Source organism: Nocardioides sp. L-11A (assembly GCA_029961745.1).
Lineage (GTDB): Bacteria > Actinomycetota > Actinomycetes > Propionibacteriales > Nocardioidaceae > Nocardioides.
In genome coordinates this window covers 3,188,305-3,646,865 of the sequence record CP124680.1, presented here as the reverse complement: position 1 = coordinate 3,646,865, position 458,561 = coordinate 3,188,305, and the positions used below count along the sequence as shown (strand labels likewise).

Sequence of the window (458,561 nt, the reverse complement as noted above, 5' to 3'; positions counted from 1 at the left end):
CGAGGATCGCGTGCTCGAGGGCCATGTCCCCCAGGGTGCCTCAGCCGGCCGGGTAGTGCAACTAGTTGCGCAACTCGTTTCAGTCGGGCGGCGCAGGAATCGCCGGTCGACCGGCGATTCCCACGCTTGTCGGGCGTTGCAACGCCCGCCAAGCGCAAGAACTGCCCGTCAAGTCCCGGTGCGGAACTCCTTCATCCGGCGGAGATAGCCCCGCAGCCGGAGCGCCGGGACCGCCCGCGGCCAGTCGCCGGCCCGGAACCAGGCATCGGATCCGCCGTCGACGAAGACCACGCTCCCGCACAGGAAGTCGGCGGCGTCGGAGAGCATGAACACCACCCACGCCGCGAGCTGCTCCGGGTCGCCGAAGCCGCCGATCGGGACGGGGAACGCCTTGATCCGCCTCGCCTCGGCGGGCGTGGCGAGCTGCTGCTCCAGCAACGGGGTCCGGATCGCGCCGGGGGCGAGGGCGTTGAGCCGGATGCCCGCCCCTGCCCACTCCCGGGTGACCGCCGTGCGCCGGACCCACCGGCTGACGGCGATCTTGCTGGCGCCGTACGCGAAGGACGGCGCCATCCTCCCGAACCGGTCGAGCGCGCGCAGCGCCTTCGCGACGTCGCGGTCGAGCAGGGCGCGGACCGCGCGGCCCGGCACCATCGGCATCGTCGTGGTCGAGTTGCTGGAGAAGACGACGACCTTGGCCCGGTCGGCGGCCGCCAGGGCGGGCCGCCAGGCCTCGAGCAGCTCGACCACGCCGAGGTAGTTGACCTCGGCGATCAGCCGGGAGCGCTCCCGACCCGGCGCCGGGCCCAGTCCGGCCGCCAGGACCGCGCCGTCGAGCGCGCCGCCGGTCCGGTCGAGGACCGCGGCCGCTGCCGACCGTCGTCCCTCGGCGATCGACAGGTCGGCGACCACGTCGGCCTCCTGGACGTCGACGCCGATGACGGTGTGGCCCTCCTCGCGCAGCCGGGCGACGACGGCCGCGCCCATGCCGGAGGCGGAGCCGGTGACTGCATAGGTACCCACGCGGCCGACTCTAGAACAGGTTCTACTCCGCGGGCGCGCGATCCGCCCGTTCCCGGGTCACCGCCGCCCACGGGCTCCACAGGAACCAGCGGGGCAGGGCGGCGAGCAGTCGGGGCAGTCCGGCGACCTGGATCCGCCCGGCGCCGACCGCCTCGGGCCACGAGCAGTAGCCCTGGAACACGTCGGCCAGCGCCGGCGTCGTCGCGGTGACGGTCACGTCGACCTCGAAGCCGGGGTGCTGCAGGCAGACCGAGACCTCGGCCCGGTCCATCACCAGCCAGATCGTGGTCGCCTCGGGTGCGGTGTGACGGAACTCGACGACCGTGCGCCCCGGCGGGAGGCGCTCGCGGTCGACGCGTCGGTGCATCCACCACATCAGCGTCGTCGGGGCGACGTCGTGGGGCCGGAGGTCCTCGAAGAGCCACTCGATCGCCCACCGGCCCAGGCTGTCGATGACCCGCTCCAGATCGCGGCCGGCCGGGGTCAGGTGGTACTCGCTGCCGCGTCCGGTGGGTGCCGGCCAGGTCTCCAGTACCCCGCGGTGCTCGAGATGGCGCAGGCGCTGCACGAGCAGCGAGCGCGAGATGCCGGGCATCGCGCGGGCGATGTCGTTGAAGCGGGTGTTCCCGAGCACGAGCTCCCGGATGATCAGCGGCGTCCAGCGGTCGGCGACCACCTCGGACGCCATCGAGACGGGGCAGTAGTTGCCGTAGTCGGGCATCTGCCCATGGTGCTCCCGTCCCGCCCGGCGGGATAGTCCCGAACCTGGACCGGCGGGGTCACTTTTCTGGACTGGAGCCGGCTCGCGGTCGCGCGGAGATTGGGACCCATGACGAGCACACTCCAGCCGACCGGTCAGCCGGCCACCCACCTCACCCCTGCCGCGCGGGCCGCCGAGCTCGGCCCCCGCATCGCCGCCCACGCCGCCCGCCACGACGCCGAGGGCAGTTTCGTCTCCGAGGCGTACGACGAGCTGCGCGCCGCCGGACTGCTCCGCGCCGCCGTCCCCGTGGAGCTCGGCGGCGACGGCGCCACCGTCCGCGACCTGGTCGCGCTGCAACGCGAGCTCGGCCATCACTGCGGCTCGACCGCGCTCGCCAGTGCCATGCACCAGCACGTCGTCGCCTTCACGGCCTGGCGGTACCGCCGTGGCCTGCCCGGCGCCGAGGCGACGCTGCGCCGGGTGGCCGAGGAGCAGATCCTGCTCGTCTCGACCGGCGGCGGCGACTACACGCACCCGCAGGGCGAGGCGGTGCGGGTCGACGGCGGTTACCGCGTCACCGGCCGCAAGCGCTTCGCCAGCCAGTCGCGGCACGGCGCGGTCATCTCGACCATGGCCTGCTTCGACGACCCCGAGCAGGGTCGCCGCGTCCTCAACCTCGCCGTCCCGGTCGCCACCGAGGGCGTCGCCGTCGCCGACAACTGGGACACCCTGGGCATGCGGGGCACCGCCAGCAACGACATCGACCTCGTCGACGTCTTCGTGCCCGACGACAAGGTGCTGGCCGACCGACCCTGGGGAGTGGTCGACCCACCGCTCCAGGTGATCTCGAGCATCGCGTTCCCGATCGTCTGCGGCGCCTACCTCGGGATCGCCGAGGCCGCGTACGCCGCCGCGGTGGCCGCTGCGGCACGGCGCTCCGACGACGTGGCGGTCCAGCGTCAGGTCGGCGTCATGCGTGCGCGGCTCCAGGTCGCGGCCTGGTCCCTCGACGGCGCCCTCGACCGGGTGGGCGACGACCCCGCTCCGTCCCGGGACACCGTGCTGGCGGTGATGAGCGCCAAGGCGGAGATCGCGCGGGCCGGTGTCGAGGTGTGCGACCTCGCGATGGAGATCGCCGGCGGGCCGGCCTTCTTCCGCGGGTCGGTGATCGAGCGGTGCTACCGCGACATCCGGGCCGCGAAGTTCCACCCGTTCACGCCGGAGCAGACGCTGGTGCTCCTCGGTGCCGACGCCCTCGGAGAGCCGGTCCCGATCACGCCGTAGAGCGACCGGCAAGAGGGGCCGGCGTCGCGATTGTCGCGATGTGCGTGCGATGGCAAGGCGGCGGAGTGAGGCGTCCTGGTTGGCCGTCGATCGACGCCAACGCGGCCAGCGTGCGTGCAGCGCGGCGCGCAGCAGGCGGGCCCTCTTGCCGGTCGCTCTTTGCGCCCGCCGGGTGACGTTGCCCACGGGCGGGGGCGGGACGTGCGCTACGCTGGCAGCACCACTGGATGCCGTCCTCCCGACGGGAACCGGTGACGTACGCCCGATCGGCGCTCTCCCGCAGCAGCGCGAGCCGCCGTCGGAACCAGCCGAGTAAACCTGTGCCGCTGTCCGTCGGTGGCCGCTGGGAAGGACGCTTGTGGCTCGAGGAGGCCAGCGGGGAGCGACGCAGCAGCGTCGCAACACGCAGTCGGCGCGGACGCGCCGCAACGAGGAGGGCATCATCCCGCAGCTCGCGCGCGCGGTGCGCGAGGTCGAGTCGGCGGTCGCCCGTCGCTCGGCGATGCCGGAGGTGCGCGCGAAGTTCCAGGTCGTCGCGCTGCTGGCGCGCGAGGAGCGGGCCCGGGTCAAGACCGACCCGGGTCTCTCCGACAGCCGCCGTGGCGAGGAGCTCAAACGGCTCGACGGGATCGCGACGATCCTCGCCCAGACCGCCGCGCGCGACAGCACCCTGTTCACCCTGCTCGACGAGAACGCCGAGGTCTCGGAGTCGGCCAAGTCGATGCGCCGCGAGCTGCTGCGCAAGGCCGGTGTCGACGAGCCGGAGCCGGAGCCCGAGCCGGTCGTCGTCGATCCGGGCCTGGCCGCCCTCGCCGAGAAGCGGGTGGTGCCGATGTCGGTGCAGTCCTACCAGCTCTCGCACCCCTTCCTGGCCCCCGACTTCACCCACGCGCAGGTCGCCGTCCCGCCGCGGCGACTGGCCGGCTGGGAGCTCCTCGAGCCGCTGTTCCGCTCGTTCGAGCGGGCCGCGCCCGACGCGCCGGCCTGCATGCCGCTGCCGGACGCCGACCAGCTGACCGCGCTCACCGGCCGGCACGCGCCGGTCGGGCGCGAGCTGATGGCGCACCAGGCCCAGCTCATCGCCTCGGCCGCCGAGGGGCACCGGACCTATCTGCTGGCCGACGAGCCCGGCCTCGGCAAGACCGCGCAGGCGCTGCTCGCGGCCGAGGCCGCCGGGGCCTTCCCGCTGCTCGCTGTGGTGCCGAATGTCGTCAAGACCAACTGGGCCCGCGAGGTCGAGATCTGGACGCCGAACCGCCGCGCCACCGTGCTGCACGGCGACGGCGACGACGCCGACGGCTACGCCGACGTGTTCGTCGTCAACTACGAGATCCTCGACCGCCACGTCGGCTGGCTCGGCACCCACGGCTTCCGCGGGATGATCGTCGACGAGGCCCACTACATCAAGAACAAGACCTCGCAGCGCTCGCAGAACGTTCTGGAGATCGCCGGCCGGATCCGCTCCCGGATCGCGCGACCGCTGATGATGGCGCTGACCGGCACCCCGCTCATCAACGACATCGAGGACTTCCGCGCGATCTGGCAGTTCCTCGGCTGGATCGACGAGGTGGTGCCGCGCGGCGCACTGATGGAGGCGCTGGAGGAGACCGGGCTGACCCCGGCCGACCCGGCCTTCTACCCGGCGGCGCGCCGTGCCGTTATCGAGCAGGGCATCGCACGGCGCCGCAAGATCGACGTCGCCGCCGACATCCCGGCGCGCCGCATCGCCGACATCCCGGTCGAGCTCGAGGGCGAGGCCGGCCGCTCCATCCGCAAGGCCGAGCAGGAGCTGGCCCGCCGGATGGTCGAGCGGTACGACGCCGCGATCGCCACCCGCCGTACCGGCGCCGAGGTCGAGGGCATCGACCACCGCCTGGTCCGCCAGGTCGCCGGCTGGGAGCGCGAGGACAACTCGACCAAGACGGGCGAGAACGTCTTCACGATGATGCGCCGGATCGGCCAGGCCAAGTCCGGCCTGGCGGCCGACTACACCGCCCAGCTGGCCCGCAACGTCGGCAAGGTCGTGTTCTTCGCCAAGCACATCGACGTCATGGACACCGCGGAGCGGACCTTCGCCGAGCGCGGCATCCGCTACAGCTCGGTGCGGGGCGACCAGAGCTCGACCACCCGGCAGAAGGAGATCGACGCCTTCGTCAACGACCCGGACGTCCAGGTCGCGGTCTGCTCGCTCACCGCGGCCGGCGTCGGTCTGAACCTGCAGGTCGCGTCCAACCTGGTGCTCGCCGAGCTGTCGTGGACCGACGCCGAGCAGACCCAGGCCATCGACCGGGTGCACCGGATCGGCCAGGCCGAGCCGGTCACCGCCTGGCGGGTCATCGCGACACAGACCCTCGACACCCGGATCGCCGAGCTGATCGACAAGAAGGCAGGGCTCGCCGCCCGCGCCCTCGACGGCGCCGGCGAGGAGGTCGAGGGCGGTGCGATCGACCTGCAGACCGAGGCCCTGGTGGCGCTGCTGACCGCGGCGCTGGAGGCCCGCGGGGACTGATGTCACATTCCGCCGACCCGTCTCGTCCTCCAGGCATGGAGATGAGGATCGCCGTCGCAGGCGGCACGGGACTGGTCGGCGCGATGGTCGTCGAGGAGGTACGACGCTCGGGCGCGACGCCCGTCGTGATCGCTCGGTCGCGGGGCGTGGACCTGACGACGGGCACCGGCTTGGCGGCGGTGCTCGACGGCGTCGACGCCGTGATCGACACGAGCAACGTCGAGACGATGAGCGCGAAGCGGTCCGTCGCCTTCTTCGAGACGGCGACGGGGCAGCTGCTCGCCGCCGGCGCCGCGGCGGGGGTGCGCCACCACGTCGCCCTCTCGATCGTCGGCTGCGACCGGGTCGACCTGCCCTACTACCTCGGCAAGCGCCGGCAGGAGGACCTGGTCGCGGCCGGACCGCTGCCCTGGACCGTGCTGCGCGCGACGCAGTTCCACGAGTTCGCCGGCCAGATCGTCGACCGCAGCCCGCGACCGATCGCGCTCGGGCTCCGGATGCGCACCCAGCCGATCGCCGCCCGTGAGGTGGCTGTCGAGCTGGTCGCCACCGCTGTCGACCGGCCCGCCGGGCTGCTGCCCGACCTCGCCGGACCGCGGCCCGAGGCGATGGACGTCATGGTGCGCCGGGTGCTCCGTGCGCGGGGTTCGCGGCGCGTCGTCGTCCCGGTGCCGATGGTCGGCCGCGCCGGGCGCCAGACCAGGGCGGGCGGCCTGCTGCCGGGGCCGGATGCCACGCTGGGCCGGGAGACCTTCGACGAGTGGCTCGCCCGTGCCTGACGCGCGGGCGGGCCTCGCCGAGGAGTACGACGCCCTCCGCCCGCGGATGGTGCGCGTCGCCTACGCCATCCTCGGCAGCCGGGCCGAGGCCGAGGACGTCGTCGCCGACTGCTGGCCCCGGCTGGTCGAGGCCGATGCCCGCGAGCAGATCCGTGACCTCGCCGGATGGCTCACCGTCGCCGTCGCCCGCGCCGCCACGGACGTGCTGCGCTCGGCGCGGGTCCGCCGTGAGGAGTACGTCGGGCCGTGGCTGCCCGAGCCCTATGTCGACCCTGTCGACACCGCCCCCGATCCCGCCGACCGGGTGACCCTCGACGAGACCGTCAGCTACGCCCTCGCGGTCGTCCTCGAGTCGCTCTCGCCGGCCGAGCGGACCGCCTGGGTGCTGCACGACGTCTTCGGCATGGGCTTCGCCGAGGTCGCCTCGGTCGTCGGCCGCACCCCGGCCGCCGTGCGCCAGCTGGCGTCCCGTGCCCGCGCCCACCTCGCCGCGCAGCCGGCCCGGTTCGAGGTCGACCGGAGCGCGCACGAGGCGGTCCTCGGGCGCTTCCTCGCGGCCGCGGGCGGCGGCGACCTCGACGCCCTCATCGCCACCCTCGACCCCGAGGTCGTCGTCACCTCCGACGGCGGAGGCGCGGTCAGCGCGGCCCGTCGCCCGGTCCATGGGGCCGAGCGGTCGGCGCGCTTCCTCGCCGGCCTCGTCGCCAAGTACGTCGACCAGGTCGAGATCGAGCTGCTCGGCGTCAACGGCGCGCCCGCGATCGGGCTGCGGGAGGACGGTGTGCTGACCTCGCTGATCGTGCTCACCGTCGCCGGCGACCGGGCCACCCGCGTCGACATCCTGAGGGCGCCGGCGAAGCTGGCCGCGGCGGACGCGCGCTCCGCGGGGCAGTAACACGCCGTCCACCCGACTGGTCGGCGGTCGTCAGCACGAGAACGGCCCGGGGCGGGGCGATACTGGCGGAGAAGCGACGGGTACTGCGATGGACGGCGTGTTACGGCCCGGCCCGGCCCGGCAGCGGGCCGTCGGCCGCGGGAGCACCGGAGCGGGCGAGCCGGCGGTCGGCGTACCGGAAGCCCGCGATGAGCGCGGCGAACAGCGCCGTGATGCCGAGGCAGACCACGACGACCGAGCCCCAGCCCTCCTCGCGGAAGTCGAGGAACGGATAGGGCACCCACCGGGTCGCCGCCGCCACGACGAGGGTGACGGCGAGCCAGGCCACGGGCCAGCCGAACGCGACCGCGATCGCCCGGCCGTCGATGCGCGGGCGCGGGCCGAAGGCGAGCCAGCCGACGACGGCGACCAGCGGCACCACCATGTGGAGCAGCTTGTCGGCCAGCCAGTCGGCGCCGTGCAGGTCGAGCAGCGGTCGGAGCAGGAGGAAGTGGACGAGTCCGGTCACGGTGATGCCGACGGTGGCGGCCAGGCGCAGGGCCCGGAAGGCGGGGCCGTCGCGGAGCGGGTCGCGGGCCAGCATCGTGGTCGCGACGGCGACCAGCAGGTTGCTCTGGATGGTGAAGTAGGCGGCGAACCGGGCCAGACGCAGGCCCAGGCCCGGCGGCTCGGCCTCGTCGAGGACCCGGCCGCCCTGCAGCACCAGGACGAGCTGGAGGAGCAGTGCGGCGATGGTGATCGCGGCGGTCAGGATGTGCCAGCCGCGGGCGCCGCGCATCAGGCATCCTCGGGAGCGGGCGGGGTGAGCAGGCGCTGGATGGCGTCGCCGTACGTCGCGATGACGGCCGCGGGGTCGGCCGCGGTGAGGATGGGGTCGCGCTGCAGGAAGAGCAGGTCGAGCAGGCCGGCGAGCTGGGCGACCGCGAGCGCCACGCGCAGCTCGGCGTCCGCGCCGGCGAGGCGCGGGGCCAGCGGGGCGACGTAGGTCTCGGCGGTGTGCCGGTTCATCTCCTCACGGACCTGGTCGTGGTGCGCGGCCTGGGCCAGCGCGACGTACCGCTGGCGGATGACGGGGCGGTCGGGGTCGAGGAAGTAGGCCACCAGGCGCCGCCCGACGTCCTCGAGCGGCCCGTCGAGGACCGAGCCGATGCCCAGCGAGGTGTCGACGGTGCGCAGGAAGAGGGCCTCCTTGGACCCGAAGTGGCGGATCACCAGCGCCGGGTCGACCCCCGCCTCGCCGGCGATCCCGCGCACCGACGCGCCGTCGAAGCCCCGCTCGGCGAACAGGGTGCGCGCGGCGTCCTCGATCGCGGTCCGGGTGGCCAGGCCCGCCGGCCGCAGCCGGCTCGCGTCGGGGGAGGGGTGCGTCACACGGCAACCGTAGGGCATGGCCGGGATCCGTCAACGGTGTTGACACGGGGTGGGTCAACACCGTTGACTCAGCGGTCGTGACTGCCTCCTCCTCCGCGCCGGCGACCGGCGCCCCCGCAACCGCGGGCGCGGGTACGCCGGGCTCACCCCTCCTCACGGTGGCGGTGCTGTGCTTCGGCGGTCTCGTCGCCTCGCTCACCCAGACCATGGTCATCCCGATCCAGGGCGAGCTCGGCCGGCTGCTCCACACCTCCGAGGCCAATGCGTCGTGGGTGGTGACCGCGACCCTGGTCGCCGGCGCGGTCGCGATGCCGATCTCCGGGCGGCTCGGCGACCTGTACGGCAAGCAGCGGGTCCTCGTGGTCAGCGCCCTGCTGCTCGTGCTCGGCTCCCTCGTCTGCGCGCTCAGCGGCACGCTGGTCCCGATGCTGGCCGGCCGCCTGCTCCAGGGCCTCGCGATGGGCTTCATCCCGGTCGGCATCGCGCTGCTGCGCGAGGTCACCCCGCCGCGCGTCACGCCGACCGCCATGGCCGCGATGAGCGCGACCCTCGGCGTCGGCGGCGCGATCGGCCTGCCGCTGTCGGCCTGGATCGTCGAGGACTTCAGCTGGCACACGCTCTTCTGGGTGTCGACCGGCCTCGCCGCCGTCGTCGCGCTGGCCGTCGTCGTGCTGGTGCCGCACGTGCGGGACGCCACGCCCGGGCGGTTCGACGCCGTCGGGGCGCTCGGCCTCGCGCTCGGCCTGGTGGCCGTCCTGGTCGCGGTCTCCAAGGGCAACGAGTGGGGGTGGGGCCACGGCCGCACGCTCGGCCTGCTCGTGACCGGTGTGCTCGTCCTGCTCGCGTGGGGCAGCTACGAGCTGCGGGTGGCCGACCCGCTGTGCGACCTGCGCGTCTCGGCCCGTCGCCCCGTCCTGCTCACCAACGTCGCCGCCATCGCGATCGGCTTCGGCATGATGGCCCAGGCGATCGTCGTACCCCGACTGCTGCAGTCGCCGGCCGCGTCCGGCTACGGCCTCGGGCAGACGCTGCTCGAGACCGGACTGTGGATGGCGCCCGGCGGGCTGGTGATGATGGTGTTCTCGCCGGTCTCCGGACGGCTGATCCGCGTGGTCGGGGCGCGGGTGACGCTGATGGTCGGCGGCACCGTGCTCGGCCTGGGCTACCTCTTCGCGCTCTTCCTCACCGAGGCGCCCTGGCAGCTGATGGTCGCCAGCTGCATCACCTCGGCCGGCGTCGGCATCGGGTACGCCGCCATGCCGACCCTGATCCTGCAGTCGGTCCCGCTCGCCGAGGCCGGCTCGGCGGTCGGCGTCAACGGGCTGATGCGCTCGATCGGGACGAGTGCCTCCGCAGCGGTGATGGCGGCCGTCCTGACCGCCTCGACCGTCGACGTCGGCGGATACGCGCTGCCCACCGAGGGCGCCTTCGCGGTGTGCTTCGGCGTGGGCGCGGCGGCCGCCTTCCTCGGCGTCCTGCTCGCCGCCCTGGTGCCGCGCTCACGGGGTGCCGTGGCCGGCTGAGGACCGCGCCCACACCTCACCGGCTGGGTCCGGAACCTCTCCCGCGCCTGATCGTTGATCGGGCGAGCGAGGCACCGCGGTGACTGGGGGGTTCCGCCCCGCCTCGTGGCGGCCCCGGAGCATCGCTCCGGGGCCGCGATGCGGGTGCGGGTGCCTCGGGTAGGTCAGGATGGGCGCGTGTCCGGCCCGCTGATCCCGTCCGACCCGTCGGCCGATGCCGTCCGCCGCAGCGCACTGCGCCGGATGCGCACGGTCGCGGTGTCCCTGCTCCTGCTCGCCGCCGCTGTCTACGTCGCCACGCTCGGCGAGGACGGCGTCTGGGGCTTCGTCAACGCGGGCGCCGAGGCCTCGATGGTCGGTGCCATCGCCGACTGGTTCGCGGTGACGGCCCTGTTCAAGCACCCCCTGGGCCTGCCGATCCCGCACACCGCGCTGATCCCCAAGCGCAAGGACGACCTCGGCAAGGGGCTCGAGGAGTTCGTGGGCGAGAACTTCCTGCAGGAGGACATCATCCGCGAGCGGGTGCTCGGCGTACAGGTCGCGCAGCGGGTGGGGGACTGGCTCGCCGTACCCGCCAACGCCGAGCGGGTGGTCACCGAGGGCTCCGAGCTCGCCGCGCTGGCCCTGGGCAAGGTGCGCGACGACCACATCGAGGCGCTCGTCACCGAGGCCCTCGTCCCGCGCTTCCGCGAGGAGCCGATCGCGCCGCTGCTGGGCGGGCTGCTGGCCGAGGCGATCCGTGACGACCTGCACCACGGCCTGGTCGACCTCATGCTCGAGGAGATGCACGGCTGGCTGGTCGCCAACCCCGACACGGTCCACGAGGTCCTGGGGGAGCGGGCGCCGTGGTGGGCGCCGGACTCGGTCAACACCTACGTCATCAACCGGCTCCACCTGGAGATGGTGCGCTGGCTCTCCGAGATCCGGGAGAACCCCGAGCACCGCGCGCGTCGGGCGCTCGACTCGATGCTCGACCAGCTGGCCGAGGACCTGCTCACCAACCCGGCGACCCAGGAGCGGGCCGAGCGGCTCAAGGACCGGGTCCTCGACCACCCGGCGGTCATCGCCAGCGCGATCTCGCTGTGGCAGGCGCTGCGCAAGGCACTGCTGTCCTCGCTCGGCGACCCGCAAGGCGCCGTACGCCGCCGGCTGCTGGTCGAGATCGAGGGTGCCTCCGCCCGGCTCCGCTCCGACGCCGCCCTCCGTGCCCGCCTCGACGGGCTCGCGGCCGACGCCGCGGTGTTCGCCGTCGATCGGTACGGTGCCGAGCTGACCGCCGTCATCACCCACACCATCGAGCGCTGGGACGGCAAGGAGGCCGCCCGCCGCATCGAGCTCCACGTGGGCCGCGACCTGCAGTTCATCCGGATCAACGGCACCATCGTGGGTGGCCTGGTCGGCGTGCTGATCCACACGGGGTCCGTCGTCCTCCACTGACCCGGCGCGTCTGAACGTCGTGGGACTGCCGACCCGGCGCATCTGAACGTCGTGGGACTGCCGACCCGGCGCATCTGAACGTCGTGGGACTGCCGACCCGGCGCGTTTGAACGCGACGGGTCGATCCTAGGCTGTTCCCGTGGCTGAACCGATGGACGTCCCGATCCGCGACGAGTCGATCCGGCTCGGTCAGTTCCTCAAGCTCGCGAACCTGGTCGAGTCCGGTGCCGAGGCGAAGCCGGTGATCGCCGACGGCCTGGTCCGGGTCAACGGCGAGGTCGAGACTCGCCGGGGCCGCCAGCTGGTCCTCGGCGACGTCGTGGAGCTGCAGGGGCAGGCCGCCCGGGTGTCCGACGAGGATGTCCCGGACAACCTGCCCTGGTAGTCAGCGGACCTCGAGCAGGTCGACGACGAAGATCAGGGACTCGCCCGGCTTGATGACGCCGCCGGCGCCGCGGTCGCCGTAGCCGAGGTGCGGCGGGATGACGAGCTGTCGGCGGCCGCCGACCTTCATGCCCTGCACGCCGGTGTCCCAGCCCGAGATGACCTGGCCGATGCCGAGGCGGAACTGCAGCGGGGTGCCGCGGTTGTACGACGCGTCGAACTCCTCGCCGGTGGACAGCGCCACGCCGACGTAGTGGACCGACACGGTGCTCCCCGCGGTGGCCTCCGCGCCCTCGCCCACGGTGAGGTCGGTGATGACGAGGTCGGTGGGCGGGGTGGGGTCGACGAAGTCGATCTCGGGCTTCTCGCTCATCCCGTCAGCCTAATAGGAGGTGCTCGGGGGCCGGAGCGCGAGTGTCCCGTCGATAGGGTTACGACGCCCTGCCGCGGGTTAGGCTGCCCTCCAGCGTCCCAGCCGGTGGGTGGATGGGGCATGGGACGGGTCTCGGGGGTCGAGCGGTGCGGGTCAGCGTGACGGGTGCCGAGTCCTGGTCGTCGCCGGGACGGGCGACGCGCCTGGTGCATGCGGCGGGCACCCACCCGGGGCGGGTGCGCAGCGTCAACGAGGACTCCTCCCTGGTCGCGCCGCCCGTCTTCCTGGTCGCCGACGGCATGGGTGGCTACGCCCGCGGCGATGTCGCGAGCCGGCTGGTCGTCGAGTCGTTCGAGTCCCTGGCCTCGCTCCATGAGGTGCAGCCCGCCGACGTCGAGGCCGCCATCGCGACCGCCCAGCACCGGGTCGCGTCGCTGGCCGCGGAGTTCAGCTCCGCGCCCGGCTCGACGCTGGTGACGGCGGCCTACGTCCTCGAGGACGGCCGCGGCTACTGGCTGCTCGCCAATATCGGCGACTCCCGGGCCTACACGTACGCCGAGGGCGTCCTCGAGCAGATCTCCACCGACCACTCGGTGGTCCAGGAGCTGATCGACGCGGGCCGCCTCACCCGCGACCAGGCGCTCGGCCACCCGGAGCGCCACGTGGTGACCCGGGCGATCGGTGCGCTGACCCGGTCGGAGGCCGACTTCGCGCTGGTGCCCGCCGAGCCCGGGTCCCGGCTGCTGCTGTGCTCCGACGGGCTCACCTCGGAGCTGTCGGACACCGCGATCCTGCACATCCTCTCCGAGGGCCGCTCGCCCGACCTGACCGTCCACACCCTCGTCGACGCGGCGGTGGCGGCGGGCGGCCACGACAACGTGACGGTGGTCCTGGTCGACGTCGTGGCCGACGGTCCCGGCGGCCCGGTCGCGCCGGCCTCCGAGGACACCGAGCCCTGCCCACGGGGGGTGGGATGAGCCCCGGCACGCCCTCCACCTATCTCCCGGGCGACCTCGCGACCCTCGTGACCCACGAGGGCGTCGTCGTCTCCACCCCCGACCGGCTCGCCGAGGTCGCGCTGCTCGTCGAGCGCGACCTGGAGGCGCCGACGATCGTCGAGGTGCTCTCGCGCGGCGACCTGCGGGCCCTGCCCGAGTTCGCCGCCGTCCGGGTCGACGGCGCCGAGGCGCGGATCCTGATCCGCGGCGGACTCGTCGTCCGCGTCGACGGGTTCTCGGTCGACGGCCGCGACGCCACGATGTGGACCGAGGCCTCCGCGACCCTGACCCCCGGCGCCGTGGTCGAGGTCGTCCCGCTGGGTGCGCCGGCCACCGGCCCGACCCTGCCGCTCGCCGGGGGCGTGGTCCGCAGCGCCGGCGTGACCTGGCGTCCCGTGGTGCGACCGGCCAGCAGCCCGGCCAGCAGCCCGGCCAGCAGCCCGGCCAGCAGCCCGGCCAGCCTGAGCAGCACGCCGCCCCAGGCGCCGCCGCCGGCCGCGCCGTCCGCACCCCTCGCGCCCGAATACACCGTGGTCCGCGGCAGCCGGGCCACGCCGCCGGCCCCGCCGGTGCCCCCGCCGATGCCCCCGTCGATGCGACCGCCGGCCACGCCGCCGCCGTCCACGCCGCCACCGGGCTGGCCGGCGCCGGTCGCCGCGGTGCCCGAGTCCGCCGAGCACGACGGCCGGACCATCACCCCCGCCCAGCTGCAGGCGCTGCGCGCCGCCTCCGCCGTCCCGCCGGCCGCCCCGTCCCCGGTCGTGCCGGAGCGGCCGGTGGTGGCGCTGGCGCTCTCGACCGGCCGCACCGTTCCCGTACGCCGCCGGGTGCTCATCGGGCGCAGCCCGCGCATCCAGCAGGTCGGCGGCAGCCAGAACCTGCCGGCGCTGGTCACCCTCGACGACCCCTATGTCTCCAGCACCCACCTGGAGGTCGCCGCCGAGGGCACCCGGATCACCGTCACCGACCGCTCCACCAACGGCACCCTGCTGGCGCGCCAGGGCCGGGTCCCCGTGCCGCTGGACCGCGGGGTGGCGACCGAGGTCGCCATCGGCGACGTACTCACGCTCTCGAAGGGGCTGACGGCGACCGTCGTCCCCGCGCCGGAGGACGCCTGAGATGACCCTGCACGCGCCGCAGATCCCCGGCTTCGCCTTCGTCGACCTCGTCGGCGAGGGCGGCTTCGCCGACGTCTTCCGCTACCAGCAGGAGCTGCCGACCCGGCAGGTCGCGATCAAGGTGCTGCGCAGCGGCAGCGACGCTGCCTCCATCGAGCTGTTCCGGGCCGAGGCCAACGTGATGGCGCAGTTGTCGAGCCATCCCTCGATCGTGCCGATCTACCAGGCCGGGGTGAGCTCCGACGGCCGGGCGTTCCTGGTCATGGAGTACTGCCCGCCCCCGCACGTCGCCCAGCGCTACCGCTCCCAGCCGCTGTCGGTCGGCGAGGTGCTCGACATCGGCGTGAAGATCGCCAGCGCCGTCGAGACCGCCCACCGCGCCGGGATCCTGCACCGCGACATCAAGCCGCACAACATCCTCACCAGCACCTTCGGCGTCCCGCTGCTCACCGACTTCGGCATCGCCTCGGTCGTGGGGGAGACCGGTGCCGGCGCCCAGGGCCTGTCGATCCCGTGGTCGCCGCCGGAGTCGCTGAGCGCCGACAGCCACGACGTCCGCAGCGACGTCTACTCGCTCGCGGCGACCCTCTACTCGCTGCTCATCGGCCACCCGCCGTTCGAGCGCCGCGACGCACCCAACGACAACGCGAGCCTGATGACCCGGATCGAGCGCGGCCAGCTGACCCCGCTGCGCCGCCCGGACGTCCCTGCCTCGCTGGTCGACGTCCTGCGCCGGTCGATGTCGGTCGAGATCGACAAGCGCCCCGTGTCCGCGATGGTGCTCGGCCGCCAGCTCCAGGACGTCCAGATCGAGCTGCGGCAGTCCCCGACCCGGCTCGAGGTCATGGACGCCTCGCCGTCGGCCCTGGGGCACGAGCACCCCAACGACGCCCGGACCCTGGTCCGCCCGGTCTCGGTCATCATCCCGGCGGCGGTCCAGGACCGGCCCGGCCAGATCGGCTCCCCCGACGGGGAGCACCCGCCGGGCTCCGGGGCCCCCGGGAGCACGGGCGGCCGGGGTACGACGGGCGCCGGCTCGTCGCGCCGCGGCGGCCCGCGGCGTCCCGCACCCCAGCGCTCCGACGAGCGCAGCCTCGGCCGACCCGCCCGGATCGGCATCGGGGTGGTCGTCGCCGTCCTCCTCGGCGCCGTCGGCTACGCCCTCCTGGCCGGTGCCGCCGGCGACGGCGACCCCGACGACGGCCCGCTGCGCGGCGAGGACCCGCCCGACCCGGTCGAGCTGATCGACGTGCCGCCGGCGCCGGTGGTGACGAAGTCGGTCAAGGGCCACCGGGTGACCTTCGTCTGGACCCAGCAGGACCCGCGCGAGGGCGACGAGTTCAAGGTGCTGCTGACCGGTGACGGCGTCGAGCAGACCGAGCCCGAGTACACCGAGGCCACCAGCAAGACCCTCGAGGTCGAGCGGGGCGCGACGGCGTGCATCCAGGTGGTCCTGTCCCGTGCCGGGAGTCCGCCGTCTGCCCTCTCCGACCAGCTCTGCGCGGTCGGCGAATGAGCGTGCTCCGGAAGTGGCGCAGGACGGCGTCCGCGACGGCGCTGGCCCTCGGGCTCGGCACCCTCGTCGTGCTGGCCTACCAGCACGACGGCAAGCCGTTCACGGAGGTCGAGCTCAATGACGGCGGGGTCTGGGTCACCAACCGCGACCTCGGCCTCGTGGCCCGGCTCAACCCGCAGATCAAGGAGCTCGACCTCGGCGTCGAGTCCGGGAGCGTCGAGTTTGACATCTTTCAGCGCGCGACCAGCCTGTACGTCGACGACGCGTCCTCGGACCGCGCCGTCAAGCAGGTCGACATCCCCCACGCCGCCGCGCTGGAGCCCACCAGCCTGCCGAGCGGGGCCGTGGTCGCCAACGGCGGCTCCACCTTCGCCGTGGTCGACCCGGTGACCGGCCGGGCCTGGGTCCGCGCGGCCGAGCGGTTCCGCGGCTTCTCCGCCAAGGCCACGCCGCCGGACCTCAAGGGCGCGTTGCGGGCGGCCGTCGGCACCGACGGGCGGGCCTATGTCCTGGGGCGCGACGGTCGGGTCACGCCGTACACCCTCGACGAGGCAGGCAACGCCGTGGCCGGCGATGCGATGGAGCTCGGTGAGAACGTCGGCACCGACCCCGCGATGGTGGCGTTGACCGTCGTCGGCGACACCCCGGTGCTCTTCAACCGCAACAGCCTCGAGCTGAGCCGTCCCGGCACGGACCCGGTGGTCGTCGAGACCGCCGATCCCTCCCGCCTCGAGCTCCAGCAGCCGTCCGGTGAGAGCGACGACGTGTACGTCGCGACCGTCGAGGGTCTGCAGGTCGCCCCGGTCGACGGCGGCGAGCTGTCCGACGCCGGCCGCGGCGACGTGTCCGGCCGTCCGGCGGCGCCGGTGCAGATGACCAACACCGGCTGCGTGTACGCCGCCTGGTCCGATGCCACGTCCCCCCAAAACTACCTGCGCGACTGCCCGGGCACCGCCGACGACGACACCTCGCCGATCCCCGGCATGGAGGAGGGTGCCGATCTCCGGTTCCGGGTCAACCGCGACGTGGTGGTCCTCAACGACACCCGCACCGGCGACAGCTGGCTGGTCCAGGACCCCGGCAAGGCGAAGATCGACAACTGGCCGGCGGTGGACCCGCAGAACCAGAACAAGTCGAAGCTCAAGGAGACCACCGAGGAGGTCCCCGACCAGGAGAACCGCGCTCCCGTTCCCCAGGACGACGACCTCGGCGCGCGTCCCGGCCGCTCGACCGTGCTGCCCGTCGTCGCGCTCAACGACCACGATCCCGATGGCGACATCATCAGCATCTCCAAGACCCAGCACGTCAGCGGTCCGGAGCTCGAGGTGCGGATCGTCGGCGGCGGCACCCAGCTCCAGGTCGCGGTCCCCGCCGACGCGACGGGGCTGTCGACGTTCTACTACTACGTCACCGACGGTCGGGTGAACGAGGAGGTCCGGGCCGAGGTCCGGCTGCAGATCCGCACCGACGGCAGCAACGAGCGGCCGCGGAAGATGGACGACCGCGACCCCCGGCTCCGGGTCGCCAAGGGCGCTTCGTCCAGCTACTACCTGCTCGCCGACTTCTACGACATGGACGGCGACGACCTCACCCTGACCGACGCCACCGCGCCCGGCGGCGAGGTCGAGTACCGGCCCGACGGCACCATCACCTTCACCGACGACGGCACCGGGTCGCCGGTGAGCGAGATCGAGTACACCATCGACGACGGCGTCGACAGCTTCGTGGGCAAGCTGGCGGTCGACATCCTGGACGACGCAGCGCCGCCCGAGCTGGTGCCGGACCTCGCCTCGGGTGTCGCGGGCACGCAGGTCGTGGTCCAGCCGCTCACCAACGACCGCAACCCCGAGGGCACCGACCTCACGCTCAAGGGCGTGAAGGTGGTCGGCGACGACGAGGGCACGAAGATCTCCAAGGACCTGGAGTCCGGCACCTTCACCTTCTTCTCGTCGAGGGCGAAGAGCTACTACCTGGAGTACACCGCCTACAACTCCTCGGCCACCGAGTCGTCCTTCATCCGCCTCGACATCGAGTCGCCGCCCAAGGACAACCGGCCCCCGGTCGCCGTGCGCGACAAGGCCGTGATCACCCCGGGCGGGACCGCCCAGGTCGACCTGCTCCTCAACGACCTCGACCCCGACGGCGACGTCCTGGTCGTCAAGCGCATCGGCCGGCCGTCGATCCCGGGGGTCAAGGTGTCGGTGGTCGACAAGAGGCTCGCCGTCATCAGCTCCGCGACCGACATCGTGGGCCAGCAGGCGACGGTCGACTACGTCGTGTCCGACGGCCGCAGCTCCGCCATCGGCCAGCTCGTCGTCTCCCAGCGCCGCTCCACCCAGGAGAACCGGCACCCGGTCGCCAACAAGGACCAGGTCACGGTCCGGGCGGGCTCGGTGACCACGATCCCGGTGCTCGACAACGACTCCGATCCCGACGGCGGCAAGCCGCGGCTGTTCCAGTCCGACCTGGACCCGCAGAACCTCGACATCTGGGTGGCCGGCGACACGCTGCGGCTGCGGGCCCCCGACGAGCCGGGCACCTACTCGGCGTTCTACGGCGTGCGCGACGCCGACGGGCTCAAGGCCACCGCCGAGGTGAGCGTCTACGTCGTGGCCGACTCGGCGAAGAACAACCATCCACCCCTGCCCCAGCCGATCATCGACCGGGTGATCGCCGGCCGACCCAAGGTGATCTCGGTCGACCTCGTCGGGGCCGACCCCGACGGTGACTCGGTGACCTTCCGCAGCATCCTCACCGCGCCGTCCCTGGGCCGGGTCCTCGACACCGGCGTCGACTGGATCCGCTACGAGGCGTTCGAGGGCAAGAACGGCACCGACTTCTTCCAGATCCTGGTGCAGGACAAGTACGGCGCCACCGGCGTCGCCGAGGTGCGCGTCGGCGTCGTACCGGAGGAGACGGAGAACCAGCCCCCGGTCGCGCTCGACGACAGCGTCCTCGTCCAGCCCGACCGCACGATCTCCTACAACGTCCTCACCAACGACGTGGACCCCGACGACGACCCCCTGCGCATCGCCGAGATCAACAGCACCACGCCGGCCGAGCACGAGAACGGCTTCATCGAGCTCGACGTCGGCGGCGCCCCGGACACCGGCTCCCAGGCGACCAATATCGGCTACACGATCGAGGACGCCGCCGGGGCCCGGGACAATGCGGTGCTCAAGGTGCTGGCGAGCAAGGACGCGCCCTTCTACGCGCCCATCGCCCGCGACGACGTGGCCGACCTGGGCGACATCATCGGCAAGGAGCCCGGCGCCGAGGTCGAGATCCCGGTGCTCGACAACGACCTCGACTTCGACGGTGCGAAGGCCGACCTGCGCGTGACCGCCTGCGACGCCGGCAGCCGGGGCGAGTGCGAGGTCGTCGGCGAGGCCGCCGTCCGGGTCCGGCTCAAGGCCGAGGACCAGGTCGTGCTCTACAGCCTCGACGACGCCGACGAGGAGTCGACGGGCACCTTCGGCGTCATCTACGTCACCGGCACCGACAACGTGCCGCCGCAGCTGACCACCGACAAGGACCGGGTCCCGGTGCGGGCCGTGGCGGGCGAGCCGGTGATCTTCGACCTCAAGGACCTCGTGGTCACCCGGGCCGGCCGGGAGCCGCAGATCGCGCCCGACTCCTTGGCCAGTGCTGTCAACGGCAGTGTGGAGCCCGTGGAGGGCGAGCCCACCTCGCTCGAGTTCATGCCGGCCCGCGACCACGTCGGCCCCGCGTCGGTGACCGTCAAGGTGAGCGACGGCCGGACGGCCGCCGAGGACGCCGCGCTGACGTCCCTGCTGACGATCCCGATCGACGTGAAGCCCTCGGGCAATGTCGCGCCGGTGATGCGCGACGCCGCGGTCGACGTCACGGTCGACGGCGATCCCGCGGAGGTCGACCTCGCCGGGCTCACCCGCGACGCCAACCCCGACGACCTGGCCACCATGCGGTGGACGGTGCAGTCCGCGGGCCAGGGCCTGGACGCGCGGATCGGGTCCGACAGCAGCATCCTGTCGATCGAGGCCGGCGGCGGCCCGAAGGACGGTGACGCGCTGCAGGTCCAGGTCGTCGCCGACGACGGCCACGGCGGGCAGGACGAGGCGACGGTCACCGTCCACGTCGTCGACAGCGACCGCCCGCTGCTCCAGGTCCCGCCGATCACGGTGCCGGCGACGAAGGGCAAGTCGATGGCGGTCGACCTGTCCGACTACGCCGTCAACCCGTACCCCGGTGAGCCGATCGAGGCCAGCAACCCGCGCCTCGAGGGCAACGGGCTGTCCGATCTCGAGGCCGACGGCTCCGTGGTCACCTTCACGCCCACCGCGACCGGGACGTCGACCATCAAGGTGACCGTCGCCGACGCCTCCGGTGACCGGGCCCGCGAGATCACCGCCCGGATCACCGTCGAGGTGCTCGACGTGCCCGGTACGCCGCAGCGACCGACCCTCTCCTCGGTCGAGGCGTCCTCCGCCGTGCTCACCTGGCGGGAGCCCGAGGCCAACGGCGCCGCCATCGACGAGTACGAGGTCCGCGGCTCCCAGGGCTTCCGACAGACCTGCATCCCGACCACCTGCCGGTTGGTCAACCTCACGCCGGGGGAGTCCTACACCTTCACGGTGGTGGCCCACAACAGCGAGGGGTGGGGCGAGGAGAGCCCGCCGTCGGAGGAGATCGTCCCCAACAAGGCCCCCGACCTGATGACGCCGCCCGTCATCGTCAACGAGTCCAAGCCGACCGGCAACCGGATGGACCGCCAGCTCACCCTGCGCTGGACCCCACCGGCCAACGAGGGCTCGGCGATCACGGCCTACGAGATCAAGGAGGCCGGCAGCAGCCGGACCCTGCAGGCGCCGGGCAATGCGACCTCGATGGTCATCCCCGGCCTGACCAACGGCACGCCGTACGCCTTCGAGATCCGTGCGGTCAACGACGTCGAGCCGCGCCGGCAGTATTCCGGGGCGTCGAAGGCGGTCGCCCCGTTCGGCGTCCCGATGCGCTCCGGCGCCCCGCCCCAGCTGACCGCGAGCGAGGACAGTCCCTACAACCAGCAGCCGTGGGTGCGCATCGACTGGTCGAAGTGGTCGGACTCGCAGAGCAACGGCAACGCCGTCAGCAGCTACACGATCACGTGCAACGGCTGTTCGCGGCCGCAGTACGTCGTGGACGCCTCGACGTCGTCCAAGACCTTCGACCCGGCCGACGGCATCCGGAAGGGCGAGACGTTCACCTTCACGGTGGCGGCCACCAACGACGCCGGCACGAGCGACCGCAGCCCGAGCGTCTCGGGCCGGCCGTGGACCAAGGCGGGCCCGGTGCGCAACCTGCGCGAGATCGGCGACTCGACGGCCGACAAGACGGCCACTCTCGCCTGGGAAGCGCCGGCCGACGACGGGGGGCTCACGATCCGCCACTACGTCGTCCAGTCGAACGACGGGCTGTCCACGACGGTGAACGCCGCCCCCGGCGGCGGTGCCAACTTCGTCTTCCCGACCAACGGCAGCCACGAGGTCAAGGTCTGGGCGGTCGCCTACAACGGCAACGACGCGGTCCCCGGCCAGTCCAGCTCGGTGTCGGGCGTCGACACCTGGGGCAAGCCGGGCATCCCCGAGGTCGACACGCTGCGCAGCAGCGAGTACTACTACGTCATCTTGGACATCGAGCAGGGCACGGCCAACGGCAGGCCCGTCACCGGCGTGCAGTACAGCCTCGACGGGACGAACTGGGAGGACAAGTCCCGGTTCCAGCAGCGCGTCGACCAGGGCGACACCTCGATCACCATCAAGGCCCGGACGGTCTCCGACGCGCCGGACGACGGCCGCCGCTACAGCGACGTCAAGACCTTCACGGGCATCTCCAGGGAGCGCGAGCTGGGGATCACCCTGAACTGCTCGAGCGACGAGGCCGACGCGTCGTGCGTGGTGCGGGTGACCGGCGCCGGGTTCGTCGACTCCCATCCCGTCCGGGTCGACCTCAACGGGCTGAGCGTCGTCAACACCGACAACTGCCCGACCTTCGTCACCACCCAGCCCGGCTCGTTCAACTACATCGCGGGCGGCAAGACCAACTGCCGGGTCACCGGCCACGGCTACGCCACGGTGACCGCCGGCGGCATCAGCCGCAACACCCCGGCGCGCTGACTCGCACCGCCCCCAGCCCACGGACGACACGAACCACCCCGAACGCAAAGGACACCATGTCGCTCACCACCGAAGAGACCGAGTGGTTCTCGCAGACCTTCGCCCAGCTGGTCGCCAACGTCGAGCAGGCCATCGTCGGCAAGACCGATGTCGTCCGGCTCGCGTTCGTCACCCTGCTGGCCGAGGGCCACCTGCTCCTCGAGGACTACCCGGGCACGGGCAAGACCTCACTGGCCCGGGCCATCGCCCAGACCATCCAGGGCGACCACCACCGGATCCAGTTCACCCCCGACCTGCTCCCGAGCGACGTGACGGGCGTGACCATCTTCGACCAGCGCAGCCAGCAGTTCGAGTTCCACCAGGGGCCGATCTTCTCCAACGTGGTCCTCGCCGACGAGATCAACCGCGCCTCGCCGAAGACGCAGTCGGCGCTGCTCGAGGTGATGGAGGAGAGCCAGGTCACCGTCGACGGCGTGACCCACCAGGTCGACCAGCCGTTCATGGTGATCGCGACCCAGAACCCGATCGAGCAGGCCGGCACCTACCGGCTGCCCGAGGCGCAGCTGGACCGCTTCCTGGTCAAGACCTCGCTCGGCTACCCCGACCACGAGAACACCGTCCAGATCCTCGCCAACGCGCCCAAGGGCAAGGCCGCGACCGTGCTGCGCCCGATCATCAGCGGCGACAACGTGCTCCACCTGATCCGGCTGGCCCAGCAGGTGCACGTCGAGGCGGGCATCTACGAGTACGTCTCGAGCATCACCGAGGGCACCCGCGAGGCGTCCGAGGTCGTTCTCGGCACCAGTGTCCGGGCCGGCCTGGCCCTGGTCCGCGCGGCTCGGGCGTGGGCGCTGTCCTACGGCCGCAGCTATGTCGTCCCCGACGACGTCAAGACCCTGGCGGTCCCGGTGCTCGCGCACCGGATGGTCCTCGACCCCGAGGAGGACTTCCGCGGGACGACCACCGAGGAGGTCGTCCGCCGGGTCCTCGAGCGCGTCTCCGTCCCCCTGGAGCCCGCCGGCCGATGAACCGATGAAGGGACCCCGCTCCTGGGTGTCCGGCGCGCGCCGGCTGCTCACCGATCTCTCCCGGCGCCGGCAGGCGCTGGGCGGTCGGCTGCGCGACGACCTCGCCGAGCGCACCCGGCGGGTCCGGCACGCCCTCGCCCCGGTCACGGGCACGGTGACCCCGGCCGGCTGGGTCGTGGGCGCGATGGCGCTGGCGCTGCTGGTGGCGGGGCCACTGCTGCGCTGGCGCGAGCTGCTCGTCGGCGGGATCTTCCTGGCCCTGGTCCTGCTCATCGCGATCGTCTTCGTGGTCGGCCGCCTCCCGCTGCTGGCGCGCCTGGACCTCGCCCGGGACCGGGTCATCGTGGGCGAGCGGGCCAACGGCTACCTCACCGTCGCCAACCCGAGCGCACGGCGGTCGCGCTCCCTGGTCGTCGAGTTCCCGGTCGGCGCGGGACGGGCCGCCTTCGAGCTGCCTGGTCTGGCACCCGGCGCCGAGCACGAGGAGCTGTTCGCCGTACCCACCGCGCACCGCGCGGTCCTCGACGTCGGACCGGTCACGGCCGTGCGGGCCGACCCGCTGGGGCTGCTGCGCCGCGAGCGCCACCTCAGTGAGATGGACACGCTGTACGTGCATCCCAAGACGCTGCGCGTCGATGGATCGGCCGCCGGCCTGATCCGCGACCTCGAGGGCCGCACCGTGCCCAAGGTCTCCGACAACGACGTCTCCTTCCACGCGCTGCGCGGGTACGTCGCCGGCGACGACCGGCGCCACATCCACTGGAAGTCGAGCGCCAAGACCGGCACCCTCATGGTCCGCCAGTTCGAGGAGACCCGGCGCTCCCACCTGCTCACGATGGTGAGCTCCCGGTTGGAGGACTACTCCAGCGACGAGGAGTTCGAGCTGGCGATCTCGGTCGCCGGCTCGCTCGGCACCCAGGCGCTCGCGGACGGCCAGCAGCTCAGTGCCGTGGCGTCGCACGCGTCGCTTCCCGCGGCCAGCGCCCAGCGCTTCCTCGACGGCCTGTCCGGCCTCACCTACGACTGGCAGGCGCGCCGGTTGGTCGATGTGACCCGCCACCTCAGCGCGGGCGAGCTCGCCGCCAGTGTGATGGTGCTGTGCATCGGCTTCGGCGTGACGATCACCGACCTGCGCCGGGCCCGGCAATTCCTGCCCGTCGACACCCGGGTGATCGCGGTGCGCTGCCTGGTCGGCCACGAGCCCTCGGTGCGCTGGCTGGGCGACCTCGGTGTCGCCACGGTCGGCCGCCTCGAGGAGCTCGGCGTCGCCGTACGACGGGTGTCCGCATGACCTCACCCCACCTGGGCCGCCCCGCGACCCCGCCGGGGCACGGCCCGGTCGCGCCTCCGGTCCGCTCCGCCAGCCGGAGCGGCCCCGTTCTCATCGTGCCCGACCGGCGCCGGAGACGGGGTGCGCTGCCGCCGTGGTGGCTGGTTCTCGTCGACGCCGCGCTCGTCGTCGGCCTCGGGATCCTCTGCGCCTGGCCGCTGGGCGCGGCCTACACCGGCGACCGCTGGCTGCTCGCCGTCGGACTCGGGCTCGGCCTCGGCGTGGTGGTCGCCTACCTCGGCGCCCGGTGGCGCTGGGGTCCCTGGTCGACGGCCCTGGCCGCGGCCGCGGCGTACCTCGGGGCGGGGTCGGCCGTGGTCGTCCCCGACCGCGCTCGCGGCGGCCTGCTGCCCACCGCGGACTCGCTGCGCGACCTCGTGGTCGGCCTGGTGCACACGTGGCGCGAGGCGCTGACCCTGCCGGTGCCGCTCGGCGAGAACGGCGTCGTGCTGATCGTCCCGTTCGCCACTGGGCTGCTCGGCGGGCTGGTCGCCGCCGTCCTCCTCTGGCGTTCGCGGTGGTCCGGGCTCGCCGGGCTGGTCCTGGGGCTGATCCTGGTCCTGGCGTCCGCCTTCGGCGACATCAGTGCCCAGGCCGCACTGACCCGCGGCCTGGTCGTGGCCGTCGTCGGCGTGGTCTGGCTGCGCTGGCGCTCGCTGCGACATGTGCGGCAGCGCTGGGGACGCCGGGTGCTCGCGACCCTGGCCGTGGTCGGGGTCGCCGGCGGTGCCGCGGCCGGACTGGGGGCGACCGCCGACCCCGACGCGACCCGGGTGGTGCTGCGCGACCACGTGGACCCGCCGTTCGATCCCCACGACTACCCGAGCCCGCTGGCGAAGTTCCGCGCGTACAAGAAGGAGCCGCTGCGGACCAGCACGTCCCTGTTCACGGTCGACGGGCTCGAGAGCGGGTCGCTGGTCCGGTTGGCGGTCATGGACACCTACGACGGCATCGTGTGGAACGTCTCCGGCGGCCCGGGATCGGTCCACGACTCGGGCACCTTCCGGCGGTTGCGCAACGACCCGGACGCCAACGCGAAGGCGACCGTCCACGGCCGGATCACGATCAACGACTACACCGGCGTGTGGGTGCCCAGCGTCGGCGACACGCTGGCGCTGACGCCGATCCGGAACGGCCGCCCCGACGGTGACGCCGCCGGGGAGCTCGTCATCAACCGCCAGACCGGCACCGTCGCCCAGATCGGCGGGGTCGAGCGCGGCACCACCTTCGAGGTCGAGGCGACCGCGCCGCCGGACCCCGCCGACGAGGAGACCTCCGTCCTCGCGGCCGACGACTCGGTCTCACTGCCCGCGCCCGCGATCGTGCCCGAGGAGCTGGTCGACCGGGTCCAGCGGTGGCAGACCGAGGACGGGTTCAGCGGCGGGACGGGCGGCGAGCTCGCCCAGTTCCTGCGCGACTCGTTCCGCGAGCACGGCTTCTACTCCGACGGCATCGACGACGACGTACCCGCCGGCCACGGCGCCAGCCGCCTGGCCGTGCTCGCCAAGACGGCGACACCCGTCGGCAACGCCGAGCAGTACGCCGCCGCGATGGCGCTGATCGGCCAGCGGATGGGCCTCCCCATCCGGGTGGTCATGGGCTTCAAGGTGCCGCCCGGGGGAGGGGAGGTCCGCGGCGAGAACATCACCGCCTGGACCGAGGTCAAGCTCGAGGGACTCGGCTGGGTCCCGCTCGACCCGACCCCGCCGGAGGACAAGAAGCTCCGTCGACCCAACGACGACCCGAACGAGGACCCGCAGCCGCAGGTGCTCCAGCCGCCGCGGGTGCCGGGCGAGCCGAAGGAGGCGAGCGACAACCTCCAGCAGGGCGACGGCCAGCGCAAGGAGCTCGACGTCCTCGCGGTGCTCGGCACCATCCTCGGCATCGTCCTCGACGTCGTGAAGGTCGCGCTGCTGCTGTCTCCCCTGTGGGGCGTGCTCCTCTACAAGTTCCTGCGTCGGCGTCGCCGTCGCCGGTCCGGGGACCCGGCCACCAGGCTCAGCGGGGCCTGGCGTGAGCTCGCCGACCGGATGCGGGACCTCGGCGTACGTCCCGCGCCGGGCGCCACCCGCCGGGAGAGCGCGTACGCCGCCGCGGAGCGGTATCCCGACCTGTCGGCCGTCGGCGTCGTCACCCTGGCGCACACCGCCGACCGCCATGTCTACGGCGCGGGCGAGCCCAGTGCGGAGGAGGCGGGTGCCTACTGGGCGGACGTCGACACCGCGCTGCGCCGGATGCGCAAGGCGACCCCGTGGTGGCGCCGGCTGCTGGCGCGCTTCTCGCTCGCCTCGGTGCCCTGGCGGGCCGGTCGCGACCGGGTCCGGTCGTCCGTCGGCCGCCGGGTGCGCGGCGCGGGCCGCCGACTGCTCGGTCTCGGCCCGGTGGTGCGGCTGCGTGGTCTCGTGCGCCGGATGCCCACCTTCCGGCGGCGCTGACCTGCCTCGGAGCGGTCCCGGTCAGGACTGGTGCACGTAGTTGTCGAGCTGGTCGCGCTCGAACTGCAGCTGGTCGATCTTGTGCTTGACCAGGTCGCCGATGCTGACGATCCCGACCACCCGGTCGTCCTCGACGGCGGGGATGTGCCGGAACCGGCGCTCGGTCATCACCTGGAGCACGTCGTCGAGGTCGTCGTCGGGGGAGCAGGTGCTCACCTCGGTGGTCATGATCGCCGAGACGACGTTGTTGATGACGGTGCCGTCGCTGTGCAGGTGCCGGACGACGTCGCGCTCCGACACGATGCCGTCGAGCGAGGTGCCGTCCGTGCTCACCACCACGGCACCGATGTTGTGCTCCGCGAGGGTGGCGAGCAGCTCGCGCACCCCTGCCTCGGGAGCGATGGAGACCACGTCGCGAAGCGACTTCGAACCGAGCACGTCAGCGATGCGCATGTGACGCAGGTTACTCAACTGCGCCGCCGGTGTCAGCGCCCCCGACCACGGATCGGGCTCAGTCGTCGCTCTCGTCGGCCCGGTCGGCCCGGTCGTCGTCGCTGCCGCGCTGGCGGTGGGAGCGCAGATCGGACACGCTGCCCGGCCCGGTCCGCGGCCAGTCCGGGTCGTCGCCGCTGTCCGGGACGCTGCCGAGGTACGACAGCGCGGCCTCGTGCAGGTGGCCGTTGCTGGCGACCGCGTTGCCGCCCCACGGGCCGTCGTGACCCTCGAGCGAGGTGAACCGGCCGCCCGCCTCGCGCACGATGATGTCGAGCGCGGCCATGTCGTAGACCTCGAGCTCGGGCTCGGCGGCCAGGTCGACGGCGCCCTCCGCGAGGAGCATGTAGGACCAGAAGTCGCCATAGGCCCGGGTCCGCCACACGCGGCGCATCAGGGCGAGCAGGTCCTCGCCGAGGCCACGGTCCTCCCAGCCGCTGATCGAGGAGTACGAGAAGGACGCATCCTCCAGGCGGCGTACGTCGGACACGCGGCACTCGGTCGCCTTCATCAGCGACTTGCCGGTCCACGCGCCCTGGCCTGCAGAGGCCCACCAGCGGCGCTGGAGGGCCGGTGCCGACACGACACCGAGCACGACCTCGTCGTCGACGGCGAGCGAGATGAGGGTGGCCCAGACGGGGACGCCGCGGACGTAGTTCTTGGTGCCGTCGATCGGGTCGACGATCCAGCGGCGCTGGGAGTGTCCCGAGGTGCCCTGCTCCTCGCCGGTCACGGCGTCGCGGCTGCGCGCCTTGGAGAGGGTACGGCGGATCGACTCCTCGACGGCCTGGTCGGCGTCGGTCACCGGGGTCAGGTCCGGCTTGCTCATCACGTGCAGGTCGAGCGCGCGGAAGCGGGCCTGGGTGAGCGAGTCCGCGTCGTCGGCGAGCAGATGCGCCAGACGCAGGTCGTCGGTGTAGTCGGGGGCAGCCACAGGGGCACCCTAGCCGTCCGCTCCCGCCCGGCCGGCGTGGGTCTGGCTCGGATCACCACTGGTCGTGCAGGATTCAACCATGGAGATCAACGGTGTCCCGCTGCACCCGCTCGTCGTCCACGCGGCCGTGGTCTTCACCCCGCTGGCCGGCCTGGCGGCCGTGGCGTACGGCGTACCCGCGTGGCGCGACCGGCTGCGGTGGCCGCTCGTGGTGCTGGCCGCGGTGTCGGTGGTCAGCGTGTGGGTGGCCTTCCTGTCCGGCGAGGACCTGCGCGAGGAGCGGTTCGCCACCGCGACCGGGACCTTCGCCCAGCGGCTCGAGGACCACGAGACGTGGGCGGAGCGGCTCCGGATCGGGGCCAGCGTCTTCGCCGTCGTCGCCTTCGCCGCGGCCTGGTTCCACACCCGCTCCGGAGCGGTCCGGGCCGGGCTCGCCGGGCTCACGGTCGTCGGCGGCGTCGCGACGCTCGTCCTCGCCTTCCTCACCGGTGACGCCGGCGCGCAGGCGACGTGGCGGATCGACCAGTAGCTGTGGTGAGGACGATTCACCTACCGATCTTGTCGCCTGCGGGCGGATCCACGACGAATCCGGTAGTTGAACCGCGAAGACCCCGGCCGCGGCTCAGTAGTCGGTGACCGATCGCGCGGCGAGCAGCCGCCGGAAGGAGGCGACCCGCTCCGGGTCGGCCTCGCCGGCGGCGACGGCGACATCGAGCCCGCACTCGGGTTCGTCGTCGCCGTGGGTGCACCCGCGGGGGCAGTCCTCGGTCATCTCGTCGAGGTCGGGGAACGCCTCGATGAGATGCTCGGGCTGGACGTGCGCGAGTCCGAAGGACCGGATCCCGGGGGTGTCGATGATCCAGCCGTCGCCGTCCGCGAGCGGCAGCATCAGCGCGGACGTGGACGTGTGCCGGCCCTGCCCGGTCACCGCGTTCACGTGGCCGGTCTCGCGGCGCGCGTCGGGGACCAGCGCGTTGACGAGCGTCGACTTCCCGACGCCGCTGTGCCCGATCAGCACGCTGACCTGGCCGCGCAGCCGGTCGTGCAGCGCGTCCAGGCCGACGATCGTCCGGTCGGGACCGCGGCGGGTGACCTCCCACGGCACCCCCAGCGACCGGTACGTCGCCAGCAGGGTCTCGGGGTCCTCCAGATCCGCCTTGGTCAGGCAGAGCAGCGGCGACATCCCGCCGTCGTACGCCGCGACCAGGGCCCGGTCGATCCACCGCGCCCGGGGCTCGGGGTCGGCGAGCGCGGTGACGACGACGAGCTGGGTGACGTTGGCGACGATGACGCGCTCGACCGGGTCGTCGTCGTCCGCCGTGCGCCGCAGCGTGCTGCTGCGCTCGAGGACCTCCACGATCCGCGCGAGCGAGCCTTCGGTGCCCGAGACGTCGCCGACCACCCGCACCCGGTCGCCCACGACCACGCCCTTGCGCCCCAACGGCCGGGCCTTCATGGCCGTCACGCCGCGTCCCTCGATGAGCAGCGTGAACCGGCCGCGGTCGACGGTGACGACGAGACCCTCGACGGCGTCGTCGTGGGTCGGGCGCTCCTTGGTGCGGGGGCGGGTACGGCGGCGCGGACGGTCGTAGTGCTCGACGTCGTGCTCGTCGTACCGGGGCATCAGAGGAGCCCGGACCAGAATCCGGCGAAGTCGGGGAAGGTCTTGCTGGTGGTCGCGACGTTCTCGACCAGCACGCCCGGGACCGCGGCGCCGACGATCACGGCCGCGTGCGCCATGCGGTGGTCGGCGTAGGTGTGGAAGACGCCTCCGGTCAGGGGAGCCGGACGCAGCGTGAGCCCGTCCGGATGCTCCTCGACGTCGGCGCCGAGCGCCCCCAGCTCGCGCGCCAGCGCGGCCAGCCGGTCGGTCTCGTGCCCCCGGATGTGCGCGATGCCGGTGAGTCGGGAGGGGGTTCCGGCGAGCGCGCAGAGCGCCGCGACGGCCGGTGCCAGCTCGCCGACGTCGTGCAGGTCGGCGTCGAGGCCGCGCAGTCCGCACCAACCTGTGGGCGGTCCGCTGACCCGCAGACCTTCGGCCACGCGGGAGACCGTGCAGCCCATCCGGGCGAGCAGTTCGCGCAGCGCGTCGCCGGCCTGGGTGGTGGCCGTGGGCCAGTCCCGCACGGTGACCGAACCGCCGGAGACAGCCGCCAGGGCCAGGAAGGGGGCGGCGTTGGACAGGTCGGGCTCGATCGCCTCGTCGTGGGCCGCGATCGGGCCGGGCGCCACGATCCACCGGTCGGTCTCGCTGTCGTCGACGCTCACGCCGCGGTCGCGCAGCATCGCGATCGTCATCTCGACATGGGGCAGGGAGGGGATCGCCGCCCCGCGGTGGCGTACGTCGACGCCCGCGGCGAACCGGGGGCCGGCCAGCAGGAGCGCCGACACGAACTGCGAGGAGGCCGACGCGTCGATCACCACGGACCCACCGGGGACCGCGCCGGTGCCGTGCACCGTGAACGGCAGCGCGCCGTCGCTGTCGTCGACGGCCAGGCCCAGTGCCCGCAGCGCCGCGAGGATCTCCCCGACCGGGCGCTTGCGCATATGGGTGTCGCCGTCGAAGGCGATCTCGCCGCGCACCAGCCCGGCGGCCGGCGGCACGAACCGCATGACGGTGCCCGCGAGCCCGCAGTCCACCAGGGCTCGGCCGTCCGGCACGGCTCCGTCGAGGGGCGTCACCGCCCAGTCCTCACCGACGGTGTCGACGTGCGCGCCGAGGGAGGTCAGCGCCTGGGCCATGAGCAGCGTGTCGCGCGAGCGCAGCGCGCGGCGTACGACGGAGGGGCCGTCGGCCAGCGCAGCGAGGACGAGCGCGCGGTTGGTGAGCGACTTGCTGCCCGGCAGGGTGATCGTCGCGTCGAGCGGTCCGGTGCTGGTGGGCGCGGGCCAGGGATCGGCGTGCGGGGCGGGAGTCGTCATCTCCCGCCGCAGTCTACGAGTCCGCGTCCCGGAGCGCCCTACCGCAGCCACCCGCGGAGGGTCCGCGCCTTGCGGGGCTTGGCGATCCGGACGCCGGCGTCGACGGCGGCGAGCTCGTAGACGGACTGGTCGTCGTCGGTGCCCCAGCGCACCTTCGTCACGTGCGCGGCGCCGGTGGTCGCGACGATGACGACCATCGGGTCGACCCCGTCGCTTCCGTCGAACTGGATGCCCGGCCGGTTGCGGATCCAGCGTTCGTAGGGCTGCGCGACGAACGCCGCGGCATGGGCGAGCGGCACCATGGACTCGGAGCGGCAGCCGTCCCGCTCGGCTTGGCTCGCCTTGTCCTTGACCCACCGGTCGGCCAGCCGGCGGGCGGCCCAGCCGGGTGCGTCGTGCGCGCGCCAGTAGGACTTCGGCGCCCGGAGGTACGCCTTCCTGCCCTTGACGAGATAGCGCAGCTCGAAGCCCCCCAGGCTCAGGATCTCGCTGCAGCCGGTCGGGGTCGTCACCCGGGTCGAGCGGTACCGCTGTCGGCTGCCGACGAGCGTCGCGTCGACGTGCCCCTGCCAGGTCACGTCCGCCGCGGCGCCGAGCGCCGCGCCGGCCGCGGCCAGCGCCTGCTGGGGCGTCATCGACTCGACGCCGTTGCGGGGTTCGTCGAGGGACGCGGCCCGGGCGGCGTCCGGGGTGAGCATGGTCGCGAGCAGGGCGATCACGAGCGCGCCGGGAGCCGAGCGGATCATGTCCCTACGAACGCCCGTGGCGGCGCGGGGTTACTGGTGCACCCGCGCCCGCACCTTCGCACCCACCAGCGCCGCCTCGCGCCGGGCGTCGTGGGTGGCGTGCCGCGCCCGCCAGGCGACGCCCGGCTTCCCGGCGGTGTCGAGCGCCGCGATGAGCAGACCGCCGGCCAGCGCGGTGTTCTTCACGAAGTGGGTCAGCTGCTCGCGACGCTGCTCCTTGTCGGTGGCTTCCCAGAACCTGTACCGCGCCGCCGTCGAGGGGACCAGCGTGCCGCCGAGGATCGCGGCGGAGAGCCGCGGGAAGTGGCCCGTGGCCAGGGCCAGGCCGGCGACCACCTGGACGGCGCCGCTGGCGCGCACCCACAGCACCGGGTCGCGGGGCACGGAGACCCCGTCCGGCGTCGCGTCGTCGAGGACGGGGGCCATCGTCTCGGTCACGGGCGCCGCCTGGGCCGCGAGCGCCGGCGCGTCCTTGAGGTCCTGGACGCCGTTCGCGAGGAAGTACGACGCCAGCAGCGGCCGGGCGATCAGTCTGCTCAGTGCCATGGCCCGTCGGTACCCCGGGTCGGTCGGGGCAGACCGATAGATTGGCGGCCATGTGCGGCCGCTACGCCTCCAGCCGGAGCCCGGAGGACCTCGCCGAGGAGTTCGAGGTGCTCGACCCGCGGCTCGAGCGGGCCATCGCCCCGTCGTGGAACGTCGCGCCGACCGACGAGGTCTACGCCGTCATGGAGCGGACGTCGAAGGACCGCGACCGCGACGACCCGGTGCGCCAGCTGCGGGCGCTGCGCTGGGGACTGGTCCCCGGGTGGGCGAAGGACGCGAGCATCGGCGGCCGGATGATCAACGCCCGGATGGAGACGGTGACCGAGAAGCCGGCGTTCCGCCGCGCGTTCGCCGCCCGCCGCTGCATCCTTCCCGCCGACGGCTACTTCGAGTGGTACGACACCCAGCAGCGGACGTCGAAGGGCAAGCCGCGCAAGCAGCCCTTCTTCATCACCTCCGGCGACGGCTCCAGCCTCGCGATGGCCGGCCTCTACGAGATCTGGCGCGACCCTGCCAAGCCCGAGGACGCCCACGACCGTTTTCGCTGGACCTGCACGGTCCTCACCACCGAGGCCACCGACGACCTCGGCCGGATCCACGACCGGATGCCGCTGCTCGTCGAGCCGGAGCGACGCCACGAGTGGCTCGACCCGCGCACGCCCGCCGACGATCTGCCCGGTCTGCTGCACGCGTTGCGGCCCGCGCAGCAGGCCGGCCTGACGGCGTACCCGGTCTCGACGGCGGTGGGCAATGTCGCCAACAACGGCCCCGAGCTGGTCGAGCCCATCCCGCTCGACGCCACCGGCCCCGAGCATCCCGACGACCCCGACGGACAGGGGACGCTGCTGTGACGGACGAGCGGATCGTCGTGACCGAGTACGGCGAGGGCCGGTTGGTCGTGCGCCGGGCGCGCCGGCCGGTGGCCACTCTGCTGCTCAGCCACGGCGCCGGCGGCGGTATCGACGCCCGCGATCTCGAGGCGCTCGCCGCCCAGCTGCCGGGGCAGGGGATCAGTGTCGCCCGGTTCGAGCAGCCCTGGCGCCGGGCCGGGCGCAAGGTCGCCAGCCCTCCGGCCACCCTCGACGTGGGCCTGCGCGCGGCGGCCGCGACGCTGCGGATGCGCACGCCGCTGGTCGTCGGCGGCCGCTCCGCCGGTGCCCGCTCCGCCTGCCGGACCGCGAGCGAGCTGGGCGCGGCCGGCTGCCTCGCACTCTCCTTCCCGCTGCACCCGCCGGGCCGGCCGGAGCGCTCCCGCCTCGACGAGCTCGCCGGCGCCGGCGTGCCGACCCTGGTCGTGCAGGGGGAGCGGGACCCGTTCGGGAGACCCGAGGAGTTCCCCGACCCGCTGCCCGGCCGCACCGACCTGGCCGTGGTCCCGGGAGCCGATCACGGCCTCGCCGTACCCAAGCGGGGCCCGCTCAGCGAGGACGAGGCGATGGGGGTCGTCGTGGAGGCGACGCTGGAGTGGATCGTGCGCGAGGTCGTCGGCGCGGGCGCCGGGGGAACCCGCGGGTGAACCCCGGGAATGCCGTCCGCCGTCGAGGCGTTCGGTATCCATGATCGCCACGCTGGAGCGCCCCACCGCGGGAAGCACCGTAGGCTGGGACGCGATGACCGAGACTTCCGATCTTTCGTCCCTCGACGCCGACACCTCCGCCGCGGAGCTGGTCGACGTGGCGTCGGAGACCCCCGAGGAGCGCGCCGCCCGCTTCGAGCGCGACGCGCTGCCGTACCTCGACCAGCTCTACGGCGCCGCGATGCGGATGACCCGCAACCCGGCCGACGCCGAGGACCTCGTCCAGGAGACCTTCGCCAAGGCGTTCTCCGCGTTCCACCAGTTCCGGCCCGGCACCAACCTCAAGGCCTGGCTCTACCGCATCCTGACCAACACCTTCATCAACTCCTACCGCAAGAAGCAGCGGCAGCCGCAGCAGGCCCTCGCCGGCGACACCGGGGACGTCGAGGACTGGCAGCTGGCGCGGGCCGAGTCGCACACGTCGAGCGGCCTGAAGTCCGCGGAGATGGAGGCGCTGGAGCACCTCCCCGACAGCCAGGTCAAGGACGCCCTGCAGCGTCTCCCCGAGGAGTTCCGCCTCGCGGTCTACCTCGCCGATGTCGAAGGCTTCGCCTACAAGGAGATCGCCGAGATCATGGACACCCCGATCGGGACCGTGATGTCCCGCCTCCACCGCGGCCGGCGCCAGCTGCGCGACATGCTCTCCGACTACGTCCGTACCGGCGGCGACGCCCCGCTCGAGGGAGGCAAGTGATGACCGACCACCTCGACAGCGCGGGCCACGAGCACATCCACGTGTCCGACGACCCCAGCAACGCGGAGTGCGCCGACTTCCTCGAGCGGATCGTGCGGCTGATCGACAACGAGCTCGAGGCCGGCGACTGTGCCGTGGTCCGGGCGCACATCGACTCCTGCAGTCCCTGCCTGGAGCGCTACGACCTCCAACGCACGGTCAAGGCCGTCGTCGCCCGCTCCTGTGGCGAGACCGCCCCCGCCGAGCTGCGCGAGCGGGTCCGGATCCAGATCCAGCAGATCCAGGTCCGGATCACCGAGGGCTGAGCGGCTCTCGAGCCCCGGAACGACGAACCCCCCGGACCGCAGGGTCGGGGGGTTCGGCGAATGCTGGGCCGGTGGGCTCAGCTGTTGGGGCGCTTGCCGTGGTTCGCGCCCTTCTTGCGGCGCGCGCGGCGCTTGCGGCCGGTCTTGCCCATGGTTCCTCCTGAAGTCGTGAATCGAGCCATTCTCTCAGCCTCGGCTACGGGGGCGAAATCCGGGTGGCGCGCCCGCTCAGGCCGCCGGCGGCTCCGGCAGTCGGCGCAGCACCTCGCTCAGGGAGTCCTTGATGTCGGTGAGTTCGCTGGTGTGGCTCTCGACGGTGGTCTTGATGTCGGTGAGTTCGCTGGTGTGGCTTCCGACGGTGGTCTTGATGTCGGTGAGTTCGCTGGTGTGGCTTCCGACGGTGGTCTTGATGTCGGTGAGTTCGCTGGTGTGGCTCTCGACGGTGGTCTTGATGTCGGTGAGTTCGCTGGTGTGGCTTCCGACGGTGGTCTTGATGTCGGTGAGTTCGCTGGTGTGGCTTCCGACGGTGGTCTTGATGTCGGTGAGTTCGCTGGTGTGGCTCTCGACGGTGGTCTTGATGTTGGCGAGTTCGCTGGTGTGGCCCTCGACGGTCGCCTTGACCTCGGTGAGCAGCTCGTAGGCGCCCGCGACGTCGTTGTGGTTCTGGTCGAGTCGCCGCTCGATCTCCTGCTGGGTCAACGCCACGAGTGTCTCCTTCGGTCGGACAGCGACTCTACGAAACCGCTCGTGCCGAAGCCAGCGCGTGCTCCGGTCCTGTGGACAACCCGGGGGACCGCCCCCGAGCGGCGGGGTCATCCCTCCAGCCGGGCCAGGAACCGCTCGGCGTCGACGACGACCCGGGTGACCTCGCCCGACCCGACCAGCTTGCCGGGCCGGCCCTCGGGGCCGACCTCGCGCACGGCCACGGCGAAGCGGCGCAGCCGCCCGTCGGCGTACACCTGGCGCGCGGTGACCTCGACCGTGCGGCCGACCGCGGTCGCGGCGAGGTGCTCGAGCTCGACCCGGGTGCCGACGCTGGTCTCGCCGGCGCCGAGGGAGGCCTCGACAGCCGCGCAGGTGGCTGCCTCGCACCAGGCCAGCAGCCGGGGCGTACCGAGGACGGGCAGGCTGCCGGAGCCGACGGCGAGGGCGGTATCGGCCTCGGTGACGGTGAACCGGAGAGCGGGCTCGGCCATCAGATCCCGAACGTGCTGCGCGGGTAGGCGGCGTCGACGTCGGTGATGACGTTGACGAGGTACGGCGCGTTCGCGGCGAACGCCCGGTCGAGGGCGGGACCGATCAGGCGCGGGTCGGTGACGGTCTCCCCGGCACCACCGAGCGCGGCGACCACCTGGTCGTACGCCGTGCGCGGGGCGAGATCGGCCGCGACGTCGTATCCGTAGAGCATCTGCATCGGGCCCTTCTCGAGCCCCCAGGCGGAGTTGTTGCCCATCACCATCACGACCGGCAGGCCGTGGCGCACGAGGGTGTCGACGTCCATCAACGAGAAGCCCGCGGCACCGTCGCCGAGGAGCAGCACGACCTGCGAGGAGGGCCGGGCGATCCGGGCCGCCACGGCGGCACCGAGCCCGGCGCCGAGGCAGCCGTACGGGCCGGGGTCCAGCCAGCAGCCGGGCCGCTTCGGCTCCACGAACTTGCCGGCGAAGGAGACGAAGTCACCGCCGTCGCCGATGACCACGGCGTCGTCGGCCAGCCGAGGGACCAGCTCGCCGTAGATCCGGGCCGGGTGGACCGGGTCGGCTTCGGCGCCCAGCAGCGCGGCGTCCTTCGCGGCCGCCGCGGCCACGGTGTCCTGCAGCAGGGTGAGCCACGCCGACCGGTCGGGCTGTCGCGCGCCGGCGAGGGCCTCGAGCAGGCCGTCGAGGACGCTCGTCAGGTCGCCGCTGACCGAACCGGCCAGGGCGGCGTGGCCCGAGAGCTGGGTGGGCGAGTCGGCGATGTGGACGACGGCGGCCGGTGCCGCCCCGTCCTTCCCGCCGAACACGCCGTACCCCAGCCGGAAGTCCAGCGGCGTGCCGACCACGACCACCAGGTCGGCCCCGTTGATCGCCGCGCCGCGGGCCTTGGTCACCAGCAGCGGATGCCCTCCGGGGATCACGCCGCGGCCCATGCCGTTGGTGATCGCGGGCAGCCGCATCTCCTCGACCAGCCGCAGTGCGGCCACCTCGGCGCCGTCGGCCCAGACGTCGGTGCCGAGGATCAGCAGCGGGCGTTCGGCCCCGGCGAGCAGACCGGCGATCCGGGCGACGGCGTCGCTGTCCGGCTCGGCGCCACGGTAGTCGCCGATCACGGGTGCTGCTCCCGCGCCGACGTTGAAGAACTCGTCCATCGGTACGTCGACGTAGGTCGGCCCACGGTGCGACGAGCGGGCCTCGGTGAACGCCGTGTCGAAGCCGGTCGCCACGTCGTCGGCGCTCATCAGCGTCGCCGCGTGCTTGGTCACCGGTCCGACGATCGGCAGGTGGTCGATCTCCTGCAGCGCTCCGGTGCCCCAGCGGTTGTTGGGTGCCCGGCCGCCGACCACCACCATCGGCGACCCCGCGAAGCGGGCCTGGGCCAGGGCGCTGACGCCGTTGGTGACCCCCGGCCCGGCGGTCAGCACCGCGAGGCCTGGCACCCGGGTCAGCTTGCCAGTCGCCTCGGCCGCGAAGGCCGCGGTCTGCTCGTGGCGGACGTCGACCAGCCGGACCGGCGTCCCGCCGTCCTGCTCCGCCAACTGCTGACTGCGGACCGCACCGTCGTACATCGGGAAGACATGGGCGCCCGAGAGCGTGAACATCGTCTCGACGCCGTGGGCGCGGGCGACGGCGGTCGCGATCTCACCGGCGTGGCCGGTGAGCTGGCTGCTGTCCGTGGTGGTCACTCCGGCACCCTAACCACCGGAGCCGTCCAGGTCAGCCGACGTCGTCGAGGAAGTACGGGTGCACCCGCCGCAGTGAGGCGACCAGCGCGAGCAGCAGGTCGGGCCGGACCGCGGGATGGCGCGGCGAGATCGTCAGTTGGAGGTACAGCGCCCGCAGCACCGCCTGGGCGTTGCCGGTGACCCGATAGGGGTCGCGACCACTGCTGGTCTTGGCCCGGGCACCGCGCTCGAGGCGCACCACCCACGGCTCCAGCACGCTCAGCGGCACCCGGTCGCGGCGCAGCACCTCCATCACCGCGTGCGCGATCCGGTCCGGCTCGCCGTGGACCAGCGGCGGCGTGTCGGGGTTGAGGACGCGGTCGGCGATCACGTCGAGGAGCACCGTCAGCTCGGTCATCCCGAAGTGCCGGGAGGCGGCCAGCGCAGCCAGCGCGTCGGCCCCGTGGGCCGCGGCGTGCGCCCAGCCCTTGCCGGGCACGAAGCCGCGCAGGTCGCGCTCGCGGACGTACCAGGCGGCGATCCGGTCGCCCCAGCGCAGCACCTTGCTCGGGGGGAGCCGGCGGATCCGGGTGTCGCGCTGGATGCACTCGGCGAGGAGCAGCACCGAGAAGCTGCGCCGGAAGATCGAGTCGGTGTCCCGCTCACCGACGCAGTTGTCGAGGCCGGCGCACATGCCGTCGCCCAGCCCGGCCAGCAGATCGTCGTACGTGCCGTGCTCGATCCAGGTGGCCAGGAAGGAGTACGCCATCCCGTCGCGGACTTGGGGGTCGGGGTCGCCGAGCATCTGGGTCAGCTGCGCGGTGAGGTCGCCGATCGGGTGGTCGGCAGGGGGATGCCGCTCACCGTCGCGGAGGGCCTGCTGGAGGCGCGCCCAGTCCACCGACACCATCAACCCACACCCTCCGGAGCAGCCGAGCCTTCTTCCCCCAGATCCCTATCCTGCCAAACGATCTGAAGTGACCCTAAGTCGGGACGCCCGGGCGATGGCCCCGGAGGTGGCCCGGTCGGTGGCCCGGGCGGTGGCTGGGGAGGCCCCGGGACGGTTCGGGTGGATAGGTTGGGCGACGTGCCCTCCCTGTCCGCGATCGCCCGGCGTCACACCGACCTCGACGACGCCGACATCGCGTGGCTCCAGCTGATCCAGGCCGACTGGCAGGTCATCGCGGACCTCTCCTTCGCCGACCTCGTGCTGTGGCTGCCGGCCAGCGACGGCGCCGGCTTCTGGGCGGGCGACCAGATGCGGCCCACGACCGGGCCGACGGCCTATGTCGACGACATCGTGGGGAGCTTCGCCGCCACCGGACGCCGGGTGCTGGTCGACGCCGCGTTCGAGCTGGGCCGGATCGCCCGTGAGGGCGACCCGGAGTGGCGCGACGACGTCCCGGTGCGGGTCGAGGCGATTCCGGTCCGGCGCGCGGGGAAGGTGATCGCGGTCATCAGCCGCAACACCAACCTCCTCGGCGTTCGCACGCCCAGCCTGCTGGAGATCAACTACCTCCAGGCGGCCACGGACCTATCCCAGATGATCGCCGCCGGCCTCTTCCCGACCACAGCGCAGCGCAGCGACCACGCCGACTCGCCGCGGGTGGGCGACGGCTTCCTGCGTGTCGACGCGGAAGGCCGGGTCATCTACGCCAGCCCGAACGCGTTGTCGACGTACCGCAAGCTCGGCCTGACCGGCGACCTCACCGGTCATCGGCTCACGGACCTGACCCGTGAGCTGATGCCCTCCCGGCAGCGGCCCGACGAGGAGACGCTCAGCGCGGTCCTCGGCGGCCGGGCGCACCGCGACGTCGAGCTGGGCGCCTCGGCGGGCCCGGGGGAGGGCACGGCGCTGATCGTGCGCGCCATCCCGCTGCGCCCGAAGGGCGAGCACATCGGCGCGATCATCCTGCTGCGCGATGTCACGGACCTGCGCCGGCGGGACCGCGAGCTGGTCACCAAGGACGCCACCATCCGCGAGATCCACCACCGCGTGAAGAACAACCTGCAGACCGTCGCCGCCCTGCTCCGGCTGCAGGCCCGCCGGATCGACTCGCCGGAGGCCACCGCCGCGCTCGAGGAGGCGGTACGCCGGGTCGGCTCGATCGCGATCGTCCACGAGACGCTCAGCCACGCGGTCGAGGAGACGGTGGAGTTCGACGACATCGCCGACCGGTTGGCGCGGCTGGTGACCGACGTCGGCGCCACCACCGCCCAGGTCGGCGTACGCCGCGAGGGCAGTTTCGGCGTCCTCGTCTCCGAGGTCGCCACGACCCTGGCCATGGTCGTCATGGAGCTCATGCAGAACGCCGCCGAGCACGGGTACGACGCCGGTGGCTCCGGCCAGATCGTGCTGCGCGCCGCGCGGCACGGCGCCGTGCTCGAGGTCGCCGTCGAGGACGACGGCCGCGGGCTGCCCGACGGCTTCGACCTCGACGCCGCGACCAGCCTCGGACTCTCGATCGTGCGCACGCTGGTGGAGTCCGAGCTCGGCGGGCACCTGAGTCTCGGTCAGGCGCCGGGCGGCGGCACCCGCGCAGGGATCAGCATCTCGGTGGAGTGACCCACCCACCGGTTGGCGGACCGATCGGCCGTGGCGCGACGGTGAGCGCTCGCGCCGGTTCGGCACCGGGTCGGTCGTCGCGGGAAGCCAGGGCGACGGAGCGCAGGGAGTGAGGGACGAGCGACCGGAGTGGAGGAGGCGAGCCTTTCCGCGAGCCGACGGTGTGGCCGCCAGGGCAACCCGCCCTCTACGCGAGCCAACCGCGGCGCGGCAGCGTGTCAAGCGAAGCGCCGACACGCTCGCGCCTGTTCACCACTACGTCGGTCGTCGCGGGAAGCCAGGGCGACGGAGCGCAGGGAGTGAGGGACGAGCGACCGGAGTGGAGGAGGCGAGCCTTTCCGCGAGCCGGCGGTGTGGCCGCCAGGGCAACCCGCCCTCTACGCGAGCCAACCGCGGCGCGGCAGCGTGTCAAGCGAAGCGCCGACACGCTCGCGCCATCAAACAGGCGTGCGGACGCGGGCCCGGGCGTTGCGGCGCTTGAGGGCCCGACGCTCGTCCTCGCTCAGGCCTCCCCAGACACCATGATCCTGTCCCGCCTCGAGCGCCCACGCGAGACACTGCTCGCGCACGTCGCAGCGTCGGCACACGGCCTTGGCCTCCTCGATCTGGAGGATCGCCGGGCCGGTGTTGCCGATCGGGAAGAACAGTTCCGGATCCTCGTCGAGGCATGCGGAACGGTGTCGCCAATCCATGGGTGGGGATGCCCTCTTCTTTCGCTACGGGGGTGCCCTCGTTCGGGCACGCATGAAGCCGCAAAAGTGAACGGCTTCACGATCGCTTCGGCAAGGTTTCCAAGGATTGCGCCGCGAATCAAGCAATTCGGGTGGTTCGTTGGGTCACAACCGGATGCTGGACACCGGGAGCGACCGGTCAGGACCTAGGCTGCGCCCGTGACCGAAGGCCCCACCGACCACCCGACCGACCGCTCCTCCGGTGCCGGCGGGACCACGCCGCCGCCGCTGACCGTGGCCGCCTCGCTGGCCGGCGTGCAGGGACTGGTGCTGCTCATGCTGGCCGTGCTGGAGCTGGCCAGCGTCACCGACAGCCGTCCGGGGGTCGCGGTGTCGACGGCCGTCTTCTTCGGTGCGTACGGCGCCGTGCTCACCGCCGCCGCGCTGGCCCTGTGGCGCCGGCACGGCTGGGCGCGCGGGCCGGTGCTGATCACACAGCTGATCGTGCTCGGGCTCGCCTGGAACCTGCGCGAGCAGATCCTGATCGCGGTCGGCCTGGCCGCCCTCGGCCTCGTGGTGATCGCCGCCGTGATCCACCCCGCCACCATCGCGGCCCTCGACGGCAGCACGGAGCACCCCGACGACTCCGGTGACCCGGACGGCCCCGACGGGTCCGGCCGCCCGGGTGGCGGGTCCTAGCGGTGCGTCTCGGAGATGGCTCAGCCGTCCGCGCGTCCCGAGCACGCACCTCGCCGCGTCGGCGACGCTCGGAAGACGACCCGGTATGCCGTCGCGCCGCCGCCTTGCGATGCACGCACTCGGAACACGCCTACGGGCAGGCCAGCTCCGAGCCACACCACTAGCTCTCCGACTCCAGGGAGTCGCGCAGCTGGGTCAGGGTGCGGCTGAGCAGCCGCGAGACGTGCATCTGGGAGACGCCGATCTCCTCGGCGATCTGCGACTGGGTCATGTTCTTGAAGAACCGCAGCAGCAGGATCTTCTTCTCCCGCGGTGGCAGGTTCTCGAGCAGCGGCTTGACCGACTCGCGGATCTCGACGTGCTCGAGACCGGCGTCGTCGACGCCCATCGCATCGAGCATGCTCTGGCCGCTGCCGCCGTCGGAGTCGTCGTCGGTGGCGTCGAGGGAGAGCGTGGAGTAGGCGTTGCTCGACTCCATCCCCTCGATGATCTCCTCGACGGTGCAGCCGATCGCCTCGGCGAGCTCGCGCGGCGTGGGGGAGCGGCCCAGCGACTGGGTCAGCTCGGCGGTGCTCGCGCTGATCTGCATGCGCAGCTCCTGGAGCCGCCGCGGCACCCGGATCGCCCAGCCCTTGTCGCGGAAGTAGCGCTTGATCTCGCCGATGATCGTCGGCGTCGCGTACGTCGAGAACTCGACGCCGCGCTCGGTGTCGAACCGGTCGACGGACTTGATCAGGCCGATCGTGCCGACCTGGACGAGGTCCTCGTAGGGCTCGCCCCGGTTGCGGAACCGGCGGGCGCAGTGCTCGACGAGGGGCAGGTGCAGGTGGACGAGGGACTCGCGTGCCACGTCGCGCTCGGTCGCCGAGGCGTGCTCGTCGCGGAACACCACGAAGAGCTCCGCGCTGCGGCGGCGGGTCACCTCGATGTTCGTCGGCGCCCCGCTCTCGGCGCCGTCCCGAGACAGGTCGGTGGTCATGACGCCAGCGAGGACCGAACGACCAGGCGGACGGTGTAGCGCCCGGCGACGGAGTCGATCGCGGCCTCGTCGGCGAGGGTCGCGAGGACCTGCCAGCCGAAGCTCTCGTAGTCCGGTGCGGTGGGCGCCAGGGCGTCGGCGGCGATGGTGAGGGCCAGCCGGTCGGCGCCGATCCGGAAACTGCAGTCGAGCACCGCGCCGGGATCGGCCTCGTCGAGGACCATCGCCGCGGCCTCGGAGACCGCGATCCGCAGGTCCTCGATGTCGTCGATGGTGAAGTCGAGGCGGGCGGCGAGCCCGGCGGTCAGGGTCCGCAGGACGGAGGCGTAGGCGCCGTCGGCGGGGAGCCGGAGCTCGACCTCGTCCGGGCGGCCGGCCGCCGTCGTACCTCCGACAGCTGGGCTGCTCGTCTCGGACATGCCGCATCCTCCGGTGGCGTGGGAAACAGGTGGGATGAGCCTACGACAACGGCCGCGCCCCGAGGGGCACGGCCGTTGTCGTGACGGATCCGGTGGCGACCGTCAGTTGCGCAGGTCGCCGAGACCGAGCAGGTCGAGCAGCCCGAGCGAGTCGAGCAGGTCGAGCACGCCCTCGAGGCCCAGCGACTTGAGCAGGAAGCCCAGGCCCAGGCTGTCGAGCAGGTCCCCGACGTAGTCGAGCAGGTTGTCGCTGTCCGGCGGCCTGATCGGCAGCGGGGCGGCGTTGCCGGCCTGGCAGGCGGCGTACAGTGCCGTGGTGCCGCTGACGGCCTTGGCGGCGCCGGCGCGCAGCACCTTGGTGTTGCGGAGCTTCCGCTTGACCTTGTTCAGCTTCTTCTCGAGCTTGGCGACCCGGTGGGTCGCGTGCGCCTTCTTGGCCTTCTTGATCTTCTTCTTCAGCTTGATGACCTTGGCCTTGAGCTTCTGGACCTTGATCTGCGCCGCGGAGCGGGTCTGGGTCGCGACGTCGACCGCCTTCGCCTGGACGAGGCAGTCCACCGCACGCTCGGCGGTGGCGGCCGGCGCGGCGGCGGCAGGAGCTGCCGAGGCGATCGGAGCAGCGCTCAGCGTGAGGCCGAGAGCGACCGCGACGCCGAGGATCAACTTGAGCAGGGCACGATTCATGCCAGTTTTCTCCCTCAGGGTGTGCCGGTGTCGCTATCCCCCCATGGCGACGGCCGGTGATGGCGCCGGGCGCATCCGAGGCCCGGCTCGGAGGTCACCTTAAGGCATGGCCGTGGCCCCGACGGCCCAGAGGGCCCGGGACGTTGGTCCCGAGCCCTCTGGTCGCGTGCTGGTCAGTCGGCTGCGATCAGCAGACGAGCGGCAGCGGGAGGATGGAGCACAGCGGGTTGCTGCCACCGGTCGGCAGCTCGGGCAGTCCCGGCAGGCTGGGCAGGCCGGGGAGGCTGGGCAGGCCGCCGGCCAGGGCGCCCAGGAGCGTGTCCAGGAGACCCCAGACCGGGTCCAACACGGTGACCAGCTCGGTGAGGCCGAGGTTGGTCAGCGTCGCCTTGAGGACGTCGACCAGGCCGGCCGGGTTGGTGAGGCCGGTCTTCAGCGCGTCGCACAGGCCCTTGGCCTGCGCCGGGAACTGCGCGCAGATCTGGTCGAAGGTCGTCGTCAGCGGGTCGACCAGGCTGGTGATGGTGCTGCACAGCGGCTGGAGCTGCGGGACGGCGTCGCACAGCGCCTGGATCGGCAGTTGCGGGGTCGAGGGAGCGGGCGGAGGCGTGACGCCGGGGTTCTTGCAGGAGTAGTAGGCGCCATAGGCGGCGTTGTACTGGCTGACGTACGCGTCGCGGACGGCGATGCCGGACTTCTTCGCCTTCTTGGCCTTCTTGACCTTCTTCTTGAGCTTCTTGATCTTCTTCGCCGGCGCGTCGTGCTTCTTGGCCTTCTTGAGCTTCTTCTTGAGCTTCTTGACCTTGGCGTCCGCGGCGGCGGCGTAGGCGTTGGCCGCCTGGTAGTTGTTGTAGGCCTTGGTGAGGTTCTGGCCCTGGGTCGGGCAGTCGTTCGCCAGGACCCGCTGGGCGGGGGCCTGGGCCGGGGCCGGTGCGGCCGAGGCGACGGGCGCCGCCGCGAGCGTGAGGCCGAGCGCGACGGCCATGCCGACGAGGATCTTGCTAAGGGCGCGATACATCGCGGGATGTCTCCCTCCGGTTGGATCGGGCCGTCGTCCTGGTTCCCTCCCGGACGACGTCCCGATGTGGCCCGGACCCGCTGGCCCGGTTCCCGAGGAGGCTAGGTCACATCACCCCTGCGCGGGACCCGGAAAGCCGAACCGCACGCCCGAAATGGACGTGCGGTTCGCGATGCCTGGGCGGCGTGGCCCGAAGGGACTAGTCCGTTCGGGTCAGGCCTTCTTGGTGGCCCAGAAGATCTCGGCGATCTCGTCGATCTTGGCGAGGAGCTCGTCGGCCTTGGCCAGGTCGAGGGTGCCCTTGGTGCCGGTGGCGCCGGCGAGCTTGGTGGCCTCGTTGACCAGGGTGTGGAGCTGGGGGTGGGCCTCGAAGTGCGGGGGCTTGAAGTAGTCGGTCCACAGCACCCAGAGGTGGTGCTTGACGAGCTCGGAGCGCTGCTCCTTGATCAGGATGGCGCGGGTGCGGAAGTCGGGGTCGTCGCTGTCGAGGGCCTTGGCGATGACGGCCTTGACGGACTCGGCCTCGATCCGGGCCTGGGCGGGGTCGTAGACGCCGCAGGGCAGGTCGCAGTGGGCGGAGACCTCGACGGTCGGGGCGACGAAGCGGGTCGTGAGACGGGAGAACATGTCGGTCCTCTCTGTTGTTTCGGCGGATGGTCCAGCAGATGGGTACGTGCTGCCTGCGACACTACTCGTCATGGCCGACGCGGTGGCGGGAGGGAGGCGTCCCGGTAGGGCACGCCGTCGGCTCGGCTTCGCCGTGGTGCGCGGTGACTCGATGCTCCCGACGCTGCGGCCCGCCGACCGGCTCCTCGTCGTGTACGGCGCCCGCGTGCGGCCCGGTCGCGTCGTCGTGGCCCGGTTCGCCGACGGCACGCTCGTGGTCAAGCGGGCGATCGAGCGCCGGGGGAGCGGCTGGTGGCTGCGCGGCGACAATCCGGAGGTGGGCGTGGACTCGCGGCATCGCGGGCCGGTCCCGGACGACGCCGTCCTGGGCGTGGTCCGGGCGCGGGTGTGGCCGCGGCCCCGGACATGGGGCCGGTTCGCGGATGTGAAAGGATGAATGACCGTGGCTGACGTTCTTTCCCCCCACCCGCGCGCGGGTGAGCCGGTCTTCGATCTGCACCTCGGCGGGAAGATGGCGACCGTACCCACGGCCGACGTCGGCACCCGCGACCAGCTCTCCCTCGCCTACACCCCCGGCGTCGCGGAGGTGTGCGAGGCGATCGCCGCCGATCCCGGCCTGACCCGGCACTACACCTGGGTGCCCAACACGGTCGCGATCGTCACCGACGGCACCGCCGTCCTCGGCCTCGGCGACATCGGCCCGGCCGCCGCGATGCCGGTCATGGAGGGCAAGGCCGTCCTGTTCAAGCAGTTCGGCGGCGTCGACGGCATCCCGATCTGCCTGGCGACCACCGACGTCGAGGAGATCATCGAGACGGTGGTCCGGCTCGCGCCGAGCTTCGGCGGCATCAACCTCGAGGACATCTCCGCGCCGCGCTGCTTCGAGATCGAGGACCGGCTCAAGGAGGCCCTCGACATCCCGGTCTTCCACGACGACCAGCACGGCACCGCCGTGGTGACCCTCGCCGCGCTCGTCAACGCGCTCAAGCTCACCGGCCGCACCGCCGAGTCGACCCGCGTGGTCATCTCCGGCGCGGGCGCCGCCGGGGTGGCGATCGCGAAGATCCTGCTCGCGGCCGGCATCAGGGACATCGCGGTCACCGACCGCAAGGGCGTCGTCAGCTCCGACCGCACGGACCTGACCGCGTCGAAGAAGGCCCTCGCCGAGCTCACCGCCGACCAGTGCGGCCGCCGCGGCACCCTCGCCGAGGCGTTCGACGGCGCGGACGTCTACATCGGCGTCTCCGGCGGCACCGTGCCCGAGGAGGTCGTCGCCACCATGGCCGACGACGCGATCATCTTCGCGATGGCCAACCCGAACCCGGAGGTGCACCCCGACGTGGCGCACCGCCACGCCCGGGTCGTCGCGACCGGTCGCTCGGACTTCCCCAACCAGATCAACAACGTGCTGGCCTTCCCGGGCATCTTCCGGGGCGCGTTCGACGTCCACGCCAGCGCCATCACCGAGGGCATGAAGGTGGCCGCCGCCGACGCGCTCGCCGCGCTGGTCGGCGACGACCTGTCCGAGGACCTGGTCATCCCGTCGCCGTTCGACCCCCGGGTCGGTCCGGCGGTCGCCGCCGCGGTCGCGGAGGCCGCCCGTCGGGACGGCGTCGCGCGGATCTGATCCACCCTCCGAACGGGGTGCCCGGGCGCGGACTCGGATCGCTAGGGTCGGTGACGTGCTTGCCGTCTACGCCGACTCCTTCGCCAGTTCCGCCGACGACCCGCTGACCGGCCTCGTGATCGGGGAGCGACCCGACCCCGTCGCCCCCGACGGGTGGACCACGGTCACCGTCAAGGCGGCCTCGCTCAACCACCACGACCTGTGGTCGCTGCGCGGTGTCGGTCTCAAGGCCGAGGCGCTGCCGATGATCCTCGGCTGCGACGCCGCGGGGTACGACGAGGACGGCAACGAGGTCGTGGTCCACGCCGTGATCTCCGACCCGGACTGGACCGGCGACGAGACGCTCGACCCCCGGCGGTCGCTGCTGTCGGAGCGCCACCAGGGCACGCTGGCCGAGCGGGTCGTCGTCCCGCGGCGCAACGTGGTGCCCAAGCCGGCCTCGCTGTCGTTCGAGGAGGCCGCGTGCCTCCCGACGGCCTGGCTCACGGCGTACCGGATGCTCTTCACGCAGGGCGGGCTGACGGCCGGCGACACCGTGCTGGTGCAGGGCTCCGGCGGGGGTGTCGCGACCGCGCTCATCGCGCTGGCCCGCGCCGGCGGGCTGCGGGTGCTCGCCACCAGCCGTGACGAGGCGAAGCGCGCGAAGGCGCTCGAGCTCGGCGCGCACGAGGTGTTCGAGTCCGGTGCGCGGCTGCCCGTGAAGGTCGACGCCGTGATGGAGACGGTCGGGCGCGCGACCTGGTCGCACTCGATCCGAGCCCTGCGTCCCGGCGGCCGGATCGTCATCTCCGGCACCACGTCGGGCCCGAACCTCGACGACGCCGAGCTGACCCGGATCTTCTTCCTGCAGTTGAGCGTCGTCGGCTCCACGATGGGCACCCGGGGCGAGCTGGCCGCGCTGGTCAACCTGCTGCACAGCACCGGCGTGCGGCCCGTCATCGACCGGGTGCTGCCGATGACCGAGGCCCGTGACGGGTTCGCCGCCATGGCGGCCGGCGACGTCTTCGGCAAGGTCGTCTTCCGCGCCTGACCGTGCGAGCGCGTCGCAGATCGTGGGCGGCGATTCCGGCCGTTTAACCATTGGCGGGAATGACTGTCGGTGCTGGACGATTGACTCCTGTCAGCGCCCCGACGGGCGGGCCGATGAATTTTCCTGGTTCGCGATGTCGATTCGGTGACGGCTGGTTCGTCGTACCTGTGAAGCGACGGTCAGCCCGAGCCATGCGGCGTCACGGGGTCGGCCACCGCCAGACCCTGCCACCAACCGATAGGACCTGTCATGACTGCGCCCTCCGCAGCCGGACCCGCTCAGACCGGCGACACGCCTGCGTTCGAGCAGGAGTTCACGAGCGCCTCGGCGACCCCGGGCCGGACTCCCCTCGTCATCAAGCTGCTGGTCGCGGCGACCTTCGTCGTGATCCTGAACGAGACGATCATGGTCAACGCCATCCCGCGGCTGATGACCGAGTTCGCGATCACCTCGACGACCGCCCAGTGGGCGCTGACCGTGTTCATGCTGACGATGGCCGCCGTGATCCCGGTCACCGGCTGGTTCCTCCAGCGGGTGAGCACCCGGACGGCGTACGCCACGGCGATGACGACCTTCAGCGTCGGCACCCTGATCGCCGCCGTCGCCCCGTCCTTCGAGATCCTCCTCGTCGGCCGGGTCGTCCAGGCCGGTGGCACCGCGGTGATGATGCCGCTGCTGATGACCACCCTGATGACCGTGGTGTCCGCCGAGGACCGGGGCCGCGTGATGGGCCAGGTCACGCTGGCCATGTCGTGTGCGCCGGCGCTCGGCCCGGCCGTGTCCGGCATCCTGCTCGACCTGGGCTCGTGGCGGCTGATCTTCGTCACGGTGCTCCCGATCGCCGTGCTGGTCGGCTTCTTCGGCTTCCGCCAGCTCGAGAACGTCGGCGAGACGACCCGCAGCCCGATCAGCTGGCTGAGCGTCGTGCTCGCGGGTGGTGGCTTCAGCCTGTTCGTCTACGGCCTCAGCAAGGTCGGCAACGCCGCGTGGAGCGAGCCGACGCTGCTGATCGGCTCCGGCGTGGTGCTGATCGTGCTGTTCGCCGTGCTGCAGGTCCGCCTCCAGCGCTCCGAGCGCCCGCTGCTCGACCTGCGTACCCTGCTGCACCGCAACTACGCGGTGTCGCTGGTGCTGATGGCGGCCGGCTTCATGGCGTTCCTCGGCTCGATGATCCTGCTGCCGCTCTACCTCCAGGACCTGCGCGGTCTGACCGAGCTGCAGACCGGCCTGCTGGTCATGCCCGGTGGTCTTGCCATGGGCCTGCTCGGCCCGCAGGTCGGCAAGGTCTACGACCGGATCGGCGCCCGGCCGCTCGTCATCCCGGGCTCGGTCGCCATGGTGGCGCTGCTGTTCGGTCTGAGCCGGATCGGCGCCGAGACGCCGTACGCCGTCATCCTGGCGCTGCACATCGCGCTGATGGTCAGCCTGGCGCTGGTCTTCACGCCGGTCTTCACCATCGGCCTGGGCGACCTGCCGCCGCACCTCTACTCGCATGGCAGCTCGCTGCTCGGCACGCTGCAGCAGGTCGCCGGCGCGATCGGCACCGCGCTCCTGGTCGTCATCATGACCAACCGCACCGACCACCTCGCCGAGGCGGGCAAGCACCCGGTCGACGCGTTCATGGGCGGCCTGCAGTGGGCGTTCGCCGCGGGTGCCGTGATCGGCGTCGTGGTGGTCGCGATGGCGCTGCTGCTGCCCGCCAAGGCCGATGCTCCCGAGGGCGTGCACGCCGGTCACTGATCGCTGGGTGCAGGAATCGCCGGTCGACCGGCGATTCCTGCACTTGTCGGGCGTTGCAGCGCCCGACAAGTGACAGTTCCGCCCGTCCAGTGTGACGGGTGGGGCGCGGGGTGCTACCGAGCGTCGAGGAAGGCGTCGAGCAGCGGCCAGCTGAGCTCGGCGGCCCGCGGCCCGGCGACCAGGCCGAGGTGGCTGAGGCCGTCCGCGGCGGCATACCGAGCTCCGGGGACGACCTCCACGCCCGCCCGCACCGCCGGACCGTCGGCGATGTTGTCGCTCGCGCTGCCCACGAACAGCACTCGGGTGCGCACGTCCGCGAGCCGGATCGCGCGCTTGCGGCTGAGCCGCACGGTGCCGGACGCCAGCTCGTTGCGCACCATCAGCCGGGTGTGGATCTGGTGGTACGCCCGCCCGGGGTAGCCCGGCATCTCGCCGATGAACCCATCGACGGCGCTGGTGCGCGCGAGCGTCTCGACGTCGAGGATGTTCTTCGCCAGGTGCACGGCCTTGGTCAGCTCGCGCCGTGGCGCCATGGCGCGGTAGCTGGCCCGCACCAGGTGACGCGGCACTCCGCCCAGGGCGGCGGTCGGTGCCGTGACGGCGCGGGTGCCGAGCACCCGGTCGGCGACGACCAGGGGCTGGATGGCCGGGATCTTCGTGTAGTCGACCGGCGTGCCCAGCGCGGTCAGCGAGGCGACCGGCAGGTCCGGGTGGGCGGCGGCGGTGAGCAGGCTCATCGTCCCGCCCAGCGACCAGCCGACGAGGTCGACGCCGTCGGCCCGGTCGCCGCCGGCGGCGTGGTCGGCGAGCACCGCGCGGATCGCGGTCGGGAGGATGTCGTCGACCCAGGCCTCGAAGCCCATGCCACGGTCGGCGAAGGTGATCCGTCCGTAGTCGACGAGGTACGTCGCGCGGCCGGCCTCCAGCAGGTGGGCGGCGAGGCTCTGCCCGGGGCGCAGGTCGAAGCAGCGCGCCGACACCGCGAGCGGCGGGACGAGCAGGACCGGGCGCCCGGCCCGCGCCGACGTGGTCCGGTCGTAGCGGACCAGCCGCCGGTGCGGGGCGGCGGAGAGGACGCTGGCCGGCAGGCCGTCGTACTGCTCGATGCCGTCGCCGAGGGGCGAGATCGCCCAGGCGTTGCGGGCGGCGGTGCTCAGGAGGTCTGCTGCGATCGGCACCGCGACATGGTGGCCGCCGGGACGGCCGGCCGTCCACCGAACGTGACGAGGCCGACGTTCAGGAGGTCCGCGAGCGCCAGTTGCGCGCGCCGACCAGCAGCATCCGGATCTGGGCCCGGGCGTCGTCGGCGACCCGCTGCTCGGCCGCGGAGCCCGGGGAGGTGCCGAGGAGGCGCTCGGCGGTGATCACCATCGCGCCCACGATGAGGCCGGAGAGCACCTCGAGGTCGCGCTCGGTCCAGGCGGCGGTGCCGGGCAGGTGGGCGAGATCGGTGGCCAGCTCGCGCTCGGCGAGCTCGATGCCGCGGGCGATCGCGTCGCGTACCCCCGCCGGGCCCGCGAACCGCTCGCGGGCGATGAAGCCGTAGTGCGCGTGGTCCTGGCGCACCTGCTCGACGAGCACGCCCACCGAGCCGTCGATCATGGTCGCGGCGTCCTCGCCGGCGGTACGGCGCAGCTCGCGCAGCAGCGCCCGCAGCGTGTCGAGGGACTCCTCCACGAGGGCCAGACCGAGATCCTCGATCGAGGGGAAGTGCCGGTAGAACGCCGTGGGCACGATGCCGACCTGCTTGGCGACCTGCCGCAGGGACAGCGCGACCAGGGCGGAGTCCGCCGACAGCGTGAGCGCCGCGTCGAGGATGGCGCGGCGGGTCCGCTCCTTCTGCTCGACACGGGTCTGGGACATGGCGTCAGTCTACGTGGGTGAACATGTGTGCACTGTCACGCGGTCGGATCGTTGACCCCGGAGGAGCGTGCGGGCGAGAGTTTGAGAGTACGGATGTACACTCAAACTCGCCCACCGAAGGAGGCGTGATGTCTGCACTCATCTCCCCGCCGGTCTCCGGCGGCCCCGGTCCCGTGGTCGGGCGGCTCCTGCGCTCGCGGCTCGCCGCGGCGCTGGCCACCCCGCACGGCGTCGACCGCTACCTCGAGCGGTTCAACCCGATGTGGACCGCGCACGAGGTGCGCGCCCGCGTCGTGTCCGTGCACCGCGAGACCTCCGGCGACACCGCGACCGGCTCGGCGCCCGTCGCCACCCTGACCCTCCAGCCGACCAGCACCTGGCGCGGTCACCGCGCCGGCCAGCACGTGCTCGTCGGCGTCGAGCTGCCCGGCTCGGCCAAGCGGCACACCCGGGCGTTCTCCATCTCCTCGGCCGCCTCGGCGCCGGGGGAGCGGTTCACGCTCACGATCCGCGCCCACGACGAGGGCCAGGTGTCGTCGTACCTGGTCCGCGAGGCGCAGCCCGGCACCCTGCTCCACCTCAGCCAGGCCCAGGGCGAGTTCACCCTCGTCGAGAGTCCCGCCACCCCGACCATCAGCCGGCTGCTGTTCATCACCGGCGGCTCGGGCATCACCCCGGCCATGTCGATGGTGCGTACCCTCCTCCGTGACGGGTACGACGGCCACGCCGGGCGCCGGGTGACCTTCCTGCACTTCGCGCGCAGCCCCGAGGACCAGATCTTCGCCGACGAGCTCGCCGAGATCGCGGCCGCCGACAACGGCGTCGACGTCCACCTGCGCCACGGCGACCAGCAGTTCAGCGAGTTCGAGCTGCGCCGCCTGGTGCCCGACTACCGCGACACCGACACCTGGCTCTGCGGCCCGGCCGGCCTGGTCGAGCTGGTCAAGGGCGCCTACGCCGACGCCGCGGGCGAGCTCTCGCCGCGGTTGCGGATGGAGTTCTTCAAGCCCGCCGTCGCCCGGGCTGCCTCGCCCGGCGAGGTGATCGAGGGCGAGGTGTCCTTCACCCGCTCCGGAGCGTCGACCGCCGCCACCGGCGCCAGCCTGCTGGAACAGGCCGAGGAGCTGGGCCTGGAGCCGGAGTTCGGCTGCCGGATGGGCATCTGCTTCTCCTGCACCGCCACCTTGACCGCCGGCACCGTCCGCAACGTCCTCACCGGCGAGGAGTCCTCCCTGTCGGACGAGGAGATCCGCATCTGCGTCACCGCCGCCGCCGGCGACTGCCACATCGACCTCTGAGGAGATCCCATGAGCACCGACACCCTGAGCCCCCTGGCCGACGAGAAGTACCACGGCCTCACCGCCGAGCAGATCGACCGGCTCGGCACCGAGCTCGACGCCCTGCGCCAGCGCATCATCGCCGACCTCGGCGAGGCCGACGCGGCGTACCTCCGCAAGGTCGTCACCACCCAGCGCACGATGGAGATCGCCGGCCGCGCACTGTTCTACCTGCCCGTCATCGGCTGGCTGCCCGCGGTCGCCTGCCTGAGCGTGTCGAAGATCCTCGACAACATGGAGATCGGGCACAACGTCATGCACGGGCAGTACGACTTCCTGGGCGACCCGGCGTTCAACTCCCGGATGTTCGACTGGGACACCGTCTGCCCCGGCGAGCAGTGGAAGTACTCCCACAACTACATCCACCACACGTTCACGAACATCGTGGGCAAGGACCGCGACGTGGGCTACGGCATCCTGCGGATGGACCCGGATCAGAAGTGGCACCCCTACTACCTCGGCAACCCGCTCTACGCGTTCCTGCTGATGACGTTCTTCGAGTGGGGTGTCGCGCTGCACGACCTCGAGGTCGAGAACATCGTCTCGGGCAAGCGCAAGCTCGCCGACAACAAGCCGCTCTACCCGGGCCTGATGCGCAAAATCCGGCGCCAGGCGCTCAAGGACTACGTGCTCTTCCCGGCCCTGACCGGTCCGCTGTTCCCGCTGACGTTCCTGGGCAATGCCACCGCCAACCTGGTGCGCAACGTGTGGGCGTTCAACATCATCTTCTGCGGTCACTTCCCGGCCGGCGTCGCGTCGTTCTCCGAGGAGGAGACCGCGAACGAGACCCGCGGCCAGTGGTACCTGCGCCAGATGCTCGGCTCCGCCAACATCAGGGGCAGCAAGCTGATGCACCTGATGAGCGGCAACCTCTCGCACCAGATCGAGCACCACCTGTTCCCGGACCTGCCGGCCCGGCGCTACCCGGAGATGGCGGTCGAGGTGCAGGAGATCTGCGAGCGCTACGGCCTGCCCTACAACACCGGCCGCCTGCGCCAGCAGCTGTTCAGCGTGTTCAAGAAGATCGTCCGCTACTCCTTCCCCGGCGGGCAGGCGAAGGCGGCGCCGGTGCGCGGCCCCGAGGCCGTGATCGAGGACTCGTTGGCAGCCTGACGGTGCTCGGGGGAGACTGGCCGACATGAGCGACGGACGGGACCACCTGACCAGGGGCGAGATCACCAAGGACGCGCTCCAGGCCGGCGCCGAGGCCGCAGCCCAGGCCGTCGGCGAGGTCGCGACCATCGTGACCCGCGCCGTCGGCGAGGTCGCGGCGGCCGTCGGTGGGTTCGCCACCGAGATCTTCGAGATCAAGGACGCCTCGCGCCGTGCCCTCGCCGAGCATGGCGGCGATGCTGCGTCAGCACTCGGCGAGCGCGACGCTGACGCCCCTTAAGCGCCCCGATTGGGCACAAACCGCACGTCCCGGGCCCGAAATGTCGCGGTTTGGTCCCAAACCGCAACGCCCGGCGTTCCACTCAGTCGAACGCGAGCCGGAAGCCGGCCATCCGGAACGAGCCGAGCTGTCGCGCCTCCCGCATGAACCCGAGCGGCCCGTCGGCGGCGAAGCTCCACCGGCCCCGGCACGGCAGCGCCTTCGCGTTGCCCTTCATGACCACGTGGGCGGTCTCCGGGTGCTCGGGGATGCCGGGCTGCTCGACCCGGCCGGTGAAGGGCACCCGGAGCGCGGCGCGGGACACATCGGTGAAGGACGCCTCCACGATCGGTCGCCGCTCGACGGTCGCCGTCCAGTCCGTCGAGGTGACCGGCCCGCGGAAGGAGGTGTCGAGGTCGAAGTCGCACAGCTCCTTGGGGATCGCCCACAGGGCACGGCCGCCGGCCTGCGACGCTGGAGAGTCGACCCAGATGTCGGTGATCGTCACGGCGCCCTTGCCGGCGCTGTCCTTGGTCGTCCGGGCGAGCAGCAGCTCGTGGTAGGTCAGCGGGCTCGGCTCCTCGTAGGAGACCAGCGCGACGCCGTACGTCCCGGCCGGATGGTGGGCGTCGACGGCGCGGCCGAGACGGAACACGGACAGCCACAGGGAGCCGTGCATGTGCCACGGGGCAGGGGGATAGGGATTCACTTGTCGTCCTCCAGGAACAGCTGGGCGGTGTGCTCGATCTCGGCCTCCATGGCGGCCGGCAGCGCGTCGGTCAGCTCGTCGGCCATCGGGCTCTCCTCGTGCGGGCCGAGTCCGGCGGCAGCCTTCTCGACCGCCGCGCCCACGTCGATGATCGTCGCCTGGCGGACGTAGGGCTTCTCGAGCTCCTTGGCGACGTACTTCGCCACGAAGCGGCGCAACTCGCCCTCGACGTTGGCCGCCTTGCTGGTGAGCGAGGCGCGCAGGCCCTGGGCCTTGAGGCGGACGACGACCTGGGCTGCGCGTGGGGGCGTCACGTCGAGCAGGATCGCCAGGTCGGCGCGGCCGTGGGCGGTGATCGTCAGCGGCACGGTGATGTCGGCGTCGAAGTTCTGCTTGTCCATGCCGAGGTCGATGCTGAACTTCAAGGTGACCGGCAGGTCGACGTGGAAGGTCACCGGGTCGGCGCCGGTCCGCTCGCCGGTGGCGGTGCCGATGGTGCCGGTCGCGGTGACCTTGGCGATCCGGCCCGGGCCCACGCCCAGCGGGCCGACGTCGATCGGGCGCCCGGCGAGCACGTTGACGCCGCTCAGCACCCGTTCGGCGGTCACGGCGGTCGCGAAGAAGCGCTCGCCCCAGGCCGCGTAGTCGATCAGCTCCTTGCTCACCCGGGTGAGACTAGATGATTGATTCCAAGGGATCGTGCAAGCGAGCGGCGCTCAGCGCGTGCGATGACAAGGCGCCGGCGTGAGGGCGTACCGGGTGTACGTCGAGCGTCGGCAACGCCGTCAGCGTGCGGGTTGAGCGTCGCGGAGCGTGCGAGACCTTGGAATCACTCAGCTAGTGGGTACGCCGCCCCTGCGGGCCGGTCGCCAGTCCGCGGGTCACCAGGTCGAGGGTGCGGGCGATGGCCGTCTCCCGCTCCGCCTCGCCCAGGTCGGACAGCGGGCCGTCGGTGAGCAGCATCGCGAGCCCGTGCACCGCGGCCCAGGGCCCGGCTTCGGCGTCGGGGCGGTCGTCGGGCGCGAGGTAGCCGACCGCGACCAGCTCGTCGAGCATCTCGCCCAGCAGCAGGTACGGCGCCGGCTGGCCCATGCCGGCGTCGTCGCCGCGCAGGCCGCCGGTGAAGCAGGTGCGGAACACCCCGGGCTCCTCGATCGCGAACCGGATGTAGCCGCGGCCGGTGGAGCGGAGCCGCTCCAGGGCGCGGTCGACCGGGTCGCCGTCGGTCGGGACCCGGGCCAGGTAGCCGGCCATCGCCGCGACCATGCCGTCCATCGCGAGCGAGCGGGCGGCCTCGAGCAGCTCGGCCTGGTTCTCGAAGTGCCGGTAGGCGGCGGTGGGAGTGACGCCGACCTCGCGGGCAGCGCCGCGAATGGTGACCGCGTCCGGCCCTCCGGTCGCGGCGAGCTCCGCAGCCGCCCGGGCCAGCGCGTTGCGCAGGTCGCCGTGGTGGTAGCTCCGCCTGCCGCCGGTCGAGGTGCTCACGAAGAACATGTTGACACCTGTACACATTCATGCCAAGTTAACGCACGTAAAGTTTACGGCCGTACACATTGGAGGGCGCGATGTTCAGCTGGATCGGTGGACTGGTGACGAGGCGGGCCCGCACGGTGCTCGCGCTCGGTCTGCTGGGGGTGGTCGTCGCCGCGGTCGTCGGCGTCGGTGCCTTCGGCAAGCTGCAGGCGGCCGGCTTCGACGACCCGGCCTCGGAGAGCAGCCGCGCCGCGGCATTGCTCGAGGACCGGTTCTCCGGCGGGTCCGACTACGTGTTCGTCGTCGAGGCCGCGGACGGCGACGTCGACTCGACCGTCTCGGCCGGGGCCGGCGCCGCGCTCACCGAGCGACTCCGCGCGGACCCGGACCTGGCCGATGTGGCGTCGTACTTCGACGACCGGGCGGGCCCGATGCGCTCGACCGACGGCCGGTACGCCCTGCTCACCGCCTCCGTCGCGCCGGGCGAGGAGGCCGACCCCGGCACCGTCCTCGACGGGTACGCCGGCGCGGACGGCCCGCTCACGGTCGACGTCGGCGGCGGCGAGATCGTCGGCGAGGAGATCGGCGCCCAGATCGGGAAGGACCTCGCTCTGGCGGAGAGCATCGCGATCCCGCTCATCCTCGTGCTCCTGGTCCTCGCCTTCGGCAATGTGGTGGGCGCGCTGGTCACCCTCGGAGTCGGCGTCGCGGCGATCTTCGGCACCTTCGCCGAGCTCTCGATCCTCGGCTCGGCCACGGACGTCTCGATCTACGCCGTCAACCTCACCACCGGGCTCGGCCTCGGACTCGCCGTCGACTACGGGCTGTTGATGGTGGCCCGGGTGCGTGAGGAGAGAGCGGCCGGACGCGCCCACCAGGACGCCGTACGCCGGGCGGTCGAGACGGCCGGCCGGACCATCGCCTTCAGCGCGACCACGGTCGCGGTGGCGCTCGCCGCGCTCCTGGTGTTCCCCATGTACTTCCTGCGCTCGTTCGCCTACGCCGGCATCGGCGTCATGCTGATCACCGCCTTCGCTGCGGTCGTGGTGCTCCCCGCCGGGCTCAGCCTGCTCGGCGACCGGGTCGACGCGTGGCGAGTGCCGCGGGTGCGGGGGATCCGCGGCGAGGAGGCGCCCGCGTGGGCCCGGCTGGCCCGGTTCGTGGCCCGGCGCCCGCTGCTCAGCGCGCTGCCGGTGCTCGCGGGTCTGCTCGTGATGTCGGTCCCGCTCGCCGGCATCGAGCTCGGTACGCCGGACGACCGGGTGCTGCCCGCCAGCGCGTCGAGCCGGCAGGCCGGTGACGTGCTCCGCTCCGCCTTCGCCGGGGACGGCACCCATCCGATCCAGGTGGTGTCGACCTCCGCCGTGCCCGAGGCCGACCTCGCGTCGTACGCGGCGACGCTGGGGGAGCTGCCCGGCGTGGTCCGGGTCGACACCCGCGCCGGGCGCGACGCGGACCTCGTCGCGGTGGTGAGCGATCTCGACCCGATGTCCGCCGCCGCCCGCGAGCTGGTCGACGAGGTCCGGGCGGTGCCGGCGCCGGCCGGGGCCGACGCCCTGGTGGGCGGTGCCAGCGCGGAACTGCACGACCAGATGACCGGGATCGGTGACCGGCTGCCGCTCGTGGCGGGCTGGCTGGTGCTGACGACGCTGGTGATCCTCTTCCTGTTCACCGGCAGCGTGGTCCAGCCGCTGCGTGCCCTCGTGCTCAATGCCGTCGGTCTCGGCGCGACCCTGGGGGCGATGGTCTGGGTGTTCCAGGAGGGCCACCTGTCCGGCCTGCTCGGCTTCACGCCCCAGCCGATGGACAGCTCGATGATGGTGCTGCTGTTCTGCGTCGCCTTCGGCCTGTCGATGGACTACGAGGTGTTCGTGATGAGCCGGATCAAGGAGATGCGCGACCGCGGGATGTCCAACGACGAGGCACTGGTCCACGGCCTGGCCCACACCGGCCGGATCGTGAGCACCGCGGCGGCGCTGATCGCGATCAGCTTCTTCGCCTTCCTGGTGAGCTCGGTCAGCTTCATCCAGTTCTTCGGGCTCGGCACCGGGCTGGCCATCCTCATCGACGCCACGCTGATCCGCGGCGTACTGCTGCCGGCCAGCCTCCGGCTGCTGGGGGAGGGGTCCTGGTGGGCGCCGCGGCCGCTGCGGGCGCTCCACCGCCGGTTCGGGCTCTCCGAGGCGGCTCACGACCCGGTGCCGGTCGGCTGACGGTGGGCTGGGGGGCGACCCGGCGTGCGGATTCACCACGGGATGTAGGGGAAGCCGCGGTTCTGTAGCGGAGTTCCACTACAGATGTGCGGGCTCGTCTACATCCCGTGGTGAATCCGCCCCGGCCCGCCCCTCAGTCCTCGGGGTCGTCGAGGCGAGCCAGCCAGGTGGCGAACCGCTCGACGGCGACCTCGAACTCCGGATGGGTGTCGACGAACTCCTGGAGCCGCTCGCCGAGCCAGGCCAGGGTGACCTCCTCGTCGCCCCGGCGCTGCTCGAGCTCCTCGATCCCGCGGTCGGTGAAGTACATCGGCCCGCCGATCAGGCGAAGGCCTCGCCGATGAGGACCTTCGCCTCCTCGAGATGGCGCTTGGCGGTGCCGACCGCGGTGGTGGACGACGCCGGCCGGGTGACCGGCTGGATCGCGCGACCCAGCTGCGGGACGACGTTCAGGTAGAACGACGGCCACGGGCCCTGGTTGTAGGGCTCGTCCTGGACCCACTTGACGGTGGCGTTCGGGTACTTGTCGAGCTCGGCCCGCACGGCCTCGGTCGGCCACGGGTAGAGCTGCTCGACCCGCAGGATCGCCACGTCGTCGCGCTCGGACTTCTGCCGCTCGGCCATGAGGTCCCAGGTGAGCCGGCCGGAGACCAGCAGCACGGTCGTCACCTTGGCGGGGTCGGCCGTCGCGTCGCCGATCACCGGGCGGAACTCGCCGGAGGTGAAGTCGGCCGGCTGGGAGGCGGCGTCCTTGCGCCTGAGCATCTGCTTCGGCGTGAAGACGATCAGCGGCTTGTGCTCGTCGCCGAGGGAGTGCTGGCGCAGGAGGTGGAAGTACGACGCCGGCGTGGACGGCTGCGCGACGACCATCGAGTCCTCGGCGCACAGCGTGAGGAACCGCTCGATGCGGGCCGAGGAGTGGTCGGCGCCCTGGCCCTCGTAGCCGTGCGGCAGCAGCAGCACGACGCCGGAGTCCTGGCCCCACTTGGTCTTGCCGGCCGAGATGTACTCGTCGATGACCGACTGGGCGCCGTTGACGAAGTCGCCGAACTGCGCCTCCCAGAGCACCAGCGCCTCGGGGCGCGCGACGGAGTAGCCGTACTCGAACCCGAGCGCGGCGTACTCCGAGAGCAGGCTGTCGTAGACGAAGAACTTCGCCTGGTCCTCGGTCAGGTTGGCCAGCGGGGTCCACTCGTCGGCGTTGACCCGGTCGATCATCGTCGCGAACCGCTGCACGAACGTGCCGCGGCGCGAGTCCTGGCCGGCCAGGCGGACCGGACGGCCCTCCATGAGCAGCGAGCCGAACGCGAGCATCTCGCCGGTGGCCCAGTCGATCGGGCCGTCGGTGATCGCGCCGGCGCGTCGCTGGAGCTGGGGCATCACCTTGGGGTGCACCGTGAAGCCGGTGGGCGGGCTGACGTAGGCGTCCGCGATCCGCTTGAGGACCTCCGGTGTCACCGACGTCTGGGTCTCGCCGACGGGCTTGTCCGGGTAGTCGGGGACGGTGGTCCACTCCTTGGGCGCGGTCGTGGCCTCGCGGACCTCGGTGAAGACCCGCTCCAGCTGCTGCTGGTAGTCGCGCAGGACCTGCTCGGCCTCCTCGATCGTGATGTCGCCACGACCGATGAGGGACTCGGTGTAGAGCTTGCGCACCGAGCGCTTCTGCTCGATCAGGTCGTACATGAGCGGCTGGGTGAACGACGGGTCGTCGCCCTCGTTGTGGCCGCGACGGCGGTAGCAGACGAGGTCGATGACGACGTCGCTGTTGAACGCCTGGCGGTACTCGAAGGCCAGCCGCGCGACGCGGATGCACGCCTCGGGGTCGTCGCCGTTGACGTGGAAGATCGGCGCCTGGACCATCCGCGCCACGTCGGTGGCGTAGAGGGTCGAGCGCGACGAGCCGGGGGAGGTGGTGAACCCGACCTGGTTGTTGATCACCACGTGGATCGTGCCGCCGGTGCGGTAGCCGCGCAGCTGCGAGAGGTTGAGGGTCTCGGCCACGACGCCCTGGCCGGCGAACGCGGCGTCGCCGTGGATGAGCAGCGGCAGGACCGGGAACTCGGTGCCCCGGTCGAGGACGTCCTGCTTGGCGCGGGCGATGCCCTCCAGGACGGGGTCGACCGTCTCGAGGTGGGACGGGTTCGCCGCGACGGAGACCGCGATGGTCTCGCCGGTGCCGGCGACGAACTCGCCCTCGGCGCCGAGGTGGTACTTCACGTCGCCGGAGCCCTGGACCGTGCGCGGGTCGATATTGCCCTCGAACTCGCGGAAGATCTGGTTGTAGGACTTGCCGACGATATTGGCCAGCACGTTGAGCCGGCCGCGGTGCGCCATGCCGATCGCGACCTCGACCAGCCCGGCCTGGGCCGCCGCCTCCGCGATCTCGTCGACCACCGGTACGGCGGTCTCGCCGCCCTCCAGCGAGAACCGCTTCTGGCCGACGAACTTGGTCTGCAGGAAGGTCTCGAAGGCCTCGGCCTGGTTGAGCTTGAGCAGGATCCGCAACTGCTCCTCACGGGGCGGCTTGGTGTGCGGCTGCTCGACCCGCTCCTGGATCCAACGGCGCTGCTCCGGGTCCATGATGTGCATGTACTCGATGCCGGTCGTGCGGCAGTACGAGTCGCGCAGGATCCCGAGGATGTGGCGCAGCTTGAGGAAGCGGCGGTCGCCGCCGCCGAACGACCCGGTCGGGAACTCCCGGTCGAGGTCCCACAGGGTGAGCCCGTGGGACTCGATGCGCAGGTCGGGGTGGCTGCGCTGCTTGTACTCGAGGGGGTCGGTGTCGGCCATCAGGTGGCCGCGCACGCGGTAGGCGTGGATCAGCTCGAGGATCCGGGCCTGCTTGTCGATCTCGTCGTCGTGGGAGGTCGCGACGTCGGCGTTCCACCGGATCGGCTCGTAGGGGATCCGCAGGGCACGGAAGATCTCGTCGTAGAAGCCGTCCTGGCCCAGCAGGTACTTGTGCACCTGACCGAGGAACTCGCCCGACTGCGCACCCTGGATGACCCGGTGGTCATAGGTCGACGTCATGGTCATGATCCGGGAGATCGCGTTGCGGGCGATGGTCTCCTCGGAGGCGCCCTGGAACTCGGGCGGGTAGTCCATCGAGCCGACGCCGATGATCGCCGCCTGGCCCTGCATCAGCCGGGGCACCGAGTTGTTGGTGCCGAGGCCACCGACGTTGGTCAGGCTGACCGTCGTACCGGAGTAGTCCTCCATGGTCAGCTTGTTGTCCTTGGCCTTGCGCACGATCTCCTCGTACGCCGTCCAGAACTGCGCGAAGTCCATCGACTCGCACGCCTTGATGCTGGGCGCGACCAGCTGGCGGGTGCCGTCCTTCTTCTGCTGGTCGATCGCCAGGCCCAGGTTGATGTGGGCCGGCGTCACCATCGTGGGCTTGCCGTCGATCTCGTCGTAGGTGTTGTTCATCGCCGGCAGCGCCTTGATCGCCTTGACGATGGCGTAGCCGATGATGTGGGTGAAGGACACCTTGCCGCCGCGGGCGCGCTTGAGGTGGCTGTTGATGACGATGCGGTTGTCCCACAGCAGCTTGACCGGCATGTTGCGCACCGAGGTCGCCGTGGGGACCGCCAGCGAGATGTCCATATTCTTCGCGGTCGCGGCCGGGATGCCGCGCAGCACGGTCAGGGTCGGCTCGTCGCTCGCCGTGACCGGCGCCGGGCGCGGCGCGTCCTTCGGGGTCGGCGCGGGCGAATCGGCCTTCGGCGGCGTCGGCGTGGTGGAGGAGGCGGGGCTCACCTGCGGGGCGGGGGTGGCCTTCGGGGTCGGCGTGGCGGCCGGGGCGGCGGGCGCGGGGGTCGCCGGAGCCGGAGCGGCGGCGGGGGTGGCGGCCGTCGTACCGTTGCCCCCCTTGAAGTACGTCGCCCAGGCGGGATCGACGCTGGTGGGGTCGGTCTCGAACCGCTCCTTCATCTCCTCCACGAGCCACTCGTTGGCTCCGAAGTCCGCAGGAACGGGAGATCCGGTGGACTGGTCTGACGACTGCGTCACGACGTGCTTCGCCTCTTCCGATGAGCTGGACGCACTCGCCGCCGATAGCGAGTGGCTGTCGACCGCCAAGGCTAGTCCCATGCCGAAGCAAATACCGACCCGTGGGCACCGTTTGCGGCAGGGTGTTGCGCAACAGACATCCGGGCGCCGTCGGGGAGCGCCGAAGAACGGGGGCGACAGACGTGCGGACACGACCAGGACGGGGCCGGCAGCGGGGCCGGAAGGGGGTCGTCGCGGCGGCTCTCGTCGCGGTCGTCGGGCTCGCCCTCGCCGGCTGCTCGGGCGACGGTGACGGCACCGACGGCGGGGCCGGCGGAGGTGGCGGGTCCGAGGGCGAGCAGGCGGTCGAGACCGACGCGACGCTCGGCAAGGTCCGCGGCGACCTCGACGACGCACAGGCCGCCGACGCGCTCGCGGCGGTGACCGAGGTGGTGGACGGCTGGATCGACGGCGGGTACGCCGGCGACTACCCGCGCAGCACCTTCGACGACGCGTTCGGGGCGTTCACCGAGGACGCCCGGGAGCTGGCCCTCGCCCAGCCCGCGGTGATGAGCAACGCCGAGGTCGGCGGCGAGCTGGAGGGGGCCGAGGTGACCCAGCGCTCGGTGAGCGTCGACCTGCTGGGCGTCCGAGGCAAGCCGGCGGGTGCGACCGCGCACGTCGTCCTCACCGTCGAGTTGGCGGGCGGTGTCGATCGATCCGACCAGGTCACCGGACGGCTGCTGCTCACGCCGGGCAAGGACGGCTGGCGGGTGTTCGGCTTCGACGTGAGCCGTGGCGAGGAAGGAGCCTGAGATGCGTGCGATCCTGCGACTGGTGGTGCTCGGCGTGGTGCTGGGCCTGACCGCGCTCCTGGTGCCCGACAGCACCCCGGCGCCGACCCGCTTCACCCTCGTGAAGGTCGACCGCGCCGCCGGCGTCGACGTCGACCCCGACGTGCTGTGGATCCTCGGCGTCGGCTCCGACGCGCGCCCGGGGGAGGACCCGGAGCGCACCCGCGGCGACGCCCTCCAGATGGTCGGCATCGACACCCGCACCGGCGCGGCGACCGCCGTCGGCATCCCGCGCGACAGCTGGGTCCCGATCCCCGGGGTCGGCTCCAACCGGGTCAACGCGGCGCTCTACTACGGCGGTCCGCAGTTGCTCGGCGAGACCGTCGGCAACCTGCTCGGCGTCCAGCCCGACTACGTCATGCTCGCGCCCTTCAGTGCCCTCGCCAACCTGATCAGCGGCATCGGCGGCATCACGGTCGACAACCCGCGCGCCTTCGCCGACCAGTACCTCCACCCTGAGGGCTGGCCCGCCGGCAAGGTCCGGATCAACGGCATGAAGGCCGTCGAGTTCGCCCGGGTCCGCAAGGCGCTGCCGCGCGGCGACTTCGACCGCTCCGCCAACCAGCAGCTCGTGCTGCGGGGCATCCAGCAGAAGATCGCCCGCAAGGCCGACCAGCCGGGCTGGATCGAGAAGCAGGTGCTCTCGGTCCTCAAGCACCTGCGGACGCACGACGTCTCGCCGAAGGATCTGTTCCGCATCGCCCAGGCGATCGCCCAGGTCGACCCGGCCAAGATCACCACCTGCGTGCTCCAGGGCAGCATCGGCAATGTCGGCGGCGCCAGCGTCGTGCTGCCCAACACCGGCGACGCGAAGAGGTACGGCGACGAGGCCCGCGACGACGCCACCATCGAGCGCTGCTGAGCTTTCTGCGCGAGCGTGTCGCAGACCGGGCTCGCCGCACGGACCTCGCTGATCTGTCTTGCGCGAGCGTGTCGCAGACCGGGCTCGCCGCACGGACCTCGCTTCGCTCGGCCCGCGGGCGTCGCCCGGTGCGGCTTCGCCGCCGTGCGCCACGCTGCCGCGCCCGCGGTCGGGTTGGGTAGGTGGTTGGGTTCGCGTGGCGGCAAGGGCCGCTCGGCCCGCGGGCGTCGCCCGGTGCGGCTGCGCCGCCGTGCGCCACGCTGCCGCGCTCGCGGTCGGGTCGGTCGGTGGCGGGGTTCGCGTGGCGGCGAGACCGCTCACCGGCGCGAGCGTGTCGCAGACCGGGCTCGCCGCACGGTCCTCGCTTCGCTCGGCCGGCGCTAGGCCGGCAGGTCGCCGCGGGCCTCGCGGGCGCCCTTCCCTGCGAGGGCGTCGGCGCGCTCGTTGCCGGGGTCGCCGGCGTGCCCCTTGACCCAGTGCCAGGTGACGTCGTGGCCGGCCGCGGCGACGTCGAGGCGGCGCCAGAGGTCGTCGTTCTTGACCGGTGCCTTGGCGGCGGTGCGCCAGCCGTTGGCCTTCCACTTCGCGACCCAGGACATGATCCCGTTGCGGACGTAGCTGCTGTCGGTGTGCAGGTCGACGGCGGAGGGCCGGCTGAGCTTCTCGAGCGCCTGGATGGCCGCCATCAGCTCCATCCGGTTGTTGGTCGTGGCCGGGTCGCCGCCGTACAGCTCCAGCTCGTGCTCGCCGTAGCGCAGCACCGCGCCCCACCCGCCGGGCCCCGGGTTGCCCAGGCAGGCGCCGTCGGTGTGGATGGTGACGCGGGAGGTGGATTCGCTCGGCACAGGGGGAGAGCGTACGGCCCCGGAACGACGTGAACCGCGGGCCGTCGGCCCGCGGTTCTGGTGCGCCTCCGGCAGGATTCGAACCTGCGACACCTGGTACCGGAAACCAGTGCTCTATCCCCTGAGCTACGGAGGCATGCGCCGCGACCGATGAGGTCGGTGGCGCGATGAGGAACCCTACCGGGCGATATCCGTGCAAAGGAAACCGGTGCCCCTCGATACGCTGGGGCGGTGACTCCAGCGCAGCTCTCCACCACGATCGTCGACGCCCTCTCGACGCTCGTCGACCAGGGTGACCTCACCCTGCCCGACGGCGTTCCGAGCGAGGTGACGGTGGAGCGACCGCGGCAGAAGGGGCACGGGGACTACGCCACCAATGTCGCGCTGCAGCTGGCCAAGAAGGCGGGGAGCAACCCGCGTGCGCTCGGCGAGCTGCTGGCCGCGCGGCTCAAGGCCGCCGACGGGATCGCCGACGTCGAGCTGGCGGGTCCGGGCTTCCTCAACATCACGGTCGAGGCCGGCGCGCAGGGACAGGTGGCGGCCGACGTGGTCGTCGCCGGCGCGTCGTACGGGCGCACCGACACCCTCGACGGCCAGAAGATCAACGTCGAGTTCATCTCCGCCAACCCGACCGGCCCGCTGCATCTCGGACACACCAGGTGGGCGGTGCTCGGCGATGCGATCGGCCGGGTGCTCGCGGCGGCAGGTGCCGACGTGACCCGCGAGTTCTACATCAACGACCGCGGCGTGCAGATGAACCACTTCGCCGACTCCATCATCGCCTCGGCGCTGGGCCGGCCCAAGCCGGCGGACGGTTACGCCGGCGCGTACGTCGACGACCTCGCGAAGGCCGTCGAGGCGGCCAGCCCCGGGATCTTCCAGCTGGCGGACGACGAGCGGCGGGCCGCCGTACGCGCGAAGGGCTACGAGCTCCAGCTCAAGGAGCAGCAGGACCAGCTCGACGGGTTCAATACGCATTTCGACGTGTGGTTCTCCGAGCTCTCGCTGCACGACTCGGGCTCGGTGCCCGAGACGCTGGCGAGGCTCAAGGAGCTCGGCCACGTCTTCGAGCAGGACGGTGCGCTGTGGATGCGCACGACCGACTTCGGCGACGACAAGGACCGGGTCCTGATCAAGTCCGACGGCGAGCTCACCTACTTCGCGAGCGACACCGCCTACTACCTCGACAAGCGGGCGCGGGGGTTCGACCACTGCATCTACCTGCTCGGCGCCGACCACCACGGGTACGTCGGCCGGCTGCGCGCGATGGCGGCCTGCGTGGGCGACGATCCCGACGTGACCCTCGACGTGATGATCGGCCAGCTGGTGAAGATCCTGCGCGACGGCCAGGAGCTGAAGCTCTCCAAGCGGGCCGGCACGATCGTGACGCTCAACGAGCTCGCCGAGGAGATCGGCGTCGACGCGCTGCGCTACTCCCTGGCGCGCTACCCGGCCGACTCGCCGCTGACCCTCGACGTCGCGGAGATCACCAAGGCCTCCAACGACAACCCGGTCTACTACGTCCAGTACGCCCACGCGCGGACCTGCCGGATGCTCGCCAACGCGGCCGACCTCGGCATGGCGCTTCCCGATCTCGCGACGGGTTTCGACCCGAGCCTGCTCGCCCACGAGCGCGACGGCGAGCTGCTCCGGGCCCTCGCGGAGTACCCACGGGTCGTCGCCAGCGCCGCCGAGCTGCGCGAGCCGCACCGGATCGCCCGGTATCTCGAGGACACCGCCTCGGTCTTCAACAAGTGGTACGACACCAAGGAGTGCCGGATGCTGCCGCAGGGCGACGAGCCGGTCGGCCCGGCCAACCTGGCCCGCCTCGTGCTCGTGGTCGCGACCCAGACGGTGATCGCCAACGGGCTCGACCTGCTCGGCGTCTCCGCGCCGGAGCGGATGTGAGCGCCCACGTCTCGCCCGGTGGGTTCACCGGTACGTCGCCCGTCTGGCTTCGTGAGCCGGCTGACGTCAATGCGCTCGTCCCGGCCCTCTGGCCGGCGTCGGCCCGCAAGGACGACGGGGTCTTGCACATCGGCGGGCTGGCCGTCCCGGACCTGGTGGCTGACGTCAACACCCCGGCGTACGTCCTCGACGAGGACGACTTCCGCGCCCGGGCCCGGGCCTTCCGTGACGGCTTCGCCGGCTACGACGTCTACTACGCCGGCAAGGCATTCCTGTGCACGACCGTCGCCCGCTGGGTGGCGGAGGAGGGCCTGTGCCTCGACGTGTGCAGCGACGGCGAGCTCACCGTGGCGCTGCGGGCCGGGGTCGACCCGGCGCGGATCGGCTACCACGGCAACAACAAGACCGCGATGGAGCTGCGCCGCGCCGTCGACGCCGGCGTCGGCCGGATCATCGTGGACTCCTTCCACGAGATCGAGCGCCTCGCTGACATCGCCCGCCAGCTGGGCGTGACCCAGGGGGTGATGGTGCGCGTCACGGCTGGCGTTGAGGCGCACACCCACGAGTTCATCGCGACCGCCCACGAGGACCAGAAGTTCGGCTTCTCGATCTCGTCGGGCGACGCCTTCGAGGCGGCCTCGCGCGTCCTGGCCGAGGACGGGCTCGAGCTCAGCGGGCTGCACAGCCACATCGGCTCGCAGATCTTCGACACCTCGGGCTGGGAGGTCGCGGCGCGCCGGGTCCTCGCGCTCCACGCCCGGATCGCCACCGAGCTCGGCCGGGTCCTGCCCGAGCTCGACCTCGGCGGCGGCTTCGGCATCGCCTACACCACGCAGGACGACCCCGCCGCCCCGGCCGCGCTCGCCGAGCAGCTCACCCGGATCGTGACGGGGGAGTGCGTCGCGCTGGGCATCGACGTCCCGCACCTCTCGATCGAGCCCGGCCGTGCCATCGTGGGCCCGGCGATGTGCACCGTCTACACGGTGGGCACCGTCAAGGAGGTCGCGCTCGACGGTGGCGCCCGGCGCACCTATGTCTCCGTCGACGGCGGGATGAGCGACAACATCCGCACCGCGCTGTACGACGCCGACTACTCCTGCACCCTCGCCTCCCGCTCGTCCGCGGCGACGCCGGTGCTGGCCCGCGTCGTCGGCAAGCATTGCGAGTCGGGCGACATCGTCGTCAAGGACGAGTTCCTGCCCGGCGACGTCGCACCCGGCGACCTGGTCGCCGTGCCCGGCACGGGCGCCTACGGCCGGTCGATGGCCTCCAACTACAACCACGCCCTCCGTCCGCCGGTGGTCGCGGTCAAGGACGGGCAGTCGCGGGTCATCGTGCGTCGCGAGACCGTCGACGACCTCCTCGCCACCGATCTGGGCTGACCGGGCAGGGCTGGGGGACGGTTCAACTACCGATCTTGTCGTCCGCAGTGGATATCCACGACGAATTCGGTCGTTGAACCGTCGCCGGGAGCAGTCAGGCGCCTGACCGCCCGACGAGGCGGACCGGCCCGTCGCCGTACTCCTGCAGGACGTCGCCGGGGTTCGCCAGCGAGCATGACCGCAGCGACAGGCAGCCGCAGCCGATGCAGTCGTCGAGCGTGTCCCGCAGCCGCTCGAGCCGGGCGATCCGCTCGTCGAGGGCGCCGCGCCACGTCCGTGAGAGGCGGGCCCAGTCCGCCTTCGTCGGCGTCCGGCCCTCGGGGAGGGTGGCCAGGGCGTCCCGGATCTCCGCGAGCGAGACGCCGACACCCTGGGACACGCGGATGAACGCGACCCGGCGCAGCATGTCGCGGTGGTAGCGGCGCTGGTTGCCCGCGGTCCGCAGGCTCGTGATCAGGCCCTCCCGCTCGTAGTAGTGCAGGGCGGACACCGCGACCCCCGAGCGGTGGGCGAGCTCGCCGGGGGTGAGGTCGTGGCTGCGCAGGGCGCGGTTGATGTCGCTCATTGACCTCAACCCTAGTTCAGGTTGTCCACTGGGCGTCATGCTCGCGATCCGCCACCACGCCTTCGGTCCGGCCGACGTCCTTCGGCTCGAGCGGCTCCCCGACCCGGAGCCCGCGTCCGGACAGATGAGGATCGCCGTCGAGGCGGCCGGGGTCCATCTGCTCGACACCTCGATCCGCGCCGGGATGGCGTTCCCGTCGACCCCGCTGCCCGAGCTGCCGATGGTGCCGGGGCGTGAGGTCGCGGGTGTCGTCGACCGGGTCGGCGTCGGTGTCGACGAGGGGTGGCTCGGCCGCCGGGTGGTCGCCCACCTCGGGCCGGGCACGAGGGGCGGCTACGCGGAGCTCACCCTGGTCGATGCCGAGCGCGCCTACGCCATCCCCGACGGACTGGACGCCCCGACGGCGGTCGCCGCGATCGGCACCGGGCGCACCGCCGCCGGCATCCTCGACCACGCCGCGATCTCCGCCGACGACGTGGTCGCCATCACCTCCGCGGCGGGCGGTCTCGGGGCCCTCCTGACCCAGGGGGCGCGCAACGCGGGCGCCCGCACCGTAGGGCTGGCCGGTGGCGCCAAGCTCGACGTCGTCCGCGGCTTCGGCGCCGACACGGTCGTCGACTACCGCGACCCGGGCTGGGCGCAGGTTCTGCGCGCAGCCGAGCCCCGGCTGACGGTGCTCCTCGACGGCGTCGGCGGGGAGGTGCCCCGCACACTCCACGGGCTCCTGGAGCCGGGCGGACGGATGGTGCGGTTCTCCGGCGACACCGAGGGGTACGACGCCCCGGACCGTCCCGTCGTCGACGTCCTCGGTCCGGTCATGCTGCCCAGGCTGGCCGAGTTCGAGCAGCAGGCGCTCGCCGCGGCGGCGGACGGCAGCCGGGTGCCGCACGTGGGGACGGCCCTCCCGCTCGAGGAGGCCGCCGCGGCCCACCGCGCGCTCGAGGAGCGCACGTCCGTCGGCAAGGTGGTCCTCCTGGTCGACCGGTCCGACGGGTGACCGCACTCGTCCCCGCCCCGGTCGCCTCGCCGTGGCGGGGACGGCACGGTCGGACCACGGTCGGAGCCTTCTCCCTCGCCTTCCTCTTCGCGTTCGAGGCGCTCGCCGTCGCGACGGTGATGCCGGACGTCGCCGCCGAGCTCGACGGCCTGCGCTGGTACGCCGTCGCGTTCGCCGCGCCCCTGGCCGCCGCCGTCGTGGCCCTGCCGGTCACCGGTGCCGCGATCGACCGGCTCGGGCCGGGCCCGGTGCTGCGCCGCGGCCTGCTGGTCTTCTGCTCGGGCGTGGTGCTCGCGGGGCTCGCTCCGAGCATGCCGGTCTTCCTGCTCGGCCGGCTCGTCCACGGGTACGGCGGCGGCGTGCTCGGTGTCGCCCTCTACGTGCTCATCGCCCAGGCCTATCCCGAGCAGCTGCGACCGCGGGTCTTCGCCGTCCTCACCCTGGGCTGGGTGCTGCCGGCGCTGGTCGGCCCGGTCGCTGCCGCCGGGGTGGCGGCCACGGTCGGCTGGCGCTGGGTGTTCCTCGGCGTCCCGGTGCTCGCGGTCGCGGCCTGGCTGCTCGTCGCCGACGCGCCCTCGCGCGCCGCGCCGGCCCGCCCGCAGCCGGCCCGGCTGCCGTCCGCTGTGCTCGCCGCCGGCGGGGTGCTGCTGGTCAGCGTCGCCGGTCAGCGCGCGCTCCCGCTCTGGCCGGTGTTCGTCGCGGCCGGGCTCGCGGCGATCGTCGCCGGCGGAGGTCGGCTGCTGCCGCCGCGGGTCTGGACGCTGCGGGCCGGGCTGCCCGCGGTCCTCGGCACCCGGGCCGCGGTCGGCACCGCCTTCGCCACCGCCGAGGTCTACCTGCCGCTGCTGCTGATCCTCGAACGCGATCTCACCCTCACCCAGGCCGGCTGGGTGCTCACCGTCGGCGCCGTCACCTGGTCCGGCGGCGCGGTGCTCGCCGCGCGATGGTCGGTGCTCGCGGACCAGGCCGGACGGGTCCGGCTCGGTGCCGCTCTCCTCGCGCTGGGGATCGGCGGGTTCGTGCTCGTGGTGGTCCCGGGAGTCCCGCTCGTCGTACCGGTGCTGGCCTGGGGGTGCGCAGGCCTCGGCATCGGTATGGCGTTCCCGACGCTGGCGGTGCTGGCGCTCGCCACGGCCACCGCGGGCGAGGAGGGGCGGACCTCGTCGGCGCTCCAGCTCAGCGACTACCTCGCCAACAGCGCCGGCGTCGCGCTCGGAGGCGTCCTCTTCGCCGGCTTCGCCGACACCGCGCCGGTCCCGGCTGCCGCCGCGCTGGTCCTTCTGGGCGCGTTCCTGGGCCTGCTGGCGCTGGTCCCGGCCCGTCGTCTGCACGGCTGACGCGGCCGCAAGGTGTCCGCGATCTGCCGTCCCCGACCGGACGCACCACGACCGCCGATACCCTTGCGGCGTGAACAGTCCTCTCAAGGTTGCCGTGCTCGGCTGCGGGTCGGTGGGGTCGCAGGTGGTGCGCCTCCTCGGTGAGCAGGCCGACGACCTGGCCGCCCGCGTCGGGGCTCCCGTGGAACTCGTCGGGGTCGCCGTACGGCGCCTCGACGCCCCCCGCGAGGTCGACGTGCCGGCCCAGCTGCTCACCACCGACGCCGCCGCGCTCGTCGCCCGCGACGACGTCGACGTCGTGATCGAGGTGATCGGCGGAATCGAGCCGGCCCGATCGCTCATCCTGTCCGCGCTCGAGCACGGAGCGTCGGTCGTCAGCGCCAACAAGGCGCTGCTCGCCGAGGACGGGGCGACCCTGTTCGAGGCCGCCGAGAAGGCCGGCCGCGACCTCTACTACGAGGCTGCCGTCGCCGGCGCCATCCCGATCCTGCGCCCGCTGCGCGAGTCGCTGGCCGGTGACAAGGTCACCCGGGTGCTCGGCATCGTCAACGGCACCACCAACTTCATCCTCGACAAGATGGACACCGCCGGCAGCGGGTTCGGCGACGCGCTCGAGGAGGCGCAGGCCCTCGGCTACGCCGAGGCCGACCCGACCGCCGACGTCGAGGGCTTCGACGCCGCCGCCAAGGCCGCGATCCTGGCGAGCCTGGCGTTCCACTCGCGGGTGACCGCCGCCGACGTGCACCGTGAGGGCATCACCGACGTGACCGCCGGCGACGTCCGCTCCGCGCGCGACATGGGCAGTGTCGTCAAGCTGCTGGCCATCGCCGAGCTGCGCGAGGACATCGACGGGGAGGCGGACGGAGCGATCTCGGTGCGCGTCCACCCGGCGATGATCCCCCGGTCGCACCCGCTGGCCAGCGTCCGCGAGGCCTACAACGCGGTGTTCGTCGAGTCCGAGGCCGCCGGTCAGCTGATGTTCTACGGCCCCGGCGCCGGCGGGTCGCCGACCGCGAGCGCGGTGCTCGGCGACCTCGTCACGGTCGCCCGCAACCACCGTCAGGGCACGCGCGGCGTCGGCGAGTCGGCGTACGCCGACCGGGCGGTGCTCCCGATGGGCGAGACGCGCACCCGCTACCACGTCGCCATCGACGTCGACGACCGCGCCGGTGTTCTCGCCGCGGTGGCGCACGCCTTCGCCGAGAACGGCGTGTCGATCCAGACCGTCCGTCAGGAGGGCCGGGGTGACGACGCCCAGCTCGTCGTCGTCTCGCACGAGGCCACGGATGCGGCCCTGGCCGCGACCGTCGAGCAGTTGCGAGGCATGGAGAACGTCCGCGAGGTCACCTCGGTGATGCGCGTCGAGGGGGCAGAAGAGCAGTGAGCGCGCATCAGTGGCGGGGCGTCATCGAGGAGTACCGCGAGCTCCTCGACATCCCGGCCGACACCCCGGCGGTCACCCTGCGCGAGGGCGGCACCCCGCTGGTCCACTCCGAGTGGCTCACCGGGCTCACCGGCGCCCAGGTGTGGCTCAAGGTCGAGGGCAACAACCCGACCGGCTCGTTCAAGGACCGCGGCATGACCACGGCCCTCTCGGTCGCGGTGCACGAGGGTGCGAAGGCCGTCGTGTGCGCCTCGACCGGCAACACGTCGGCCTCGATGGCCGCGTACGCCGCGAAGGCCGGCGTCACGCCGATCGTGCTGGTCCCCGAGGGCAAGATCTCCGCCGGCAAGATGGCCCAGGCCGTGCTGCACGGCTCCCAGGTCATCCAGGTCCGCGGCAACTTCGACGACTGCCTGCGGATGGCCCGCGAGATGGCGTGGAAGTACCCCGTCGCGCTGGTCAACTCGGTCAACCCGCACCGGCTCGAGGGCCAGAAGACCGCCGCGTTCGAGATCGTCGACTTCCTCGGCGACGCACCCGACTTCCACCTGCTGCCCGTCGGCAACGCCGGCAACATCTCCGCCTACTGGCTCGGCTACACGCAGTACGCCGGCCTGGGGCGGGCCTCGAAGAGGCCGGTCATGCGCGGCTTCCAGGCCGAGGGCGCCGCGCCGCTGGTGACCGGAGAGCCGTTCCCCGACCCGGAGACCCGCGCGACCGCGATCCGGATCGGCAACCCCGCCTCCTGGAAGCTCGCCGAGGCCGCCCGCGACGAGTCCGGCGGCCGGTTCGCCGCCGTCTCCGACGCCCAGATCCTCGCGGCGCAGAAGGCGCTCGCCGCCAACGACGGGGTCTTCGTCGAGCCCGCCTCGGCCGCCGGCATCGCCGGCCTCCTCGCCGAACTCGACGCGGGGGAGTCCTACCAGGGCGCCACCGTCGCGATCACCGTCACCGGCCACGGCCTCAAGGACATCGCCACCGCGCTCGACGGCCTGGTCCTTCCCGAGACCGTGGTCGACGCCGACGTCGACGCCGCCGCGCAGGCCGCCGGACTCTGAGCCGGACCCTGAGACCGATGACCTTCGTGGAGGGCCCGGCCCGGGTCCGGGTGCCCGCGACGTCGGCGAACCTCGGTCCGGGCTTCGACACCCTCGGCCTCGCCCTCGACCTGCACGACCGGCTCGAGGCGGAGGTCACCGCCGGCGGGCTCGTCGTCGAGGTCCGCGGGTACGGCGAGGGCGAGGTCCCGCTCGACGACCGGCATCTCGTCGTCCGGGCCATGCGCGCGACCTTCGACCGGCTCGGCAAGCAGCCGCCCGGCCTGCGACTGTCGTGCACCAACGTGATCCCGCACGCGCGCGGACTCGGCTCCTCCTCGGCCGCGATCGTCGCCGGGGTGTGGCTCGCCCGCGAGCTCGTCGCCGGCGGCCGACTGCTGCTCGACGACGCCGCCCTGCTGGACCTCGCCGCCCGGCTCGAGGGGCACCCGGACAATGTCGCCCCGGCGCTGCTGGGCGGCTTCGTCATCTCCGGCCAGGACGCCGACGGCTCGTTCTGGGCGGTCCCCGGCAGCGTCGACCCGCGGGTGGGCGTCGTGGTGTTCGTGCCCACCACCCCGGTCGAGACGGAGGCGGCGCGCGGCCTGCTCCCGGCCGTCGTACCCCATGGGGACGCGGCGGCGAACGCCGGCCGCGCCGCCCTGCTGGTCGCCGCCCTGTCGAGCCATCCCGAGGAGCTGCTGCGGGCGACCGAGGACCGGCTGCATCAGGAGTACCGCCGCCCGGCGATGCCCGCCAGCCTCGCCCTCGTCGAGGAGTTGCGCGCCGACGGCATCCCCGCGGTGATCTCGGGTGCGGGACCGACCGTGCTGGCCTTCGCCGACGGCCCGGGCTCGGTCACCACCGAGGGTCTGCTCGCGCACTGCCCCGAGGGCTGGACCGGGCGTGCCCTCGCCGTCACCGGGGTCGGCGCCGCGCCCGACGACCACGGGCCGTGACCGCGGCCACTGTGGTGGTACATTGACGCTGCGCCGCAGTTCTCGGCGCCCGGCGAGCGTGCCTCGCCCCTCTTCCAGGTCCACACCGGCCGTCGGCCGGACGGACCTTCGCAGAACCAGACCGATGCGCGTTCCGCCGTCCTCCGGACCCGGAACCCGCGAGATACGTGGGAAGGACTCACGTGACCGAGACCCCCGACTCCACCGCGCCCGCCGCGGAGGCCGCCCCGGCCCCGAAGAAGCGCGCCGGTGGACTCAACGCCATGCTGCTGGCCGACCTCAAGGCGATGGCCAACGGCATGGGCATCCCCGGCGCCGGCTCGATGCGGAAGGCCGCGCTCGTCGACGCGATCAAGGCCGCCCAGGCCGGCGGCGCCGGACGGCGCAGTGCGCCGGCGTCCGATGCGTCCCCGGCGGGCGCGCCGACGAGTGAGGCTCCGCGGAGCGACGCGCCGAGGGCCGACGCGCCGAAGAGCGACGCACCGAAGGCCGACGCGTCGAAGAGCGACGCGCCGAAGGCCGACGCGCCGAAGGCCGACGCGCCGAAGAGCGACGCGCCCAAGGCCGAGGCGCCCAAGGCCGAGGCGACCGCCTCCGACGCGCCCCGGGGCGAGACCAGGTCCGAGCGGCAGACCGCACCGCGGGCCGCGTCCAAGGCGGACCGGAAGGCCGACCAGGGCGAGGCGAAGCAGGAGCGCAGGGCCGAGCAGAAGTCCGAGCAGAAGTCCGAGCAGAAGTCCGAGCAGAAGTCCGAGCAGCGCACCGACCAGCGTGGCGACCAGCGTGGCGAGCAGCGTGGCGAGCAGAAGGGCGGCCAGGCCAAGGTCACCCAGCGCCAGCGTCAGCAGGACGGGAAGCAGGACGGGAAGCAGGACGCCAAGCAGGACGGCGCCGGCCGCTCGGGCAACCAGCAGCAGAAGCAGCAGCAGGACCAGTCCCGTGCCGACGTCCCGAAGCCGGAGGCGGCGCGCGACCAGGACGATCTCGACGACGACGGCGAGGGCGGCAGCCGCCGCAACCGGCGTCGCCGCGGCCGGGACCGCGACCGGGCCGCGCGGACGGGCCGGGAGCCCGACACCGAGGTCCGTGAGGACGACGTCCTGGTGCCGGCCGCCGGCATCCTCGACGTCCTCGACAACTACGCGTTCGTCCGCACCGGCGGCTACCTCGCCGGGCCCGACGACGTCTACCTCTCGCTGTCGATGGTCCGCAAGTACGGCCTGCGCCGCGGCGACGCCATCACCGGCCAGGTGCGCCAGCCGCGCGACGGTGAGCGCCGCGAGAAGTTCAATCCGATGGTCCGCATCGAGTCGGTCAACGGCGTCGACCCGGAGCAGGCGAAGAACCGGGTGGAGTTCACCCAGCTCACCCCCGTCTCGCCGACCGACCGGCTGCGGATGGAGACCGGCTCCGACGACCTCACCGGCCGCCTCATCGACATGGCGGCCCCGGTCGGCAAGGGCCAGCGCGGGCTCATCGTGTCGCCCGCCCGTGCGGGCAAGACCACCCTGCTGCAGTCGATCGCCAACGCGATCACCGCCAACAACCCCGAGTGCCACCTGATGGTCGTCCTCGTCGACGAGCGGCCCGAGGAGGTCACCGACTTCGAGCGCTCGATCAAGGGCGAGGTCATCGCGAGCACGTTCGACCGGCCCGCGATCGACCACACCACGGTCGCCGAGCTGGCCGTCGAGCGCGCCAAGCGGCTGGTCGAGCTGGGCCACGACGTCGTCATCCTGCTCGACGGGCTGACCCGCCTCGGCCGCGCGTACAACCTGGCGGCGCCCGCCAGCGGCCGGATCCTGTCCGGCGGGGTCGACTCGTCGGCGCTGTTCCCGCCGAAGCGGTTCTTCGGCGCGGCCCGCAAGATCGAGAACGGCGGCTCGCTGACCATCCTCGCGACCGCGGTCGTCGACTCGGGATCGCGGGTGGACGAGGTCATCTTCGAGGAGCTGCGCGGCACCGAGAACCTCGAGCTGCGGCTGCGCAGCGAGTTCGCCGAGAAGCGGCAGTTCCCGGCCATCGACGTGGTCGCCTCCGGAACCCGCCGCGAGGAGCTGCTGCTCGGCAAGGAGGAGCTGGAGATCATCTGGAAGCTCCGCCGCGAGCTCGCCGACGGCGACCGTGCCGAGCAGCACGCCGCGCTGCTCCAGCGACTGCGCGGCTCCCGCACCAACTACGAGTTCCTGCTCAAGGTGCAGCGCGACTGAGCCCTGTGGCCGGGCGCGCCGCGCATTTGGGTGGCGTGCCCGGCGCCCGTAGAATCGACTGTTGGCTCCGGTTCACGCTCCGCACCCCGCGCGGCGACCCGGACCCGTGAGAGGACACCATGAAGAAGGACATCCACCCCGACTACGTCGTGACCCAGGTGACCTGCACCTGCGGCGCCAGCTTCACGACGCGCAGCACCGCGACCTCCGGCTCGATCCACGCCGACGTCTGCTCGCAGTGCCACCCGTTCTACACCGGCAAGCAGAAGATCCTCGACACCGGCGGCCGCGTCGCCCGCTTCGAGGCCCGCTACGCCAAGGCCGCCAAGAAGTAGCTGCCTTCCAGCGCCGGCCGTCCGCACCCGCGGACGGCCGGCGTTTCGCTTTGTCCCGGCCACTTGACGGGCATTTCTGGCACTTGGCGGGCGTTGCAACGCCCGCCAAGCGTCGGAATCGCCGGTCGACCGGCGATTCCTGCAGCCGCACCACCACCCGAGGAGCCCAGGTGTTCGAAGCCGTCGAGAGCATGCTCGCCGAGCACGCCGACCTCGAGGCGAGGCTGGCGCTGCCCGAGACCCACGCCGACGCCCGGCTGGCGCGCACCATCAACCGCCGCTACGCCGAGCTCGACGCGGTGATCGCGACGTGGCGGGAGTGGCAGCGGTACGGCGAGGATGCGGATGCCGCGCGGGAGCTGGCCGCCGACGACCCGGCGTTCGCCGAGGAGGTCGACGCCCTCCTCGTCCAGCGGGAGGAGGCGGCCGAGCGGCTGCGCCGGCTGCTGGTGCCGCGTGACCCCGCCGACGACAAGGACGTCCTGCTGGAGGTGAAGTCCGGTGAGGGCGGCGAGGAGAGCGCGCTCTTCGCCGGCGACCTGCTGCGGATGTACAGCCGCTACGCCGAGCGCCGCGGCTGGAAGACCGAGATCCTCGACGCCACCGAGTCCGACCTCGGCGGCTACAAGTCCGTGACCGTCGCGGTGAAGAGCACCGGTGCGGCGACATCGGAGGCCGGCCAGACGCCGTACGCGCTGTTGAAGTTCGAGGGCGGTGTCCACCGGGTCCAGCGGGTGCCGGTCACCGAGTCCCAGGGCCGGATCCACACCAGCGCGGCGGGCGTGCTGGTCATGCCCGAGGCCGAGCAGGTCGACGTCGAGATCAACGACAACGACCTGCGCATCGACGTCTTCCGCTCCTCGGGCCCGGGCGGCCAGAGTGTCAACACGACCGACTCGGCGGTGCGGATCACCCACGTGCCGACCGGGATCGTGGTCAGCTGCCAGAACGAGAAGTCGCAGCTGCAGAACAAGGAGCAGGCGCTGCGCATCCTGCGTGCCCGGCTGCTCCAGGCCGCCCAGGAGGCCGCCGACGCCGAGGCCAGCGACGCCCGGCGCAGCCAGGTCCGCACGGTCGACCGCTCGGAGCGGATCCGCACCTACAACTTCCCGGAGAACCGGATCTCCGACCACCGCACCGGCTACAAGGCCTACAACCTCGACCAGGTCCTCGACGGCGACCTCCAGCCGGTCCTCGACTCCTGCGTCGAGGCCGACCTGGCCGCCCGCCTGGCCGCACTCGAGGACTGACCGAGCGATGAGCGGGCCCAGGCAGCTGCTCCGCGACGCCGCCGACCGACTCCGGGCCGCGGGTGTCGCCAGCCCCGAGCACGACGCCGGCGAGCTGCTCGCGCACGTCCTGGGCACCACCCGCGCCCAGCTGCCGCTGGTCGCCGAGGTCGGGTCCGACCACGCCCACCGGTACGACGACCTGCTGGCGCGCCGCGCCGCCCGGGAGCCGCTCCAGCACCTGCTCGGGGCGGCCTGGTTCCGTCACGTCGAGGTCGCCGTGGGTCCGGGAGTCTTCGTGCCGCGTCCCGAGACCGAGCTGCTCGCCGGCTGGGCGATCGAGCACGCCACCGCCATCGCGGCGACCGGGGCACAGCCGGTCGTCGTCGACCTGTGCACCGGCTCCGGGGTGATCGCCAAGAGCATCGCCGACGAGGTGCCGCGGGCGCAGGTGCACGCCGTCGAGCTGGACCCGCCCGCCCACGCCTGGGCCGAGCGCAACCTGGCCGGCACCGGCGTCGAGCTGCGTCTCGGCGACCTCGCCACGGCGTTCGAGGAGCTTGCGGGGGAGGTCGACGTGCTGGTCAGCAACCCGCCGTACGTGCCGCTGGAGGCGTGGGAGTCGGTGGCCGTCGAGGCGCGCGACCACGACCCGCACCTCGCCCTGTTCTCGGGCGACGACGGCCTCGACGCGATCCGGGTGATCGCGCGGCGCGGGCTGGTCCTGCTCCGGCCGGGCGGCGTCGTCGGCGTCGAGCACGCCGATGTGCAGGGCGCGTCGGCCCCGGCGGTGTTCAGCGACGGCGGGCGGTGGGCGGAGGTCCGCGACCACCGCGACCTCGCCGGGCGCCCCCGGTTCACCACGGCACGCCGCCCGCGCCACGAGGGCGCGACGGTGGGAGGATGGACGGCGTGAGTGCCGAGCGGTTCCCGACCGAGACCGACGAGGAGCGCGAGACCGCGCTCGACGCGGCCAGCCGTGCCGTCCGACTGGGCCGCCTGGTCGTGCTCCCCACCGACACCGTCTACGGCGTCGGTGCCGACGCCTTCGACCCCGACGCCGTGGCCCGGCTGCTGGCCGCCAAGGGCCGGGGCCGCGAGATGCCGCCGCCGGTGCTCGTCGGCACCAAGGGCACGCTCGAGGCCCTCGCCACCCGGGTGCCGCCGTACGTCGCCCCGCTGGTGGAGCGGTTCTGGCCGGGCGCGTTGACCATCGTGTGCCACCAGCAGCCGTCGCTGCAGTGGGACCTCGGCGAGACCCGCGGCACGGTCGCCGTCCGGATGCCCGACCATGCGGTCGCCCGCGCACTGCTGGATCGCACCGGACCGCTCGCGGTGAGCTCCGCCAACCTCTCCGGCCGTCCGGCCGCGCTCGACGCGGACGCGGCGACCGAGATGCTGGGGGAGGCGGTCGCGGTCGTCGTCGACGGCGGCGCCGCGCCCGGCGGGGTGGCCTCGACCATCATCGACGCCACCACCGACCGGCCACGGCTGTTGCGGCTCGGCGCGATCCCGGTCGCCGATCTCGATGCGGCGCTCGCCGATCTCGGGCTGACCGTCGAGGTCGAGCCCGAGCCCGACGCCGGGTCTGAGACCGACGCCGAGGCGGAGCGGGAGGAGGCCGGGCCCGCCGATGCGTGAGTACCTCGTCGTCTTCCTCGTCGCCGCGATCGTCACCCACCTGCTGACGGTCGTGGCCAGGGAGATCGCGATCCGCACCGGAGCGGTCGCCAAGGTCCGCGACCGCGACGTCCACGCCGAGCCGATCCCGTACCTCGGCGGACTCGCCATGCTCGGCGGTCTGTGGGCGGCCTACCTCGTCGCCCAGCAACTGCCCTTCCTGAGCACCCGCAACCCGTTCGCGAGCGACGCCCTGCCCGTCCTGGTGGCGGGCACGCTGGTGTGCGCGGTCGGCGTCGTCGACGACATCCTCGACCTCGACGCCCTCACCAAGTTCGGCGGCCAGGTGCTCGCGGTGGGTGTGCTCGTCTACGCCGGCATCCAGTTCAAGTACTTCTACCAGTCCACGGGCGAGGTCTTCTCCCTCGATCCCAGCCAGGGCGCGCTGCTCACCGCCTTCGTGGTGCTCGCGACCGTCAATGCGGTCAACTTCATCGACGGCCTCGACGGCCTCGCGGCGGGGGTGATCGGCATCAGCGCCGCCGCCTTCTTCCTGTTCTGCTACGCGCTGGCCTATCTCAACGACCTCACCCTGGCCACGACCGGCGCGATGCTCGCCGCCGCGCTGACCGGCGCCTGCGCGGGCTTCCTGGTCCACAACTTCCACCCGGCCCGCCTGTTCATGGGCGACAGCGGGTCGATGCTGATCGGGCTGGTCCTGTCGGCCACGGCGATCACCATCACCACCCAGTTCCCCCCGGGCGACCTCGTCGAGGGCGCGGACGGCGCCCGGGCCAGCCTGCTGCCCGTCTTCCTGCCCTTCGCGCTGCCGATCCTGATCCTGATCGTGCCGCTGGCCGACCTGGTCCTGGCCGTCGTACGCCGCACGCGGGCCGGCCGCTCGCCCTTCGCACCGGACAAGCAGCACCTGCACCACCGACTGCTCGAGATCGGCCACTCGCACCGCCGGGCCGTGATCATCATGTGGATGTGGGCCGGTCTGATCGCCTTCGGCGTGGTCCTGGCGAGCGTGTTCACCGGGCCCGTCGTATGGGTCGGTCTCGGCGTCAGCCTGCTCGTCACGGTCGGCCTGACCTTCGTACTGCCCCACGTGCACGACCCCAACGAGGTCGTCGGCGAGGCGGCGGGGGAGTCCGTGCCCACCCCCGATTCGGAGCCCTCCGGGACTTTGTGATAACTTTCACGAACTCCCGGAGTACGCCTCCGGGGACCGCCCACGCACCCGAGCAGGACGGCCGCCGACGATGACGACCGAAGCCCGACGAACACCCCCCGTGGTGCTGCGCGCGGCCTTCGCCTCCGTGCTCGGCGCGGTCGCGCTCGTCGTGGTGGGCGCCGTCGCCGGCGGCTCCGACGCCGCCGCGGGGGCGGCCGTCGGGGGAGCGATCGCGGTCGGCGTCCTGGCCTTCGGGGCCTTCGCCGTCGACGCCGTCTCCCGGCTGATGCCGACGGCCGCGCTGCTGTTCGCGATGGTGACCTACGCCTTCCAAGTGGTGGCTATGGCGCTGGTCTTCGTGGCGCTCAACGAGTCCGGTCTGCTCGACGGCGCGCTGGACAGCATGTGGGTCGGCATCGCCATCATCGCGGGCGTCTTCGTGTGGATGACGGTGCAGATCGTGCTGGCCACGACGGCCCGGATCCCGGCCTTCGAGCCGCGGCCCGTGGCCCCGGTGGAGGGCGGTGCGCGATGACCCGAGCCGACTGCTATTGTCCGGGTCGCAATGAGTCAGCCCGAGGAGAAGCCCCAGGGCGACCCGTGGCATGCGTTCGGCTACGTCGTGGCCGGGGTCGCGTTCTACGGCTTCCTCGGTTGGCTCGCGGATCGCTGGCTGGGCACCACGTTCCTCGTTGCGGTCGGCATTCTCGCGGGTGCCGCGCTGGGGATCTACATGACGGCCAAGCGGTTCCGCACGATGCCGCCCGGCTCACCAGATTCGCCGCACAGCCCCAAGCCCGACAGTACCGACGAGCAGTGACCGCAGAGGAGACCTGGTGACCATCGCAGCCAGCGCCACCATCGCCGCCGAGAGTGGGGACGGGTTCAACGCCCCGGGCCCCAGCCTCTTCGAGCTCCCCGGCATCGCCGGGACCGATGTGACCAAGCCGATGGCGCTGCTCGTCCTGGCCGCGATCATCGTGTTCACCTTCTTCTACCTCTCCTCGCGCAAGCGGGCCCTGGTCCCGGGCAAGCTGCAGTTCGCCGGCGAGGGCGCCTACGGCTTCGTCCGCAACGGCGTCGCGCGCGACATCATCGGCAGCCACGACTTCCAGAAGTTCGTGCCCTATCTCGTCACGGTCTTCTTCTTCATCCTGGTCAACAACCTGTTCGGCACCGTGCCGTTCATCCAGTTCCCGAGCTTCAGCCGGGCGGGCATGGCCTATGCCCTGGCCGGAGTCTCCTGGGTGGTCTACAACGCGGTCGGTGTGCACAAGCACGGCCTGCTCGGCTACCTCAAGCTGCAGTGCATCCCCTCCGGCGTGAGCCCCGTGATGTACCCGCTGCTGGTCCCGCTGGAGTTCTTCTCCAACATCCTGGTCCGCCCGGTGACCCTGGCCCTGCGTCTGTTCTGCAACCTGTTCGCGGGCCACATCCTGGTCGCGCTGTTCGCCACCGGCGGCCTCTACCTCATCCAGCACGTCGGGGGCGTCGGCTACATCGCCGGCCCGGTGGCCTGGCTGCTGGCGATCCTGGTCTTCTTCCTGGAGATCCTGGTCCAGTTCCTGCAGGCCTACGTGTTCGCCCTGCTCAACGCCATGTACATCCAGGGCGCGCTCGCCGACGAGCACTGACGCAGTCCCTGTCCCACCACAACCCCACAGTTCTCACACGAGAAAACAACCCGAAAGGAAAGTAGCCATGGGTGGCTCTCTCAACATGATCGGTTACGGCCTGGCCGCCATCGGCCCGGGTATCGGCATCGGTCTCATCTTCGCCGCGTACATCAACGGCGTTGCCCGCCAGCCCGAGGCGCAGAGCCGCCTCCAGTCGATCGCGATCCTCGGCTTCGCGCTCGCCGAGGCGCTCGCCATCATCGGTATCGCCCTCGCGTTCGTCCTCAAGGCCAGCAACACCTGAGCCGTACCGGCCGCCTCCTGTCAGCTCGAGATCTAGGTCAGGTCCATGAAGTCTCTTTTGGTGATCGCCGCCGCTGAGGGCGAGGAGCACAACCCGCTCCTCCCCGAGTGGATCGAGGTCGTTCTCGCCCTCGTGGTGTTCGCGATCCTCTTCTTCCTCATCAAGAAGTTCGTCGTCCCGAACTTCGAGACGACGTTCGCCGAGCGGTCGGCGGCGATCGAGGGCGGCATCGCCGCGGCTGCGACCAAGCAGGCCGAGGCGGACGCCAAGTTGGCCGAGCTCGAGCAGCAGCTGGCCGACGCCCGTCACGAGGCCGCACGCATCCGCGAGGAGGCGCGTGAGCAGGGTGCCGCGATCGTGGCCGAGATGCGGGAGCAGGCCCAGGCCGAGTCCGCCCGCATCATCGAGCACGGCAAGGTCCAGATCGAGGCCGAGCGCCAGCAGGCGGTCACCTCGCTCCGGGCCGAGGTCGGCACCCTCGCGACCGGCCTCGCCGGCCGGATCGTGGGCGAGTCGCTCGAGGACGACGCGCGTCAGGCGCGGGTCATCGAGCGCTTCCTCGCCGACCTCGAGACGGTCGACGCTGCCGACGCGGGCAAGGACGCCTGATGGTCTCCTTCCGTGGCGCCTCCGCGGACGCCATGGCCGCCCTCACCGACCAGGTCGGTGGGGTGGCCGAGGCGTCGGCCTCGGTGGTGGCGGGCGACCTGTTCGCCGCCGCCGGCACGGTGCGCGGCGAGGCGTCGCTGCGCCGCGTCGTCACCGACCAGTCGGTCCCGGCCGCGGCCCGCTCGGGCCTGGTCGGCGATCTCTTCACGGGCAAGGTCGACGCGGCCACCCTCGGCCTGCTGCGTGACGCGGCGGGCCGGCGCTGGACCCGCACCCGCGACCTCGCCGACGCCCTGGAGCAGCTCGGGGTCGTCGCTGCCGTCCGGTCCGCGGGGCTCGAGGCGGCCCGGCTGATCGACGAGCTGTTCGCCGTGCGCCAGCTGGTGACCGGCAACAGCGACCTGCGCAACGCGCTGTCCGACCCGGTGCGCTCGGTCGCCGACAAGGCCGCCCTCGTCGACACCCTGCTCAGCGGCAAGGTGCTCCCGGCGACCGGGCAGCTGGTCAAGCAGGCCCTGTCCGGCTCCTACCGGACCGTCACCGCGGCGCTCGAGGACTACGAGCGCACCGCGGCGCAGGTGCAGGGCGAGGGTGTGGCCACGGTCCACGTCGCCCGCCCGCTGACCGACGCCGACCAGCAGCGCCTCGCCTCTGCACTGACGCGCCAGTACGGCCGCCCGGTGCATCTCAACATCGTCGTGGACGCCGAGGTCCTGGGTGGCATCAGGATCGAGATCGGCGACGACGTGATCGACGGCACGGTCCTCAGCCGCCTGGACGACGCTCGCCGCAAGATCGCCGGCTGACCGGCACCCCACCAGACTTAGAGCAGCAGAGAAGAGAGAAGGCACCTGAGATGACGGAACTCTCCATCCGTCCGGACGAGATCCGCGACGCCCTCGCCAAGTACGTCGCGGACTTCCAGCCCGCGGCCGCCAGCAAGGAGGAGGTCGGCACCGTCGCCTCCGCCGCGGACGGCATCGCCCGCGTGGCGGGCCTCCCGTCGGCCATGGCCAACGAGCTCCTCGAGTTCGAGGACGGCACGCTCGGCCTCGCGCTGAACCTCGAGGACCGCGAGATCGGTGTCGTCATCCTCGGTGACTTCGACAAGATCGAGGAGGGCCAGACGGTCCGCCGGACCGGTGAGATCCTCTCGGTCCCCGTGGGCGAGGGCTACCTCGGCCGCGTGGTCGACCCGCTCGGCAAGCCGATCGACGGCCTCGGCGACATCGCGACCGAGGGTCGCCGCGCGCTGGAGCTCCAGGCTCCCGGCGTGATGATGCGCAAGTCGGTCCACGAGCCGCTCGCCACCGGCATCAAGGCGATCGACTCGATGACCCCGATCGGCCGTGGCCAGCGTCAGCTGATCATCGGCGACCGCGCGACCGGCAAGACCACGGTCGCGATCGACACGATCATCAACCAGAAGCAGAACTGGGAGTCCGGCGACCCGTCGAAGCAGGTCCGCTGCATCTACGTCGCCATCGGCCAGAAGGGCTCGACCATCGCCTCCGTGCGGGGTGCCCTCGAGGAGGCCGGCGCGCTGGACTACACCACGATCGTGGCGGCTCCGGCGTCCGACAGCGCGGGCTTCAAGTACCTCGCCCCCTACACCGGCTCGGCCATCGGCCAGCACTGGATGTACCAGGGCAAGCACGTCCTCATCGTGTTCGACGACCTGACCAAGCAGGCCGAGGCCTACCGTGCCGTGTCGCTGCTGCTGCGCCGCCCGCCGGGCCGCGAGGCGTACCCGGGTGACGTCTTCTACCTGCACTCCCGCCTGCTGGAGCGCTGCGCGAAGCTGTCCGACGAGCTCGGCGCCGGCTCGATGACCGGTCTGCCGATCATCGAGACCAAGGCCAACGACGTCTCGGCGTTCATCCCGACCAACGTCATCTCGATCACCGACGGCCAGATCTTCCTGCAGTCCGACCTGTTCGCGGCCAACCAGCGGCCCGCGATCGACGTCGGCATCTCGGTCTCCCGCGTCGGTGGCGCGGCGATGACCAAGGCGATGAAGGCCGTCACCGGCTCGCTCAAGGTCGACCTCGCGCAGTACCGCGCGATGGAGGCCTTCGCGATGTTCGCCTCCGACCTCGACGCCGCGTCGAAGCAGCAGCTGGCCCGCGGTCAGCGGCTGATGGCGCTCCTCAAGCAGCCGGCCTACTCGCCGTACCCGCTCGAGGAGATGACCGTCTCGCTGTGGCTGGGCACCTCCGGCCGCCTCGACGCCGTCGACACCGGAGACGTGCTCCGCTTCGAGAGCGAGTTCCTCGACTACCTGCGCCGCTCGCACGACGGTCTGCTGGCCGCCATCCGCGAGACCCAGAAGTTCGAGGACGAGGACGGCCTCGCCGCCGCCTACGACTCCTTCCTGAGCCAGTTCGAGACCTCCGACGGCGGCAGCATCAAGGTCGGGCACGAGCCCGAGGCCGAGGCGCTCGCCGACGACGAGCTCGAGCAGGAGCAGATCGTCAAGCAGAAGCGGGGCTGACGCATGGCCGTATCGCTGCGTGAGTACCGCGCGCGGATCAAGTCGACGGAGTCGATGAAGAAGATCACGCGCGCCATGGAGCTCATCGCTGCGTCCCGGATCATCAAGGCGCAGCAGCGGGCCGCGGCGGCAGCGCCGTACGCCCGGGAGCTGACCCGCGCCGTGTCGGCGGTGGCGACGTTCTCCAACGTCGACCACCCGCTGACGCGGGAGGAGGAGAACCCCAAGCGGGCCGCCGTGCTGGTCATCACCAGCGACCGCGGTCTCGCCGGCGCCTACTCCTCGAGCGTCATCAAGGAGACCGAGCGGCTCGCCGAGCGGCTGCGCGGCGAGGGCAAGGAGCTGGACTTCTACCTCGCCGGCCGCAAGGCGGAGGCGTACTTCAAGTTCCGCCAGCGTCCCTTCGTCCGTGCCTGGACCGGCTTCTCCGACCAGCCGACCTACGAGCACGCCGCCGAGATCGGCTCCGCGCTGATCGAGGCGTTCCTCAAGGAGCAGGGCGAGGAGGGCGACGTCGACGAGGTCCACGTCGTCTACACCCGGTTCCGCTCGATGCTCACCCAGGAGCCGACCGCGATCCGGCTGCTGCCGCTCGAGGTCGTCGAGGGCGAGGAGGCCCCCGAGGCCGACGAGCTGCTGCCGCTCTACGAGTTCGAGCCGTCGGCTGCGCAGGTCCTCGACGGCCTGCTGCCGCAGTACGTCCAGAGCCGGATCTTCTACGCTCTCCTGCAGGCTGCGGCCTCCGAGCTCGCAGCGCGCCAGAAGGCGATGAAGTCGGCGACGGACAATGCCGAGGAGCTGATCAAGAAGCTCACCCGGATCGCCAACCAGGCGCGCCAGGCGGGCATCACGCAGGAGATCAGCGAGATCGTCGGCGGCGTCAACGCGCTCGCCGACGCCCAGGCTGCGAACGACTGATCCACCACCAGAGAAAACACCAAACGGAGTAAGACATGACTGCAACGGTTGAAGAGACCACCGCCAGCGGTGCGGCCTCGGTGGGTCGGATCGCTCGGGTCATCGGCCCGGTCGTGGACATCGAGTTCCCGACCGACGCGATGCCCGACATCTACAACAAGCTCGAGGCCGAGATCACCCTCGACGGCGAGACCTCGGTCCTGCCGCTCGAGGTGGCCCAGCACATCGGCGACGGCATGGTCCGCGCCATCTCCCTCAAGCCCACCGACGGCCTGGTCCGTGGCCAGAGCGTGTCCGACACCGGCAGCCCGATCTCGGTGCCGGTCGGCGACGTCACCCTGGGCAAGGTCTTCAACGCGACCGGTGACTTCCTCAACCTCGCCGAGGGCGAGACGGTCGAGGTCAACGAGCGCTGGGGCATCCACCGCAAGGCGCCGGCCTTCGACCAGCTGGAGTCGAAGACCCAGATGTTCGAGACCGGCATCAAGGTCATCGACCTGCTGGCGCCGTACGTCACCGGTGGAAAGATCGGCCTGTTCGGTGGTGCCGGCGTCGGCAAGACCGTGCTCATCCAGGAGATGATCGCGCGCGTCGCCAAGAACCACGGTGGTGTGTCGGTGTTCGCCGGTGTCGGCGAGCGCACCCGTGAGGGCAACGACCTCATCGTCGAGATGCAGGAGGCCGGCGTCTTCGACAAGGTCGCCCTGGTCTTCGGCCAGATGGACGAGCCGCCGGGCACGCGTCTGCGCGTGGCCCTGTCCGCCCTGACGATGGCGGAGTACTTCCGCGACGTCCAGGGCCAGGACGTGCTGCTGTTCATCGACAACATCTTCCGGTTCACCCAGGCGGGCTCCGAGGTGTCGACCCTGCTCGGCCGGATGCCGTCCGCGGTGGGCTACCAGCCCAACCTCGCCGACGAGATGGGCACGCTGCAGGAGCGGATCACCTCGACCCGCGGTCGCTCGATCACCTCGATGCAGGCGATCTACGTCCCCGCGGACGACTACACCGACCCGGCCCCGGCCGCGACCTTCGCGCACCTCGACGCGACGACCGAGCTCTCCCGTGAGATCGCGTCGCTGGGCATCTACCCGGCCGTCGACCCGCTGACCTCGACCTCACGGATCCTCGACCCGCAGTACATCGGTCAGGCGCACTACGACTGCGCGATCCGGATCAAGCAGATCCTGCAGCGCAACAAGGAGCTCCAGGACATCATCGCGATCCTCGGTGTCGACGAGCTCTCCGAGGAAGACAAGATCATCGTCTCCCGCGCGCGTCGTATCCAGCGGTTCCTGTCGCAGAACACCTACGTCGCCAAGCAGTTCACCGGCATCGAGGGCTCGACCGTTCCGGTGGCCGAGACCATCGAGGCGTTCAACAAGATCGCCGACGGTGAGTACGACCACGTCGCCGAGCAGGCCTTCTTCATGTGCGGTGGTCTCGACGACGTCGAGCGCAACTGGGCCGAGATCCAGAAGAGCCTCTGATCATGGCGGACACGGTCGAGCACCTGCACGTCGAGCTCGTCGCTGCCGACCGGACCGTGTGGTCCGGTGAGGCGGCGATGATCATCGCGCGCACGGTCGAGGGCGATATCGGTGTGCTGCGCGGCCACGCGCCGACGCTCTCGCTGCTCTCGGCCTCGGTGGTCGAGATCCAGGTGGCGGACAAGAACCAGCTCGTGGTCGTCGCCGTCGACGGCGGCTTCCTCTCGGTGGCGGGCGACCGGGTCTCGATCCTGGCCGAGCGCGTCGAGCGGGCCGAGGACATCGAGGTCGACCAGGCCCGGATCGACCTCGAGGAGGCCAAGCGCCTGCTCGACTCGAGCAACGAGGCCGAGCAGCGGGTCCGGCACGCCGAGGCGCGGATCCGCGCCGCGGAGATGGTCGCGTAGGAAGTCACTGATACGCAGATGGCATGGTGGGAGTGGCTGCTCGACATCTGTGGCGTGCTCCTGCTCCTGTGTGTGCTGTACGGCGTCGGACTCATCGTCCGGCGCCGTCTGCTCTCCCGGGACGGCGGCACCTTCGAGCTGAGCCACCGGCTGCGCGCCACGACCCCCGAGCGGGGCTGGGTCCTGGGCCTGGGCCGCTACTCCGGCGAGCGGCTGGAGTGGTTCCGGGTGTTCACGCTGTCCCGGCGCCCGCGGCGCTCCTGGCGGCGCGACGAGCTCTCCTACGACGGCCGTCGCGAGCCGGCCGGGACGGAGCAGGCCTCGCTCTATCCCGATCACCTGGTCATCCGCTGCCAGTCGCCCGACGGGCTCGTCGAGCTCGCCATGAGCGTCTCCTCGCTCACCGGCTTCCAGGCCTGGTTGGAGGCGCAGCCTCCCGGGACCGACTGGAACCGGACGAAGGGCCTGTGAGAACGAAGCGCGGTCGCCATCGGCGGCCGCGCTTCGTCGTGTCCGGGCACCCTCCTCGCCACGGCGAACAGAAACCCGACACCTATTCATGTTCGAGCGAGAATCTGGCGCTCAGGTGACAACTTGTGGTGACCTTTCCGGTATCACCCCCAGGTGACGCTTGACACACGGCCCCGACTGGTGTGGGGTGGGGGCGACGTGTAACAGCTTGTTACAACTGGCAGTTGCACTCGCCGTTCGAAAGGGAGAGCGAACGGCGAAGGCACGGTCCGCCCGGGGAAGCAGGAGCCCCGATGCGAGCCGTGCACAACCCGCTCACCGGAGGGCCCCTCAGTGACGACCGGAATGCCACTCACCCAGCTTGACACCGCGGTTGGCCCCGCGGCAGCAAACCCCGACAGCGACGCGGCCTCGGCCGCGGGGATCGCCCCCGACGCCGTCATCGCCCTCCGGGGCGTCAGCAAGTCCTTCGGACCCATGCAGGTGCTCGACGACGTCAGCTTCGACGTGGCCCGTGGGCAGATCACCTCCGTGCTCGGCCCGTCGGGCACCGGCAAGTCGGTCCTGCTCAACACCATCATCGGGATGTACCCGCCCGAGCAGGGCCAGATCTACGTCGACGGCGAGCCGATCGTCGGCATGCGCCACCGCGACCTGATGCGGGTCCGCCGCAAGTTCGGCGTGCTCTTCCAGGACGGCGCGCTGTTCGGCTCGATCAGCCTCTACGACAACATCGCCTTCCCGTTGCGCGAGCACACCGACCTCTCCGAGGAGCAGGTGCGCGAGATCGTGCACACCAAGGCCGACATGGTCGGACTGGTCAAGCACCTCGGCAAGATGCCCGGCGAGGTCTCCGGCGGCATGAAGAAGCGCGCCGGCCTCGCCCGGGCGCTGGCGCTGGACCCGGAGATCGTCTTCTTCGACGAGCCCGACTCCGGACTCGACCCGGTCCGGGTCGCCCACCTCGACGACCTGATGAAGTCGGTCCAGGCCGTGACCGGGTGCACCTTCTTCGTGATCACCCACAACATCGACTCGGTGCGCCGCACTGCCGACCACATCGGCATGCTGTTCCGCTCCAAGCTGGTCGCCTTCGGGCCCGCCGACGAGGTCCTCGCCAGCGACCGACCGATCGTGGAGCAGTTCTTCGCCGGCCGCGCCCGCGGTCCCATCGGCATGGACGAGATGGTCGACGCCGAGACCGACTTCGCCGACGAGCTCTACACCGCCTGATCGCAGCACTGATTTCAGCGCTGGCCCCGATCGCAGCGCGTCCTTCGATGTTCCGTCGACCCCAAGGGAGAGCCATGTCTACGAGCGTCATCACCAAGAAGCGGCTGGTCACCAGCAAGCCCGCGGTCGAGGAGACCGCCGAGGAGGCCGACGTCCCGGCCGCGTCGGCCCCCGAGGGCGCTGCCCCGGACGGTGCCGACGGGATCCCTCCGGCCGAGCCGCCCGTCGCCTCCTCCCCGTTCGGACGGCGGACGCCCCTGGTGGCGGTGGTGCTGCTGGTCCTGCTCCTCGTCGCGGCGGTCGGCTACCTCTGGCTGCGCCTCGACGACAGCCGCGCGGAGGTCGACCGCCTGAGCGCGGCGCAGACCGACCGGGCCGAGGTGCTCGAGCGGGCCCGCGAGCTGGCCGTCGCGCTGACGACCTACGACTACCGCGACCTCGAGGCGCAGCAGCGCCTGTTGGAGCAGGGCACGACCGACGCCTTCCAGCAGAAGTTCGCCGAGACCAACAAGACACTCGCGCCGATGTTCACCCAGCTGGAGGCCACGGCCTCGGGCAGTGTGGTGGATGCGGCGGTGCAGAAGGTCGACGGCGACCTGGCCACCGTGCTGGTGTTCGCCGACCAGTCGGCGAGCAGCAAGCAGAGCGAGGAGGCGACCAGCCAGGCCAGCCGCCTGCGCCTGCACCTGGTCCGCCACGGCGACTCCTGGCTGCTCGACAGCGTGGACCTGCTGTGAGGAGTGGGAACGTCCCCGCGCTCGGAGAGAGCGCACGCAGCTTCGGCGGCATGGTCGCCATGTTCGTGGACTCGTGCACCGTCACGGTGCGGGCGCTGGTCCGACGCCGCTTCTCCTGGTGGGAGTTCCTGCTGCAGACCCGGTTCCTCGCCTCGGTGGCGCTGCTCCCGACGATCCTGATCGCGATCCCCTTCGGGCTCGTGCTGGTGCTGACCGTCGGCGGACTGACCAGCCAGGTCGGCGCCGCGTCGCTGGTCGGTGGCGTCAACTCGGTGGGCACCGTGCGCCAGGCGGCGCCGATCATCAGCGGCATCGTCCTCGCCGGCGCCGGTGGCTCGGCCATCTGCGCCGACCTCGGCTCCCGGGCGATCCGCAGCGAGATCGCGGCGATGCGGGTGATGGCGGTCGATCCGCTCGAGCGCCTGGTCGCACCGCGGATCCTCGCCACCATGCTGGTCAGCGTCCTGCTCAACGGGGTCGTCGCCTTCGTCGGCATCATCAGCGGATACCTCTCGGCGGTCTACCTGCTCAACAGCACCGCCGGCGGCTTCCTGCACTCGTTCAGTGCCTTCTCCCAGCCGGCCGACCTGATCGAGTCGACCGTCAAGGCAGCCCTGTTCGGCCTGGTGGCCGCGCTCGTCGCGTCGTACCAGGGGCTCAATGCCCAGCACGGTCCCGCGGGGGTCGGTGACGCGGTCAACCGCTCGGTGGTGCTCACCGGCGTCCTGCTGTTCGTCATCAACCTCGTCGTGAGCCAGATCTTCCTGCTGGCCGCGCCGCCGAGAGTGGGGTGAGGACGATGGCGACCTCACTGCTGCCGCGCACCGGACCACGCTGGGGCGGGATGCTCGTGCGTGCGTTCACCGGCAACCTGCGCCGCCAGGGCACCATGCTGCTCTTCTGCATCCACGCCGTCGTCACCATCCCGATGGCCCTGCGTCGCTACCGCCACGAGGTATGGCGCCTGCTCGCCGAGATCGCCTTCGGCAAGGGCCTGCTCACGGTCGCCGCGAGCACGGTGTTCGTGTCGGCGCTGCTGTCGGCCGTGATCGGCGTCCAGCTCGGTCTGGAGGGGATGGAGGGCCTCAGCATCGTCGGCCTGGCACCCCTCTCGGGTCTGGTCGCCGCGGTCGGCAACACCCGTGAGCTGGCACCGCTGATCACGGCCTTCGGGCTGGCCGCCCAGATGGGCTGCCGCTTCACCGCGCAGCTCGGCGCGATGCGGATCAGCGGCGAGATCGACGCGATGGACACGATGGCGGTCTCCAGCATGGAGTACCTCGTGACCACCCGGCTGATCGCGGTCAGCATCTTCGTGGTGCCGCTCTACCTGGTCACGCTGTCCGGCGCCTACTTCGCCTCGAAGTTCACCGTGCAGCTCATCGCGGGCCAGGGCACCGGCACCTACGACCACTACTTCTTCCTCTTCCTCGATCCCGGCGATGTGTTCCTCTCGGTGCTCAAAGTCGTGGTGCTCGCCCTGATGATCACCTTCATCCACTGCTTCTACGGCTTCACCGCCGAGGGCGGCCCCGAGGGGGTGGGCGTGGCGTCGGGCCGGGCGATCCGGGCCAGCATCGTGACCATCGCGGTCGCCGACATGCTGATGACGCTGCTGTTCTGGGGCACCTCGACCGGAGTGCGGATCTAGATGGACATCTACGCGCTCTACCGCAACCCCCGGGTGCTGGCCCGGCTGGGCGTGGTCTTCACGGTCGCCGTGCTGACGGTCGGCGGACTGGTGTTCGCCCAGTTCGGCGGGGCGTTCTCGGGCGCGCCGGTCCTGCGCGTCCAGCTCCCGCCGGCCAGCTCGGTCGTCGCCGTCGACAGTCCGGTGACCTACCGCGACGTGCGCGTCGGCACCGTCGTGGAGGCCGCGCGGAGCGGGACCGGCGACGCCACGGACGAGGCGCCGGAGGTCCGGGTCCGGATCGACCGGAAGTGGCTCGGCAAGCTTCCCCGTGACGTCGTCGCGACCGTCGGGCCGATCTCCATCTTCGGCAACCAGTACGTCCAGCTGCTGGCCACCGACGACGGCGGCCCCGCCGGCCTGCCCGACGATGCCGTCGTCCCGGCGTACGACGCCTCGCGCAACCCCTCGCTCCAGGGCACCTTCGTCGCGCTCAACGACGTGCTCAAGGAGGTCAGCCCCGCCCGTCTGAACGCCGGCCTGTCCGGCCTGGCCACCGCACTGCAGGGCCAGGGCGCGGAGCTCGGCAAGACCCTGGTCGCCACCAACGACTATCTCGGCATCATGCTGCCGCTGTGGCCGACGCTGGTCGAGAACCTCGGTGAGCTGGCCACCTTCGCGGGCGGCCTCAGCGACCTCACGCCCGAGTTCCTCTCCCTGATCGAGAACGCGTCGACCACCGCGACGACCGTCCGCGAGAACGCCGACTCGTTCCGCTCGCTGGTCAGCAACGGCGCCCGGCTCTCGACCACGTCCGCCGCGCTTCTGCGCAGCACGATGGACGCCTACGCCGACTCCGTGGACGGCGCCGTGGCGCTGCTCGCGGCGCTCTCCCAGGGACCCGACGTCATCACCAAGATGCTCAAGGGCATCGACAGCTGGGCCTCGACCTGGGCGCCGGCACTGGCCGACGGCATGCCCGACATCCGGATGGCCGCGCTGTCGGTGCGCAACCCCGCCGACCTGGTGCTGGCGATGACCGCCGGCGGCGACGCCGACCAGCTCGCCCGGCTGCTCAACGAGGCGGTCCGGCCCGGCTTCGCCAACCCGTCCACCTACCAGGGCTGCCCCGAGCCGCTCTGCTCGTTCAGCCGCCGTCCCGGCGGCTCGACTGAGGGGAGCACCCCATGACCAGCACCCGGCCCGCCCGCGCCGGGCGCCTGCTGGCCTCGGTGGCCGTCTTCGTCGTGATCTCGGTGCTGCTGACGGTCTTCGTGGTCATGTCGGTGCTCGACCTGGGCCAGCGCAACGGCGAGAAGTACCACGCGCGGCTCGCCGATGCCGCCGGACTGCGCTCGGGCGACGATGTGACCGTCGCCGGCCTGGAGGTCGGCAAGGTGACCGGCGTCGAGCTGCGCGACAAGGACGTCGAGGTCACCTTCGTGGTCAGCGGCGGACACGCGCTGCACACCAACACCCGCACGGCCGTCCGCTACGCGAACCTGATCGGGAGCCGCTATCTCGCGCTGGTGCCGCCGGAGGGCGCGCCCGCGCAGCGGCTGCGTCCGGGCGGCACGCTCCCGGAGTCCCAGAGCCTGCCGGCGGTCGACCTCACCGCGGTGTTCGACGGCTTCCAGCCGCTCTTCGACGCGCTCGACCCCGAACAGGTCAACCAGCTGACCGCCTCGATCGTCGCCATCTTCCAGGGCGAGTCCGGCACGGTGGCCAACCTGGTCGAGCAGGTCGGCACGATCACCACCCACCTCGCCGGTCGCAAGGAGGTGATCTCCACGGTCATCACGAGCCTCGCGGACCTGCTCACCAGCGTCAACGAGCAGGGGGAGGCGCTGGGCAGCATGATCGACGACTTCGGCTCCGTGGTGGGCACCCTGAGCGACCAGCGCTCGGTGCTCGCCTCGACCATCGACGGTCTGGCCCGCTTCGGGGAGGACGCGTCGGCGCTGACCCGCGAGTCGACCGAGGCCATCAACAAGGGCATCGACGGCGTCGCCGAGGCCTCGGCGGTGCTGACCAAGAGCTCCGGCGCGATCGTCGACCTGATGCGCGACATCCCCGACCTGGTCGACAACCTCAACCGGATCATGGACTCGGGCTCGTTCGTGAAGGTCTATCTCTGCAACCTCGACCTCCGGGCGACGGGCCGGCTCAACCTGTCCCTCGTCCCCGGACTGCCCGCTCCGCAGGACCCGGTCGGCCTCGAGCTGCCGTCGGGCCAGGTCGGCGACCCTGCACGGGCCGGAAAGGTGTGCCGATGACCGCGACGATGTTGAAGAAGGTCCGCGACTTCGACCTCGACGACTGGCGGGTCTCGGACCGCGACCCGCTCAAGGTGGCGGCGATCGCGGCGGCGGTGCTGCTCGTGCTGATCCTGCTCGGGCTGAACCTGACCCGGCTGCCGTTCCTCACCAGCAAGGACGACTACTCCGCCTACTTCACCAGCGCCTCCGGGCTGACCGGTGGGGAGACCGTGCAGGTCCGCGGTGTCAGGGTCGGCAAGGTGACCGGCATCGTGCTGGAGGACGACCGGGTCCGGATCGACTTCGAGGTCAACAGCGACGTCGACCTCGGCGAGGACACCGCGGCCCGGGTCAAGGTGCTCAACCCCCTCGGCGCGCAGTTCGTCGCGCTCGAGCCCGCGGGACCGGGCGCGCTGAGCAAGCCGATCCCGGTCGAGCGCACCTTCGCCAGCCGGACCCTGGTCAACGAGCTGGGCCGGGTCTCGGGGCAGCTGGACCAGACCGACATCCCGCAGCTGCAGCAGGCCATGGACGTGCTGACCGAGACGCTGTCGGCGTCCTCCTCCGACGCGGTGGGCAAGGCACTCACCGGGCTCAACGACTTCGCCGGCAATCTCGCCGAGGACGCCGACAAGATCTCCGAGCTGGTGTCGTCGGGGAGCGACCTGATCGCCATCATCAACGACCGCAGCGACGTGATCGTCAACCTGGTCTCCCAGGGCGACGCGCTGGCGGCGGTGCTCAACGAGCGCCGCGACGCGATCGTCCGCCTGGTGCGCGGCACCGCCGACCTCAGCAAGCAGATCGCCGGCATCCTCGAGGTCAACCGCGACAAGCTCGGCCCGATGCTGCGCAACCTGGAGCAGATCTCCCGGGCGCTGGCCACCGAGAACGAGAGCCTCGGCAAGGCGATCCCGGCGATGGAGCAGCTGAGCAGGAACATCGCGCGGGTCACCGGCACCGGGCGGTTCGTCGACATCGTCGCCCCCAACGGGCTGATCCCCGACGCCGTCATCCAGCAGTGCGCCGACGCCGGCGCCTACCCGGCGCCCAACGACCCGAGAGTGGGGTGCCGTCCATGAGCCGCCGACGACTGCCGAGGCCGCCCAGGCTCCCGCGCAGCCGGAGCCTCCTCGTCGCCGGGGCCGGCGCGCTGGTGCTGCTGCTGGCCGTGGTGCTGATCTGGCGCCAGACCTCGGGCCCCGACGACTACCGGGTGACGGCGACCTTCGCCGAGGCGCCAGGCGTCTACGAGGGCAACTCCGTGAAGATCCTGGGCGTCCCGGTCGGACGGGTGACCCGGGTCGATCCGGGCCCGAAGGGTGTCGAGGTCGAGTTGGAGATCAGCGGCGACCACCAGCTCCCGACCGACGTCAGCGCCTTCCTGATGGCACCCAACGCCGTCAACGACAGGTTCATCGAGCTGGCTCCGGCATACACCGGTTCGGGTCCGCATCTCGACGACGGCGACCGGCTCGGCATCGACCGGACCGTGGTGCCGCAGTCGGTCGACCAGATCATCGACAACCTGGAGGAGTTCTCGCGCACCCTGGGGCCGGAGGGCGCCAATGCCGACGGCTCGCTCTCCCGGGTGCTGGCCGCGGTGGCCGAGAGCATGGGTGGGCAGGGCTCGACGATCCACGAGCTCGTCGACAACCTGGGCACCACGCTCGACGCGACGGCCTCCGACAGCGACGCGCTGACCCAGGGACTGACCGACCTCGGCGAGTTGAGCACGGCCGCGGCGGGCGTCAGCTCGACGTACCGCAACCTCGCCGAGAACCTCGCGTCGGTGAGCAGCACCGTGGCGGGCGACGCCCCGCAGGTGACCGCGGTGCTCACGAACCTGCAGGACCTGCTGGCCGAGCTCAACACCTTCGTGAAGGAGAACAAGGACCAGCTGGCCGGCACCATCACCAGCCTCTCCGGCGTCGCCGGTGAGGTGGGCAAGCAGCAGAAGGCGCTGACCCGGCTGATGCGGAACCTTCCCCTCGCCGTGTCCAACGCCGGCAACACCGTCGTCGACACCCCGCAGGGCAAGGCGATCCGGGCCAGGTTCGATCCGGTCGCGGGGGCGGTCGTGCGCTCGGACGTCTGTGGCGACGGCCTGCTCCGGTTGATGGCGGCGGCACTCGCCGCCCCGGCCGACCGCACCGTCCTCGATGTCGCCTGCGGCGCCGACCGCTGGCTCGACGAGCTGAGCAAGCCGAAGGGCACGCCCGATGCCGGGGCGTGGACCCGACAGGCGCTCGCGGGACTGGGAGGCTGAGATGCGACTGACTGACCAGACGACGGCCAAGCGCGGTCGCCCCGCCCTCGTGGCCGGGGCGCTGATCGCCGCCGTCACCGTGTCCGGCTGCTCGCTCAGCCTGCAGGACATGCCGAAGCCCGGCGGCCTCAGCGAGGAGACCTACAGCGTCACGGCGTCCTTCGACGACGTCCTCAACCTCCCGGCCAACGCCGAGGTCCGCGACGGGGCCCGGGTCGTCGGCGAGGTCGGCACGATGAAGGTCGACGGCTATCGCGCCGAGGTCGAGCTGCGCTTCATCTCGGGGGTGGAGATCCCCACCGGGACGACGGTCGAGGTCCGCTTCGACAACCCGCTGGGCGACCAGTTCGTCGAGATCCACCGCCCGACCGAGGGCGGGGGAGGAGGAGCGCTCCTGCGCGACGGCGACACGCTCGACGCCGAGGACACCGCGGCCGCGCCGACGGTCGAGGACACCCTCGGCGCGTTCGCGACCGTGCTGACCGGCGGCGGCGTCGGCGACCTGCACTCGATCTCCCGGGAGCTCAACGCCGTGTTCTCCGGCAACGAGCCGCAGATCAAGCAGCTGCTCGCGCGGCTGGCGGAGTCGGCGGAGCTGCTCGCCGGAGGCCTGGGCCCGATCGACCGCGCGCTGGACGAGGTCGCCCGGCTCTCGAAGCAGCTCGACGACAACAGCGACGTCCTGGTCGACGGGATCGAGGCGATCTCCCCGGCGATCGGCGTACTCGCCGACCTCAACGACGACTTCACCACGCTGCTCGAGGGGCTCGACGGCTTCGCTGCCGCGGGCAACCAGATCATCGCCCGCAGTGGCAGGCAGACCGTCCGGGCGCTGAAGCGGCTGGTCCCGGTCGTCCAGCAGATCGTCGACTCCCGCGAGCTGATCACGCCGATGATCAAGAACATCCGCACCCTGGCCGACCAGGTGCCCCAGGTCACCGCCTACGGCTACGCCCGGACGTCGGTCGCCGCGCAGCTCGACTTCAGCTCGGCGCCGTCGACCGCGAGCGGCACCGTGTCGGGTCGGCTGTCGGGCCGTCCGCCGGCGACGTCGCTGATGACACCGCTGGGCCCGCTCGAGTCAGGTCGTCTCGACGAGGGGAGGCAGCCATGAGCCGCACGTCGCTGGTCCCGCGGCTGGCCGGGATCGTGTTCGGGATGCTCGTCGGCCTCTACTACATCGGCGTGCAGATCATCGGCTGGTCGCCGGTCGACGACGACTACACCGTCGCCGTGGAGGTGCCCCGCGCGGCGGGGCTGTTCGAGGACAGCGACGTGAGCTACCGCGGCGTGGGGGTCGGCAAGGTCTCCTCGATCGCGGTGAGCCCCACCGGGGTGCAGCTGCGGCTGAATCTGACTGACGACCAGCCGATCCCGCAGCAGGTCGAGGCCCGGGTCCGCATGCTCTCAGCGTTGGGGGAGAGCTATGTGGACCTGGTCCCGACCGGCGCGGCCGAGCCCCAGCTGCGCGAGGGCAGCACCATCGCGTCGGCCACCGTCCCGACCACTGTCAGCGAGGCCCTGGCCAGCAGCGCCGCGCTGTTGCGCTCCCTGGACCCCGCGGACCTGGAGACTGTGCAGACCCTGATGGCCGACGCCTTCAGCGGCCTGGCGCCCGAGCTGCGCACCCTGGTGGTCGGCGGGCAGCGGCTGATCAACGCCGTGACCGCGGCCGCGCCCGGCACCCGGCAGCTGATCGTGGACGGACTCACCGTGCTGCGCACCGGCAACGCCACCCAGGCCCAGCTGGCCCAGATCGTCAGCGCCTTCGACACCCTGGCCCAGCAGTTCGCCGACAACGACGCCGACTTCGAGCAGCTGCTCATCGACGGCGGCGAGGCCGCCGACAACATCGAGGAGCTGGTCCGCACCCAGACCGGCCCGTTCCAGGAGCTGCTGAAGGGCACCGGCGCCATCGGCACGGCCCTGAGCCGCAACACCGACGCCATCCAGGTGCTCTTCGACCTCCTGCCCGGCGTCAGCAACGACCTGAGCAAGGTCGCTCGCGACGGCGTCTTCCACGGCGACCTGACCCTGAACCTCGGGCAGCCGCTGTGCAGCACCCGTTCCCTGGCGGTGCCATCGACCTCCGGCACCGCCGTACCCAAGGCCTGTGCGAAGGGCCCGCGCCTGCTCCAGCGTGGCCCGGACTGAGATGAGGAGCGATAGGGCGGAGTCTTATCCATAAATTGATATCGAAATCATGGGGGTGATCGATGATATTGCGGCCCAAATTCTCGGCATGGATCGTGAGTTAGCGGATCGCGCCCAAAATTGATTCGGCGGATAAGAAAAATATAAAAAAGGTCCGGCAAAGGGCTTTTCAATGCGTGTAACACGATGTTGCATAGGGGGCGTGGCAAAAGTGACCGGTGACACACGGCGGCCGCCGCAGGAGCGGCGTGGCCGGTTCGGCGCAAGGAGGGGAGACGTGGCGGCAGGTGACGGCACCCGAGTGTGGATCCGCGTCCACGCCGTGCTGATCGCTCTCGTGGCCGGCGCCACTCTCCTCAGCCTGCCTGCGGACGCCGCCGGCCCGCGGTCGGCGGTCGTGAGCGTGGCCGCCCCGGCGGCAGCCCCCCAGGTGCCGCCCGGCTGTCGCCCGACCCGCAATCCGCCGCCGACGGAGTACGGCTTCGTCGCGCGCATCGAGGAGGGCTCGATCGATGCTGGTGTGCTGAAGGTCGAGGACATGGACGTCAGCGTGTGCGGCGTCCTGCGCCTGGTCTCCAGCCCGCCGGGATCGCCGTGCCCGGTCTCGAGCGAGCTGCGGATCCCCGCCGACGGGGTGAAGGTCAACACGGTGCGCGCTGTCTTCGACATCATCCCCGGCAACCCGCTGGTCGTCCCGGTGTCCATGCAGGCCCGGCCCACGGCGTCGCTCGTCTCGTGCGAGGGCGATTCCAGTGACGGGTTCAAGGCCGAGCTCACGGTCGCGCTCGAGGGCCGAGCCGGCCTGTTCGGGCTGGAATGTGCCCTCCCGTTCACCGGCGTCGCCACCTCGGTGATCACCGGTCCGATGCTCAGCCCGCCCTACGAGGGGCAGGCGACGTTGAAGGGCACGGACTTCACGGTCGGCCGGGTGGCCAACCACGACAAGTTCTGTCCGGGGACGCTGCCGGAGCGCATCGACGGGCTGGCCGGCCTGCCGATCACGAAGGTGCCGATCGACCTGACCGCCAAGATCGCCGTCTACCAGGACGCGCTGTGATCGCCGCACGTAAGGGACGAAACGCCGTGGAGGCCCCTGTGTCCACCCGAGCCGTCCGCCGCGGATCTCGGGCTCTCGCCCTCGCGGCGATGGCTACCGTCGCGCTGAGCCTTGCCGCGACCCAGGCGCCGGCATCGAGCGCCAGGGGGCCGGCGTCCCCGTCCCGCGTTGCCGCAGCCGCGAACCCATCGGACCCGTTCGTGATCCCGTCCTTCTTCACCGGAGACACGATCCTGGAGAGCCCGGAGCAGCTCCGCACCGGCGGGGTCAACTGCGCGGCGCCGGGGGTTCCCGAGGCGTCCAATGCGGGCGACGGCAGCGGCCACGGCTACCGGCTCCCGTTCCGGATCGCGCTCACCGACGGCCGGGTGCTTGGTGGCTACTCCCAGCGCGCGGCCGAGGCCGGGAAGTACCCGTGGAAGGCCGGCGGTTTCGGGCTGACCGGCTGGGTCGCTGGCTGGGTCGAGATCCCCTCTATGGAGTTCGACATCCCCGCCGACGGGGTGGTGCTTTGCCCGGGTGGCCGGGGCTTCTGGCACGGAGTCTCAACCAGCGCTACCGACCCGGTGCCTGTCGGTCAGTTCAACAGCATGGTCGCCTACCCCGGCTCCGCCACTGACATGGAGATCGAGCTGTCTCCGCGAGGTGCGGTCACGGCCGCGCTGACCGGGCTGGCTGAGAATGGCGCGCTGGAGATGGCCGCGTCGCTGCCGGTCGAGGCCGCCTTCGCTATCGTCGGGCTGGAGGGTGACAGGACCAACGTCTGCTCGGCGGCAACGGAGATCGCCCTGGGCACCGATCCCGGGCGCGTGCCCGCCTCGTTCGCTCCCGTGCAGAGCAACCTTTCTCCTGATCCAGCGGATTGGCGGCCGGGGACCTTCGGTCGTTACTACACGCCGGAGTATGCCTTCGCTGCCACCCTGCCGACCCGCGACTACCTGCCGACGCGGGGTCTGGCCGCTGCGGTCGAGGGAGGTAGGGCGACGGTCGGCTCGGTCACGATGACCTGGCCGGGCTCGATCGGGGGTGGTCTGTGCTCGTCGCCATACATCTATTCGGGTCAACTGGCACCCCTCGATCCTGCGACGGCCCTGACGCCGCCCACCCTCGATATCTATGGCGCCTATCTCCCGACGCGGCCCTTCCCCGGCTACGACACGCCCCCTGGCGCGATCCAGGCCGGCATCGATCTCACCGTCGACACCGTCGGCCTCCGCCACGGTGTCCCCGACGGCTTCGGCTTCGACGGCTGACCCGCGAGGCACCCCACCTGATCTCTATGTCCCTGTTCCCCCACGATCTCGCCCTGACACCAGGTCAGGCCGAGTAGGTTACGAAAGGAAAGACAACATGAAGCACACCTCAGTCAAGAAGACGGCTCTCGCCCTCGGCGTCGGGCTCAGCGCCACCGCCACGGTCACCGCCCTGGCACTCGCTCCGGCGAGCGCGACCACCACGTCGAACGAGTGGAACCTCGCCTCCAACGGGGTCGACGCCAGCGGCAAGTCGTTCACCGGTGAGGCCGACCTGGTGTTCACCGGCACGTTCAACGGCGCTCCGGCGACGGTGACCTGCACCGACGCGAGCGGTGTCACCTACACGGCGCCGGACCCGACCCCGCACGCGCCGGAGCTCGACACAATGAGCATCCAGGTCACCCCGCCGGCGACCTTCCCTACCGGCAGCTGCGTTGAGTCGGTGCAGGGTGGCGAGGTCACGGTCACCACCAACGGGCAGCCGTGGACGCTCACCTTCGAGACGCCCGAGGCGCCCCCGGTCAACTCGGCTCACTTCACTGGGACGCTGACCGGGAGCCTCTCGGTGCCGGCCAACTCCGTGACGGCCGTGGCGGTGAAGCTGCCGGGCATCAACAACAACCTGACGCCGCCGTGCAAGCTGGTCGGACCGACCAGCGCGCTGTCTGTCCCGGGGAGCTACACCGGTAGCACCGGGGTGGCGACCAAGACCGGTGGTGGCGTGTCGATGACCCTCAACAACACGGACTGCCCCCGTGCCGGGACCGCGGCCGTGCTGCAGAGCGCGAGCGCGACGCTGTGGGAGGTGGGCGCGACCAGCAACCACCCCGACCTGCTCTGGGTTCCCTGATCAGGTAGTCGCTGGAAGCAGGTGGGCTTGCCGGACACACCGATCGTGTCCGGCAAGCCCACCCGTCTCCGGGCTTCGTCCGGCGGCACGTCGCGCCGCCGGCAGGACTCGTCCCTTCATGTCCCGTTCACGTCCCATCGACGAAAGAGATTCTGTCATGACCCACAAGTTCCGCCTGCGGCGTCCCGCCGTGGGCCTGGCCGCCCTCGCCGCGGCCGTCGGCACCGTCGGCCTGGTCGGCGTCGCCACTGGTCCGGCCCAGGCCGACGTCCTGCCGCCGGTGCTGGAGAAGTTCGCCAACTGCCCCGTGCAGAACCCCGATGTCAGTTCCTGCTACTACATCGAGACCAACTACACCTCGCTGAAGGCCGGCTCGTTCGACGAGATGACCAGCACCGACCCGATCATCCTGCAGTTCGGTGCCATCCCGGATCTGTTCAACCAGACCTCGATCGAGGTCCCGCCGGCCAACGGAGCCCCCGTCCTGCAGGCCTCCCCGATCGAGCTCCCGGGCGGCATCCTGGGCATTCCCGGTGGAGGCGTCGGGCCGCTGCAGGCGTTCATCACTCCCGAGATCGTCGGGCTGCCGGAGCTGAACCTCGACAACCTGACCACCCCGACCGACGCGCCGGTGATGGAGCTGAACCTTAAGGCCAAGATCTCCAACCCGTTCACCGACGCGCTGACGGTCCTCGGCACCAAGTGCACCATCGGGTCGAACTCCTCGCCGATCGCGCTGAAGCTGACCACCGGCACCACGAACCCGCCGGCGCCGAACACCCCGATCTCCGGAGTGCCGGGCACGTTCGACTTCAGTGACATCGGTTCCGGTGTCATCAAGGTGACCGGGCAGACGGTGGTCGACAACGCCTGGGCGCTGCCGAAGGCCGCCAACTGTGGCCTGACCGGGGCGCTCAACGGCATCATCGACATCGCCTCGGGCCAGGCCAACGCTGGGCCTGGCCACAACTCCGCCCTCTTGAAGACCACCATCTACCAGGCGAGCGCCTACGACGTGCGGTGGGCGTTGGCGGCTGCGGGCAACCAGGTGGCCGACGCCGGCTTCGAGGATGCGGGTATGGGGCCATGGGAGTGCGTCCGGCAGTGCGGCGTCGACCACGGTCTGGGCAACGCCCGCACCGGCACCGGCAACGGCTGGGTGCGCAACACGGAGAACTGGAACGACATCCACCAGACCATCTCCGTGGCGCCGAACACCGACTACACCCTGACCGGGTGGGTCCGCACCTCGGCGAGCAACGACAACGGCTACTTCGGGGTGCGCACCCTGGACGACTCCGTGATCAGCGAGAAGAAGTTCGGCCGGCTGAACAGCTATACCCAGCTGAGCGTGAGCTTCAACTCGGGCGACCGGACCCGGGTCGAGGTCTACGGAGGAGTGCACCCGACCTGGTGGCGCGACACCTGGGCCCAGTTCGACGACTTCTCGGTGACCGCCAACTGACCCTCTCGCCCGGTGCCGGCGCGACGACCTCGCGCCGGCACCGGGCTTCCGTCCGAGCCAAGGAGGAGGCCAGTAGACGAGTAGCCGACCGGGGAACCAACGACGATCTGAGATGAGGATGTGATCTAGCAGTGCGAATGCGGATATCAACAGCGACAGCTGTCGTGGGGACGGTTGCCCTGGTGGCCGGGGCCCTGGGCGTGGCGCCTGGGGCGGTGGCGGCGGTGCCGGTGCCGGCCGAGCGGGGCGGGGCCATCGTGCAGGTCGAGGAGACCCAGACCCAGGTGCTGGGGACGGAAGGGGAGTCCTATACGGCGATCAGCACCCCGTATAGCCACGGCGCCTACGCCGTCCGGGCCGACGACCGTACCCTGGAGCGGATCAACAGCAACGGCTCCGCCTCCTACGACATCCCGCCGGAGCTGGCGACCGAGCCGATCCGCTCGCTCGACAGCAGCAGCAATCGGGTCGCCGTGCTGACCGACGACGGCCTCCCGCACGTCTGGGGCCCGGTCGCTGCGTTCGTGACGGCCGCCAACGCCGGCATGGCCAGCACCACCCTGCTCGGCGGCACCGGCGACCCGGCCGAGGCCACCCAGATCACTGTCGCGGGCACCTATCTGGTCGGAGTGCTCCTGGCCGACGGCCGGGTCGGGGTCTTCAGCCGGATGGCCGGCAGCGTCGATCTCTACCGGGTCCTCGACGCCGCCACGCTGCCGGAGAAGGTCGTCCAGATCGAGGGATTCGGCGCCGCTCTGGTCCTCCGGTTGGAGAACGGCGGCGTGCTGATCTGGGACAGCGGCGGCACCAGCGGCACCGACCCGCAGGGGACGATCACCGTCCCGGCGTCCCCGGAGTTGGCGGGGCGTCCCAGCGGACCGGCGGACAAGCTGCTCGACATCCAGGTGAACAACGACCCGATCGGCGATAGGTTCGTGGTCGGGGTCACCGAAGCCGGCAAGGTCTATGCCGAATCGCTGCAGAACGGCACTCCGTACCCCGAGAGCGGGCTGCCGGCCGTCGGGGACCGGGAGGGCAAGGCCGTCGAGGCGGCGGTGGTCCCCGGCAATGCTGGAGTTGGGGTCTTCCTGGTGCGGACCGATCAGAACAAACTCTATCTCTACAGCAACAACCTGACCGTGCTGCCGGGCTGGCAGGCCGAGGTCGACGGTCTCGACCTGACCGGCAAGGAGGTCGTCTCGGTGACGGGGGGGACCAGCTTCCAGCTGATCCTGGCCGACGAGGTGATCCCGCCGCTGGCGGTGGACGCGGACCCGACGATCGCCTCCTCCGGGGACCTGGCCAGCCCGAAGGTGGGGGACACGCTGACCGGCACGCCGGCGACCTTCAACGCCACCGAGGGTGTCACGCTGACGAACCAGTGGCTGGCCGATGGTGCGGAGATCGAGGATGCGACCGGCACGACGTTCACCCTGACCAGCGCCCAGGTGGACAAGGACATCACCTTCCGCACCACGGCAGTCCGGGACCCGGAAAGCATCGAGGCGACCTCGGATCCGGTGGGGCCGGTCAAGGAGCCGGTGGTCGTCACCCCGCCGATCCCCGGCCCGACACCCGAGTGCCTGGCCGCGAATGCTGCGGCCAGCGCGGCGCAGGCGGCGCTGGGTGCGTCCCAGGCCAAGGTGGCCAAGGCCAAGGCCAAGTTCAAGAAGGCCAAGAAGGCGCACAAGCCCGCGAAGAAGGTCAAGAAGCTGAAGAAGAAGTTCAAGAAGGCGAAGAAGGCCCAGAAGGCCGCTGCAGCCACCTCAGCGATCGCCGCTAGCCAGGCGACGGCTGCCTGCAGCTGACCTGGACCGGGTCTGCTGTACGACCACCCGGACCACTCGGCGGTGTGGGGACGCAGGTCCCCACGCCGTCGAGCCTGGGCCAGACGGGCGGAAGGTCCGGCTGTGTCCGTTTGCTCTAACACTCCTGAGAAGAGGCAGAGATGTCGGTCAAGAGAAGGCTCGCGGGACTCGCAGCGGTGCTGTCCGCAGGAGCCGCGGTCAGCCTCCAGGTGATCGCTCCGGTGGGCGCCACCACGACTCCCGGTGCGTGGAACCTCGCCTCCAACGGTGTCGACGCCAGCGGCAAGACCTTCACCGGGTCGCTCACGCTGACATGGACGATGACCTTCAACGGCACGCCGTTCACGGTGAACTGCACCATCGTCGGCGGGATCGCCCACACGGCGCCCGACCCGACCCCGCATGCCTGGGAGCTCGACACGATGGTCATCCAGGTCGATCCGTCGGACTCCCTCGCTCCGGGCGCTGGCACTTGCACCGAGTCGATCACCAGTGGGGCGGTGCACATCTCAACCACGCCGGGATCGCTCTGGACGCTCAGCGTGGAGACGCCCGATGCACCCCCGGCCAACCCGGCTCACTACACCGCGGCGCTGACCGGCTACCTCTCGGTGCCGGCCAACTCCGTGACGGCCGTGGCGGTGAAGCTGCCGGGCATCAACAACAACCTGACGCCGCCGTGCAAGCTGGTCGGGCCGACCGGCACGGCGCCGCTGCAGGTCCCGGGGAGCTACACCGGTAGCACCGGGGTGGCGACCATGACCGGTGGTGGCGTGTCGATGACCCTCGACAACACGGGCTGCCCCCGCGCCGGGACCGCGGCCGTGCTGCAGAGTGCGAGCGCGACGCTGTGGGAGGTGGGCGCGACCAGCAATCACCCCGACCTGATTTATGTCCCCTAGGCGGGACCGAGCCACCGCCGCTCGCGCTTGTTCCCAGGCTCAATACCGTCGATGTGAAAGGGACGTGCAGAGATGTCGATCAAGAGAAGACTTGCGGGACTCGCCGCGGCCTTGGCCGCGGGATCCGCCGTCAGCGTCGTGGCGATCGCCCCGGCGAGCGCCACCACGGTGGCCAACCACTGGAATCTCGCGTCCGACGGCGTGGATGCCAGCGGGAAGACCTTCACCGGTCCCGGCAGCTTCACGTTCGCGACGACGTTCAACGGCGTGGTCATGACAGTCAACTGCACGATCACGGGCGGCTTCTCCTACACCACCCCGAGCGTGAGCTTGCACGCGGCGCCCTACGGGGCGATCAGTATCGGCATCGACCCTCCGGACAACGTCGCGCCCGGCAACGGCAGCTGCACCGAGTCCGCCGCCGGTGGTCCGGTCGCGGTCTCCACGACCCCGGGCACGCGGTGGCCACTCACCTTCCTGGTCCCCGACGCGAGCGTGCCGAGTCCCCATGACGGACCGTTCACCAGCACGCTGACCATCCCACCGAACTCGGTGACGGCGACGATGGGCTTCTATCCCTGCACGCTGGTCCTGCCCACATCGGCCCTGCCCATGTCGGCGACCTACGACGGCAGCACGGGTACGACTACGAAGACTGGGGCAGCGACGGCTTTCGGTGTCGACAACTCCTCCTGTGTGAGTGCCGGCGCCGTCGGTGCGATGCACAGTGCCAGCGTCACCCTGTCCGAGGTCGGTTCCCCGGCGAAGCACCCCAACATCGTCTACGTGCCCTAGCGGCGCGGGCCCGGGGGCGAATGGAGAGGAGGCGACGGATGTCGATGAGAAGCACCAGCAGAGTGTTGAAGCCGATCGCCGCTCTGGCCGCGGCTGCGGTCGTATGTGCGCTGGCGGCGGCGGCCAGCGCGACCGTGACGCCCGGCGAGTGGAACCTCGCTTCCGACGGTGTGGATGCCAGCGGGAAGACCTTCGTCGGCCCCGGCAGTATCGAGTTCGTCACGGCGCCGACCGGGCTGCCGATCGAGTGCGCCATCAGCGACGGCTTCGCCTACGTTGCGCCCGACCCCACGCCGCACGCCCCATTGGGCGGCTCGATCACACTGAGCGTCGACCCGTCGGACGTCATCGCTCCGACTCATGGAACGTGTCTCATGAATGGCATGCCCGTCGGGGCCACGGTCACCACGACGCCGGGGTCGCTGTGGCAGCTCACGATCACCACGCCGGCAAGCCATTCGCCCAGCCCCCACGACGGCCCGTTCGTGGCGACGCTGACGATCCCGACCGGCTCGATCAGCTTCGACGCCGGCTTCTGCGCCCTGGTCCTGCCGGCCCCCCCGCTCTCCATGTCGGCGATCTACGACGGGAGCGCCGGGACGGCGAGCAAGACCGGCACGCCGGCGTTCGGGATCGACAGCTCTGCCTGCTCGCCGCTCGGCGATTCGGTCGCGCTGATGCAGAGCACGGCCTTCACCCTGTCGGAGGCCGGCTTCCCGGCGAAGCACCCCAACCTGATCTACGTGCCCTGACCAGCCCATCCCGCCCGGCGGCTCAGTCCGCCGGCCCCGATCGCGCGATCGGCGCCACAACTCTCCCGTGGCGCCGGTCGCGCTCACCCTTGAAGAGTCACTGTCGCCCGCACGTGAAGAGGTCCTCATGCTGAGCCGCCTCGTCGACCGAGTCGTCGTCAGTGTCATCGCTGGTGACGGAGTCGCCGGTCGCGTCGCGGACTACGTCATCGGCCGCATCCCCGGCTGGATGCTCGACGAGCTCGTGGACCGGACCCCGGCTCGCATCGCCAAGAGGGTCGCCGCGGACTTGCCCCGCTGCAACACTGCCTGCAACTGGACTCTGTTCGCCCACCTCGACGAAGGAACGCGGCCGGAGGAGGCTGAGTGATCTCGTGGTGGGTGCCGTCCCGACCCTCACGTGTCGTCCTGTGCCGGGAGGCCGGCGTCCGGGGCTCAAGCGCCGGTCGCCGACTCCTTGATCAGGTCCCACGGCTCGACCTCCAGGGCCTCGGCGATGCCGAAGAGCGTGCTCAGCCGCAGGTTGATCGGACGGCCGACATCGAGCCGCCCGGCGGCCTCGATGACCTGCACATGGTTCTTGGTGCAGCCGGCCAGATGGGCCAGCGCCTCCTGGGTCAGATTCTTCTCGGCGCGCAGCTGACGGACCCGCTTCCCGAGCAGGCGTCCGGCATCCGCGTCCCAAGGCACGCGTGCATCGTCGTGACCGGGCCCGACAAAGAACACCAATAGGAGAAAGCCTTCTTTAAAAGGTCGAATCCCGCGGCGCAAGCCTCCCACGTTCGGCGACGGCCACGCCGGACTATGCTGTTTTCTTGACGAGTGACCAGGTAGGGGGAGTGACTACCTGGGGTGCATGCTCGTTGGGGCTGGGAGCCAGCGACACGGGGAAGGGGGACGGGTCGAGCCGTACGACGGCCGGCCCTGACGACGAGATGCCAGCTGTGGACCAGCGGGCTGCACGGACCGAGAAGATCCTGGCAGCGACCCGCGCCCTTTTCGACGAGCGCGGCATGCGCGAGGCGCACGTCGAGGACATCGCCCGCGTGGTCGGGATCAACCGCGCGGTCGTCTACCGACACTTCTCCAGCAAGGAGGAGCTCTTCGCGCTGACGCTGGTCGGCTACCTGTCCGACCTGGACAGTCTGATGACCGAGCGCCTCGACGAGTCGGCGCCGCCCGCCGACCAGCTGCGCGCCCTGGCCGGCGCCTTCCTCGACTTCGGCCAGCATCATCCGGCCTTCGTCGACTGCGCTCTGGTTCTCCTGCGTCGGCGCGGTGATGAGCTGTTCAAGGAGATCAGCCAGGAGACCATGCTCAAGTTGGGCATCGGCATGGCCAGCTGCCTGGGCCGGATGACGACGATCCTCGAGAAGGGCGTCGCCGCGGGGGACTTCCACGTCGAGGATCCCGGGATGCTCTCCAACCTCTACTACGCCCAGGCGCTCGGCGTGCTCAACCTGACCCACATGCGCGTCGCCGTCCGCGACGAGGACCCCGGCCTCCCCGGCACCGAGGCGATCCCGTACGAGCCGGTGAAGGAGTACGTCATCGAGACGGCCGTCGCCATGGCGCAGGGCACCGGGCCCGCCACCGCCCGACGCAGCGACGTCTAGCCTCCCACCGTGGATCCGACCTGTGCCGAGGTCACCGTCGGGTCACGGACCGGACGCGCGGTGCTCGCCGCCGCGATCCTCGGCTCGTCGCTGGCGCTGCTCGACAGCACCGTCGTCAACGTCGCCCTGCACCGGATCGGTGAGGACCTCCACGCCAGCCTCGAGCAGCTGCAGTGGGTCTCCAACGGCTACCTCCTCAGCCTCGCGTCGCTGACCCTGCTCGGCGGGTCGCTGGGGGACCGGTACGGACGCCGCCGGATCTTCGTGATCGGCGTCCTCGGGTTCGCGCTGACCTCGGTGGCCTGCGGGCTGGCACCGACCGCGCCGCTGCTGATCCTGGCCCGGATCGCCCAGGGCGTCGCGGCGGCGCTCCTGGTCCCCGGCAGCCTCGCGATGATCCAGGGCACCTTCGCGCCGGCCGATCGATCCCGGGCGATCGGGACGTGGTCCGGCCTCGGAGGCGTCGCCACCGCGGTCGGCCCCTTCCTCGGCGGCTGGCTGGTGCAGGCGGTCAGCTGGCGCTGGGTGTTCCTGATCAACCTGCCGGTCGCGGTCGTGACCCTGGTGGTCGCCCGTCGGGTTCCGGAGACCCGCGACCCGGCCGCGGTCCCGGGCTTCGACTCCGCCGGAGCCGCCCTGGGCGCCCTCGGGCTCGGCGGGATCACCTACGCCCTCATCGAGTGGACCAGCGAGCCGGGCATCGCCGTCGTCTCTCTCGTGGTCGGCCTCGTCGCCGGGGTCGCGTTCTGGGCCAACGAGCGACGCCGGGCCCACCCGATGCTGCCGCCGGTGCTCTTCGCCTCGCGTCAGTTCAGCGCCGCGAACGCGATGACCCTGCTGACGTACGCCGCCCTGGGCGGGGTGCTCTTCTTCCTCGTCCTGCAGCTGCAGACGGTCGCGGGGCTCGGGCCACTCGAGGCCGGCCTCGCCACGTTGCCGATCACCGTCGTGATGCTGCTGCTCGCCGGGCGCGGCGGAGCACTGGCCGGCCGGATCGGGCCCCGCCTGCCGATGACCGTGGGGCCGTTGCTCTGCGCCGTCGGCACCCTGCTGCTCAGTCGGGTCGATGGCGACCTCGACTACTGGACCGAGGTCGCCGTACCGCTGACCGTGTTCGGACTCGGGCTGGCCACGCTCGTCGCGCCGCTGACCGCGGCGGTCCTCGCCGCCGCGCCCGACCAACACGCCGGTGTCGCCTCGGGCGTCAACAACGCGGTCGCCCGCGCCGGGTCGCTGCTGGCCGTGGCCGCGCTGCCGTTGCTGGTGGGCCTCACCGGCGCCGACTACCAACGCCCCGAGGTCTTCGACGCCGGCTACCGCTCCGCGATGCTGTGGTGCGCCGCGCTGCTCGTCGGCGGCGGCGTGCTGTCCTGGCTGCTCATCCGCAACCCGGAGCGGGCATCGGCGCAGCGATAGCGCAGACCGGCTCACCTCGGTTTGCTCCAAGCATTGGAGAAAGTTGGAGCACGGTTGGAGCAGGGATCGGAAGGGCGGTCGGAGCCGGTCAGTCCTCGAAGAGACCGCGGATGTCGTCGGCGCCGATCGAGGTGCTCATCGCGCCGTCGCCGTCGATGACCTGCGCGAACAGCTCGGCCTTGCGGGCCTTGAGCTCCATCACCTTCTCCTCGATGGTGTCGCTCGCGACCAGGCGGTAGACGTGGACGTGCCGGGTCTGGCCGATCCGGTGGGCACGGTCGACGGCCTGGGCCTCGGCCGCGGGGTTCCACCACGGGTCGAGCACGAAGACGTAGTCGGCCTCGGTGAGGGTGAGCCCGGTGCCGCCGGCCTTGAGCGAGATCAGGAAGACGGGGGCGGTGCCTGAGCGGAACCGGTCGATGACCGCCCCGCGGTCGCGGGTGGCACCGTCGAGATAGGTCGTCGCGATCTCGGCGTCGTCGAGACGCGAGCGGACCCGGGTGAGGAACGACGTGAACTGGCTGAACACCAGCGCCCGGTGCCCCTCGGCGGTGATCTCGCGCAGATGCTCGACCAGGACGTCGAGCTTGGCAGAGCCGACGGTGTCGTGCTCGTCGTCGACGAGCGCCGGGTCCAGCGCGAGCTGGCGCAGCTTGGTCAGGGCGCTGAAGATCGCGACCCGGTTGCGCTCGAAGTCCTCGACCAGGCCGAGGATCCGCTGCCGCTCCTTGGCCAGGTGGGTGTCGTAGATCCTGCGGTGCGCCGGGCCGAGGTCGACCTGCAGCACCTGCTCCTGCTTGGGTGGCAGGTCGTCGGCGACGAGCTCCTTGGTGCGTCGGAGCAGGAATGGCTTGATCCGGGCACGGAATCGGTCGAGGACCACCTGGTCGGCGTCGCGCTCGACCGGCCGGACCACCTTCTCGTTGAACGTGCGCGGCCACGGGTAGAGCCCGGGCACGGTGATCGAGAGCAGCGACCACAGCTCCATCAACCGGTTCTCGAACGGGGTGCCGGTCACCGCCAGCTTGAACGGTGACTCGATGCTCCGGACCGCCTGGTAGGTCTTGCTCTGGTGGTTCTTGGCCTGCTGCGCCTCGTCGAGCACGAGTCCCGACCACGCGAGCGCGGCGTACGCGTCGTGGGCCAGTCGGACCAGGGTGTAGGTCGTGACGACCACGTCGTGGTCGCGGGCCAGCGCCGCCACGTCGTCGGTACGACGGGAGGCGACTGCGACGCGCAGCCCCGGTGCGTGCCGCGCTGCCTCGGTGGCCCAGGCCGTGACGACGCTGGTGGGGGCGACCACGAGGAAGGGCGCGTCGCCGGGCCGCTCGGCCCGGGCGTGGGTGATCAGCGCGAGCACCTGCAGCGTCTTGCCGAGGCCCATGTCGTCGGCGAGCACGCCGCCGAGGCCGTGCTGCCACAGGAAGGCCAGCCACCAGAAGCCCTCGCGCTGGTAGCTGCGCAGCGACGTCGCCAGCCCGCGCGGCTCGGGCCGGGGGATGTCGGTGAGGTCGCGCAGCGCCTGCGCGCGCTCGACCCAGGCCGCGACCTGGGCATCGACCAGGCCGGTCTCGGCCAGCTGGGCCCACAGGCCGAGATCGTGGTGGCCGATCCCGATCCGGTCGCCGTCGCGCTCGCGCAGCTCGGCCGCGGCCGCGACGACCTCGCGCAGCCGGTCGAACTCCGGCCGATCGGTCGTGACGTAGAGCCCGCTGGGCAGGACCAGGAACTCCAGGTCGAGGGTGAGGGCGGCGAGCACGTCGGGGAGCGGGATCTGCTCGCCGGCGACGCTGACGGTCACGGCGAGATCGAGCCAGTCGGTGGCGCCGGTGTCGGGCTCGACCAGGTCGAAGCGGATCTCGGGGGCGACGTCGGCCTCGCGGAAGTCGGGGCGCTCCTCCTCGTCCACCCGGACGCCGTCGATCTCCCGCAGGTGGGGCAGATCGTGGATGGCCAGACTCAGCGCGTCGCCGTCGGCGACGGTGGAGACCTGCAGCAGGGCCGGAGGCACCTGCGCGAGCAGCGCCTGCTCGGCGGCCCGGTCCCGGACGCCGCCGAGGGAGTCGCGGCTGGTCAGGGGACAGCTCCGCTCGGGATCGCTGCCGTACTGCCAGTGCCAGGCCAGGCCCGCCTTGGTGGACGTGTGCCAGGAGACGGTCAGCACGAGGGTCGGTGTGAGCGGCGTGGGCAGCTCGACGGCCGAGGAGTCGGCGCGCACGGGGACCAGACGCATCAGACCCGGCAGCGTCTCGCGGAAGTCGGCGAGGTCGGCCGGCGGGACGAGGATCGGCGGCCCGTCCACGAGATGGCGCAGGGCCGGCGGCACCGGCGAGGCCGTCGCGGCGACGACGAGGTGCCCGGTGTCGTCGAGCAGGCCGACGACCGAGGCGGGCGAGCCGACCAGGACGACGGACTCGCCGCGCCAGGTGCGCTCGCCGAGGGTGACCGCGGCCCGCATGGTGGTGCCGCCCTCGACGTCGCCGAGCTCGGCGACCACCTCGGCCGCCTCGTCGGCGATCGCGACGGATCGCAGCGGCCGCGCGGCGAGCAACTGCACTCCGGCGTCGCGGGCGTTGCGCAGCGCGCGGACCACCTGGTCGCCGAACTCGTCGAGCGAGGGCGCGACGCCCGCGGAGTAGTAGCCGCGGCGACCGGCCCACTGGGTGTGCAGCGCGGCCAGCGCGTCGGCCTGGCCGGGCACGAACCCGCGCGGGCTGCCGGCCACGTCGGCCCAGTCGGCGCCGGTCTTGATCCAGGGCTTGCTCTTGCCCCGGCGCAGCGGACGCACCCGTAGCGTGGGCCCGGGGGTGCGGTAGCCGCCCCGGCCCTGGTCGAGCGAGAGCTCCAGCGCCAGCGGCACCTCCTCGCGCACCAGCGGCTGCTGCCGCTCGAGCTCGCCGACCAGCCGCTCCAGGGAGCGTCGCCACGCCGCCTCGCCCGCCGGCTGGGTGAAGGTCTGGCGCAAGGTCAGCGCGAGCGCCGCGCCGTGCTTGCAGACCGACCGCACCGGGCAGCTGCACACCGTGAACAGCCAACCGGCGTAGTCGGCGTTGGGCGCCTCGGCATGCAGCTGCACCTGATAGGGCGTCTCGCGGGTGCCGAGCACCTCGGCGGTCGCCGTGACGGAGCCGGCCGACAGCATGCCGATCTCGGGGCGTCGTACGCCGCCGTCGGCCACGATGCCGCGGGCACGGTCCATCGTCTGGGCGTCGAAGTGGCGCGCCAGGAAGTCGTCGGTCAGCTCGGCGAGGACGTTCACGGTCCGCTCATCGTGGCACGCGGGTCCGACGGTGCGGACATCCATCCACAGGGGCGCTCAGCGCCCGGCGCGGCGCCGCTTCCCGCTGCCCTCGGGGAAGGGCCAGGCCAGCGTGATCGATCCGCCGCGGGGGAGACTCTCCCAGCGGCCCGAGAAGTCGTCGTAGCGCGCGAACAGGCGCGCCAGCAGGTCGGCGTCGACGCCACCGTCCTCGACCCGACCGGGCCACGCCGGATCCGGTCGGCGCCGGCCGCGGGCCACCTCCCACAGGGCGACGGTGAGCGAGGCGAGCCGCTCCGAACGGGCCATGTCGGCCGACTCCTCGGGAGTCGGGGGCCGACGGTTCTTCAGCGACGCGCGCCGGGCCGCGGGGTCCACCGGCCAGAAGAGGCCGTCGTCGCCGTCGGCCGCGGCCAGCCGGCCGTAGACCCCGCCGCGGAGGCCGTCCTCGATCTCGACGAGCAGGTGCGCCACGTCGTGGGGGACGGCGTCGCTGTGGCCGGGCCCGTTGCGCGGGGCCAGCGCGGCACCCACCGTCCGGCGTACGGCGATCTCGTACCGCCCGGCGAGCTTCGTGAAGGTCACGTCCACGCCACCATGCTCCGGACCGGCGGGGGCCCGGGCAACCGGATTTCAGCCCGTCGCGGTGCCGAGGTGGCGGTCCGGGTGCCGGGCCAGGTAGTCGGTGACGGGCAGCGGCGAGCGCTGGCGGTAGCCGCGCGGCAGCCAGAGGTCGCCCTGCTCGGAGAGGTAGAGGATCTGCCAGCGGTACAGCCCGGCGAGGGCGCCGGGATCGCGCTCCAGGATCCGGGCATAGGCCCGGATGCCCCGCACATAGCCGGTGTGCCGGTTGTAGGCGTGCAGTGCGGCGTCGAGCCGGTCGGCGCGGTCACCGCCGTTGGCCGCGAGGTAGCGGGCCGCGGCCAGGATCGAGTCGCGCGGGTCGTCGATGTCGCCCTCGCCGTACCGCGCCCAGGTCGCCGGCATGAACTGCATCGGCCCGCGCGCCCCGGCGGTGGAGAAGCCGCGGATCTTGCCGAACCCGGTCTCCACGAGGTTGACCGCCGCCAGCACCGGCCACGGCACGCCGAACCTCCGCTCACCCTCCTCGAAGTGAGCACGGAGGTCGGCCAGGGGAGCAGGGGCGACGATCCGCCAGGCGGGGACCTGGCCGGACAGCCGGGTGAGCACGCTCCGCAGCTCGCCGCGGGCCTCGATGTGGTCGGCCATGGTGTCCCGGTAGGGACCGGCGGCGTCGAGGACGGCGTCCTGCCAGCCGGCGCGCCGCGCGAGCTGACGGTAGAGCACCTGGGTCTCGAACGCCGCCTGCTCCAGCGCGCCCTCATCGGCACCCGGGGCCCGGACGGCGTCCTCGGCGGCCACCAGGCGGCGGGCCAGCTCGTCGGGAGTCGTCGCGAGCGCGGGAGCGGTCAGCCCGGGCTTCGCTGCCGGCGGGGGCGTCGGGGCCGGTGGGGGTGCCGGCGGCACGGACGACGTCGCCGGCGCCGGGGTGCGCGTCGTGGGACGCGGCGCGGGGTCGCCGCCGCAGGCCGCCAGCAGGGCAGCCGCGGCGACGAGGGCCACCGTCGGCCGCGGGCCGGGCATCAGCCCCGCTCGCCGCCGGGCACCCACAGCACGTCGCCCTGCGCGCGGTTGGCATGGCGGGCCAGGATGAACACCAGGTCGGAGAGCCGGTTGAGATAGGTGATCGCGACCTTGTTCATCACCTCCCCGTGCACCTCGTACGCCGCCCACGCGGCCCGCTCGGCCCGGCGTACGACGGTGCGCGCGACGTGGAGCTGGGCGGCGGCGGGCGTGCCGCCGTTGAGGATGAACGAGCGCAGCTTGGGCAGGTGCTCGTTGTAGGCGTCGCACCAGCCCTCCAGGCGGTCGACGTAGTCCTGCTCGACGCGCAGTGGTGGGTACTCGGGCTCGGCGACCACCGGCGTCGACAGGTCGGCGCCGACGTCGAAGAGGTCGTTCTGCACCCGGAACAGCACCTGGACGACGTCGTCCTCGAGCTCGCCGGTCGCGATCGCCACCCCGAGGTGGGCGTTCGCCTCGTCGACGTCGGCGTAGGCCTGCAGACGCAGGTCGGTCTTGGTCGTGACGCTCATGTCGCTCAGCCGGGTCTGGCCGGCATCGCCGGTGCGCGTGTAGATGCGGGTGAGGTTGACCATGACTCGGAGCGTAGTCCGGCGGCCCGCCGGAAAAACTTCGGACCGAGATGCAACCGATCGGACTGCTGGAGCGTCATGGTGGGTAACAGGCGTGTGGGGCGTCTGTCCGGATCGGTCTCGGGAGGGAAACCAATGGGAGCACGGCAAGCCACCGCCATCCTCGTTGAGCACGTCCTCGGCGAGCCCGTCCTGGTCCTGGCCGGCGACCTCGATGTCCGGTCGACCGGTGAGCTGCGCGCGGCGGTCCACGACCACATCCGCGTCTGTGGCACCGACCGGATCAGCCCGGTCGTCATCGACATCAGCGCCGTCCGCTCGGTCGACGCCACCGCCCTCAAGGTGATCGCGGCCGCGAGCCGGCAGGCGCAGCGCTACGGCGTGCGCGTCGTCCTGCGCGGAGCCCAGCCCGCGGTGCGCCGGATGCTGCACCTCACCCGACTGATCCGGCTGATCGAGCTCGAGCGGGAGCCGATCCCCGCCTGAGCGCCTCCCCAACGCCGCCGGCTCGGGGGCGGCGTTGTGGACAACCCCACACGTCAGGCGGTTACCAAGGGGTAGTGATCGGCCTACGCTTCGGCCTATGAGCACCTCGCCCGACGCAGCCGGCACCGCCGGGAAGGCCGAATCGACCAGGCACCCCAAGGACCGCCCGTGGGTGATGCGGACCTACGCCGGCCACTCGACCGCGGAGGCGTCCAACGCGCTGTACCGCACCAACCTGGCCAAGGGCCAGACCGGCCTTTCGGTCGCCTTCGACCTGCCCACGCAGACCGGCTACGACCCCGACAGCCCGCTGTCGCGTGGCGAGGTCGGCAAGGTCGGCGTACCGGTGCCGCACCTGGGCGAGATGCGCAAGCTCTTCGACCAGATCCCGCTCACCGAGATGAACACCTCGATGACCATCAACGCGACCGCCATGTGGCTGCTCGCGATGTACCAGGTCGCCGCCGAGGAGCAGAACCCCGAGGCCTCGCCGTCCGAGGTCGCCCACCAGCTCGCGGGCACGACGCAGAACGACATCATCAAGGAGTACCTCTCGCGCGGGACCTACGTGTTCCCGCCGGAGCACTCCCTGCGCCTGATCGGCGACATGATCTCGTACACGGTCCACGAGATCCCGAAGTGGAACCCGATCAACATCTGCAGCTACCACCTGCAGGAGGCCGGCGCCACGCCCGTGCAGGAGATCGCCTACGCGATGTGCACTGCGATCGCCGTCCTCGACCAGGTCAAGAACTCCGGCCAGGTCTCCGACGACGACTTCGAGAAGGTCGTCGGCCGGATCTCCTTCTTCGTCAACGCGGGCGTCCGGTTCGTCGAGGAGATGTGCAAGATGCGCGCCTTCGTCGAGCTGTGGGACGAGATCACCCGCGAGCGGTACGGCGTCACCGACGAGAAGATGCGCCGCTTCCGCTACGGCGTCCAGGTCAACAGCCTCGGCCTGACCGAGGCGCAGCCCGAGAACAACGTCCAGCGGATCGTGCTCGAGATGCTGGCCGTCACGCTCTCGAAGAAGGCCCGCGCCCGCGCCGTCCAGCTGCCCGCGTGGAACGAGGCGCTCGGCCTGCCGCGCCCGTGGGACCAGCAGTGGTCGCTGCGCCTGCAGCAGGTCCTCGCCTTCGAGTCCGACCTGTTGGAGTACGACGACATCTTCGACGGCTCACCGGTCATCGAGGCCAAGGTCCGCGAGCTGGTCGAGGGCGCCAAGGCGGAGATCGACCGGGTCCAGGCCATGGGCGGCGCGATCGCCGCCGTCGACTCGGGCTACATGAAGCAGGAGCTCGTCTCCTCCCACGCCCGCCGTCGTGCGGCGATCGAGGCCGGCGAGGAGATCATCGTCGGCGTCAACAAGTTCGACACCACCGAGCAGAGCCCGCTCACCGCGGACCTCGACGGCGCGATCATGGTCGCCGACCCCGAGGCCGAGAAGGCCGCGCTCGCCTCGGTGGAGGCATGGAAGGCGCAGCGTGACGCAGGCGAGGTCGAGGCCGCCCTCGCCCGACTGGCCGAGGACGCCAAGTCCGGCACCAACCTGATGGCCGCCACCCTCGCCGCCGCCCGCGCGGGCGCGACCACGGGGGAGTGGGCCGGCGTGCTGCGCGAGGTGTTCGGCGAGTTCCGGGCTCCGACCGGCGTCGCCGGCGCCGTGGGCGTGGCCGAGGCCGGCGCCGAGCTGACCGCCGTCCGCGAGGCCGTCCGGACCACGGGCGAGGAGCTCGGCGGACGCCTGCGCCTGCTGGTGGGCAAGCCCGGCCTCGACGGGCACTCCAACGGCGCCGAGCAGGTCGCCGTCCGCGCCCGCGACGCGGGCTTCGAGGTGATCTACCAGGGCATCCGGCTCACCCCGGAGCAGATCGTCGCGGCCGCGGTCGCCGAGGACGTCCACTGCGTCGGTCTCTCGATCCTCTCCGGCTCCCACATGGAGCTGGTGCCCGCCGTCCTCGACGGACTCCGTACGGCGGGGATGGGTGAGGTGCCGGTGATCGTCGGCGGGATCATCCCCGAGTCCGACGGCAAGGCGCTCGTCGAGCTCGGCGTCGCCGCCGTCTACACCCCCAAGGACTTCGGCCTCACCGAGATCATGGGCGGCATCGTCCAGGTGATCCGGAAGGCCAACGGCCTGGCCTGACGGCGGCGCTCGCCCTTGTAACTAAGGGTTACAGAAGGGATTTGGGGCTGGTGTGACCAGAGTGGTGGATAACCGTGCTGTAACACTTAGTTACATGTCGTCGGCCGCGATCACCCGGGACAGCGAATCGGCGTCGCGGCCGACCACCGTCGTACCGTCGGCGGCCGTCAGGATCGGACGCTGGATGAGCCGGGGGTGGGCGGACATCAGGTCCAGCCACTCCCGGCGGTGGTCGGTGTCCTTGGCCGGCAGTGAGACACCGAGCTTGGAGGCGTCCGCGGTGCGGGCGATGTCCCAGGGCTCCAGTCCGAGCCGGGCCAGCACGTCCTCGAGCTCGGCGACCGTCGGCGGCTCGTCGAGGTAGCGGCGCACGGTGTAGTCGACGCCGGCGGCGCGCAGCTCGCTCTCGGCGGTACGGCACTTCGAGCACGCGGGGTTCAGCCAGATCTCGATCACGTCGGCACCCTAGTGCCCTCGGCCCAGGGTGACGTGGGTCACGTCAGTTAGGTCTGCCTACCCTCATTGTCCTATCCTCGTCTGCGTGGGCAAGGGCAAGAAGAAGTCGAAGGGGAAGCAGAAGCTCCCCAAGACGAAGTGCTGCGTCTCGAAGTCGAAGTGCGGCCGCTGCCCCCTGCGCATGCTCAAGGAGGGCACCCTGCCCGACGGGCTCACCGTCAAGCGCCGCGTCCTGGTGACGACCAGCGGCAAGAAGGTGACCAAGAAGGACCTGCAGAAGGCCGCCTGAGAGCGCCGGAGCGCCGGTCGGCCACTAGGCTGGCGCCATGGCTGCCCCGCGTTTCACCGACCAGCTCAACGTCCAGATCGGCAACGAGTTCGCAGCGCACCACCAGTACCTCGCGTGCGCGGTGCACTACGACGCCCTGACGATGCCGCAGTTGGCCGCGTTCTTCTACGGGCAGGCGCTCGAGGAGCGGCAGCACGCCATGATGATGGTGCAGTACCTCCTCGACACCGACGCCACCGTCGAGATCCCCGGTGTCGAGGCGCCGGTCGCGGCCTTCGAGGACGTCGTGGCGCCGATCGCGCTGGCCCTGGAGCAGGAGAAGCGGGTGACCGAGCAGATCAACGGCCTGCTCCGCGTCGCGCGCGAGGAGAACGACTTCGCCTCCGAGCAATTCATGCAGTGGTTCATCAAGGAGCAGGTCGAGGAGGTCGCCACGATGAACGACCTGCTGACCGTGGTGACCCGCAGCAAGGACGACATCAACGCGATCGAGGACTGGGTGGCGCGCGAGCGCGGCGGGGGCGACGCCGACCCGACCGCCCCGCCGGCCGCCGGCGCCTGAGCAGCTCCGACCTCCTCCGGGCGCGCGGGCGTCACCCCGGGTCAGCGGTCGGCGTGCCGCCGACGGAACAGCACGACCGCCACCACGATCCCGAGCGCGGCACCCGCCAGGCCGCCGATGCCCGTGCCGCCGTCGTCCGACACGGCGTGGCCCACGGCCGCGCCCAGCAGTCCGACGGCGATGACGACGCAGAGCAGGATCACGTTGAAGAACATCTCGCGGAAGTAGAGCCGCGAGAAGCTCTCGGCGGGCTCTCCGTCGGCCGCGCCGGTGCCGACCGACCGCACCGTCGGGCTTGTCGCGCCCGTCGGGCCGGCCGTGCCGGTCGGGGCTGCTGCGGCACCGGTGTCGCCCGGCAGGGGGATCGCCTTGACCACCGCCGTCACCGGCAGGGGGCCGTAGATGTGGGGGAAGGTCTCCTCGGCGCCGGGCGCAGGCACCTCCTCGACGATCGGTACGTCGAGCCGCGCCGGGTCGATCTGGAGCAGCACCATCGGCTCGGTGACGTCGGCGTAGAACCGGTCGCGCACGCCCGTCCACTGGTCGGCGCGGCTGGCGTGGATGAACCCCACCTCGGCCAGCGACCGGTCGCGGGTCGAGACCGTGTAGCTGCCCGCGCGCTGCGCGGTCTCCCAGTCGCGGAGCAGGGCGATATGGAAGATCGGCGTCATCGGGCCGGGCTCAGAACAGCCGGTCTTCGGCGTTGTCGAGGCCGCGGAGGGCGTCGTAGTCGATCACCGCGCAGGAGATCCCCCGATCCTCGGCGAGCACCCGGGCCTGGGGCTTGATCTCCTGGGCGGCGAAGATGCCGCGCACCGCTCCCTTGCCGGTGAGCAGCGGGTCGCGGTTGAGGAGCTCGAGATAGCGGGTGAGCTGCTCGACGCCGTCGATCTCGCCGCGCCGCTTGATCTCGACCGCGACCGAGAGCCCCGCGCCGTCGCGGCACATCAGGTCGACCGGACCGATCGCCGTCGGGAACTCGCGGCGGACCAGGGTCAGGCCGTCGGCGAGGGTCGCGGGATGCTCCGCGAGGAGCTCCTGGAGGTGCTTCTCGACCCCGTCCTTCTGCAGGCCCGGATCGATGCCGAGTTCGTGCTGCGTGTCGTGGTGAATCTCGTCGATGAGGATCCGCAGCGTGTCCGGCGTCTGGCCCTTGGCCGCCTTCGCGGTGACCGTCCACTCGACCCGGCCGTCCTCGTCCTTGCCCTCGCGGACGGTGCACGGCGGCGACATCCAGTTCAGCGGCTTGTAGGAGCCGCCGTCGGAGTGCACGAGGACCGAGCCGTCGGCCTTGATCATGAGCACCCGGGTGGCCATCGGCAGATGGGCGGTCAACCGGCCTGCATAGTCCACCTGGCAACGCGCCACGACGAGTCTCACGAGCCAGCAACATACCCTCAGCCCCGTGGAGATCGAGCCCGACCAGCCGTGGTGGCGTCCGGAGCAGGGGAGTACGACGGCCTGGCTGCTCTCCGTCCGGGTCCAGCCGGGCGCGTCCCGCACCGGCGTGGCCGGTCCGACCGGCGTCGACGGTGCGGAGCTGAAGGTCCGGCTCGCGTCGCCGCCCGTGGACGGCCGGGCCAACGACGAACTGGTGCGGTGGCTGGCCAAGCAGCTCGGCGTACCCCGCTCGGCGGTGGAGCTGGTCCGCGGTCAGACCTCGCGCTCGAAGGTGGTGCGGGTCGTCGTACCGCGGCCGCGGGACTGAGTCTTGTGACCTCGGTCTCGATCGCTGTCCGATGGTTACCGACGGGTAGTCAGGGCCCTCGCCGGGTGTCAGAATCCGGCCCATGACTTCGAGCGAGCAGATCTTCAACACGCTGGTGCTGCCGTACCTCAACCACGCGGTCCGCACCTACGAGTCGGGTTACGCCTCGGTGAGCGACATCGACGCGGCCATGCGCTTCGGCTGCGGCTACCCGAAGGGTCCGCTGACCGTCGTGGACGAGATCGGCATCGCCCAGGTCCGCGACCTGCTGGGCGCCCGCTTCGCCGAGACCGGCGACCACCTCCACGAGCCGGCCGGCCTGCTCGACAAGCTCGTTGCCGAGGGACGCACCTTCGCCGACGAGGCCGCCGCCGCGGGCGAGGGCGCCGCGCCGACGTTGCGCCACGAGATCACGAGCGTGGGCGTGGTCGGTACCGGCACGATGGCCTCGGGCATCGTCCAGGTCTTCGCGCAGGCCGGGTACGACGTCGTCTTCGTCGGCCGCAGCCAGGACAAGCTCGACGGCGTCATCGGCTACATCACCAAGAACCTCGACCGCGCCATCGCCAAGGGCAAGGGCACCGAGGGCGACAAGGATGCGCTGCTCGGCAGGCTGACCGGCTCGACCGAGCGCGAGGCGCTGGGCGGCGTCGACATCGTCGTGGAGGCGATCGCCGAGGACCTCGAGCTCAAGCTGCAGCTCTTCCGTGACCTCGACCGGATCGCCAAGCCGGGCGCCATCCTCGCGACCACCACCTCCTCGCTCCCGATCACCAAGCTGGGCGAGGCGACCGGCCGCCCGCAGGACGTGATCGGCATGCACTTCTTCAACCCGGCCCCGGTGATGAAGCTGGTCGAGATCATCACGACCGCGGCCACCTCCGCCGAGGTCGACGAGACCGTGCGCGCGCTCACCGCGAACGTCGGCAAGGTCGGCGTCTCCGCCGGCGACCGGGCCGGCTTCATCGTCAACCTGCTGCTGTTCCCCTACCTCAACGACGCCATCAAGCTGGCCGAGAGCGGTGTGGAGCTGGCAACCATCGACGCCGCGATCAAGGAGACCGCCGGCCTGCCGATGGGCCCGTTCGAGCTGCTCGACGTCGTCGGCAACGACGTGTCGCTGGCCATCCAGAAGGAGCTGCACGGCGAGTTCGGCGAGCCGGGCTTCGCGCCGGCGGCCACCCTGGTCGCCAAGGTCGAGGCCGGCGAGCTCGGTCGCAAGACCGGCAAGGGTTTCCACACCTACTGAGCCCGCCGAAAAGTGCTGCGGTTTGGGACCAAACCGCAACAATTCGGGCCTCGGACGTGCGGTTTGTGCCCAATCGGCGGGTCGTGGAGGGCACTGCGGAGCTGGGCGACGGGGGCCAGTAGGCTCGCTGCGTGACGCTTCACCACACGGCTCTCGGGACCACCGGGAGCCGTGTGGTCTTCCTGCACGGCCTCTTCGGCCAGGGCAAGAACTGGACCGGTGTCGCCAAGCAGCTGGCCGAGCGGCACCGGGTCCTGCTCGTCGACCTGCCGCACCACGGTCGCTCGCCGTGGCCGGACCGGTTCGACTTCGCCGGGGCCGCCGGTGACGTTCTCGCCACCGTGAGCGCGGCGGGTGGCGACGAGCCGATCACGCTGGTCGGGCACTCGCTCGGCGGCAAGGTCGCGATGGTGCTGGCCCTGCTCCACCCCGAGCGGGTCGAGCGCCTGTGCGTCGCCGACATCTCGCCGGTGACCTACCCCGAGAGCCGTGAGTTCCCCGGCTACATCGCCGCGATGCGCGACCTGGACCTGACCCGGGTGGTGCACCGCGCCGACGCGGACCGGCTGCTCGCGCCCGCCGTACCGGACCCGACGGTGCGCTCCTTCCTGCTCCAGAACCTCCGCCGCGACCCCACCGCGGCGTCCGGGTGGTCCTGGCAGGTCAACCTCGATGTGCTCGACCGGGACCTCGCCGAGATCAGCGCCTGGCCCGAGGAGGAGCTCGCCGGACGGGCGCCGTACGACGGCCCGGTGCTGTGGCTCGCCGGTGGCCGCTCGTCGTACGTCCTCCCGGACTACGAGCCCGCGATGGACCGCTGGTTCCCGCGCAACCGCAAGGTGACCCTCAAGGACACCGGGCACTGGCTGCACTCCGAGCGCCCCGAGCTCTTCCTCGAGGTGCTGCGCCGGTTCCTCGGAGACTGAGGGTCCGACGCCGTCGGTGCCCTCGGCGCCCGTACCTACTCGACCGCCTCGAGCTGCCGGGCGATCTCGGCCGCGGTCGAGCGGAGCCGGGCGATGATCTCGGGGAACTCCGCCGGCGCGGCGGTCACCGACGGCCGGGCTGCGGCCATGGCGGCGACGAGCCCGGACCGCTCGGTGCGGATGGGGACGGACACGGCGTGCAGGCCGATCTCGTTCTCGCCGAGGTTGGTGGCGTAGCCCTGCTCGCGCACCGTCGCGAGCTCGCGCTCGAGCGCCGTGAGGGAGTCGACGGTGTGCTCGGTGACCGGGGCCGGGTGATCGGGGTAGAGGCTGCGCAGGTGCTTGCTCGGGAGGTCGGCGAGCAGGATCTTGCCGCTGCTCGTGCTGTGCGCGGGGAACCGGGAGCCGACGCGCGCGGTCACCCGCACCGGGCGCGGGCTCTCCGCTCCGTCGATGAACCGGATGTCGGAGCCTTCGAGGACGGAGAGGTGGATGGTCCACTCGATCTCCTTGGAGAGCCGCACGATGTGCGGCATGGCGACCTGGCGCAGCTGGCGGTGACCGGTCGACGCGAGGGCGATCTCGACGAGGACGCTGCCCGGCACATAGGCCCGGCGGATCGGGTCGTGGCGCAGGAAGCCCACATAGGTGAGCGTCGACAGCAGGCGGTGGGCCGTCGAGCGGGCCACGCCGAGCTCGTCGCTGACCTGGGTCACCCGGATCTCCGGGGCGTTGCGCAGCTGCATCAGGATCCGTAGCGCGTTCTCCGCGGAGTCGATCAGGTACGCGGGCCTCCGCTCCGGCTGGGGGTCGCTCATGGCAGAACCTCTCGCTCTCAGGTGGGCCGACCGGCAAGAGACTACCCACAGCTCCGCGGTTTGTCTTGCACAGCAGAAAAGATCTGACAACTAGTGCCGTTCTGCGAGACATACTGCTTCAATCGGGCCACCGAGTGATCTCCACCACAGGAGGTGGGGAGTGAAGGAGGCAACGTGAGCGAGCACCGCAGGTCAGCGGCGACGTTCGAGGGATCGGTCCCGCTGGGGCAGCTCCCGGAGCCGGGCGAGGTGCCGAGCCACATGACGGCGCTCGTCGTGCGGGCGGAGCGCTTCGGCGACCCGCAGACCGCGTTCCAGGTCGAGGAGCGGATCGAGGTCCCTCCGCTCGGTCCGGACGAGGTCCTCATCGGCGTCAAGGCCGCCGGCGTCAACTACAACAACGTCTGGGCGGCGCGGGGCTACCCGGTCGACGTGATCGCGGCCCGCCAGCGGGCGGGCGAGCCCTACGACTTCCACATCGGCGGATCCGACGCATCGGGCATCGTCTACGCGACCGGCGATGCCGTCAGCGACATCCGCGTCGGAGACGAGGTCATCGTCCATCCGGGCTACTGGGACCCCGCCGACCCGTGGATCGCCACGGGCAAGGACGCGATGATCGCGCCGAGCGCGCAGATCTGGGGCTACAACACGAACTTCGGCTCCTTCGCCCAGTTCGCGCGCGTCCAGGCGCACCAGGTCCTGCCCAAGGCCAGCCGGCTCAGCTGGGCCGAGGCGGCGGCACCGACCCTGGTCGGCACCACGGCCTACCGGATGCTGCACGGCTGGGCGGGCAACACCCTGCAGGCCGGCGACGTCGTACTCGTCTGGGGAGGCTCGGGCGGTCTCGGCACCCAGGCGATCCAGCTGGCGAGCCTGGCGGGCGCCCGGGCGGTCGCGGTCGTCTCCGATGACGAGCGCGGTCAGTACGCCGAGAAGCTCGGCGCGATCGGCTACATCAACCGCAATGACTTCTCCCACTGGGGCATTCCGCCGCTGGTCGACGACGCGGACGGGCAGAAGGCATGGACGGCCGAGGCCCGGCGCTTCGGCAAGGCCGTCTGGGACATCGTGGGGGAGCGCAAGGACCCGGCGATCGTGTTCGAGCACCCCGGCAGCGCGACCATCCCGACCAGCATCCTCGTGTGCGAGCCCGGCGGCATGGTCGTCATCTGCGCCGGCACGACCGGCTACGACGCGATGGTCGACCTCCGCTACCACTGGACGCGGCAGAAGCGGCTGCAGGGCAGCCACGGGACCAACGACGAGCAGGCCCGCGCCTACAACGACCTCGTCCGGGACGGGGCGATCGACCCGTGCGTCGGTCGCGTCGTGCCCTTCGCCGACCTTCCGCGTGTGCATGCCGAGATGGGACGCGGCGAGCAGGTCTTCGGCAACACGGTCGCGCTGGTCGCGGCGGCCGACGAGAACGACGGACGGGGCTGAGCCGGATGACGACGACGACAACGACACCGGCGGGTGTGCGGGCCGACGGCTACGAGGATCTACTGGTGAGCGTGACGGCGGGTGTCGCCACGATCACGCTCAACCGCCCGGCCAAGCACAACGCCCTGCGGCAGCAGACGTTCGCGGAGCTGGGCCGGGCCTTCGACGCGGCGGACGCCGATCCCTCGGTGCGGGCGATCGTGCTCACAGCCGCCGGCGACCGGATCTTCTGCTCCGGGATCGACCTCGATGCCGACGGGCTGCCGGACAACTCCCAGGAGTGGGACGACCACACCCGCGGCAACGCCGCGGTGATCAGCAAGATCTGGTACTGCGACAAGCCGGTGATCACCGCACTCAACGGCGGCGCCATCGCCGGCGGCTGCAACCTCGCGGTGGTGGGCGACCTCACGATCGCCGCCGAGCACGCCTTCCTCTCCGAGCCAGAGATCCGGCACGGTGCACTCTCGCCGCTGCTGATGCTGCCCTGGCTCATGCAGTTCAAGGCATTCAACGAGCTCTACCTGACCGGCGACCGGCTCTCCGCCGAGCGGGCCCGCGAGTCCGGCCTGGTGAACCGTGTGGTGCCGGCGGACCAGCTGCGGGCCGAGGCACAGCGGTTGGCCGAGCGGGTCGCCCACGCGCCGGCGTACGCCGCGACGCTGGCGAAGCGGGCGGTCCGGCTCACGCTCGACATCCAGGGCTTCAAGGCGGCGCAGGACGCGCACCGCTATATCGACACCTACCTGCTGGCATCGAACGGCGTGACCGAGAAGGAGCGGCTCATGAGCATCCTCGCGGAGCAGGGCATGGGCGCGTTCCTCCGCGAGCGGGACACGCCCTACGGGGAGCGATGATGGCCGAGCTCGCGGCGCTGCTGGACCCCGCGTCGATCGCCGTCGTCGGTGCCTCGCCACGGGGCAACCGCGGCAGCCAGATCCTGGAGAACCTGCGCAGGTTCGGGTCGACCGCGCGCATCCATCCCGTCCATCCGACCGCCGCGAGCATCGCCGGCTACGACGCGGTTCCTGACCTCGGATCGCTGCCGGAGCCGGTCGACTTCGTCGCCGTCGCGCTCGGCGCGGAGCCGGCGCTCGACGTGCTCGAGGAGGCGATCGCGGGCGGGGCGCGGGCCGGCCTGCTCATCGCCAGCGGCTTCGGCGAGGGCGCGACGGGAGGTGAGCGCCGGGAGCGTCTGAGCCGGCTCGTCGGCGAGTCCGACTTCCTGCTGTGCGGCCCCAACTGCTACGGCATCCTCAACGCGACCACGGGCTTCGCCGCCTACAGCGGGCAGATCGTGACCCCCTTCGCGGCAGGGCGGGTCGCACTCGTGATGCAGTCCGGCGCGCTGACGCATGCCGTCACCGACTCCTCGATCGGGCGCGGCCTGGGCCTGAGTCACCTGATCACGACCGGTAACGAGGTGTCGGTGACGCTCGGGCAGTACGTCGCCGCGCTGGCCGAGGACCCGGGCGTGGATGTGATCGGGGTCTTCCTCGAGGGCCTGCGCGACGCCGAGGAGTTCGCCCGCGCGGCGATCCGGGCCGCCGAGGTCGGCAAGACCGTGGTGGCACTGAGCGTCGGTCGCTCCGAGCTGGGTCAGCGGGCGGCGCTGGCGCACACCGGTGCGGTGGCCGGTCACAGTGAGGCGCTCGCCGGTCTGCTCCGTCGCTGTGGTGTGGTGCAGGCCGACGACCTGGACGAGTTCCGGGAGATGCTGATCCTCTTCTCGAGCCGGATCCGGCCCACGGCCAGGGGACTGGCGGTGGCGTCGATCTCCGGCGGCGGCTCCGGCCTCGTCGCCGACCGGATGACGGAGCTCGGCATCCCGGCGGCACGCCTCGGGGAGCGGGCGACGGCCGAGCTGACCGACGTACTGCCGGACTTCGCCACGGTCGCCAACCCGCTCGACCTGACGGGAGCGGCGGCGGAGGACTCCGGCTTGGCGAGCGCGGCGCTGACCGCGCTGCGCTCGGACCCCCGGGTCGGCCTGGTGGCCCTCGCCCTCAACGTCCTGCAGGGGTGCGACGGCCAGGCCGAGCTGTACCGGGAGCAGGCGCGGGTGCTCGCGAAGCAGGCCGCGCAACCCGGGGCGCCGGTGGTGGCCTTCGGCCTGGCGGGTGGCCCGGCCGACCCGGCGATCGTCGAGGTCCTGAGCGAGCAGGGTGTTCCGCTCCTCGGCGCGATGACCCCGGCGCTCACCGCGATCGGAGCGCTGATGGCATCGGGTGCCGCCCCGGAGCCGTGGGTCGCCCGCCCGACGGTCCCGCGTCGCGAGCTGGGACGCAGTGTCATCGCCGGACAGGAGGCGCTCGAACTGCTGTCCACCGCCGGCATCGAGACCCCGGCCGCCTTCCTGGTGGCCGACGAGGATGCCGTCAAGACGATCGGCGCCGCGCTGCCGGACCTCGCAGTGGTCAAGGTCGAGTCGCCCGGCCTGGCGCACAAGACCGAGGTCGGGGGCGTGCGCACGGGGCTCGCGGGCACCGAGGCCGTGGCGCGCGCCGTCGCCGAGATGCGCGCCGCCATCGCGGCCGGCGTCCCCGACCTGGCGGTGGACGGCTTCCTCGTCCAGCAGCAGGTCACCGGACCGGTGGTGGAGTGCATGGTGGGGGTGGTGCGGGACCCGCAGGTGGGCCCGGTGCTCACTGTGGCGCCGGGGGGTGTCCTCGCCGAGCTCGGCGGCCGGGCACTGACCACCCCGGTGCCGATCACCCGGCGGGAGGTGGAGCGCATGCTCGACTCCTCGCCGCTCGGGCGCCTGCTCGACGGCTACCGCGGGGCGCCGCGAGCCGACCGTACGGCCTTGATCGATCTGGTCGTCGCCTTCGGCGAACTGGTCGACGCCTTCGGGTCCCGGCTCGCCACCGCCGAGCTCAACCCGGTCCTCGTCCGGCCCGAGGGCCGCGGCGCAGTCGCAGTCGATGCTCTGTTCATCAGGGAGGAGTTGTGAGCACGATGTCGAACACCGACGTGTTGTCGGAATCCACGACCACGGACAGCCTGATCACGATCGAGCAGGTGACGCTGGCCTATCCGACGGCCACCGGCACCCCGGTCCAGGCGCTGCATCCGATCGACCTCGAGATCGCCGACGGCACCTTCGTGTCGCTGGTCGGGCCCTCGGGGTGCGGGAAGAGCACCCTGCTCAAGATCCTGGCGGGGCTGCTGCGCCAGAGCGAGGGCGCGGTCCAGCTCGGGGGCCGCGAGCTGAGCGGACCCTCGCCCGACGTGGGCGTCGTGTTCCAGCAACCGGTCCTGCTGCCCTGGCTGACCATCCTGGACAACGTCCTGCTGCCGATCCGGGTGCAGAAACGCGACGTCGCCCGGTCTCGCGACCGCGCCATGGACCTGCTCCGGATGGTCGGACTGGACGGCTTCGAGAAGAGATATCCCGCCGAGCTCTCCGGAGGCATGCAGCAGCGGGCCGGGATCGTGCGGGCGCTCGTGCCCAATCCGCGGATCCTGTTGATGGACGAGCCGTTCGGCGCGCTCGACGCGCTGACGCGCGAACGGATGAACGACGACCTCCAGCGGATCTGGTCCGAGGAGCGCAAGACGGTCTTCTTCATCACCCACTCGATCCCCGAGGCCGTCTACCTCAGTGACCGGGTGCTGGTCATGTCCGAGCGTCCGGGCCGGATCGTGGCCGACTTCTCGGTCGACATCGAGCGGCCCCGCCGGCTCGACGCGACCGGGGACCCGAGGTTCCAGCAGACGGCCACCCAGATCCGTGGCCTGCTCAACGCCCGAGGAGGGATCGACTGATGTCCGCCAATATCGCGGTGAGGGCCGGGCGGGGGACCGCCGCCGCACGCCGATCCACCACGCGCCGCATCGTCCCGGCCGACTGGCTGGCCGTGATCGCCACCTTCGTCGTCGTGGTCGGCGCGTGGGAGGCGATCGTCCGGATCTGGGACATCTCCGAGATCGTCCTGCCGCCGCCGTCGATGATCGCGCAGAGCCTGTACGACGGCCTGGTCCACGGGACCTTCCTGGCGAACCTGCGCTACACGCTGACCGAGACGGTGCTGGGCTTCCTGATCGCCGCGGTGCTCGGCATCGGGCTCGGCGCCCTCGTCTCGGAGGTGCGCTGGATCCGGCGCGCCATCTATCCCTATATCGTCGCCTTCCAGACGGTGCCGAAGATCGCGCTGGCCCCGCTGCTGGTGATCTGGTTCGGGTTCGGAATGACCAGCAAGGTCATCGTCGCGGTGACGGTCGCGTTCTTCCCCATCATCGTCAACACGATCGAGGGCCTGCAGAACACCGAGCAGCAGCGGGTGGACATGATCCGCGCGATGGGCGCGGGGCGGGTCGAGACGTTCCGGCGGGTCAAGCTGCCCTCGGCGCTGCCCTACATCTTCGCGGGGCTCGACGCCGCCATCGTCCTCTCGCTCCTCGGCGCGGTCGTGGGCGAGTTCATGGGCGCCCGGGCGGGTCTCGGCAACCAGATCCTCACCTTCAACGCGGTCCTGGACATCTCCGGCTCGTTCGCCGTGCTGGTGCTGCTGTCCCTGATCGGCTACCTCCTCCACCTGATCCTGGTCCTCGTCCAACGGCGGGTCGTCTTCTGGACCAAGGTCAGCTCCACCTCCAGCGGCGTCTGAGCCGCACCACCCTCGAAGGAGCTCAAGCTCATGCGTGTGCGCACTAGGAAGAACCGGGCGCTGGCAGCGTCCGCCGTCGTGCTGGGACTGACCCTGGCGGCGACCGGGTGCTCGGGAGACCCGGGCGACGACAAGGACTCCATCACGGTGGCGATGGGCCACGAGGCGCCGTACCCGGGGGAGGAGGCGATCCTCTACGCGGTTCCGAAGCGGCTCGGGCTCTTCGACGACTACGGCATCGAGGTCAGCTATATGCCGACCTCCGGCTCGTCGGTCGCGGTCCAGCTGGTCCAGGCGGGCAAGGCGGACCTCGGCCAGGGCAACCCGTCGTCGGTGATGGCGGCGATCAACAAGGGCGTGGACATCAAGATCGTCTACAACCTGATCCCCGAGTACGGCTCCGGACTCGCCGTCCTCGAGGACAGCGCGATCCGGTCGCCCGAGGACCTGGCCGGGAAGACGGTCGGTGTCGCGTCGCTGTCCTCCTCGCGCCTGCCGGAGGCCAAGGCGATGGCCGAGGAGGCCGGTGTGGGGGACGACGTCGAGTTCGTGGCGGTCGGCATCGGGGCCCAGGCGGCGAACGCGCTCACCTCCGGCAAGGTGGACGGGCTCTACCTGTGGGACGCCGCCTACCAGGCGATCGAGCTCAGCGGCACCGACCTGCGGGTGATGGACGACGTCTTCAGCGACGCCGGCATGCTGCTCGACTTCGTCGAGTACGCCAGCACGGACGCGATCAAGGAGAAGTCCGACGCGATCGAGAAGCTCGGCCGGGCCGGCGCGGTCGCCCAGGAGTGGGCGAAGCAGAACCCGGAGAAGGCGCTGGACATGTTCTACGCGGAGTTCCCCAACGCCAAGTCCGACGACGCCGGACGGGCGCGCGACCTGGAGATCCTCAAGGCGACGATCGCGCAGTACGACCCGGCGAACGCCGGTCAGCAGGACTACGGCTACACGCCGGAGGACCGCGCCGAGGCGACGGCCGCCTTCCTCGCGAAGTACGACCTCATCCCCGAGGCGCTGCCCGTGGCCGACTACGTCGACAACTCGCTGGTGCCGGCCTACAACGACTTCACCGCCGAGGACGTGAGCGCCGCGGGGACCTCGAAGTGAGCCTCGACGTCTCGACCGCTGTCGCTCGGACGCTCCTCGCCTCCGGCGTGGAGACCCTCACCGGGCTGATGGGCGACGGCAATCTCCCGCATGTCGTCGCCTTCATCGAGCACGGGGGCAGGTTCGTCCCCACCGTGGACGAGTCGGGCGCCGTGAGCGCGGCGGACGGGATGGCGCGCACGACGTCCGGACTCGGCGCCGCGTCGGTGACGCACGGCCCCGGGTTCACCAACACGCTCACGGCCCTGACCGAGGCCGTGCGGGCGCGGTCGCCGCTGCTGCTCCTGACCGGCGACACCCCCTCGGTGCCGCACCACCTGCAGCGCTTCGACCTGGAGGCGGCCGCGCGGCTGACCGACGCGGCGTACGTGCGGGTGACGTCCCCGGCGGACGCGGTCGGGCAGTTGGAGCGGGCGATGCGCCAGGCAGCGGAGCGCTCGCAGCCCGTGGTGTGCGACATCCCGCTCGACCTCGCGTCGGCGCCGTGCGAGGGGCCCGTGGCCGCGGTGTCCTTCGACCGCCCGCGACTGACTCCGGACGACTCCTCGCTCGACGCGGCGCTCGGCATCGTCGCGTCGGCGCGGAGGCCGGTCGTCCTGGCGGGGCGCGGAGCGGGGGACGCGCGGGAGGAGCTCCTCCTGCTGGCCGGTCAGCTCGGCGCGCCGGTGGCGACGACCCTGCTCGCCAAGGGCATGTTCGCGGGGGAGTCCGGCGATCTCGGGGTCGCCGGGACCGTGGGCCGGACCGAGTCGCTGCGCCTGCTCGCCGAGTCCGACTGCGTCGTCGCCTTCGGCGCCAGCCTCAACCGGTTCACGACCGCCGACGGACTGGTCGGCTCGCGCGGGGCGGTGGTGCAGGTCGACTCCGACGCGGACGCCTTCGGCCGCTACGGTACGCCGAGCGCCACCGTCGTCGGCGACGCCGGGATCACCGCCGGCCGGATGCGCGCGCTGCTAGCCGAGTCGGCTCCGGCCGCGCCGTACTGGCCGGGGGTCCCGGCAGCGCCTCCCGAGCGCGTCGCCGACAGCGAGGAGGGCTCCGGCCTCGACCTCACCGCGGCCCTGCGACTCGTGGACACGGCCCTGCCCGTCGACCGCCTGGTGGTGTCCGACACCGGCCGGTTCGTCTACACGGCCTGGCGCGAGCTGAACGTGGCCGCGGCGGGGGACTTCGTCCACACGCTCAACTTCGCGTCCATCGGCCTGGGGATCGCGACGGGCGTCGGCGTCTCGCTGGCCCACCGTGATCGCCTCACCCTCGTCGTCGCCGGCGACGGGGGCGCGATGATGGGCCTGGGCGAGCTGGCCACCGCGGTCCGCGAGCGGCTGCCCCTGCTCGTCCTCGTCGCGAACGATGCGGCCTACGGCATGGAGTTCCACCACCTGCGCGGCGCCGGCAGAGACCCGGACCACGCCCGGATGGCGTGGCCGGACTTCGCCGACGTCGCACGCGGCTACGGCGCCGAGGGGCACACGGTCCGCTCGCTCGCCGAGCTCAGGGAGGTTCTCGACAGCCTCGGCCCGCTGCCCGCGGGACCCGTCGTACTCGCCCTCGAGCTGGATCCCGCGACGATCGCGGGGGAATGAGCCGTCCGCGGTCGGTCGGGGTCAGCCCTCCTCGGCCTGCCGCGCCCGGTAGGCGGCGACGGCGTTGCGGTTGCCGCAGGTGACCGAGCAGAACCGCTTGGATCGGTTGCGCGAGAGGTCGAGCACGATGCCCTCGCAGGTGTCGTCGGCGCAGACCGAGAGCCGCGACATCTCGTCGGCCCGGATCACGTCGATCATCGCCATCGCGGTCTCGACGAGGATCCGGTCGGGAAAGGGCGCGTCGTTGTCGACCGCGTGCAGGTGCCAGTCGTAGCCGTCGTGGCGGCGCAATTGGGGGAGTGCGGCGGCGTCGCGCAGCATGGTGTTCACGATGTCGGCCGCGTCGTCGCGGTCGGCGGTGAGCAGGTCCCGCAGCCGTGGCGCGACGGCCAGGGTGGCGTCCACCTCGGCCTGGTCGTGGTCGTGGCGGCCGGTGTAGCCGAACTCGGTGAAGAAGGTGTCGAGCTCGTCGGGAGTGCTGATCGTCACCGGGTCGAGACTGCTGTTGACGAGGGCGACGGCAGCCTGGAGGGACAGCGCCGTGTCATGGACGAAGACCACATTGACAGATTACCGCATGCGGCCCTAGCGTCATGAGTCATGACGACGTTGACTCGTGACACCGGTCGCGACGCGACGACCACCGGACTCGCCTTCGCGTTCACGTCGGCGATCGCCTTCGGCCTGTCCGGCTCACTGGCGCGGCCGCTGCTCGACAACGGCTGGACGGCCGGCAGCGTCGTCCTGATCCGGATCGCCATCGGCGCCCTCGTCGTCCTCCCCTTCGGCCTGCTCGCGCTCCGCGGCCGCTGGGGCGTGCTGCGCCGCGGCGCGCCGACCATGCTGCTCTACGGCGGCCTGGCTGTCGCCGGTGCCCAGTTCTGCTACTTCTCGGCCGTGCGTACCCTCGAGGTCGGGCCGGCCCTCCTCATCGAGTACACCGCGCCCGCCGCGGTGGTCGTGTGGATGTGGCTGGTCCACGGCCAGCGCCCCGGCCGGCTCACCGTCGCGGGCGCCGTCGTCGCCGCACTCGGCCTGGTCCTGGTGCTCGACCTGTTCGCCGGCGCTGACGTCGACCTGCGGGGTGCCGCCTGGGCGCTCGGCGCCATGGTCGGCGCGGCGGCGTACTTCGTCATCTCCGCCGACGAGCGCAGCGGGATCCCGCCGCTCACCCTGGCCGCGGGCGGCCTGCTGAGCGGCGGGGCGATGCTCGGCCTGCTCGGGCTCGTCGGGCTGATGCCGATGGAGCTGACCGCTGAGCAGGTCGCGTACGCCGGCATCGACGTCGCGCCGTGGGCGGCCCTGCTGCTGCTCGGTCTGGTCACGGCCGCCCTCGCCTACACGACGGGGATCGCGGCCGGCCGCCGGCTCGGCTCGCGCCTGGCGTCCTTCGTCGCGCTCAGCGAGGTCGTCGCCGCCGTCGTGTGGGCCTGGCTGCTGCTCGACCAGCTGCCGGGGGTCGTGCAGTTCCTCGGCGGAGCGCTCATCCTGGCCGGTGTGGTCGGCGTCAAGCTGGGCGAGCGCGGGGTGCTCGTCGAGCCGGAGGAGCCGGTCCTCGTCTGATGGTGGGTTCCCCGGCGTAGCGTCATTCGCCCCGTGGGCTCCAGCCCACAGAACGTATGACGTTGCGCTCGGGGAGGGTCAGCGCAGGTCCTGCCGGCGGACCACGACCTCCCGCAAGACCAACAGCACCGCGGCGGCGGTGGGAATCGCCAGCAACGCGCCGACCACGCCGAGCAGCCCGGCGCCGATCAGAGCTGCGATCACGATGACCGCGCCCGGCAGGTCGACCGACTTGCTCATCACCCGCGGGTAGACGACGTAGTTCTCGAACTGCTGGTAGATGACGAAGAAGATGACGCACGCGATGCCGGTCTTGAGATCGGTCGCGAACGCGATCGCCGAGACGAGCACGGCCCCGATCGTCGCGCCGATCATCGGGATCACGTCGAGCAGCGCGACGACGAAGGCCAGCGCGACGGCGTACTCGCGCACCTCGGTGAAGTAGAGGAACACCAGCGAGCACACGCCCGCGCAGAGCGCGACCATGAAGGCTCCGGAGACGTAGCCGCCGATATTGGCGATCACCTTGTCGCCAAGGGAGGAGAAGCGCTCCCGGCGCGAGGCGGGGGCGAGCTGGTACACCGCACGGGTGCTCGTCTTCAGCGACGCGAGGAAGTAGAGCGTGAGCACGAAGATCACGAAGGCGTTGAACAGCGCGCCGAGCACCTTGAGGCCGACGCCGAGCGCCCCGCCGAACAGCGTGGAGATGAAGTCCCCGTCGGTGACGAAATCCGTGATCTTGTCGAGGACGCCGTACTCCTCGTTGAGGTCCTGGATCTTCTGGTTGCGCTCCAGCTCGTCGAGCCACACCGGGACGTTCTTGCTCAACGCGGTGACCTGGTCGGTGATGACCGGGACGATGGCAACCAGGAACAGGCCGACCGCGGCGAGCGCGATCACGATGACGACCACGACCGCGAACGATCGGCGCAGGCCGCGACGCTCCAGGAACTCCACCGCCGGGTTCAGTCCCGCGGCGAGGAAGAAGGCGACCACGATCAGCATCAGCGTCGAGCCGATGCCGAGGAGGGCGTTGAAGAGCCAGAACGCGGTCAGCGCGCCCAGTGCGCCGACGAAGCCGACGAAGAACGGCGAGCGGCGGCTGAACGGCTTGCCCGGCTCGCCGTACGGCGACGCGGTGGGCGCGGGTGCGGCGGCGGCCGGGTCGACCCCGGCGTGCTCGCTGACGCCGTCCGCGCTCGTGGCCTCCGGACTGCCGGACCCGCTCAACTGTCGTCCTCGCCGAAGCCGGCGACGAGGTCGGCGAGCGAGGACAGCTGGGCGGTGATCGAGGCACGGCGCTTGGTCAGCCGGTCGAGCTCGGCCCGCTTGGCGGCGATCTCGCGCTGCAGCTCGGCGTCGCCGCTGGACGTGATGGCCTCGGCCTGTGCGCGCGCGGACGCGATGACCTGCTCGGCCTCGCGTCGCGCGCGGGTGAGCACGCCCTCGGCCTCGGTCTGGGCGGCGGCGCGGTTGGCGGCGGACTGCTTGCTGGCCTCGGCCGCGCGGGCCTCCGCGGCGCTGGCGCGCTGCTCGGCCTCCTCGACCAGGCGGCGCGTCTCGGCGACCGCGGTGTTGTGGTGATCGGTGGCCTCGCGGGCCAGCCGCTCCTTCTCCATGGCCAGCGCCCGGCGGGCCTCCTGGACCTCGCGGTCGACCGCCGCGCGCGCCTGCTCGACTTCGCGCTGCGCCTGGCTGCGCTGTTCGGTGGTCTCCTGCTGCGACGCCAGCCGGAGCTGGTCGGCCTCGCGGCGGGCCGCGGCCAGGGTGTCCTCGGCCTCGCTGCGTGCCAGGGCCCGCTCCTGCTCGGCGTCGGTGAGCAGCCGGGTGCGGTTCTCCTCGAGCTCGCGCAGCTGGACCGCACGCATGTCGTCGGCCTCGCGGGCCGCCTCGGCGCGGATCGCCTTCGCGTCGCGGGCGGCCTGGTCGCGGACCTCGGCCGCGTCGGCCTCGGCCGTGGCCCGGATCTCGGAGGCCTCCTCCTCGGCGAGGCGCAGCATGGCGCTGGCCCGACCGCCGAGGCCGGCGTACGACGGGTTGTCCATCTCGGCGAGTTCGCCGCGGAGCCGGGCGACCTCCTTCTCGAGGTCGATCACCCGCTGCTCGGACTCGGTGAGGCTGGCGCCGAGGGTGGCCTTCTCGCTGGCGAGCTGGCGGATCTGCGCGTCGACCGCGTCGCGGTCGTAGCCGCCCTTGCGGACGGTCGGCAGGCCGCCCGTCGCGCCGGGCGCGTTGAAGCCGACCGGGCGTCCGGTCGCGGGCGCGCCCGCAGGCGCGGGGGCTGCGGCGGGTCGCGGGGAAGCGACCTGGCGGGCCGCGGCGGGGGGCCGGGGCGCGGCGGCGGGCGTCTCGGCCGTCTTCACCGCGGGAATGACCTGGGTGGGCTCGTCGTCGGCGGCCTTGGTGGTCACGGTCTTGGGCTCCTCGGTCGGGGTGGGCTCGTCGTCGAAGATGGACAGACCCTCGTCGCTCATGGAACTGAGCCTCCCTGGCTCTCGCTGCGGTCATGGGGGTGCGTGCACGAACCCGCCCATGATCCCTGATCACCCCAACCTTGCCCACCCCGGCTCGCCGGTGCGGACGGAGCCGGCGCGCGATGTGCCGCCACGACATCGACCCGGCGCGTTTGAACGCGCCGGGTCGATGCTCTCAGGACGTTCAGATGCGCCGGGTCGGTGCTCTCAGGACGTTCAGATGCGCCGGGTCGACCACGACAGACGGGCCGGTACGTCGCGCACCGGCCCGTCCGTCGTACCGCCGCTCAGATGCCGCGGAACAGGTTGATCTTGTCGAGGTGCTGCGCGCGGAGCTCGGCGTCGACCACGCCGAGGCCCTCCTGCGGCGCGAGGGCGAGGACGCCGACCTTGCCCTGATGCTTGTTGTGGTGCACGTCGAGGGCTGCCTGGCCGACCTCGTCGAGGGTGTAGACCCGCGACAGGGTGGGGTGGATCTTGCCCTGGGCGATGAGGCGGTTGGCCTCCCACGACTCGCGGTAGTTGGCGAAGTGGCTGGAGATGATCTTCTTGAGGTTCATCCACAGGTAGCGGTTGTCGTACTCGTGCATGTAGCCCGAGGTCGACGCGCAGGTGGTGATGGTGCCGCCCTTGCGGGTGACGTAGACCGAGGCGCCGAAGGTCTCGCGTCCGGGGTGCTCGAAGACGATGTCGATGTCCTCACCGCCGGTGAGCTCGCGGATGGCCTTGCCGAAGCGCTGCCACTCCTTGGGGTTCTGCTGGGTGCCCTCGTCGTTCCAGAACTTCGGGGCGAGCTCGGAGCGGTTGATGACCATCTCGGCGCCCATGTTGCGCACGATCTGGGCCTTCTCCTCGTTGGAGACCACGCAGACCGGGTTGGCGCCGCCGTTGAGGGCGTACTGGGTGGCGAAGCCGCCGAGACCGCCGGAGGCGCCCCAGATCAGCACGTTGTCGCCCTGCTTCATGTTGCCGCCGTTGGCGGAGACGAGCTGGCGGTAGGCCGTGCAGTTCACCAGGCCGGGGGAGGCGGCCTCCTCCCAGGTGAGGTGCTCGGGCTTGGGCATCAGCTGGTTGGCCTTGACCATGGCGACATCGGCGAGGCCGCCGAAGTTGGTCTCGAAGCCCCAGATCCGCTGCGAGGGATCCATCATCGTGTCGTTGTGGCCGTCGGGCGCCTCGAGCTCGACCGAGAGGCAGTGCGCGACGACGCGGTCGCCCGGCTTCCACTTGGTCACGCCCGCACCGACGGCGAGGACGACGCCGGACAGGTCGGAGCCGACGATGTGGTACGGCAGGTCGTGCCGCTTGCCGAGGTCGGACTCCCGGCCGTAGCGCTCGAGGAAGCCGAAGGTGGAGACCGGCTCGAAGATCGAGGTCCACACCGTGTTGTAGTTGATCGCGGACGCCATCACCGCGACGAGGGCCTCGCCGGGACCGAGCTCGGGCAGCGCGACCTCGTCGACGTGCAGCGACTTGCGGGGGTCCTTGTCGCGCGAGGCGACGCCCTCGAACATGTCGACCTCGTCCTTGTGGACGGTGACGGCCCGGTAGGACTGCGGAAGCTCGAGCGCGGCGAAGTCCTCCGCGGAGGCCTCCCCGGATTCGCTGGCGAGGATGGCGTCAAGGATGTGCTGCACGGTCGTCTCCCTGGAATCGGTGCGTGCCAGTGGGCTGGATGGCAATACGGCCGCCGCGAAGATACCCAGTGGTAACCACTCGTAGGTGGGTTCGTGACACTCGTCTCACCGAGCATCGGCCACACGGGCAGTGCGGGGCGGAAGGCGTCGTCCTGGGCTCGGCGGCACGTTCCATGGGCCACCATAGGGCCATGTCGCCGCAGCCGGACCGCCCGTCCACGCCGAGCGCCTCGGCGGCGCTGGTGATCGACCTCAACGCCGACGTCGGGGAGTCCTTCGGGCGCTGGCGGCTCGGCGACGACGACGCGCTGCTGCCCCACCTGACCAGCGCCAACGTGGCCTGCGGCTTCCATGCGGGCGACCCGCTCACGCTGCGTCGTACCTGTGAGACGGCGGTCGCCCACGGCGTGGTCATCGGCGCCCAGGTGGGCTATCGCGACCTGGCCGGCTTCGGGCGCCGCTACGTCGACGTCGCGAGCGCGGAGCTGGCGGCCGACGTGCTCTACCAGCTCGGCGCGCTCGACGGGATCGCCCGCGCGGCAGGGGCCCGGGTCGCCTACGTCAAGCCGCACGGAGCGCTCTACCACGCGGTCTCGCGGCATCCGGAGCAGGCGGACGCGGTCATCGACGCCGTGCGCGCGTACGGCGGGCTCCCGGTGCTCGGCCTCGCCGGCTCGCCCTTCCTGGCCGCGGTGGTCGAGGCCGGCTTGGAGGCGGTGGGCGAGGGCTTCGCCGACCGGGCCTACCTGCCCGACGGCGGGCTGGTGCCGCGCTCGGCTCCGGGCGCGTTGCTGACCGACCCGGTCGCGGTCGCCGCGCAGGCCGTCGAGCTGGCCCGGTCCGGCGACGTGCGCTCGCTGTGCGTCCACGGCGACTCGCCCGGAGCGCCGCAGCTGGCGGCGGCGGTCCGCTCCGCACTGTCCGCGGCCCAGCTGCCCGTGGGCGCCTTCGCCGTCGCCCCGGCATGAGGCTGCTCCCGTACGGCGACCGCGGACTCCTCGTCGAGCTCGCCGCCATGGCGGAGGTGCTCGCCGTGGCCGACCTGGTCCGTGCCCATCCCGACGCCCCGGCGCTGGTCGCCGAGGTCGTCCCCGGAGCCCGCACGGTGCTGCTCGTGGCGAGCCCGGGCGTCCCGCTCGACCGCCTGCGCTCCGTCGTACCGGACGAAACGGTCGTGGATCCGGCCGATCGACGACCGGATCGTCCGGTGCGACGGGGAGAGCCGACCCGGATCCCGGTCCGGTACGACGGCCCGGACCTGGCGGCCGTGGCGGCACTGACCGGGCTGAGCGAGCGGGAGGTCGTGGCCGCGCACACGGGCACGCCGTGGCGGGTGGCCTTCGGTGGCTTCGCCCCGGGCTTCGCCTACCTCGTGGGCGGCGACCCGCGGCTGGTGGTGCCGCGCCGCGACCGACCGCGGACCAGCGTCCCGGCCGGCTCGGTGGGGCTGGCGGGGGAGTTCAGCGGCGTCTATCCGCGCTCGTCGCCCGGCGGGTGGCAGCTGATCGGCCACACCGGCCTGGCGCTGTGGGACCTGGAGCGCGAGCCGCCGGCGCTGCTGACCGCGGGCGCGACCGTGGTCTTCGAGGAGGAGCGATGAACACCCCACGACGTTCCTCTCCTCCGCAACGCTTCACCCCACGAGCCGTTGGCCTCCCCCGCTTCGCTCCTCCGGACCAGAGCCCCGCGGGGACCCCAGGCGGCTCCCCCCAACGACGCCGCGGGGACCCCGCGTGAGCCGGCTCCTCGTGCGCGCCGTGGGCGGGCCGTGCCTGGTGCAGGACACCGGCCGGCGCGGCCACGCCGCCATCGGCGTCGGCGCGAGTGGCGCGGCCGACCGGGCGTCGTACGCGCTGGGCAATCGGCTGCTCGGCAACGCCGCGGGTGCCGCGTCCCTGGAGATCGTCCTCGGCGGCCTCGAGGTCGAGGCGGACGGCGTGGTCTGGGTCTGCGTGACGGGGGCACCGGTGCCGCTGGCGCTCGACGGGCGGGCGGAGCCGACGGGTGCCGTCCTCGCGCTGCGGCCGGGCCGGCGGCTGCGCCTGGGCCTGCCGCCGTCGGGGCTGCGCAGCTATCTCGCCGTGCGCGGTGGCGTCGCGGCCCGGCCGTTGCTCGGCTCGCGGTCCCGGGACACGCTCGCCGACCTGGGGCCCGAGCCGGTGCGTGCGGGCGACGTCCTCGAGGTCGGGGACCGGACCGCGGGGGAGATGCTCGTGGACGCCGTCCCGCCGACGTCGTACGACGAGCGGCCGGTGCTGCGCGTGGTCCGCGGCCCGCGCGACGACTGGGTGGCCGACCCGGACCGGCTGGTGGGGCAGGTCTGGCGGGTGGGCGCCGCGAGTGACCGGGTGGGCCTGCGCCTCGACGGGGATCCGCTCACCACCGTGCCGGGGAAGGGGGAGCTCGCGAGCGAGGGCGCTCTGCGCGGGGCGATCCAGATCCCGCCCGGAGGCGGACCGGTGGTCTTCGGTCCCGACCACCCGGTGACGGGCGGCTATCCGGTGGTCGGTGTGGTCGTCGATGCCGACACCGACCGGCTGGCCCAGCTGCGCCCCGGCGAGGAGCTCCGGTTCCGTTGGGCCTGAACGCTCAGTGCGCTGACGCGCCCCGAGCGGGCTCGACCAGCTCGACGAGAACGCCGCCGGCGTCCTTGGGGTGCACGAAGTTGATCCGGCTGTCCGCCGTACCGCGCCGGGCCTCGGGGTAGAGCAGGCGCAGGCCGCGCTCGCGCAGGATCGCGGAGACCTGGTCGAGGTCGGTGACCCGGTAGGCGAGCTGCTGGAGGCCCGGGCCGCTGCGGTCGAGGAACTTGGCGATCGTCGAGTCCGCGTTGAGCGGGGCGAGCAGCTGGATCTTGGAGTCGGTGTCGCCGACGGCGACCATCGCCTCGCGGACGCCCTGCTCCTCGTTGGTCTCCTCGTGGGTGACGTGCATGCCGAAGTTGTCGCGGTAGAACGCGATCGCCTCGTCGAGGTCGGGCACCGCGATGCCGACGTGGTCGATCGCGGTGAAGAGGTGGGCGGGAACGCCTTCAGTGATGCTCATGGACGTCATTGTGCCGGGGCCGTTGGGCCGTCGCCTCCCGTGTGACATGTTCCTCACCGCCCGCACGCTGGACCCCTCGCCCGCGCGAGATACCCGCGAGTAGAGTCGAAAGCATTCCGACCACACGTCTCACGGAGGAAATATGTCCGACAACCCCAGCGTCATCGTCGCCGGCGCCCGCACGCCGATCGGCCGCCTCCTCGGTGGCCTGAAGACCCTCTCGGCCGCCGACCTCGCGGGCGTCGCCATCAAGGGTGCGCTGGAGAAGGCGGGCGTGGCTCCCGACCAGGTCGACTACCTCATCGTGGGCCAGGTGCTCCAGGCCGGCGCCGGCCAGAACCCCGCGCGCACCGCGGGCATCAAGGCCGGCCTGCCGCTGAGCGTCCCCTCGATCACCATCAACAAGGTGTGCCTCTCGGGCATCAACGCGATCGCCCAGGCCGACCAGCTGATCCGCGCCGGCGAGGCCGAGATCGTGGTCGCCGGCGGCACCGAGTCGATGACCAACGCCCCACACCTGCTGCCCAAGAGCCGCGAGGGCTTCAAGTACGGCGACACCGCGCTCGTCGACTCGATGGCCTACGACGCCCTCTACGACCAGGCGACCCAGCAGGCGATGGGCAACCTGACCGAGGCCGTCAACGCCGACCGTGAGAACCCGCTGACCCGCGAGGAGCAGGACGAGTTCTCCGCCCGCTCCCACCAGCTCGCCGCTGCCGCGCAGAAGAACGGCGTCTTCGACGACGAGATCGTCCCGGTGAGCATCCCGCAGCGCAAGGGCGACCCGATCGTCGTCAGCGCCGACGAGGGCGTCCGTGGCGACACCACCGCCGAGTCCCTGGGCAAGCTGCGCCCGGCGTTCTCCAAGGACGGCACGATCACCGCCGGCTCCGCCTCGCAGATCTCCGACGGCGCCGCCGCGGTCGTCGTGACCAGCAAGAAGAAGGCCGAGGAGCTCGGCCTGCCGATCCTCGCCGAGATCGTCAGCCACGGCCAGGTCGCCGGCCCCGACTCGACGCTGCAGATGCAGCCGGCCAACGCCACCCAGAAGGCGCTCGACAAGGCCGGGCTCAGCGTCGCCGACCTCGACCTGGTCGAGTTCAACGAGGCCTTCGCCGCGGTCGGCATCGAGTCCGCGCGGGCCCTGGGCCTCGACGAGGACAAGGTCAACGTCAACGGCGGCGCCATCGCCATCGGCCACCCGCTGGGCGCCTCCGGCACCCGGATCACCCTGCACCTCGCGCTCGAGCTCAAGCGTCGCGGGGGCGGCGTCGGCGCGGCCGCCCTGTGCGGCGGCGGCGGCCAGGGCGACGCCCTGGTCATCCGGGTCCCCGCCAGCTGACGAGGATCGGCTTGACCGAAGCAGCACCGGCACCTCGGGGCGGCCGTCGTGGGATCACCGCGGCGGCCGTTCCCGACCTGGTGGCCCGGGCCCGTGAGGGCGACCCCCGGTCGGTGGGCCGGCTGGTGTCGCTCGTCGAGGACGAGTCGCCCCTCCTGCCCGACCTGATGCGTGCCCTCGCGCCGTATGCCGGGCACGCGCAGATCGTCGGGCTCACCGGCTCGCCGGGGGTCGGCAAGTCGACGTCGACCAGCGCGCTGATCGGCGAGCTGCGGCGGCGCGACCGCCGGGTCGCCGTCCTCGCCGTCGACCCGTCCTCGCCCTTCTCCGGCGGCGCCCTCCTCGGCGACCGGATCCGGATGGGCGACCACGTCCTCGACCCCGGTGTGTTCATCCGGTCGATGGCGGCCCGCGGGCACCTCGGCGGCCTCGCCTGGACCACGCCGCAGGCGCTGCGGGTCCTGGACGGGGCCGGGTTCGACGTCGTCCTCGTCGAGACGGTCGGCGTCGGGCAGAGTGAGGTCGAGATCGCCGGCCAGGCCGACACCACGGTCGTGCTGCTCGCGCCCGGGATGGGCGACGGGATCCAGGCCGCCAAGGCCGGCATCCTCGAGATCGGCGACCTCTACGTCGTCAACAAGTCCGACCGCGACGGTGCCGACAAGGTACGCCGCGACCTGCGCTCGATGCTCGGCCTCGCCGAGCGCCGTGAGGGTGCGTGGCGCCCGCCGGTGCTCAAGACCGTCGCGTCGACCGGTGACGGCGTGGCCGATGTGGCCGACGCGCTCGACGAGCACGCCGCCTGGCTGCGGGAGAGCGGCGAGCTCCAGCGCCGTCGGGTACGCCGTGCGCGGGACGAGATCGAGACGCTCGCGCTCACCGCCCTGCGCCGCCGTTGGGGGAGTGTCGGCGAGGGCGACCGGCTCGACGAGCTCGCCGCCGCCGTCGTCGCGGGCGAGATCGACCCGCACACCGCGGCGGCCGAGCTCACCGGCTGACGCAGGACCGGGTCAGCGCCGGGCCAGGGAGAGGAACGGCGGTCCCGGCAGGTCGATCCGGACCGCGGCCGCGGCATCGACGATGCCGACCTGGACCGTCTCCTGGCCGAGTGCCAGCCCTTCGGGGTGACGCAGCCGGAGCGTGAGGTGCTCGGTCGGCTCGACCACCGCGTCGGTGCCGATCGGGATCCGGACCTTCGCCGTCAGCCGGCCGGCCGGGAACTCCACGCGGGTCGCGAAGGGTGGCAGGTCGGCGCCGACGCTCGCCGTACCGGACGCGGCCTCGACGCTCAGCGCGGTGTCGCGCCCGGGGGCCTTGTCGAGGGTGAGCCGGACCACAGCCTCGCCGCCCTCCACGCCGTCCTTGGCGACCGCGGTCACGGTCGGCGTCGGGAAGCCGGGTCGGCCCCGCTCGTTCAGCGCGGTGAAGCAGTAGCCCCGCCGCTTCGCCACGCGGACCACCTGGCTCACCGCGGCCACCGAGATCGGCGAGCGGTTGACGCCGTCGTGCTGGAGCACGATGTTGCGGCCGGGACGGAGCTCGGAGAGGATCCGGCGGGCGATCTGCTGCGCGTCACCCGACTGCCAGTCGAGCGAGTCGGCGCTCCACATCACCGGCACGTAGCCCGCGTCGCGGATCGCCCGCCGGGCCGGCGGTGCGAGCGCGCCGTACGGCGGGCGCATCAGGTCGGTCGGGTGCAGTCCGGCCCGCTTCATCGCCCGTCGCGTCGCGCGCAGCGACTGGCGCACCTCCCGGTAGGACTGGGTGCGCATGTCGCGGTGCGCCCAGCTGTGGTTGGCGGTGAGGAACCCGGCCCGCTCCACCTCGCGCGCCGCGCGCGGGTCCGCCGCGACCCGCTGGCCGACCATGAAGAAGGTCGCCGGCACGTCCGCACGGTGCAGGACGCGGAGCAGCCGGCGGGTCGTCGTACGCGAGGGGCCGTCGTCGAAGGTCAGGGCCACCACGCCGGTGCAGCCCGCGCGGGTCACCCGCTCGGGCGGCATCGCCCCCGCCGGGGACGCGATCGACAGGCCCAGGAGGGCGACGAGGACGAGCGCGAGGGGGCGCAGGAGCGGGGCAGCCGGACGGAGCACGGGCACAGCATGGTCGTTGAAGGGTCTCCAGTACGGCATTTCGGGCGTTTCTCACCCTGTGAGGAAACTCGCCCGCCCCGGCCGGTCCCGGCGTCGGCACCGCCCCTGACAGGATGACCGTGTGAAGGACGTCGTCATCCTCGGCTCCACTGGCTCCATCGGCACCCAGGCGCTCGACCTGGTGCGGGCGAACCCCGACCGCTTCCGCGTCGTCGGCCTGACCGCCGGCGGCGGCAACCCGGACCTGTTCGCGCAGCAGGTCGCGGAGTTCGCGCCGTCGTACCACGGGCTGGGGGAGGAGGCGAGCGTCGAGGCGGCCCAGCGCCCCTGCGACGTCGTCCTCAACGGGATCACCGGTGCGGTCGGGCTGCGGCCCACGCTCGCGGCGTTGGAGGCGGGGACGACGCTCGCGCTCGCCAACAAGGAGTCGCTCGTGATGGGCGGCCCGCTGGTGCTGGACAGGGCGAAGCCCGGCCAGATCGTGCCTGTCGACTCCGAGCACAGTGCGCTGGCGCAGTGCCTGCGCAGCGGCACCCCTGACGAGGTACGCCGGCTGGTGCTGACCGCCAGCGGGGGACCGTTTCGCGGACGCTCCCGCGCGGACCTCGCCGGGGTGACCCCGGAGCAGGCGATGGCGCATCCCACCTGGGACATGGGGCCGGTGATCACCATCAACTCCGCGACCCTGGTCAACAAGGGCCTGGAGGTGATCGAGGCGCATCTGCTCTTCGGCATCCCCTACGACCGGATCGAGGTCGTGGTGCACCCGACCAGCGTCGTGCACTCGATGGTGGAGTTCGTCGACGGCTCGACGCTGGTCCAGGCGAGCCCGCCGACCATGCTGATCCCGATCGCGCTCGGGCTGTCGTGGCCCGACCGGGTGCCCGACGCGGCACCGGCGGTCGACTGGAGCCGACCGGAGACCTGGGAGTTCCGCCCGCTCGACGACGAGGCGTTCCCCGCGGTGGCGCTGGCACGGCAGGCGGGGGAGCGCGGTGGGGTGGCCCCGGCGATCTACAACGCCGCCAACGAGGTCGCGGTCGACGCCTTCCGGACCGGCCGGCTGGCGTTCACCGGCATCGTCGACCTGGTGGCGGACGTCCTCGCCGACCACGACGGGGCGGCGGCAGCGCCCTCACTCGACGACGTGCTCGACGCCGACCGGTGGGCGCGCGAGACCGCCGCCGGCGCGATCTCGGCCCGGCCCGGCCCAGGTCGGCCCGGCCCGGCCTAGCCAGCCCGGTCCTTCATGACGGCGCCGGTGATGGCGCGTCTGGGTGAGGTGAGCCGATGTTGGTCCTGTTCGGCCAACCAGTCGGGCAGGCCGTGGCATGCGCCGGCGCCGTCGGAGCGGATCAGCAATATGCGGCGGTGGGCGCCGGGGACCTGGGCGATCGCCCCGGTCAGCACCTCGATGTGGTCGGCGGTGGTGTTCGACCCGGCGTTGCCTGCGCCCAGACATGACGACGAGTCCGTGCTCGCGCCGTCGGGACCTACTTCCTCCTGACTGGGGTGACCTGCCTCAGCGTCCCCCACACCGTCGGCGCCCGCAGGCGCTTCCGTACCTTTACGCTCCGATCAGGCCGCGTCGTGAACGATCCGGGCTAGCCCGACATCGGAGCGCCGCCATCCTTGCGCGGGTCGGAAGCGCCGCGGGCGACTCCACCTTCGAGTTCGATGAGTTGAACCCGACCAAACAGGGAGTCGTAATTCTGAGCCCGGTGCTCCACCGGAAATCCTCGCCTTTTGAGTTCCTCGATCGTGCGGAGGGGGAACCTTCCTTCAGCGAAGAGGATCGTGCCTTCACTGTGTAGCCGAGGGACAGATACCGCCTCCAGCGGGGACATCCCGAAATCGATCATGTTGACCAATGCCTGCGTCACCGCACTGGAGACCGAGTACCCTCCCGGGGCGCCAAGGATGAGACGCGGCTCGCCATCCTTGAACAAGATCGTCGGCGAGGCAGCGTTGGCGCGAGATCGACCCGGCACGAGAGAGTTCGGTCGGCCCGGCTCAGGGTCCATCAGGCTGGCGCATCCATTCCACGGGAAGCCAGTCCCGGGGATGATGACACCTGAGGACAAGGTCAGCGTCTGCGTCATCGAGACGCAGTTGCCCATGCGATCGCTGACGACAAGGTGGGTCGTCCCACGCGGTTCATCCAGAACGTCGACATCGGGGAGCTGACCTCGACGAATATTGTCAGCCACCTCGTCGCAGTATTCGTCGGAGAGGACGTGCTCGACAGGAACGTCGGCGTACTTGGGGTCGCCGAGGTACCGGAAGCGAACGACACCTGCCCACGCCATGGCCGCACCCATGATGAACGCATGTTCTGGACCGTTGTGTTCCAGGCGACCAAGATCGAAACGTTCCAGTACCCGAAGGATGTGGAGCGTCAGCAGACCGCCGTTCGGGGGAGGAGATGACTCCGCTCGAAAGCCTCGGTAACTGGTCGACAGCGGGGCTCCGATTTCCGGCTGGTACTCGCTCAGGTCCTCCGCTGTGACGAACGCACCGTTCCGTTCGAAGTCCTCGACAATGACCCCGGCCAGGTCTCCTGTGTAGAAGTCCTCCGGGCCACGATCGGCAATCTGCTGCAGCGACCGAGCCTGGTCCGGATTCCGGTAATGCTCGCCAGTTCTCTTCAACCGGCCGTCCGGTCCGATGAACAATTCCTTCGCGTCGGGCGACCAACAGTAGTGCTCCTCGATCGAAGGCATTCCCGGGAGCACGAAACTTCGAGTGACCAGCGCTACTTCCTCCGGAAACGGGAATCCCTCTTCGCTGGCTGCGACACTGGGAGCGATCAGTTCACTCCAGGGCAGTGAGCCGTGCTTGCGATGAATCTCGCCCAGGCCGGCCACCACGCCCGGCGTCATGATGGCGGTGTAGCCCATCAGATTGACGTGATCCCGCACAATCCCGACATGCCACATGTCGGTGTACCCCATGATGTCGTCTGCCCACATCTCCGGGTGCATCTTCGAGCCGACCTTCGCTGGGAAGCCGACGTGCTCGGTGGTCTGGCTCCCCGCATCGTAGAGAGTCGCCATTCCCCATCCACCAAGGCCGCACATGAACGGGCTGTACACCATCTGCGCGAAGCCTGCCGCCACCGCCGCGTCGAAGGCGTTGCCGCCCGCCCGCAGGATGTCGGCCCCGATCTCAGCCGCCCTGGGCTCAGGGCAGACCACCATGCCGTTGACGTTGTTCATCTTCTCTCTCCAATCTCACTACTGATGGTTCGGTTCGGTCGGGTCGGGGTGCGTCGCCGCCGGGGCGTGACGACGGGGGGTACCCCACCGACGGCGTTTGCTTCGATCGTGAGACGACAGAGCCCTGCTCTCATCGAGGTGAACAGGGCGATGCGCCACAACGGCCCGTCCCTTGATCGCGCGACGTCGCCTCTGCCGTCACCTCGGTGACCACTCCGAAGCCCAGCTGAACTCCGGACGCTGCTCTGTGAGGGCGACGCCCTCGACTCCATCGGAGACGTAGTACAGCCGGGGAACAGTCAACGTCGGCACGAAGTAGGCCTCCTCGACCGAACGGCGACTCATCTGCGCCCAGATGCCCGGGTCGTCGGTGCGGGCGCCCTCGTCGAACAGAGAGTTCATGACCGGATCCGAGGCGCCGAACGGGTTCTGCCCGCCCGTGGGAGCCATCGCGATCTGGTAGGAGAGATACATCGGCCAGTTGATCACCGAATAGTGGAGCACCGCATACCGATTCGACGCTCGCTTCTCAACGTACTCCGCCGCCGTTGGCGCCGTCGTGATCTTCACGTCGATGCCCAGCTCCGACCAGTACGATGCGATCGCCTGAGCCAGGGGCGTGCCCAGGTCGCCGCCTGGGCCGAACGCAAGAACCTCGAGCGTCAAGTCGTCGCCGTAACCTGCTTCCTCAAGCAGCTCTCGGGCGCGGTCGACGTCGTATGGGTAGAACTCCCGGTAGTCCTGATCGAAGCCATCTCGTGATTGCATCTGAGACGTGGTGATGCCGTGCTCTCCGACCAGACCGTCCGCGACTGCCTCCCGGTCCACCGCATAGTTCAGCGCCCGGCGAACTCGTACATCCCCGAGCGGCCCGTCGCTGTTCCGATCACCAAGGATCAAGCCACCAGTGACTGTTGGTACGCCCAGTACTTCCAGCCCAGCGTCTTGAGCGGCGTCTGCTGTGCGAAGATCGCCCCAGGCTACGTCGATCTGGCCCGTCTGCTGGGCCTGAAGACGGGCGTTGGCATCCGGAATGATGTCAACGACGACTTCCTTCCACGGTGCGGCTTCGGGCCGATCATAATGCGGGTTCGGCACGAGAACATACTTGTTGTCGCTGATCGTTCTGCCCGCGTCGAGCATGTAGGGCCCGGCTCCACTGGTCGACGTCTCGAGGGTCCCCGGCTCCTCGATCGACGCTGTGGACGAAACTGCACCCCAGTTCCCATTCTCGGAGAAGAGATACGGAATCCTCGGGTTGGATCTCTCCAGGGTCAATCTCACGGTGTGCTGATCCACTGCTTCGATGGACTCGATCGGCCCCATGGCAGATACGAAGATGCCCGAGCCCTGGCTGAAGTACCGCAACCATGCAACCGTTGCCTTCGCGTCAACGGGGGTTCCATCAGAGAACATCGCCGTCTCACGCAGCGTGAACTCGAACACCTTGTATTCGTCGTCGGTGTACTTCCACGACGTCGCCAAGGCGGGCTCGATCGAGCCGTCGGGAGCTTCATGCGTGAGTGGCTCGTTGGTCAGCGGACGCACGATGCCAAAGGTCTGACTGTCTTTCGACGGATCGAGGCTGGCGGGCCCACCTGGAAGACCGATCGTGAGCACACGGTCCTCTATGTCGGCCTCTGAGTTCGAGGTACTGCATGCAGTAGCGAGCACCAAGACGAGACTTGCCACGAAGGCGGTCCATCTCCATCTGAAGACGCCTGCCGACGGTTTCATCATTTCATGAGCAGAATTCAGGGACACTCTCAACCTCCAAACCTCTGCGACCACCTCGCGTGGACTATATGAAAAGATAACCTCCGAGGTTACGGTAGTCAATCCCCGTCCGCCAGATATTCACGAAACAATGCCCGATGAGGTGCCACGCAGAAACGTCGGCTCCTCGCCTGGAGGCCGATCGGCAACGGTGACGCCCGTTTCGCGAACGGGCCCGAATGGCAAGTCCTGTCACACCCGCCGCGCAACGACAGTTCTCACGGCGCGCTCCGTCGCGTCCAAGAGACGATGGACATCCTCTTCTTGATGCGCGTAGGAAACGTGGCTCCGTTTCAGATTCAGCGGCAGCTCGAAGACTCCGTGATTGAGTAGTTCGCGACGATATCCCGTAAAGAGTTCCTCGTCATTGGCGAGCAGGTGCTCGTAACAGTGGACAGGCGGCCGCAGGAAGTAGGTGATGAAGACTGAGCCGAAGCCCGAAACTACTGCATCGATCTCAAGGGCGCGGTACAGCTCCTCGAGGCCCAGCCTGATCTGCGCACCCAATCGGAATATGTGGTCGTAAACTGGTTCGTTGCATAGTTTGTCGATGGTGGCGAGTGCGGCGGAGACGGTCGCTGGATGCCCGTTGTAGGTGCCCGCAAAGAATACTGGCTTACCGGGAGAGGAACTGAACATATCCATCAAGTCCGCCCGCCCACCCAGGGCCGCAATCGGGTATCCGTTACCCATCGACTTGCCGAAGGTGGTGAGGTCCGGGCGAATCGAAACGACACCCTGGTACCCGTCCAGCCCGTGACGAAATCCCGTGATGACCTCATCGAAGATCAGTACGGTGGAGAATCGGTCGCACAACTCTCTCAAGCGTTGGAGGAATTCCAGCTTCGGAAGAACGGCTCCGATGTTGTGTTGTATCGGTTCAAGTATGACAGCGGCGACCTCGTCGCCTCGCGCTGCGAACTCCTGCTCCAAGGCGTCCACGTCGTTGAAGGGAAGGACGGTGGTCAACTCCACGGCTTCGTCCAACATCCCGGAGGACAGCCGGTGCTTGCTGCCGATCGAGTCGCTCGGAGTGGCGACGTTCATGGCCACCGAGTCGTGCCAGCCATGGAAGCAACCTTGAAACTTGACGATTCTCTTGCGCCCTGTCGCTGCCCGGGCAAGACGTAGTGCATGGAAAGTGGCTTCACTTCCCGTCGTCGTCAGCAGCACCTTCTCCACCGACGGGACGAGGTCAACGATCCGCTCTGCGAGCTCAACCTCCAGGGCGTTGATGCCAACGCCGGTGTGACCCATGACCTTCAACGATCTGGCCACCGCCGCGTTGACATCCGGATCGTTCAGCCCCAACAGCGGCGGACCGAAGGCCGCATGGAAGTCGACATATTCTCTGCCGTCGGCATCGGTGAACCGGGCGCCCGAAGTTCCGACGACGACAAGGTCTTCAAGGCCGGGTATCTGGCGCTGGCCGCTGTTAACGCCTCCAGGCACTACGCGACGAGCCCGCTCGGCGAGGCCTCGCCCCGTTGCCCGAGCTGTCTGGAGTCCACTCATCTATTTCTCGCTCTTCTATCAGTGAGGAATGACTTGTTCACGCGGTCGACAGCCATCACGATCCATCGCAGCAGCGCTGAGCATCCCGGCCGGCCTCGATCGCTACCGCGGTCGAAATGTGCCGTTCCACTGCTTCGCCAGCGCTGCCCGGTTCGCGCGCCTTGATTGCCTGAGCGATCTTGGCGTGTTGCTCGGCCAGGACCTCAAGGTCGCCGACAGCGGCCTGCGACCTGGTCCACTCGTTCTTATTGGCCGCATAGAGCATCCGGATGAGTTGTGCCAATGTGGCGTTGTTGGTCGCCGACGCAACTGCCTCGTGGAACTGCCTGTCGTGCTCAAGAAAGGTCGCTACGTCCCGGGATCCGATAGCTACTTCGTTCATTCGGTCAGATAGGTCGCATATCAACTGGACCTGGTCCTGCGATGCCTGCTCGATTGCGACGTGCACTGCGCCGACTTCCAGGATCCGCCGAACCTCGTAGAAGTCCCTGACAAGCTCGCTACCGCGACCCTCGGCATGGAATGCGTGCTGGACCAACGGGGAGAGAACGTTCCAGTCGGCGGCCGGCCGTACGAGGGTTCGTTTCCCGTGCGACACCGAAATCACCCCCGCAGCGACGAGGGTTTGCATGCACTCGCGCACGATCGGCTGACTCACCTGATGGGTTGCCGCGATCTCGGCTACCGAGGGCAGCGCTTCGCCGGGAAGAACCTTGCGGCCCACAATCTCCCGCAAGAGGCGAATCTCCAACGCCTCGCTCAACCGGGTGCTCGGTCGCACTGGGTCGCCTCACTTCCGTTGGATCTACTCATCTGGTCATCAGATGAGTAAACCTACCAGGTTTGCTCGGCGCCTGTCACTCCCGTCTGCCTGGTGCTGGATCTGCGACCGGGGAGGGCGTCGCCGTGGATCGAGACCGACCACGTCACCACCGTCGACGCCGCGCTCGATCACCTGCCTGCCGGTGCGCGTGACCCGGTGCTGGTCCGGGGCCGACACCGCCGCGGTCGACAGGATGGAGAACCGCGTGAGGGTGCTCAGGTCGCCGAGCTGACCGCGTGGATGCCGGCCCGAAACACGCAGAACCGGTGGTCGCGTCCGGGACCCAGGACTGGCCGAGGCCGGTGGGATCCGAAACGGCTCCGGTTCCGACCACAGCAGAACGCCGTCGCACCTTGCCGCCGTTCCTCAAGCGGCCCGGTGAAACATCGAGGCTAGCTAGGCCGGATCCACGCGGAGCTCGCGGCGCTGGATCTTCCCCGTCGCGGTCTTCGGCAGCTGCTCCAGCACCGTGATCTCGCGCGGGACCTTGTAGGCGGCCAGCCGCCCGCGCGCGTGCTCGACCAGCTCCGCGGGGCTCGCGGTCCTCCCGGCGGCGAGGGCGACGAAGGCGACCACGGTCTCGCCGCGGTACGCGTCGGGCCTGCCGACCACCGCGACCTCGAGCACGGCCGGGTGCTCGCACAGGACGTCCTCCACCTCGCGGGGCCAGACCTTGAAGCCGGAGGCGTTGATCTGGTCCTTGAGCCGGTCGGCCAGGTAGATCCAGCCGTCGGCGTCGATGGAGCCGCCGTCGCCGGTGCGCAGCCAGCCCTCGCGCAGCGTCTGTGCCGTCTCCGTGGGACGGTCGTGGTAGCCGAGCATCATGGAGGGACCGCTCAACTCCAGCTCGCCGACCTCGCCGGGTCCGAGTTCGCGGCCGTCGGGGTCCAGCACCCGCGCCCGGACGTCGGGCAGGCAGACGCCGACGGAGAGGCTTCCGGTGACCGGGTCGACCGGCGCCCGCTGCCCGGTCGGCACCGCCACCACTGCGGAGGTGGTCTCGGTCATGCCGTAGACGTTGTGGATGTAGCAGCCCAGTCGCTCCTCGAGCAGGGCCACGGTCGCCGGGGCGATCGGCGCGCCCCCGGACGCGGCCACGCGCAGCGACGCGCAGGTCTCGGGGGAGGCGTCCGGGTGCTGGCCCAGCGCCGTGAAGGCGGTGATCGCCCCGACGGTGAACGTCACCCGGTGCTCGCGGATCGCGGCCAGCGCGGCGCCGGGATCGAAGCGCCCGATCAGCACCAGGTCGAGTCCGCGGACCAGGGCGATCGCGGCGCTGGCCACGGCCCCGGTGGTGTGGAAGAGCGGGGCGATCGCGAGCGACACGTCGCCCTCGACCAGGCCCAGCCAGTCGGCGTACCCGTCGACGGTGGCCAGGACGTTGGCGTGCGAGGACAGCGCGCCCTTGGGCGGTCCGGTGGTGCCGGAGGTGTAGATCATCAGGGCCGGGTCGGCCGGGTCCGCGCCGGACGGCGGCAGGTCCCGGTCGGGATCCCCGGCGGACCCCAGGTCGTCGCCGAGCTCCTCGGCGGTGAGCGTCCACCGCAGCGCGGTGCCGCCGCCGGCCTCGACCACCCGGGAGAGGTCGTCCGCGGCGCACAGGACGCCGACCGCGCCCGAGTCGGCGAGGAGCACGTGCAGCTCGCGCGCGGTGTACATGGGGTTCAGGACCAGCGGCACCGCGCCGAGCCGCCACGACGCCAGCAGCGCCACGGGGAAGGCGGGCACGTTCTGCAGCCGGATCCCGACGCGGTCGCCGGCGCGCACCCCGCGGTCGGCGAAGGTCGCGGCCAGCGCGCCCGCCGCGCGGTCGAGCTCGGCCCGGGTCCAGCGTCGGTCCCGGTGGCTCATCGCCACCGCGCCCGGTGCATCCGCCAGGCGGTCGGCCCAGGCCGCGGCCAGGGTGCGGCTCATCGCCGGTCCCGCGGCAGCGGGCCCAGTCGGTGCAGCTGGGTGACGTGGTCCGGGGTGAGCTCGGCGATGCTGCGCACGCCGAGCAGCTGGAGGGTACGCCGGATCTGGCCCTGGAGGATCTCGATGGTGCGGGCGACGCCGGCCTCGCCGCCGGCCATCAGCCCATAGAGATAGGCCCGGCCGATCAGGGTGAAGTCGGCACCGGCCGCGAGGCCCGCGACGATGTCCTGCCCGGACATGATCCCGGTGTCGAGGTGGATCTCGGCGTCGGGCCCGAGGGCGGCGCGGACATCGGGCAGCAGGTGGAAGGGCACCGGCGCCCGGTCGAGCTGGCGTCCGCCGTGGTTGGAGAGCAGCACCGCGTCGGCGCCCAGGTCGCGGACCCGGCGCGCGTCGTCGACGGTCTGGATGCCCTTGACCACGAGCTTGCCCGGCCACTGCTCCTTGATCCAGGTCAGGTCCTCGTCGGTGACCGTGGGGTCGAACATCGCGTCCAGCAGGTCGGCGATGGTGCCGGGCCAGGCGCCGAGCGAGGCGAAGGCGAGCGGCTCGGTCGTGAGCAGGTCGATCCACCACGACGGCCGCGGGAGCGCGTCCACGACGGTGCGCGCGGTGAGGGTCGGCGGGATCGTCATCCCGTTGCGGACGTCGCGGAGCCGGGCTCCGGCGACGGGCACGTCCACGGTGACCAGCAGGGTGTCGAACCCGGCAGCGGCCGCGCGCTCGACCAGCTCCATCGACCGGTCCCGGTCCTTCCAGACGTAGAGCTGGAACCAGTGACGTCCGCCGGGAGCGGCGGCCGCGACGTCCTCGATCGAGGTGGTGCCCATCGTGGACAGCGCGAACGGGATGCCCGCGGCGGCGGCCGCCCGGGCCCCGGCACGCTCGCCCTCGGTGTGCATCATCCGGGTGAAGCCGGTGGGCGCGATGGCGAAGGGGAGCGCCGCCGGCGAGCCGAGCACAGTGGTGCTCAGGTCCGTCTCGGCGACGTCGCGGAGCACACCCGGGTGGAAGGTCACGTCGAGGAAAGCCTGCCGGGCGCGGGCCAGCGAGATCTCGTCGTCGGCGGCGCCGTCCACGTAGTCGAAGGCTGCTCGCGGCGTACGGCGCCGGGCGGCGACGCGGAGGTCCTCGATGGTGAGGGCGCGCTCGAGGCGACGGCGCCGGGCGCTCCACACCGGGCGGCGGAAGCGGAGCAGGGCTGCGAGCTCGCGGACGGCCGGGAGCCGGCGGCGGGTGCGGCCGCCGAGGTCAGATACGTGAACCTGAGTTCGTCTCCTTGACATGCCGTAGAGCGTAGTCCACGATCGGGGTCGTGCGAAAGCGCCCGGATCAGGCTGGCTCAGGACAGGGAGAGATGAATCGATGACGTCCGCAGACGCCCCCCACACCCGGCTGCTGGCCGGCTATCGCGCTGACCCGCGGGGGATCCCGGCGCGCGACACCATGCTCTCCTGGACCCCGGCCGGTCCTGGCCCCTATCGCGTGACGGTCACCGACCTCGACGACGGTGCGGCGACCTGGACCGCCACGTCCGAGCGTCCCTTCGTGCTGCTCCCGGCCGCCGCGCTCCGGCCCGCCGCCCGCTACACCTGGACCGTCGACGGCAGCGCCGCGGCATCCTTCGAGACCGGTCTCGACCAGGCCGGCTGGGAGGCCGCGTGGATCGCCGCCCCGGCTACGCCGTTCGCGCGGGAGGACTACGACCCGGCGCCGTACCTGCGTGCCGAGTTCGAGCTGGCCGAGCGCGGCGACCGCGCCCGGGTCTACGCCACGGCACTCGGCATCTACCGGATGTGGGTCAACGGCACCGAGGTGACCGCCGACGCGCTGCTCCGCCCGGGCTGGACCGACTACGACACCCGCGTCCTGCACCAGACCTACGACGCCACCGACCTGCTCGTCGAGGGCACCAACACGATCGCGGTGCTGCTCGGCCGCGGCTGGTACGCCGGTCGCCTCGGGCTGCAGTGGGCGCCCTCCCTCTACGGGACCCGGCCCGCCTTCCTGGCCCAGGTCGAGACCGCGACCGGCACTGACCGCCGGGTCGTGGCAGGCACCGGCGCCGGCTGGCGGACCGCCCCGGGAGCCGTGATCGCGAGCGACCTGCTCCGCGGCGAGATCGCCGACCTGCGTCGCGAGCACCACGGCTGGACCGGCGCCGGCTTCGACGACGCCGGCTGGAGCCCGGTCGAGCTGCCGGCGCCCGGGGTGGCCGTGCACCCCCAGCCGCACGCGGACATCCGGGTGCTGCGCGCGCACCCCGGTGTCCTGGTGCACCAGCACGCCCGCGGCCCGGCGATCTTCGACTTCGGGCAGAACCTGGTCGGCTGGCTGCGGATCGAGTCCGAGCTGACCCCCGGCGCCGACGTGATCGTGCGGCACGGCGAGATCCTCACCCCCGACAAGCTGGTCTACCGCGACAACCTGCGCGGGGCGTTCCAGGAGGACCGCTTCGTTGACGACGCCGAGGGACGGCGCACGCTCGAGCCGCGCTTCGGCATGCACGGCTTCCGCTACGCCGAGATCTGGGGCCTGAAGAACACCAACGGTGCCTGGCACCTGGCCATCCCCGAGGAGAGCACCGTGACGGCGCTCTCGATGGACGCCGGCCAGGAGCTGATCGGCTCCTTCGCCTGCTCCGACGAGGCGCTGACCGCCTTCGCCGGCGCGGTGGAGTGGACCGTGCGCGACAACTTCCTCGAGGTCGCCACCGACTGCCCGCAGCGCGACGAGCGGCTCGGCTGGCTCGGCGACGCCGGCGTGATCTCGCCGACCGCGAGCTACTTCTTCGACGTGGCCGCCTTCCTGGCCAAGTTCAGCAGGGATGCCGCCGACGCCCAGTGGGACGACGGCTCGGTGCCCTCCTACGTGCCGGTGGTGCCGCCGGGCAACGAGCGGCACGGTGCCCCGGGCTGGGCCGACGGCTACGTCCGGATGGTCAGCCTGCTGGTCCGCCGCTACGGCGACCTCGCCAGCGCCGAGGAGTACTTCGACTCGCTGCTGCGCTATCTCGAGTTCGTCGACAGGGAGAACCCGGACGGGATCCGGGTCAACGCCGTCGGCTCGGACTTCTCCGACTGGCTCTCGCTGCCCGACCGTGACGACGACGTACCGCACCCGGGCTACGCCTACACCGGCGCCTTCTCGACCAGCCCGAAGCCCGTGGTCGCCACCGCGCACACCTACCGCTCGCTGTGCCAGGTCGCCGACATCGCCCGCCGGCTCGGCCGCGACGAGGACGCCGCACGGCTGGACCGGCGCGCGGAGGAGGTGCGCACGGCGTACCGGGAGCGCTTCGTCGGCGCCGACGGCCGGTTCGAGGACGCCACCCAGACCGTCTACGCCCAGGCGATCGGCTACGGGCTGCTGCGCGACGAGGAGGCCCAGCGCGCCGCCGACCTGCTCCGCGAGCACATCGAGAAGCGCGGCTACGTCACCACCGGCATCCACGGCGTCGAGCACGTGCTGCCCGCCCTGGCCCGCCACGGGCACGCCGACCTGGCCGCCGAGCTGCTGCTGCGCCGAGAGATGCCCAGCTGGCTCTACATGGTCGAGCGCGGCGCCACCACGGTCTGGGAGAAGTGGGACGGCATCCGCCCCGACGGCTCGCTGGCCACCGCGGAGATGAACTCGTTCAACCACTGCGCACTCGGTGCGGTCGGCGGCTTCCTGTTCGAGGACGTCCTCGGCCTCCGCCTCGACGGCGCGGTCTGGGGCGACGGCATCACCGTGGCGCCGGTCTACCTGACCGGCCTGGACTGGGCCGAGGGCGCGCACCGCGGCCCGACCGGCCCCGTCTCGAGCCGCTGGGAGCGGGACGGCGCGCGGGTCAAGCACCTCCTGGAGCTGCCGGCCACCGGCCCGGCCCGGTTCGTCGCGCCGGCGGGCTACGCGATCGCGGTCGTCGACGGCGCCGCCGCCGACGGGACCGCGATCGACCTGTCCGGTGGCCGCCACGAGCTGATCCTGGAGCGTCGATGACGACCTCTGGAGCGAGGGAGAAGACCATGGAGTGGAACGAGCGGGTCGCGGTGGTCACCGGCGCGGCCTCCGGCATCGGCGCCGCCACGGCACGGGTGCTCGCGGGACGCGGTGCCGAGGTGCTCGGTGTGGACATCAACGAGGCCGGGCTGGCCGCGACCGCCGAGGCGATCGCCACGGCCGGGGGCCGCTTCCGCGGCGTCGTGTGCGATGTCTCCGACCAGGACGCGGTGCGGACCGTCGTCACCTCCTTCGCCGACGCCGACGGCCGGATCGACATCGTCGTGAACGCCGCGGCCAACTTCCTGGCCCGCGGCGTCGAGGTCACCACCGCGGAGTGGGACAGTGTGCTCGGCGTGAACCTGCGCGGCATCGGCAACGTGGTCCAGGCCGCGCTGCCGTACCTACGCACCACCCCCGGCGCCGCGGTGGTCAACATCGCCAGCATCTCCGCGCACATCGCGCAGCCCTCGCGCTGGACCTACAACGCCACCAAGGGCGCGATCGTCTCGCTGACCCGGTGCATGGCGATGGACCTGTCCGAGCACGGCATCCGCGTCAACTCCGTCAGCCCCGGCTGGATCTGGACGCCCGAGGTCAGCAAGGCGGCCGACGGCGACCGCGAGCGGTGGGAGCCGGTCTGGGGCCGGTTCCACCTGCTGCGCCGGCTCGGTGAGGCCGAGGAGGTCGCCACGGCGGTCGCCTTCCTGTGCTCACCGGACGCCAGCTTCATCACGGGCGTCGACCTGCCGGTCGACGGCGGCTATCTGGCGATGGGCCCCGAGGGACTCGGGGACGCCTCCAGCTTCGCCGGCTCCGCCTGACCCGCCCCCTGCAGACACTTTCGAAGGAGATTCATGTTCAACGTCGTCATCACCGACACCAACCTGGGTGACGGGTCGCACGAGCGGGAGGTGCTGGAGCCCGAGTTCTCGGTCGCGAAGCACGACGTCACCACCGCGGCCGAGGTGATCGAGGTCGCCGCCGAGGCGGACGGGCTGCTCGTGCAGTGGGCGCCGGTCACCGACGACGTGCTCGCCGCGCTGCCCCGGCTCAAGGCCGTGGTCCGCTACGGCATCGGCCTGGACAACATCGACCTGGACGCCGCCGCCCGGCGCGGCGTCGCGGTCAGCAACGTCGACGACTACTGTCTCGCCGAGGTGGCCGACCACGCCGCCGCGTCGATCTACGCGCACAACCGTCGGCTCGCGGCCGGCTCCCGCAACCTGGCCGCCGCGGGCTGGACCACCGCGGGCATCTCCCAGCCGCCCCCGCCCGGCCAGGACCCGGTCGGCATCGCCGGCTTCGGTCGGATCGGTCGTTCGCTGGCCGCGCGGGTCGCGGCGCTCGGCTTCCCCGTGCACGTCTGGGACCCGTTCCTGACCGAGACACCCGAGGGCGTCACGACCTGGCCGACCCTCAGGGAGCTCGCCGCGGCCGTGGGGCACCTGTCCCTGCACATGCCGAGCACCGCCGAGACCACGGGCGTCGTGGACGCCGCCGTCCTGGCCGCGCTCGGTCCCGAGGGGCACCTGGTCAACACCGCTCGCGGTGCCCTGGTGGACGAGGAGGCGCTGCTGGCCGCGCTCGACGGCGGCACGCTCGGCTTCGCCAGCCTGGACGTGCTCTGCTCCGAGCCGCCGACCGGCGTCTCCGCCCAGCTCGCCGCGCACGCCCGCGCGCTCGTCACCCCGCACATCGCCTACCTCTCCACCGAGTCCCTGCCCCAGCTGCGGGTGCGCGCCGCGCAGATCCTGGCCGACCTGCTCCGTGCCCATGGGGGACAGGCATGAGGGCTCTGGTCTTCACCAAGCCGAGCACCGTCGAGCTCCAGGACCTCGACGAGCCGAGTCCGGCTCCGGGCGAGGTGGCCATCCGGGTGGTCGCCTCCGGGATCTGCGGCAGCGAGCTGCACGGCGTCCGGCACACCGACTTCCGCAAGCCCCCGTTGGTGATGGGCCACGAGCTGGCCGGCACCACCCCCGACGGTCGCCGGGTCACGGTCAACCCGCTGCTCAGCTGCGACAGCTGCGACCAGTGCCTGCGCGGCGACGAGCACCTGTGCCGCAACCGCGCCATCCTCGGGATCCACCGCCCGGGCGCCTTCGCCGAGACCGTCGTGGTTCCCGAGGCCGCCGTCTACGAGATCCCCGACGCGATGAGCTTCGAGACGGCCGCCATGGTCGAGCCGCTGGCCAACGCCGTGCACGCCGTACGGCTGGCCCGTCCGGAGGGCAACCCGCGGATCGCCGTGATCGGCGCTGGCACGATCGGCCTGGTCACGCTGCTGGTCGCGTTGGAGCACAGCGATCAGGTCACCATCAGCGACCTGGACGAGGGTCGACTGGCGATCGCGTCCCGCCTCGGCGGCCGGGCGGTCACCGAGCTGACCGGCGAGTTCGACATCGTGATCGACGCGGTCGGCGCGGAGCAGACCCACAAGATCTCCGTCGACGTGCTCCGCCCGGGCGGTGTGGCCGTCTGGATCGGGCTGCTCAGCACCCAGGCCGGGTTCGACGGACAGGAGATCGTACGCTCGGAGAAGCGGGTGCTCGGGTCCTACTGCTACCGGCGGGCGGACTTCGCGGAGGCGCTGGAGATCGCCGGGCGGGTGCCGCTCGACTGGACCACGACCTTCCCGTTCGAGTCCGGTGCGGAGATCTTCGGCGAGCTGCTCGAGGGCCGCCGCGACGTGATCAAGGCGCTGCTGCAGCCCTGACGGAGCTGCTCGGCCAGAGCAAGGAGAGTGGAATGACGTTCGGTGTGCGGATCCTGCCGCTGGGCTTCGGCGAGGTGCCGGGCCCGGAGGTGTACTGGATGTCCGACTGGGACCAGTGGTACCGGCTGGCGTTCCAGTCCTTCCTGATCGAGGGGCCGGGTGTGCGCGCCCTCGTCGGCACCGGCCCGGCCGAGGACCTCACCGCCATGAACGAGGGCTGGGCGGCGTTCCTGGGGGAGCGGGCCGCGTTCCAGCGCGAGCCGGGGCAGTGGCTGCCCGACCAGCTCACCGCGCTCGGGCTGACGCCGTCCGACATCACCCACGTGCTGCTCACCCCACTGCAGCTCTACACGACGGCGAACCTCACCCTGTTCGACCAGGCGCAGATCTGCCTGACCGAGCGCGGCTGGACGCACTTCCACTCCACTCATCGCCACCCGCACGACAACCGTTGGACGTCGCTGCTCCCGGAGGCGCTGAGCTATCTGACCCACGACGCCTGGGACCGCGTCCGGCTGCTCGCCGACGAGGACGAGATCGTGCCCGGGCTGCGCACCTGGTGGACCGGCTCGCACCACCGTGCGTCCATGGCCGTCGAGGTCGACACCGCCGTCGGGGTGGTCACCGTCACCGACGCCTACTTCACGCGGCGCAACCTCGACGAGGACCACCCGATCGGGATCTGCGAGAACATCTACGAGGCGATGGCCGCGCAGGCCCGGGTCCGCCGGGTCGCCGACCACGCGCTCACCCTGTACGACGAGGGCCAGTTGCAGCGCTATCCCGATCTCGTGGTGGCGCCGCCGCCGTCCGCCTAGCCCGGCCTCGACCCGCGTGTCCGGCGCGTCCCGTCTGGTCCTCGGCTCCGCCCGGTGGGCGCTGGTCGCGCGACCCGATCGGACGCTGCTGGCCGCCACCGTCGCCGCGGCGCTGGACACCGGGATCACCCGCTTCGACACGGCGCGTGCCTACAGTCCACCCGGCCGGGCGGGGGAGGGCGAGCGGCTGCTCGGCCAGGCGCTGGGGTCGCACATGCGGGCCGGCCGCGCGCGGATCGCCACCAAGGGTGGCCACTGGCGTCGCCCGGACGGCTCGTTCGCCGTCGACGCCCGGCCCGCGACACTGCGCTCCCACGTCGAGGCGAGCCTGAGTGCGCTCGGCATCGAGCGGATCGACCGCTACCTCCTGCACTGGCCCGACCCCGCGGTCCCGCTCGCCGAGAGCGTCGGCGCACTGGCCGACCTCCGGGCCGCGGGCCTGGTCGACGAGATCGGCGTCTGCAATGTCGACGTCGCGCAGGTGGAGGCCGCCCACGCGGCGGGTCCGGTCGCGGTGGTGCAGAACCGGCTCGCCTATCTGGGCCCGGACGACCCGGTCCTGGCGCGCTGTGTCGCGCTCGGCCTGGAGTACGAGGCGTACTCGTCGCTCGGCGGGCCGGACGGTCCCGGCCGGATGGAGGAGCTGGTCCGCGGCGAACCGCGGGTGACGGCCCTCGCCGCACGACTGGGCGCCACCGGCGTCCAGCTGGCGCTCGCCTGGCTGCTCGCGCAGGGCACCGCGGTGGTGCCGGTGCTCGGCGCCGGGCGGCCACGCTCCGTGCGCGCCAGCGCCGCCGCCGCGTCGCTCACCCTGGGCGGCGACGACCTGGCCCTGCTGGACGAGGTCCGCCCACGGCCGGAGACGGCCACCGCCTGACGCCACCCGAGCGGATCGGGTGACGCCAGGTGGTGATGGGCAGCTCGGGCGGGGTCGGCTCAGCCGGCGACAACGCGCTGGCGCTGACGGCCCAGGCCCTCGATCTCCAGCTCCATCTCGTCGCCGACGGCGAGATAGGGGAAGCGCCCGGAGAGGGCCACGCCCTCGGGCGTGCCGGTGAGGACCAGGTCGCCGGGGGCGAGCAGCACGTGGTGGGAGAGATGCCGGATGATCTCCGCGACGCTGAAGACCATGTCGGCGGTGCTGGAGTCCTGGCGCTTCTCGCCGTTGACCCAGGAGCGCAGCTGCAGCGCCTGCGGCTCGACCTCGGCCGCGGGGCGCAGGTAGGGCCCGACCGGGCAGAAGGTCTCCGCCGACTTGCCCTTCGACCACTGTCCGCCGGAGTGCTCGAGCTGGCTGGCCCGCTCCGAGAGGTCGTTGGCGACGACATAGCCCGCGACGTACTCCAGGGCCTCGGCGGTGCTCGCGAGCCGGCGCGGCGTGCGCTTGATGACCACGCCGAGCTCGACCTCCCAGTCGGACTTCTCCGAGCCGGGGGGCAGCTGGACGTCGTCGTCCGGGCCGACCATGGTGCCGGGGTGCTTGTAGAAGAGCACCGGCACCTCCGGCGGCGCGGCCCCGGACTCGGCGGCGTGGGCGGCGTAGTTCATGCCGATGCAGCTGATCGCCTGCGGGCGCGCGATCGGGGCGCCGATCCGCTGGCCGGTGAGGGCCGCTGCCTCCAGGACGGGCAGCTCGCCGGCGTCCAGGGCGGCGGCGACCCGCTCGATGCCGTCGGCGGCGAAGAAGTCGCCGTCGAGGTCGGGGGTCAGGCCGGTCAGGTCGTAGGCGACCTCGTCCCGGCGGACGGCGGGACGCTCCTGGCCGAGGGGGCCGTAGCGGAACAGCTCCACGTGCTTCATCACTCCTGTGGTCGGGGTTGTGGTGGTGGGGGTGAGCGGGCGCGAGGTCAGCTCAGGCGCTGCGAGATCTGTGCCGCGGCGTTGCGGAGGCTCTCGATGGTGCGCGCGGTGAGGTCGTCGGAGCGGCGTACGTGTGGCACCGAGACGCTGATCGAGGCGAGCCCGTAGTCGCGGCTCGGCTTCAGCGGGAAGGCGATGCAGTAGACGCCCTCGGTGTACTCGGCGTCGTCCTCGGCGTAGCCGCGGGCCCGGATCTCGCCGAGCACGCCGACCAGCTGGTCCACCGAGTGCAGCGAGCGGTCGGTGTACTGCGTGAAGGTGACGCCGTCGAAGCGGCGCCGGACCTCCTCGTCGGGGAGCAGGCTGAGCAGCGCCTTCCCGAGCCCGGTCGCGTAGGCGGGCAGCCGGGCGCCGACGTGGGAGGCGAGGCGGAGCTGCTGGTCGGGGTCGACCTTGCCGATGTAGACGTTGTCGGTCCCGTCCAGGATGGCCAGCTGCACCGTCTCGTTGAGGGCGTCGCGCACGGCGGTCATGTAGGGGAGTGCGAGCTGCTCGAGCGAGGTCGCCGTCAGGTAGCTCTGCCCGGCCTGCCACAGGCGGATGCCGACGGCGTACTTGCGGGTGTTCGGGTCCTGTTGGACGAAGCCGCGCACCGCCATCGTGTTGACCAGGCCGAAGGTGCTGCTCTTCGGGAAGTCCATCGCCCGCTGGATCTCGGTCAGGGTGAGGCCGTCCGGGTGCTCGGTGAGCAGATCGAGGATCTGCAGCACGCGGTCGGCGGATTTCACCAGGGCTGCCATGACCCCTCCTAGTTCACATGTTTGAAACACGGTTCGGCTACGTGGATAGAGTAACCGACTGGTCGGTTCGTGACCAGGGGGCAACCAGGGCCGACCGCTTCGACTAGTTCAGGTACATGAACTTCAGTCTACATACTTGACACATTGAGGAAACCTGCAGCACGCTCGCTTTCAGGAGAGCGAACTGTGGTTCTCGAAACGGAACTCTCCGGGCGGCGTACGCGGCCCCTGAGCAGAAAGAACGGCATGTGAACGCGACGACGAGGGAGACGACGGCGCCGCCCGCCCAGCGGGCACCGGTGCGCTGGTCCCGGGTGCTGCGCAGCAGGGGATGGCTCAAGCTGATCCGCCTGCTCGCGGTGCTGTTCATGATCTCGGTGCTGACCTTCCTCAGCCTCCAGCTGCTTCCGGGCGACCCGGCCCGGGTGATCCTGGGTGACCAGGCCAACGACCCGGCCGCGCTGGCCGCGATGAGGCACGAGCTCGGGCTCGACCAGGGCATCGTCGCCCGCTATCTCGACTGGATCGGTGGCGCGCTGACCGGGGACCTGGGCTCGTCCTATGTCACCAAGGAGACCGTCGCCTCGATGATCTCCAGTCGGTTGCCGATCACGCTCGAGCTGGTGATCCTCAGCCAGCTGATCGCGCTCGTGCTCGCGATCCCGGCCGGCATCGTCGCCGCGATCAACAAGGGCCGCAGCGCCGACCACGCGATCGGCCTGTGGGTCTTCGGCGTCCTGTCCACCCCGAACTTCGTGATCGGCGTGATCCTGATCTGGATCTTCGCGGTCACGCTCGGCTGGCTGCCCGCGAACGGCTACCAGCCCTGGTCGGAGGGCGTCGGCGCCCACCTCGGCTCGGTGATCCTGGCCTCGATCTCGCTGGCCGCCGCCCCCTTCGCCCTCTACCAGCGCGTGCTCCGGGCCGACTACGCCGAGACGCTCGGCCGCGATTTCATCGGCGTCGCGCGCGCGAAGGGGATCTCGCCGCTGCGCATCGTGTTCCGGCACGCGTTCCGGCCCAGCATCCTCGGCCTGCTCACCGTCACCGGGCTCACCGTCGGCGTGCTGATCGGCTCGACCGTGGTCGTCGAGAACCTCTTCGGGCTGCCCGGGCTCGGCGCGGGCCTGGTCTCCGCGGTCCAGAACCGGGACTACATCGTCGTGCAAGGAATGACTCTGGTGATCGCCTGCAGCTTCGTGCTGATCAACACCCTCGTCGACTTCCTCTACGGCGTCGTCGACCCGCGGCTGCGCGGCGTGGGCGCCGGGAACCGGGAGGGCTGAACGATGGTGACCGACCTGACCACGCCCCCCGCCGTACCGGCGGGCGCCCGGCGGCGCGGCCGCACGTCCCGGCGCCGGTCGTGGACCTGGATGGAGATCCTCAGCGCGACCTGGCTGGTGCTGCTGGTCTTCGGGATGTTCCTGCTGCCGCTGATCCTGCACCTGGACGCTCTCGAGTTCGACGCCAAGGCGCGTTTCGCCGGGCCGAGCGGGGAGTACCTCCTCGGCACGGACAACTACGGCCGCGACCTGCTCGCGCGGGCGCTCTCGGGCGCCAAGGTGTCCCTCTTCATCGGCCTCGGTTCCACCTTCCTGGCGCTGGTCATCGGTGTGCCGATCGGCACCGCGGCGGCCTACTTCGGCGGCTGGGTCGACGCCGTGATCAGCTTCATCACCGACGTGATCCTGGGCTTCCCGGGCCTGGTCCTCGCCCTGGTCCTCACCGCCTTCCTCGGTGCCTCCAAGACGAACGTGATGATCGCGATCACCGCGCAGGCGATCCCGGCCTTCGTCCGGATGGCGCGCTCGCAGACGCTCGCCCTGATGAACCGCGACTTCGTCGAGGCCAGCAAGGTCCTCGGCACCCGGTCCCACTCGATCATCGCCCGCGACCTGTTCCCCAATATCGCGGACACCATCCTCGCGTTCGCCTTCGTCGCGGCCGGCCGGGCGATCATCATCGAGGGCGGCCTCAGCTTCCTGGGCATGGGCCTGCCGCTGCCGCAGCCCACCTGGGGCGTGATGATCAACGAGGGCCGGCAGTACCTCAACACCGACCCGCACCTGATCCTGGTGCCCTCGGTCTTCCTGATGCTGAGCATCCTCAGCTTCAACGTCCTCGCCGACCGGCTCCGCGCCGACGCGACCACTGACGGAGGTGGCAAGGGTGCCTGAGACCCCGTTGTTGCAGATCGAGGACCTGGTCGTCGAGTTCCCGACCCGCGCCGGCCTGGTCCGGGCCGTGGACGGCGTCAGCCTCACCCTCGGTCGCGGCGAGCGACTCGGCATCGTCGGGGAGTCCGGCTCCGGCAAGAGCGTGCTCGGCCGGACCGTGATGGGCCTCAACGACCGGGCCCGGGCCCGGATCTCCGGACGGGTGCTCTTCGAGGGCAAGGACGTGCTCGGCGCCAGCGCCAAGGAGCGCCGCGAGCTGTGGGGCCGGCAGATCTCGATGATCTTCCAGGACCCGCTCAGCGCCCTGCACCCGATCACGCCGATCGGCGCCCAGATCGCGGAGGCGGTCCGCCGGCTGCCCGACGTCGACAAGGCGCAGGCCGCGGAGCGTGCGGTCGAGCTGCTCGACATGGTCGGGATCCCGGACGCCCGCCGCCGGGCCCGCCAGCGGGCCCACGAGTTCTCGGGGGGCATGCGGCAGCGCGCCCTGATCGCGATGGCGATCGCCTGCAAGCCGAAGCTGATCATCGCCGACGAGCCGACCACCGCGCTCGACGTCACGGTGCAGGCGAAGATCCTGGACCTGCTCGACGAACTGTGCACGGAGCTGTCGATCGGCTCGGTGCTGATCACCCACGACATGGGTGTCGTCGCCCAGCACACCGACCAGGTCGCCGTGATGTACGGCGGCCAGGTGGTCGAGACGGCACCGGTCGCCGGCCTCTTCGCGGCTCCCACGATGCGCTATACCCGCGCACTGCTGGCCGCGATCCCGCAGATGGCGCCCGGGCGGCGTGCGCTGCCGGTGCCGATCGGGGGTACCCCGCCGAACCCGCTCGACCGCGGAGCCGGCTGCCGGTTCGCGCCCCGGTGCACCTTCGCCGAGGACGACTGCCACCAGGCGATCCCGGAGCTGCTGCCGCTGGCCGACAGCCCCGACCACCGCTACCGCTGCTGGCACCCCGCGGCGGTGCCGGCCGAGACCGAGGCAGGTGCCCGATGACCAGCCCGACCGGTTCCCCCGGGACCGACGTCCCCGTGCTCGAGCTCGTCGACGCCCGGGTCCGCTACCGCGACCGCCAGGAGGGCGGCTACTTCGAGGCCGTGCGCGGTGTCAGCCTGACCGTGGGCCGCGGCGAGGCCCTCGGCCTGGTCGGCGAGTCCGGCTGCGGCAAGTCCAGCACCATCCGCGCGATCCTCGGCCTGGCGCCGCTCTCGGAGGGCCGGCTGTTGATCGACGGTGTCGCCGCGGATCCGCGCGACCGCGCCGTCCGGTCCCGGATCGGCGCGATCTTCCAGAACCCGGCCGGCTCCTTCAACCCGCGTCGCTCACTGCTCGACTCGGTCGCCGAGCCGCTGCGGGTGTGGCGGGGCGGCTCCCGCTCCGAGAGGGAGCGGGCCGCGCTCGCCGAGCTGGATCGGGTCGGCGTCACCGAGCTGATGGCGCGCCGCCGTCCGCACGAGGTCTCCGGCGGTCAGTGCCAGCGGGCCGCGATCGCCCGGGCCACCATCCTGGGACCGGAGATCCTGATCTGCGACGAGCCGGTCTCCGCGCTGGACGTGTCCATCCAGGCCCAGGTGCTGGTGCTCCTCGACGAGCTGCGCACCCAGGCCGGCCTGGCGATGCTGTTCATCTCCCACGACCTGGCCGTCGTCGCGACGCTGTGCGACCGGACGGCGGTGATGAACGCCGGCGAGATCGTGGAGGTCGGCACCACCGCCGACATCGCCGACCGCCCGCAGCACGCCTACACCAAGCTCCTGCACGACTCCGTGCCTTCCCACCTGTTCCTGACGAACTCGGGGTCGTCGTGACGCAGCCCGGCCGAGGCCAGGGACTGCGCTCGTGGCTCACCAAGAAATGCACCATCCCTGAGGAGGATTGCTGATGATGCACCACACGGCCCGATGGAAGGGGGCCCGGAGGCGGATCGCCGCCGCCGGACTCGCCCTGGGTCTCGCCCTGACCGTGGCCGCGTGCGGCGGGTCCGACTCGTCGTCCGGCGACGGTGGCACGCCCACCAAGGGCGGCGAGCTCAAGGTCGGTCTCGGCACCGACGTGGCCCGCCTGAACCCGGGGTCCGCCAGCCCGGGCTCGCAGGCCGTGCTCGGCGCGATCTACGACTACCTGATGGTCGTCGAGCACCGCGGCGAGGAGCCGAAGCCGAACCTGGCCACCGCGATGACTCCCAGCGACGACTTCATGACCTGGACGATGACGCTGCCCACCGGCAAGAAGTTCTCCGACGGCGAGCCGTTCAACGCCGAGGCGGTCAAGTTCAACTTCGACCAGTTCAAGGACCCGGAGACCGGCTCCGGCCTGGTCTCCGCACTCAGCGGTCTGGAGTCGGTCGAGGCGCCCGACGAGAGCACGGTGGTCTTCAACCTCAGCGAGGCCGACGCCACCTTCCCGGTGCTGCTGGCCAACCAGGAGGGAGTCGCCGCTGCGTACGTCGCGTCGCCGAAGTCGCTCCAGGAGCACACCGACGACTTCAACGCGAACGCCGCCGGCATGGGCCCCTACAAGATCACCTCGTGGAGCCAGGGTGGCGCCGAGGTCGTCGTGGAGAAGAACGAGAACTACTGGGACGGCGCCGACAAGGTGCTCCTCGACAAGATCACGTTCCGCAAGATCGAGGACCCGCAGAGCGCCTACCAGGCCGTCCGCGCCGGTGACGTCGACATCATCTACTCGATCTTCTCGTCGGTCATCAAGCAGGCGTCCAACGACTCGTCGGTCAAGGTGGCCATGGGCGTGGGCGCCGACCAGTCCAGCATCGTGCTGAACATGACCAAGCCCCCGTTCGACGACATCCGGATGCGCCAGGCCATGTCGATGGCGATCGACCGCGAGGAGATCACGGCGATCGTCAAGGAGGGGCTCACCTACGAGTCCACCAGCCTGTTCCCGCCGGACGACCCGTGGAACGGCGGCGCGGCCAACCCGGCCTACGACCCGGAGCGCGCCAAGGAGCTGATCGCCGAATACGAGGCGGAGAACGGCAAGGTCCCCTTCACCTACACCTGCCGTCCCACCGTCGACGACACCACCGTCGTCGAGCAGCAGCTGCGCAAGGCCGGCTTCGACTTCAAGGTCGAGGTCCAGGAGACCACCGCCGCGTTGGAGGCGTTCTTCTCCGGCAAGTACACGGCGACCTGCTGGAACATGGCCGACTTCCTCGACCCGGGCACGCTGCCGTACCAGTTCTTCCACAGCAGCGGCAACAACAACACCGGTGGCTTCGAGAACCCGGAGTTCGACGCGCTGGTCGACCAGGCGAAGAGCACCGCCGACCTGGAGGAGCGCAAGAAGCTGTGGCAGCAGGCCGACGAGATCCTCGTCGAGGAGCTGCCGTGGGTGTGGCGCACCGGCCAGCCGGTCGCCTTCATCTACCGGCCGACCGTGCACAGCGTGGCCCTCGACGAGCCGGACCGCCTCCGCGGCCGGGTCATCGACACCCGCCACATGTGGGTCGAGGACTGACCCAGCAGCATCCCGTCACGACACCGGGGGCGCCGTTCGCGGCGCCCCCGGCGTCGTCCTCCCCAGGTCGCAGGAGCGAGCAGTGAACGAACCGATCGTAGGAACCGCGGCCGGCGAGGTGCGCGGCCGGCGCGAGGATGGGGTGCGCGCGTTCCGCGGGATCCCGTACGCCGAGCCGCCGACCGGTTCGCTCCGCTTCGCCGCGCCGGTGCCGCGGGCAGCGTGGACCGGCGTGCTCGACGCGGGCGACTTCGGCCCCGCCCCGGTGCAGGACACGATCCTGGCCGCGCGGCCGTCGCTGTGGAACCCCGGCGACGGGCACGACTGCCTGACCGTGAACCTCTGGCGTCCCGACACCGAGGACGACGGCCTCCCGGTCCTGGTGTGGATCTACGGGGGCGCCTTCCGGATGGGCAGCAGCAGCGAGCCGTACTACGACGGCGCCGCGCTGGCCCGGGCGGGGGTGGTCCTGGTCTCGCTCAACTACCGGGTCGGGTTCCAGGGCTTCGGCAGCCTGCCGGACGCTCCGGAGAACCGCGGCCTGCTGGACCAGCTGACCGCGCTGGAATGGGTCCGCGACAACGTCGCCTCGTTCGGTGGCGACCCGGGCCGGGTCACGGTGTTCGGCGAGTCCGCCGGCGCGAGCTCGGTCGCGATCCTGCTCTCCGCACCGCGTGCGAAGGGCCTCTTCTCCCGCGCGATCGCCAGCAGCCCCGCCTCGGGGATGGCCGATCCGGCCCAGACCGTGCGGGTGACCGCCGCGATCGCGGACGCACTCGGTCGCCCCGGCACCGCCGCGGGCCTGGCCGACGTGCCCGACGCGGATCTGCTGGCCGCCCAGGCGCAGGCGCCGGTCGCGCTCGGTAGCCCGGTGCCGGCATTCGTCCCGGTGATCGACGGGGAGACCGTCCTCGCCGAGCCCGCCGCCGCCCTCGCGGCCGGGCACGGTCACCCGGTCGACCTGCTGGTCGGCGCCAATGCCGACGAGGCGACCATCTTCACCCTGCCCCTTCCGGAGGAGGCGATGGACCCCGAGCGCCTGGCGCGCGCGCTCGGCCTGGACGACGCCGGGCTGGCGGCGTACCGGGAGCTCGTGGGGGAGGCGGCCGGCGCCCGGGCGCTGCACACCCGGATCTTCTCCGACGGCCTGTTCCGGATGACCGCGCTCGACCTGGCCCGGACCCATGCGCGCAGTGGCGCCGGCCGCACCTTCCGCTACGAGCTCGGGTGGCCGAGCCCCGCCCTGGACGGCGCGCTCGGCGCGTGTCACGCGCTGGACCTGCCGCTGGTGTTCGGCAACCTGGACTGCCCCGAGAGCCACCGGCTGCTCGGCGGGCCGCCGAGCCGGGACGCCGCTGAGGTCTCCGCCTCGATGCGCGCGGCCTGGGTGGCGTTCGCGACCACCGGAGCTCCGGGCCCCGACTGGCCGGCGACGACGATGGCGGGCTCGCCGGCCCGGATCATCGACACGCCCGGCCGGATCGAGGCCGGGCACCTGGACGCGGAGGCGGCGATCTGGGCGGAGCACTCCACGCGGTTCACCCACTGACGCGCCGGGAGAGCCCCCGGGGCAGCCGCCCACGACGTACCCTCAGGGGGACGGCTCTGCCGTCAGCACCGCCACCGCGGGCCCCGGCCCCCTGATCGAGGACAGCAGCCCCACCCCATCATGGACAACGCAGCATGACCGCTCTGCTCTACCTGCTCGGCGTCGTCGTCTTCGCGGCGGCGATCCTGGCGTCGATCGGGCTCCACGAGCTCGGCCACCTGATCCCGGCGAAGAGGTTCGGCGGGAAGGTGACCCAGTACTTCATCGGCTTCGGGCCGACCGTGTGGAGCCGGCAGGTCGGCGAGACCGAGTACGGCGTCAAGGCGATCCCGCTCGGCGGCTACGTCAAGATCGTCGGGATGCTCCCGCCGGGCGCCGTCGCGCTCGCCGACGAGGTGACGGAGGAGCTCGACGCCGACGGCCGTGTCATCGGGCAGGTGGTGCGGGTCCGCAAGTCCAACACCGGCATGTTCACCCAGCTGGTCTCCGACGCGCGGGCGGCCGAGTGGGAGACGATCCGGCCCGAGGACGCCGACCGGCTGTTCTACAAGTTCCCCTGGTGGAAGAAGGTCATCGTCATGGGCGGTGGCCCGACGGTGAACATCCTGATCGCCTTCCTGATCTTCACCGGCGTCTTCGCGACCTACGGCAACCCGGGGGACCGGGCGATCGAGACGACGATCGCGCAGGTGAACGCCTGCGTCCTCGCCCCGGACGAGTCGGGCCGGGTGTGCACCGAGGAGGAGGTCCGCGACCAACCGACACCGGCGTACTCCGCAGGGCTCGCGGCCGGCGACCGGATCGTGTCCTTCAACGGCACCGCGATCACGAGCTGGGAGCAGGTGCAGGCGCTGGTCAAGGCCAACGGCACCGACCAGGCCGAGATCGTCGTCGAGCGCGACGGCCGCGAGGTCACCGTCGAGACCCAGACCGTGGTCCGCCCACCCGACGAGGCCGGCGGCAAGGTCGACGAGACCGTCGGCTTCCTCGGCGTCGTCCCGGACAGCCACCCGACCACCGGCGGTGTGGCGTACACGGTCGGCCAGATGGGTCATATGACCGTCGAGGTCGTGAAGTCCCTGGCCACGCTGCCCGCCAAGGTGTGGGGCGTCGCCAAGGCGATCGTCGGCCTCGAGGAGCGCGACCCGACGGGTCCGGTCAGCATCGTCGGCGGCGGCCGGCTGGCCGGTGAGACCGCCGCCCACGAGGAGATCCCGCTGGATGGCAAGGTCGTCTCGCTCTTCCTCCTCATCGCCGGTTTCAACTTCTTCATCGGCATGTTCAACTTCGTGCCGCTGCTGCCCCTCGACGGCGGCCACATCGCCGGGGCGTTGTGGGAGGCGCTGCGGCGGGGCTGGGCCCGGGTGCGCCGGCTCCCGGACCCCGGGTACGTCGACGTGGCGAAGCTGCTCCCGATCGCGTACGTCGTCGGCATGGCGGTGCTCGTCATGGGCGTCGTGCTGATCGTCGGCGACCTCGTCGTCCCCGTGCACCTGGAGTCCTGAGCGACGGGCATCGGGACCGGCGCCGACCGACTCAGCCGGCGTACTGCGGGTCGGGCGGCGTCACCCACTGCACGAGCTGGTAGATCACGCCGTTGGGATCGGCCATCTGGAAGTAGCGCTCACCCCAGGGCTCGGTCTCGATCGGCGTGACGATCTTGACCCCTTCTCCGCGCAGCCGCTCGTAGTCGGCGTCGATGTCCTCGACGGTGAACACGACGAGCAGTCCGTCGGCGCGCCCGGCGGCGGCCGCCGGCTTGAAGGTCGGCAGCCCGGTGCGCAGGTAGATCAGGTGGCAGCCGGAGTCGGGGTGGGCGAGCGAGCAGAAGCCGTCGGCGGCCATCTGCTCGGTGAACCCCAGGTGCCGTCGCACCCAGGTGGCGGACGCCTCGACGTCCGGGACGTTGAGCGAGACGGCGGTGGCGGTGATGCGCATGGACTCTCCTGTCAGCAAACACTGTACGTCGTACAATGTACAACGTATAACGATCGTGTGGGAGAATGGTTCCCGTGACCGCGCACACCGGATCGGGCGAGCCCAGCCGCACCCTCGCGCTGCTGTGGGGGGAGCCCGGTGCCGATGGCGCCGCGCCGCGCCGCAAGGGCCCGGTCCGGTCGGTGACGGTGGCCCAGGTGGTCGACGCGGCGCTCGCGCTCGCGGACGCCGAGGGCCTGGCGGCGGTGACCATGCGCGCGGTCGCCGAGCGGGTGGGGATCTCCGCGATGTCGGTCTACACCTACGTCCCCGGCAAGCCCGAGCTGCTCGACCTGATGGTCGACGCCCGCTACGCCCGGATGGCGCGCGCGCCGTGGGCGGGGGAGACCTGGCGGGAGCGGCTCACCGCCGTGGCGCTGGCCAACCGGGCCCTGCTCACCGAGCATCCCTGGCTCACCGAGGTGGCCGCGCTGAGCCGGCCGCCGCTCGGCCCCGGGGTGTTGGCGAAGTACGAGCACGAGCTCGCCGCCCTCGACGACACCGGGCTCAGCGACGTCGACACCGACGCGGCACTGATCTTCGTGCTCGGCTTCGTGCAGGCCCACTGCCGTGCCGCGCACGACGCCGCCCGGGTCGGCACGGACTCCGCACTGAGCGACGCCGAATGGTGGGCGGCCAACCAGCCGCTGCTCGCGCAGGCCTTCGACCCGCAGACCTATCCGCGCGCGGTCCGGATCGGCGCCGCCGCCGGGGCGGCCCAGGGGAGTGCATGGAGCGCGGACCGGGCCTGGGAGTTCGGTCTGGCCCGTACGCTCGACGGCCTGGCCGCCCTGATCGGCGATGGGGGCGGCTGACGGGCGAGCCTCTAATCTTGGTGCCATGACGTCGATCAGCCCGACCATCAGCTTGGGCATGCCGGCCGCGCCGCCGCCGGTGCTCGCCCCCCGCCGCCCGACCCGCCAGATCCGGGTGGGCAAGGTCGGGGTCGGCAGCGACCACCCGATCTCGGTGCAGTCGATGACCACGACGCTCACCTCCGACGTCAACACCACGCTCCAGCAGATCGCCGAGCTCACCGCCGCGGGCTGCGACATCGTCCGGGTCGCCTGCCCCAGCCAGGACGACGCCGACGCGCTGCCCGAGATCGCCCGCCACAGCCAGATCCCGGTCATCGCCGACATCCACTTCCAGCCGAAGTACGTCTTCGCCGCGATCGAGGCCGGCTGCGCCGCGGTCCGGGTCAACCCGGGCAACATCAAGAAGTTCGACGACCAGGTCAAGGAGATCGCGGCCGCCGCCAAGGACCACGGCACGTCGATCCGGATCGGCGTCAACGCCGGCTCGCTCGACAAGCGGCTGCTGGAGAAGTACGGCAAGGCCACCCCCGAGGCCCTCGTCGAGTCGGCGGTCTGGGAGGCGAGCCTCTTCGAGGAGCACGGCTTCCGCGACTTCAAGATCTCGGTCAAGCACAACGACCCGGTCGTCATGGTCCGCGCCTACGAGCTGCTCGCCGAGCAGGGCGACTGGCCGCTGCACCTCGGCGTGACCGAGGCCGGCCCGGCGTTCCAGGGCACCATCAAGTCCGCCACCGCCTTCGGTGCGCTCCTCTCGCGCGGCATCGGCGACACCATCCGGGTCTCGCTCTCGGCGCCGCCGGTCGAGGAGGTCAAGGTCGGCATCCAGATCCTCCAGTCGCTCAACCTGCGCCCGCGCAAGCTCGAGATCGTCTCCTGCCCCTCCTGCGGCCGCGCCCAGGTCGACGTCTACACGCTCGCCGAGCGGGTCACCGCGGGCCTCGACGGTCTCGAGGTCCCGCTTCGCGTCGCGGTCATGGGCTGCGTCGTCAACGGTCCCGGCGAGGCGCGCGAGGCCGACCTCGGCGTCGCGTCCGGCAACGGCAAGGGCCAGATCTTCGTCAAGGGCGAGGTCATCAAGACCGTGCCCGAGTCGGAGATCGTGGAGACGCTGATCGAGGAGGCGATGAAGATCGCCGAGTCGATGGAGCCGGTCGAGGGTGCGGAGCCCTCGGTGTCCGTCGGCTGATCCGACGCCCGCTGCGGCTTCACCACGGGATGGAGGGGAGCCCGCGCTTCAGTCGTGGAACTCCACGACGGAAGCGACGCTTCGGCTACATCCCGTGATGAACCCGACGCCGAGGCGCCAGACGGCCACGTCCTGTCACGTCGCGGGCCGCACCACTAGGCTCGGGCCGTGTTGACCACCCGGCATGGCGTGCGCGTCCTCGCGCAGGCCGACCTCCCCGCCTTCGTGGCCCTCGCGGGTCGCGACCCGGTCGTCAACGTGTTCGCGATCCACCGCGCCCACACCACCAACCTCGAGCCGCGCTGGCTCGGCGGCGAGATGTGGGGCCGGTTCGAGGGCGGCCACCTGGTCGCCGCCTGCCACGTCGCCGCCAACCTGGTGCCGGTCCAGGCCACGCCGGAGGACGCCGAGGTGTTCGCCGGGCGCGCGCTCGCCCGGCGCCGTACCGCCTCGACCATCGTGGGCCCCCAGGACGCCGTCCGCGCGTTCTGGCACCAGGTCGGCCCCGAGTGGGGTCACCCGCGCGACGTCCGCTGGGACCAGCGCCACCTGGTCATCGACGGCGAGCCGCTGGTCGCGCCCGACCACGGCGTGCGCTGCGGGACCCAGGACGACCTCCGCACGCTCTACCCGGCCTGCGTCGCGATGTACACCGAGGAGGTCGGCGTCTCGCCCGAGGTCGGTGGGGGAGCCGACCTCTACCGAGCCCGGGTCGCGCAGCTGGTCAGCCGCGCCTGGTCCTTCGTCCGGTACGACGGCGACGAGCTCGTCTTCAAGGCCGAGGTCGCCTGCGCCACGCCCGACGCGGCGCAGATCCAGGGTGTCTGGGTGCCGCCGCACCGCCGCGGTCAGGGACTCGCGACCGCCGGCATGGCCGCCGTCGTCCGCCAGGTGCGGGCCCGGATCGCGCCCACCGTCTCGCTCTACGTCAACGACTGGAACCACGCGGCCCGCGCCGCCTACGAGCGGGTGGGCTTCACCGAGACCGCGCGCTTCGCGACCGTGATGTTCTGAGCCTCACGGGTCGATCCTCAGGGTGTCGAGGCGTGGCAGGCCGCTCCACAGCGGCCGGGACGCGATGTCGGTGACCTCCTCGAGGGTGGCCGCCGGGTTCTCCCGCCACCACCGGGCCACGCCGTCCGCACCGCCGGAGCGCTCCGGAGTGTTACTGGTTCGCGACACCCGTGGGCACCGCCGTAGGCTTCGCCCCGTGCTGATGCGGATGTCGACCCTGTTCGTCCGGACCTTGCGAGAGGACCCCGCGGATGCGGAGGTCCCGAGCCACCGGCTGCTCGTGCGCGCCGGCTACATCCGCCGTGCCGCGCCGGGCATCTACACCTGGCTGCCGCTCGGCCTGGCCGTGCTGCGCAAGATCGAGGGCATCATCCGCGACGAGATGAACGCCATCGGCGCGCAGGAGGTGTCCTTCCCCGCGCTGCTGCCGCGCGAGCCCTACGAGGCGACCAACCGCTGGAGCGAGTACGGCGACAACATCTTCCGGCTGCAGGACCGCAAGGGCGCCGACTACCTGCTCGGCCCCACCCACGAGGAGATGTTCACGCTCCTCGTCAAGGACATGTACGGCTCCTACAAGGACCTGCCCCTCAGCCTGTACCAGATCCAGACCAAGTACCGCGACGAGGCACGTCCGCGCGCCGGGCTGCTGCGCGGTCGCGAGTTCACGATGAAGGACTCCTACTCCTTCGACGTCAGCGACGCCGGCCTCGACGCGTCCTACCAGCGCCACCGCGACGCGTACGTCCGGATCTTCGACCGCCTCGGCTTCGACTACGCGATCGTCAAGGCGACCGCCGGCGCGATGGGCGGCTCGAAGTCCGAGGAGTTCCTGGCCAAGTCCGCTGTCGGCGAGGACACCTACGTCCGCTGCACCCACTGCGACTACGCCGCCAACGTCGAGGCGGTCCAGGTCCGTCCGCCCGCCCCGGTGGCCTACGACGGGGTGCCGGCCGCGCACGCCGAGGAGACGCCCGACACGCCCACCATCGACACCCTGGTCGACCATCTCAACGAGGCGTTCCCCCGTGCGGACCGGCCCTGGGCTGCCGGCGACACGCTCAAGAACGTGCTCGTTCTGCTCAAGCACCCCGACGGCACCAGCGAGCCGCTGGCCATCGGCCTGCCCGGCGACCGCGAGGTCGACCAGAAGCGACTCGAGGGGCAGCTGGAGCCGATCGAGGTCGAGCCGATGGACGAGGCGGAGCTCGCGAAGCACCCCGCGCTGGTCAAGGGCTATATCGGCCCCGGTGTGCTGGGCGAGGACAACAAGAGCGGCATCCGCTACCTGGTCGACCCGCGCGTCGCCGAGGGCACCCGCTGGGTGACCGGCGCCGACGTCGCCGGCTCCCACGTGATCGACCTGGTCGCCGGCCGCGACTTCACCGCCGACGGCACCATCGAGGCCGCCGAGGTCCGCGACGGGGACGCCTGCCCGAACTGCGCCGAGGGCACGCTCGAGTCGGCCCGCGGCATCGAGATGGGCCATGTCTTCCAGCTCGGCCGCAAGTACGCCGACGCGCTCGACCTCAAGGTCCTCGACGAGAACGGCAAGCTGGTCACCGTCACCATGGGCTCCTACGGGATCGGCGTCACCCGCGCGGTGGCCGCGATCGCGGAGGACACCCTCGACGAGATCGGGCTGTGCTGGCCGCGTCACGTCGCCCCGGCCGACGTCCACGTGGTCGCCGCGGGCAAGGAGGAGGCCGTCTTCGCCGCCGCCGAGGAGCTCGTCGCCGGGCTCACGGCCGCCGGCCTCGACGTCATCTACGACGACCGCGCTGGCAAGATCAGTCCCGGCGTGAAGTTCAAGGACGCCGAGCTGATCGGCGTGCCGACCATCGTGACCGTCGGTCGCGGCGTGGCCGACCCCGACAACAGGGTGATCGAGGTCAAGGACCGCCGCACCGGCGAGCGTCAGGAGCTCCCGCTCGTCTCGGCGGTGGGCGAGATCCAGGCCCTGGTCCGAGGCTGAGGCCGATGGCCCGCGTGACCTGCCCGGTCCTCGGGCAGCGGGTCACCACCGCCGAGGAGGCGGCTGCGCACATCCGTCCCGGCGACTCGGTCGGCATCAGCGGCTTCACCGGTGCCGGCTTCCCCAAGGCGGTGCCTCGGGCCCTGGCCCGCCGGATCGGGGAGGCGCACGAGCGCGGCGAGGACTTCCGGATCGGACTGTGGTCGGGGGCCTCGACCGGCCCGGCGGTCGACGGCGCCCTGGCCGAGGTCCACGGGCTCGCCAAACGGCTGCCCTACAGCTCCGACCCGGCGCTGCGCAGGCTCGTCAACAGCGGCGAGGTCGACTACGTCGACGCCCATCTGTCCCACTCCGGGCAGCAGGCGTGGTTCGGGTTCTACGGCCCGCTGGACGTCGCTGTCGTCGAGGTGACCGCGATCCTGCCCAACGGCCTCCTCGTGCCCGGCACCTCCGTCGGCAACAACAAGACCTGGCTGGACCGCGCCGACAAGGTGATCTTGGAGGTCAACCGCTGGCTGCCGCGCGACCTCGAGGGCTTTCACGACGTCTACTACGGCGCGGCCGTGCCGCCACACCGCATCCCCATCCAGCTCACCCATCCCCTGCAGCGCATCGGCGACCCGTACCTGCGCGTCGACCCCGCCAAGGTGGTCGCCGTGGTGGAGACCGACGAGCCGGACCGCAACAGCCCGCTCGACGCGCCGGATGACAGCTCGCGCGCGATGGCCGAGCTCCTCGTCGACTTCCTGCGCCACGAGGTGAGTGCCGGGCGGATGCCGCCGGGACTGCTGCCGCTGCAGTCCGGTGTCGGCAGCACGCCGAACGCGGTGATGGAGGGCCTGCAGCACGCCGAGTTCGAGGGCCTCACCTCGTTCACCGAGGTGATCCAGGACGGCCTGCTCGACCTGCTGGACGCCGGGAAGCTGGCCTCCCTGTCGGCCACCTCCTTCGGACTCTCCCCGGCCGGACAGCAGCGCTTCCTCGACAACGTCGGCTCCTACAAGGGGCGGATCCTTCTGCGCAGCCAGGAGATCTCGAACCATCCCGAGCTGGTGCGTCGTCTCGGGGTCATCGCGATCAACGGCATGATCGAGGCGGACATCTACGGCAATGTGAACTCCAGCCACGTGATGGGCTCGGCGATCATGAACGGCATCGGCGGCTCGGGCGACTTCGCCCGCAACGCCTACCTCAACTTCTTCGTCTCCGACTCGCTGGCCAAGGGCGGCCTGATCTCCTCGATCGTGCCGATGGTCAGCCACGTCGACCACACCGAGCACGACGTGCACGTGCTCATCACCGAGCAGGGACTGGCGGACCTGCGTGGCCTCTCGCCGTCGGACCGTGCCGACCGGGTGATCGCCCAGTGTGCCCACCCCGACTACCGCGACCGGCTGCGCGACTATGTCGCCCGGGCCAGAGCGGCCCGGCCGGAGGCCCGGCACACGCCGCACCTCCTGGAGGAGGCGCTCGGCTGGCACGCGGCCTACCTCCGCGACGGTCGGATGTGACAGCCCCGGAGGCAGGGGCACAGGGGACTACGCTTCCCTCGGACGGACGGAGGAGCATGGGGATCGAGGCGGTCATCTTCGACTGGGGCGGCACGCTGACCGCCTGGCACGACATCGACTTCCACGCCGAGTCGCTCGCGCTGGCGCAGGCCGTGCTGAGGACCCCCGACACCTCGGACGACCACCACGCCCACGCGGCCCGGCTGCACCTGGCCGGCAGCGTGATCTGGGGGCGCAGTCGCGACCACCAGCAGAGCGCGACGATCGCCGACCTGTTCGACGCGGCCGGCCTCGACCACGATCCCGACCTGCTCGATGCGTACTACGGCTTCTGGGAGCCGCACACCCTCACCGATCCCGAGGTCGCCCCGCTGTTCAACTGGCTGCGGGCCGAGGGGATCAAGGTCGGTGTGCTGTCGAACACCATCTGGCCGCGCGCCTGGCACCGCGGCTTCTTCGAGCGCGACGGCGTCCTCGAGCTGATCGACGGCGACGTCTACACCAGCGAGGTGCCCTGGACGAAGCCGTCCCCCGAGGCGTTCCGCGCGGCGATGACCGCCGTCGGTGTCGAGGATCCGGCGACATGCGTGTACGTCGGCGACCGGCTCTTCGATGACATCTGGGGCGCGCAGAACGCCGGCATGCGCGCGGTCCACGTGCCGCACAGCGTCATCCCGGTCGAGCAGATCGGTCACACCGAGGGGGCGCCGGACGCCGTGGCCGGCCGACTCGCCGACCTGCCGGGACTGCTCGCCCCCTGGCGCTGAGGGACCCCGGAGCCGCCTGATCCACGCTCAGGTGAGGGTTCCCCGATCTGCAGGTTTGTGCAGTGCACATTTATGAGGATCGCGATGACGGGCTCCCGGACGCGTTCTGTTGCATGATTGTGCACACGGCGATCGGTGAGCCCCACCTCTCCCGTCGCCCATGACCGTTGTCCCCGGTCACCAGCGGTTCGCGACCCCGGCTTTCGGGGGACGTCTCGGGAGTTCCCCGGATGTCGGAGGTCGCGAACCGCTGGCGTTTTTGCCGGCCCATGTCCGGCATCCGTCCGCCGCCCCCGGGGCTCGCGCCACGTGACGGGCAGCGCCTCAGAGCCCGGGCAGGCGGTCCGGCCGGGCGCCGAAGTCGAGGCCGCGCACCGCGGCGTCGAGCAGCGCCTCGATCGCCCACGCGCGGGCGTCGTCGACCGTGCTGGCCACGAGGTAAGCGTAGGTCGCGGCCGCGGACTCCTCGAGCTCGCGTGCGCGGGTGGTGACCGCGGCCGGCGTGGCGAGGTCGGCGGGCAGGCCGTAGCCGGGCTCCGCCGCCACCGGCTCCGCGCCGGTGGCGTGCAGCCGGGCCATCAGGTCGTCGCGCCGGGTCCGGTGCACGGCGTACGCCGCGGTGAGGGCCGCGTAGAGGTCCGGGCTGCCGGACTCGGAGGTCTGGCCGCCCAGGGCGCCGTAGACGAAGACGGCAGCATGCTCGGCGGCCAGCGTCGTCTGCAGCGCAACGACGCCGGCGTCGTCCCCGCCGTCCCCGGACCCGGCAGGCTCGTCGGACCCGTCGGGGGGCGGTGCGACCGGGGTGGTGGTCATGACCGGACCGCCTGCTGCTGGGCCAGGGCTGCGGCCATGGCGGCCAGCACCTGGGCGAGACCGCCGCTGTGGGCCTGCTGGGCCGCCGCGACCAGCCGCTGCTGCAGCGCGGCCTCCGCGGCGAGCAGGGCGACCCAGGCCTGCGTCGGGTCGCCCGCGACGTCCGGGGCGTCGGTGGTCACGGAGCCGCCCAGTTCGGCGGCATGGGCGTCGTGGATCCGGGCCAGTCGGGCGGCGCGCCGCGCCAGGCCGGGGACGGCCGCGGACGTGGCCGCGGCCAGCGCGCCGGTGGTCGAGATCGCCGCGACGACGTCCTCGACGAGGGTGCCGTCGGCGTCCTCGGCCGGTGCCGTCGGGGTGACCGCGCCCGACACGCCCGGGTCATCGGTGTCGTCCGGGCCGCCGAGGACGCCGTCGATGAGGTCGCATCCCGCGAGGGTCAGCGCCGCGCCGCCGATCCCGCCGGCGAGGACCAGGCGCCGCGAGAGGGGCAGGGGACTGTCGGGCACCCGGTGACCCTATATCGACGGGTAGGGTGGGCCCCGCACAGCCACAACAGGACACGGGGAGGACTCGCCCATGGGTACTCATTCCGCTCAGGGAGCGACAGCAGAGCGGATCGAGCACGTCCTCGTCGCTCCTCTCGCCGAGCTCGGCCTCGATCTCGAGGCCGTCGAGCTCACCCCGGCGGGGAAGCGTCGCGTGCTGCGGATCGCCGTCGACACCGACGGCGGGCTCACGCTCGACGACGTCGCCGCGGCGACCAAGGTGATCGACCGGATCCTGGAGGACGACGGCCCCGACGGCGCCGCGCGGGCGCTCGGCGAGCTGCCCTACACGCTGGAGGTCACCTCCCGCGGTGTCGACCGGCCGCTGACGCTGCCGCGCCACTGGCGTCGCAACGCGGGCCGGCTGGTCAAGGTGACGCTCACCGGCGACGACACCGTCACCGGTCGGATCGGCGCGTCCGACGACGACGGTGTCGTGCTGGACGTGGCCGGAGTCGAACGGCGTCTCGCCTACGGCGACGTCGTCAGGGCGCTGGTGCAGATCGAGTTCAACCGCAAAGACACGAGTGACAAGGACGCCGACTGATGGACATCGACCTCAGCATCCTCCGGACGCTGGAGCGCGAGAAGGAGATCAAGTTCGACGTCCTCGTCGAGGCGATCGAGCAGGCGCTGCTGACGGCGTACCACAAGACCGAGGGCTCGGTCGCCCAGGCCCGGGTCGAGCTGAACCGCAAGACCGGGCACGTCACGGTGCTGGCCGCGGAGCTCGACGCCGAGGGCACCAAGGTCGGCGAGTACGACGACACGCCCGACGGCTTCGGCCGGATCGCGGCGACGACCGCCAAGCAGATCATGCTGCAGCGCCTGCGCGACGCCGAGGACGAGATCAAGTTCGGCGAGTTCTCCGGCAAGGAGGGCGACATCATGTCCGGCGTCATCCAGCAGGGACGCAATCCCGACGACGTGCTCGTCGACCTCGGCCGGATCGAGGCGCACCTGCCCGCCGGCGAGCGGGTCCCGGGCGAGGACTACGCCCACGGCACCCGGATCAAGTGCCTCGTGGTCTCGGTCCGCAAGGGCATGCGCGGCCCGCAGGTGACGCTGTCGCGCTCACACCCCAGCCTGGTGAAGAAGCTGTTCGCCCTGGAGGTCCCCGAGATCGCCGACGGCACCGTCGAGATCGCAGCGATCGCCCGGGAGGCCGGGCACCGCACCAAGATCGCGGTCAAGTCCACCGTCTCCGGCGTCAACGCGAAGGGCGCCTGCATCGGCCCGATGGGCCAGCGGGTCCGCAACGTCATGGCCGAGCTGGGCGGCGAGAAGATCGACATCGTCGACTGGTCCGACGAGCCGGCGAAGCTGGTCGCCAACGCGCTCTCGCCGGCCCAGGTCCAGTCGGTCACGGTCGTCGACGAGGCCGCCCGCTCGGCCCGTGTCGTGGTGCCGGACTTCCAGCTCTCCCTGGCGATCGGCAAGGAGGGCCAGAACGCCCGCCTGGCCGCCCGCCTGACCGGCTGGCGGATCGATATCCACTCCGACGAGGAGGCGTAGACACCCGCAGGGTCGCCTCGGACCGGTCCCGGTTCGTGAAGTCGGCCACCCAGCGGGTAGAGTCGACCCTTGGTGGCACGCCGACTGAATTCCCCTGCGCGACCTGACGATCCTCACCTGGTGGGACCCGTCCGGACCTGCATCGGATGCCGGGAGCGGGCCAGCACAAGCGAGTTGTTGCGGATGACCGCCGGCTCGGGCCCCGACGGCCAACCGGTCGTCGTACCCGATCCTGACGGCACCGCGCCCGGGCGTGGAGCGCACCTGCACCCCACGACCGGTTGCTACGACCTCGCCGTACGTCGCAAGGCTTTTGCGCGCGCGCTCCGGATCAGCGGAGCCGCGCTGGGCGACGCGCGGGTGGGGGAGTACATCGCCACCCGGGCAGCAGCGACTCGGACCGATCCGACCGACAGAGACTGGAGCAACAGCTCATGAGCACTCGATGAGTACCTCGCGATGAGCCAGTTCGTTCTGCACCACCCACCAACGGTCTGAGATCCACCCCGGGTCTGGGCCAGAAGGAGAACCGTGGCCAAGACCCGAGTTTCCGAACTCGCGAAGCAGTACGGCATCAAGAGCGCCGACGCGCTCAAGATGCTGAGTGACATCGGAGAGTTCGCCAAGACTGCGTCCTCGAGCATCGAGCTTCCTGCCGTCAAGAAGTTCGAGGCGACCTACGGAGCCGAGCTCCTCGCCAAGATGAAGCCCGTCGGCGAGGCGGGCGGCGAGGCGGCCAAGCCTGCTCCCAAGGCTCCGGCCAAGAAGGCCGCCGCCGCGCCCGAGGCCCCTGCCGCGTCGGCTCCGGCCGTCGAGGCCCCCGCCGCTCCGGCTCCGGCCGCGCCCGAGGCCCCCGCCGCCGAGACGCCTGCCGCCAAGCCGGGCGGCCCGCGTCCCGGCCCCCGGCCCGGCCCGGCCAAGGCCCCGGCCGCCCCCGAGGCGCCCCCGGCCGAGGAGAAGCCCGCCGCTGCCGCGGCTCCGGCCGCCCCGGAGGCTCCCGCGGCTCCGGCCGCTCCGGCCGCCAAGCCGGCCGCGCCGAAGCCCCCGACGCCCAAGGCTCCCGCCCCGGCCCCGCGCCCGGTCGGCAAGCCCGGCGGCACCCCGCGTCCGGGCAACAACCCGTTCGCGCCCAGCCAGGGCATGGGCCGTCGTCCCGCCCCGCCGCCGCGCGAGGGCGAGGCCGGCCCGGCCGGCCCGCGCCCGCCGGCGGGTGCCGGCGGCGGTGGCCGTCCCGGCATGCCGCGGCCCAACCCGGCGATGATGCCCAAGTCCGCCGGCTCGTTCGGCCAGGGCGGCCCCGGCGGTCGTGGCCCCGGCGGCCCCGGTCGTCCCGGCCCCGGTGGCCGTGGTCCGGGCGGTCCCGGCCGGGCCGGTGCGCCCGGTCGTGGCGGTGCCGGCGCGGGTGCCGGTGCGCCCGGTGGTCGCGGTCCCGGTGGCTTCGGTCCCGGTGGCGGCGGTCGTCCCGGTGGCGGTGGCCGTCCCGGTCAGCGTGGCCAGACCCAGGGTGCCTTCGGGCGCCCCGGCGGTCCGGCTCGGCGTGGTCGCAAGTCCAAGCGGGCGCGTCGCCAGGAGTTCGAGGCCATGGAGGCCCCGACGATCGGTGGCATGCGGGTCCGCAAGGGCAACGGCGAGACGATCCGTCTCGCCCGGGGCTCCTCGCTGACCGACTTCGCCGAGAAGATCGGCGTCGACGCGGCCTCGCTGGTGCAGATGCTCTTCCACCTCGGCGAGATGGTCACGGCCACCCAGTCGGTGGGCGACGAGACGCTGGAGCTGCTCGGTGACGAGCTCAACTACGTCGTCGAGGTCGTCTCCCCGGAGGACGAGGACCGTGAGCTGCTCGAGTCGTTCGACATCGAGTTCGGTGCCGACGAGGGCGGCGAGGACGACCTGGTCGTCCGCCCGCCCGTCGTGACCGTCATGGGTCACGTCGACCACGGTAAGACCCGCCTCCTCGACGCGCTGCGCAACGCCAACGTCGTCGAGGGCGAGGCCGGTGGCATCACCCAGCACATCGGTGCCTACCAGGTCCACACCGAGGTCGACGGCGACGACCGCCGGATCACCTTCATCGACACCCCGGGTCACGAGGCGTTCACCGCCATGCGTGCCCGCGGTGCGCAGGCGACCGACATCGCCATCCTGGTGGTCGCGGCCGACGACGGCGTCATGCCGCAGACGGTCGAGGCGCTCAACCACGCCAAGGCGGCCAACGTGCCGATCGTGGTCGCGGTCAACAAGATCGACAAGGAGACCGCGGACCCGACCAAGGTCCGTGGCCAGCTCTCCGAGTACGGCCTGGTGCCCGAGGAGTACGGCGGCGACGCGATGTTCGTCGACGTGTCCGCCAAGGCGGGCCTCAACCTCGACAAGCTGCTCGAGGCGGTCGTGCTCACCGCCGACGCGTCCCTCGACCTGCGGGCCAACCCGGTGCAGGACGCACAGGGCCTCGTGGTCGAGGCGCACCTCGACCGCGGACGCGGTCCGGTGGCGACGATCCTGGTCCAGCGCGGCACGCTGCGGGTCGGCGACTCGATCGTCGCCGGTCCGGCCCACGGCCGCGTCCGGGCCATGCTCGACGAGCACGGCAACGAGCTGACCGAGGCCGATCCGGCCCGGCCCGCGATGGTGCTCGGTCTCTCGTCCGTCCCGGGCGCCGGCCAGAACTTCATCGTGGTCGAGGACGACCGGATGGCCCGCCAGATCGCCGAGAAGCGCGAGGCGCGCGAGCGGGCGGCCATGCAGGCCAAGCGCCGCGTGCGTCGTACTCTCGAGGACTTCATGGCCTCCATGGAGAAGGGCGAGAGCCAGGAGCTCAACCTCATCCTCAAGGGCGACGTGTCCGGCTCGGTCGAGGCCCTCGAGGACGCGCTGGCGCAGATCGACGTCGGCGAGGAGGTCAACCTCCGGGTCATCGACCGCGGTGTCGGTGCGATCACCGAGACCAACGTCGACCTGGCGGCGGCGTCCGACGCGATCATCATCGGCTTCAACGTCCGCCCGCAGGGCAAGGCGGGTCAGATGGCCGAGAAGGAAGGCGTCGAGATCCGCTACTACTCGGTCATCTACCAGGCGATCGAGGAGATCGAGGCCGCGCTCAAGGGCATGCTCAAGCCCGAGTACGAGGAGCAGACGCTGGGCCAGGCGGAGATCCGCGCGATCTTCCGCTCGTCCAAGATCGGCAACATCGCGGGCTGCATGGTCATCGACGGCGTCATCCGGCGCAACGCGAAGGTCCGGGTGCTCCGCGACGGTGCGGTCATCGCCGACAACCTCGACCTGGCCTCGCTCAAGCGGGAGAAGGACGACGCGTCGGAGGTTCGGGAGGGCTTCGAGTGCGGTCTCGTGCTCAAGAACTTCCAGGACATCAAGGAGGGCGACATCGTCGAGGCCTTCGAGATGAAGGAGATTCCGCGCTCCTGACGGGGTTACGCCCCGCGCGGCGCGGATTCACCACGGTATGTAGTTCGGCCCTCGCTTCCCCGGTGGAGTTCCACCGGGGAAGCGAGGGTTCGTCTACATCCCGTGGTGAATCCGCCACCACCGGTGGCGCACCGCCACCGCCCCAGAACTGATAGGAACTGACCATGGCCAGCCCGCGCGTGCGCAAGATCGCCGACCGGATCCAGGTGATCGTCGCCGAGATGCTCGAGCGGCGGATCAAGGACCCGCGCCTCGGCTTCGTCACCGTGACCGAGGTCCGGCTCACCGGCGACGCGCAGAACGCCACCATCTACTACACCGTCCTGGGCGAGGACGCCGATCAGCAGGCGACCGCGACCGCGCTGGAGTCGGCCAAGGGCGTGCTGCGCTCCGAGGTCGGCAAGCAGCTCGGCATGCGGCATGTCCCGACGCTGGCCTTCGAGTTCGACGGGGTGCCGGAGACGGCGCGCCACCTCGACGAGCTGCTGGCCCGGGCCCGCGAGGCCGACGCGGCCGTCGCCGCCGCCCGTGCCGGCGCCCAGCCGGCGGGCGAGGCGGACCCGTACAAGAAGCCGCGCGAGGCCGAGCCCGACGAAGAGGCCGAGGACGCCGAGTGACCGCGTCCGGCGTGCCGTCGGGTCTCGTCGTCGTCGACAAGCCCGGAGGCATGACCTCGCACGCCGTCGTGTCCCGAGTGCGCCGGGCGATGGGCACCCGCAAGGTGGGTCACGCCGGCACCCTCGACCCGATGGCGACGGGCGTGCTGGTGCTGGGCGTCGAGCGGGCCACCCGGCTGCTCGGTCACCTGATGCTCACCGAGAAGACCTACGACGCCACGGTGCGCCTCGGCAGGTCGACGTCGACCGACGACGCCGAGGGCGAGGTCGTCGCCGACACCCCGGCGGGGGGCCTGGCCACGGCGGCGGTCCTGGCCGCCTTCGAGGAGCAGGTCGGCGACATCCTCCAGGTGCCGACGGCGGTCAGCGCGATCAAGGTCGACGGCAAGCGCGCCTACCAGCGGGTCCGCGACGGCGAGCAGGTCGAGCTCACGGCCCGTCCCGTGACCGTCCACGAGCTGACGGTGCACGGTCAGCGGGTCGTGGGCGACTGGCTGGACGTCGACATCACGGTCCGCTGCTCCAGCGGCACCTACATCCGGGCCATCGCCCGCGACGTCGGCAGCGCGCTCGGGGTCGGCGGGCACCTGACCGCGCTGCGCCGTACCGCGGTCGGGCCGTTCACCCTGGCCCAGGCCGACACCGACCTCGACCGGCTCACCCCCATCCCGCTCGAGCGGGCCGCGCGTGACTGCTTCCCCGCCCTGGATCTCGACGCCGACCAGGCCCAGGCGGTCCGCTACGGCCGGCCGCTGCCGCTGAGGATCGACACGCTCACCGGCGTGTTCGCGCCGAGCGGCGAGTTCCTCGCGCTCTACCGCCCGGAGGGCGGAGCCGCCCGTCCCGCGGCCGTGTTCGTCGGCTGACTTCGCCGCGATCCGTGGCTGGACGCCTACTGCGCGACACCCCAGCGGCGCGCTCGCGGCGTTGCGAACGCTCAACAGTCAACCAGACTGCCCTCGCGCTCGCGCCTTGCGATCACACCCCTGGAGCGCTGCTCGCTACGACGCCCATCCGCGGATCCAGGCTTCGGCTCCGGGCACCGATGTGGGAGAGTTGCCGCCGTGCGAGTGTGGCGTGACTTCTCCGACGTGCCCCGCGATCTCGGTCGCACGGTCGTGACGATCGGGAACTTCGACGGCATGCACCTCGGCCACCAGCACGTCATCCGGCGCGCGCGGGAGGTGGCGGCCGAGGTCGAGGCCACGACACCGATCGACAGCGTGGTCGCGGTGACCTTCGACCCCCACCCGATCGCGGTGCTGCGCCCCGAGCACGCGCCGCCCACCATCACGACCATCGATCAGCGACTGCGGCTGCTGGGCGAGGCCGGGGTCGATGACGTGCTCGTCATCCCGTTCTCCCGCGACATCGCGGCCTGGACGCCGGCGGAGTTCATCGACCGGATCCTGCTCGACACGCTCCATGTGCGGGCGGTCGTCGTCGGCGCCAACTTCCGCTTCGGCAACCGGGCCGCGGGCGACTGCAACCTGCTGCGCGCGGCGGGCGCCGAGCACGACTTCGTGCTGGAGGAGGTCAGCCTCGACGGGGGCCCGCAGGTCTGGTCCTCGACCTACGTCCGGACGTGTCTGGCCGCCGGCGACGTCAGCGGCGCGGCGGAGGCGCTCGGCCGGCTCTTCACGGTCGCGGGCGTGGTCATCGAGGGCGACAAACGGGGCCGCGAGCTCGGCTACCCGACCGCCAACGTCCCGGTCCGCTCCGGTGCGGCCGCGCCCGCCGACGGCGTCTACGCCGGCCGGTTCACCCTGCTCGACGGGCCGGACGCCGGGACGACGTACCCGGCCGCGATCAGCGTCGGCACCAACCCGACCTTCGCCGGCGAGCGTGAGCGCCGGGTCGAGTCGTATGTGCTCGACCGCACCGACCTCGAGCTCTACGGCAGGGAGGTCGAGGTCGCGTTCGTCGACCGGCTGCGCGGCATGGTGCGCTTCGACTCGGTCGAGGACCTGCTCACGGCGATGGCCGACGACGTCGACCGGGCGCGGACCATCCTCGCCGACTGACGGGGTGCCCATGACCGGTGCACAGGACGACGTCGCCGCCGCCGAGGGGTGGTTCGTCGAGCACGGGCTGCCCTACTTCGTCGACGACGTCCGGGCCGGCGTGGCCCGCGGACTGGGCCGCGGCCGGCTTCTCGGCGTCCTCGCGGTGGCCGTCGTGCTGGGGGTGGCCGGTGGGTGCGGCGTGGGGGCCGGGCTCGGCGCGGCCGCCGGCCTGGGCGGCGGGCTGACCGTCGCGGGCATCGTCGCCGCCGCCTATGCCGTGGCGACCCTGCGGGCCTGGCTGATCGTGGGCTGGGCGGTGCGGCGCACCCTGCGATCCTTCGGCCTGGTCCTGCCGCTGGTCACCCGCGCGCTGCCGTTGCTCCTGCTGTTCATCACCTTCCTGTTCATCAACGCCGAGGTGTGGCAGGTCGCGGCCAGCCTCGACGGCGGCGTGCTGTGGGTGGCCGTCCTGCTGTTCGCCGCGATCGCGGTGGGCTTCCTGCTGTCCCGGCTCCCTGAGGAGCTGGACACCGTCGACGCCGGCCTGCGCGGCCTGGAGCGGGTCAACCTGCTGTTGGTGCTGCTCGTCGCCCAGGCCGTCCAGGTGCTGCTGCTGGCGCTCGCGGTGTTCGCCTTCTTCATCCTGTTCGGCGTGGTCGCCATGGAGCCGTCGGTGGTGAGCCAATGGACCGGCGGGACACTGCACCCGCCGGACGGTGCTGTAGGCGACTGGCTCGGCGACAGGCTCAGCCTCGAGCTGCTGCGGGTCTCGACCTTCCTGGCCGCGTTCAGCGGGCTCTACTTCACCGTGTATGCCGTCACCGACGAGCTCTACCGCAAGCAGTTCTTCACCGTGGTGATCCGCGAGCTGGAGCAGGCGGTCGAGGCCCGGACGGCGTACCGAGGCCTCCGCGACGGGGCCGGCGCGTGACCCCGGTCGTCCTCGACTGCGACACCGGCACCGACGACGCGGTGGCGATCCTGCTGGCCGCCCGGCACCCCGATCTGGACCTGGCGGGGGTGACCACCGTGTGGGGCAACCACGACGTGCGCCACACGACCGACAACACGCTGCGGGTCCTCGACCTGGCCGGCCGCGGCGACGTCGGCGTCCACCCCGGCCGCAACGGCCCCGTCCGGCCGCGGATCGAGTCGCTGCCCAGCGGTCGGGCGGACCTGCCGCCGACCCTCGACCTGCCGGCCCCGTCATCGACGGCGGGCACCGAGGCGGTCGAGTGGCTGGTGGAGACGCTGCGCGCAGCCGTCGAGCAGGTCGCCGTCGTCGCCACCGGGCCGCTGACGAATATCGCGGCCGCGCTCGCCGCCGACCGGCGCGTGGCGGGCTCCGTGAGGCGGCTCGTCGTGCTGGGCGGAAGCCATCGGCAGGCCGGCGTGACGCCGTACGCCGAGCGGAACGTGTGGTGCGACCCGGAGGCCGCCGCCGACGTGTTCGCCGCGCCGGTCCGCGACGTGCTGCTGGTGACGATGGACGCCACGTTCTCCGCCCCGCTCACCGCCGCTGACGCGGCCCGGCTGCGTTCGCTCGGGACACCGGCCGCCGACACGGCTGCCGACCTCCTCGACGCCCGGATCGCCTGGTACCGCCGGGACCCCACCATGGCCGCGCTCGGCGCCGCGCCGCTGCACGACCCCCTCGCCGTGGCCGCGCTGGTCGCCCCGGGGCTGCTCACCACGCTGCGGGCGCAGGTGCGGGTGGAGCGCGCCGACCCGACGACCTACGGCGCCACGCGGTTCGCCGCCGAGGTCGACGACGCGCGGGGCCGGGCGTCCGTCGCGATCCGCGCCGACCGGGCGCGGTATGTGGACCTGCTCTGTGCGACCTTGGGGAGCCGCGCGACTCAGCCGGAGTAGCGGGCGAGCAGTGCGGCCACCTCGTCGCGGTCGTCGGGCAGCCCGACGACCATCCGGGCGAGCTTGGCGTTGCCGTTGGTCGGCCCCCAGGTCGCGTCGTTGGCGAGCAGGGCCGCGACGACCGCGCACTGCGCGGGCGTCCAGTCCGGAGCGGGGTCGGGGCGGACGCCGGGCGTGAAGACGACGTCGGGGAAGGTGCGCCGGAGGATGGGCGCGACGTCCGAGTCGACCGTGAAGGCGCCGCCAGCCGCGATCATCGCGGTCAGGGCGGGAACCAGGTCGGCCAGGGGCAGGTCGCGCTCGAGCAGGCCGGCGAGCAGGACGAGCCGGAGGTGCCGGTCGAGCTGCGGCGGTCGCTGCGTGAACCACGCGTCGCAGGCCGCCGGGTCCCGCAGCGCGTCGAGGAGCACCGCGGTGGCGACCGGGCCGCTCGCGCCGAGCGCGGCGCAGGCCCGCACCGCCGGATCGGGATCGTCGAGCCACGGCTCCGTGGCGCCGCCGGCGTCGCGGACCGCCAGCACCCGGGCGGCCTTCTCGTCGCGGTCGGCGGCCGTGGCCACCAGCGCGGCTAGCTCGGCCGTCGCGGGCGAGCGCCCCGGCTCGCCCAGCAGCGCCGCAGCAGCGCCCAGGGCGCCCACCGCCTCGCGTCGTACGGCGGGGTCGGGGTCGTCGAGCAGGGGAGTGCCGGCGGCGACGACGTCGGCGGCGAGGGCGCGGACGTCGGCCACCGCCCCGCGCATGAGCAGGTCGACGACGGGGAGCGACCAGGCGTCCTCGTCCTCGGCGGCACTGGCCCTCAGGAACGCGTCGACCGCGGCCGGGTCGGGGGCCGGCACCGGATCCGATCCGAGGTCGGCCTGTCGCGCGGCGTCCATCGCCCAGCCCAGCCACTGCAGCATCCCGGCGCGTGCCGAGGCGGCGGCCGGATCGGCGACCAGCGCGGCCACCCGGGCGACGGCGACCGGGGTCGCGGTCCAGATGGTGCCCTGGTGCAGGACCGCCCCGTCGAGGTGGTCGAGCGCCTCCTCCGCGGCGTCGGCATCGCCGCTGGCGAGGGCGGCGAGGTGGGCCGGGGTGTCGGTGGCCGGGCCGTAGGCGTGGAAGAGCCGGTCCCAGGTCGTCGCGGTCACGGCGTCACCGTAGCGGGTGGGTCATTCCTCGACCCGGCCGCGCAGCTGCTTGGTCCGCCCGCGCTGCCGCTTGGCCTCCAGGCGGCGCTCCTTCGAGCCGCGGGTCGGCTTCGTCGGGCGCCGGGGCGGTGGTGGGGGAGCGAGCAGCTCGCGCACGCGGGCCGCGAGCCGCTCGCGGGCTGCGGTGCGGTTGCGGTGCTGCGAGCGGTGCTCGTGGGCGACGACGACGAGCGGTCCTTCGTGGCGGCGGGTCAGGCGGGCGCGCTGCGGCTCGTCGAGCACGGCGGAGGCCGCCGGGTCCCAGATCAGCTCGACGCGGGTGTCGGTGGTGTTGACCGACTGCCCGCCCGGGCCCGGGGAGCGGGAGAAGCGCTCCTCCAGCTCGCCGTCGGGGATGACCAGTCCGGCGGGCAGGCCGGGGCCGGGTGGGACGGTCAGGTCCACGGCCCCACCGTGACCGGTACGCCGGACAGTGCGGCGTTGCCCGACACGTCGAGGCGCTCGGGGTCGGTGAGGTCGTTGATCGAGACGCCGGCGACCCCGGCCGCGACGCCCAGCCGGGTGCCGTCGCGGCCGTGACCGTAGCCGTGGGGGAGCGAGACCACTCCGGGCATCACGTCGTCGGTGGCGCTGACCTCGACCTGCACCTCGCCGACCCGCGATCGGACGGTGACCGTCGCGCCGTCGAGCAGCCCGCGGGCGTCGAGGTCGGCCGGGTGCATGAGCAGCTGGTGGCGCGCCCGGCCCCGGGTGAGCCGGTCGGTGTTGTGCATCCAGGAGTTGCAGTCGCGCTGGTGGCGCCGGCCGATGAGCAGCAGCTCGCCGTCCCGCGGCAGCGCCTGCTCGCGGAGGCGGGCGACGTCGTCGGCGACGAGGGCGGGGAGCGCGTCGATCCGGCGCTCCCGGGTCCGCAGCCGGCCGGGCAGCTGGCCGGCCCGCAGCGGCCCGAGGTCGACGCCCTGCGGGTGCCGGCGCAGCTCGGTGAGGGTCGTCTGCGAGCGGCCCGAGCGCAGCAGCATCCCGATCAGGAAGGTCGGGCTCATCCGCATCCGTGCCTCGGCCGCGATCCGGCGCTTCAGCGGCGGCTTCCGGCGCCGGCGGCGGGTCACCCGCAGGTAGAGGTCGCGGAAGATCTCCCAGTCGTGGCGCTGGTCGCGCCCCTTGGCGAACACCGCGGGCGTGAACCGCGCCGTGTTGCGCACGGCCAGGAGGTGGAAGACGAGGTCGTAGTGGTCGCGCTCCAGCAGCGTCGTCGGCGGCAGGATCACATCGGCGTGCCGGGTGGTCTCGTTGATGTAGAGGTCGATCGCGGCATAGAAGTCCAGGCCCCCGATCGCGCGGTCGAGTGCCGCGCCGTCGGGTGTCGACAGCACCGGGTTGCCGGCGACGGTGAGCAGCGCCCGCACCTGCCCGTCGCCGGGCGTCTCGATCTCCTCGCGCAGCACCGACACCGGCAGCTCGCCGCCGAACTCGGGCGCCTGTCGCACACGTGAGCGGTGCCGGTCGTGGTGGCCCCTGCCGATCAGTCCCCGCCCGACCGCGTCGATCGCCGGGGTGGTCACCAGCACGCCGCCCTCCCGGTCCAGGTTGCCGGTGACCAGGTTGGCCAGCTGGATCGCCCACTGACACACGGTCCCGAACGCCTGGGTCGAGACCCCGATCCGGCCGTAGGCGGCCGCACCGTCCGCGGCGGCGAACTCCCGGGCGATGCGGCGCAGCTCGCCGGCGGGCAGGCCGCTGGCCCGCTCGGCGAGCTCGGGGGTGAAGGGCGCGACCAGCTCCTCGACGGCGGCCAGCCCGTCGACGTACGCCGGCGGTCGGGTCAGGCCCTCGGCGAACAGCACGTGCAGCAGCGCGAGCAGGACCCACGCGTCGGTGCCGGGCCGCACGAAGTGGTGCTCGTCGGCCGCCTTCGCGGTCTCGGTGCGGCGCGGGTCGAACACGACCATCCGGCCGCCGCGGCCGTGCAGCTCGCGCAGCCGGGCCGGGAAGTCGGGCACCGTCATGAGGGAGCCGTTCGAGGCCATCGGGTTGGCGCCGAACACCAGGAAGTACGACGTCCGGTCGATGTCGGGCACGGGCAGCAGCAGCTGGTGGCCGTAGAGGAGGTAGCCGATCAGCTGGTGGGGGAGCTGGTCGACCGAGGTCGCGCTGAACTTGTTGCGGGTGCGGAACGACTGTGCCAACGCCACGCCGTGGGTCATCGCGCCCAGGCTGTGCACGTTGGGGTTGCCGAGGTAGATCGCCAGGGCGTCCTCACCGTGCTCGTTCACCGCGGCGGCGAGACCGTCGGCGACCAGGTCGAGCGCCTCGTCCCAGCCGATCTCCTCCCAGCGCGTCTTCTCGCCGTCGCCGACGCGGCGGACCGGGCGGCGCAGCCGGTCGGGGTCGGCGTGGATGTCGCCGATCGCGACGCCCTTGGGACAGATGTGGCCCCGGGAGAGCGGGTCGTCGGGGTTGCCGCGGACCCCGGTCACCCGCTCGCCGCCTCCGGTCCGCTCGACCGTCAGCAGCAGCCCGCAGGCGGCCTCGCACAGGTTGCACACGCCGATCTGCTGTCGGACCTGGGGTCGCTCCATCTCGGCATGGTCGCACAGCGCCGGGCTAGGACGCCGGGAACCAGTCGCCTGTCGTGGCCAGCTCGACCAGGTGGTCGCGGGAGAGCACCGGCGCGCCGGAGCCGGTGGCGGTCAGGTCGATGACCAGGCCGTCGCGCCGGAAGTAGGTGACCCGGGCGAACCGGGCGCTCGGATCGCGCACGAGAGCATCCGGCCGGCCGGCCATCGAGATCGCCCAGCCGCCGTCGGTGACCGCGCATCGGGTGGGGCCGTCGTTGCCGCTCGCCAGCACCGGAGCGCACTTGTCGGTGGCGTCCACGCGTGCGCCGTAGACCTCGGCCGAGTCGTAGGCCAGGGCCGTGACGGTCGCGCCGGCGTACGCGCGCCGGACCTCGACCCGGCCGGGGGTCTGGGTGACCGGGAGGGCGGCACTGGGGCCGGGGAGGGCGGCGGTGAGCAGCGCGTCGAGCTCGTTCGGCGTGGGGGGCCGGAGCGTGGCCGCCGCGGTGCTCGGCACGGCCGCGCTGAGGTCGTCGGCCACCGGGTCCGGGCCGCCGGCCGTGAGGATCGCGCCGAGGGCGGCGGTCAGGGCGGTGGCGAGGGCGAGCCCGCCGCCGGCGTACCCGAGGCGGCGGCGGTGCGCCCGGCGTCGTCCGGTCCGCAGGACGGCCCCCAGCAGCGCGTCGTCGGACTGCACGTCGGCCATCGCGTCGCGCATCAGCGCGGCGAACCGGTCCTCGGTCGTGGTGTTCATGACATCTCCTTGTCGGGGTGGGGGCTGAGCGCCGGCGCGAGCTCGGGGCCCATCAGGTGGCGCAGCCGGGCCAGCGCCCGGGTGCTGCGGCTGCGGACCGCCTGGCCGGACAGGCGGAGGTCGGCGGCCACGGTGGCGACGTCCTGGTCGAGCAGGTAGCGCTGCACGACCACGGCCCGGTCCACGGGGGCGAGCTCGCGCAGGGCGGCGACCAGGGTCTCGCGCAGCGCCACGTCGGGCTCGACGCTCCGCGGCAGGCGTGCGTCGTCGTCGAGCAGGCCGGGGCGCTCACCGGAGCTGCGTCGGCGCGTGGCGTCGACATAGCGCCGGACCAGGACGGTGCGGGCGTAGGCGATCGGGTTGTCGGCGCGGCGTACCTGCCGCCAGCGGGTGAAGATCCGCACCAGCGCCTCCTGGAGCAGGTCCTCGGCGGACGACCGGTCGCCCGTCAGCAGCCAGGCGGCGCGCAGCAGCTCGCTGGAGCGGCTGCGCACGAACTCCTCGAACTCGGCCTGTTCCGCGGGTCGCATGGACGTCCTCTCCTGTGATCTGCTCGTCATCCTGCTCGACGGGCCGGGGCGGCCCGATGTGTCAGGCGGGTGCCGGCCGCAGCGATTCGGGTGCGGGCCCGCCGCGCTGTTAGCCTTGTGCGGTTGCCGTCAGAACGGCCGCGGATCAAGAGAGCTCCAGGATTTCAGGCTGGGGCGCCGCGCAACGAGCGAACAAGGAGTTCCCATGGCAGTCGGTACCGACGCTGAGACCAAGAAGAAGATCATCGCGGAGTACGCCACCACCGAGGGCGACACCGGTTCGCCCGAGGTCCAGATCGCGCTCCTCAGCCACCGGATCAGCCACCTGACCGAGCACCTCAAGCAGCACAAGCACGACCACCACAGCCGTCGTGGGCTGCTGCTCCTCGTCGGCCAGCGCCGCCGCCTTCTCAACTACCTGAAGAAGACCGAGATCGATCGCTACCGCTCCATCGTCGAGCGCCTCGGCCTGCGCCGCTGATCTCGCCGCTCGGCGAGATGGTCCAGAACGGGTGACCCCGACCGGGTCGCCCGTTCTGCAATTTCCCTGCTGATCGATAAAGTGGCAGGCGTCAATCAAGTCCATTGAGCGGGGCAGCGCGTCCCGCACCGTACGAACAAGAGAAAACATTGACTGAACCCGTCATCTCCGAGGTCGAGACCGTTCTCGACAACGGCAAGTTCGGCACCCGCACCGTCAAGTTCGAGACGGGCGTCCTCGCCCGCCAGGCCGCCGGTTCGGTGAGCGCCTACCTCGACGGCGACACCATGCTGCTGTCGGCGACCACGGCCGGCAAGCACCCGAAGGACCACTTCGACTTCTTCCCCCTGACCATCGACGTCGAGGAGCGGATGTACGCCGCGGGCCGGATCCCCGGCTCGTTCTTCCGCTCCGAGGGCCGCCCGGGCGAGGACGCGATCCTGGCCTGCCGCCTCATCGACCGTCCGCTGCGTCCGACCTTCAAGAAGGGCCTGCGCAACGAGGTCCAGGTCGTCATCACCGTGATGGCGCTCAACCCCGACACGCCGTACGACGTGCTGGCGATCAACGCCGCCTCGCTGTCGACCCAGCTCTCCGGCCTGCCGTTCAGCGGTCCGGTCGGCGCCACCCGGGTCGCCCTCATCGAGGGTCAGTGGGTCGCGTTCCCCACCCACAGCCAGCTGGAGAAGGCCGTGTTCGACATGGTCGTCGCCGGCCGGGTCACCGAGACCGGTGACGTCGCGATCATGATGGTCGAGGCCGAGGCCACCGAGGACACCATCGAGTTGGTCCGCGGCGGCGCCCCGGCGCCGACCGAGGAGGTCGTCGCCGGCGGTCTCGAGGCCGCCAAGCCGTTCATCAAGCAGCTGGTCGAGGCCCAGGTCGAGCTCGCCAACGTGGCCGCCAAGCCGGTCCAGGAGTTCCCGATCTTCCTCGACTACGAGGACGACGTGTACGCCGCCGTCGAGGCCGCTGCGAAGGCCGACCTCACCGCCGCGATGAGCATCGGCGACAAGCAGGAGCGCGAGACCCGCACCGACGAGCTGAAGGCCGTCGTCCTGGAGAAGCTGGGCGCCCAGTTCGAGGGTCGCGAGAAGGAGATCGGCGCGGCCTTCCGCTCGGTCAACAAGCAGGTCGTGCGTGAGCGCATCCTGCGCGACAAGGTCCGCATCGACGGTCGCGGCCTCGCCGACATCCGTCCGCTGCACGCCGAGGTCGACGTGATCCCGCGCGTCCACGGCTCCGCGCTGTTCGAGCGTGGCGAGACCCAGATCCTGGGCGTCACCACCCTCGACATGCTCAAGATGGAGCAGCAGCTCGACACCCTGTCGCCGGAGACCCACCGGCGCTACATGCACAAGTACATCTTCCCGCCGTTCTCCACCGGTGAGACCGGCCGCGTCGGCTCGCCGAAGCGCCGCGAGGTCGGCCACGGCGCACTCGCGCGTCGGGCGCTGCTGCCGGTGCTCCCGAGCCGCGAGGAGTTCCCCTACGCCATCCGTCAGCTCTCCGAGGCCATGGGCTCCAACGGCTCGACCTCGATGGGCTCGGTCTGCGCCTCGACCCTGTCGCTGCTGCAGGCCGGTGTGCCGCTGAAGGCGCCCGTGGCCGGCATCGCGATGGGCCTGGTGTCCGGTGAGATCGACGGCAAGACCGAGTACGTCGCGCTGACCGACATCCTCGGAGCCGAGGACGCGTTCGGCGACATGGACTTCAAGGTCGCCGGCACCAAGGAGTTCGTCACCGCGCTCCAGCTCGACACCAAGCTCGACGGCATCCCGGCCGAGGTCCTCGCCGCGGCGCTGACCCAGGCCCGCGACGCGCGCCTGACGATCCTCGAGGTCATGGGCGAGGCGATCGACGCTCCCGAGGAGATGTCGATCCACGCCCCGCGGATCATCACGGTCAAGGTGCCCGTCGACAAGATCGGCGAGGTCATCGGGCCCAAGGGCAAGGTCATCAACCAGCTGCAGGACGACACCGGCGCCTCGATCTCGATCGAGGACGACGGCACGGTCTACATCGGTGCGACCAACGGCGAGGCAGCCGAGGCGGCCCGGGCCGCGATCAACGCGATCGCGAACCCGACCATGCCCGAGGTCGGCGAGCGCTACCTCGGCACGGTCGTCAAGACGACCAACTTCGGTGCCTTCATCGCGCTCATGCCCGGCAAGGACGGCCTGCTGCACATCAGCAAGCTGCGCGGCCTCGCCGGCGGCAAGCGCGTGGAGAACGTCGAGGACGTCGTCTCCGTGGGCCAGAAGCTGCAGGTCGAGATCGCCGAGATCGACGACCGCGGCAAGCTGTCCCTCATCCCGGTGGTCGAGGAGGCCGAGTCGGCCGACGCCGAGCCGGCCGAGGAGTCCGCCGACTCCGAGTGAGTCGCTGAGACGCCACGAGGGGGTGGCCGCCTGCGGGCGGCCACCCCCTCGTCCCGTTGGGGGCCGGGTAGCGGCTCCGGCGCTCAGTCGCGCTCGTAGTGACCCGTGGGAGTCGGGTCGGGACGGGGCATCACGAGCTCGTCCGCGCCGTCGAGGGTCGCGGCGAGGCCGGTGATGCCCTCGCCCGCGGTGGTGACCGCCGCGTCGCCCTCCTTCGCGATGGCACGCAGCGCCTGCTCGACGGTGTCGAGGATGACCTGAGCGGTCGGCTGCTTGTCGACGTCGACCTCGTTCGCCTCCAGGGTGGTGAGGATCTTGTAGGTGAGCGTGGCCGGCTTGACCGCGGGGATCTTGGAGATCAGCTTGCTCGTGACCTTGTCGAGGGCCCAGTCCTTGCCGAGGTTGCCGAGCGGACCCAGGTCCGGAAGGGTGTCGGACAGGGCCTGGACCTTGCTCTGGATCACGCCCCCGATCGCGGTCCCGATGTCCTTGAACTTCCAGCCCGAGCCCGGCGGGAAGGGGAAGGCGTCGGCGTCGGCGTGCCAGGCCTTGATGGTCGCCTCGAGCGCATCGCGGGCGTTCTCCGCCTGCTGCATCATCGCCTCCTGGGTGGCGCCGATCGCGGCTCCTGCCTTGGCGACGCTCGCCTGCGCCGCGTAGGCGAACAGCAGCATCGCCGCCGGCGCGGCGTCGGCGACCGCGACCCAGTTGAAGAAGGCGTCCATCGAGTCGCCGTCCCAGTCCCACTCGTCGGCGAGCGCCGCGTTGACCTCGCCGAGGTTGGCGGTGAGCGTGGTCCCGTGCTGGATCACCAGACCTGCCTGCTGGTCGGCCCCGTTGATCAGGGCCTCGGCGTCGACGAGGTAGAAGTTGTCCATGATCGAGCGCAGCCAGGCGCCGGTCCCCGCCGCGGCCTGGGCGCCGGCGGTGTACGCCTGGTTGATCCAGTCCTGGTAGGAGTGCTGGTCGCCCGACATGTCGAAGGGCGGCTCGGGCAGCACGGGATAGACGGTGAAGGGCTCGGCGGCCGGCAGGTTCATCGGCCGCACGGTGGGCGCCACCTGCTCGCCCTCGTGGTGGAGCTTGAGGTTCACGAGATAGGTGCGGAACATCTCCGCGGCGGCCTCGATGCCCATCAGGTCGGCGAGCAGGTCCTCGATCTCGTCGGTGACGGTCTCGAAGCGCTGGTCGCTGTAGTCGAAGGAGATCCCGCCGCCCCCGCCGCCGTCCGGCCGGGTCACGACGTCGCCTGGCCGAAGGTGGGCGGCTTCGCCATCGGCGGCGTCTCGATGTCGGACGCCTTGATGCCCAGCGCCTGCATGGCCTCGCGTGCTTCGGCGTCGCTGGCCTGGAAGTCCTTGGTGATCAGGACCACCGCCGCCGCGGCGTCCTGGAAGGACAGCACGCCCCGGCGGAGCAGGCCGTACACCGTGCGGTTGATCTCCAGGGCCTGGGCGAGCGCGGGAGGCGATCCGGCCCGGATCGTCGGCTCGTACCACCGCTGGTGGACCTCGCCGATCCCTTCGAGTGCCGCCGACAGGTCGGCCGCCTGATCGGGGAAGGTCTTGGTCCCCGCCCGATAGAGCACTTCGAACTGCATCTTGACCGACTCAGCCATGGGACCGTGACTCCTCTCGCCTGCGAGCAGGCCCATCGGCCGCCCGGGAGAGGGCTTCCCGATACCGCCGCGGGCCAAACGCTTGGGTACCGTCAGGACCATGCAGGCTCGCGCGTCGTCCGGCGCCATCACCAGGACCGTGCACACGGTCACCGGGGCCGACGGGCTCGTCGTGTCCCGCGTCCGTCGTACCCAGCTCCCGTCGGGGCTGCGGATCGTCACCGAGCAGATGGCGGGCGCGCGCTCGGCGTCCATCGGGGTGTGGGTCGGGGTGGGCTCGCGCGACGAGCGCGCGGCCACCCACGGTGCCTCGCACTTCCTCGAGCACCTGCTGTTCAAGGGCACCACGGAGCGCTCGGCGCTCGACATCTCCATCGAGCTCGACGCGGTCGGCGGCGAGTTCAACGCCTTCACCGCCAAGGAGTACACCTGCTTCCACGCGCGGGTGCTCTCCGACGACCTTCCGCTCGCCGTCGACGTGCTCGGTGACATGATCACCGGCTCGGTCATCGCGACCCATGACGTCGACGCCGAGCGCGACGTGATCCTCGACGAGATCGCCATGCACGACGACGACCCCGACGACGTCGTCCAGAACCTCCTCGCCGAGCTCGCGTGGGGTGCCGCATCGCCGCTGGGCCGACCGATCGCCGGCACCACCGACTCGATCGAGGCGATGACCCCGGCGCAGATCAAGCGCTTCTACCGACGGCACTACGTGCCGGCGAACACCGTGATCTCGGTCGCCGGAGCGCTCGACCACGGCGCCGTCGTACGTGCGGTGAAGAAGGCGTTCGGGCGCCACGACTGGCTCGCGGCGCAGGCGGCCCCGGCACCGGCGCGGACGACGACCGCGAGGCGCCGGCCGCGGGTCGGGCCGGGGGACGGGCGGGTGGACCGGCCGTTCGAGCAGGTCAACCTGGTCATCGGGCGTGAGGGCCTCACCCGCGACGACGACCGGCGCTACGCCCTCGGCGTGCTCAACACCGCCTTGGGCGGCGGGACCTCCAGTCGACTGTTCCAGGAGGTCCGCGAGCTGCGGGGGCTGGCCTACTCCGTCTACTCCTTCGCCAGCCACTACGCCGACTCCGGCCTGGTGGGCGTCGCGGTCGGCTGCCTGCCCGACCGCACCGACGAGGTGCTGGCGGTGGTCCGCGACCAGCTGCGGCTGATCGCCGACGAGGGGATCACCGAGGCCGAGCTGACCCGCGGCAAGGGGCAGCTCGTCGGCGGCATGATCCTGGGCCTGGAGGACTCCGGCTCCCGGATGATGCGCCTGGGCAAGAACGAGCTCGTCAACGGTGAGGTGCTCGGCATCGACGAGGTCATCGCCCGGATCGAGGCCGTGACCCTCGGCGAGGTCCGCGAGGTCGCCGCCGCGGTCTTCGGCCGGCCCGAGCTGCTCGCGCTGGTGGGCCCGGCGTAACGTCATACGTTCCGTGGGCAAGAGCCCACGGAACGTATGACGTTACCGCGAGGATTCCGTCGCGGGCTCCGGCTCAGGCTCCGGCTCGGGGTCGACCGGCTCGATGGAGAGCACGAAGTCGTCGCCGTGCTCGGTGACGCCGGTGATGACGGCCTGCTCGACCGCCTCCTCGCCGTACCGACGCCGCACGACCATCGGGTCGTGCCGCAGCTCGCGGACGAGGGAGGCGGCCAGGCCGATCATGATCACCACGAACGGCAGGGCCGCCACGATGGTGATCGTCTGCAGACCGGTCAGTGCGTCCTCGCCGCCGGCGAGCAGCATGACCGCCGCGACCGCACCGGTCGCGACGCCCCAGAAGATGACGACCGTACGGCGGGGCTCGGTCGTGCCGCGCTCGGACAGGCTGCCCATCACGATCGACGCCGCGTCGGCGCCGGAGACGAAGAAGATCGCCACCAGCAGCATGACCAGGACGCTGGCGATCGTGGCCAGCGGGAGCGCGTCGAGGGTGCCGAACAGCTGGGCCTCCAGACCGCCGGCATCGGCGATGTCGGTGCCGGAGCCCTGCAGGTCGATGGCGGTGCCGCCGAGGATGCAGAACCAGATCACGCTCACGACACTCGGGACGAGCAGGACGCCCGTGACGAACTGGCGGATGGTGCGCCCACGCGAGATGCGTGCGATGAACATGCCGACGAAGGGCGTCCACGACAGCCACCAGGCCCAGTAGAAGACGGTCCAGCCGCTCAGCCAGGCCTCGGTGTCGGCCCCCTCCGCGCCGGTGCGGGCAGCCATCATGGCGAGATCCTGGACGTAGCTGCCGACCGAGGTCGGCACCAGGTTGAGGATGAACACGGTCGGGCCGACCACGAACAGGAACAGCGCGAGTACGACGGCGAGCACCATGTTGATGTTCGAGAGCCACTGGATGCCTTTGGCCACGCCGGAGACGGCGGACAGGACGAAGGCGACGGTCAGCACGGTGATGATCACGACCAGGGCGCCGTTGCCGAGCGGGCCGATGTCGCCCACGATCTCGAGTCCGCTGCTGATCTGGAGCGCGCCCAGGCCCAGCGAGGTGGCCGAGCCGAAGAGGGTCGCGAAGATCGCGAACATGTCGATCACCTTGCCGGCACCGCCGGAGGCGCGCTTGCCGAGCAGCGGCGCGAAGGCCGCGGAGATCAGCTGGACCCGGCCCTTGCGGTAGACGCCGTAGGCGATGGCGAGGCCGACGACGGCGTAGATCGCCCACGGGTGCAGCGTCCAGTGGAACATCGTGGTCGCCATGGCCGTCTGCGCGGCGGAGTCCGGGTCGCCACCGGTGCCGGGCGGCGGGGTGACGAAGTGGGAGAGCGGCTCGCTGACGCCGTAGAACATCAGCCCGATGCCCATGCCCGCGCTGAACATCATGGCGATCCACGAGGTGGTCCGGAACTCCGGCTCCTCGTCGTCACGGCCCAGCGGGATGGTGCCGTACTTGCTCATCGCCAGCCAGATCACGAACACGACGAACCCGCTGGAGGTCAGCACGAACAGCCAGCCGGTGTTGGTCATCACCCAGTCGAGCGCCTTGCCGGAGGCGGTGCCGAGCGAGGTGGTGCTCACCAGGCCCCACACGACGAAGCCGATGCACACGGCCGCGGCCGTGCCGAACACCGCCGGGTCGAGCCCGCGGCGGGCGGGGCGCTCGGCCTCGACCGCCTGGTCGAGCGCCGGGTGGGGGACGACGTCCGCCGCCGGCGTACTGAGGGCGTCGGCGAGCTCGGCGGCTCGCGAGGGACTCTTGCTCGGGGTCGTGCTGGAAGTCTGGGTCACGTCTCTCCAGGGTCTCGCCGGTCAGGACGCATGTCCGTTTTCCGGCGGGTTCCCTGGAGGGCACGGGCCCGGTGTGACGGCGTGGAGGGGGCGCCACGCGGTCACGTCGAGTTCGAGTCTCTCCGAGAGACAGGCCAGCCCGAACCGGGCATGCTGCCCCAGCAGGTTAACAAGTGGCGACCCCGTCCGGGCCAATCGCGAGCCTGGGAGCGCCGCGCGTGTGACGCTCAGCGACGCCCGATGATCCCGATCACCGGGGGCATCTTGGAGTCCACGATGTAGACCCGGAAGCCGCTGTCGCGCAGCTGCGCGGACGCCTTGGCGAGGATGTCGGGCACCTGCTCGGGGCGGGACGCGTCGAAGAACAGGTTCACCGAGCCGCCGGGCATCAGGCGCTCGTGGAGGAGGGCGATCTCCTCATGGGCGTCGCGCACCCAGAACAGGTTCACGTCGAACGCGAACACCTTGGTGAGCCGCTTGACCGGCACCCGCAGCGTGGCGAGGTCGATCTGGCGCACCGTGAGCTTCCCGGCGGTGATGTGCTCGGCGCAGCGGGCCTTGGTGCGGTCGACACCGGCCTCGGAGCGGTCGATGGCGAACATCTTGCCCTTGCCCTCGAGCCGACGGCAGATCAGGTCGGCGGCGGCACCGTTGCCGCAGCCGATCTCGAGCACATGGTCGTTGGGCTGGACGTCCATGAAGTCCACCGCCCACCGGATCCGGGCCGGGATCTTGTTCACCATGGGGGTCAGCCTGCCAGAACGCGACGCGGGCCGACGCACTACCTTGGTGCCGTGAGTTCACGTGTCGCGGATCAGGCAGCGGGAGAGCGCCTCCGGGTGGGGGTCCTCGGGGCCCGGGGCAAGGTGGGCGCCGAGGTCGTCAAGGCCGTCCAGAGCGCCGACGACCTGGACTTCACCGTCGGCGTCGACCAGGACGACCCGATCGCCTCGCTGACCGAGAGCGGCACCCGCGTGGTCGTCGACTTCACCCACCCCGACGTCGTGATGGACAACCTGCGCTACTGCGTCGAGAACGGCATCCACGCCGTGGTCGGTACGACGGGCTTCGACGACGCGCGCCTCGACACGCTCCGCAGCTGGCTCGCCGACAGACCCGGCATCGGCGTCCTGATCGCCCCCAACTTCTCCATCGGCGCGATCCTGATGATGCGCTTCTCGACCATCGCCGCGCCGTTCTTCGAGTCGGTCGAGGTCGTCGAGCTGCACCACCCGACCAAGGCGGACGCCCCGAGCGGCACCGCCCGGCGTACCGCCGAGCTGATCGCGGCCGCCCGCCGCGAGGCCGGCAGCCCGCCGATCCCGGACGCGACGAGCACCGAGCTCGACGGGGCGCGGGGCGCCGACGTCGACGGCATCCGGGTCCACGGCCTGCGCATCCGCGGCCTCGTGGCGCACCAGGAGGTGATCCTGGGCGGACTGGGGGAGACCCTCACCATCCGGCACGACTCCCTCGACCGGGTCTCGTTCACCCCCGGCGTGCTCACCGGGGTACGCCGGATCGGCGACTTCCCCGGCCTCACCGTCGGGCTGGAGCACCTCCTCGACCTCGGCTGAGTCGTTTCCCGCCGTAGCGTCATACGTTCTGTGGGCTCTTGCCCACAGAACGTATGACGCGACGGATGCGCGGCATCGCCGGCGGCGCTCAGAGCAGCCGGACGAGGGCGGCGGCGGCCGCGGAGCCGAAGACGACGACCAGGAAGGGCGCACGGGCGAGGAGCAGGAGCACCGCCACGCCCAGCGCGAGCACCCGAGCGTCGAGCGTGAGCGCGCGGCCCTCGGGCGCGGCCAGGACCTGCACGGTCACCAGGGCGGCGAGCAGCGCGACCGGGATCAGATCGGCGATCCGCGCGACCAGTGGGTTGCCGAGCACCCGGGCGGGGACGGAGAGGCCGGCGAGCTTGAGCAGGTAGCAGCCGACACCGGCGCCGAGGACGGCCCACCAGATCACGACGCGTCCTCCGGCTCCACGGACCGGCGCGGCGCCAGCGCGGCGACCAGGACGGCGACGCCGGCCGCGACGAGCACCGGTACGCCGGCCGGGGTCACCGTCACCGCGCCGGCCGCGACCAGCGCGGCCAACACGGCGGTCACCCGCAGCACGGTGGTGTCCAGCCGCGGCCAGAGCAGGGCCAGGAAGGCCGCACCGACGGCCGCGTCGAGCCCCAGGTCCTTCGGGTCGCCGAGCTGTTCGCCGGCGACCGCGCCCACGAGGGTGGTCAGGTTCCACAGCACGAAGATGGTCAGCCCGGTGGTGAGGAAGCCGGTGCGGGCCAGCCGCCGGTCGGGCCGGGTCACGCTCATCGCCGTCGACTCGTCGATGAGCACCTGGGCCGCGGCGAGCCGGCGCCACCCGCGGTAGCCCAACAGCGGCGCCATCCGCAGTCCGTAGAGCGTGTTCCGGGTGCCGAGCAGCAGTGCGGTGAGCGCGCCGGCCAGCGGCGTGCCGCCCGAGCCGAGGACGCCGACCAGCGCGAACTGCGAGGCGCCGGTGAACATGACCAGGGACAGCGCGCAGGTCTGCGCGACATCGAGACCCGAGGCCACGCCGACGGCTCCGAAGCTCAGCCCGTAGGTGCCGGTCGCGATCGCGACGCCCAGGCTGTCGCGGACGACCGCCCGCCGGGCCTCCTCGACGCTCATCGGGCTCAGGCGAGCGCGGTGTGCAGTCGGACCTGCTTGACCGAGCCCGATCCCGCCTCGTCGGCCAGCTCGCGGCTCGCGCCGTCGGGCTCCCAGCCGGCGTCGGTGAGGAAGGCCCGGAAGACGTCGTCGGCGGCGTCCAGCCAGCACACGGCGCGGGTGAACCCGTCGGCGACGAGCGTGTCGACGCAGGCCTGGAGCAGTCGCGAGCCGTGCCCGGCGCGGGTCTCGGCCGGATCGACGGTGAACTCCGCCATCTCGCCGTCGGCGGCCGCGTCGGCGTCCGGGTCGGCGTTGGGGCCGGTCACGGCGAAACCGACCACCCGGTCGTGGGCCAGGGCGACGAGGGCGCGATGCCGGGCCTCCGGCGGCCGGGAGAGGGACTGCTGCCAGGCGCCCGCGAGGGTGGCGGCGTCCAGGCCCTGCTCGGCGAGGACGGCCAGCCCGTCGTCGTACCGCTCCTGCCAGGACCGGAGCTGGACCGCGGCGATCCCGCCGGCATCGGCCGGCCAGGCGACCCGGACGGACACGTCAGCAGCGACCATGCCGGTCAGTCTGGCAGGGAGCCGGTGTGGTCTGGAGCACTAGGGTCGACCTATGGAGATTCGCAACCTCGGGGCGAGTGGGCTCCGCATCTCGGCCATCGCCTACGGCAACTGGATCACGCACGGGTCCCAGGTCGAGGAGGACGGCGCCCTGGCCTGCGTGCGCCGTGCACTCGACGAGGGGATCACGACCTTCGACACTGCCGACGTCTACGCCAACACCGCCGCGGAGACCGTGCTCGGCAGGGCGCTCGCGGGGGAGCGGCGGGAGGGCCTGGAGATCTTCACGAAGGTCTTCTGGCCGACCGGGCCGGGGCGGCACAACGACCACGGTCTCTCGCGCAAGCACATCCTGGAGTCGATCGACGGTTCGCTGCGCCGGCTCGGCACCGACTACGTGGACCTCTACCAGGCGCACCGCTTCGACCACGAGACCCCGTTGGAGGAGACGATGCTGGCCTTCGCCGACGTCGTCAGGTCGGGCAAAGCCCTCTACATCGGGGTCTCGGAGTGGCGTGCCGAGGAGATCCGGGCGGCCGCGGAGCTGGCGCGCGAGCTGCGGGTGCCGCTGATCTCCAACCAGCCGCAGTACTCCATGCTGTGGCGGGTGATCGAGGCCGAGGTGGTGCCGACCTCGCAGGAGCTCGGGATCGGCCAGATCGTGTGGTCGCCGATCGCCCAGGGCGTGCTCACCGGCAAGTACCGCCCCGGTCAGGCCCCGCCGGGCGGCTCGCGGGCGACCGACGAGAAGGGCGGCGCCAACGACATCAGCCGCTGGCTGCGCGACGACGTCCTCGAGCGGGTGCAGCTGCTGGTGCCGATCGCCGAGGGGGCCGGACTCTCGCTCGCCCAGCTCGCCGTCGCCTGGGTGCTGCAGAACGACAACGTGTCCGCCGCCATCATCGGCGCGAGCCGCCCCGAGCAGGTCACCGAGAACGTGAAGGCCGCCGGGGTGCGCCTCGACGCCGACACGCTGACCGCGATCGACCGGGCCCTCGACGGCGTCGTCACCACCGACCCGGCACTGACCCGCTCGCCCCGCCGCTCGGAGATCCTCGGCTGACTGCACCGGCGCGGCAGGCCCGGGCTCAGAGCGCGAACATGTAGCGGCTGGTCGGCACCAGGTCGAGGCCGTCGGCCGCGCCGAAGCGCGCGCAGCTGTCCATCAGCCTCGTGAACCGGCGCTGGAGCTCGGCATCGTCGCCGCCACTGCCGTAGAACGCGTGCTGGTCGCTCAGCGCGGCCATCGGGAACAACTCCTCCACGATGCCGGCGACGTCGCCACCGCCGGGCGTGAGCGATGCGAGGACCGGGTTCTGCACGTACCCGAAGGTGCCCTGGGCCTCGATGGCGACCGTCGTGTGCCGCTGCAGCCAGTCGGTCAGCCAGGCGGCGTGCGGCATCGTCGCGGGCCGGCGCAGGAAGGCGAGGTTGGCCAGCGCGTCGGCGCGCTCGCCGTCCGGCACCGCGGGCGGGACCAGCGGCTCCCGCTCGTCGACGGACCACGCGTGGACGTCGGGGTCGTGGCGTCGTACGACGTCGAGGACGGTCTCGGGCCCGCCGTCGGTCCACATCGAGACCACTGCCGTGATCGGTGCGCCGGGACCGAACCGCATCGCCGGTGCGACGGCGTCGTCGTCGAGGTTGACCTGGAGCCGGGTGGCCCCGGCGGCGGCTGCCTCCGCGCGGAACGCGGGGGCGAGCAGGGCGGGACCGGGGCCGTGCAGCGCGGCGATGACCTTCACGCCGAGGAACCTACGTGCCGAGGGACCTACGTGTCGTAGTCCTCGGGCAGCGGCTGGCCGATCTTCACCCGCGACTTGGGCAGCCGCATGAACTTCATCTGCATCGAGCGGGTCAGGGCGTAGTAGGTCGTCCCCTTGAGCGGCTCGCCGGGGAAGCGGGTGGCCAGCTCGCGACGCAGCCGGAACCGGAGCAGGATCATGTCGGTCACCACGAACAGCACCGTGGCGAGCAGGATCATGCTGCTGGCCTGCGCCAGCGCGGAGCTGCCGGTGTAGCCGAGCATCAGGCCGATGATCATCAGCGGGATGACCATCTCGACGATGGAGAAGCGCCGGTCGACGTAGTCGCGGATGAAGCGGCGCACTCGCCCCTTGTCGCGGGGCAGGAAGTAGCGCTCGTCGCCGCTCTTCATGCCCTGGCGGATCTTGCGGCTCTCCTCGGCACGGAACTCGCGCTGGCGGCGGGAGGCCTCCTTGCGGTCGCGCGGGCCCTTCGCACGCGCCTTCGCAGCGGCCTCGGCCTCCTTGCGCGTGGGGGTCGGACGGCCCTTGCCGCCGGGCTTCGCCTCGGGAGCGGCCTGCTCCTCGGCGGTGGGGGACTTGGTGCGCTTGAACACGCTCAGGCCTTCCTGACCAGACTGGACTTCAGCTGCATCGCCCCGAACCCGTCGACCTTGCAGTCGAGGTCGTGGCCGCCGACCCGGTTGTCGGCCGGCACCAGCCGGATGCCGCGGACCTTGGTGCCGGACTTGATCGGCTTCGGGGCGCCCTTGACCGGTAGGTCCTTGACGACGATGACGTCGTCGCCGTCGGTCAGCGGGTTGCCGTTGGCGTCGCGGACCTCGTCGGCCGCGGCCAGCTCGGAGGCGGCCGCCTCGGCTTCCGCGGGCGACCACTCGTGGGCGCACTCGGGGCAGACCATCAGGTCGCCCATCGCGTAGGTGAACTCGCTCCCGCACGCGGGACAGGCGGGCAGCGCGTCGTCAGTCACGGTGCGACTTCCCGGGCAGGTCGAGCATCCGCTGGAGGGCGGTCAGCGCGTCGGCCTCGGTCTGCGGGTCGACCTCGATCTGGTTGACCACGACACCCTCGACGAGGTTCTCCAGCGCCCACACGAAGTGGGGCAGGTCGATCCGGTTCATCGTGGAGCAGTAGCAGACGTTGCGGTCCAGGAACATGATGTTCTTGTCCGGGTGCGCGTCGGCCAGGCGCTGCACGAGATTGAGCTCGGTGCCGATCGCCCAGCTGGAGCCGGCGGGCGCGGCCTCGATGGTCTTGATGATGAACTCCGTGGAGCCGACCAGGTCGGCCTTGAGCACGACCTCGTGCTGGCACTCGGGGTGGACGAGGACGTTGAGGTCCTCGACCTTGGCCCGCAGCTCGTCGATCACGTCGGCGGAGAACCGGCCGTGGACCGAGCAGTGCCCCTTCCACAGGATCATCCGGGCGCCGGCCAGCTCCTCGGCGGTCAGGCCGCCGTTGGGCTTGTGGGGGTTCCACACGACGCACTCGTCGAGGTCGAAGCCCAGCTGCAGGACGGCGGTGTTGCGGCCGAGGTGCTGGTCGGGCAGGAAGAGGACCTTGGTGTCGGGGCCCTTCTGCTCGAAGGCCCAGTCGAGGGCGACCTCGGCGTTGGACGAGGTGCACACGACACCGCCGTTGCGACCGCAGAACGCCTTGATGGCGGCGCTGGAGTTCATGTACGTCACCGGGACCACGGAGTCCTGGACGCCGGCGGCTGCGAGCGCCTCCCAGGCCTTCTCGACCTGGGCGATCCGCGCCATGTCGGCCATCGAGCAGCCGGCGGCGAGGTCGGGCAGGATCACCTTCTGCCCCGCGCCGGTGAGGATGTCGGCCGACTCGGCCATGAAGTGCACGCCGCAGAAGACGATGAACTCCGCGTCGGGGCGCGCCGCGGCGTCGCGGGCGAGCTTGAAGGAGTCGCCGGTCACGTCGGCGAACTGGATGACCTCGTCGCGCTGGTAGTGGTGGCCGAGCACGAACAGCCGCTCGCCCAGCTTCTCCTTGGCGGCGCGGGCGCGCGCCACCAGGTCCGGGTCGGAGGGTGCCGGCAGGTCGCCGGGGCACTCGACGCCCCGCTCGGAGAGCGGGTCCGTGCCACGGCCGAGCGGCAGCAGCGGAAGGTCCACGGTGGTCATCTGGCCATTCTAGTTTGGCGCGGGAGCGCTACAGCAGCGCCCCGTGGTGCACGTACGGCGCGGGGGGTGCCATGCCGCGCAGGCCGAGGAAGCCCTGGGCCACGACGTCCATCCGAGCGGCGAGCGCGACCTCGACCGCCCAGTAGTTCGCGGACGTCACGTGGGGCACCTCGTAGCGCTCGCCGGCGTCGGCGAGACACGCGCCCAGCAGGGTCCGGGCGACGTCCTCGTCGCGGGCGGCGAGCAGCGCCAGGACCGCTCCGTTCGTGTACGCGTAGCCGGAGCGGTCGACGGTCACGACCAGCCGTCCGGCGGCCAGCAGCCGCTCGTGGTCGGGCCCGTGCGGCCCGCCGCGCAGGGCGCGGTCGAGCTCGTCCATCCACGCGAGGTCGCCGGGCCCGCCGTCGCGTACGTCGGACGCCGCGGGCAGGGCCGAGCGGTCCACGGCACCTCGCAGGGTGAGCTGGGGGTGCAGCCGGAAGCCGGCCTGGTGGTAGCGGCGCAGTGCGCGCGGATCGACCGAGGCGGCGAGCATCCCGCGTGGCAGGTGGTCGCCGTACGCCGCGGCGGCGTCGAGCACCTGGGCGCCGATGCCGGCGCCCTGCAGGCCCGGACGCACCGCGAAGGTCGCCAGGCACCAGACCTCCTCGCGCCGGAAGCCGGTAGCGAAGCCGACCACCTCGCCGTCCCGCTCCGCGACCCACGACCCGCCCGGGTCGGAGCCGAGGAAGCCGCGCGTGCGCGCCGTCCAGGCGGCGCGGTGCTCAGGCGAGCGCCGCCGGGGAGCCGGCGCCGACGGGAGCTGGTTCGCGGTGTCGAGGGCGAAGAAGGCGTCGTCGCTGATCCGCTCGGCGGTGGGCACGTCGGCTTCGGTCATCGGTCGGACGACGGTCGGTCGCTTCGCGCCCCCGTGGCTCCGCCTCTGCACGTCCTGCATGCCTGCGACGGTAGATGTCCACCATGATGTGACGCATGCGGATTCTGGTGGCGCCCGACAAGTTCGCGGGCACGCTGACGGCGGTCGAGGCGGCCGAGGCGATCGCCGCCGGCTGGCGCCGGCACGCTCCCGACGACGAGGTGGTGCTGGCGCCGATGTCCGACGGAGGGCCGGGCTTCGTCGACGTGCTGCACGCGTCGCTCGGGGGCGAGCTGCTGGCGGTGGTGGGGGAGGCACCTCAGGGTCATGAGGTGCCGGCCACGATCCTCAAGGTCGGCGACACGGTGTACGTCGAGAGCGCCCAGGTGTGCGGCGTGCACCTCACCGGCGGCCGACTCGGCGAGTTCGGTACGACGGTGGGCGTCGGCCGGCTGCTCCTGGAGGCCGTCGACGCGGGCGCGGCCCGGGTGGTCGTCGGCCTCGGCGGCTCCGGGACCAATGACGGTGGTGCCGGCCTGCTCGCCGCGCTCGGCGCCGACGCGGACGTGGCGCTGGACGTCGGCGGGATCTTCCTCGACGGTGTGACCCGGGTGGACCTCAGCATCGCCCGCGGCCTCGTCGACGGGGTCGAGCTGGTCGCGGCGACCGACGTCGACAGCCCGCTCACCGGGCTGTTCGGGGCGAGCAAGACGTTCGGCGCCCAGAAGGGCATCGACGAGGAGACCCAGGTCCTGCTCGACGGCTTCCTGGAGAGCTTCGCCGCCGTGACCGACCGCCGGCTCGCGCTCGCGCCGGGCGCCGGGGCGGCCGGCGGCCTGGGCTTCGCCCTGATGCTGCTCGGGGGCACCCGCGTCTCGGGCATCGGCCTGGTCGCCGAGGCCGTCGGACTGGCCCGCCAGGCGCGCGCTGCCGACCTGGTCGTCACCGGTGAGGGGTCCTTCGACTTCAGCAGCCGCGCCGGCAAGGTGCCGGCGGGCGTCGCGGCGGTCGCCGCCGAGGCGCTCCGGCCGTGCGTGACGCTGGCCGGGCGGGTGCTCGTCGGTTCCCGGGAGATGCGCGCGCTCGGCATGGACGCGGCGTACTCCCTCGTCGACGCGGTGGGGGAGGAGCGGGCCCTCGCCGACCCGGCCGGCGCGCTCACGGAGCTCGCGGCCCGGGTGGCGCGGACCTGGTCGAGCTAGGAACCACGGCCGAACTCGGCGCCGGCACCTCTCGCCAACAGGTGGAACGTGTTCTAGATTTGCTCGCGTGACGGACATCAGGACGCGATTCGACGACCTCCGGGCGGCGGAGCATGCGACTCCCGCCGACCTCGACGCCCTCTGGGCCGATCTCGCGACCGTCCGGGTCGACGAGATGCTGGGGCCCTGGCGCGGCGGCGACTTCGCCACCGGGCATGTCGCCAGCACCGTGCTCAAGAAGGTGCGGTGGCACGGCAAGCGGTTCGACAGCCCGCTCGCGGCGGTGCCGCTGGTGTGCCGCGACGAGAACGGCGAGCTGTACTCCAACCTCGAGGCTGGAGGCGGCGGAGAGGCGTCGCTGTGGCCGGTCGGCTTCCGCGGCGAGGTCACCGCCACGATGGTCTACGACAAGATGCCGGTCCTCGACCACTTCAAGAAGGTCGACCACCACACCGTGATGGGCATCATGAACGGCAAGCTGGCCGGCACCTTCGGCATCGACGCCCTCTACTACTTCTGGCTGGAGCGTGACGTATGAGGACGACCGCCTATCTCGTCGAGGAGCCGGGCGGCGACTTCGTCGTCGCCGATGTCGAACTCGAGGATCCCCGCGACGACGAGGTGCTGGTCCGGATCGTCGCGACCGGCCTGTGCCACACCGACCTGACCGTCCCGACGATGCTGCCGCAGGAGATGCTGCCGACGGTGGTGGGCCACGAGGGCACCGGCGTCGTGGAGCGGGTGGGTGCGGCGGTGCGCGGCATCGAGGTCGGCGACCACGTCGTGATGAGCTTCCGTTCCTGCCGTGAGTGCGGTCCCTGCCGGGCCGGCGACGTCGGCTACTGCGAGCAGTCGCTGCTGCTCAACTACATGGGCATGCGCGCCGACGGCTCGACCACGATGAAGCGCGACGACCAGACCGTCTTCGGCAACTTCTTCGGTCAGTCCAGTCTGGCCCGGCACGCCCTGGCGTACGCCGACAACTGCGTCGTCGTCGACAAGTCCCTCGACCTGACCCGGCTCGCCCCCTTCGCCTGCGGCTTCCAGACCGGTGCCGGCACCGTGCTCAACGTCCTCGACGCCAGTCCGGACCGGCCGATCGTCGTCTTCGGTGCCGGGGCCGTCGGCCTCGCCGCCGTCGCCGCCGCCCGCGGTGCGGGGGTCGAGACCGTCGTCGCGGTCGACCCGGTCGCGGCCCGCCGCGCCCTCGCCGAGGAGTACGGCGCCCACGCGGTCGACCCGGGCGACGAGGTGGCCGGCCCGGTCGAGGAGCAGGTCAAGGCACTGACCGGCGGGGGAGCGGCGTACGCGATCGACACGACGGCGATCCCTGCCGTCGTGCTCCAGGCCCAGCGCTCGCTGCGCCCGCGCGGCATGCTGGTCGCCCTCGGGCTGGGTGCACCGGAGTACACCATCGACGCCATCGACCTGCTGCAGTCGGGCAAGATCGTGCGTTCCTCGATCGAGGGGGAGGCCGACCCGCTGGTGACCATCCCCGAGCTGATCGCCCTGCGCGAGGCGGGCCGGTTCGACGTGGACCACCTCGTCACGACGTACCCCTTCGAGAAGATCGCGGACGCCGTGGCCGACTCCAAGGCCGGCGCGGTGGTCAAGCCGGTGCTGGTCTGGGGGGAATAACCAGGTCTGTGCGACCATTGGGCTAGTCGAACACCGACCTGACACACCCTGGAGTGAGCATGAGCGACAGCTGCTGCGGAGGCGGCCACAGCCACGAGGCCCCCGGCGCGACCACGACCGTCGCGGCGCCGGTGGACTTCGAGCGCCGTGAGGACCAGATCAACCTGAGCCCGGTGGCGGCCACGAAGGTCAAGAGCCTGCTCGAGCAGGAGGGTCGCGACGACCTGTCCCTGCGGATCTCCGTGCAGCCCGGCGGCTGCTCGGGGCTGCGCTACCAGCTCTTCTTCGACGAGCGGACCCTCGACGGCGACGTCGTCACCGACTTCGACGGCGTGGGCGTCGTGGTCGACCGGATGAGCGTCCCCTACCTCAACGGCGCGGTCATCGACTTCGTCGACACCATCGAGAAGCAGGGCTTCACGATCGACAACCCGAACGCGACGGGCTCCTGCGCCTGCGGCGACTCCTTCAACTGAGTTTGTCTGGCCGAGCGCGTCGCCGATCGCGCGGCACCGCACGGTCCTCGCTTCGCTCGGACCGCGGGCGCCGCGCGATGCGCTCCGCGCAGGCGCCACGCTGCCGGCCCGCGGTCGAGTGAGCACAGGGAAAGCGCCGCTGGCGACAAGCCGGCGGCGCTTCGCATTTCCTGTGCGGTGTCGACCTGGTCCAGGTGCTAGTCCAGGTGCAGGTGCAGCGCGTTGGCGAGGCGCTGGGCGGCCTCGCTGATCTCGATCTCGCGTTTCGGGGTCTCGCGGGGGAGCTCGTCGAAGTGGAGGCTGGGCGCGGGGCGGGTCGCCTGCACCGCAGCGTCCTGGAGCCGGCGGCTGACGGCCTGGCAGTCCGCGTGCAGCTCGGCGGGGGTGGCGATCTCCTCGTAGGGCGGCATGTCATCGACGCTAGGCGTTACTTTCCGGTAGACCCAGAGGCAACCGCGTCGCTGCGGCGACGGCTCGGTTAACCTTCCGTATCGTGACTGCACCCACGGGCTCCCTCCTGATCGCCGGCTCGATCGCCACCGACCACCTGATGACCTTCGGCGGCAAGTTCGCCGACTCGCTGGTCGTCGACCAGCTCGACAAGCTGTCGGTCTCCTTCCTGGTCAACGACCTGGAGATCCGGCGCGGCGGCGTGGCTCCCAATATGTGCTTCGGCCTGGCCCGGCTCGGCCTGCGCCCGGTGCTCGTCGGCGCGGCCGGCGAGGACTTCGCCGACTACCGCTCCTGGCTCGAGCGCAACGGCGTCGACTGCGACTCCGTGCACATCTCCGACACCAAGCACACCGCCCGCTTCGTCTGCACCACCGACACGACCATGGCCCAGTTCGCCTCCTTCTACCCGGGCGCGATGAGCGAGGCCAGCCAGATCGAGCTGCTCCCGATCGTGCAGCGGGTCGGCGCGCCGGTGTACGTCCTCATCGGGGCCGACGACCCCGATGCCATGAAGCGGCACACCGAGGAGTGCCGCCAGCGCGGCTACGCCTTCATCGCCGACTGCTCCCAGCAGCTCGCGTTCGCCGAGGGCGACCTGATCCGCGACCTGATCGACGGCGCCGCGATCCTGTTCTCCAACGAGTACGAGTCGCACGTCATCGAGAAGAAGACCGGCTGGAGCGCCGAGGAGGTCCTGGCCCGCGTCGGCCTCCAGGTCACCACCCTCGGCAAGGACGGCGTCCGGGTGACCTCCAGCGATGGCACCTCCTTCGAGATCCCCGCCGCCAAGGACGTCGCGGCGGTCGAGCCCACCGGCGTCGGCGACGCCTTCCGCGGCGGCTTCCTCGCGGCGCTGTCGTGGGGCACCTCGCTCGAGCGGGCCGCCCAGGTCGGCTGTGTGCTCGCCGCGTACGTCGTCGAGACGGTCGGCACCCAGGAGTACGACTTCACCCACCAGCAGTTCGTGGCGCGGATCCGCGACTCCTACGGCGCCGAGGCCGGCGACGAGGTGGGCAAGCACCTCGGGCTCTGAGCGGCGGCCTCAGCCGCGGCGCCGTACGACGTAGCGGGGCGCGCCGTCGTCGGCGACCTCCTCGCCGACGTACTCCTGCCCGCGCATCCGGCACCACGCCGGTACGTCGTGCCGCGCGGCCGGGTCCCGGGCGACCACGGCGAGCAGGTCGCCCACCGCGACCGACGGCAGCGCCCTGGCCAGCTCGATGATCGGGCGCGGGCAGGGCAGGTCGCGACAGTCGAGCTCGGGCGCCGGCGTGCTCACAGCCCGGCCTCCGCGCGGATCCGGTGGACCTCGTCGGCCAGTGCGGCGCAGAACCCCGCCACCTGCTCGGCGGTGGTGTCGCGGCCGAGCGAGACCCGGACGTTGCCGTGCGTGAGCGCTCCCATCGCGGCCAGCACGTGGCTCGGCTCGAGGGTGGAGGCGGTGCACGCCGAGCCGCTGGCGACGCCGTAGCCGCGGCGGGCGAGGGCGGAGACGATCTCGTCGCCGCCGACGTAGAGGCAGGAGAAGGTCACCAGGTGGGGCAGCCGGTCGGTCGCGTCGCCGACCACCTCGGTGTCGGGTAGGGCGCCGGCCGCGGCGCGGATCCGGTCGACGAGCGCGAACTGCCGCGCCGCGACCTCCTCCCGCTCGGCCAGCACGGCCTGCAGTGCCGCCGCGGCAGCCAGGGTCGCCGGGACGTCCGGGAAGCCGCCGAGCTGGTCCAATCCGTCGTCGCCGGGGAAGGGGGTGGTCCACCGGGTGCCGCGCCGCACGACCAGCACGCCGACGCCCGCGGGCCCGCCCCATTTGTGCGCGGACGCGGTCAGCGCGTCCCAGCGCCGGGGGAGCGGCACCCGCCCGGCCGCGGCCGCCGCGTCCACGAGAAGCGGTACGCCGGCCGGCAGCTCGACCTCGTCGACCGGCTGCAGCGTCCCGACCTCCTGGTTGGCGGCCTGCAGGGCGACCGCGCCGACGCCGGGTCCTCCGGCGGCGGCCGCCAGCGCGGCCACGTCCACCCGGCCGGTCGCGTCCACCGGGACGACGGCGTGCGCGGGGGAGGGGCGCCAGGCCGCCGCGTGCAGCACCGAGGAGTGCTCGACCGCGCCGTACACGATCCCGTCGCGTCCGGTCGCCGCGGTGAGACCGAGCAGACCCCGGTGGACGGCGTCGGTCCCGGAGGCGGTGAAGCCCACCTCGTCGGGCCGGGCGCCGAGGCACTCGGCCACCACGGCACGGGCGTTGTCGAGGAGCAGGCGGGCGTCGCGCCCGGCCGCGTGGAGGCGCCGCGGATCGCCGTACCCGCGATCGAGGGCGGCGAGCAGGGTGTCGCGCGCGGCCGGGTGGAGCGGGGTGGACGAGGCCGAGTCGAGGTAGACCTCGGGGGTGCTGCTCACGTCCGCACCCTAGTTGAGCCCGCCTTGTACGCTCCGGCCCCGCCCCACGCGCCCCTGAAGACCCACCCCGCGCCCCGGTCGGGGTCGCCCTCCGCTAGTGTTCGCAGTGGTTCTGACCCTCGAGAGGAAGGCTCGTTCGTGGGCTGGTGGCACCCCGAGCGCACGCGTGGCGCGCAGCGACGTTCCCGTCGCGCGATCCCGCTCGCCGGATTCGTCGTACTCGCGCTCGCGCTGTCCGGCTGCTCGACCGATTCCCAGTGGGAGCGGTTCGGCATGCCGGAGATCAAGTCCGAGCAGGGCGAGCACATCCTGCAGTTGTGGCAGGGCGCGTGGATCGCCGCGCTGATCATCGGTGTGATCACCTGGGCGCTGATCATCGGCGTGCCGCTGTGGTTCCGCCGGCGCAGCGACGACGAGGTCCCGGTGCAGACCCGCTACAACCTGCCGATCGAGATCTTCTACACGATCTTCCCGGTCATCATGGTCATCGCGTTCTTCGCGCAGACCGTCCGGGTGCAGAACCTCGCGCTCGAGCACGTCAACCCCGACGTCGTGGTGAAGGTCGTCGGCCAGAAGTGGTCGTGGACGTTCAACTACCCCGACTCGGTCGAGACCGACGAGGGCACCAACGTCTTCGTCTCGGGCACCGGCGAGGACATCCCGACGCTGGTCATCCCGGTCGACAAGACCGTCGAGTTCCAGCTCTACAGCCCCGACGTCATCCACAACTTCGGCATCCCGGCCTTCGCGATGCGCATGGACGTCGTGCCGGGCAACGACAACTCCTACCAGGTGACCCCCACCGAGACCGGTGAGTACGCCGGCAAGTGCTACGAGCTCTGCGGCGCGTACCACTCGCGGATGCTCTTCAACGTCAAGGTCGTCACCCAGTCCGAGTACGACGCCTTCCTGGCCGACCTCGCGAAGGACCCGGCGCACATCTCGGAGACGCCGGTGCTGGGTGGCAAGTACTCCACCGAGCTCATCAACAACGACGACGAGGGAGAGGAAGAGTGACCACTCTCGCGCGTTCCGCGGACTTCCCCGAGCGCAAGCCGCTGGGGCAGCAGCTCGTCCGCATCATGACGACCACCGATCACAAGCTGATCGGCAACCTGTACTTCGGCACTGCCATGGCCTGGTTCATGGCGGGCGGCATCATGGCGCTGCTCATCCGGTCCGAGCTCGCCTACCCGGGCAGCCAGCTGGTCAACGAGGAGCTCTACAACCAGCTTTTCACCATGCACGGCACGATCATGCTGCTGCTGTTCGCCACCCCGCTGTTCTTCGGGTTCGGCAACGCGATCATGCCGCTGCAGATCGGCGCGCCCGACGTGGCGTTCCCGCGCCTCAACATGTTCAGCTACTGGCTGTACCTGTTCGGCGGCCTGATCGCCGGCGCGGGCTTCCTCACCCCGGGCGGCGCGGCCTCCTTCGGCTGGTTCGCCTACACCCCGCTGTCCGACTCGGTCAACAGCCCCGGTGCCGGTGGCGACCTGTGGATCATGGGTCTGTGGATGGCCGGTCTCGGCACCATCCTCGGTGCGGTCAACTTCATCACCACGATCATCTGCATGCGTGCCCCCGGCATGACCATGTTCCGGATGCCGATCTTCGTCTGGACCGTGCTGATCACCGCGATCCTGGTGCTCATCGCCTTCCCGATCCTCGCCGGCGCGCTGCTCTCCCTCGAGGCCGATCGACAGCTCGGGGCCCATGTGTTCGACACATCGCACGGTGGGGCGATCCTGTGGCAACACCTGTTCTGGTTCTTCGGGCATCCGGAGGTCTACATCATCGCGCTGCCGTTCTTCGGCATCGTGTCCGAGATCCTGCCGGTCTTCAGCCGCAAGCCGATCTTCGGCTACGTCGGCCTGGTCGGCGCGACGCTCGGCATCGCGATCCTGTCGGTGGCGGTGTGGGCCCACCACATGTTCGTCACCGGCGCGGTGAACCTACCGTTCTTCTCCGGTATGACGTTCTTGATCGCGGTCCCGACCGGCGTGAAGTTCTTCAACTGGATCGGCACGATGTGGGGCGGGTCCGTACGCATGGACACACCCATGCTCTGGTCGATCGGCTTCCTCACGACCTTCCTCTTCGGTGGCCTGACGGGCATCATCCTGGCCAGCCCGCCGCTGGACTTCCACGTCTCCGACTCCTACTTCGTGGTGGCGCACTTCCACTACACGGTGTTCGGCACGGTTGTGTTCGCGATGTTCGCGGGCTTCTACTTCTGGTGGCCGAAGTTCACCGGGCGGATGCTGGACGAGCGGCTCGGCAAGATCCACTTCTGGCTGCTGTTCATCGGCTTCCACACGACCTTCCTCATCCAGCACTGGCTGGGCATCGAGGGCATGGCCCGTCGCTACGCCGACTACCTGCCCAAGGACGGCTTCACCACGCTGAACCAGATCTCGACCATCGGCGCGTTCATTCTCGCCTCCTCGATGCTGCCGTTCTTCTACAACGTCTACGTCTCCCGCAAGGGTCCACTGGTCAACACCGACGACCCATGGGGCTGGGGCCGGTCGCTGGAGTGGGCCACGAGCTGCCCGCCGCCGCGCCACAACTTCCACTCGATCCCGCGGATCCGCTCGGAGTCGCCGGCGTTCGACCTCCACCACCCGGAGATCGCCGCCATCGAGATGTATGACGAGCCGGTCGCCGCGGGCCCCGGTGCCAAGGAGGTCGACGCCTGATGAAGGTCGAAGCATGGATCTTCGGCGTGACCACGGTCTTCCTGGTCCTGGTCAGCCCCGCCTACTGGTTCATCACCGATGCCAGTGACGCAGGCCCCGACTGGACCGGCACCTCGGCGCTGGTGATGACCACCCTCCTGTGCGCGATGGTCACCCTCTACATCGGGTTCCACGCCAACCGGATGGACGCCCGCCCGGAGGACCTCAAGGACGGCGAGATCGCCGACGGCGCGGGCGAGCTGGGCTTCTTCCCGCCGTACTCCTGGTGGCCGCTGTGGTGCGCCGGCACCCTCAGCCTGATGGTCTTCGCGATCGCGGTGCTGGCCTGGTGGCTGTTCATCATCGGCATCGTGCTCGGCGCCATCGCGCTGACCGGATGGATCTTCGAGTACTATCGGGGCGAGTACGCCCACTGATATATGGCGCGAGCGCGTCGCCTGTCGAGTGCCGCCGCACGGTCCTCGCAAGCTCGGACCGCGGGCGTCGCTCCACGCGCTTCACGCGGGCCGCGCTGCCGCGCACGCGGTCGAGGCGCTCTCGGGACCGGTAGTCCGGCGGCCGACGCTCCCGCTTCGCGCGGGCGCCACGCCCGCGTCGGTGGGCGGTGTGACACCGCCGACGTGTTCGTAGCCGGGATTCGGCGGATCCGGCAGGTAGGCTCTTTCGGTGCCTTCCCCGTCGACACACCTCCGTCCGCGTGCCCTGCGCGCTGCCTCGGTCCTGGTTGCCGTGGCTCTCGTCGCGGCCGGTTGCGACGGGTCGGGCCTGGTCCCCGGTGCCGGTCCCGCCGACGATGAGACCACCGCGGCGGCCGCGTCCGAGGCCGTCGTGACGACCAATGTCGCGGACGACGCCACCGGTGTCGCGGTCGACAAGGTGGTCAAGGTCAAGGCCGAGCAGGGCACGCTCTCCTCGGTCGTGCTCAAGTCCAAGGACGGCCGGATCGACGGCGAGCTCCGTGCCGACGGGACCCGATGGGTCTCCGCCGGAGGCCTCGAGCCGGGCGTCCGTTACCGGGTGCGCGCGGTCGCCGAGAACGCCGACGGCAAGCGCGTCCAGAGTCTCTCGTCCTTCACCACCCAGGCGCTGAGCCTGGACCAGCAGACCTACCCGTCCCTCGCTCCGTTGCAGGGCGAGACCGTGGGGGTCGGCATGCCGGTCGTCGTCACCTTCGACCTCCCGGTCACCGACCAGGCGGTCTTCGAGAAGCACATGACGGTGACCTCGACCCCGGCCCAGCCGGGCACCTGGCACTGGCTCAGCAGCACCGAGGCGCACTGGCGTCCTGAGGCATACTGGCAGGCCGGCACCAAGGTCAGTGTCGACGTCGCCGTCAACGGGGTGAGCGCCGGCGGAGGCATCTACGGCCAGGAGGACCGCACGGTCGACTTCGAGGTCGGCGCCGCCCACATCTACAAGGTCAATGCGAAGACCCATCAGATGAATGTCTTCGAGAACGGCAAGCTGCTGCGCACCATCCCGGTCACGACCGGCAAGCCGGGCTTCACCACCCGCTCCGGCGTGAAGGTCGTCATGGAGAAGTACGACCAGAAGCGGATGAACTCCGAGACCGTCGGCATCTCCCGCGGCTCCGCCGAGGCCTACGACATCGACAACGTGAAGTGGGCGATGCGGCTGACCAGCTCCGGCGAGTTCATCCACGCCGCGCCCTGGTCCGTCGGCTCCCAGGGCCGCGCCAACGTCTCCCACGGCTGCACCGGCCTGAGCACCGACAACGCCGGCTGGCTCTACTCCATGACCCGGCGCGGCGACGTCGTCGAGTACGTCGGCACCGACCGCCCGATGGAGCCCGGCAACGGGTGGGGCGACTGGAACGTCCCCTGGGGCGAGTACGTCGCGGGGTCCGCGCTCGGCTGAGCGCCATCAGGCCGTTCGACGGGCTGTGTCTCAGCGTGCTGGAACACGTCCCGCTCGGCGGTGAGATCGTCGCGCTCCTGGTGACGATCGGGCAGATCAGTTGAGCTCGTAGCTGAGATCCTGCTGCTGGTCACGGCTGGTTGCAGAGGTACGTCAGGGCCTGATTGACCTGAGAGAGCTCGGACTTCGCCTTGCGGGACTTGTGCTTCAGCTTCCTGACGCGCTTGTCCTTGTCGGCCCTCTTGGCCTTCTTGAGCTTCTTCGCCAGCTTGGCGATCTTCTCGGTCAGGGTGTCGGACCGATTCTGGAGCTGCACGTGCTCCGGCGACCCCAGGCACCCGCCAGGCGCGGAGGCGGTCCAGCCGACATTGCCCTGAGTGGTGCATTTGTTGGTGGGATCGTCGTCCCAGCCGGGCTCCTCATAGGCGAACCTGCCGATCATCCGACCCGGATCGATGGATCCGTCGATCTCGAGGTCGTTCACCTGACCGAGACCGGGGGACATGGTCGAGAAGAACAGGTAGTCGTCCTCGTAGCCGGGAGGTGTGGTGATGGGAATCGGACCGGTGAGTGTGTAGCTGTAGCGGGTGCCGGCGCACGCGGCGTTGGCGGGATTGGCCGGGAAGACCGCGTCGATGACGCTGAACCGGCTGATAGACCGGCCGTCGGCTGAGACGGTGACCTCGACTCTCCCGGCGCCCGGGGGACTGGCGTACATGACCCTGCCCGGCAGCGGGTAGCCCACGTAGGTGACTCCCGCTTGGGCGTAGGTCGGCGAGGGCGACAGCGCGGCCTCAGCAGACACCGGGGTGGCTACCGCGAGGGGGGTCAGTGCCAGCGCGGCCGTGGCAGCAGACGCGAGGAGCACTTGGACTGACCTCTTGCCCGTACGGATCATCGCCATACTCTCAGGTGTGGGTGAGTGAGTGACCCGCACACTAGACCCCGTCCGACCGGACCCCAGCCGATCGGCAGAACCTGCTTCCTGCCGAAGAGATCGGCGGCCGGGGCACACCGGCTGTCGCGACGACCGTTCAGCCGAGAACAGGACGCGCCGCTGGCCGAGGAGTCGAGCCGATGGGCGATCGGACCCGTCAGATGAAGTCGGCCCGGTAGCTCAGTTCGTAGGTGAGATCTCTCCTTCGAGCGCGGATCACTCGAGCGGGGACTCCGGCAGCGACGGTGAACGGGGGAATGTCGTTGGTGACCACCCCACCGGCAGCGACAACAGCTCCTTCGCCGATCTTGACATTGGCCAGGACGAGGACGCGCTCGCCCAGCCAGGCGCGGTCGCCGATCTCGATCGGCCCGTAGGAATCGGCGAACGAGGGCGAGTCGACGTCGTGCTTCGCGGTCTGCAACGCGCACTCACTGCCGATGTTGACGTTGCTTCCGATGCGGATGCCGCCTCGCGCGTCGAGGCGCGATCGCCGGCCGACGACGGTGTTCGCTCCCACGCTCAGCCGATGCGGAGCGCTGATCTCGACGTGCATCATGAGCATCCCGACGGAGCGCTCCCCGAATCCGACGCCGGCCAGGGCGTAGAGATGATGGCGCAAGGCGACGAAGGGGACTTTCCCGACGATCTCGTTGAGCAGGTACTGGATCAGCCGGTTCCTCATCGGGTGTCGTCAGTTCCTTCCTCGTGCTCGGGCGTCGACGCCGCCGCGGCGCACACGACCGTCCAACCCACCGGCAGGGCGCGCCGCCGGTCGAGGCGGTCGAGCCGGTGGGACCATCGGCCGAGGGCGACCGCGGACAGTTTGGCACCCTGGATCGCCAGACGCTGCGGGACGGAGACCTCACCGGTGGGATCCGTCGTCGCGAAGGCGTAGTCGCGCAGTGCCTCGCCCGCGGTGCCGAACCACCCCGTCATCGGGCGGACATCGATCGACGTGAAGCCCGCGTGGTCCAACGTCCTGTGCAGACCGTGGGAGGTGGGCCGCCAGAAGTCGAACGGCTCCTCGTGGAGCGGGACGACGAAGGGAACCGTCAGCGCCAGTGAGCCGCCTGGGCGGAGGAGGCGCCGGATCTCAGCCAGGGCACGTCCCGGAGTCGCCGTGTGCTCGATGACCTCGGTGCAGAGAACGCCGTCGAAGGCGCCGCCGGGGATGGTGAGGCCGGACTCCAGGTCACCCACGACGTCGACGTCGCCGCCGTGGACGGAGTTCTCCCAGTCGTGGGTCCGATAGCGGCAGTGGTCGAAGAACGCGCGGTAGGGGGCGGTGCCGGCGCCGACGTCGAGGACCTCGGACCCGGGCTGGAGCGTGCGTGACCACGCCCGGACATGGTCGACGATCGCCCTGCGCCGGATGGGACTCTCGCGGACGAAGGCGAGCAGGGCGTCGTCGCCGGCGCCCGGTGGAGGAGTCGTGACCACCGTCACCTCGTTCTGTCTCGAAGGTAGAACCACGCCATCAGTACCAGCACGCAGACCTCGGCGAGGACCGCTGCCAGGGCGATCCCGGTCGCATGCTGCCACGCTGCCAGCGGAGCAGCGAGCATCAGGAAGACGACGGCGCCGACGGCACTGCTCAGCGTGACCGCACGGACATCGTCCAGCGCGGGCAGGCATGCCAGGCCGAGGACCGAGGACACCACGCCGACGCCGACGATGAGACCGACGAGCACGCCCAGGGTGCTGGTCGGCGCGATGTCGCCATCGGAGAGCAGCCGGGCGCCCAGGTGTGCGAGGAACGGGAACAGTACGGCGACCACGCAGCCGATCACGAGGGCGACGGCGCAGGCGCGATCGGTACGGCGGAGGGTCTCGGCCCGCTCGGGGGCGACGACACTGCCCTGGGTGACCTGGACGACGGGCCCGAGCGCCGTCAGCGCGAAGGTCTTGAACCTGTCGAGCAGGGCGTAGGACGCCAGGCCGGACGGTGCGAGCGCGGCCACGAACACCACCGGCAACGACGAGTACACGGTCACGGCGACCGTCACCGACAGCGAGGGGAGGGCATCTCGGATGCCGGCGACGGACCGGCGCGGCGGGGGAATGGTGATCGGCCCGGACCGCGACACGGTCCGCCAGGTGGCGCTCGTGGCCAGCAGTGAGCCGAGGAGCAGCGACGCGGGTACCAGCAGCAGCGTCCCCCCGAGCACGACACCGACGGCGCCGGCCAGGGAGCTGAGGGTGCGGGGCAGGGTCTCGCAGAGGAAGAGGCCCTGTGGTGAGCCGATCGCTGTGAAGTACCAGGCGGCGTTGAGACCGTAGGTCGCGCTCGCTGCCGCGACCAGTCCGGTCATCCACCTGTGGTCGGGCACGATGGCGTAGCCGACGATCAGACAGGCGGGCAGCGCGACCACGAGGGCGGCGCCCCGGGCGCCGAGGGAGTGCCCGTAGTAGCGGCTGCGGTCGGCGTCGGACATGGCCGCTGCGCGCGCCGGGCCGGCGACTCCCCAACCCAGGCTGACCAGCATCGCGGCGATGCCGCCGACGACCTGGCCCACGGCGACGGCGGCCCAGGGCGCGGCTCCGGCGCCTCGGATGATGAGAGGTATCGAGACCAGCCCGACCGTCGAGGTCACGCCGACGTTGAGCGCGAAGCCGCCGAGCCGCCCGGCCAGCCGGGACCGGCTCATGGTCGCCGCCCGGCCGCCAGTTCGGCGCACAACACGATCAGGTCGCGCAGCGCCCGGTCCCACACGAAGTCATGGACCAGGTCCCTCACCTCGGCCCGGTCGACCTCGTGCTGTCCGTCCAGCGCGGCGACGAGCGCTCGGGTGAACTCCTCGGGCCGGTCGACGATCGTGAGATGTGGTCCGCCGAGTCGCTCCAGGCCCAGGGCTCCCAGCCGCGTCGCGACGACGGGGGTGCCCGCGGCGAGGGCTTCCAGGATCTTCAATCGGGTCCCACCGGCGGCCCGGAGCGGCGCGGTCGCGACGGCAGCGGGCCCAACGAAGTCGAGCGGATCGCGGACGTCGCCGTGGACGCTCACCCCCGGTAGTCCGTCCAGGGCCCGCACGTCCCGGTCCGGTCGTGCGCCGACGATCCACAGCTCGGCGTCGGGCCGGGCGCGTATCACCTCGGGCCATACCCTCCGGGCCAGCCAGTCCGCGGCGTCGATGTTCGGCCGCCAGGAGAGCAGGGCCACGAACACCACCGCCTTCCGCCGCTCCCACTCCCTGTCGAACGCCGTCCTGCCGACCCCGTTCGGGGCGTGGACCAGGCGGAGGGGCCGGTCGCCGTTGAGGGCCTGGACCAGATCGGCATCGGTCGAGCTGACCACGGAGCCGGCGGCGAACCTCTCGCCGAGGCGTGCCTCCACGCTCCGCAGGCCACGAGCGTCCGCCCGGGCCCACGCCTGCCTCGCGAGACCGCGCGGACTCCGATCTCCAGCGATCGAGACGGCATAGCTCTGTGCGAGCGCGGACTCGACGTTGTGGAGGTCGATCACCACGGGCTCCGGGAGGATCGGCCGGTAGGCCGCCATGGTGCTGTACTCCAGGACGGTGATCTGGTGGTCCGTGGCGGAACGCAGCAGGACGATTCTGCGCACCATCCGCCAGCTGACCGTCCGTACGACCGTGGGACTCCCCGTCCGCAGCGCAGCCATCAGCACACGCAGGAAGCCGAGGACGGCGTGGGGCAGACGCCTGGCCGAGAGCCGCGCGTCGTCGACCGGGCTGCCGCCGGAGACGGGCCATCGCCACACCACATCCGTGGGGCCGACGGAGGCGCGAAGGGCGTCGGCGATGGCGGCAGTGCGCAGCGGGCCGCCGCTTCGGGGACTGGTGTGGTCGTGCATGGTGACCATGAGCACCCGGGGCCGGTACGCCGTCTCGGCGTCCGTCATGGCGCCACCGCCCGCATCGCCTCGCGGTACGCCCGCGCGTAGCGTCGGCCCGCGGCAGCGAGGGAGAAGTCCGACTCGAACGCGGCCCGGGCACGCCGACCGGTTGTGACCACCAGCTCCCGATCGGCGGCGAGCTCGATCAGACGGGTCGCGAGCTCCCGAGCGCCCGCGTGCGGCCCGACCGTGAGATGCGCATCGGGCAGGACCTCGTCGACTCCCTCGAGACCCTGCCGGACAACGCTGGCCCGGCCCAGTGCCGCCGCCTCCATGACGACGACCGGACACCCCTCGGAGAGCGACGGGAGGACCAGCAGGTCGCTGGAGGCCAGAACCTCCGTCGGGTCGTCCAGATAGCCGTGGAAGCGGACCTCTTGTGGAGGCAGCCCCAACGCCCGGGCCCGGTCCTTGAGGGAGCGCAGCAGCGGCCCGTCCCCGACGAGGTCGGCGCTGATCGGCACGCCTCGGGCGCGCGCGTCGGCGAGCGCCTCGATCAGCAGATGTGGTTGCTTGTGCTCGACCATGCGACCGACGAAGGCGACGGTGAGCGCGCTCCGGCCAGCCGGCGGGCGCACGCCGCGGTCACGCACGCCCTGACGGAGCCCCCGGACACGCACCAGCCGGAACAGGCGATACCGCGCGACGGATGCAGCAGCGCTGCTGGGAGCGTAGACGTCGGCCCCGGCGGCGCGCAGGGTCACTGCCCCGAGCGCACGCCGCACCCAGATCAGCGCCCGCGACAGGGCGTGGCGACCCCGGGGCTCCGCCGGGAGATGCAGCGTGACCAGGGTGGGGATCCGGTGCCGCCGGGCGGTCCAGAGCAACGACGTGGGCCAGGCCAGCAAGGTCGGTGCATGCAGATGGAGGACGTCGCTCGCCCGGACCTCGGCGCGGAGTCCCGTCGGCCCGTCGGCCCTCACGACATCGAGCCCGTCGAAGATCGGCGGGGCCGCCCGGTCGCCGACGACGGCGAGCGTGACGCGGAACTCAGGACTCTCCAGCTCGACGGCGGCGTCGCGGACGACCGTCTCCAGCCCGCCGATCTGATCGGCGGCGCGGACGACCAACAGCAGGCGGGCTGGACCGTTGGTCCGTGCTCGACGTGGGTGCCTCATCGACCCACCACCTCGGTCACCGCACGCGCATAGTCGGCGGCCACCCGGTCCCAGCCGTGGTCGGACGCCGCCGCGGCGAGTGCGCGGCGTGAGCAGGCGGCGTACAACGCGGCGTCGTCGAGCAGCTGTGTCACCGACGCCGCGACGGCGGCGGGATCGACCGCGGCGGCCACCACCCCGCACCCCGTGGCCCGAACCTGCTCGACCAGGCCCCCGACAGGTGTGGCGACGACGGGGACGCCCTCGGACAGGGCGATCGACAGCACGCCGGACTGCGATGCCTCGCGGTAGGGGAGGACGAGGACGTCGAAGCCGCCGACCACCTGGTTGGTCAGCTCCTCAGGGACCCAGCCGAGGTCCCACTCGATGCGGTGCCCGGCATCGGCGAGCCCGGCGGGGATCGTCCCGATGCCGTGGACCCGCGTGACGACATGAACGCCGCGCTCGGCCAGCAGCGCGGATGCCGCGACCAGGATGTCGACGCCCTTGTAGGGGAGGACCCGGCCGAAGAAGCCAAGCACGGGTGGGTCGTGTCGTGGAGCGGTGCGAGGGTACGCCGGCTCCTGGGCACCGAAGGCTCCGTGCACGGTCTCGAACACGGGGAGCCGTCCGCCGTACCGCAGGCGGAGCTCGGTGGCCACCGCCGCCGACAGGGCCACGACGGCGTTCGCCCTGCGCAGCTCCACGGCTCGCGCCCAGAGCTTGACGACGTGGTCGTCTCCGGCATGAGGTGTCGCGTCGTGGACGGTCACGATGAGCCGGGTCCGGCGGGGCAGGAGCAGCCTGATCGCGAGCGAGTGCCAGAGGCTGTACATCGAGGTCACCACGACCTGGGCCTCGACCGCACCGAGGAAGCGGCGGAATCTCACGATGTTGGCGACGAGGCGGGGCAGGCCGAGGACCGCGCCCCAGGCGCCCGTGTAGGTCTCGACGGCGAGTCGGCGGACGCCGAGGGCCGTGATGGCGGCCTCCTGCTCGGTGCCGGCGACGTGGGACACCGCCACTCGGACGTCCGCTCGGCCGTGCAGAGCCCGGCCGAGCTCATAGGTGAACCGGGGACCGGCACCGGTGCGCCCCCAGTGGAGCAGGACGAGCGAGAGCGGCGGCCCGTCGGCAGGTGGTGGCGCCGCGAGGTGCTCAGCCAACGCCGTACGCCTCCAGGAGGCGCGCGCGCTGGAGCGCGGGGGAGTGCGCGGACAGTGCGTCCTCCCAGACGCTCCGGTTGGCGTCGGCGGCGGCGCAGGAGGGGTCCAGCAGGATCTGCTCGGCCAGGGAGGCGAGCTCACCTGGATCACCGGCACGCACGGTCGCGGGGACGTGGTGGAACGCGGGGATGTCGCGCACCAGGATCGGCAGTCCCGAACGATGCGCCTCGAGCACGGACATCGGGAAGCCCTCCCAGGCGGCCGTGTGGAGATAGAGTCTGGCCGACGCCAGCAGGTCGAGCACACGGTCGCGGGAGACCCAACCCGTGACCTCCACCCCCGATGCCTCGAGCCGGGCGACCCCCGCGGCGTCACCGCCGCCGATCCACAGTGCGCCGACGTCGCCTCCGCGCTGTCGCAGCTCGCGCCACGCCGAGAGGAAGAAGTCGACGCCCTTCTGCGCCGAGATCCGGCCGAGGGCGACGACGAGGGGCCGCCCGGAGTCCCTCGGTCGGGTGGTGGCCATGCCGACCGTCGCGACATTGGGGACGTGCACCACGCGGCGACAGGTCCGCCAGGCCCGCGCCGCGCGCGCCTCTGCAGCCGAGCAGCCGGCGATGACGGTCGTGTTGACCGCCAGCGCCCACTCGACGAGGCGGTACAACCCTCGCAGCGGGCGGGGGATGTCGGTGCGCTCGAAGACGAAGCAATGGGGGGTATAGACCACCCGCGCGGACCGGCCGGCACGGAGGGCCAGGCGGGCGTAGAGGCCGGCGAAGCTCGAATGGGCATGGACCACGTCGGGCGACAGCCGGCGGACGGTCCGGCGCACCGTGCCGATGCTCCGGAGCCCGGACCCGGGGAGCTCGGCCACGGTCGCGAACAGAGTCTCCTCGCCGAAGGGCACGTAGTCCGCGCGGATCCTCCGGAGGAGATGGTGCTCGAGGTCGGGTGTGCTGTGCACGTACTGCACGGCGGCGGTCAGCGATCCGCTTCCGTAGCTCTCGATGACGTGGAGCACCCGGACGGGTGATGCAGCTCCCATCAGTCCGCTCCTCGCCTGGCCTTCCTCACCGCGCGCCGTCGTCGCGCCGTGTTCCCGGGACCCGCAAGATACCGCGGGGTGCTCAGCACGCTCCGTCGCCGCGCAGCACGGCCCGCGCGGTGCGGGCCAGGATCCCCAGGTCGGCGGCCATGGACCAGTTCTCGACGTACGACAGGTCGAGACGCTCCGCCTCCGCGGCGGTCAGCTCCGAGCGGCCGGAGACCTGCCACAGGCCGGTCATCCCCGGCCGGACCCGCAGCCGGCGGTGCATGGCGGGGCTGTAGCAGGCGACCTCGGCGGCGACCTGGGGGCGCGGCCCGACCAGGCTCATCTGACCGGCCAGCACGTTGAGGAGCTGGGGCAGCTCGTCGAGCGACCAGCGGCGCAGGACGGCGCCGACCCGGGTCACGCGCGGATCGGCCGGCAGCTTGAAGAGGAGCGGGGTCGTGCCGTGTGCGCCGACGAGCGCGGCGTGCTGGGCGGCGGCGTCCGGCACCATGCTGCGGAGCTTCCAGAGGCCGAACTCCCGGCCGTCGAGGCCGATCCGGCGGTGCCGGTAGAGCACCGGGCCGCCGTCGTCGAGCTTGACGGCCACGGCGAGGGCGAGCAGGAGCGGGGCGAACAGCAGGAGCAGCAGGGCCGCACCGACCCGGTCGAAGACGGCCTTGCCCCAGCGCAGCGCCTGGGCGACCTGGGGCGGGTCCACGTGCACGAACGGCAGGCCGGCGACGGGGCGCAGCCGCATCCGGGGACCGGCCACGTCGATCAGGTTCGGGAGCACGACGAGCTCGATGCCGGTGTCCTCGAGCTCCCACCCGACCTGCCGCAGGTCGAGCGACGAGGAGAACGAGCCGCCGGCGATCAAGAGCGTGTCGGCGTGGTGCTCGCGACACGCCGCGACGGCGGTGCCGGGGCCGCCGAGGATCGGCACCGGGAAGGACGGGGCGGAGCCGTCGATGCAGGCCCCGACGATCCGGTAGCCCAGCTCCGGCTGCCGGGCCAGGGCGGCGCCGAGCTCCCCGACGGCGACCGGATCGCCCACGACGACCATCCGGTTGACCAGCCGGTGGGCGCGTCGCAGCCGAGCGACGACCCGGCGCACGGCGTACCGCTCCAGCAGCAGCCCGGTGGTGCCGATGCCCCAGGCGAGGGCGAAGTAGCCCCGCGACATGTCGTAGTTGACGAGGTACGCCGCCATCGCGACCACTCCCGCGCCTGCGAGCGAGCCGCGGACCAGCGCCTTGAGCTCCTCGCCGCCGCGGGCGAGGGTCCGCGCCGACCACGCGCCGGCGAGGCCCAGCGCGGCGAGCCACACCGGGACCACCCAGCCGAAGTCGAGCAGCGGGACGCCCGTCAGCCGGTCGACATCGGCCGGCGGCCAGGTGGCGAGGCCGAACTTCAGGGCGACGGCGAGCAGCGCGGCGAGGCCGAGCGTGACCACGTCGAGCCCGACGACGACCGCCCGGACCCGGGTGAGACGACGCGCCGATCCGCTCCGCAGACGCGGGCGCGCCGGCGCCAGGGGAGAGGTCAGCACTGCCGTCATCGCCCCGCCCTTCCGCGTCGTCCCCGCGCTGTCGTGAGCACGCTATGCGGCGGGTCGCGTAACCCGGATCCGTCGATCCGGCGGAAATGGCAGCCCGGCGCTAGTCCTTTCGGACTAGCTGCCAGGGGCACTGGACGGCCACGCCGGAACGACGAAGGCCCGGACACCCCGCGGGGTGTCCGGGCCTTCGCCGTCGGATCAGTGCTCGGAGGGACCGTGCCGGTTGGGACCGGCGGCGATCTGCGACTCGAGCTCGTGGAGCTCGTGCTCCGCGTGGTGCTGAGCCTCGTGCAGCTCCTCCGCCGTGGGCTTCTGGACGTTGTCCGCGAAGAACACGGTGGCGAGCTTGGCCCGCAGCTTGCGCAGCCGGAGCCGGCGACCGGTCACACCCGAGGCCTCGATCTCCTCGGCCGTCTCCGGCCGGGGGTCGTCGTCGCGGGCCGTGAGCGTGTAGGCCTTGCTCTCCGGGAGCGGCAGGTGCTTCTCGGCGTACCCGCCCTCGGGGGAGCGGACCAGGACACCGGTCTCGTAGCCGTGGAGCAGCTTGCCCTCGTCGTGACGCTGGAGCGAGATGCACCAGCGCCGGGTGATGATGAAGGCGATCACCGGACCGATGAACACCGCGCCACGCATGAAGTACGTGATCTGGTTGATGCTCAGGTGGAGCTTGATCGCGATGATGTCGTTGCCGCCCGCGGCCCAGGACAGGCCGTAGAAGGTCATCAGCGCGACCATGACCGCGGTCCGGGTCGGGGCGTTGCGCGGCCGCTGGAGCAGGTGGTGCTCCCGCTTGTCGCCGGTGATCCAGGACTCGATGAACGGCAGTGCCATCAGGAGCATCAGCAGCAGCGGCGGCATCACCAGGATCGGGAGCATGACGTTCCACGAGAGCGTGATGCCCCAGATGTGGGTCTCCCACGCCGGGATGATCCGGAGCAGGCCGTCGGGCCAGCCCATGTACCAGTCGGGCTGGGAGCCCGCGGTCACCTTGGACGGGTCGTACGGGCCGATCTTCCAGACCGCGTTGATGGAGAACAGGCCGCCCAGCATCGCGATCGTGCCGAACACGATGAAGAAGAAGCCGCCCGCCTTGGCCGCGTAGACCGGGAGCATCGGGTAGCCGACGACGTTCTCCTCGGTCCGGCCGGGGCCGGCCCACTGGGTGTGCTTGTGGTAGACGAGCAGCAGCATGTGCGCGGCGATGAGCGCGAGCAGCAGGCCGGGGATGAGCAGGATGTGCACGGCGTAGAACCGCGGGATGATCGAGTCGCCCGGGAACTCGCCGCCGAACACGAAGAACGACATGTAGGAGCCGACCACCGGGGAGGCCTTCATGAAGCCGTCCGCGGCCCGGACGCCGGTGCCCGAGAGCAGGTCGTCGGGGAGGGAATAGCCGGTGAAGCCCTCGAGGGTGCCGAGCAGCAGGAGCAGGCAGCCGATGACCCAGTTCAGCTCACGCGGCTTGCGGAACGCGCCGGTCAGGTAGACCCGGAGCATGTGGATCATCATCGAGGCGATGAAGACGTGCGCGGCCCAGTGGTGCATCTGCCGCATGAGCAGACCGCCGCGGACGTCGAAGGAGATGTCCATCGTCGAGGCGAACGCCGAGGACATGTGGACACCGCGGAGCGGGTCGTAGGCGCCGTTGTACTGGACCTCGGTCATGCTCGGGTCGAACCACAGCGTCAGGAAGACACCGGTCAGCAGCAGGACGACGAAGCTCCACAGGGCGATCTCGCCGAGCATGAAGGACCAGTGGTCCGGGAACACCTTGCGGATGTTCTTCTTCATCGCCGTGCCGAGGCCGAGACGCTCGTCGGCCCACGTGGCGATGGCGCCGGCGGACTTGCCGCCCTTGGCCGTGGCGGGCGTCGTGCCGTTGGTCGAGGCGACCTTGCTCACATCAACGCTCATAGTAGTCACGCTCCCAGAAGCTCGGGCCGACCGGCTCGTCGAAGTCGCTCTGCGCGACCAGATAGCCCTCGTCGTCGACGGCGATCGGCAGCTGCGGCAGCGGACGGCCGGCGGGACCGAACACCACCTTGCCGGAGTCGGCGAGGTCGAAGGTGGACTGGTGGCACGGGCAGAGCAGGTGGTGCGTCGTGCGCTCGTTCAGCGAGATCGGGCAGCCGACGTGGGTGCAGATCTTCGAGTAGGCGACGATCCCGTTGACCGCCCAGTTCTCGCGGCTGTCGCCCTTCGCGTCCTTGCCCGGGATGATGTCGCCCGGGTTCATCCGCAGCAGGATCAGCGACGCCTTGGACTTGTGGATCTGGAGGTTCACGCCCTCGACCTCGGTCGGGTCGATGTCGTAGCGCTCGGGGTTGTGCAGGGCGTCTGGCTGGCAGTTGACCAGGTCGCCGATCTCGAGGTCCGAGGCGAGGATGGGAGTCCAGATGCCGTCGCGGACGATCCGCATCGGCTTGTCCTTCAGGCCCTTGCCCCAGATCGTGTGGTAGAGCTTGTCGCCCGGCAGCGGGCCGAGGTCGCGCAGCAGGACGACGGCCGGGAGCCCGAGCAGGCCGACCGCGCCGAGCAGCGAGTTGCGGATCAGCGGCCGTCGGCCGATGCCCGACTCGTTGAGACCGTCGGTGATCGCCTGGACGGCGACCTCACGGTCCTCGTCGGAGGAGCGCGCCGGGTGCCGGAGCTCGACCATCTCGTGGTCGGCCATCAGCTTGCGGGCCCAGTGGATGACGCCGACGCCGATGAACATCAGTGCGAGGCCGAGGGTGAGGCCCAAGGCCATGGTCGAGGCGCCGAAGCCGGCGATGACGTCCCAGTCGTCGCCGATGTCGAGCGTGAAGTAGGCGACCAGGAAGAGGACCGTGCAGACGGCCGAGAGGCCGAACAACGCGGCGACCTGGCGCTCGGCGCGCTTCTCCTTCGCGGGGTCGACGTCCGTGGGGCGCCACTGGTGCTCGGGCAGACCCGGGTCCGGGATCGGCCCGGCGACCGCGAGCTCGCGCCCCTGCGGGTCGGAGTGGGTGTCGTGTGCGTCGGTCACGCTGCCGCCTCGTCCTTCTTCTTGCTCGAGCGGGTGGTGTGCGCGGCGATCCAGACGGCGAAGCCGACGAGGAGGCCGATGCCACCGATCCAGGCGATGATGCCCTCGCTGACGGGGCCGAGGCTGCCCAGCGTGAAGCCGGCGTAGCTCGGGGCCTCGTCGAGTTCGTTGAGATAGGCGATGACCGCCTTCTTGTCCTCGGGCGGGATGTTGCCGTCGGAGAAGGTGTCCATCGACTGCGGACCGGTGAGCATCGCCTCGTAGATGTGCTTGGAGTCGACGCCGCGGATCTTGGGCGCGTAGCCGCCGCGCGGCATGGCGCCGCCGGAGCCCTCGAAGTTGTGGCACGCGGTGCAGTTGGCGAGGAAGATCTGGCCACCGCGGGTGACGAGCTCCTCGACCTCCTTCTCGCTCATGCCCTCGGTCGAGTAGAGCTCCTTGTCCGGGATGGCCGGACCGGTGCCGAGCGAGGCGACGAACGCCGACAGCGCGGCGGTCTCCTCCTTGGTGTAGACGACCTCCTTGCGCGGCGCCTGGGCGCCGGGCTGGGCCATCGGCATGCGGCCGGTGCCGACCTGGAAGTCGACCGCGGCGGCGCCGACGTCGGTCAGCGCCGGGCCGTACTGCGACCCGCCCTGGGTGAGCACGCCCTCGCCGTTCTGGCCGTGGCAGAAGGCGCAGCCGACCAGGAACAGCTCGCGGCCCTCCTTGACCAGCTCCGCCTGGCTCTGGTCGGTGTCCGCTTGGGCCGGCGCGAGCGCCGCGTAGAGACCGCCCGTCAGCAGCAGGCCGCACACGAGCACCAGGACTCCGGCGATCGGACCGCGGCGGTGCCGCGAGAGTCGACCGGCGGATCGGTTCAGAAGGCGCACAATCAGTCCTTGTCAGTCCGGAAGATCCAACAGCTCTTCGTCATCAGCCCCACCGCGTCACTTGATGAGGTAGATCGTCGCGAACAGGCCGATCCACACCACGTCGACGAAGTGCCAGTAGTAGGAGACGACGATCGCGCTGACCGCCTGCTCATGGGTGAAGCGCCTGGCGGCGTACGTGCGGCCGAGGACGAAGAGGAAGGCGATGAGACCGCCGGTCACGTGGATGCCGTGGAAGCCGGTGGTCAGGTAGAACATCGTGCCGTAGGCGTCGTTGGGGATCGTGACGCCGTGGTGGATGAGCTCGGCGTACTCGAGCGCCTGGCCACCGATGAAGATCGCGCCCATGACGTAGGTCAGGATGAACCACTCGCGCAGGCCCCACTTGCCGACCTGCAGCAGCGAGCCGGCCCGCGAGACCTGGCCGCGCTCCGCGGCGAACACGCCGAGCTGGCAGGTGAACGACGACAGCACCAGGATCGTGGTGTTGACCGAAGCGAACGGCACGTTCAGCAGCTCGGTGTTCTCCGCCCACATCTCGGGGGAGACCGAGCGGATCGTGAAGTACGCGGCGAAGAGCGCCGCGAAGAACATGAGCTCGCTGGACAGCCAGATGATGGTGCCGACCGCGACCATGCTGGGTCGGTCGTGCTGGCCGTGCAGGCGCGAGGCCGGAAGAGATGCCGAAGCTGAGATCGCCACGGGCGCCATTATGGCGTCTATCGCCGCGGGGTGGCACCCGACCCCCCGTTCTGAGCGATTACCAGGCAGGACCTAGGCTCGAATAGGTCCTGAACGGGTCAGGGAGGTACGCATGGTGCTGGTGTGGTCCTCCGCCGCGACCGGGGTCGACTCCCTGCCCCCGTTCGACGCCGGCGCGCTGCTCTCGCAGTGGGGGCTCGCCCCGCTGCCGCTGATCGTGACCGTCTGGGCCAGCGGCCTGTACGCCGTCGGCGTGCTCGCGCTGCGCCGGCGCGGGGACCGGTGGCCGGTGGGCCGCTCGATCGCCTGGGGTCTCGGGATGCTCGCCTTCTACCTCGCGACGTCCTCGGGGCTCGCGGCGTACGACACGGTGCTCCTCAGCGCGCACATGGTCCAGCACATGGTGCTGTCGATGGTCGTGCCGCTCTCGCTGGCGCTCGGGGCGCCCGTGACCCTCGCCCTGCGCACCCTGCCGCGGCGGCCCCGGGCCTGGCTGCTCGCGCTGCTGCACTCCCGGCTCGCCACGGTGCTGGGCTTTCCGCCGCTGGCCTTCGGGCTCTACGTCCTCTCGCCGTGGGCGCTCTACTTCAGCGGCTGGTACGACGCCTCGCTGCACTCCGCCTACGTCCACGAGATGATGCACGTCCACCTCGTCGCGGTCGGCGCGCTCTTCTTCTGGCCGATCGTCGGCGTGGACCCGCTGCCGGGCCGGGTGAGTCACCCCTTCCGGGTGTTGCTGACCGTGATGACGCTGCCCTTTCATGCGTTCCTGGGCGTGACGATCATGGGGCAGAAGACGCTGCTGGGAGGCGACTGGTACCCCGCGCTCCACGACGGACCGCTCGGTGCCTGGCTGCCGGACCCGTTCGACGACCAGCGGCTCGCCGGCGGCATCCTGTGGGGAGCGGGCGACCTGGTCGGCCTGGTGTTCTTCGTGGTGCTGTTCGTGCAGTGGGTGCGCTCCTCGATGCAGGAGGCGCAGCGCGAGGACCGGCGTCTCGACCGGCTCGAGCGCCGCCAGCGGCTCGAACGGCACGCCGCGACCGAGGTCACACCGGCGGAGCGGGCGCCGTCCGAGTAGCATCGCGCAGGTGAGTTCTCAGAAGACTCTGAAGGTGCTCGTCTACAGCGACGACGTCCACACCCGCGAGCAGGTCATCCTGGCGCTGGGCCGGCGGCCCCACCCGGACCTGCCCGACCTGGAGTACGTCGAGGTCGCGACGGAGCCCGTCGTCATCCAGAACATGGACGCGGGCGAGCTCGCCCTCGCCATCCTCGACGGCGAGGCGGTCCCGGCCGGTGGCATGGGCATCGCCAAGCAGCTCAAGGACGAGATCCTCGACTGCCCGCCGCTGGTGGTGCTCACGGGTCGGCCTCAGGACGCCTGGCTGGCGACCTGGTCGCGCGCGGACGCCGCCGTACCGCACCCGCTCGACCCGATCCAGCTCGCGGAGGCCGTGGTCTCCCTGCTGCGTGCCCGCGTGCCTGCGTGAGCCCGATCCAGCGATGACCTGGCCCGACGTCCTCGGCGCCCTGATCGCCGGGGACGATCTCACGCCCGCCCAGTCGACCTGGGCGATGGGCGAGATCCTCGCCGGCGAGGCCACCCCGGCCCAGATCGCCGGCTTCATGGTCGCGTTGCGCGCCAAGGGGGAGTCGATCGACGAGCTGACCGGGCTCGTCGAGGCGATGTACGCCGTGATGACGCCGATCAACGTCCCCGGCCGGTTGCTCGACGTCGTCGGCACCGGCGGTGACCGCTCGTTCTCGGTCAACATCTCGACCATGTCCGCGGTCGTCGCCGCCGGCGCCGGTGCGCGGGTGGTCAAGCACGGCAACCGGTCGGCGTCGTCGCAGGCCGGGACCGCCGACGTGCTGGAGGCGCTCGGCGTCCGGCTCGACCTGCCCGCCGACCGCGTGGCCGAGGTCGCCGAGGAGGCCGGCATCACCTTCTGCTTCGCGGCGGCCTTCCACCCGGCGATGCGGCACGCCGCCGTGCCCCGCAAGGAGCTGGGGATCGGTACGGCGTTCAACGTGCTCGGCCCACTGGCCAACCCCACCCGCCCCGCGGCCCAGGCCATCGGCTGCGCGGACCCGCGGATGGCGCCGGTGATGGCCGGCGTCTTCGCGCGCCGTGGCGTCGACGCCTGGGTGTTCCGTGGCGACGACGGGCTCGACGAGCTCACCACGACCACCACGTCGCGGTTGTGGGTCGTCCACGACGGCGCGGTCGAGGAGGTGGAGGTCGACCCGGCACGCTTCGACATCGCCCCCGCGACGGCCGAGGACCTGCGCGGCGGAGACGCTCAGCACAATGCCGGCGTGGTCCGGGATCTGCTCGAAGGGAAGACCGGCCCGGTGCGCGACGCCGTGCTGCTCAACGCCGGTGCGGCGCTCGCGGTCTACGCCGCCCCCGGGGCGGCGTACGACGAGGCGCTGGCGGCGGGCATCGCGCGGGCTGCCGACGCGGTCGACTCCGGCGCGGCTCGGGCCACGCTGGACCGCTGGGTGGCCGCCGCCTCGGCGTGACCGGCCAATGACCGGCTGAGAGGTTCCGCTAGCGCGGTGGCGACAGCAGGACGAGCGGCTTCTCGCCGTCGGTCTGCACCAACGACCAGCCTCGATCGGCGAGCGCATAGGCCAGCGGGTCGTCGAGGGGCAGCAGTGCGGCGTCCGGCGCCAGTCGCGCCAGGGTCACGTCCCAGCCGGGCGCGAGACGCGCCAGGTCGTCGTACCGCTCCAGCTCGGTGTCGGTGTAGACGTCGCCGTAGCCGTGCAGCAGGATCTCCAGCTGCGGTTCGGTCCACAGCAGGACGCTGCCGCTCGGCCAGTCGGTGAGCACGACGCTGCCCGCGGGCAGCGCGTCGAGGGCGGTGGTGAACCGCCGGACGTCGTCGGCGGAGTCGTCCAGGACCGACTGGCTGGGGGCCACCACCAGGACGAGGGCCGCGAGGGCGGCCAGGCCGGCGCTCTCGGCCCAGGAGACCCGCGGCGCGCGTCGGCGCGCCTCGCCCGCGACCACGCAGGCGAGCACGATCAGCGCCAGCGGCAGGGTGCGCTGGGAGTAGACGGCGAACACGCCACCGAGCCCGAGCAGGGCGACGTCGTAGGGCCGGACGCCGACGCGGCGCACGAGCAGCAGCACCGCCGCCACCAGCAGCCCGGTCACCGGCAGCGCGCCGACCGTGACCAGCTCGGGGGCACGCCACTCGTGGAAGTACTCGGCCCGTGAGTTGACCAGCAGGACCGCCGAGAGCAGCCGCGGCCCGACCGGCGTGACCAGGGCGGCCAGCAGCATCGCGACCGGCACCGCCAGCAGGGCGAGGGACGCGCGCCGGAGGGGACGGCGTTCGAGGAGGACGGCGACGGCGAGGACGGCGCTGGCCCCGACGCCGAGCACCCACATGCCGTGGCAGGTCGCCCAGACCCAGGCGAGGGGCACCAACAGCCAGGGCGGGCGGCCGGTGCGGCGGGCGCGGTCCCAGGCCGCGACGACGGCGACCAGGAACAGGTAGCTGAGCACCTGCGGGCGCAACGACAGGCTGGGCAGCCAACCGGCCACGACCACCGCGGTGAGCACCGCGGCCGACGCCGGGCCGGCCCGGCGTCGCAGCAGGAGGTAGAGCGAGCCGGTCAGCGCCGCCGCGACGGCGGCCAGCACGACGATCAGCCCGGTGGTGCCGGCGACGTCCTCGACCCAGGACAGCCCGACCTGGGCCAGCCACTGGGTCGGCACCCAGTCGTTGGTCGAGGCGCTGCTGAGCTGGCCGGGGTGGGCGATCGACCAGCCGTGCCGGAACTCCTCGCCGAAGCGGAGGTGGAAGTAGGTGTCGAAGGCCCGGAACGGGCGCCGGGCCAGCAGGACCAGCAGGAGCGCGAGCAGACACCCGACGAGCACCGGGATCGCCCGGGCGAGCAGCGGGAACCGCGACGGCGTCGCGCCGGGCTGCTCGGCCAGGACCCGGGCTTCGGTCACGTCGGTCAGTCGAGGCCCAGCGAGAACGCCGCCTCGAGGTCGTGGCGGGAGTAGGCGCGGTAGGCGATGTGGGTCTCGGTGTCGACGACGCCGTCGACCTTGTTGAGCCGATCGGCGACCACGGTGGCGATGTCGTCGTGGGAGCTCACCCGGACCAGCGCGATCAGGTCGATCTGGCCGGTCACGGAGTAGACCTCGCTCACGCCTTCGAGCGCCGCGATCGCCTCCGCGACCTCGGGGATCCGGGCGGTCTCGGCCTGGACGAAGACGATGGCGGTGATCATGGGCTCACCCTAGTGCTCAGGAAGGCGGTCGCGTGGCGACCCGCGCCCTGGACCGGGCAGGCCCATTCGCCGACGACGTCGACCAGGCGCACCCCGGGCGACTCGAGCCAGCGCAGGATCCGCTCGGACTCCTCGGCGGTCGCGGCGGGGGTCGGGCCGATCGTCGGCAGCACGGTCTCGGCCGTGGCGCGCAGGCCGTCGACGTAGGCGACGGCATCGGCGCCGGCGGGGATCACCCCGGCGGCGGCGAGCCGCCCGTGGCGGACCACGTGGACCGCCCAGCGGCCGTCGTCCTCGCGGCGGGCCGCGGTCACCTCGGGGCAGCCGGTGAGCGCGGTCAGCCGCTGGTTGCGGGCGGCCGCGCGCACGAAGTCGGCCAGCCGGTCGCGGTGGTGGGCCGCCTCCTCGAAGCGCTCCTCGGCGGCCAGCGCCGACATCCGGGCGTGCACGAGGTCGACGACGTCGTCGGGACGGCGCAGGAGCGTGTCGCGCAGCTGGCGCACGACCGCGGCGTACGTCTGCGGGTCGACGCTGCCGTCGCACGGGGACAGGCAGCGCCCCATCTCGGCCAGGACGCACGCGCTGCGCCGCGGCTGCCGGCCGAGCCGGTCGGTGCACTGCCGGATGGGGAAGACCTCGTGCAGGGCCGCCAGCGAGCTCTCCGCCGCCGCGCGCGAGGAGAACGGGCCGAGGTAGTCGGCGTCGTCGTCGAGGACCCGCTTGACCAGGGACAGCCGCGGCCACGGCTCCCGGGTGAGCTTGAGCCAGGTGACCTTCTCCGGATGACGGGAGCGGCGGTTGTAGGGCGGCTTGTGCTCGGCGATCAGGCGCAGCTCGCGGACCGACGCCTCCAGCGGGGTCGCGCACTCGACCGCGCTCACCGACGAGGCGATCTGGACCATCTCGCCGATCCGGGTGCGCTTCTCCGAGGCGGTGAAGTAGCTGCGGACCCGGCGGCGCAGGTCGCGCGACGTGCCGACGTAGAGCACCCGGGAGCTGTCGTCGCGGAAGAGGTAGACGCCGGGGGCGTGGGGGAGGTGCTCGGCGAGGTGCCGCTTGCGGCGCGCGGCGCTCGCGACCTTGCTGGAGTAGCCCTGCAGCTCCTCGAGCGTGTGGACCCCCAGCCCGCCGAGGCGCTCCATGAGGCCGTGCAGCACGTCGACGGTGGCCCGGGCGTCGGCCAGCGCGCGGTGGTTGGGGGTGGTGCCGGACCGGAAGACGCGGGCCAGTGACGAGAGCTTGTGGTTGGGCGCCTCGTCGCGAGACACCACATGGCGGGCGAGCTTGACGGTGTCGAGGACGTCGAAGTCGGGCCACGCGATGTCGAGGCGCAGCGCATCGTGCTTGAGGAAGCCGACGTCGAAGCGGGCGTTGTGGGCGACGAGCACGGAGCCGGCGGCGAACTCCAGGAACGCCGGCAGCGCCGACCGGATCGGCGGGGCGTCGGCGACCATGCCGTTGGTGATGCCGGTGAGCACGGCGATGAAGGCCGGGATGGCGGTGTGCGGGTTGACCAGGGTCTGGAACTCGCCCAGCACCTCGCCCCCGCGGACCTTCACCGCGCCGATCTCGGTGATCATGTCGCCGTCGCCGGGCGAGCCGCCGGTGGTCTCGAGGTCGACGACGCAGAAGGTCACGTCGTGCAGCGGCCGGCCGAGCTCGTCGAAGCCGCGCTGCGCATCCCACCGCCGTGTGCCGCTGATGGGTGCTGCCGTCATGTCCCCGACGGTAGGCGTCACCTCCGACGCATCCCGGGCGCCGCGCCCGGCCCGAGGCCGATCAGGCCTCCCGTGCCCCTTCCCGCAGGAACATCCGGGAGAGCAGGAGGACCAGGGCGACGCTGATCGCCACCCACGCCCACAGCAGCGGGACGTCGCGCAGCCCGGAGACGAAGGCGTTGTCGTTCCAGTGGTGCCGGAACGAGAGCGTGGGCCGGTTGAGCACGCCGCCCAGGGAGAAGGCGGCGAGCTGGACCCCGATCACGACCGTGAGCACGACCCGCGTGCGCCGGCCCACCCGGGCGGTGGCCACGACCAGCGCCGGCGTCGCACACGCGAGGAATTCCAGCCCGTGGCGATAGCCGTAGATGCCGTCGCCGCCGTGGAAGGGCGCCACGGCGCCTTGGAACAGGGTGTAGCCGACGCCGGCGAGGAAGAGCGCCCGGGTCCACGCGGGCTGGCTGCGCCAGGTCTGGACGAGGAGGGGCAGCAGGACCACGACCACCGGCGTCCAGACCAGGATGCCCCGATCCAGGGAGAGCCACATCGCCGCCTCGTTGCGCAGCAGGCCGCCGAGAGTCTGGTTGAACTCGTACTGCGCGCCCGCGCCCCGGGACAGGTAGGGGGCCGGGGCGTAGCCGCCGGACGGGGACCAGCGGCCGTAGAGCCAGTAGGACCACAGGCTGGCGCCCGCGGTGAGGGTCGCACCGACCGCGGCGACGCGGGCCACGATCCCGGGCCGGCGCCGGACCCAGGCGCAGGTCAGCGCGAGAGCGGCCGCCACCAGCGCCATGTGCGGCCGACCCCACACGGCGATCCCGCCGAACAGTCCGACCAGCAGCCAGCGGTCGCGGGCCGCGCCGAAGGCCATCCCGCTGACGCCCAGCACGGTCAGCGTGTGCGTCCACATCCCGTCGGCCGCCACCGACCAGACCGGCGTGGCCAGTGCGAACACCAGTGCGGCCGCCGTCGCCCGGCGCCGCGTCGTCAGCCGGAGCAGCGCGCCCCACATGAGGAGCACGCTGAGCGCGGTCAGCAGCGCCGCGGTCACCGTCGGCGGCACCGTGGTGAAGTCCTCGGCGTCCGGTCCCGCGTCGGTCACCCACTGACGCAGTGCGTACGCCGGCACGCCGGCCGCGACGACCCCCGGCGAGCGGGCGATGACGGTGCGCCCGTCGTGGACGGTGGAGAACAGGTCGACCCGGCTGCGGTTGATCGAGGAGGTGTCGAGTCCGTCGATGGACGGCTCGCCCGTCGCTGCGATCCGCCAGGCGCCGACGTCGGCCGACAGCACGTCGATGTGCACGCGCTGGTAGCCGGCCGTGGCGACGTAGAGCACCGCGGTCAGCAGGAACAGCACCAGCCCGACCCGGGCCGTCCGGCGGTCCCGGGGGTGGTGCTCGGCGCTCACCCGGGCGATTGTGTCAGCCGCGGGACGGCGGTGGGAGCGGTACGCGTGAGTCCGTCGCGGGGGTTGTGTCGGACGGTGCTGCGAGTCTCGCCGGCATGACGACGAGGATCGACTGCGACACCTGCGTGGTGCGGGGCCTGGCCTGCCACGACTGTGTGGTGACGGTGCTGCTCGGGCCCCCACCCGAGCTGGTGATCGGCGACGACGAGATGGCCGCGCTCGAGGCCCTGGCCGACGGGGGGCTGGTGCCGCCGCTGCGGCTGGTCCAGCCCGTCGACGGTCCCCGGGTCGAGTCCGCGTGACCATCGTGACCCACGTGGCCCACGGGGCAGATGTGACGGATGTGGTGTCCGGCACGCCGCGATCGTCCCCAACACGCCCCGGACGGGTTTGGCCCGACCGGAGCCTGTGACTAGGCTGCTCGCTCAGGTGTCCGAGGAAGTGGGTCGACCGACCCGCGCGGATGCCGCGCTGAGTCCGGAACCGCTCGGGGTCCGGAGCCGGGGAACCAACCACTCTGGGGTGAATCCCGCACGAGGCGCGAGGGCAGGGGTCCGCACGGGCCGCGGCCAGCGTGAGGAGTGCGGGTAGGGCGAGTCGTGCCCGAATCCGTCAGTTCACCCGGTAGGCGTACGACGACCAGAGGGGACCGCCAGCTCGTGCTGAACGGCCGGACACGCACCACCGCCGCGCTCGCGGCACTCGCCGTCACCGGAGCGATCACGCTGTCGATCAGCGGCGCCACCACCCCCGCCCAGGCGGAGCCCGACATCACCACCGTCCAGGCCCGGGTCGACCGGCTCTTCCATGAGTCCGAGCAGGCGGCCGAGCGCTACAACGACGCCGAGCTCGAGCTCACCGAGCTCAACGACGACCTCGCCTCCCTCGAGGCGGACCAGTCCCGCCAGGGCGACGCCCTCGCCGGCGTCCGCTCCGACGTCCGCGACTCCCTCATCCAGCAGTACCAGTCCGGCAGCCTCGGCCCCACCGGCGAGCTGCTGTCCGCCGACTCCCAGGGCTTCCTCGACGAGCTCTCGACGAGGTCCACCGTGGAGGGGCTCCAGGACTCGCTCCTCGCCGACTACGGTGCCGAGCTCGAGGCCTACGACATCCGCAAGGACCAGACCGCCCAGCGCCGTGACGACATCCGGCAGCTGAAGGCGACGCTCGCGGAGGAGAAGAAGACCGCCGACGCCAAGCTGGCCGAGGCGCAGGACCTGCTCTCGCAGCTCGAGGCCGAGGAGCGGGCCGCGCTCCTGTCCCGCAATGCGGGCCGCCCGATCGACGCCACCTCCATCCCGGCCTCCGGCCGGGCCGCCGCGGCGATCGAGTACGCCCTCGCCCAGGTCGGCGACGCCTACGTCTGGGGCGCCACCGGGCCCAACGCCTTCGACTGCTCCGGCCTGACGATGATGGCCTACGCCCAGGCCGACGTGAGCCTGCCGCACTCCTCCCGGGCCCAGTACGGCAGCGGCGCCCGGGTCGCGAAGAGCGACCTGCAGCCCGGCGACCTCGTCTTCTATTACAGCCCGATCAGCCACGTGGGGATCTACCTCGGCAACGGCCTGATCGTGCACGCGGCCAACCCGGGCGCCGGCGTCAAGGTCTCCGACCTCGACGAGATGCCCTACACCGGAGCGGTCCGGCCTGGGTGAGGCCCCCGACCGGGCGCCACGTCCTCCCGGCGCTCCTGACGGCCGCCGCGCTCCTGGCAGGCGGCTGCTCGAAGGACGACTACGTCGCGCCGCCTCCGGTGGCCACCGGTGACGTCGCCGACGCAGCCGGGGCGGCCGACACCCTGGCGGACCTCCAGGAGGCGATCCGTGATGCTGACGGACCGGCCGCAGCCGACCTCGGCGCCGACGCCGCTGCGCGTGAGCTGCTGACGGCCGTGGTCGCCAATGCCGACGCGCTCGGGCTCGCGGACGTCACCTTGCGCTATGTCACCGAGACCGGTCGCACCCACGGCGACGACGCCTGGGACGGACAGGTGGCGGTGACCTGGCGGGTCGACGGGATCGACGAGGCGTCCGCGCGGATCGAGCTCCCGGTCTCTTTCGCCGACCGCGGCGCCACGATCGCGGCGATCGGGGGCAGCGGCGCCCGGCTCCCGTTGTGGCTCACCGGCCCGCTCGCCGTACGCAGGGACGGGGCGGTGGTGGTCGCGGTCGCGGGCGACGACGCCGGTGCCGGTCGCTACCTCGCCGCGGCGCGCCGCGCCGTCGCGCAGGCCCGCGCGGTGGTGCCCGGCGACGGCGGCCTGGTCGTGGAGGTGCCGGCCGACACCGAGGGCATGCGGCGCGCGCTCGACACCGATCCGGGACAGTACGACGCGATCGCGGCCATCACCGCGCCGGTCGACGGCACCGAGGCCGCGGGGAGCCCGGTGCACGTGTTCCTCAACCGCGGGGTGTACGACGGCCTCGACCGGGTCGCGGCCCAGGTCGTGATGACCCACGAGGCCGTGCACGCGCTCACCGACGCGGTCGCGGCCCGGCAGGCGCCGCTGTGGCTGGTCGAGGGCTTCGCCGACTATGTCGCCCTGCGCGACGTCGACCTTCCCCTCCGTACGACAGCGGGGCAGATCGCTGCGCAGGTACGCCGGGAAGGCCCCCCGGAGACGCTCCCGGCCCCGGGTGACTTCGACCCGACCGCCAGCCACCTCGGTGCCGTCTACGAGGCCGCCTGGCTGGTCTGCGTCACCCTCGCCGAGCACGCGGGGCAGCGGGCGCTGGTCGAGATGTACGCCGACGTCCTCGACGACGGCGACCTGGCCGCCGCGCTGCGCGAGCACGCGAGCTGGACCGAGGCCGAGCTCACCGCCGCCTGGCTGGACCGGCTCGCCGCATTGCCCGGCGTGGCAGGCTGACCGGGTGCTAGTGGCCATCCCCGGAGGTTCTACGAGTGTCCTGCACGCCGGGCACGCACCTCGCGGCGTTGCCGACGCTTGCGAAACGCCAGCGGAGCACCGGGTTGTCGGGCACTCGCTCCGCTCGTTCCCGACAACCCGGTATGGCTGCGCGCCGGCGCCTTGCGATGCACGCACCCGGCGCACAGGCCACCCACGCACAACCTACGGAGCTGGCCACTAGTGCTCGACAACACCGCGGCGGTGCGCCGGGTCGCCCTCGGCACCGCACTGGTGGGCGCCGCGGCCTTCGTGCTGATCGCCCTCGCCCGGGTCCCGTGGCATCCGGTCCCCGGAGGCCCGCCCGACCCGGTGACCGCGGCCTCGGTCTTCACGCGCGAGCAGATCGAGCGCGGCGAGCACTACGCCCTGTGGGGACGGATCTGGAGCTGGTCCCGGCTCGCCGTCACCCTGGCGGTGGCGCTCTGGCTGGGCTTCGGGCGGAACGGGCGCCGCTGGGCGGGCCGGCTGCGCGGCTGGTGGTGGATCCGCGTCGTCGTCGTGGTGTTCGCGCTGAGCCTGGTCGGCATGCTGGTGGCGCTGCCGTTCGGCGTTGCGCTGCGGATGCTCGGCCTCGACGAGGGACTGGTGACCAGCAGCTGGGCGGCCTGGAGCCTCGACCAGGCCAAGGGACTCCTGGTGACGGTCGTCGGGACCTCGATCGCCGTCGTGGCGCTCGTGGGCTGCATGCGGCGCCTGCCGCGGCTGTGGCCCGCGGTGGCGGGCCTGGCGGCCGCGGTCCTGGTCGTGCTCGGCTCGTTCGCCTATCCGGTGGTGGTCGAGCCGGTCTTCAACAGGTTCGTGTCGCTGCCCGACGGAGCGCTGCGCTCGGACGTGCTCGCCCTCGCCGAGGCGGAGGGGGTCGCGGTCGACGACGTCCTGGTCGCCGACGCGTCGCGGCGGACCACCACCCTCAACGCCTATGTCTCGGGCTTCGGGCACAGCCGCCGGGTCGTCCTCTACGACACCCTCGTCGACGACTCGCCCCGCGACGAGACGCTCTCGGTCGTGGCCCACGAGCTCGCCCACGCGAAGTACGACGACGTGCTGACCGGCACCCTGCTCGGTGCGGCGGGCGCCCTGCTGGGCGTGGGCCTGCTCGGCCTGGTGCTGCCGGGCCCCCGCCGCGACCGGACGGAGGGGGACGAGATCTCCTCGGTGCCGCGGGTCCTGGCGTTGGTCGCGCTCGCGACCCTGCTGACGGCACCGGTCCAGAACGGGATCAGCCGGGCGGTCGAGACCCGGGCCGACCAGACGGCGCTGGAGGTGACCAACGCCCCCCAGGCGTTCGTCGACCTCCAGCGCCGTCTGGCCCTGCGGTCCCATGCCGACCCCACACCCCCGGCGTGGTCGCAGTGGTGGTTCGGCTCGCACCCGACGGTGCTGCAGCGGATCGGGCTGGCCAACCGGTTCGAGGCGCGGCCTAGGGATTGACCGCGCTGTCGACGCTCGCGCTCGTGTTCTCGAACAGCATTGTCACGTCCTCGCCGAACAGGATGACGGCGAACACGATGATCGCTGCGATCATGGCGACGAGCAGGCCGTACTCGACAGCGGTCGCGCCCCGCTGCGTCTCACCACCCGATGAGTTCACGTTGTCTCCTGGTCCGCTCTGACCGCCGAATAGAACGGCCGCGCCCCCAACCGGGTAGCGCGGCCGTCATGATCGAGCGTCAGCCCTGGCTGCCGCCGATGGAGTTCTCGACAGTGTCGAAGGCACCCTTGATGTCATCGCCCAGCAGAGCGACGATCGCGACGATGGCGGCGGCGATGAGGGCGACGAGCAGGCCGTACTCGACGGCGGTCGCACCACGCTCGTCGTCCTTCGCGAAGCGGGCGTTGAACAGGATCGTGAGGTACTGGATCATCGGGTTCTCCCTGTGTGCACTGATGCTGCGTGTCCCCGGGGAGTGCTCCCCGATAGCCGGAACTCTGCCGGAATCGTCCCGGTGACGGATCGGGAGTTCGTCTTCTCGCGGCTAGTCACTTCGGACTAGCGCCGGACCCCGTGCTACGGGTCCCGGGGGTGCGGCCGCGCCGGACTCAGCGGGCCGACGGCTGCACGGTCGAGAGCAGCCCGATCCGCATCGCGGTGACCAGCGCCTGGGCCCGGTTGGCGGCGCCCAGCTTCTGGTAGATCCGGGCGATGTGGGACTTGGTGGTCGACTCCGACAGGTAGAGCCGCTGACCGATCGCCGCGGCGTTGAGGCCCTCGGCGAGCAGCAGCAGCACGTCGTGCTCACGCTCGGTGAGCGCGGTCGACTCGGCCGACTGGCGGCGCATCATCGCCCCGACCAGGCCCGCGCAGACGAAGGCCTTGGGGGAGACCGCGGCGTGCCGCGCCGCCTTGATCACCTCGGTGGACGGAGCGTCCTTGCCGACGAAGCCGGACGCGCCGGCCTGCATGGCGGCGAAGATCTGCTCGTCGCCGGAGTGCATGGTCAGCACGATCAGGCCCACCTCGTCGCTCTCCCGGCGCAGGGTGCGGACCACGTCGAGCCCGGTGCCGTCCTGCATCTGCAGGTCGGTGATCACCACGTCGGGGCGCACCTCGTGGTAGCGCTGCACGCCCTCGGCCACCGAGCCGGCCGTCGCGACGACGCTGAGGTCCGGCTCCAGGTCGATGACGGCGCCGAGGCCGTCGCGGATCAGCTCGTGGTCGTCGATCAAGAGGACGGTGGTCGAGTCACCCGCGGGGTGGTTCATCGCTGCTCCGTGAGGATCGGGGAGGCGCCTTCGGTGGTGAGCGTGCTCCGGGGGATCTTGAGGGCGACCGTGACCGTCAGGCCCCGGCTGGCGTTGTCGCGGACCAGGAGATCCGCGCCGATCAGTCTGGCACGTTCGCGCATGATCTTCAGCCCGTGCGAGTCGGATCGGGCCGTCTGCAGGCCGACGCCGTCGTCGGTGACGGTGATGACCGCCTCGGGGGCGTAGACCTGGCAGCGGACGTCGATGGACGTCGCGCGGGCGTGCTTGACCGCGTTGTTCATCGCCTCCTGGGCGATCCGGAAGAGCTCGGCCTCCACCTCGGGCCGCAGCCGGGTGGGCTGCTCGTCGAGCCGGACCCGGATCGGGATGCCGGAGGCCTCGGAGAGGTGGCGCGCGACATTGCTGATGGCGGCGCCGAGGCTCTCGCTCTCGCCGATGCTGGTGCGCAGGTTCATCACCGACTGGCGCACCTCCGCGACCACCTTCGACACCCGCTCGCGCAGCATGCCGAGGGCCTGGGCCTGCTGCTCGTCGGCCGGCCGCGCGGCGAGCGCGTCGATGATGTAGCCGAGGGAGGCGATGTCCTGGGCGACGCCGTCGTGCATCTCGCGGGCGAGTCGGTTGCGCTCGTCGGCGGTGGCGGCATCGCGGAACTGGGCGAACAGCAGGGCCGCGTCCAGCTTGACCGCCATGTCGGCGAGATCGCGCGCGACCGAGGCGAGGGGCAGGGCGCGGCCGACGTCGGAGCCGACGGGGCGCAGGCCGGCGACGATGGCCTGCTCGCTGACCCGGAAGGCGAAGCCCTCGCCGATCTCGACGGGGTGACCGGCTTCGGGGGCCTGCAGCCGGACGTCGCCGGCGAGCGTCTCGACCGCGATCGCGTCGGCCGGCTCGAGCTCGACCGTCGAAGCCACCGGGGACAGGGTGTCGCCCCGGGGGACGTACAGCACGAGGGCGCGGTTGGGGATGTCGTCGCTGACCTGGCTGAGCAGCTCGCCGCCCAGCGCACCGACGTCGAGGCCGGAGCTCAGGCTGCCGGCCAGGTCGTTGAGCTGCTTGAGGTGCTCCTGGGCGTCGCGATAGGGCGCCAGCGGGTCCGTGACCCGGTCGGAGGAGAAGGTGACCGCCGCGATCAGGCTCAGGCCCAGGCCGGCCATGGTCCAGGTGAAGATCGCCACCGCCTGGTCAGCCGAGACGTTCTCCCACCACATCAGGCCGAGGGCGACCACGGTGATCAGCTCGACCAGCACGGTCCGGAGCATGGTCCGCACCCCGGCGATCGCGGTGGCATAGAGCGGGGGGACGACGAGAGCGGCGAGGATCACCGGTGCGTCGATCATGCCGAGGGCGCAGACCACGCCGATGGCCGCGGCCTCGGTCGCCGGGCTGAGCGAGAGCTCCAGCTCGCGACGGGTCGCCGTCGCTGCCTGGTAGATCCAGATCCCGCCGACGGCCGCGAGTGCGAGCAGGCCCTGCTCCTGGTGGAACCAGGCGATCGGGCCGCCGATGGCCAGCAGCGCGAAGAGGCGCGCCGCGCCCACCACCGCGTAGGTCTGGCTGCTGGGCATGGTCTCCACCCTAGTGCCGTGCCGCCCGCTCAGTTGCCGTTGAACGCGTCGATCGCGTTCAACACCGCTGGGCCCATCACCACCACAAACAGGCACGGCAGGATGAAGAGGATCAGCGGGATCATGATCTTGACCGGCACCTGCTGCGCCTTCTCCTCGGCGTACTGGCGTCGCTTGACCCGGATCTCGCTGGACTGCACGCGCAGCACCTGGCCGATCGGGATGCCGAAGGCGTCGGCCTGCACCATCGAGCCCACGAAGGTGTTGAGGTCCTCGACGTTGCTGCGCGCCCCCATCGCCTTGAGGGCGTCCGAGCGGCTCATGCCGAGCTGCATCTCGCGCAGCACCCGGGAGAACTCCTCGGCCACCGGTCCGTCGGTGTTGCGGGCGACCTGCTGGACCGCGGCGTCGAAGCCGAGGCCGGCCTCCACGCTGATGGTGAGCAGGTCGACGGCGTCGGCCAGGGACCGGCGGATCTGGTCGGCCCGGTGGGCCGACTTGTTCTGGAGATAGAGATCGGGGCCCATGAAGCCGAGGGCGGCAGCCGCAATGGCGATGACCACGAGAGTGGTAGGTGAGCCGCCGAGCATGGCTCCGTAGGCGAGAACGACGATCGGCAGGATGACGGCGAACAGCACCTTCATCGAGAGCACTCGGTCGACGGTCCAACCTTGCGGATTGCCGGCGAGATCGAGTCGTCGCCGAAGCCTCTCAGCTTTGTCGGCACCGGTCAGGCGCCGCCCGAGCGTCAGGGCGCGGGCCTGGAAAGGGGCCAGGATGCGCTCGGCGAAGGGTGGATCGACCTCGTCGACCAGTTCCTGTCCGGCATGACCGGACCTCTCAAGCGCCTCGAGGGCGCGGGCCAGGCCCTGGGGCTGCTCCTTGGCGAAGGCGGCACCGAGCGCCGCGATGGCGCCGGCGAAGAGGATGAGGGCGAGCAGCAGAAGCATCAGAGGTCCACCTTCACCATGCGGGACATCCAGAAGGTGCCGACAGCCATCCAGACGGCACCGAATCCCAGCAGGATCCAGCCGCGGAGATCGGCCACCAGCGGGTTGAGGAACTCACGGTTGGTGAGGAACAGGTAGACGGCGAAGACGGGCGGCAGCGCGCAGAGGATCACCGCGGACATCCGGCCCTCGGCGGAGAGGGCCCGGACGTGCCGGCGCAGGAACTGCCGCTCGCGCATCGTCGCGGCGACCGTGGTCAGCAGCTCGGCGAGATTGCCGCCGACCTGGCGCTGGATCCGGATCGCCATCACGGCCCACCGGAAGTCCTTGCTCTGGAAGCGGTCGGCGACGCCGTCGAAGGCGTCCTCGATCGCCACGCCGATCCGGGCCTCGACCAGCACCCGCTTGAACTCCGAGGCGATCGGCTCGGGGCCCTCGCGGACCACGGTGTCGACCGCCTGGGCCAGGGACAGGCCGGCGCTCAGCGCCCCGGACAGGAGCTGGAGGACCTCGGGGAGCGCAGCGTCGAAGGCGCGGCGCCGGCGCCCGGCCATGTAGGTGAGGTACAGCGGGGGCAGGAAGAAGGCAACGACCATCAGCAGGATGCCGACGATGATGCTGCCCCGACCGAGGAGCAGCCCGATCACACCGCCGGCGAGCACCGTGCCGATGTGGAGCAGCAGCCACTCCGAGGGCTTGAACTCGCTGCCGGCCGCAGCGAGACGCCGGGTCATCCGGTCGTTGAGGGCGCTGTTGCGCTCCAGGATCCCCGCGGCGGCGGCCTTGGCCTGGTCGAGCACCGGGTCGGCCTGGGGCTTGTGCTGCTCCCGCTCCTCGAGCCCCGTCACCCGCGTGCTGTACGCCGTCACGCGGTCCGCGATGCTCATCGGGGCCGGACGGGCGGGGACGAGCAGCAGGGCCACGGCGAGCAGGCCGGCGGCGAACACGCCGATGCCGACCCACAGCAGCCAGTCGGGTGCGGTCCAGCCGGTGCCGTCGTCGGAGATCGTGGGCAGCGGCGCGGCGGTCCCGGGCGTGCTGGCGGTCTCGATCTTGGCGAGGGCGCGGGCCACCACCGGCTCGCCGGCAGCGGTCGGCAGGGTGACCTGGACGGTCGCCACGTCGGCCGAGAAGCCGTCCGGCAGGGGCGCCGTGACGAGGACCTGGTCGGCCAGGGCCTCGGCCTGCTCGGCGAAGGCCGCGGCCAGGGCGCTGCCGCTGGAGGTGATCACGTCGCCCTTGCCGGCCTCGGCGATCGCGCGCAGCGGGGTGAGCTGGTCCTCGGGGAGGTCGAGGCCGACGATGTGGACCCGGGTGCCCGCGTCCTCGATCGCGGCGGTCGCGTCCTCCAGGGCGGCGCTGCTCCCGGCGTCGGCACCGTCGGAGAGCAGCAGCAGCGACCGCTGCCCGCTGTCGCCCGCGAGATCGGTGGCGGCGATGACGCCGTCGTAGAGCAGCGTGTTGCGTTGCAGGGACAGACCGCCGATCACCGTCCGGGCCGCGGCGCGGTCGGTCGTGGGCTCGAGGGCGACCTCCACGGTGCTGTCGAAGGTGACGATGCCGACCTCGACGTCCTCGGGGACGGCGGCGAGATAGGTGGTGGCGGCGCGCTGGGCGGCCTCGAACCGACCCTGCTTGCGCATCGAGTTGCTGGTGTCGATGACCAGCACGGTGGTCCGCCTGACCGCCGACCCGGAGCTGGTGCTGGTCGCGGCGGCGTCCAGCTCGTCGCCGTCGAGCGTCGCGCGCACCCCGGCGAGGTCGACGCGGACGCCGGCCGGGACGTCGACGAGGATCCGGATGCCGTCGCCGGTGGACTCGACGTGGGCGATGCCGCCGTCCGCGGCGTGGGCCGGACCGGCGACCAGCAGCGCGAGCAGGGCGAGCAGGGCGGTCAGCAGCGACGCGACCCCGCGGACAGTGCGCTGCCGGCGCATCAGATGCGTTCCGTCCGGAAGATCGTCGGGTCGACCGCGACGTTGGCGTAGGCGAGCTTCTCCAGGAACTTCGGGCGCAGCCCGGTGGAGCGGAGCCGGCCCAGGACCCGGCCGTTCTCGTCGAAGCCGGCCGAGTTGTCGAAGACGAAGACGTCCTGGAGGGTGATGATGTCGCCCTCCATCCGCTCCACCTCGGTGATGTGGGTGATCCGGCGCGAGCCGTCCTTGAAACGGGTCTGGTGCACGATCAGGTCGACCGCGGACGCGACCTGCTCGCGGATCGCGCGGATCGGCAGCTCCATGCCGGCCATCAGCACCATCGTCTCCATGCGGGAGAGGGTGTCGCGCGGCCCGTTGGAGTGCAGGGTGCAGATGGAGCCGTCGTGGCCGGTGTTCATGGCCTGGAGCATGTCGAGGGCGGAGGCGTCGCGGACCTCGCCGACGACGATGCGGTCGGGCCGCATCCGCAGGCTGTTGCGGACCAGGTCGCGGATGGTCACCGCGCCCTTGCCCTCGATGTTGGCGGGCCGCGACTCGAGCCGGACGACGTGGTCCTGCTTGAGCTGGAGCTCGGCGGCGTCCTCGATCGTGACGATCCGCTCGTCGGTGGGGATGAAGGAGGACAGCACGTTGAGCGTCGTCGTCTTCCCGGCGCCCGTGCCGCCGGAGACGATGATGTTGAGCCGGCCCCGGACGCAGGCGTCGAGGAAGTCGGCCGTCTGCGGCGTCAGCGACCCGAAGTTGATCAGGTCCTGCACGGTCAGCGGGTCGGTCGAGAACTTGCGGATGGTCAGCGCGGAGCCGTCGATCGCCAGGGGCGGGACGATGGCGTTGACGCGGCTGCCGTCGGGCAGGCGCGCGTCGACCATGGGGGAGGACTCGTCGACCCGACGGCCGATGCGGGACACGATCTTGTCGATCGTGCGGCGCAGGTGCGCCTCGTCGGCGAAGTGCGCCTCGACCTTGACCAGTCGGCCGTCCTTCTCCAGCCAGACGTCGTCGTGGCCGTTGACCATCACCTCGGAGACCTCGGGGTCGCGCAGGTACGGGTCGATCGGGCCGTAGCCGAGGATGTCGTCGGTGATCTCCTGGGTGACCCGGGCCCGGTCGGCCGCGCTGAGCGGCCGGTCCTGGGCGCCGAGGACGTCGGAGAGGACGGTGCGGACGGTGCGGTCCAGCTCGTCCTGGTCCATCTCGGCGTCGTAGAGGTGCGGGCCGAGCTGCTTGATCAGCTCGGCGTGCACGCTGGACTTGAGGTCCTCGAGCCGGTCGGACTCGGTGCCGGCGATCCGGCGGCCGCCTCGGCTCTCGCCGGCCGCCGCGGCGGCTCGGGAGGACAGCGGGCCGGGGGTCCTGCGCTCGGTCGCGGCGGGCTCCGGCGCCGCCGCGGCCGGGACCTCGGCGGTCGACTCGGACACACCGACGACCTCGGCGAGGAGCTCGGCGTCGGCCGAGGGCGTCGCGGCATGCCGGCCCTGGGCCGCAGCCTCACGGCGGGCGGCGGCGAGACGCTCGGAGAGGCTGGACACGACTAGCTCCTTCCGCGCCGGAACAGCCCGCGCGAGCGAGGTGCCTCGGTCGGCTGCGGGGCCGCGGCCGCCGGTGCCGGGATCGGCTCGCCGGTCACCGACGCGGCGAGGTGCGCGTAGGCGAGGCTCGCCGGGTGCCCCGGCTTGTGGGAGACGATCGGGGTGCCGGCGTTGGTGGCGGCGGCGATGTCGACGGCGGTGGCGACCTGGGCACTCACCGGCATGCCGAGGATGCTCTCGACCTTCTCGACGCTGATGCCGACCTGGTCGTCGGCGCGGTTGAGCAGGAGGTGCCGGTGCCCGCGGGCGATGCTGAGCATGTCCATCGTCTCGAGAGCGACCTTGACGTTCTTGAGCGTGGGTACGTCGAGCGTCGCGACGATCACGCACTCGTCGGTCTCGTCCAGCGCGGTCAGGGTCGCGTCGTCGAACGACGGCGAGGTGTCGACGACGATGTAGTCGAAGCCGTCGCGCAGGGCGCGCAGGATCCGGGAGATCAGCAGCGGCGTGACCCGTTCGCGCACGTCGGGGTGGGCCGGCGCCGCGAGCACGGTCAGCGTGTCCTGGTGCCGGGTCAGCAAGCCCTCGAGCATCGCGAGGTCGATGGAGTCCTCGGAGCCCACGGCCTGCTCGATCGAGTGGGTCGGGAAGAGCTGCATCGTGATGGCGACGTCGCCGAACGCGAGGTCGAGGTCGACGAGGCAGACCTTGCGGGCGCCGCGATCGGTGAGGGCCAGGGCCAGGTTGACCGACGAGGTGGTCTTGCCGACGCCGCCCTTGGGGGAGAACACGGTCACGACCCGGCCCAGCTGCCGGGCGCCGCCCGGCCCGCGCAGGGCCTGATAGAGCTGGTGGGCGCGCTCGATCGCGCTCGTCAGCGCCTTCTCGTCGCCGCCGGCGACGACGACGTCGCGGACGCCGGCCTGCATCGCCCGGGTGAGGACCTCGGTGTCGAAGTGGTCGCGGACCAGGACGACGCTGACGGTCGGTCGCTTGATGCGTAGCTCCTCCGAGGTCGCGAGCGCCGAGAGCAGCTCGACCGACGGCCCGAGGGCGACGACGTACTCGTCAGGGTGCTGGTCGAGCCACGCCAGCGCCCGCTCGGTCGTGGCGACCGCCTGGGAGCCGGTGGGCATCGCCCGGACCAGGCTGTCGACGAGGGTGGGATCCTGTTCGACGAGAACCGGCATGAGACGACCTCACTCGCTGTCGCGGATGGTGGCGCAGGGTCCGGTCTTGTCGAGCTGGACCTCGCTCTCCGAGTTCAGCAGGGCCACGGACAGCTTGCCGCGCTCACGGCCGTCCTGGAGCCACTCGAACTGCTGCTGGGTCACCGCCAGGTGCAGCGCCGGAGCGCTGCCCTCGGTCGCGCCGCCCTCCACCGTGGTCGTGGTCTGCGCGCCCTTGGAGAGCACCGTCACGCGGTCGATGAGCAGGCAGGTGGGCGTGGCGGGGTTGACCGTGAGGAAGACGGCGAGCTGCGACCCGGGCTCGATGAAGGAGCCCACCGGGAGGTCGAAGGACTCCGGCTTGGCGATCATGCCCTGCGGCAGCGGCAGTGACGCGACGTCGACGGTGTCGCCGACCCCGCCGAACTTCGTCGACAGCAGCTGCTCGCCGGCGTACAGCGTGGTCAGTGCGACCTTGCCGTCGAGGTTGCCGAGATCACCCTGGCGCAGGGCGTTGTCGAGGACCTGGCCCTGCGGGACCTCGGTCTCGGCGAGCTTGCCGGTGTCGAGGGCGGACTTGATGCTCTCACCGGGGAGGACGGTCTTCCCGGCGGCGACCGTGACGACCTTGGTCGTCTGGTACTTCTCCGCGGCACGGGACTCGGCGCCGCGGGCGAACACGAAGACCAGCCCGACACCGAGCGCGGCGATCACCGCGGCCACGACGAGCAACAATCTGCGACGGTCCACTTCAGAGCCCTCCCGCTCCCCATGTGTGAGTCCCGCAGCTCCCGGCTGCAGCGCACCGCGAGGCTAGCGAAGACGGCGCCCGTGGCGTGAGCGAAATCGCCAAATGCCGCTGAATGATGTCCGATCGCAACCTGCGGGATGGCCCGTCGGGACTATGGTCCCTCGCGGGTCCCGTGGGATAGGGACCCCTCGGGACCTAGTGGTAGAGCGCGGCGATCTCGTCGCGGCACTCCCGCAGCACGACGTTCCGCTTCAGCTTCAGGCTCGGCGTCACCTGGCCGGCCTCCTCGGTCCAGTCCGTCGGCAGGATCGCGAACTTCCTGATCGACTCCGCCTTGGAGACCGCCTTGTTGGCCTCGTCGACCGCGGCCTGGACCTCCGCGCGCAGGTCCTCGTCGTCGACGAGGTCGGCGACCTTGCCGGACTTGCCGTGCCGCTCCGCCCAGGCCGGGAAGGCCTCCTCGTCGATGGTCACGAGCGCTGCGATGAAGGGCTGGCCGTCGCCCACGACCAGGCACTGACTGACCAGCGCCGAGGCCCGGACCCGATCCTCGAGCACCGCGGGGGCGACGTTCTTGCCGCCGGCGGTCACGAGGATCTCCTTCTTGCGCCCGGTGATCCGCACGAAGCCCTCGTCGTCGACCTCGCCGACGTCGCCGGTGTGGAACCAGCCCTCGCCGTCGATCGCCTCGGTGGTGGCCTCCGGATTGTTCCAGTACCCGGTGAAGACCTGGCCGCCGCGGAACAGCAGCTCGCCGTCGTCCGCGATCCGTACGGCGGTGCCGGGGATCGGTCGCCCGACGGTGCCGACCTTCTGGGCGTCCGGGAGGTTGACGGTGAGCGCGGCGGTGGTCTCGGTGAGGCCGTAGCCCTCGAGCACGGTCACCCCGATCCCGCGGTAGAAGTGGCCGAGCCGGTCGCCGAGCGGGGCGCCGCCGGACACGGCGAACTCGCAGTTGCCGCCGAGCGCCGCGCGGAGCTTGGCGTAGACCAGCCGCGAGAAGACGGCGTGCTGGGCGCGCACGCGGATCGGCATCCGGCCGCCGTCGAGGGCGCGGGAGTAGGCGATCGCGGTCTCCGCGGCGCGGTCGAAGATCCTGCCCCTGCCGTCGGCGGTGGCCTTCTGCGACGCGGTGTTGAAGACCTTCTCGAACACGCGCGGCACGGCGAGGATGAAGGTCGGGCGGAAGGTCGCCAGCTGGGGGAGCAGGTTCTTGATGTCGGCACTGTGGCCCAGGCGGGTGCGGGACTTCACGCAGCCCACCTGGATGATCCGCGCGAACACGTGCGCCAGGGGCAGGAAGAGCAGCGTCGAGGCGCCCTCGGTGTCGAAGAGTCGCTCCAGCTCGGCCACCGCGACGCAGAGCTCGGTCTGGAAGTTGTCGTGGGTGAGCATGCAGCCCTTGGGACGACCGGTGGTGCCCGAGGTGTAGATCAGGGTCGCGAGGTCGCCGGGGCCGGCGGTGCGCCGCCGGGCTTCCAGGTCATCGTCGCTGACGTCCGCGCCGAGCGCGGTCAGCGTGGCGATCGCGCCGTCGTCGAGCGTCCACAGGTGTTCCAGCGCGGTCAGCCGGGCGCGCGTGGCGTCGACCCGGGCGCGGTGCCCGGCGTCCTCGCAGACGACCGCCCGGGCGCCCGAGTCGGAGAGGATCCAGTTGATCTGCTCCTCCGAGGACGACTCGTAGATCGGCACCGTCGCCGCGCCCGCGAACCAGATCGCGTAGTCGAGCAGCGTCCACTCGTAGCGGGTCCGCGAGATGATCGCGACTCGGTCGCCGGCTTGCAGCCCGGCCGCCAGCAGTCCCTTGGCGACCGCGGCGACCTCGCCGAGGAACTCGGCGCAGGTGACGTCCGCCCAGCCGCCGTCGTCCGTGGCGCGGCTGAACTGCACCGCCTGCGGCGCCTCGGCCGCGTTGCGGACCACGTCGTCGGTGAGATTGCCGGTAGTCGGGATCTCGATGGTCTGCGGGGTGGAGTACTCGCGCACCGTTTCTCCTGGTCTGACGCGCCGGTAACAAGCGCCAGCAGCCTACTCCGGGCCCCGCCGTGACCTGCGGCACGCCGCGGACCCCGCGCTCCGGAGGTCCGGTAGCCTTCCGGCATGGCCGAACAGACGTCCTCGTCGATCGTCGTCGACGCACCTGCCGCGGATGTGATGGCCGTCATCGCCGACTTCGCGGCCTACCCGCAGTGGGCCAAGGGCGTCACCGTCGCCGAGGTCCGCTCGGCGTACGACGACAGCGACTCCGCCCAGGCGGGTCGGGCGCGCGAGGTCTTCTTCGCCCTCGACGTCTCGCCGATCAAGGACGAGTACACCCTCGCCTACGTCTGGGACGGCGACCGCCAGGTCACCTGGACCCTGGTCGAGGGCAAGATGCTCAAGGCGCTGGAGGGCGCCTACGTCCTGCGCGAGAGCGGCGGCGCGACCGAGGTCACCTACCGGCTCGCCCTCGACGTCTCGATCCCGCTCATCGGCATGCTCAAGCGCAAGGGCGAGAAGATCCTCATCGACACCGCGCTCAAGGGCCTGAAGAAGCGCGTCGAGTCCGGCAGCTGAGGCCTGCCGGCGTGCGGATCGTTCTCTTCACCGGCAAGGGCGGAGTCGGCAAGTCCACCGTCGCGGCCGGTACGGCGGCCCTCGCGGCCGCGCGGGGCCTGCGCACGCTGGTGATCTCGACCGATGCCGCACACTCGCTGGCCGACGCGTACGGCGCGGTCGGGGTCGCGACGGGTTCGACCAACCGGAGCGCCGAGCCCACGGAGGTGGCCGCGGGCCTGTTCCTCCAGCAGGTCGACGCCCAGCTGCGGTTCGAGCAGTCCTGGGCCGACATCCAGCGCTACCTCCTCTCGGTGCTCGACGCGGTCGGCATGGATCCGGTCGCCGCGGAGGAGATGACGGTCATCCCGGGGGCCGAGGAGGTGCTGGCCCTGCTGGAGCTGCGCCAGCATGCCCGCTCGGGACGCTGGGACGTGATCGTCGTCGACTGCGCGCCCACCGCGGAGACCCTCCGGCTGCTGGCGCTGCCCGAGGCGCTCGGCTGGTACCTCGAGCGGCTGCTGCCGATCCAGCGGCGCCTGGTCCGCGCACTGCGGCCGGTGCTCAACCGTGCGGCCGGCGTACCGATGCCGGGGGACGCGGTCTTCGATGCGATCACCCGCCTGCACGGCGAGCTCGACGACGTCCGTGGGCTGCTCTCGGGGCCCGAGGCGAGCGTGCGCCTCGTGCTCACCCCCGAGCAGGTCGTGCTCGCCGAGGCCCGCCGCGCCTACACGAGTCTGTGCCTGTTCGGCTACCGCGTCGACGGGGTGGTCGCCAACCGGGTCTTCCCCGACGGAGACGGCGATCCCTGGCGGGCCGGCTGGGTCGCGGCCCAGGCCGGCGTGCTCGCCGAGGTGGCCCAGTCGTTCGGGGGACTGCCGGTGTGGACCTCCGAGTACCAGGCCGCCGAGCCCGTCGGCGTCAGCGCGTTGGCGGAGCTCGCCGCCGGCCTGTACGACGGCGCCGACCCGCTCGCCGTACCAGCGGGGGAGGGGCCGTTCCGGGTCACCCGCGGCGAGTCCGGCGCGGTCGCCCACCTCGCGCTGCCGTTCGTGACCCGGTCCGAGGTCGACCTCGCGCGCAACGGCGACGAACTGGTGATGACCGTGGGCTCCTACCGGCGGCTGATGACGCTCCCGCCGGGCCTGGCCCGGCTGCGGGTGGTGGGCGCGAGCGTGGTCGAGGGTGAGCTGCGGGTACGGTTCGCGGAGCCCGATCCGGTGGCGATGGGAGACCAGCACCATGCCCGATGAGCCCGATGAGCCCGATGACAGCGTCGGCAGCGTCGGCGAGGAGGCGATGAAGCTCCTCGGCGCCTTCGCCGACCTGGCCAAGCAGCACACCGGCGACACTGCCGGAGGGCTCGGCAACCTGTCCGGGCTCGCCGGCCAGGCCGCGGCCATGGCGCACGACGTCAACGAGCACCTCGCGACCGATGCGGCCGAGTGCCGCTACTGCCCGGTGTGCCGGGTGGTGCATGCGGTCCGGCAGACCTCGCCCGAGGTCAAGGCGCACCTGGCGGTGGCCGCCTCCTCGCTGCTCCAGGCCGCGGCCGGCCTGCTCGAGACGCTGCCCCAGCCGCCCGACAGCGGCTCCGGTGCCCCGCGCGGGCCCGAGGTGCAGCACATCGACCTCGACGACGACGGGCCGGACCCGGCACCGTGACCGGCGACCTGACCTGCGGGATCGACATCGGCGGCACCAAGATCGCCGGTGCCGTGGTCGACGCCGCCGGCACCGTCGTCGCCGAGGCACGGGTCGAGTCGCCGGCGGCCGACGCCGCCGCGATCGGTACGACGGTCGCGGACCTGGTCGCCGGCCTGACTGCGGCGCAGGCGGTGCGCGCGGTCGGCGTGGGCGCCGCCGGCTATGTCGCCGCGGACCGGTCGACCGTGCTCTTCGCCCCCAACATCGCCTGGCGCGATGAACCGCTCGGCGCCGACCTGGCCCGGCGCACCGGCCTGCCCGTGGTCGTCGAGAACGACGCCAACGCCGCGGCCTGGGGCGAGTTCCGCCACGGTGCCGGTCGCGGCGCCGACGACCAGCTCATGGTGACGGTCGGCACCGGCGTCGGCGGTGGTGTCGTCACCGGCGGCCGGCTGCTGCGCGGCGCCCACGGGGTCGCTGCCGAGATCGGCCACCTGTGCGTCGTCCCCGACGGGCTGCCGTGCGGGTGCGGCAACCGCGGCTGTCTGGAGTCCTACGCCAGCGGCACCGCGCTCGTCCGCGCGGCACGGTCCGCGCCGAGTCCCGCGATCCTCGACGCCGCCGGCGGCGACCCGGCGGCGATCACCGGGCCGATGGTCACCGCGGCGGCCGCGGCCGGCGACGTCGTCGCGATCGGTCATCTCGCCGATCTGGGTCGCTGGCTGGGCCACGGCATCGCCTCGCTGGTCGCCGTCCTCGACCCCGCCGTGGTCGTCGTCGGCGGCGGCGTCGCGGCGGCCGGCGACCTGCTGCTCGCGCCGGTCCGGGCGGCGTTCGACAGCGAGCTGACCGGCCGGGGCCACCGGCCCGGGCCCGCGATCGTGCCGGCCGCCCTCGGCAACCGCGCCGGCGTGATCGGTGCCGCGGACCTCGCGCGGGGATGAGCACGCGAGGATGAGCGGGGCCGGGAGCTACGTCGGCGTCGATGTCGGCGGCACCAAGGTGCTGGCGGTGCGCCTGTCCGCCGCCGGCGCGGTGGAGGCGACCGCGACCCGGCCGATGCCGGGCGTCTCGGCGGGACCGGAGGCGGTGGAGGAGGCGGTGGTGCTCGCCGCCCGCGACGTGTCCGCCGGGGCCCGGCCGGCCGGCCTCGGCGTCTCCGCTGCGGGGCTGGTGGACGCGGCCGGGGAGCGCTTCCTGTTCGGTGCCCACCTGCCGTGGCGCGACGCCCCGGTGCGCCAGGCGATCGCCGAGCGGACCGGACTGTCCGTCGTCCTCGACAACGACGCCAACTGCGCGGCGTACGCCGAGCTCGTGGCCGGTGCCGCCCGCGGGGTGCGGTCCGCGCTGCTCATCACCATCGGCACCGGCATCGGCGGCGCCGTCGTCCTCGACGGACGGGTGGTCCGTGGGGCGCACGGCCTGGCGGGGGAGTTCGGCCACATGCAGGCCGTGCCGGACGGCCTGGCCTGCGAGTGCGGCCTGCGCGGCTGCTGGGAGCAGTACTGCAGCGGCCGCGCGCTGGAGCGAGTGACCCGGGTCGCGCTCGGCCGTCACCTCGACGGTCCCGAGGTGACGGCGCTGGCACTGGCCGGGGACCAGGTCGCGCTGCACTCGTTCGCCTCGATCGGCACCTGGCTCGGCGTCGGCTCGGCCGCCCTGGTCTCGGCCTTCGACCCCGAGGTCGTCGTGGTCGGCGGCGGTGTCTCGGCCGTCGGCGACCTGCTGCTGGGCCCGGCCCGGCGGGCGCTCGCCGGCTCGTTGCAGGGCACCGCCTACCGCGCGGTCCCCGCCCTCGTCCCCGCCCGGCTCGGGCCGGAGGCGGGCGCCATCGGCGCCGCCCTGCTCGCGCGCGACGGGCGCGCCTGACCGCGGCGTACCGCGGCTCGGCCGCTCAGACGCGCGCGCCGTCGTCCCACGGGTCGCGGGGCGGGCCGGGCGAGCGGATCACGAGATAGCAGAAGCCGCCCACGAACCAGGCCACGAGCAGCCACCCCAGCCAGGACGGCATGCCCAGGCCGAGCACGAGGAAGACCAGCAGCACGGCCGGCGCCCCGAACACCCCGAGCCAGGCGAGCATCCGGTCCGGGGGCGGCACGGGCACCGGCGGCGCCTGGGCGGGGACGAAGCGGTCCTCGTCGGCCTGGTCGAGGTCGTCGTACGTGTCGTCGTAGCGGTCGTCGTAGGACTCGGGCGCCGGACCGGGGTCGGCATCGTCCTCGTCGTCGGGGGTCTCCAACTCGACGCGCTCGCCGTAGTTGTCGACGATCGCCTGCCAGGCCGCGTCGTCGTAGTCCGGGTCGTCCCGCTGCACGCCCTCAGGCTACGCCCTGGGCGGAGGAGGTCACCCGCGCGACGAACGCAGCGGACTCCGCGAAGATCGTCGGTGCGTCGTTGTCGAGCGTCGCCACGTGGTAGCTCTCGGGCAGCGCGACCCGCGTCACGTCGGCCGACGAGACGCCGCCGATCACGAGCGGCTCGGTGGCGTCGTCGACGACGTGGTCGTCGGCCGAGCGGAAGTAGACGAGGGGAGCGGTGATCCGCGGCAGGTCGGCACGCAGGGCCGGCCAGGCCTGCATCAGCGAGTGGATCGCCTTCAGCGGGGTCCGGTCGTAGCCGTGCTCCAGCACCCCCGGCTTCTTGATGTCGCCGGCGATCGCGGGGAAGGACGACACCAGGTGCTTGAGCACCGGAAGCAGCTTGACGTCCAGCCGTCTGGTGGCGACGGCCGGGTTGACGACCATCACGCCCGCGACCTCGTCGGGCCGGTCGGCGGCCAGTCGCAGCACGAGCGCCCCGCCCATCGAGAGCCCGCCGACGACGACCGCGTCGTGCTCGGCCCGCAGCGCGTCGAAGACCCGGGTGAGCTCGGCGTACCAGTCGGCCCAGCGCCGGGTGTTGAGGTCCTGCCAGGTGGTGCCGTGCCCGGGCAGCAGGGGCACGGCGACGGCGTACCCGAGGGCGCCGAGGTGCTCACCCCACGGGCGCATCGACGCCGGCGAGCCGGTGAACCCGTGACTGAGCAGGACGGCGATCCGGCGCCCGCCCGTCAGCTCGGGGCGGGCCGCGATCGTGAGCGGCGCGGTCAGGTCGGTCCCACGGTCCGGAGTGCTCGGCGGCATGGCGAGATTGTGCCGCACCACCGCTAGGCTGCCTCAGTGGCGCCCATGCGGGCGGGCGCAGGTCGATGAACGGTGCTTGATTCTGGGAGGTTCGGTCGCTTGTTCTACTGGTTCCTGAAGTTCGTCGCCCTCGGGCCGCTGCTGAAGGTCGTCTTCCGTCCCCGGGCCGAAGGCGTGGAGAACGTCCCCGCGACCGGCCCGGCGATCCTCGCCAGCAACCACCTGTCGTACGCCGACTGGCTCTTCATGCCGCTGGTGATCCCGCGGATGGTGCGCTTCGTCGCCAAGGCCGAGTACTTCACCTCGCCCGGCGTCAAGGGCTGGTTGCAGAAGAACTTCTTCAGCGGCACCGGCAACATCCCGATCGACCGGGCCAGCGGCGACGCGGCGTCCGGTGCCCTGGTGTCGGCCAAGCGCGTCCTCGCCGAGGGCGAGCTGTTCGGGATCTACCCCGAGGGCACCCGCTCGCACGACGGTCGGCTCTACCGCGGCAAGACCGGCATCGCCCGGCTCGCCCTGGAGACCGGCGTCCCCGTCATCCCGGTGGCCGTCGTCGGCACCGACGTCGTGGCGCCCCCGGGCAAGAAGTTCGGCCGGATCACCCGCCCGACCGTCCGCTTCGGCAAGCCGCTCGACTTCTCGCGCTACGCCGGCATGGAGAACGACCGGTTCATCCTGCGCTCGATCACCGACGAGATCATGTACGAGATCATGCGGCTCTCCCAGCAGGAGTACGTCGACATGTACGCCACCCGCGCCAAGGCGGAGTCGCGGCGCAGCGATCGCGGCGACGGCGAGCCCGGCAAGCTGGCGTCCTGACCGACGGACCGGTGACCGACGGGGGGAGCACCACACGGGCCGCGATCGCGGTCGAGGACCGCATGTTCCGCGCCCTGGCGGTGCTGCGGGTCGTCGTCCTCGGGTACGCCGTGGCCCTCAACGCCTACCGTGCCAACTTCGACCACCCGGTGCTCGGCTGGACCTGCGTCGGGGTGATGGTCGTCGCGACCGTCGCGGCGATCGTCGTGTACGCCGCGCCGGAGCGCCGGGTGCCCGCCGTCCTGCTGGGCGACCTCGCGCTGGCGGTCGCCCTGCTGCTCGCGACACCGGTCGTCAAGGGCGCCTGGTTCCAGGCCACCATCCCCGGCTACTGGATCGTCGGCGCCCTCCTCGCCTGGGCGATCCGCTACGGCTGGCGCGGCGGGACGGTCGCGGCCGTGCTGCTCGGCGCCGTCGACCTGCTCAGCCGCTCCCACGTCGCGCAGAAGGACTGGGGCAACGTCTTCCTCATCCTGCTCGGCGGCTCGATGGTCGGCTTCGTCTGCGAGTCGCTGAAGGAGATGGCCGCCGAGCGGGACCGGGCCCAGCGCGAGGCGGCCGCGGCGGCCGAGCGCACCCGGCTGGCCCGCGCCGTCCACGACGGCGTGCTGCAGGTCCTCGCGCTGGTCCAGCGGCAGGGCGGCGAGCTCGGCCGGGCCGCCGGCGTCCAGGAGCAGGCGCTGCGCACCCTGATCCGCTCGCAGGACGCGGTCACCACGACGTCCCCGGACGCCGCGGCCGGGCGGGCCGACCTCGCCGCGGCGCTCACCGCGCTGGCCTCGCGCCCGCGCACGGAGGTGGGCGTGCCGGCGGGGCCGATCGAGCTGCCGGCCCACGCCGTGACCGAGCTGGTGGCGGTGGTCCGGGCCTGTCTCGACAACGTCGAGCGGCATGTCGGCGTCGACGCGCCCGCCTGGGTGCTCGTGGAGGACCTCGGCGACCGGGTCGAGGTGAGCGTCCGCGACGACGGGCCCGGGATCGCCGACGGCCGGCTGGCGGCCGCCGAGCAGGAGGGCCGGCTCGGTGTCGTCGAGTCCATCCGGGGCCGGGTGCGCGACCTCGGTGGGACCGCCACGCTCGACACCGGCGGCTACGGCACCGAATGGACCTTCGCCGTACCCCGGGACGGTCGCGCACGGGAGGACGGACGATGACCATCCACAGCACCCATCCCTTCGCCGAGGCGGACCCCGACCCGGCCCGCCGGTTCCGCGGCCGGGCCGGTGGTGCGGTCACGCTGTGGACCGCCGGCGATGTGGACGACCGCGCCGGGCTGACGGTCACCTCCCTCATGGTCGCCCTCGGCCCCGAGCCCGCGGTGCTGGCGCTGCTCGACCCCGACTCCGACCTGCTCGAGGTGCTCCGCGACACCGGCCGTGGCGTGGTCCAGCTGCTGGCGTGGGCCGACCGCCAGCTCGCCGAGGCCTTCGCCGGTACGGCGCCCGCGCCCGGTGGCCCGTTCCGGCAGGCCGAGTTCGCTGCCACTGCCTACGGCCCGCGGCTCGCGACGGCCCGCACCTGGGCCGGCGTCCGGCTGCGGGACGAGCGCCCGGTCGGCTGGTCGGTCGAGGTCACCGCCGCCATCGAGCAGGTCGAGATCGGCGACGACGAGGCCGGCTCCGAGGCCCTCCTGCACCGGCGTGGTCGCTTCCACCGCGGTTGAGTCCGCAGCACCCCCACGAGCGTGGTCCGGGGACCATCCCGACGGATCGACCCGGCCGTGCTCGACCGGCGCACCACGTGGCTGCAGGAGCACGTGCCGTCCACCTGACCTCGCACGCACGTCGGCGGCCATCATCTAGGGTCCCTCCCATGACGGACCGGATCCGGGTGATGGTCGTCGACGACCACCCGATGTGGCGCGACGCCGTGGAGCGCGACCTCGACGCCGCCGGCTTCGAGGTGGTCGCGGTCGCGGCGACCGGCACCGAGGCGATCGCACGGTTCCGGGCGACCCGGCCGCAGGTGGTCGTGCTCGACCTGCAGATCCCCGCGCCCAGCGGGGTCGAGGTCACCGCGCAGGTGCTGGCGAGCGAGCCGTCCTCGCGGGTGCTCATCCTGTCGGCATCGGGGGAGCAGGACGACGTGCTGGCGGCGGTGAAGGCGGGCGCGACCGGCTACCTGGTCAAGTCCGCCTCGCGCGACGAGCTCCTGGCCGCCGTACGCCGGGTGGCAGCGGGGGACAGCGTCTTCACGCCGGGGCTCGCGGCCCTGGTGCTCGGGGAGTTCCGGCGGATGAGCGAGCCGGAGACGCCGCCCGGTGAGCGGCTCACCGACCGGGAGACCGAGATCCTCAAGATGGTCGCCAAGGGACTGTCGTACAAGCAGATCGCCGAGCGGCTGGTGCTCTCGCACCGCACGGTGCAGAACCATGTGCAGAACACGCTGCGCAAGCTGCAGATGCACAACCGGGTCGAGCTGACCCGCTACGTCATCGAGCAGGGCCTCGACGACGGCGACGAGGACTGACCGGGTGGCGCAGCGGCAGCGGGCCCGGCCGCGCCAGGACCGGGCGGTGCAGACCCGGCGGCTGCTGCTCGACACGGCGGTGCGGATCCTCGAGCGCGACGGCATCGACCGGCTGACGACCACGGCGGTGATCCGTGACGCCCACGTCAGCAGCGGCACCTTCTACCGCTACTTCAACGACCGCACCGAGCTCCTCGCGGTGCTGCGCGAAGAGGCGGTGCACGCCATCAGCGACGACCTCATGGTCAGCGTCGTCGACGCACTCGAGCTCGACCTGGACGAGGCGCTGCGGCTGGTCGTGGTCAGCCTCGTGAGCGGGTTCGAGCGGCACCGCGGCGTCATCACCGCCATGGTCAACCAGCTGCCCACCGGGAGCAGCGCCAACGTGCTCCCCGAGATCGAGGCCGACCTGCACCGACTCGCCTCGCTGCTGCCGCGCCGGCACCGCCCGGATCTCGCGCCCGAACAGCTCGAGGCGGTCGTGTTCATGCTGATGGGCGTCCTGGTCTCGGCCTGCCTGCGGATCGCCCTCACCCGTCCCGCCGGCGTCGACCGCGACGACCTGGTCGACCTCACCGTCGCCATGATCGGAGCCGGCCTGCGATGACGGATCTGGAAGACTCCGAGCGTGGCTGACCTGCTGGAGATCGCCGACGAGCTCTACGCGCTGCCGCTCGCGGAGTTCACCCCGGCCCGCGACGCCCGGGCCCGCGAGCTCAAAGGCACACCGCTGGCGGCGCAGGTGAAGGCGCTGCGCAAGCCCAGCACCGCGGCGTGGGTCGTCGACCTCCTCGTCCGCCGCGAGGCGGCCCAGGTCGACCAGGTCCTCAGTGTCGGGGCGGCCCTGCGCGAGGCCCAGGAGGCGATGTCGGCCGGCGAGCTGCGCGCGCTGACCCGCCAGCGGCGCCAGGTCACCGCCGCCGTCACCACCCAGGCCCGCCGGATCGCCGCCGAGGAGGGGCTGCGGGTCACCGAGGCGGTCGCCGAGCAGGTCGAGGCCACGCTCACGGCGGCGATGGTCGACGCCGAGTGCGGTCGCGCGGTGCGCAGCGGCCTGCTCGTCAGCGCCCTGCGGACGACTGGCCTCGAGCCGATGGACGCCGACGACCTGGCCGGCGCCGTCGCCGTACCGGCGGCGCTGGGGTTCAGCGCCAGCCCCCGCGAGGCGCCCCGCCCCGGCCCGCCGGACCTGCACCTGGTGCCGGACCCCGACCGGGCGGCCAAGGCGCTCGCCGCCGCCGACGAGCGGCTCGCCGCCGCCCAGGAGGAGTACGACGCCGCGCGGGCCACCCACGACGACGCGGCCGCCGAGGTCGAGCGGCTGTCCGCCCGGTCCCTGCAGCTGGAGGCGGAGACCGACGAGCTGCGCCGCCGTCTCGCCGAGCTGGAGGAGCGGTCCGAGGCGGTGGAGGAGGAGCTGGCCGAGGCGGAGGAGGTCCGCGACGGCACCGCCGCCGACCTGCGCACCGCCACCGCGGAGCGGGACGCCGCGCAGGCCGCGCGGGACCGGCTGGGCTGAGTCCCAGGAGCCTCAGGCGCACCACTGGGAGGGCAGTTCCTGCACTTGACGGGCGGGCGAATTCAAGCCGTGGTCGCAACACCAGGTGGATTCGATTGCTCGGACAGTAGCTTGTCGAGGGCTTCGGCGGGGGTGCGCCAGGCGAGTCGTTTGCGGGGACGGGCGTTGAGCTCGGCTGCGACCTTGTCGAGGTAGCCAGGTCCCCACCGCGACAGGTCGGTGCCCTTGGGGAAGTACTGACGCAGCAACCCGTTGGTGTTCTCGTTCGTGCCGCGCTGCCACGGCGAGTGCGGGTCGCAGAAGTAGATGTCGAGCCCGGTCGCCTCGGCGATCTGTGCGTGGTTGGCCATCTCGCTGCCCTGGTCCCAGGTCAGCGAGCGACGAAGTTGCTCGGGCAGGTCAAGCATCTTCTCGATCATCGCGCCGGCAACCGTTTCGGCAGTGTGGTCGCCGCGCAGGTGCAGCAGCATGGTGAACCCGGTCGCGCGTTCGACCAGCGTCCCGATCGCCGAGCCCGACTCGGTTGACCCCAGGATCAGATCGCCTTCCCAGTCACCGGGCACCGCCCGGTCCTCGACCTGTTTGGGCCGATCAGCGATGTTCACCATGCCCTGGATCTGGCCACGCCTCTTATCGGGTCGTCGGTGTGGTTTGCGGACCGCCCGACCGGTGCGCAGATACTTGACCAGTTCCCGCTTCAACGCTCCGCGGCCCTGCACGTAGAGCGCCTGGTAGATCGTCTCGTGCGACACCCACATCTCCGGATCGTCGGGGAAGTCCTCGCGTAGCCGGGCAGCGATCTGCTCGGGACTGTGATTCTCCCGCAGACGCTGTTGGACCTCGCGGCGCAGCGGCAGATTCGTGGCGAGCTTCGCCGTCTTGGGCCGCTTGGCTCGCGCGTCGGCATCGCCTTGTGCAGTCGAGGCCCGATAAGCGCGTCGTTGCGCACTGGACACGGGGCTGTGGGACACGCGACGCAGCTCTCGGCTGATCGTGCCTGGGTCGCGCCCGACCGTCCGGGCGATCTCTCGTACGCCCCTGCCCTCAGCGCGCAGCAGGGCGATCTCCTCACGTTCGGCGAAGCTCAGCCGTCGACTGCCCGGGCCGGCTGTTGCGGGCGGCATCACCCCGCCACGCTCACCGACCCACGCCCGGCCCGCTGAGACCGACACGCCGACAGCCACAGATGCTTCCTCGATCGAGCAGCCCGCCCGCACGACGTCCCAGAACTCGTACTCCAACTCAACAGGCAGCCGCGGACGACCACGACGAGCACCCATCACAACACCCCATCAACAGACAAGTGTTGCGCTCACCCCTTGAGCCCAAGGCGTTGCAACGCCCGACAAGTGCAGGAATCACCGGTCGACCGGCGATTCCTGCAGCGCCCGGCTCAGCCGTCGCCGCGGACGATCGCGAGCACCCGCCGGTCGATCCAGGCCAGGTCGGGCGCGACCCGCATCTCGTAGTTCTCGGTGCCCACCCAGGTGTGGAAGTCCCGGTGGCCGCCGGCGGCGGCGAAGGTCTCCAGCTCGGCGCGCAGCGTGTCGTCGACGGCGACCCGCTCCTTCTCGGTGGAGGCGGTGAGGTAGAGGTCGTGGAGGTCGAGCAGCCGGGCGAGCTCGTCGATCGGGGCCGGGTGGTCGTCGACGCGAAGGTCCACCGCGACGTCGTCCAGACCGCCGTAGCCCGCGGCCTCGCGGACCACGAGCATCGCCGCGGACTGGCGGCCCCGACGGTCGCCTCCCGCGGCGTCGCCGGCGGCGAGCGCGGCCAGCAGGCGGTCCTGCAGCGTGGACTCCGGGTCGCCGGCGAGCCAGGCCGCCTCCATCGCCTCGACCACCTCGGAGCCGGCGAGGCAGTTGCCCTGGATCGCGTAGCCCTCACCGGTCGCCCCGCCGGCCCACGGGATGCACTCGGCGCCGGTGTGGGTGGCGGCGGTGCCGTCGAGGTCGACGATGCCGACCTGCCGGTGCGCCCGGCCGTCGTCCTCCTCGAGGAGCCGTTGCAGCGCGACCGGCGCGGTCGCGCCCTCGTCGAGATGGGAGAGCGCGAGGCCCTTGTAGGCGACGTTGGCGTCGGCCTGGGTGGCGACGGCACCGACGCCCGCGACGGCGGCGGGCACGGCCGAGCCGACCGCGAGGAACTTGGAGGCGACGGCGACACCCCAGGTGTCGCCGTCGGCGGACCGGGCCACGATCGAGAAGGTCATGGCCTGCAGCCTAGGGTCCGACGTAGGTTGGCGGTATGCGCGTCGGAGTGCTGACCGGTGGTGGTGACTGCCCGGGCCTGAACGCCGTGATCCGGGCCGTGGTGCGCAAGGGGGTGAACGACCGCGGCTTCGAGTTCGTCGGCTTCCGCGACGGCTGGCGGGGACCCCTGGAGGGCGTGACGATGCCGCTGGGCATCGAGCAGTGCCGCGGCATCCTCCCGCGCGGCGGCACGATCCTGGGCTCCTCGCGGACCAACCCGTTCGCCGTGGAGGGCGGTGTCGAACGGATCACCGACAACCTGGCCGCGGCCGGCGTCGATGCTCTCGTCGCGATCGGCGGCGAGGACACGCTCGGCGTGGCGACCCGGCTGGCCGAGCTCGGCGTGGCCGTCGTCGGCGTCCCGAAGACGATCGACAACGACCTCTCCGGCACCGACTTCACCTTCGGCTTCGACACCGCGGTCAACATCGCGACCGAGGCGATCGACCGCCTGCACACGACGGCCGAGTCCCATCACCGGGTGCTCGTGGTCGAGGTGATGGGCCGGCACGCCGGCTGGATCGCCCTGCACGCCGGCATCGCCGGGGGCGCGAGCTCGGTGCTGATCCCCGAGGCGCCCTTCGACATCGCCGCGGTGTGCGCGCACGTCGAGACCCGGTTCCGCAGCGAGTACGCCCCGATCATCGTCGTCTCCGAGGGCGCCGTGCCGGCCGACGGCAGCGGGATGACCCTGGTCAGCGGCGAGAAGGACGCCTTCGGGCACGTCCGGCTCGGCGGCATCGGCGACCGCCTCGCCCACGAGATCGAGCGCCGTACCGGCAAGGAGGCCCGGGCGGTCGTCCTCGGCCACATCCAGCGCGGCGGCACGCCGTCAGCCTTCGACCGGTGGCTGGCGACCCGCTTCGGGCTGCAGGCCATCGACGCCGTTGCCGACGGCGAGTACGGCGTCATGGTGGCCCTGCGCGGCACCGCGATCGTACGGGTCCCGCTGGTCGAGGGCACCGGTGCGCTGAAGCTGGTCAGCCCCCAGGAGTACGCCGAGGCGCAGGTCTTCTTCGGCTAGGCGCGTACCGGAGGTCGAGGTCCACGAGCAGCGCCCGGTGGTCCGACAGTGCCATCCGGCGCGCGGTCGCCCGGGCGGCCAGCGGCGGGTCGGCCAGCACGTGGTCCAGCTGCTCGCGCGGCCGGTCGGCGGGGAAGGTCGCGTGCTCGGCGAGCGGCGTGAGCCCGCTGACCCGCGCCGCCCGGGCCGGGCCCATGTTGAGATCGCCCGTCAGCACGAGCGGCCGCCGCGCGCCGGAGAGCGAGCGCGTCAGCCGTCCGAGCTGACGGCCGTTCCACCAGTGGATGAAGGACAGGTGGGTGGTGGTGACGGTGAGGGGGCCGTCCGGCGTCTCCACGGTCGCGCTCACCGCGACCCGCGGCTCGTCGCGCACCCAGGTCGGCAGCAGCCGGCCGGGGAAGCGCATCGGCACCTGCGTGGGCACGGCCGGGAGGCGGATCACCTGCCACCCGCTGACCGGCATCCGGCTCAGCAGCGCGATGCCGTAGGCGGCGTCCCCGGGCTGCTCGTCACCGGTCGCGGCCGTCCAGGTCGCACCGGGGCTGCCGGCGAGCGCGGCCACGAAGCGATGGTCGGTCGCGCCCATGGCCTCGGCGGCGAGCGCGGTCAGGTCGGCATGACCCGAGCGCTGGAGCAGATGGTCGACCTCCTGCAGCGCGAGCACGTCCGGATCGAGGTCGGCGATCGCCCGCTGCAGCACGGCCACGTCGACCTCGGCGTCGTACTGGGTGCGGCCGCCGAGGATGTTGAACGTCACGATGCGCATCGCCGCGGCGGTACCCGCCCGCCCGCATGTCAGCCGCCCGCGTGGGTACCGCACCTGCGTGACCGAGGCAGGGGAGGGCGCGGTGGGCTCGGGCCACCTGCGGGAGGCGCTCAAGCTCGTCGCCGTGCTGTTGAAGGAGGCGGGCGTGCCGTTCGCCCTGGCCGGCAGCTACGGGCTGTGGGCGCGCGGTGGACCGGAGCCGGACCACGACGTCGACTTCATGATCGCGGAGGAGGACGCCGCGCGGGTGGAGGACGTCCTGGCCGAGCGTGGTCTCGACGTCGTGCAGCCACCGGAGGACTGGCTGTTCAAGGTCTTCGTCGACGACGCGATGGTCGACGTCATCTTCCGGGTCCGCAACGATCCGATCCAGCGCTCTCGCTTCGGCGACGCGGACGAGATCGAAGTGGAGTCGGTGCGGATGCCGGTGCTCTCGGCGACCGTGCTGATGACCGACAAGCTCGCCTCCCTGGAGGAGCACGCCTGCGACTTCACCGCCGTGCTCCCCGCCGCCCGGGCGGTGCGCGAGCAGGTCGACTGGCGGGCCGTCGCGTCGGGCACCGCCGGCAACCCCTTCGCCCGGGCCTTCCTCGGGCTGCTCGACTCCCTCGACGTCGCGCCCCGCCGTGATCTCGACATGCCGCCACCCCGGACAAATGCTTCCCAATCGGAGCGGCCTGCGCGAAGGTGAGGGCCGGGAGTGACTTTCCACCTCGGGAGAGGAAGGACGCAGATGTCCACTGAGACCACCGGAGAGACGACGCAGGGCGGGCACGGCCAGCCGGAGCTGAAGCGGGTCCTGGGACCAGGCCTGCTGCTCCTGTTCATCGTCGGCGACATCCTCGGCGCGGGCGTGTACGCCGTCACCGGCCGCCTCGCCGGGCAGGTCGGCGGCATCGCCTGGCTGCCGTTCCTGGTCGCCTTCGCGATCGCCACGCTGACGGCCTACTCCTATCTCGAGCTCGTCACGAAGTACCCCCAGGCAGCGGGGGCCGCGCTCTACGCCCACAAGGCGTTCGGCGTGCACTTCGTGACCTTCCTGGTCGCGTTCACGGTCGTCTGCTCCGGGATCACGAGCGCGTCGACCTCCTCGGGCCTCCTGGCGTCCAACCTGCTGATCGGGTTCGGCAACGACGCGCCCGGCAAGGAGCTGGTGCTGGTCGTCGCACTGGCGTTCATGCTGCTGCTGGCGCTGATCAACCTGCGCGGCGTCGGGGAGAGCGTGAAGTTCAACGTCGTGCTCACCCTGATCGAGATGGCCGCGCTGGCGATCGTGATCGGGATCGGCATCTGGGTCATCGGCAAGGGCGACGGCGACCTCGACCGGATCACCGTCTTCGAGAGTCCCGACGACAAGGGCCTGTTCATGGCCGTCACGGTCGCCACCGCGATCGCGTTCTTCTCCATGGTCGGCTTCGAGGACTCGGTCAACATGGTCGAGGAGACCAAGGATCCGGAGCGGATCTTCCCGCGGATGATGCTGACCGGGCTCGGCATCGCCGTGATCATCTACATGCTGGTCGCGGTCTCCGTCGTCGCCGTCATCCCGGCCGACAAGATCGGCTCGCCGACCAACGCCGAGGCCGGCATCCTCATCGACGTCGTCAAGCTCGGCGCGCCCGACCTGCCGATCGACGACTTCTTCCCGTTCATGACGGTGTTCGCGGTCGCCAACACGGCACTGATCAACATGCTGATGGCCAGTCGGCTGATCTACGGCATGGCCCGCCAGCGGGTGCTGCCGCCCGTCCTCGGCAAGGTGCTCCCCGGACGCCGCTCGCCGTACGTCGCCATCGGCTTCACCACGCTGCTGGCGTGCGGCCTGATCGCCTACGTGCGACTCGCGTCGGAGAGCACCATCGTCGGCGCCCTGTCGGGCACGACCGCCCTGCTGCTGCTCGCCGTGTTCACCATCGTCAACGTCGCCTGCCTCGTCCTGCGGCGCGAGCCGACCCGACCCCACGGCTTCCGGGCGCCGACCGTGGTCCCGGTCCTGGGCGCGCTCTTCTGCGCCTACCTGCTCGGTCCCTGGGCCCGGCTGGAGGCGGACATGATCCAGTACAAGATCGCCGCCGGCCTGCTCGGCATCGGTGTCGTGCTCTGGATCCTCACCCGACTCTTCTACAAGCCCGAGGGCGGTCACTTCGCCGACATCGAGCACATGGACATCGACCCGACCGACGATTGACCACTGGGTACCATTGGGCGGTGAGCACCCTCCCGTCCCTCGAGCAGTTGCACGCCATCGGAGCGAAGCAGCAGCCGTCGTACGACGACCCCGCGGCCCTCGCCGCGGCCGTCGAGCGACTGCGCACGCTGCCTCCGCTGGTCTTTGCGGGCGAGTGCGACGAGCTGAAGGCGAAGATCGCCGCGGCCAGCCGAGGGGAGGCATTCCTGCTCCAGGGCGGCGACTGCGCCGAGACCTTCGTCGACGCGACCGCCGACAACACCCGCAACAAGCTCCGGGTCCTGCTGCAGATGGCGGTCGTGCTGACCTACGCCGCGTCCGTGCCCGTCGTGAAGGTCGGCCGGCTCGCGGGCCAGTACGCCAAGCCCCGCTCGTCCGACACCGAGACCCGCGGCGAGGTGACCCTGCCGGCCTACCGGGGCGACGCGGTCAACGGCTTCGAGTTCACCCCCGAGTCCCGGCGCCCCGACCCGCAGCGGCTGCTCGACGTCTACCACGCCTCGGCGTCCACGCTGAACCTCGTGCGGGCCTTCACCACCGGCGGCTACGCCGACCTGCGCCAGGTGCACACCTGGAACTCCGAGTTCGTCCGCAACAGCCCGGTCGGCCAGCACTACGAGGCGATGGCCGCCGAGATCGACCGCGCGCTGACCTTCATGCAGGCGATCGGCGCCGACCCCGAGGAGTTCCACCGGGTCGACTTCTACTCCTCGCACGAGGCGCTGCTGCTCGAGTACGAGCACGCCATGACGCGCATCGACTCGCGCACCGAGAAGCCCTACAACGTCTCGGGCCACATGGTGTGGATCGGCGAGCGCACCCGGCAGCTCGACGGTGCCCACGTCGAGTACTTCAGTCACATCAGCAACCCGATCGGCTGCAAGCTCGGCCCCAATGCCACCGCGGACGACGCGCTCGCGCTGGCCGCGAAGCTCAACCCGGCCAACGAGTCCGGCCGGCTCACCTTCATCACCCGCTTCGGGGCGGCCAAGATCCGCGACGGCCTGCCGGCACTGGTCGAGAAGGTCACGGCCGAGGGGGTCGACGTGGCCTGGGTGTGCGACGCGATGCACGGCAACACCTTCGAGGCGTCCAACGGCTACAAGACCCGCCGCTTCGAGGATGTCCTCGACGAGGTGCAGGGCTTCTTCGACGTCCATCGTGCCCTCGGCACGGTCCCGGCCGGCATCCTCGTCGAGAACACCGGCGACGACGTGACCGAGATCGTCGGTGGCGGCGAGGAGCTCGACGAACAGGGCCTGGCCCACCGCTACGAGTCGGTCGTCGACCCGCGCCTCAACCGGGTGCAGTCGCTGGAGATGGCCTTCCAGGTCGCCAGCATGCTCCAGAAGCGCTGAGGCCGGGTCCGGGCCGCGCGGGGCCGCCCGGACCGCGGGCTCACCTGGGGGCGCCGCGGAAGCGGACCTCGCTGATCGCGGTGAAGTCGCGGCCCTCGGGGCCCTTGCCCGGGGCGGTCACCTCGACCAGGTGCAGCACGATCCGCGTCGTGGCGACCGGGTCGACGGCCAGCGGCTGCAGAGGCCGGCCGTCGGTGAGCTTCTGGGTGATCCGGGTGCCGTCGTCGAACTCCCACTGCACCGCGCGGATCCGGCGATTGCCGAGGTACCAGTTGTCGGCGCCGTCGACCTTGGCGTAGCCGTTGACCAGCCCCACCTCCGTCAGCACGACCTCCTGCCCGAGGTCGAACAGGAGGCTCGCGCCGGTGCCGTCGCCGGTCATCCGCCACGCCGTGCGCGGGCGGCCGTCGAGCATGTTCTCGGCGTCGTACGTCACCGGGCGGTTCTGCCGGTCGCGGGACGGCGGGGCCGTGTCCGGGACCTCGGCGCGCGCGGTCGAGGTGAGGTCGGCGACGTCGTCGGGGTCGGGCGTCTCGACCGGTGCGGCCGTCCCCGTGCTGTCGGGCCGCGGCTCGCCGGCCGACCCGCTCGGCCGGGCCGGCCGAGCGTCGTCGGTGCCCTGGCCCCTCGGTGCGCCGGTGCGGTCGTCGCCGGCCCGGGCGGGGTCGTCGTCGCCCCCGGCGGCGATCAGCAGGAAGGCGCCGATGCCGGCGACCAGCGCGAGCACGACGACACCGAGCGCCCAGGGCAGCCACGGCCGGCCGGACCGCCCCCGCGCGGGCGGCGCACCGGGCGGCGGAGTGTACGGCGCCGGCGCGCCCGGCTCGGGGACGACGTGGGTGACGGGCGCCGGAGGCGGCCCGGGCGGCGGAGGCGGCCCGGGCAGGACGGTCGTCGCGTCGGCGTAGAGCGGATAGCGCGCGGCGGGCGGCAGCTGACCCGTCGGCGGCGGCACCACGGGCGTGCCGGCAGTGGGCGCGGCCTCGGGGTGCCGGCCGGGCACGGGCTGTCCGCAGTTCGTGCAGAACCGGCCGATCCCGAGCTCGTGCCCACAGCTGGTGCAGTGCGTCGGGGTGGTCATCGCGGGGCTCACCGTACCCCGACGGCCCGGCGAGATGTCAGAACCGGCGAATCACGCGGAGGTCGCCCGACGGCAGGCCTCCGCCTCGATGTCCTCCAGGTCGTGCTCGAGCACCTTGCGGGTGCGGTCGTAGCTGAACCCGCCGAACATCGCCCACATGGCCCGCGACAGCGCGGACCGGTGGCTCATCTCCACGGTGGTCGTCATCGCCAGCCGGGTGCCGGTCGCGTCGGGGCCGGACGGGGTGAGCCGGTAGGCCGTCCGGATCACGTCATTGCCGACCTCGGCCTCGACGACGGTACGACGCGGTGGCTCCGACTCGACGACCTGCAGCTCCTCCGGGCCGTGGTGCCCGAACAGGGTGCGCCGCTCGCGCCAGGCGGTGCCGACGTCGTACGCCCCCTCGGTGAGGATCTCGGTCTCGCTGACGCTGCGCAGCACGTCGTCGGCGTGGGCGATGTCGGTGATGACATCCCAGACCTGCTCCGGCGGGGCGGGGATGGTGGCATGCACGTGGATGATGTGACCGGCCATGTCGACTCCGTTGGTTGGGTTCCCCCCACCGCCCATGGTGCGCCTGTCCGGCGTGGTTGACCAGTCCCTGTCGGAAGCCCTCAGACGACGTCGAGGATCACGGTGCTGCCCTTGCGCACCTTGCTGCCGCCGCCGGGGCTGGTGCTCCAGGCCACGCTGCCGTTGATGTAGATGTCGGCGCGCTCGATCTTGACGACCAGGCCGAGGCTCTCCAGGAGCGCGACCGCGTCGTCGGTCGACTTGAGCCGGACGGAGGGGACCGTGACCAGCTCCGGGCCCTTCGACACGACGAGCTGGACGGTGTCGCTCCGGTACCGGGTGCCGGAGTCGGGCGACTGACTGATCACCCGGCCCTCGGGGACGTCGTCGCTGTAGCGCTCCTCGGCGACCTCGACCTTCAGCCCCTTCTTCTCCAGGGCCTGGGTCGCCTTGTCGGCGTCCTTGCCGACGAAGCTGCGGATCTTGATCGGCTTGCGTCCCTGGGAGACGACCAGCGTGACCGAGGTCCCGACGGGCAGGGCGGCGGCCTCCGGCGTGCCGAACGCGGGCTGGCTCTGGATCACCCGGCCTTCCTCGACGGTCTCCGACCAGCGCTCGACGGGCTGACCGGCGACGAACTTCACCTCCGCGAGAGCGGCCTCCGCCTCGGCGACGGTCTTGCCGGCGAGGTCGGGGACGTCGTAGCGCTCCTTGCCGAGGGAGACGGTCAGCGCGACCTCGCCGTCGGGCAGGATCCGCTCACCGGGCCGGGGGTCCGTGGCGATCACGAGGCCCTTCTCGACGCTCTCGGAGTAGACCTCGTCGCCGACGGTGACGCCCAGGCCGGCCTCCTCGAGCTTCGCCTGGGCCGCCGCCTGCTCCAGTCCCACCACGCCGGGCGTCGTCGTGAACCGCCCCCACCCGACCCACCAGGCGGTGCCGCCGACGGCGGCCACGAGGACGACCAGGACCAACGCGAGGGCGATCCGCCGGCCACGCCGCCGCCTGCGCCGCGGTGGTGCCGCGGGCGGCTCGGCGATGACCGAGGTCTGTTCGTGCGGTGAGGGCGCCGGGGGCGCCGGCGGCCGGGCGGCGGTCCGCACCGCCGTGCGCTGTGCCGGCTCGTCGACCAGGTCGGGCAGGCCGTCCCACAGCGAGCTCACCGGCTCGGGGGTGGTGTCGCCGCCGACGGCCGCTGCGGGGTCCGGAGCGGTGACCCGCGCCGCGGGCAGCAGGTCGGCGACCAGCTCGGGGTCCTCGCGGACGCCGTCGTGCAGCGCCTGCGCGACCCGGCGCACGTGGTGCAGCAGCACGGTGGCGTCGGCCGGGCGCAGGCTGGCGTCGCGGGTGGTGGCTCGCAGGACGAGGGCGTCGACGTAGTCGGGGATCCCGGGCACCACGGTGGACGGCCGCGGGACGTCCTCGTGGACGTGGCGGTAGGCCACCGCGATCGGCGTCTCCCCGGTGTGCGGCTTGGTGCCGGTGAGCAGCTCGAAGAGGATCACGCCGGCGGCGTACACGTCGGCGCGGGCGTCGGCCCGCTGCTCGACGACCAGCTCGGGAGCGAGATAGGACACGGTCCCGATGAGGACGCCGTTGGTGGCGGTGTGCTGGGTGTCGGCGCTGACCGCCTTGGCCAGGCCGAAGTCGGCGACCTTGATCCGGGTCGCGCCCGAGTGCGGGTCGGCGGCGATGAGGACGTTCTCGGGCTTCACGTCGCGATGGATCAGGCCCGCGCGGTGCGCGGCGCCGAGCGCCGAGAGGACCGGGTCGAGCAGCGCCAGCGCCCGCTCGGGCGACATCGGCGCCTCCTTGCCGATGGTGTCGCGCAGGGTGTGGCCCGGGACGTACTCCATGACGAGGTAGACCGTGCCGTCGCTGTCGTCGCGGCCCTGGTCGAACACCGCGACCACGTGCGGGTGGGAGAGCCGGGCCGCGGCCTTGGCCTCGCTCACGAACCGGCGCGCGAACGACTCGTCCTCGCGCGTGGTCGCGTCGCCGAGGCCGGGGTGCATGATCTTGACGGCGACCGTGCGGTCCAGCCGGGTGTCGACCGCCTCGTAGACGCTGGCCATGCCGCCGCGGGCGATCCGCACGCCGATCCGGTAGCGCTCGTCGAGCAGGCGGCCGTACTGGTGGTCCTCCACCCGCGGCGTGCGGCCTGACGAGGGGTCGCCGCGGCGCGCGGCGGCGGCGCCGCGGACGCGCTGGTCTTCGTGCACAGCGACCCTCCTGTGCATGTTCTTCTGGACCGGCCGGGGAAGTGACCGGAGGAAGCCATCGTACGGGGAGGGGCCACGTCCGCCCGCAGCCACGCCGGTGGGGGAGGATGGCCCCATGAGCGAACCGCGACTGGCCGACCTCGACCTCGCCGCCCTGGTGGCGGACTGGCTGGACTGGGACCAGGCCGCCGCCGAGATCGGCGTCACGCCGGCCAAGGTGCGCACCATGGTGCGCGACCACCAGCTCGCCGCGGCCAAGCCCGGCGACGGCCGGCAGGGGATCCCGGCCCTCTTCCTGGTCGACGGCGAGCCGGTCAAGGGCCTGCCCGGCCTGCTGACCCTCCTGCACGACAGCGGCTTCGACGACCGCGAGTGCATCGCGTGGATCTTCCTCGACGCCGACCTGCCCGGCCGCCCGATCGACGCGCTGCGCGAGAACCGCGGCTCGGAGGTCAAGCGCCGCGCTCAGGCGCTGGCGTTCTGAGGGAGCGCACGTGCCGCGGCTGAGCCGGCGCACGACCCAGGTCGTCTCCACGCTCGTCACCGTCGTCCTGCTGGTCGGGGTCTGGTGGCTGCAGTCCGGCGGGCCCGAGGACACCGACCCGGCCCGGGCGGTGGAGAGCCCGTCCGTGTCGTCGAGCCCGTCCGTGTCGTCGAGCCCGTCCGGCCCGGCGGCGACCGACGAGCACGGCCTGTCGTACGTCGATCTCGCGGGGCTCCCGCCCGAGGCCGCCGCGACCGTGGAGCTGATCGAGGCCGGCGGGCCGTTCCCGTACCCCGGCAAGGACGGCTCCACCTTCGGCAACGTCGAGGGGCTGCTCCCGGAGCGGCCACGCGGCTACTACGCGGAGTACACGGTCGACACGCCCGGTCTCGACCACCGGGGCGCGCGACGGATCATCGCCGGCGACGGGGGAGAGCTGTACTGGACCGCGGACCACTACGCGTCCTTCGAGCGCATCCGGGAGAGTCGATGAGCGGGCTGGCCGCCGTCCTGGCCGGGCGGCACGCTCCGGGCGTGCACCGCTGGGAGTCGGCGCTCGACGTCGCCGACGTCCGGCACGCGGTGGAGCGTGCCGGCTGGGCCTTCGGGTACGTCGACGGCGCATCCCTCGACACCACGCCCGCCGTGCTGCGGGCGATCGGCGACGCACTGGCGTTCCCCGACTACTACGGGGTCAACGCCGACGCCCTGAACGACTGCCTGCGCGACCTCGCCGGCCCGACCGTGCTGCTGTGGGACGCCTGGGCCGGCTTCGCCCGAGCGGAGCCGCGGTGGTTCGGCGTCGTGACCGGCGTCCTGGGGCAGCGCGGGGAGGCCGATCCGGCGATCGAGGTGCTGCTGCGCGGACCCGGCCCGGAGGACGTCGTGCCGCTGCTGGCCTGAGTTGGATGGCGCGAGCGCGTCGCTCGTTCCTCGCGCCGCGCTGCCGCGCACGCGGTTGGCCCGGGTAGGTCCGGCCTTGGCATGGCGGCAAGACGGCCGGCTCGCGGGAAGACTTGCCTTCTCCGCTCCGGTCGCTCGTTCCTCGCTCCCTGCGCTCCGTCGGCCCCGCTTCCCGCGACGGCCGGCGGGGTTGGCGCTGGCTCAGCGCGTGCGCGTCGCTCGTTCCTCGCGCCGCGCTGCCGCGCACGCGGTTGGCCCGGGTAGGTCCGGCCTTGGCATGGCGGCAAGACGGCCGGCTCGCGGCAAGACTTGCCTTCTCCGCTCCCGCGACGGCCGGCGGGGTTGGCGCTGGCTCAGCGCGTGCGCCGGGTCGCCGCGGCGGCGAGCTGCTCCAGGACCCCACAGGCCGCGGCGTCCCAGCCGGCGTCGGCCTGCCCGCCACGGAGCGCCTCGACGGCCTGCCGGGCGAGGTCGTCGATCATCGTCTCGACCTCGGCGCGGGCGCCGCAGCCGTCGATGATCGCGCGCAGGTCGGCCACCTCCGCCTCGGAGAGGGCGGTGCCGAGCGCGGCGTCGAGCCGCTCGGCGTCGGCGGGTGCCGCCTGCGCGAGGGCGAGTGCGACGAGCACGGTCCGCTTGCCCTCGACCAGGTCGTCGCCCGCCGGCTTGCCGGTGGTGGCCGGGTCGCCGAAGACGCCGAGCAGGTCGTCGCGCAGCTGGAACGCCTCGCCGAGGGGCAGCCCGAAGGCGCTGAGCCGGTCGAGCGTGATCGCGTCGGCGCCGGCGAGCGCGGCGCCCACGTGGATCGGCCGCTCGATGGAGTACTTCGCGGACTTGTAGCGCAGCACGGTCATCGCCTGCGCGACGTCGGCGCGTCCCCGGGCCTGCACGGACACGTCGAGGAACTGGCCGGCGATCACCTCGGAGCGGCACAGGTCGAACACGTCGAGGGCCGGCCCGACCCGGTCCCAGCCCAGCCCGCAGCGGCGCAGCAGCTCGTCGGACCAGGACAGCAGCAGGTCGCCGAGCAGGATCGCGGCCGCGGCGCCGTACTGCTCCGGGTCGCCCCGCCAGCCGTCGGCGCGGTGGGCCCGCTCGAAGGTGCGGTGGGTGGCCGAGCGGCCACGGCGGGTGTCGGAGGCGTCCATCAGGTCGTCGTGGACCAGTGCGCTGGCGTGCAGCAGCTCCAGCGCGGCCGCGGCCCGGCGTACCGCCTCGGCGTCGTCGCCCGTCGGCGCGCCGGCGAGCGCGGCGTACCCCCAGTGACAGAACGCCGCCCGGAACCGCTTGCCGCCGGTGACGGTCACCCGGGCCTCGGACAGCAGCCGCGCGGCGTCGCCGCCGAGCGGGGCGAGCCGGGCGGCCTGGTCGGCCAGGAACGCGTCGAGGGTGGCCTGGACCTCGGTCCGGAAAGCGGTCGGGTCCCACGCCTGGCTGGTCACGGATGTGAGCCTAGTGACCAGGGCGATCGGCGAGATGCCCGGCCCCGGCGGGGCAGGGGCACCTACACTGCGGCCCATGACTACCGGTGCCGGACGCTCCCTCGGCGAGATCCTCCGCGGGGGCGGGCGATCCTTCTCCTTCGAGTTCTTCCCCCCGAAGGACGAGGCCGGTGAGGCCCAGCTGTGGGACGCGATCCGCGCCCTGGAGCCCTATCGCCCCACCTTCGTCTCCGTGACCTACGGCGCCGGCGGCAGCACCCGCGACAAGACGGTGGCGATCACCGGCCGGATCGCCCGCGAGACCGCGATGGTCCCGATGGCGCACCTGACCTGCGTCGGTCACACCCGCGAGGAGCTCGAGGGCATCCTCGACTCCTATGTCGCCGAGGGCGTCAGCCACGTCATGGCGCTGCGCGGCGACCCGCAGGAGGGCCCCCGTGCCGACTGGACGCCCACCGAGGGCGGTCTCAACTACGCCGTCGACCTGGTCGAGCTGGCCCGCTCCCGCGGCGACTTCCGGGTCGGCATCGCCGCCTTCCCCGAGGGCCACCCCTCCGCGGAGTCGCTCGACGCCGACGCCGACGTCCTCGTGGCCAAGGCCCGGGCCGGCGCCGAGTTCGCGGTCACCCAGATGTTCTTCCGGGCGGCGGACTACTTCGCGCTGGTCGAGCGGGTCCGCGCCCGCGGCGTCGACATCCCGATCCTGCCGGGCATCATGCCGATCCTGAACCTGGCCGCGATCCGCCGCCAGGGCGAGCTGATCGGCACCAGCGTGCCCGACGACATCGTCGCCCGGATCAGCGCGTACGACGGCGATCCCGCCGCCGTGCGTGCCGAGGGCATCAAGCTCGCCGCCGAGCTCTGCGACGAGCTGCTCGCCGGTGGTGCGCCGGGCCTGCACTTCTACACGCTGAACCGGTCCAAGGCGACGCTGGAGATCTTCGAGGCCCTGCAGATCACGGTTTGATGGCGCGAGCGCGTCGCTCGTTCCTCGCGCCACGCTGCCGCGCGCGCCGTCGAGTCCGGTAGGTGGCTGGGTTCGGGTGGCGGCAAGCCTGTCGGCTCGCGGAAAGACTCGCCTCCTCCGCTCCGGTCGCTCCTTCGTCGCTTCCTCCGCTGCGTCGCCTCGCTTCCCGCGATGACCGACACGTGAGGAAGGTCGCGAGCCCGTCGCTCGGGGTCGCCGAAGGCGACTAAGCGGGGCCGACGAGTTGGGCGACGAGCGCGGCCGACTGGGCCACGAACGGCACGCCGGCTCCGGGCGCGGTGTGTGCGCCGGCGGCGTACACACCGGCGATCGGCGTGGACGGGCCGACCCGGCGGCGGACCGTGCCCCGGCCCTGCCAGAGCACGCCCATCGGCGAGCCGCGCCACTGCTCGACCTGATCGCGGGGGGAGAGGTCGACCCGGGTCACGACGTTCTCGCGGATGTCGATCTTGTGCCGGGCCAGGGCGTCGAGAAGGTCCTCGGCGATCTTGCCGCGGCCGTGGATCGTCCAGGCGGCGCCGCCGTCGGGGGCGATGCCACCGGTCCGGACGGTGAGCAGCGGCTCCTCGTGGATCACCAGCTCGTGGGGCAGGTCGGGCAGGTCGCCGGTGAGGCCGACGTGGGCGACGACCGGCGGGATGGCGGGCATCGTCCGCTCGACGTACCGGGCCAGGGCGGGGAGCCGGCGCGGGTCGATCGCGACCACCACGACGTCGGCCTCGGCCTCGCCCTCCGCGGTGCGTACGGCGACGACGCGGTCCTCGCGCACCACGAGATCGGTGACCTCGGTGCGGGTGCGGACCTGGACGCCGCGGGTCTCGAGGCGGGCGCCGAGCAGGCCGGCGATCCGGCCCATCCCGCCGGGGACCCGCCAGCCGCCGAAGCGCTGCTCCAGGAAGGCGGTGACGCCGACCCAGGACGGGACGTTGCGCAGGTCGTGCCCCTCGGCGACGGCCGGGTGCCCCGCGACCAGGGCCAGCCGCTCGTCGCGGAACGCGTGTCGCAGTCGCTTGTACAGCGTCTCGCGGATGTCGAACAGCCCGTCCAGCTCCTTGGGGACCGCGCCCTTGGTCCGCGGGTCCCAGGGCACCTCGACGTAGTGGCGGCGCAGCACGTCCCAGACCGGGCCGTAGACGTCGACGTGCTCGGTCCACTTGGTGCCGAGCCCTGATCCCAGCTCGTCGAAGGCCGCCATCTGCTCGGCGCGGGAGCCGCCGGGCAGTCGCACCGACGTGCCGTCGGCGAACCGGTGCTCGCGCAGCACGGGGAGCGGCTCCAGGTCGGTGCCCAGCTCCTTCTCCAGCGGCCGGCCCGACTTGCGGAACAGGTCGCGGAGCGCCGCGGGCAGCAGCGTGGACGCCGGACCGGCATCCCACACGTGCCCGTCGCGCTCGACGGGCGCCAGCGCCCCGCCGAGCTCCGTGGACGCCTCGAGCAGCGCCACCTCGTGACCGAGCTTGGCCAGCCGCGCGGCCGCGGCCAGTCCGCCGAGGCCGCCGCCGACGACGACGATGCGGGCCACGGTCAGTCCCTCGCGACGTCGAGGGGGGTGGCGCCGGTGAGCGCCAGCAGCTCGTCGTACGTCGTCGAGAACACCGCCGCGGGGTGGCCGGCCGCGGCCCAGACCACCTCGTGGCGCCGCAGCCAGGAGTCGAGGTAGGTCGGCACGGGCCGGGGATGACCGATGGGGGAGACCCCGCCGATCACCTGTCCGGTGTGCTCGCGGACGAAGTCCGGCTGGGCGCGGCGCAGCTCGGGACCGCCGATGGTGGCGCGGACGTGTGCGGTGTCCACGCGGTGCGCGCCCGAGGTGAGGACGAGGACCGGAGTCGCGTCGGCGTCGAAGAGCAGGCTGTTGGCGATCGCGCCCACCTCGCAGCCCAGCGCCTCGGCCGCGAGTGCGGCGGTGTGGACCGAGTCGGGCAGAATGACGATCTCGCCGGTTCCGCCCCGGCGCTGGTGCTCGTCGCGGAACCGGGTGATCGAGGGATGCTCGGCCGACATGGGGACGACCCTACCGAGCACGATCCCACCCACGGACTGGAGGAACCATGCCCGAGACCGAGCAGCAGGCCCGGCCGCCCGCCGTCGTGATCGCGTGCTGGCTGTTGTGGTTCCTGGTGGCGGCCGGCCTGCTGGTGTGCGTCCTGGTCGTCACGCGTCGCGACGACCTCGGCAGCGTGTGGTCGCCGATGCAGGTCGGCGACAGCACCGTCCAGCCGGTCGAGTTCGTCCCCGTGATCCTCGTCCTGTACGGCGTCACCGCCGTCCTGGCGGCGACGCTGATCGCGCTCTTCCGCACGGGCTACGACTGGGCGCGCCACGCGCTCGCCGCGATCGTGGTCGGGGTGATCCTGGTCGCCGTCGCCACGGTCCGCACCGACCCGCCCACGATGGTCGACGGGATGGCGATCGCGGCGGCCGTGATCGGCGCGGTGACCCTGGTCTTCCTGTGGCATCCGCAGAGCCGGCAGTTCGTCCGCGAGGCCGGCCGCCGTTCGGAGCACGCCGAGGTGTGAGCCGCGCCCGGGGCCGCCCGGCGGGGATGCCGACCGACGCTTGAGTCGTGTCGGACCCGGGGTGTACCTTCAGATCGTTCGAACACATGTTCGAATCGATCCGAAGGAGAAGACGCCGTGGCCCAGCAGTTCGCCCCCTTCACGGTCAGCCCGCACGCCCTGCCGGCGACCACCCACAACTACCTCAGCCGGGCGGCAGAGTCCCTGAGCGAGGCGGTCGCGGCGCGTGACGTCGCCACCCGCTACGCCTGTGCCCACGTCGCCGCCCTGCGGGCCGCGGCGGCGCTGCTGGCCGCCCGGGCTCGTCCCGAGCCGGGGCGGCGCCGCCCGCAGCGCAACGCCTGGGTGCTGCTGGCGGAGGTCGCCCCCGAGCTGGCGGAGTGGGCGGCCTTCTTCGCCGCCGGCGCGGCGAAGCGGGCGGCCGCCGAGGCCGGGTCCACGCGGGCGGCGAGCGAGCGCGAGGCCGACGACCTGGTCCGCGACGCCGACCGCTTCCTGGCCGTGGTGGAGCAGGCCCTCGGACTGACGCCCCATGTCCCGCTCGGTGAGCAGCTCGCCGGCCTCGCGGTCGGGTGACGGACCGAGCCGTGGCTGGGTGCCGCTCGTTGAGATCGGTCGTCGCGGGAAGCGTCGTCAACTGTGCGCGCGACGGCGCGGCGCGAGGCACGAGCGACGCGCTCGCGCCATCCGGCTAGTGTTCGGCGCATGGCCTCTCGCGAGCAGCGTGGATCGGTCCGCACCGCCGTCGTGTGGGACGCCCTGGAGTCCGCGCTCGCGGGTGGACCCCGCGAGGTCGTCGACCTGGGCGGCGGCACCGGCGGCTTCGCCGTCCGGCTGGCCGGCTCCGGCCACCGGGTCCGCGTGGTCGATCCGAGCCCGGACGCGCTGGCGTCCCTCGCCCGGCGGGCCCAGGAGGTCGGCGTGGAGGTCTCCGGGCTGCAAGGCGACGTCACCGACCTGGTCGACGTGGTCGGTGCCGACAGCGCCGACGTGGTGCTGTGCCACGGCGTGCTCGAGGTCGTCGACCCCGCGCTCGCGCTCGACCGGATCGGCCAGGTGCTGCGTCCGGGCGGCCTGCTCAGCCTCGTGGTCGGTCAGCGGCACGCGGCCGTCATCACCCGGGCCATGGCCGGTCACTTCCAGCAGGCGCGGGCCCTGCTCGACGACCGGGCGCCGGTGGACGCCCGGACCGGCCGTCGGTTCACCGCCGAGGAGATCGACGAGCTGCTCGCCGCGCACGGCTTCGGAGCGGCCTCGGTCCACGCGGTCCGGGTCTTCGCCGACCTGGTGCCCGCGGCGCTCATCGACCAGGAGCCCGGCGCGGCCGCGGCCCTCGTCGATCTGGAGCGCGCGGTCGCCCGTCGGCCGGAGTACCTCCCCCTCGCCACCCAGCTCCACATCGTGGCGCAGCGCACCCCCTGAGCCTCCTCCCGCCGCGCGTCCGCGAGGTGGGCCGTGACGGTCCGCTGTCCGATCCTCCATGTCGACATGGACGCGTTCTACGCGTCGGTCATGATCCGTGACCGGCCCGAGCTGGAGCAGGTCCCCGTCGTCGTCGGAGGCGGGCACCGTGGCGTCGTGCTGTCGGCCAACTACCCCGCGCGCCGCTACGGCATCCGCTCCGGGATGCCGGGCGCCGAGGCTGCTCGGCTGTGCCCGCACGCCGTCACCATGGCGCCCGACTTCGGCCTGCTCACGCCCGTGTCGAAGGCGATCATGGAGACCTTCCGCACGATCACGCCGGTCGTCGAGGTGACCTCGCTCGACGAGGCATTCCTCGACGTGCGCGGCGCCGTGCGGTTGTTCGGGCCTCCCGAGGCGATCGCCGAGCGGCTCCGCTCCCGGGTGCGCGCCGAGCACGGCATCACCTGCTCGGTCGGCATCGCCGCGTCGGTGTCGGTCGCCAAGCTCGCCAGTCGCCAGGCCAAGCCCGACGGGGTCCGGGTGATCCGGCCGGAGCGGTTCGTCGCGGAGGTGCACCCGCTCGACGTCGGCGTCCTCTACGGCGTCGGCGAGGCCACCCGCCAGCGTCTCCACCGTCTCGGCCTGATCACCGTCGGCGATGTGGCCGCGATCCCGCTCGACCTGCTCCGCCGGATGGTCGGTCGCCACCTGGGCGGCCAGCTGCACGCCCTGGTGTGGGGGACCGACCGCTCCGAGCTGGTCGCCGGCGGCGCCGGGGTCTTCGGATTCGGGGAGGGCGAGCCGGAGGGCAGTATGGGCGCCCAGCACACGCTCGCCGTCGACCTCCGCGACCGGGTGGCGCTGCGCCGCGAGCTGCTCCGGCTGACCGCCCGGGTGGCCGCCCGGGTCCGTGGCGCGGGCCGCACCGGGCGCACCGTCACGGTCACGGTCCGCTTCTCCGACTTCGCCACCGTCCAGCGTTCGCGGACCCTGCGGGAGCGCACCGACGTCACCCAGGAGGTCTACGCCGTGGCGGTCGGACTCCTCGACGGGCTCCTCGACGCCCGTGGGCCCCGTCCGGCCGCGGTGCGCCTGGTCGGCGTCCGCGTCGAGGGGCTGCGCCACGTCCGCTCGGGCGACGGCCGCCAGCTCGCGCTGGGGGAGCGCGACCCCGGCTGGCCGGACGCCGATCGGGCCGTGGACCGTGCGGTCGACCGGTTCGGCCATGCCGCGGTCCGCCCGGCCAGCCTGCTGTGAGCGCGGGTCGGCCTGGTCAGCGCGGAGGAGCCCGGAGCCCCCGACCGGACAATTTCGGGGGACGCCCTACCACCGCTGGAGATGCCTGCCTACACTTGGAGGAAGAGTCATCGGCGGAGAACCGCCTCACACGTGTCGGAGGATTCGGTGCCACTCTCGGAAGAGGAGCTGCGACTGCTGGAGCAGATGGAGCGCGCCCTCAGCGAGGAGGACCCCAAGTTCGCGTCCACCCTGCGGGGCACGACCCTCCGGCAAGCGGCCCGTCGTCGGGCCATCCTGGCCGGCGTCGTCTTCGCCGCGGGCGTCGCGGTCATGATGGGCGGGGCCGTCAGCGGGTACTGGCCCGTCGGCGTCGCGGGCTTCCTGATCATGCTCGCCTCGGCGACGATCCTGCTCGGCTCCCTGCGCGGTCAGCGGCCGGGGTCGGGTCCCCACGTCACGGCGCACCCCTCCGGCCTCGGCGTGGTCGACGGCGGCCGGCGCGGCCGCAGCCACGGTCGTTCGTCCGGCTTCATGGACACGCTCCAGGCGCGCTGGCGCCGGCGCCGCGACCGCGGCGGCTTCTGACCTTCTAGGGCCGAGCGTGTCGCCTATCGAGTGACACCGCACGGCCCTCGCTCCGCTCGGGCCGCGGGCGTCACTCGATGCGCTGCGCGCGGGCGCCACGCTGCCGGCCGCGCAGTTCACCCGGACGCAACCCAGCTCCGCCTGGCGGCAAGACAGTTGCGCAGGGAACCGGGCCGAGCGGGTCGCCAATCGAGACACCGCCCGGCCCTCGCTCCGCTCGGGCCGCGGGCGTCACTCGATGCGCTGCGCGCGGGCGCCACGCTGCCGGCCGCGCAGTTCACCCGGACGCAACCCAGGTCCGCCTGGCGGCAAGACAGCTGCGTAGGGAACCGGGCCGAGCGTGTCGCCTATCGAGTGACACCGCTTGGTTTTGGCCGAGCGTGTCGCCTATCGAGTGACACCGCACGGCCCTCGCTCCGCTCGGGCCGCGGGCGTCACTCGATGCGCTGCGCGCGGGCGCCACGCTGCCGGCCACGCGGTCCAGTCCGACGCAACCCAGGCCCGCCTGGCGACAAGACCCTGCGCAGCCCCGGGCCGAGTCTTCGGGCCGAGCGGGTCGCCTACCGACCCCAGACCGACCGGGGGATCCACCGGGCCCGGCGGCGGGCCCGCGGGCCGACGCCCGCCTCCAGCGCGGCGACCACGAGCGCACCGTCCTCGGCGAGGGTGGTGCGCTCCTGCGTGCGTACGGCGCCCGGGCGCGCGTAGCGCGACCGCTCGACCTCGAGCACCACTCGTTCCAGGGCGTCGGCCGCCTCGGGAGCGGCCTCGGCGCCGGTCCGCGGGCGCTCGGCCGTCGGGTCGGTCGGTCCCCCGAGGTGGTCGAGCAGCAGGCGGCCGGCCTCCCGTGGCGAGCGGCCGTCCGGCCAGTGCCGGCCGAGGTCGATCGCCGTGGCCCGCACCTCACTCCACACGTCGTCGGGTGATCCGGCCAGCCGGTGCCGCCGGGCGCGGGTCCGGACCGACGCGGGCCCGCCGACCGCGGCCCCACCGAGGAGGACCAGCGCCAGCGCGACCAGGCCGCCGACGAGCAGCGGAGTGGGGATGCCGCCGTCGTCGGCGTTCGCGGTGTCTCCCGCGTCGCGCTCGATCTCCGGACGCCGGCTCGGCCCGGCGCTGGGCGCCACCGTCGCGGTCGCGCCCGGTGTGGCCGAGGAGGGTGCGGTCGGACCGCCCCGGGGGTCGTCGGGGCCGCCGTCGACCGGGACTCGGGTGTAGGCGGGGACCTGCTCGACCCGGCCCGACGGCGTGGGTTCGAAGCGGACCCAGCCCGAACCGGCGAAGTAGAGCTCCGGCCAGGCGTGCAGGTCGTGGCTGCTGTACTCCCAGACATCGCCGCCGATCCGGTCCGGCTCCAGGAAGCCGACCGCGACCCGGGCGGGGATGCGCAGCGTCCGTGCCATCACCGCCATCGCGGAGGCGAACTGCTCGCAGTAGCCGACCCGGCCGTCGCGGGCGAGGAAGCTCTCCAGGGTCTGGTTGCCGGTGCCCTCGGGTGCCTTCGCCAGGTCGTAGGTGAAGCCGCCGTCCTGGCGGAACCAGCGCTGCAGCAGCAGCGCCCGCTCGTAGTCGGACACGGCGCCCTCGGTCACGTCGCGGGCCAGGTTCCGCACGACCCCCGGCACCGTGCCCGGCAGGTCGAGGACCTCCTCGGAGACGTCGTCGTCCGCCGAGTCGCGGAAGAAGTCGCGTCGGGTGCCGAACTCCACGCGCAGCGCGGTCATCGTGTATGCAAGATCGCGGGTGTCGAGGTCGTCGTCGGCGGCGAGGAAGTCCATCGTGGACGGGTCGAAGCGCCAGTCGCCGGGCGCGTCGACCGCGGAGACGGGATACTGCGTCGGCAGCCACGTCGAGTTGAAGTCCTCGGTGATCTCGACGTCGTAGTCGAACGCCGTGGTGGGTACGTCGGACGCGAGGCCGGGCGGCCGCGCGACCGGGCCGTCGGCGCGGTCGTCCCGGGCGACGTCGCGGTCCCCGCTGCTCCACTCGTCGCCGGTGAAGCGGTTGAGCACCGACACCCGCAGGTACGACGGGTCCGGGTCGTCGGTGCGGACCCGGATGAGCGGCACGTCCCGCCCGCGCTCGAGGTCGCGGCGCATGTCGGCGATCGGCTTGCGGATCCGGATGTCGCCGTTGCCACCGCCCGAGCCCAGGTCGAGCACGTTGACGCCCACGGTCGGCAGGAAGGCCGGGATCACCAGGGCGAGCGCGGTGGCGCCGATCCCGATCCGGCCGGCACCGGCACGCATGGCCTCGAGCATCGGGTTGCCCCGCCACAGTGTGTCCTCGTCGGGCCCGACCGCGCGCCCCCAGCGCAGCAGATGGTCCCGGGACTCGAGGTGGAGGAGGACCAGGAAGCCCGCAGCGGCGGCGAGGAAGCTCCCCACGTCGGGACCTCCGTCGAGCACACCACTCGGCAGCGCGTAGACCGCGAGCAGGCCGAGGCCGGCGGCGGGGACCTTGCGCAACGTGCAGGCCAGCGTGTCCACGAGGAGCAGGACGCCGGCGCCGGCGACGACGAGCAGCGGCCAGACCGGAGGGACCTCGGCGCCGATCGGGGCGGCGTACTGACGTGCGCTGTCGACCGAGGCCTCCAGGGCGTGTCCGATGGCGGCCACGGTGTCCCCCGTGGGGAGGAACGAGCCGGTGATCTGGCGGGTGACGACCAGGGCGGTGAGCACGGTCTGGACGAGGGTGGTGAGCCAGCGCGGCGTGCCGAGCCAGCGCAGCAGGGCACCGCTGACCGCGAGCAGCCCGGCGAGCACTCCGAGCGGGCGGAGATAGGTCCCGGGAAGGTCGACGAAGCCGCGCCACGCGGTGAGCGCGGCCCAGGTGGTGAGCACGGCGAGGACGCCGAAGAGCAGCGCCGGGCCGAACGGTCCGCGACGTTCGCCGAGCCGGGGCGAGCTCATCCGCGCGCACCTCCGCGCACCGGGGCCCGGCCGAGCTCGCGCCAGGCCGCGTCGAGCTGGTCGCGTGGTCCGAGGCCGGTGGCGCGCCAGGCCAGGGAGGTGACCGGCGCGGCGGCGTCGCCGCCGAGCGCCTCCCGGCTCGGCGACCACTGGCCGACGTCGAGCACCAGGGCCAGCGCAACGCCCGCGTCGTGGCGGATCCGGCGCAGGGCGGCGGTGTCGTCGGGGAGGAAGCCGCCGAGAACGGCCACCACCACGCCGCCGCGCGCCTGCTCGCCGGACCAGCCGACGTCGAGGGTCGCGCGGTGCGACATCTCGAGGACGGCCAGGTGCTCCAGCGCCCGCTCGGCGCCCAGGGCGCCGGCCTTGTCGGCGCCGGCCACGCCACCGATCCCGTCGGCGGTGCAGAGCTGGACGGCGTACCCGTGCTGCTCCAGGTGGACGGCGACGGACGCGGCGGCGATGACCGCCGCCTCCAGGCTGGAGGCGGGGCCCTGGCCGCGGTGGGCGAGGCGCCGGTTGTCCAGCAGCACGGTCGCGTGGGCCTCCCACGGCTGCTCCTCGCGGCGCACCATCAGCTCGCCGATCCGGGCCGAGCTGCGCCAATGGACCCGGCGCAGGTCGTCGCCGCGGCGGTACTCCCGGACGCTGACGTCCTCGGCGGAGCCCGACGCGAACGCCTGGGGCCGGTGCTCGCCGGCACCTTGCCAGCCCCCGGCCAGCGGGATCGACGGGAGCGGTACGACGCGGGGGGTCACCGTCAGCTGCGCGGTGCCGCCGATCGGCCGGCGACGCTCGACCAGCCCGAACGGGTCCGCGAGGCGGGCGACGACCGGCCCGATGACGTACCTGCCCCGCAGGTCCGAGCGGACCGGGTAGGAGACGGTGCGCTCCCAGGCGCCCCCGAGGCCCTGCAGCACGAACCGGGCCCGGCCGCCGAGGGCGTAGGGGACGGTGTCCTCGATCAGCAGCGCGCCGTCGGCGCGCTTGCGGTCACTGGAGACGGTGAGGTCGATCCGGGCCGTCTCGCCGGCGCGGAGCAGTCGCGGCCAGACCGAGCGGGCGACCTCCGGGTCGTGCCGCCGCCGGCTCACGACGAGGGCGGCCAGCAGGGGCAGCGCCATCATCAGCACCCCGACGCGGGTGAGTGCCGGCTGGCCGAAGCCGATCGCGCACGCCACCGCCGTCGCTCCGGCGGCCAGGAAGGCGCGGCCGCGGAGTGTCAGGGAGGAGAGATGTCGCCGCATCCGCCGCGCCGCTCAGGAGGTCGGGTCGGGCACGGGGACCTGGGCGGCGATGCCCTCCAGGATGGTCGCGACGGTGCGGCCGCCGATCGCGGCCTCCGCGCTGGGCAGCAGCCGGTGGGCGAGCACGGGCTGCACCAGCGCCCGCAGGTCGTCGGGCAGGACGTAGTCGCGACGGTGCAGGGCGGCCCGGGCCTTGGCGGCGCGGACCAGGTGGAGGGTGGCCCGCGGCGACGCGCCGAGCACCAGCTCGGGGGTCTGCCGGGTGGCGGCCGTGAGGGACACGGCGTAGCGCTGCACCGCGTCGGAGACGTGCACCTGGCCGACGATCGCGCACATCTTGCGGATCTCGGCGCTGTCGGTCACCGGCTCCAGGTCGTCGAGCGGACTGACCTCCCCGTGGTTGGCCAGCATGGCGATCTCCGCGGCAGGTACGGGGTAGCCGATCGAGACCCGGGCCAGGAAGCGGTCGCGCTGTGCCTCGGGGAGGGGGTAGGTGCCCTCCATCTCGACCGGGTTCTGGGTCGCGATCACCATGAACGGCGACTCCAGCTGGTAGGTGACGTTGTCGACGGTCACCTGGCGCTCGGCCATGCACTCGAGCAGCGCGGACTGGGTCTTGGGGGAGGCCCGGTTGATCTCGTCGCCGATCACGACGTTGGCGAACACGCCGCCGGGCCGGAACTCGAACTCGCGGGTCGACTGGTTGTAGACCGACACGCCGGTGATGTCGGACGGCAGCAGGTCCGGCGTGAACTGGATGCGGCGCACCGTCGAGTCGATGCTGCGGGCGAGGGCCTTGCTCAGCATGGTCTTGCCGACGCCGGGGACGTCCTCCAGCAGCAGGTGCCCCTCGGCCAGCAGGACGACGATCGCGGCGGAGACGACCTCTCCCTTGCCCTCGATCACCTTCTCCACGTTGGCCTGGATGCGGCCGGCAATGCGCGTGACGCTGTCGACGTCGGTGCTCGGCGACTCCACGGCTGTTCTCCCTTTGCTCAGCAGCCACCTCGCTGCGGTGGAGCAACCCTACGGCTCCGGTGGGCGCCACCGGCGCTCCACTTCTCCTCCACTCCGCTCCACCGGTGCTCCCAGCGCGCTGACCTGCGCTTTCAGGGTGCGCGGTGGTGCGAAACGCCGCAAGGAGTGGGGCGTTGGTGGTTGACGGTGGAGCAAAGTGGAGTACTGTGGGGGAAAGTGGAGGAACGGCGGAGTCCGGTGGGACGGCTGGGGGTGGCCCGATGCTCTTCATGGGCACCTACACCCCGAAGCTCGATGACAAGGGCCGCCTCTTCCTCCCGGCGAAGTTCAGAGATCGACTGGCGGAGGGCCTCGTGGTCACACAGGGACAGGACAAGTGCCTCGTCGTCTGGCCGACCGATGTCTTCGCCGAGGAGGCCGAGCGGCAAGCCGCCCGGCCGATGACCAACCGCGCCGCCCGGCGCTACGCCCGGGTGCTCTTCGCCGGTGGCGACGAGAGCACCCCCGACAAGCAGGGGCGGGTCGGCATCCCGGCCCACCTGCGCGAGTACGCCGGACTCGAGCGCGACGTCGTCGTGATCGGGGTCCGGGACCGCCTGGAGATCTGGAATCCGGCCGCATGGCGCGAGTTCCAGCTCGAGGCGCTGGAGGAGTTCGCCGACCTCGACGAGGACGACGACTAGGCCGACAGCGGCAGCGTCGACGCCGCGCCACCACAACAGAACAGCGGATCCGCAGGACGAGGTCTCAGCCCGTTCCCGCTCCCCGCGCCCTGTCTCCTGTAGCACCTTCCCCGGCCACAGGCGACAGGCGAGCCACCGCCTTCTGGGGCACCTTCCCCGGCACCAGACGGCATCCCGAACACCGGGACGGGAGCGGGCCGGGACCTGGCTCTGCGGATCCGCCGCATTTGAAGGCAGTCCATTCCCAGGGTCGAGGGGTCGAGAGCATGAGCGTTCGCACGCAGCCACCGGAGGTCTCCGGTGAGCGTCGCGTCCGTGAGCAGGCGCGCGATGCCCTCACCCTGATGGCGTTCTCCGCGACCCTGTCGCTCGGCTGCGCGCTCCTGCTCGTGCTGACCCACCTCGCGGGGCGCTGAGGCATGAGCTCCCCGCGCCACGTCCCCGTCCTGCTGGACCGGGTCGTCTCCCTCCTCGCGCCCGCACTCGACCGCGACGGCAGCGTGCTCGTCGATTGCACGCTCGGTCTCGGCGGACATAGCGAGGCCGTCCTCGAGCGCTGCCCCCGCGCCCGGGTCGTCGGCATCGACCGCGACCCGCGCGCGCTCGCGATGAGCCGCGAGCGGCTGGCGCCGTACGGCGACCGGTTCACCGGCGTCCAGGCGGTGTACGACGAGCTCGCGGACGTCGTCGCCGACCAGGGCCTCCCGCGGGACGGCGGGGTGGCCGCCGTGCTCTTCGACCTCGGCGTCTCCTCGATGCAGCTCGACCTGCCCGAGCGCGGCTTCGCCTACGCCGTCGACGCACCGCTGGACATGCGGATGGGGGACACCGGCCCGACCGCGGCCGACGTCCTCAACACCTACCCGGCGGCCGACCTGGCTCGGATCCTCAAGGAGTACGGCGAGGAGAGGATGGCGCGCCGCATCGCCGACGCCGTCGTCCGCGAACGCCAGCGCGAGCCGTTCACCAGCTCGGCGCGCCTGGTCGCCCTGCTGTACGACGTCATCCCGGCCCCGGCGCGCAGGACGGGAGGTCACCCCGCCAAGCGCACCTTCCAGGCGCTGCGGATGGAGGTCAACGACGAGCTGCGGGTGCTCCAGCGCGCGATCCCCGCGGCGGTCGAGGCGATCGGCGTCGGCGGCCGCGTGGTCGTCGAGTCCTACCACTCGCTGGAAGACCGGCTGGTCAAACGGGCCTTCGCCGCCGCCACCCGCCTCGACGTCCCCGAGGACCTGCCGTTCGTGCCCGAGGGCGCCGAGCCGGCCTACCGGCTGGTGACCCGGGGGGCCGAGCAGGCCACGCCCGAGGAGGTCGAGGAGAACCCTCGCGCCGCCTCCGTCCGACTGCGCGCCATCGAGCGCATCACCGCCAACACCCGTCCGAGCACGTCGTCTGGCAAGGGAGCCGAATAGACATGTCCTCCACCTCACCGCTGCGCAACCGGCTCCCGTACGTCGCCCCGCGCATCGCGCAGGCGGCGCTCCAGCGGGCCCGGCTGACCGTCGTCCCGCGGCGGCGCACCCAGGCGCCGCGGGTTCCGTTCGTGACCTTCGTCAGCATCATCCTGCTCGGCGGCGTCGTCGGGCTGCTGATGTTCAACACCTCGATGCAGCAGGCCTCCTTCCGCGAGACGGCGCTGCAGAACCAGGCGACCGATCTCGGCGCGCAGCAGGAGGCGCTGGAGATGGACCTCCAGGTGCTCAACGACCCGGCCCACGTCGCCGCGGCCGCCGAGAAGCTCGGCATGGTGATGCCGAGCGGCGGTGCCGGCGTCCTCCACCTCGGCTCCGGGAAGATCAGCGGCGACCCCCAGCCGGCCACGGGTGCCGACCGGCTTCCGCTCGAGCCGCCCGGCCCGCGTCGTCCGGCCGAGCTCGACCCGCCGCCGGTCAAGGAGCGGGTGAAGGCCGCCACGGACGGCGTGCCCGCCACCGTTCAGTGACCCTCGAGTCGTAGGTTGGAGCGCGTGAGCCGTCCCGTCCCGAGCCGCCTGCGGCGCCGTACCGGCGACGTCCTGCGGGGCTCGCCCCACCGGCGGATGCAGATCGGGTTCCTGCTCATCGCGATCGTGCTGTCCGTCTTCGCGGCCCGGCTGGTCCAGCTGCAGGGCGTCGACCCGCGCTCGTACGCCCAGATGGCGGCCGCCGAGGGCCAGCGGGTGGTGGCCCTGCCGGCGACCCGGGGCGAGATCCTGGACCGCAACGGCCAGCCGATGGCCGACACCGTGGCCGGCCGGATGGTGGTGGCCGACCCCAAGGTGACCAAGGAGGTCGCGCCGGAGCTGGCGACGATCCTGTCCGAGCGCCTCGGCGTCGACTACTTCGAGACGCTGCGCCGGCTTCGGGTCGAGGACAGCCGGTTCCAGTACATCGCCCGCCAGGTCCCGGCCAGCAAGGCCGAGAAGGTCGTCGCCGACGTCCAGGAGCAGTTCAAGGACGACAAGGGACGCCCGTTCGCCGGCCTGATGACCGAGCGGGACCCGCTGCGCACCTATCCCAACAAGTCGGTCGCGGCCAACCTGGTCGGCTTCCTCGGTGAGAACGGCAAGGAGGGCAAGGAGCGCGCCATCGTGGGCCTCGCCGGCCTGGAGGACTCCTTCAACGCCTATCTGTCGGGCAAGGACGGCGAGGCCCGCTACGAGGTCGGCGCCGGCAACCAGATCCCGCTCGGCGACAACACCGTGACTCCGGCCGTCGACGGCAAGAACCTCACCCTCACCATCGATCGCGACCTGCAGTACTACACGCAGCGGGTGCTCCAGCAGACGGTCACGAAGTCCGGCGGCGAGTCCGGCATCGCGGTGATCCAGGACACCCGCACCGGCGAGCTGCTGGCCCTGGCCGACTACCCGACGTACGACGCCGCGGACCCGTATCGCTACGACAAGGAGCTCTACCGCTCCTCCGCGCTCACCGACGTCTACGAGCCCGGCTCGGTCGAGAAGGTGCTGACCATCAGCGCGCTGGTCGACGCGGGCCTCGGCTTCAAGGAGCAGCGGTTCAAGGTGCCGGGGCAGCTGAACCGGCAGGACCGCCCGATCGGCGACTATTGGGACCACGGCACGCTCAAGCTCACCCTCGCCGGCATCCTCGCGAAGTCCTCGAACGTCGGCACCGTGCTCGCCGCCGACCAGTTCAAGAAGGGCCAGCTGCGCGGCTACCTCACCCGCTTCGGCCTCGGGGCGCGCACCGGACTCGGTCTCGGCGGCGAGACCCGCGGCATCGTGCCGCAGGGTGCGGCCTGGACCTCGCAGGTCGGCGACCGCATCGCGTTCGGCCAGTCGCTGTCGGTCAACGCGGTCCAGATGACCGCGGCGGTCAACACCATCGCCAACGGCGGGGTCCGCGTCGACCCGACCCTGGTCAAGGGGGCGGCCCGCACCGACGGGGGCACCGAGATCGGCACCGACGTCGCCACGAGCCGTCGCGTGATCAGCGAGGAGGCCGCGCGCGAGACGATGCTGATGATGGAGCGGGTCGTCGACCCCGACGCCGGGGTCGCCCCGCGGGCCGCGGTCCCGGGCTACCGCGTGGCCGGCAAGACCGGTACCGCCCAGCGCGTCGTCGACGGCCGGTACGACGGCAGCCTCTCGGTGTCCTTCGCCGGCTTCGCGCCGGCCGACGACCCGCGCTTCACCATCTACGTCGTGGTGCACCGCCCGCGCGCGGGCAGTGGCGGTGGCAGCGTCGCCGGCCCGGCGTTCGCCAAGCTGATGAGCCACACGCTGCGCCGCTACGGCGTCGCGCCCTCGGGCACCGAGCCCAACCAGACGCCGGTGGAGTGGTGACCACCGGCCCGGCGACCCGCCCCGCTCACCCACCCGTGACGCCGCTCGACGACATCGCCCGCGCCCTGGGGCTGGAGCCCGTCTTCGCGGGCGTCGACGTCCGCGGTGCGACGCTCGACTCGCGGCGGGTCCGCGCGGGCGATCTGTACGCCGCCCTGCCCGGATCGCGCGCCCACGGCGCCACCTTCGCCGACCAGGCCGCCGCATCCGGCGCGAGCGCGCTGCTCACCGACGCCGAGGGAGCCGCCCTCGCCGCAGGCACCGGGCTGCCCGCGCTGGTCGTCCCCGACCCCCGCGCCGTCCTGGGCACGGTGGCGGCACTGGTCTACGGCCGGCCCGCTGCGGCACTGCGGACCATCGGCGTCACCGGCACCCAGGGCAAGACCACCGTCACCCGGCTGCTCGACGGCGGTCTGCTCGCCGCGGGCGTCCGCAGTGCCGTGATCGGCACCGTCGGCACCCGGATCGCCGGCGAGGAGGTGCCGACCGCGCTGACCACGCCGGAGGCACCGGACCTGCACGGCCTGTTCGCGCGGATGCGCGAGCTCGACGTCACCGCCTGCGCCATGGAGGTCTCCAGCCACGCCCTGGTGCTGGGCCGCGTCGACGGCGTGGTCTTCGACGTCGCCGTCTTCACGAACCTCGGCCGCGACCATCTCGACTTCCATGCCGACGTCGAGGACTACTTCGCGGCGAAGGCGTCCCTGTTCACGCCCGAGCACGCCCGCCTCGGCCTGGTCTGCGTCGACGACGAGCACGGCCGGCGGCTCGCGGCGGAGGCCTCGATCCCGGTGCGCACCTACGCCGTCGGCCGCGGTGTCGACGGGGCCGACTGGACCGCGTCCTCGCTCGACCAGCGCCCCGACGGGTCCACCTTCACCGTGCACGGCCCCGCCGGCCGCACCGTCGCGGCGGCCGTCCCGCTGGCGGGGGAGTTCAACGTCGCCAACGCCCTCGCCGCGATCGCCGCGGCGGCCGAGGCGGGCCTCGACCCGCAGTCGGTCGCCGACGGGATCGCCCGGTCCGCCGGCGTACCCGGGCGCCTCGAGCGGATCGAGACCGGCCGCGACCTGACCGTCGTCGTCGACTACGCCCACAAGCCCGACGCCGTCGACGCCGTGCTGCGGACGCTGCGGCCGGTCACCCGTGGCAGGCTGATCATCGTGATCGGCGCCGGGGGGGACCGCGACCGCGGGAAGCGACCCGTCATGGGCGAGATCGCCGCCGAGCTCGCCGACCTGGTCGTGGTGACCGACGACAACCCCCGCACCGAGGATCCCGCGGCGATCCGCGCCGAGGTGCTCGCGGGCGCCCGCACCGGCGGCGCGGAGGTCGTCGAGATCGGCGACCGTCGCGAGGCGATCGCCACCGCCCTGCGCCGCTCCGCCCCCGGCGACGTCCTGCTCGTCGCGGGCAAGGGCCACGAGGCGGGGCAGGAGGTCAGCGGGGTCGTGCACCCCTTCGACGACCGCGACGTCGTCCGCGCGCTCCTCGCGGACCTGCCGGCCGATCCCTCCGGGGGCGAGGCGTGATCCCGCTCCCGCTCTCGGCCGTCGCCGAGATCGTCGGCGGCACCCTCCACGGCGCCGACGTCACCGTCTCCGCGCCCGCGTACGTCGACAGCCGGACCCCGCTCCCCGGCGGGCTGTTCGTCGCTGTCGTGGGGGAGCGGGTCGACGGCCACGACTACGCCGACGGCGCCCACGCCGTGCTCGGGAGCCGCCCGACGACGGCGCCCACGGTCGTCGTCACCGACCCGGTCGCCGCGCTGGGTCTGCTGGCCCGCCACGTGCTCGACCGGCTCGACACCGTCGTGCTCGCGATGACCGGTTCCCAGGGCAAGACCGGCACCAAGGACTACCTCGCGGCGGTCCTGCGCACCCTCGCCGGCGAGGGCGCCGTCGTGGCGACCGCCGCCAACAACAACAACGAGCTCGGGGTGCCCCTGACCGTGCTGCGCGCCGATGCCGGCACGCGCTTCCTGGTCGTCGAGATGGGCGCGCGCGGGGTCGGCCACCTCTCCTACCTGTGCGACATCGCGCCTCCGCGCATCGCCGCCGTGCTGAACGTCGGGACCGCCCACGTCGGCGAGTTCGGGGGCCGGGAGCAGATCGCCCGGGCCAAGGGCGAGCTGGTCGAGGCGCTCCCCGTCGACGGCACCGCCGTCCTCAACGCCGACGACCCGCTGGTGGCCGCGATGGGGCCCCGGACCCGCGCCCGGGTCGTCACCTTCGGCGAGGGCGGCGACCTGCGCTGGCGGGGCACCGCGCTCGACGTGCTGGGCCGGCCCGCCTTCGAGCTCGGGCAGGGAGAGGAATGGCACCAGGTCGCCCTGCTGCAGACCGGACCGCACCAGGTCCTGAACGCCGCCGCCGCGGCGGCCATGGCCATGACCGCCGGCTTCCCCCTGGCCGATGTCGCCCGCGCGCTGGGCGAGGCCGGGCCGACGTCGCGGTGGCGGATGGAGATCGGCGAGCGTGCTGACGGGCTGGTCGTCGTCAACGACGCCTACAACGCCAACCCCGACTCGATGCGGGCGGCATTGGAGGCCCTGGTCGCGATCGGCCGCGGCGACCCGAGCCGGCCCCGTCGTACCGTCGCCGTGCTGGGGGAGATGCGTGAGCTCGGCGCCGAGCACGACGCCGCCCACCGAGCCGTCGGCCGCTCGGCGGCCGCGCTGGGCGTCGACGTCCTGGTGGTGGTCGGTGACGCTGCCCGCGGCATCGCGGAGGGGGCCGCGGACGGCCCCGGTGAGGTGATCGTCACGGCGGGGCGTGAGGAAGCGACGGCCTGGGTGCGGCAGAATGCCGGGGCGGAGGACGTCGTCCTCGTCAAGGCGTCGCGCGGCGTCGCCTTGGAAGTCGTGGCAGAGGCGATCTTGACGAGCAGCGTGACGAGTAGCACCGAGGAGACGACGGCGTGAGAGCGATCCTGCTCGGCGGGGGCATCGCCCTGCTGATCTCGCTGCTCGGCACCCGGGTGGCGATCAATGCGTTCACCAAGCTGGGCTACGGGCAGGAGATCCGCGAGGACGGCCCGACCAGCCACCACACCAAGCGCGGCACGCCCGTCATGGGCGGGGTGGTCATCATCCTGGCCGCGGTCATCGGCTACTTCGCGGCCAAGCTGATCACGCTGACCGCCCCGAGCGCGTCGGCCCTGCTGTTGCTGTTCCTGTTCGTCGGGATGGGCCTGGTCGGCTTCCTCGACGACTTCATCAAGATCTTCAAGAAGCGCAGCCTGGGCCTGCGCAGCAAGGCCAAGATGGCCGGGCAGACGGTGATCGCGCTGGTCTTCGGCTGGCTCGCCCTCTCGCCGATGCTGGAGGACTCGCACGGCCGCACCCCGGCCAGCGAGAAGGTCTCCTTCCTGCGCGAGCTCGACTGGTTCGTGCTGCCGACCGTCCTGGCGCTGCTGCTGATCTGGCTGTTCGTCGCCGGCTTCAGCAACGCCGTCAACCTCACCGATGGTCTCGACGGCCTGGCCGCCGGGGCGTCGGTGATGGTCTTCGGCGCCTATACGCTGGTCAACATCTGGCAGAGCAACCAGTTCTGCCAGGAGGAGCCGAGCGCCACCTGCTACAACGTGCGTGACCCGCTCGACCTGGCGATCATCGCGGCGGCGATCACCGGTGCCTGCTTCGGCTTCCTGTGGTGGAACGCCTCGCCGGCCAAGATCTTCATGGGCGACACCGGCTCGCTCGCGCTCGGCAGTGCACTGGCCGGGTTCGCGATCCTCACCCGCACCGAGCTGCTGCTGGTCATCCTCGGCGGCCTGTTCGTCCTGGAGACGGTCTCGGTGATGTTGCAGGTGGGCTTCTTCAAGCTGTCCAAGGGCCGGCGGATCTTCCGGATGGCGCCGATCCACCACCACTTCGAGATGCTCGGCTGGGAGCAGGTCACCGTGGTGATCCGGTTCTGGATCATCACCGGCCTGTTCGTCGCCACCGGCCTCGGCATCTTCTACGCCGAATGGGTCTCCCGGCTCTGATGACCGACGCGAACCGGCCCGATGTCACCACCCTGGGCCGCACCGACTCCTGGGCGGGCGTGCGTGCCGTCGTCGCCGGCTTCGGCACCAGCGGCGCCGCGGTCGTCGACAACCTGCTCTTCCTGGGCGCCGACGTGCACGCCGTCGCCGAGTCGCTGAGCCCGCGGCTGCGCGAGCGGGCCGAGCTGCTGGAGAGTCTCGGCGCCCGGATCGACGCGCGCGAGGGTGCGACGGCGGGCCTGCCCGGCCAGGCCGACGTCCTCGTCGTCTCCCCGGGCTTCCGCCCGGACGCGCCGATCATCGTCGCGGCCCGGGAGCGCGGCGTACCCGTGTGGGGGGAGGTCGAGCTCGCCTGGCGGCTGCGCGACCCCGAGCGGCCCGCGCCCTGGCTGTGCGTCACCGGCACCAACGGCAAGACCACGACCGTGCAGATGCTCGACAGCATCCTGCGGGCGGCCGGATTGCGCAGCGTCGCGGCCGGCAACGTCGGCCTGCCGCTGACCGAGGCCGTCATGGACCCCGAGCCGTACGACGTGATCGCCGTGGAGCTGTCGAGCTTCCAGCTCCACTACACCGACTCGATGTCGGCGGAGAGCGCCGTCGTGCTCAACGTCGCCGAGGACCACCTCGACTGGTACGCCGGGCCGTCCGGCATGGACGACTACGCCCGCGACAAGGGGCGGATCTACGAGAACGTCCAGCGTGCGTGCGTCTACAACGTCGCGGATCCCGCCACCGAGCGGCTGGTCCGCGAGGCCGATGTCATCGAGGGAGCGCGGGCCATCGGCTTCACCCTCGGTACGCCGGCGGCGGGGATGCTCGGCGTGGTCGAGGACATCCTGGTCGACCGTGCGTTCGTCGAGGAGCGCGCCACAAGCGCGGCCGAGCTGTGCACCCTCGCCGACCTCGCCTCGTCGGCGCCGCACTTCGTCGCCAACGCCCTCGCCGCTGCCGCGCTCGCGCGCGCCCACGGCATCAGCCAGGCCGCCGTACGCGACGGGCTGCGGTCCTTCCGCCCGGACGGTCATCGGATCGCGGCGGTCGCCGAGCACGACGGGATCACCTGGGTCGACGACTCCAAGGCCACCAACCCCCACGCGGCGGCGTCCTCACTGGCGGCGTTCGAGCCGGTCGTGTGGGTCGCCGGCGGACTCGCCAAGGGGGCCTCCTTCGACGACCTGGTCCGCGCCGTCGGCGGCCGGCTGCGCACGGCCGTCCTGATCGGCCGGGACCGACCGGTGATCGCGGAGGCGCTTTCGCGACACGCACCCGATGTGCCCGTGATCGAGGTCGAGACCCCCGAGACTGGAGCCGTCGGAGAGCTCGACCTGATGAGGCGCGTCGTCGCCGCCGCTGCCGGGGTCGCCCAACCGGGCGACACGGTCCTGCTGGCGCCGGGATGCGCCTCGATGGACCAGTTCACCGACTACGCCGCGCGGGGCGACGCCTTCGCCGCGGCGGTGCGGGACCACGTCAGCGGCTGAGCAGCAGCGAGGCAGGAGCAAGGGGGAGCGACATCACCACCGCCAACCCCGAGACGACCAGGTCCGAGACGACCGGGCCCGAACGACTCCGCCTCGGCCTCCTCCGCTCACGCGCCCGCCGCCCGGGCTGGCTGAGCGCCCTCAAGGACGCGCTCGACCGCCCGCTCACGACCTACTACCTGCTCCTCGGCGCCACCGCGCTGCTGCTCGTGATCGGCCTGATCATGGTGCTCAGTGCGTCGAGCGTGCGGGCCTACCGCGAGACCGGCGACTCCTACACGATCGTGCGCCGCCAGCTGATGTGGGTCGTGATCGGCGTGCCCTGCGCCTTCATCGCCTCGCGGGTGTCCGTGCGCTGGGTGCGCGGCCTGGCCTATCCCGCGTTCTCGATCTCGCTCGCGCTGCTCATCGTGACCGCGTTCGCCGGGCGGGAGGTCAATGGCAACACCAACTGGCTGGTGCTCGGCCCGATCCAGGTGCAGCCCTCCGAGATCGCGAAGCTCTCGCTGATCATCTGGGCCAGCCACATCTACGCCAACAAGGAGCGTCGGCTGGGCAGCCTGCACCAGATGCTGGTACCGGTGGTCCCCGGCATGGTGCTCGCGACCGGGCTGGTCGTGGTCGGCAAGGACCTCGGCACCGCGCTGATCTTCTTCGCCCTGCTGGTCGCGATGCTCTGGGTCGTCGGTGCGCCGGGACGGCTGTTCGGTCTGGTGTTCGCCGTCGTGAGCGTCGCGGCGCTGGCCCTGGCCGCGACCTCGCCCACCCGCCTGGCGCGCATCGCCACCTTCGCGGATCCGTTCCAGGACTACCACGGCACCGGCTGGCAGCCCGCCCACGGTCTCTACGCCATGGCCAGCGGCGGCGTCCTCGGCGAGGGCATCGGCGCGAGCCAGCAGAAGTGGGGCCAGTTGCCCGAGGCGCACACCGACTTCATCTTCGCCGTGCTCGGCGAGGAGCTCGGCCTGATCGGCACGCTGCTGGTGATCGGGCTGTTCCTCGTCCTCGCCTACGCAGGCGTCCGCGTCGCCCGCGAGACCAAGCAGCCGTTCGTGCGCTACTGCACCTTCGGCATCGTGGTGTGGCTGCTGTGCCAGATGATCATCAACGTCGGCATGGTGCTGGCGCTGCTCCCGGTGATCGGCATCCCTCTCCCCCTGGTGTCCTACGGCGGCTCCAGCCTGCTCCCGACGCTGAGCGCCCTCGGTCTGGTCATCGGCTTCGCCCGGCGCGAGCCGGCGGCCGCGCGCGCCCTGGCCCAGCGCCGCCGGGCCCGGTCCGCCGGGCTCTCCGCTCGCGGGTAGGTTCTGCCGCGTGAGGATTCTTCTGGCCGGCGGGGGGACGGCGGGGCACACCTCGCCGCTGCTCGCCACCGCCGACGCCCTGCGCCGACTCGACCCGGACGCCGAGATCACCTGCCTCGGCACGCCGCGCGGCCTGGAGAACCGGGTCGTGCCGGCCGCCGGCTACCCGCTGCGGCTGGTGCCGCCGGTGCCGCTGCCGCGCAAGCCCGGCAAGGACCTCGCCCTCGTGCCGCAGCGCCTGCGGGGCGCGGTCAAGGCCGCGCTCGAGGTCGTCGACGAGATCCGTCCCGACGTGATCGTCGGCTATGGCGGCTACGTCTCGATGCCGGCGTACGTCGCCGCCCGACGTCGCCGACTGCCGCTGGTCGTCCACGAGCAGAACGCGCTGCCCGGCATCGCCAACAAGGTCGGCGCCCGCGTCGCCGCGCGGGTCGCGGTGAGCTTCCCCGACACGCCGCTGCGCAACGCCGAGTACGTCGGCCTGCCGATCCGACGGATGATCTCGACCCTGGACCGGCCGGCCCTGCGTGCCGAGGCGCGGGCCTTCTTCGGTCTCGACCCCGACCTGCCGACGCTCGTCGTCACCGGCGGCTCGCAGGGTGCGCGGCGGCTCAACCAGGCCGTCAGCGGCGCGGCGGCCGCGCTCGGCTCCGCCGGGGTCCAGGTCCTGCACGTCATCGGGCCCAACGGCGCGGGCGACCCGAGCTGGACCGAGCCGGTCCCGACCGGCGTGCCCTACGTCGTGCTGCCCTTCGTCGAGCGGATGGACCTCGCCCTGGCCGCGGCCGACCTGATGGTCTGCCGCTCCGGCGCGTCCAGTGTCGTCGAGGCGGCCGCCACCGGCGTACCCGCGATCTTCGTGCCGCTGCCGATCGGCAACGGCGAGCAGGCCCTCAACGCCCGTCCTGTCGTGGACGCCGGCGGAGCGCTGCTCGTCGAGGACGCCTCCTTCAGCGCCGACTACGTCGCCGACACGGTGCCCGCCCTGGCCACCGACGCCGACCGGCTGGCCCGGATGGGCACCGCGGCAGCCGACCTGGTGCCGCGCGACGCCGACGACCGGCTGGCCAGGATCATCCGGGACGCGGTGCGGTGAAGATCCCGGTCCCCGACGAGATCCTGCCCGCGGACCGCCTCGGCCACGTCCACTTCGTCGGCATCGGCGGCGCCGGGCTGTCCGGCATCGCGCGGCTGATGCACCAGGCCGGTGTCCCCGTCAGCGGCAGCGACGTGAGCGACTCGGCCGTGGTCCGCGCCCTGCGCGCCGAGGGGATCACCGTCCACCTGGGCCACGCCGCCGACCACCTCACCGGCGTCGACACCGTGGTCGCGACGACCGCGGCCCGCGAGGACAACCCCGAGATCGTCGCCGCGCTCGACCGCGGGCTGCGCCTGTGGCCGCGCTCCGCGGGTCTCCAATCCGTCCTGCTCGGCCGCGACGTAGTCGCCGTCGCCGGCACGCACGGCAAGACCACGACCACCGCGATGACGGTCGTCGCCCTGCAGGAGGCCGGTCTCGACCCCACCTTCGCGATCGGCGCCGAGGTCGAGAGCCTGGGCACCAATGCCCGGCTCGGCACCGGACCCGTAGCGGTGGTCGAGGCCGACGAGTCCGACGGCGCCTTCCTCGTCTACACCCCGCGCATCGCCGTCGTCACCAACGTCGACGCCGACCACCTCGACCACTGGGGGAGCGAGGATGCCTACGAGGCCGCCTTCGCGGAGTTCGTGGGCCGCGCCGAGGTCACCCTCGCCGAGCGGGCCGACCTGACCGAGCGGACCGTCGGCTTCGCCGCCGACGCCCGGCTGCGCGGCCACGACCTCGTCATCGAGGGCGGCCGCACCCGGTTCCGGGTCGCGCGCGACGGTGCGGATCTCGGCGCCGTCGAGCTCGCTGTCCCGGGGCGCCACTACGCGCAGGACGCCCTGCTCGCGCTGGCCGTCGGCCTCGAGCTCGGGCTGGACCCGACCAGGCTCGCGGCCGGGCTGGCGAAGCACCGCGGGGCCAAGCGCCGCATGGAGCTGGTCGGATCGGTGGACGCGGCCGGCGGTGCCATCCGCGTCTACGACTCCTACGCCCACCACCCCAGCGAGATCCGCGGGGACCTCGAGGCCGCCCGGTCTCTGGTCGCGGGCGAGGGTCGTCTGGTGGTGTGCTTCCAGCCCCACCTGGTCTCCCGCACCCGCATCTTCGGCGAGCAGATGGGCCGGGAGCTCGGCGCCGCCGACGAGGTGGTGGTGATGGACGTGTACGTCGCTCGTGAGGACCCCGACCCCGAGGTCACCGGGGCCCTGGTGGCCGCTGCCGTGCCGGCGCCCGCCGGGCGGACCCGCTTCGTCCCCGACCGTGCGGCCGTGGTCGACACGGTGGTGGGACTGGCCCGCCCGGGCGACCTCGTGCTCACCCTCGGTGCCGGTGACGTGACGACCCTCGCGCCCCTGGTGGTCGCCGCGCTCAGGGAGGCGAAGCCGCGTGGGAGCGAAGCGACCGACCGCAGGCGGGGCGATGGCGAGGGGTAGCGGCCGCGCCCGCGGGGCGAAGGCCGGATCCCAGGAGCGGATGCGCAGGGCGTTCGCGCGCCGTCAGCGGGCTCGTCGCTGGCTGACCTGGCGCTACGTCCTCGCCGCGGTCCTGCTCGTCGTCGCGCTCGGCTTCGGCACCTACGCCGTCTACTTCTCGCCCTGGCTGCGCGCCGACGCGGTCCAGGTGATCGGCAACGCCCAGCTGTCCGAGAAGCAGGTCCTCGCCACGGCCGACGTACCGCTCGGCGGGCCGCTCGCGACCGTCGACCTGCGCGCGATCGAGGTGCGGCTGCGCTCCCTCGCCACGGTCAAGTCGGTCGACGTCTCGCGCACCTGGCCGCACGATGTCCGGATCGAGATCGTCGAGCGCACCCCGGTCGCGGTGCTCGACCGCGGCGACCGGCTCACCAACCTCGACGCCGCAGGTGTCGCCTTCGGACGCCTCGACAAGGCCCCGGCGGGCCTGCCCCGGGTCAAGGTCGGACCGGGCGCCGACGGCGACGCGCTCGCCGAGGGTGCCGCCGTGGTCGTGGCGCTCGACCCTGCGGTGTCCGAGCTCGTCGACTTCGTCGAGGTCCGCACCGTCGACGAGATCGACCTGCACCTGCGCGACGGTCGGCTGGTGCGGTGGGGGAGCGCGGAGCAGGCCGACGACAAGGCCGCCGTGCTGCTCGAGCTACTCGGCGTCGACGCGAAGGTCTACGACGTCTCGGTGCCCGGCGCCCCGACCACCCGCTGAGGCCGGCGCCCGTTGCGGCGCTCCCACGTGGTCCAGCCGACCAGCACGACCGCCACGCACAGGCCGCCGGCGATGATGTCGACGACATAGTGCTCGGCGTAGTAGACCAGCATGAACGACATCGCCAGTGGATAGAGCGCGAGCAGCCACCGCCAGCGGCCCCGCAGTCGGCTGATCGCCCAGGCGGCCACCAGGATCGAGATGCCCGCGTGCAGTGACGGCATCGCCGCGACCTGGTTGCCCACCGCCGAGATGCTCTGGTGGGTGCCACCACCACCGCCGCCTCCGCCGCGGCCGAACTCCCACCAGCCGCGGCCGGTGATCCGGGCGATGCCGTCGCTGAGGTGCCCGTCGCGCGAGGCCATCCACGGCGGTGCCATCGGGTAGACGATGTAGATCGTCAGGGCGAGGAAGTTGAGCGACAGGTAGCGGCGCATGTAGCGGATCCACTCGAACCGGTTGCGCATCCACAGCACCGCGGCGATCGTCAGGGCCACGAAGAAGTGCGAGTAGTACACCGTCGTCAGCAGGACGTCGTACCAGGCGGGCGCGGAGGCCCGGATGCACGGCTCGCCGCACAGCCGCGTCTGGAGCCACTCCGTGGGCAGCGTGCCGCCGAACAGCCACCGGTCGGCGTCGATCGGCTCGGTCACGTGCACCGACACGAAACCCAGGTCGTCGGAGATCCCGCGGCTGTAGAGGTAGAGCAGGAGAAGCGCCAGCGGGAGCGACCAGTCGCGCAGGAAGGCGAGGTGCTCGCGCACCGGCTTGCGCACGTCCCAGGCGATCGTGAGCAGCCACAGCCAGATGACGGCGACCCAGGACTGCTTGGGGAGCCCGACCGTGACGATGTAGGCACCCAGCGCGCCGGCGTACACCAGCAGCGGGACGGCCCGCGTCGCGATCGGGGACAGGGTCTCCGCCCTGCCCGTGGCCTCTGTCACTGTCACCTCCGCGGTGAAGACTAGGGCGTGCCTCCCAAGGCGCCTGTCGCGGGGACTTTCTCGTGACCCGTCCACCGCCGGTCGGCGTGTCTGCGCGATCACGCGCGGCGCTGTACCTACTGTCATGACCACGACGAGGTTGACATAACTATAACCCTCAGGTTGAGGGTAAGGGTTGTGACGACACGCCGGGACGGCCGCCGGGGAAGGGTGGCCGACCGCACGCGCTCGACAAGCGGGTCGAACTGCTCGACCCCCACAGACGACGACTGACAGACAACCACCCTGGAGAGGTGACGCCGCCGTGGCAGCTGCACAGAACTACCTGGCCATCATCAAGGTCGTCGGCATCGGTGGTGGCGGCGTCAACGCCGTCAACCGGATGATCGAGGTCGGCCTCAAGGGCGTCGAGTTCATCGCGATCAACACCGACGCGCAGGCGCTGCTGATGAGCGACGCCGACGTCAAGCTCGACATCGGCCGCGAGCTCACCCGCGGCCTGGGTGCCGGCGCCAACCCGGACGTCGGCGGCAAGGCCGCCGAGGACCACGCGGAGGAGATCGAGGAGGTGCTCAAGGGCGCCGACATGGTCTTCGTCACCGCCGGCGAGGGCGGCGGCACCGGCACCGGCGGCGCGCCCGTCGTGGCCCGGATCGCCCGCTCGCTCGGCGCGCTGACGATCGGTGTCGTGACCCGGCCCTTCACCTTCGAGGGCGCGCGCCGCAAGAAGTCCGCCGACGAGGGGATCGAGCGACTCCGCGAGGAGGTCGACACCCTCATCGTGATCCCCAACGACCGGCTGCTGCAGATCTCCGACCGCAACGTGTCGATGCTCGATGCGTTCAAGCAGGCCGACCAGGTCCTGCTGCAGGGCGTCTCCGGCATCACCGACCTGATCACGACGCCGGGCCTGATCAACGTCGACTTCGCCGACGTCAAGGCGGTCATGAGCAACGCCGGCTCCGCGCTGATGGGCATCGGCTCCGCGCGCGGCGAGGACCGCGCGCTGGCCGCGGCCGAGATGGCGATCAGCAGCCCGCTGCTGGAGGCCTCGATCGACGGCGCCCACGGCGTCCTGCTCTCGATCGCGGGCGGGTCCGACCTCGGCATCTTCGAGATCAACGAGGCCGCGGCGATGGTGGCCGACGCGGTGCACGCCGACGCCAACATCATCTTCGGCACGATCATCGACGACGCGCTCGGCGACGAGGTCCGGGTGACGGTCATCGCCGCCGGCTTCGACGGTGGCCTGCCCAAGCGTCGCGAGGAGTCCGTGGTCCGCCGCCCGCAGCAGGCCCCGGCGACACAGGTGCCCGCCCGCTCGGCCGCCTCGCCGTCCGCCCCGTCGTCGCCGGCCACTCCGGCTCCGGCTCGCGAGTCCGCGCCGGCCGCCGAGCCGCAGTCCGACCCGCAGCCGGTCGGCGCCCGGAGCAACCCGGCGCCCCTGCAGTTCGACGACGGCGACGACCTGGACGTGCCCGACTTCCTCAAGTGACGTGTTCGCCTTCCGTGAGACCCTCGCCCTCGACCCGGATCCCGCCAGCGGGAGCCGGGTCGAGGTCGCGTTCACGGACGTGTCGCTCGACCTGCGGGAGGGGGACCGGCTGGGCGCCGCCCTCGCCGCGCTGAGCGACGCCGCCGGGGTGCCCTTCTCTCGTCTGGACCAGGTCCACGGCGCCGCCGTCGTCGCGGTCACCGGCCCGGCCGACGAGCTCCCGTCAGCCGACGGACAGGTCGCCGCCGCTCGCGGCGTCGGCCTCATGGTCCGGGTCGCCGACTGCGTGCCGGTCGTCCTGGCCGACCCGACGGCCGGCGTCCTCGGGGCCGCCCACGCCGGTCGCCGCGGCGTCGAGCTCGATGTCGTGACCCGCACCGTCGAAGGGATGCGCGCCCTCGGTGCCGCCGACATCGTCGCCTGGGTCGGCCCGCACATCTGCGGGCGCTGCTACGAGGTTCCCGCCACGATGCGTGAGGAGGTCGCGGCGGCCGTGCCGACGACATACGCCGAGACCAGTTGGGGCACCCCCGCCCTCGACCTCGGGGCGGGCGTGAGCGCCCAGCTCGCCGCGGCCGGCGTCGCCGCGACCAGGGTGCCCGGGTGCACCCTGGAAGACCGGCGGTTCCACTCCCATCGGCGCGACGGTGCCGCGGCCGGACGCTTCGCCGGGCTGGTGTGGCTGTCATGAGCACGGATCGCGCCGCCGAGCTGCGCACCCGCCTCGCCGCCGTCCGGGAGCGGATCGCCCGCGCCGCGACCGACGTGGGCCGGCCCGGCGACGAGGTCGCTCTCGTCGTCGTCACCAAGTTCTTCCCCGCCGCCGACGTGCGGCTGCTCGCCGGGCTCGGGGTCACCGACGTGGGGGAGAACCGCCACCAGGAGGCGGAGGCCAAGGCGGCCGAGTGCGCCGACCTCGGCCTGCGCTGGCACTTCATCGGTGGGCTGCAGTCCAACAAGGCCGCCGCCGTCGCCCGCTATGCCGACGTGGTCGAGTCGGTCGACCGCGCCGCCCTCGTCCCGCGGCTGGCCCGGGGAGCGGCCGATGCCGGACGCGTCGTCGACGTCCTGCTCCAGGTCAGCCTCGACCCGCCCGGTCGCGACCATCGTGCGGGCGCCGACCCCGCGACCCTGCCGGCCCTGGCCGACGAGGTCGCCCGCACCCCGGAGCTGCGGCTGCGCGGCCTGATGGCCGTGGCACCGCTGGACGACGACCCCGCCCTGGCCTTCGCGCGGCTCGCCGGGATCCGCGCCGACTTCCTGTCCCGTCACCCCGACGCGACCGTTCTCTCGGCCGGGATGAGCGGCGACCTGGAGGCGGCGATCACCGTCGGCGCGACACACGTGCGCGTCGGCTCCGCGGTCCTCGGATCGAGGCCCGAGGTCAAGTAATGTCCACAACATCAGACATCTCCGGGACCCGGGGATGCGGATCACGGAGGCAAGACTCATGAGCGGTGCGATGCGCAGGATCGGCGAGTACCTCGGCCTGCTGGAGGACACCGGCTACGACGAGGCTGGCTATGACGACGAGGGCGCCGAGGCGACCGAGCCGTCGCGCGGACGTGCCCCCCGCGAGGGACGACCGGAGCGCCCGGTCCGCGCCGTACCGTCCGGCGGTGTGTCCGGAAGTGTCGCCGACCTCGAGGAGCGCCGTCGCCCCGTGGCGGTCGCGCCCCAGCCGGTCGTCGCGGAGCTCTCCCGGATCACGACCCTCCACCCGACCACCTACAACGAGGCGCGCTCGATCGGCGAGGAGTACCGCGAGGGCACCCCGGTGATCATGAACCTCACCGAGATGGACGACGCCGACGCCAAGCGGCTGGTCGACTTCGCTGCCGGCCTCATCTTCGCGACCCGCGGCAGCATCGAGCGCGTCACCAACAAGGTGTTCCTGCTCTCGCCGCCCAATGTCACGGTCGCCGCCGAGGACAAGCAGGCCATCGCCGCGGACGGCTTCTTCAACCAGAGCTGAGTTGTTTGGCGCGAGCGTGTCGCCTGTCGGCCGGCGCCGCACGGTCCTCGCTGCGCTCGGACCGCGGACCCCGACCGACGCGCTTCGCGCGGGCGCCACGCTGCCGCGCTCGCCGTTGCCTCGCCTAGGTCCACCCTCCGCCTGGCGGCAAGACCGAGTGGGTGGGCCGAGCGTGTCGCCGATCGAGTGAGGCCGCACGGTCCTCGCCGCACTCGATGCGCTTCGCGCGGGCGACACGCTGCCGGCCGCGCGGTTGCCTTGCGTAGGTCACACCTTCGCTTGGCGGCAACACGGTCCGAGGCGGGGCCGGGGGGCAATCGTCGAGACGCTGGTGGGCGCTGCGTCTGTCGGCGGCGCACCCGGTAGGTTTTCGGGTGTGACGACTGTCGGCTGGATCATCGAGGGCGTGCTGTTCGCCTTCATCGCGTTCCTGTGGGTGCGCTTCATCACCGACTGGGTCCAGGTGTTCGCGCGGGCCTGGGAGCCTCGGGGGCCGGTGCTGGTCTTCCTGGAGCTGGCCTACACCGTCACGGACCCGCCGATCAACGGTCTGCGCAAGGTGATCAAGCCGATCCGGATCGGCAACTTCGCCCTGGACATCAGCTTCATCCTGGTCATGATCCTGGCCTACGTCCTGCTCTCCGTGAACCGCTCGGCGCTGTTGCTGTGATACTGCTGTGACGCCAGTGGTGACCGCGCCACTGGTCCGGACCGCGTTTCACGCGGGGGCCGCGGATGCCGTCCTCGCCCGTGCAAGCGCTATGGTTCGTGAAGGCATATTGTCGAACTTTCTTCCGCATAGATTGGTGAGGTCATGCCCCTGACGCCTGAGGACGTGAGCAACAAGCGCTTTACGCCGGTTCGGCTGCGCGAGGGCTACGACATGGGCGAGGTCGACCAGTTCCTTGACGAGGTGGAGGCGGAGCTCGCTCGCCTGACCCAGGAGAACGACGACCTCCGCGCGAAGCTCGCCGCTGCCCAGGCCGGCACGTCGCCCGCGACGTTCGACGCCCCCACGCAGCTGGCGCCCGTGCCCGAGATCGTTCCCGAGCCGCCCGCCCCGGTCGAGGTCCCTGCTCCGGTCGAGCCCGTCGCCGCGGCGGCTCCCGTGCCCGTCCCCACCCCCACCGGTGGCGTCGAGACGATCCGCGTCGAGACCGTTCCCGAGGCGTCCAACGCCGCGGCCCGTCTCCTCGAGATCGCGACCCGCAACGCCGACGAGCTCGTCGAGGACGCCAAGAACGAGGCCGACAAGATCGTCGGCGAGGCCCGGACCAAGTCCGACCGCCTCGCCTCCGAGGCCAAGATCAAGTCCGACCGACTCGAGTCCGACGCCCGGACCCGCGCCGAGATGCTCGACGCTGAGACCGCCGAGCGGCGTGCGCAGCTCTTCGGCGACCTCGAGAAGGAGCGCGACAAGCTCTCCGCAGAGGTGGAGACCCTGCGCTCGTTCGAGCGCGAGTACCGCTCCCGCCTCAAGAGCTACTTCACCCAGCAGCTCGAGTCACTCCAGACGCCGGGCGACACCCTGGCGCCCGTCGAGGAGACGCCGGCCCCCAAGCGGCTGCGCTCGATCCTCGGCGAAGAGGAGGCCTGAGCCCCGGCTCAGCCACCGATCGCTCCTCGAGACCGGTCGTCCCGCTCCGGCGGGTCGACCGGTCTCGCCTTTCTCCGGGGCTCGCCCGCGCGGTGTGGCTGCTTGGACCGCTTCGCCGCACCCGCTACCCTCCGCAGCACGCCCACCGCTCGCTGGCGCGTGGGTCGCCGCCCTTGAGGAGTGCTTCATGGCCCGCAGCACGAAGAAGTCGTTGGCCGGTCAGGCCGCAACCGCTGCCCGAAAGATCATCCGCCCACGGAAGACGACGGCCGGCGCAGCGGCCCCGGCGAAGAAGGCGGCCCCGGCGAAGAAGGCGGCCCCGGCGAAGAAGGCGGCCCCGGCGAAGAAGGCGGCCCCGGCGAAGAAGGCGGCCCCGGCGAAGAAGGCGGCCCCGGCGAAGAAGGCGGCCCCGGCGAAGAAGGCGGCCCCGGCGAAGAAGGCGGCCCCGGCGAAGAAGGCCGCCCCGGCCAAGAAGGCCGCCCCGGCCAAGAAGGCGGCCCCGGCGAAGAAGGCCGCCCCGGCCAAGAAGGCCGCCCCGGCCAAGAAGGCCGCCCCGGCCAAGAAGGCCGCCCCGGCCAAGAAGGCCGCCCCGGCCAAGAAGGCCGCCCCGGCCAAGAAGGCCGCCCCGGCCAAGAAGGCCGCCCCGGCCAAGAAGGCCGCCCCGACGAAGAAGGTGACTCCGACGAAGAAGGCTCCGGCCAAGAAGGCCACCCCCGCATCCCTGGTCGTACTCGACCACGAGGACGCCTGGTCCGCGGCCGAGCTCGCCGAGGTGCTGGCCGAGCTCCACGAGCAGCGCGAGGCGAGCGCCCGGATCCTCGAGGAGCAGGAGGCCGACCTGAGTGGCCTGCTGCGCGACTCCGGCGACGGCGCCGGCCAGGACCAGGCCGACCTTGGAGCGACCAGCTTCGAGCGCGACCACGAGCTCACCGTTCTCAACCACGAGCGGGAGAAGGTCGCGCAGATCGACCGGGCCCTGGCGCGCATCGACGACGGCACGTACGGCGTGTGCGAGTCCTGCGGCAACCCGATCGGCAAGATGCGGCTGATGGCCTTCCCGCGTGCCACACTGTGCATGACATGCAAGCAGCGCGAGGAACGCCGGTAGACCACCGCGACGACGGACCCGGCCGGACCGGATCAGGCTTCCTCGCCCGCCCGCGGAGCTGGCTCCTCTTCATCACCGTCGCCGTCGTCATGGTCGCGATCGACCAGGTCGCGAAGGTCCTGGCGGTCCGCAACCTCACCGGCGAGCCGGACGTCGAGGTGGTCGGCGAGCTGCTGCAGCTGCACCTGACCTACAACCCGGGAGCGGCGTTCAGCCTCGGGACCAGGTTCACGGTCGCCATCGCCTGCCTCGCCTGCGTGGCGACCCTGGTGGTGCTCTGGGTCAGCCGGCGCGTCGCCAGCCCGGTCTGGGCGGTGGGCCTGGGACTCCTGCTCGCCGGCATCGACGGCAACCTGATCGACCGGTTGTTCCGCGACCCGGCTCCCTTCCGCGGGCATGTCGTCGACTTCCTGATGCTGCCGAACTGGCCGGTCTTCAACGTCGCCGACATCTGCATCAACGTCGGTGTCGGCCTGATCCTGCTCCAGGTGCTGCGTGGCGTGAATCTCGACGGCTCGCGAGTCGAGCCGCGTGACGCGGACCGACCCGAGGCCGAGGACGAGCCTGCGGCCGGGGACGTCGAGGAGGACCGGTGAGCGGCGCGGTCGACCACCGCAGCCTGCCGGTCCCCGACAGCCTCGACGGCGAGCGGGTCGACGTCGTCATGGCGCAGCTCTTCGGTGTCTCCCGGACCCGGGCCGCCGAGCTGGTCGCCCAGGACCTGGTGGCCCTCGACGGCACCCCGGTCCGCGGCAAGAGCGACCGGGTGCTCGGCGGATCGGTCCTCGACGTGTCCATCCCTGCCGAGGCCGACCCGCTGGAGGTGGTGCCGGAGCTCGTCGAGGGGATCAAGATCATCCACGACGACGACGCGATCGTGGTCATCGACAAGCCGGTCGGCGTCGCGGTGCACCCGTCGCCGGGCTGGCGTGGGCCGACCGTCGTCGGGCACCTCGCCGGGGCCGGCTTCCGGATCTCCACCTCGGGGGCCAAGGAGCGTGAGGGCATCGTCCAGCGTCTCGACGTCGGCACCTCGGGCGTCATGGTGATCGCCAAGTCCGAGCACGCGTACTCGATCCTCAAGAACGCCTTCCGCCGGCGCACCGTCGACAAGACCTATCACGCGCTGGTCCAGGGGCACCCCGACCCACTGGAGGGGACCATCGACGCCCCGATCGGTCGGCACCCCAAGCACGACTACAAGTTCGCGGTCATGGACGACGGCCGGCACAGCGTCACCCACTACGAGACGCTCGAGGCGCATCGCTTCGCCAGCCTCCTCGAGGTCCACCTCGAGACCGGGCGTACCCACCAGATCCGGGTGCACATGAGCGCGCTCAAGCACCCCTGCGTCGGCGACATCACCTACGGCGCCGACCCGGTCCTGGCCCGCAGGGTCGGCCTGGAGCGGCAGTGGCTGCATGCGGTCAAGCTGGGCTTCGAGCACCCCGACGGCGGCTACGTCACCTACGAGTCGTCCTACCCCGACGACCTGGCCCGGGCCCTCGACGTCATCCGTGACAGCCACTGACCTGTTGCTCCGGCCGGCGACACCGGCCGACGTCCCCGCGATCGCCGCGGTCCAGCTCGCCGCCCGCGCAGCGGCTCCGATGCCGGCGTGCATCCATCCGCCGGACGGCGTCCGTGCCCACCTGGCCGCGCGCTTCGGCACGGCCGAGAACTGGGTGGCCGAGGCCGGTGGTCGGGTCGTCGGCTACGCCCGGTTCACCCGCACCTGGCTCAACGACCTGTACGTCGACCCGGACCATCAGGGCTGCGGTGTCGGCGGTGCGCTGCTCGACCTCGTCAAGGCCCGACACCCGGCCGGATTCAGCCTGTGGGTCTTCGAGCAGAACCTTCCCGCACGGGCGTTCTACGCGGCCCGCGGCCTGGCCGAGCGGGAGCACACGGACGGCTCCGGGAACGAGGAGCGGACCCCCGACCTGCGGATGGAGTGGACGCCTCGATCTGTCGGAGGGTCGTCCTAGGGTCACCCCGTCCGTCACGTAGGCTGGGGCTCTTCCCCGAGCGCCCACCCTCCCGTTCGATCCAGAGTTCTTGAGGAGTGCCGAACCACACATGGCTGCCGACGCCGGGGACTTCGTCCACCTGCACGTCCACACCGAGTACTCCATGCTCGACGGGGCGTCGCTGCTCGACGGCCTCTTCTCCCGGGTCAACGACCTCGAGATGTCGGCCATCGCGATGACCGACCACGGCAACCTGCACGGCGCCTACGACTTCTACTCCAAGGCGCAGAAGTACGGCGTCCAGCCGATCATCGGCATCGAGGCCTACATCACCCCCGGCACCCCACGCGGCGAGCGGCGCCGGGTTCGCTGGGGACAGAGCAACTCCGACGGTGCGGAGGAGGGCGGCAACGACGTCGCCGGCGGTGGCGCCTACACCCACATGACGATGTGGGCCGAGTCGACCGAGGGCATGCACAACCTGTTCCGGCTCTCGTCCCGCTCCAGCCTGGAGGGGTACTTCTACAAGCCCCGGATGGACAAGGAGATCCTCGCCGAGCACAGCAAGGGCGTGATCGTCTCCACCGGCTGCCCGAGCGGCGCGATCCAGACCCGGCTCCGGCTCGGGCAGTGGGACGAGGCGGTCCGCGAGGCCGCGGAGCTGCAGGAGATCTACGGCCGCGAGAGCGTCTTCCTGGAGCTGATGGACCACGGCATCTCCATCGAGAAGCGGGTCCGCGACGACCTGCTGCGCCTGGGCCGCGAGCTCAACATCCCGCCGATCGCCACCAACGACTCCCACTACAACAACCCCGATGACGCCGACGCCCACGACGCGCTCATCTGCGTCGCCTCCGGCAAGCGACTCTCGGACACCAACCGGCTGAAGTTCGACGGCGGCGGCTACTACATCAAGTCCGCGGCCGAGATGCGCGAGCTGTGGGCCGACCGCTTCGGCATGCCCGAGGCGTGCGACAACACGGTCGCGATCGCCGAGCGCTGCTCCGTGGAGTTCACCGAGTCGACCGGCGGCTACATGGCGCGCGCCGAGGTGCCGGCGGGGGAGACCGAGGAGTCCTGGTTCCGCAAGGAGGTCTGGCGCGGCATCGAGGCCCGCTATCCCGGCGACCGGCTGACCCAGGAGGTCAAGGACCGGGTCGAGATGGAGCTCGCGATCATCTCGCAGAAGGGCTACTGCGGCTACTACCTCGTGGTCGCCGACTTCATCCAGTGGTCCAAGCGCAACGGCATCCGGGTCGGTCCGGGCCGCGGCTCCGGTGCGGGCTCGATCGCTGCGTACGCCCTGAGCATCACCGATCTGTGCCCCCTCGAGCACGGCCTCTTCTTCGAGCGCTTCCTCAACCCCGAGCGCCCCTCGATGCCCGACTTCGACATCGACTTCGACGATGCCCGGCGCGGCGAGGTCATCCAGTACGTCAGCGACAAGTACGGCGCCGAGCGGGTCGCCCAGATCGCGACCTTCGGCCGGCTCAAGGCCAAGGCGGCGATCAAGGACGCCGCGCGGGTGCTCGACCACGGCTTCGCGATCGGCGACAAGATCACCAAGGCGATGCCGCCCGACGTCATGGGCAAGGGCGTGCCGCTGAAGGAGATCTTCAACCCCGAGCACAAGCGCTACAACGACGGTGGCGAGTTCCGCGCCCTCTACGAGTCCGACGGCGACGTCCGCACGATCTACCAGACCGCCGTGGGCCTCGAGGGCCAGATCCGCAACTGGGGCGTGCACGCCGCCGGCGTGATCATGTCCAGCGAGCCGTTGATCGACATCGTGCCGATCATGGCCCGTCCGCAGGACGGCGCCGTGATCACCCAGTTCGACTACCCCATGTGCGAGTCGCTGGGCCTGGTCAAGATGGACTTCCTCGGCCTGTCCAACCTGCGCATCCTCGAGGACGCGCTGCTCAACATCAAGGCCAACCGCGACGAGGATGTCGTCCTCGAGGAGCTGCCCTTCGACGACCGGGCCACCTACGAGCTGATGGGCCGGGGCGACACCCTCGGCGTGTTCCAGCTCGATGGTGGCGGCATGCGCGCTCTGCTGCGCTCGATGCAGCCCGACCAGTTCGCCGACATCACCGCCGTCAGCGCGCTCTACCGGCCAGGGCCGATGGGCGCCGACTCGCACAACAAGTACGCCCGCCGCAAGAACGGCCGCGAGCCGATCGAGCCGATCCACCCGGCCCTCGCCGAGGCGCTGGAGCCGGTCCTGGGGGAGACCTACGGTCTCATCGTCTACCAGGAGCAGGTGATGGCGATCGCCCAGGTCCTGGCCGGCTTCACCCTGGGTGCCGCCGACAACCTGCGTCGCGCCATGGGCAAGAAGAAGAAGGAGGAGCTGGACAAGCAGTACGCCGGCTTCCAGGCCGGCATGCTCGAGCGGGGATATCCGCAGAAGGCGATCGACACGCTGTGGGAGATCCTCCTCCCGTTCTCCGACTACGCCTTCAACAAGTCGCACTCGGCCGCCTACGGCGTCATCACCTACTGGACCGCCTATCTCAAGGCCAACTACCCGACCGAGTACATGGCCGCGCTCCTGACGTCCGTCAAGGACGACAAGGACAAGATGGCGATCTACCTCAACGAGTGCCGCCGGATGAAGATCCAGGTGCTCCCGCCCGACGTCAACGAGTCGGCGCACAACTTCACCGCCGTCGGGCGCGACATCCGCTTCGGCCTCACCGCGATCCGCAACGTCGGGTCCAATGTCGTCGACGGCATCGTCGAGGCACGCACCGAGAAGGACCGCTTCGCCGACTTCAACGACTTCCTCTCCAAGGTGCCGGCCACGGTCTGCAACAAGCGGGTCATCGACTCGCTGATCAAGGCCGGCGCCTTCGACGACATGAAGCACCTGCGCCGCGCCCTGGTCGCGATCCACGAGACCGCGGTCGACCAGTACGTCGACATCAAGCGCAACGAGGCGATCGGCCAGGACTCGCTCTTCGCCGGCCTCGGCGACGACGACGGGGGCGGGGACGGCGGCTTCGGCGTGAGCGTCGCGGTGCCCGACATCGACGAGTGGGACAAGATGACCCTGCTCGGACACGAGCGCGAGATGCTCGGCCTCTACGTCTCCGACCACCCCCTCCTCGGCCTCGAGCACGTGCTGTCCAACGGCACTGACTGCACCATCGGCCAGCTGGTCACTGACGAGAGCCGCCCGCACAACTCGACGGTCACGGTGGCCGGCCTGGTCACCTCGATCCAGCGCAAGATCACCAAGAACGGCGACCCCTGGGCGACGGTCACTCTCGAGGACCTCGAGGGCGCCATCGACGTCCTGCTGTTCCCGAGCAGCTACCGGCTCGCCGCGCCCTATCTCACCGAGGACGCGATCATCCGCGTCCGCGGCCAGCTGGACACCGAGCGGGACACCTCGCAGCTGCGCGGCCAGGAGGTCACCGTCCCCGATCTCGAGAAGGGCAGCGACGGCCCCGTCGTGATCAGTCTGCCCTCGACCCGGTGCACCGGGCCGGTGGTGGCGCAGCTGCGAGAGGTGCTGACCACCCACGCCGGCCTGACCGAGGTCCGGCTCCAGCTGCTGAGCCGGGACTCCACCAAGGTCATGCGCCTGGGGGACAATCTCCGGGTGACTCCCTCCTCCGCGTTGTTCGCCGACCTCAAGCAGCTCCTCGGCCCTGGATGTCTCGCCGGATGAGCCGCGCGGTCGCCGTCCCGGTCGTGCTCGGCGCGCTGCTCGGTGCCGCCGGCGGCTGGCTGTGGTGGACGTGGTGGGGGCCGGCCACGCCGGGGAAGATCTACGACACCCCGGCCGGCAAGGCGTGGTACCCGGAGCCCTTCGACCCGGGGATCGCCCGCGACTTCAGTGGTACGGCGACCTATGTCGTGATCGCGTTCGCCCTCGCGGTGCTGTTGGGCCTGGTCGGTGGCTGGATCGCTCGGCACAGCCCGGTCGCCGGTGTCCTGGCGGTGCTGGTCGGCGCCGGGTTGGCGGCGCTGGCGATGGCGCTGCTGGGCGAGTCCTTCAGCCCGCCCGACCCGGCGAGTCTGGTCGCGAGCCACCAGGCGGGCGACGTCCTACCCGGCCACCTCCACGTGGCCGGCTGGACGCCGTACCTCGCCTGGCCGGTGGGCGCGATGCTGGCCTATCTCGTGCTGATGGTGTCGCTGCCGGCAGGCGCGGCGCCCGGGCCGGCTAACGACCGATCGGAGCGACCCGCGCCGCCGTCAGCCGCACCAGCTCCGCAGGGCTGATCTCCACCTCCAGGCCGCGCCGGCCGGCCGACACGAACACGGTGTCGTGGTCGAGGGCCGTCTCGTCGACAACGGTGGGATGCGCCCTGCGCTGGCCGAGCGGAGAGATGCCGCCGACGACATAGCCGGTCGCGCGCTCGGCCGCCTTCGGGTCGGCCATCACGGCCCTGCGCCCCTCGACGGCCCGGGCCAGGGCCTTCAGGTCGAGCTGGCCGCTGACCGGCACGACACCGACGACCAGCGCGCCGTCGACGTCGGCGAAGAGGGTCTTGAACACCCGGCCGGGCTCGATCCCCATCGCCTGCGCGGCCTCGTCGCCGTACGACGCGGCCCGGGCGTCGTGCGCGTACTCGTGGACGGTGAACGCGACCCCGGCGGCAGCCAGCGCGGTCGTCGCCGGCGTACCGCCGGACTGCTTCTTGCGGGCCATCAGTTCGGCGACCAGCGGGTGCGGGCCACCTCGGTCGCCGGCAACGAGGTGATCACGTTGATCGCACGCAGTTCGGTGCGGAGCAGGTCGGTGACCAGGACCAGCCGCTCGGTGGCGTCGGAGGCCTCGAGCAACTGCTGCCGCTCGCCCATCGGCAGCGGAGTGCAGGCGGCCAGCGTCCACGACAGGTACGTCGGGTCGCTCGGCAGCTCACCCTGCAAGGGATCGCCGGCGATCGAGCGGAGGACGTGACGGTAGGCGGTGAAGGTCGCCCGGGCCTGCTCGACCACCTCCTCCGGTACGTCGGCCTCCGGACCCGGGAGCAGCGTGACCTCGCCGACCGGGTACTCGCCGGTGGTCAGCAGCCGGTCGAGCTGGATCCGGTCACGGCCCACGGCCACGATGTCGAAGCTGCCATCGGCGCGGGTCTCGACGTCGGTCAGCTGCAGCCGCACCCCGACCCGGTAGAGCGACTGGTTGCCGTGGTCGCCCACCTCGTAGCCCTCGCGGATGGCGACCGAGCCGAACAGGCGCAGTGACGGGTCGTCGGTGCGCAGCAGGTGATGGATCAGGGCACGGTAGCGATCCTCGAACACGTGCAGCGGCACGCTGACCCCCGGATAGAGCACCGCGTTGAGCGGGAACATCGGGAGTTGGTCCGTCACGTGTCCAACGTAGCGGGGACGGCGGCGGCGACACGCGCAGCGCCCGTAGAATCGGGGACATGTCCCTGATCCGTCGCATCGACCTGCGCGACGCCGGCTCCGACGCCGACTACCGCGCAGCAGTGCCCCGTGCCGACTTCGACATCGAGGCGGCGGTCCCGGCGGTGCATGCGATCTGCGAGGAGGTCCGCACCCGCGGGCTGGACGCGATCGTCGAGTTCGGGGAGAGGTTCGACGGGGTGCGGGTCGACGACATCCGGGTCCCGCCGGCCGCCCTGCGGGCGGCGCTCGACAACCTCGACCCCGACATCCGCGCGGGCCTCGAGGAGTCGATCCGGCGGCTGCGGGCGACGTGTGCCAACGAGCTCGAGCAGGACGCCGTCACCGACCTCGGCCCCGGCGCCCGGGTCACCCACCGCAAGGTGCCGGTCGGACGGGTCGGCCTCTACGTCCCCGGCGGCCTCGCCCCCCTGGTCTCGTCCGTGCTGATGAACGTCGTCCCCGCACAGACCGCGGGCGTCGAGTCGATCGCGCTCGCGAGCCCGCCCCAGAAGGAGTTCGGGGGCTCGGTCCACCCGACCATCCTGGCGGCCTGCGCGCTGCTCGGCGTCGAGGAGGTGTACGCCGTCGGCGGCGCCCAGGCGATCGCGATGTTCGCCTACGGCACCGGGCCGTGCCGGCGCGTCGACCTGGTGACCGGTCCCGGCAACATCTGGGTGGTCACCGCGAAGCGGATCCTCAAGGGCCAGATCGGCATCGACTCGGAGGCCGGTCCGACCGAGATCGCGATCCTCGCCGACGACACCGGCAACGCGGCGTACGTCGCCGCCGACCTGATCAGCCAGGCCGAGCACGACCCGCTGGCCGCCTCCGTCCTCGTCACCACCTCCGAGCGGCTGGCCGCCGAGGTCGAGGCGGAGCTCGACCAGCAGGTCGCCGTGACCAAGCACAGCGAGCGGATCACCATCTCCCTCGGTGGGAAGCAGTCCGCCATCGTGCTGGTGCGCGACCTCGAGCAGGGCCTGGCGGTCGTCGACGCCTACGCCGCCGAGCACCTGGAGATCCACACCGAGGACGCCGCCGCGTGGGCCGCCCGGGTGCGCAACGCCGGAGCGATCTTCGTCGGCCCGCACGCGCCGGTCAGCCTCGGCGACTACTGCGCCGGGTCCAACCACGTGCTGCCGACCGCCGGTTGCGCCTGCCACTCCTCGGGCCTGTCGGTGCGCGCGTTCACCAAGTCCGTGCACGTCATCGACTACTCCGCCCAGGCCCTCGCCGACGTGGCCGCGCACGTGGTCACGCTCGCCGAGGCCGAGGATCTGCCCGGTCACGGCGCGGCGATCACGGTCCGGTCCGCTCGATGAGCGCAGCCACCGCCGCCGGCGGCTGGCCGCCATTGCGCGAGGAGCTGCACGGCATCGAGCCGTACGGCGCCCCGCAGCTCGACGTGCCCGTCCAGCTCAACGTCAACGAGAACCCCTACGGCCCGTCCGAGGCGTGCATCGCCGACATCGCGGCGGCCGCGGCGGCCGCGGCGGCCACCTTGAACAGGTACCCCGACCGGGAGTTCGTCGCCCTGCGCACCGCGCTCGCGGCGTACCTGTCGCGCGACGCGGGCTCAGGCGGCGTCGAGCCGGCGCAGGTGTGGGCGGCCAACGGCTCCAACGAGATCATGCTGCAGCTGCTGCAGGCCTTCGGCGGACCCGGTCGCACGGCGGTGAGCTTCGCACCGACCTACTCGATGTACCCCGAGTACGCCCGTGACACCAACACCCGCTGGGTCGCGGGGCGCCGCGCCGACGACTTCGCGCTCGACCTCGACGCCGCGCGCGACCTGGTCAGGACCGAGCAGCCGAGCGTGATCCTGCTGCCGAGCCCCAACAACCCCACCGGTACGGCGCTCCCGCCGGAGGCGGTCGGCGTCCTGTGCGAGGCGGCGGACGGCGATGACGTCAGCGGCATCGTCGTCGTCGACGAGGCGTACGGCGAGTTCCGCCGGGCCGGCGTGCCGAGCGCGCTCGAGCTGCTGCCGTCGTACCGCAACCTGGTGGTCACCCGAACGATGAGCAAGGCGTTCGCGGGCGCCGGGCTGCGGCTGGGCTATCTCGCCGCGGCGCCGGAGATCTGCGACGCGATCCGCGTCGTCCGGCTGCCCTACCACCTCTCCGCGGTCACCCAGGCGGTCGCGCTGGCCGCGCTGGACCACGCGCCCGAGCTGCTCGGCAGGGTCGACGACCTGCGCCGCGAACGGGACGCGCTGGTCGGCTGGCTGCGTGCCGAGGGGTACGACGTCGCCGACTCCGACGCCAATTTCGTGTTGTTCGGCCGATTCGCCGACCGCCATGCTGTCTGGCAGGGTCTCCTCGACCGGGGAGTCCTGATCCGGGAGACCGGGCCGGACGGCTGGCTGCGGGTCTCGGTCGGCACCCCCGACGAGATGGCGGCCTTCCGGGCCGCACTGACAGAAGTGGATGGAGAGCGCGCATGAGCCGCACCGCACGCATCGAGCGCCGGACCAGCGAGTCCAAGGTCCTCGTCGAGGTGAACCTCGACGGCACGGGCCGTCACGAGATCTCCACGGGCGTTGGCTTCTACGACCACATGCTCACCGCCTTCGCCCGCCACGCGCTCGTCGACCTCACCGTGCAGACCGAGGGCGACGTCCACATCGACGCCCACCACACGACCGAGGACACCGCCATCGCGCTCGGCCAGGCCCTGCGCGAGGCGCTGGGCGACAAGGTGGGCATCCGCCGCTTCGGTGACGCGACCGTGCCGCTCGACGAGGCGCTCGTGCACGCGGTCGTCGATGTGTCCGGGCGTCCGTACTGTGTCCACACCGGCGAGCCGGAGGGCCAGCAGTACGTCCAGCTCGGCGGCTCCGGGGTCTCCTACCTCGGCTCGCTGACCCAGCACGTCTTCGAGTCGATCGCCTTCCACGGGCACTTCGCGCTGCACGTGCGGGTGCTGGCCGGCCGCGAGCCGCACCACATCGTGGAGACGCAGTTCAAGGCGTTCGCCCGCGCCTTCCGCGACGCCGTCGCGCTGGACCCCCGCGAGACCGGGATCCCCTCCACCAAGGGTGCTCTGTGACGGCTCCGTCCGTCGTCGTCCTCGACTACGGTTCCGGCAACCTGCGCTCGGCCGTCCGCGCGGTCGAGCGCGCGGGCGCGGACGTCACCCTGACCGGTGACCTCGACACGGCGATGGAGGCCGACGGACTCCTCGTGCCGGGCGTCGGCGCGTACGAGGCCTGCATGCGCGGCCTGCGGGCGATCCGTGGCGAGCGGATCATCGCGCGCCGACTCTCCGGCGGCCGTCCGGTACTGGGCATCTGTGTCGGCATGCAGATCCTCTTCGAGCGCGGGATCGAGCACGGCGTCGAGACCGAGGGCTGCCACGAGTGGCCCGGCGTCGTCGAGCGGCTGCAGGCGCCGATCGTGCCCCACATGGGCTGGAACACGGTCGACGTACCGGCCGGGACCCGGCTGTTCGACGGGATCGAGGACGAGCGGTTCTACTTCGTGCACTCCTACGGCGTGCGCGACTGGACCCTGGTCACCAATGACCGCACCCCCGCGGCCTACCAGCCGCTGGTGACCTGGGCCGAGCACGGCCCCGCGGGTGCCGCCGACCGCTTCGTCGCGGCCGTGGAGAACGGACCGCTCTGCGCCACGCAGTTCCACCCGGAGAAGTCGGGGGACGCGGGCGCCCAACTGCTGAGGAACTGGGTGACGTCACTGTGAGCACCCCCGGACGTCCAGAGAGGGATCGCATGACCGACTACTTGGAGCTGCTGCCGGCCGTCGACGTCAAGGGCGGCCAGGCGGTCCAACTGGTACAGGGCGTCGCCGGCTCCGAGAAGCGGTTCGGCGACCCGGTCGAGGCGGCCCTGCGCTGGCAGGAGGCCGGGGCGGAGTGGATCCACCTCGTCGACCTCGACGCCGCCTTCGGCGAGGGCAACAACCGCGCGCTCCAGGCCGAGATCGTCGGCCGGCTCGACATCCAGGTCGAGATGAGCGGCGGCATCCGCGACGACGAGTCGCTGGAGGCCGCGATGGCGACCGGCTGCCGCCGGGTCAACATCGGCACCGCCGCCCTGGAGCAGCCGGAGTGGTGCGCACGCGCCATCGCGACGTACGGCGACCGGGTGGCGGTCGGCCTCGACGTGCGCGGTCGCACCCTGGCCGCGCGCGGGTGGACCAAGGAGGGCGGCGACCTCTACGAGACGCTCGCGCGCCTCGACGCCGAGGGCTGCGCCCGCTACGTCGTCACCGACGTCAACAAGGACGGCATGCTGCAGGGCCCGAACCTGCAGCTGCTGCGCGACGTGTGCGCCGCGACCTCCAGCCCGGTCGTCGCCTCCGGCGGTGTCACCACCCTCGACGACATCCGGGCGCTGATGGAGCTGGTGCCGGTCGGTGTCGAGGGTGCGATCGCCGGGACCGCCCTCTACACCGGGCAGTTCACCCTCGAGGACGCGCTGGAGCTGACCCGGGGCGGACTGGTATGACGCGGGCGGTCCGGCGATGACCCTGGCCGTGCGGGTGATCCCGTGCCTCGACGTCGACGGGGGCAGGGTGGTGAAGGGCGTCAACTTCCAGGCGCTCCGCGACGCCGGTGACCCGGTCGAGCTGGCCCGGCTCTACGACGCCGAGGGCGCCGACGAGCTCACCTTCCTCGACATCTCCGCCTCCCACGAGGGGCGGGCGACCACGATGGACATCGTGTCGGCCACCGCCGAGCAGGTCTTCATCCCGCTGACCGTGGGCGGCGGGATCTCCTCCGTCGAGGACGTCGACCGGCTGTTGCGGGCCGGCGCCGACAAGATCGCCGTCAACACCGCCGCCATCCGCCGTCCGGAGTTGATCTCCGAGATCGCCGACCGTTTCGGCAACCAGGTGCTGGTCCTCTCCGTCGATGCCCGCCGGGTGCCGGCCGGCACCGAGGTGCCGGGGGACTCGGGCTTCGAGGTCACCACCCACGGCGGCCGCCGGTCCGCCGGACTCGACGCGATCGCGTGGGCGGCCCGCGCCGCCGAGCTCGGCGCCGGCGAGATCCTCCTCAACGCGATGGACGCCGATGGCACCACCGACGGCTTCGATCTGGAGCTGATCCGCCGGGTGCGGGCCGAGGTCGCCATCCCCGTGATCGCCTCCGGCGGCGCCGGCGCGGTCGAGCACTTCCCGCCGGCCGTCGAGGCCGGTGCGGACGCCGTCCTCGCCGCGACGGTCTTCCACTTCGGCACGCTGCGGATCGCCGACGTGAAGTCGTCGCTGTCCGCCGCAGGTGTGCCGGTCCGCTGAGCGGGGAGGGTGCGGCCATGAGCTACGACGTGTACCAGCCGGGCGACGCCCCCGAGCCGGGCGCCGCCAGGGCCGGCGACGACCGGCCGGGCGACGACGGGCTCGGCAGCCACGGGCCGTGGCGGGTCGCCATCGAGTACTCCAACCAGGGCCAGGCCAAGCCGTCCACGGTCGTCCAGATCGGCCGGACCGAGCACGCCGACCGCGCCACGGCGATGCTCGCCGCCGCCCGGGCCGCCCGCGAGTTCAGCCCGCCGGACCCGTGGTCGGAGCAGGGCCGAGAGATCTTCCGCGACGGCCGCCACGGCTTCCTCGTGATCCTCGAGGGCGCTACGTCGACGTTCCACATGAGCGTGCGGATCGTCGCCCCGGTCGCACCGTAGTCGCACCCGCCGTCACGGCGTGGTCGGGCCGTCGGCGCCCTCGTCGGCCAGGTCGCCCACGGACCCCAAGGGCAGGTCCCGGGCCGGGGGAGTGCGCAGGTCGGGCTCGCCCGAGCCAGCGCCGGCGCATCCGCCGAGAAGGACGGCGACGGTGAGGCAGAGGAGTGCGGGACGGGTTCCGAGAAGATCCATGCCAGCAGCATGCGCCGATCGCCGCGATCGTGCGTGCGGTCATCCACAGGGGCGGGCGTCAGGGGGCGAGCCGGACTCCGTTGTGTCGTACCCCCTGTGTTTGATCGGGACATGGTCAGTGATGGGGTGGTGGCGGGTCTGGAGGACCTGTCGGCGGTGGGGGTGCTCGAGTTCGTCGAGCGCCAGCACGCCGCGCGTCTGGAGGCTGAGCGTGAGGTGTTGCGGGCGGCGTATCAGTGGGCGGTGCTGCACCATCCCGACCGGCTGCCACCCGATGATCGGCGGGGCCGGTCCCGGGCTCGTCGTGTGGGTGGGGCCGGTACGCCGCTGGTCACCGAGCATGCTGCGGCGGCGTTCGGGGCCCGGATCCAGCTGAGTCCCTATGGGGCGCGGCGGTTGATCGCGGATGCGGTCGATCTGCAGTTGCGCCTCCCGAGGCTGTGGGCCGGGGTCGAGGCTGGGTCGGTGCGGGTGGGTCATGCGCGTCATGTCGCGGACGCGACCCGGGACCTGTCTTCGGAGGAGGCGGCCTGGGTCGACGGGGAGGTGGTCGAGGTCGCGGACGGGCGGTTGGCGTGGTCGAGGTTCGAGTCTGTGGTGGCGGGCAAGGTCGCCGCTGCTGCGCCGGAGTTGGCTCGGGCTCGGGAGGAGGCTGCGGCGAAGGAGCGGTGTGCTCGCATGTCGCGGGTCGACCGGCACGGGATGGCGACGTTCACCATCCGTGCCGACGCACTCACGATCGCGGGGATCGATGCCGCGGTGAGCGCGGTCGCGGAGGAACTGAAAGAACAGCAGCCGGAGGCGGCCGTGAATGACCGTCGGGTCGCTGCCGCTGCGTTGTTGTTCAACCCGGCCGGTCACGAGGGTCTCGACCTCTCGGTCGGGCCAGTGAAGGTGCGAGCGAAGGTCTATCTCCATCTGGACGCCGACTCACCGATCGCCCGGTTGGAGGGTCATGGTCCGGTCACGATCGGCCGCCTCACCCAGCTGCTGGGTGACAGCGGGTGCCAGGTGCGGGTCGCGCCGGTGGTGGATCTGCCCGGTCAAGCCCCGGTGGTTGCCTATGAGATCCCCGCGCGGCTGCGTGAGGCGGTGCACCTGATCCATCCCGCGGACGTGTTCCCGTTCGCTGCGAACGCCACCCGCCGGATGGACCTGGACCATGCCGTCCCGTATGCCGAGGGCGGTTCGACCAGTGTCGAGAACCTGGGGCCGTTGACGCGTACCCATCACCGGGTCAAGACCCACGCCGGTTAGGAGGCACGACATCCGTTCCCCGGGATCGTGATCTGGCGCGATCCCTACGGGGCCCACTACCTCATCGACCCGACCGGCACCCGCCGGGTCACCCCCACCACCGGTGACGAGACACCGACCCGCACCGACATCATGGTCACGGAGCTGCTCCTGAACCACGCGGTCGCCTGAGCGGACCTCGCTCCGCGGGTCGGCGGGGACATGGCGTGCTGCAGTGATCTGACGCTGACGAAGAGATGATGTCGTCAGGCAGATAGGAAGACCTCGTTCCTATGCCACTCGAGCGCCTCGCGGTCGGGGTCGACGCCAACGTAGCCACGGCCGTAGGACGACACACCCGATTGTCGGGTCAGGGTCGTCGATCGAGCCGTTGCGTGAGCGGTAGCGGGTGATCGGTGATCGCTAGGTGGCGTGTGGCCCGTTGCCGGCATGACCGTCCTGAGGAATAGGCTCCGCCGAGCCCAGGTTGGGCAGACGATTCACGAGTGGAGAGCAGGGATCGGGTGGCGACGGCAGGCAGCACCGGTACGACGTCGGCCGGCTTCGGCGTGCTCTGGGTGGCGATCAAGCGGGAGCCGTGGATCTTCGCGGTGTCGACGGTGGGCAGCGTGCTCTTCGGCGCGCTGACCGTCGCGGACGCCTGGGTGCTGGGCTGGTCGACCGACCATGTGGTGATCCCGGCGTTCCGCGACGGCGAGATCGGCGCCGGCCTGCTCTGGGCGGTGCTCGGGCTGTTCGTCGGGGTGGCGATCCTGCGCGCGGTCGGGATCGTGGCTCGCCGCCTGGGCGCCGGCGTCATGCAGTACCGCATGCAGGCGCACAGCCGCCGGGCCGTCACCCGCCAGTACCTCCGCCTGCCCATGGCCTGGCACCAGCGGCACCCGACCGGGGAGCTGCTGTCCAACGCCAACGCGGACGTCGAGGCGGCGTGGGGCCCGATCGCGCCGCTGCCGATGGCGGTCGGCACGGTGGCGATGATGGTGATCGCCGTCGTGCAGATGCTGGTGACCGACCTGGTGCTCGCCGCCGTCGGCCTGCTGGTCTTCCCGTTGGTGATCGCCGTCAACGTCGTCTATCAGCGACTCGCCCAGGGCTGGGCGACCCGCGCCCAGGAGCTGCGCGCGGAGCTGTCCGAGATCGCCCACGAGTCGTTCGACGGCGCCCTGGTCGTCAAGACCCTCGGGCGCGAGCCGGAGGAGACCCGGCGGTTCCGGGCCAAGGCCGAGGAGCTGCGCGAGGCCAACATCAGGGTCGGCCGGATCCGGGCGGCCTTCGACCCCGCGCTCGCCGCGCTGCCGAGCCTGGCGGTGCTCGTCGTCCTGGTGGTCGGCGTGCACCGCGTGATCTCCGGTGCGACCGTCGCCGGCGACGTGGTGACCGTGTCCTACCTGCTCACCGTCGTCTCCTTCCCGATCCGCTCGATCGGCTGGCTGCTGGGCGACTTCCCGCGCAGCGTGGTCGGCTACCGCCGGGTGGCGGCGGTGCTGGCCGCCACCGGCGCCATGGAGTACGGCGACCGGCCGCTGCCCGCCCGCGCGAGCGGGGCCCGGCTCGAGGTCGATGCCGCGGCGTTCGGCTACGGACCCGACCGGCCGCTGCTGCGCGACGTCACCTTCGACGTCGCGCCGGGCCGTACCGTGGCGCTCGTCGGGGCCACCGCCTCGGGGAAGAGCACCCTGGTCGGGTTGCTCGCCCGGCTGGTCGACGTCGATGCGGGTGCGATCCGGATCGACGGCACCGACCTGCGCGAGCTGCGCCGCGGTGGGCTCGCCGAGACGCTGGCCGTCGTCCCGCAGACCGCCTTCCTGTTCGACGACACGGTCCGCGGCAATGTGACGCTGGGCCGTCGGACGGGCGACGCGGAGACCACGGACGACGAGGTCTGGGCCGCGCTGCGCACCGCGCAGGCCGACGGCTTCGTGGCCGCCCTGCCCGAGGGCCTCGACACCCGGCTGGGGGAGCGCGGCACCTCCCTCTCGGGTGGTCAACGGCAGCGGTTGGCCCTGGCCCGGGCGCTGGTCCGGCGCCCGCGGCTGCTGGTCCTCGACGACGCCACCTCGGCCGTCGACCCGGAGGTCGAGGCCCGGATCCTCGCCGGTCTCGGCTCCGCGGACACCACGCTCGTCGTCGTCGCCTACCGCAAGGCCACGATCGGGCTGGCCGACGAGGTGCTCTACCTCGTCGACGGCCGGATCGCCGACCGCGGGCCGCACGACGAGCTGGTCGCCCGCAACGCCGACTACGCGCGGCTCGTCAACGCCTACGAGACCGAGCACGAGATCGACGTCGCGGAGGTCGCCCCGTGAGCACCACCCTGAACACCGAGCGGAACATCCCGGAGCACACCCGGCTCGCCACGGGGGAGGACATCGGCGCCTGGGAGACCATCCGCCGCGGCATCCGCCACTCGCCGGAGCTGGTCGAGGGGATGGGCTGGACCCTCGTCCTCGCCGTGCTGGCCTCGGTCGGGCAGGTCGTGGTCCCGATCGCCGTCCAGCAGACCGTCGACAAGGGCCTGCGCGGTCCCGACGGGCCCGACCCCTCCTTCACCGCGTGGCTCGCCCTCGCCGCGGCCGCCGCGATCGTGGTGACCGGCTGGGCGTCGTACGCCATGACGGCCCGGCTGTTCTCCTCCGCCGAGCGGGGTCTGGCGACCCTGCGGGTCAAGGCGTTCCGCCACGTCCACGACCTCCCGCTGCTCACCCAGAACACCGAGCGCCGCGGCGCCCTGGTCTCGCGGGTGACCAGTGACGTCGACCAGGTCAGCCAGTTCCTCGTCTTCGGTGGCCTGATCTTCGTCGTCAGCATCGGCCAGATGCTGATCGCGACGGTCGTCATGGTCTTCTACAGCTGGCAGCTGGCCCTCGTGGTCTGGGTCTGCTTCGCGCCGCTCTTCCTCAGCCTGCGCTACTTCCAGCGCAAGCTGGCCGCCGCCTACGGCACGGTACGACGCCAGGTCGGCGTGCTGCTCTCCGCGGTCTCGGAGCCGGTCGTGGGCGCGGCGGTCGTGAAGTCCTACGCGATCGAGGCGCGCACCCAGGAGCGCATCGACACCGCCATCGACACCCACAAGGCGGCCAGCACTCGGGCCCAGGGGTTCACCGCGTTCTCGTTCAGCCTCGGCGGCATCTCGGCGGGCTTCGCCAACGCGGGAGTGCTGATCGTCGGCATCTGGCTGGGCCAGGGCTTCGCGTGGGGGGAGGGGATCACCGCCGGCGAGGTGCTCGCGTTCGCGTTCCTGGTGACGCTCTTCGTCGGCCCGGTGCAGATGGGCACCCAGATCCTCACCGACGCCCAGAACGCCATCGCCGGCTGGCGCCGGGTGATCGGCATCCTCGACACCCCTGCCGACCTGGTCGATCCCGGCCCGGACGGGCAGAGCCTGCCGAAGGGGGCGATCGACGTCCGGTTCGACGGCGTCTCCTTCGCCTACCCCGGCGGCCCCCCGGTGCTGAGCGACATCCAGCTCGAGATCCCCGCGGGACAGCGGGTCGCGGTCGTCGGCGAGACCGGCTCCGGGAAGTCGACGATCGCCAAGCTGCTGACCCGGCTGATGGATCCCGACAGCGGTCAGGTGCTGCTCGACGGCATCGACCTGCGCGAGATCGCCGAGGGCGCGCTGCGTCGCAGCGTCGTCCTGGTGCCGCAGGAGGGCTTCCTCTTCGACGACACCCTCGCCGCCAACGTCCGCTACGGCCGGCTCGGCGCCACCGAGACGGAGATCAGGGAGGCGGCCGAGACGATCGGCCTCGGCGACTGGCTGGCCGGCCTGCCCGACGGCGTCGACACCCGGGTCGGCCAGCGGGGGGAGTCACTGTCGGCGGGGGAGCGGCAGCTGGTCGCGCTGCTGCGCGCCCAGCTCGCCGATCCCGACCTGCTCGTCCTCGACGAGGCCACCAGTGCCGTCGACCCCGAGCTGGAGACCCGGATCGGCCGGGCGTTGGAGCGGTTGATGAGCGGGCGCACCTCGGTCACCATCGCGCACCGCCTCTCGACCGCCGAGGCCGCCGACGTCGTGGTCGTCGTCGACCACGGCCGAATCGTCCAGCACGGCCCCCACGACGTACTCGTGGTGCAGCCGGACACCCCCTATGCGCGACTGCACGCGTCGTGGGTGGCCCAGCACGCGCCCTAGGCCCGGGCGGTCTCAGCGCCGGCGGACCCGGACCGTCGCCTTCCGGCTCGCCTTGGCGTCGCCCAGCTCGTTGGCAGCGACCACGCTGACCCGGTAGGTGCCCGGGGCGAGGTTGCGCAGGACGAGGCGGCGCTTGGTCGCCGCGACCACCCACGACCGGCCGTTGACGTGGACCGTGTACTGCGTCAGCGGCGCGCCCTGGCTGGCGGGCTCACGCCACTTCACGACCAGCCGCGGCCGTTCGCCCTTGACGGTGGCGGTCGGCTTGGCGACCCGGCCCGGCCGGCGGGCGGGGACCACGCTGTTGGACGGTGCCGAGGCGATGCTCGCCCCGGCGGCCGTCGTCGCGGCCACCGTGAAGGTGTACGCCGTGCCGTTGACCAGGCCCGGGACGACGATCTCGTGCACCTCGGCGCCGACCGTGGTCCGTTGCCCACCCGGATGGGTGGTCACGACATAGCCGGTGATCGGGGAGCCGTTGCCGTCCGCCCTGGTCCAGCTGACCGTGGCGGACCGGTCGCCGCGCTTCGCGGTGACGGTGGCCGGGGCTCCCGGTGCCTGGGCGGACACGGGCTCGGGGGTGACCGCGGCGGAGGGGAGCGACGCCTCACCCGCCCCGACCGCGTTGGTCGCGGTGACGGTGACGGTGTACGCCGTGCCGTTCGCCAGGCCGCTCAGCGTGGCCACGGTGCTGCCGCCGTCGACCGTCACGCTCGTGCCGCCGGGGCTGGCGGCGACCGTGTAGCCGGTGATCGGGGACCCGTTCGCTGCGGCGGCGGTCCAGGTGACCGCGACGGAGCCGTCGGCGGCGACCGCGGTCGGCCGGGCGACCCGGGCCGGCCGACCGGCCGGCGTGACGGCGTCCGAGGCGGCCGACGGCGTACCGGTGCCGACCGGGTTGGTGGCCGCGACCGTGAAGGTGTACGCCGTGCCGTTGGTCAGGCCGCTCAGGGTCGCGGTCGTGGTGCCGCCGCCGACGGTGGCGGTCTTGCCGCCGGGGGCTGCGGTGACGGTGTAGCCGGTGACCGAAGCGCCGTTGGACGCGCCCGGGGTCCAGGTGACCGTGGCGGACCCGTCGGCGGCGACCGCGGTCGGCTTGGCCACCGGGGCGGGGCGCCCGGCCGGCGTCACCGGGTCGGACGCGGCCGAGGCGCCGCTGTTGCCGACGGCGTTGGTGGCGATGACGGTGAAGGTGTAGGCGGTTCCGTTCTCCAGGCCGGTCACGGTGCAGGTGAGGTCGGTCGTCGTCGCGCAGGCGGCGCCCGCGGGCGAGCTGAGGACGGTGTAGCGCTCCACCGCGGCGCCGTTGCCGCTCGCCGCGCCCCAGGTCACGACCGCCGACGCGTCGCCGCGGGCGGCGGTGGGCTTGGCGACCGTACCGGGTACACCGGCCGGCGTGACCGCGCTCGACGGCACCGATGCCGGGCCGTCCCCGAGCGCGTTGGAGGCCGTCACGGTGAAGGTGTACGCGGTGCCGTTGTCGAGGCCGTTCACGAGCGCGGTGGTGCCGGCGACGACGACCTCATGACCGCCGGGCGCGGCGGTGACGGTGTAGCCCGTGATCGCCGCGCCGTTGGCCGGTGCCGGGGCCCAGGCGACCACGGCCGACCCGTCGCCACGGGTCGCGGTGGGCGCGGCGACCTGGCCGGGCACCGCCGCGGGAGTGACGGCCGTCGACGGCTGCGAGGGGGTGCCGTCGCCCACGTCGTTGGTGGCGGTGACGGTGAAGGTGTAGGCGGTGCCGTTGTCGAGACCGCCGACAGTGGCGGTCGTGACATCGCCGCCGACCGTGGCCGTCTTCCCGCCCGGTGCGGCGGTGACCGTGTAGCCGGTGACGGGGGAGCCGTTGCCGCCGGTCGCGGCCCAGGTGACGGTCGCGGACGCGTTGCCGCGCACGGCGGTGGGCCGGGCGACGGTTCCGGGCCGCCCGGCGGGAACCACTTCCTCCGACGGCTCGGACACCGTGCCGGCACCGAGGGTGTTGGCGGCGACCACGGTGAAGGTGTAGGCCGTGCCGTTGGTCAGGCCGTCGACCGTCGCGGCGGTCGAGGTGCCGTCGACGATCACGGTCCGGCCGCCCGGGGCGGCCTTGACCGTGTACGTCGTGACGGCGTAGCCGTTGCCGTCGGCGGCGGTCCAGGTGACCCGCGCGGCGCCGTCGCGGCGCTCCGCGCCCGGCTGTGCGACCTGCGCCGGGACGGCGGCCGGGACGACCGCCGCGGACGGCACCGAGGCCGGTCCGTCGCCGATCACGTTGGTGGCGCGCACCGTGAAGGTGTAGCTGGTGCCGTTGGTGAGTCCGGTGACCGTGGCGTGCGTCGTGGAGCCGTCGACGGTCGCGGTCCTTCCGCCCGGAGCGGCGGTGACCGTGTAGCCGGTGACGGGGGAGCCGTTGCCGTCGGCCGCCGTCCAGGCGACGGTGGCCGACTCGTTGCCGCGGGCCACGATCGGCTTGGCGACCGCGAGCGGGGCGCCTGCCGGGGTGACCGCCGCGGACGCCTCGGAGGCCGGGCCGTCGCCGCTGGCGTTGGTGGCGGCGACGGTGAAGGTGTAGGAGGTGCCGTTGGCGAGGCCGGTCACGGTGGCGGTCCGCTTGTCCCCGGCCACGGTGACGATGGTGCCGCCCGGGGTCGTCGTCACGGTGTACTTCGTGACGTCCTGGCTCTCGTTGCCCTCCGCGGTCCAGGTCACGGTCGCCGACCCGTCGCCGGCGCTCGCCGTGGGCCGGATCACCCGGTGGGGGACCCCGACGGGAACGACGCTGTTCGAGACGGCGGACGCCGCACTGTCGCCCACGTCGCTCGTGGCGACCACGGTGAAGGTGTAGGAGGTGCCGTTGGCCAGACCGGTGACGGTCGCGGTCGTCGTCGCGCCGTCCACGCCGACCTCGCGCCCGCCGGGACTGGCGGTGACGGTGTAGTCGGTGATCTCGGCGCCGTTGCCGTCGGCGGCCGGCCAGGTGATGGTGGCCGACTCGTTGCCGCGCTGGGCGACCGGCGTACCGGGCGCGCCCGGGAGGCCGGCGGGCGTCACCGCGGCGGATGCCGGCGAGACAGGGCTGTTGCCGAGGGCGCTGCTCGCCACGACCGTGAAGGTGTAGGCCTGGCCGTTCTCGAGACCGGTCACGGTGCAGCTCAGGGCGTCGGTGGCGGCGCACGCCTTGCCGCCGGGGCTGGCGACGACGGTGTAGCTGGTGACCGGCGAGCCGTTGTCGGCGGGCGCCGCCCACGACACGGTCACCCTGCCGTCGCCGCGCTCGGCGGTCGGCTGGGCGACGCGGCTCGGCGGCCCGACCGTGGCGTCGGTCGGCGCGGAGGTGGCGATGCCGGTCAGGTCGCCGACGGTGTTGTAGACGCGGACCGAGATCTGCTTGCCGACGTCTCCGGCGAGCGGTGTGTACGAGGTCCCGGTGGCCTCCGGGACGGGGATGTCCGCCACCAGCCACTGCCGCGCGAAGGTGCCGGTGGCGCTCCAGGTGCCGTGGTCGACGCTGAGGGGCACACCGACCACCGGCGCACCACCGCCCGTGGTGGTGATCGCCGGAGCCATGGTGCTCGTCGGCGAGGAGGCGCCACCGCTCCGCTTGACGGTGACGGCAGCCGAGACGGCGGTCCCGGCGGCGTGGTCGTCGTGCGAGGCGGTGACCTGCACGCTGATCTGCTGACCGTTGAAGTCCAGCGGACCCACCGTCGGCGTGTAGGCCGGCGTCGTCGCGCCCGCGATCGCGGCGCCGTTCCTCAGCCATTGGTAGGTGAAGGTCGTTCCCACGGACGGCTGCCATACGCCCGGGTCGGCCCGGAGCTCCTCGCCGGACTTCGCGGTGCCGCCGATCGTCGGCGGGAGCGCGTTCGTGACGGGCGGGAGCGGCTCCGCGGTCGCTGAGCCCGCAGGGACCACGAGCACGGCGAGCGCCAGCAGGAGCGTCGTCACCGGCGCGAGCAGGACGAGGGCGGCGCGACGAACGCGGGGGGACATGGTGCCTCCAGAGACAGACAACGGACGGCGTACCCGGCCCCCGATGGCACGGTCACGGTGAGCCCTCAACGAGAACCTGATCGCGTTCGTTACGGACGCCGGGCGCGACGGGCTGGTCCGGTTGGCGATACTGGAGCCTGTGAGTTCCCTCGACCCTGCCCTGGCCGACCGCCTGCGGCGCACCTCCGACGGACTGGTCCCGGCGATCGTCCAGCAGTACGACTCCGGCGAGGTCCTCATGCTCGCGTGGATGGACGACACCGCCCTGCACCGCACGCTGACGACCGGCCGCGCGACGTACTGGAGCCGGTCGCGGCAGGAGTACTGGGTCAAGGGCGAGACCTCCGGCAACCCGCAGCTGGTCAAGGAGGTGCGCCTCGACTGCGACGGCGACACCCTGCTCGTGAAGGTCGACCAGGTCGGCGTCGCGTGCCACACCGGCACCCGCACCTGCTTCGACGACGGAGTGGTCGAGGGCCTCGATGGCTGAGGCCCGGGCCACCTTCGGTCCCGTCGTCCTGCTCGGGCTCGCCGGCAGCGGCTTCGCCGCGGTCGCGGGTCACCGGGAGATGCTGTCCATCCCCGAGGCGACGGTCACCGCCGCTGGCGGGCTCGCGCCGAGCGTGCAGGAGCGCTCGGTCGAGTTCCCGCTGGCCGGGGCGCTCGCTCTCGTCGCCCTGGCGGCCTGGGGGGTCCTGCTCGTGACCCGCGGCGTGGTCCGTCGGGTCGCGGCCGGCCTCGCCCTGCTGTCCGCGGCCGGCATCCTCGTCGTCGTGGTGGTGGGCGGCTTCGTCCAGGACCAGGACGCCACCGGCGACCTCGCGACCCGGCTCGGTCTCAACCTCGAGACCGTCGACGTCGAGCGCACCGCGTGGCTGTGGGTCGCCCTCGGCTGCTCGCTGGCGGCGCTCGTCGCGGCCGGCGCGGCGCTGCGGCTGGTGCCGGCGTGGCCCGAGATGGGCAGCCGGTACGACGCCCCGACCGTCGGGTCGGGCGCCGCGACCGCCGGCTCGGCCGCCGCCGTCGGCCAGGACTCCGTCGAGCAGTCGAACCTCGACCTGTGGAAGTCGCTGGACGAGGGCCGCGACCCGACCGACGACCCGACGGACGGCTGAGGCCCCGCGACCCCTAGAATCACCTGCGATCCACCCGAACGAGCAAGGAGTTCCCACTCATGGCCGACAACCACGGCAACACCCCTGCGGCCTGGACCGCGGTCCTGGTCTCGCTCGTCGGCTTCGTCGTGGGTGCGATCGGCATGTCCCTCAGCCCGCTGAACTGGCCCCTGTTCTGGGTCGGCACCGCGGTCGTCCTCGCCGGCGGCGTCGTCTTCCTGGTGATGGCCAAGATGGGACTTCACGAGTCCGGCCACTGAACCGATGAGTCTCGCGGCGACGACCGTCCGGGCCACCGACGCGCAGGTGCGCCGGCGGCGGATGGTGCCGCCGCTGCTCGTCGCCGGGGGGATCACCGCCGCGACGATCGCCCTGCACCTCCGCGACCCCCACGCCCAGGGGAGCTGGGGACTGTGCCCCTCCGCGGCGCTCGGCTTCTCCTGCCCCGGCTGCGGCGGCCTGCGCGCGGTCAACGACCTCAGCAACCTGCGGATCCTCGACGCCGCGTCGAGCAACCTGCTGTTCGTGGCGACCATTCCGCTGTTCGCCTGGGTCTTCTGGCGGTGGAGCGTGGGCCGCTGGTCCGGCCGCGCCTGGGAGCCCGACAGCCGCACGGTCGCCCGGGTCTCGGCGGTGATGATCGCCGTGATGGTGGTGTTCTCGGTCGTGCGCAACACCCCCGCGGGCGCCTGGCTCGCGCCCTGAACCCCCTGACGACACCGTCCTGACAACGCAGAACGGGGCCAGGCGCATGCCTGGCCCCGTCCTTCGCGCTCGGGGGATCAGCTGGTGCTGAGGCTGACCGAGCCCGCGATGGCGAACAGGATGATGTAGGCCACGATGCCGACGATCATCAGGATGGTCGCGATCATGCCGCAGATGCGGCCGGCGTTGATCGTGCCGCGGTTGGTGTAGGCGCCGGGGTTGGCGTCGATCTCCTTGATCGCCTTGTTGCCCATCACCCAGGCGGCGATGCCCAGCGGGCCACAGCACACCAGGCCGAGGATGCCGAGGATCAGGATGGTCGTGCCCTGCGGGTGGTCGCCCCCGCCGAAGCCCCCGGCGCCGTAGCCACCGGCCGGCGGCGGAGGCGGAGTGCCGTAGTTGGGCGGCTCGTTGTAGCTCACGATGGTCCCCTTCTCAGGTCTGCAGATGTCGTGCGGCCGGACCGAGGTCCGGGCGGTGTGTGGAACCCTAACGGCCCCGTGCCACACTCGACACCATTCGTCGGTGTTTCGGTGCCGTCGGACCTTGCCCCGCGCGGCAAGCTTTGAACCTGCCCACCTGCGAAACATCACGGAGGCGTCAGATGTCGGCCCCCCAGGCCCCCCAGCCCACGGTGCTCGACGGGATCGTCGCCGGAGTCCTCGAGGATCTCGCCGCCCGCCGGCAGACCCGCTCCGAGGCCGACCTGCGGGCAGCCCTCGCCGACGTCGATCCCGCGCGCGACCCGATGCCGCACTTCCGCGCCACCGGTTCGAGCGTCATCGCCGAGGTGAAGCGCAAGAGCCCGAGCAAGGGCGCGCTGGCCGACATCCCCGACCCCGCCGCGCTGGCGCGTGAGTACGCCGCCGGCGGCGCCGGCGCGATCAGCGTGCTGACCGAGCAGCGTCGCTTCGGGGGCAGTCTCGACGACCTTCGCGCCGTGCGTGCCGCGGTCGACGTCCCCGTGCTCCGCAAGGACTTCATCGTCACCGAGTACCAGCTGCTCGAGGCCCGCGCCGCCGGCGCCGACCTCGCGCTGCTGATGGCCGTGTGCCTGCCGGGGGACCTGCTCGGCCGGCTCCACGACTTCGCCCGCGAGCTGGGCCTGACGGTTCTCCTCGAGGTCCACGACGAGGAGGAGACGGCCCGCGCCGTCGAGGTCGGGGCCGAGCTGATCGGCGTCAACGCCCGCGATCTGAAGACCCTCGAGATCGACCCGGAGGTCTTCGGCCGGCTCGCCCCGCACATCCCCGACGACCGGGTCAAGGTCGCCGAGTCCGGCATCTTCGGGCCCGCCGACGTCGAGCGGTTCGTCGGCGAGGGTGCGCGCGTCGTGCTCGTGGGGGAGGCGTTGGTCAAGGACGGCGCACCGCGGGCTGCGGTCGCGGCGATGACGGGGCTGTGAGCATGACGGGAGCAGGGATGAGCAGCACCTACGACGCCGACGCCCTCGGCTGGTTCGGTGGGGTGGGCGCCTTCGGCGGCCGCTTCATGCCGGAGGCGCTGATCGCGGCCCTCGACGAGCTCGACACCGCCTGGCGCGGCGCGATGGCCGACCCGGCCTTCACCGGCGAGTTCGACCGGCTGCTGCGCGAGTACGCCGGCGTGCCGAGCATGCTCTACGACGCCACCCGGCTCTCCGAGCACGCCGGTGCCCGGATCCTGCTCAAGCGCGAGGACCTCAACCACACTGGCGCCCACAAGATCCGCAACGTGCTCGGCCAGGCCCTGCTCACCCAGCGGATGGGCAAGACCCGGGTGATCGCCGAGACCGGCGCCGGACAGCACGGCGTCGCGTCGGCCACCGCCGCGGCGTACCTCGGCCTCGACTGCACCGTCTACATGGGCGAGGTCGACACCGAGCGGCAGGCTCTCAACGTCGCCCGGATGCAGCTGCTGGGCGCCGAGGTGATCCCGGTCACGAGCGGTTCGCGCACGCTGAAGGACGCGATCAACGAGGCGCTGCGCGACTGGGTCGCCAGCGTCGACGAGACGGCCTACCTGTTCGGCACCGCCGCCGGCCCGCACCCGTTCCCGAGCCTGGTCCTCAGCTTCGTGCGGGGGATCGGCGACGAGGCGCGCCAGCAGTGTCTCGACCAGTTCGGCGCACTGCCCGACGCGGTCGCGGCGTGCGTCGGCGGCGGGTCGAACGCGATCGGGCTGTTCGCGGGTTTCGTGGACGACCCCGAGGTCGCGATCTACGGCTTCGAGGCCGGCGGCGACGGTGTCGAGACGGGACGCCACGCGGCGACCATCTTCGCCGGATCCATCGGCGTCCTCCACGGTGCACGCACCTACGTCCTGCAGGACGAGGACGGCCAGACCATCGAGTCCCACTCGATCTCCGCGGGCCTGGACTACCCGGGCGTCGGGCCGCAGCACTCCGCGCTGTCGGCGGCCGGCCGGGCGACGTACCTGCCGGTGACCGACGCCGAGGCGATGGACGCGATGGCCCTGCTGGCCCGCACCGAGGGCATCATCCCGGCCGTCGAGTCCGCCCACGCGGTGGCCGGCGCGCTGCGGGTCGCCCGGGAGCGGCCGGGGCAGACCCTCCTGGTCAACCTCTCCGGACGCGGCGACAAGGACATGGGCACGGCCCTGGAGTACTTCGGGCTCGGCCAGGCCGGGACCCGGGGGCAGGGGGAGCGGAAGTGAGCAGCGCCAGCACCGCGTTCGCGAGGGCGCGGTCCGAGGACCGCGCCGCCCTGGTGGGCTACCTGCCGGCCGGCTTCCCGGACGTGGAGGGCAGCATCGCCGCGCTCACCGTCATGGTCGAGGCGGGCTGCGACGTGATCGAGATCGGCCTGCCCTACAGCGACCCGGTCATGGACGGCCCCACCATCCAGGCCGCCGCGCAGCAGGCGCTCGACGCCGGGGTCCGCACGACCGACGTGCTCCGGGTGGTCGAGGCCGTGGCCGCCACCGGCACACCCACGCTCGTGATGACCTACTGGAACCCCGTCGAGAGGTACGGCGTCGAGCGGTTCGCCCAGCACCTGGCCGACGCCGGGGGAGCGGGTCTGATCACGCCCGACCTCACCCCCGACTTCGCGCCGGAGTGGATCGCCGCGGCCGACCAGCGCGACCTCGACAAGGTCTTCCTCGTCGCGCCCTCCTCGACCGACGAGCGGATCGCGATGACCACCGCCGCCTCGCGGGGGTTCGTCTACGCCACCGGCATCATGGGCGTGACCGGCACCAAGCAGGCCACGGCCGCGGGGGTGGCCCCGCTGATCGCCCGGACCAAGGCGCTGAGCCCGGTCGGGTCCGACCTGCCGGTCGGGGTGGGCGTCGGGGTCAGCTCCGGCGCGCAGGCCGCGGCCCTGGCCCCCAGGAACGGGATCGGTGCCGACGGGGTGATCGTGGGCTCCGCGCTCGTCCGCACGCTGCTCGACCACCCCGGCGACCGCCGGGCGGGCCTGGCCGCGCTGGCGGCGCTGACCGAGGAGCTGGCCGGGGGGGTTCGTGCGTAGGCTCGCGGCGCTCCTCGCCATGGTCGGTCTCCTCGCCTCCGCCTGCAGCAGCGGCAGCGAGCCGGAGGACTTCACCGGGATCCGGCTCAAGAACCCCTACCAGGCGGCCGACATCGCGCTCACCGACACCGGCGGCGCGCCGTACTCCCTGGGCGCCGACACCACGAAGCCGCTGACCGTGGTGTTCTTCGGCTACACCAACTGCCCCGACTTCTGCCCGATGGTCATGAACAACCTCGCGGCGGCGATGAACCGGCTCGACGCCGACGACCGGGCGTCGGTCGACGTCGTCTTCGTGACCACCGACCCGGCTCGCGACGACGAGAAGACGCTGCGCGCCTATCTCGACAAGTACGACAAGGAGTTCATCGGGCTCACCGGCGACCTCGACACCATCATCGAGGTCGGCGACCCCCTCGCCATCTACGTCAACGACGGCGTCAAGCTGCCCACCGGCGGCTACGACCTCGGGGGTCACTCCACCTTCACCCTCGCCATCGACAGCAGTCACGAGGCGGTCGCACTGTGGAACCAGGAGACCTCCAGCACGGAGTTCGCCGCCGACATCCACACGCTGCTGACCGAGGACTGACCCTCCGTCCGTTCCCGTCGGCCCATCTGGCCCGCACCCACCAGGAGTCGCCGTGCTTCCCGAGATCCCCCGCGTGATCGTCGCCAGCATCCCGAGCCCCGCGGAGGGCGTGTGGAACATCGGGCCGTTCCCGCTGCGCGGCTACGCCCTGTGCATCATCCTCGGCATCGTCGTGGCGATCTGGATCGGCGAGAGGCGCTGGCAGGCGCGGGGCGGCACGATCGGCGAGGTCCAGGACGTCGCCATCTGGGCGGTCCCCTTCGGCCTGGTCGGTGCCCGGCTCTACCACGTCGCCACCGACTGGAAGAACTACTTCGGCGCCGACGGCAACCCGGTCGAGGCCCTCTACGTCTGGCACGGCGGGCTCGGCATCTGGGGCGGTGTCGCGCTCGGTGCGGCCGGTGCCTGGATCGGCGCCCGGCGCAAGGGCATCCGGCTGCTGCCGCTGCTCGACGCGCTCGCGCCCGGCGTGCTCGTCGCGCAGGCGATCGGGCGCTGGGGCAACTGGTTCAACCAGGAGCTGTACGGCCGTCCCACCGATCTGCCCTGGGGTCTGAAGATCGACAGCGACCACTTCAGCAGCGCCTACCAGGCCAGCCCGGACTACCGCGACGCCGTGGCCGCCAACGGCGGCATCCCGCCGGAGTTCGTGACCTTCCACCCGACCTTCCTCTACGAGTGCCTGTGGAACCTCGCGGCCTTCGCGCTCATCATCTGGCTCGACCGCCGGTTCCGCCTCGGGCACGGGCGGGTGATGGCGATCTACGTGATGGCCTACACGCTCGGCCGCGGCTGGATCGAGTACATCCGCATCGACGACGTCCAGCTCAACGACGTCCTCGGGCTGCGGTTCAACGTGTGGACCTCGATCGTCCTCTTCGTGCTCGCGGCCGCCTACTACGCCTGGTCGGCGAAGAACCTCCCGGGCCGGGAGGAGAGCGTGTACACCGACCGGGTGCGGTCGGCCGCGGAGACCGAGCCCGAGACCGAGCCCGAGACCGAGCCCGTGGCCTCCCCGGAGAGTGGGCCGGAGAGCGCGGTGGAGCCGGCGGAGGCGGAGCCCGCCGATGTGACCGGCGACGCATCCACCAAGGAAACCGAATGAACACCGGCAGTTGACATGCTGCTAACCTGAAGCCTCCGCCGCGTGGGCCAACGCCGTCCCTTGCGCCCCACCTTCTGTGGTTCCCAACGCCCGCTCCGGCCGGCGTGCAGCGCGAGCACAGACGTAGTCGACGGGAGGCTTCCCATGCCTTATCTCCACAAGTTCCCGCCGCCCCAGGGTCTCTACGACCCCCGCCACGAGAAGGACGCCTGCGGCGTCGCCTTCGTCGCGACACTGACGGGCGAGGCCAGCCACGACATCGTCGCCAAGGCCCTGACCGCCCTGCGCAACCTCGACCACCGCGGTGCCGCCGGCGCCGAGGCCAACTCCGGTGACGGCGCCGGAATCCTGATGCAGGTCCCCGACGCCTTCCTGCGCGACGTCGCGGCCGAGGCCGGCTTCGCCCTGCCCGCCGCGGGCGGCTACGCCGTCGGCACCGCCTTCATCCCCGGCGACGAGGAGCAGGCCGCCAAGACGCGCGGCCGGATCGAGGAGATCGCCGCCGAGGAGGGCCTCGCCGTCCTCGGCTGGCGCGACGTGCCCGTCGACCCGACCATCCTCGGCACCATGGCGCGCAGCGTCATGCCGACCTTCGCCCAGCTCTTCGTGCAGCCCGTCGGCGGTCCCCTGAACCAGGGCGGCGACGGCCTGGGCCTCGAGCGGCTCGCCTTCTGCCTGCGCAAGCGCGCCGAGCACGAGACCGACGTGTACTTCCCGTCGCTGTCCTCGCGCACGCTCGCCTACAAGGGCATGCTGACGACCGACCAGCTCGACCACTTCTTCCCCGACCTGGTCGACGAGCGGATGGCCTCGGCCCTCGCCGTCGTCCACTCGCGGTTCTCGACCAACACCTTCCCGAGCTGGCCGCTGTCCCACCCGTTCCGGTTCATCGCCCACAACGGCGAGATCAACACGGTCATGGGCAACCGGAACTGGATGCGGGCCCGTGAGGCGCTGCTCGCCTCCGACAGCATCCCGGGCGACCTCGAGCGGCTGTTCCCGATCTGCACCCCGGGTGCGTCGGACTCGGCCTCGTTCGACGAGGTGCTCGAGCTGCTCCACATGGGCGGGCGCAGCCTGCCGCATGCGGTGCTGATGATGATCCCCGAGGCGTGGGAGAACCACGCCGAGATGGGCGAGCAGCGGCGCGACTTCTACCGCTTCCACTCCACGATGATGGAGCCGTGGGACGGCCCGGCCTGCGTCGTGTTCACCGACGGCACCCAGATCGGCGCGGTACTCGACCGCAACGGTCTGCGCCCCTCCCGCTTCTGGGTCACCGACGACGGGCTCGTCGTCCTGGCCTCCGAGGTCGGCGTCCTCGACCTCGACCCGGCCACGGTCGTCCGCAAGGGACGTCTCCAGCCGGGCCGGATGTTCCTCGTCGACACCGAGGAGCACCGGATCATCGAGGACGAGGAGATCAAGGACCAGCTCGCCGCGGAGCACCCCTACGGCGAGTGGCTGCACGCCGGACTGGTCGAGCTCGACGACATCCCCGAGCGCGAGCACATCGTGCACACCCATGCTTCGGTCACCCGGCGCCAGCAGATCTTCGGCTACACCGAGGAGGAGCTGCGGGTCCTGCTCACCCCGATGGCCAACACCGGTGGCGAGGCGCTCGGCTCGATGGGCACCGACGCGCCCATCGCGGCGCTGAGCGAGAAGCCGCGGCTGATCTTCGACTACTTCAGTCAGCTGTTCGCGCAGGTGACCAACCCGCCGCTGGATGCCATCCGCGAGGAGCTCGTCACCTCGCTCTACGGCTCCATCGGGCCCGAGGCCAACCTGCTCCAGCCGACCCCGGCGTCCTGCCGCCAGGTGGTCCTCCCGTTCCCGGTCATCTCCAACGACGACCTGGCCAAGATCCGGCACATCAACCGCGAGGGCGACCACCCGGGCTTCGTCACCCACGTCTCGCGCGGGCTCTACCAGGTCGAGGAGGGCGGCGCGGCGATGGTCCGGCGGATCGACGAGATCTGCCAGGAGGTCTCCGACGCCATCGCCGGCGGGGCACGGATCATCGTGCTCTCCGATCGTCACGCCGACCAGTTCAACGCCCCGATCCCGTCGCTGCTGCTGACCGCCGCCGTGCACCATCACCTGGTGCGGGAGAAGACCCGGACCCAGGTCGGGCTGCTGGTCGAGGCCGGCGACGTCCGCGAGGTCCACCACGTCGCCCTGCTGGTCGGGTTCGGCGCGGCCGCGGTCAACCCCTACCTCGCCATGGAGACGGTCGAGGACCTCGCCCGTGAGGGCTACTACGTCAAGACCGAGCCCGAGCAGGCCGTCAGGAACCTGATCAAGGCGCTCGGCAAGGGCGTGGTGAAGGTGATGTCGAAGATGGGCGTGAGCACGGTCGCGTCCTACACCGGCGCGCAGATCTTCGAGTGCGTCGGCCTCTCCCAGGAGGTCATCGACCGCTACTTCACCGGCACGACCTCCAAGCTCGGCGGCATCGGCATCGAGGAGATCGCCCGCGAGGTCAAGATGCGCCACGACGTGGCGTACCCGGTCAGCGGCATCCCCGCGGCACACCGCGAGCTCGAGATCGGCGGCGAGTACCAGTGGCGCCGCGAGGGCGAGCCGCACCTGTTCAACCCCGAGACGGTATTCCGGCTGCAGCACTCCACGCGCACCGGTCGCTACGACATCTTCAAGCAGTACACGAAGGCGGTCGACGACCAGTCCGAGCGGCTGATGACGCTGCGCGGCCTGTTCCGGTTCAAGGACGCCGCCGCCTACGGCCGCACCCCGATCTCGATCGACGAGGTCGAGCCCGTGGCGGCGATCGTCAGGCGGTTCTCGACCGGTGCCATGTCCTACGGCTCGATCTCGCGCGAGGCGCACGAGACGCTGGCGATCGCCATGAACCGGCTGGGTGCGAAGTCCAACACCGGCGAGGGCGGCGAGGACCCCGAGCGGCTGCACGACCCCGAGCGCCGCAGCTCGATCAAGCAGGTCGCCTCCGGCCGCTTCGGCGTCACCTCGGAGTACCTCACCAACGCCGACGACATCCAGATCAAGATGGCGCAGGGCGCGAAGCCCGGTGAGGGCGGCCAGCTGCCCGGCAACAAGGTGTACCCGTGGGTGGCGAAGACCCGGCACTCCACGCCGGGCGTCGGCCTGATCAGCCCGCCGCCGCACCACGACATCTACTCGATCGAGGACCTGGCGCAGCTGATCCACGATCTCAAGAACGCCAACCCCTCAGCCCGCGTCCACGTGAAGCTGGTCTCCGAGGTCGGCGTCGGCACCGTCGCCGCGGGGGTGTCGAAGGCCCACGCGGACGTCGTCCTGGTCTCCGGCCACGACGGCGGCACGGGCGCCTCCCCGTTGACCTCGCTCAAGCACGCGGGCGGTCCCTGGGAGCTCGGCCTCGCCGAGACCCAGCAGACCCTGCTGCTCAACGGCCTGCGCGACCGGATCGTCGTCCAGACCGACGGTCAGCTCAAGACCGGTCGCGACGTGGTCATCGCGGCGCTGCTCGGTGCCGAGGAGTTCGGCTTCGCGACGGCGCCGCTGGTGGTGTCCGGCTGCATCCTGATGCGGGTCTGTCACCTCGACACCTGCCCGGTGGGCGTGGCGACGCAGAACCCGACCCTGCGCTCGCGCTTCAGCGGCAAGGCCGAGTACGTCGTGAACTTCTTCGAGTTCATCGCCGAGGAGGTCCGCGAGCTGCTGGCCGAGCTGGGCTTCCGCTCGATCGAGGAGGCCGTCGGCCAGGTCGAGGCCCTGGAGACCGCCGACGCCGAGCGCTACTGGAAGGCGCAGGGCCTCGACCTCGCGCCGATCCTGCACAAGGTCGAGGTCGCCGACACGCACTTCCCCGACCAGGACGTGCGCAACACGGGCGGCCAGGAGCACGGCCTGGAGAAGTCGCTCGACGTCACCCAGCTGGTGCCGTTGGCCGCCGCGGCCCTCGAGTCCGGCGAGCCGGTGCGGGCGCAGCTGCCGATCCGCAACGTCAACCGCACGGTCGGCACCATCTTGGGCCACGAGGTGACCAAGCGGTACGGCGGCGCCGGGCTGCCCGACGGGACGATCGACGTGACCCTCGTGGGCTCTGCCGGCCAGTCGCTCGGCGCGTTCGTGCCGCGGGGGATCACCCTGCGACTCGAGGGCGACGCCAACGACTACGTCGGCAAGGGGCTCTCGGGCGGCCGGATCGCGATCCGCCCCGACCGGGGCGCGACCTTCCGCGCCGAGGAGCACGTCATCGCCGGCAACACCATCGCCTACGGCGCGACCTCGGGTGAGATCTTCATCCGCGGCGGCGTCGGCGAGCGGTGCTGCGTGCGCAACTCGGGCGCCACCGTCGTGACCGAGGGGGTGGGCGACCACGGCTGCGAGTACATGACCGGCGGCCGCGTGGTCGTCCTCGGCCCCACCGGCCGCAACTTCGCGGCCGGCATGTCGGGCGGCATCGCCTGGGTCCTGGACCTCGACGAATCCCGCGTCAACGGCGAGCTCGTCGACCTCACCCCGGTTTCGGGGGAGCGGTCCGCGGAGCTCGAGCGGATCGTCCGCGCGCACGCGGAGGAGACCGGCTCGGCGGTCGCCGAGGCGCTGCTGGCTGACTGGGAGGCCGCCCTGCCGCGGTTCACCGAGGTCATGCCGCGCGACTACGCCAAGGTTCTGGCGGTCCAGGCCGACGCCGAGGCCGAGGGCCTCGACGCCGATGCCGCCGCCAACCGGATTATGGAGGTGCTCCATGGCTGACCCGAAGGGTTTTCTGAAGAACGGTCGCGAGGTCGCTTCCCGTCGTCCGGTCGAGGAGCGGGTCCAGGACTGGGACGAGGTCTACCCGGGCGGGATGGGCCGCGCGCTGCTGCCGATCATCAACGTCCAGGCCAGCCGCTGCATGGACTGCGGGATCCCGTTCTGCCACTCCGGCTGCCCGCTGGGCAACATCATCCCGGAGTGGAACGACCTGGTCTGGCGCGACGACTGGGACGGTGCCATCGAGCGCCTGCACGCGACCAACAACTTCCCGGAGTTCACCGGGCGCCTGTGCCCGGCGCCCTGTGAGACGGCGTGCGTGCTCGGCATCAACCAGCCGGCGGTGACGATCAAGAACATCGAGGTCTCGATCATCGACCGGGCCTACGAGTCGGGCTTCGTGCGGCCGCAGCCGCCCGAGTGGCTCACCGGCAAGACGGTCGCCGTCGTCGGCTCCGGCCCGGCCGGACTGGCCGCCGCCCAGCAGCTCACCCGCGCCGGCCACACCGTGGCGGTCTACGAGCGGGCCGACCAGCCGGGCGGCCTGCTGCGCTACGGCATCCCCGAGTTCAAGATGGAGAAGAAGCACCTCGAGCGCCGGCTCGACCAGATGCGGCGCGAGGGGACGGTCTTCCGCTCCGGCGTCGAGGTCGGCGCCGGCAAGCTGACCGGTGCGGCGCTCCGGGACCGGTTCGACGCCGTCGTCCTGGCCATCGGCTCGACCGTCCCGCGCGACCTGCCCGTCCCGGGTCGGGAGCTCGCCGGCATCCACCAGGCGATGGACTTCCTCCCGCAGGCCAACCGGGTCGCACTGGGCCGGCCGGCCACCGCCGACGGCTCGCAGCAGATCCGGGCCGACGGCAAGCACGTCGTCATCATCGGCGGCGGCGACACCGGGGCCGACTGCCTCGGCACCTCCATCCGCCAGGGCGCGGCCTCGATCACCCAGCTCGAGATCATGCCCCAGCCGACCGAGGACCGTCCGGACGGACAGCCGTGGCCGACGTACCCGATGATCTATCGGGTCTCCTCCGCGCACGAGGAGGGGGGCGAGCGGGTCTACTCGGTCTCGACCAAGGAGTTCCTGGGCGACGCCGAGGGCAACGTCCGCGCCCTGCGACTGGTCGAGGTCTCCTTCGAGGCCGGCCGGCTGGTCGAGCACGAGGGCACCGAGCGGGAGATCCCGGCCGACCTGGTGCTCTTCGCGATGGGCTTCGTCGGTCCCGAGCAGCCCGGCATCGTCGAGCAGCTGGGCGTCGAGCTCGACGAGCGCGGCAACATCAAGCGCGACGACGAGTACGCCACCAACGTCGACGGCGTGTTCGTGGCCGGCGACGCCGGTCGCGGACAGTCGCTCATCGTGTGGGCGATCGCCGAGGGGCGCGCCGCCGCCGCGGGCGTGGACAAGCACCTCACCGGCAGCACCCAGCTGCCCGCACCCATCCTGCCGACCGCGCGGCCGCTGGTGGTCTGACCGACCCGTCGCATCTGAACGGTCCTGAGGCGCCGACCCGTCGCGTTCAAACGCGACGGGTCGGCGTTGTGACGTTCCAATTGCCCGATAGGCTCGTGGGCGTGCGAAGAGCCAAGATCGTGTGCACCCTGGGGCCCGCCACCAGCTCGGAGCGGAGGATCCGCGAACTCGTGTACGCCGGGATGGACGTCGCCCGACTCAACATGAGCCACGGCAGCCACGACCAGCACGCCGAGGCCTACCGCCTGGTGCGCGAGGCGTCGGACGCCGCCGGCCACGGCGTGGGCATCCTCGCCGACCTGCAGGGACCCAAGATCCGCCTCGAGACCTTCCCCGACGGCCCGGTCACCCTCGCCCGCGGCCAGCAGTGGACGATCACCACGCGCGATGTCGCCGGCGACGCGCAGGCCTGCGGTACGACCTACAAGGGGCTCCCCGGCGACGTCGCCCCCGGCGACCCGATCCTCATCGACGACGGCAAGATCCGGCTGCGCGTGACCGAGGTGACCGACACCGACGTCGTCACCGAGGTCCTCGTCGGCGGCAAGGTCAGCAACCACAAGGGCATCAACCTGCCCGGCGTCGCGGTCTCCGTGCCGGCGCTGTCCGACAAGGACACCGAGGACCTGAGGTTCGCGCTGCGCCTCGGCGTGGACTTCATCGCGCTGAGCTTCGTGCGCAACGCCGCCGACGCGGAGGACGTGCGGGCGATCATGCGCGAGGAGGGCGTCCTGGTCCCCGTCATCGCCAAGATCGAGAAGCCGCAGGCCATCGAGAACCTCGACGAGGTCGTCGACGCCTTCGACGCCTTCATGGTCGCCCGCGGCGACCTCGGCGTGGAGTGCCCGCTGGAGGAGGTGCCCTTCCTGCAGAAGAAGATCATCGTCGCCGCGCGACGCAACGCGAAGCCGGTCATCGTCGCGACCCAGATGCTGGAGTCCATGGTCACCAACCCGGCGCCGACGCGTGCCGAGGCGAGCGACGTCGCCAACGCCGTCCTCGACGGCGCCGACGCGGTCATGCTCTCCGGCGAGACCAGCGTCGGGGAGCACCCGGTCCACACGGTGGAGACGATGGCCCGGATCATCACCGCCACCGAGGCGCACGCCCTCGTCGACGAGAGCTTCAGCCGCTTCGGGCGCATCGAGTGGGACCCGCACACCACCTCCGGCGTGATCACCAAGGCGGCCGAGGAGGTCGCCCAGCGGGTGGGCGCCAAGTACGTCGTCGCCTTCACCCAGTCCGGTGACTCCGCGCGCCGGCTGGCTCGGCTCCGCAGCCCCATCCCCGTCCTCGCCTTCACTCCCGAGGCCCGGGCCCGCTCGCAGCTCGCGGTGAGCTGGGGCGTCGAGGCGTTCAAGACGTCCACGGTGGAGCACACCGACGAGATGGTCCGCCAGGTCGACGAGGAGCTGCTCAAGATCGGCCGGGTCAAGGAGGGCGACCGGGTCGTCATCGTCGCCGGCAGCCCGCCCGGCATCCCCGGCTCCACCAACGCGCTGCGGGTGCACCGGATGGGCGACGCGATCAACGAGGTCGCGCCGGCCTACCGCCGCAGCCGCTGAGCTCTCGTCGTACCGGACGATTCGGTTGTCAGAGCGCCGAGTTCACGACCGGATCGTCCGGTACGACGCGATCGAGTGCCCCGGGTGGGATTCGAACCCACACTTGATGTGGTTTGAGCACATTTCCTCTGCCGTTGGGATACCGGGGCGGGTACCGCGGAAACCGTAGCCGAGACGCACCCGACGGCCCACACCGGCCGGCCCGATAACCTGACCCCGTGACCGAGATCGTCCCGACCGAGCCGCCCGCACCCTCGCAGCCCCGCACCGTGGTCATCGCCGAGGACGAGACGCTGATCCGGATGGACCTCGCCGAGATGCTCGCCGAGGAGGGGTACGACGTCGTCGGCCAGGCGGGTGACGGGCAGAAGGCGATCGAGCTCGCGGAGGAGCTGCGGCCGGACCTGGTCATTCTCGACGTCAAGATGCCGGTGCTCGACGGGATCGCGGCTGCGGAGGCCATCGCCGGACGCCGGATCGCTCCGGTCGTGATGCTGACCGCGTTCTCGCAGCGCGACCTGGTCGAGCGGGCGCGCGAGGCGGGGGCGATGTCGTATCTCGTGAAGCCGTTCTCGCAGTCCGACCTGGTCCCGGCGATCGAGATGGCGGTCAGCCGGTTCGCCGAGATCCGGCAGCTGGAGAGCGAGGTCAGCGACCTGACCGAGCGGCTCGAGACCCGCAAGGCGGTCGACCGGGCCAAGGGTGTCCTGCAGGAGCAGCTCTCGCTCTCCGAGGCGGAGGCGTTCCGGTGGATCCAGAAGACGGCCATGGACCTGCGTATGTCGATGCGCGAGGTGGCCGACGGCATCGTGACCCACGGCGTCCCGGGGAGCCCCGCCTCCTGATCTGACGTAAATCGTCCGACGTTCGTGTCCTCTAGGTAACAGATTCGTCATGATTTGTGACCTGGGCCACTGAGTTGCTTCCCCGCGCCGCAGTGCCGGTGTAGGTTCCCGCGGCAGGACACCTCCGGTGGGCGGCGACCGCTGTCGGCCGGCTCGAACAAGGAAGCGGGACTGTCTTGAGGCGTAACAAGGTATTCGCAGCCGGTGCTGCGGCGCTGGCACTCGGTCTGAGCCTGACGGCGTGCGGCACGACGGACGACAAGGACAGCGGGAGCAGCGGTGGTGGCGGTGGGGACGCCGCCTGCGATCTGAAGCTCGCCTTCTTCGGACCGGAGACCGGCCCGGCGGCCGGCCTCGGCAAGCCGATCATCCAGGGCGCCCAGCTCGCGGTCGACCAGTACAACGAGGACGCCGACTGCGAGGTCGAGCTGGTCAAGTACGACTCGCAGGGCTCGCCGGACGAGGCGCCGTCGCTGGCCACCGAGGTCGCCGGCGACGAGTCGATCATCGGCGTCGTCGGTCCCGCGTTCTCCGGTGAGTCGGCCGCGGCCGGCCCGATCTTCGCCGAGGGCGGCGTCCCGACGGTCACCCCGTCGGCGACCAACCCGACGCTGGCCGACAACGGGTGGGACACCTTCCACCGCGCGCTCGGCAACGACGCGACCCAGGGCCCGGCCGCCGCGAAGTACATCCAGGACACGCTGCAGTCGAAGGGCACCTTCGTCATCGACGACGCCTCGGAGTATGGCGCGGGCCTGGCCGGCATCGTCGAGGACACCCTCGGCGACACGGTCGTCGGCACCGACACCATCCAGGCCGGAGACACCGACTTCTCCGCCACCGTCACCAAGGTGACCGACGCGAAGCCGGACGCGGTCTTCTTCGGCGGCTACTACGCCGAGGCGACGATCCTGATCGGCCAGCTCCGCAACGGCGGCTTCGACGGCACCTTCGTCGTCGCGGACGGCGTCAAGGACCCGGCCTACCTCGACGCGAAGGACGCCGCCGAGGGCACCATCATCACCTGCCCCTGCATCCCGGACACCGACCCCGCCGTGGCGACCTTCGCCGCGGACTACGAGGAGGAGTTCGGCGAGGCGCCGGGCACCTACGCCGCCGAGGCGTACGACGCCGCGAGCATCTTCCTCGCCGGCATCGAGGACGGCATCGACAACCGCGCGGACATGCTCACCTTCGTCAACGACTACGACGAGAAGGGCATCACCAAGCAGCTGAAGTTCGACGACAAGGGCGAACCGGCCGACGTGCACGTCTACGCCTACACCGTCAAGGACGGGGCCATCGTCCCCGAGGGCGAGATCAAGTGACCGAGGACTGATCCGTCCGAACTGACAGTCGAGCGGCCGGGGGCCACCGTCCCCGGCCGCTCACCTGTCCAGACCTTGGGGCCAGGAGGCCTGGGTGAACTTCGATTTCCTCTTCAGCAACCTGCCGCAGCTGACGATCGGCGGACTCGCCTTTGGCGCCATCTACGCGCTGATCGCACTGGGCTACACGATGGTCTACGGCGTGTTGCAGCTCATCAACTTCGCGCATTCCGAGGTGTTCATGTACGGCACCTTCGCGATGCTCTGGACCGTGATGGCGCTCGGGGGCGCGGATGCCGGTGGCATCCAGCTGATCGCCATCCTCATCGCCGCGCTGTTCTCGGCCATGGCGATGTCGGCGATCATCGCGCTCCTCCTCGAACGGGTGGCCTACCGGCCACTCATCAAGAAGGACGCGCCCCGCCTGATCGCGCTCATCTCCGCCATCGGCGCGTCCTTCGTGCTCGCCGAGCTGATGGGTCTGCGTGACCGCATCGCCGGGTGGGTGGGCCTGGACGACAACCTCTCCGAGTACGTCGGCAAGGCCCGTATCAACAACAGCATGGCCGGCGTCCTCGACGCGCCGCGCTGGGAGATTGGCAATGTGACGATCTCCAGCATCGACGTGCTCGTCATCGTCGCCGCGGTCGGCATGATGATCCTGCTCGACCAGTTCGTCCGCCGCTCGCGCCTCGGCAAGGGCATCCGGGCCACCTCGCAGGACCCGGAGACCGCCGCGCTGATGGGCGTCAACCCGACCCGGACCATCCAGCTCACCTTCCTCATCGGCGGTCTGATGGCCGGCATCGCCGCCTTCCTGTACATGCTGAAGATCGAGACCACCAAGTTCGACGTCGGCTTCCTGCTCGGCGTCAAGGCGTTCACCGCCGCGGTGCTGGGCGGCATCGGCAACCTGCGCGGCGCGCTGCTGGGTGGCCTGGTCCTCGGCGTCGCCGAGACCTGGGGGTCGGCGCTCTTCGGCACCGAGTGGCGCCACGTGGTCGCCTTCGTGCTGCTGGTCGTCATCCTGCTGTTCCGCCCGACCGGACTGCTGGGCGAGTCGCTCGGAAAGGCCCGCGCATGAGCAAGATCAAGCAGAGGTTCGTCGCCCTGCCCAAGCCGGTCAAGATCCTGCTCTGGGTCCTGTTGGCCCTGTTCGCCTACGCCCTGCCGCTGTTGGAGCCACCGATCATCTCCACGCCGGGCGTGGACTTCGGCGGCGTCCTCTTCGTCGTCACGATGTACTGCCTGGTCGCGATCGGCCTCAACATCGTGGTCGGCTACGCCGGCCTGCTCGACCTCGGGTACGTCGGCTTCTACGCCATCGGCGCCTACACCGCCGCGGTGCTGACCTCGTTCCACGCGCACTGGCCGCTGCTGCTCGCGATCCCGGTCGCGGTGGTCGTGACCACGATCTCCGGTGTCCTGCTGGGCGCGCCGACGCTGCGGGTCCGCGGCGACTATCTCGCGATCGTGACGCTCGGCTTCGGTGAGATCATCCGCCTGGTCGCGGTCAACACCGAGTGGCTGGGGGAGCGCAAGGGCATCTCGAACATCGCCCGCCCGCCGAGCATCGGCGGCCAGGAGGGACTGTTCGAGATCCCGCACCTGTTCTGGGGCGACGGGACGGTGCTGATCGACACCAAGGACACGACGCAGTTCCTCGTGTTCGGCGTGCTCGACCAGATCCCGTACTACTGGCTCGGCCTGACCGTGGTCATCGTGATGCTCTTCGCCGACCGGCTGATCAAGAACAGCCGGGTCGGCCGGGCGTGGGAGGCCACCCGCGAGGACGAGGACGCCGCGGAGCTGATGGGTGTCCCGACGTTCAAGTTCAAGCTGCTGGCGTTCGCCACGGGTGCCTTCGTCGGCGGCCTGGCGGGCTCGCTCTACGCCAGTCGCCAGAACTTCATCAACCCCGACTCGTTCCTGTTGCTCTACTCGATCCTGTTCCTGGCGGCCGTGGTCGTCGGCGGCCAGGGCAACCGGTGGGGCGTGCTGGTGGGCGCCATCCTCGTGGCCTACCTGCCGCAGCGGTTCCGCGAGTTCGACGACTTCCGCGTCCTGGCCTTCGGCCTGGCGCTGGTCCTGCTCGCCACGTTGCGTCCGGAGGGCCTGTTCCCACCCCGGCGCACCGTGCGCGCCAAACATCTGGAACAGGAGCTCGAGGAACTCGAGGAAGGCGCCGGCGGAGAGGAGAGCGCCCGTGTCTGAGGCGATTCTCGAGGTCCAGAACCTCACCTTGAAGTTCGGCGGTCTCACCGCCCTGGACGATGTCACCTTCCGCATCGGCGAGGGCGAGATCCTCGGCCTGATCGGACCCAACGGCGCCGGCAAGACGACCTGCTTCAACGCGGTCACCGGCGTCTACCGGCCCACCAGCGGCGGCATCGTCTTCCAGGGACGGTCGATCGTGGGGCTGAAGAAGCACAAGATCACCCAGCAGGGGATCGCGCGCACCTTCCAGAACATCCGGCTGTTCCCGAACATGACGGCCCTGGAGAATGTCCTGGTCGGCACCGACGCCCGGCACACCACCGGGATGTTCTCGGCCCTCTTCCGGCTGCCGAAGCACCGCCGCGAGGAGCGGGAGGGGCACGAGCGGGCGATGGATCTGCTCCGGTTCATGGGCATCCACCGCAAGGCCGACGAGCTCGCCGCCAACCTGTCGTACGGCGACCAGCGTCGCCTGGAGATCGCGCGCGCGATGGCGACGAACCCGAAGCTCATCTGTCTCGACGAGCCCGCGGCCGGGTTCAACCCGGCCGAGAAGGTCGAGCTGATGAACCTCATCCGGCGGGTCCGCGACCGGGGCTACACCGTGCTACTCATCGAGCACGACATGAAGCTGGTCATGGGGGTCACCGACCGGATCGTCGTCCTGGAGTTCGGACGCAAGATCGCCGAGGGCACCCCCGCCGAGATCCGTGACAACCCTGCGGTGATCGCCGCCTACCTGGGAGTGGACGAGGAAGATGCTTCTTGAGGTCGAGGGCCTCTGTGTCAACTACGGGCACATCGAGGCGATCCGTGACATCAGCTTCAGCGTCCCCGAGGGGACCGTCACGACCCTGATCGGCGCCAACGGCGCGGGGAAGACGACGACGCTGAAGACCATCTCGGGTCTGCGCAAGGTCCGGGCCGGCTCGGTGCGGTTCGAAGGACGCGACATCAACGACATCCCGCCGTACGACCGGGTCAAGCTCGGCATCGGGCAGTCCCCGGAGGGACGGCGCTGCTTCGTCGGGATGACGGTCCGTGAGAACCTGGAGATGGGCGCGTTCACCCGCAACGACCGCAAGTCCGCGGCCTATCGGGAGGACATGGAGCGGGTGCTCACCCTCTTCCCGCGGCTGGAGGAGCGGATCGACCAGATCTCCGGCACCATGTCCGGCGGTGAGCAGCAGATGCTCGCCATCGGGCGGGCGCTGATGGCCCGGCCGCGGCTGTTGCTGCTCGACGAGCCGTCGATGGGCCTGGCGCCGAAGCTGATCCAGCAGATCTTCACCATCATCACGGAGATCAACCAGCAGGGCACCACCGTGCTGCTCGTCGAGCAGAACGCAGCCCAGGCGCTCAAGCGGTCGCACGACGCCCACATCCTCGAGACCGGCGAGATCGTCCGGTCCGGCACGGGTGCGGACCTCGCGGTCGACCCGGCGGTCAAGGCGGCCTATCTCGGTGGCGACGTGTAGGGCAGACCTCGGGTCAGAGCACCTTCGAGAGGAACGAGCGGGTCCGCTCGTGCTGAGGATGCGAGAGCACCTCGGCCGGGCGGCCCTCCTCGACCACGACGCCGTCGTCCATGAAGACGAGCTGGTCGCCGACCTCGCGGGCGAAGCCCATCTCGTGCGTGACGACCATCATCGTCATCCCCTCCTGGGCGAGCTCCTTCATGACGGCGAGCACGTCGCCGACCAGCTCCGGGTCGAGGGCACTGGTGGGCTCGTCGAAGAGCATCATGTCGGGGTCCATCGACAGCGCCCGGGCGATCGCGACCCGCTGCTGCTGGCCGCCGGACAGATGCGCCGGGTAGGCCGACTCCTTCTCGGAGAGGCCGACCTTCGCGAGGTTCCGTCGAGCGACCTCGACCGCCTCGTCCCTACCCCGGCCGCGCACACTGCGCTGGGCGAGGGTGAGGTTCCGCAGCACCGACAGGTGCGGGAAGAGGTTGAACTGCTGGAAGACCATCCCGATCCGGGAGCGCACCTCGTCGAGGTCGATCCGGCGGTCGCAGATGTCGACGCCCTCGATCAGGATCTCTCCGGCCGACGGCTCCTCGAGCCGGTTGACGCAGCGCAGCAGCGTCGACTTGCCCGACCCGGAGGGCCCGATCACGCAGACGACCTGCCCGGCGTCGACATGGAAGTCGATGCCCTTGAGGACCTCGTGGTGGCCGTAGTGCTTGTGCAGGCCACGCACCTCGATGGCGGACGCGGTCATCGGACGGCCTTCCTCTGGCGGCGCTCCAGCCAGGCGACGAGTTGGGTGAGCGGCAAGGTGATGACGAGATAGAGCAGCGCGGCCTGGATCAGGCTGGTAGCCGTCCCCGCCGACGGACCGGAGGTCAGGAAGTCCTTCGCGACCGAGGTCAGCTCCCGCTCGCTGGCCGCGGCGCCCAGCAGGAACAGCAGGGCGGTGTCCTTGATCAGCAGCACGAACTCGTTGGTCAACGGCGGGATGACGATCCGGAACGCCTGGGGGAGCACCACCTTGACCGTGGTGGCCCCCGGCCGCATGCCGAGCGAGCGCGCGGCCTCCGTCTGGCCCTTCGGGACCGCCTGGATGCCGGCGCGCAGGGTCTCGGCCATGTAGGCGCCGGCCACCATGATCAGGCCGATCAGGCCGGCGCCGACCGTGCCGCCCGGTGGTGTCCAGCCGAAGGCGATCGGCAGGCCGGTCGACATGAAGATCATCACGACCAGGGCCGGCAGACCGCGGAAGAACTCGACGTACGCCGTGGCGAGCCAGCGGTACGGCGCGACCGGGGACAGGCGCATCAGCGCCAGCACCAGGCCGAGCGCGAGTCCGCCCGCGAACGCGATCGCGGTGTATTTGACCGTGTTCACCATGCCGATGGTGATCAGATCGCCCCAGTTGCCGTCGGCCCAGTCGATGCCGTCGGAGTTCCAGAAGTTCTCCTTGATGACCGGCCAGTCGGCGACCAGGGCCAGCGCGGCCACCGCGGCCGCCAGCACGACGTACAGCGTGACCTGGACCAGCAGCGCGCGCTGCCTGCGATTCACCCCCACGAGCGATCCCCCCGGATTCTCGAGTGCTCGGACGCGGGCGGCTCAGTTCTCCGTGGAGAAGTAGGTGTCGTAGATCGTGTCGTAGGTGCCGTCGCCGCGCATCTCCTCCAGCGCGCCGTTCACGTCATCGACCAGCTGGCTGTTGCCCTTCTTGATGGCGAAGCCGTACTCCTCGTCGGTCTCGTAGGTCTCGACGACCTTGAAGCTGCCGTCTGAGGTGTGGTCGAGGTTGACCGGCAGATCCTGCAGCAATGCCTGGACCTGGCCGGCCTTGATCGCCTGGAACATCTCGGCGTCACTCGGGAAGGAGACGATGTCCGCGCCGGTGGCGTTCTCCTCGGTGTAGGTCTTGCCGGTGGTGCCCTGCTGGACGCCCACCTTGACCCCGTCGAGGTCGGCGATCGTGGCGATGTCGCTGTCCGCCGGGACCAGCAGGGACTGCTGGGAGTCGTAGTAGCCGTCGGAGAAGTCGAGGTTCTTCTTCCGGTCGTCGGTGATGGTCATCGCCGACGCGGCGAGGTCGCACTGCTTCGCGTTGAGGGCCTGACCGCTCTGCAGGGCGTCGAACGAGGAGTCCTTGATCGACAGGTCGAGGTCGAGTCGCTTCGCGATCTCGGTGACGATGTCGACGTCGAAGCCCTTGAATCCGCTGTCACTGGACTTGTCGAAGTCCTCGAACGGGGGATAGGGCACGTCCGAGCAGACCGTGAGCGTGTCCTTCTTGACGAGGTCGGCGCCACTCGCCGAGGTGCCGCTGTCGTCGGAGCCGCAGGCCCCGAGCGCGAGGGCGGTGAGGGCCGTCAGGGTGAGGGCGATGGTGCGCGACATCTTCATCTCGGCACTGTAGGCCCGATCGGACCCGGTGACGAGGGCCCCGCGATCCGGGTGCCGGGTTGTTCCAGGATCGTGACCTGGACGTCACCGTCCGGTGGCCCGGGCGGGTGCCCGGGGGAGATCCCGGCATCCCCCTGTCGGGCGCGTTCGGGTGAGCGTAGTGTGTGCGTCCGGACCGCCCGCCGCCGTGCGGTCCCCGTGCGGGGGTCGAGGAGAAGGCAGGGCCGGATGAGTCGCTATTCGCTGATCACGCGCGTCGCCACCCGCGACGACGCCGTCGTCCTCGCCGACCTGTGGAGCGATGCCGTGCGTCGCGCCGACCCCGCCGAGCAGGTCGCCGATCTCGAGCTCGTCATCAAGGGGGCCGCCGCGTCGCCGGAGCAGCGCCTCGTCGTCGTCGAGTACGACGGCCAGGTGGCCGGTGCCGTCTACCTGAGGATCACGACGCTCTCCCCGCTCAACCTCGAGCCCTGCGTCCAGTCGATGCACCCGCGCGTCTTCGACCACTGCCGCCGGCACGGCGTCGGCCACGCCCTGGTGGAGGCGGCGACCGCGTTCGCCGAGGAGAACGGCATCCTGCACGTGGTCACCGCGGTGCCGCACTCCTCACGCGAGTCCAACCGGTTCATGGCGCGGCTCGGCCTGGCGCCGGTCGTGATGTACCGGATCGCCCCGACCGCGCTCCTGCGCAGCCGGGTGTCCCCGCAGCGTCAGCAGGCGGGTGTCGACGGCAGCCGCAACCGGGTGCTCGCCGCCCGGCGCTCGCTGCGCCGGGCCCGGACCGAGCGGCTGGCGCTCCCGGAGCCCGAGCAGGCCTGAGGGGCTACTTCCTCGCGGGGTCGCGCTCCAGGAGCGCGCACGTGATCCGGGAGGTGCACACCCGGCGCCCGGCGTCGTCGCTGACGACGATCTCGAAGCTGGCCATGGTCCGGCCGCGGTGCAGCGGCGTCGCGACGCCGGTGACCACGCCGGAGGTCGCCGAGCGGTGGTGGGTCGCGTTGATGTCGGTGCCGACGGCGAACCGGTCCGGTCCGGCGTGGATCGCCGCCGCGACCGAGCCCAGGGTCTCGGCGAGGACCACCGACGCGCCGCCGTGGAGCAGGCCGTAGGGCTGGGTGTTGCCCTCGACGGGCATCGTGGCGACCACACGGTCGGGCGTGACCTCGACCAGCTCGATGCCCATCCGCTCGTTGAGCGCGCCCATGTGGGAGCGCATGAAGTCGGCGATCTCGTCGATGGTCGTCATGGGTCTGAAGGTTAGTCGGCGGTCATCGGTAGAGTCGCCGGGTGCCCCAGCCCATGACGGAGACGACCCGCCCGCGACTCCTGCTCCTCGACGGCCACTCACTCGCCTACCGCGCCTTCTTCGCCCTCCCGGTCGAGAACTTCTCGACCGCGACCGGGCAGAACACCAACGCCGTCTACGGCTTCACCTCGATGCTGGTCAACGTGCTGCGCGACGAGCAGCCGACCCATGTGGCGGTCGCCTTCGACGTGTCGCGGCAGACCTTCCGCACCGAGGAGTACGCCGAGTACAAGGCCAAGCGCAACAAGACGCCGGGCGAGTTCAGCAGCCAGCTCCCCCTGATCGAGCGGATGCTCGACAGCTTCTCGATCCGCTACATCAAGCACCCCGGCTACGAGGCCGACGACATCATCGCCACGCTGGTCACGCAGGCCCTCGCCGACGAGACGAGCGGTCTCGAGGTGCTCATCCTCACCGGCGACCGCGACTCCATCCAACTGGTGACCGAGCGCTCGACGGTGCTCTACCCGATGCGTGGCGTGTCCGACCTGTCCCGGATGACACCCGCCTTCGTGGAGGACAAGTACGGCGTCCCGCCGCACCGCTACCCCGAGCTCGCGGCGATCGTCGGCGAGCAGTCCGACAACCTGCCGGGCGTGCCCGGGGTCGGCGCCGGGTTCGCCGCGAAGTGGATCAACACCTACGACGGCCTCGACAACGTGATCGCCCAGGCCGACAAGATCACCGGCAAGAAGGGCGAGGCCTTCCGCGAGCACCTCGGCGACGTGATCCGCAACCGCCGGCTCAACGCGCTGGTGCGCGACCTCGACCTCGGCCTCGCGATCGACGACCTGGTGCTGGGGGAGTGGGACCGCTCCTCGGCCCTCGAGCTGCTCGACGAGCTGGAGTTCCGCGGCGAGCTGCGCACCCGCATCCTGGACGTCGTGGCGCCCGGTGAGGACACCCCGGTCGAGGCGGGCGTCGAGGTCGACGGCACCACGCTCGCGCCCGATGCCGTCGCGGCCTGGCTCGACGAGATCGGCAGCACGACCGTCGGCCTCTCCGTGCGCGGATCCTGGGGCAGCGGCACCGGCCGGGTCGCCGGGCTCGCGCTCGCGCTGGCCGACGGCCGGGCGGCGTACGTCGACGTCGAGGCGATGAGCCCCGCCGACGACGCCGCGGTGGCCGCCTGGCTGGCCGACGAGACACGCCCGAAGGTGCTCCACGACGCCAAGGGGCCCCTGGTCGCGCTCGGTGCCCAGGGCTGGAGCCTGGCGGGCGTCGTGGAGGACACCGCGCTCGCGGCGTACCTCGTCGCCCCCGACCAGCGCTCCTACGACCTCGCCGACCTCTCCCTGCGCTACCTCCACCGCGAGCTCGCGGTCGCCGAGGACGACGACCAGGGGATGCTCTTCGACGAGGACGCCAACCTGGCCAAGGCCGCGATGGTCCAGGCCCGGGCCGCGCTCGACCTGTCCGCCGAGCTGACCGACGAGGTCGAGAAGGCGGGTGGCCGCAGTCTGCTGACCGAGGTCGAGATGCCGCTCGTCGGCGTGCTGGCGGCCATGGAGCAGACCGGCATCGCGGTCGACATCGAGCACCTGGAGGGGCTCGAGGCGCACTTCGGCGAGGAGGTGCGCAAGGAGGCCGTGGAGGCCTACGCGGTGATCGGCAAGGAGATCAACCTCGGCTCGCCCAAGCAGCTGCAGGTGGTGCTCTTCGACGAGCTCGGCATGCCGAAGACCAAGCGCACCAAGACCGGCTACACCACCGACGCCGACGCGCTGCAGAAGCTGGCCGCCAGCAATCCCCATCCCTTCCTGCTGCACCTGCTGCGCCACCGCGAGGTGATCCGGCTGCGGCAGACGATCGAGGGCCTGCTCAAGACGGTCCAGCCCGACGGCCGCATCCACACCACCTTCCACCAGACCATCGCGGCCACCGGGCGGCTGTCGAGCACCGAGCCCAACCTGCAGAACATCCCGGTCCGCACCGAGGAGGGCCGCCGGATCCGGGAGAGCTTCGTGGTCGGACCCGGCTACGACTCGCTGATGACCGCCGACTACAGCCAGATCGAGATGCGGATCATGGCCCACTTGTCCGAGGACGAGGCTCTCATCGAGGCGTTCCGCTCCGGTCGTGACTTCCACGCCGAGACCGCCTCGCGGGTCTTCGACGTCGCGCCCGACGCCGTCACCCAGGAGATGCGGGCCAAGATCAAGGCGATGAACTACGGCCTCGCCTACGGCCTGTCGGCCTTCGGTCTCTCCCAGCAGCTCGGCATCGAGCCGCGCGAGGCCAGCGGACTGATGGAGGAGTACTTCGACACCTTCGGCGGCATCCGCGACTACCTCACCGGCGTCGTCGACGAGGCCCGGCGCACCGGCTTCACCGAGACCATCATGGGCCGGCGCCGCTACCTGCCCGACCTGACCAGCGACAACCGGATGCGCCGCGAGGGTGCCGAGCGGATGGCGCTCAACGCGCCCATCCAGGGCTCGGCGGCCGATCTGATCAAGGTCGCCATGCTCCGCACCGACGCCGCGCTGCGCGGTTCCGGTCTGCGCTCGCGGATGCTGCTCCAGGTCCACGACGAGCTCGTGTTCGAGGTCGCCGACGGCGAGAGCGGGGCACTCGAGGCCCTGGTCCGCGAGCAGATGGCCGGCGCCGCCGACCTCACCGTCCCGCTCGACGTCTCGGTCGGCACCGGTCGGTCCTGGCACGAGGCCGCGCATTAGTTGGATGGCGCGAGCGTGTCGCTCCTTCGTCGCGCCACGCTGCCGCGCCGCGGTCGAGTCCGGTGGATGGCTGCGTTCGCGTGGCGGCAAGGCGGTCGGCTCGCGGAAAGGCTCGGCTCCTCCGCTCCGGTCGCTCGTTCCTCGCTCGCTACGCTCCGTCGCCCTCGCTTCCCGCGATGACCGACGGGTGACCGGCTACTGGTCAGCGGGCGCGAGCTCGTCGTCGCGGCGGTGCCGGAACACCTGCAGCGCGACCAGCACGAGCAGCACCGCGAGGTCCACGATGCCCACGGTGGTGGCGAGGCCGGTGACGCCGTCGGCCTGCGAGCCGCCGATGACGAGGGCGACGACGCCGATGCCGACGAGGTACTTGGTCGCGGCTCCACGGCTGGCCAGTCCGGCGTACACCAGCATCTGCAACAGGGCGAGGAGGGCGCCGAGGACGGCGAACATCCACAGCCGGTCCTCGACCTCGGCGTACTCGGCTCCGCCGATGAAGACGAGGGCGAGCCCGGAGAGCAGGTAGGTCGCAACGACGCAGGCGGTCCCGAGGACGCTCAGGAACGCCAGGCCCTTGGCCAGGGCGGCGCGGCTCTCGCTGCCGGTCGACATGGACGGGAAGAGGACCACGACCGCGAACTGCGGCAGGAAGAGCACCGCCTTCGTCACGATCAGGCCACCGGCGTACAGGCCGGCGTCGTGCCCGTCGAGGACACCGCGGGCGACCACCACGTCGAGGTTGGACAGCGCGAAGAAGGCCAGGAGCGCGATCGAGCTTCCGGCCGTCTCGCGCAGCACGTCGCGGCGGATCTCCGACTCGCTCACGCTGCTCGTGGGGCGGGGGTGCCGCCCCAGCGCCCACGCGCCCACGACGACGGGGACCCAGGACGCGATGAGGACGGCCAGCATCGCGCTGGTCTCGGACCGCCACACCAGCAGGAAGGCCAGGCCGAGCGCGACCCGGGGGACGCCGACCGCCAGGTAGACCAGGCTGAGGGGGAGCCACCTGCGCTCGCCCTGCAGCACCCCGGCCTGGGCGCCCATCACGGTGATCGGGACGATGCTCAGCCCCAGCAGGACGGCGGGCAGGAGGCCGTCGAGCCGGAGCAGCCTGGTCACGAGCGGGGCCGCGACGATCGTGACCAGGCCCAGCGCGAACGCGGTGCGCCAGGCGGTGCGGAGGACGGAGGTCTCCACCGCGGCCACGTGCTCCGGGTCGGCGGCGATCCGCCGCGCGGAGGTCGCCTGGAGGCCCAGTTGGAGGACCGAGAGGACCATCAGCAGTGCCATCACGCCGGCGAGGGCGCCGTACTGGCCGGGGCCCAGCAGACGCGCGGAGACGATCTGGAAGCCGTAGGTGCCGACGTTCATCACGGCCATCGCGATGGCGATGCCGGCGCTGCTGCGCAGCAGCCGGGTCAGGCGGGTGCCTGCAGCGGGCGAGGTCGTCGTCACCAGAGCAGGCTAGGGGGTGGCCCCGCCGATCCGGGAGGCGGAGGCGGCATCGGCATACAGTGACCCCCGCCGGGAGGGCGAGGGGAGCGGAGGCGGGATGCGGGACGAGCGGCGCGGTCGCGTGGTGCTGCTGACCCTGTACGCCGCGCTCGCGGTCTTCGTCCTCACCGAGAAGTGGGGCCAGTCGACGAGCGACACCCGCTTCGAGCTCACCGAGGTCCCCGGTCCGCACCTCGCCGGCACCTTCCACCTGTGGAACCCCGAGGTGTCGCTGGGGGAGATGCAGAACCAGGCCTACGGCTACCTGTTCCCGCACGGCTCCTTCTTCTGGCTGGCCGAGCTGGTGGGCACCCCGGGCTGGGTGGCGCAGCGGGTGTGGTCGGTGCTGATCCTGCTCCTGGCCTGCGAGGGCCTGCGCCGCCTCGCCCGCGCCCTCGGTACGTCGCCCGTGGCCGCCGCGGTCGCCGGCCTCGCGTACGGCCTGACGCCCCGCCACGTCACCGAGATCGGCACCCGCAGCGCGGAGATCCTGCCCGGCGCGATGCTGCCGTGGGCGGCACTCCCGGTGGTGCTGGTCGTCCACGGCCGGATGCGGCCACGCAACGCGGCGGTCCTCTCCGCGGCGGCCTTCGCCTGCTCCGGTGGCGTCAACGGCACGGCGACGGCGGCGCCGGCCGCCCTGCTCGCGATCCTCGTGCTCTGGGCCGTGCTGACCCGCCGGCTGAGCTGGCGCTTCGGCGCGGGCTGGCTCGCCCTCGTCGGCGCGGTCAGCGCCTGGTGGATCCTGTCGCTGCTGCGACTGGGCGCCTACAGCCCACCCTTCTACGACTTCGTCGAGGATGCCCGGGCCACGACGTCGACCGCCGGGTTCGCGTCCGTGCTCCGCGGTGCCAGCAACTGGGTGGGGTTCATCTCCGTCGGCGGCGACCGGTGGTGGCCGGCCGGCTACGACCTGGCCTACGAGCCCTGGCTGGTGCTCGGATCGGGGCTGGTCGCCGTTGCCGGCTTCGTCGGCCTGCTCCGGATGCGCAGCGCGTGGCGGACCCCGCTGCTGGTGGCCGCCGGGTTCGGGCTGGTCTGCCAGGTGATCGCCCACACCGGCGCGCTCGACGGCCCGCTCAGCCAGGCGCTGCGCGACCTGCTCGACGGACCGCTGGCCCCGCTGCGCAATGTCGCCAAGGTCGACCCGGTGCTCCGGATCCCGATCGCGATCGGTCTCGCCGCCCTCGTCGACGATCTGCTGCCGCTGCTGCGCCGCCGGTCGGGCGGGCGGCGGGTCGGCGTGCGTCGGTGGGCGGCGGGCGGACTCGTCGTGGCGATCGCCGGCGGCCTGCTCGCGATGGCCCAGCCCATCGCCACCGCCGACACCCGCACGCCCGGGTGGAAGGAGCTCCCGTCGTACTGGTGGGAGGCGGCGGCCTTCCTGGAGGAGCGGGCCGACGAGGCCGAGGACGGCGGCGGGGCGACCTGGGTCATCCCCGGGTCGGGCTTCGGCATCCAGCAGTGGGGCTGGACCATGGAGGAGCCGATGGAGGCGGTGGCGCGCAGCCCGTGGATCACCCGCTCGCAGGTGCCGCTCACGCCGCCCGCGACGATCCGGCTGTTCTCCGCGATGGAGACCTTCCTCGAGACCGGCTCCGGGTCGCCGTACCTGCGGCACCTGCTGAACCGGATCGGCATCGACACCGTCCTCGTGCGCCACGACCTGGAGCCGAACGTTTCGCAGGCGACCTCGGCGAGCCTGGTCGGCGTCGCCCTGGGCCGCTCACCCGGGCTGCACTCGATCGCCACCTTCGGTGAGCTGGAGTTCGGCCCCGCGATCGAGGTCTTCGACGTCGAGCCGGCGATCGGGGCCCAGGTGGGCACCGGCGGGTACGACGTCCGCGACGCCGACGACGCCGTGACCGTCGCGGGCTCGGTCGAGGCCGCGGTGGCCGCCGTGGGGTCCGGCCTGGTCGGGCCGGCCCAGGCGATGGTGCTGGCGGGCGAGCCCGGCTGGGACCGCGACGCCCAGGTGGTCGGGGACGGGTACCGGCTCCGGGAGCGCTCGTTCGGCCGGATCCAGGACGCCGAGAGCAACGTGATGACGGCGACCGACCCGTTCCACGGCGACCGCGTGGTGCCGAACTACCCCGGCGCCGCGGGGGCCGCGCCGGTCGTGGCCCGGTACGACGGCATCGCGGGTGTCGACGCGTCGAGCTCCCGGGCGTGGACCAGCTCGCTGGGAGCCGTGCACCCCGAGAACGCGCCGTGGTCGGCGCTCGACGGCGATCCGTCGACGTACTGGCGGCCGAGTCCGTTCGCCGACCCCCTGAGCCAGTGGCTGGAGGTGGACCTCGGCGGCGAGCGCCAGGTCGGCGCGGTGCGCTTGAGCCAGCCGTCGGCCGAGGACGTCAGCCGGGTCGCCCGCTGGCGGGTCACAACGGGCGGTCGCAGCCGGACGTTGGTGACCGACCCGTTCACCGGAGAGGGCTCGGTGCGGCTCGACGTGCGCGCCGACCGGGTCCGGATCGAGCCCCTCGACGCGCCGGACCGGGAGGCCACGATCGGTCTCGCCGAGGTCGGGATCGACGGCGTCGCGCCGACCCGCACGCTCGTCGTCCCCGAGGCCGCGACCGACGGCCCGCCCGACCTGCTGTTCGCCGCGGCGCCCGAGACCCGCTCCTGCGTGCTGACGCTGCTGGGCCCCGACTGCGGCCGGTACCGGGCCCGGGCGGCCGAGGAGGCCGCGGGCATCGACCGGACGTTCACGCTCGAGGAGGGCGGCCGGTTCCGGGTCCGCGGCCTCGTCGTCGGCCGGAGCCGGCCCGGCACGCTCGAGCTGTTGCAGCCGCTGGGCGGGGTGACCATGACCGGCTCGTCGTGGCTGGGGAACGACCCGGCGGTGTCGCCGCGGATGGCCTACGACGGCAACGACGCGACCTCGTGGGTGGCCGACCCCCGCGACGACGAGCCGACGCTCACCGTCGACCTCGGCCGCGAGCGGACGATGCGCCGCCTCACCGTCAGCCCGCCGGCCGGGGTGGCCGTACGTCCCGACCATGCGGTGATCCGGGCCGAGACCGCCGACGGCGTGGTGGTCCGCCGGGCCGACCTGACCGGGTACGGCGCCTTCGAGCCGGTACGTGCCCGCCGGCTCACCGTGACCTTCGGCCGATCGGCCGGCCGGGTGGACGGCGCACCGCTCGGCGTCGGCGAGGTCCGGCTCGGGGGCGCACGGTTCTCCGCGACCCTCGACGGCGGTGGTCCGACCGGCGCGGTCTGCGGGTTCGGGCCGCAGCTGGTCGTCGACGGCCGTGTCGTCGAGACCCGCGTCGAGGGCCTGATGGGCGACGTGGTCGCCGCCGGCCAGCTGGCGCTCGAACCCTGCGACGGCACCGGCCCGCTGACGCTGAGCGCCGGCTCCCATCGCGTCGAGCTGCGCTCGACCGAGCAGTTCCAGCCGGTCGGGCTGACCCTCGACTCCGTCGGCGGCGGCGCGGCGCCCGAGCGCGGTCCGTCCCGCTCGCGCACCGTCCGGCTGCTGTCCGCGGACGACACCCGGGTCCGCCTCGACGTCGGCCCGGGGGAGGACGCCGTGCTCAGCTCGCCCCACAACGTCAACCTCGGCTGGGTGGCCACGGTCGACGGCCGCGAGCTCGAGCGGATCACCGTCGACGGCTGGGCCCAGGGCTGGGTGCTGCCGGCGGACGAGTCCGGAAAGGTCGAGCTCGTCTACGCTCCCCAACGGGGCTACCTGGTCGTCCTGATCGCGGGCCTGGGCGTCCTGGGGACCGTGCTGCTCACCGCGCTGGGAATCCTCGGCACCGGGGCGGTACGCCGCATCCGGCGGCGCGGGGAGGTGCAGGCGGAGCGCGTGACCCCGTCGGGGACCGAGCCCGGTTCGGCGGGACCGCCCTCGCGTCGGCGCACCGTTCTCAGCGCGGTCGTCGCGGGCGTCGTCGCCGGTCTCGTCGGCGGCCCGGTCGTCGCCGCGGCGGGGGTGCTCGGTGCCCTGCTCGCCCGGTGGCCGCGGCTGGTCCAGGCCCTCGTCGGGGCGGCGCTGCTCGGTGCGCTCGTCGCGCTCGTGGTCGCCCTGACCGACGCGCCGCACCTGCCGTCGCGACCGGTCGACCTGGTGACCGGAGCCGCCCTCGCGCTCGGCTTCGCCGCCGTCCTCGGCCGGAGCACGCGCCCGGAGCAGCGGTGAGGCGGCGGTGAGGCGGCGGTGAGGAGGCCGGGGTCCGACCTCGCGGTGACCGCGGCGATCACGCTGCTCGTCCTCGGCCCGCTGCTCGTCGGCGGCGGCTACTGGCTGGTCGGCGACATGGTGTTCGTCCCGCACCAGCCCTGGAAGAGCGCCTGGCTGGGCCTGGACGGCTCGCTGCCGCGCGCGGTGCCGATGGACGCCCTCGTGTCGCTGGCGACGCACGTCGTGCCGGGCAGCGTCGTCCAGCGGGTGCTGCTCGTCGGCGGCTTCGTGGCCGGTGGCCTCGGCGCCGCGCGGCTGGTCGCCGACCAGCGCTGGTACGCCCGCGCCGCCGCGATCACCCTGTTCTGCTGGAACCCGTGGGTCTACGAGCGGCTGCTGATCGGGCAGTGGGCGATCCTCCTGGGCTATCTGCTCCTGCCCTGGGTGGCGCGCGCCGCGCTCCGGCTGCGTGCGGACCCGCGCGACTGGGGGCCGACCGCGGTCATGCTCGTCCTGTCCGGTCTGTGCAACCCGTCGAGCGGCGTGATGGCGGTCGGCGTCCTCGCCGTGCTCGCGCTCGGCCGGGACCGCCGGACCTGGTGGCGGGTGGCCGCGCTGGCCGTCGGCGCGAACCTGACCTGGGCGCTGCCCGCACTGACCGCGACCACCGCCCGGGTGACGACCGACGGCGTCTTCCAGGGCTTCGCCGCGCGCGCCGAGTCCGCGGCCGGTACGGCGGCCAGCGTGCTGTCCCTCGGTGGCATCTGGAAGACCTCCATCGTGCCCGCCGAGCGCACGAGCGCGGCGCTGGTGCTGCTGTCGTGCCTGCTCAGCCTGGTGGCGCTGGCCGGGCTCGCCCGCAGCGGCCCGGACCGCCGGCGCTGGGCGCTCCTGGGCGGCGCGGCGCTCCTCCTCGCGCTCGTCCCCGCCCTGCCGGGCGGCAGCGACCTTCTGGAGCGGCTGGCGGACGGGCTGCCGGGCCTGGCCCTGCTGCGCGACTCGCACCGGTTCCTGGCGCCGCTCGGACTGGTCCTCGCGGTCGGGTCCGCGCACGCGGTCGCGGCCGTGCGCGAGCGGATCCGGCCCGCCACGACGGCGCTGTGGAGCGCCGTGGCGCTGGGGGTCGTCGCGCCGCTCCTGCTCCTGCCGAGCCTGGCGTGGGGCGCGCTCGGCGAGTTGCAGCGCTCGTCGTACCCGGAGGCATGGACGGAGGTCGCCGCGCTCGTGGGCCCCGACGACACCACGATCGTGCTGCCGTGGGTGGGTTCCTACCGCGGCTACGCCTGGAACCACCGCCGTGCCGTCCTCGATCCCGCGCCCCGGCTGCTGCCCGGCGAGGTGCTCATCGACGACCGCGTGCTGCTGGGCGGTGACCGGGTGGTCCCGCCCGAGGACCCGCGCGTCGTGGCGGTGACCGGTGCCCTCGCCGCGACCGATCCCGCGGCGGCCCTGCGCGCCCTCGGGGTGCGCTGGGTACTCGTCGAGCGGGGCATGGGCGCCTTGGAGGTCCCCGACGGTCGGATCGTGTACGACGGGGGCGGGCTGCGGCTGGTCGACCTGGCCGCCGGCGGCACCGTGACGGAGGTCACGAAGGACGTCGGCCGCGCGCGCCAGATCCTCCTGTGGTTCGGACATACTTGCGCGATTCTTTTGCTTTTGGCCGGTGCCGCATGGATACTCCCGAGTAGGGAGTAACGGGCATCACATTCATGACAGTCATGGGGACTGATGCTCTGTGCCGGTCTTTGGGAGGGGACCAGCGCATGAACACGATCATTGCCACTGTGGTGGGGGCTCTCGCCTCGACCGTCGTCCTCGTCGCCGGCGTCAATGCCGCGCAGGGTGAGCACAAGCCCGTCAGCAACGAGAAGCTCTACAGCTACGCCGACCAGTAGGTCGCCCTCGCTCGTGTCCCCGTGACGTCCTGTCACCCGGGTGCGCGGGCTCGTCGTACGTCCTCCGCGAGGGGGGCGGGTTGAGCAGACGGCTTGGGAGGGTCCGATGCTGCAGATCGTCATTCCGGCGTACAACGAGGAGCGCCGGCTGCCGCGCACACTGCGCGAGCTGCGTCGTCATGTGACGGCACATCGCGGGGTGCTCGGCCGCGTGGAGGTGCTGGTCGTCGACAACGCGAGCACCGACCGCACCGCAGAGGTGGCGCGGGCCGCCGACTCGCCCGCGCTGCCGGTCCGGGTGGTGCGCTGCGCGCGCCGGGGCAAGGGCGCCGCCGTCCGGGCCGGCCTGCTGGCCACCGACGCCGACCTGGTGTGCTTCATGGACGCCGACGGCGCGACCGGGCTCGACGCGATCGAGGAGGCCTGGCGGCACCTGCTGCTCGGCGCCGACGTCGTCATCGGGTCGCGGGCGGTCGTCGGGAGCGCGACGCAGGCGCGGCACTGCCGCACCCGCTCGCTCGGCGCGGCGGCGTACCGGCGCCTGGCCGGCCGGCTCGTGCCCGGCGTCGCCGACACCCAGTGCGGCTTCAAGGTGTTCCGGGGCAGCGTGGCCCGCCAGGCCGTGCGCGGCCTGCGCACCGCCGGCTTCTCCTTCGACGTCGAGCTGCTGGTCCGGCTGCGTGCGGCCGGCGCCGAGCTCCAGGAGATCCCGGTGACCTGGACCGACGTGCCGGGCTCCACGTTCGTGCCGTCCCGGCACGGGGCGGCAGCCTTCGCCGAACTGGCCCGGATCGCCTGGCGCTGCCGCTCGCTCGACCGGCCGGCGGCGGTGGGCGCGCCCACCCCCGTGGTCCTCGCGGGGAGCCACTGATGACCCGCCGCGAGCCCGGTCTCGCCGGTCGCCGCGTGGTCGTCGTCAACTGGCGCGACCTGGACCACTCGCTGGCGGGCGGGGCGGAGATCTACGCCTGGCAGTTCGCCCGGGCGCTGCGCGAGGCGGGCGCCCAGGTCCACTTCGTCACCGCCCGTGACAGTGCGGGTTCGGGCGGTCAGGCCGCGCGCGAGACCCGCGACGGCATCGCCGTACGCCGCGGCGGGGGTGCGCTGACCTTCTACCCGTTCGTGCTCGGGTGGCTGCTGCGCCACCGCCGCCGGATCGACGCCGTGATCGACCCCGCCTGCGGACTGCCGTCCTTCTCGCCGCTGGTCCTGCGCCGGACGACGCCGGCGCTGCTGCTGGTGCACCACGTCCACCAGGCCCAGTTCGCGGCGCACTTCCCGGCCCCGGTGGCCGCCTTCGGCCGCTGGATGGAACGGGTCGCCATGCGGCGCGTCTACCGGCACCAGGTCACCGCGGCGGTGTCCTCGTCGACCGTCGCCGAGATGCGCGAGCAGCTCGGCTGGACCGGCGACATCCGGATCCTCGAGAACGGCGCGGACCTGCCGCCCGCGGATCGGTCGGCCGCACTGCTGGACCCGGCGACGAAGGATCCCGACCGGATCGTCGTCCTCGGCCGGCTGGTCACCCACAAACGGGTCGACCTGGTGCTCGAGGCCGTCGGCCGGGCGCAGGCCCGCGCCGAGCTCGCCGGGCGACGCCTGCGCGTCGACGTCGTCGGCCGCGGTCCGGAGCGCGATCGGCTGGTCGCGCTGACCGCCGCGTCCGGCCTCGCGGACCAGGTCACCTTCCACGGCTTCCTGTCCGTGGAGGAGAAGGACGCCCTGCTGGCCCGGGCGGCGGTGCACGTGTGCGCCTCCGACGCCGAGGGCTGGGGTCAGGCCGTCATCGACGCGGCCGCCCACGGCGTCCCCACCGTCGCCCGTGACGTCCCCGGCCTGCGCGACTCGATCCGGCCGGGCGAGAGCGGCTGGCTGGTCCCGGACAGCACGGACCCGGCCACGGTCGTCGACCGTCTCGCCGAGGCGCTGACCGGCGCGCTGGTCGACGCCGACGACCCCGGGGTCCGGGTCCTGCGCGCCGAGGCGTGCGTGGCCTGGTCCCACAAGTTCGACTGGTCACAGATGCGCGCCCAGGCGCGCGAGCTGACCCTCCAGCTCCTCGGGCACGCGTCCACGCGGCCCGACCGTCACCACCCACGCGACCGCGTGGCCGTCTGAGAGGTTCCTCCGCCCATGCGCAGCAAGCTCGCCGCCGTGTCCGTCGGACTCGGTGTCTTCCTGATCGTGGCGGCCGCCCTGGTCCGCTTCTACGCCTACCCGGTGCTCGCCACCGTCCCGCCCGACTACGAGGGCGTCACGGAGCTGGAGGCCGAGGGCGCGGAGGTCTTCAACTCCGACCCCGACGTCCTCGCACCCGAGACCACCGACCTCGAGATCAGCTCCCGCACCATCGCCGACAGCGGTGCCGACGCGCCCGACGGCGTCGTGGTGTGGGTGAACTCCACCACCGTCAAGCGGGCCGACGGCACGATCTTCCAGCAGTCCCGCGAGCGGGCACCGTTCGACGGCACCAGCGGCGCGGCGGTCGACTGCGAGAAGTGCGACTCGTGGACCGAGGTCGCCGCCGGCGAGCGGGAGCCCGCCGTCCGGCAGGGCCAGATCTACAAGTTCCCCTTCGACACCGAGAAGAAGGACTACCCGGTCTGGGACGACAACGTCGGCGAGGCCGTGCCGGCGACCTACGAGGGCGAGGAGACTCTCGACGGGCTCACCGTCTACAAGTTCGTCCAGCGCATCGAGCCCACCGTGATCGAGGACCGCGAGGTGCCCGGTTCCGTGTTCGGCTCGCCGGAGGCCTCCGTCCAGGCTGAGATGTGGTACGGCATGACCCGCACCTTCTACGTCGAGCCCAAGACCGGCTCGCCGGTCGACCGGGTCGAGGATCGCGTCCAGGAGCTGCGCTACGACGGCGTCAGCGTGCCGGCCTTCACGGGCACCGTCCAGTACACCCAGGACCAGGTCGACGAGCTGGTCGACGACGCCAAGTCCAACGCGACCCTCCTGGGCGGCATGAAGCTGCTGTTCCCGGCCCTGCTGGTGCTGCTCGGTGCGGCACTGCTCGCCGCCGGCCTGTTCCTCGGCCGCGCCGCGCGCCGGGGCCGCGCCGACGCCGAGCGTCGGGACCAGGAGCTCGCCGGGGTCTGAGCACCCGCACAATCAGAGCATGCAGGAGATCAGGGAGCGGCTGCGCGCCTTCTACGACAGCCGGATCGCGCTGCCGATCCCCGACGACGGGCTGGTCCTCGACGTCGGCAGCGGCGACAAGCCGTCGTGGCGCGCCGACGTGCTGCTCGACCGCTACCCCGGCGACGCGTACGCCGGGCAGCGGTCGGGCAGCGGCCGCACCCGGGTCGACCGTCCGCTGTTCGACGCGGACGCGGCGGCGATGCCCTTCGCCGACGGGGTCTTCGACTACGCCATCTGCTCGCACGTGCTCGAGCACGTCACCGACCCGGTCGGGGTCGTGGCGGAGCTGACCCGGGTCGCCAAGGCCGGCTACATCGAGGTCCCGGAGGCGGCAGCGGCGAAGATCATCGACTTCCCCAGCCACCTGTGGTGGTGCCGCCTGGACGACTCCACCCAGCCGCCCACCCTGGTGATGGAGGCCAAGCAGGCGACCAGCTTCGACCCCGAGATCGACGCCTACCTGCGCCGCTCCGAGCTCGCCGACCCGGTGAAGCGACTGATCGACAGCCGCCACCACCACAACGTCATCGCCCTGCGCTGGCGGGGCACCCAGCCGGTGCGCACCGTGGGGACCCACGATCCCGACTTCGTCGAGCGCACCGTCAACGCCGAGGCGCATCACACCCGCGGCGGCGAGGCCTTGGTCGCCCGCGCGCTCACGGCGGTCCTGACCCGCGGCAGGCCGCGTCGTCGGACGCCGGTCGCGTACGACGACATCGTGCGCCCGGAGCTGCGCCGGGGTGACGGCGCCCTCCTCGAGCCCCGGATCTACCGCTTCGACTGATCGTCCGGGGGCCGGTGGGCGAGGAGCACCAGGCTGACGCCGGGAAGCCGCCCGACCGGGAGCGCCCGTTCGAGCGCGAGGGTCGCCCGCAGGCCGGCGTTGAGCACCGGGTGGACCTCCTCCATCTCGCTCTCGGCGGCGTGCTTGTTGCGCCGTCGGGCGCGCACCACCGGCCGGAGCAGGACGTTCCACGACCGGAGGTCGTCGATCACCAGACCGGCTCCGGTCGCGAGGTCGGCGAGCTGCTGTCGCTCGTAGCGCCGGACGTGTCCCAGCGCCACGTCGTGGCCGCTCCACAGGGCCATCCCGGCCGGCACCGCGATCAGCGCCCGACCCCCGGGCCGCAGCACCCGCACGGTCTCGCGGGCGACGGCCCGGTCGTCGTCGATGTGCTCCCAGGCGTCGGTCGACAAGACGAGGTCCACGGAGGCGTCGGCGATCGGGAGGACCCGGCCGTCGCCCTGGACGACCGGGATGCCCCGTCCCGCGGCGATGTCCGCGCCCGTGTCGGTGTACTCGACCCCGACCGCCCGCCACCCCAGCTCGCGGAGGACGGCCGTGTTGCCGCCCATCCCACAGCCGACGTCGATCGCGCTGCCCGCCGGCCAGTCGCGGACCGTACGTCGCACGAGCGCCCGCCGGGCGGCGTACCACCAGTGCCGGTGCTCGAGCGCGGCCGACTTGGCGATCTCCTCCGCATCCACGGGTTCACCCTAGGAGAGGTCGGCCCCGAAGATCGCCGTGCCCGGCGTCAGCCGGCCGCGTGTCCCGGACCAGCCGCCCCACAGCCGTTCGTGTCCCTCGGGCCACTCGGGCTCGAGCAGCGTGGTCAGCCGGAAGCCCGCCCCGGAGAGCAGCGCGACCCAGTCGCCGAGGGTGCGGTGGTGCTCGACGTACGACGTCGCGCCGGTCTCGTCGTCGACCTCGACGTAGGGCGTGCGGTCCCAGTACGACTGGGTGGCGGTCAGACCCTCCTCGCCCGGGTCGTCGGGGAACATCCAGCGGGTCGGGTGCGTGATGGAGAACGCGAACCGGCCACCCGGCCGGAGCACCCGCGCCGTCTCGGCGACCGCAACGGCGATGTCGGCCACGAACTGCAGGGCACCGAACGAGGAGAACACGACGTCGAAGCTGGCGTCGGCGAAGGGGAGCGCCGTCGCGGTGCCGCGCACACTCGGGACGACCACTCCGGTCGCCTCGTCGATGCGGCGCGAGTGCTGCAGCTGGCGGTGCGACAGGTCCAGCCCGATGGCGCGCCCGCCCCGGCTGCACACCCACCGCGAGCACTGCCCGGCGCCGGAGCCGACCTCGAGCACATCGCGGTCGCGGACCTCGCCGAGGATCCCGGCGAGCTCCTCGGTCAGTCCCTCCGGCCCCCAGACGAACCCGATGTCGCCGAGGAAGCCGCCGTGGGTGGCCTGGTACTCGTCGGCGTAGCGATCCCAGTCGGCGCCGTTGGCGCGCCGGGACTCCTGCTCGTCGGCCCGGCGCCGGTGGGCGGTGACGGGGGGATGGGGCCACGCCGTGATGTCCTGCAGGTCCTGCACCCTGCGAGGATAGTGCCCGCCGGTTGGACTCCCGCGACCGGCGGCGCGTACCCTGGAACGTCTGTGTGTCCACCTGCCCTCGTGCCGGTGGCCGCGCAAACGAACCGTCCCGACTACATCTGCCCATCTCAAGGACTGACCGACTACATGACGAGCACCCTCTCGACCCCCCTCTCGAGCCACTACGACGACAACGCGCCCCAGGTCGCGGTCAACGACATCGGCTCGGAGGCGGACTTCCTGGCCGCCATCGACCAGACCATCAAGTACTTCAACGACGGCGACATCGTCGACGGCACCATCGTCAAGGTGGACCGTGACGAGGTCCTGCTCGACATCGGCTACAAGACCGAGGGCGTCATCCCCTCGCGCGAGCTGTCGATCAAGCACGACGTCGACCCGTCCGAGGTCGTCCAGGTGGGCGACAAGGTCGAGGCTCTCGTCCTCCAGAAGGAGGACAAGGAGGGTCGCCTGATCCTGTCCAAGAAGCGCGCCCAGTACGAGCGCGCCTGGGGCACGATCGAGGAGATCAAGGAGGCCGACGGCGTCGTCGAGGGCACCGTCATCGAGGTCGTCAAGGGCGGCCTCATCATCGACATCGGCCTGCGCGGCTTCCTGCCGGCGTCGCTCGTCGAGATGCGCCGGGTCCGCGACCTGCAGCCCTACGTCGGTCAGACCCTCGAGGCCAAGATCATCGAGCTCGACAAGAACCGCAACAACGTGGTCCTGTCGCGCCGTGCCTGGCTCGAGCAGACCCAGTCCGAGGTTCGCCACGGCTTCCTCACCCAGCTCCAGAAGGGCCAGATCCGCAAGGGCGTCGTGTCCTCGATCGTCAACTTCGGTGCGTTCGTGGACCTCGGCGGCGTCGACGGTCTCGTCCACGTCTCGGAGCTGTCCTGGAAGCACATCGACCACCCGTCCGAGGTCGTCACCGTGGGCGACGAGGTCACCGTCGAGGTCCTCGACGTCGACATGGACCGCGAGCGTGTCTCCCTGTCGCTGAAGGCGACCCAGGAGGACCCGTGGCAGCACTTCGCCCGGACCCACCAGATCGGTCAGATCGTGCCGGGCAAGGTCACCAAGCTGGTTCCCTTCGGCTCGTTCGTCCGGGTCGAGGAGGGCATCGAGGGCCTGGTCCACATCTCCGAGCTCGCCGAGCGCCACGTCGAGATCCCGGAGCAGGTCGTCCAGGTCGGCGACGACGTCATGGTCAAGATCATCGACATCGACCTCGAGCGTCGCCGGATCTCCCTCTCGCTCAAGCAGGCCAACGAGACCGCTGCCGCGGCGGACGTCGAGGAGTTCGACCCGACGCTGTACGGCATGGAGGCCACGTACGACGACCAGGGCAACTACATCTACCCCGAGGGCTTCGACCCCGAGACGGGCGAGTGGCTCGAGGGCTTCGACGAGCAGCGTGCGAAGTGGGAGGAGCAGTACGCCAAGGCGCACGCTCGCTGGGAGGCCCACGTCAAGCAGCAGGCCGACGCCAAGCAGGCCGAGATCGAGGCCGGCGAGTCCAGCTCGTACTCCTCGGCCCCGGCCGAGGACAGCGGCAACGGCGGCGGCTCGCTCGCCTCCGACGAGGCGCTCCAGGCTCTTCGCGAGAAGCTGACCGGCGGCAACTGATCACCTGATCAGCCAGCAGCACAGCTCGAAGGCCCCGACCAGCCGGTCGGGGCCTTCGCGCTTCCCGGTGCCGGCTCAGATCGGGTCGTCCGCTGCCGATCGGCCCGCCATGCGTTCCGTCGCCCATCTGCTCTCCGCGGTCCTGCTCCCGGTCCTCCTGCTGGGGCTGATCGGTCTTCCCCCGGCGCCGGCCGGTGCCGATGCGTCGGCGCCCGTCGTCACGCTGGCCGTCGCCGGCACCGGTGCCACGCTGCGCCCCGGCTTCGACCCGGACGTGCGCCGGTACGCCGTGGCGACCACCGGTGCGACCGCGGGCCGGCTCACCATCACGGCCACGACCAGCGACCCCGCCGGCGTGATCCGGGTCGACGGTGTGGTGGTGAGCGGTCCGACCGAGGTGGCTGGTCTGGCCGACGGCGACGAGGTCTCGGTGATCGTCGATGACGCGGCGGGGCGTCGTACCTATGCGCTGGTCTATCTGCCGGCCGGATTCCCGGAGATCACCAAGGTCGTGGACGGACCCGGTGTCGCCGCCGGCCACGTCCTGGTCACCCTCGGCACCTTCGCGGCCGCGCTCGACCGCAACGGCGTGCCGGTCTACGTCCACGACTTCGGGCAGCCCGTCGCCGACCTGAAGCCCGCCCCGCACGGGCGCTACACCGTGATGCGGCGGCTGCCCGGGCCGGAGAGCGACTGGACCTGGTCGAGTTGGACGCCCAGCTGCGCGAGGTGGGGGTCTCGCGGACGGTCGGTCTGGTCAACACCGACAACCACGACGTGATCCTGCGTCCGGACGGCAGCCGACTGTTCGTCGCCTACGAGCCCGACCCCGACACCGGACTGGTCGACGCGGTCATCCAGGAGGTCGACGCCGCGGGGCACGAGGTCTACACCTGGGACAGCGGTGACCACGTCGACCCGGCCGAGACGACGGCCGGCGCGGCGAGCGACTGGGCGCACCTCAACTCCATCGAGATCCTGCCCGGGGGCGATGTGCTCGCGTCCTTCCGCCACCTGAGCGCCGCGCTGCGCATCGCCTGGTCCGACCACAGCGGTCACCAGCGCGGCGACGTGGTGTGGCGCCTGGGCGGCCGGCGGAACGACTTCGACTTCGTCAACGACCCGCTCGGCGGGCCGTGTGCCCAGCACACCGTCAGCCGGCTGCCCGACGGGCACCTGCTCGTCTTCGACAACGGCTCGGTCGCCCTGGGCGCCACGCCGTCGTACTGCCTCGACCCCGCCGACCGTCTCGGCCCGACCGTGAACCGGGCGGTGACCCGGGTGACCGAGTACGCGCTCGACGAGACCGCGCTGACCGCGACCCTGGTCCGCTCCTGGGAGCACCCGGACCGCTTCTCCTACTTCGCCGGCTCGGCCCGCCGGCTCGCGGGTGGCAACACGCTGGTCAACTGGGCGTCCTCCCGGGAGGCGCTGGTGAGCGAGGTGGCGCCCGACGACAGCATCGTGTGGGAGCTCGCGGCACCGAGCGTGCTCAGCTACCGCGCGGAGAAGGCGGAGGTGCCGGACCGGATCGGACCGACGGTCGGGCTCACGCTCCCGGACGGGGGGATCGGCGGCGGTGCTGTCTACGAGACGGGCGACACCGTCGTGCCCCGGGTCCGGTGCACCGACCGCGGGGGATCGACGCTGCAGTCCTGCACGCTCTCGGCCCCGGCCCTGGCCACCGGTACGCCGGGGGAGCAGGTCGTCACCGCGACCGCCATCGACGGCGCCGGCAATGTCACCACGGTCCGGCGGGCGTACACCGTCCTCGGGGCGCAGCCGGCGATCGCCGTCCGCGCGCGAGGAGCCTGGCGCACCACGCGGACCCTGCGGCTCCCGCACCGCGGCGACGTGCGGCGGGCGGTGCTCCGGCTGACCAACACCAGTGCCCGGCCGGCGGTGCTCACGCTGCGCGGCTCACGCGCCGGGTCGGCGTACCGGGTCCGCTATGTCGTCGCGGGACGCGACGTCACGGCCACGGTCCGGGCCGGCACTTGGCGCACGCCGCTGCTGGCGCCGGGTCAGGAGGCGCGGGTCAAGGTCGTGGTGACCCGGCGCGGCGTGCGGGCGGTGCCCCGGCGCACGGTGCGGGTGGTGGCCGGGCGCTCGGGCGCCCCGGCCTCGGAGAGCTCGCTGGTGCTGGGCCTGCGGTCGCGGTGAGCCGCCGCCCGGTCGTCGGGCGCGGTGCGGCCGGCGGCGAGCCGGTCGTCGCGCGCCCAGCCGACGAGGGCGGCCAGGCCGGAGCCGAGCAGGAGAAGGAGCAGGAGGAGGAGCAGTGCGCTGGTCATGGCAGTAATCCTGCTCTCCATGCTTTCCTGCCACTAGTGGCAGAAAAGCCGGTTAGCGTTGATTCTCTGCCACTCGCCTGGGATGGTGGTCCGGTGCTGACCAATGTGGCCGTGATCGCCTTCGACGGCGTGGCCCCCTTCGAGCTGGGGATCCTGTGCGAGGCGTTCGGGATCGACCGCACCGCCGACGGCGTGCCGGCGATCGACTTCGCGGTCTGTGCCGAGGACGACCGCCCGCTGCAGACCTCGATGGGATTCACGCTGCAGGCCGGCCATGGCCTCGACCGGGTGGCCGAGGCGGACCTCGTCGGCATCCCGGCGATCAAGCAGGCCGAGGCCTCCGCCGACGTCCTCGAGGCGATCCGCGCCGCCTACGAGCGCGGCGCCCGGCTGATGTCGGTGTGCAGCGGCTCCTTCATCCTCGGACAGGCCGGCCTGCTCGACGGCCGCGAGTGCACCACGCACTGGATGTACACCGAGCAGCTGCAGCGACAGTTCCCGGAGGCCAAGGTGATCCCCGAGGTGCTCTACGTCGACAGCGGCCAGATCGTCACCGGCGCCGGCAGCGCCGCCGGCCTCGACGCGGCCCTGCACATCTGGCGCCAGGAGTACGGCGCCGCCGTGGCCAACGTGATCGCGCGCCGGGCCGTCGTCCCGCCCTACCGCGACGGGGGACAGGCGCAGTACATCGCCCGTGCCGTCCCCGACTGCGACGCCGACACCCTGCGCCCGCTGCTCACCTGGATCCTGGAGAACCTCGGCGAGGACCACTCCGTCGAGGCGCTCGCCAAGCGTGCGCTGATGTCCCCGCGCACCTTCGCGCGGCGCTTCCGCGACGAGACCGGCACCACGCCCCACCACTGGGTCACCCGGCAGCGGGTCGCGGCCGCCGAGGAGCTGCTGGAGCGCACCGACCAGCCGGTGGAGTGGATCGCGGGCGAGGTCGGCTTCGGCAACGCCGCGACGCTGCGCCACCACTTCGTGCGCGTGCGCGGGGTCAGTCCGCAGAGCTACCGCCGCCAGTTCGCCTGCTGAGCGCGGCGCGAGGGACACGGTGCTGCTCCGTGAGCTGCTCGGCGACGCCGCGCTGGACCTGGAGGTGCTGGTCGAGGGCGACCGGCCGGGAGCCGGTGACGACCGGCGCCTGGCAGCAGACCGGCCGCTCCCGGCGCGGTGCGCGTGAGATCCTCGATGTAGCGTCCGTTCACGGCAAGGGAGGCGCAGTATGACCGTCGGACCCGTCGACGCGACCCAGGTCCCGCGCTACGCGGGCGACACCACCTTCGCCCGGCTGCCGCGGCTGAGCGACGTGGGCGACGCCGACACGCTCGTGTGGGGCGTGCCGTTCGACGGCGGCGTCTCGTACCGGCCCGGCGCCCGCTTCGGCCCCAACCACATCCGCCAGTCCTCGCGGCTGCTGCGGCCCTACAACCCGGCGCAGGACAGCGAGCCGTTCCTGCGCGCCCAGGTCGCCGACGCCGGCGACCTCGGCGTCAACCCGTTCTCCCTCGACGAGGCGATCGCCGCGATCGAGGCGGGCGCGCGCGAGCTGTCCGGCACCTCTCGGAGCCTGCTCACCATCGGTGGCGACCACACGATCGCGCTGCCGCTGCTCCGCGTGCAGCACGAGCGGCACGGACCCGTCGCGGTGCTCCACTTCGACGCGCACCTCGACACGTGGGACACCTACTTCGGCGCGCCGTACACGCACGGGACGCCGTTCCGCCGCGCCTCCGAGGAGGGGCTGATCGACTTCGGCCATGCGATGCACATGGGCATCCGCGGGCCGCTCTACAGCAGGCTCGACCTCGACGAGTCCGAGGAGCTGGGGTTCTCCGCCGTCCACGCGCGCGACTTCGTCCGTTCGCCGATCGACGACCTCATCAACCGGATGCGTGAGCGTCTCGGCGACCGTCCGGTCTACGTCTCGCTCGACATCGACGTCCTCGACCCCGCCTTCGCCCCGGGCACCGGCACCCCCGAGGCCGGCGGGCTCTCCAGCGCCCAGCTGCTGGAGGTGCTTCGTGGCCTGGAGGGGCTCAATGTCGTCGGCGCGGACGTCGTGGAGGTGTCGCCGGCGTACGACCACGCGGAGATCACCGGCATCGCGGCCGCCCACGTCGCCTACGAGCTGCTCTCGGTGCTGCCCGGCAAGCCTGTGTGATATCGGCCGGGGGGTTGTGTCGTACCTCCTGTGTTTGATCGGGACATGGTCAGTGATGGGGCGGTGGCGGGTCTGGCGGACCTGTCGGCGGTGGGGGTGCTCGAGTTCGTCGAGCGCCAGCACGCCGCGCGTCTGGAGGCTGAGCGTGAGGTGTTGCGGGCGGCGTATCAGTGGGCGGTGCTGCACCATCCCGACCGGCTGCCACCCGATGATCGGCGGGGCCGGTCCCGGGCTCGTCGTGTGGGTGGGGCCGGTACGCCGCTGATCACCGACCATGCTGCGGCCGCGTTCGGTGCCCGGATCCAGCTGAGTCCCTATGGGGCGCGGCGGTTGATCGCGGATGCGGTCGATCTGCAGTTGCGCCTCCCGAGGCTGTGGGCCGGGGTCGAGGCTGGGTCGGTGCGGGTGGGTCATGCGCGTCATGTCGCGGACGCGACCCGGGACCTGTCTTCGGAGGAGGCGGCCTGGGTCGACGGGGAGGTGGTCGAGGTCGCGGACGGGCGGTTGGCGTGGTCGAGGTTCGAGTCTGTGGTGGAGGGCAAGGTCGCCGCTGCTGCGCCGGAGTTGGCTCTGGCTCGGGAGGAGGCTGCGGCGAAGGAGCGGTGTGCTCGCATGTCGCGGGTCGACCGGCACGGGATGGCGACGTTCACCATCAAGGCGGACGCGGTCACCGTCGCGGGGATCGATGCTGCGGTGAGCGTGGTCGCGGAGAGGTTGAAGGACCAGTTGCCCGACGCCGACTCCAACGACCGTCGGGTCGCAGCGGTCGCCCTGTTGGTGAACCCGGCCAGCCACCCCGCCACCGATGGCGATCTGGGGGCATCGGTCGGGCCGGTGCGGCCCAAGGCGACGGTGTACCTGCACCTGTACGCCGATTCCCCGATCGCCCGACTCGAGGGCCACGGTCCGGTCACGATCGCCCGGATGATGCACCTGCTCGGTGAGGCGGGAGCGAGAGTCCGGATCACCCCCGTCATCGATCTACCTGGCCAGGCACCGGTCGACGCCTACGAGATCCCCACCCGGCTCCGCGAGGCCGTGCACCTGATCCACCCCGCCGACGTGTTCCCGTTCGCTGCGAACACCACCCGCAACGTCGATCTGGACCATGCGGTCCCCTACAGCGAGGGCGGGCCGACCAGCATCGGCAACCTGGGGCCGTTGACCCGGACCCACCACCGGGTCAAGACCCACGCCGGCTGGGAGGCACGACATCCGTTCCCCGGGATCGTGATCTGGCGCGATCCCTACGGGGCCCACTACCTCATCGACCCGACCGGCACCCGCCGGGTCACCCCGACCACCGGTGACGACACACCCACCCGCACCGACATCATGGTCACGGAGCTACTCCTGAACTATGCGGCGTGACCCGGGCTGGTCGATCAGTAGCCGACCAGCTTGGGCTCGGCCTCGATCGCCCGCAGCGGCTGACCCGGCCCGTCGATCGTGACGGTGCCGGGGATGGCCTGCCACGGGCCGTCCGCGATCCGGTACCGGCCGGTGTAGGTCGTCGACAGGCTGGGCAGGTACTCGCCCTTGCGCAGGTAGTTGTGGGTGATCCGGAGCTCGGGGTACGCCGCCCCCGGCTCGGTCGTGCTCCGCGACCGTCCGTCGCCGAAGTGCCACACGAAGGTCGCCGGCGTCGCCTCCAGGGTGACCTGCTGCCCGAGGAGCGCGACGGTGGTGCTGATCGGATCGGTGCTGGTCGTATAGAAGTTGGTCCTGAAGTTGACGAGGGTCAGGCCGTCGGGTGGCTGGATCGTGAGGGTCCCGGCGGGGAGCTCGAGCTCGGCGAATGCGCGTCGCACATCTTCAGTGGTGAGGACGGGAGTCTCGTCGGCTCCGCATACCGTCGCGCCTGCTGAGCCACCGGTCTGTGCGCCAACGACGTGCTCAGCTCCAGGGCAAGCCTGCTCGCCGATGACGATGTGCGGCCCTACTGCTTCGTCGTAGACCTGTTGTGGGGCAGCGCTACTCGAACTCGACTGCTGAGACTCGTCCACTTGCTGGACCCAGAAGGTCTCGTCTGAGGTGCCTGATGAGTCCCCATCATCGGCATCCGCCGCCGCACCGACCAACGAGAGGATCGCAACCACCGGCAAAAGCTGGGCCTTCACTTGAGTTCCATGACATCGAGGCGCCAACGCGTGCCGTCCACCCACAACAGGTAGAGATCCCACTTGTCGGACCCTGGCTCACGGGCCTCTTCGGCACCGTCGCCTGACATGATCGTCTGTCCGTCGTGTTCGACTTGAACTTCGCTGTGGAAGGCGTAGATGTCCGACTCTGAGGTGACTTCTGTCAACGTCGCGTGATCGACTCTGTGTGCGCCGCCGACTATCGTTCCTCCTGACTGATAGTGCCTTCTGATACCCCGAATCCCAGCCTGGCAGCCTTTGCAGGTTGTTGCAGACGCGGCCTTGAGCGCCTTCACGTCACCCGTGACCTGCGCGTAGTTGATCAACTCCCAGTAGTACTCGATGAACGCCCGCGCACCGTCCTCACTGGCCTGCTTCGCCGCCTCCGGCAGCCCCGGCTCGCTCGGCGGCTCGGTGGGCGGCTCGGTGGGCGAGGGCGTGTCGATGGTGCCGGTGGGGCTCCAGGTCGAGGTCGGGTCGCGCGGATCGGGGGAGTCGTCGGTGCAGGCGGCCGCGGAGAGGAGCAGGACGAGCGCGGCGGCGAGCAGACCGAGCACCGGTGGGCCGCCCGTGGTGCGGTGTATGCGCATGGGTCCTCCCGAGATGTGCAGCGCCCGGACCGGGGACGCGCTCGCGACGCTATCCCGATCCGGGCGGTGCCGCCACCGACGCGGCGGCAGGCTGTGGAGGAGCCGAGTGAGCTCAGCGGCTCACCAGGTGCGTGCCCACACGCAGTACTCGGCGGCGCGCAGCCGCTCCAGCGCCTCGGTTGAGAGCGGGTCGGCGGCGTCGATGACGACGTACCCGAGGCCGTCCTTGGTCGAGAGCAGCTGGTCGACGACATTGTCACCGGCCTCCGCGAAGGTGGCGTTGAGGTCGGCGAGGACGCCGGGCACGTTGCGGTGCAGCAGACCGAGACGACGCCCGGCCGGCAGCTCGGGCGGGAGGACGGCGGGCAGGTTGACGGACAGGGCGGTGCTGCCCTCGAGGGCGAAGCGGGCGAGCTTCTCGGCGACGAACCAGCCGATCTCCTCCTGCGCCTCCTGGGTCGAACCGCCGATGTGCGGGGTCAGGATGACGTTGTCGAGGCCGCGCAGCACCGAGTCGAACGGATCGCCCTGCGCCTTCGGCTCGGACGGGAAGACGTCGACGGCGGCGCCGGCGATGTGGCCCGAGAGCAGGTGGTCGCGCAGGGCCTCGTAGTCGACGACCATGCCGCGCGAGGCGTTGATGAGCATCGCTCGCGGCTTCATGGCCGCGAACTCCGCGTCGCCGAAGAAGCCGGCGTTGCCCGGGCGTCCGTCGACGTGCAGGCTGACGACGTCGGAGACGGCCAGCAGCTCCTTGAGGGTGCGCACCCGCCGTGCCGTGCCGTGGGCGGGCCGGTCCGCGGTGTCGTAGAAGACGACGTTGAAGCCGAGCGCCTCGGCCACGGTCGACAGCTGGGTGCCGATATTGCCGTAGCCCACGATGCCGAGTGTGCGCCCCCGTACCTCGTGGCTGCCCTTGGCCGACTTGTCCCACACGCCCTCGTGCATGCGCTGGGTCTTCTCCGGCAGGCGGCGGGCGAGGGCGATGATCTCGGCGATGACCAGCTCGACGACGCTGCGGGTGTTGGAGTACGGCGCGTTGAAGACGCCGATGCCCTTCGCGGCAGCCGTCTTGAGGTCGACCTGGTTGGTGCCGATGCAGAAGCAGCCGACGGCGACCAGATCGGTCACCTCGTCGAGCACCCGGGTCGTCACGTTCGTGTTGGAGCGGACCCCGAGCAGGTGGACGCCGGGCAGTGCAGCGATCAGCTCGTCCTCGGACAGGGAGCCCGCACGCAGCTCCACCTCATAACCGCGGCCCTCCAGGGTCTCGACGGCGGCCGGATGGATGTTCTCGAGCAGCAGAGCCTTCACGGCAGAACCCTACGGGCTGGCCGCCGCGTCGGAGACCGCGGTACCACGGTGCGACACCCGGGGAGGGGCCTCACGCGTTCGCCCCACCGTCGACGACGACGGCGGTGCCGTTGACGTACGCCCCGCCGGGCCCGGCGAGATGGGCGACGGTGGCGGCGATCTCCTCGGTGGCCGCGTAGCGACCGAGGGGGATCACGGCGCGTTCGTCGTCGGCATGCTCGGCGTCGGCGGGGTTCATGTCGGTGTCGGTGGATCCCGGGTGGACCAGCACCGCGTTGATCCCGCGAGGACCGAGGTCGCGGGCGAGCCCGCGGGTGAACCCGACCAGGGCGGACTTGCTCATCGCGTAGAGCGAGAACCCTGGCGCCGGCACCCGCTCGGCGAGATTGCTGCCGATGCTGATGATCCGTCCACCCGTCTGCATGTGGGGGAGCGTGGCGCGGACCGCGACGAAGACCGCCCGGACGTGGACCGCCATCGTGTCCGTGAAGTCGTCGAGAGTGAGTTCGTCGATCGGACCGTGGGCGAGGATCCCGGCATTGTTGACGAGCACGTCGATGCGTCCGAGCATCGACGCGGCCCGCGCGACCGCTGCCTCGACCTGGTCCGGGTCACGCAGGTCGGCCCGGACGGCATGGGCGACCACGCCATGACTCCGGGACGCCTCGACGACCTGCAGGGCCCGAGCCTCCGATGCCGAATAGGTCACGACGACGTCGGCGCCCTCGGCCGCGAGCCGTGTCGCGATCGCGGCGCCGATACCCCTGCTTCCTCCGGTGACCAGTGCGGTCCTGCCCTCGAGCGTTCTCATCCGTGCCTCCGTCGTCAATTTATGTAGTGATCACTACACAATAATCCTCGCATGCGAGGATGGCCACCCGAGAGGGGGACCGATGGAGAGACGAGGACGGCCGCGGGCCTTCGATCGAGCCGCCGCCCTGCGGAGCGCGATGGAGCTGTTCTGGCGGCATGGGTACGAGGGTGTCTCGATCAAGATGCTCGAGGACCGTCTCGGCATCGCGGCGACGAGCCTGTACGCGGCCTTCGGCTCCAAGGAGGCGCTGTTCGACGAGGCGGTGGAGATGTACGACCCGGACGGTGCGACGCCGACCGATCGTGCGCTGCGGCAGCCCCGGATCCGGGACGCGGTCGAGGCACTCCTGCGGGACAACGCGGAGGCCTACGTCGATCCCACGACCCCTGCGGGATGCATGCTCGTGACGGCCGCGGTGAACCTGGCGTCGGGCCATGACCACGTCGGCGAGAAGCTGGCGGCGCGGCGGCGGCGCGACAGCGAGAAGATCCGCGACCGGATCGAGCAGGCCGTGCGTGACGGCGAGCTCCCGCGCTGCCTGGATCCCGCGCGCGGCTCGTCCTATCTCGTCACGGTGCTGCACGGACTGTCGATCCAGGCTCGCGACGGCTGCACCCGGGAGGAGGCGGGCGGCATCGTCACCGTGGCGCTGCGCGGCTGGGACGCGCTGGTCGAGGACGCGGCGGCGCTCGCCCGGCAGTGAGGTCCCGGTCCGGGAGGCCCGCCCAGGACGGTCCGGCCCCTCGCCGGATGCGACGAGGGGCCGGGTCCCTGAGCTGGTCGCGTGACTGACCCTGCTCGGTCGGCTCAGCTCCAGTCGACGCTGTAGTAGCGCGTCTCCTGGTACTCGCGGATGCCCTCGTGGGCACCTTCGCGGCCGATGCCGCTCTGCTTGACCCCACCGAACGGCGCGGAGGGGTCCGAGACGATGCCGCGGTTGATGCCGACCATGCCGGCATCGATCCGCTCGCCGAGCCGCAGCGCGTCCTGCAGCCGGCCGGCGTAGACGTAGGCCGCGAGGCCGAACTCGGTGTCGTTGACCGACGCGAGCAGCTCGTCCTCGTCGGTCCAGGTGACGATGGGCGCGACGGGGCCGAAGATCTCCTCGGAGAGGATCGGGGCGCCGACGGGTACGTCGACCAGGACGGTCGGCGGGAAGAACCACCCCTCGGCGGGGACGCTGCCCTGCACCGCCACCTTCGCGCCGTCGGCCACGGCGGCCTCGACCAGCTTGGTGATGCCGGTCAGCGCCTTCTCGCTGATGACCGGGCCGATCTGGTTCGCGGGATCGGCCGACGGCCCCACCTTCAGCGCGGCGACGGCGGCCGAGAACTTCGCGACGAACGCGTCGGCCACGTCGGCGTGCACGTAGAACCGGTTGGCGGCGGTGCAGGCCTGCCCGCCGCCGCGGAACTTCGCGATCATCGCCCCCGCGACCGCCGCGTCGAGGTCGGCGTCGGCGGTGATCACGAACGGCGCGTTGCCGCCGAGCTCCATGCTGGAGTTCAGGACCCGGTCGGCGGCCTGGCGCAGCAGGGTCCGGCCGACACCGGTCGAGCCGGTGAAGCTGACCTTGCGGACCCGTGGGTCCTCGAGCCAGGCGGTCACCACGGCGGCCGCGTCCGTGGTCGGCACGACGTTCACCACGCCGGACGGCACGCCGGCCTCCGACAGGATCCGGGCCACGGCCAGGGCCGTCAGCGGCGTCTCGGCGGCCGGCTTGAGCACGACCGTGCACCCCGCGGCCAGGGCCGGCGCGATCTTGCGGGTCGCCATCGCTGCGGGGAAGTTCCACGGCGTGATGAGCGCGGCCACGCCGACGGGCGCGTAGGTGACCAGGGTCTTCGCGCTGCCCGCGGGCGCGTCGCCGTACGTGCCCTCGCCGCGGACCGCCTCCTCGGAGAACCAGCGGAAGAACTCGGCGGCATAGGTCACCTCGGCCCGGGCGTCGGCGACGGACTTGCCGTTCTCGGCCGCGATCAGACCCGTGAGCAGGTCCGCGTCGCGCACCATCAGGTCGTAGCAGCGGCGCAGGATCTCCGCACGGGCCCGGGCGGGCGTGGCCGCCCAGGCCGGGAACGCGGCGGCCGCGGCGTCGACGGCGGCGGTCGCGTCCGCGACGGTGCCGTCGGCGACGGTGTCGATGACGCGGCCGGTGGCCGGGTCGTGCACCTCGAAGGTGGGGGCGGTCATCGGGTGTCCTTCCGGAGGAGTGGTCATCACGGGTAGAGGCCGCGCAGCTGGTGCGCCTGGGCCACGCGCTCGACGGCGAGCACGGTCGCCGCGGTGCGCAGGGGGATGTCGAGGCGGGCGGCGGCCTCGTTGACCGAGTCCCACGCGGCGAGCATCCGCTCGGCCAGCCGGTCCTCGACCTCGCCCTCGCTCCACCAGTAGGCCTGGTTGGCCTGGACCCACTCGAAGTAGGACACGATCACGCCGCCGGCGTTCGCCAGGATGTCCGGTACGACGAGCCGGCCGGCCTCCTGCAGGATCCGGTCGGCCTCCGGCGTGGTGGGCCCGTTCGCGCCTTCGACGATGACCCGGGCCCGCACCCGGCCGGCGTTGTCGGCGCGCAGCACGCCCTCGACCGCGGCGGGGACGAGCAGGTCGACCTCGGCCTCGAGCACCGTCTCGGCGGGGACCTCGTCGCCGCCGGCGAAGCCGACGACCGAGCCGGTCGCGTCGACGTGCGCCTCCAGGGCGGGGAGGTCCAGGCCGGCGGCGCAGAAGACGGCGCCGTACTGGTCGGACACGGCGAGGACCCGGGTGCCCGCCTCGGCGAGGAAGCGGGCGGCGTACCGGCCGACCTTGCCGAATCCCTGGACGGACGCGGTCGCGTCGGCCGGGTCGATGCCGCGCGAGAGCAGTGCCGCGATCGCGACGTGGACCACGCCGCGGGAGGTGGCGGTGGCGCGGCCGCGCGAGCCGCCGAGGCTGATCGGCTTGCCGGTGGTGACGCCGAGGACGGTGTGTCCCTGCTGGACGGAGTAGGTGTCCATCAGCCAGGCCATCGTCTTCTCGTCGGTGCCGATGTCGGGCGCCGGGATGTCGCGCTCGGGCCCGATCAGCGGGCTGATCTCGCTGGTGTAGCGGCGGGTGACCCGCTCCAGCTCGGCCGGCGAGTAGTCGCGCGGGTCGATGGTGACGCCGCCCTTGGCGCCGCCGTAGGGGACGTCGAGCAGGGCGCACTTCCAGGTCATCCACATCGCCAGCGCGCGGACCTCGTCCAGCGTGACGTCGGGGGAGTAGCGCAGGCCCCCCTTGGCCGGCCCGCGGGAGAAGTTGTGCTGCACCCGGTGCCCGACGAGGAGCTCGGTGCGCCCGTCGTCGCGGCGCAGCGGGATGCTCACGGTCACCTCGCGGCGCGGGGTGGCGAGCATCTCGAAGAGCCCCTCGTCGTAGCCGAGGAGCGTGGTGGCCTCGCGCAGCTGCGTGCGGGCGTCGGCCAGTGGCCCGGCCGCCCCCAGGGACTCGTCGAGGGCGGCGGGCTCGTGGAGCGCGGTCATCAGTTCTCCTGGCTGATCTCTGCGAAGATCTCGGCGAGCAGGTCGAGGGCCTCGGCGAGGAGGTGGTCGGGCATCGACAGCGGCGGCAGGAAGCGCAGCACGTTGCCGTAGGTGCCACAGGTCAGGACGACCATGCCCTGGGCGTTGGCGGCGGCGGCGACCTTCTTGGTGAGGTCGGCGTCCGGCTCCGTCGTACCGGCGCGGACCAGCTCGACGGCGATCATCGCGCCGCGCCCGCGGACCTCGCCGATCCGCGGGTCGCTCTCCTGCAGCGCGGCGAGCCGCTCGGTCATGGTCTTGCCGATGGTCCGGGCGCGGTCGACCAGGCCCTCGGCCTCGATGGTCTCGATGACGGCGAGCGCGGCCGCGCAGGCGAGCGGGTTGCCGCCGTACGTGCCGCCGAGTCCGCCGGGGTGCGCGGCGTCCATCAGCTCGGCACGGCCGGTGACCGCCGCGAGCGGGAGGCCGCCGGCGATGCCCTTGGCGGTGACGATCAGGTCGGGGACGACGCCCTCGTGGTCGCACGCGAACAGCTCGCCGGTGCGGGCGAAACCGGTCTGCACCTCGTCGGCCACGAAGACGACGCCGTTGTCGCGGCACCAGGCGACCAGGGTCGGCAGGAAGCCGTCGGCGGGCACGATGAAGCCGCCCTCGCCCTGGATCGGCTCGATCACGACGGCGGCGAGGTTGTCGGCTCCGACCTGCTTCTCGATGACGTCGATGGCCTCGCGGGCGGCCTCGGCACCGCTCCGGCCGCCGTCGCGGAAGGGGTAGGACAGCGGGGCGCGGTAGACCTCGGAGGCGAACGGGCCGAAGCCCTTCTTGTATGGCATGTTCTTCGCCGTCATCGCCATCGTGAGGTTGGTACGGCCGTGGTAGGCGTGGTCGAAGACGACGACCGACTGCTTGCCGGTGGCCGAGCGCGCGATCTTGACCGCGTTCTCGACGGCCTCGGCGCCGGAGTTGAAGAGCGCCGAGCGCTTCTCGTGGGTGCCGGGGGTGAGCTCGTTGAGCTTCTCGGCGACGGCGACGTAGCCCTCGTAGGGGGTGACCATGAAACAGGTGTGGGTGAACTCGGCGACCTGGCGGGTCACGGCCTCGACCACGCGCGGGGCGCTGTTGCCGACCGTGGTCACGGCGATGCCGGAGCCGAGGTCGATGAGCTGGTTGCCGTCGGCATCCACCAGGATGCCGCCGCCGGCGGCGACGACCTGGACCGGCAGGCCGACCGCGACACCGGACGCCACGGCCTTGGCCTTGCGCTCGGCGAGCGCCAGCGAGCGCGGGCCGGGGATGGCGGTGACGAGGCGACGCTCCTGCGTGATGCTGGGGCCGCCGGTGGGCTGCTGGCTCATCAGATGTCCTCCGTGGAAGGGGTGCCCGGGGGCGCCGGGCCGTCTGTCACGAAGGTAGGACGGCGCGTGGTCGCCCGCTATCGCCAGTGTGCACAATCTGCACTTGCCGATTGTGCAAGAATCGCACCGTGGTGACAGTGGCGGACCTGGTCACGGTGCCCGGCCTGGGCCTGCGCACGGTCCACGACGCGGCCGGCCCGCCGCTGCGCTGGGTCGCGACGAGCGAGCTGGCCGACCCGACGCCGTACCTCGAGGGCGGCGAGCTGCTGCTCACCACGGGCCTGGGCACCCGCGGCTGGAGCGACGAGTGGGATCCGTACGTCGCCCGACTGGCCACCGCGGGCGCCGCCGCCCTGGCGATGGGCGTGGGCCTGACCCACGACCGGCTGCCCGACCGGCTGGTCGCCGCCTGCCGCTCGCACCGCCTGACCCTGCTGGAGGTGCCCCGCGAGACCCACTTCGTCGCGGTGTCGCGGGCCGCGGCCGAGCTGCTCCAGGACCAGGAGGCCGCGGCGACCCGGCTGGCGCTCGACCTGCAGCGCCGGCTGACCCAGGCGGCCCTCGGCCTCGACCTGCGCCCACTGCTGGAGCGGCTGGCCCAGCTGCTCGACGGCGCGGTGGCGCTGGTGCATCGCGACGGTGAGCCCGAGGAGGGACCGTTCGGCGTGCGCCCGGAGCGCCTGAACCTCGCCCTGGTGCGGACCGAGGTGGCCGGCATCCGCGGCCAGGGCCTCGGCGCCGTGTCGAGCACCGTCGTGAGCACGGCCCACGGCCAGGTCGCCACCGTGGTCCGGCCGATCGGGCTGGCCGGGCGGCCCGAGCACTATCTCGCCGTCGCCGCGCCGAGCGGTCTCGGCGACCCGCTGCGCGCGGCGATCAGCACCGCCGCCGTGCTGCTCAGCCTGGCCGTCGAGCGTCGGGCCGAGCGTCGTTCCGCCGAGCGGAGACTGCTGAGCCGGGCCCTCGAGCTGCTGCTCGCCGGGGACCTCCGTTCGGCCGAGGTCCTGCTCGACGCCGCGGAGGGCGGCCGCGCGGTGCCCGAGCGGCTGCGGGTGCTGCGGATGAGCGGCCCGGAGGACGCGCTCGGTGATGCCCTCGACCGGCTGGAGGACGAGCTCACCGACGCGGGTGTCCTGGCCGGTCTGGTCGACACGGAGCTGGTCGCCGTCGCCGCACCCGCCCGGGTCGCGGCCGTGCTCGACGTCGTCACGTCGTCCGGGCTGCGCGCCGGCGTCGGCCGGGTCACGGCGGCGGGCGACGCCCGCCGCAGCGCCGAGTCCGCGGGGCACGCCCTCGACCGCACGACCGGTGCCAGTCCGGTGCGCCGCTGGGAGGACGTCGCCGACGCCGGGCCGCTCGCGCTGGTGCCCGAGGCCCTCGGCCGGGAGTACGCCGCGAGCCTGCTCGCCCCGCTCGACGGGGAGCAGCGGACCACCCTGGCCGCCTTCCTGCGGCACCACGGCTCGCGCGGAGCCGTCGCCGACGACCTCGGGGTCCACCGCAACACGGTGCGCAACCGGCTGGCCGAGATCGAGCGGCTGGCCGGCCTCGACCTCGACGACCCGGCCGCGCGGGTCGCGGCCTGGCTGGCGCTCGAGCTGGCCGCCGACCAGGACTAGCCGAGCTCGGTCCGCCGGATCTTGCCGGTCAGGGTGCGGGGGAGCTGATCGACGAAGGCGTACTCCTTGGGCCGCTTCGGCGGTGCCAGCCGCTCACGGGCGAAGGCCCGGAGATCCTCCTCGGCGGGTCCGCCGGCACCGACCACCACGGCGGCGCGGACCCGCTGACCCCACGCGGGGTCGTCGACGCCGTAGACGGCGACGTCGGTGACGCCGGGGCAGGTGCCGAGGACCTGCTCCACCTCGGTCGGGTAGACGTTGACGCCGCCGCTGATGATCAGGTCCTCGCGGCGTCCGTCGAGGTAGAGGTAGCCGTCGGCGTCCAGACGCCCGAGGTCCCCGACCGTGAACGCCGGCCCCTCGGGCGTATCCCGCCAGGCGGCGGCGGTCTTCTCCGGCGCCCCGAAGTAGCTGAACCGCGCGAACGGCGGCACCGTGCACCAGATCGTGCCGTCGGGATCGGTGCTCAGTGTGCGGCCCGGCCGGGCCCGGCCGACGGTGCCGGGACGGGCCAGCCACTCCTCGCTGCGGCACGCGGTGAACTGGCCTTCGGTCGAGCCGTAGAACTCCCAGGTCGAGCCGTCCGGGAACGCCTCGACGAGGCGGTGCTTGAGGTCGGTCGGGCACGGCGCCCCGGCGTGCGCGACGAGCCGGAAGCAGGAGAGGTCGGGCCGGCCGTGCTCGTCCCAGTGCGCGAAGAGGCGCTGCAGATGGGTCGGCACGCAGAACATCGTGGTGGGCCGCTCGGCCTCGATCGCCGCGGTCACGGCCGCCGGGTCGAAGGGGCCGGGGATCACGATCCGGCCGCCCGCGAGGATCGTGCCGATCGCGAAGCGGAGCGGCGCGGAGTGGTAGAGCGGGCTCAGCACGAGGTTGACGTCGTCGGGGCCGAGGTCCCACAGCTCGCGCTCCTCGGCGACCAGGGCCGCCGCGTCGGCCGGGGACAGCAGCCCTGAGAAGACGCCCTTCGGCACGCCGGTCGTTCCGCTCGTGCAGTGCATCGGCCGACCCAGCGGCAGCCCGGCCGGTGGGAGGGCCGCGACGACCGCCGCGAGCTCGTCCTCGCTGCGCACCACGACCGACGGCTCCAGGCCGGCGAGGATCCGCTCCTGCTCACCGGGCGTCAGCCGCGGGTCCAGCGGGATGGGGAACACTCCGGCGGTGAGCATCCGGAGCACCGCGTCGACGTACGCGTGGGAACCCGGAAGGAGCAGGGCGACCCGTTGGTTCGGCACGCCCTCACAGTAGGGTCCGCGTGTGCGCGTCGGACTGACCGGGGGGATCGCCTCGGGGAAGAGCACCGTGTCGTCGATCCTGCGTGAGCTGGGGGCGGTCGTCATCGACGCCGACCAGATCGCGCGCGAGGTCGTGGCCAGGGGCACGCCCGGGCTCGCGGCCGTGGTCGCGGCCTTCGGGCCCGAGATGCTGACGCCCGAGGGCGAGCTGGACCGGCCGCGGATGGGCGCCTTGGTCTTCGGTGACGAGGCTCAGCGCCGGCTGCTGGAGGGCATCGTGCACCCCCTCGTCTTCGAGCGGTACGCCGAGCTGGAGGCCGCCGCGCCCAGCGACGGGATCGTGGTCCACGACATCCCGCTGCTGGTGGAGTCGGGACGTGCCGGGGAGTTCGACGCGGTCATCGTGGTCGACGTGCCCGAGGAGCTGCAGGTCGAGCGGATGGTCCGCGACCGCGGCTGGACCGAGGAGGATGCCCGCGCCCGGATCGCCGCCCAGGCGACCCGCGAGCAGCGGCGCGCCGTGGCGACGTACCTGATCGAGAACACGGGGTCCCGCGAGGAGCTGCGGCGACGGGTGACGGAGGTCTTCGCCCAGCTGGCCCCGGGACAAACGCCCGATCTCGACCAATAGTTGTCAAGCAGGGCACAAAGGACGCCCGGATCGTCCCCAACCCCGCGACGGGCGTGGTCTACTCCGAGGGCTCGTCGGCGGTGGCGCGGACTCGACACCGCGCCATCGGGAGTCACCACCGGCGGGCATGCCGAGTGGCCCGTCGTGCGATCGCCTCAGGGGTGAGCGTCGCGCGGCGGGCTGCTCGGGCGCGCGCCGACCGCAGGGTGAGGGAGACCGTTGTCATGGCCGGATCGAGGCATCGGCACTTCGTCATGCTCTACGTCGCCGTGCTGGCCGGCCTGGTGACCTTCCAGATGATGGTCCTGGATGGCCACGGGCGCAGTGCGCCCGTGGCCGCCCCCAGAACCTTCGTGCTCGGCGAGCAGGTGGTGCGGACCCAGGCTCAGGCGGCCATGTCCGGGTCGCCGAGTCGGCGCAGCTTCTGCAGCGCCTCCCGCTCCAGCTGGCGCACGCGCTCGGCCGAGATGCCGTGCTTGACGCCGATGTCGGCGAGCTTGTGCTGTCGGCCGTCGGTGAGGCCGTAGCGGGAGCGGATGATGTCGGCCGCCCGCGGGTCGAGCTGGTCGACCAGCGTGTTGAGCCGGTCGCGGGCCTCGACGTCGAGGACGGTCAGGTCGGGACCCGGTGCCGTCTCCTGCGCCATCAGGTCGCCGAGCGAGGTGTCGCCGTCCTCGTCGACCGGTGTGTCGAGGCTGACGTGCTCACGGCCCCACGCCATCAGGTCGAGGACCCGGTCGACCTCGAGGCCGAGCTCGGCGGCGATCTCGGCCGGCTCCGGGTCGCGGCCCAGCTGACGCTCGAGGGTACGGCGGGCGCCGCCGACCTGGTTGAGCTCCTCGACCACGTGGACCGGCAGCCGGACGACGCGCGCCTGCTGGGCGATGCCCCGGGTGATGGCCTGCCGGACCCACCAGGTGGCGTAGGTGGAGAACTTGTAGCCCTTCGCGTAGTCGAACTTCTCGACCGCGCGGATCAGGCCGGTGTTGCCCTCCTGGATCAGGTCGAGCATCGGCATCTGGGCCCGACCGTACTTGCGGGCGATGGAGACCACGAGGCGCAGGTTCGCGTTGATGAACTCGGTGACCGCCTTGCGGCCCTCCTCGGCGATCCACTCCAGCTCGGCCTCGTTGGCCTGCTTGGGCGCGCCCCCCTTTCGGCGGCCGATCCGACCCTCGGCGAGGAGGTGCTCGGCGTACAGGCCGGCCTCGATCGCCTTCGCGAGCTCGACCTCCCGTGCCGCGTCCAGCAGGGGAGTGCGGGCGATCTCGTCGAGGTACAGACCGACGCTGTCGCGGCCCTCGATCTCCCGCCCGGTGTTCCGCTTCGTGCTCGCCGGCCTCGTCATCGTGGTCGTCATCGCGGTCCCTCCTTCGCCCGTGCGGTGGAAGCCCTCCGCACCTGTGGTTCCAACACCGGGGAGGTACCCGGGATTCCCCAGGACCTTCGGTGTTGCTCTCATCGGCTTTGACGTCCGGGAACCAGCAGAAGTTGCGCCGAGCGGCGAATCTCAGGGAGTTCTCAACTTGCGGGCCCGGAGCCGGCCGGCTCCGCCTGGGCCAGGCCGAGGCGGTCCAGGATCCACGCGAGCGAGAAGGCGCGGTCCTCCCACGCCCGGTAGCGGCCCGAGACGCCACCGTGACCGGCCGCCATCTCGGTGCGCAACAGCACCTCGGCCCGTGGCGCCCGCTCCCGCAGCCGCGCGACCCACTTCGCCGGCTCGACGTAGAGGACCCGGGTGTCGTTCAGGGAGGTCTCGGCCAGGATCGGCGGATAGGGCAGGTCGGCGACGTTCTCGTACGGCGCGTAGCCGGCGATCCGCTCGTAGGCGACCGGGTCGTCGCTCGGGTTGCCCCACTCGTCGTACTCGGGGACGGTCAGGGGGAGCGTCGCGTCGAGCATGGTGGTGAGGGTGTCGACGAACGGCACGCCGGCCACGAACCCGCCGAACGCCTCGGGCGCCTGGTTGGCGACCGCGCCGATGAGCAGGCCACCGGCGCTGGCGCCCTCCGCGACGATCCGCTCGGGCGTGGTCCAGCCGGCCGCCACCAGGTGGCGGGCCGCGGCGATGAAGTCGTCGAAGGTGTGCTGCTTGTGCGCCAGCTTCCCGTCGTCGTACCAGTGCCGGCCCATCTCGCCGCCGCCTCGGACATGGGCGATCGCGAACGCGCCGCCGCGGTCGAGCAGCGAGAGCCGGGCGACCGCGAAGTAGGGGTCGATCGACGCCTCGTAGGCACCGTACCCATAGAGGTGGACGGGCACTGGGTCGGTCCCGCTCGCGCCCCGCGCACCCTTGCGGACGACCAGGGAGATCGGCACCTCGACGCCGTCGACCGAGGGCGCCCAGAGTCGGTGCTCCTCGTAGGCGTCCGGGTCGTAGCCGCCGAGGACCGGCGCCTGCTTGCGCAGCACCAGCTCGCCGGTGCGCAGGTCGTGGTCGTAGACGGCCGAGGGCCGGGCGAGACTGGTCATGCCGACCCGGATGGTCGGCTGCTCGAAGGCCGGGTTGCTGCCGGCGCCCACCGTGGCGAGCTCGCCGGGGAACTCCACGAACCGGTCGCCCGTCACCGGGCTCTCCGGGTCGTCGCCGAGGTCGAGGATCCGGACCTGGCTGCTGCCGCCGCTGCGCTGCTGGACGACCAGGTGGCCGGCGAAGGCGTCGACGTCCTCCAGGCGCACCGCGAGGTCGTGCGGGAGCAGCGGCCGCCAGTCGGCCGGCGCCGTGGGTACGGCGGGCGCATGGCCGAGCTCGAACTCCGGGCCGGTCGCGTTGTGCAGCACGAGGAACCGGTCCTCGCCGCCGACGACCGCGTGCTCGAGGGAGTACTCCACGCCGTCGGTGCGCGCGGCGAAGCAGACCGGCTGCGCCTGCGGGTCGGCGGCGTCGAGGACGTGGAACTCCGAGGTCGTCTTCGAGCTGGCCGCGATCATGACGTACCGGCGGCTGCGGGTACGCCCGACGCCCACGAAGTACCGGCCGTCGGGCTCGTGGAAGACCAGCTCGTCGTCGGCCTGCGCGGTGCCGAGGCGGTGTCGCCACACCTTGTCGGGACGCCATGCCTCGTCGACGGTCGTGTAGTAGAAGTGGTCCGCACCCGCGGAACCAGTGCTGTCGCCCCAGGTGACGCCGCCCATGACGCCGGTCAGCACGTCGTCGTGCAGCTCGCGGGTGGCCAGGTCGAGCACGCGGACGGTGTAGCGCTCGTCGCCGACCACGTCGACGGCGTACGCGAGGAGCCGGTCGTCGGGGCTGACCGAGGAGCCGCCGAGGCTGAAGAACTCGTGGCCCTCGGCCAGCGCGTCGAGGTCGAGCAGCACCTCTTCGCCGGGCAAGGCGGGCTGGTCGGGGCGGGCGTCGGCGGCGGGCTGCGGGGGCGTCCAGTCGTCCGGGTCGCTCACGGGGACGCGGCAGCTGGCGCCGTACTGGCGGCCCTCGAAGGAGCGTCCGTAGTACCAGAACCCGCGCACCCGGGTCGGCACCGAGAGGTCGGTCTCCAGCGTGCGGGCCTTGATCTCGTCGTAGATCCGGCCGCGCAGGTCGGCGAGGTGGGCGGTGCGCTCCTGGGTGTAGGCGTTCTCGGCCTCAAGGTGCGCGATGACCGCCGGGTCCTCCTTGGCGCGCAGCCACTCGTACTCGTCGGTGCGGGAGTGGCCGTGGTGCGTCGTGGTGACGGGGTGGCGCGGGGCGCTCGGCGGGACGGGCATGCCCGGAACGCTACTGCTCCGCCGGTTGCTCCTGCGCGGGCGGGCGCCAGCGCTCCAGGTCCGGGTCGTCGGTGGCGAAGGAGCGCACCGGCCCGGGGGGAGTCTCGGCCGTCTCGAAGCGCACGGTCACGACGCCGCGGCCCGAGCCCCACACCCAGCCGCGGCCGTGCTCGGCGTGGACGACGTCCATGCCGGGCGCCCAGGTGGCGCTGCGCCAGCGGGCGCCCGCCTGTTCAGGCTCCTCCGCCGCCTCCACCACGGTGCCCTCGTCGGCCTCCGGCTCCTCGGCCGCCCCGGCGAAGAGGTCCTCCTGGATCCAGTCGGCCAGCCCGGAGACGCCGACACCGAGCAGGCGTACGCCGCCGGAGGTGTCGAGGTCCTCCAACAGGGTCCGGGCCAGCCGGGCGATGGTCGCGGGGTCGTCGGTGGGCGCGGGCAGGGTCGAGGAGCGGCTGAGGGTGGTGAAGTCGTAGAGGCGGACCTTGATCGTGACCGTGCGGCCGGACAGGCCGCCGGCCCGCAGGCGCTTGGCGACCTCGCCCGCCTGGCGGGTGACGATCGCGGCCATCTGGGTCCGGTCGGTCAGGTCGTGCTCGTAGGTGCCCTCCACGCTGACCGACTTGGTCTCGCGGTCGGCGACGACCGGCCGGTCGTCCTCGGCGCGGGCGAGGTGGAAGAGGGCGAGCCCCTGGGCCTTGCCGACCAGTCGGACCAGCTCCTCCTGGCTGACCCGCTCCAGCTCCTCGACCGTGTGGACGCCGGCCCGGCGCAGTCGCTCGACGGTCGCCGGACCCACGCCCGGGATCACCGACACGTGCAGCGGGCGGAGCAGGGCGAGCTCGGTCCCGGGCTCGATGACGACCAGTCCGTCGGGCTTGCGCAGGTCGCTGGCGATCTTGGCGAGGAACTTCGACGAGGCGATCCCGACCGACGCCGTCAGCCCGCCGGTGACCTCGCGGACCCGGGCGCGCAGCTCCTCGGCGAGGCCGGTCACCGTGGCGACCTCCAGGTCCGGGAGGTCGGCTCGGGCGAGGTCGACGAAGGCCTCGTCCAGCGACAGCGGCTCGACCAGCGGCGAGCAGGCGCGCAGCACCGCCATCACCGCGGCGCTGGCCGAGCGGTAGGCATCGAAGCGACCGGAGAGGTACGCCGCGTGCGGGCACCGGGCGCGCGCCTCCCGGGTCGACATGGCCGAGCGGACGCCGAACACCCGGGCCTCGTAGGACGCGGTCGACACCACGCCGCGACCGCCGGTGCCGCCGACGATGACCGGCTTGCCCCGCAGCGAGGGCTTGTCGCGCTGCTCCACCGCGGCGAAGAACGCATCGAGGTCGAGGTGCAGGATCGAGGCATGGGCGCGCATCAGTGATCGACCCCGGGGGAGCGGTCGGGGTGACGCGGCGAACGCCCGGGACGGATCACGACCGTCACGTTAGTGCTCACCAGTGACACTCGACGCCCTCGACCGTCCCCAGGGCGTCCTCCGGTCCGCGTCCTCCCCAGGGGCCCGCCGCGATCCGCCCGCCTGTCGACCGTTCGGGCCACCGTGCTCGTCATGACCACGACCTCCGAGACGCCCCGCCCACGCACCTCGCTGACCGTTCACGGCCCCGAGGACCTGCTCGCCGCGGCCCCGGTCCTGATCGGGTTCTGGCCCGAGCAGTCCGTCGTCCTGATGACCTTCGGCGCCCGTCACCCCTTCCACGCTCGCACCGACCTGCCACCGACGGCCGTGCGGTCCCGCGACGTGCGCCGGCTGGTCGTCGCCGAGCTCCTCGGCCCGGCCCTCCGACACGGTGCCACCCATGCCGTCCTGCTCTACTACACCGACGACCCACCCGCGGCGGAGGCGGTGCATCGCGCCCTGCGGCGCGCCTGTCGGCGCAGCGGGCTGGTGCTGCTGACCGCCCTCCTCGCCGACGGCACGCACTACCGCGATCTCGGGCATCCCGACCCCGCCGTCCGGCGCCGGCGCCACCCCTACGACGTCGGTGCCCATCCTTTCGTGCTGGCCGCGGCGCTCGCGGGCCGTCGGCTGCACGGCTCCCGCGCCGAGCTGGTCGCCTCGCTCGCGCAGGACCCCGTCGCCGCGGCGGCGGTCAGCACCGCCCTGGTCGCCGGCCGGCTGGCCGACGGCGGGGTGCCGGCCGGCGGTCGGGCGCTCCGCGACGCCGGTGACTGGGTGCTGCGCACCGTGCGCGCGCTGCTCGCCGCCGAGGCCCTGCCTGACGACGCCGTCCTGGCCCGGCTGCTGTGGGCGATGCAGGCCGCCCGGGTCCGCGACGCGGCCTGGTCCGATCTCGAGAGCCACAACGCGCAGGCGCACCTCCGGCTCTGGTCCGACGCAGTGCGCCGCGCGCCCGATGCCCTCGTGGCCGCGCCGGCCCTCCTCCTGGGATGGTCCGCCTGGCAGGCCGGCGACGGCGCGCTCGCCTGGACCGCCGTCGACCGCTGCCTGGGCGCCTGCCCGGGCCACCGGGTGGCTGAGCACCTGGCCTCGCTGCTCCGGGAAGCGGTGCCGCCGAGCACGTGGAGGGGAGGGTTCGCGTGGGACAGCGGGCTCCCGCCGGCGACGACGCACCATTGATAGCGCGGCCGACTCCTCTCAGCCTGGGTCTAAGGTCGGTGCATGGGAGACGACGTCGCGGCCCAGGAGTTCACGCCCGCCGACCGGACCCGCTACCGGGAGAAGGTCCGTCGCTGTCTCGACGTGTTCGAGCGGATGCTGCGGGAGTCGGCCTTCGACACCGACGACCCGTGGACCGGGGTGGAGGTGGAGCTCAACCTGGTCGACGGCGCGGGCGACCCGGCACTGCGCAACGCCGAGGTGCTCGAAGCGATCGAGGATCCCGACTTCCAGACCGAGCTCGGCCAGTTCAACATCGAGCTCAACCTGCCGCCGGGACCGTTGCGCTCCGGTGGTCTGGAGGGCTACGAGATCCAGCTGCGCGACAGCCTCAACCACGCCGAGCAGCGGGCGGCGGCGCTCGGGGCCCACCTGGTCATGATCGGCATCCTGCCCACCCTCGCGCCGGAGCACCTGCGGGCCGAGGTGATCAGCGCCAACCCGCGCTACCGCCTGCTCAGCGAGCAGATCCTGCGCGCCCGCGGCGAGGACATCTTCATCGACATCCGCGGCGTCGAGCGGCTGAACGCGACCGTCGACACGATCATGCCGGAGGCGGCCTGCACCAGCACCCAGTTCCATGTGCAGGTGAGCCCCGACCAGTTCGCGGCGTACTGGAACGCGTCGCAGGCCATCGCCGGCATCCAGCTCGCCGTCGCGGCCAACTCGCCCTACCTGCTCGGCAAGCAGTTGTGGTCCGAGACCCGGATCCCGCTGTTCGAGCAGGCCACCGACACGCGTGGCGAGGAGCTCAAGGCCCAGGGAGTGCGGCCGCGGGTGTGGTTCGGGGAGCGGTGGATCACCTCGGTGTTCGACCTGTTCGAGGAGAACGTCCGCTACTTCCCGCCACTGCTCCCGGTGCTCGACGAGGAGGACCCGCTCACCGTCCTGGAGGCCGGCGGCACGCCGAATCTCTCCGAGCTGCGGCTCCACAACGGCACGATCTACCGCTGGAACCGCCCGGTCTACGACATCACCGGCGGCCTGCCGCACCTGCGCGTGGAGAACCGGATCCTGGCCGCGGGGCCGACGGTCGTCGACACGGTCGCCAACGCTGCGTTCTACTTCGGCCTGGTCCGGGCCCTCGCCGAGAACGACCGTCCGCTGTGGTCCCAGATGTCCTTCAGTGCCGCCGAGGAGAACTTCCACAGCGCCGCTCGGTTCGGCATCGACGCCGATGTCTACTGGCCCCAGCTGGGCAAGGTGCGCGCGACCGAGCTGGTCGTGCGCCGACTGCTGCCCCTCGCCCACGAGGGGCTGGCGGCCTGGGGCGTGGACCCGGCCGAGGCGCACCGGTACCTCGACATCATCGAGCAGCGCTGCCTCGGCGGCACCAACGCCGCCGACTGGTTCGCCGGGCGGGTGCAGGAGCACGATGACGCCGACAGGTACGACGCCCTGCGGGCGGTGCTGGCCGACTATCGGCAGCGCATGCACGACAACCAGCCGGTGCACACCTGGGACTGAGACCGTGCCGTCCATGACCACGGCGTCGTTGTACAACCTTGTACATTAACGTACGATCGGAGCATGTCCGTGATCAGTGCGAGCGAGGCGCGCCAGACCCTCCCGGCCCAGCTGGACCGGGTCGAGGCCGGCGAGGAGGTCCAGATCACCCGCCACGGCCGGGTGGTCGCCGTGCTCGTGCGGCCCGAGGTCCTCCGCACCCGTCGGGCGCGGGAGGCGTGGGTCGAAGCCGACCGGATCGGCGAGTTGCTCGAGAGGGCGCGCCATGAGCCGCTCAAGCGGGCGGCGGGTCCGCCCGGGTGGGCCGACGAGCTGGTCGCGGAGATCCGCGCGGACCGGGACGCTCGGTAGCAGTGCTGACAGCCTTCGACGCCGACGTGCTCATCTACGCCGCCGAGGAGGACCACACGTTGGGCGGCCGGGTCGCGGCGTTGTTCGCGGGCACGAACGACGTGGTCGGAGTCGGATCGATCCTCCTCCTGACGGAGGTGCTGGCAAAGCCGATGCGCCAGGATCCCGCGGACGAGAGGACGGCCACGCTGCTCAGCCTGCTCGGTCGGCTCGAGCTGCAGCCGGTCGACGAATCGGTCGGACGGCTGGCGTTGACACTGGCGGTGCGCTACGGCCTGCGTGTTGCCGACGCGGCGCACCTCGCGACCGCGGTGGCAGCGGGCGCCGACCGGTTCCTCACCAACAACCGCAAGGACTTCCCGCAGACGATCGTCGAGATCGACATCGTCTACCCGGACGAGTTGCCCGCAGCCTGACCTGCCGGTCGCCGCAGGCGGGTCCACCGACGGCCGACGCCCGAGCGCGGGTCGCGCCACGAGCGGCGGGTGACGACGACCAGGTCGAGCCGCACCCCGAGCTCGGCGCCGGCGCAGCCGACGGCGGCCGCCCACGCGAGGTCCTCGGCATCGTGGCCATCGGGCGGTCGGGTCAGCCAGACGAGCGGCACGACATCGTCGGCGAGATGGTCGCGGCACATCGCCTCCAATGCCTCGACGCGCAGGGCGAGATCGAGCGGGCCGTCGTCGGGGAGCTCGAAGGAGCGCACCCGCCCGCCGGGGATACCGACGTGCAGGGCGGGCGGCCGTTGACAGCGCCCCTCGGCGGACGCCTGCGCGCGGACCGCGCGCCGCAGCACCCGTTCGAGCAGGGTCGGCACCGGCTCCTGGATCATGGCCGGGAGCCTGCCCGATCCGCGGCGGCCGCGGGGGCGTCCTCCACAGGCCGCGGAGCGCCGCGCTCGTCTAGGCTCGCTCCATGAGGTCCGGGCTGATCCGCGTCGCCGAGCTCCGCACCACTCTCGGTGAGGTCAGCCTGCTGGACGTGCGCTACCGGATGGGCGGCCCCGGCGGGCCCGGGGAGTACGCCGCGGGTCACATCCCCAGGGCGTCGTACGTCGATCTCGACCGCGATCTCGCCGCAGCGCCGGGCGAGCACGGCCGGCACCCGCTGCCCGATCTCGCGGTGTTCGAGGCGGCGATGCGCCGCGCGGGCGTGAGCGCGGCACGCCCGGTCGTGGTCTACGACGACTGGGCCGGGCACGCGGCAGCGCGGTGCTGGTGGCTGCTGCGCCACCACGGACACCGCGACGTCCGCGTCCTCGACGGCGGGTGGCCGGCATGGCGCGAGGCGGGTGGCGACGTGGCGACCGGCGCCGGTGAGGCGACCGGGCCGGGTGACTTCACGGCCGCACCGGGCCACCTGCCGACCGTCGACGCGACCACGGTGCGCACGGCGGAGGTGCTGGTGGACGCGCGCGCCGCCGAGCGCTATCGCGGCGAGGTGGAGCCGGTCGACCCGGTCGCCGGTCACGTGCCGGGCGCGGTCAACGTGCCGAGCGCCAGCAACCTCGACGAGAGCGGGCGGTTCCGCGATCCGGCCGCACTCGCCGCGACGTACGCCGAGGTCGGTGCCGTGCCCGGCGCCGACGTCGCGGTCTACTGCGGATCCGGCGTGACCGCGGCCCACGACGTGCTCGCACTGGAGCTGGCCGGGGTCACGGCCGCGCTCTACCCGGGCAGTTGGAGCGAGTGGGTCGCCGACCCGTCGCGTCCGGTGGCCACCGGCTGACCTACCAGTGCACGCCCCGGAACAGCTGGGCCATCAGGATCTGCTCGGTCTCGCGGTGGTGGCTGTCGGGCGCCTCCTCGGCCGCGGCGGCCGCCTGGGAGGTCGGCTTCTGGCCCTTCGCGGCGGCCGAGTCCGGGAACACCTGGTAGGCCAGGTTGAGGACCCGGAAGGCAGTGCGCGGCGCGATGGTGTGGGCCAGCTCGCCGGCGGTGCCGAGCGCCGTGTTGATCTCGTGGGGCTTGTCGACCATCGCCTTGATCACCACGTCGGCCGCCTGGGCCGGGGAGATCGTCGGGAACTTGTCGTAGATCTTCGTCGGCGCGATCATCGGCGTCCGCACCAGCGGCATGTGCACGTTGGTGAAGGTGATGCCGTGGCCGACCACCTCGGAAGAGACGACATTGCTCCACGCGTCGAGCGCGGCCTTCGAGGCGACGTACGCCGAGAAGCGCGGCGGGTTGGTCTGCACGCCGATCGAGGAGATGTTGACGATGTGGCCCGAGCGCTGGCTGTGCAGCTGCGGCATCAGGCCCATCACGAGCCGGATCGCCCCGAAGTAGTTGAGTTGCATGGTGCGCTCGAAGTCGTGGAACCGGTCCTGCGACAGCTTGAGTGAGCGCCGGATGGAGCGGCCGGCATTGTTGATGACGTAGTCGACGCTCGGCAGGTCGGCCGCCAGCTGCTCGCAGAGCCGGTCGATCGCCTCGAGGTCGGAGAGGTCGCAGGGGAAGACCTCGGCCCGGCCGCCGCGCAGCTCGATGGTCGCCCTGGTGGCCTCGAGCTTCTCCTTGCCGCGAGCGACGAGGACGGGGATGCCGCCCGCCTGGGCGACCTTGAGCGCCACGACCTGGCCGATGCCGGAGGAGGCGCCGGTGATCACGACGTACTTGTCCTTGAGCGCGGTCACCGCCTTGGCATCGCGGCCGGTGGCGTCGTCGAGGTTCTCCTCCCAGTAGCCCCACAGCGCCCGGACATAGGTCTCCAGCGGCGGGACGCCGATGCCCGAGCCGGCGAGCGCGCGTTCGGTGATCCGCGAGTCGAAGACCGAGGGGAAGGACGTGTGCGCGAGGACCTCGGCGGGAATGCCGAGCCGGCCGACGGTCTGGTCCAGGACCCGCTGCGCGGGAGCGGAGCGGACCACGGCGTTCATCAGGTTCATCGGGCGCAGGGCGCGGGGGATCAGCCCGAGCGGCCCGGCTGTGGTGACCGCGCGGTCGACCGGGGTCGCGAACCGCGGGGCTCCGGCGGCCGAGCAGAAGGCGTTGATCATCTCGATCACCGGCTGTGGCTCGGGGTTGACCAGGTGGAAGGCCTCGCCGTCACGGTCGGGCAGGTGCCCGAGGTGGTCCATCGCCTTGGCGACGTAGTCGACCGGCACCAGGTTGGTGTCGCCGAGGTCGAGCCCGACCAGCGGCAGCCACGCGGGGAGAGCGTCGCGCAGCCGCTTGATCACCGGGAAGAAGTAGTAGGGACCGTCGATCTTGTCCATCGCGCCGGTCTCGGAGTGGCCGACCACGATCGCCGGACGGTAGACCCGCCACGGGATCGCGGCCTCGTCGCGGACGATCTTCTCCGACTCGTACTTCGTGCGGTGGTACGGCGAGGGCAGCGGCTGGCCCTCCTCGAACATCGTCTCGTCGAACCGGCCGTGGTAGTCGCCGGCGGCGGCGACCGACGACACCTGGTGGAAGCAGCCGGCCCGCAGCTCCTCGGCCAGGGCGAGCGCGTGGCGCGTGCCGTCGATGTTCATCGCGTCGTTGGTCGCGTCGTCGGCGGTGATGTCGTAGATGGCGGCGAGGTGGAAGAAGTGCTCGATCCCGCCCGCGTGCTCGGTGATCCAGCCGGGGTCGACCCCGAGCGAGGGCTGGGCGAGGTCGCCGACGACGGGTCGCACCCGGTCGGAGCCCCACTGCCGGATCAGAGCCTCCATGCGCGGGAGCGAGGACGCACGCACGAGAACGAAGACCGGACCCTCCCGGTGGTCGACGAGCTCGGCGACGAGGTGGCGCCCGATGAACCCGGTGGCGCCGGTCACGAAGTAGGCCATGCGCGCACGCTACGCGCTCGCCCTACGGGTCGACTACTGGTCTCCGCCGCCGAACATGATCTCGTCCCAGCTCGGCACCGAGGCGCGCCCGCGCTTCTTCTGCACGGGGCGGCGGTGCCGGGCGCGCTCGGTCTCGGCGGCCTCGGCGGCCTCGGCGGCGGCGTCGGCCGCGGGCTCCGCGGTGGCGCGGATCGGCTCGTCGGCAGGCGTCGTGAGCGGCTCGGCCTCGCCGGTGGCCAGGTCCAGTGCTTGGTCGACGGCGTCGACGGCGGCGCTGGCGGCACCGGTGTCCGGGTCCCCGAGGTCGCCGAGCGGAAGCTCCTCCGGCACCGCCGCCAGCCGGCGCTCGCGCGCCTGTTGGAGGTCGTCGCGGGCCGGCTCGGCCGGCGGCAGCACGTCGCCGATCAGCCAGCGGGCGTCGTCGTTGTCGGAGAGGACGTAGTTGCCCGGCGCGTCGTAGGTGAACCGCGCGACGCCGCCGCGCTCGGAGGTCTCGAAGGTCCCGGTCAGCACCCAGCGGCCGGTGTCGCGTCGATAGGCGTCCCAGGCGACGGCGCCCGGGTCGCCGCCGCGGCCGCGCAGGTGGCCGGCGACGGCGTCGCCGAGCACGCGACTCTGGGCGCCGCCTCCGCCGGACGCGGGCTGGCCCTCGCCCGGGGTACGGCGCACCGACGCCTTCTGCGCCCGCTCGGCGACGTGCTCGCGCTCGGCGAGCACCGGCGCGACATAGGGCATGATCGCTTCCACGGACGTGCCGGCCGCCTCGGCGACCGCCTCCGCGGACTCGCCGGAGCGGATCCGGGTCTGGATCTCGCGGGGCCGGATGCTGCTGCTCATCGAGGTCTCCAATCGACGCGGTTGGTCACCGCGCACCGCGGCACGCAGGTCGGGCGTGATCTCGAGCGTGAACTCGCCACCCTGGTCGTCCACGAGCAGCAGGCGTCGCCGGTCGGACCCCGCCGTCTGGCCCGCGGCCAGGCTCAGCCGCACGGGGCGGTCGGGGCGGTCGGTGCCGCCCTGGTCCGCCGTGTCCGTCATGCCGCCCTCGGGTCGTGTGCCTGCTGCCAGGATGTGTGCCGTCTGTCTGCTGCTGGTCTGTGGGCCCGAGCCTACGCCCCCCACCGGGCCCGGCCTCGGACGTAGAGCCAGGTGTCGCCCTGCTGCCGGAACCGGCTGATCTCGTGCAGCGAACCCGGCTCGCCGTCGCGGGTGTAGCGCGCGACGAACTCGACCATGCCGCGCCGGTCGGCCGGACCGCCGTCCTGGGCCGCCAACACCTCCAGACCGGTCCAGGCGATCCGGTCGTCGAGCTGCAGCGACGGGGGCCGCGTCGCGGGATGCCAGGTGTGCAGCAGGTACGACGCCAGACCCTTCACGAACGCGGAGTAGCGCGAGCGCATCAGTGCCTCCGCGGTCGGGGCCGAGCCGGGGTCGCGGTGGTAGGGGCGGCAACAGTCGTCGTAGGTCCGCCCGGAGTCGCACGGGCAGGCGGGACGGGTGGTCGCCGGCGCCGGCTCAGTCACCGAGCACCCGGTCGAGGTAGGCGTTGGTGAAGACCCGGTCGGGGTCGAGCCGGCCGCGCAGCGCCCGGAAGTCGGCCAGCCGCGGGTAGCGCGGGGCCAGGTCGTCGAGAGCGAGCGTGTGCAGCTTGCCCCAGTGCGGGCGGCCGTCGTGGGCGCGCAGGATCGGCTCCATCGTCGCGAAGTACGCCGTGTGGTCGGCGCGCCAGTGGGTGTGGAAGGCGAGGTAGAACGAGTCCCGCTCGAAGGACGTCGACAGCGGCACGTCGTCGGCCGGCGCAACCCGGATCTCGACCGGGAAGGAGACCGTGAGCCCGGAACGCTCCAGAGCGGTGCGGCACTCCCGCAGCACGTCGAGGCCGACCTCGCGCGGGACGGCGTACTCCATCTCGCGGAAGACGACCCGGCGCTCGGTCGTGAAGACCCGGTGGGCGATGTCGGTGTAGGTCCGCGGCCCGAGGAGGCGCGAGGCGAACCGGTTGGCGGCCGGGATGGCGCGGGGGGCCAGGTTGAGCGCGGCGGTCTGCGCGCCGAACACGGTGTTGGACAGCAGGTCGTCGTCGAGCCAGGCGCGCCAGCGGGGGAGCGGCTCGGCGGCCGCGAGATCGGTGCCGACGCGGGTGTTGCGCTTGGTGAGCATCCGGTCGGAGTGGGGGAACCAGTACATGTCGACGTGGTCGTGCGCGGCGGTCAGGTCGTCGAAGGACGCCATCGCGTCGTCCCACGACATCGGCTGCTCCTCGGCCCGCAACAGGAACAGCGGCTCGACCGCGAAGGTCACCGCGGTCAGCACCCCGAGCGCGCCGAGGCCGACCCGGGCCAGGTCGAGCACGTCGGGGTGCTCGGCGGCCGTGGCCCGCAGCACCTCGCCGGTGCCGGTGACCAGCTCGAGGCCGACGACCTGGGCGGCGAGTCCCGAGGCCCTGCCGCCCGTGCCGTGGGTGCCGGTCGAGATCGCTCCGGCGAGGGTCTGCTCGGCGATGTCGCCCATGTTGTGCAGGCTCAGCCCGAGCCGGGCGAGCTCGGCGTTGAACACCTTGAGCTGTGTGCCGGCGAGCGCCGTCACGGTCATCGCGTCGCGGTCGACGGCGACGATGCCGCGCAGCCCCTCCGGGCGCAGGTGCACGTGCCGCGGGGTCGCGATGCCGGTGAAGCTGTGCCCGGTGCCGGCTGCCTTGACGGTCCGTCCGGCGGCGCGGGCGGCGGTGACCGCGGTGGCGATCTCGGCGGCGCCGGAGGGGGCGAGCACCTCCAGGCCGCTCGCGGACTCCAGGCCCGACCAGTTACGCCAGGCGCTCGGCAGGGGAGTGCTCATGGGGAGGCACGCTATCCGGGACTCCCGCCGTGCGGATCAGCAGTGCGCCGATCAGGGCCACGGCGCCGCCCACCAGGCAGACCAGGTACGCCGGCGAGGCACCCGCGTGGTCGATCACCACGCCGGCGATGGCCGCACCGGGGGCCAGGCCCACCGCGATGCCGGTCTGGATGAACGCCATGCCCTCGGTCAGCCGGGAGGTCGGCAGCACCTGCTCGGCCAGGGACATGGTGGCGATCAGGGTGGGGGACACGGCAACGCCGCCGAGCAGCAGCACCAGCGCCATCAGCGGGATGTTCGGGACCAGGGCGAGGGGAGCGGCGGCGAGGAGCATGCCGAACGCGCCGATCCGGAGCCGGGCGAGCGGGCCGCGGCGCCAGGTGATCGCCCCGGACACGACGCCCGCGAGCAGGCTGCCGAAGGCCCAGATCCCCAGCAGGATGCCGGCGAGGGACTGGTGCCCCCGCTCGTCGGCGAACGCGACGGTGACCACCTCGGCGGCGCCGAAGACGACGCCCAGCGCCGCCGCGACCAGGGTCAGCGGCGCGATCGCGCGCCACGGCATCGGGGGCCGGGCCGCGGCCGTCGCCGTCCGGGGATGCGCGGGCGGCTCGGTGCTGCGCTGTGCGGCGAACACGTAGGTGCCGGCGAGGCCGCAGGCCAGCGCCGTCAGCAGGCCGGCGGCGGGATGGACGCCGGTCGCGAGCATGGTCACCGCGATCGGCCCGAGCAGGAAGACGGTCTCGTCGCCGACGGCCTCGAACGAGAACGCGGTGTGCAGCCGCCCGGGACGGTCGGCGAGGTGATGCGACCAACGGGCCCGCACGCAACTGCCGACAGAGGGGAGCGAGGCGCCGGTCAGCGCTGCGAAGGCGTACGTCGCGCCGTGCGACCAGCCCCACTGGAGACTGCCCATCGTGAGAGCGAGGCCGATGCCCCAGACCGTGATCACGACGGGAAGCACCCGGCTCTGGCCGAGGCGGTCGATGAGCCGACCCTGGACGATCGCGAAGCAGGCCGTGGCGACCAGCGCGACCGCCGACACCGAGCCCGCGAACCCGTACGAGCCGGTCTCGTGCTCGGCCAGCAGGACGAGGCCGAGGCCGACCATCGAGATCGGGAGCCGGGCGAGGAGCCCGGTCATGCTGAAGAGCGCCGTGGCGGGCGTGAAGATCTGGCGATAGGTCTGCAACATTGCGCCGCTATCGTCCTCCCTACGATGGGCGGGTGCCCAATTCTCAGCAGGCCCGGCCGGATCCCACTCCTCGCGACGGCACGTCGCCCACTGCGCCCTACGACGCGTTGCTGCTGGTGTCCTTCGGCGGCCCCGAGGGGCCCGAGGACGTCGTGCCGTTCCTCGAGAACGTCACCCGGGGCAGGGGCATTCCACGCGAGCGGCTCGAGGCGGTCGGCGAGCACTACTTCCTCTTCGGCGGCCGCTCGCCGATCAACGACCAGAACAAGGCGCTGATCGCGGCCGTCGAGAAGGACCTCGCCGACCACGGCCTCGACCTGCCGGTCTACTGGGGCAATCGCAACTGGACGCCCTATCTCGCCGACACCGTCGCGCGGATGGCCGCCGACGGCGTACGCCGGGCGCTGTGCCTGGTCACCTCGGCGTACTCCTCGTGGTCGAGCTGCCGGCAGTACCTCGACAACCTGGAGGCCGCCGCCGCGGCGGTGCCGGACGGTCTCCCGGCGCCGCGGCTCGACAAGATCCGCGCCTACTACAACCACCCCGGCTTCGTCGCCGCCAATGTCGACGGCGTGCTCGCCGCGCTCGACGACCTGCCCGCGCAGGTCCGCGACCGGGCCCGCCTGGTGTTCGTGACCCACTCGATCCCGATCACGATGAGTGACGCCAGCGGGCCTTCCCAGGATCGTGCAGAGGGCGGTGCCTACGTCGCCCAGCACCTCGACGTCGCCGCGGTCGTGGCGACCCAGGTGGCCGTGGCCACCGGCGTCGAGCGCCCCCACGAGCTGGTCTACTGCTCGCGCTCGGGCGCGCCGCACGTGCCGTGGCTGGAGCCGGACGTCAACGACCGGCTCGAGGAGCTCGCCGCCGAGGGAACCGCGGCGGTGGTGCTGATCCCGGTGGGCTTCGTCTCCGACCACATGGAGGTCGTCTACGACCTCGACACCGAGGCCCTCGCCACCGCGGAGCGACTCGGCCTGCCGGCGCGGCGCGCGGCGTCGGCCGGCACCCACCCGGCGTTCGTGGGGGCGGTGCGCGAGCTCGTCCTGGAGCGGGCCGCCGCGGAGCGGGGCGAGGAGCCCGACCGAGCCGCACTGGGCGTCCGCGGCGCGTCGCACGACCGCTGCCCCCTCGGCTGCTGCGCCGGCAGCCGCGCGTGAGCACCCCCGCCGCGCTGTGCGCCCTGGCCGAGGAGGTCGCCCGTGCCGCCGCCGTCCTGGTGCGCGAGCACGCGGCGCGCGGCGTCTCCGTCGCGGCCACCAAGTCCAGTGACATCGACGTGGTCACCGCCGCAGACCGGGCCACCGAGGAGCTGGTCCGTCGGCTGGTCCTCGAGGCGCGTCCCGACGACGCCTTCCTGGGCGAGGAGGGCGGCGACACCGGCGACGCGGTCGGCACCTCCGGGGTGCGCTGGATCGTCGACCCGATCGACGGCACCGTGAACTTCCTCTACGGCATCCCCGAGTACGCCGTGTCGATCGCCGCTGAGGTCGACGGCGAGGTGGTCGCCGGCGTCGTCATGGACGTCGCCAAGGACGTGCTCTACGCCGGCCACCGGGACGGCGTACCCACCCGCGACGGGATGCCGTTGACCGTCCGGGCGCCGGCACCACTGGCGCACCGCCTGGTCGCCACCGGCTTCAACTACACACGTCCGGTCCGTGAGGTGCAGGCCGCCGCCGCGGCCCGCCTGCTCCCGCACATCCGCGACATCCGTCGGACCGGCTCCTGTGCCCTGGACCTGTGCCGGGTGGCCGAGGGCGCCCTCGACGGGTACGTCGAGGAGGGCGTGCACCTGTGGGACCACGCGGCCGGCGGCCTGATCGCCCGGCTCGCGGGGGCGAGGCTGCTGGTGACGGTCGGTGCCGCCGGGACGGACGCCGTCGTGTGTGGCCCCGATCACGGCTTCGAGGAGCTCCTGGCGGCGGTCCGGACCGCGGGCTTCCTCCGGGAATAGCCGGGCCCCGGCCACTGTTCTGGCGACTCGCATCGACCCGGGTATCGCAAACCGGACCCGATGGTGCACAATCTGCCGCGCCACCCGCACGACCAGTGCGGCTGGCGGCCAGCTGAGGGGAGAGAGTACATACGTCATGGCGACTGACTACGACGCACCGCGCAAGAACGAGGACGAGCAGTCCGAGGAGAGCATCGAAGAGCTCAAGGCGCGCCGCCACGACAAGAACTCCGGCAAGGTCGACGAGGACGAGACGGAGGCAGCTGAGTCGTTCGAGCTGCCCGGCGCCGACCTGTCCCACGAGGAGCTCGCCGTCGAGGTGAAGCCCAAGCAGGACGACGAGTTCACCTGCATGAGCTGCTTCCTGGTCCACCACCGCAGCCAGTTGGCGGATCCCAAGAAGATGATCTGCAAGGACTGCATCTAGTCCTTGCGCCGCGACCTGTCCGCGGCCTGGGTCAGGCGTCGCCCTGACGCAGGCCGGGGGGCAGGTGGCCCGTCGACCGCAGGTAGTAGTTGGCGGCGCGCCGCTGCGCCAACATCTTGGCGAGGGCGACGAACGTGCCGCTCGCGGCCGCCCAGGCGACGGCCTCCCAGACGTCGACGTCCGGGTCGGCCGGGTTGGCCGGGGGCTTCTTGCCCGTCGCGGCCCTCCAGCTGGTGTCCAGGCCCTTCTTCGCGACCGCCGCGGCACCGAGCGCGGCGACGAGGGAGAACGTCGACCAGACCTTGGAGCTGTCCTTTGCCATGGACCGAGCCTACTGGGCCCGGCTGCCGGCCCTACTGGTCGGCTCGGTTGCCCGTCCGTACGGTGTTGAGCGCGTCGGCGAGGGCCCGCGGGTGGCGGGAGCTGACCAGCCAGTACGGCGCCGGGTCGGCGGGGTCGGTGATCTCGACCTTCACGGACCGGCGCAGGTAGGGGCGCAGCAGGAGGTACGCACGGGCGTCGGCCTCGGGCCCCGAGACGCGCCGGGTGCGCTCGGTGTCGAGCGCCTCGGCCGTGCCGACGTGCGCCATCTCGATCTGTGCCCGTCCGGCCCGGAACCACCCGTCGGCGACCGCGATCCGCGCGCTGCCGTAGGCGCGCAGCGCCGCGACCATGCCGGCCATCACCACGCCGGTCACGGTCCAGGCCAGCCACGCGGCGTGGCCGATGAGGGCGACGATGAGCGTGAGCCAGAGGGTGGCGACGAGCATCGTGCCCTGGGCCCACCACCGCAGCGGGACCCGCAGGCGCTCCTGGTAGCTCGCACTCTCGCTCACGGGGAGGATGATCCCATCCGCCCGGTGTGGACCTGTCGCTAGGGTCTCCCCGTGCCCGACGACGCCACCGCGGATCTCGTGATCTCCGTCCAGCAGCTCGACCCCGACCTGCCGCTGCCCGCCTACGCCCATCCGGGCGACGCGGGCGCCGACCTGGTGACCGGGGTCGACGTGGACCTGGCGCCGGGTGAGCGGGCGCTGGTCCCCACCGGGGTCGCGATCGCGCTGCCCGAGGGGTACGTCGCGCTGGTCCACCCGCGCTCGGGGCTGGCGGCTCGGCACGGTCTGTCCATCGTCAACACCCCGGGAACCGTGGACGCGGGCTACCGTGGAGAGATCAAGGTGCTGCTGATCAACCACGACCCGGTCGAGGCGATCACGCTGCGGAGGGGGGACCGCATCGCCCAGCTGGTGGTCCAGCGGGTCGAGCGGGCCCGGTTCGAGCCGGTCGTCGCCCTTCCGGACAGCGTGCGTGGCAGCGGCGGCTACGGTTCAACCGGAGGATTCCAGCGGTGATGAGGCCGATGGGCGTGACGAGGAGGACACAGTGAGGCTGCGGCGCAAGGCTGTCGACGCTGACGACGTGGCGGTCGAGGGCGTGGCGGAGGAGACCGCCGGGCCCGACGAGTCCGCCGGACCCCGGGACCTGGCCGGCGCCGGCCCCTTCGACGTCGACGACCTCCCCGAGGACGGCGTGGCCCGGCTCGACCTGGGCTCGCTCCTGGTGGCCCCGTCCGACGGCCGGGAGCTGAGGGTCCAGGTCGACGAGGCGTCCGGCGCGGTCCGCGCCGTGCTGCTGGCCACCGACGCCGGCGCGCTCGAGCTGCGGGCCTTCGCCGCCCCGCGCAACGGAGACCTGTGGAGCGAGATCCGGCCGCAGATCGCGGCCGACGCCGCCCGCCGCGGCGGCACCGCCACCGAGCGGGAGGGCCGGTTCGGCACCGAGCTGGTGTGCGAGGTCCGGCTGACCCGCCCCGACGGGCAGACCGGCACCCAGACCTCGCGGGTGATCGGCATCAACGGTCCCCGCTGGCTGCTGCGCGCCACGCTGCTCGGCGACCCCGCCCGCGACCCCGAGACCGCCGGTGCGTGGGAGGCCGCCATCGAGCAGGTCGCCGTGCGGCGCGGCAACCACGCCATGCCGGTCGGCGAGCAGCTGCCGCTCTCGCTGCCCGAGGGCGCGACGCCCCGGGCCGTCCCGGCCACCTGACCGAGGACGGGACGAGGCCACCCATGCGCACGAAGAGCCGCCTGCGGCGCACCATCAGCAGGTGGGCCAACCCGGACGAGGCCGAGGCCCGCGACCTGCGCAAGACCTTCAGCGGCGACGGCGTGCTGTGCATCGGCGACGCGCCCGACCGGGAGCCGGTGCGGCTGCGCGGCACCCTGCGCACCGTGACCCTGCGCCCGCGCGGCGGCGTACCCGCCCTCGAGGCCGAGCTGTACGACGGCACCGGCACGATCACCGTGATCTGGCTGGGGCGCCGCCGGATCGCCGGGATCGGCCCCGGCCGCGCGCTCGAGGTCCAGGGCCGGGTCGGCACCCAGGACGGCCACCGGATGCTCTACAACCCGAGGTACGAGCTGCTGTGACCACCCCCCACTCCGCGATCGGCGTCGACACCGTCGAGGCGCTGGTCCGCCGTCAGCTGGCGACCGCCCTCGGCGGCCGGCGCGGCATGCTCGAGGCCGCGATCCCCGGCGTCGTCTTCACCGCCGTGTGGCTGAGCACCAAGGAGCTCCAGTGGGCCCTGGTCGGCAGCCTCGTGGTCGCCGGCCTCGCACTGCTGGCCCGGGTGCTGCAGCGCTCCAGCACGCAGTACGTCCTCAACGCCGTGTTCGGCATCGGCATCGGCTGGGTCTTCGTCCGCTGGGCGGAGAGCTCGGGCGGCTCGGAGTCCGACCAGGCGCTCGCCTTCTTCCTCCCCGGCATCCTGATGAGCCTCGGCTACACCGTCGTGCTCGGGTTCACCTGCCTGATCGGCTGGCCGATGCTCGGGTTCATGCTCGGCGGCGTGACCGGCGACGCGACGGCCTGGCACGACGACCGCCAGGTGGTGCGGCTGTGCAGCCGGCTCACCTGGGTGATGCTCCTACCCGGCGCGGTCGGGGTGCTCCTGCAGGGGCCGGTGTGGCTGCTCGGCCACAGCGGGCGGCTCGACGCGGACCAGGCGGTCGTGCTCATCCTGATCCTGCGCACCGGTCTGGGCTGGGCGCTGCGGATCGGGTCCTGGTCGGTGATGATCTGGCTGCTGGCCCGCAACGCGACGCCCTTGGGGTCTCCTGACGCCGAGCCCGACCCGGCGTAGCTACTTGGCCGGGTGCGAGCCCGGGGCGAGCAGCCGCTCCAGCTCGTCCTCGGCCTCGGCCGGGACGACGAACAGCAGCTCGTCGCCGGACTCGACCGGCTGCTCCGGGGTCGGCACGTAGACCTGGCCGTCGCGCAGGATCGAGACCAGGGCGCAGTTCTCCGGCAGCGGGATCAGGCCGGACTCCTTGCCGACGTACGGCGAGTCGGCCGGCAGCACCATCTCGACCAGGTTCGCGTTGCCCTTGCGGAAGGTGAACAGGCGCACCAGGTCGCCGACGCTGACGGCCTCCTCCACCAGCGCGGACATGATCCGTGGGGTCGAGACGTTGACGTCGACGCCCCAGGCCTCGGTGAAGAGCCACTCGTTGTTGGGGTGGTTGACCCGGCCGACGGTGCGCGGCACGCCGAACTCGGTCTTCGCGAGCAGCGCGGTGACCAGGTTGGCCTTGTCGTCGCCGGTCGCGGCGATGACAACGTCGCACTTGTCGAGACGCGCCTCCTCCAGCGACGACAGCTCGCAGGAGTCGGCCAACAGCCACTCGGCATCGGGGACCCGCTCGGGACGGATCGACGACGGGGACTTGTCGATGAGCAGCACCTCGTGGCCGTTCTCGATCAGCTCGCGGGCGATCGAGCGGCCCACGGCACCCGCTCCGGCGATGGCGACTCTCATGTCTTCCTGGCCCTCTCAGACTTTCACTCGCCGAGCTCGGGCCCGCGGCCGAGCACCTCGTAGGCATGGTCCGCGGACTCCTCGCGGGTGACCAGGTGGAGCATGTCGCCCTCCTGGATGACGCTGTCGCGGTCCGGCAGCAGGCCCTCGCCGAGCCGGTCGATCCAGGCGACCCGGCATCGGGCCTGCTCCTGGAGCTGCCCCACCCGGGCACCCACCCAGACCTCGGGGGTCGGGAGGTGGTCGACGCGGATGGTGCCGGACGGGTCCCGGAAGTCCGGCTCGGCGCCGGCCGGGAGGATCCGGCGCAGTACCTGGTCGGCGGTCCATTTGACGGTCGCGACCGTGGTGATCCCGAGCCGCTGGTAGACCTCGGCGCGTCCGGGGTCGTAGATCCGGGCCACGACCTGCTGGATCCCGAACGTCTCCCGCGCGACCCGGGCCGCGATGATGTTGGAGTTGTCGCCGCTCGACACGGCGGCGAAGGCGTCCGCGCGGCGGATGCCGGCCTTCTCCAGGACCTCCTGGTCGAAGCCGATGCCGGGGATCTTGTCGCCGTTGAAGCCCGGTCCGAGCCGCCGGAACGCGTCAGGCTCGCTGTCGATGATCGACACGGTGTGGTTGCGGTCCTCGAGGCTTCGGGCCAGGGTCGAGCCGACCCGGCCGCAGCCCATGATCACGACGTGCACGGTGAGCACGCTATCCCACGCCCGATGCCCTACCGTTGTCGCTCGTGGGTGTCGGAGACGTATCGAAGCGCATCCTGCTCGGACGCAAGCTTCGGAGCGCCCAGTTGGGGGAGACGCTGCTGCCCAAGCGCGTCGCGCTGCCGGTGTTCGCCAGCGACGCCCTCTCGTCGGTGGCCTACGCCCCGGACGAGGTCTTCATCATGCTGGCGATCGCCGGCACCGCTCAGTACGTCTGGTCGTGGAAGGTCGCGATCGCCGTCGCGCTCGTGATGGCGGCCGTCATCGCGTCGTACCGACAGACGGTGCACGCCTATCCGTCGGGCGGGGGCGACTACGAGGTGGCGACGGTCAACCTCGGTCGGACGGCGGGCATGACCGTCGGCAGCGCGTTGCTGGTCGACTACGTCCTCACCGTCGCCGTGTCGATCTCCTCGGGCGCCAACTACGCAGCGTCGGCGCTGCCGGCGTTCCAGCACCACGAGGCGACGGTCGCCGTCGTCATGGTGCTGCTGCTGATGGCGATGAACCTGCGTGGCATCCGCGAGTCGGGCACCTTCTTCGCCGTCCCGACGTACCTGTTCATGTTCGCGATCCTGGGCATGTGCGCCTTCGGGTTCTTCGAGATGGTCGCGGGGACCCTGCCGATGGCCGAGAGCGCCGACCTCGACATCACGCCGAAGGAGGGCTGGGAGGACCCGATCACCACCTTCGGGCTGGTCATCCTGCTGGCCCGGGCCTTCTCGTCGGGCTGTGCCGCCCTGACCGGGGTCGAGGCCATCTCCAACGGCGTGCCCGCGTTCAAGCGGCCCAAGAGCCAGAACGCCGCGACCACGCTGCTGCTGCTCGGCATGATCGCCATCACGATGATGGTCAGCGTCATCGTGCTCGCCAAGCAGATGGGGATCCGGTTCGTCGACCCCCACGAGTTCGGGCGCCTCACCCGCGACGGCCTGCCCGTGCCCGACGACTTCGACCAGCACGCCGTCATCGCGCAGATCGCGCGGGCCGTGTTCTCCGACTTCAGCCCGGGCTTCTACTTCGTCGTCACCGTCACCGGCATCATCCTGGTGCTGGCGGCCAACACCGCCTTCAACGGCTTCCCGGTGCTCGGCTCGATCCTCGCCAAGGACGGGCTGGCACCCCGCGCTCTCGGCGCGCGCGGCGACCGGCTGGCCTACAGCAACGGCATCGTCTTCCTCGCCGCGATGGCGATCGTGCTCATCGTCGCCTTCGACGCCGAGACCACGAAGCTGATCCAGCTCTACATCGTCGGCGTCTTCGTCTCCTTCAACCTCAGCCAGCTCGGCATGATCCGGCACTGGACCAGGGCGCTGACGACCGAGCGGGACCCCGCCGCGCGCCGGCGGATCTACCGCTCCCGGGCCATCAACGCGGTCGGGCTGTCCTTCACCGCCGTGGTGCTGGTCGTCGTGCTGCTCACCAAGTTCCTCGCCGGCGCCTGGATCACCATCCTCGCGATGGGCTTCTTCTTCGTGGTCATGAAGTCCATCAAGAAGCACTACGACAACGTCGAGCGCGAGCTCGCGGCGGACGAAACCGACAAGGCGCTCCCGACCCGCGTGCACGCCGTGGTGCTCGTCTCCAAGCTGCACAAGCCGACCCTGCGGGCCCTGGCCTTCGCCAAGGCCACCCGACCCAACGCGCTCGAGGGCGTCTACGTGTCGGTCGACGAGAAGGAGACCGCGCGACTCCTCGAGGAGTGGGACGAGCGCAACACCGGCGTCCCGCTCAAGGTGCTGCACTCGCCGTACCGCGAGGTCGTCAAGCCGATCGTCGAGTACGCCTCCGCGATCCGGCGGGCCAACCCCCGCGGTGTGGTCGCGGTCTACATCCCCGAGTACGTCGTGGGCCGCTGGTGGGAGCAGTTCCTCCACAACCAGACCGCACTGCGGCTCAAGGGCCGGCTGCTGTTCACGCCGGGAGTCATGGTCATCTCGGTGCCCTACCAGCTGCGCTCCTCCGAGATCGCGCTCGAGCGCGAGGAGCGCGATGAGCACCGGGTTCGCCCCGGCGACCTGCGCCGCGGGCGGGTCGGCTCCGGCGACGACAAGCAGATCCGGCGGTGAGCCGCCCACGGGCCCGGCGACCACGGGTGCGGGCCGCCCGGGGCGACTCGATGGTCGGGCGCCGGTTCGAGGTCGAGGTCGGTCCGGTCGCGCACGGCGGGCACTGCGTGGCCCGGGTCGAGGAGCGGGTGGTGTTCGTCCGGCACGCCCTGCCCGGCGAGCGGGTGGTCCTGGAGATCACCGAGGGCACCGAGGGGGACCGGTTCTGGCGCGGCGACGCCGTCGAGGTGCTGACCCCGTCGCCCGACCGGGTGCCCGCACCCTGTCCGTACGCCGGCCCGGGCCGCTGCGGCGGCTGCGACCTCCAGCACGTCGCCCTGCCCGCCCAGCGCGAGCTCAAGGCCCGGGTCGTGCGCGAGCAACTGCTCCGGGTGGCCCGGATCGAGGTGGACGTCGTGGTCGAGGCCGTCCCCGGCGACGAGGAGGGCCTGCACTGGCGCACCCGCCAGCGGTACGTCGCGCTGCCCGGAGGCGCGCGCGGCATGCGCAAGCACCGCTCCCACGACGTCGTCGCCGTCGACGCCTGCCTCCTCGAGGCGCCGGACGGTCCGTCGTACGACGTGCGCGGGCACGCTTTCGAGGTCACCACCGCACCCGGCGAGGGCGCGAGCTTCTGGCAGGTCCACCCCGGCGCGCCCGAGGTTCTGGTCGACGCGGTGCTCGACGCGCTCGGCCCCCGGCCGGGGGAGAGCGCGCTCGACCTGTACGCCGGCGTGGGGTTGTTCAGCCGCTTCCTCGCCGAGGCGGTCGGACCGACCGGCTCGGTCGCGGCGGTCGAGGGCGACCGCACGGCCTCGGCCCTGTCCGAGCGCAACTGCCCCGGCGTCCTGGCCTGCGGGGGCGACGTCGGCGCCGTCCTCGCGGACGGTCTCCCGGACGCCTGGGCCCGTGCCGACCTGGTGGTCCTCGACCCGCCCCGCACCGGGGCCAAGCGCGCCGTGGTCGAGCAGGTCGTCGCGCGCGAGCCCCGGGCGGTCGCCTACGTCGCCTGCGACCCGTCGGCACTCGCGCGCGATGTCGCGATCTTCGCCGAGCACGGCTACCGGCTGGCGTCGCTGCGCGCCTTCGACCTGTTCCCGATGACGCACCACGTCGAGTGCGTGGCGTTGTTGACGAGAACCGGCCCCGACCTGGGGTGACGCCGGCCGGTGACGTGCCGCCGGGCGGTCAGGGGGACAGCAGCCCGGTCGCCCGGAGCAGCATCGGGAGGACGACGAGGATGCTGCCCAGGACGAGCGGGGCGCCGCAGATGCCGAGGAGAACCTCTCGCTTCCCCAGCCCGGCACGTCCGGCGTAGGAGAACGCGAGGAGTCCGAAGCCCGCGGCGGCCAGGAGGAAGGCGAGCACGTAGCCTGCTGACGCGAGATCGAGGCGTTCCGCGTCGCCCGCCATGCCGGTGAGCATGGCCACCGCCTGGGCCAGACTGCCCGCGACGTAGATGGTCACGGTCGCGAAGGCGGCCCACAGGAGAACGCCCACGACCCTCGGCCGCAGGAAGCTGGGCGGCTCGACGACGGCGAGGACTGCCGTGGCCACGCCGACGAGCTTGACGGCGGCGACGTACCAGTTGACGACCGAGAGGGCGTCGGCGTCAGCGGCATGCGGCCCGGAGGCGAACTTGTCGGTGACCTCGAACCAGACGCTGATCGCCGCGAAGACTCCGCACCACACCGCGACCGACGCGCCTACCGCTGTGACGAACGGGGGCGGCGGCGCGACGCCTGGCCGGGTGTGCCCGGGGGTGAATGCCATGACGATTCCTTCCGAGAGGGTGGGTCTAGCATGGGCATCCTAGAACAATGATTCTAGAACTTGACCTCTGGTGAGCCGGTAGTCTGCGCCGGTGGCCCTCGCCAAGTTCACCTCCGACGGGATCCTCGACGCGTGTGCGGAGGAGGTGCTCGCAAACGGCGGCGACGTGCGGATCGCCGATATAGCCAGCCGGCTGGGTGCTCCCACGGGGTCGATCTATCACCGGTTCGGATCGCGACAGGAGCTTCTCGTCCGACTGTGGCTGCGCAGCGTCGGGCGCTTCCACGTGGACTATCTGGCCGCCGGGGATCAGGACGACCCGGAGCGTGCGCTGTTGGCCATGGCCGAGTGCGTCGTCGCGTTCAGCCGTGATCATCAGCTGGACGCGGTCGCCATGACGTTGTACCGGCACTCACGTCTGGTGCTGACGGCCCCCGAGTCCTGTCGCGAGGACGTCGAGAACATCAACGTCGGCATACACGACCGCCTCGCGGTGCTGGCCGAGCGGCGTTACGAGCACACGACCGAGCGCCACCGGTTTCTCGTGCGTCTCGCCGCGGCCGAGAGTCCCTACGGGCTCGTCAGGCCCTATCTGTGGAACTCGGTGCCCGCGTCGCTGCCCGAGGCCGTGGTCGCCAGCTCGAGAGCCATCCTCGCCCTCGGCGACTGAACCCGGGGCGGCCTTGAGGACGGATTCCCGGTCCCTCCGGTGAGGGATCACCAGGTACGTCCCTAGAGTGAGGCGCACCACCCGTCGGCGCGGCGCCGACTTCTCACGAACAGGAGCCCCCCACATGACCTCCACCCCGTCCGACGTCACCGACGAGATGGTCAACGCCTTCGCCGACACCTACTACGGCGGGCTCAGCTCCAGCATCTACGCGACGCCCGTGCCGCTCGACCCCGCGGACACGGTGCTGGTCCTGATCGACATCCAGGAGTGCATCACCAAGGAGGCGTTCCTCAAGACCTTCGCCGCGCTCGGCGTCGACTCCGAGCCGATGCTGCCGATCCTCGACCGCATCGAGGCCGACATGCGCGCCACGGCGGCCAACATCTCGGCCGTGCTGGAGCGGTGCCGCGAGACGGGGATCCGCCCGATCCACGTGCGCATCCAGTCCCACCTCCCCGACGCCGCGGACACCGGCGCGCTGCACACCTCGGCGGGCATGTTCTACCCGCCGGGCTCGAAGGACTCCGAGTTCCTCCCCGAGGCGATGCCGCGGGAGGACGAGATCGTCCTCAACAAGACCTGCTCCGGCATCCACGTCGGGACCCACATCGACCAGGTGCTGCGCAACCTCGGCGCCCGGAAGGTCCTGGTGGTGGGCTTCTACACCGACCAGTGCATCAGCGCCTCGGTGCGCGACCTCTCCGACCTCGGCTACCAGGTCGACCTCATCGAGGACGCGGTCGGCGCCCTCAGCCCGCAGCGCCACGAGTACGCGCTGCAGAGCATCCGGAAGATCTACGCGAACTCCGAGACCACCGAGACGCTGCTGGGCCGCCTGGCCGAGCTCCCCGCGCGCTAGTGGCACCCGCGGACGCCGGGTCGGCCGCGCTGGCGACGGCCGTCGCGGTACGCCGGTCGATCCACCAGCATCCCGAGCTGAGCTTCGAGGAGCACCGCACCGCCCGGCTGATCCGCGAGCACCTCGACCGGATCGGCCTGCCCTACCGGGCCGGCGTCGCGGGCACCGGTGTCGTCGCCACGCTCGACACCGGTCGCCCCGGCCCGGTCACCGCCTTCCGTGCCGACCTGGACGCGCTGCCGATCACGGAGGACACCGACCAGCCGTTCCGGTCCACGGTGGCGGGCGTGATGCACGCCTGCGGACACGACATGCACACCGGGATCCTGCTCGGGCTGGCCGAGCTGCTCGCCGCCGAGGCCGCCGCGCTGACCGGCACCATCGTCTTCGTCTTCCAGCCGGGCGAGGAGGCCAACGGCGGCGCACAGCGGGTCATCGACGCCGGCGGGCTCAGCGACGCCGGGGTCGAGCGGATCTTCGCCCTGCATGTCGTGCCCGAGCTGCCGACGGGCTCGATCGCGCTGCGCGACGGCGCCCTGACGGCGACCGACGACGAGTTCGAGATCTCCGTCGCCGGACGGGAGGCGCACAGCTCGCAGCCCGAGCTGGGCGTCAACGCCCTGTCGGTGGCGGCTCGGTTGGTCACGGCGCTCGACGGTCTGTGCGCCACGCTGAGCCCGTTCAGCGTGGCCACGTTGAACGTCGCCTCGGTCCATGGCGGAGAGGCGATCAACGTGATCCCCGGCGACGCCGAGGTGCGGGGCATGCTCCGGTGTGTCGAGTCGGCCGACAAGCTCCTGCTGCGCGAACGGCTGATCACGACGGCCGAGGCCGTCGCCGCGTCGATGGGCGCGCAGGCCACGGTGCGCATCGTCGAGGGCTTCCCGCCGGTGGTCAACGATCCGGACCTGACCGCCACGGTCCGCGTCGCCGCTCGCGAGGTCCTGGACCCGGGGGCGCAGATCATCGAGTTGGAGCGCCCTCACCTGGGCTCGGAGGACTTCGCCTACTACCAACAGGCGGTGCCCGGCGCGATGTTCATGCTCGGGTGTGAGCGATCCGGAGCCACCGGTGGCGGCCTGCACACCCCCACCTTCGATCCCGACGAGGGTGCCCTGGCCGTCGGTCTGGCGGTCTTCTCGGCGATCGCGCACCGGGTCAACGGCGTGACCTGACCGACGCGGCCGCTCACCGGGCGCGCCGTTGATCCCCACGTCGTGGAGCGGTCACGGCAGACTGGCCGCCATGGCGAACCTGGTCATGACGGATGGGGCGGTCGCGGGACTGCTGGAGGCCACCTCGGTGGAGCTGGTGCCGGGCGAGGTGGTCGTGGCGGTGGGGAGACCGGGCCACGGCAACGTGGCCCTGGCCCTCGCCCTGGCCGGGCGGCTGCGACTGAGCGCCGGCAGCGTCGAGCTCGGCGGCGACCCCGCGCCCACGCCGCTCCAGCAGGCGGTGGTGCTGGTCGACGTACCCGGAGTCACCGAGCCGGACGACAGCGTCCCGTTCCGGGTCGTGGTGGCCGAGGAACTGGCCCTGGCCGGCCTCTCCTCCGGCCCGCGCGCGACCTCGGCCTGGCTGCGGGAGCACCGGCTCGGCACCAGCCCGCGGCTGCGTACCGAGGACGTGTCGCCCCTCGAGCGGATCCGGTCGCTGACCGAGCTCGGGTCCACGCGACCCGACGCCCGCTTCCTGGTCCTGCTCTCGCCGGACCGGCACGGCCTGCACCGGCGGGACTGGTGGCCGATCGCCCACGCGGCAGCCGACCGCGGGCTCGGGGTCCTGGTCACCGTCAGCGAGGCGGTCGACCTCGACGGCGACGTCGCCCGGGTGGCCGCGATCGGGGGCGCGGCGTGAACGCCCTGCGCATCGCCTGGAGCGAGCTGTCCCGGCTGCTGAGCATCCGGATGGGCCGGATCACCGTGCTCGCACTGGTGACGGTCCCGACGATCTACGCCGGCCTCTACCTGTACGCCAACCACGACCCGTACTCGGCGCTGGACCGGGTGCCGACGGCCCTGGTCGTCGAGGACGCCGGGGCCACCGGACTCGACGGTGCCCGGCTGGAGGCCGGGCGGGAGGTGGCCGACCAGCTGCTCGATTCCCGGGACTTCGGCTGGCACGAGGTCGACCGCGCGACCGCGAAGACAGGTGTCGACGACGGCACCTACGACTTCGCGCTGGTGATCCCGCGTGGCTTCTCGGCGGCGCTGTCCAGCAGTGCGGGTGCCGAGCCGGAGCAGGCCCGGATCACGATGATCACCAATGACGCCAACTCCTATCTCTCCACGACCATCGCCAACACGGTCGCCACCAAGGTGCGCGACGCGATCGGCGAGAAGGTCTCCCAGGAGGCGGTCGGCACCTTCCTGCTGGGCATCGCCGACGTCCGGCAGGGCCTGCAGCAGGGCGCCGACGGCGCCGGACAGCTCCAGGACGGCCTGCGCGAGGCGAAGCGCGGCTCCCGCAAGCTCGTCGGCGGCAGCGCCCGCCTGGCCGACGGCGCGGGCGACCTGCGCGACGGCGCGACCCGGCTGCACGACGGACTGTCCACGCTCGCGACCCGGACCGCAGCGCTGCCCCGCCAGGCGCGGCAGCTCGCGGACGGTGCCCGACAGGTCGCCGACGGCGACCGGAAGGTGGCCGACGCGGGCACCAAGGTCGCCGACGCCGTCCACGCCGCCCGGGTCGCGTACGACGGCGGGCGCGCCGACCTCGTCGCCCAGATGAACCAGCTCGGGATCGACCCCGCCGGCCAGGACCGGCTGCTGGCCGTCTACGACCGGGTGGGCGCGAAGGTCCACGCCGGCGACAACCGGGCCGACGGGGTCCGCAAGCAGCTGAACCAGCTCGCCGCCGGCGCCGGCCAGGTGGCGACCGGCGCCGACCAGCTGGCCCGCTCGGCCCCGGCCCTGGTCGACGGCATCGGGCAGGCGCGCGACGGCGCCGGCGAGCTGTCGTCGGGCGCCGCCCGGCTGACCCGGGGGGCCGGGACCCTGCACGACGGGACCGTCGAGCTGCGCTCCGGCCTGCGACAGCTGACCAGCGGTGCCGGCACGCTCCGCGACGGTCTCGCCTCCGGTGTCGAGCAGGTGCCGGACACCACCGAGGAGTCCCGCCAGCGGATCGCCGAGACCATCGCCAACCCGATCGACGTCCGGGCCCGCAGTGACGCGGCGGCCCGCAACTACGGCGCGGGCCTGGCACCCTTCTTCCTGGCGCTGGCCGCCTGGATCGGCGGGTACGTCCTCTTCCTGCTCGTCCGTCCGCTGTCGAGCCGGGCGCTGGCGGCCAACCAGCACCCGCTGCGGGTCGCCCTCGGCGGCTGGCTGCCGCCGGCGCTGATCGGCGCGGCCCAGATGACCCTGGCGTTCGTCGTGGTCGCGGTCGCGCTCGACGTCGGCATCGTCGAGAGCCTGCGCACCTGGCTGTTCATGATCCTGATCTCGGCGACCTTCGTCGCCGTCGTCCACCTCATGAACGCGCTGCTGGGCACGCCCGGACAGTTCCTGGCGCTGGTGCTGATGGTCGTGCAGCTGGTGACCGCCGGCGGCACCTTCCCCTGGCAGACGATCCCCGAACCCCTGCACTGGCTGCACCAGGTGCTGCCGATGAGCTACGCCGTCGACGGACTGCGCCAGCTCATGTACGGCGGCGACCCGGCCCGGGCGCTGACCGCCGTGCTGGTGCTGGCGGCGTACCTCGTGGGGTCCCTGCTGCTCACCTCGCTCGTCGCGCGGCGCCAGCGGGTGTGGACGCCGAGTCGGGTGAAGCCGACCGTCGTGCTGTAGCCGCGCCGATCCGGTCAGCGCACGACGTCGTAGCAGAGCTTCTGCACGCCGTTGGCGTAGCTCTGGCTCTCGACCAGCTCCAGCCGCTGGCGGTCCTTGTCGGTCTCGCTCCACATCCGCTTGCCGGCGCCGAGCACCCACGGGAACACCAGCAGGTGGTAGCGGTCCAGCAGGCCGGCGTCGGCCAGCCCGCGGGCCAGGCTGGCCGAGCCGTGGACCGAGATGGGCGCGCCGTCGGTCCGCTTGAGGCCGGCGACGTCGTCGAAGGAGCGCAGGATCGTGGTCTCCCCCCAGTCGGTGACCAGGTCTCCCTCCTCGAGGGTCGTGGAGACGACATACTTCGGCATCGCGTTGTAGCGGGGGAACTCGTCGGTCATCGAGGGCCACACGGGTGCGAACGCCTGGTAGCTGACCCGGCCGAGCAGGAGCGCGCCGGCCTCCTCCTGCTCGCGCGCCTTGAGCTCGTAGACGTCCTCCTGGAAGTCGATGCCCTGGAAGGTCCAGCCGCCGTTGCGGTAGTCGTCCTCGGGCCCGGGGGCCTGGACGACGCCGTCGAGGGAGACGAAGGCGGTGTAGATCAGGGTGCGCATGGTGACCTCCGGGGTCGGTAGGGGTGCTGACATCCTCTCCACGAACGGCGGTGGCGGGCTACGACAGGTCGGGCGGGTGCCTTTTTCGGGGACTCCGCGCCGCCGGCTTGTCCTCATGTCGGCTTGAGGTTCTACGGTCACGGACATGAGCATGGAGTCGATCGCCTGGAACCAGGTCTACCGGGGGATGCACGGGCCGGACGAGCAGCGGGCCTTCAGCGCCGCGACGGCGAAGCGGATCTTCCGCTTCGCGCGGCCGCACCGCCGCAAGCTGGTCGGCTTCGTGGTGCTGAGCGTCCTCACGGCCGGTCTGGCCGTCGCCACGCCGGTGCTGGCCGGCGACGTCGTCAACGCGATCGTCGCCGGTGACAGCCGTGGCGTCGTGGTCCGGCTGGCGCTGGCGATCGCCGTGCTCGCCGTACTCGACGCGGCGCTGGGGCTGGTGGCGCGCTGGCTGTCGTCCAAGATCGGCGAGGGACTGATCCTGGATCTGCGCACCGCCGTCTTCGACCATGTGCAGCGGATGCCGGTGGCCTTCTTCAGCCGTACCCGCACCGGCGCGCTGGTCAGCCGGCTCAACAACGACGTGATCGGGGCGCAGCGGGCGTTCAGCCAGACTCTGTCCGGCGTCGTCGGCAACCTGGTGACGCTGGTGCTGACCCTGGTCGTGATGCTCGGCATCTCCTGGCAGGTCACCCTGCTCGCCCTGGTGCTGCTGCCGGTGTTCGTGGTCCCCGCGCGGCGGATGGGCCGGCGCCTGGCCGGCATCCAGCGGGAGGCCGCCGACCACAACGCGGCGATGGGCAACCAGATGACCGAGCGGTTCTCGGCGCCCGGCGCGACCCTGGTCAAGCTGTTCGGTCGTCCCGAGCAGGAGTCCGCCGAGTTCGCGGCGCGGGCCCGGCGGGTGGCCGAGATCGGCGTCCGCACGGCCATGGTGCAGACCACCTTCGTGACCGCGCTGACCCTCGTGTCGGCGCTCGCCGTCGCGGTCGTCTACGGACTGGGCGGCGCGCTCGCCCTCGACGGCACCCTCGACGCCGGCGACGTCGTCGCGCTCTCGCTGCTGCTGACCCGGCTCTACGCGCCGCTGACCGCGCTGGCCAGCGCGCGGGTGGAGGTGATGAGCGCCCTGGTGAGCTTCGAGCGGGTCTTCGAGGTGCTCGACCTGGAGCCGCTGATCACGGACCGGCCCGGTGCGGGCCGGGTGCCCGACGGTCCGGTCGGCGTCGAGCTCGACGACGTCCGCTTCGCCTATCCGTCGGCGGACAAGGTCTCGCTCGCGTCCCTGGAGGCGGTCGCCACCCTCGACACCCGCGGGGGCGAGGAGGTGCTGCACGGCATCTCGCTGCGTGCCGAGCCCGGCCAGGTGGTCGCCCTCGTCGGCTCCTCCGGTGCGGGGAAGTCGACGATCGCGCAGCTGGTGTCGCGGCTGTACGACGTCGATGCGGGCGCCGTCCGCCTCGCGGGCGTCGACGTCCGCGACCTGACCGCCGCGTCGATCCGCGGGACGGTGGGGATGGTGACCCAGGACGGTCACCTGTTCCACGACACCATCCGCGGCAACCTGCTGCTGGCCCGCCCGGAGGCGAGCGAGCAGGACCTGTGGGACGCCCTGAGCCGGGCCCGGCTGGCCGACCTGGTCGGCGCCCTGCCCGACGGACTGGACACCGTGGTGGGGGAGCGCGGCTACCGGCTCTCGGGCGGGGAGCGACAGCGGCTCACCATCGCCCGGCTGCTGCTCAAGCAGCCGCGTGTGGTGATCCTCGACGAGGCCACGGCGTCGTTGGACTCGACGTCCGAGGCCGCGGTGCAGGCGGCGCTGGGCGAGGCGCTCGCCGGGCGGACCGCACTCGTCATCGCGCACCGGCTCTCCACCATCCGGGCGGCGGACCTGATCGTCGTGGTGGAGGACGGGCGGATCGTCGAGCGAGGGACCCACGCGGCGCTGCTGGCGGCGGGTGGCCGGTATGAGGAGCTGTACCGCACCCAGTTCTCCGAAGCGTCCCCGGATCGTGTATCTTGATGTCAAGAGATATCGGGCTTCCGGTGTCCTGAGAACTTAGGTCAGCCTCACTATCCGGTCCGCCGTCCGCGGCGGCAGGATGAACGGGAGACCTACCAACGATCAGTCGATGGCAGTCGATGAGGACGGAGACGCGATGGCCAGCAAGAACAGCTTCGGCGCCAAGAGCACCCTGGACGTGGACGGCAAGTCCTACGAGATCTTCCGCCTCGACGCGGTGAGCGGCGATGGCCTCGACGTGGCCAGCCTCCCGTTCTCGCTCAAGGTGCTGCTCGAGAACCTGCTGCGCACCGAGGACGGCGCGGACATCACGGCCGAGGACATCAAGGCCCTCGCCGGCTGGGACGAGAACGCCCAGCCCGACAAGGAGATCCAGTTCACGCCGGCGCGCGTGATCATGCAGGACTTCACCGGCGTCCCGTGCGTCGTCGACCTCGCCACCATGCGCGAGGCGATGGCCGACCTGGGCGGCGACGCCACCAAGATCAACCCGCTCGCGCCGGCCGAGATGGTCATCGACCACTCGGTGATGGCCGACGTCTTCGGCACGCCCGAGGCGTTCCAGCGCAACGTCGAGATCGAGTACGAGCGCAACCGCGAGCGCTACCAGTTCCTGCGGTGGGGCCAGGGCGCCTTCGACGACTTCAAGGTCGTCCCGCCGGGCACCGGCATCGTGCACCAGGTCAACATCGAGCACCTCGCCCGCACGGTCTTCACGCGCGAGGTCGACAGCCCCGACGGTGGGAAGAGCCTGCTGGCCTACCCCGACACCTGCGTCGGCACCGACTCGCACACCACCATGGTCAACGGCATCGGCGTCGTCGGCTGGGGCGTGGGCGGCATCGAGGCCGAGGCCGCGATGCTCGGCCAGCCGGTCTCCATGCTCATCCCGCGGGTGGTCGGCTTCAAGCTGTCGGGTGAGCTGCCCGAGGGCTCGACCGCCACCGACCTGGTGCTGACCATCACCGAGATGGTCCGCAAGCACGGCGTCGTCGGCAAGTTCGTCGAGTTCTACGGTCCCGGCGTGGCGGCCCTGCCGCTGGCCAACCGCGCCACCATCGGCAACATGTCGCCGGAGTTCGGCTCGACGATCGCGGTCTTCCCGATCGACGACGAGACCACCAACTACCTGCGCCTGACCGGCCGCTCCGAGGAGCAGATCGCGCTCGTCGAGAAGTACGCCAAGGAGCAGGGCCTCTGGCTCGACCCGGACGCCGAGCCGCGCTACTCCGAGAAGCTCGAGCTCGACCTGGCCACCGTCGTCCCCTCGATCGCCGGCCCGAAGCGCCCGCAGGACCGGGTCCTGGTGTCCGAGGCGAAGCCGTCCTTCCGCGGCGCGCTCGCCGACTACGTCAGCAACGGTCACACCGCCGAGGGCGCCTACGACGAGGCGCTCGAGGAGAGCTTCCCGGCGTCCGACCCGCCGGCGACGACCGGTGCCGACGGCCAGACCCCGGCCGTGGACTACCTCAGCTGCGCGCCCAAGGACGGCGGTCGCCCCTCCAGCCCGGTCGAGGTGACCCTCGCCGACGGGACGACCTTCACCCTGGACCACGGCGCCGTGACGATCGCCTCGATCACCTCCTGCACCAACACGTCCAACCCGTCGGTGATGATCGGTGCCGCCCTGCTGGCCAAGAAGGCCGTCGAGAAGGGACTCGTCCGCAAGCCGTGGGTCAAGACCACGCTGGCGCCGGGCTCGCAGGTCGTGTCCGACTACTACGACAAGGCCGGCCTGACGCCGTACCTCGACAAGCTCGGGTTCAACCTCGTCGGCTACGGCTGCGTCACCTGCATCGGCAACTCGGGCCCGCTCATCCCCGAGGTCTCCGCCGCCGTCAACGAGCACGACCTCGCCGTCGTCTCGGTGCTGTCGGGCAACCGGAACTTCGAGGGTCGGATCAGCCCCGACATCAAGATGAACTACCTGGCCTCCCCGCCGCTGGTCGTCGCCTATGCGCTGGCCGGCTCGATGGACGTCGACCTGTTCAACGACCCGCTGGGCAAGGACACCGACGGCAACGACGTCTTCCTCAAGGACATCTGGCCCTCGCCGGCCGAGGTCGAGGAGACCATCGCCGGAGCGATCAACTCCGACATGTTCGCCGAGTCCTACGCCGACGTCTTCAAGGGCGACGAGCGCTGGCGCTCGCTGCCCACGCCGGAGGGCAACACCTTCACGTGGGACGAGAGCTCGACCTACGTGCGCAAGGCGCCGTACTTCGACGGCATGCCCGACGAGCCGGCCCCGGTCACCGACATCGACGGCGCCCGCGTCCTGCTCAAGCTCGGCGACTCGGTCACCACCGACCACATCTCGCCGGCCGGTGCGATCAAGAAGGACTCGCCCGCGGGCCAGTACCTGACCGAGAACGGCGTCGAGCAGCGTGACTTCAACTCCTACGGCTCGCGCCGGGGCAACCACGAGGTCATGATCCGCGGCACCTTCGCCAACATCCGCCTGCGCAACCAGATCGCGCCGGGCACCGAGGGCGGCTTCACCCGCGACTTCACCGTCGCGGACGGCCCCGTCACCACCGTGTACGACGCCTCGGTCAACTACCAGGCCGCGGGCATCCCGCTGGTCGTCCTGGCGGGCAAGGAGTACGGGTCCGGCTCCTCGCGCGACTGGGCCGCCAAGGGCACCTCGCTCCTGGGCGTCAAGGCCGTCATCGCCGAGTCGTACGAGCGCATCCACCGCTCGAACCTGATCGGCATGGGCGTCATCCCGCTGCAGTTCCCGGCCGGCGAGAGTGCCGAGTCGCTGGGCCTGACCGGCGAGGAGACCTTCTCGTTCGCCGGCATCACCGAGCTCAACGAGGGCACCACGCCCTCGACGGTCAAGGTCACCACCGACACCGGCGTCGAGTTCGACGCCGTCGTCCGGATCGACACCCCCGGTGAGGCGAACTACTACCGCAACGGCGGCATCATGCAGTACGTCCTGCGCAACCTGCTGCGCGGCTGACGCCTGCTCGACCCGACGGCCCGCCGCTCCCGGAAACGGAGCGGCGGGCCGTCGTGCTTCTCCGGAAGGCCCCTGGCTACGGTGGGCGCATGCTCGTCGCGTTCAGCATCAGCCCCTCGGCCTCCGACGACACCGGCGGGGTGTCCGAGGCGGTCGCCGCCGCGGTCCGCGTGGTCCGCGCGTCCGGGCTGCCCCACGAGACGACGTCGATGTTCACCGATGTCCGCAGGGTGAGTGGCGTGACTGCAGGTCACGTGCTCGCAGGTCGGTAGTGGGGTAGCTACTTCGAGACAATCGTGAAGTCTCCGCCCGTCGGGTGGCAGGCTTCGCGGTCGAGGCCGGTGAGGGAGCGATGGCCGGGACAGGCCCGGCACGTGTAATCGAAAGGCGTACGAGCTTCCATGAACCCGTCACTAAGACGACTCCACGGCCTTAGTGTCGGCGCATGGACGCGCAGTTTGAGTTCGAGGTCGCGCTTTCGTTCGCAGGGGAGCAGAGGCCATACGTCGAGAGCGTCGCAAAGGCACTTCGTGACGCAGGAGTTCGGGTCTTCTACGACACGTACGAACAGGTCAACCTCTGGGGTAAGGACCTGTACGAGCACCTCGACTACGTCTATCAGCGGGCGGCGCAGTACTGCGTCGTCTTCGCCTCCGCGGAGTACGCGGAAAAGATGTGGACAACCCATGAGCGCCGCAGTGCTCAGGCCCGTGCGATCGACGAGAAGGGTGAGTACATCCTTCCCGCGCGGTTCGATGCGACGGAGATCCCTGGGATCAGGAAGACCATTGGTTACATCGATCTCCAAGCCGTGACGCCGGAGGTTCTGGCACAACTGATCCTCGAAAAGCTAGGGCCGCGCCGTCCGACAAGGTTCTTTCCCCCAGAGCCTGTGCGCGTCTACGAGATGTTGGACGTCGAGGGCACAGTCGCAGAGGAGTGGGCACGCCACACCGCGGCTGCGTTCTTTCAGGCGGCCTTGCGCATGACCGTCCAGGAACGGCTCCTGTTGTTCGAGGTCTTTGCCGAAGGCTGCAACTCCAAACTCCCAGAGAACGTGCACGTCAGCCTTGATCTGCTGCGTCGCACATCCGGAATCCCACCAACAGAGATTGTTCAAATCCTCTCAGGCATGAGCTCGCTCGGCGTGGAGGCCAAGCCATACGCCTCTGAGGATCATGATGACCCAGACATGATCGAGGTCAGGTGGGAGAACCGGTGGAGCTATCCGGACACCGACCAAGATGACTTCAACTTCGAACGCTCCACGGAAGTGGCCCGCGCGATGATGCTAGGTGCGTCGGCAGATCAGTGTGCGGAGTGTGCACGTGAAGCGCTCGAGGTTCTCGACTTCTCTGCGCTGTCGCTTTCGATGGCCTTCGACGACGACGAAGACGAAGAGGGCGAGGACGCGGACGATCCTGGCACGGTCGACGCGTCATAGGTCCGGCAGTCGCGGAGGACGTCGCGATGCCAATCGGCCCGTGAGGCTGCGGCGCCTACATGAGACAGCGGTGGTCCACGGCTACAGTCGAGAACCTCGCCGGTAGGTTGACGCCATGTTGGTTGCCTTCAGTGTCGCGCCTGCTGGCGGAGACGATGACGGGTCGGTTGCGGAAGCCGTCGCCAGGGCCGTGGAAGTCGTGCGGGACTCGGGCCTGCCGTGGGAACTCACGTCGATGTTCACGACCATCGAGGGTGAATGGGACGAAGTCATGGAGGTCGTCAAGCAGGCGACTGCGGCAGTCGTGATGGTGTCGCCCCGTGTGAGCCTTGTTCTAAAGGCAGACATTCGCCCCGGGTACACCGGGCAACTTGCTGCCAAGGTGGATCGAGTGAACAGGCTCCTCGGCCAATGACAGCCGCAGCGCTTACCTCAGTTCGGATACCGATGTTCACGACGATCGAGGGGGAGTGGGACGAGGTGATGGCGGTCGTGAAGCAGGCGGTCGACGTCGTGGCCGCATCCTCGCCTCGCGTCGGGCTGGTGCTCAAGGCCGACATCCGGCCCGGCTTCTCCGGCGAGCTCACCGCCAAGGTGGAGCGGGTCGAGCGGGCGCTGGAGCAGTGAGTCAGCCGCCGTATCCACCGCCCCCGCCCTACGGGACGCCGCCCGGGCCGCCGCCCGGGCCGCCGCAGGGTGCGCCTCCGCCGCCGTACGGGCCGCCGCCCGCCTTCCCCCCGCCCGGGTTCGCGCCACCCCCGCCCCGGCGATCGCGCTCGCCGCTGCCGATCGTGCTCGCGATCCTCGCCGCGGTCGTGGTGATCGGCGCCGCGGTCCTGGTGCCGGTCCTGCTCTCCGGTGATGACGAGGACGCCGGCGACGCCGGCGACTCCGGCCGCTCGGCATCCGGCGGCGCGACGCCCGACACGAGCAACCTCGACGCCGTCGAGGAGTACGCCGGACTGACCATGCAGCATCTCCCGGTCGGCGCGGAGCACGACTACCCGCAGTCCCCGCCGGTCGGCGGCGACCACGCGCCGTACTGGCTCGAGTGCGGCGTCTACGACGAGCCGGTGCCGGAGGTCAACGTCGTGCACGACCTCGAGCACGGCACGGTCTGGCTGACCTACCGCGACGACGAGGTCGACGCAGCGGGCGTGCAGCGGCTCGCGGACCAGTTGCCGGTCAACGGGATCCTGTCGCCCTATCCCGACCAGGAGGCGCCGGTCGTGATCACCGTCTGGGGCCGCCAGTTGGCGCTGACCGGACCGGACGACCCGCGGATCGCGCTGTTCGTGGCCGAGTACGGCGCCGGCGACACCGCGCCCGAGCCGTTCGCGTCGTGCCACGGCGGCGTCGACCCCGACGACCTGCCGCCGTCGGGCACCAGCGCCTGACCCGCGCGCCGGCGGGGTCTAGGGTCGACAGCGTGACCTCTCTCACCGTGATCCCCGTTCCCGGCCACGGCGCGGAGGACGTCGTCGTGGCGACCTCCGGGCCCGACCGGGGCAGCGTCTACACCGGCACCGACGACGGTGCGATCTTCCGGGTCGCTCCCGGCGGGGAGCGCATCGACCGGGTCGCCCACACCGGCGGCCGCCCGCTGGGGATCGAGTTCGCGCCGGACGGCCGGTTGCTGGTGTGCGACGCCCGGCGCGGGCTGCTGTGGGTCGATCCCGCGGCGGGCGGCGTCGAGGTGATCACCGCCGAGGTCGACGGTCGGCCGATGGTGTTCTGCAACAACGCCGCGCTCGCCGAGGACGGCACCATCTGGTGGTCGGACTCGTCGACCAGGTTCGGGATCGACCGCTGGAAGGACGACTTCGTCCGCAACACCCGCACCGGCCGGCTGCTGCGCCGCGACCCCGACGGCACCGTCGCCGTCGTCCTCGACGGGCTGGCGTTCGCCAACGGCGTCGCACTGTCGGCCGCCGGCGACTTCGTGTGCGTGGCCGAGACGGGGGCCCGCACCGTCGTGCGGCACTGGATCAGCGGGCCGAGCAAGGGCATGCGCGACCGGCTGTGCAGCGACCTGCCGGGCTATCCCGACAACATCGCGCGCGGCTCCGACGGGTTGATCTGGATCACCATCGCCAGCCCGACCGACCCGCTCGTCGAGCGCCTGCAGCGGGGTCCGATGGCCCTGCGCAAGCTGGCCACGAGGCTGCCGGACGCCCTGCAGCCCCAGCCCCGGCAGACCGTGCGGGTCGTCGCGTACGACGAGCGCGGCACCCTGGTCCACGACCTCGACATCAGCCCGGCCGAGCACGGCGCGGCGTACCACATGGTCACCGGGGTGCGGGAGCACGAGGGGCGGGTCTGGCTGGGCAGCCTGCACGAGTCCGCGATCGCCGTCTACCAGGGCTGACGCCGTAGACTCGCCGCTATGCCTGTGCTCGACACCATCACCGGACCGCGCGACCTGCGGGGCCTGTCCGAGGACGAGCTGACCCAGCTGGCGGCCGAGATCCGGGACGTCCTGATCCGCACCGTCGCGACCAACACCGGCCACCTCGGGCCCAACCTCGGTGTGGTCGAGTTGACCCTCGCGATCCACCGCGTGTTCGACTCGCCGCGCGACAAGATCGTCTTCGACACGGGGCACCAGTCCTACGTCCACAAGCTCGTCACCGGTCGGGCCGCCGACTTCGGCACGCTGCGGCGCGAGGGCGGGCTCAGCGGCTACCCCAGCCAGGCGGAGTCCGAGCACGACCTGGTCGAGAACTCCCACGCCTCCACCGCGCTCAGCTACGCCGACGGCATCGCCAAGGCGTTCCGGATCCGCGGCGAGGACCGGCACACCGTGGCCGTGATCGGCGATGGTGCGCTCACCGGCGGCATGGCCTGGGAGGCGCTCAACAACATCGCCATCCAGCACGACTCGCGGCTCGTGATCGTCGTCAACGACAACGGCCGCTCCTACACCCCCACCATCGGGGGGCTCGCGACCGCGCTGACCAGCCTGCGCACCAACCCGCGCTACGAGACCGTGCTCGACATCGTCAAGCGCCGGCTCAACGCGGTGCCGGGCGTCGGCGCCGCGGCCTACGACGCGTTGCACGCGATGAAGAAGGGCCTCAAGGACGCGCTCGCGCCGCAGGGTCTCTTCGAGGACCTCGGGCTCAAGTACGTCGGCCCGGTGGACGGTCACGACCGCGCGGCCATGGAGCAGGCGCTGAGCCAGGCGAAGCGCTTCGGCGGGCCGGTCATCGTGCATGCCATCACCCGCAAGGGCTTCGGCTACGACCCTGCGGAGCGGCACGAGGCCGACCAGTTCCACGCTCCCGGCCCGTTCGACGTGCAGACCGGGGCGGAGAAGCCCAAGGGGCCGATCTGGACCGACCACTTCGCCGACCACATCGTGCGGATCGGCGAGCGGCGTCCCGACGTCGTGGGCATCACCGCCGCGATGATGCACCCGGTCGGCCTCGACAAGTTCCAGGCCCGGTTCCCCGAGCGGACCTTCGACGTCGGCATCGCCGAGCAGCACGCCGCGACCTCCGCCGCGGGCCTCGCCATGGGCGGGCTGCACCCGGTCTTCGCCGTCTACGCCACGTTCCTCAACCGGGCCTTCGACCAGGTCCTGATGGACGTCGCGCTGCACAGGTGCGGCGTGACCTTCGTGCTCGACCGCTCCGGCGTGACCGGCGACGACGGCGCCAGCCACAACGGCATGTGGGACATGTCGCTGCTGCAGGTCGTCCCCGGCCTGCGTCTGGCGGCGCCGCGCGACGTCACCCGGATGCGCGAGCTCCTCGACGAGGCGGTCGAGGTCGCCGACGCTCCCACCGTCGTCCGGTTCCCGAAGGGACCGCCCCCTGAGGACGTCCCGGCCGTCGACCGGGCCGGCGGGTGCGACGTCCTGGTCCGCGAGGGCGCGCGCGACGTGCTCGTCGTGTCCGTGGGCTCGATGGCCCCGGTCGCCGTCGACGTCGCCCGGCGGCTCGTCGCCCAGGGCATCGGCGTCACCGTCGTCGACCCGCGCTGGGTCAAGCCGGTCGACCCCGCGCTCGTCGAGCTCGCCCGCACCCACCGCCGGGTCGTCACGATCGAGGACAACGGGGTGGTCGGCGGCGTCGGCGCGGTGCTGCTGCAGACCCTGGCGGCCGCCGGCGTCCGCACGCCGGTGCGGATCCACGGCATCCCGCAGGAGTTCCTCGACCACGCCAAGCGGGCCGCGATCCTGGAGCGGATCGGGCTGGCCCCGGCGACGATCGCCCTGGAGATCGTCCACGACATCGCCGCGGAGTCCGCCCCGGAAGGACGGGCGCTCCTCGATGTCGACGGCCCGCGCTAGGACGCTCGTCCCTGCGCTGGCGCTGCTCCTGCTGCCGCTCACCGGCTGCTCCGACGACCCGCCACCGCCGGCCTCCTCCGGCACCGGGTACGACGAGGTCAGCGCCCTCATGCAGCGCACGCTCGACAGGCGGGCGCGTGGCCTGCGCACCCACGACGTCGCCCGGTTCCGCCGCAGCCTGGACGCCGCGGACCCCGGCCTGATCGCCGAGCAGCAGACCTACTTCGACAACCTCGCCCAACTGCCCGTCGGGGAGCTGCGCTACGAGGTCGCCGCCGACACGATCACCCCGGTCGAGGGCGGCGACGACTACTGGGTCGAGGTGGTGCTCGTGCTCGGCCTCGACGGCTACGACGCCACGCCGGCCCGCACCCGCGACCGGTTCCTGTTCACGCCCTCGCCCGACGGCCGGCGGCTGGTCATCACCTCGACCACCGACCACGCCTGGGAGACCGCCCACCCGGGCAACGCGCAGCCGTGGGACCTCGGACCGATCCGGGTCGAGCAGGCGGTCGGCGTCCTGGGCGTCTTCGACGACACGACGGTGCGGCACGCCCCGGCGGTGCTCGACGCCGCCGGAAACGGCCGCTACGACGTCCGGAGCGTGATCGGCAGCACCAGCGGCGTCGCCACCGGCGTGGTCGTCTACGCGCTGCGTGACCCCACCTTCCTGCGGGGCCTCGCCGACCAGACCGTCGGCGACCCCGACCGCGCGGACGGGCTGACCATCGCGGTGCCCGTCGACGGGACGGATGCACGCCAGGGCGTGGCGTCGTACCGGATCTTCCTCAACCCACGGGTCCTCGACCAGCAGGCCGGCGTCCTGGGCCGGCTGGTGCGCCACGAGCTCACCCACGCGACCCTGGGCGCCCGCGGGCGCGGCGCCCCACTGTGGCTGAGCGAGGGCATCGCGGAGTACGTCTCCGTCCGGCCGATGTCGCCCACCCGGCGCCGGCTCCCGGCCCGGGCCCTCGACATCGCCGCGACGGCTCGCGCGCTGCCGGGTGCGGCCCAGTTCGGGGGCGCGGACGCCGAGGCCTGGTACGCCGTGTCCTGGTGGGTGTGCGAGTACATCGCCGCGACCTACGGCGCGCCGATGCTCTTCGTGCTGCTCGACCGCCTCGCCGACGGGGCCGACCAGAGCCAGGTCGTCCCGGACGTCCTCGGCGTGACTCCTGCCCAGCTGGCCCAACGAGGTGTAGGACTGATGGAACGCACCTACTCGGGTTAGGAGATCCATGAGCCTGTTCCGGATCAAGACGGTCGAACAGTCGATCGCCGACACCGACGAGCCCGACCATCGCCTGCGCAAGGACCTGTCGGCGCTCGATCTCACCGTGTTCGGCGTCGGCGTCATCATCGGCGCGGGCATCTTCGTGCTCACCGGCACCGTGGCGGCCAGCAATGCGGGCCCGGCGCTCGCCCTCAGCTTCGTGATCGCGGCCGTCGCGTGCGGGCTCGCCGCGCTCTGCTACGCCGAGCTCGCCTCGACCGTGCCGGTGGCCGGCAGCGCCTACACCTTCAGCTACGCGACTCTGGGCGAGCTGATCGCCTGGATCATCGGCTGGGACCTCGTGCTCGAGTTCACCGTCGGCGCCGCGGCGCTCTCGACCGGCTTCTCCGCCTATCTGCAGGAGGTGCTCGACATCGTCGGCGTCACCCTGCCGGCACAGATCAGCTCCGCGGCCACCGGCGTCGTCGACCTCCCGGCCGTGGTGATCGCGCTGCTGGTCACCTTCCTGCTGATCCGCGGCACGAAGTTCTCCAGCCGCTTCAACCAGTTCGTCGTCGCCCTCAAGCTGGTCGTCGTCGCGGCGGTGATCGTCGTCGGCATCGCGCACATCGACGTCAGCAACTGGACGCCGTTCATCCCCGACGCCCAGCCCGCCCCGGAGTCCGGTGGCGGCTTCGCCGACGTCCCACTGATCACCAGCCTGCTCGGCCTCGAGCCCGCGGTCTTCGGCATCGCCGGCGTGATCTCCGGCGCGGCGATCGTGTTCTTCGCCTTCATCGGCTTCGACATCGTGGCCACGACCGCTGAGGAGACGAAGAACCCGCAGCGCGACGTCCCCATCGGCATCCTCGGCTCGCTGGCCATCGTCACCGTCCTCTACGCCGCGGTCAGCCTGGTCGTCACCGGGCTGCGCAGCTACCAGGACATCGACCCCGACAGCGCGGCGCCGCTCGCCGACGCCTTCCAGGCATCGGGCGTCGACTGGATGCCCGACCTGATCTCCGTCGGCGCCTGCATCGGCCTGGTCGTGGTCGCCATGATCCTCATGCTCGGTCAGTCCCGGGTCGGCTTCGCGATGGCGCGCGACGGCCTGCTCCCGCGCTCACTGGCCAAGGTGCACCCGACCTGGGGGACGCCGTACCGGATCACGATCCTGACCGGCGTCGCCGTCGCCGCGCTCGCCGGTCTGGTCGACCTGAGCACGCTGGCCCACCTGGTCAACATCGGCACCCTGTTCGCGTTCATGCTGGTCAGCATCGGGGTCGTCGTGCTGCGGCGGACCCGACCCGACCTGCCGCGCGGCTTCCGCACCCCGCTCGCGCCGCTCGTCGCGGCGGTGTCGACGCTGATGTGCTTCTACCTCATGCTCAACCTCACCGGCGACACCTGGATCCGGTTCCTGGTCTGGATGGCGATCGGCGTCGTGGTCTACGCCGTCTACGGTCGCAGCCACAGCCGCCTGCAGCCGCCGCGGACGGGGGAATAGGCTTTCGGTGTGACCTCATCGCCCCGGCTCGTCCACATCGTCGACGAGGTGCCCGAGCTGGAGGGCGTGGAGAACCTCGCCCTGGTGGTGGCGCTCGAGGGCTTCCTCGACGCCGGCAGCGCCGGTGCCCTCGCCTGTCGGCACCTGGTCCGCGCGGGCGCCTTCTCGGCCGACGGCGGCGGTGTCGTGGTCGCGACCTTCGACGTGGACCAGCTGCACGACTACCGTGCACGCCGCCCGCCGCTGACCTTCGCCCGCGACCACTACGAGGGCTACGAGGCCCCGCGGCTCGTGGTCCGGATGCTGCGCGACGCCGGCGGGACGCCGTACCTCCTCCTGCACGGGCCCGAGCCCGACATCCGCTGGGAGGCGTTCTGTCGCGGCGTGCGCGAGGTCATCGAGCGCCTCGACGTCGCATTGGTCGTGTCGATGGGCTCGGTGCCCATGGCGGTGCCGCACACCCGCCCGATCGCGATCACCCACCACGCCAACAACCCCGACCTGCTCACCGGCACCAGTCCGTGGCGCGGCGAGCTGCGGGTGCCGAGCAGTGCGCAGGCGCTGCTGGAGGTCCGCCTCGGCGAGTGGGGTCACGACGCCCAGGGCTTCGTCGCGCACGTGCCGCACTACCTCGCCCAGCTCGACTACCCGCGCGCCTCGGTGTCCCTGCTCGAGCAGGTCGAGCTGGCGGCCCGGCTCACCGTCGACCTCGGCGAGCTGCGCACCGCGGCCGACGAGCGCGAGGAGGAGATCGGTCGCTACCTGTCGGCCAACAGCGAGGTGCAGGACGTCGTGACCGCGCTGGAGCAGCAGTACGACACCTTCGCACGCGCCGAGGAGGAGGGCAGCAGCCTGCTCGCCGAGGACGAGCCGCTGCCCACCGGCGAGGAGATCGGCCGGCAGTTCGAGCAGTTCCTGGCCGGCCTCGAGGGGCCCGACGAGACCGGAGGCGCGTCATGAACGACCGGGTGATGGGTGAGGCGACCCGCAAGCTGGTCTCGCTGCTCGACCTCGAACAGCTCGACACCGACCTGTTCCGCGGCCAGCAGCCCGAGACGATCCGGCAGCGGGTCTATGGCGGCCAGGTCGCCGCCCAGGCCCTGATCGCCGCGACCCGGACCGTCGACGAGGGCATGCAGGTGCACTCGCTGCACTCCTACTTCCTGCTGCCCGGCGACTACACGGTGCCGATCATCTACGACGTCGAGCGGATCCGCGACGGCAGGTCCTTCGCCACCCGCCGGGTGCTCGCGCGCCAGCACGGCCGCCCGATCTACTACCAGTCGCTCAACTTCCAGCGTGCCGAGGAGGGTCTCGAGCACCAGGACGTGATGCCCCCGGTCAAGGCGCCCGAGGAGGGCCTGGACCTGATGGCGCTGATGGCCGACCGCGGCACCGACGACGGGTTGAGCAAGGAGTGGGCCGCGCTCGACGTACGCTGGCTCGGCAGCTCGGCCCACGGCATGGAGCCGGACCCCCTGCATCCGGCCCAGACCCAGGTCTGGATCCGGGTCGACGGCCGGCTGAGCGACGACCCGATCGAGCACCTGGCCACCTTCACCTACGCCAGCGACGTCTCCCTGCTCGGCGCGACGCTGGCCGCGCACCCCGAGCACGGTCCCCACAAGGTGCAGATGGCCTCGCTCGACCACACGATCTGGTTCCACCGGCCCTTCCGGGCCGACGAATGGTGGCTCTACGACCAGTGGTCCCCGTCGGCCAGTGGCGGACGGGGACTCGCCCTGGGCCGGATCTTCACCCAGGACGGGACCCTGGTCGCGACCGTCGCCCAGGAGGGGCTGATCCGCCCGAGCCGCTGATGGATGGTCTCACCCGGCATCCGGGTCGTCTTCCGACCGCGAACACAGCAGGAATGCCGGGTGAGACGGGCCCGACGGATCAGAGCGCGGTCGTGCGGCCCAGCAGGTGGGGGGCACCGGTCTTCGGGTTCACCAGCGTGAAGTCCCAGCCGGTGGCGCCGGCCTCCGCGCCGAACTGCGCCTTTCCGGGCAGGAAGATCGGCTTCTTGAACGCGACCTCGACCTTGACGGCGTCGGGCAGCCGGTTCTCCAGCGCCGCGATGCAGCGCGCCTTGCTCCACATGCCGTGGGCGATGTGGCGCGGGAAGCCCAGGGCCTTGGCCGTCAGCGGATAGAGGTGGATCGGGTTCCGGTCGCCGGACACCGCGCCGTAGCGGCGACCGAGGTCGCCGGGCAGGCTCCACACCGGCCCCTTGGCATCGATCGTGCCCAGCGCCATCCCGGGGTCGCCGCCCTCCTTGTCGCCCTTGCCGACCCGCAGGTACGTCGACACGGACTCCCACACGACCTCCTCGCCCACGGTGCCGGTGACGTTCATGTCCCAGGCGCGGCCCTTGGTGCTGGCGCGCAGGTTGTCGGCGGTGAGGGCGAGCGAGACGGTCTCGCCGATGGCGACGGGACGGTGCTGGACGATCGTGTTCTCCAGGTGCACCGAGCCGATCGCCGGGAACGGGAACGCCGCGTCGGTCATCAGCTGCAGGTGCAGTGGGAAGGCCAGCATGTGCAGGTAGGGCACCGGCGCGACGTCGCGCCGGGGGAAGCCGCACACGGCGGCGTACCGCTCCACGGCCGAGCGCTCCACGAGCACGTCGTCGCGCGACAGCGTGAGGCCCGGCAGCGCGCCGCCGGTCTTCTTGATGCCCGGCAGCTGGTTCACGCCGGGGACCGCGGGCAGCGCGGCCTTCAGCATCACGGGGAGCGCCATGCCACCCATGATCAGGCACCCAGCATCATCTGGCCGCAGACCCGCACCACGTTGCCGTTGACGGCGGTCGAGGCGGGCGAGGCGTACCAGGCGATGGTCTCGGCGACGTCGACCGGCAGGCCGCCCTGGGACATCGCGTTGAGACGCTGGCCGACCTCGCGGGTCGCGAACGGCACGGCGGCGGTCATCTGGGTGATGATGAAGCCCGGCGCGACGGCGTTGATCGTGATGCCGTGTTCGAGCTTCTCGGCCAGCGAGTCCACGAAGCCGATGACGCCGGCCTTCGAGGCGGCGTAGCTGGTCTGGCCCAGGTTGCCCGCGATGCCGGCGATCGAGGCGACGCCGATGATCCGGCCGTTGGCGTTGACGACCTTCTGCTCGAGCAGCTCGGCGGTGATCCGCTCCGGCGCCTCGAGGTTGATCTGCAGCACCTTGCCGAAGCGCTCCGGTGTCTGGTTGGCGAGCTTCTTGTCGAGCGTGACCCCGGCGTTGTGCACGACGATGTCGACGCCGCCGTGCTTCTCCTTCAGATGGTGGGCGATCCGCTGCGGTGCGTCGGCCGCGGTGATGTCGAGGGTCAGCCAGTCGCCGTCGAGCTCCTTCATGACCGTGACCAGCTCGTCGGCGGCCTGCGGCACGTCGAGGCCGACGATCTTCGCGCCGTCGCGGTGCAGCACGCGGGCGATCTCCTCGCCGATGCCGCGACTCGCGCCGGTCACGAAGGCGACCTTGCCGGCCAGGGGAGCGGTCCAGTCGGCGAGCGCCGAGCCGTGCTGCTCGTCGTGGACGCCGATGCGGACCACCTGACCCGAGACGTACGCCGACTTGGGGCTGAGCAGGAAGCCGAGGGTGGACAGCACCGAGTCCTCGTAGCCCTCCGCGACGTAGACCAGCTGGACGGTGCCGCCCTTGCCGATCTCCTTGCCGAGGCTGCGGGTGAAGCCCTCGAGCGCGCGCTGGGCGATCCGCTCGCTGCCCGCGGCCGACCCCGGCGGCGTACCGAGGACGACGACGCGGGCGCAGCTCTTCAGGCTGCGCAGGAGCGGGGTGAAGAAGGCCTGGAGCTCGACGAGCTCCTCGACCGACGTCAGGCCGGTGGCGTCGAAGACCAGGCCCTTGTACCTCTCGCCGTCCGCCTGGGCGCTCGCCGAGGCGATGCCGAGGACGTCGAGCAGGCCGGGCAGCGACTCGACCAGCCGGCCGCGACCGCCGACCAGCACGGTGCCGTCGACCAGCGGGGAGCCGGCGGTGTAGCGGTCCAGCTTGGTCGGGTTCGGCAGTCCGAGGTTCTTGACGAGGAGCCGGCCGATCGGGGAGCTCACGAAGCCCTGGTACTTGTCAGTCATGTGCACTATGTAACTAGATGTGTAACTCTGAGTCCACATTTCGTGATCTCGCCCTCAAAGGGTTCTCCCGTGGGGGTGGCTGAGTGAGGATTGATTCATGACCGAGACCGTTCGCCGCGCCGCCGTACTCGGCGGTAACCGCATTCCGTTCGCCCGCTCCAACGGCGCGTACGCCACCGCCTCCAACCAGGAGATGCTGACCGCCGCACTCGACGGCCTCGTGGCCCGCTTCGGGCTGGAGGGCGAGCGTCTGGGCGAGGTCGCCGGCGGCGCCGTCCTCAAGCACAGCCGGGACTTCAACCTGGTCCGCGAGTCCGTGCTCAGCACCCGGCTCGCGCCGGAGACGCCGGCCGTCGACCTGCAGCAGGCCTGCGGCACCGGTCTCCAGGCGATCAACTACATCGCCAACAAGATCAAGCTCGGTCAGCTCGACTCCGGCATCGGCGGAGGCGTCGACACCACCTCCGACGCTCCCGTCGCGATCTCCGAGAAGCTGCGCAAGAAGCTGATCCAGCTCAACAACGCGCGCTCCACCAAGGACCGCCTCGCGATCCTCGCGACCCTCCGCCCCGGCGACATCGGCCTCGCGATCCCCTCCAACGGCGAGCCGCGCACCAAGCTCTCCATGGGCGAGCACCAGGCGCTCACCGCGCTGGAGTGGCAGATCACCCGCGAGGCCCAGGACGAGCTGGCCGTCGCCTCGCACCACCACCTCGCGGCGTCGTACGACGAGGGCTGGCAGGACGACCTGATCACCCCCTTCCGCGGCCTGGAGCGCGACAACAACCTGCGTGCAGACTCCTCGCTGGAGAAGCTCGCCAAGCTCAAGCCGGTCTTCGGCAAGGGCGAGGCGGCCACCATGACCGCCGCCAACTCGACGCCCCTGACCGACGGCGCCTCCGCCGTGCTGCTCGGCTCGGAGGAGTGGGCCGAGGCCCACGGCCTCGAGGTCCTCGCCTACTTCGTCGACTCCGAGGTCGCCGCCGTCGACTTCGTCAACGGCGCCGAGGGGCTGCTCATGGCTCCGGCGTACGCCGTGCCGCGGCTGCTTGCCCGCAACGGACTGACCCTGCAGGACTTCGACTTCTACGAGATCCACGAGGCCTTCGCCTCGCAGGTCCTCTCCACGCTCGCCGCGTGGGAGAGCCCGGTCTTCAGCAAGGAGCGCCTCGGCCTCGACGCGCCGCTCGGATCGATCGACCGCGCCAAGCTCAACGTCAAGGGCTCCTCGCTCGCCGCGGGGCACCCGTTCGCCGCGACCGGCGGCCGGATCGTCGCCAACACCGCCAAGCTGCTCCAGGCCAACGGCGGCGGCCGGGCGCTGATCTCGGTCTGCGCGGCCGGCGGCCAGGGCGTCGTCGCCATCATGGAGCGCTGACCTCCGCTACGCCGAACGGCCCGTCCCTCTGCGGGGGACGGGCCGTTCGGCGTACCGCCGTCAGGGGGTGACGAGCGCGAGCGCCGAGCGCACGAGGTACGAGCGGACCTGCTCGGCCGAGATCTGCCCGACCGTCGGGATGCCCGGCGCCGCCTCGCTGACGAGGATGCCGAGCCGGGCCAGCTGCAGCGCGCCGAGGCCGCTGGCGTAGAGAGCGTTGGCCAGCAGCACCGGGTCGTCACTGAGATCGAAGGCCCCCTCCTCGACGCCGTGGGTGAGGGTGTCGGACAGGACGGTCAGGCAGGACGTGATGCCGCGCCCGAGCCGGAACAGCGGGCCCTCCGCGATCTCGTCGAGCAGCTCGTCGCCCGGCCGGACCATGAGGGCCTGGGCGCAGTCGACGAACGCCGGGTGCGCGACGCCGTAGTCGACGAACGAGCCCACGATCCGCTCCAGCTGGTCGCCCGGGTCGCTCCCGCTCGCGGCAGCCGCGGCCATGGCGTCGTGCAGCTCCTCGAGGTAGCCGACGAGGGTCAGCGCGAACAGCTCCTCCTTGCCGGTGAAATGCCGGTAGACGATCGCCCGGTTGATCCCGACCGCGCTCGCGATCTCCTCGATCTGGACGTCGCGCACCCCCTTGGAGTCGAAGATCTCCCGGGTCGCGGTGATGATCTCCGCCTGGCGCGCCTTGCGGCGCGCGGCCGCCGCCCTGCGGCGCCCGTCGGTGGCTGGTGCGTTCGTCGCCATGGGGTGAGTGTACGAGATGTGCAACTCGCTGTTGCAACAGCTGTGACGAGATCGAGACCGCGACGGGCTCTCAGGGCAGCAGCGAGCGTACCGTCTCGATCGTGTCCGCCTCGTCCGCGGCCTTGTCGTCGCGGTAGCGCACCACCCGGGCGAAGCGCAGGGCCAGGCCGCCGGGGTAGCGGGTGGAGCGCTGCAGGCCGTCGAAGGCGATCTCGACGACCTGCTCGGGACGCACCGTGACGACCCAGCCGTCGTCGTCCACCTGGAGCCCGCGGAAGCGCTCGGTCTGCCAGGCCAGCATCTGGTCGGTCATCCCCTTGAAGGTCTTGGAGATAACTCGATATATGAAAGGATCCGAGCGTGGCTGACAGAGGGTATGCCCGGATCAGCCTCGACACGAAGGTGTCGGGGTCGATCCAGAAGCAGAAGAGCCAGATCACTGGTTCGGTGATGTCGAAGGGCGGCGACCCCGAGAAGATCGAGTGGTACGTCGATGAGTCGCGGTCAGGTGCGATTCCGATGCGCGAACGTCCCGATGGCGGTCGCCTGTGGGAGGACGTGAGCAAGGGCGATGTCGTGTACGTGTCGAAGATCGACCGTGCCGCCCGCAGCGCGTCTGACCTCCTGGCAACGGTCGAGCACATCGAGAAGGCGGGGGCGAGCATCGTCTTCGTCGGAAATGACATCGACACCACAGGATCGACGGGCCGTCTGCTGCTGACCATCCTCGCGGCGGTCGCAGAGTTCGAGCGAGCTCTCATCGCGGAGCGGCGGAGGGAGTCGATCAGTGCCGCTCGCGAAGAGGGCAGGCACATCGTCGGCGGGGCGCCGTACGGCTTCCTGTCGGCGGAGAACCCGAAGGGGCGCGGGCTGGTGATCCGGCCAGACTGGCGGGATCCGGAGGACGGCGGGGAGCCTCCGGCGAAGCTCCTGCGTGACGCCATTGCGGCAGTGATGGCGGGGGAGTCGCAGGACAGCGCTCGAAAGGCGCTCGGGCTGTCCAAGACCGGGATGCACAAGCTCCTCAGGAACCCCCGACTCGCGGGCATGATCCCGAATGGCGATGGTGTCGTCATGGTCGGCGGGGTGCCGAAGATCGACCCCGACGCTGCTCTGTTGACCTTGGTGGAATGGCGACGGCTCCGGGACTATCTCGACAAGCCGGAGACGAAGGCGTGGAGCAAGGCGAGGGGATATGGCGCTGCTCTGCGCTGTGAGGTCTGCGGGGATCGGCTCTACTACGCCAAGAGCAATCGCAAGCCGGAGTACAGCACCTACGTGTGCCGCCGGGTGAAGCACGAGCCGGGGGATACGTCTCCGACCGTCGTTGCTGTTCGAGCAGACGCTCACTTAGAGCAGGCGTTCCTGGGCAACTGGTCCGACGAGCCGGAGATCGTGGAGGTGGTCGTGGACGATCCCACGGCGAGGACGGAAGCGATCGCGCTCGCCCAGGTGCGGCTAGAGGCTGCGCAGATCGCCTTCCTAGGCGAGCTGTCAGACGACGAGGAGGAAGGCGTCCTCCGCGACCTGAGAGACGCCAAGCGTGCCCTCCGGGAGGCTGAGGACATGCCCGTCGAGCGAACGACGACGACCGCTCCGACGGGACGGACCTACGGGGAGGCCTGGCAGGCCGCCGACGATGCCGAGCGATCGCACTTGCTGCTGTCATGCCTCGGGCCTGCCGTGGTCCGGCGAGGAAAGGGGCTCGCGATCGAGGAGAAGGTGATCTGGCCGATCAGTTGACTGGGCTGGCGCCCCTCTGCGCAACGACAATCAGCGTCGGGCAGGATGGCCGGCATGATTGCGAAGGTTCTCCGCGTCGGAGTGGCGGGTGTCGCTGCCCTTGCCCTGGTCCCGTCGATGTCGAGCGTCGCGCAGGCAGGCGCGCCGTCATCCAAGGCGGCGCTGCGCGAGGCTGTCACGGACTACTCGCGGGCGTACCTCAACGGCAACGGAACCAAGGCGTACCGGATGCTTACCCCTCGTTGTCGCGCCGTGATTCCTCGCGGTCCGTTCAACGACTCCTCCGACCTCGCTGCGATCATCTACGGCAACCTCCACATCGAGACCTACCGCGCCAAGGTCCGAGGCACGCGCGCCCGGGTGACCTACACGTTCTCCGACCCCGATCTGAACCAGCGGCGGGAGCCATGGGTCAAGGTATCGGGTCGTTGGAAGAACAACGACTGCTGACCTACGAGTTTCTGTGCTCAGTCCACGCTGAGCCATCCCACCAGCGCTTCCCGGCATCGCCGTCAGGATCGTCGTACCAGCCGGGAGGGGGACCAGCGGAGACAGGTGCGGCAGCCTGAGCCTGCTGGTTGGCGATCCGTAGCGCTGCGTCGCGGTCAGCCTGCGCCTGCTCCAGCAAGGTCTGGGTGCGGTCGCGGTACGCCTTCGACTTGGAGCGCTCGGCTGCTGCCTGTCGCTCACTGTCGTTGCGCCAGTTGACCACGCCCATCGTGCTGAGGCTCATCGTCTTCCTGAACAGGCCCATGACCGGATTTCTACTGCACCTTCAGCCACTTCGGCGGGGAAACAGGGAGATTCGAATGCCCATCTATGTGTAGGTAGTGATGAGGCAGCGCCGTAGAGCGCGTGAATGCGGACCACGGCCAGGGCGGCACTCGGAGTGCAAGAGGCAGTCGAGTCCGCGCTGCGGAGGCGCACAGAGCGCCGTCCTCGCGTTCTCGGGAGAGCGTCGGCGAGAACCTGTCTGAGATGGTCCAGACTGATGTTCTGGCCGGCAGGTGTCGGACTGATCTGCCGGTTCTGTACCTCGCATAATCCATAATGGTGCCCACCAGAGCGACAACGGCTCCGGCAACGAGCCTCGACCGAACGGAAGCAGGTGGGGACGGCCACTTCGTCTCGCGCAATATTCCCGAGATGAAGGAGGAATCTCCCATGCCCGATTCAGCCAGTAGCAAGACTCCACTGACGTCGAGGAACCTCTGGCGCCAGGATCTCGCCGGTCAGGTATTCCGACACCTGACCGTTGTTGAGCGGGTCGAGAACGCTCCGGGGTCGAAGGCGCAATACCTCTGTCTCTGCGACTGCGGCGCAGAGAAGGTCATTCGCGCAGACAACCTCACCGCTGGACGCACCGTCAGTTGCGGCCACGTCGGATACGGCGTGCCCTACAGCGTCATCGGGAGACCCGAGCCCATGAGGCCCTTCGAGACGGAGACGGACCTGGCTGCTCATCAGGAGCGCGTGAGCAAGGCCAGAGAAGCGATTGCCGAGCGTGAGGCTGTCGAGAAGGCCAAGCGGGCTGTGGGCGTTCGGCTCCGTCGCAATGAGCGACGGCGGAAGCGGTATCGGGATCGCGCCATTGCCTCGTGGTCCGCTTAATGCTGTTTCAAGCCGTAGGAGGACCGTCTGCATAGATAGAGGATGAGGTGATCGTCCTCGCTATGCAGATCGGTATGAGGTTGAGCCGGGGGACTTGGGTCCACTTCCCTGAGTTTCCTTGGATCCCTCCCGATCTGAGCATCGCGCAGTCTGGGATCCCCTCCTTCCTTGGCCTGCGCGCATGTATTCCCTCGCGGTCGGCTCTTCCTCACTGTCCCGACCGCGAGGGCACTTCTTCTTGCCCCAACGTGGGATGACCCGTTCATAACAAATCATTGAAAGGAGCCACCGAGATGGCCCTACAGATTGGAGCCGATACCTACCTCGACTGGAGAGAAGCAAGCGAGGAGATGGGAATGGGACCGCAGACGCTACGGAACTATCTGAGCCTGCATGGCGACGATTATCTCCAGCGGCACCGCGAGATCATCCCCGGTCGCGTGTTCTTCAAGCTGTCCGAGGTCCGGGCTCGTGCGCGCCTGCGGGGTAGCCGATGAGCCGGCAGGAGCAGCCCGACCTGGGCAACATGCAACACAGGGCTGTGGATGCTCATGAGGCCATCGCGCACGGTCTCGTCGGCGCGAGTATCGGCCACTGGCGGGTGTTGGACCGCAAGAAGTCCGACGCTGGCCGCTGGATCTACGTCGCGGTCAACGGACGCACCGGCCAAGAGAGAGCACTTCGTGGCTACGAGCTCGTGAGGCTTGCTCGACAGGCCGAGTGTGACGGCCTGCCGGTCTACGTGCCGGGGAATCCGTGGCGGCCAGAGGGGCGATCGACTGAGGAGGCTGCATGAGCCGTAGGCGGAAGAAGCCGAGCGGACGTCCGGCTGGAGCGCCCGATGTCGCGGCGATCATGTACCAGGTCGCGTTGGAGCACGCTGCCAATGTCGCGGGCGACCCGGCTGTGCCGTGGCTCGATGCTCTGGAGCGGCTGGACGCTGCCGTCCTGATCGGC

440 protein-coding genes, 2 tRNA genes, 1 pseudogene and 1 riboswitch (2 of these 444 only partly in view) are annotated in these 458,561 nt (G+C 71.9%); of the genes and pseudogenes, 280 read left to right on the top strand and 163 right to left on the bottom strand.

What is annotated here, in order from left to right:
- The 3 genes from QJ852_17530 to QJ852_17520 all read right to left on the bottom strand — a co-directional run.
- Nucleotides 1-25 carry the beginning of a PadR family transcriptional regulator gene (locus QJ852_17530; GenBank protein WGX94954.1) on the bottom strand. The gene continues 551 nt to the left of window position 1, outside the view, so 25 of the gene's 576 nt are visible here — the first part of the coding sequence; it begins with the start codon at nt 23-25; the stop codon falls past the left edge of the window.
- A gap of 143 nt (nt 26-168) precedes the next feature.
- On the bottom strand, nt 169-1,023 hold the full coding sequence (locus QJ852_17525) for an SDR family oxidoreductase (GenBank protein WGX94953.1): 855 nt from the start codon (nt 1,021-1,023) through the stop codon (nt 169-171).
- A 22-nt stretch (nt 1,024-1,045) separates the two neighbouring features.
- Entirely contained in the window at nt 1,046-1,744 is a 699-nt protein-coding gene (locus tag QJ852_17520; GenBank protein WGX94952.1) for a helix-turn-helix domain-containing protein, read from the bottom strand.
- A 108-nt stretch (nt 1,745-1,852) separates the two neighbouring features.
- Between QJ852_17520 and QJ852_17515 the strand changes: the two genes are divergently transcribed.
- The 4 genes from QJ852_17515 (at nt 1,853) to sigJ (ending at nt 7,193) form a co-directional block, all read left to right on the top strand.
- Nucleotides 1,853-3,010, top strand: a complete 1,158-nt coding sequence (locus tag QJ852_17515) for an acyl-CoA dehydrogenase family protein (GenBank protein ID WGX94951.1) — start codon at nt 1,853-1,855, stop codon at nt 3,008-3,010.
- A 358-nt stretch (nt 3,011-3,368) separates the two neighbouring features.
- The gene (locus QJ852_17510) at nt 3,369-5,519 is read left to right on the top strand and encodes a DEAD/DEAH box helicase (protein ID WGX94950.1); all 2,151 of its coding nucleotides are present in this window, start codon (nt 3,369-3,371) and stop codon (nt 5,517-5,519) included.
- Nucleotides 5,520-5,560: 41 nt separating this feature from the next.
- Nucleotides 5,561-6,298 carry a 3-beta hydroxysteroid dehydrogenase gene (locus QJ852_17505; protein ID WGX94949.1) on the top strand — a complete coding sequence of 246 codons (738 nt, stop codon included), beginning with the start codon at nt 5,561-5,563 and terminating at the stop codon, nt 6,296-6,298.
- Nucleotides 6,291-7,193 carry an RNA polymerase sigma factor SigJ gene (gene sigJ / locus QJ852_17500; GenBank protein WGX94948.1) on the top strand — a complete coding sequence of 301 codons (903 nt, stop codon included), beginning with the start codon at nt 6,291-6,293 and terminating at the stop codon, nt 7,191-7,193. The genes QJ852_17505 and sigJ overlap by 8 nt, the downstream gene beginning before the upstream one ends.
- A gap of 100 nt (nt 7,194-7,293) precedes the next feature.
- Here sigJ and QJ852_17495 read toward each other — a convergent pair whose 3' ends face one another.
- Nucleotides 7,294-7,971: a Pr6Pr family membrane protein gene (locus tag QJ852_17495; GenBank protein WGX94947.1), complete on the bottom strand. Its 678-nt coding sequence runs from the start codon at nt 7,969-7,971 to the stop codon at nt 7,294-7,296.
- Nucleotides 7,971-8,564, bottom strand: a complete 594-nt coding sequence (locus QJ852_17490) for a TetR family transcriptional regulator (protein ID WGX94946.1) — start codon at nt 8,562-8,564, stop codon at nt 7,971-7,973. The genes QJ852_17495 and QJ852_17490 overlap by 1 nt, the downstream gene beginning before the upstream one ends.
- A gap of 77 nt (nt 8,565-8,641) precedes the next feature.
- On the opposite strand from QJ852_17490, the gene QJ852_17485 reads away from it, so the two are divergent.
- The 3 genes from QJ852_17485 to QJ852_17475 all read left to right on the top strand — a co-directional run bounded on the left by QJ852_17485 (nt 8,642) and on the right by QJ852_17475 (nt 11,909).
- Nucleotides 8,642-10,087 (top strand): MFS transporter, encoded by a 1,446-nt coding sequence (locus QJ852_17485; protein ID WGX94945.1) that lies wholly within the window; start codon nt 8,642-8,644, stop codon nt 10,085-10,087.
- Between the two features lie 177 nt (nt 10,088-10,264).
- On the top strand, nt 10,265-11,524 hold the full coding sequence (locus QJ852_17480; protein ID WGX94944.1) for a DUF445 domain-containing protein: 1,260 nt from the start codon (nt 10,265-10,267) through the stop codon (nt 11,522-11,524).
- Between the two features lie 151 nt (nt 11,525-11,675).
- Nucleotides 11,676-11,909 carry an RNA-binding S4 domain-containing protein gene (locus QJ852_17475; protein WGX99475.1) on the top strand — a complete coding sequence of 78 codons (234 nt, stop codon included), beginning with the start codon at nt 11,676-11,678 and terminating at the stop codon, nt 11,907-11,909.
- Here the strand turns inward: QJ852_17475 and QJ852_17470 are convergent, their stop codons facing one another.
- Nucleotides 11,910-12,281: an FKBP-type peptidyl-prolyl cis-trans isomerase gene (locus QJ852_17470; GenBank protein ID WGX94943.1), complete on the bottom strand. Its 372-nt coding sequence runs from the start codon at nt 12,279-12,281 to the stop codon at nt 11,910-11,912. It abuts the gene before it with no gap.
- Nucleotides 12,282-12,427: 146 nt separating this feature from the next.
- On the opposite strand from QJ852_17470, the gene QJ852_17465 reads away from it, so the two are divergent.
- From QJ852_17465 to QJ852_17435, 7 genes are read left to right on the top strand one after another with little or no spacing between them, the layout of a single operon-like run.
- Nucleotides 12,428-13,258 (top strand): protein phosphatase 2C domain-containing protein, encoded by an 831-nt coding sequence (locus tag QJ852_17465; GenBank protein ID WGX94942.1) that lies wholly within the window; start codon nt 12,428-12,430, stop codon nt 13,256-13,258.
- A complete protein-coding gene (locus QJ852_17460; protein WGX94941.1) occupies nt 13,255-14,397 on the top strand; it encodes an FHA domain-containing protein in 1,143 nt (380 codons plus the stop codon). The genes QJ852_17465 and QJ852_17460 overlap by 4 nt, the downstream gene beginning before the upstream one ends.
- A 1-nt stretch (nt 14,398) precedes the next feature.
- A complete protein-coding gene (locus tag QJ852_17455; GenBank protein WGX94940.1) occupies nt 14,399-15,913 on the top strand; it encodes a serine/threonine-protein kinase in 1,515 nt (504 codons plus the stop codon).
- Nucleotides 15,910-22,047, top strand: coding sequence for an Ig-like domain-containing protein (locus tag QJ852_17450; GenBank protein WGX94939.1), 6,138 nt, complete (start codon nt 15,910-15,912; stop codon nt 22,045-22,047). Before QJ852_17455 ends, QJ852_17450 begins: the two co-directional genes overlap by 4 nt.
- A gap of 56 nt (nt 22,048-22,103) precedes the next feature.
- The gene (locus QJ852_17445; GenBank protein ID WGX94938.1) at nt 22,104-23,075 is read left to right on the top strand and encodes a MoxR family ATPase; all 972 of its coding nucleotides are present in this window, start codon (nt 22,104-22,106) and stop codon (nt 23,073-23,075) included.
- 4 nt (nt 23,076-23,079) lie between these two features.
- On the top strand, nt 23,080-24,366 hold the full coding sequence (locus QJ852_17440; protein WGX94937.1) for a DUF58 domain-containing protein: 1,287 nt from the start codon (nt 23,080-23,082) through the stop codon (nt 24,364-24,366).
- Entirely contained in the window at nt 24,363-26,840 is a 2,478-nt protein-coding gene (locus tag QJ852_17435) for a transglutaminase-like domain-containing protein (protein WGX94936.1), read from the top strand. Before QJ852_17440 ends, QJ852_17435 begins: the two co-directional genes overlap by 4 nt.
- 21 nt (nt 26,841-26,861) lie before the next feature.
- On the opposite strand, the gene QJ852_17430 is transcribed toward QJ852_17435, so the two are convergent.
- Both QJ852_17430 and QJ852_17425 read right to left on the bottom strand, forming a co-directional pair.
- On the bottom strand, nt 26,862-27,293 hold the full coding sequence (locus tag QJ852_17430) for a CBS domain-containing protein (protein WGX94935.1): 432 nt from the start codon (nt 27,291-27,293) through the stop codon (nt 26,862-26,864).
- 58 nt (nt 27,294-27,351) lie between these two features.
- Nucleotides 27,352-28,266 (bottom strand): inositol monophosphatase family protein, encoded by a 915-nt coding sequence (locus QJ852_17425; protein ID WGX94934.1) that lies wholly within the window; start codon nt 28,264-28,266, stop codon nt 27,352-27,354.
- A gap of 79 nt (nt 28,267-28,345) precedes the next feature.
- Between QJ852_17425 and QJ852_17420 the strand changes: the two genes are divergently transcribed.
- On the top strand, nt 28,346-28,795 hold the full coding sequence (locus QJ852_17420; protein WGX94933.1) for a hypothetical protein: 450 nt from the start codon (nt 28,346-28,348) through the stop codon (nt 28,793-28,795).
- Nucleotides 28,796-28,888: 93 nt separating this feature from the next.
- On the opposite strand, the gene rsgA is transcribed toward QJ852_17420, so the two are convergent.
- From rsgA to QJ852_17400, 4 genes are read right to left on the bottom strand one after another with little or no spacing between them, the layout of a single operon-like run.
- On the bottom strand, nt 28,889-29,890 hold the full coding sequence (rsgA, locus tag QJ852_17415) for a ribosome small subunit-dependent GTPase A (GenBank protein WGX94932.1): 1,002 nt from the start codon (nt 29,888-29,890) through the stop codon (nt 28,889-28,891).
- On the bottom strand, nt 29,890-31,188 hold the full coding sequence (gene aroA / locus QJ852_17410; protein ID WGX94931.1) for a 3-phosphoshikimate 1-carboxyvinyltransferase: 1,299 nt from the start codon (nt 31,186-31,188) through the stop codon (nt 29,890-29,892). The genes rsgA and aroA overlap by 1 nt, the downstream gene beginning before the upstream one ends.
- 38 nt (nt 31,189-31,226) lie before the next feature.
- Nucleotides 31,227-31,934 (bottom strand): hypothetical protein, encoded by a 708-nt coding sequence (locus QJ852_17405; GenBank protein ID WGX94930.1) that lies wholly within the window; start codon nt 31,932-31,934, stop codon nt 31,227-31,229.
- A 30-nt stretch (nt 31,935-31,964) separates the two neighbouring features.
- Nucleotides 31,965-32,480 (bottom strand): DoxX family protein, encoded by a 516-nt coding sequence (locus QJ852_17400; GenBank protein ID WGX94929.1) that lies wholly within the window; start codon nt 32,478-32,480, stop codon nt 31,965-31,967.
- A gap of 50 nt (nt 32,481-32,530) precedes the next feature.
- Here QJ852_17400 and QJ852_17395 point away from each other — a divergent pair, with 50 nt between their 5' ends.
- The 4 genes from QJ852_17395 (at nt 32,531) to rsrA (ending at nt 35,055) form a co-directional block, all read left to right on the top strand.
- Nucleotides 32,531-33,331, top strand: coding sequence for an SOS response-associated peptidase (locus QJ852_17395; GenBank protein WGX94928.1), 801 nt, complete (start codon nt 32,531-32,533; stop codon nt 33,329-33,331).
- The gene (locus QJ852_17390) at nt 33,328-33,996 is read left to right on the top strand and encodes a hydrolase (protein WGX94927.1); all 669 of its coding nucleotides are present in this window, start codon (nt 33,328-33,330) and stop codon (nt 33,994-33,996) included. The genes QJ852_17395 and QJ852_17390 overlap by 4 nt, the downstream gene beginning before the upstream one ends.
- A 94-nt stretch (nt 33,997-34,090) precedes the next feature.
- The gene (locus QJ852_17385) at nt 34,091-34,750 is read left to right on the top strand and encodes a sigma-70 family RNA polymerase sigma factor (GenBank protein ID WGX94926.1); all 660 of its coding nucleotides are present in this window, start codon (nt 34,091-34,093) and stop codon (nt 34,748-34,750) included.
- Complete coding sequence (rsrA, locus tag QJ852_17380) at nt 34,750-35,055, top strand: mycothiol system anti-sigma-R factor (protein ID WGX94925.1); 306 nt, start codon at nt 34,750-34,752, stop codon at nt 35,053-35,055. The genes QJ852_17385 and rsrA overlap by 1 nt, the downstream gene beginning before the upstream one ends.
- 228 nt (nt 35,056-35,283) lie before the next feature.
- Here rsrA and QJ852_17375 read toward each other — a convergent pair whose 3' ends face one another.
- The 4 genes from QJ852_17375 to QJ852_17360 form a co-directional block, all read right to left on the bottom strand.
- Nucleotides 35,284-35,760: a hypothetical protein gene (locus tag QJ852_17375; protein WGX94924.1), complete on the bottom strand. Its 477-nt coding sequence runs from the start codon at nt 35,758-35,760 to the stop codon at nt 35,284-35,286.
- 107 nt (nt 35,761-35,867) lie between these two features.
- Nucleotides 35,868-36,251, bottom strand: coding sequence for a thioesterase (locus QJ852_17370; protein ID WGX94923.1), 384 nt, complete (start codon nt 36,249-36,251; stop codon nt 35,868-35,870).
- The gene (locus QJ852_17365) at nt 36,251-37,939 is read right to left on the bottom strand and encodes an acetolactate synthase (protein WGX94922.1); all 1,689 of its coding nucleotides are present in this window, start codon (nt 37,937-37,939) and stop codon (nt 36,251-36,253) included. Before QJ852_17365 ends, QJ852_17370 begins: the two co-directional genes overlap by 1 nt.
- A gap of 31 nt (nt 37,940-37,970) precedes the next feature.
- On the bottom strand, nt 37,971-38,828 hold the full coding sequence (locus QJ852_17360; GenBank protein WGX94921.1) for a DUF2785 domain-containing protein: 858 nt from the start codon (nt 38,826-38,828) through the stop codon (nt 37,971-37,973).
- A gap of 177 nt (nt 38,829-39,005) precedes the next feature.
- On the opposite strand from QJ852_17360, the gene QJ852_17355 reads away from it, so the two are divergent.
- Nucleotides 39,006-40,484, top strand: coding sequence for a histidine kinase N-terminal domain-containing protein (locus tag QJ852_17355; GenBank protein WGX94920.1), 1,479 nt, complete (start codon nt 39,006-39,008; stop codon nt 40,482-40,484).
- Nucleotides 40,485-40,921: 437 nt separating this feature from the next.
- On the opposite strand, the gene QJ852_17350 is transcribed toward QJ852_17355, so the two are convergent.
- Nucleotides 40,922-41,176, bottom strand: a complete 255-nt coding sequence (locus QJ852_17350) for a WhiB family transcriptional regulator (GenBank protein WGX94919.1) — start codon at nt 41,174-41,176, stop codon at nt 40,922-40,924.
- A 198-nt stretch (nt 41,177-41,374) separates the two neighbouring features.
- Here QJ852_17350 and QJ852_17345 point away from each other — a divergent pair, with 198 nt between their 5' ends.
- Nucleotides 41,375-41,854: a hypothetical protein gene (locus tag QJ852_17345; GenBank protein ID WGX94918.1), complete on the top strand. Its 480-nt coding sequence runs from the start codon at nt 41,375-41,377 to the stop codon at nt 41,852-41,854.
- A gap of 160 nt (nt 41,855-42,014) precedes the next feature.
- Here the strand turns inward: QJ852_17345 and QJ852_17340 are convergent, their stop codons facing one another.
- The 5 genes from QJ852_17340 to sodN form a co-directional block, all read right to left on the bottom strand.
- The gene (locus QJ852_17340; protein ID WGX94917.1) at nt 42,015-42,833 is read right to left on the bottom strand and encodes an RNA polymerase sigma factor SigF; all 819 of its coding nucleotides are present in this window, start codon (nt 42,831-42,833) and stop codon (nt 42,015-42,017) included.
- Nucleotides 42,830-43,252, bottom strand: a complete 423-nt coding sequence (locus tag QJ852_17335) for an anti-sigma factor (protein ID WGX94916.1) — start codon at nt 43,250-43,252, stop codon at nt 42,830-42,832. The genes QJ852_17340 and QJ852_17335 overlap by 4 nt, the downstream gene beginning before the upstream one ends.
- Nucleotides 43,253-43,354: 102 nt before the next feature.
- Nucleotides 43,355-43,936 (bottom strand): hypothetical protein, encoded by a 582-nt coding sequence (locus QJ852_17330; protein WGX94915.1) that lies wholly within the window; start codon nt 43,934-43,936, stop codon nt 43,355-43,357.
- A 187-nt stretch (nt 43,937-44,123) separates the two neighbouring features.
- Nucleotides 44,124-44,954, bottom strand: a complete 831-nt coding sequence (locus QJ852_17325; GenBank protein WGX94914.1) for a hypothetical protein — start codon at nt 44,952-44,954, stop codon at nt 44,124-44,126.
- Between the two features lie 213 nt (nt 44,955-45,167).
- Nucleotides 45,168-45,581, bottom strand: coding sequence for a superoxide dismutase, Ni (gene sodN, locus QJ852_17320; GenBank protein WGX94913.1), 414 nt, complete (start codon nt 45,579-45,581; stop codon nt 45,168-45,170).
- A 70-nt stretch (nt 45,582-45,651) separates the two neighbouring features.
- Between sodN and sodX the strand changes: the two genes are divergently transcribed.
- The 4 genes from sodX (at nt 45,652) to QJ852_17300 (ending at nt 49,978) form a co-directional block, all read left to right on the top strand.
- A complete protein-coding gene (gene sodX / locus QJ852_17315) occupies nt 45,652-46,017 on the top strand; it encodes a nickel-type superoxide dismutase maturation protease (protein ID WGX94912.1) in 366 nt (121 codons plus the stop codon).
- Complete coding sequence (locus QJ852_17310; GenBank protein ID WGX94911.1) at nt 46,018-47,208, top strand: NADP-dependent malic enzyme; 1,191 nt, start codon at nt 46,018-46,020, stop codon at nt 47,206-47,208.
- Between the two features lie 55 nt (nt 47,209-47,263).
- A complete protein-coding gene (locus QJ852_17305) occupies nt 47,264-48,238 on the top strand; it encodes a zinc-binding dehydrogenase (GenBank protein WGX94910.1) in 975 nt (324 codons plus the stop codon).
- A 249-nt stretch (nt 48,239-48,487) separates the two neighbouring features.
- Nucleotides 48,488-49,978 (top strand): MDR family MFS transporter, encoded by a 1,491-nt coding sequence (locus QJ852_17300; protein WGX94909.1) that lies wholly within the window; start codon nt 48,488-48,490, stop codon nt 49,976-49,978.
- Nucleotides 49,979-50,091: 113 nt separating this feature from the next.
- Here the strand turns inward: QJ852_17300 and QJ852_17295 are convergent, their stop codons facing one another.
- Together QJ852_17295 and QJ852_17290 are read right to left on the bottom strand one after the other, a co-directional pair.
- Entirely contained in the window at nt 50,092-51,156 is a 1,065-nt protein-coding gene (locus QJ852_17295) for an alpha/beta hydrolase (GenBank protein ID WGX94908.1), read from the bottom strand.
- Nucleotides 51,157-51,214: 58 nt separating this feature from the next.
- Complete coding sequence (locus QJ852_17290; GenBank protein WGX94907.1) at nt 51,215-51,841, bottom strand: TetR family transcriptional regulator; 627 nt, start codon at nt 51,839-51,841, stop codon at nt 51,215-51,217.
- 128 nt (nt 51,842-51,969) lie between these two features.
- On the opposite strand from QJ852_17290, the gene QJ852_17285 reads away from it, so the two are divergent.
- Genes QJ852_17285 through QJ852_17275 form a run of 3 tightly spaced genes read left to right on the top strand, consistent with a single transcriptional unit; the run spans nt 51,970 to nt 54,571 of the window.
- Complete coding sequence (locus QJ852_17285; GenBank protein ID WGX94906.1) at nt 51,970-53,139, top strand: ferredoxin reductase; 1,170 nt, start codon at nt 51,970-51,972, stop codon at nt 53,137-53,139.
- Nucleotides 53,140-53,148: 9 nt separating this feature from the next.
- On the top strand, nt 53,149-54,291 hold the full coding sequence (locus QJ852_17280) for an acyl-CoA desaturase (protein WGX94905.1): 1,143 nt from the start codon (nt 53,149-53,151) through the stop codon (nt 54,289-54,291).
- 25 nt (nt 54,292-54,316) lie between these two features.
- The gene (locus QJ852_17275; protein ID WGX94904.1) at nt 54,317-54,571 is read left to right on the top strand and encodes a hypothetical protein; all 255 of its coding nucleotides are present in this window, start codon (nt 54,317-54,319) and stop codon (nt 54,569-54,571) included.
- An 82-nt stretch (nt 54,572-54,653) separates the two neighbouring features.
- Here QJ852_17275 and QJ852_17270 read toward each other — a convergent pair whose 3' ends face one another.
- The 3 genes from QJ852_17270 to QJ852_17260 all read right to left on the bottom strand — a co-directional run bounded on the left by QJ852_17270 (nt 54,654) and on the right by QJ852_17260 (nt 56,744).
- A complete protein-coding gene (locus QJ852_17270) occupies nt 54,654-55,259 on the bottom strand; it encodes an acetoacetate decarboxylase family protein (GenBank protein ID WGX94903.1) in 606 nt (201 codons plus the stop codon).
- Nucleotides 55,256-55,924, bottom strand: coding sequence for a hypothetical protein (locus QJ852_17265; protein WGX94902.1), 669 nt, complete (start codon nt 55,922-55,924; stop codon nt 55,256-55,258). Before QJ852_17265 ends, QJ852_17270 begins: the two co-directional genes overlap by 4 nt.
- 172 nt (nt 55,925-56,096) lie before the next feature.
- Nucleotides 56,097-56,744 (bottom strand): TetR/AcrR family transcriptional regulator, encoded by a 648-nt coding sequence (locus tag QJ852_17260; GenBank protein ID WGX94901.1) that lies wholly within the window; start codon nt 56,742-56,744, stop codon nt 56,097-56,099.
- An 80-nt stretch (nt 56,745-56,824) separates the two neighbouring features.
- Here QJ852_17260 and QJ852_17255 point away from each other — a divergent pair, with 80 nt between their 5' ends.
- Nucleotides 56,825-58,945 carry an MMPL family transporter gene (locus QJ852_17255; protein ID WGX94900.1) on the top strand — a complete coding sequence of 707 codons (2,121 nt, stop codon included), beginning with the start codon at nt 56,825-56,827 and terminating at the stop codon, nt 58,943-58,945.
- A 133-nt stretch (nt 58,946-59,078) separates the two neighbouring features.
- Here the strand turns inward: QJ852_17255 and QJ852_17250 are convergent, their stop codons facing one another.
- Both QJ852_17250 and QJ852_17245 read right to left on the bottom strand, forming a co-directional pair.
- Nucleotides 59,079-59,255, bottom strand: coding sequence for a DUF6104 family protein (locus QJ852_17250; protein WGX94899.1), 177 nt, complete (start codon nt 59,253-59,255; stop codon nt 59,079-59,081).
- An 11-nt stretch (nt 59,256-59,266) separates the two neighbouring features.
- Nucleotides 59,267-62,956, bottom strand: a complete 3,690-nt coding sequence (locus tag QJ852_17245) for a multifunctional oxoglutarate decarboxylase/oxoglutarate dehydrogenase thiamine pyrophosphate-binding subunit/dihydrolipoyllysine-residue succinyltransferase subunit (GenBank protein ID WGX94898.1) — start codon at nt 62,954-62,956, stop codon at nt 59,267-59,269.
- 182 nt (nt 62,957-63,138) lie between these two features.
- Here QJ852_17245 and QJ852_17240 point away from each other — a divergent pair, with 182 nt between their 5' ends.
- Together QJ852_17240 and QJ852_17235 are read left to right on the top strand one after the other, a co-directional pair.
- Nucleotides 63,139-63,750, top strand: coding sequence for a hypothetical protein (locus QJ852_17240; protein WGX94897.1), 612 nt, complete (start codon nt 63,139-63,141; stop codon nt 63,748-63,750).
- Nucleotide 63,751: 1 nt separating this feature from the next.
- Nucleotides 63,752-64,651, top strand: a complete 900-nt coding sequence (locus QJ852_17235) for an LCP family protein (GenBank protein WGX94896.1) — start codon at nt 63,752-63,754, stop codon at nt 64,649-64,651.
- Between the two features lie 380 nt (nt 64,652-65,031).
- Here the strand turns inward: QJ852_17235 and rnhA are convergent, their stop codons facing one another.
- Together rnhA and QJ852_17225 are read right to left on the bottom strand one after the other, a co-directional pair.
- Complete coding sequence (gene rnhA, locus QJ852_17230; protein WGX94895.1) at nt 65,032-65,496, bottom strand: ribonuclease HI; 465 nt, start codon at nt 65,494-65,496, stop codon at nt 65,032-65,034.
- A gap of 63 nt (nt 65,497-65,559) precedes the next feature.
- Nucleotides 65,560-65,632 (bottom strand) — tRNA-Arg (locus QJ852_17225).
- A gap of 95 nt (nt 65,633-65,727) precedes the next feature.
- On the opposite strand from QJ852_17225, the gene argS reads away from it, so the two are divergent.
- Both argS and lysA read left to right on the top strand, forming a co-directional pair.
- Nucleotides 65,728-67,404 carry an arginine--tRNA ligase gene (argS, locus tag QJ852_17220; protein WGX94894.1) on the top strand — a complete coding sequence of 559 codons (1,677 nt, stop codon included), beginning with the start codon at nt 65,728-65,730 and terminating at the stop codon, nt 67,402-67,404.
- Nucleotides 67,401-68,786, top strand: coding sequence for a diaminopimelate decarboxylase (lysA, locus tag QJ852_17215; protein WGX94893.1), 1,386 nt, complete (start codon nt 67,401-67,403; stop codon nt 68,784-68,786). Before argS ends, lysA begins: the two co-directional genes overlap by 4 nt.
- 94 nt (nt 68,787-68,880) lie before the next feature.
- On the opposite strand, the gene soxR is transcribed toward lysA, so the two are convergent.
- Nucleotides 68,881-69,351, bottom strand: coding sequence for a redox-sensitive transcriptional activator SoxR (gene soxR / locus QJ852_17210; GenBank protein ID WGX94892.1), 471 nt, complete (start codon nt 69,349-69,351; stop codon nt 68,881-68,883).
- A 37-nt stretch (nt 69,352-69,388) separates the two neighbouring features.
- Between soxR and QJ852_17205 the strand changes: the two genes are divergently transcribed.
- The 38 genes from QJ852_17205 (at nt 69,389) to QJ852_17020 (ending at nt 107,564) form a co-directional block, all read left to right on the top strand.
- The gene (locus QJ852_17205) at nt 69,389-70,348 is read left to right on the top strand and encodes a zinc-binding dehydrogenase (GenBank protein ID WGX94891.1); all 960 of its coding nucleotides are present in this window, start codon (nt 69,389-69,391) and stop codon (nt 70,346-70,348) included.
- Nucleotides 70,345-71,685, top strand: coding sequence for an MFS transporter (locus QJ852_17200; GenBank protein WGX94890.1), 1,341 nt, complete (start codon nt 70,345-70,347; stop codon nt 71,683-71,685). Before QJ852_17205 ends, QJ852_17200 begins: the two co-directional genes overlap by 4 nt.
- 70 nt (nt 71,686-71,755) lie before the next feature.
- The gene (locus QJ852_17195; GenBank protein WGX94889.1) at nt 71,756-73,069 is read left to right on the top strand and encodes a homoserine dehydrogenase; all 1,314 of its coding nucleotides are present in this window, start codon (nt 71,756-71,758) and stop codon (nt 73,067-73,069) included.
- On the top strand, nt 73,066-74,127 hold the full coding sequence (gene thrC / locus QJ852_17190; protein ID WGX94888.1) for a threonine synthase: 1,062 nt from the start codon (nt 73,066-73,068) through the stop codon (nt 74,125-74,127). The genes QJ852_17195 and thrC overlap by 4 nt, the downstream gene beginning before the upstream one ends.
- A gap of 17 nt (nt 74,128-74,144) precedes the next feature.
- A complete protein-coding gene (thrB, locus tag QJ852_17185) occupies nt 74,145-75,065 on the top strand; it encodes a homoserine kinase (GenBank protein ID WGX94887.1) in 921 nt (306 codons plus the stop codon).
- 182 nt (nt 75,066-75,247) lie between these two features.
- Nucleotides 75,248-77,275, top strand: coding sequence for a transcription termination factor Rho (rho, locus tag QJ852_17180; GenBank protein WGX94886.1), 2,028 nt, complete (start codon nt 75,248-75,250; stop codon nt 77,273-77,275).
- 119 nt (nt 77,276-77,394) lie between these two features.
- Complete coding sequence (rpmE, locus tag QJ852_17175) at nt 77,395-77,610, top strand: 50S ribosomal protein L31 (GenBank protein WGX94885.1); 216 nt, start codon at nt 77,395-77,397, stop codon at nt 77,608-77,610.
- 170 nt (nt 77,611-77,780) lie between these two features.
- Complete coding sequence (gene prfA, locus QJ852_17170; protein ID WGX94884.1) at nt 77,781-78,860, top strand: peptide chain release factor 1; 1,080 nt, start codon at nt 77,781-77,783, stop codon at nt 78,858-78,860.
- A 7-nt stretch (nt 78,861-78,867) separates the two neighbouring features.
- Complete coding sequence (gene prmC / locus QJ852_17165) at nt 78,868-79,755, top strand: peptide chain release factor N(5)-glutamine methyltransferase (protein WGX94883.1); 888 nt, start codon at nt 78,868-78,870, stop codon at nt 79,753-79,755.
- A complete protein-coding gene (locus QJ852_17160) occupies nt 79,752-80,480 on the top strand; it encodes an L-threonylcarbamoyladenylate synthase (protein ID WGX94882.1) in 729 nt (242 codons plus the stop codon). The genes prmC and QJ852_17160 overlap by 4 nt, the downstream gene beginning before the upstream one ends.
- A complete protein-coding gene (locus QJ852_17155; protein WGX94881.1) occupies nt 80,473-81,654 on the top strand; it encodes an MraY family glycosyltransferase in 1,182 nt (393 codons plus the stop codon). Before QJ852_17160 ends, QJ852_17155 begins: the two co-directional genes overlap by 8 nt.
- A 70-nt stretch (nt 81,655-81,724) precedes the next feature.
- Nucleotides 81,725-82,171, top strand: coding sequence for a hypothetical protein (locus QJ852_17150; protein ID WGX94880.1), 447 nt, complete (start codon nt 81,725-81,727; stop codon nt 82,169-82,171).
- Nucleotides 82,172-82,201: 30 nt separating this feature from the next.
- Nucleotides 82,202-82,456 (top strand): AtpZ/AtpI family protein, encoded by a 255-nt coding sequence (locus tag QJ852_17145; protein WGX94879.1) that lies wholly within the window; start codon nt 82,202-82,204, stop codon nt 82,454-82,456.
- A gap of 16 nt (nt 82,457-82,472) precedes the next feature.
- Nucleotides 82,473-83,270, top strand: coding sequence for a F0F1 ATP synthase subunit A (atpB, locus tag QJ852_17140; protein ID WGX94878.1), 798 nt, complete (start codon nt 82,473-82,475; stop codon nt 83,268-83,270).
- A gap of 67 nt (nt 83,271-83,337) precedes the next feature.
- The gene (atpE, locus tag QJ852_17135; GenBank protein ID WGX94877.1) at nt 83,338-83,556 is read left to right on the top strand and encodes an ATP synthase F0 subunit C; all 219 of its coding nucleotides are present in this window, start codon (nt 83,338-83,340) and stop codon (nt 83,554-83,556) included.
- A gap of 45 nt (nt 83,557-83,601) precedes the next feature.
- Entirely contained in the window at nt 83,602-84,165 is a 564-nt protein-coding gene (locus QJ852_17130; GenBank protein ID WGX94876.1) for a F0F1 ATP synthase subunit B, read from the top strand.
- Nucleotides 84,165-84,971, top strand: a complete 807-nt coding sequence (locus tag QJ852_17125; GenBank protein WGX94875.1) for a F0F1 ATP synthase subunit delta — start codon at nt 84,165-84,167, stop codon at nt 84,969-84,971. The genes QJ852_17130 and QJ852_17125 overlap by 1 nt, the downstream gene beginning before the upstream one ends.
- 50 nt (nt 84,972-85,021) lie before the next feature.
- Nucleotides 85,022-86,659 (top strand): F0F1 ATP synthase subunit alpha, encoded by a 1,638-nt coding sequence (gene atpA / locus QJ852_17120; protein WGX94874.1) that lies wholly within the window; start codon nt 85,022-85,024, stop codon nt 86,657-86,659.
- A gap of 3 nt (nt 86,660-86,662) precedes the next feature.
- Complete coding sequence (locus QJ852_17115; GenBank protein WGX94873.1) at nt 86,663-87,577, top strand: F0F1 ATP synthase subunit gamma; 915 nt, start codon at nt 86,663-86,665, stop codon at nt 87,575-87,577.
- A gap of 35 nt (nt 87,578-87,612) precedes the next feature.
- Complete coding sequence (gene atpD, locus QJ852_17110) at nt 87,613-89,067, top strand: F0F1 ATP synthase subunit beta (GenBank protein ID WGX94872.1); 1,455 nt, start codon at nt 87,613-87,615, stop codon at nt 89,065-89,067.
- A gap of 2 nt (nt 89,068-89,069) precedes the next feature.
- The gene (locus QJ852_17105; GenBank protein ID WGX94871.1) at nt 89,070-89,474 is read left to right on the top strand and encodes a F0F1 ATP synthase subunit epsilon; all 405 of its coding nucleotides are present in this window, start codon (nt 89,070-89,072) and stop codon (nt 89,472-89,474) included.
- Between the two features lie 18 nt (nt 89,475-89,492).
- Nucleotides 89,493-89,945 carry a DUF2550 domain-containing protein gene (locus QJ852_17100; protein ID WGX94870.1) on the top strand — a complete coding sequence of 151 codons (453 nt, stop codon included), beginning with the start codon at nt 89,493-89,495 and terminating at the stop codon, nt 89,943-89,945.
- Between the two features lie 333 nt (nt 89,946-90,278).
- Complete coding sequence (locus tag QJ852_17095) at nt 90,279-91,178, top strand: ATP-binding cassette domain-containing protein (GenBank protein ID WGX94869.1); 900 nt, start codon at nt 90,279-90,281, stop codon at nt 91,176-91,178.
- Between the two features lie 74 nt (nt 91,179-91,252).
- The gene (locus tag QJ852_17090) at nt 91,253-91,915 is read left to right on the top strand and encodes a hypothetical protein (protein WGX94868.1); all 663 of its coding nucleotides are present in this window, start codon (nt 91,253-91,255) and stop codon (nt 91,913-91,915) included.
- 50 nt (nt 91,916-91,965) lie between these two features.
- Nucleotides 91,966-92,709 carry an ABC transporter permease gene (locus tag QJ852_17085; protein WGX94867.1) on the top strand — a complete coding sequence of 248 codons (744 nt, stop codon included), beginning with the start codon at nt 91,966-91,968 and terminating at the stop codon, nt 92,707-92,709.
- Between the two features lie 5 nt (nt 92,710-92,714).
- Nucleotides 92,715-93,566, top strand: coding sequence for an ABC transporter permease (locus QJ852_17080; protein WGX94866.1), 852 nt, complete (start codon nt 92,715-92,717; stop codon nt 93,564-93,566).
- Complete coding sequence (locus QJ852_17075; GenBank protein ID WGX94865.1) at nt 93,567-94,736, top strand: MCE family protein; 1,170 nt, start codon at nt 93,567-93,569, stop codon at nt 94,734-94,736.
- The gene (locus QJ852_17070; GenBank protein WGX94864.1) at nt 94,733-95,821 is read left to right on the top strand and encodes an MCE family protein; all 1,089 of its coding nucleotides are present in this window, start codon (nt 94,733-94,735) and stop codon (nt 95,819-95,821) included. The genes QJ852_17075 and QJ852_17070 overlap by 4 nt, the downstream gene beginning before the upstream one ends.
- Nucleotides 95,818-96,885: an MCE family protein gene (locus QJ852_17065; protein ID WGX94863.1), complete on the top strand. Its 1,068-nt coding sequence runs from the start codon at nt 95,818-95,820 to the stop codon at nt 96,883-96,885. Before QJ852_17070 ends, QJ852_17065 begins: the two co-directional genes overlap by 4 nt.
- The gene (locus QJ852_17060) at nt 96,882-98,072 is read left to right on the top strand and encodes an MCE family protein (protein ID WGX94862.1); all 1,191 of its coding nucleotides are present in this window, start codon (nt 96,882-96,884) and stop codon (nt 98,070-98,072) included. Before QJ852_17065 ends, QJ852_17060 begins: the two co-directional genes overlap by 4 nt.
- Before the next feature lies 1 nt (nt 98,073).
- Nucleotides 98,074-99,186 (top strand): MCE family protein, encoded by a 1,113-nt coding sequence (locus QJ852_17055; GenBank protein WGX94861.1) that lies wholly within the window; start codon nt 98,074-98,076, stop codon nt 99,184-99,186.
- Complete coding sequence (locus tag QJ852_17050; GenBank protein ID WGX94860.1) at nt 99,183-100,226, top strand: MCE family protein; 1,044 nt, start codon at nt 99,183-99,185, stop codon at nt 100,224-100,226. The genes QJ852_17055 and QJ852_17050 overlap by 4 nt, the downstream gene beginning before the upstream one ends.
- A 277-nt stretch (nt 100,227-100,503) precedes the next feature.
- Entirely contained in the window at nt 100,504-101,283 is a 780-nt protein-coding gene (locus QJ852_17045) for a hypothetical protein (protein ID WGX94859.1), read from the top strand.
- An 89-nt stretch (nt 101,284-101,372) separates the two neighbouring features.
- Entirely contained in the window at nt 101,373-102,536 is a 1,164-nt protein-coding gene (locus QJ852_17040; GenBank protein WGX94858.1) for a hypothetical protein, read from the top strand.
- Nucleotides 102,537-102,633: 97 nt separating this feature from the next.
- Entirely contained in the window at nt 102,634-103,389 is a 756-nt protein-coding gene (locus QJ852_17035) for a hypothetical protein (protein ID WGX94857.1), read from the top strand.
- A 157-nt stretch (nt 103,390-103,546) separates the two neighbouring features.
- Nucleotides 103,547-104,854, top strand: coding sequence for a hypothetical protein (locus QJ852_17030; protein WGX94856.1), 1,308 nt, complete (start codon nt 103,547-103,549; stop codon nt 104,852-104,854).
- 182 nt (nt 104,855-105,036) lie between these two features.
- Nucleotides 105,037-106,662 carry a hypothetical protein gene (locus tag QJ852_17025; GenBank protein ID WGX94855.1) on the top strand — a complete coding sequence of 542 codons (1,626 nt, stop codon included), beginning with the start codon at nt 105,037-105,039 and terminating at the stop codon, nt 106,660-106,662.
- 140 nt (nt 106,663-106,802) lie between these two features.
- Nucleotides 106,803-107,564 carry a hypothetical protein gene (locus QJ852_17020; GenBank protein ID WGX94854.1) on the top strand — a complete coding sequence of 254 codons (762 nt, stop codon included), beginning with the start codon at nt 106,803-106,805 and terminating at the stop codon, nt 107,562-107,564.
- Here QJ852_17020 and QJ852_17015 read toward each other — a convergent pair.
- On the bottom strand, nt 107,561-107,860 hold the full coding sequence (locus tag QJ852_17015) for a hypothetical protein (GenBank protein WGX94853.1): 300 nt from the start codon (nt 107,858-107,860) through the stop codon (nt 107,561-107,563). The two genes, QJ852_17020 and QJ852_17015, sit on opposite strands and share 4 nt — an antisense overlap.
- On the opposite strand from QJ852_17015, the gene QJ852_17010 reads away from it, so the two are divergent.
- The 3 genes from QJ852_17010 (at nt 107,838) to QJ852_17000 (ending at nt 109,481) form a co-directional block, all read left to right on the top strand.
- Nucleotides 107,838-108,359 carry a hypothetical protein gene (locus QJ852_17010; protein WGX94852.1) on the top strand — a complete coding sequence of 174 codons (522 nt, stop codon included), beginning with the start codon at nt 107,838-107,840 and terminating at the stop codon, nt 108,357-108,359. The genes QJ852_17015 and QJ852_17010 overlap by 23 nt on opposite strands.
- 65 nt (nt 108,360-108,424) lie before the next feature.
- A complete protein-coding gene (locus QJ852_17005) occupies nt 108,425-109,111 on the top strand; it encodes a hypothetical protein (GenBank protein ID WGX94851.1) in 687 nt (228 codons plus the stop codon).
- 67 nt (nt 109,112-109,178) lie between these two features.
- On the top strand, nt 109,179-109,481 hold the full coding sequence (locus tag QJ852_17000) for a hypothetical protein (GenBank protein ID WGX94850.1): 303 nt from the start codon (nt 109,179-109,181) through the stop codon (nt 109,479-109,481).
- Between the two features lie 65 nt (nt 109,482-109,546).
- On the opposite strand, the gene QJ852_16995 is transcribed toward QJ852_17000, so the two are convergent.
- A complete protein-coding gene (locus tag QJ852_16995) occupies nt 109,547-109,801 on the bottom strand; it encodes a helix-turn-helix transcriptional regulator (GenBank protein WGX94849.1) in 255 nt (84 codons plus the stop codon).
- A gap of 245 nt (nt 109,802-110,046) precedes the next feature.
- Here QJ852_16995 and QJ852_16990 point away from each other — a divergent pair, with 245 nt between their 5' ends.
- Both QJ852_16990 and QJ852_16985 read left to right on the top strand, forming a co-directional pair.
- On the top strand, nt 110,047-110,727 hold the full coding sequence (locus QJ852_16990; GenBank protein WGX94848.1) for a TetR/AcrR family transcriptional regulator: 681 nt from the start codon (nt 110,047-110,049) through the stop codon (nt 110,725-110,727).
- Between the two features lie 9 nt (nt 110,728-110,736).
- Entirely contained in the window at nt 110,737-112,143 is a 1,407-nt protein-coding gene (locus QJ852_16985) for an MFS transporter (protein ID WGX94847.1), read from the top strand.
- An 88-nt stretch (nt 112,144-112,231) separates the two neighbouring features.
- Here the strand turns inward: QJ852_16985 and QJ852_16980 are convergent, their stop codons facing one another.
- Genes QJ852_16980 through QJ852_16965 form a run of 4 tightly spaced genes read right to left on the bottom strand, consistent with a single transcriptional unit; the run spans nt 112,232 to nt 117,582 of the window.
- Entirely contained in the window at nt 112,232-115,402 is a 3,171-nt protein-coding gene (locus QJ852_16980) for a DEAD/DEAH box helicase (GenBank protein ID WGX94846.1), read from the bottom strand.
- 57 nt (nt 115,403-115,459) lie between these two features.
- The gene (locus tag QJ852_16975; GenBank protein ID WGX94845.1) at nt 115,460-115,993 is read right to left on the bottom strand and encodes a hypothetical protein; all 534 of its coding nucleotides are present in this window, start codon (nt 115,991-115,993) and stop codon (nt 115,460-115,462) included.
- A 42-nt stretch (nt 115,994-116,035) separates the two neighbouring features.
- Nucleotides 116,036-117,007 carry a transglycosylase SLT domain-containing protein gene (locus QJ852_16970; protein ID WGX94844.1) on the bottom strand — a complete coding sequence of 324 codons (972 nt, stop codon included), beginning with the start codon at nt 117,005-117,007 and terminating at the stop codon, nt 116,036-116,038.
- Nucleotides 117,007-117,582 (bottom strand): cob(I)yrinic acid a,c-diamide adenosyltransferase, encoded by a 576-nt coding sequence (locus tag QJ852_16965; protein WGX94843.1) that lies wholly within the window; start codon nt 117,580-117,582, stop codon nt 117,007-117,009. The genes QJ852_16970 and QJ852_16965 overlap by 1 nt, the downstream gene beginning before the upstream one ends.
- Nucleotides 117,583-117,714: 132 nt before the next feature.
- Here QJ852_16965 and QJ852_16960 point away from each other — a divergent pair, with 132 nt between their 5' ends.
- Nucleotides 117,715-118,065 carry an STAS domain-containing protein gene (locus QJ852_16960; GenBank protein WGX94842.1) on the top strand — a complete coding sequence of 117 codons (351 nt, stop codon included), beginning with the start codon at nt 117,715-117,717 and terminating at the stop codon, nt 118,063-118,065.
- Nucleotides 118,066-118,162: 97 nt separating this feature from the next.
- Nucleotides 118,163-120,211 carry a protein meaA gene (locus tag QJ852_16955; protein ID WGX94841.1) on the top strand — a complete coding sequence of 683 codons (2,049 nt, stop codon included), beginning with the start codon at nt 118,163-118,165 and terminating at the stop codon, nt 120,209-120,211.
- Between the two features lie 90 nt (nt 120,212-120,301).
- On the opposite strand, the gene QJ852_16950 is transcribed toward QJ852_16955, so the two are convergent.
- Nucleotides 120,302-120,667: an ArsC/Spx/MgsR family protein gene (locus tag QJ852_16950; protein ID WGX94840.1), complete on the bottom strand. Its 366-nt coding sequence runs from the start codon at nt 120,665-120,667 to the stop codon at nt 120,302-120,304.
- Between the two features lie 85 nt (nt 120,668-120,752).
- On the opposite strand from QJ852_16950, the gene QJ852_16945 reads away from it, so the two are divergent.
- Together QJ852_16945 and QJ852_16940 are read left to right on the top strand one after the other, a co-directional pair.
- Nucleotides 120,753-120,956, top strand: coding sequence for a hypothetical protein (locus QJ852_16945; protein WGX94839.1), 204 nt, complete (start codon nt 120,753-120,755; stop codon nt 120,954-120,956).
- A 37-nt stretch (nt 120,957-120,993) separates the two neighbouring features.
- Nucleotides 120,994-121,518, top strand: coding sequence for a ferritin (locus QJ852_16940; protein WGX94838.1), 525 nt, complete (start codon nt 120,994-120,996; stop codon nt 121,516-121,518).
- Between the two features lie 41 nt (nt 121,519-121,559).
- Here QJ852_16940 and QJ852_16935 read toward each other — a convergent pair whose 3' ends face one another.
- A complete protein-coding gene (locus tag QJ852_16935; GenBank protein ID WGX94837.1) occupies nt 121,560-122,189 on the bottom strand; it encodes a DUF952 domain-containing protein in 630 nt (209 codons plus the stop codon).
- Between the two features lie 10 nt (nt 122,190-122,199).
- The gene (gene nucS, locus QJ852_16930) at nt 122,200-122,898 is read right to left on the bottom strand and encodes an endonuclease NucS (protein ID WGX94836.1); all 699 of its coding nucleotides are present in this window, start codon (nt 122,896-122,898) and stop codon (nt 122,200-122,202) included.
- Nucleotides 122,899-122,923: 25 nt separating this feature from the next.
- Between nucS and QJ852_16925 the strand changes: the two genes are divergently transcribed.
- From QJ852_16925 to QJ852_16915, 3 genes are all read left to right on the top strand, one after another.
- Nucleotides 122,924-123,226, top strand: a complete 303-nt coding sequence (locus QJ852_16925; protein WGX94835.1) for a DUF167 domain-containing protein — start codon at nt 122,924-122,926, stop codon at nt 123,224-123,226.
- An 82-nt stretch (nt 123,227-123,308) separates the two neighbouring features.
- Nucleotides 123,309-124,475 (top strand): 3-hydroxyacyl-CoA dehydrogenase NAD-binding domain-containing protein, encoded by a 1,167-nt coding sequence (locus QJ852_16920; protein WGX94834.1) that lies wholly within the window; start codon nt 123,309-123,311, stop codon nt 124,473-124,475.
- A 131-nt stretch (nt 124,476-124,606) separates the two neighbouring features.
- A complete protein-coding gene (locus QJ852_16915; protein WGX94833.1) occupies nt 124,607-125,401 on the top strand; it encodes an alpha/beta fold hydrolase in 795 nt (264 codons plus the stop codon).
- Between the two features lie 35 nt (nt 125,402-125,436).
- On the opposite strand, the gene QJ852_16910 is transcribed toward QJ852_16915, so the two are convergent.
- On the bottom strand, nt 125,437-126,219 hold the full coding sequence (locus QJ852_16910) for an IclR family transcriptional regulator (GenBank protein WGX94832.1): 783 nt from the start codon (nt 126,217-126,219) through the stop codon (nt 125,437-125,439).
- Nucleotides 126,220-126,393: 174 nt separating this feature from the next.
- Between QJ852_16910 and ccrA (QJ852_16905) the strand changes: the two genes are divergently transcribed.
- The 7 genes from ccrA (QJ852_16905) (at nt 126,394) to QJ852_16875 (ending at nt 134,974) form a co-directional block, all read left to right on the top strand.
- Nucleotides 126,394-127,665, top strand: coding sequence for a crotonyl-CoA carboxylase/reductase (gene ccrA / locus QJ852_16905; protein WGX94831.1), 1,272 nt, complete (start codon nt 126,394-126,396; stop codon nt 127,663-127,665).
- 65 nt (nt 127,666-127,730) lie between these two features.
- Complete coding sequence (locus tag QJ852_16900; protein ID WGX94830.1) at nt 127,731-128,522, top strand: enoyl-CoA hydratase/isomerase family protein; 792 nt, start codon at nt 127,731-127,733, stop codon at nt 128,520-128,522.
- Nucleotides 128,522-130,618: an acetate--CoA ligase family protein gene (locus QJ852_16895; protein WGX94829.1), complete on the top strand. Its 2,097-nt coding sequence runs from the start codon at nt 128,522-128,524 to the stop codon at nt 130,616-130,618. The genes QJ852_16900 and QJ852_16895 overlap by 1 nt, the downstream gene beginning before the upstream one ends.
- 5 nt (nt 130,619-130,623) lie before the next feature.
- Entirely contained in the window at nt 130,624-131,433 is an 810-nt protein-coding gene (locus QJ852_16890; GenBank protein ID WGX94828.1) for an ABC transporter ATP-binding protein, read from the top strand.
- On the top strand, nt 131,433-132,275 hold the full coding sequence (locus QJ852_16885) for an ABC transporter permease (protein ID WGX94827.1): 843 nt from the start codon (nt 131,433-131,435) through the stop codon (nt 132,273-132,275). The genes QJ852_16890 and QJ852_16885 overlap by 1 nt, the downstream gene beginning before the upstream one ends.
- Before the next feature lie 30 nt (nt 132,276-132,305).
- Complete coding sequence (locus QJ852_16880; protein ID WGX94826.1) at nt 132,306-133,388, top strand: ABC transporter substrate-binding protein; 1,083 nt, start codon at nt 132,306-132,308, stop codon at nt 133,386-133,388.
- Nucleotides 133,385-134,974: a thiamine pyrophosphate-binding protein gene (locus QJ852_16875; protein ID WGX94825.1), complete on the top strand. Its 1,590-nt coding sequence runs from the start codon at nt 133,385-133,387 to the stop codon at nt 134,972-134,974. The genes QJ852_16880 and QJ852_16875 overlap by 4 nt, the downstream gene beginning before the upstream one ends.
- 21 nt (nt 134,975-134,995) lie before the next feature.
- On the opposite strand, the gene QJ852_16870 is transcribed toward QJ852_16875, so the two are convergent.
- A complete protein-coding gene (locus QJ852_16870) occupies nt 134,996-135,535 on the bottom strand; it encodes a CGNR zinc finger domain-containing protein (GenBank protein WGX94824.1) in 540 nt (179 codons plus the stop codon).
- A 39-nt stretch (nt 135,536-135,574) separates the two neighbouring features.
- Between QJ852_16870 and QJ852_16865 the strand changes: the two genes are divergently transcribed.
- Nucleotides 135,575-136,537: an EamA family transporter gene (locus QJ852_16865; GenBank protein ID WGX94823.1), complete on the top strand. Its 963-nt coding sequence runs from the start codon at nt 135,575-135,577 to the stop codon at nt 136,535-136,537.
- Between the two features lie 78 nt (nt 136,538-136,615).
- Here QJ852_16865 and QJ852_16860 read toward each other — a convergent pair whose 3' ends face one another.
- The 3 genes from QJ852_16860 to ccrA (QJ852_16850) form a co-directional block, all read right to left on the bottom strand.
- Complete coding sequence (locus tag QJ852_16860; protein ID WGX94822.1) at nt 136,616-137,767, bottom strand: AI-2E family transporter; 1,152 nt, start codon at nt 137,765-137,767, stop codon at nt 136,616-136,618.
- The gene (locus QJ852_16855) at nt 137,764-139,011 is read right to left on the bottom strand and encodes a hypothetical protein (protein WGX94821.1); all 1,248 of its coding nucleotides are present in this window, start codon (nt 139,009-139,011) and stop codon (nt 137,764-137,766) included. Before QJ852_16855 ends, QJ852_16860 begins: the two co-directional genes overlap by 4 nt.
- Nucleotides 139,012-139,298: 287 nt before the next feature.
- The gene (gene ccrA, locus QJ852_16850) at nt 139,299-140,648 is read right to left on the bottom strand and encodes a crotonyl-CoA carboxylase/reductase (protein WGX94820.1); all 1,350 of its coding nucleotides are present in this window, start codon (nt 140,646-140,648) and stop codon (nt 139,299-139,301) included.
- A gap of 191 nt (nt 140,649-140,839) precedes the next feature.
- Here ccrA (QJ852_16850) and QJ852_16845 point away from each other — a divergent pair, with 191 nt between their 5' ends.
- The 3 genes from QJ852_16845 to QJ852_16835 all read left to right on the top strand — a co-directional run bounded on the left by QJ852_16845 (nt 140,840) and on the right by QJ852_16835 (nt 143,233).
- Nucleotides 140,840-141,616 carry a 5-oxoprolinase subunit PxpA gene (locus QJ852_16845; protein WGX94819.1) on the top strand — a complete coding sequence of 259 codons (777 nt, stop codon included), beginning with the start codon at nt 140,840-140,842 and terminating at the stop codon, nt 141,614-141,616.
- Nucleotides 141,613-142,248, top strand: a complete 636-nt coding sequence (locus QJ852_16840) for an allophanate hydrolase subunit 1 (protein ID WGX94818.1) — start codon at nt 141,613-141,615, stop codon at nt 142,246-142,248. Before QJ852_16845 ends, QJ852_16840 begins: the two co-directional genes overlap by 4 nt.
- A gap of 133 nt (nt 142,249-142,381) precedes the next feature.
- Nucleotides 142,382-143,233, top strand: coding sequence for a biotin-dependent carboxyltransferase family protein (locus tag QJ852_16835; GenBank protein WGX94817.1), 852 nt, complete (start codon nt 142,382-142,384; stop codon nt 143,231-143,233).
- A gap of 4 nt (nt 143,234-143,237) precedes the next feature.
- On the opposite strand, the gene mce is transcribed toward QJ852_16835, so the two are convergent.
- The gene (gene mce, locus QJ852_16830; protein ID WGX94816.1) at nt 143,238-143,702 is read right to left on the bottom strand and encodes a methylmalonyl-CoA epimerase; all 465 of its coding nucleotides are present in this window, start codon (nt 143,700-143,702) and stop codon (nt 143,238-143,240) included.
- 133 nt (nt 143,703-143,835) lie between these two features.
- Here mce and QJ852_16825 point away from each other — a divergent pair, with 133 nt between their 5' ends.
- Entirely contained in the window at nt 143,836-145,035 is a 1,200-nt protein-coding gene (locus QJ852_16825) for an acetyl-CoA C-acetyltransferase (GenBank protein WGX94815.1), read from the top strand.
- Between the two features lie 11 nt (nt 145,036-145,046).
- Nucleotides 145,047-146,033, top strand: coding sequence for a methylmalonyl Co-A mutase-associated GTPase MeaB (gene meaB, locus QJ852_16820; protein ID WGX94814.1), 987 nt, complete (start codon nt 145,047-145,049; stop codon nt 146,031-146,033).
- A 12-nt stretch (nt 146,034-146,045) separates the two neighbouring features.
- Here the strand turns inward: meaB and QJ852_16815 are convergent, their stop codons facing one another.
- A complete protein-coding gene (locus QJ852_16815; protein WGX94813.1) occupies nt 146,046-147,128 on the bottom strand; it encodes a polysaccharide deacetylase family protein in 1,083 nt (360 codons plus the stop codon).
- A 121-nt stretch (nt 147,129-147,249) separates the two neighbouring features.
- Here QJ852_16815 and dxr point away from each other — a divergent pair, with 121 nt between their 5' ends.
- Entirely contained in the window at nt 147,250-148,362 is a 1,113-nt protein-coding gene (gene dxr / locus QJ852_16810) for a 1-deoxy-D-xylulose-5-phosphate reductoisomerase (protein ID WGX94812.1), read from the top strand.
- A 370-nt stretch (nt 148,363-148,732) separates the two neighbouring features.
- Here the strand turns inward: dxr and QJ852_16805 are convergent, their stop codons facing one another.
- The 6 genes from QJ852_16805 to QJ852_16780 all read right to left on the bottom strand — a co-directional run bounded on the left by QJ852_16805 (nt 148,733) and on the right by QJ852_16780 (nt 157,660).
- Nucleotides 148,733-150,346 carry a gamma-glutamyltransferase family protein gene (locus QJ852_16805; protein ID WGX94811.1) on the bottom strand — a complete coding sequence of 538 codons (1,614 nt, stop codon included), beginning with the start codon at nt 150,344-150,346 and terminating at the stop codon, nt 148,733-148,735.
- A 198-nt stretch (nt 150,347-150,544) separates the two neighbouring features.
- A complete protein-coding gene (locus QJ852_16800; protein ID WGX94810.1) occupies nt 150,545-151,966 on the bottom strand; it encodes an ABC transporter substrate-binding protein in 1,422 nt (473 codons plus the stop codon).
- Nucleotides 151,967-152,314: 348 nt separating this feature from the next.
- Nucleotides 152,315-153,637 (bottom strand): aspartate aminotransferase family protein, encoded by a 1,323-nt coding sequence (locus QJ852_16795; protein ID WGX94809.1) that lies wholly within the window; start codon nt 153,635-153,637, stop codon nt 152,315-152,317.
- Between the two features lie 55 nt (nt 153,638-153,692).
- Entirely contained in the window at nt 153,693-154,418 is a 726-nt protein-coding gene (locus tag QJ852_16790) for a FadR/GntR family transcriptional regulator (protein WGX94808.1), read from the bottom strand.
- A 438-nt stretch (nt 154,419-154,856) separates the two neighbouring features.
- On the bottom strand, nt 154,857-156,374 hold the full coding sequence (locus tag QJ852_16785; GenBank protein ID WGX94807.1) for an AMP-binding protein: 1,518 nt from the start codon (nt 156,372-156,374) through the stop codon (nt 154,857-154,859).
- Complete coding sequence (locus QJ852_16780) at nt 156,371-157,660, bottom strand: alpha-hydroxy acid oxidase (GenBank protein WGX94806.1); 1,290 nt, start codon at nt 157,658-157,660, stop codon at nt 156,371-156,373. The genes QJ852_16785 and QJ852_16780 overlap by 4 nt, the downstream gene beginning before the upstream one ends.
- Before the next feature lie 79 nt (nt 157,661-157,739).
- Between QJ852_16780 and QJ852_16775 the strand changes: the two genes are divergently transcribed.
- Genes QJ852_16775 through QJ852_16750 form a run of 6 tightly spaced genes read left to right on the top strand, consistent with a single transcriptional unit; the run spans nt 157,740 to nt 164,772 of the window.
- Complete coding sequence (locus QJ852_16775) at nt 157,740-160,358, top strand: family 78 glycoside hydrolase catalytic domain (GenBank protein ID WGX94805.1); 2,619 nt, start codon at nt 157,740-157,742, stop codon at nt 160,356-160,358.
- Entirely contained in the window at nt 160,355-161,182 is an 828-nt protein-coding gene (locus QJ852_16770; protein WGX94804.1) for an SDR family oxidoreductase, read from the top strand. Before QJ852_16775 ends, QJ852_16770 begins: the two co-directional genes overlap by 4 nt.
- 33 nt (nt 161,183-161,215) lie before the next feature.
- Nucleotides 161,216-162,151 carry a C-terminal binding protein gene (locus tag QJ852_16765; GenBank protein WGX94803.1) on the top strand — a complete coding sequence of 312 codons (936 nt, stop codon included), beginning with the start codon at nt 161,216-161,218 and terminating at the stop codon, nt 162,149-162,151.
- Nucleotides 162,148-163,077, top strand: a complete 930-nt coding sequence (locus QJ852_16760; protein ID WGX94802.1) for an alcohol dehydrogenase catalytic domain-containing protein — start codon at nt 162,148-162,150, stop codon at nt 163,075-163,077. The genes QJ852_16765 and QJ852_16760 overlap by 4 nt, the downstream gene beginning before the upstream one ends.
- A 32-nt stretch (nt 163,078-163,109) precedes the next feature.
- Entirely contained in the window at nt 163,110-163,895 is a 786-nt protein-coding gene (locus QJ852_16755) for a hypothetical protein (GenBank protein ID WGX94801.1), read from the top strand.
- 16 nt (nt 163,896-163,911) lie between these two features.
- Nucleotides 163,912-164,772, top strand: a complete 861-nt coding sequence (locus tag QJ852_16750; protein WGX94800.1) for an aldo/keto reductase — start codon at nt 163,912-163,914, stop codon at nt 164,770-164,772.
- Nucleotides 164,773-164,831: 59 nt separating this feature from the next.
- On the opposite strand, the gene QJ852_16745 is transcribed toward QJ852_16750, so the two are convergent.
- Nucleotides 164,832-165,695, bottom strand: coding sequence for a fumarylacetoacetate hydrolase family protein (locus tag QJ852_16745; protein ID WGX94799.1), 864 nt, complete (start codon nt 165,693-165,695; stop codon nt 164,832-164,834).
- 47 nt (nt 165,696-165,742) lie between these two features.
- The gene (locus tag QJ852_16740; GenBank protein ID WGX94798.1) at nt 165,743-166,495 is read right to left on the bottom strand and encodes an IclR family transcriptional regulator; all 753 of its coding nucleotides are present in this window, start codon (nt 166,493-166,495) and stop codon (nt 165,743-165,745) included.
- Between the two features lie 248 nt (nt 166,496-166,743).
- Here QJ852_16740 and QJ852_16735 point away from each other — a divergent pair, with 248 nt between their 5' ends.
- The 7 genes from QJ852_16735 (at nt 166,744) to QJ852_16705 (ending at nt 175,213) form a co-directional block, all read left to right on the top strand.
- On the top strand, nt 166,744-167,781 hold the full coding sequence (locus QJ852_16735) for an ABC transporter permease (protein WGX94797.1): 1,038 nt from the start codon (nt 166,744-166,746) through the stop codon (nt 167,779-167,781).
- Nucleotides 167,782-167,784: 3 nt separating this feature from the next.
- Nucleotides 167,785-168,675: an ABC transporter permease gene (locus tag QJ852_16730; GenBank protein ID WGX94796.1), complete on the top strand. Its 891-nt coding sequence runs from the start codon at nt 167,785-167,787 to the stop codon at nt 168,673-168,675.
- Nucleotides 168,668-169,678, top strand: a complete 1,011-nt coding sequence (locus tag QJ852_16725) for an ABC transporter ATP-binding protein (protein ID WGX94795.1) — start codon at nt 168,668-168,670, stop codon at nt 169,676-169,678. The genes QJ852_16730 and QJ852_16725 overlap by 8 nt, the downstream gene beginning before the upstream one ends.
- Nucleotides 169,675-170,490, top strand: coding sequence for an ABC transporter ATP-binding protein (locus QJ852_16720; GenBank protein ID WGX94794.1), 816 nt, complete (start codon nt 169,675-169,677; stop codon nt 170,488-170,490). Before QJ852_16725 ends, QJ852_16720 begins: the two co-directional genes overlap by 4 nt.
- A 73-nt stretch (nt 170,491-170,563) precedes the next feature.
- Nucleotides 170,564-172,159, top strand: a complete 1,596-nt coding sequence (locus QJ852_16715; protein ID WGX94793.1) for an ABC transporter substrate-binding protein — start codon at nt 170,564-170,566, stop codon at nt 172,157-172,159.
- Nucleotides 172,160-172,241: 82 nt separating this feature from the next.
- A complete protein-coding gene (locus QJ852_16710; protein ID WGX94792.1) occupies nt 172,242-173,708 on the top strand; it encodes a carboxylesterase family protein in 1,467 nt (488 codons plus the stop codon).
- 134 nt (nt 173,709-173,842) lie between these two features.
- A complete protein-coding gene (locus QJ852_16705; GenBank protein WGX94791.1) occupies nt 173,843-175,213 on the top strand; it encodes a site-2 protease family protein in 1,371 nt (456 codons plus the stop codon).
- 31 nt (nt 175,214-175,244) lie between these two features.
- On the opposite strand, the gene QJ852_16700 is transcribed toward QJ852_16705, so the two are convergent.
- Complete coding sequence (locus QJ852_16700) at nt 175,245-175,646, bottom strand: VOC family protein (protein ID WGX94790.1); 402 nt, start codon at nt 175,644-175,646, stop codon at nt 175,245-175,247.
- Nucleotides 175,647-175,720: 74 nt separating this feature from the next.
- On the opposite strand from QJ852_16700, the gene QJ852_16695 reads away from it, so the two are divergent.
- The 3 genes from QJ852_16695 to QJ852_16685 all read left to right on the top strand — a co-directional run bounded on the left by QJ852_16695 (nt 175,721) and on the right by QJ852_16685 (nt 178,703).
- Nucleotides 175,721-176,500 carry a TetR/AcrR family transcriptional regulator C-terminal domain-containing protein gene (locus QJ852_16695; GenBank protein WGX94789.1) on the top strand — a complete coding sequence of 260 codons (780 nt, stop codon included), beginning with the start codon at nt 175,721-175,723 and terminating at the stop codon, nt 176,498-176,500.
- Nucleotides 176,501-176,525: 25 nt separating this feature from the next.
- Nucleotides 176,526-177,689, top strand: a complete 1,164-nt coding sequence (ispG, locus tag QJ852_16690; GenBank protein ID WGX94788.1) for a flavodoxin-dependent (E)-4-hydroxy-3-methylbut-2-enyl-diphosphate synthase — start codon at nt 176,526-176,528, stop codon at nt 177,687-177,689.
- Between the two features lie 168 nt (nt 177,690-177,857).
- On the top strand, nt 177,858-178,703 hold the full coding sequence (locus QJ852_16685; GenBank protein WGX94787.1) for a GNAT family N-acetyltransferase: 846 nt from the start codon (nt 177,858-177,860) through the stop codon (nt 178,701-178,703).
- A gap of 3 nt (nt 178,704-178,706) precedes the next feature.
- On the opposite strand, the gene QJ852_16680 is transcribed toward QJ852_16685, so the two are convergent.
- Nucleotides 178,707-178,871: a hypothetical protein gene (locus tag QJ852_16680; protein WGX94786.1), complete on the bottom strand. Its 165-nt coding sequence runs from the start codon at nt 178,869-178,871 to the stop codon at nt 178,707-178,709.
- A gap of 28 nt (nt 178,872-178,899) precedes the next feature.
- Here QJ852_16680 and QJ852_16675 point away from each other — a divergent pair, with 28 nt between their 5' ends.
- Genes QJ852_16675 through QJ852_16665 form a run of 3 tightly spaced genes read left to right on the top strand, consistent with a single transcriptional unit; the run spans nt 178,900 to nt 182,956 of the window.
- Nucleotides 178,900-180,678: a proline--tRNA ligase gene (locus tag QJ852_16675; GenBank protein WGX94785.1), complete on the top strand. Its 1,779-nt coding sequence runs from the start codon at nt 178,900-178,902 to the stop codon at nt 180,676-180,678.
- Nucleotides 180,679-180,683: 5 nt separating this feature from the next.
- Complete coding sequence (locus QJ852_16670) at nt 180,684-182,189, top strand: acetyl-CoA hydrolase/transferase family protein (GenBank protein ID WGX94784.1); 1,506 nt, start codon at nt 180,684-180,686, stop codon at nt 182,187-182,189.
- Nucleotides 182,190-182,245: 56 nt separating this feature from the next.
- Nucleotides 182,246-182,956 carry an HAD family hydrolase gene (locus QJ852_16665; GenBank protein ID WGX94783.1) on the top strand — a complete coding sequence of 237 codons (711 nt, stop codon included), beginning with the start codon at nt 182,246-182,248 and terminating at the stop codon, nt 182,954-182,956.
- Nucleotides 182,957-183,280: 324 nt separating this feature from the next.
- Here QJ852_16665 and QJ852_16660 read toward each other — a convergent pair whose 3' ends face one another.
- Both QJ852_16660 and QJ852_16655 read right to left on the bottom strand, forming a co-directional pair.
- Nucleotides 183,281-183,769 carry a DUF4439 domain-containing protein gene (locus QJ852_16660; protein WGX94782.1) on the bottom strand — a complete coding sequence of 163 codons (489 nt, stop codon included), beginning with the start codon at nt 183,767-183,769 and terminating at the stop codon, nt 183,281-183,283.
- Nucleotides 183,766-184,278, bottom strand: coding sequence for a hypothetical protein (locus QJ852_16655; GenBank protein ID WGX94781.1), 513 nt, complete (start codon nt 184,276-184,278; stop codon nt 183,766-183,768). Before QJ852_16655 ends, QJ852_16660 begins: the two co-directional genes overlap by 4 nt.
- Before the next feature lie 70 nt (nt 184,279-184,348).
- On the opposite strand from QJ852_16655, the gene rimP reads away from it, so the two are divergent.
- From rimP to QJ852_16610, 9 genes are all read left to right on the top strand, one after another.
- The gene (rimP, locus tag QJ852_16650) at nt 184,349-184,864 is read left to right on the top strand and encodes a ribosome maturation factor RimP (GenBank protein ID WGX94780.1); all 516 of its coding nucleotides are present in this window, start codon (nt 184,349-184,351) and stop codon (nt 184,862-184,864) included.
- Nucleotides 184,864-185,832, top strand: a complete 969-nt coding sequence (gene nusA / locus QJ852_16645; protein ID WGX94779.1) for a transcription termination factor NusA — start codon at nt 184,864-184,866, stop codon at nt 185,830-185,832. The genes rimP and nusA overlap by 1 nt, the downstream gene beginning before the upstream one ends.
- A 120-nt stretch (nt 185,833-185,952) precedes the next feature.
- Nucleotides 185,953-186,270, top strand: a complete 318-nt coding sequence (locus QJ852_16640; GenBank protein ID WGX94778.1) for a YlxR family protein — start codon at nt 185,953-185,955, stop codon at nt 186,268-186,270.
- A 93-nt stretch (nt 186,271-186,363) separates the two neighbouring features.
- Entirely contained in the window at nt 186,364-189,255 is a 2,892-nt protein-coding gene (infB, locus tag QJ852_16635) for a translation initiation factor IF-2 (GenBank protein ID WGX94777.1), read from the top strand.
- Nucleotides 189,256-189,419: 164 nt separating this feature from the next.
- Nucleotides 189,420-189,872, top strand: coding sequence for a 30S ribosome-binding factor RbfA (gene rbfA / locus QJ852_16630; GenBank protein WGX94776.1), 453 nt, complete (start codon nt 189,420-189,422; stop codon nt 189,870-189,872).
- Nucleotides 189,869-190,738: a tRNA pseudouridine(55) synthase TruB gene (gene truB / locus QJ852_16625; GenBank protein WGX94775.1), complete on the top strand. Its 870-nt coding sequence runs from the start codon at nt 189,869-189,871 to the stop codon at nt 190,736-190,738. Before rbfA ends, truB begins: the two co-directional genes overlap by 4 nt.
- 198 nt (nt 190,739-190,936) lie before the next feature.
- Nucleotides 190,937-191,896: a bifunctional riboflavin kinase/FAD synthetase gene (locus QJ852_16620; protein WGX94774.1), complete on the top strand. Its 960-nt coding sequence runs from the start codon at nt 190,937-190,939 to the stop codon at nt 191,894-191,896.
- Nucleotides 191,897-191,906: 10 nt separating this feature from the next.
- On the top strand, nt 191,907-192,809 hold the full coding sequence (locus QJ852_16615; GenBank protein ID WGX94773.1) for a hypothetical protein: 903 nt from the start codon (nt 191,907-191,909) through the stop codon (nt 192,807-192,809).
- Complete coding sequence (locus QJ852_16610) at nt 192,806-193,750, top strand: nucleoside hydrolase (protein ID WGX94772.1); 945 nt, start codon at nt 192,806-192,808, stop codon at nt 193,748-193,750. Before QJ852_16615 ends, QJ852_16610 begins: the two co-directional genes overlap by 4 nt.
- Here the strand turns inward: QJ852_16610 and QJ852_16605 are convergent.
- From QJ852_16605 to QJ852_16585, 5 genes are read right to left on the bottom strand one after another with little or no spacing between them, the layout of a single operon-like run.
- Entirely contained in the window at nt 193,738-194,880 is a 1,143-nt protein-coding gene (locus tag QJ852_16605; protein WGX94771.1) for a hypothetical protein, read from the bottom strand. The two genes, QJ852_16610 and QJ852_16605, sit on opposite strands and share 13 nt — an antisense overlap.
- 21 nt (nt 194,881-194,901) lie before the next feature.
- A complete protein-coding gene (gene arfB / locus QJ852_16600) occupies nt 194,902-195,324 on the bottom strand; it encodes an alternative ribosome rescue aminoacyl-tRNA hydrolase ArfB (protein ID WGX94770.1) in 423 nt (140 codons plus the stop codon).
- A complete protein-coding gene (locus tag QJ852_16595; protein ID WGX94769.1) occupies nt 195,315-197,459 on the bottom strand; it encodes a molybdopterin-dependent oxidoreductase in 2,145 nt (714 codons plus the stop codon). Before QJ852_16595 ends, arfB begins: the two co-directional genes overlap by 10 nt.
- Nucleotides 197,460-197,484: 25 nt before the next feature.
- A complete protein-coding gene (locus QJ852_16590) occupies nt 197,485-198,192 on the bottom strand; it encodes a hypothetical protein (GenBank protein WGX94768.1) in 708 nt (235 codons plus the stop codon).
- Nucleotides 198,189-198,722: a SigE family RNA polymerase sigma factor gene (locus tag QJ852_16585; protein ID WGX94767.1), complete on the bottom strand. Its 534-nt coding sequence runs from the start codon at nt 198,720-198,722 to the stop codon at nt 198,189-198,191. The genes QJ852_16590 and QJ852_16585 overlap by 4 nt, the downstream gene beginning before the upstream one ends.
- 205 nt (nt 198,723-198,927) lie before the next feature.
- On the opposite strand from QJ852_16585, the gene rpsO reads away from it, so the two are divergent.
- Nucleotides 198,928-199,203 (top strand): 30S ribosomal protein S15, encoded by a 276-nt coding sequence (gene rpsO, locus QJ852_16580; GenBank protein ID WGX94766.1) that lies wholly within the window; start codon nt 198,928-198,930, stop codon nt 199,201-199,203.
- A 149-nt stretch (nt 199,204-199,352) separates the two neighbouring features.
- Nucleotides 199,353-201,584: a polyribonucleotide nucleotidyltransferase gene (locus QJ852_16575; GenBank protein ID WGX94765.1), complete on the top strand. Its 2,232-nt coding sequence runs from the start codon at nt 199,353-199,355 to the stop codon at nt 201,582-201,584.
- Between the two features lie 83 nt (nt 201,585-201,667).
- On the opposite strand, the gene QJ852_16570 is transcribed toward QJ852_16575, so the two are convergent.
- On the bottom strand, nt 201,668-202,825 hold the full coding sequence (locus tag QJ852_16570; GenBank protein WGX94764.1) for a hypothetical protein: 1,158 nt from the start codon (nt 202,823-202,825) through the stop codon (nt 201,668-201,670).
- Nucleotides 202,822-203,202, bottom strand: coding sequence for a hypothetical protein (locus QJ852_16565; GenBank protein ID WGX94763.1), 381 nt, complete (start codon nt 203,200-203,202; stop codon nt 202,822-202,824). Before QJ852_16565 ends, QJ852_16570 begins: the two co-directional genes overlap by 4 nt.
- Nucleotides 203,203-203,302: 100 nt before the next feature.
- On the opposite strand from QJ852_16565, the gene QJ852_16560 reads away from it, so the two are divergent.
- Entirely contained in the window at nt 203,303-204,628 is a 1,326-nt protein-coding gene (locus QJ852_16560) for a pitrilysin family protein (protein WGX94762.1), read from the top strand.
- Between the two features lie 42 nt (nt 204,629-204,670).
- Here the strand turns inward: QJ852_16560 and QJ852_16555 are convergent, their stop codons facing one another.
- Nucleotides 204,671-206,446 carry a BCCT family transporter gene (locus QJ852_16555; GenBank protein ID WGX94761.1) on the bottom strand — a complete coding sequence of 592 codons (1,776 nt, stop codon included), beginning with the start codon at nt 206,444-206,446 and terminating at the stop codon, nt 204,671-204,673.
- Nucleotides 206,447-206,673: 227 nt separating this feature from the next.
- Nucleotides 206,674-207,189, bottom strand: coding sequence for a class I SAM-dependent methyltransferase (locus QJ852_16550; GenBank protein ID WGX94760.1), 516 nt, complete (start codon nt 207,187-207,189; stop codon nt 206,674-206,676).
- Nucleotides 207,190-207,240: 51 nt separating this feature from the next.
- On the opposite strand from QJ852_16550, the gene dapB reads away from it, so the two are divergent.
- Nucleotides 207,241-208,023, top strand: coding sequence for a 4-hydroxy-tetrahydrodipicolinate reductase (dapB, locus tag QJ852_16545; protein ID WGX94759.1), 783 nt, complete (start codon nt 207,241-207,243; stop codon nt 208,021-208,023).
- Nucleotides 208,024-208,111: 88 nt separating this feature from the next.
- On the opposite strand, the gene QJ852_16540 is transcribed toward dapB, so the two are convergent.
- The 3 genes from QJ852_16540 to QJ852_16530 are packed head-to-tail and all read right to left on the bottom strand — an operon-like array spanning nt 208,112 to nt 209,654.
- The gene (locus QJ852_16540) at nt 208,112-208,417 is read right to left on the bottom strand and encodes an AzlD domain-containing protein (GenBank protein ID WGX94758.1); all 306 of its coding nucleotides are present in this window, start codon (nt 208,415-208,417) and stop codon (nt 208,112-208,114) included.
- A complete protein-coding gene (locus QJ852_16535) occupies nt 208,414-209,109 on the bottom strand; it encodes an AzlC family ABC transporter permease (GenBank protein WGX94757.1) in 696 nt (231 codons plus the stop codon). The genes QJ852_16540 and QJ852_16535 overlap by 4 nt, the downstream gene beginning before the upstream one ends.
- Before the next feature lie 5 nt (nt 209,110-209,114).
- Complete coding sequence (locus QJ852_16530; GenBank protein ID WGX94756.1) at nt 209,115-209,654, bottom strand: GNAT family N-acetyltransferase; 540 nt, start codon at nt 209,652-209,654, stop codon at nt 209,115-209,117.
- Between the two features lie 52 nt (nt 209,655-209,706).
- On the opposite strand from QJ852_16530, the gene QJ852_16525 reads away from it, so the two are divergent.
- A complete protein-coding gene (locus QJ852_16525) occupies nt 209,707-210,717 on the top strand; it encodes an aldo/keto reductase family protein (protein WGX94755.1) in 1,011 nt (336 codons plus the stop codon).
- A gap of 25 nt (nt 210,718-210,742) precedes the next feature.
- Here QJ852_16525 and QJ852_16520 read toward each other — a convergent pair whose 3' ends face one another.
- The 5 genes from QJ852_16520 to QJ852_16500 are packed head-to-tail and all read right to left on the bottom strand — an operon-like array spanning nt 210,743 to nt 214,435.
- Nucleotides 210,743-211,399: a hypothetical protein gene (locus QJ852_16520; GenBank protein ID WGX94754.1), complete on the bottom strand. Its 657-nt coding sequence runs from the start codon at nt 211,397-211,399 to the stop codon at nt 210,743-210,745.
- Between the two features lie 26 nt (nt 211,400-211,425).
- Nucleotides 211,426-212,016 (bottom strand): DUF3043 domain-containing protein, encoded by a 591-nt coding sequence (locus QJ852_16515; GenBank protein ID WGX94753.1) that lies wholly within the window; start codon nt 212,014-212,016, stop codon nt 211,426-211,428.
- 2 nt (nt 212,017-212,018) lie between these two features.
- Complete coding sequence (locus QJ852_16510) at nt 212,019-212,390, bottom strand: zinc ribbon domain-containing protein YjdM (protein ID WGX94752.1); 372 nt, start codon at nt 212,388-212,390, stop codon at nt 212,019-212,021.
- A complete protein-coding gene (gene nadA, locus QJ852_16505) occupies nt 212,383-213,558 on the bottom strand; it encodes a quinolinate synthase NadA (protein ID WGX94751.1) in 1,176 nt (391 codons plus the stop codon). The genes QJ852_16510 and nadA overlap by 8 nt, the downstream gene beginning before the upstream one ends.
- Nucleotides 213,559-213,586: 28 nt before the next feature.
- Nucleotides 213,587-214,435 (bottom strand): GNAT family N-acetyltransferase, encoded by an 849-nt coding sequence (locus QJ852_16500; protein ID WGX94750.1) that lies wholly within the window; start codon nt 214,433-214,435, stop codon nt 213,587-213,589.
- 95 nt (nt 214,436-214,530) lie between these two features.
- Between QJ852_16500 and QJ852_16495 the strand changes: the two genes are divergently transcribed.
- From QJ852_16495 to erpA, 4 genes are all read left to right on the top strand, one after another.
- A complete protein-coding gene (locus QJ852_16495) occupies nt 214,531-215,616 on the top strand; it encodes a glycerate kinase (GenBank protein WGX94749.1) in 1,086 nt (361 codons plus the stop codon).
- Between the two features lie 67 nt (nt 215,617-215,683).
- Nucleotides 215,684-216,154: a DUF4334 domain-containing protein gene (locus QJ852_16490; GenBank protein WGX94748.1), complete on the top strand. Its 471-nt coding sequence runs from the start codon at nt 215,684-215,686 to the stop codon at nt 216,152-216,154.
- Complete coding sequence (locus QJ852_16485; GenBank protein ID WGX94747.1) at nt 216,151-217,254, top strand: NAD(P)-dependent alcohol dehydrogenase; 1,104 nt, start codon at nt 216,151-216,153, stop codon at nt 217,252-217,254. Before QJ852_16490 ends, QJ852_16485 begins: the two co-directional genes overlap by 4 nt.
- 59 nt (nt 217,255-217,313) lie before the next feature.
- Nucleotides 217,314-217,730, top strand: coding sequence for an iron-sulfur cluster insertion protein ErpA (gene erpA, locus QJ852_16480; protein ID WGX94746.1), 417 nt, complete (start codon nt 217,314-217,316; stop codon nt 217,728-217,730).
- 197 nt (nt 217,731-217,927) lie between these two features.
- Here erpA and QJ852_16475 read toward each other — a convergent pair whose 3' ends face one another.
- Nucleotides 217,928-218,140, bottom strand: coding sequence for a hypothetical protein (locus QJ852_16475; GenBank protein WGX94745.1), 213 nt, complete (start codon nt 218,138-218,140; stop codon nt 217,928-217,930).
- A gap of 140 nt (nt 218,141-218,280) precedes the next feature.
- On the opposite strand from QJ852_16475, the gene QJ852_16470 reads away from it, so the two are divergent.
- Nucleotides 218,281-219,216: a carbohydrate kinase family protein gene (locus QJ852_16470; GenBank protein WGX99474.1), complete on the top strand. Its 936-nt coding sequence runs from the start codon at nt 218,281-218,283 to the stop codon at nt 219,214-219,216.
- Nucleotides 219,217-219,225: 9 nt separating this feature from the next.
- Here the strand turns inward: QJ852_16470 and QJ852_16465 are convergent, their stop codons facing one another.
- Together QJ852_16465 and QJ852_16460 are read right to left on the bottom strand one after the other, a co-directional pair.
- Entirely contained in the window at nt 219,226-219,462 is a 237-nt protein-coding gene (locus QJ852_16465; GenBank protein WGX94744.1) for a sulfurtransferase TusA family protein, read from the bottom strand.
- On the bottom strand, nt 219,459-220,577 hold the full coding sequence (locus QJ852_16460; GenBank protein WGX94743.1) for an aminotransferase class V-fold PLP-dependent enzyme: 1,119 nt from the start codon (nt 220,575-220,577) through the stop codon (nt 219,459-219,461). Before QJ852_16460 ends, QJ852_16465 begins: the two co-directional genes overlap by 4 nt.
- 138 nt (nt 220,578-220,715) lie before the next feature.
- Here QJ852_16460 and coxB point away from each other — a divergent pair, with 138 nt between their 5' ends.
- The 4 genes from coxB to QJ852_16440 all read left to right on the top strand — a co-directional run bounded on the left by coxB (nt 220,716) and on the right by QJ852_16440 (nt 225,157).
- Nucleotides 220,716-221,594, top strand: a complete 879-nt coding sequence (coxB, locus tag QJ852_16455; GenBank protein ID WGX94742.1) for a cytochrome c oxidase subunit II — start codon at nt 220,716-220,718, stop codon at nt 221,592-221,594.
- On the top strand, nt 221,591-223,279 hold the full coding sequence (ctaD, locus tag QJ852_16450; protein ID WGX94741.1) for a cytochrome c oxidase subunit I: 1,689 nt from the start codon (nt 221,591-221,593) through the stop codon (nt 223,277-223,279). Before coxB ends, ctaD begins: the two co-directional genes overlap by 4 nt.
- Entirely contained in the window at nt 223,279-223,695 is a 417-nt protein-coding gene (locus QJ852_16445; protein ID WGX94740.1) for a cytochrome c oxidase subunit 4, read from the top strand. Before ctaD ends, QJ852_16445 begins: the two co-directional genes overlap by 1 nt.
- Before the next feature lie 250 nt (nt 223,696-223,945).
- On the top strand, nt 223,946-225,157 hold the full coding sequence (locus QJ852_16440; protein WGX94739.1) for an Ig-like domain-containing protein: 1,212 nt from the start codon (nt 223,946-223,948) through the stop codon (nt 225,155-225,157).
- A gap of 130 nt (nt 225,158-225,287) precedes the next feature.
- Here the strand turns inward: QJ852_16440 and QJ852_16435 are convergent, their stop codons facing one another.
- The 13 genes from QJ852_16435 to QJ852_16375 form a co-directional block, all read right to left on the bottom strand.
- Nucleotides 225,288-226,055, bottom strand: a complete 768-nt coding sequence (locus QJ852_16435; GenBank protein ID WGX94738.1) for a hypothetical protein — start codon at nt 226,053-226,055, stop codon at nt 225,288-225,290.
- 196 nt (nt 226,056-226,251) lie between these two features.
- A complete protein-coding gene (locus QJ852_16430) occupies nt 226,252-226,779 on the bottom strand; it encodes an acyltransferase (GenBank protein ID WGX94737.1) in 528 nt (175 codons plus the stop codon).
- A complete protein-coding gene (locus QJ852_16425) occupies nt 226,776-227,537 on the bottom strand; it encodes a class I SAM-dependent methyltransferase (GenBank protein ID WGX94736.1) in 762 nt (253 codons plus the stop codon). The genes QJ852_16430 and QJ852_16425 overlap by 4 nt, the downstream gene beginning before the upstream one ends.
- A 2-nt stretch (nt 227,538-227,539) precedes the next feature.
- On the bottom strand, nt 227,540-228,745 hold the full coding sequence (locus QJ852_16420) for a hypothetical protein (GenBank protein WGX94735.1): 1,206 nt from the start codon (nt 228,743-228,745) through the stop codon (nt 227,540-227,542).
- The gene (locus QJ852_16415) at nt 228,742-229,959 is read right to left on the bottom strand and encodes a glycosyltransferase (GenBank protein ID WGX94734.1); all 1,218 of its coding nucleotides are present in this window, start codon (nt 229,957-229,959) and stop codon (nt 228,742-228,744) included. Before QJ852_16415 ends, QJ852_16420 begins: the two co-directional genes overlap by 4 nt.
- A complete protein-coding gene (locus tag QJ852_16410; GenBank protein ID WGX94733.1) occupies nt 229,956-231,071 on the bottom strand; it encodes a glycosyltransferase in 1,116 nt (371 codons plus the stop codon). Before QJ852_16410 ends, QJ852_16415 begins: the two co-directional genes overlap by 4 nt.
- Nucleotides 231,068-232,216: a glycosyltransferase gene (locus tag QJ852_16405; protein ID WGX94732.1), complete on the bottom strand. Its 1,149-nt coding sequence runs from the start codon at nt 232,214-232,216 to the stop codon at nt 231,068-231,070. Before QJ852_16405 ends, QJ852_16410 begins: the two co-directional genes overlap by 4 nt.
- On the bottom strand, nt 232,209-233,261 hold the full coding sequence (locus QJ852_16400; GenBank protein WGX94731.1) for a glycosyltransferase: 1,053 nt from the start codon (nt 233,259-233,261) through the stop codon (nt 232,209-232,211). The genes QJ852_16405 and QJ852_16400 overlap by 8 nt, the downstream gene beginning before the upstream one ends.
- 82 nt (nt 233,262-233,343) lie before the next feature.
- Complete coding sequence (locus QJ852_16395; GenBank protein WGX94730.1) at nt 233,344-234,807, bottom strand: sugar transferase; 1,464 nt, start codon at nt 234,805-234,807, stop codon at nt 233,344-233,346.
- A 198-nt stretch (nt 234,808-235,005) separates the two neighbouring features.
- A complete protein-coding gene (locus tag QJ852_16390; GenBank protein ID WGX94729.1) occupies nt 235,006-236,721 on the bottom strand; it encodes a ubiquinol-cytochrome c reductase cytochrome b subunit in 1,716 nt (571 codons plus the stop codon).
- Nucleotides 236,711-237,814: a Rieske 2Fe-2S domain-containing protein gene (locus tag QJ852_16385; GenBank protein WGX94728.1), complete on the bottom strand. Its 1,104-nt coding sequence runs from the start codon at nt 237,812-237,814 to the stop codon at nt 236,711-236,713. Before QJ852_16385 ends, QJ852_16390 begins: the two co-directional genes overlap by 11 nt.
- Complete coding sequence (locus tag QJ852_16380) at nt 237,811-238,686, bottom strand: cytochrome c (protein WGX94727.1); 876 nt, start codon at nt 238,684-238,686, stop codon at nt 237,811-237,813. Before QJ852_16380 ends, QJ852_16385 begins: the two co-directional genes overlap by 4 nt.
- A 57-nt stretch (nt 238,687-238,743) precedes the next feature.
- The gene (locus QJ852_16375; protein WGX94726.1) at nt 238,744-239,397 is read right to left on the bottom strand and encodes a heme-copper oxidase subunit III; all 654 of its coding nucleotides are present in this window, start codon (nt 239,395-239,397) and stop codon (nt 238,744-238,746) included.
- Nucleotides 239,398-239,500: 103 nt separating this feature from the next.
- On the opposite strand from QJ852_16375, the gene QJ852_16370 reads away from it, so the two are divergent.
- Genes QJ852_16370 through trpD form a run of 3 tightly spaced genes read left to right on the top strand, consistent with a single transcriptional unit; the run spans nt 239,501 to nt 241,917 of the window.
- The gene (locus tag QJ852_16370) at nt 239,501-240,469 is read left to right on the top strand and encodes a cytochrome c oxidase assembly protein (protein WGX94725.1); all 969 of its coding nucleotides are present in this window, start codon (nt 239,501-239,503) and stop codon (nt 240,467-240,469) included.
- 10 nt (nt 240,470-240,479) lie between these two features.
- The gene (locus QJ852_16365) at nt 240,480-240,881 is read left to right on the top strand and encodes a hypothetical protein (GenBank protein WGX94724.1); all 402 of its coding nucleotides are present in this window, start codon (nt 240,480-240,482) and stop codon (nt 240,879-240,881) included.
- A 13-nt stretch (nt 240,882-240,894) separates the two neighbouring features.
- Nucleotides 240,895-241,917, top strand: coding sequence for an anthranilate phosphoribosyltransferase (trpD, locus tag QJ852_16360; GenBank protein ID WGX94723.1), 1,023 nt, complete (start codon nt 240,895-240,897; stop codon nt 241,915-241,917).
- Between the two features lie 28 nt (nt 241,918-241,945).
- On the opposite strand, the gene QJ852_16355 is transcribed toward trpD, so the two are convergent.
- The 4 genes from QJ852_16355 to QJ852_16340 all read right to left on the bottom strand — a co-directional run bounded on the left by QJ852_16355 (nt 241,946) and on the right by QJ852_16340 (nt 246,777).
- Nucleotides 241,946-243,364: a hypothetical protein gene (locus QJ852_16355; GenBank protein WGX94722.1), complete on the bottom strand. Its 1,419-nt coding sequence runs from the start codon at nt 243,362-243,364 to the stop codon at nt 241,946-241,948.
- A gap of 5 nt (nt 243,365-243,369) precedes the next feature.
- Nucleotides 243,370-243,648 carry an Lrp/AsnC ligand binding domain-containing protein gene (locus QJ852_16350; GenBank protein WGX94721.1) on the bottom strand — a complete coding sequence of 93 codons (279 nt, stop codon included), beginning with the start codon at nt 243,646-243,648 and terminating at the stop codon, nt 243,370-243,372.
- Nucleotides 243,645-245,366: a DEDD exonuclease domain-containing protein gene (locus QJ852_16345; GenBank protein WGX94720.1), complete on the bottom strand. Its 1,722-nt coding sequence runs from the start codon at nt 245,364-245,366 to the stop codon at nt 243,645-243,647. The genes QJ852_16350 and QJ852_16345 overlap by 4 nt, the downstream gene beginning before the upstream one ends.
- Nucleotides 245,367-245,427: 61 nt before the next feature.
- Nucleotides 245,428-246,777: a hypothetical protein gene (locus QJ852_16340; protein ID WGX94719.1), complete on the bottom strand. Its 1,350-nt coding sequence runs from the start codon at nt 246,775-246,777 to the stop codon at nt 245,428-245,430.
- A 95-nt stretch (nt 246,778-246,872) separates the two neighbouring features.
- Between QJ852_16340 and QJ852_16335 the strand changes: the two genes are divergently transcribed.
- The 4 genes from QJ852_16335 (at nt 246,873) to QJ852_16320 (ending at nt 251,119) form a co-directional block, all read left to right on the top strand.
- Complete coding sequence (locus QJ852_16335) at nt 246,873-247,079, top strand: hypothetical protein (protein WGX94718.1); 207 nt, start codon at nt 246,873-246,875, stop codon at nt 247,077-247,079.
- 157 nt (nt 247,080-247,236) lie between these two features.
- Nucleotides 247,237-247,424: riboswitch (cyclic di-AMP (ydaO/yuaA leader) on the top strand.
- Nucleotides 247,425-247,436: 12 nt separating this feature from the next.
- Complete coding sequence (locus QJ852_16330; GenBank protein ID WGX94717.1) at nt 247,437-248,432, top strand: NlpC/P60 family protein; 996 nt, start codon at nt 247,437-247,439, stop codon at nt 248,430-248,432.
- Nucleotides 248,429-249,646 carry a hypothetical protein gene (locus tag QJ852_16325; protein WGX94716.1) on the top strand — a complete coding sequence of 406 codons (1,218 nt, stop codon included), beginning with the start codon at nt 248,429-248,431 and terminating at the stop codon, nt 249,644-249,646. Before QJ852_16330 ends, QJ852_16325 begins: the two co-directional genes overlap by 4 nt.
- 222 nt (nt 249,647-249,868) lie before the next feature.
- On the top strand, nt 249,869-251,119 hold the full coding sequence (locus tag QJ852_16320; GenBank protein WGX94715.1) for a M48 family metalloprotease: 1,251 nt from the start codon (nt 249,869-249,871) through the stop codon (nt 251,117-251,119).
- Here the strand turns inward: QJ852_16320 and QJ852_16315 are convergent.
- From QJ852_16315 to QJ852_16270, 10 genes are all read right to left on the bottom strand, one after another.
- Entirely contained in the window at nt 251,109-251,279 is a 171-nt protein-coding gene (locus QJ852_16315; protein WGX94714.1) for a Flp family type IVb pilin, read from the bottom strand. The genes QJ852_16320 and QJ852_16315 overlap by 11 nt on opposite strands.
- A gap of 79 nt (nt 251,280-251,358) precedes the next feature.
- Nucleotides 251,359-251,553 (bottom strand): Flp family type IVb pilin, encoded by a 195-nt coding sequence (locus QJ852_16310; protein WGX94713.1) that lies wholly within the window; start codon nt 251,551-251,553, stop codon nt 251,359-251,361.
- Between the two features lie 175 nt (nt 251,554-251,728).
- Complete coding sequence (locus QJ852_16305; protein ID WGX94712.1) at nt 251,729-252,391, bottom strand: response regulator transcription factor; 663 nt, start codon at nt 252,389-252,391, stop codon at nt 251,729-251,731.
- Nucleotides 252,388-253,962 carry a sensor histidine kinase gene (locus QJ852_16300; protein ID WGX94711.1) on the bottom strand — a complete coding sequence of 525 codons (1,575 nt, stop codon included), beginning with the start codon at nt 253,960-253,962 and terminating at the stop codon, nt 252,388-252,390. The genes QJ852_16305 and QJ852_16300 overlap by 4 nt, the downstream gene beginning before the upstream one ends.
- Nucleotides 253,963-253,991: 29 nt before the next feature.
- Nucleotides 253,992-254,912, bottom strand: coding sequence for a type II secretion system F family protein (locus QJ852_16295; protein WGX94710.1), 921 nt, complete (start codon nt 254,910-254,912; stop codon nt 253,992-253,994).
- The gene (locus QJ852_16290) at nt 254,912-256,849 is read right to left on the bottom strand and encodes a type II secretion system F family protein (GenBank protein WGX94709.1); all 1,938 of its coding nucleotides are present in this window, start codon (nt 256,847-256,849) and stop codon (nt 254,912-254,914) included. The genes QJ852_16295 and QJ852_16290 overlap by 1 nt, the downstream gene beginning before the upstream one ends.
- Complete coding sequence (locus QJ852_16285; GenBank protein WGX94708.1) at nt 256,849-258,378, bottom strand: CpaF family protein; 1,530 nt, start codon at nt 258,376-258,378, stop codon at nt 256,849-256,851. The genes QJ852_16290 and QJ852_16285 overlap by 1 nt, the downstream gene beginning before the upstream one ends.
- A gap of 2 nt (nt 258,379-258,380) precedes the next feature.
- The gene (locus QJ852_16280; GenBank protein ID WGX94707.1) at nt 258,381-259,568 is read right to left on the bottom strand and encodes an AAA family ATPase; all 1,188 of its coding nucleotides are present in this window, start codon (nt 259,566-259,568) and stop codon (nt 258,381-258,383) included.
- A 9-nt stretch (nt 259,569-259,577) separates the two neighbouring features.
- Complete coding sequence (locus tag QJ852_16275; GenBank protein ID WGX94706.1) at nt 259,578-260,297, bottom strand: hypothetical protein; 720 nt, start codon at nt 260,295-260,297, stop codon at nt 259,578-259,580.
- A 196-nt stretch (nt 260,298-260,493) separates the two neighbouring features.
- Nucleotides 260,494-262,284, bottom strand: coding sequence for an AMP-dependent synthetase/ligase (locus tag QJ852_16270; protein WGX94705.1), 1,791 nt, complete (start codon nt 262,282-262,284; stop codon nt 260,494-260,496).
- Between the two features lie 114 nt (nt 262,285-262,398).
- Here QJ852_16270 and QJ852_16265 point away from each other — a divergent pair, with 114 nt between their 5' ends.
- The 5 genes from QJ852_16265 to QJ852_16245 are packed head-to-tail and all read left to right on the top strand — an operon-like array spanning nt 262,399 to nt 266,352.
- Entirely contained in the window at nt 262,399-262,854 is a 456-nt protein-coding gene (locus tag QJ852_16265; protein ID WGX94704.1) for an SRPBCC family protein, read from the top strand.
- Nucleotides 262,855-262,865: 11 nt separating this feature from the next.
- Nucleotides 262,866-264,089, top strand: coding sequence for an ArsA family ATPase (locus tag QJ852_16260; GenBank protein ID WGX94703.1), 1,224 nt, complete (start codon nt 262,866-262,868; stop codon nt 264,087-264,089).
- Entirely contained in the window at nt 264,079-264,501 is a 423-nt protein-coding gene (locus QJ852_16255; protein WGX94702.1) for a hypothetical protein, read from the top strand. The genes QJ852_16260 and QJ852_16255 overlap by 11 nt, the downstream gene beginning before the upstream one ends.
- Nucleotides 264,498-265,427, top strand: coding sequence for an ROK family glucokinase (locus tag QJ852_16250; GenBank protein ID WGX94701.1), 930 nt, complete (start codon nt 264,498-264,500; stop codon nt 265,425-265,427). The genes QJ852_16255 and QJ852_16250 overlap by 4 nt, the downstream gene beginning before the upstream one ends.
- Before the next feature lie 10 nt (nt 265,428-265,437).
- Entirely contained in the window at nt 265,438-266,352 is a 915-nt protein-coding gene (locus QJ852_16245) for an ROK family protein (protein WGX94700.1), read from the top strand.
- Nucleotides 266,353-266,377: 25 nt separating this feature from the next.
- Here the strand turns inward: QJ852_16245 and QJ852_16240 are convergent, their stop codons facing one another.
- Complete coding sequence (locus tag QJ852_16240; protein WGX94699.1) at nt 266,378-266,797, bottom strand: hypothetical protein; 420 nt, start codon at nt 266,795-266,797, stop codon at nt 266,378-266,380.
- Between the two features lie 4 nt (nt 266,798-266,801).
- On the bottom strand, nt 266,802-267,605 hold the full coding sequence (locus QJ852_16235) for an alpha/beta fold hydrolase (protein ID WGX94698.1): 804 nt from the start codon (nt 267,603-267,605) through the stop codon (nt 266,802-266,804).
- 99 nt (nt 267,606-267,704) lie between these two features.
- Here QJ852_16235 and QJ852_16230 point away from each other — a divergent pair, with 99 nt between their 5' ends.
- From QJ852_16230 to QJ852_16205, 6 genes are all read left to right on the top strand, one after another.
- Nucleotides 267,705-268,424 carry a lysophospholipid acyltransferase family protein gene (locus QJ852_16230; protein ID WGX94697.1) on the top strand — a complete coding sequence of 240 codons (720 nt, stop codon included), beginning with the start codon at nt 267,705-267,707 and terminating at the stop codon, nt 268,422-268,424.
- An 11-nt stretch (nt 268,425-268,435) separates the two neighbouring features.
- Nucleotides 268,436-269,578 (top strand): DUF5931 domain-containing protein, encoded by a 1,143-nt coding sequence (locus tag QJ852_16225; protein ID WGX94696.1) that lies wholly within the window; start codon nt 268,436-268,438, stop codon nt 269,576-269,578.
- A complete protein-coding gene (locus QJ852_16220) occupies nt 269,575-270,087 on the top strand; it encodes a flavin reductase (GenBank protein WGX94695.1) in 513 nt (170 codons plus the stop codon). The genes QJ852_16225 and QJ852_16220 overlap by 4 nt, the downstream gene beginning before the upstream one ends.
- A 149-nt stretch (nt 270,088-270,236) precedes the next feature.
- Nucleotides 270,237-270,893, top strand: coding sequence for a response regulator transcription factor (locus QJ852_16215; GenBank protein ID WGX94694.1), 657 nt, complete (start codon nt 270,237-270,239; stop codon nt 270,891-270,893).
- A gap of 4 nt (nt 270,894-270,897) precedes the next feature.
- Nucleotides 270,898-271,500, top strand: a complete 603-nt coding sequence (locus QJ852_16210; protein ID WGX94693.1) for a TetR/AcrR family transcriptional regulator — start codon at nt 270,898-270,900, stop codon at nt 271,498-271,500.
- A 21-nt stretch (nt 271,501-271,521) separates the two neighbouring features.
- Complete coding sequence (locus QJ852_16205; GenBank protein ID WGX94692.1) at nt 271,522-272,412, top strand: hypothetical protein; 891 nt, start codon at nt 271,522-271,524, stop codon at nt 272,410-272,412.
- A gap of 62 nt (nt 272,413-272,474) precedes the next feature.
- On the opposite strand, the gene QJ852_16200 is transcribed toward QJ852_16205, so the two are convergent.
- Together QJ852_16200 and QJ852_16195 are read right to left on the bottom strand one after the other, a co-directional pair.
- Nucleotides 272,475-273,536, bottom strand: coding sequence for an IS30 family transposase (locus tag QJ852_16200; GenBank protein ID WGX99473.1), 1,062 nt, complete (start codon nt 273,534-273,536; stop codon nt 272,475-272,477).
- A gap of 269 nt (nt 273,537-273,805) precedes the next feature.
- Complete coding sequence (locus QJ852_16195) at nt 273,806-274,624, bottom strand: DUF1028 domain-containing protein (protein ID WGX94691.1); 819 nt, start codon at nt 274,622-274,624, stop codon at nt 273,806-273,808.
- A gap of 35 nt (nt 274,625-274,659) precedes the next feature.
- Here QJ852_16195 and QJ852_16190 point away from each other — a divergent pair, with 35 nt between their 5' ends.
- The gene (locus tag QJ852_16190) at nt 274,660-275,688 is read left to right on the top strand and encodes a 6-phosphofructokinase (protein ID WGX94690.1); all 1,029 of its coding nucleotides are present in this window, start codon (nt 274,660-274,662) and stop codon (nt 275,686-275,688) included.
- Here the strand turns inward: QJ852_16190 and QJ852_16185 are convergent.
- Entirely contained in the window at nt 275,645-276,454 is an 810-nt protein-coding gene (locus QJ852_16185; protein ID WGX94689.1) for an endonuclease/exonuclease/phosphatase family protein, read from the bottom strand. The genes QJ852_16190 and QJ852_16185 overlap by 44 nt on opposite strands.
- A 58-nt stretch (nt 276,455-276,512) precedes the next feature.
- Here QJ852_16185 and QJ852_16180 point away from each other — a divergent pair, with 58 nt between their 5' ends.
- From QJ852_16180 to QJ852_16170, 3 genes are read left to right on the top strand one after another with little or no spacing between them, the layout of a single operon-like run.
- The gene (locus QJ852_16180) at nt 276,513-277,145 is read left to right on the top strand and encodes a hypothetical protein (protein WGX94688.1); all 633 of its coding nucleotides are present in this window, start codon (nt 276,513-276,515) and stop codon (nt 277,143-277,145) included.
- A 42-nt stretch (nt 277,146-277,187) separates the two neighbouring features.
- Nucleotides 277,188-278,642, top strand: a complete 1,455-nt coding sequence (locus QJ852_16175; protein WGX94687.1) for an APC family permease — start codon at nt 277,188-277,190, stop codon at nt 278,640-278,642.
- Between the two features lie 20 nt (nt 278,643-278,662).
- Nucleotides 278,663-280,000 carry a 3-deoxy-7-phosphoheptulonate synthase class II gene (locus QJ852_16170; GenBank protein WGX94686.1) on the top strand — a complete coding sequence of 446 codons (1,338 nt, stop codon included), beginning with the start codon at nt 278,663-278,665 and terminating at the stop codon, nt 279,998-280,000.
- A gap of 40 nt (nt 280,001-280,040) precedes the next feature.
- Here QJ852_16170 and QJ852_16165 read toward each other — a convergent pair whose 3' ends face one another.
- The 3 genes from QJ852_16165 to pknB all read right to left on the bottom strand — a co-directional run bounded on the left by QJ852_16165 (nt 280,041) and on the right by pknB (nt 283,816).
- Nucleotides 280,041-281,081 carry a hypothetical protein gene (locus QJ852_16165; protein ID WGX94685.1) on the bottom strand — a complete coding sequence of 347 codons (1,041 nt, stop codon included), beginning with the start codon at nt 281,079-281,081 and terminating at the stop codon, nt 280,041-280,043.
- Between the two features lie 51 nt (nt 281,082-281,132).
- Nucleotides 281,133-281,615, bottom strand: a complete 483-nt coding sequence (locus QJ852_16160) for an SRPBCC family protein (protein WGX94684.1) — start codon at nt 281,613-281,615, stop codon at nt 281,133-281,135.
- A gap of 80 nt (nt 281,616-281,695) precedes the next feature.
- Nucleotides 281,696-283,816 carry a Stk1 family PASTA domain-containing Ser/Thr kinase gene (pknB, locus tag QJ852_16155; GenBank protein ID WGX94683.1) on the bottom strand — a complete coding sequence of 707 codons (2,121 nt, stop codon included), beginning with the start codon at nt 283,814-283,816 and terminating at the stop codon, nt 281,696-281,698.
- Nucleotides 283,817-283,931: 115 nt separating this feature from the next.
- Here pknB and QJ852_16150 point away from each other — a divergent pair, with 115 nt between their 5' ends.
- Genes QJ852_16150 through QJ852_16140 form a run of 3 tightly spaced genes read left to right on the top strand, consistent with a single transcriptional unit; the run spans nt 283,932 to nt 285,203 of the window.
- Nucleotides 283,932-284,300, top strand: a complete 369-nt coding sequence (locus QJ852_16150) for an Rv2175c family DNA-binding protein (GenBank protein WGX94682.1) — start codon at nt 283,932-283,934, stop codon at nt 284,298-284,300.
- Nucleotides 284,301-284,310: 10 nt separating this feature from the next.
- Nucleotides 284,311-284,793, top strand: a complete 483-nt coding sequence (locus tag QJ852_16145) for a ribonuclease domain-containing protein (protein WGX94681.1) — start codon at nt 284,311-284,313, stop codon at nt 284,791-284,793.
- The gene (locus QJ852_16140) at nt 284,790-285,203 is read left to right on the top strand and encodes a barstar family protein (GenBank protein WGX94680.1); all 414 of its coding nucleotides are present in this window, start codon (nt 284,790-284,792) and stop codon (nt 285,201-285,203) included. Before QJ852_16145 ends, QJ852_16140 begins: the two co-directional genes overlap by 4 nt.
- 353 nt (nt 285,204-285,556) lie before the next feature.
- Here the strand turns inward: QJ852_16140 and QJ852_16135 are convergent, their stop codons facing one another.
- A complete protein-coding gene (locus QJ852_16135; protein ID WGX94679.1) occupies nt 285,557-286,645 on the bottom strand; it encodes a polyprenyl synthetase family protein in 1,089 nt (362 codons plus the stop codon).
- Nucleotides 286,646-286,721: 76 nt separating this feature from the next.
- On the opposite strand from QJ852_16135, the gene metF reads away from it, so the two are divergent.
- Entirely contained in the window at nt 286,722-287,612 is an 891-nt protein-coding gene (metF, locus tag QJ852_16130) for a methylenetetrahydrofolate reductase [NAD(P)H] (GenBank protein WGX94678.1), read from the top strand.
- A 226-nt stretch (nt 287,613-287,838) separates the two neighbouring features.
- Here metF and QJ852_16125 read toward each other — a convergent pair whose 3' ends face one another.
- The gene (locus QJ852_16125) at nt 287,839-289,155 is read right to left on the bottom strand and encodes an FAD-dependent oxidoreductase (protein ID WGX94677.1); all 1,317 of its coding nucleotides are present in this window, start codon (nt 289,153-289,155) and stop codon (nt 287,839-287,841) included.
- A 2-nt stretch (nt 289,156-289,157) separates the two neighbouring features.
- A complete protein-coding gene (locus QJ852_16120) occupies nt 289,158-289,637 on the bottom strand; it encodes a YbaK/EbsC family protein (protein WGX94676.1) in 480 nt (159 codons plus the stop codon).
- 47 nt (nt 289,638-289,684) lie between these two features.
- On the opposite strand from QJ852_16120, the gene QJ852_16115 reads away from it, so the two are divergent.
- The 5 genes from QJ852_16115 (at nt 289,685) to QJ852_16095 (ending at nt 293,380) form a co-directional block, all read left to right on the top strand.
- Entirely contained in the window at nt 289,685-290,152 is a 468-nt protein-coding gene (locus tag QJ852_16115; GenBank protein ID WGX94675.1) for a hypothetical protein, read from the top strand.
- 117 nt (nt 290,153-290,269) lie between these two features.
- Nucleotides 290,270-290,728: an SAV_6107 family HEPN domain-containing protein gene (locus QJ852_16110; GenBank protein ID WGX94674.1), complete on the top strand. Its 459-nt coding sequence runs from the start codon at nt 290,270-290,272 to the stop codon at nt 290,726-290,728.
- A 129-nt stretch (nt 290,729-290,857) separates the two neighbouring features.
- On the top strand, nt 290,858-291,574 hold the full coding sequence (locus QJ852_16105) for a methyltransferase domain-containing protein (protein ID WGX94673.1): 717 nt from the start codon (nt 290,858-290,860) through the stop codon (nt 291,572-291,574).
- 33 nt (nt 291,575-291,607) lie between these two features.
- A complete protein-coding gene (gene dinB, locus QJ852_16100; GenBank protein ID WGX94672.1) occupies nt 291,608-292,813 on the top strand; it encodes a DNA polymerase IV in 1,206 nt (401 codons plus the stop codon).
- A gap of 147 nt (nt 292,814-292,960) precedes the next feature.
- Nucleotides 292,961-293,380 carry a DUF3040 domain-containing protein gene (locus QJ852_16095; protein WGX94671.1) on the top strand — a complete coding sequence of 140 codons (420 nt, stop codon included), beginning with the start codon at nt 292,961-292,963 and terminating at the stop codon, nt 293,378-293,380.
- Between the two features lie 560 nt (nt 293,381-293,940).
- On the opposite strand, the gene QJ852_16090 is transcribed toward QJ852_16095, so the two are convergent.
- From QJ852_16090 to QJ852_16080, 3 genes are read right to left on the bottom strand one after another with little or no spacing between them, the layout of a single operon-like run.
- Nucleotides 293,941-296,292, bottom strand: a complete 2,352-nt coding sequence (locus QJ852_16090) for a transglutaminaseTgpA domain-containing protein (GenBank protein ID WGX94670.1) — start codon at nt 296,290-296,292, stop codon at nt 293,941-293,943.
- On the bottom strand, nt 296,289-297,539 hold the full coding sequence (locus QJ852_16085; protein ID WGX94669.1) for a DUF58 domain-containing protein: 1,251 nt from the start codon (nt 297,537-297,539) through the stop codon (nt 296,289-296,291). Before QJ852_16085 ends, QJ852_16090 begins: the two co-directional genes overlap by 4 nt.
- A gap of 12 nt (nt 297,540-297,551) precedes the next feature.
- Complete coding sequence (locus QJ852_16080; GenBank protein ID WGX94668.1) at nt 297,552-298,517, bottom strand: MoxR family ATPase; 966 nt, start codon at nt 298,515-298,517, stop codon at nt 297,552-297,554.
- A gap of 260 nt (nt 298,518-298,777) precedes the next feature.
- On the opposite strand from QJ852_16080, the gene mraZ reads away from it, so the two are divergent.
- The 13 genes from mraZ to QJ852_16015 all read left to right on the top strand — a co-directional run bounded on the left by mraZ (nt 298,778) and on the right by QJ852_16015 (nt 313,027).
- Nucleotides 298,778-299,200 (top strand): division/cell wall cluster transcriptional repressor MraZ, encoded by a 423-nt coding sequence (gene mraZ, locus QJ852_16075; GenBank protein ID WGX94667.1) that lies wholly within the window; start codon nt 298,778-298,780, stop codon nt 299,198-299,200.
- Nucleotides 299,201-299,466: 266 nt separating this feature from the next.
- Nucleotides 299,467-299,616, top strand: coding sequence for a hypothetical protein (locus QJ852_16070; protein WGX94666.1), 150 nt, complete (start codon nt 299,467-299,469; stop codon nt 299,614-299,616).
- 3 nt (nt 299,617-299,619) lie between these two features.
- The gene (gene rsmH, locus QJ852_16065; protein WGX94665.1) at nt 299,620-300,612 is read left to right on the top strand and encodes a 16S rRNA (cytosine(1402)-N(4))-methyltransferase RsmH; all 993 of its coding nucleotides are present in this window, start codon (nt 299,620-299,622) and stop codon (nt 300,610-300,612) included.
- A 2-nt stretch (nt 300,613-300,614) separates the two neighbouring features.
- A complete protein-coding gene (locus QJ852_16060; protein WGX94664.1) occupies nt 300,615-301,142 on the top strand; it encodes a hypothetical protein in 528 nt (175 codons plus the stop codon).
- Nucleotides 301,143-301,166: 24 nt separating this feature from the next.
- On the top strand, nt 301,167-302,987 hold the full coding sequence (locus tag QJ852_16055; protein ID WGX94663.1) for a penicillin-binding protein 2: 1,821 nt from the start codon (nt 301,167-301,169) through the stop codon (nt 302,985-302,987).
- Nucleotides 302,984-304,519, top strand: coding sequence for a UDP-N-acetylmuramoyl-L-alanyl-D-glutamate--2,6-diaminopimelate ligase (locus tag QJ852_16050; GenBank protein ID WGX94662.1), 1,536 nt, complete (start codon nt 302,984-302,986; stop codon nt 304,517-304,519). The genes QJ852_16055 and QJ852_16050 overlap by 4 nt, the downstream gene beginning before the upstream one ends.
- The gene (gene murF / locus QJ852_16045) at nt 304,516-305,910 is read left to right on the top strand and encodes a UDP-N-acetylmuramoyl-tripeptide--D-alanyl-D-alanine ligase (protein WGX94661.1); all 1,395 of its coding nucleotides are present in this window, start codon (nt 304,516-304,518) and stop codon (nt 305,908-305,910) included. The genes QJ852_16050 and murF overlap by 4 nt, the downstream gene beginning before the upstream one ends.
- Nucleotides 305,907-306,977 (top strand): phospho-N-acetylmuramoyl-pentapeptide-transferase, encoded by a 1,071-nt coding sequence (gene mraY / locus QJ852_16040; protein WGX94660.1) that lies wholly within the window; start codon nt 305,907-305,909, stop codon nt 306,975-306,977. Before murF ends, mraY begins: the two co-directional genes overlap by 4 nt.
- Nucleotides 306,977-308,461 (top strand): UDP-N-acetylmuramoyl-L-alanine--D-glutamate ligase, encoded by a 1,485-nt coding sequence (gene murD / locus QJ852_16035; GenBank protein ID WGX94659.1) that lies wholly within the window; start codon nt 306,977-306,979, stop codon nt 308,459-308,461. The genes mraY and murD overlap by 1 nt, the downstream gene beginning before the upstream one ends.
- Nucleotides 308,377-309,765: a putative lipid II flippase FtsW gene (gene ftsW / locus QJ852_16030; GenBank protein WGX94658.1), complete on the top strand. Its 1,389-nt coding sequence runs from the start codon at nt 308,377-308,379 to the stop codon at nt 309,763-309,765. The genes murD and ftsW overlap by 85 nt, the downstream gene beginning before the upstream one ends.
- 10 nt (nt 309,766-309,775) lie before the next feature.
- On the top strand, nt 309,776-310,861 hold the full coding sequence (gene murG / locus QJ852_16025) for an undecaprenyldiphospho-muramoylpentapeptide beta-N-acetylglucosaminyltransferase (GenBank protein WGX94657.1): 1,086 nt from the start codon (nt 309,776-309,778) through the stop codon (nt 310,859-310,861).
- Nucleotides 310,858-312,285 carry a UDP-N-acetylmuramate--L-alanine ligase gene (murC, locus tag QJ852_16020; protein WGX94656.1) on the top strand — a complete coding sequence of 476 codons (1,428 nt, stop codon included), beginning with the start codon at nt 310,858-310,860 and terminating at the stop codon, nt 312,283-312,285. Before murG ends, murC begins: the two co-directional genes overlap by 4 nt.
- On the top strand, nt 312,272-313,027 hold the full coding sequence (locus QJ852_16015) for an FtsQ-type POTRA domain-containing protein (GenBank protein WGX94655.1): 756 nt from the start codon (nt 312,272-312,274) through the stop codon (nt 313,025-313,027). Before murC ends, QJ852_16015 begins: the two co-directional genes overlap by 14 nt.
- Here the strand turns inward: QJ852_16015 and QJ852_16010 are convergent.
- Nucleotides 312,988-313,977 (bottom strand): phosphatase PAP2 family protein, encoded by a 990-nt coding sequence (locus QJ852_16010; GenBank protein ID WGX94654.1) that lies wholly within the window; start codon nt 313,975-313,977, stop codon nt 312,988-312,990. The genes QJ852_16015 and QJ852_16010 overlap by 40 nt on opposite strands.
- 298 nt (nt 313,978-314,275) lie before the next feature.
- Between QJ852_16010 and ftsZ the strand changes: the two genes are divergently transcribed.
- The 12 genes from ftsZ to QJ852_15950 all read left to right on the top strand — a co-directional run bounded on the left by ftsZ (nt 314,276) and on the right by QJ852_15950 (nt 326,355).
- Entirely contained in the window at nt 314,276-315,466 is a 1,191-nt protein-coding gene (gene ftsZ / locus QJ852_16005) for a cell division protein FtsZ (GenBank protein ID WGX94653.1), read from the top strand.
- 1 nt (nt 315,467) lies between these two features.
- Nucleotides 315,468-316,157: a polyphenol oxidase family protein gene (locus QJ852_16000; GenBank protein WGX94652.1), complete on the top strand. Its 690-nt coding sequence runs from the start codon at nt 315,468-315,470 to the stop codon at nt 316,155-316,157.
- The gene (locus tag QJ852_15995) at nt 316,154-316,858 is read left to right on the top strand and encodes a YggS family pyridoxal phosphate-dependent enzyme (protein ID WGX94651.1); all 705 of its coding nucleotides are present in this window, start codon (nt 316,154-316,156) and stop codon (nt 316,856-316,858) included. The genes QJ852_16000 and QJ852_15995 overlap by 4 nt, the downstream gene beginning before the upstream one ends.
- A 58-nt stretch (nt 316,859-316,916) precedes the next feature.
- Nucleotides 316,917-317,441 (top strand): cell division protein SepF, encoded by a 525-nt coding sequence (sepF, locus tag QJ852_15990; protein ID WGX94650.1) that lies wholly within the window; start codon nt 316,917-316,919, stop codon nt 317,439-317,441.
- A 376-nt stretch (nt 317,442-317,817) separates the two neighbouring features.
- Nucleotides 317,818-318,111, top strand: coding sequence for a YggT family protein (locus QJ852_15985; GenBank protein ID WGX94649.1), 294 nt, complete (start codon nt 317,818-317,820; stop codon nt 318,109-318,111).
- 144 nt (nt 318,112-318,255) lie between these two features.
- Complete coding sequence (locus tag QJ852_15980; GenBank protein WGX94648.1) at nt 318,256-319,038, top strand: DivIVA domain-containing protein; 783 nt, start codon at nt 318,256-318,258, stop codon at nt 319,036-319,038.
- A gap of 187 nt (nt 319,039-319,225) precedes the next feature.
- Nucleotides 319,226-320,146 (top strand): TraR/DksA C4-type zinc finger protein, encoded by a 921-nt coding sequence (locus QJ852_15975; protein ID WGX94647.1) that lies wholly within the window; start codon nt 319,226-319,228, stop codon nt 320,144-320,146.
- The gene (gene lspA / locus QJ852_15970; protein ID WGX94646.1) at nt 320,119-320,742 is read left to right on the top strand and encodes a signal peptidase II; all 624 of its coding nucleotides are present in this window, start codon (nt 320,119-320,121) and stop codon (nt 320,740-320,742) included. Before QJ852_15975 ends, lspA begins: the two co-directional genes overlap by 28 nt.
- Nucleotides 320,739-321,677, top strand: coding sequence for an RluA family pseudouridine synthase (locus QJ852_15965; GenBank protein ID WGX94645.1), 939 nt, complete (start codon nt 320,739-320,741; stop codon nt 321,675-321,677). The genes lspA and QJ852_15965 overlap by 4 nt, the downstream gene beginning before the upstream one ends.
- The gene (locus QJ852_15960; GenBank protein WGX94644.1) at nt 321,664-322,134 is read left to right on the top strand and encodes a GNAT family N-acetyltransferase; all 471 of its coding nucleotides are present in this window, start codon (nt 321,664-321,666) and stop codon (nt 322,132-322,134) included. Before QJ852_15965 ends, QJ852_15960 begins: the two co-directional genes overlap by 14 nt.
- 91 nt (nt 322,135-322,225) lie before the next feature.
- A complete protein-coding gene (gene dnaE / locus QJ852_15955) occupies nt 322,226-325,798 on the top strand; it encodes a DNA polymerase III subunit alpha (protein ID WGX94643.1) in 3,573 nt (1,190 codons plus the stop codon).
- Nucleotides 325,795-326,355: a hypothetical protein gene (locus QJ852_15950; GenBank protein ID WGX94642.1), complete on the top strand. Its 561-nt coding sequence runs from the start codon at nt 325,795-325,797 to the stop codon at nt 326,353-326,355. The genes dnaE and QJ852_15950 overlap by 4 nt, the downstream gene beginning before the upstream one ends.
- On the opposite strand, the gene ybaK is transcribed toward QJ852_15950, so the two are convergent.
- Nucleotides 326,297-326,785: a Cys-tRNA(Pro) deacylase gene (ybaK, locus tag QJ852_15945; protein ID WGX94641.1), complete on the bottom strand. Its 489-nt coding sequence runs from the start codon at nt 326,783-326,785 to the stop codon at nt 326,297-326,299. The genes QJ852_15950 and ybaK overlap by 59 nt on opposite strands.
- A complete protein-coding gene (locus QJ852_15940) occupies nt 326,785-327,450 on the bottom strand; it encodes an LON peptidase substrate-binding domain-containing protein (GenBank protein WGX94640.1) in 666 nt (221 codons plus the stop codon). The genes ybaK and QJ852_15940 overlap by 1 nt, the downstream gene beginning before the upstream one ends.
- A gap of 65 nt (nt 327,451-327,515) precedes the next feature.
- On the opposite strand from QJ852_15940, the gene hisD reads away from it, so the two are divergent.
- The 7 genes from hisD to QJ852_15905 are packed head-to-tail and all read left to right on the top strand — an operon-like array spanning nt 327,516 to nt 333,139.
- Complete coding sequence (gene hisD / locus QJ852_15935) at nt 327,516-328,814, top strand: histidinol dehydrogenase (GenBank protein ID WGX99472.1); 1,299 nt, start codon at nt 327,516-327,518, stop codon at nt 328,812-328,814.
- On the top strand, nt 328,811-329,938 hold the full coding sequence (locus tag QJ852_15930) for a histidinol-phosphate transaminase (GenBank protein ID WGX94639.1): 1,128 nt from the start codon (nt 328,811-328,813) through the stop codon (nt 329,936-329,938). The genes hisD and QJ852_15930 overlap by 4 nt, the downstream gene beginning before the upstream one ends.
- Nucleotides 329,935-330,543 carry an imidazoleglycerol-phosphate dehydratase HisB gene (hisB, locus tag QJ852_15925; protein WGX94638.1) on the top strand — a complete coding sequence of 203 codons (609 nt, stop codon included), beginning with the start codon at nt 329,935-329,937 and terminating at the stop codon, nt 330,541-330,543. Before QJ852_15930 ends, hisB begins: the two co-directional genes overlap by 4 nt.
- Nucleotides 330,540-331,196 (top strand): imidazole glycerol phosphate synthase subunit HisH, encoded by a 657-nt coding sequence (gene hisH, locus QJ852_15920; GenBank protein WGX94637.1) that lies wholly within the window; start codon nt 330,540-330,542, stop codon nt 331,194-331,196. The genes hisB and hisH overlap by 4 nt, the downstream gene beginning before the upstream one ends.
- A 29-nt stretch (nt 331,197-331,225) precedes the next feature.
- Nucleotides 331,226-331,963, top strand: coding sequence for a bifunctional 1-(5-phosphoribosyl)-5-((5-phosphoribosylamino)methylideneamino)imidazole-4-carboxamide isomerase/phosphoribosylanthranilate isomerase PriA (priA, locus tag QJ852_15915; GenBank protein ID WGX94636.1), 738 nt, complete (start codon nt 331,226-331,228; stop codon nt 331,961-331,963).
- Nucleotides 331,964-331,979: 16 nt separating this feature from the next.
- Nucleotides 331,980-332,756: an imidazole glycerol phosphate synthase subunit HisF gene (gene hisF, locus QJ852_15910; GenBank protein WGX94635.1), complete on the top strand. Its 777-nt coding sequence runs from the start codon at nt 331,980-331,982 to the stop codon at nt 332,754-332,756.
- 17 nt (nt 332,757-332,773) lie between these two features.
- Complete coding sequence (locus tag QJ852_15905; GenBank protein WGX94634.1) at nt 332,774-333,139, top strand: hypothetical protein; 366 nt, start codon at nt 332,774-332,776, stop codon at nt 333,137-333,139.
- 12 nt (nt 333,140-333,151) lie between these two features.
- Here QJ852_15905 and QJ852_15900 read toward each other — a convergent pair whose 3' ends face one another.
- Nucleotides 333,152-333,331, bottom strand: a complete 180-nt coding sequence (locus QJ852_15900; GenBank protein WGX94633.1) for a hypothetical protein — start codon at nt 333,329-333,331, stop codon at nt 333,152-333,154.
- Between the two features lie 162 nt (nt 333,332-333,493).
- Between QJ852_15900 and QJ852_15895 the strand changes: the two genes are divergently transcribed.
- The 4 genes from QJ852_15895 (at nt 333,494) to QJ852_15880 (ending at nt 338,723) form a co-directional block, all read left to right on the top strand.
- Nucleotides 333,494-334,588, top strand: coding sequence for an HNH endonuclease signature motif containing protein (locus tag QJ852_15895; GenBank protein ID WGX94632.1), 1,095 nt, complete (start codon nt 333,494-333,496; stop codon nt 334,586-334,588).
- A gap of 27 nt (nt 334,589-334,615) precedes the next feature.
- The gene (locus tag QJ852_15890) at nt 334,616-334,759 is read left to right on the top strand and encodes a hypothetical protein (protein WGX94631.1); all 144 of its coding nucleotides are present in this window, start codon (nt 334,616-334,618) and stop codon (nt 334,757-334,759) included.
- A 332-nt stretch (nt 334,760-335,091) separates the two neighbouring features.
- The gene (locus QJ852_15885) at nt 335,092-336,894 is read left to right on the top strand and encodes an ABC transporter ATP-binding protein (protein ID WGX94630.1); all 1,803 of its coding nucleotides are present in this window, start codon (nt 335,092-335,094) and stop codon (nt 336,892-336,894) included.
- Entirely contained in the window at nt 336,891-338,723 is a 1,833-nt protein-coding gene (locus QJ852_15880; GenBank protein ID WGX94629.1) for an ABC transporter ATP-binding protein, read from the top strand. The genes QJ852_15885 and QJ852_15880 overlap by 4 nt, the downstream gene beginning before the upstream one ends.
- Nucleotides 338,724-338,735: 12 nt before the next feature.
- Here QJ852_15880 and QJ852_15875 read toward each other — a convergent pair whose 3' ends face one another.
- On the bottom strand, nt 338,736-342,698 hold the full coding sequence (locus QJ852_15875) for a fibronectin type III domain-containing protein (protein WGX94628.1): 3,963 nt from the start codon (nt 342,696-342,698) through the stop codon (nt 338,736-338,738).
- Nucleotides 342,699-342,819: 121 nt separating this feature from the next.
- Here QJ852_15875 and hisI point away from each other — a divergent pair, with 121 nt between their 5' ends.
- Genes hisI through QJ852_15855 form a run of 4 tightly spaced genes read left to right on the top strand, consistent with a single transcriptional unit; the run spans nt 342,820 to nt 344,518 of the window.
- Nucleotides 342,820-343,188 carry a phosphoribosyl-AMP cyclohydrolase gene (hisI, locus tag QJ852_15870; protein WGX94627.1) on the top strand — a complete coding sequence of 123 codons (369 nt, stop codon included), beginning with the start codon at nt 342,820-342,822 and terminating at the stop codon, nt 343,186-343,188.
- A complete protein-coding gene (locus QJ852_15865; protein ID WGX94626.1) occupies nt 343,181-343,813 on the top strand; it encodes a Trp biosynthesis-associated membrane protein in 633 nt (210 codons plus the stop codon). The genes hisI and QJ852_15865 overlap by 8 nt, the downstream gene beginning before the upstream one ends.
- A 59-nt stretch (nt 343,814-343,872) precedes the next feature.
- A complete protein-coding gene (locus QJ852_15860; protein WGX94625.1) occupies nt 343,873-344,073 on the top strand; it encodes an HGxxPAAW family protein in 201 nt (66 codons plus the stop codon).
- Nucleotides 344,074-344,077: 4 nt separating this feature from the next.
- Nucleotides 344,078-344,518, top strand: coding sequence for a DUF2752 domain-containing protein (locus QJ852_15855; protein WGX94624.1), 441 nt, complete (start codon nt 344,078-344,080; stop codon nt 344,516-344,518).
- 77 nt (nt 344,519-344,595) lie between these two features.
- Here the strand turns inward: QJ852_15855 and QJ852_15850 are convergent, their stop codons facing one another.
- Nucleotides 344,596-344,940 carry a DUF4190 domain-containing protein gene (locus tag QJ852_15850; GenBank protein WGX94623.1) on the bottom strand — a complete coding sequence of 115 codons (345 nt, stop codon included), beginning with the start codon at nt 344,938-344,940 and terminating at the stop codon, nt 344,596-344,598.
- Nucleotides 344,941-345,122: 182 nt separating this feature from the next.
- Here QJ852_15850 and trpC point away from each other — a divergent pair, with 182 nt between their 5' ends.
- The 8 genes from trpC to pyk all read left to right on the top strand — a co-directional run bounded on the left by trpC (nt 345,123) and on the right by pyk (nt 357,449).
- Nucleotides 345,123-345,923, top strand: a complete 801-nt coding sequence (trpC, locus tag QJ852_15845; protein ID WGX94622.1) for an indole-3-glycerol phosphate synthase TrpC — start codon at nt 345,123-345,125, stop codon at nt 345,921-345,923.
- A gap of 17 nt (nt 345,924-345,940) precedes the next feature.
- Nucleotides 345,941-347,173, top strand: a complete 1,233-nt coding sequence (gene trpB, locus QJ852_15840) for a tryptophan synthase subunit beta (protein WGX94621.1) — start codon at nt 345,941-345,943, stop codon at nt 347,171-347,173.
- Nucleotides 347,170-347,991, top strand: coding sequence for a tryptophan synthase subunit alpha (gene trpA / locus QJ852_15835; GenBank protein WGX94620.1), 822 nt, complete (start codon nt 347,170-347,172; stop codon nt 347,989-347,991). The genes trpB and trpA overlap by 4 nt, the downstream gene beginning before the upstream one ends.
- On the top strand, nt 347,984-348,583 hold the full coding sequence (locus QJ852_15830; protein ID WGX94619.1) for an SCO family protein: 600 nt from the start codon (nt 347,984-347,986) through the stop codon (nt 348,581-348,583). Before trpA ends, QJ852_15830 begins: the two co-directional genes overlap by 8 nt.
- A gap of 52 nt (nt 348,584-348,635) precedes the next feature.
- A complete protein-coding gene (lgt, locus tag QJ852_15825) occupies nt 348,636-349,688 on the top strand; it encodes a prolipoprotein diacylglyceryl transferase (protein ID WGX94618.1) in 1,053 nt (350 codons plus the stop codon).
- Nucleotides 349,689-349,832: 144 nt separating this feature from the next.
- A complete protein-coding gene (gene gltB / locus QJ852_15820; GenBank protein ID WGX94617.1) occupies nt 349,833-354,410 on the top strand; it encodes a glutamate synthase large subunit in 4,578 nt (1,525 codons plus the stop codon).
- Nucleotides 354,403-355,884 (top strand): glutamate synthase subunit beta, encoded by a 1,482-nt coding sequence (locus tag QJ852_15815; protein WGX94616.1) that lies wholly within the window; start codon nt 354,403-354,405, stop codon nt 355,882-355,884. Before gltB ends, QJ852_15815 begins: the two co-directional genes overlap by 8 nt.
- A 101-nt stretch (nt 355,885-355,985) precedes the next feature.
- Entirely contained in the window at nt 355,986-357,449 is a 1,464-nt protein-coding gene (gene pyk, locus QJ852_15810) for a pyruvate kinase (GenBank protein WGX94615.1), read from the top strand.
- Between the two features lie 76 nt (nt 357,450-357,525).
- Here the strand turns inward: pyk and QJ852_15805 are convergent.
- Nucleotides 357,526-357,598, bottom strand: a tRNA-Leu gene (locus QJ852_15805).
- Nucleotides 357,599-357,667: 69 nt separating this feature from the next.
- On the opposite strand from QJ852_15805, the gene QJ852_15800 reads away from it, so the two are divergent.
- From QJ852_15800 to QJ852_15775, 6 genes are all read left to right on the top strand, one after another.
- Nucleotides 357,668-358,294, top strand: a complete 627-nt coding sequence (locus QJ852_15800; protein ID WGX94614.1) for a response regulator — start codon at nt 357,668-357,670, stop codon at nt 358,292-358,294.
- A gap of 176 nt (nt 358,295-358,470) precedes the next feature.
- Nucleotides 358,471-359,622: a branched-chain amino acid ABC transporter substrate-binding protein gene (locus tag QJ852_15795; GenBank protein WGX94613.1), complete on the top strand. Its 1,152-nt coding sequence runs from the start codon at nt 358,471-358,473 to the stop codon at nt 359,620-359,622.
- Between the two features lie 94 nt (nt 359,623-359,716).
- Nucleotides 359,717-360,706 carry a branched-chain amino acid ABC transporter permease gene (locus QJ852_15790; protein WGX94612.1) on the top strand — a complete coding sequence of 330 codons (990 nt, stop codon included), beginning with the start codon at nt 359,717-359,719 and terminating at the stop codon, nt 360,704-360,706.
- The gene (locus QJ852_15785) at nt 360,703-361,836 is read left to right on the top strand and encodes a branched-chain amino acid ABC transporter permease (protein ID WGX94611.1); all 1,134 of its coding nucleotides are present in this window, start codon (nt 360,703-360,705) and stop codon (nt 361,834-361,836) included. Before QJ852_15790 ends, QJ852_15785 begins: the two co-directional genes overlap by 4 nt.
- A complete protein-coding gene (locus QJ852_15780; GenBank protein WGX94610.1) occupies nt 361,829-362,608 on the top strand; it encodes an ABC transporter ATP-binding protein in 780 nt (259 codons plus the stop codon). The genes QJ852_15785 and QJ852_15780 overlap by 8 nt, the downstream gene beginning before the upstream one ends.
- Nucleotides 362,598-363,317: an ABC transporter ATP-binding protein gene (locus QJ852_15775; GenBank protein WGX94609.1), complete on the top strand. Its 720-nt coding sequence runs from the start codon at nt 362,598-362,600 to the stop codon at nt 363,315-363,317. Before QJ852_15780 ends, QJ852_15775 begins: the two co-directional genes overlap by 11 nt.
- 13 nt (nt 363,318-363,330) lie before the next feature.
- Here the strand turns inward: QJ852_15775 and QJ852_15770 are convergent, their stop codons facing one another.
- Genes QJ852_15770 through QJ852_15760 form a run of 3 tightly spaced genes read right to left on the bottom strand, consistent with a single transcriptional unit; the run spans nt 363,331 to nt 365,708 of the window.
- Nucleotides 363,331-364,065 (bottom strand): amino acid ABC transporter ATP-binding protein, encoded by a 735-nt coding sequence (locus tag QJ852_15770; protein ID WGX94608.1) that lies wholly within the window; start codon nt 364,063-364,065, stop codon nt 363,331-363,333.
- Nucleotides 364,062-364,868, bottom strand: a complete 807-nt coding sequence (locus tag QJ852_15765; GenBank protein WGX94607.1) for an amino acid ABC transporter permease — start codon at nt 364,866-364,868, stop codon at nt 364,062-364,064. Before QJ852_15765 ends, QJ852_15770 begins: the two co-directional genes overlap by 4 nt.
- A 48-nt stretch (nt 364,869-364,916) precedes the next feature.
- On the bottom strand, nt 364,917-365,708 hold the full coding sequence (locus QJ852_15760; GenBank protein WGX94606.1) for an ABC transporter substrate-binding protein: 792 nt from the start codon (nt 365,706-365,708) through the stop codon (nt 364,917-364,919).
- Between the two features lie 228 nt (nt 365,709-365,936).
- On the opposite strand from QJ852_15760, the gene QJ852_15755 reads away from it, so the two are divergent.
- A complete protein-coding gene (locus tag QJ852_15755; GenBank protein ID WGX94605.1) occupies nt 365,937-366,527 on the top strand; it encodes a GNAT family N-acetyltransferase in 591 nt (196 codons plus the stop codon).
- A gap of 4 nt (nt 366,528-366,531) precedes the next feature.
- Here the strand turns inward: QJ852_15755 and QJ852_15750 are convergent, their stop codons facing one another.
- On the bottom strand, nt 366,532-366,954 hold the full coding sequence (locus tag QJ852_15750) for a hotdog fold thioesterase (GenBank protein WGX94604.1): 423 nt from the start codon (nt 366,952-366,954) through the stop codon (nt 366,532-366,534).
- A gap of 53 nt (nt 366,955-367,007) precedes the next feature.
- Between QJ852_15750 and polA the strand changes: the two genes are divergently transcribed.
- A complete protein-coding gene (gene polA, locus QJ852_15745; protein ID WGX99471.1) occupies nt 367,008-369,692 on the top strand; it encodes a DNA polymerase I in 2,685 nt (894 codons plus the stop codon).
- Nucleotides 369,693-369,887: 195 nt separating this feature from the next.
- Here the strand turns inward: polA and QJ852_15740 are convergent, their stop codons facing one another.
- The gene (locus QJ852_15740; protein WGX94603.1) at nt 369,888-371,147 is read right to left on the bottom strand and encodes an oligosaccharide flippase family protein; all 1,260 of its coding nucleotides are present in this window, start codon (nt 371,145-371,147) and stop codon (nt 369,888-369,890) included.
- A 97-nt stretch (nt 371,148-371,244) separates the two neighbouring features.
- On the opposite strand from QJ852_15740, the gene QJ852_15735 reads away from it, so the two are divergent.
- The 7 genes from QJ852_15735 (at nt 371,245) to QJ852_15705 (ending at nt 381,144) form a co-directional block, all read left to right on the top strand.
- Entirely contained in the window at nt 371,245-375,336 is a 4,092-nt protein-coding gene (locus tag QJ852_15735; GenBank protein ID WGX94602.1) for an alpha-(1->3)-arabinofuranosyltransferase family protein, read from the top strand.
- 18 nt (nt 375,337-375,354) lie between these two features.
- On the top strand, nt 375,355-377,013 hold the full coding sequence (locus QJ852_15730; GenBank protein WGX94601.1) for a hypothetical protein: 1,659 nt from the start codon (nt 375,355-375,357) through the stop codon (nt 377,011-377,013).
- 68 nt (nt 377,014-377,081) lie between these two features.
- A complete protein-coding gene (locus QJ852_15725) occupies nt 377,082-377,213 on the top strand; it encodes a hypothetical protein (GenBank protein ID WGX94600.1) in 132 nt (43 codons plus the stop codon).
- A 106-nt stretch (nt 377,214-377,319) separates the two neighbouring features.
- A complete protein-coding gene (locus QJ852_15720) occupies nt 377,320-378,084 on the top strand; it encodes a glycosyltransferase (GenBank protein WGX94599.1) in 765 nt (254 codons plus the stop codon).
- The gene (locus QJ852_15715) at nt 378,084-379,331 is read left to right on the top strand and encodes a glycosyltransferase family 4 protein (GenBank protein ID WGX94598.1); all 1,248 of its coding nucleotides are present in this window, start codon (nt 378,084-378,086) and stop codon (nt 379,329-379,331) included. Before QJ852_15720 ends, QJ852_15715 begins: the two co-directional genes overlap by 1 nt.
- A 15-nt stretch (nt 379,332-379,346) precedes the next feature.
- The gene (locus tag QJ852_15710; GenBank protein ID WGX94597.1) at nt 379,347-380,318 is read left to right on the top strand and encodes a DUF3068 domain-containing protein; all 972 of its coding nucleotides are present in this window, start codon (nt 379,347-379,349) and stop codon (nt 380,316-380,318) included.
- A 19-nt stretch (nt 380,319-380,337) separates the two neighbouring features.
- Nucleotides 380,338-381,144 (top strand): methyltransferase domain-containing protein, encoded by an 807-nt coding sequence (locus QJ852_15705; protein WGX94596.1) that lies wholly within the window; start codon nt 380,338-380,340, stop codon nt 381,142-381,144.
- Here the strand turns inward: QJ852_15705 and QJ852_15700 are convergent.
- Nucleotides 381,129-381,848: a class I SAM-dependent methyltransferase gene (locus tag QJ852_15700; protein ID WGX94595.1), complete on the bottom strand. Its 720-nt coding sequence runs from the start codon at nt 381,846-381,848 to the stop codon at nt 381,129-381,131. The two genes, QJ852_15705 and QJ852_15700, sit on opposite strands and share 16 nt — an antisense overlap.
- Before the next feature lie 9 nt (nt 381,849-381,857).
- The gene (locus QJ852_15695) at nt 381,858-382,691 is read right to left on the bottom strand and encodes a class I SAM-dependent methyltransferase (GenBank protein ID WGX94594.1); all 834 of its coding nucleotides are present in this window, start codon (nt 382,689-382,691) and stop codon (nt 381,858-381,860) included.
- Between the two features lie 147 nt (nt 382,692-382,838).
- Here QJ852_15695 and rpsA point away from each other — a divergent pair, with 147 nt between their 5' ends.
- The 7 genes from rpsA to QJ852_15660 all read left to right on the top strand — a co-directional run bounded on the left by rpsA (nt 382,839) and on the right by QJ852_15660 (nt 390,146).
- Nucleotides 382,839-384,320 carry a 30S ribosomal protein S1 gene (rpsA, locus tag QJ852_15690; GenBank protein WGX94593.1) on the top strand — a complete coding sequence of 494 codons (1,482 nt, stop codon included), beginning with the start codon at nt 382,839-382,841 and terminating at the stop codon, nt 384,318-384,320.
- 109 nt (nt 384,321-384,429) lie between these two features.
- On the top strand, nt 384,430-385,101 hold the full coding sequence (locus QJ852_15685) for a cadherin-like beta sandwich domain-containing protein (GenBank protein WGX94592.1): 672 nt from the start codon (nt 384,430-384,432) through the stop codon (nt 385,099-385,101).
- Nucleotides 385,029-386,483, top strand: a complete 1,455-nt coding sequence (locus QJ852_15680) for an aryl-sulfate sulfotransferase (GenBank protein ID WGX94591.1) — start codon at nt 385,029-385,031, stop codon at nt 386,481-386,483. The genes QJ852_15685 and QJ852_15680 overlap by 73 nt, the downstream gene beginning before the upstream one ends.
- 221 nt (nt 386,484-386,704) lie before the next feature.
- Nucleotides 386,705-387,646: a helix-turn-helix domain-containing protein gene (locus tag QJ852_15675; protein WGX94590.1), complete on the top strand. Its 942-nt coding sequence runs from the start codon at nt 386,705-386,707 to the stop codon at nt 387,644-387,646.
- Between the two features lie 19 nt (nt 387,647-387,665).
- Nucleotides 387,666-387,794 carry a hypothetical protein gene (locus QJ852_15670; GenBank protein ID WGX94589.1) on the top strand — a complete coding sequence of 43 codons (129 nt, stop codon included), beginning with the start codon at nt 387,666-387,668 and terminating at the stop codon, nt 387,792-387,794.
- Between the two features lie 42 nt (nt 387,795-387,836).
- A complete protein-coding gene (gene speB / locus QJ852_15665; GenBank protein WGX94588.1) occupies nt 387,837-388,775 on the top strand; it encodes an agmatinase in 939 nt (312 codons plus the stop codon).
- Between the two features lie 45 nt (nt 388,776-388,820).
- Complete coding sequence (locus QJ852_15660; GenBank protein WGX94587.1) at nt 388,821-390,146, top strand: HNH endonuclease signature motif containing protein; 1,326 nt, start codon at nt 388,821-388,823, stop codon at nt 390,144-390,146.
- Between the two features lie 14 nt (nt 390,147-390,160).
- On the opposite strand, the gene QJ852_15655 is transcribed toward QJ852_15660, so the two are convergent.
- The 4 genes from QJ852_15655 to QJ852_15640 all read right to left on the bottom strand — a co-directional run bounded on the left by QJ852_15655 (nt 390,161) and on the right by QJ852_15640 (nt 393,631).
- Nucleotides 390,161-390,586, bottom strand: coding sequence for a PKD domain-containing protein (locus tag QJ852_15655; protein ID WGX94586.1), 426 nt, complete (start codon nt 390,584-390,586; stop codon nt 390,161-390,163).
- Nucleotides 390,587-390,891: 305 nt separating this feature from the next.
- Entirely contained in the window at nt 390,892-391,473 is a 582-nt protein-coding gene (locus QJ852_15650; protein WGX94585.1) for a DUF6318 family protein, read from the bottom strand.
- Between the two features lie 153 nt (nt 391,474-391,626).
- Nucleotides 391,627-392,820, bottom strand: a complete 1,194-nt coding sequence (gene serA, locus QJ852_15645) for a phosphoglycerate dehydrogenase (protein WGX94584.1) — start codon at nt 392,818-392,820, stop codon at nt 391,627-391,629.
- A gap of 70 nt (nt 392,821-392,890) precedes the next feature.
- On the bottom strand, nt 392,891-393,631 hold the full coding sequence (locus tag QJ852_15640) for an SDR family oxidoreductase (GenBank protein ID WGX94583.1): 741 nt from the start codon (nt 393,629-393,631) through the stop codon (nt 392,891-392,893).
- A gap of 82 nt (nt 393,632-393,713) precedes the next feature.
- On the opposite strand from QJ852_15640, the gene QJ852_15635 reads away from it, so the two are divergent.
- Nucleotides 393,714-394,337, top strand: a complete 624-nt coding sequence (locus QJ852_15635) for a TetR/AcrR family transcriptional regulator (protein ID WGX94582.1) — start codon at nt 393,714-393,716, stop codon at nt 394,335-394,337.
- Nucleotides 394,338-394,441: 104 nt separating this feature from the next.
- On the opposite strand, the gene QJ852_15630 is transcribed toward QJ852_15635, so the two are convergent.
- The 3 genes from QJ852_15630 to gabT are packed head-to-tail and all read right to left on the bottom strand — an operon-like array spanning nt 394,442 to nt 398,495.
- Complete coding sequence (locus tag QJ852_15630; protein ID WGX94581.1) at nt 394,442-395,827, bottom strand: NAD-dependent succinate-semialdehyde dehydrogenase; 1,386 nt, start codon at nt 395,825-395,827, stop codon at nt 394,442-394,444.
- Between the two features lie 26 nt (nt 395,828-395,853).
- Entirely contained in the window at nt 395,854-397,140 is a 1,287-nt protein-coding gene (locus QJ852_15625; protein WGX94580.1) for a Glu/Leu/Phe/Val dehydrogenase, read from the bottom strand.
- Nucleotides 397,140-398,495: a 4-aminobutyrate--2-oxoglutarate transaminase gene (gene gabT / locus QJ852_15620; GenBank protein WGX94579.1), complete on the bottom strand. Its 1,356-nt coding sequence runs from the start codon at nt 398,493-398,495 to the stop codon at nt 397,140-397,142. Before gabT ends, QJ852_15625 begins: the two co-directional genes overlap by 1 nt.
- Nucleotides 398,496-398,623: 128 nt before the next feature.
- Between gabT and QJ852_15615 the strand changes: the two genes are divergently transcribed.
- Complete coding sequence (locus QJ852_15615) at nt 398,624-400,114, top strand: PucR family transcriptional regulator (protein ID WGX94578.1); 1,491 nt, start codon at nt 398,624-398,626, stop codon at nt 400,112-400,114.
- On the opposite strand, the gene QJ852_15610 is transcribed toward QJ852_15615, so the two are convergent.
- Entirely contained in the window at nt 400,111-401,349 is a 1,239-nt protein-coding gene (locus QJ852_15610; GenBank protein WGX94577.1) for an AMP-binding protein, read from the bottom strand. The two genes, QJ852_15615 and QJ852_15610, sit on opposite strands and share 4 nt — an antisense overlap.
- 22 nt (nt 401,350-401,371) lie before the next feature.
- On the opposite strand from QJ852_15610, the gene coaE reads away from it, so the two are divergent.
- Nucleotides 401,372-401,980: a dephospho-CoA kinase gene (coaE, locus tag QJ852_15605; protein ID WGX94576.1), complete on the top strand. Its 609-nt coding sequence runs from the start codon at nt 401,372-401,374 to the stop codon at nt 401,978-401,980.
- 385 nt (nt 401,981-402,365) lie between these two features.
- On the opposite strand, the gene QJ852_15600 is transcribed toward coaE, so the two are convergent.
- The 3 genes from QJ852_15600 to QJ852_15590 form a co-directional block, all read right to left on the bottom strand.
- Nucleotides 402,366-403,340 carry a sigma-70 family RNA polymerase sigma factor gene (locus tag QJ852_15600; protein ID WGX94575.1) on the bottom strand — a complete coding sequence of 325 codons (975 nt, stop codon included), beginning with the start codon at nt 403,338-403,340 and terminating at the stop codon, nt 402,366-402,368.
- 161 nt (nt 403,341-403,501) lie between these two features.
- The gene (locus tag QJ852_15595) at nt 403,502-405,685 is read right to left on the bottom strand and encodes a S9 family peptidase (GenBank protein WGX94574.1); all 2,184 of its coding nucleotides are present in this window, start codon (nt 405,683-405,685) and stop codon (nt 403,502-403,504) included.
- 10 nt (nt 405,686-405,695) lie between these two features.
- Entirely contained in the window at nt 405,696-407,048 is a 1,353-nt protein-coding gene (locus tag QJ852_15590) for a DNA polymerase IV (protein ID WGX94573.1), read from the bottom strand.
- A gap of 192 nt (nt 407,049-407,240) precedes the next feature.
- Between QJ852_15590 and QJ852_15585 the strand changes: the two genes are divergently transcribed.
- From QJ852_15585 to QJ852_15570, 4 genes are all read left to right on the top strand, one after another.
- Nucleotides 407,241-408,272: a DUF4192 domain-containing protein gene (locus QJ852_15585; protein ID WGX94572.1), complete on the top strand. Its 1,032-nt coding sequence runs from the start codon at nt 407,241-407,243 to the stop codon at nt 408,270-408,272.
- A gap of 42 nt (nt 408,273-408,314) precedes the next feature.
- On the top strand, nt 408,315-409,778 hold the full coding sequence (locus tag QJ852_15580) for a glutamate-cysteine ligase family protein (protein WGX94571.1): 1,464 nt from the start codon (nt 408,315-408,317) through the stop codon (nt 409,776-409,778).
- Between the two features lie 63 nt (nt 409,779-409,841).
- Nucleotides 409,842-410,129 carry a type II toxin-antitoxin system Phd/YefM family antitoxin gene (locus QJ852_15575; GenBank protein ID WGX94570.1) on the top strand — a complete coding sequence of 96 codons (288 nt, stop codon included), beginning with the start codon at nt 409,842-409,844 and terminating at the stop codon, nt 410,127-410,129.
- A 2-nt stretch (nt 410,130-410,131) separates the two neighbouring features.
- A complete protein-coding gene (locus QJ852_15570; protein ID WGX94569.1) occupies nt 410,132-410,545 on the top strand; it encodes a PIN domain-containing protein in 414 nt (137 codons plus the stop codon).
- Here QJ852_15570 and QJ852_15565 read toward each other — a convergent pair.
- Nucleotides 410,518-410,961 carry a hypothetical protein gene (locus QJ852_15565; GenBank protein WGX94568.1) on the bottom strand — a complete coding sequence of 148 codons (444 nt, stop codon included), beginning with the start codon at nt 410,959-410,961 and terminating at the stop codon, nt 410,518-410,520. The genes QJ852_15570 and QJ852_15565 overlap by 28 nt on opposite strands.
- An 83-nt stretch (nt 410,962-411,044) precedes the next feature.
- On the opposite strand from QJ852_15565, the gene QJ852_15560 reads away from it, so the two are divergent.
- Nucleotides 411,045-411,857 carry a sulfurtransferase gene (locus tag QJ852_15560; protein WGX94567.1) on the top strand — a complete coding sequence of 271 codons (813 nt, stop codon included), beginning with the start codon at nt 411,045-411,047 and terminating at the stop codon, nt 411,855-411,857.
- A gap of 1 nt (nt 411,858) precedes the next feature.
- Here the strand turns inward: QJ852_15560 and QJ852_15555 are convergent, their stop codons facing one another.
- From QJ852_15555 to QJ852_15535, 5 genes are all read right to left on the bottom strand, one after another.
- Nucleotides 411,859-413,904 carry an SDR family oxidoreductase gene (locus tag QJ852_15555; protein ID WGX94566.1) on the bottom strand — a complete coding sequence of 682 codons (2,046 nt, stop codon included), beginning with the start codon at nt 413,902-413,904 and terminating at the stop codon, nt 411,859-411,861.
- Between the two features lie 33 nt (nt 413,905-413,937).
- A complete protein-coding gene (gene sepH / locus QJ852_15550; protein ID WGX94565.1) occupies nt 413,938-414,942 on the bottom strand; it encodes a septation protein SepH in 1,005 nt (334 codons plus the stop codon).
- A gap of 71 nt (nt 414,943-415,013) precedes the next feature.
- Nucleotides 415,014-415,427, bottom strand: coding sequence for a YchJ family metal-binding protein (locus QJ852_15545; protein WGX94564.1), 414 nt, complete (start codon nt 415,425-415,427; stop codon nt 415,014-415,016).
- The gene (locus tag QJ852_15540) at nt 415,420-416,739 is read right to left on the bottom strand and encodes a D-arabinono-1,4-lactone oxidase (GenBank protein WGX94563.1); all 1,320 of its coding nucleotides are present in this window, start codon (nt 416,737-416,739) and stop codon (nt 415,420-415,422) included. Before QJ852_15540 ends, QJ852_15545 begins: the two co-directional genes overlap by 8 nt.
- Complete coding sequence (locus QJ852_15535; GenBank protein ID WGX94562.1) at nt 416,708-417,934, bottom strand: MFS transporter; 1,227 nt, start codon at nt 417,932-417,934, stop codon at nt 416,708-416,710. Before QJ852_15535 ends, QJ852_15540 begins: the two co-directional genes overlap by 32 nt.
- Nucleotides 417,935-417,966: 32 nt before the next feature.
- Here QJ852_15535 and QJ852_15530 point away from each other — a divergent pair, with 32 nt between their 5' ends.
- The 3 genes from QJ852_15530 (at nt 417,967) to QJ852_15520 (ending at nt 420,318) form a co-directional block, all read left to right on the top strand.
- The gene (locus tag QJ852_15530) at nt 417,967-419,094 is read left to right on the top strand and encodes a ferrochelatase (GenBank protein ID WGX94561.1); all 1,128 of its coding nucleotides are present in this window, start codon (nt 417,967-417,969) and stop codon (nt 419,092-419,094) included.
- On the top strand, nt 419,091-419,891 hold the full coding sequence (locus QJ852_15525) for an inositol monophosphatase family protein (GenBank protein WGX94560.1): 801 nt from the start codon (nt 419,091-419,093) through the stop codon (nt 419,889-419,891). Before QJ852_15530 ends, QJ852_15525 begins: the two co-directional genes overlap by 4 nt.
- Before the next feature lie 136 nt (nt 419,892-420,027).
- Nucleotides 420,028-420,318 (top strand): DUF4193 domain-containing protein, encoded by a 291-nt coding sequence (locus QJ852_15520; GenBank protein ID WGX94559.1) that lies wholly within the window; start codon nt 420,028-420,030, stop codon nt 420,316-420,318.
- 31 nt (nt 420,319-420,349) lie between these two features.
- Here QJ852_15520 and QJ852_15515 read toward each other — a convergent pair whose 3' ends face one another.
- Entirely contained in the window at nt 420,350-420,640 is a 291-nt protein-coding gene (locus QJ852_15515) for a DUF4235 domain-containing protein (GenBank protein WGX94558.1), read from the bottom strand.
- Nucleotides 420,641-420,671: 31 nt separating this feature from the next.
- Nucleotides 420,672-421,154, bottom strand: a complete 483-nt coding sequence (locus QJ852_15510) for a DUF3093 domain-containing protein (GenBank protein WGX94557.1) — start codon at nt 421,152-421,154, stop codon at nt 420,672-420,674.
- A gap of 51 nt (nt 421,155-421,205) precedes the next feature.
- Between QJ852_15510 and dut the strand changes: the two genes are divergently transcribed.
- Genes dut through QJ852_15490 form a run of 4 tightly spaced genes read left to right on the top strand, consistent with a single transcriptional unit; the run spans nt 421,206 to nt 423,463 of the window.
- Entirely contained in the window at nt 421,206-421,670 is a 465-nt protein-coding gene (dut, locus tag QJ852_15505) for a dUTP diphosphatase (GenBank protein ID WGX94556.1), read from the top strand.
- Between the two features lie 31 nt (nt 421,671-421,701).
- Nucleotides 421,702-422,364, top strand: a complete 663-nt coding sequence (locus QJ852_15500; protein ID WGX94555.1) for a DUF3710 domain-containing protein — start codon at nt 421,702-421,704, stop codon at nt 422,362-422,364.
- Between the two features lie 23 nt (nt 422,365-422,387).
- A complete protein-coding gene (locus tag QJ852_15495) occupies nt 422,388-422,747 on the top strand; it encodes an OB-fold nucleic acid binding domain-containing protein (GenBank protein ID WGX94554.1) in 360 nt (119 codons plus the stop codon).
- The gene (locus QJ852_15490; protein ID WGX94553.1) at nt 422,744-423,463 is read left to right on the top strand and encodes a DUF3159 domain-containing protein; all 720 of its coding nucleotides are present in this window, start codon (nt 422,744-422,746) and stop codon (nt 423,461-423,463) included. The genes QJ852_15495 and QJ852_15490 overlap by 4 nt, the downstream gene beginning before the upstream one ends.
- Here QJ852_15490 and QJ852_15485 read toward each other — a convergent pair whose 3' ends face one another.
- Both QJ852_15485 and QJ852_15480 read right to left on the bottom strand, forming a co-directional pair.
- On the bottom strand, nt 423,464-424,138 hold the full coding sequence (locus QJ852_15485) for a TrkA family potassium uptake protein (protein WGX94552.1): 675 nt from the start codon (nt 424,136-424,138) through the stop codon (nt 423,464-423,466).
- A 23-nt stretch (nt 424,139-424,161) separates the two neighbouring features.
- Nucleotides 424,162-424,827, bottom strand: coding sequence for a TrkA family potassium uptake protein (locus QJ852_15480; protein ID WGX94551.1), 666 nt, complete (start codon nt 424,825-424,827; stop codon nt 424,162-424,164).
- A gap of 44 nt (nt 424,828-424,871) precedes the next feature.
- Between QJ852_15480 and QJ852_15475 the strand changes: the two genes are divergently transcribed.
- Together QJ852_15475 and QJ852_15470 are read left to right on the top strand one after the other, a co-directional pair.
- Nucleotides 424,872-426,914: an APC family permease gene (locus QJ852_15475; protein ID WGX94550.1), complete on the top strand. Its 2,043-nt coding sequence runs from the start codon at nt 424,872-424,874 to the stop codon at nt 426,912-426,914.
- A gap of 50 nt (nt 426,915-426,964) precedes the next feature.
- The gene (locus tag QJ852_15470) at nt 426,965-428,053 is read left to right on the top strand and encodes a class I SAM-dependent RNA methyltransferase (GenBank protein WGX99470.1); all 1,089 of its coding nucleotides are present in this window, start codon (nt 426,965-426,967) and stop codon (nt 428,051-428,053) included.
- Between the two features lie 28 nt (nt 428,054-428,081).
- Here QJ852_15470 and QJ852_15465 read toward each other — a convergent pair whose 3' ends face one another.
- Nucleotides 428,082-428,666: a hypothetical protein gene (locus QJ852_15465; protein ID WGX94549.1), complete on the bottom strand. Its 585-nt coding sequence runs from the start codon at nt 428,664-428,666 to the stop codon at nt 428,082-428,084.
- Between the two features lie 91 nt (nt 428,667-428,757).
- Here QJ852_15465 and QJ852_15460 point away from each other — a divergent pair, with 91 nt between their 5' ends.
- The 5 genes from QJ852_15460 (at nt 428,758) to QJ852_15440 (ending at nt 433,989) form a co-directional block, all read left to right on the top strand.
- The gene (locus tag QJ852_15460) at nt 428,758-429,336 is read left to right on the top strand and encodes a TetR/AcrR family transcriptional regulator (GenBank protein WGX94548.1); all 579 of its coding nucleotides are present in this window, start codon (nt 428,758-428,760) and stop codon (nt 429,334-429,336) included.
- A 124-nt stretch (nt 429,337-429,460) separates the two neighbouring features.
- The gene (locus tag QJ852_15455; GenBank protein WGX94547.1) at nt 429,461-430,198 is read left to right on the top strand and encodes an isochorismatase family cysteine hydrolase; all 738 of its coding nucleotides are present in this window, start codon (nt 429,461-429,463) and stop codon (nt 430,196-430,198) included.
- Nucleotides 430,198-431,373, top strand: a complete 1,176-nt coding sequence (locus QJ852_15450; protein WGX94546.1) for a M20 family metallopeptidase — start codon at nt 430,198-430,200, stop codon at nt 431,371-431,373. The genes QJ852_15455 and QJ852_15450 overlap by 1 nt, the downstream gene beginning before the upstream one ends.
- Before the next feature lie 70 nt (nt 431,374-431,443).
- Nucleotides 431,444-432,055 (top strand): hypothetical protein, encoded by a 612-nt coding sequence (locus tag QJ852_15445; protein ID WGX94545.1) that lies wholly within the window; start codon nt 431,444-431,446, stop codon nt 432,053-432,055.
- Nucleotides 432,052-433,989, top strand: coding sequence for a YhgE/Pip domain-containing protein (locus QJ852_15440; protein ID WGX94544.1), 1,938 nt, complete (start codon nt 432,052-432,054; stop codon nt 433,987-433,989). The genes QJ852_15445 and QJ852_15440 overlap by 4 nt, the downstream gene beginning before the upstream one ends.
- Nucleotides 433,990-434,003: 14 nt before the next feature.
- On the opposite strand, the gene QJ852_15435 is transcribed toward QJ852_15440, so the two are convergent.
- Nucleotides 434,004-434,579, bottom strand: coding sequence for a dihydrofolate reductase family protein (locus QJ852_15435; protein WGX94543.1), 576 nt, complete (start codon nt 434,577-434,579; stop codon nt 434,004-434,006).
- Between the two features lie 145 nt (nt 434,580-434,724).
- Here QJ852_15435 and QJ852_15430 point away from each other — a divergent pair, with 145 nt between their 5' ends.
- From QJ852_15430 to QJ852_15370, 13 genes and pseudogenes are all read left to right on the top strand, one after another.
- Nucleotides 434,725-436,605, top strand: a complete 1,881-nt coding sequence (locus tag QJ852_15430) for an ABC transporter ATP-binding protein (GenBank protein WGX94542.1) — start codon at nt 434,725-434,727, stop codon at nt 436,603-436,605.
- 136 nt (nt 436,606-436,741) lie between these two features.
- The gene (locus QJ852_15425) at nt 436,742-439,573 is read left to right on the top strand and encodes an aconitate hydratase (protein WGX99469.1); all 2,832 of its coding nucleotides are present in this window, start codon (nt 436,742-436,744) and stop codon (nt 439,571-439,573) included.
- 89 nt (nt 439,574-439,662) lie between these two features.
- A pseudogene (locus QJ852_15420) lies at nt 439,663-439,797 on the top strand (thiamine-binding protein).
- A 221-nt stretch (nt 439,798-440,018) separates the two neighbouring features.
- Nucleotides 440,019-441,017 (top strand): TIR domain-containing protein, encoded by a 999-nt coding sequence (locus QJ852_15415; GenBank protein WGX94541.1) that lies wholly within the window; start codon nt 440,019-440,021, stop codon nt 441,015-441,017.
- 115 nt (nt 441,018-441,132) lie between these two features.
- Entirely contained in the window at nt 441,133-441,432 is a 300-nt protein-coding gene (locus QJ852_15410; GenBank protein WGX94540.1) for an MTH1187 family thiamine-binding protein, read from the top strand.
- 32 nt (nt 441,433-441,464) lie between these two features.
- Nucleotides 441,465-441,644: a thiamine-binding protein gene (locus tag QJ852_15405; GenBank protein WGX94539.1), complete on the top strand. Its 180-nt coding sequence runs from the start codon at nt 441,465-441,467 to the stop codon at nt 441,642-441,644.
- 164 nt (nt 441,645-441,808) lie between these two features.
- The gene (locus QJ852_15400; GenBank protein WGX94538.1) at nt 441,809-442,414 is read left to right on the top strand and encodes a DUF3105 domain-containing protein; all 606 of its coding nucleotides are present in this window, start codon (nt 441,809-441,811) and stop codon (nt 442,412-442,414) included.
- 32 nt (nt 442,415-442,446) lie between these two features.
- A complete protein-coding gene (locus tag QJ852_15395; GenBank protein ID WGX94537.1) occupies nt 442,447-443,385 on the top strand; it encodes an SMP-30/gluconolactonase/LRE family protein in 939 nt (312 codons plus the stop codon).
- An 18-nt stretch (nt 443,386-443,403) separates the two neighbouring features.
- On the top strand, nt 443,404-445,314 hold the full coding sequence (dxs, locus tag QJ852_15390; GenBank protein ID WGX94536.1) for a 1-deoxy-D-xylulose-5-phosphate synthase: 1,911 nt from the start codon (nt 443,404-443,406) through the stop codon (nt 445,312-445,314).
- Nucleotides 445,295-446,545: a hypothetical protein gene (locus QJ852_15385; protein ID WGX94535.1), complete on the top strand. Its 1,251-nt coding sequence runs from the start codon at nt 445,295-445,297 to the stop codon at nt 446,543-446,545. Before dxs ends, QJ852_15385 begins: the two co-directional genes overlap by 20 nt.
- 7 nt (nt 446,546-446,552) lie before the next feature.
- Entirely contained in the window at nt 446,553-448,034 is a 1,482-nt protein-coding gene (locus tag QJ852_15380; GenBank protein WGX94534.1) for an amino acid permease, read from the top strand.
- 9 nt (nt 448,035-448,043) lie between these two features.
- Nucleotides 448,044-448,994 (top strand): PAC2 family protein, encoded by a 951-nt coding sequence (locus QJ852_15375; protein WGX94533.1) that lies wholly within the window; start codon nt 448,044-448,046, stop codon nt 448,992-448,994.
- Nucleotides 448,991-449,854, top strand: coding sequence for an acyl-CoA thioesterase II (locus QJ852_15370; GenBank protein WGX94532.1), 864 nt, complete (start codon nt 448,991-448,993; stop codon nt 449,852-449,854). The genes QJ852_15375 and QJ852_15370 overlap by 4 nt, the downstream gene beginning before the upstream one ends.
- A 79-nt stretch (nt 449,855-449,933) precedes the next feature.
- Here QJ852_15370 and QJ852_15365 read toward each other — a convergent pair whose 3' ends face one another.
- Together QJ852_15365 and QJ852_15360 are read right to left on the bottom strand one after the other, a co-directional pair.
- Nucleotides 449,934-450,779, bottom strand: coding sequence for a MaoC/PaaZ C-terminal domain-containing protein (locus tag QJ852_15365; GenBank protein ID WGX94531.1), 846 nt, complete (start codon nt 450,777-450,779; stop codon nt 449,934-449,936).
- 11 nt (nt 450,780-450,790) lie between these two features.
- Nucleotides 450,791-452,125, bottom strand: coding sequence for a 3-oxoacyl-ACP reductase (locus QJ852_15360; protein WGX94530.1), 1,335 nt, complete (start codon nt 452,123-452,125; stop codon nt 450,791-450,793).
- A 97-nt stretch (nt 452,126-452,222) separates the two neighbouring features.
- Here QJ852_15360 and QJ852_15355 point away from each other — a divergent pair, with 97 nt between their 5' ends.
- Nucleotides 452,223-453,503 carry an acetyl-CoA C-acetyltransferase gene (locus QJ852_15355; protein ID WGX94529.1) on the top strand — a complete coding sequence of 427 codons (1,281 nt, stop codon included), beginning with the start codon at nt 452,223-452,225 and terminating at the stop codon, nt 453,501-453,503.
- A gap of 60 nt (nt 453,504-453,563) precedes the next feature.
- On the opposite strand, the gene QJ852_15350 is transcribed toward QJ852_15355, so the two are convergent.
- Entirely contained in the window at nt 453,564-454,250 is a 687-nt protein-coding gene (locus tag QJ852_15350; protein ID WGX94528.1) for a TetR/AcrR family transcriptional regulator, read from the bottom strand.
- A gap of 70 nt (nt 454,251-454,320) precedes the next feature.
- Complete coding sequence (locus tag QJ852_15345; GenBank protein WGX99468.1) at nt 454,321-454,584, bottom strand: hypothetical protein; 264 nt, start codon at nt 454,582-454,584, stop codon at nt 454,321-454,323.
- Nucleotides 454,585-454,610: 26 nt separating this feature from the next.
- Between QJ852_15345 and QJ852_15340 the strand changes: the two genes are divergently transcribed.
- Nucleotides 454,611-455,993: a recombinase family protein gene (locus QJ852_15340; GenBank protein ID WGX94527.1), complete on the top strand. Its 1,383-nt coding sequence runs from the start codon at nt 454,611-454,613 to the stop codon at nt 455,991-455,993.
- A 45-nt stretch (nt 455,994-456,038) separates the two neighbouring features.
- Nucleotides 456,039-456,443 (top strand): hypothetical protein, encoded by a 405-nt coding sequence (locus QJ852_15335; GenBank protein ID WGX94526.1) that lies wholly within the window; start codon nt 456,039-456,041, stop codon nt 456,441-456,443.
- A 1-nt stretch (nt 456,444) separates the two neighbouring features.
- On the opposite strand, the gene QJ852_15330 is transcribed toward QJ852_15335, so the two are convergent.
- Nucleotides 456,445-456,747, bottom strand: coding sequence for a DUF2510 domain-containing protein (locus QJ852_15330; protein WGX94525.1), 303 nt, complete (start codon nt 456,745-456,747; stop codon nt 456,445-456,447).
- Between the two features lie 1,350 nt (nt 456,748-458,097).
- Between QJ852_15330 and QJ852_15325 the strand changes: the two genes are divergently transcribed.
- Nucleotides 458,098-458,400 carry a hypothetical protein gene (locus tag QJ852_15325; GenBank protein WGX94524.1) on the top strand — a complete coding sequence of 101 codons (303 nt, stop codon included), beginning with the start codon at nt 458,098-458,100 and terminating at the stop codon, nt 458,398-458,400.
- Nucleotides 458,397-458,561: the 5' portion of a hypothetical protein gene (locus QJ852_15320; GenBank protein WGX94523.1), read on the top strand. It continues 78 nt past the right edge of the window; 165 of the gene's 243 nt are visible here — the first part of the coding sequence; the start codon lies at nt 458,397-458,399; the stop codon falls past the right edge of the window. The genes QJ852_15325 and QJ852_15320 overlap by 4 nt, the downstream gene beginning before the upstream one ends.

Excerpts from the sequence above, each read along its gene's own strand:
- QJ852_17150 (WGX94880.1), top strand. The coding sequence starts at position 81,725 with ATGACGACCGAAGCCCGACGAACACCCCCCGTGGTGCTGCGCGCGGCC.
- QJ852_15975 (WGX94647.1), top strand. The coding sequence starts at position 319,226 with ATGGCCCGCAGCACGAAGAAGTCGTTGGCCGGTCAGGCCGCAACCGCT.
- QJ852_15430 (WGX94542.1), top strand. The coding sequence starts at position 434,725 with ATGAGCATGGAGTCGATCGCCTGGAACCAGGTCTACCGGGGGATGCAC.
- QJ852_17090 (WGX94868.1), top strand. The coding sequence starts at position 91,253 with ATGTCTACGAGCGTCATCACCAAGAAGCGGCTGGTCACCAGCAAGCCC.
- QJ852_15445 (WGX94545.1), top strand. The coding sequence starts at position 431,444 with ATGGCGAACCTGGTCATGACGGATGGGGCGGTCGCGGGACTGCTGGAG.
- QJ852_16595 (WGX94769.1), bottom strand. The coding sequence starts at position 197,459 with ATGGAGCGACCCCAGGTCCGACAGCAGATCGGCGTGTGCAACCTGTGC.
- QJ852_17105 (WGX94871.1), top strand. The coding sequence starts at position 89,070 with ATGGCGGACACGGTCGAGCACCTGCACGTCGAGCTCGTCGCTGCCGAC.
- QJ852_16015 (WGX94655.1), top strand. The coding sequence starts at position 312,272 with ATGGCGAGGGGTAGCGGCCGCGCCCGCGGGGCGAAGGCCGGATCCCAG.
- rpsO (WGX94766.1), top strand. The coding sequence starts at position 198,928 with ATGGCAGTCGGTACCGACGCTGAGACCAAGAAGAAGATCATCGCGGAG.
- QJ852_16590 (WGX94768.1), bottom strand. The coding sequence starts at position 198,192 with ATGAACACCACGACCGAGGACCGGTTCGCCGCGCTGATGCGCGACGCG.
- QJ852_15755 (WGX94605.1), top strand. The coding sequence starts at position 365,937 with ATGAGTCGCTATTCGCTGATCACGCGCGTCGCCACCCGCGACGACGCC.
- QJ852_17030 (WGX94856.1), top strand. The coding sequence starts at position 103,547 with ATGACCCACAAGTTCCGCCTGCGGCGTCCCGCCGTGGGCCTGGCCGCC.
- QJ852_15560 (WGX94567.1), top strand. The coding sequence starts at position 411,045 with ATGAGGTCCGGGCTGATCCGCGTCGCCGAGCTCCGCACCACTCTCGGT.
- atpE (WGX94877.1), top strand. The coding sequence starts at position 83,338 with ATGGGTGGCTCTCTCAACATGATCGGTTACGGCCTGGCCGCCATCGGC.
- QJ852_15580 (WGX94571.1), top strand. The coding sequence starts at position 408,315 with ATGGGAGACGACGTCGCGGCCCAGGAGTTCACGCCCGCCGACCGGACC.
- QJ852_17235 (WGX94896.1), top strand. The coding sequence starts at position 63,752 with ATGCGTGCGATCCTGCGACTGGTGGTGCTCGGCGTGGTGCTGGGCCTG.
- QJ852_17100 (WGX94870.1), top strand. The coding sequence starts at position 89,493 with ATGGCATGGTGGGAGTGGCTGCTCGACATCTGTGGCGTGCTCCTGCTC.
- QJ852_15330 (WGX94525.1), bottom strand. The coding sequence starts at position 456,747 with ATGGGCCTGTTCAGGAAGACGATGAGCCTCAGCACGATGGGCGTGGTC.
- QJ852_16920 (WGX94834.1), top strand. The coding sequence starts at position 123,309 with ATGACTTCGAGCGAGCAGATCTTCAACACGCTGGTGCTGCCGTACCTC.
- QJ852_17445 (WGX94938.1), top strand. The coding sequence starts at position 22,104 with ATGTCGCTCACCACCGAAGAGACCGAGTGGTTCTCGCAGACCTTCGCC.
- QJ852_17055 (WGX94861.1), top strand. The coding sequence starts at position 98,074 with ATGCGACTGACTGACCAGACGACGGCCAAGCGCGGTCGCCCCGCCCTC.
- sodX (WGX94912.1), top strand. The coding sequence starts at position 45,652 with ATGGCCGACGCGGTGGCGGGAGGGAGGCGTCCCGGTAGGGCACGCCGT.
- QJ852_16185 (WGX94689.1), bottom strand. The coding sequence starts at position 276,454 with ATGCGCATCGTGACGTTCAACATCCTCGGCGGCCGCACCCAGTACGAC.
- QJ852_17395 (WGX94928.1), top strand. The coding sequence starts at position 32,531 with ATGTGCGGCCGCTACGCCTCCAGCCGGAGCCCGGAGGACCTCGCCGAG.
- QJ852_16535 (WGX94757.1), bottom strand. The coding sequence starts at position 209,109 with ATGAGCGTCGAGGAGGCCCGGCGGGCGGTCGTCCGCGACAGCCTGGGC.
- QJ852_15735 (WGX94602.1), top strand. The coding sequence starts at position 371,245 with ATGCGGGACGAGCGGCGCGGTCGCGTGGTGCTGCTGACCCTGTACGCC.
- QJ852_15555 (WGX94566.1), bottom strand. The coding sequence starts at position 413,904 with ATGGCCTACTTCGTGACCGGCGCCACCGGGTTCATCGGGCGCCACCTC.
- QJ852_17505 (WGX94949.1), top strand. The coding sequence starts at position 5,561 with ATGAGGATCGCCGTCGCAGGCGGCACGGGACTGGTCGGCGCGATGGTC.
- QJ852_16760 (WGX94802.1), top strand. The coding sequence starts at position 162,148 with ATGAGGGCTCTGGTCTTCACCAAGCCGAGCACCGTCGAGCTCCAGGAC.
- lspA (WGX94646.1), top strand. The coding sequence starts at position 320,119 with ATGCAAGCAGCGCGAGGAACGCCGGTAGACCACCGCGACGACGGACCC.
- QJ852_16805 (WGX94811.1), bottom strand. The coding sequence starts at position 150,346 with ATGAACAACGTCAACGGCATGGTGGTCTGCCCTGAGCCCAGGGCGGCT.
- QJ852_17010 (WGX94852.1), top strand. The coding sequence starts at position 107,838 with ATGACAGTCAACTGCACGATCACGGGCGGCTTCTCCTACACCACCCCG.
- gabT (WGX94579.1), bottom strand. The coding sequence starts at position 398,495 with ATGAGCCAGCAGCCCACCGGCGGCCCCAGCATCACGCAGGAGCGTCGC.
- prmC (WGX94883.1), top strand. The coding sequence starts at position 78,868 with ATGAGCGGGCCCAGGCAGCTGCTCCGCGACGCCGCCGACCGACTCCGG.
- QJ852_16280 (WGX94707.1), bottom strand. The coding sequence starts at position 259,568 with ATGCCGGTTCTCGTCGAACAGGATCCCACCCTCGTCGACAGCCTGGTC.
- QJ852_16200 (WGX99473.1), bottom strand. The coding sequence starts at position 273,536 with ATGCCGCCCGCAACAGCCGGCCCGGGCAGTCGACGGCTGAGCTTCGCC.
- QJ852_17040 (WGX94858.1), top strand. The coding sequence starts at position 101,373 with ATGGCTACCGTCGCGCTGAGCCTTGCCGCGACCCAGGCGCCGGCATCG.
- QJ852_15725 (WGX94600.1), top strand. The coding sequence starts at position 377,082 with ATGAACACGATCATTGCCACTGTGGTGGGGGCTCTCGCCTCGACCGTC.
- QJ852_15660 (WGX94587.1), top strand. The coding sequence starts at position 388,821 with ATGGTCAGTGATGGGGCGGTGGCGGGTCTGGCGGACCTGTCGGCGGTG.
- QJ852_15415 (WGX94541.1), top strand. The coding sequence starts at position 440,019 with ATGGACGCGCAGTTTGAGTTCGAGGTCGCGCTTTCGTTCGCAGGGGAG.
- QJ852_15595 (WGX94574.1), bottom strand. The coding sequence starts at position 405,685 with ATGCCCGTCCCGCCGAGCGCCCCGCGCCACCCCGTCACCACGACGCAC.
- QJ852_17290 (WGX94907.1), bottom strand. The coding sequence starts at position 51,841 with ATGTCCCAGACCCGTGTCGAGCAGAAGGAGCGGACCCGCCGCGCCATC.
- QJ852_17330 (WGX94915.1), bottom strand. The coding sequence starts at position 43,936 with ATGAATCGTGCCCTGCTCAAGTTGATCCTCGGCGTCGCGGTCGCTCTC.
- dxs (WGX94536.1), top strand. The coding sequence starts at position 443,404 with ATGCCTGTGCTCGACACCATCACCGGACCGCGCGACCTGCGGGGCCTG.
- trpD (WGX94723.1), top strand. The coding sequence starts at position 240,895 with ATGACCTGGCCCGACGTCCTCGGCGCCCTGATCGCCGGGGACGATCTC.
- QJ852_16525 (WGX94755.1), top strand. The coding sequence starts at position 209,707 with ATGGAGATTCGCAACCTCGGGGCGAGTGGGCTCCGCATCTCGGCCATC.
- QJ852_16420 (WGX94735.1), bottom strand. The coding sequence starts at position 228,745 with ATGAGCCGGTCCCGGCTGGCCGGGCGGCTCGGCGGCTTCGCGCTCAAC.
- QJ852_17130 (WGX94876.1), top strand. The coding sequence starts at position 83,602 with ATGAAGTCTCTTTTGGTGATCGCCGCCGCTGAGGGCGAGGAGCACAAC.
- QJ852_17520 (WGX94952.1), bottom strand. The coding sequence starts at position 1,744 with ATGCCCGACTACGGCAACTACTGCCCCGTCTCGATGGCGTCCGAGGTG.
- QJ852_16500 (WGX94750.1), bottom strand. The coding sequence starts at position 214,435 with ATGACCGAAGCCGACGTGCCCACCGCCGAGCGGATCAGCGACGACGCC.
- QJ852_15630 (WGX94581.1), bottom strand. The coding sequence starts at position 395,827 with ATGACCGCCCCCACCTTCGAGGTGCACGACCCGGCCACCGGCCGCGTC.
- QJ852_16415 (WGX94734.1), bottom strand. The coding sequence starts at position 229,959 with ATGACGGACGCCGAGACGGCGTACCGGCCCCGGGTGCTCATGGTCACC.
- QJ852_16965 (WGX94843.1), bottom strand. The coding sequence starts at position 117,582 with ATGGTCAACCTCACCCGCATCTACACGCGCACCGGCGATGCCGGCCAG.
- nadA (WGX94751.1), bottom strand. The coding sequence starts at position 213,558 with ATGACCACCGTGGACCTTCCGCTGCTGCCGCTCGGCCGTGGCACGGAC.
- QJ852_16855 (WGX94821.1), bottom strand. The coding sequence starts at position 139,011 with ATGAGCGACGAGGGTCTGTCCATCTTCGACGACGAGCCCACCCCGACC.
- QJ852_15465 (WGX94549.1), bottom strand. The coding sequence starts at position 428,666 with ATGGCATTCACCCCCGGGCACACCCGGCCAGGCGTCGCGCCGCCGCCC.
- QJ852_15720 (WGX94599.1), top strand. The coding sequence starts at position 377,320 with ATGCTGCAGATCGTCATTCCGGCGTACAACGAGGAGCGCCGGCTGCCG.
- QJ852_16880 (WGX94826.1), top strand. The coding sequence starts at position 132,306 with ATGCGTGTGCGCACTAGGAAGAACCGGGCGCTGGCAGCGTCCGCCGTC.
- QJ852_17125 (WGX94875.1), top strand. The coding sequence starts at position 84,165 with ATGGTCTCCTTCCGTGGCGCCTCCGCGGACGCCATGGCCGCCCTCACC.
- rsgA (WGX94932.1), bottom strand. The coding sequence starts at position 29,890 with ATGCCCCGGTACGACGAGCACGACGTCGAGCACTACGACCGTCCGCGC.
- QJ852_15625 (WGX94580.1), bottom strand. The coding sequence starts at position 397,140 with ATGACCGCGCTCCACGAGCCCGCCGCCCTCGACGAGTCCCTGGGGGCG.
- QJ852_17080 (WGX94866.1), top strand. The coding sequence starts at position 92,715 with ATGGCGACCTCACTGCTGCCGCGCACCGGACCACGCTGGGGCGGGATG.
- QJ852_16120 (WGX94676.1), bottom strand. The coding sequence starts at position 289,637 with ATGTCGGCCGAGCATCCCTCGATCACCCGGTTCCGCGACGAGCACCAG.
- QJ852_15855 (WGX94624.1), top strand. The coding sequence starts at position 344,078 with ATGAGTCTCGCGGCGACGACCGTCCGGGCCACCGACGCGCAGGTGCGC.
- rsmH (WGX94665.1), top strand. The coding sequence starts at position 299,620 with ATGAGCTCCCCGCGCCACGTCCCCGTCCTGCTGGACCGGGTCGTCTCC.
- ispG (WGX94788.1), top strand. The coding sequence starts at position 176,526 with ATGACGTCGATCAGCCCGACCATCAGCTTGGGCATGCCGGCCGCGCCG.
- QJ852_15775 (WGX94609.1), top strand. The coding sequence starts at position 362,598 with ATGCTTCTTGAGGTCGAGGGCCTCTGTGTCAACTACGGGCACATCGAG.
- QJ852_16865 (WGX94823.1), top strand. The coding sequence starts at position 135,575 with ATGACGACGTTGACTCGTGACACCGGTCGCGACGCGACGACCACCGGA.
- QJ852_16435 (WGX94738.1), bottom strand. The coding sequence starts at position 226,055 with ATGATCCGTACGGGCAAGAGGTCAGTCCAAGTGCTCCTCGCGTCTGCT.
- QJ852_16430 (WGX94737.1), bottom strand. The coding sequence starts at position 226,779 with ATGAGGAACCGGCTGATCCAGTACCTGCTCAACGAGATCGTCGGGAAA.
- murD (WGX94659.1), top strand. The coding sequence starts at position 306,977 with ATGACCGACGCGAACCGGCCCGATGTCACCACCCTGGGCCGCACCGAC.
- soxR (WGX94892.1), bottom strand. The coding sequence starts at position 69,351 with ATGAGCGACATCAACCGCGCCCTGCGCAGCCACGACCTCACCCCCGGC.
- QJ852_17205 (WGX94891.1), top strand. The coding sequence starts at position 69,389 with ATGCTCGCGATCCGCCACCACGCCTTCGGTCCGGCCGACGTCCTTCGG.
- trpC (WGX94622.1), top strand. The coding sequence starts at position 345,123 with ATGTCGGCCCCCCAGGCCCCCCAGCCCACGGTGCTCGACGGGATCGTC.
- QJ852_17430 (WGX94935.1), bottom strand. The coding sequence starts at position 27,293 with ATGCGCATCGCTGACGTGCTCGGTTCGAAGTCGCTTCGCGACGTGGTC.
- QJ852_17285 (WGX94906.1), top strand. The coding sequence starts at position 51,970 with ATGTCTGCACTCATCTCCCCGCCGGTCTCCGGCGGCCCCGGTCCCGTG.
- QJ852_16770 (WGX94804.1), top strand. The coding sequence starts at position 160,355 with ATGACGACCTCTGGAGCGAGGGAGAAGACCATGGAGTGGAACGAGCGG.
- QJ852_15515 (WGX94558.1), bottom strand. The coding sequence starts at position 420,640 with ATGGCAAAGGACAGCTCCAAGGTCTGGTCGACGTTCTCCCTCGTCGCC.
- QJ852_15900 (WGX94633.1), bottom strand. The coding sequence starts at position 333,331 with ATGGATCTTCTCGGAACCCGTCCCGCACTCCTCTGCCTCACCGTCGCC.
- QJ852_15575 (WGX94570.1), top strand. The coding sequence starts at position 409,842 with ATGTCCGTGATCAGTGCGAGCGAGGCGCGCCAGACCCTCCCGGCCCAG.
- QJ852_16190 (WGX94690.1), top strand. The coding sequence starts at position 274,660 with ATGCGCGTCGGAGTGCTGACCGGTGGTGGTGACTGCCCGGGCCTGAAC.
- QJ852_16290 (WGX94709.1), bottom strand. The coding sequence starts at position 256,849 with ATGCGCCGGCAGCGCACTGTCCGCGGGGTCGCGTCGCTGCTGACCGCC.
- QJ852_16335 (WGX94718.1), top strand. The coding sequence starts at position 246,873 with ATGACGACGAGGATCGACTGCGACACCTGCGTGGTGCGGGGCCTGGCC.
- QJ852_16175 (WGX94687.1), top strand. The coding sequence starts at position 277,188 with ATGTCCACTGAGACCACCGGAGAGACGACGCAGGGCGGGCACGGCCAG.
- QJ852_15365 (WGX94531.1), bottom strand. The coding sequence starts at position 450,779 with ATGGCGCTCCCCGTGATGCTGAAGGCCGCGCTGCCCGCGGTCCCCGGC.
- QJ852_15425 (WGX99469.1), top strand. The coding sequence starts at position 436,742 with ATGGCCAGCAAGAACAGCTTCGGCGCCAAGAGCACCCTGGACGTGGAC.
- QJ852_16955 (WGX94841.1), top strand. The coding sequence starts at position 118,163 with ATGAGCACCTCGCCCGACGCAGCCGGCACCGCCGGGAAGGCCGAATCG.
- QJ852_17145 (WGX94879.1), top strand. The coding sequence starts at position 82,202 with ATGAGTCAGCCCGAGGAGAAGCCCCAGGGCGACCCGTGGCATGCGTTC.
- QJ852_16140 (WGX94680.1), top strand. The coding sequence starts at position 284,790 with ATGAGCGGGCTGGCCGCCGTCCTGGCCGGGCGGCACGCTCCGGGCGTG.
- QJ852_16895 (WGX94829.1), top strand. The coding sequence starts at position 128,522 with ATGGCCGAGCTCGCGGCGCTGCTGGACCCCGCGTCGATCGCCGTCGTC.
- QJ852_16310 (WGX94713.1), bottom strand. The coding sequence starts at position 251,553 with ATGATCCAGTACCTCACGATCCTGTTCAACGCCCGCTTCGCGAAGGAC.
- QJ852_16495 (WGX94749.1), top strand. The coding sequence starts at position 214,531 with ATGCGGATTCTGGTGGCGCCCGACAAGTTCGCGGGCACGCTGACGGCG.
- QJ852_15905 (WGX94634.1), top strand. The coding sequence starts at position 332,774 with ATGAGCTACGACGTGTACCAGCCGGGCGACGCCCCCGAGCCGGGCGCC.
- QJ852_15565 (WGX94568.1), bottom strand. The coding sequence starts at position 410,961 with ATGATCCAGGAGCCGGTGCCGACCCTGCTCGAACGGGTGCTGCGGCGC.
- QJ852_17255 (WGX94900.1), top strand. The coding sequence starts at position 56,825 with ATGTTCAGCTGGATCGGTGGACTGGTGACGAGGCGGGCCCGCACGGTG.
- QJ852_16565 (WGX94763.1), bottom strand. The coding sequence starts at position 203,202 with ATGGCTGAGTCGGTCAAGATGCAGTTCGAAGTGCTCTATCGGGCGGGG.
- gltB (WGX94617.1), top strand. The coding sequence starts at position 349,833 with ATGCCTTATCTCCACAAGTTCCCGCCGCCCCAGGGTCTCTACGACCCC.
- QJ852_16070 (WGX94666.1), top strand. The coding sequence starts at position 299,467 with ATGAGCGTTCGCACGCAGCCACCGGAGGTCTCCGGTGAGCGTCGCGTC.
- QJ852_15865 (WGX94626.1), top strand. The coding sequence starts at position 343,181 with ATGGCTGAGGCCCGGGCCACCTTCGGTCCCGTCGTCCTGCTCGGGCTC.
- QJ852_15360 (WGX94530.1), bottom strand. The coding sequence starts at position 452,125 with ATGACTGACAAGTACCAGGGCTTCGTGAGCTCCCCGATCGGCCGGCTC.
- QJ852_15710 (WGX94597.1), top strand. The coding sequence starts at position 379,347 with ATGCGCAGCAAGCTCGCCGCCGTGTCCGTCGGACTCGGTGTCTTCCTG.
- mraZ (WGX94667.1), top strand. The coding sequence starts at position 298,778 with ATGCTCTTCATGGGCACCTACACCCCGAAGCTCGATGACAAGGGCCGC.
- QJ852_17400 (WGX94929.1), bottom strand. The coding sequence starts at position 32,480 with ATGGCACTGAGCAGACTGATCGCCCGGCCGCTGCTGGCGTCGTACTTC.
- ybaK (WGX94641.1), bottom strand. The coding sequence starts at position 326,785 with ATGGCCCGCAAGAAGCAGTCCGGCGGTACGCCGGCGACGACCGCGCTG.
- sodN (WGX94913.1), bottom strand. The coding sequence starts at position 45,581 with ATGTTCTCCCGTCTCACGACCCGCTTCGTCGCCCCGACCGTCGAGGTC.
- QJ852_15325 (WGX94524.1), top strand. The coding sequence starts at position 458,098 with ATGAGCCGGCAGGAGCAGCCCGACCTGGGCAACATGCAACACAGGGCT.
- QJ852_16665 (WGX94783.1), top strand. The coding sequence starts at position 182,246 with ATGGGGATCGAGGCGGTCATCTTCGACTGGGGCGGCACGCTGACCGCC.
- QJ852_16825 (WGX94815.1), top strand. The coding sequence starts at position 143,836 with ATGTCCGACAACCCCAGCGTCATCGTCGCCGGCGCCCGCACGCCGATC.
- QJ852_16215 (WGX94694.1), top strand. The coding sequence starts at position 270,237 with ATGACGGACCGGATCCGGGTGATGGTCGTCGACGACCACCCGATGTGG.
- QJ852_17060 (WGX94862.1), top strand. The coding sequence starts at position 96,882 with ATGAGCCGCCGACGACTGCCGAGGCCGCCCAGGCTCCCGCGCAGCCGG.
- rsrA (WGX94925.1), top strand. The coding sequence starts at position 34,750 with ATGACCGACCACCTCGACAGCGCGGGCCACGAGCACATCCACGTGTCC.
- QJ852_16670 (WGX94784.1), top strand. The coding sequence starts at position 180,684 with ATGGCCCGCGTGACCTGCCCGGTCCTCGGGCAGCGGGTCACCACCGCC.
- QJ852_17335 (WGX94916.1), bottom strand. The coding sequence starts at position 43,252 with ATGTCCGAGACGAGCAGCCCAGCTGTCGGAGGTACGACGGCGGCCGGC.
- QJ852_16715 (WGX94793.1), top strand. The coding sequence starts at position 170,564 with ATGATGCACCACACGGCCCGATGGAAGGGGGCCCGGAGGCGGATCGCC.
- QJ852_17470 (WGX94943.1), bottom strand. The coding sequence starts at position 12,281 with ATGAGCGAGAAGCCCGAGATCGACTTCGTCGACCCCACCCCGCCCACC.
- QJ852_15770 (WGX94608.1), bottom strand. The coding sequence starts at position 364,065 with ATGACCGCGTCCGCCATCGAGGTGCGTGGCCTGCACAAGCACTACGGC.
- QJ852_15355 (WGX94529.1), top strand. The coding sequence starts at position 452,223 with ATGACCGAGACCGTTCGCCGCGCCGCCGTACTCGGCGGTAACCGCATT.
- QJ852_16740 (WGX94798.1), bottom strand. The coding sequence starts at position 166,495 with ATGGCAGCCCTGGTGAAATCCGCCGACCGCGTGCTGCAGATCCTCGAT.
- QJ852_16060 (WGX94664.1), top strand. The coding sequence starts at position 300,615 with ATGTCCTCCACCTCACCGCTGCGCAACCGGCTCCCGTACGTCGCCCCG.
- QJ852_15410 (WGX94540.1), top strand. The coding sequence starts at position 441,133 with ATGTTGGTTGCCTTCAGTGTCGCGCCTGCTGGCGGAGACGATGACGGG.
- QJ852_17280 (WGX94905.1), top strand. The coding sequence starts at position 53,149 with ATGAGCACCGACACCCTGAGCCCCCTGGCCGACGAGAAGTACCACGGC.
- QJ852_15435 (WGX94543.1), bottom strand. The coding sequence starts at position 434,579 with ATGCGCACCCTGATCTACACCGCCTTCGTCTCCCTCGACGGCGTCGTC.
- QJ852_17475 (WGX99475.1), top strand. The coding sequence starts at position 11,676 with ATGGACGTCCCGATCCGCGACGAGTCGATCCGGCTCGGTCAGTTCCTC.
- QJ852_15930 (WGX94639.1), top strand. The coding sequence starts at position 328,811 with ATGAGCGCAGCCACCGCCGCCGGCGGCTGGCCGCCATTGCGCGAGGAG.
- ftsW (WGX94658.1), top strand. The coding sequence starts at position 308,377 with ATGCGCCTCGATGGACCAGTTCACCGACTACGCCGCGCGGGGCGACGC.
- nusA (WGX94779.1), top strand. The coding sequence starts at position 184,864 with ATGGACATCGACCTCAGCATCCTCCGGACGCTGGAGCGCGAGAAGGAG.
- QJ852_17455 (WGX94940.1), top strand. The coding sequence starts at position 14,399 with ATGACCCTGCACGCGCCGCAGATCCCCGGCTTCGCCTTCGTCGACCTC.
- QJ852_17385 (WGX94926.1), top strand. The coding sequence starts at position 34,091 with ATGACCGAGACTTCCGATCTTTCGTCCCTCGACGCCGACACCTCCGCC.
- QJ852_15640 (WGX94583.1), bottom strand. The coding sequence starts at position 393,631 with ATGAGAACGCTCGAGGGCAGGACCGCACTGGTCACCGGAGGAAGCAGG.
- QJ852_15520 (WGX94559.1), top strand. The coding sequence starts at position 420,028 with ATGGCGACTGACTACGACGCACCGCGCAAGAACGAGGACGAGCAGTCC.
- QJ852_17075 (WGX94865.1), top strand. The coding sequence starts at position 93,567 with ATGGACATCTACGCGCTCTACCGCAACCCCCGGGTGCTGGCCCGGCTG.
- QJ852_15495 (WGX94554.1), top strand. The coding sequence starts at position 422,388 with ATGCGCACGAAGAGCCGCCTGCGGCGCACCATCAGCAGGTGGGCCAAC.
- QJ852_17020 (WGX94854.1), top strand. The coding sequence starts at position 106,803 with ATGTCGGTCAAGAGAAGGCTCGCGGGACTCGCAGCGGTGCTGTCCGCA.
- rpmE (WGX94885.1), top strand. The coding sequence starts at position 77,395 with ATGAAGAAGGACATCCACCCCGACTACGTCGTGACCCAGGTGACCTGC.
- QJ852_16550 (WGX94760.1), bottom strand. The coding sequence starts at position 207,189 with ATGGTGAACAAGATCCCGGCCCGGATCCGGTGGGCGGTGGACTTCATG.
- QJ852_15785 (WGX94611.1), top strand. The coding sequence starts at position 360,703 with ATGAGCAAGATCAAGCAGAGGTTCGTCGCCCTGCCCAAGCCGGTCAAG.
- QJ852_17065 (WGX94863.1), top strand. The coding sequence starts at position 95,818 with ATGACCGCGACGATGTTGAAGAAGGTCCGCGACTTCGACCTCGACGAC.
- QJ852_16160 (WGX94684.1), bottom strand. The coding sequence starts at position 281,615 with ATGGCCGGTCACATCATCCACGTGCATGCCACCATCCCCGCCCCGCCG.
- QJ852_15685 (WGX94592.1), top strand. The coding sequence starts at position 384,430 with ATGCGTTCCGTCGCCCATCTGCTCTCCGCGGTCCTGCTCCCGGTCCTC.
- dnaE (WGX94643.1), top strand. The coding sequence starts at position 322,226 with ATGGCTGCCGACGCCGGGGACTTCGTCCACCTGCACGTCCACACCGAG.
- QJ852_16395 (WGX94730.1), bottom strand. The coding sequence starts at position 234,807 with ATGACGGCAGTGCTGACCTCTCCCCTGGCGCCGGCGCGCCCGCGTCTG.
- QJ852_16585 (WGX94767.1), bottom strand. The coding sequence starts at position 198,722 with ATGCGACCCGCGGAACAGGCCGAGTTCGAGGAGTTCGTGCGCAGCCGC.
- QJ852_16775 (WGX94805.1), top strand. The coding sequence starts at position 157,740 with ATGACGTCCGCAGACGCCCCCCACACCCGGCTGCTGGCCGGCTATCGC.
- rpsA (WGX94593.1), top strand. The coding sequence starts at position 382,839 with ATGACGAGCACCCTCTCGACCCCCCTCTCGAGCCACTACGACGACAAC.
- QJ852_16935 (WGX94837.1), bottom strand. The coding sequence starts at position 122,189 with ATGACGCCGATCTTCCATATCGCCCTGCTCCGCGACTGGGAGACCGCG.
- QJ852_16400 (WGX94731.1), bottom strand. The coding sequence starts at position 233,261 with ATGGGAGCTGCATCACCCGTCCGGGTGCTCCACGTCATCGAGAGCTAC.
- QJ852_16350 (WGX94721.1), bottom strand. The coding sequence starts at position 243,648 with ATGATCACCGCCATCGTCTTCGTCCAGGCCGAGACCGCCCGGATCCCC.
- QJ852_15380 (WGX94534.1), top strand. The coding sequence starts at position 446,553 with ATGAGCCTGTTCCGGATCAAGACGGTCGAACAGTCGATCGCCGACACC.
- QJ852_16390 (WGX94729.1), bottom strand. The coding sequence starts at position 236,721 with ATGAGCGTTGATGTGAGCAAGGTCGCCTCGACCAACGGCACGACGCCC.
- QJ852_17495 (WGX94947.1), bottom strand. The coding sequence starts at position 7,971 with ATGCGCGGCGCCCGCGGCTGGCACATCCTGACCGCCGCGATCACCATC.
- QJ852_17115 (WGX94873.1), top strand. The coding sequence starts at position 86,663 with ATGGCCGTATCGCTGCGTGAGTACCGCGCGCGGATCAAGTCGACGGAG.
- QJ852_17370 (WGX94923.1), bottom strand. The coding sequence starts at position 36,251 with ATGGCCGAGCCCGCTCTCCGGTTCACCGTCACCGAGGCCGATACCGCC.
- QJ852_15750 (WGX94604.1), bottom strand. The coding sequence starts at position 366,954 with ATGACGACCATCGACGAGATCGCCGACTTCATGCGCTCCCACATGGGC.
- QJ852_16705 (WGX94791.1), top strand. The coding sequence starts at position 173,843 with ATGACCGCTCTGCTCTACCTGCTCGGCGTCGTCGTCTTCGCGGCGGCG.
- QJ852_16780 (WGX94806.1), bottom strand. The coding sequence starts at position 157,660 with ATGTCAAGGAGACGAACTCAGGTTCACGTATCTGACCTCGGCGGCCGC.
- rimP (WGX94780.1), top strand. The coding sequence starts at position 184,349 with ATGGGTACTCATTCCGCTCAGGGAGCGACAGCAGAGCGGATCGAGCAC.
- erpA (WGX94746.1), top strand. The coding sequence starts at position 217,314 with ATGAGCGACAGCTGCTGCGGAGGCGGCCACAGCCACGAGGCCCCCGGC.
- QJ852_15995 (WGX94651.1), top strand. The coding sequence starts at position 316,154 with ATGAGCACGGATCGCGCCGCCGAGCTGCGCACCCGCCTCGCCGCCGTC.
- QJ852_15590 (WGX94573.1), bottom strand. The coding sequence starts at position 407,048 with ATGCGCGCCCATGCCTCGATCCTGCACCTCGACCTCGATGCGTTCTTC.
- QJ852_15405 (WGX94539.1), top strand. The coding sequence starts at position 441,465 with ATGTTCACGACGATCGAGGGGGAGTGGGACGAGGTGATGGCGGTCGTG.
- QJ852_16245 (WGX94700.1), top strand. The coding sequence starts at position 265,438 with ATGAGCGGGGCCGGGAGCTACGTCGGCGTCGATGTCGGCGGCACCAAG.
- QJ852_17085 (WGX94867.1), top strand. The coding sequence starts at position 91,966 with ATGGTCGCCATGTTCGTGGACTCGTGCACCGTCACGGTGCGGGCGCTG.
- QJ852_16090 (WGX94670.1), bottom strand. The coding sequence starts at position 296,292 with ATGAGCTCGCCCCGGCTCGGCGAACGTCGCGGACCGTTCGGCCCGGCG.
- QJ852_15455 (WGX94547.1), top strand. The coding sequence starts at position 429,461 with ATGACCTCCACCCCGTCCGACGTCACCGACGAGATGGTCAACGCCTTC.
- QJ852_15540 (WGX94563.1), bottom strand. The coding sequence starts at position 416,739 with ATGAGCACTCCCCTGCCGAGCGCCTGGCGTAACTGGTCGGGCCTGGAG.
- atpA (WGX94874.1), top strand. The coding sequence starts at position 85,022 with ATGACGGAACTCTCCATCCGTCCGGACGAGATCCGCGACGCCCTCGCC.
- QJ852_17350 (WGX94919.1), bottom strand. The coding sequence starts at position 41,176 with ATGGATTGGCGACACCGTTCCGCATGCCTCGACGAGGATCCGGAACTG.
- QJ852_16295 (WGX94710.1), bottom strand. The coding sequence starts at position 254,912 with ATGCTTCTGCTGCTCGCCCTCATCCTCTTCGCCGGCGCCATCGCGGCG.
- QJ852_17050 (WGX94860.1), top strand. The coding sequence starts at position 99,183 with ATGAGCCGCACGTCGCTGGTCCCGCGGCTGGCCGGGATCGTGTTCGGG.
- QJ852_15860 (WGX94625.1), top strand. The coding sequence starts at position 343,873 with ATGGCCGACAACCACGGCAACACCCCTGCGGCCTGGACCGCGGTCCTG.
- QJ852_17450 (WGX94939.1), top strand. The coding sequence starts at position 15,910 with ATGAGCGTGCTCCGGAAGTGGCGCAGGACGGCGTCCGCGACGGCGCTG.
- QJ852_16885 (WGX94827.1), top strand. The coding sequence starts at position 131,433 with ATGTCCGCCAATATCGCGGTGAGGGCCGGGCGGGGGACCGCCGCCGCA.
- QJ852_16700 (WGX94790.1), bottom strand. The coding sequence starts at position 175,646 with ATGCGCATCACCGCCACCGCCGTCTCGCTCAACGTCCCGGACGTCGAG.
- metF (WGX94678.1), top strand. The coding sequence starts at position 286,722 with ATGACTACCGGTGCCGGACGCTCCCTCGGCGAGATCCTCCGCGGGGGC.
- QJ852_15760 (WGX94606.1), bottom strand. The coding sequence starts at position 365,708 with ATGAAGATGTCGCGCACCATCGCCCTCACCCTGACGGCCCTCACCGCC.
- QJ852_16375 (WGX94726.1), bottom strand. The coding sequence starts at position 239,397 with ATGGCGCCCGTGGCGATCTCAGCTTCGGCATCTCTTCCGGCCTCGCGC.
- QJ852_16195 (WGX94691.1), bottom strand. The coding sequence starts at position 274,624 with ATGACCTTCTCGATCGTGGCCCGGTCCGCCGACGGCGACACCTGGGGT.
- QJ852_16305 (WGX94712.1), bottom strand. The coding sequence starts at position 252,391 with ATGAACCACCCCGCGGGTGACTCGACCACCGTCCTCTTGATCGACGAC.
- QJ852_16890 (WGX94828.1), top strand. The coding sequence starts at position 130,624 with ATGTCGAACACCGACGTGTTGTCGGAATCCACGACCACGGACAGCCTG.
- QJ852_15585 (WGX94572.1), top strand. The coding sequence starts at position 407,241 with ATGACCACGACCTCCGAGACGCCCCGCCCACGCACCTCGCTGACCGTT.
- QJ852_16345 (WGX94720.1), bottom strand. The coding sequence starts at position 245,366 with ATGACGGCAGCACCCATCAGCGGCACACGGCGGTGGGATGCGCAGCGC.
- QJ852_16475 (WGX94745.1), bottom strand. The coding sequence starts at position 218,140 with ATGCCGCCCTACGAGGAGATCGCCACCCCCGCCGAGCTGCACGCGGAC.
- QJ852_16745 (WGX94799.1), bottom strand. The coding sequence starts at position 165,695 with ATGAAGCACGTGGAGCTGTTCCGCTACGGCCCCCTCGGCCAGGAGCGT.
- QJ852_15385 (WGX94535.1), top strand. The coding sequence starts at position 445,295 with ATGTCGACGGCCCGCGCTAGGACGCTCGTCCCTGCGCTGGCGCTGCTC.
- QJ852_16300 (WGX94711.1), bottom strand. The coding sequence starts at position 253,962 with ATGCCCAGCAGCCAGACCTACGCGGTGGTGGGCGCGGCGCGCCTCTTC.
- QJ852_16165 (WGX94685.1), bottom strand. The coding sequence starts at position 281,081 with ATGACCACCCCGACGCACTGCACCAGCTGTGGGCACGAGCTCGGGATC.
- hisF (WGX94635.1), top strand. The coding sequence starts at position 331,980 with ATGACCCTGGCCGTGCGGGTGATCCCGTGCCTCGACGTCGACGGGGGC.
- QJ852_16105 (WGX94673.1), top strand. The coding sequence starts at position 290,858 with ATGGCCTCTCGCGAGCAGCGTGGATCGGTCCGCACCGCCGTCGTGTGG.
- QJ852_16085 (WGX94669.1), bottom strand. The coding sequence starts at position 297,539 with ATGCGGCGACATCTCTCCTCCCTGACACTCCGCGGCCGCGCCTTCCTG.
- aroA (WGX94931.1), bottom strand. The coding sequence starts at position 31,188 with ATGACGACTCCCGCCCCGCACGCCGATCCCTGGCCCGCGCCCACCAGC.
- QJ852_16840 (WGX94818.1), top strand. The coding sequence starts at position 141,613 with ATGAGGCTGCTCCCGTACGGCGACCGCGGACTCCTCGTCGAGCTCGCC.
- QJ852_17070 (WGX94864.1), top strand. The coding sequence starts at position 94,733 with ATGACCAGCACCCGGCCCGCCCGCGCCGGGCGCCTGCTGGCCTCGGTG.
- QJ852_16220 (WGX94695.1), top strand. The coding sequence starts at position 269,575 with ATGACCATCCACAGCACCCATCCCTTCGCCGAGGCGGACCCCGACCCG.
- QJ852_16560 (WGX94762.1), top strand. The coding sequence starts at position 203,303 with ATGCAGGCTCGCGCGTCGTCCGGCGCCATCACCAGGACCGTGCACACG.
- QJ852_16720 (WGX94794.1), top strand. The coding sequence starts at position 169,675 with ATGACCAGCCCGACCGGTTCCCCCGGGACCGACGTCCCCGTGCTCGAG.
- QJ852_17155 (WGX94881.1), top strand. The coding sequence starts at position 80,473 with ATGCGTGAGTACCTCGTCGTCTTCCTCGTCGCCGCGATCGTCACCCAC.
- QJ852_17420 (WGX94933.1), top strand. The coding sequence starts at position 28,346 with ATGGAGATCAACGGTGTCCCGCTGCACCCGCTCGTCGTCCACGCGGCC.
- QJ852_15470 (WGX99470.1), top strand. The coding sequence starts at position 426,965 with ATGGTCGGGCGCCGGTTCGAGGTCGAGGTCGGTCCGGTCGCGCACGGC.
- QJ852_17275 (WGX94904.1), top strand. The coding sequence starts at position 54,317 with ATGAGCGACGGACGGGACCACCTGACCAGGGGCGAGATCACCAAGGAC.
- QJ852_16410 (WGX94733.1), bottom strand. The coding sequence starts at position 231,071 with ATGAGGCACCCACGTCGAGCACGGACCAACGGTCCAGCCCGCCTGCTG.
- sepF (WGX94650.1), top strand. The coding sequence starts at position 316,917 with ATGAGCGGTGCGATGCGCAGGATCGGCGAGTACCTCGGCCTGCTGGAG.
- QJ852_15635 (WGX94582.1), top strand. The coding sequence starts at position 393,714 with ATGGAGAGACGAGGACGGCCGCGGGCCTTCGATCGAGCCGCCGCCCTG.
- mce (WGX94816.1), bottom strand. The coding sequence starts at position 143,702 with ATGACGTCCATGAGCATCACTGAAGGCGTTCCCGCCCACCTCTTCACC.
- polA (WGX99471.1), top strand. The coding sequence starts at position 367,008 with ATGACGGAGACGACCCGCCCGCGACTCCTGCTCCTCGACGGCCACTCA.
- QJ852_15335 (WGX94526.1), top strand. The coding sequence starts at position 456,039 with ATGGCCGGCATGATTGCGAAGGTTCTCCGCGTCGGAGTGGCGGGTGTC.
- QJ852_15815 (WGX94616.1), top strand. The coding sequence starts at position 354,403 with ATGGCTGACCCGAAGGGTTTTCTGAAGAACGGTCGCGAGGTCGCTTCC.
- QJ852_15875 (WGX94628.1), bottom strand. The coding sequence starts at position 342,698 with ATGTCCCCCCGCGTTCGTCGCGCCGCCCTCGTCCTGCTCGCGCCGGTG.
- QJ852_15600 (WGX94575.1), bottom strand. The coding sequence starts at position 403,340 with ATGACGACCACGATGACGAGGCCGGCGAGCACGAAGCGGAACACCGGG.
- QJ852_16910 (WGX94832.1), bottom strand. The coding sequence starts at position 126,219 with ATGAGCGACCCCCAGCCGGAGCGGAGGCCCGCGTACCTGATCGACTCC.
- atpD (WGX94872.1), top strand. The coding sequence starts at position 87,613 with ATGACTGCAACGGTTGAAGAGACCACCGCCAGCGGTGCGGCCTCGGTG.
- QJ852_16265 (WGX94704.1), top strand. The coding sequence starts at position 262,399 with ATGGCCGAACAGACGTCCTCGTCGATCGTCGTCGACGCACCTGCCGCG.
- QJ852_16235 (WGX94698.1), bottom strand. The coding sequence starts at position 267,605 with ATGCCGCCGAGCACTCCGGACCGTGGGACCGACCTGACCGCGCCGCTC.
- QJ852_17300 (WGX94909.1), top strand. The coding sequence starts at position 48,488 with ATGACTGCGCCCTCCGCAGCCGGACCCGCTCAGACCGGCGACACGCCT.
- QJ852_17405 (WGX94930.1), bottom strand. The coding sequence starts at position 31,934 with ATGATCCGCTCGGCTCCCGGCGCGCTCGTGATCGCCCTGCTCGCGACC.
- QJ852_16115 (WGX94675.1), top strand. The coding sequence starts at position 289,685 with ATGCCCGAGACCGAGCAGCAGGCCCGGCCGCCCGCCGTCGTGATCGCG.
- QJ852_17435 (WGX94936.1), top strand. The coding sequence starts at position 24,363 with ATGACCTCACCCCACCTGGGCCGCCCCGCGACCCCGCCGGGGCACGGC.
- priA (WGX94636.1), top strand. The coding sequence starts at position 331,226 with ATGACCGACTACTTGGAGCTGCTGCCGGCCGTCGACGTCAAGGGCGGC.
- QJ852_15950 (WGX94642.1), top strand. The coding sequence starts at position 325,795 with ATGAGCCGCGCGGTCGCCGTCCCGGTCGTGCTCGGCGCGCTGCTCGGT.
- QJ852_16445 (WGX94740.1), top strand. The coding sequence starts at position 223,279 with ATGAAGGTCGAAGCATGGATCTTCGGCGTGACCACGGTCTTCCTGGTC.
- QJ852_16150 (WGX94682.1), top strand. The coding sequence starts at position 283,932 with ATGAGCGAACCGCGACTGGCCGACCTCGACCTCGCCGCCCTGGTGGCG.
- QJ852_15350 (WGX94528.1), bottom strand. The coding sequence starts at position 454,250 with ATGGCGACGAACGCACCAGCCACCGACGGGCGCCGCAGGGCGGCGGCC.
- QJ852_17250 (WGX94899.1), bottom strand. The coding sequence starts at position 59,255 with ATGTACTTCACCGACCGCGGGATCGAGGAGCTCGAGCAGCGCCGGGGC.
- QJ852_17460 (WGX94941.1), top strand. The coding sequence starts at position 13,255 with ATGAGCCCCGGCACGCCCTCCACCTATCTCCCGGGCGACCTCGCGACC.
- QJ852_17325 (WGX94914.1), bottom strand. The coding sequence starts at position 44,954 with ATGTATCGCGCCCTTAGCAAGATCCTCGTCGGCATGGCCGTCGCGCTC.
- QJ852_16990 (WGX94848.1), top strand. The coding sequence starts at position 110,047 with ATGCCAGCTGTGGACCAGCGGGCTGCACGGACCGAGAAGATCCTGGCA.
- QJ852_16845 (WGX94819.1), top strand. The coding sequence starts at position 140,840 with ATGTCGCCGCAGCCGGACCGCCCGTCCACGCCGAGCGCCTCGGCGGCG.
- QJ852_16785 (WGX94807.1), bottom strand. The coding sequence starts at position 156,374 with ATGAGCCGCACCCTGGCCGCGGCCTGGGCCGACCGCCTGGCGGATGCA.
- QJ852_17515 (WGX94951.1), top strand. The coding sequence starts at position 1,853 with ATGACGAGCACACTCCAGCCGACCGGTCAGCCGGCCACCCACCTCACC.
- QJ852_15485 (WGX94552.1), bottom strand. The coding sequence starts at position 424,138 with ATGAGAGTCGCCATCGCCGGAGCGGGTGCCGTGGGCCGCTCGATCGCC.
- QJ852_16530 (WGX94756.1), bottom strand. The coding sequence starts at position 209,654 with ATGGTCGCTGCTGACGTGTCCGTCCGGGTCGCCTGGCCGGCCGATGCC.
- QJ852_16660 (WGX94782.1), bottom strand. The coding sequence starts at position 183,769 with ATGACCACCACCCCGGTCGCACCGCCCCCCGACGGGTCCGACGAGCCT.
- QJ852_15715 (WGX94598.1), top strand. The coding sequence starts at position 378,084 with ATGACCCGCCGCGAGCCCGGTCTCGCCGGTCGCCGCGTGGTCGTCGTC.
- thrB (WGX94887.1), top strand. The coding sequence starts at position 74,145 with ATGACCTTCGTGGAGGGCCCGGCCCGGGTCCGGGTGCCCGCGACGTCG.
- QJ852_16940 (WGX94838.1), top strand. The coding sequence starts at position 120,994 with ATGGCTGCCCCGCGTTTCACCGACCAGCTCAACGTCCAGATCGGCAAC.
- QJ852_16755 (WGX94801.1), top strand. The coding sequence starts at position 163,110 with ATGACGTTCGGTGTGCGGATCCTGCCGCTGGGCTTCGGCGAGGTGCCG.
- QJ852_16370 (WGX94725.1), top strand. The coding sequence starts at position 239,501 with ATGGTGCTGGTGTGGTCCTCCGCCGCGACCGGGGTCGACTCCCTGCCC.
- QJ852_15370 (WGX94532.1), top strand. The coding sequence starts at position 448,991 with ATGAACGACCGGGTGATGGGTGAGGCGACCCGCAAGCTGGTCTCGCTG.
- trpB (WGX94621.1), top strand. The coding sequence starts at position 345,941 with ATGAGCAGCACCTACGACGCCGACGCCCTCGGCTGGTTCGGTGGGGTG.
- QJ852_15980 (WGX94648.1), top strand. The coding sequence starts at position 318,256 with ATGCCCCTGACGCCTGAGGACGTGAGCAACAAGCGCTTTACGCCGGTT.
- QJ852_16960 (WGX94842.1), top strand. The coding sequence starts at position 117,715 with ATGGGAGCACGGCAAGCCACCGCCATCCTCGTTGAGCACGTCCTCGGC.
- QJ852_15535 (WGX94562.1), bottom strand. The coding sequence starts at position 417,934 with ATGTTGCAGACCTATCGCCAGATCTTCACGCCCGCCACGGCGCTCTTC.
- QJ852_16795 (WGX94809.1), bottom strand. The coding sequence starts at position 153,637 with ATGAGTGGACTCCAGACAGCTCGGGCAACGGGGCGAGGCCTCGCCGAG.
- QJ852_17035 (WGX94857.1), top strand. The coding sequence starts at position 102,634 with ATGAAGCACACCTCAGTCAAGAAGACGGCTCTCGCCCTCGGCGTCGGG.
- QJ852_16765 (WGX94803.1), top strand. The coding sequence starts at position 161,216 with ATGTTCAACGTCGTCATCACCGACACCAACCTGGGTGACGGGTCGCAC.
- QJ852_16615 (WGX94773.1), top strand. The coding sequence starts at position 191,907 with ATGACCGGTGCACAGGACGACGTCGCCGCCGCCGAGGGGTGGTTCGTC.
- rbfA (WGX94776.1), top strand. The coding sequence starts at position 189,420 with ATGGCCAGCCCGCGCGTGCGCAAGATCGCCGACCGGATCCAGGTGATC.
- QJ852_16485 (WGX94747.1), top strand. The coding sequence starts at position 216,151 with ATGAGGACGACCGCCTATCTCGTCGAGGAGCCGGGCGGCGACTTCGTC.
- QJ852_17440 (WGX94937.1), top strand. The coding sequence starts at position 23,080 with ATGAAGGGACCCCGCTCCTGGGTGTCCGGCGCGCGCCGGCTGCTCACC.
- QJ852_16470 (WGX99474.1), top strand. The coding sequence starts at position 218,281 with ATGACCTTCGGCGGCAAGTTCGCCGACTCGCTGGTCGTCGACCAGCTC.
- hisB (WGX94638.1), top strand. The coding sequence starts at position 329,935 with ATGAGCCGCACCGCACGCATCGAGCGCCGGACCAGCGAGTCCAAGGTC.
- sepH (WGX94565.1), bottom strand. The coding sequence starts at position 414,942 with ATGACGGACACGGCGGACCAGGGCGGCACCGACCGCCCCGACCGCCCC.
- QJ852_17340 (WGX94917.1), bottom strand. The coding sequence starts at position 42,833 with ATGACCACCGACCTGTCTCGGGACGGCGCCGAGAGCGGGGCGCCGACG.
- QJ852_16970 (WGX94844.1), bottom strand. The coding sequence starts at position 117,007 with ATGCCCGGCCCGCGGCCGACGGTGGCCCTCGTCGCCGCGGCTGCCCTG.
- QJ852_17310 (WGX94911.1), top strand. The coding sequence starts at position 46,018 with ATGACCGTGGCTGACGTTCTTTCCCCCCACCCGCGCGCGGGTGAGCCG.
- speB (WGX94588.1), top strand. The coding sequence starts at position 387,837 with ATGACCGTCGGACCCGTCGACGCGACCCAGGTCCCGCGCTACGCGGGC.
- QJ852_15705 (WGX94596.1), top strand. The coding sequence starts at position 380,338 with ATGCAGGAGATCAGGGAGCGGCTGCGCGCCTTCTACGACAGCCGGATC.
- QJ852_16730 (WGX94796.1), top strand. The coding sequence starts at position 167,785 with ATGGTGACCGACCTGACCACGCCCCCCGCCGTACCGGCGGGCGCCCGG.
- QJ852_16255 (WGX94702.1), top strand. The coding sequence starts at position 264,079 with ATGCCCGATGAGCCCGATGAGCCCGATGACAGCGTCGGCAGCGTCGGC.
- QJ852_17360 (WGX94921.1), bottom strand. The coding sequence starts at position 38,828 with ATGGTGTCGGTGGACTGGGCGCGCCTCCAGCAGGCCCTCCGCGACGGT.